The following is a 461,373-nucleotide window of genomic DNA, read 5'->3' on the forward strand; positions in this document are numbered from 1 at the left end:
CTCATTTTACCGTCAACCTCATCTATAGAAATAGTGAAATCGCCTTTAATAGTAGTTTTATATCCTAACGGGACAATATCTGTATCTACAAATGGCAGAGCGCGGCCTTGAATTACATACTTGGTGTTATTATTTACACTATAAAAGTCAAGATAAGGATTAGCATTAAAAGTGACACCATCGTATTTGCTTTCGTAATTATTGGTTGCTCCTTCAATATAAGATACTAATAATTGTTTGAAAGCACCTCCGGCATTAGTCATATTTAGCCAAATACGATTTTTCTCAATAGCACCAGCAGCACCTGGTTTAAAAAATTGAGTATTATCGGATGCGCCTAATCGCATTGAATTGTTGTATTTTACTTTCCCCTGAAGAATTACACGAACATAAAAGCCTTGTCCTGCAGCTATTTTACCCGATGGTTTTTTTCCCTTATCCTTACTCGGGTCATCATTGTGAAGTGGATCAGACTTTGCTGATGCAGATACTGAGCCACTTAAATTAAAAACAGCATAATCATCTGGTGAATACTGAGTATATGTTGTTAAATCTTGAGGAGTATTGTGTGTCCAAAAATAAAGTGTGCCATCTAGCATCTTATTCTCATTTATCAAAGCCTCTGCACTTAATGCACTTGGATAGGGGTTCCCTATTAAATAACTTCTTTTCGCTATTAGTTCTTCACTTTCAAGGTCACCGTTGTTTGGCACTCCCATAAAAACTGCAGGATAATCTTGTCTGATATCATTATTATAATTATCAGGACCACGAATGATGTATCCGTGTCCAACTTTCATAAGAGTTGGTTTAGTTGCCGTTACCCATTGGACACCATCATTACCATAAAACTTTGAAGAAAAAGGCGAAACATCACCCACTTTCTGGGGATTTACAGGGGTTGACCAATATACATAATCTTTCTGAAAAATTGGTGTGGTTGTACGTTCATAAAAAATATTCCCAGAATTAACCGTAGAATTATTATTGCCTTGTAATAAACTTGAATTGTTTTTGAATGTTAGCGAAGTTCCAGGTGCAGAATCAATAATCAAATCCTTTTCTACACTTAAAGTATGCAGCGAGTTTATGGTCACTTTTTTTCCTGCATTAACTTTGCAAGTACAGCCAGTAAGATCACTATTTGAAGAAAAATCATCATCAAAAACAATATTTTGATTTACTGTTGTCGTTCCATTTGACCAACCGCTCAATACAGTATATGTGTTTGTAACCAAAGGAGTAATTACTACATTTTGTAAAGGTTGTGAAGAACAGCTTCCGGGAAATTGTATTGTAAAATTATAGGTTCCGGGAGCAAGTCCTGCAATAGTAAATCTGGTTAAATCAGAGCCTGAGCCACCTGTATAAATATTATTAGAAGTTCCACTTTGAACAATTTGATAATCGCTTCTGTTTGGTAATCCTTTTAAAACTACACTGCCCGTCGGGATGAGACATGTTGGAGGAATAAGCGTCTCAGATTGTGGAATGGCCGGTAAATACTTAACATTAATAGGATATGTTGCTGTTACCGAATATGGAACTGAACAAACGACCAAAGATGTCACTGTCATTGTCAATGTCACTATTTTTCCCTCATCAGCTGTTGCAGCAGTATAAGTAGGTGTTTCTGTTGTTGCATTAACCAGAGATCCAGAACCATTGTGTGTCCACAAAATGGTTCCGTTTGTAGCGGTAGCTCCGTTTACAGTTACGGATTCATTAGAACAAATCGTTTGAGAGCCAGATGAGGTCGCTGTTGGTGCGGCTTCAATATTAATTGTATAAGATGCCGTTGCTATTTGCGGAGCGCAAGCATTATCACTTGTAACTGTCATAGTCAGAACTATAGTTCTTGCGGCACCTCCCAAAGTTGGTGTATACGTAGGATTGGATGTTGTCTCATTCGTCAATGTTCCGGAACCGCCATTAATTGTCCATAAAATAGTCCCATTTGCGGCTACTGCTCCAGTTACTATGGCTGAGCCATTAGAACATACTGTTTTACTACCTCCTGCTGTAGCTGTTGGCAAACTAGAAATTGTTACTGTTGCTGGCAAAGAAGATGGACTTTCACACCCTGCCGAGTTGACGACTTTTACCGTATAATTTCCTGCGGAGCTAACCACAATACTTTGCGTTACTTCACCTGTCGACCATACATTGTTTGAAATTGCATTTGAGGTTAAAATCACATTACCTGTTTGACAAATATTCAGAGCGCCAGAAGCTGATATAGTTGGTGTTGCAGGTAACGTAAGAGTAGTTATAGAAGTTGGTGAAGGAACTCCGTAGACACTATCTCCACATCCATTTCTTGCTAATACCCTATAAAAATAAACTGTCCCTACTGTTAAACCCGTAAAAGTGTATGAAGTAGCAGTAATTCCAGAAAATGTTTGGGTAGCTGCAGTAACTGGAAATGTATTATTTGTCGAAATCTGTACCTGATACGTTAAAGCATTTGTTGCAGCACCCCATGACATTGTAAACTGATTACACAAAACTGCAGAAGAGCTCACTGCTGTTGGTGCGACGGGCGCACTATTTAAAGTTTTTGCCGTTTGAAGATTTGAATAAATTGTGCTATTACCACAACCATTTTTACCTTTTAATCTATAATAATATATTGTAGATGTTGATAAACCAGTAACAGTATAAGTTGTTACATTTCCAACATTAAAGGAATTATAAACTCCAACAAAACTGCCAAAATTTATATCTGTTGAGACATCTAATAAATAACTTGCTGCATTTGCTTGCGCATCCCAATTAGCAGTAAATACGGAACAAATGATATTTGTGGGTGAGTTAGCTACGATTGCTCCCGGAATTGCAGATGTTGTCATTGTATTTTGTACCACAGCTGTTCCTACTGGACTGCTATTACAACCATTTTGAGCACGAATTCTATAGTAATAAGTAGTACTTGCTGATAATCCAGTTACTGTATAGTTTGTTACATTACCAACATTGAGAGAATTATAAATAAAAGTACCAAAATTTGAATCTGTTGAAACATCCAATAAATAAGTCGCGGCATTTGTTTCAGCTGTCCAATTGGCAGTAAAAACTGAACAATTTACACTTGTAACTGGCAATAAAACAACATTACCTGGAGCAATCGCAGGTTTATAAGTAATTACATTCGAATTTGCACTGATACAAGTTCCCTTATATGCTCTTACTCTATAAAAATAATTTGAAGTATTAACTAATCCAGCAATATTTTTTGTTAGAACATTTCCAACATTAAAAGCAGTATAACCCGCTACAAAATTCGTAAACGCGGCATCTGTCGCTACATCTAATTCATAATATGTTGCTCCGGAAACAGCCTGCCAATTGGCTGTGATCTGATTACAGGTAGCTCCCGTTCCTGCCAAAGCAAATGGTGCTGTACCTGAAGAAATTGTGGTAACTGTAATCGTATTAAATGAACTAATATTTGAAGTAGTACAATTATCAGCTGCATTTGCACTTGTTCCTGAAGTTAAAGACTTAACTTCCAAAATTTTATTCCCTAAAGTTGTAAAACCGGGAGCGATAAATGAGCCACTTCCAGTAGCATTTACAATCATACTAGCTGGTGTTTGCGCTACAGTATTCACTTCATATCCCACGCTATAAACTCCTGGAGCTAAACCACTAAGCACTATACTAGATGATGTTCCGGCACAGAGGTCTACAACAGATGCTGAAATACCCGTTAAACTATACACAGGACAATCATAAGTCAAAATTACTTTTCCTGCTCCTCCTACTCCTCCAGGAGTTGGAGTAGCCAAAAGATTCTTTGCTCCTCCTCCTCCTCCTCCAGGTATAAAACCGGGATTACCAGCAGTAGCTCCTAAGAAAGAACCTCTCTCAGCGCCACCTGCAGCAGCCAGGGCACCACTGCCATCAACACTATTACCGCCAGCACCTCCAACAGCTCCCAAGCCTATCACTCCAGTAGTTCCTGAAGCACCTGATACTCCATTCTTGACTATCTGCCCTATTGATGCAGAAGCTAAACCTCCCGCACCTCCTGAAACTGTACCCCCGCTATTATTTCCTGTCCCTCCGTTTCCTCCAACGGCTGTAACCAACCCAACAACTGTTGAGGTTTTCCCAGCTAAACCACTTCCGGGATTTAAAGAGGTAGACATTGGACCTCCAGAACCTGCACCTCCAGCTGTTATAGATAATGATATTCCGGAAGAAATTGTATATACTCCCCCTGCAAATGCACCGCCGCCGCCGCCGCCGCCGCCTCTTTGCAAATCTAATCCCCCTACAATTGCGCTACCGCCACCGCCACCGCCACCCCAGGCGTTAATAGTAATTGGGGTTACTCCGGCAGGAACAGTAAATGTGGTTGTAAAATTAGTAGTTCCAGTAGCTGTAAAAGAAACAGTTTTAGTTTGTGCATAAGAAAATAAGGGTAATGCAATTAACTGAAGAGTAAGTAAAATTTTTTTCATTGTGGTATTTTTTAGTAGGTAAAACATAAATTCTTAATCAGATTGGGGTCTGAAAAAGACTCGAATTTAGCAATACCACAAAAAATATAACAAGGAAACTACTCTGTTAATTACAAGCAAACGGATGATGTAAAAAGTACTTTTTGTTTCATTTAAATGGGGCGATTAAATTCGGCAATCAGTAATAGGGATAAGAAAAACAAAAAAAAACAGCTTATTAATTTGGAACTAAATCTAAAAGAATAAGAATTATCTTAAATGCTTTTAAAGCGTATATTGTAACAAGGTACTATTTTATTTACAATTTCATGGTATTTTTCAGCTAAAAATGTAAGAATTTAACACTTACTTTAAACTTAACAAAGATAAAAGCTTAAAGAATCTCCATTAAAACCAAGGCATTTCGCACATTTAATTCAAAAATTTAGCCGTCTATTCACTTTCATATTTCAATTATAAAAGGGATAAAATCATGGTTATCTATTAGTCTACAACACCCATTAAAAAAGCCATTCCTTTTATGGAATGGCTTTTAATTAGAGTAGATTTTCAATTTTATTTAGATAATAATTTTCTCAATTGTTTTATTTCCGTTTTCTAGTTTAACGACTATTAATAAAACCTGATGACTTGAATCTAAAAGCGATATTTGACATTCTGAATTATCTAAATTGTTTTTATTATAAAGTAATTTTCCTGAAATATCAAAAACAGATAATTCATTAATCAAACCTTCAGTAGAAATTACACTAATGATTTTATCTTTTGTTGAAACAAAAATCTTTTTCTTACTATTTTCAAAGACTCTAGTTTTTAAAACTTCATTTGTAAATTTTAATATAAATCGATCCAAGAAAGTTCCCTGTTGGGTATTGAATAGGTACCGCCCATCTTTTAAATTATGAACAATTTTTAATTCTTTGTCTTCTATAAAAACATTTAAATCATCAAATAATACATCGGTATGATCAATACTAATGTCAAAACGTCCTGCAATAGAAGTCTTATAACCTAAATTTATTGAATCTGTGTCAACAAAAGGCAAGGCTCTTCCCTGAATCACCAACTTCTTATTCTCGGCTGTACTGAAAAAATCAACATACTGATTTCCATTAATAGACAATGCATCATAATCTTCATCATACAAGTTTGTAGCCCCTTGAATGTAGCCCAACAAAAGTTGCTTAAAAACACCTTCTGAATTTTTTAAATTCAACCAGATTCGATGTCTATCTATTCTATTCTTATCTTCAACATTTTTTTCATTTTTAGTTGGCTTAAAAAATGACGCATTTCTTTCTATAATTCGCATACTATTATTAAATTCAGCCGACCCAAAACCTTTGCTTGTAATGAAAAAAGCCTGACCCGAGGCGATTGTTCCATCTGGAATAGTTTCATTAACACCTGTAGATAAAGCCCCTCTTGAACCAACACCGCCAAGTAAATTATAAACCGCATAATCATCAGACGAGTATTTTAAATTCGTAACGGGTGTATTATGAGTCCAGAAATACATTGTTCCTTTGATTTTTGATTTATTTTTAGTCAAAAAAACATCGGCATCAAGTGCTGATGGATAAGGATTCCCTGCTAAGCTATTAACATTAGCCGGTCCTAGTTTAATTTCAACTTTGCCATTATTTGGAATACCTTTAAAAACTCCCTCGAACTTGGCTGGAATATTTGCAGAAAAATTTTGTGGCCCTTGAATGATGTATCCTTTACCTGAAATCATATTATTATTTGGATTTTCCTGGGCCCAATTTTTCACTTCATAATCAAACGAAAAATATTTATTTGCAACAGTATTGGGTGAAAAATCAATTAACCTTTGATAATTGACTGGAGAGCCCCAATAAGTATAATCTTTTTTCAATATCGGAGATGAGTTTCTTTTTATGACAGCAAATCCCGTATTTATCATTTCATCATCAGATTGATATAGACTTGCCGAATCTTCCAAAATTAAACTTCCTAATCCTGTATACGAAAATTCAATTCCTAAACTATTGCCATTCAAAACTTTTACCGTTTTTCCTTCATCAATACTACAGCTACATATATTTGATGTTGTTAGAGTTGGATAATTATCTTTAAAAATCACTTCTTTTCCACCTGACGGAAAACCATTTGACCAAGCAAGACCGTTCCAAACAGTTGAATCTAAACAAAGTTTTAAGCGCGCAATTCTATGTTTCGAAATTCCGGATATTGAATTAAAATCACCTCCAATGATTAATCTATAATCTGGTGTAAAACTCATTGTATAAATTTTATTATTGAAATTTGATTTAAAAGTAAGGTCATAATTCCCTGTTTTCTCCAAACGAATTAATCGCAATGAAGTATGGGTTTTATAAGTCCCTGAAAAGGTTCCACCAACTAAAATCTTATCATCAGGCTGGACTAAAAGATTACGAACATCACCTTTGTTAAAACCAATACCCGACTCAAAAGTAGTATCTAATGTTCCATCAGAATTTAGTCGTACAATTCGTTTTTGTGAAGTTTCATTAAAAGTTAAAAACGAACCTCCTAAAATTATTTTTTGATCCGATTGTAATCCAATTGCGTAGATGTACTTATCAAAACCAGACCCAATCTTAAAACTGGGATCAATACTTCCGTTTGAATTTAACCGCACCAAACGTGAATATGAGATTCCATCAAAACTATTAAATCTTCCTGCTACCAAGATTTTACCATCAGACTGAATTTGTAGTGTTTCTATAATTGCATCTGCACCAAGACCAACATTAAAACTCATGTCTCGTAAACCACTTGGTAATAGCCGCACTATTCTTGGTGCCGGTGAACTATTAAAACTGGTAAAACCTCCTGCTACAATAAATTTTCCATCGGACTGAATGACTACTGCATATACTTGACTATTAAATCCTGAACCAATATTAAAAGTATTATCAATTGCTCCGTCAGGAAAAATTCGAACGATTCGATTAGAAGTACTTTCATTATATTTTGTAAAGTTTCCTCCAAAAATTATTTTACCATCTGATTGTACTACGCCAGATTTTATAAGATTGTTTGCCCCAGACTGCCCCGAATTAAAAGTTGGATCATATAAACCATCTTCTAAAATTCTTGTTATTCTTGAATTGGTGGCTCCATTGAATTTGGTGAAACTCCCAAATACCATTGTTTTTTTGTTTGGCAAGGGTAACACCTTTAGAACAGAATTGTCAAAACCTATTCCGGACGAAAGATAACCTACATCATGTTCTCCTTCCGCATTAATTTTGGCTAATTTCCCCTGATTTAAACCGTCAAAGACGGAAAATGAACCTCCGATATACCAAGATCCTTCCAAATCATTTACTAAAGCTAAAACTGAAGCAGATCCCGGTCCTGAACCAGTATCAAAATCCCTGTTTAAGCTTCCGTCAGCATTTAATAGACAAACTCGATTTACTTCTTGTCCATTATAAAAACCCGTAAAAGATCCTCCGACCATTATATTTCCTGAGGGATCTGTTTTGATTATTTGAACGGCATCTCCACTAAATCCCGATGTGGGTGTAAAATTGTTATCAACGGTTCCATCTTGATTAATTCTTACGATTCTTCCTGCGGCATTTCCATTATAATCTGTGAATTTCCCTCCTAATATAATTTTTCCGTTGGACTGAATGCAAATTGCATTTACATCATCATTAAAACCTGTACCTGTATTAAAAGTTTTGTCTACTGTACCATCACTAAATAGGCGTGTAATTCTATTAATTGACAAACCATTAAATGAAGTAAAATTGCCCGTAATTATAATTTTCCCATTCGAAAGTACCCTAGCATTTGTAATGTTTGATGCAGAACCAGAACCTGTCATAAAACTGGTATCTAAAGTGCCGTTTGGAAAGACACGAGCAATTCTATTTACAGTAACATTATTATACTTTGTAAAACTTCCTACTAGTATAATTTTTCCATCGGCTTGCGGAGAAATATCGTAAATGATGCCCGTTGTCGCAGCAATTGAAGAATCAAATGTACTATCATATGAGCCATCAGCATTTAACCTTACAAGTCTTCCTGAGCTTACTCCGTTAAAAGTTGTAAAACTACCTCCAACAATTATTTTACCGTCGGGCTGAATGTAACTTGAATAAATTTTTCCGTTAAAACCTGTTCCGGTATTAAAAGTTTCATCAATAGTTCCATCTGGTTTTAATCGAGTTAAATAAGGAGAAGGGATTCCGTGCAAACTCAAAAAATCGCCTCCAACAATTAGATTCTTATCAGTTTGTAAAAATAAAGTTCGCACTGTATTGTCAAAACCATCTCCATTTTGTCCATCGTCAAGTGTGTTAAACGTAACATCTACTTTTCCTTGCTGGGCATTAAGTTTCGTATTATAAAAGCAACTTGTTAAAGTTAGTAAAAGAAATATTTTTTTAATCAAAGTGAAAAATATAAGATTAATACAATTTGTAAGAATTAAACTAATTTACAAAGTCGCATTAAAAACTACAATACCCACTTTTAGTGATATTTAAAACTCTTTAAATAAAGAATCCATTCCGAAAAACGGAATGGATTCTTTATTCTAGATCTATTATTTTTTAATTAAATATAACTTTCTTGGTTGTTGTGAAATCATTTTCTAAGGTCACTTTTATCAACAATACCTGATCACCTGACTGTAAATTTGGTATTTGTAATTCTGTGTTTCCAACTTTCTTTTTGCTGTAAAGCAATTTTCCCGATATATCAAAAACAGCTACTTCTTTGATGTTTTCTTTGGATGACAAAACATTGATTACTTTGTTTTTCACTGAAACTAAAATGCCATTTTCAAGATTTTCAAAATCTCCCGTTCCTAATGATTTTCCAGTATAACGCAAAACTAAACGATCCAGAAAAGTTCCTATCTCAGTTTTAAAAGTATAATTACTCGCTCTTAAATCATGTATTTCTCCTGTTGTTTTATCTTCTAAATAAATAGCTTGATTACTCATTTTACCGTCAACCTCATCTATAGAAATAGTGAAATCGCCTTTAATAGTAGTTTTATATCCTAACGGGACAATATCTGTATCTACAAATGGCAGAGCGCGGCCTTGAATTACATACTTGGTGTTATTATTTACACTATAAAAGTCAAGATAAGGATTAGCATTAAAAGTGACACCATCGTATTTGCTTTCGTAATTATTGGTTGCTCCTTCAATATAAGATACTAATAATTGTTTGAAAGCACCTCCGGCATTAGTCATATTTAGCCAAATACGATTTTTCTCAATAGCACCAGCAGCACCTGGTTTAAAAAATTGAGTATTATCGGATGCGCCTAATCGCATTGAATTGTTGTATTTTACTTTCCCCTGAAGAATTACACGAACATAAAAGCCTTGTCCTGCAGCTATTTTACCCGATGGTTTTTTTCCCTTATCCTTACTCGGGTCATCATTGTGAAGTGGATCAGACTTTGCTGATGCAGATACTGAGCCACTTAAATTAAAAACAGCATAATCATCTGGTGAATACTGAGTATATGTTGTTAAATCTTGAGGAGTATTGTGTGTCCAAAAATAAAGTGTACCATCTAACATCTTATTCTCATTTATCAAAGCCTCTGCACTTAATGCACTTGGATAGGGGTTCCCTATTAAATAACTTCTTTTCGCTATTAGCTCTTCACTTTCAAGGTTACCGTTGTTTGGCACTCCCATAAAAACTGCAGGATAATCTTGTCTGATATCATTATTATAATTATCAGGACCACGAATGATGTATCCGTGCCCAACTTTCATAAGGGTTGGTTTAGTTGCCGTTACCCATTGGACACCATCATTACCATAAAACTTTGAAGAAAAAGGCGAAACATCACCCACTTTCTGTGGATTTACAGGAGTAGACCAGTATACATAATCTTTCTGAAAAATTGGTGTGGTTGTACGTTCATAAAAAATGTTCCCAGAATTAATTCCAGAATTATTATTTTTCTGTATTAAACTTGAGTTATTTTTAAATCTCAAATTACCACTAGTGATTACTGCATTAGTAATTGTTAAAGTTATGTTACTCGGAATCACTACTTCACCACTACCACTATCTATGGTTAAAGAACAAGCAAATATATCCTTATAGACTAGAGGGTCCAAATCACCAATAAAAGGTTGATTTGGCGAAACTGACAATATTGTAACTTTTTTATCTTTAGTTGGATTTCCATTAGACCATATCGTTCCATTCCAAATCGTTTCTGATTCGTCTTTTATTTCAATCGAAGCTGTTTCCCCCGAAGTACAGTTACCCTCCGTAACTGTAAAAGTATAACTTCCTTTTGCTAAACCTGAAATTGTTCTAATATTCCCATTTCCGTTTATAGTGGCTGCTGCAAATCCGCTTTGTTTGATTGTCCATGATCCTGCAGGCAAACTACTTAAGGCTATACTTCCTGTAGCTGTTGTACAAGATATTGGGGTTACTGTATCAACTGTTGGAGTTGTTACTGGCGGATTGATTGTTAAAGATTGTGATGTACTATTTGAACAAGTTCCATTTGTTACGGCATAAACAACCGTTACAAGACCTTGAGCTTCACCTGTTACAACTCCACCGGTTGTTATACTTGCGCTTCCTGTGCCATTTGAGATAGACCAGGTACCACCAAGTGTTCCGTTCGTAAAAGTAGTTTTTTCACCAATACATATTTCAGCGGCTCCTCCAGTAAATGTGCCAGATATTGGCAAGTCCGATGTAGTTACTGAAATAATATTTGACCCAACAGCATAAGTCCCACAAGGTAAAACTGCATGAATTTGATATTGGTAGTTAGTATTTGGTGCTAAACCTGTTACAGAAAATGAATTTACATCTCCGCCAACATCCTTACCGTTATAAGCTGATAAAATAGTAACAAAATTATCTTTAGAAATACTAATTAAATAAGTATCCGCTCCATCAACTTTATTCCAATTTGCAGTAAACCCAGCACAATTTTCTGCAGTTGCTGCATTTGCTGTAGGTTTACCTGTAATAATCTTTATAAATGACGAAGTAGCTGTATTACATGCCCCACTTTTTACTACTGTCCTGTAATAAGTTGTACTAGCTATATTACTAATTAACAAACTTGTGGTAGTATTAGAAATTGGTGTAGGTGTCGTAAATAAATTATCTGTCGAAGATTCCCATCTTAAAACAGTTCCGGTTTGACCGGATAGCGTTAATGTAACATTATTTGTCGCTGTACAAAGACTATTAGCTGTTGCCGTAGATGTAATTGAGCCCCCAACTGAATTTGGATTTACAGTGAGAATTGCAACACTAGAAGTTACTGCCGGAGTACAAATACCACTCACAATAGAACGATATTGATAGTTATTCATGGCTATAGTAGCGCCTGTAATATTAAGTGTTGATGTAATTACACCCGAATAAGGTGCATTATTTGCTAGATCACTGAAATTTGTACCGCCGTTAGTACTAACCTGCCATTTGTATGTTAAAGTAGTTCCTGTTGCTGTAACTCCAAAACTGGTGTTACTTCCTACGCAAATACCCGAATTAGTTGGTTGACTAGTAATTGATGGTAAAGAATTTACGGTTAAGGTTACAGCACTAGAGGTTACGGACGGAGTACAAGTACCACTTACAATACAACGATATTGATAAGTACTCATTGCTACCGTAGTGGCTGTAATATTAAGTGTTGCTGTAGTCACATTTGAATAAGGCGCACTATTTGCTACATCATTAAAATTTGTACCGCCGTTAGTACTAACCTGCCATTTGTATGTTAAAGTAGTTCCTGTTGCCGTAACTCCAAAACTAGCATTACTTCCTGCGCAAACAATTGTATTTGATGGCTGACCTGTAATTGACGGTAAAGAATTTACTGTCAAAGTTGCAGCACTAGAGGTTACTGCCGGTAAGCAAGTGCCTGTTACAACGCAACGATATTGATTATTATTCAATGCTGTTGCAGCTCCTGTAATATTAAGCGTTTCTGTAGTTACACCTGAATAAGGCGCACTATTTGTTAGATCACTGAAATTTGTTCCGCCATTTGTACTAACCTGCCATTTGTATGTCAAAGTAGTTCCTGTTGCCGTAACTCCAAAACTAGCATTACTTCCTGCGCAAACAATTGTATTTGATGGTTGACCTGTTAAGGCTGTAGATAAATTATCTGCGTTTACAGTCCAAGAACCTAAATTTGTACAGCCTTTTAAAGATGTAATTAAATTATAGGTTCTGTCGGTTAAACCTGTAATGTTTTTTGAGTTTGACGTAAATCCAGCAGGATTCGAAGTCCAAGTATATGTATAGGGATCAGTCCATGTAGGATTATTTTTAAGTATCCCGATTGGAGCTACACTACCAACACTTGAAATAGTTGTACCAGCACTTTCATTAAAACTATATCCCGCCAGTAAACCACTTAAAGATGCATCATACTCAACAAATCCTGATGACAACGTTAAAATTTCTCCTGCGGTAAGAGCCCTATTCCAAAAACCTAATTTAAACACTTCTCCTGTTAATCCCACACCGCCACTATCCATTACACCATATCCCATTTTAGTGGTATCATTACTAATTCCATAATTCGATGTCGGTACGTTTGCACTTTTTGGTGTTCCTCCATCAATATAAATTTTAAGTGTAGATCCATCACCAGTAACGGCTATATGATGCCAAACATATCCACCAGTAATTTCCGCCATAGGTACAAGTACACTACCGGCTGGTGTCCAACATTTAAGTCCACCATCTTCAAAAGCAATTTCAATAACATCATTTTGTCCAAAAAGCGACATTCTTGGTACAACCTTAGTAGCATCAAACTTAATCCACCCCTCAACTGTAAAGGCAGTTCTATTAGAAAGCAAAGTAGTATTAAGATCAACATATTGAGTATTGGCACTAACAAAAGAAAGAGATGACGGAGCAACCGTGTTTGTCACAGTAATCGATCCTGTTGCAGTCCCTGGACAAGAAGCATTAGCAACTGTAGCTGTTGGAAGTGGTGGTGAACTAGTACGATAAATATTTATTGCACCATTCATCGTAGCTGTACAAAAAGTACCAACCCTCGTAGCGACCACTGTATAATTTCCAGTAGAATTATAAACTCCAAAACTTATTGGACTACCATTCCCATTTGCAACTGTTGCAACTACAACATTCCCCTTCTTTAGTTGGTAACTAACTCCATTCTCAGAACTTGACAGACCCATTGTACTTCCAGCTTCTATACTGCAATACGTTTTATTGGTGACACCTGTCATCGCATATACGGCTGGTAGTAAACAACTAGCACCAACATTTACTTTACCTACCATTGCGGTAAAATAAGTGTCATTTATATTTGTAGCATTAGATGTGGTACTTCCCCAAGTACCAGCGGGTGTACTCATTCCTCCAAGCGTAAGTGTTGCCGCAGTATGTGTTACCATTGCATTACTTAAATCTGCAACAACTCCTGAATTTATATTAAGATTACCTGCTATAGTAACTATTGACGTAGGAAATGTTTTTATTGCACTACCACTTAACACAAGATTACCATACTTTACAGCACCTACCGTTTGATTCGCTGAAGCATAATACTCTACTATACTTGTTGCTCCTAGTGTGTATGTACCAAAATTTACTGGATAATTATTTGTCCCGCCTATTCTAAGAGTTGCACCATTCGCAATATTTAATGTCCCACCTGATGCAGTCCTATTTAAAGTAAAAGTTGAAAGATCAAGTGTTCCTGCCGTAATTGTTAAATTACTTCCTATAGTTTGATTCGAACTTGTTAAACTAAGAATTCCCGAAGTTTTATTAACTGTAAGATTATTAAATGCTGTTATTACAGTTGAACTTCCCTTTATAGCCTGAGCGCCGATACCATTAAAAATCACCGTACCCCCTCCATTTGATAAAGACCCCGATGCAAGTAAATCATTTACAAAATCTCCGCCAATCGAAAAGGGGTTTGATGTCAGTAAGACATTTGCTCCAACATTATAAAGAGTAAAATTACCAGATAGATTTATAGTTGGGTTATTAGTACTAAGATCTAAATGAGAAGCTGTAGCAAAACCTCCCTTTATTGTTAATGTTCCGGATCCTGCCCTTTTAGTCCCAGGAAATTGACATTCAAGATCATTATATGTTGGAACTGTAGAAATAGTTTGGACACCACCTTTCTTTCCATTGTAATTGTATTTTACCTGACCTTTTAAATCAATATTACCCGTAAGATACCCACTTGGAAAACTAGTAGGATCAACCGATAAACTAGTATCGCCACCTCCTAACTGAAGTCCTCCACCTACTTGAAGTGTTAATGTCCCGGCAGCATTCCCTGCTATTTGTTTATCATTATCAATTAACCAAGTTCCGGTACCTATCAAAAGATTTCGCACAGTTATAGGACCAGCTAATGTTTTATCACCGGATCCAGAAGTTGTTAAATTAAAATACGTAGCATATGACCCAATGCTTTGATTATCTCCAATAAAATTAACGGTACCAGTACCCGCAGCAAATGTACCTCCAGAAGAAAAATCACCAGAGATATTAAGGATTGCTGCCCCACTTAACGTTAATCTTGCTTGAGCAGCAGTTCCTGTAAAAGTAACATTTCCCGAAACATTTATGATACCAGTTGAAGCAGAAACCATACAAAATCTATTGGTAGTTGTCCCCCCCGGAATTGAAATACTTCCCGCATTCAAAGTTCCTGTTCCAACTGCAACCGTACTATTACTTGTCCCGGTACTTGATGCATTCATAATTAAACCACCAGTGATATCTAATAAAAAACCAGGATTAAAAGTGATTCCGTTGTTTGCTCCTGCTGAATTTATTGTCACACTAAGAAGTTTAGGCGTGTTAACATTTAATGTCACAATTACACCCGAATTAATTATTACGGTATCTCCAGCACCAGGTACACTTAAGCCTCCCCAAGTTGCAGTACTACTCCATAGACCAGAAACTGAAGCAGTTCTGACAGCAGCATTTGCAAACGAAACCACAAAAAACATCCCCAAGCACATCAATTTCACATTCAGAGCAAATGATTTTTTGGAAGTAGAAAATAAATTAAAAAGTAAAGTTTTTATCATACTAAACAACAGCTATTAAGTTTGTTATACCGGCAATTTTTTTTGCTATACAAATATAATTACATCTTCGAGCTGCGGTTAAAGTTGGTTTTAGAATAGGTATATAATCGTTTAAATGTTAAAAAAATCCGATGAAATACACCTTTTAAATAAATACATGTCATTATTTCTTACAAAACAAAACGTTAAAAAATAAGAAAATTCATATTTTTAACCTAAAAAATTCTTAATTTTTAACTTTAAACTCATAAAAAAGCGAGTTTAGGTGGGTTTTTCTTAAAAAGGCGAAAAACAAAATTGAAGATTTACTTCGGAAAAACGAGACTTTTTCGAAAATTCCATCAATATTTATGAGCTCTCAAATAACCTTAAGACCGGCTATTTTTAAAAAAAAAAAAACAAAAGCATGCAAAAAAAGACCTCTCAATAAATTTCAATTTTAGTAAAAAAATTAAAAATAATCTAGAATTCAATTCCAAATAATTATTTTTGGAATTATAGCAAAAAAGAAAAAAACACCATGAATACAACTTGTACACCAAAAGAAGCTTTACAAAAACTAGAACACTTTTGTGCGTATCAGGAACGTTGTCATGCAGAGGTTACTTCGAAACTTTACAGCTTAAAAATGACCAACGACGAAATCGACAATATCATAGTTCAATTAATTGAAGGCAATTTTTTAAACGAAACCCGTTTTGCCTGCAGTTTTGCAAGAGGCAAACACAGAATTAAACATTGGGGTAAAATCAGAATCGTAAACGAACTAAAAGCCAAGCAAATATCATCTACAAATATCACTCTGGCTTTAAAAGAAATAGAACCCGAAGAATACGAAAATACATTCGAGCAATTAGCCGAAAGATCCTGGAATAGCTTGCAGGAAAAAAACATCTTAAAAAAGAGAAAAAAATTCTGCGACTACATGTTACGCCGAGGATACGAAAGTAACTTGGTTTACGAAAAAGTTACTTCTTTAGAAAAAGCAGAAAACCAATAAATCAGAATTAGTTTATTATGGTTTTTCAATCAAAATACTAACTGCATTTCCACCAAAACCAACTGCATTAATTAAAACTTTTTTAATCGATTTAACTTGATTCTGCTGCATTCCAAAAGGCACTCCAATAAAAGTATCGCGTTGAATCATTAAAAGAGCCAATTCTAAACTCAAAATTCCAGATGCTCCAAAAGTGTGTCCTATCTTCCACTTATTAGTGGTTAATAAAGGTAAATCAGTTCCAAAAACTTTTTCAATAGCACGTAATTCCGTTAAATCTCCTTTTATAGTTCCGGGAGCATGCATTACAATCGCATCAACAGTTTTCAGATCTAAATCTTTCAATGCCATTTTCATCGATTTTTGAAAACAAGTTGCTTCGGCAGAAATTGAAATATTATGCTCTAAAATCTCAGTTGCATAACCAACTCCTGTTACATAAGCAATAGCATTCTCTTTTTCACCAGATTCTAAACAACAAACCGCCGCACCTTCACCTAAAATCATTGTGTTTTGCGTCTTGTCAAAATCAAAAGCGAGATTTGGCCAAGGCTCTTCATCTTGATTAATTCGGGAATATATTTTTAGAGCACGCATCTGAGCAATTGTAAAATCAGTCAAAGGAGCTTCACTTCCACCAACTAAAAATTTATCTGCCATTCCAGATTTTAGCCATGCAACCCCATTTAACAATGCATGAAGTGCTGTTGAACAAGTAATAGAATGCGAAATTTCAGGACCTACACTTTGTAAATCATGCGCAATCCAAGACGATATATTGCCTAAAGTAGTTGTTGGAGAAGCCAAAGTTTGAGCCTTTCCTGTATCTATATATTCTTTATAATGCTTTTCGAACAAATCTGTAGCGCCTCTGGATGAACCAATGTTAATTCCAAAAACATCATCAGAATTCCATCCAGCTTGCTCAACGGCTTTTCGCGAAGCTCCCAACGCAAATAAAACCGAATCATCTAAAAACTTATATTTTATATCTGATTCTCTAACTTCAGCAATAATCTGTTTTGAGTCTTCACTTAAAGCTGCAATCGAAGTTTCTTGCTGATCTAAAAATCGTCTCGTAAAACAATGTTGATTCTCAAGATATTTTCCCCAAACTTCTTCTGCATTATTTCCCAACGGAGAAATGGAAGAAAAAGCCGTTATTGATATTTTATTATTCAATGTTGTAATTTTTTAATCGCAAAGTTTGCGATTGTTAGATTTAATTGAACCGTATATAACACACACAGTATTAAATGACTATACCATTTCTATGGCTTCTTCAATAATTGAATACACTTTCTGAAGTTGATCATCGGTCATGATGTAAGGAGGTAAAATGTAAACTATATTACCTACCGGACGTAAAACAACTCCTTTTTCAATAAAGAAATTATACAACTTAGTTCGCATTGAACCGTAATAACTCTCTTCTGAATCTGATTTGATTTCAACCGCAAAAATAACCCCCAATGTTCTGGCAGTAATTACTTTTGAGTGATTTTCTATTTTTTTCTGAAAGATCAAATGACTTTTATTTATCCTCTGAATATTCTCTTGCATTTCAGATGTCTGCAATAAATCGATACTTGCCAAAGCTGCAGCACATCCTGTTGGATTTGCCGTAAAAGTATGTCCATGAAACAACGCTTTATTAATATCATCATCATAAAAAGCATCAAAAACTTCTTGCGTAAAAGTCGTAATCGCCATAGGGATAGTTCCTCCAGTCAAAGCCTTAGACAAACAAATCATATCGGGCTGTTCTGAAACGTAATCCATCGCAAAGGTTTTTCCTGTTTTTCCAAAACCCGTCATTACTTCGTCAGCAATTGTTAAAACATTATTTGCTACACAAATCTGTATTAATTCACCAAGCGCTTCAGGTTCATACATCACCATTCCCGCGGCTCCTTGTACTAAAGGTTCAAAAATAAAACCAGCACAATTATGACTTTTAATAACATTTTTCAAGGCATCGAAACTCTCTTGTTCTTTTCCTTTTACAGGAACCGGAATTCGAACTACGTCTATAAACATACCTTGAAAAGCCTGTGTATAAAATGAAATTCCGCTTGCTGCCATCGCCGCAAAAGTATCTCCGTGAAATGCATTTTCGAAAGCAATTATAGTAGTTCGTTTTTCATTTTTATTGAAGAAATACTGCAAAGCAACTTTTATAGCCACTTCTACCGCCGTCGAACCATTATCAGAAAAGAAAATCTTTTGCTGATTATTAGGTAAAATTTCAATAAGCTTTTCTGCCACTTTTATGGCCGGTTCATGTGTAAAACCGCCAAACAAAACATGTTCTAAAGTTGTTAATTGCTTGTAAATCGCATCGGCAATAAATTTATTACTATGCCCAAAAGGGTTTACCCACCATGAGGCAATAGCATCAATATATTCTTTTCCGTTTTCATCCCAAAGTAATGCGCCTTCGCCTCTTGAAATTGCAATTGGAGTTTGTGCCGTTTTATGCTGTGTATAAGGATGCCAAAGGTATTGGCTGTCTTTTTCTGTTAATGTCATGTTGTTTAGAATATAGATGTTAGAGTATAGAAAAAAGACTAAACTCTACAATTTTGACAAAGATAAGAAAGTCTATTTTCTTTATTCTATCTTCTTTCCGCTATAAATTACGTAAATTCTCTCTAAACAAATCAGCATATTCTTTAATTACACTTTGATCGAAATACGGTTCTTCTTCAATTCTTCCAATACATCTAATTCCGGTTTTGTTCAGGATCAAACTTTCTGTCGATTTGTTTTCGCTTCCGCTAAAGATAATTCCGGCAACTTGAAAACCACGATGCTGAATCGCCTCAATAGTTAACAATGTATGATTTATACTTCCTAAATAATGTCTTGAAACCACAATTACTTTATAATCGGGTTGAATCAAATCTACAATTGTATCTTTCTCGTTTAACGGAACAAAAATTCCACCAGCGCCCTCGATAACCAAATGGTTTTCCGTTTTGGGCTCAATGATATTTTTAATATCAATTGTAATTCCGTCAATTTCTGCTGCCAAATGCGGACTTGCGGGCGTGTTTAACTCATAAGCATTTGGGTAGAATTGAGATTTTGAATTTGAGATTTGAGATTTTACTTTATGTGTATCACTAAAATCCAGATCTCCAGCTTGAATAGGTTTCCAATAATCGGCTTCTAAAGCCTCCACAACAATTGCTGAAGTTACCGTTTTACCAACATCAGTTGAAATTCCTGTTATAAATAATTTCATAGGCATTTGTTTCACAGAGATTCACAAAATAGTTCGTACAACTTTGTGGTGTTCTTTCAGAATCTCTGAGCAATAATTTGTTTCTGCAAAAATACCAATAAAAACAAAACCCATCATTACGATGGGTTTATTGTTTTTGATTATTCTTCTTTTAGTTCGTCTATCACTTTTCTGATTTCTTTAGCATATTTTCCATAAAAATGATGTACCCACCACTCTAATGCCAATCCTATAAACAAAATAGAGAATGTAACTACACAAAAGACACTAATTAATTGTGGGTTCGTAAAATCAGTAAATTGAAAATTAGAATCTTTTGAAAACTTAGTGTATAGAAATCCAATTAAAAATAAAATCATAAAAGGAGTTAACGCAAACCCAAAAGTTTTATACAATTCCATATTCAATCTCACATCGAAATACGTTTCATACAAGCTGTCTTTTGTTTTTAATGTAATCGCGCTTAATCGTCTGTAAAACAAATATAACTTTACCAAATAATAAACACAAACAGCAACAAATATGCTAAAAAGCAAGTAAAAAGGTACGATCATTTTCGTCTCAAAATGATAGATAAATGGTAAGAATCCGATAAAAATTATCGAGATGATTTGATAAATAAATTCATTTTTTAGATTTTTTCTTATTTTATCTAAAGGCGTGTTTGCCGATTGTATTTTTTCCAGATTATCCGGAAGAACCACATTTTCGGTCTTCTCGTTATTCCATGCGTTTTGTATATCGTTAAAATCCATATCCTTGATTTTTAATTATTTCTTTTAATTTTTCTTTTGCTCTGTTTAATTTTACTCTGGCATTCACTTCAGAAATACCTAAATTTTCGCCAATTTCTTTATGAGAAAAACCTTCTAACTGATAGAAAATAATAGCTTTATCGATTTTTTCTAATTTCTGAACCGCTTTGTAAAAATGATCAATTTGACTTTCCTTGATATGAGAATCACCCTCATCATCTTTGATATTTTCCGAAGCAATTTCATATTTATCAACCTTTCGTTTTTCTTTCTTTAAGAAAACAATGGCAGTATTAACGGCAACTCGATACATCCAAGTCGAAAATTGACTTTCATTTCTAAAAGAATCATACGATTTCCAAAGCTGACAAATAATCTCCTGAAACAAATCTTGTTGATCATCAGAGTTATCCATGTACATCTTAGAAACTTTATATAAAATTCCTTTGTGCTTTTCTATCCGATTTAAAAATTCTTGCTCTTTTTCTTTCAAAACAATACTATTTCATTACTGGTTTTACTTTATACCCTGCTTTTCTTAACAAATTAATTACTCCTTCTTCACCAACTAAATGCCCTGCACCTACCGCAAAAAATACACTTTCTTTTTTTATCATTGCAGGAATTTGCTGAACCCAATTTACATTTCTGTCATCAAGAATAATCTTTCTGGTTTTCTCACTTGTAAATCGCTTATCATTAGTTATTAAATACAAATCATTAAGATTTTCAGATTTATAGGCCGTAACCAATTTCGTCATTTCTTCAGGAGTTGACTCTTCTAACATTGTAATAATTTTATCATTAGAATATGCATTTTCAAGAATTGCAAACTGCGACTTAATGGTTTCAAGTCCGCTAACTTCAATATTTCTTTTTTTAGCCTGTTCTATAAATTCCATTTCGTAAAATTTCATATCTGGGCATCCAAAAGATTTCATTATTACTAAACTCATCACAGTCATTAAATTAAAACTGTCTACTTGCTGCACTGTCATTCCCGATGTCCTTTTCAAAATAGCATCTAATTTAGACAATTCCTCAGCACTTAATGTTTTGCTTAAAGGTTCTTTTCCCATTGCCAATTGCTGCATTTCGGACGTTTCTTTTGGATCAGAAAAGTTGACTTCTAAAACTAATTTATCAGAGGCTTCAAAGGCTTTTTTTGTTTTTTCCGAAAGAAAATAATCTCCCGAACAAATCATATGAATTGTTCCATACAAATAAGAAGGTTTTGCTAATCCGTTTCCTGACACTTCCCATAAAAGTGAATTTTCAAGTTTTGGAGATTTTGTTTGCGCTTGAGTCGTTCCGCTAAAAACAATTGTGATTGCAGCTATTACTGATGTAAATAAATTTTTCATAATATTGATTGATTAATTGATTGATGATAATTTGATTGACAAACTTAAAATGATTGATTGATGATTGAATTTAAACTATGATTTACTATACTTTTTTCTCTGCCAAGAGGCCAATGATGCAAAAAAAAGACAGATCGTAAGTAAAAGTAAATCTTTATTTGGCTTGTCTAAAATGAACTGATTGACTAAAGCATATCCAAGTCCTGCAGAAGTTAAAGAGACAAATACGAAATTGAATATTTTTTCGCTAACTGAAGTTGAGATTGTTTTCATAATTGTGATAATTTTTTAAATTGATTGATTTTATTAATTAATTTGATGATTAAAACTCCGATTATTCTTTACCCAATTCTCTCTTTTTCAAAGAAGCAAAAGTCGATACGAAAAGACAAAGAATTACCACTAGAAAATCCGGTTGTGGTTTTCCATAAAAAATATGACTTACTAGAGAGTAACTTACCTGAATGGCAGTCAAAAAAATTACAAGGTTACAAATACCTTTTTTTGCTAAAGTTGAAATGGTTTTCATAATTGTTTTGGTTTTATTTGATTACGGGTCGTAAGTAATCGAATAATCAAAACGTTACAAAAAAAATTAAACTTTTTTCGAAATCCCATAGAAACTAGGGATTAAGGACATCATTTTTTTTTTAAGAGTACTATATTATCAATCAAACTCAACTTTGCAAATATTGCATTTGTATCGGTGTTTTGAATAAAAAGGCATCAAAACAAAAAGTAACGAAAAGACAAAAGCTAAAAGTGTTTTTGTGTCTTTTATTGAAGTTACCATTTCTATTTCTTCTGCACCACAACTCAGACATTTTATCAATTCATTATTTTCATTAAATGAAAACTGACTAATATCAGACAAAATTTTATTTGCCTTTTCAAAATCCTGGCTTTTTACAAAAAGTTTAACTCCTCCTACAGCATTGCTCCAAATAGGATTTGAATCTACTGTATTCATGTCTCTCAAATACACTTCGACACCTTCTGATTCTAATTTACCGCAAAAAATCTGAGCTTCAGCAGAGTACTGATAACTTCTGACTAACTTAAAATTTTCATCCATAATTAAAATACAAAGTTGCTTAATAACGCTAAAATCTGATTTATTTCTTCTTCCGAATTATAACTATGAATACAAAAACGAAGACGTTCCTGTCCTTCGGGCACTGTTGGTGAAAGTATTGGTTTAACATCAAAACCTTTGTCTTGTAGTTGTTGCGCCAATCGTTTTACATTTTCATTACCAGGAACAATTGCTGATTGTATTGCTGATTTACTTCGAACAAACATTGGCTTTAAGCCCAACAAGTTTTTCTGCTGATTGAAAAATATGATGTTTTGACGTAATTTTTCGATAGTCAGTTTTTCAATTTCTAAATGCTGATAAGCTAACAAGATTGTCGAAACAGAATGTGGAGATAATCCTGTAGTATAAATAAAACTTCTGGCAAAGTTTACGAGATATTCTTTAAGTTCCTGACTTCCTAAAACAACGGCGCCATGGCATCCTAAACCTTTTCCGAAAGTCATTATTCGGGCAAAAATTCTGTGATGTAATTCCAGATATTGCGCTAAGCCTTCGCCTTTTTCTCCAAAAACACCCAGAGTATGCGCTTCATCAACAACTAAATAACAATTGTATTTTTCAGAAAGAAAGACCAATTCTTCTAAGTTAGGACAATCACCATCCATAGAAAAAACGGTCTCAGTAACGATATAAATATTTGTATCAGGAAATTTTAAAATAAGACGTTCTAGATCTTCAAAATCGTTATGATTGAATTTATACGATTTTGCATTCGACATTATAATTCCATCCCGAATTGATGCATGACTTAATTCATCATACAAAATAACATCATTTCGCTGTGGTACAGCGCTAAAAAAGCCAACATTGGCATCGTAGCCCGAATTAAATATTAAAGCCGATTCAGCCTCATGAAACTCAGCAATAAAAACTTCAGTATTTTGATAAAGAGAATGATTCCCCGAAATTAACCTTGAACCTGTCGCGCCATTCTGAATAATATCATTTTCTATTAAATAATGGTGCGCTTGCTTAAAAATAGTTTCTGATTTCGAAAAGCCTATATAATCATTAGAAGAAAAATCGACAAGATTATTAAAACTCGGTAATCGTCTTAACGAATTATTTTGCTTTCGGTTTTCAAGCTTTTCAATCAAGTTTTCTGGTAATTTCATAAAAGCAAAGTTATGAAATTGAAGTCAATTTTAAATAAACAGCAGCTTTGATATCTCCCGCTGTCTATAATTTGAATTTTAAACAATTGTTAATTATTTTTTTTCCTAATTTTAAAACGACAAACTAACTACCAATAATTTACACATTTTATTAAAAAGAAAAAATGAAGATAATTTGTAAAAACTGTGAAACATCTAATTACTCCAACTTTAATTATTGTTCAAATTGTAGCCAGAAAGTCCATTTACATCGAATAAATCCACATGAAATTTTTCACGAAGCTGTTCATTATTTTACACATGCAGACAAAGGAATTTTTCAGCTTATTAGGGATTTGACACTAAAAAGTGGCGTTGTAGCCAAAGAATATATAAATGGAAAAAGAAAAAAATACTTTCCTCCACTAAATTTCTTCCTATTGGTAGCTGCTATTTTTGTTTTCATTTCCAATATTCCAAAAGAAACACCTCCTATCGATATCCCAAAAGAAAACAAGGAACTTAGTGCTATTTCTGATCCTATTCAAAAAGAAAAAATCATACATCTTTATGAACGAAAAGAAAAAATGATTCATTTCATGAAAAAATATTCTAATTTAATGGCAATGATGGCTTTACCTCTTACTGCATTCTTTTTCTGGTTGTTTTATAAAAAAGAAAACTACAACTATACAGAGCATCTGGTTGCAGGCATGTACATGCTGGGCTTTTGTATATTAATCAATACCCTTTTAATTTTACCGATTTCTTTATTATTTCACCTGTCGTCTAATTATCAGGCTTTGCTTTTTCTACTTTTTCAGCTATTTTACTTTACGCTTTTTTATTACAGGTTTTTAAATAAAAGCACTAAACTTCAATTTGCAAAAGCCTTTGGCATTAGCACATTCGGAATTATCTCTTGGGCAATTATCTCGGGACTTACTGTAAATGCTTATGTTTCTAGTGGCTTTTGGGGAATAATACAATAATACAAAATCACCAATCGAAAATAATCGAAAACAAAAAAAAGCCAAACAATACTGTTTGGCTTTTTTATTTATTCTGAAATTGTTTTTAGTCAACTAAAACAATTACTTTATTGTCTTTCATCTCGATAGTACCTGATGCAATTTCTAATGTATAAGTTTGCTCATTTACTTTCGTGAATTTACCCGCTACTTCTTTAGAAAACTTGAAACTTGGCGCTGCAATTTTTACAGTTCCTTTTTCCAAAATAGAAACAATAGGAGCGTGATTATTCAATATTTGAAAGCTTCCATCAACTCCAGGCAATGTAACTGATGTTACTTCTCCTGAAAATAATTTTGCTTCTGGTGATACTATTTCTAAAATCATCTTTTTTTAGTTTACAGTCTCAGTTAACAGTCTCAGTACTGAATACTGCGACAGAATACTGAAAACTAGATTATGCTTCAGCCAACATTTTTTCTCCAGCCTCGATAGCATCCTGAATAGAACCTTTCAAGTTGAAAGCAGATTCTGGAAGGTGATCTAATTCACCGTCAATAATCATGTTGAATCCTTTGATAGTATCTTTAATATCAACCAAAACTCCAGGAATACCTGTAAATTGCTCCGCTACGTGGAAAGGTTGAGATAAGAAACGTTGAACACGACGTGCTCTAGATACAGATAATTTATCTTCTTCAGATAATTCTTCCATACCAAGAATTGCGATAATATCTTGCAATTGTTTGTATTTTTGAAGAATCTCTTTTACTCTTTGTGCACAATCGTAGTGCTCATTTCCTAAAATTTGAGGAGTCAAAATTCTTGAAGTAGAATCTAACGGGTCAACCGCTGGATAAATACCTAACTCAGCAATTTTACGAGACAATACTGTTGTAGCATCTAAGTGAGCAAACGTTGTTGCTGGTGCCGGGTCAGTTAAGTCATCCGCAGGAACGTAAACCGCTTGTACAGATGTAATAGATCCTTTATTTGTAGATGTAATACGCTCTTGCATAGCTCCCATCTCTGTTGCCAAAGTTGGTTGGTATCCTACTGCAGAAGGCATACGTCCTAAAAGTGCTGATACCTCAGAACCTGCTTGTGTAAAACGGAAGATATTATCAACGAAAAACAATACGTCTTTACCTTGATCAGTTCCAGCTCCATCACGGAAATATTCAGCGATAGATAATCCTGAAAGTGCTACACGAGCACGAGCTCCAGGAGGCTCATTCATTTGTCCGAAAACGAAAGTAGCTTTAGACTCTCTCATTCCTGGCATATCTACTTTAGATAAATCCCATCCTCCATTTTCCATAGAGTGCATGAAATCATCACCGTATTTAATAATTCCTGACTCTAACATCTCACGAAGTAAGTCATTTCCTTCACGTGTTCTTTCACCTACTCCTGCGAATACTGAAAGTCCACCGTGACCTTTTGCAATATTGTTAATCAACTCCTGGATCAATACCGTTTTACCAACACCTGCACCACCAAACAATCCAATTTTACCTCCTTTTGCATAAGGCTCGATCAAATCGATTACTTTAATACCTGTGAATAAAACTTCTGACGAAGTTGATAAATCTTCAAATTTAGGAGCTTGTCTGTGAATAGACAAACCGTTTTCTCCTGTTTTTGGCAAGTTTCCTAAACCATCAATTGCATCTCCAATTACATTGAATAATCTTCCATATACATCTGGACCGATTGGCATTTGGATTGGATTACCAGTTCCAACTACCTCATATCCTCTTGACAAACCGTCTGTAGAGTCCATAGAGATTGTACGAACAGTGTTTTCACCAATGTGAGATTGTACTTCTAGAACTAACAATGTTCCGTCTTTTTTAGTGATTTCTAGTGAATCATAAATTTTTGGAAGTTCAACATCCTTACCGTTGAAAACTACGTCAACTACTGGTCCAATGATTTGAGCAACTTTTCCTATTACTTTTGACATTACTTATGTATTTATTAAATAGCTATTTAGGTTTATCGAAAATACCTCTTTTTTCAGAGCGCAAAGATAATTTTTTAAAATATAAAATCAATTTTTTTTTAATAAAAAATACTATGATTTTGTTTGATTCCTAAAAGTCAAGCCTAAAACAACCAAAAAAGCATTTTTTAACAAAATAAAAAAAAGTCACAACATTTTAGAAATGTGCGACTTTCTTACTAAAAAAATTGGCTTACTGTAATGTTGCAGGGTATAGAATTTGGTAATTCCCTACATTCACTCCTTTAAGATTTGATCCATATTTTGCATTAATCGCTTCAATAAACTTGTTTGCAATAAATGCATATCCTCTTGGAGAAGGATGAACCCCATCTAAAGAAAAAGTTCCTCCTGTTACAAATGTTGACGACATTGTAAAACTATTCGCCTCGATTCCGGATTGGTCAATTTTTGCCATAATAGCGTTTGCATCAACAAAAGCTAAACCTTTAGAATCAGCAAGCGACTTAATCGTAGCATTGTATGCATCTGTTGCCACTCGTAATTCTGTGATCTCTGTTGGAATCAATACATGTTTGTCCTGAAGAGGGTATGTAATTCCGAAACTATTCAAAGGTGCCGGCGGCGCAGATCCCAGTCCAGAATCAGCTGCAGTTGGCGCAGCGCTGATAGCAGACTGCGTTGTCAAAAGAACTAAATCAGTTGCTGTTGCCTGACGCGCCTGCCCAAATACAGCACCATAAAAAGCGGCTGTCTGTGGACCTAATGATGCAAAAGCCACTGTTAATTGTGCTGACAAGTTTGGCAGAGATTCATCTTTTATCAATAAAGGATTTGCAGCGGTTGTTGACAATAAATTAATTCGGCTACCAGCACCAAAAGCAGTTAAAGCTTGTTTTAACGGACCATACAATTGTGCATTAAGTGCATTTATTGTTGCCGTACCAACTGCAACATTACCTTTACCTATTGCAGAAGCCGTTAAAGGATTATAAGGAACTGTCTTAAAAAACGGAATTGAAGTTACATAAGGAATATTAGCCACAACTCCTTTTGCGCCACCCGAAGTCAGTGTCGTAACAAGAGCAGCATAAGTTCCATCAAAACCAACTCCCGCAGCTCCACTTGCAGGCGTAATTGGATTTGTACCATCACCTCCAGAAGTTGCATATCCCAAAACATCGTTATTTCCTATCCATAAAGAAAAGAATGTAGGCGCTTGACTCATAGCATAAGCCAAAACCGAAGTTGTTCCATTTGGAGCAAAACGTACATAATAAGGATTTGCGGTTCCATTTGCCAAACCTGCAGCAGCACCATATGTTGGAGACAATAAATGAAAACTTTTTGCCCCGGGAACACCCGTATTGTTATAAGGTCCAGCCGCAACAATTGCAGGATTAAAAACCTCTGTCGTTGATGCTCCTGTCACAGGAACCGGTGCCGATCCGTTAAAAAATAATCTCGGACCAAAAGCCGGGTTTACTTGTCCCGAAAAAAGCAATCCACCAATATTATCATTTGTATAAGGAATTTTAAACTCCCCACCCCCAACAAGTTTAAACTGTTGTGCAATAATATTTGTATAAGCTCCTTCCTGACCTCTTTTAAAAAGCGCTCCATCACTAAAACCGGATGTCAAAGAATTCCCTAATGCAACATATTTTGAAAAATTAGCTGTTCCTGCAGTCAAAGGCAATCCATCAGAAGAATCGATTACGGTTGCCGGAGAATCATCATTATTACAGGCTATAAAGGTCAACGAAACCAATAAAAGCCATTTGAAATTTTTTATCATAATTTATATATTTTAAAATTATCACTTTCTAAAAAAGCATATAACATATTTGTTTTACCTGAAAACCGCTATTACGGATTGATTGTCCATGAAGCAAAATACTGCTGACCAATTAATCCAGCTCCAATTACCTGAGTATATTCTTTTCCTCCAATATTTGCAGCTCCTAACTTGAACACAGATTTTAATTTTGGCACTGCATAATTAATTTGCGCATCTATTACTGTTGCAGACTCAATCATACCATCAGCAAAATTTGATTCCCACATATATTCACTATTCCATCTTGCACTTACATTAAAGCCTAAATTCTTCAACACTTTCTCATTTCCAATAGACGCTTTAATTCTGTGTTTTGGAGTATTGAAACCAGCTTCAAAACTTGGATCTTTTGCCTGATCAAAATCAAATTGAGCATAATTATAATTTAACCCCAATTCAAAATCAGCAATAATTTTTCTGGAAAGCCCAACACCAAACCCAAGAGAATGAATCTCTACATCTGAATTAGTATACAACTGATATGCTCTATATTCACCGTTTTGGATCCCTCTCACTGATTGAAACCCTGGATCTGTTGGTCCCGCTGCAAGATTAGGATTATCCTGAGCCGTACCATAGTAAGTAGAAATAACATTAAGGTTTCCTATGAAATTATTATAAATATTGTAGTAACCGTTAATATCAACTGAGAAACCATTAATAACAGAACGGTAGCCTAACTCAAAAGCTTTCACTTCTTCTGGTTTAACATAATTAGCTGTTGCTTTTTTCAACAATGCTGCAGCCGCAATTGGATTGCTTCCCGCCATTGCAGCAAAAGCAGTTACCGAGCTTGCCACATATGAGTTATTATAAGCATCAACACCCGTCATATTTTTTGTTGTACTTCCACCACTATACGATTGCCCTTCAGTACTTAGATTAAAAGTTTCGCTAAATCTTGTCAAGTTATCAGGAGCAGAACCAATCAAGACAGCGTTTCCGATATTGAAACCAATATATTGATCTTGCGTAGAAGGATTTCTGAAACCTGTTTGAAATGATCCTCTGAAATTATGATTTTTCTTCTCCCCACCTGAATAAACAAGAGATAATCTAGGCGAAAAATTACCATCAAAGTTTTTAGATTTATCATAACGGATAGACCCCGTAAACTTTAATCTATCATCCATGAATTTTTTCATCAATTGTGTATACGCTCCATATTCATTATAATTAATAGGGCCATCTGCATCTGTATAAATTCTACCGTGAGAATTCAACTCATACAATCTAAAAGATCCACCAACTTGAATTTCAGCAAATTTGATCATGTCTTTAAAATTATAATTTGCATCAGAATGATAAATTCTGGAATTATCCACAAGCTTAGAACCTGTCAATACACTTTCATCATTTATTACCTGATTAAAAGCATTTTTAAATTCTGCTGTTCCAGGCAAGAAACGACCTGTATCCGCAGTAGTTCTTGCAGCTGCATGAGCTTGTTCAGGAGAAGCACCACCTAAAGTAGATTGGATGTACGCTCCTGCATATTGACCAAACCAAGTTTTATCATCTTTCCATTTCCTATCTACATTGATTCCTGTAAATACCATATCGTAAGAGTGCCCGCCATCTTCTGATGTTGTATATCCTCTAACAAAAAAATTCTTTCCTTTAAATTCAATTTTATGTTGCTGCATCGCAAAGTCATTCAAATAATATCTATTTGCACCTTGATAAACTGCATTACCAAAACCAAATTTACTTTGCCAGATAATCTCTAATCTTTCATCACCAAAAGGTCTAACATGGAATGAAAAATCAATTTTAGTATTTGCCGCTTTATTATCTGTAAGATCTATTTCGTTATAACCCGTTCTACTTACATTAGTATTTGGCAATAAATTTACTGCTCCGGCAGGAATCAATCCCATACCAGCCAATGTCTGACCAACACCTTTTATATTTGTTGAAACTTCATCACCGTAAACATTTATTCCATCATAATTTGGATTACTTCTATCAATTCCGGCAGTTGTTTTATCAGCATAATTTGTTGCATACCAGTCAGTCGCCTGCATATACGTGAAATTTGCTTTGGCCGCAAAGTATTTATTGAAAGCATGAGCAAATCTCATCCCAAAATCATAATAGTTATTAGTTCCGGCAGCCTCCTGAGAAGTTTGCCCCATTTTAAAATACACCGAAACTCCTTGATAATTAAACGGACTTTTACTATTCATAAATAAAATTCCATTAAAAGCATTCGCACCGTACAGAGCAGATGACGCTCCAGGTAACAACTCCACACTTTGAACATCAATTTCAGAAACACCAATCATGTTTCCTAAAACAAAGTTTAACAATGGAGATGAATTATCCATTCCATCCACCAATTGCATAAAACGAGTATTTGCCACCGTAGCAAAACCTCTCGTGTTAATAGATTTAAAAGACATACTACTGGTATTCATCTGAACCTCTTTCAAATTCTCCAGACCATCATAAAAAGATGGTGAAGCTGTCTTTTTGATATCCTGAATTCCCATTCTTTCAATAGTAACGGGTGATTCCAAAACACGCTCAGGAGTTCTTGAAGCAGAAACCACAATCTCGTCAAGCTTATTCTCTTCATCTTTAAGAACAACATTTACCTGCTGATTTGCCGTTGTAATGTTTACGGTTTTAGACGTAAACCCAACAACAGACACTTTAATCGTAAAAGGCAGCTTAGCCGAAGTTGTTAACTTAAACGAACCATCGAAGTCAGTAGAAACAGCACTTCGATCTCCTACAACACTGATGTTAGCACCAGGAATAGATTGTTTGTTACCGTCAGTAACAGAACCAGTAATTGTATTCTGCGCAAAGGAAATTCCGCAGAAAAACAACATAATTAGCAAGTACACTCTCATTTGGGTTAGTTTTTGGTTAGATTATCTAGCCAAAATACAAATATTTTTAATATTAATAAAAAAATGTTAAAAAAAATAAACATTCCGCATAAAATATGCTACAATTTTAACTATTCGTTAATTGCTTTTATTAAATAAAAACCAAATAATAAAGTTATTCAATCCTAAATACTATGCATACATATTATTTTTGAGCAAAAAAATGAGGATTTAATAAAAATACATGGGACAGAAAAAAAATTTGACAATAAAAAAAAGCGAGACATAAATCTCGCTTTTTTAACATTTTAAATATTTTATTACAACTACTCTACCGTAACTGATTTTGCTAAGTTTCGTGGTTGATCTACATTACAACCTCTCATTACTGCAATATAATAAGAAAGCAATTGCAATGGTATTGTGGTGATTAGCGGAGATAATGCATCTGAAGTTTCTGGAATTTCAATTACATAATCAGCCAATTCACGAACCTGTGTATCACCTTTTGTAACTACGGCAATAATTTTACCACTTCTAGATTTAATCTCTTGAATGTTACTTACAATTTTATCATAATGTCCTTGTTTAGGCGCAATTACAATAACAGGCATATGCTCATCAATTAAAGCAATCGGACCGTGCTTCATTTCAGCAGCAGGATAACCTTCAGCATGAATATAAGAGATCTCTTTAAGTTTCAATGCACCCTCAAGAGCTACCGGAAAATTATAGCCACGACCTAAGTACAAACAGTTTGGCGCATCTTTAAAAGCTGCAGCAATCTCTTTTGCTCTGTCGTTAGTTTCTAATGCTTCAGCTACTTTTTCAGGAATTATTTCTAATTCTTGCAAATAAGTATGGAAATCAGTATTTGACAACGTTCCTTTTGCTTTTCCTAATCTCAAGGCGATCATAGTCAAAACAGTGATTTGAGTTGTAAATGCTTTAGTCGAAGCTACCCCAATTTCAGGCCCTGCGTGTGTGTATGCACCTGCATGACTTTCTCTCGAAATTGAAGAACCAACAACATTACAAACCCCAAAAACGAATGCTCCGTTTTCTTTAGCCAATTTAATAGCAGCCATTGTATCAGCTGTTTCTCCAGATTGAGAAATTGCGATAACGACATCGTCTTTATTTATAATTGGATTTCTGTATCTAAATTCAGAAGCGTATTCTACTTCAACAGGAATACGAGTAAATTCTTCAAAAATATATTCTGCAACTAATCCTGCATGCCATGAAGTACCACAAGCTACAATCAGAATTCTTTTTGCATTCAAGAATTTTTCAAGATTATCTTCAACTCCAGCCATCTGAACAATTCCTTCATTTGCATGAAGCCTTCCTCTGTATGTATCTTTGATAACACTTGGCTGTTCGTAGATTTCTTTAAGCATAAAGTGGTCGTAACCTCCCTTTTCAATTTGCTCCAAATTCATTTGAAGCTCCTGAATATAAGGATCTACTAAAGAGTCATCTTTAATTTTTCTAACTTTAAGCGGCTTGTGCAATCTAATGTTTGCCATTTCACCATCTTCAAGATAAATTGCATTAGAAGTGTATTCAATAAAAGGTGAAGCATCAGAAGCGATAAAATACTCTCCTTCTCCAACCCCAATAGCCAATGGACTTCCTAATCTTGCTGCTACAATTTCATTTGGATTTTTTTTATCAAAAACCGCAATTGCATAAGCACCTACTACTTGATTTAAAGCAATTTGAACTGCTTTTCCAAGTTTTATATTTTCTTTCTTTTGAACTTCTTCAATCAGATTAACTAAAACTTCAGTATCTGTATCCGATTTAAAAGTGTAACCTCTTTTAATTAATTCTTCTTTAAGCGGTGCATAATTCTCAATGATTCCATTGTGAATAATAACCAAATCTCCCGAATTAGAAAGATGAGGGTGTGAATTTACATCATTTGGAACCCCATGAGTAGCCCAACGTGTATGCCCAATTCCAATAGTACCGTTTACGTTAAAATTATCTTTCGCCTTAGCTTCAAGATCCGAAACCTTCCCTTTTGTTTTACAAAGTTTTACACCTGATTCGGCGTCATACAACATAACACCAGCACTATCATATCCTCTGTATTCGAGCCGCTTTAATCCTTTTATAACAATAGGATAAGCCTCTCGATGACCGATATATCCAACAATTCCACACATATATTATTTATTAATTTGGTTTCGTGTAGTAAACTTGCAGTTGCAGTCTTTTAGCATAATTCGCATCACCTGAAGGAATATTACCACCAAACAATACTGTTCCTAATGGACTCATTACTGAAGCTCTTGGTGCCTCTGAAAAATATTCATTTGGCTTACTAGGATCAATTAAAATTCTATTTTTTAATTTACTTGAAGTTACTGTACTAATATCACCAGTAACTACCAACCCTAATTTTACGTTTTTTACAGTTGCATTTTTGATAATATTACGAATATGATTCGTTAATATAATTTTATATGATGTACCTCTTTTAGTAGTAGCATCTATATTAATAATACCGCTATAAACAATTTTTGACATTTTAACACCATTAACCACCCCAGAACTTCCATCTGAAAGGTAATCTACTAGTGGTAAACTATTATCTAAATCATATAGATAAACTCGTTGTGGCTCATGAGTTCCAGCCATTTTATCTGAATCGATAGAAAAAACCAAGTTTGCTTCATTAGCAAGCCAATTCTTTGTTTTAACATTATTCCTGATTTCGTCTAATTGATCCGGAACTCCGTTAGGTTTATTCTCTAAAACACCATTTGCATCATATCCAATCAAATCAGTCTTACCAAACAATTCAATTACAGCAACAGAACCTTGACCTCCTTTTAAATAAAGTCTTTCATCTCCTGCAGTTTTATTTGGACTTGTTATTGCAGTGTTGTAAGCAGAATTTTTATTGTCATTATACAAACTGGCAGCAGCTCCTGACAAATTAATAATCAATGACTTATCCTCCATTGTCGCATCAGGATCAGTCGTTATAGCAGTCTTTGCTTTGTATTTAATCGTGATTTTAGCATTAGCACCTCCTTGTTTGAAAAAATCTAACAAGGCTAAATTAGTTGGATTGCTACCTGATTTTTCAACTTTAAAATACAGACCTCTAAAATATTCCTGAAAAAGACTTGGGGCTGAAAGTTTTACAGCTGGCGCTTTTAGAATTTTATTTAAGAAAAAATTCTTATTCAAATTCAACGTCATTTGCGGAGCAATTCTCGTTTTCGTTTCCTTACCCGCATCATCTTTAGTAACTACTACAGTTTCTTTAGGATTAAAAAAGAATGCCTCGTTTTCTGTCACATCATCAGAATCATTAAGCGGTTTACCAGTCGTTGGATCTACAAATTTATTAGCAAAAAAATCAGGATCCTGATCTGTATAATATAACTGAGCAAATTGAGAACCACCATCAAAATACGAAGAACGCATTTGAACTCCAGACTCATAAACACTTAATTTAAGCTTACCATTAGGATCTCCATAAATAGAATCTAATACATAAGTATTATCACCTTCTGCACTTGTACTTTTTATATGATTAAAGTAAGGCACTGTCAGTACTACACTTTCTATTTCAGGTGATTCACCAATAGTTGGCGCATTCGCTTCCAAAGCAACCTGACAAACAAAATTCGCACTACTAGTTCCAAAAACCGGATTATCAAAAATACCTAAACCATAAAGTCCCAAGCCATTTGACTGAACTGGGGTAACTTCTTGATTAAAAGCTAAAACATCATATTTTTCTAATTCTAAGCCAAAATGATCATCACCGATCAAACCATCACCAATCGCATTAAAATCTTTATCGCAAGAATATAAAAGAACAACTGTTGCAACTACTAGAATTTTCTTAATAAAAGAAGTATTGTACATGTTTAATAATAAAGTTAAAATTTAAAGACCCATTGTTTTATAGAAATTTGTATACGCTTCAGCGAATGCATCTTTCGTGGCGAAAGGTAAAAAAGGTTTTCCTGAAGATTCTATAAATTTTGTTAAACTTGGAGATACATTTTCTGAAGCAATAATTACAGCATCAGAATGTAAAATACTAGCCTTTAAGATATTCTCATAATTAGGCGTCTCTAAATCGCTAATTGATTCATGAGGAACACCATCAAATTTAACTTTATTAATCATTTCTAAATCCAGATTTTCATCAAAAGACTGTCCATAAACAGAAGTAACAATCTTAGTTTCAGAAAATAAAGCTTCATTTTTATAATAATGCTTCATATAAATTGGCAACATAGCCGCCAACCAACCATGGACGTGGATGATATCCGGAACCCAGTTTAGTTTTTTCACCGTTTCTACAACTCCTTTTGCAAAAAAGATAGCTCTTTCGTCGTTATCAGGATACAAAACTCCCTCCTCGTCAGCAAAAGTTGCTTTACGTTTAAAATATTCATCATTATCGATAAAATATACCTGAATTCTTTCTTTCGGAATTGAAGCTACTTTAATAATCAATGGCATATCTAAGTCATTCACTACCAAATTCATTCCTGAAAGTCTAATTACTTCGTGTAACTGGTGTCTTCTCTCGTTAATATTTCCATATCTTGGCATGAAAATTCTTATCTGACCTCCTTGATCGTTAATCATTTTTGGAACGTCATAAGACATTAAAGAAACCTCATTTTCAGCCAAATAAGGCACGACTTCAGATGATACATATAATATCCTCTTATCTTTCATAATAGTATTTTACTTAATTTTTGGTAATAAAAACGTTGCAAAATTACAAAAATTTATGCAGTTTATAACTAATATATTATGTTTGCACTAAATTTTAATAATACTGCCATGCATATTTTCTACGGTAAAGTAGCTTTGATAGCCTATTTAAAAACTATCAAAACTGCGAATTCGACTATCGGATTTGTACCAACAATGGGCGCTTTACACCAAGGGCATTTGGCTTTAATGCAAAGATCACTTAAAGAAAACGACGATACAGTTGTAAGTATTTTCGTCAATCCAACCCAGTTCAACAACCCTGAAGACCTTGATAAATACCCGCGAACTCTTGAAGAAGATGTGAAAAAAATGCGAGGTTTAAGTGACAAAATAATTTTATACGCCCCTTCTGTAGATGATATTTATGAAGGACACACTATATCGCAGTCATTTGACTTTGATGGTTTAGAAAATCAGATGGAAGGGAAATTCAGACCCGGCCATTTTAACGGCGTTGGAACAATTGTAAAACGTTTGTTTGAAATTGTTACCCCAACAAATGCTTATTTTGGAGAAAAAGACTTTCAACAGCTACAGATCGTTAAAAAAATGGTCGAAAAGACTAATTTACCTGTAAATGTTGTGGGCTGTCCTATTTTTAGAGAAGAAAACCAACTTGCAATGAGTTCCCGTAATGAACGTTTAACTTCTGAAGAAAGAAAAGAAGCGGCAATAATTTACAAAGTTTTAACCGAAGCAAAAGAAATTTTCAAAAACAGTAGCCCGGAAGAAACCATTCAATTTGTAGAAAATTCTTTCAAAGACAACGAAAGATTTGAACTCGAATATTTTGTTATTGCCGACGAATCTACATTATTACCTATAGATCAAAAAAATACAGACAAAAACTATCGTGCGTTTATAGCGGTATTTGTTAATTCTATAAGGTTGATTGACACCATTTCATTAAATTAATTTACCTTTGCAACATGCAAATTCAAGTTATAAAATCAAAAATTCATCGTGTAAAAGTAACTGGAGCTGATCTAAATTATATTGGCAGTATTACTATCGACGAAACTTTACTGGAAGCCTCAAATATTATTGAAGGTGAAAAAGTATCTATTGTAAATATCAATAATGGCGAACGTTTTGAAACTTACGCTATCAAAGGAGAGAAAAATTCAGGAGACATTACTCTGAATGGACCTGCCGCCAGAAAAGTTCAAAAAGACGACATCATCATTATCATTTCATATGCAACCCTGGAATTTGAAGAAGCTAAAACCTTCAAACCTTGGATCATTTTCCCAAATGAAAACGATAATTCGTTAACCTAAGTTTTTCTTTTACATCATAACTTTCTTTTAGTTTGTCAAAATTTTTTTTGCACAAACAGGATTTCTTTTGCTTTAAAACAAAATAAATTCAACCGCAATATTTCATCGCTTTTTTAAAATCCCACATCAATAAAAAAGCAAATAAAGTATTATATTGCTACACTATTTCAATACTTTTTAATTCACTGAAATGCCCCAACTCATGAAAAAAGTTTACCTACTATTTATCTTAATTTCAATTTCTGCCTTTTCGCAGAAAACATTCGACAACATCAAATCTGAAAAACTTGGTACAGAACGAAGAATAACTATTGGACTTCCTCAATCGTACGAAGCCAATCCTGAAAAAAAATATCCTGTTTTATACTTATTAGATGGGGATTATTTATTTGATCCTTTCTCCGGAGCTTTAAGCTATGGAGCTTATTGGGGAGATTTACCTGAAGTGATTATAATTGGAGTCCACCAAAATAAAAATGACGAACGCGAAGACGATTCAACTGTTGATCAAAGCACTGGTCTTCCGTTCGAAAAAGGAGCTGATTTTTTTGAATTTATAGGTTCTGAATTAGTTCCCTATATCGAAAAAAAATACCGCACATCTCCTTTCCGAATTATTGCCGGTCATGATGTAACAGCAAGTTTTATTAATTTCTATTTGTATAAAGAAAAGCCTCTTTTTAATGCTTATATTTCTTTTAGCCCTGAACTTGCCAATAAAATGGAAGTTAGAATACCTGAAAAGTTTGCCAAAACAACTGAACCGTTGTTCTACTACTTATCAGCGGCAGATGGCGATAATAAAAAGATTAAAGAACCGATAGAAAAATTAGACAGCAATATTAAAATTGCTAATAATCCGTTAGTAAATTATAAATACGATTTATTTAAAGGCACAACACATTATACGCAGGTCTTACATGCAATTCCAAGTGCATTATATCAAATATTCGAAGTTTACAAACCTATAAATTCTGCTGAATACAATAACAAAATTGCTATTCTTGAAACAGGTTATGCAGATTATCTGGAAAACAAATACAATGTAATGTCTAAAGTTTTAGGAGTTCAAATTCCGGTTAGAATGAGTGATTTTAAAGTTATTGAAACTCTTATTCTTAAAAAGAATGCCTATGACGAATTAGGAAAAATGGCCGAAATTGGAAATGTAAATTATCCAAAAGCTATGTTAGGAGAATATGAATTAGGATTGATGTACGAAAAAATGGGAGATCCTAAGAGAGCTTCTAAAAAATATCAAAATGCTTCACAAATGGAGCCAATTGGCGATTTAAACAAAGATTTGATGTACGAGAAAATCGACCAAATGAATACACTTGCAAAAACCAGTAAATAATGTCAAAAGTTAAAACTTCTTTTTTTTGTCAAAACTGCGGAACCCAATATGCTAAATGGCAAGGGCAATGCAACGCCTGCAAAGAATGGAATACAATTGCTGAAGAAATCATTCAGAAGCAGGAAAAAGTAGCTTGGAAAAGCGAACCGACTTCAAACGGTAAAGCGCCACGTCCGTTAAAAATTAACGAAATTGATTCGGCTCTTGAAATTCGAATGAATACTACTGACGGCGAATTGAATCGCGTTTTAGGCGGTGGAATTGTTCCTGGATCTTTGACACTTTTGGGAGGTGAACCCGGAATTGGAAAGAGCACACTTTTACTTCAGATATCATTAAAACTACCTTATAAAACTTTATATGTTTCTGGTGAAGAAAGCCAAAAACAAATAAAAATGCGTGCCGAAAGAATAACGCCAAATAGCGATAATTGCTATATTTTGACGGAAACTAAGACGCAAAACATCTTCAAACAAATTGAAGCCATTCAGCCTGAAATTGTCATTATCGACTCGATTCAGACTTTGCATACGGATTATATTGAATCAACAGCCGGAAGTATTTCTCAGATTAGAGAAACAACTGCTGAATTAATCAAATTTGCTAAAGAAACCAATATTCCGGTTATTTTAATTGGACATATTACGAAAGACGGAAATATCGCCGGACCAAAAATCCTGGAACATATGGTAGATACCGTTTTGCAATTTGAAGGTGACAGAAATCACGTTTACAGAATTTTACGTTCATTAAAAAACCGTTTTGGCTCAACTGCCGAACTTGGAATTTACGAAATGCTGGGAAGCGGATTGCGAGAAGTCAGCAATCCGTCAGAAATTTTAATCTCTCATAAAGACGAAGAGATGTCGGGAACTGCAATTGCCACAACCATGGAAGGAATGCGACCACTTATGATCGAAATTCAATCTCTGGTAAGTACCGCAGTTTACGGAACACCGCAGCGCAGCACGACTGGTTACAACGCCAAAAGGCTAAACATGATTTTGGCTGTTTTAGAAAAAAGAGCAGGTTTTCGTTTAGGCGCAAAAGATGTCTTTTTGAATGTAACCGGCGGAATTTCTGTTGACGATCCTGCAATTGATCTGGCCGTTGTTGCTGCCATTTTATCATCGAACGAAGATATACCGGTAACAAAAGGTTTTTGCTTTGCGGGCGAAGTTGGACTTTCGGGCGAAATTCGTCCGGTAAACCGAGTGGATCAGCGTATTCAGGAAGCCGAAAAGCTAGGATTCACAACTATTTTTGTATCTAAGTACAATAAAATTGCTTTAAAAAATACCGGAATCAAAATTGAGCTTGTCGCAAAAATTGAGGATGTCGCAGGTATTCTTTTTGGATAATTTTGTTATAAATTTACTTTATGAAATTTCCAAAACAAAAAATATACAAAGCACTACTGATACTTGCACTAGTATTGGTAGTGCTTTTTTTAGGTTTTTACTTTTTTCGAGACTCGCTTTTAAAACAAGCCATTTCGAAAATCACCAACAAAATGAATACAGAATACAACAGTACATTTTCTGTAAAGTCTGCTTCTTTTGATGGTTTGTCCGGAATTAAATTGACTGATGTTATCCTGGTTCCTAAAAATGCCGACACTCTCTGTCACATTCATAAAATAGAAACCAGCATTAGTTTAAGTAATTTACTAATTGGCGATGTTCAGATTGGAACTTTAAAAATCGACAACGGCTACATTCAATTGGTAAAAAAAGGAAATGTGCGTAATTTTGACGCTTTCTTAAAAAAAGACAAAGCCGACTCGGATAAAAACGAAAAACGCAAATACGCCACTTTTGCTTATAGAATTATCTCAAAATTATTGAATTTAGTTCCGACAGACATGAAGTTGGAAAACCTGAATTTCAGAATTGATGATAACGGCAAAAAAGCTTCGATTGCAATCAACAAACTTATTTTAGACAACAAACAACTCGAAACCAATCTTCATGTACAAAGCAAAGATTTTGATCAACGCTGGAACATAAAAGGTTTTGCAGATCCGAGAAATAAAAAGGCCGATATTCGTTTTTTTAATTTAGACACCGGAGCTATCAGAGTTCCTTATTTAGATGAACGTTATAATTTGAAAGCCAGCTTTGATTCGATCCGACTAAATGTTGAAAATATCGAAAAAGACGGAAGCGAACTTCATATTGACGGCTTTACATCTATCAGTAATTTAAAAATCATTCATCCAAAAATCGCCAGTAAAGACGTTGTCATTAAAAATGCCCGTTTTGATTATCGCTTTTTATTGGGAGATGATTTTATTTCGATCGATAGCACTTCTACAATGCAACTGAACAAGATAAAAGTAAAACCATATATATCTTACAATACAGAAAAAGACACTACTTACACTTTGAAAGTGAACATTCCTAAGATGAAAGCGCAAGATTTTATCGTTTCATTACCCGATGGTTTATTCACGCATTTTCAAGGTATGGAGGCAACTGGAAATTTCGATTATAAACTGGATTTCAAATTCAACAAAAACAATCCTAATGATTTAGTTTTTGACAGCAAACTCAACAAAGAAGATTTAAGAATTACTAAATATGGTGAAGCCGATTTAAATAAGCTAAACGGAGAATTTGTTTATCGTGCCATAATTCAAAATGTTCTGCAACGACCAATTTTGGTTGGAAATGCAAATCCGAACTATACGCCTTTAGATCAGATTTCGCCTTATTTAAGAAAATCTGTTTTAACGACTGAAGATCCTTCGTTTTTCTCGCATCGCGGATTTATCAATGAAGCTTTCAAACAATCGATTTTAAAGAATATTAGAACTAAAAAATTCTCTCGCGGCGCAAGTACAATAAGCATGCAATTGATTAAAAACGTGTTCCTGACGCGTGAGAAAACACTTTCGCGAAAGCTGGAAGAAATTTTATTGGTTTATATTCTGGAAAATAACCGAATTGCCAGCAAAGAAAGAATGCTGGAAGTTTATTTCAACATTATCGAATGGGGGCCAAATGTATACGGAATTGGAGAAGCGAGTCATTTTTACTTTCAAAAAAGACCTGCAGATTTAACCCTGAATGAATGTTTATTCCTGGCTACTATTATTCCGAAGCCTCGAAAATTTATGTATCAGTTTAATGACCAAGGAAATCTAAAGGACTTTGCTGTGAAAAATCAAAAATTCTTAAGCAACTTAATGTTGCGCCGTGGTGTTTTGGTTTCTGAAGATACGATTGGAGGCCTCAGACCCGTTTATATTTCCGGAAATGCACGTTCATTCATACGTATTAAAGCGCTCGATTCGACTGCAATTCCAGTTGATTCTTTGGCAAGGGATGATGAATTTGATTTGTAGTAATTGATTTAACCTAAAGATATTAGTTTTTGTCATTTCGACCGAAGGGAGAAATCGCACAAGAAATTCCGCAAAGAAATATCACCAATCTTTGCAGAGTTAATCATTCGATTTCTCCCTTCGGTCGAAATAACAAAATTGAGTTTAAAACCCGCGGCACATAATTACTTAAGGCGCCGGATCAGGAATAATTGACTGAACGTGATTAATTTCAGCTATTACTTCTTTCGAAAGAACAACATCAATTGTATCGATATTTTCTTTTAATTGTTCCATTGTGGTTGCCCCAATAATCGCACTTGTCAAAAAAGGTTGCTGTAATACAAATCCCATTGCCAATTGCGTCAAAGTCAATCCGTGTTTATGAGCGATTTCCTGATACAATTTTGTAGCTTGGGTACATTGTTCGCTAGCGTAACGTGTATATTGTGGAAAAAGTTTAATTCTTGAATTTGGATGCTCTTCTCCAGTTAAAAACTTTCCGGTTAAAATACCAAAAGCTAAAGGAGAATACGCCAATAAACCAACATTTTCATGCATGGAAACTTCGGCAGAACCCACTTCGAAAAGGCGATTCAATAAATTATAAGGATTTTGAACTGTTTTAATTCTTGGCAGATTCTGATGTTTACTTTCTTCCAAAAGACGCATCATTCCCCAAGGATTTTCATTAGAAACACCAATGTGTTTAATTTTTCCTTCTTTAATTAATCCGTCAAACGTTTCTAAGATTTCTCTAAAATCATCTTCCCAAGCATCATCATAACCTCCAAAAGCACGTTGCCCAAAATAATTGGTTTTTCGCTCTGGCCAATGCATTTGATACAAATCGATATAATCAGTTTGAAGACGTTTTAGACTGTTTTCTAATGCAAGCTTAATACTTGCAGGCGAGAAATCCAGTTTCTCACGCATATAGCCAAAATTCGCATTTGGCCCGGCAATTTTAGAAGCCAAAACAACTTTTTCACGGTTTCCTGATTTCTTAAACCAGGTTCCAATAATTTTTTCTGTACTTCCGTAAGTTGCCTCACTTGCCGGAATCGAATACATTTCGGCTGTATCAAAAAAGTTTACACCTTTTTCAAGTGCGTAATCCATTTGTTGATGCCCTTCAGCTTCTGTATTTTGTTGTCCGAAAGTCATCGTTCCAAGACATATTTTACTAACTTTTATATCTGTATTAGGTAAAGTTGTGTATTTCATTCTTTTTGAGGTTCTAAGTTACTAAGATTCTAAGGCACTAAGTTTTTCCTTTTGAATATTAAGTTTCAAAGATACAAAGGGATTTAGCAAATGAAAATGTGACAAAAGTTAAAAAAATAATAACATTTTCTTGAGAATCTGTATTTCTAAGACACTCTGTTTCTAAGGTTCATTTCCTGTAAATAAAAAGGCTCAAAGTTTTACTTTGAGCCTTTTTATTTACAAAATCTTAGAGCCTTAGCAACTCAGTACCTCAGAACCTTAATTTATACTATTAAGCATTTCAGCAATTTCATCTAATCGTGGTGTTAAGATGATTTCGATTCTACGGTTTTTAGCTTTTCCTTCCGGAGTTGCATTACTTGCAAGTGGAGAAAATTCGCTGCGACCTGCTGCTGTTAATTTTTGTTTGTTGATTTTAGTGTTTTCACTCAAAATATTTACAATTGCTGTGGCTCTTTTAGTAGATAAATCCCAGTTGTTTGCAATTGGTCCTGAACCTGCATACGGATCATCATCTGTGTGACCTTCAATAAGAACTGAAAGATCAGGGTTATCACCTAAAACTTTCCCCAGTTCCACAACTGCTTTTCTACCTTCGGTACCAACAGCCCAGCTTCCTGAATTAAAAAGTAATTTATTTTCCATCGAAACATATACTTTTCCATTTTTCTGTTCAACTGTCAAACCTTTACCTTCAAAACCGTTTAAAGCTTTAGATAAAGTTTCTTTTAGCTTTTTCATTGCCGCCTCTTTTGCTGCAATCATTGCCTCAAGTTCGTTTAAGCGACTTGCTGTTTTGTCAAGACTTGCTTGTTCTTCGGCCAATTTTTTAGATTTTGCTTCCAATTGTGCCAGCAATTCACGGTTTTTATTCATGTTTTTCTCCAATGCATCGTTGCTGTTTTTTTCAAGTGCATTGTATGAATCCTGTAAAACCTTAAACTTACTTTGAGCTGCAGCTAAATCGGCTTTTTGTTTTGCCAATTCGTCTTTTGTGCTATTTAAATCTTTAGTTAAAGCATCACGATCTAATTCTAATTGATTTTTTGCCTTTTGTAAATTGGCATTTTCATCAGCAATGGAACGATTTTCTTTTTTTAGATCTGAATATTTTGTTTCAAGATCGTTGTAAATTTTCTTGGACACACATGAAGTCATAGACAAAGCTAAAACCAGTAATCCGATGGAAGTTTTTTTAATCATTTTAATTTTTAGATTTAATTTAGAGCATATCAATAATCAAACAATGTCAAAATAAAATAACAATGTTAATTTTAAAACTTAAACACCAATTCTTTCAACAAGAACAATACCAAATTTTATTCAATCTCGACTAAAACTGGACAATGGTCTGAATGCACAGCATCTGGAAGAATAACCGCACGTTTTAATCGGTGTTGCAATGAATCACTCACTAAATTGTAATCGATTCGCCAGCCTTTATTATTCCCTCGCGCTCCTGCACGGTAACTCCACCACGAATAATGATGCGGATCTTTATTAAAATGACGGAAACTATCAACAAAACCAGATTTCATAAATCCATCAAGCCAAGCGCGTTCAGCAGGTAAAAATCCGGAGACTGTTTTGTTACGAACAGGATCGTGAATATCGATTGCTTCGTGACAAATATTGTAATCGCCGCAAATAATCAAATTCGGAATGGTTAGTTTTAACTCGTTAATATAGTTTTGAAAATCGTCCATGAACATAAATTTATGATCCAATCGTTCAATATTTGTTCCGGACGGAAGATATAAACTCATTACAGAGCAGTCATCAAAATCGGCACGAAGGTTACGACCTTCAAAATCCATATGCTGAATTCCGGTTCCATAAACCACATTATTGGGTTTTATTTTTGATAAAATAGCCACACCGCTATATCCTTTTTTTGTTGCCGGATAATAATATTGGTAAGGATAGCCCGCAGCCGTTATGTCATCAACAGGAATTTGTTCTTCAGTCGCTTTTATTTCCTGAAGGCAAATTACATCTGGATTTGCATGTTGCAGCCATTCGATAAAACCTTTAGTTATTGCGGCACGTATTCCGTTTACATTATAAGAAATAATTTTCATCAGTGATTTTTTAGGATTTCAAATGTAATAAAAAAGTGGAAAGTTTGTGTTTGAAACGGCGAAAAGTAGAGTTTTTTGTTATCTTTGTTCGCTGCTCTAATAAATTAAAAATAGTACATGGGTTTAGTTACCGCGAAAGAAGTTGCAAAAGCAATAAATGTTGATAAGTACGGAGTATTTGGTACTTTTTCAGGCTGGATTCTTATGAAGGTTCTTAAGATCTCTACCCTTAATAAAATTTACGATCATAATAAACATTTAGAGGATGTTGCGTTTTTAAACGGGATTTTAGATGAGATGGAAATCAAATTTGAAATTCCTGAAGAAGATTTAAAACGTTTACCTAAAGACGGCGCCTATATTACCATTTCAAATCATCCGCTTGGAGGAATTGATGGTATTTTACTTTTGAAATTAATGCTTGAAAGAGAACCAAATTTCAAAATCATCGCCAATTTTTTATTACACCGAATTGTTCCGCTTAAAAAATACATCATGCCTGTTAATCCTTTTGAGAACCATAAGGATGCTAAATCGAGCGTGGTTGGAATCAAGGAAACTTTGCGTCATTTAAGTGATGGAAAACCGCTTGGAATTTTCCCTGCCGGAGAAGTTTCGACTTATAAAGATGGTAAATTAGTTGTGGACAAACCGTGGGAAGAAGGTGCTTTAAAGCTAATCAGAAAAGCAAAAGTTCCTGTTGTACCGATTTATTTTCATGCAAAAAACAGCCGATTATTTTATTGGCTTTCTAAAATCGATGACACGCTGCGTACTGCAAAATTACCATCAGAATTACTTACTCAGAAAGATCGTGTAATTAAAGTTCGTATTGGAAAACCAATTTCTGTAAACGAACAAAACGAAATTGAATCGTTTGAAGAATATTCAGAATTTTTAAGAAAGAAAACGTATATGCTTGCCAATCCTTTTGAAAAGGACAGCAAATTATTAGATACAGCAAGTTTAAAAATTCCGAAAGCTCCAAAAAAAATCGTAACGCCTGCAAGTGAATCAAAAATGATTGACGAAGTAAACGCGTTAAGAAATAGTGACTGCCGCTTATTACAAAGTAAAAACTATGAAGTATTTTTTGCAAGAGCAAAAACAATCCCAAATATTTTACACGAAATTGGTCGTTTACGCGAAATTACTTTCCGTGAAGTAGGCGAAGGAACAAATGAATCTATCGACTTAGATAAATTCGATCAATATTATCACCATATGTTTCTATGGGATGAAGAAACTAAGAAAATTGCAGGTGCATACCGTATGGGACTGGGTTCAGAAATTTACCCTAAATACGGAATCGAAGGTTTCTATTTGAATGATCTTTTCAGATTCGAACCAGAATTGCATGATATGATGCATAAATCAATCGAAATGGGCCGTGCTTTTATCATTAAAGAGTACCAGCAAAAACCAATGCCTTTATTCTTATTATGGAAAGGTATTATTCACACAACTTTACGTTATCCTGAGCATAAATATTTATTAGGCGGTGTAAGTATCAGTAACCAATTTTCTGATTTTTCGAAATCATTGATGATTGAGTTTATGAAATCGAATTATTACGATCCTTATATTGCACAATATATTCACCCGAAAAAAGCATATAAAGTAAAACTGAAAGACGCTGATAAAGATTTTATCTTCGATGAAGCTGAATCTGACTTAAATAAATTTGACAAAATTATTGACGAGTTAGAACCAGGAAATTTACGCTTACCGGTTTTAATCAAAAAATACATCAAACAAAATGCACGTGTTGTGGCTTTTAACGTCGATCCTTTATTTAATAATGCAGTAGATGGTTTAATGTACATTAGAATCGCAGATATTCCGGAGAGCACAATGAAACCCGTTATTGAGGAGTTTCAAATAGAATTAGAACGTAAATTATCTGAGAAAGAAGATTAAGCCTATCTTTTTTACTATAGAAATTAAAAAATCCCATTTGCTTTAAAAGTAAATGGGATTTTTTATGCGATAATCTGTTTTTCTTTAAAACCAGCCTTTATAACCAACCTGATAAGTTTGATAAAACTCTTCATCGGTTTTAGTTAAATACAAAACTCCTTCTATTATCCCTATTACACCACCAATTCCAAACACAAATCCCAAAATAAGCTGAATAACACCTTCTTTAGTGTATCCAAGATAAAACTTATGAATTCCTAATGCACCTAATAGAATTGCCAGAATTCCGGCTACTACTTTTTTATTCTCTGGCGCGGTTCCTTGTGGGTTATTCCACGCTTCATGTTTTGTGTTTTCCATATTGTTAATTTTAAATTTATATATCTAATCTGAAATAAATTATTGCTTTAATACGAAAAGGAATCTCCTGCTAAAAGGAAAAATAGCGGTTTTATTAATTTTTAAAACCAAATTGATTGATGTAATATATCATCAAAAGAATTGTTTTTGACAAAGAGAACCAATCTAATTATATGATAAAAAGCTAAAAAATAAGCCATATTATACGCCAGTTTTCTATTGTATAAAAGACCATTAAAATATTCTTTTTTAGTAATAATTTCTGTTGTCAGGATAATGATGGTAAGCCAACAAAACAAAATAACAAAGGGGCCTAAAATATGATAACTAACAGACTTATATATATCACCCTGATAAAAATATACCAATGACTTGGTTATACCACAACCCGGACAAGGAAAACCAGTTACCATTTTAAAAGGACAAAACGATTGATCTGTTTCTAAATGGTCATTGTGATTGTTAAGCATTAAAAAAAACGGAATTATCAGTGTAATTGCTGCACCGATAATCCCGTAAATTTTACGCTTTGTTTTACTATTATTTGTATAATCTGTTGATATCACCTTGTACGATCATTGCTGCTGCAAAAGGAAAAAAGAATCCTAAAACAATTAATAAAGTTGACTGATCTTTTTGAAGTTCACCTGTTCTTTCATAAACTTTAGGCAATGCTTCTTTACCTGCCAAATAATAAAAATAAATATTTACCGGCATACAACATCCTGCAAAAATTGCAATAGGTTGCGAGATAACTTCTTTTTTTGCCACGGCATTAAAAACTTCCGCCACTTTAATATTCCAATAAATTAAATATAATCCGCAAGTTAAAAACCCAAAAAGCAATACCATAATCGGATCCACTTTAAATACCGGAATTGGTTCATTAAATTTATTAGATGTCTCTTGAAAATTGTTTTCCATTTTTTATTACTTAAAATTAATTGGTTAATTCCTACTCTTTGGGATTTTCGGTCACTCCTTATTTAGAAACAATATTATTAAAAATTAATATTAAAAACTAATTATAGTATTAAAATTCTACAGAAAAAACTCGTTATTTAATTCTAAAACCACAAAATCATCCAGACTCGGTTTTAAACAATTTACTTTTTATAAACCCTCTTAATTTTATCTACAATAACCTGTGCTAAGCGTTCATGACTTTCAAAAGTCCAACCGGCAATATGAGGAGTTAGTAAAACATTTTTAGCTTGCAACAAATACTGAAAAGCTTCGGGAGTATTTTTATCCTGAAACAATGTTTCGAAAGATAATTTTTCATACTCCAAAACATCTAAACCAGCACCCAAAACCTTTTTTGACTTCATCGCTTCAACTAAATCTGCTGTAACGATATTTTTACCACGCGAAGTATTTATGATCCAAAATGGCTTTGCAAATGCGTTAATAAAACCAGCATTAACCATTTTATCCGTTTCCGGAGTCCACGGAAGGTGTAAACTCAAAACATCGGCTTTCTGCTGTAATTCTTTTAACGAAACTTGTTTGGCATTTTCATCTCCAATATTGTCTAATATATCATGAAATAAAACTTCTACATCAAAACCACGAAGTTTTTTCGCAAAAGCTTTTCCCATATTACCATAACCAATAATTCCTACCGTTTTTCCGTCTAATTCATGACCACGATTACTTTCTCTATTCCAATGTCCGGCTCTTATTTCGGCGTCGGCCTGATTTAAATTATTGAATAATGATAAAATCACACCCAACGAATGTTCTGCAACAGCGTTGCGATTACCTTCGGGAGCAGCGATTAAATGAATTCCTTTTGTTTCAGCATAATCACAATCGATACTCTCTAAACCAGCGCCAACTCTGGCAATAAACTGTAAATTGGTTCCTTTGTCTAAAAAGGTTTTATCGATTTTAAAACGGCTTCGAATTACAATTCCGTTATAATCCTGAATTTTAGCTTCTACTTCTTCTTTAGAAGATTTAAAATCGGCGTGGTTTTCAAAACCTGCATCTTCTAATTGTTGCCAAAGAATCGGGTTATTACTGTCTATATGTAAAATTTTGACATTCATATGTAAAGTTTTATTTTGCTAATGAAAAGACAAAAATACAGCTTATTCTTCATTTTTGAATTGAGATTATTCATAGTTTCTAATGAAACAAAACACTGGGAATTTTTTATTGGTTATATTTTTTTTAACTTTGAAAATATAACATTTATCGAATTCCGATGAATTTCTCTCTTTCTAAATCATCTCATCCTTCTTATATATGAAATTAACAAAAACTTTTAAAGCCTTTTTTGACAACGAAAAATCAGGAGGATTACTTTTACTCTTTGTTACAATTATCTCAATGTACCTTGCAAATTCCTCATTCCAAACCGAATATATCGCGTTTTGGGAAAAGGATTTTAACGGGCATTCTATCACGCACTGGATTAATGATGGATTAATGGCCATCTTCTTTTTATTAATTGGGTTAGAATTAGAACGCGAAATTTATCATGGTGAATTATCAAGTATAAAAAATGCTTCTCTACCAATTATGGCAGCTTTTGGCGGAATGCTGGTTCCTGCCGCTATTTTCCTGGCTTTAAACTTTGGAACCGCAACACAAAACGGAGCAGGAATTCCTATGGCGACTGATATTGCGTTTGCAATTGGAATTTTATCTCTTTTAGGAAATAAGGTTCCAGCATCGTTAAAGGTTTTCTTAACAGCATTAGCCGTTATCGATGATCTAGGAGCTATTATCGTTATTGCTATATTTTACACCACCTCAATTGCGTTTGTAAATCTTGCCATTGCTTTAGGTATTTGGGCATTCTTATTTGTTTTAAATCGAATGAAGATTCACAATTTGATTCCGTATTTAATTGGAGGCGTTGCGATGTGGTACTTCATGCTTAACTCTGGCGTGCATGCTACGATAACTGGCGTTATTTTAGCATTTGTAATTCCGTTTGGAGATGGCGGTAAAAACACAAGTTCGTATAAATTGCAGCACTTTTTACATAAACCCGTTGCTTTCTTTATTTTACCTCTGTTTGCTATTGCCAATACTTGTATTGCTATCGAATCAGACTGGCATGAAGGTCTTTCTCATAGTAATACTTTAGGAATTATATTAGGTTTGGTTATAGGTAAACCTTTAGGAATCATACTTTTTTCTGCGATTGGAGTTAGTGCGGGATTTTGTTCTTTACCAAAAAGCTTAAAATGGGCTCATATATTAGGCGCAGGAATGTTGGGTGGAATTGGTTTTACGATGTCTATTTTCATTACTATTTTGGCTTTTCATGATCCGGAAACCATTGTTTTCTCTAAAATTGCGATTTTAATTGCATCAATTCTTTCTGGTCTTTTTGGTTTTATTTATTTGAAGTATATTTTGACGAAAAAAAAATAGCTTAACGTTTATTTTTCTTTAAAACAACAAACCCGACAGGTTTTAAAAACCTGTCGGGTTTAGCAACCACTAAAAAATCCCAAACTCCAACTTAATAAAAGTGGAATTTGGGATTTTAAATATTTGTATTTTCTAAAAAACTATCCTTTAATCTGTTTCAAAGAAGTCTTGATTCCTTTTATTAAAGACGAGCTGAAACCATTGTGTTCCATTTCATTTAAACCAACAATTGTACAGCCTTGAGGCGTCGTTACACGATCGATTAATTGTTCCGGATGCACTTTTTCCTCTAGCAACATTTTTGCAGCTCCTTTTACGGTTTGCGCAGCGATTGCTAAAGCCGTTTGAGAATCAAAACCAATTTCGATTCCTGCTTGCATTGAAGCACGAATATACCTTAAAGCATATGCAGTTCCGCACGCACCAAGAACAGTTGCAGCGTCCATTAATTTTTCGTCGATAATTGGAGCCGTTCCTAAATCCTGAAATAGGTCAACAATTGGCAATGCTTTTTCTCTGTCTTTTTCAGGGAAAGAAATACAAGTTGCTGATTCGCCAAATTGTGCCGCAATATTTGGCATAATTCTAACTACCGGATATTCGTTATTAGTTTTTGATTGCAAGATATCCAAAGACAATCCGCTTACTGCCGAAGCAATTGTTTTTCCTTTAATTACTGGTAAAATTTCTGCCAGAACAACATCAACCTGATATGGTTTTATAGTTAAAACCACTACATCTGCTTCTTGAATGTTATGTTTATTATCAGATGAAACTGTGATTCCGTACTCTGATAAATATTGAATACTGGCTGTATTTCTTCTTGTAACGGTGACTTGGTTGTTTTTTGAGAATTTTGCAATTCCCAAAGCAATAGAAACCCCTAGATTCCCTCCTCCTATTATATGTACTTTCATTCTTAGTCGGTTTTTTGATTTATTTTTGGCTGGTTAATAGCCCTTTTTTCGGCATGTAAATTACGCAGATTTTACAAATTTTAAATCACTGTAATCTATCAATTTGTGGCAAAAATCTAGAACCTATAATCATTTTGGCTATTCAAAAATCATTATTTGCTGCAATAATAAACAAACCTGCTACAATATTTACCAGATCTATTTTATACTTACAACAGTTTCCCTTTTAATAACAAAGAAGCGATTGTAAAATAGATTACTAATCCTGTTACATCAACTAAAGTTGCAACAAATGGCGCCGATGAAGTCGCGGGATCCAGTTTAAGTCTTTTCAATAAAAATGGTATCATTGATCCTGAAAGTGTTCCCCACAAAACAATAAACACTAACGAAAGAGAAACTGTTGCTCCAATCGCCAGCCAATGTTCTCCATATTCGTAAAGTCCGGTTTGTTGCCAAACCATAATTCTGATAAAACCAACAATTCCTAAAATTGCCCCAAGCAAAAATCCTGATGCAATTTCTTTTTTCATTACATACCACCAATCTTTCAGCGTTAACTCTTTCAATGCCATAGCACGAATTATTAGCGTTGCTGCTTGCGAGCCTGAATTTCCACCACTCGAAATAATAAGCGGAACAAATAAAGCTAAAACTACAGCTTTCTCTATTTCACCTTCGAAAAATCCCATTGCCGAAGCGGTGAACATTTCTCCAATAAATAAAACAACAAGCCAAGTTGCTCTTTTTTTAACCATTTCGCCAAGACGCGTTTGAACGTATGGTAATTCTAACGCTTCAAGTCCCCCGAATTTCTGAATATCTTCGGTATCTCTTTTTTCTATTTCGTCTTTTATGACATCAATAATATCATCAATTGTAATGCGGCCTACTAAACGACCAAGTTCATCAACAACCGGAATAGCTTCCAAATCGTATTTGTCCATCATTCGGGCTACCTCAACGTCTGGAGTTTCAACATTTACCGAATATAATTTTCTGATATAAATGTCTGAAATTTGTGTTTTGGTCGATGTTGTCAATAAATCTTTAAGTGACAATCTGCCTTTAAGCCTATTCTCATCATCAACAACATAAATAGAATGTACTCTTGAAACGTTTTCGGCCTGAATGCGCATTTCTTTCACACAAGTTAATACGTTCCAGTTTTCGTTAACTTTCACCAACTCTTTGTGCATGATACCTCCGGCAGTATCTTCGTCGTAACGCAATAAATCAACGATTCCTTTTGCGTGTTCAACGTCCTGCAATTCTGAGATTACTTCAGCTTTTCTGTCTTTTGAAAGTTCACCAATAATATCTGCCGCATCATTGGTTTCAAGCTCATCCAGCTCTTCGGCGATTTCTTTAGGCGAAAGTCGGCTTAAGATTTTTTCACGTAAATCATCTTCTAATTCCAGAAGAATTTCAGCTGTTTTCTCGCTATCTAAAACTTTAAATATATAAGTAGCTTCATCAATGTCAATTTCATCAAGAATTTCAGCGAAATCGGCGTGATGCATGTCATTCAACAAAATTTCTAGCTCTGTATTGTTTTTAGCTTGAATGAGTTGAGCTATTTTTTTAATTAGCTCTTTGCTGATTTTAAACTCCATCGGCTTCTATTTTTTGAGTCAAAACAATAAATTCGTCTACGCTTAACTGCTCAGGACGTTTATCAAAGATAGTGTCTAATCGCAGGTCATCTGATAAATTTAATGTTTTCAAACTGTTACGTAATGTTTTTCGTCTTTGCTGAAAAGCCGTTTTTACAACCGTAAAAAACAATTTTTCAGAGCAAGGAAGGCTATAATCTTCCTTTCGGGTCATTTTCATCACACCCGACTTGACCTTGGGCGGAGGAATAAAAACATTTTCGTCAACAGTAAATAAATACTCCGTATCATAGAAAGCTTGTGCTAATACGGACAAGATTCCGTAAGCTTTTGATCCTTTTTTCTCGCAAATACGCTCAGCAACTTCTTTTTGAAACATTCCCGAAAACTCCGGAATCTGATGTTTAAATTCTAAAGTTCTAAAAACGATTTGCGTTGAAATATTATATGGAAAATTCCCAATAATAGCGAATTGTTTATTCTCATAAACCTCATTTATATTGTATTTCAGGAAATCCTGAGAGATAATTTTATCTTTTAATTTTGGATAATTTTCACCCAAATACACTACCGATTCGCCATCGATCTCGATTACGTGTGTATTAATTGGTTTGTCAAGCAAATATTTAGTTAACACACCCATTCCTGGTCCTATTTCTAAAACCTCATCGTATCCTTGTAAGCTCAAAGTATCTGCAATTGCTTTTGCGATGCTTTCATCTTTCAGGAAGTGTTGTCCTAAATGTTTTTTGGCTTTTACTTTTTCCATTTTCTTTTTTAGATTGTTAGACTTCTAGACTTCTTAGATTATTAGATTTTTAGTTAGTCTAAAAACCTAAGAAGTCTAATGATCTATAAATCTCTTTTAATGTTCCGAAATCAACTCTAACTCTGTTCTAAAAGAAAGTAGTTTATCTGCAAATAATCCTAAAGCTTCCTGATGAAATTTTGGTTCATCTTCAATATAATATCTTTCTAAAGTTTCTTTGCTGTCCGTAACATATTGAACAGAATAAGTAATACCTCCCATTTCCTCTTCAATCATAACTCTTACGATTCTTGCCGAAGAAAACTTTTGTGTCGCCAAAATTTCCGGTATATGTTTTTCCTGCATCCACTTTAGCCATTGGTCTTTAACGCTTTCGTGTATATTGGTTGTAACGTTGTAAATAATCATTTTTCTCTAGATTTTAGACTTCTTAGACACTAGACTACTTAGATTTCAGAAAAGTCTAAAAATCTAAGTAGTCTAATAATCTAACGATCTATTTTTATAAATTCTTGTCTCCTCTTAACTCTCGGTATTTTTTTCTGGCATCAACAAAGTAAATACTGTCTTGATGATTAAAAATTACCTTCTCATATAATGGCTTCGCCTTTTCGATATCGTGCAATTCGTCGTTGTAAATTTCTGCCGAAAAAAACAGCGCTTCATCGATATAAATCCCAGTGTTATGATTGTCTATGATTTGTTGATATTGGCTTAAAGCCGAATTAAAATCTTTTAAACTTTCATAAATTTTCCCTAAACGCAACAATGTTACAGCTTCGATTTCCTGCCCTTTATAGGTTTTCAAAATACTAAGAAACTGATTGATTGCTTCTTGTTTTTTATTCTGATAAATTAAAAAATCACCTTTTGCAAACTGCTTCAACGCTGTTTGCGTCGAATCGGCAACTGTATTGTCATTTATCAATAAAAAATATTCTAAAGCATCGTTGGCAATTAACTGTGTACTTGCCGCTTTCAGCTCTTTAAACTGTTTTAAAGCCCACTCAAAATCACCTTTATAATAACTTGTTTTCGCTGCTTTTAAACTGGCTTCATGCGCCATTACATCATTCTTTAAATTCAACTGAATCTGTGAATAATAAATTAATGCCTGATTGTACTTTTCTTCTAAAAGCAAGATGTCTGCTAACTCCATTTTTGCATCTGCTTCCTGATAATCATTCAGGTTTAACTCGAGCGCTTTTTTAATAATTGCCTTAGCTTCTTCAGTCTTTTTGAGATTAAAAGCCAGGAAATGTGCCTGAATTATTTGCAAAGATAAGGTAAAAGGAGTTATTTCATAGGTAGTAAGCAATTGTTGTAACTCTGCAGTGATATTTGGATAGTCTTTTTCCTGTGCTTTATCGATTTTAATTTGCATTAAATACGAATTGGTCTGAACCAATAAGTCCAAATCTTTAGTGTTTTGAAGTATAAAATTAAGGATTTCCTCTGCAGTATCTGTATCATCTTCATTCATGGCAAACTGACTCAGATTGACAATACTCATCAACGATTCCGGTTCGCGTTTGTAAATTGCTTTTTCCTGAATAAAGGCTTTTCCAAATTCTTTTTGCTGTACATAAAACCAACTCAAATAATGATTCCAGAAAACGTCCTGATCTTTTTGAGTTCTTAAAATCAAAGCTTTACGCATGGCATCTTTAAAAGCAGTATTATCCGTTTCACCATTCATGAAACGAGCCAATTGTGATTGAATTAAATTAGCGTTCTGCGGATTTTGATACGATTCTGTTAATAAAAGATCAATCATTTGATCTGTCTTTCCTAACTGTCCGTACAACATTCCTATTTGAAAATTAAAATTGTAATTGGGCTGAATCTGCATCGCTGTTTGATACGCTTTTAATGCATATTCTAACAACACTTTTTTCTCGAAAGAATTACCGATTCCATAAACATCATTGGGATTCGTTTTAATTTTTTCGATTGCTTGCTCGTAGTAACTTTTAGCTTTAGCATCATTTTTTTGCAATTGAAAATTATATCCCAATTCAACTAAAAAAACACCTTGCTTGTATTTGTTGTAACGATCCTGTATCGCTTTTTCTGCAATATCAAATTTTTGTAATTGCTGATAACAATCGACCGTTCTTAAGAAGTATTGTGTATTAGATGGAGAACCATTTAGTAGTTCTTCGTAACTGATTTTGGCTTTTTCAAAATCACCTTTATCATAGTAATATTGAGCGAGCTGATCATTTTGAGCAAATGAAAGAGTGGACCATAATAAAACGATATAAATAAAGATGTTTTTCATATTTCAGCCTTTTTTCAGTATTCAGTTTACAGTCACGGTTTTCAGTATTCAGTCGCAGTTTGCAGTCTCAGTATTCAACGCAATTCACTGTAAACTTCGACTGAGACTGAGAACTAAATCACCTCCTGTTTTTTCGATTTCCAGATTATCAAAATTACGCCAATTAATATAAACGGAATACTTAGTATTTGCCCCATATTAATAATCATATCATTCTCGAAACTTTCTTGATTTTCTTTAAAAAATTCAATTATAAATCTGGCTACAAACATCAAAGTCAGGAACCATCCAAAAATAAATCCGTCAGCTTTTCTACATCTTTCTGTTTTGTACAGATAAAGCACAATTCCGAATATCAGTAAATAAGCAAATGCTTCGTACAATTGTGTTGGATGTCTGGGAATCATATCGTCTCTTTGAAAAACAATTCCCCAATTCCCATTTGTTGGTTTTCCGTAGATTTCAGAATTCATAAAATTCCCAAATCTGATAAAAGCGCCTGTAACGGGAACTCCAATTGCCATTTTATCCAGAATCCATAAGAACTTTACTTTGTATTTTCGGCAATATAAAATCATTGCTATCAAAACCCCAATTGATCCACCGTGACTTGCTAATCCTTGATAACCAACAAATTTATAAACTCCAGCTACCTTCTGAATTGGTAAAAGAATTTCAATTGGATGCTTAAAAAAATAAGCAGGTTCATAAAAAAAACAATGTCCTAATCTTGCGCCTAAAATTGTACCCACTATCACATAAACCAATAAACTATCAAGATTATCCAGTGAAAGATGCTCTTTTTTGTAAATACCTCTTACAATATAATAGCCCAGTAAAAGTCCGCAAGCAAAAAGAGCTCCATAATATTTTAAAGGAAAACTATCCGTTATCATGAAAATAACCGGATCTACATTCCAATTTAAAATTCCATTCATCTCTTGTTTTATTTTTATTAAAGTTCTTATTTAAAATTAAGAAACCTAACAGGTTTTAAAAACCTGTTAGGTTGACTCTAAGAACGATAAAAGTTAATCTAATTTATAATATCAAAACCACAGTAAGGACGTAAAACTTCTGGAATTACGATTCCTTCCGGCGTTTGGTAATTTTCTAATATTCCTGCCAAAACTCTTGGTAAAGCCAATGAACTTCCGTTAAGCGTGTGCGCTAATTGGTTTTTTCCGTCTTTGTCTTTGAAACGCAATTTCAAACGATTTGCCTGAAAAGTTTCGAAGTTAGAAACTGAACTAATTTCTAACCAACGATCCTGCGCTGTAGAAAATACTTCAAAATCATACGTCAAAGCCGCTGTAAAACCCATATCGCCTCCGCATAAACGTAAAACTCTATATGGCAATTTCAATTCTTTCAAAATTTCTTTTACATGTTCTACCATTCCGTCAAGTGCTTCATAAGACTTATCAGGATGTTCAACACGTACAATTTCAACTTTATCAAATTGGTGCAAACGGTTTAATCCACGAACATGTGCTCCGTAAGAACCTGCTTCACGACGGAAACATGGCGTATAAGCGGTATGTAAAACTGGTAATTCGCTTTCGTTTAAAATTACATCACGAAACAAATTCGTAACAGGAACCTCAGCCGTTGGAATCAAATATAAATCATCGATTGTTGAGTGATACATTTGCCCTTCTTTGTCTGGCAATTGTCCTGTTCCATAACCAGAAGCTTCGTTTACCAAATGCGGTACCTGAACTTCGTTATATCCTGCAGCAGTATTTTTGTCTAAAAAGTAATTGATTAAAGCACGTTGCAAACGAGCTCCTTTTCCTTTGTAAACCGGAAATCCTGCACCTGTAATTTTTACACCCAATTCGAAATCGATTATATCATATTTCTTCACCAATTCCCAGTGTGGCTGCGCACCTTCATGCAAAACCGGAATATCACCTTCCTGAAAAACATTCAAATTGTCATCTGGAGTTTTTCCTTCAGGAACAATATCAGCAGGAAGATTTGGTAATGTGTATAATTTATTGGTCAATTCGGCAGCCAAAGCTTCTGCTTTTTCGCCTAACTCTTTACTTTTTTCTTTTAATGAAACCGTTTTTTCTTTTAAGATTGCAGCTTTTGACTTCTCTCCCGCTTTCATTAATTCTCCAATATCTTTGGATAATTTATTAGATTCAGATAAAGTGTTGTCTAATTCTACTTGTGTAGCACGACGGTTTTCGTCTAATTGCACGACCTCTTCAACAACGCTTTTAGCATCGATATTTCGTTTTGCTAAAGCCTTGATTACTTTCTCTTGATTCTCTCTAATAAATGCGATTTGTAACATAGCTTGATTTTTATAACTATTGTATTTTTTTATAACGGAAGCAAATTTAAGGAAATGTTTGCTAAGATTAAGACAAAGTTGACTCTAAAGTTGTTTCGGGGTTAATACACGAAGATTCAAGAAGATTACGCAGAGATACACAAAGAACTTTTAAACGAAATTAAACCCCGGCGGGGCGAAATCCTTGGCGCATCAATATACCGCTCCGATGGAGCTTAAACACAAAATCAATACAATTTTCTATAAATATGATGGTCCTCCGGAGCTTTATTTTCTTTTATTCTTTAATCATCTTAAAAGTTTCTAATGAATTGGCTGTCGAAACTTTTAGTACGTAGAAACCCGAAGATAAACTGGAAATGTCAATTTTTCCATCTGTGCTTTTTCCTTTTAAAACCGAAACCGATTCGAAATTAAAAACCTCGTAATCAAAATTGGCTGAATCAAGATTTTCAATTGCAATCACAGCCGTTGCCGGATTAGGAAAAACAAACGGCTTTTTATTTTCCACAACTTCAGGCTGAACGCTATTGCAGGCACTTTCAAGTAACGAGGCTAAATCGACTTCATCATAAACTAACGCATACTTGAGTTCATCTGCTTTACGGAACAATTCGCAGGCTTCTTTGTATTTATGCTGATCCAGATAAATGATTCCGAGATTTTTCATCGCATACGAATTGTTTTTATCCATTTCTAAGGCTTCTTTCAAATCGGCGATTCCTTTATCAGATTCTCCTAATTTATGATATATTAATCCGCGTGTCGTTCTCAAATCTCTGCCTCCGTAACCGGCAGTTCGCTCTATAATTGCCTTTTCCGATTTAAAAGCTTCGGTAATATTCTCCATCGCTTTTTCGTATTCGCCCAAATCACTGTACAATCGTGCAAGTCCCCATCTGGCGTGCGCATGATTGGGTTTTTCGGCTACGATTTTCTCTAAATAATAGCGCGCCAAATCATTTGATTTTCGACGTTGTAATAAAGCCGCAAAATTGTATAAAATGCGCAAGTCATCTGGTGCATTTTTTATAGCCTTGTAATAATAATGAAAGGCAAAATTGTCCATTTCGTACGATCCATAAATACTTGCCAATCGATCGTAAAGCTTGCTTTTAAATAAATTCTGTTTTTTCTGTAAAGAATCAGTCAGGACAATATTCTTGTTTTTAGGATCTCGATCTATAGTATATTCTACTTTTTTTAAATCATCGAGTGCCAATGAGTTATTGCCAAGGCTAATGCGCAAAACTCCACGATTGTACAAATCAAGAATCCTTGTGGGATTATAATTCGTTTTGACATTGATTTCGGTAAGTAATTTGAGTGCTTTTTTGACTGTTTCTTCTCTGTCTTTATTAAAAGGCAATTTATGATCAGTTCTGCTGACTAATTTTCCATGCGAGAAATTCCAGGTAACCAATTTTTCGCCTTGCTTATTGTATTGAAAACAATTGGAATCTTTTAATCCTTTTTCATCAAAATAAAAAACTTCATTTAGCTTTCCATTAGAATAATACGTTTTAGTACTGTCCGGTTTTTTGTCTGCTCCGTACCAAATCTCAACAGAAACGATGTGATCGTCATAAAAATATCGGGTAACATTATCCGTTTTCTCCATTTTTTTTACTTGCGCTGAGAGGAAAACCGGTAAAAACAAAAAGGCAAGTAGTATTTTTTTACGCATTATTTTTATTCATTCAAATTGCTTAGAAATCTCATTTTATCTGCAGCATCAAACGTATAGTTTTTCCCGTTATATTTCAGTACTTCTGTTTCTTTTTTAACTTTTGTTTTACCTTCAGTATCATCTTCTCCATTACGATTCCACTCCTCATACAAAAAGCTTTTTGAAACTATTAAATCATAAAAACCATTTGTTTTGTTTTTTGAAACCTGAAGTCCTGCTTCTAATGTTTCTATTTTATCTGTATTATCATCTTTCATTTCACTATTTCCTCTTCCGATAGTATAATTATTCAATACTTTTTTAATGCCCGAATCTGTAAAAGTGATAATAGTAAATTTTCGTCGCCAATATTGCACTCCTCCGCCTGAACCCAAATCTGTATAAAATGCTATTCCGGTAGTTTGATCATTTAGTTGGATTAAATTCTTTAAAATATAAGATTTTGAAGCTTGTATTACTTCGTCTTTAAGATGACTCAGCTCTGGATCTGATTCTTCGGCAAGAATTTTTCCGTTTATTTCACGAGCAAAAACATACTTTCTTTCAATCGAAATGTCTTTTTCTTTATTATTAACTGCTTGTGCATAAGTAATTACAAAAAAGACAATTTGATCATTATAGCTCATTGAACTTGTCTTATCAACCCTTATATCCGAATAGTTGATTTTTAACTGCGGCGCTATTTTTTGCAGTAATTGCAAGTCTAATTCTTTCGATTCTTTAATACTGTCTGTACTGGTAAAAATTACACCGTCGATCGCATTTTTCATACCAGTTGAATCAGATTTTTTTTCTGCAATTATAGTGTCACTCAGATTTTTTTCGTCAATAACCTGGTTTTCATTTTTCTTACAGGAGATTAAAAGCAATAGTAACCCACTTATCAAAAAGTACTTTTTCATTGGTTTGATTTGTATTTTGAAATTCAATTATTTCCAATTCTCTAATCCGAGTCAAATATATAATTATCTTACAAAATTTGCCAAAAAACAAAATAAAAAAAGTCTCAATTCTTAATTTATTTATTTTCTACCAACAACTCTTTCAATTCATTAGTTTTTAAATATGCAGCAAAACGTCCGGACAATAGTAAAACCTCTCTTTCTTGAGGGGTAATTCTCAGTTTTGTTTCAACGTGCGATGCATATTCATATAAAAGCAGAATTTCTCTGGCCGATAAACTTTTGAATTTCTCTTTACTAAGAGTTGCAATTATAATCTCGCCGTCTTTGTCTTTTTTAAATGACTCTTCTCCAAACTTAGCGATTAGATCTTCTTTAAAATTACTGTAAAGTCGTACCCAATTGCCAGAATCATCATTTGTGTTTTTTAACTCAATTACTAAATCTTCATAATCCTGGTCTTTCTCCATTTTTAACAAATGATCTCTAATCGTGGTAAAGCCAATAATCTGATAGTTAGAAACTGGTATTTTATAGCGCTCAAAAGTATTTTCGACATCTTTATCAAAAGTCATGTATCGCGTCTGAACTGTATATAAAGAGGCCGTTTCGAATAATGAAATCAACCTGATTTTACCATCATTTATATAAGGTTCTTTTTTTCCTTGTCCCAAGCAATCAATAAACAAAGCTTTCTTGTTTTTATCACTCACCTTTGTATCGTTATGAAGCAGTTCTACCAAGGTTTTATATCCCATATTATCTGATGCGCCACCATCGACAATGCACAATATTTTTTCCTGATTTTTAACTCCAAATTTCACTTTAGGAAGCACGCCCGGAAAAGCAGAACTCGCGGTTATGGCATAAGTAACCGGAAAATTGAATCCATCATTAACTTGATTTTCATTCAATGCGATCGAAGCTTTGTTGGGCGCCAAAGACGAATTGAGATTTAAACCTTTAATAATATGTGGCATAAACGGAATGCGTTCACCATTATTAAAAGCTGTTCCGTTAGCCACAAACATGGGCAAAGACGGAATTGATTTACTCGCTTTTGGAACAAAAAAATCCGACATCAACATTTGCGAGCCAAACTTATTTGTGTTTTCAGGATTTGTGGCATCGTATTGTAAAATATCCGAATCAATGCGCTGCGTCATCGAAATTTTATCACCCTTTTCGTTTCTGCTGTTATTCAATAAAGACAAAATATTGGCCGATTTATCTACATAATCTTTATACGCATCGGCTTTAGAAAAGTAAAATTCGTTAAACGAACAGTTATCCTGATGCAGTTTGTTTTTGAGAATCGTTAAATAATATCCCGCCGAAAAGCAACCTCCGGAAACAGTAGAGAAATAATCGATTTCATTTAAAAAATTACGCTGATAATTATTTTCCTGTATTTCTTCTAACCCCAAAAGCACGCCCATACTAAAAAACTGTGCTCTCGAACCTCCACCCGAAATTCCGATTCCTAAAGCAATATTTGGATTTTGATATTTAGTATCGCGTTCCTGAACCGATTTATAATCATTTAACGATACGGCAGGAATGGAGTTATAATTAATTTCGGAAAAAAGACTGATTTTGTTTTGAGAAAATCCTATTTGAAGAAAAAGGAAAAGCAATATCTGGCAGTATTTATATCTCATTTTTAATCTTTTAAATAGCTAAAAGCGAAGTTACAAGAATCCGCAGACAACTAGAAGAGTAATAATGAAATCTTTAACATTATTCCACAAAAAACTGAGTAGATATAAACAGTTCATCGAATTGAATCCTGTCAATATTCATTGGGAACGGATTAAAATCCGTCCCTACAATATAAACCGAGCCTAAGGCTCTTTTCTACTCACGTTCCGGAAGAACAATTCATTTGTAACGATGGATTTTAATCCATCCAACAATTTGCGAAGAGAAAAAAAACTTTGCCCCTTTGTCCCTATGCCTCTCTGAACCTAAAAAACTAAGCTCGCTTAATCTCATGCCCCACATATTCTTCCAAAGCAGCAAACATATCATCTACTGAAAGTGCCTCGAAATCGGGGTGGTTTTTTAGAAAATTAGCATTTAGCGTAATTAAATTTTCATCTAATTCGTAGAAAGTATCGTTACTCAAAGAATCTCTAACCGGATTTACACCTTCCAGTTTTCCGCTTACAAATTTATTCAGCTTTACGCTGCTCATCAGCTTTACTTTTTTGCTTTGTTGTTGAAATAATTCCAAGTGTTTTTCGGCACCAATTAATGCCAAACCTTCTTCAATAAGTTCGTTTAGTTCTTTATTCCAACCCGATTTGTATACAAACTGAGCAAAATTTCCTTCAGCATACTGCGACCAGTAATAATCAAGATAATAACTCATTAAAGCATCTTCGTGAATAAATTCGTCATCAACACCTTCCTCGCGCATTAAGTTGATTACCGAAATATTTGAATGAATGACATCATGAAGGTTTTCACTATTCATTGCCGTTTCAGAAACTATTATTCTACCGAATTCCTCCATTTTGTTTTTGTTTTGGGATTGATTTGCAAATTTCAGTTAAATTAAAACAGAAAAGAAATACAATCTGATTTATATAGTATCAGATTCATCATTTTTCTTTTTTTCATTCATTTTCGTAACCAAAGCTTTCAGGCGCAATGCTTGTGCTTTTTTTTCGGCTTGAAGTTTAGCCTTTTTTCTATTGAGCAACTTGGTATGCAAAGCCTTGTTTTTGGTGTTTTTTTCGGGTCCTTTTGCCATGATTACTTCTCTTTAATTTCGTTTACAAAGATAAAAAACTAATAGTTAGAAAGAATTACAAAATTTCACGATCAATATACAAGACTATTTTTTGGGCGTTTCCCGGCGGGTTGGGCTATTCGCTGCTATCCCTAACGCGAACTCGTATATATAAGAAGATTTCATTTTATGAGATTATTTTGAAGTATAAAAAAGAGTATTTTAGCTAAATATAACTCTTAACTCATGATTAAAAAGCATTCATTTTTAGCCATAATAGCAATAATCTTATTAAGCTGTCAAAAAAAAGATTTACAAACACCTACTAAAATAGATGAAATTAATTTTACCTATTTAAATAGTCGTAGAATTCCATTCAATGAAGTAAAAATCAACATTACAAGGATGCCCAATAGTGATAGTGCACTAATTTTTATAGAAAGCAGACCTATGAATAATAATCCTAAATGGGACTATAGCAAAATAGAGAAATTTGCAACTATTGATCTTAAAACTTTTAAAAAAATTGCAGATGTAGCAATCTCTCTGGATAAAATTGACATTAACAAAGCCTATCTAGATGGTGACGACGGAAGTACCTGGGAAATACAATTTGGTTCAAAAGGAAAAAATAAAAGTTATCGTTTTTGGGCACCTAAATCAGATACACAGCAAAGAGGTCTATCCGAATTTGTGAGTCTTTGCGAACAAATCGTAAAAGTTTCAAAATTAAAAAAAGAAGAAATTCTAGAAGATTAAGCCGATAGTACAAATTCGCACTATCCTCCTCAATAAATTTAAAAACCAACCCCATGAAAACCCTAATTATCACAATTGTTTCACTTCTCTCTTTCTCAATGTATTCACAAAACCGTTACGAATTAAAAGATGAAGGAACAGAAAAACTTTATCTTTCAGATACAATTACAAAACTGGCTGTCAATAAAATCGTTACAGACCAACCGATTGTTGTTGTGGACGGAATTCCATTTCGTTTTCAGGATTTAGAAAAAGAAAAACTTCCGTTATCAAAAAACGAAATAATCTCAATTATTCCAATCGACAAACAAAAAGGAATTAACATTTTTGGCACTTATGGCGAAGCCGGAGTTTTGATTGTGACAACCAATAAAAAGAAAAAATAACGCAATGAAAGAAACAATATACAAAAGCTTGATTACTTCTTTATTACTAACCAATATATGGAGTATCATAATGTTCTTCATTTACTTTTTTGAATCTCCCGGTTGGTTACATGGTTTAGAAACCTTAATTATTTTTATAAAAACTTGCTGGACATCAATAGCTTTAGGACTAATTGTAATAGTGATTTCCTTTATAAAAAGCGTAAAAATGAAGTTTAAAATCTTTTCGCTCGTTCTAATTGCCTGGATAAATGTCTTTTTTTCGATCTTGCTTATCACAATTATGTCTTTAAAAATAACGGGATTAGACGCTTTTTACGAACTGGGTTTAGTATTTATAATATCGATAATTTCCTCATTGTTGATTAAGAAACTTTCAAAACAAGCAAACAATCAAATTAATGAATAAGTTTCTAAAAAATTGGACATTGTTTTTTGTTTTTGGGATTCTATCTATTTTAGGAGGAATAATTTATGCCGTTATTTTAATAAATGGATATTCGGCACCAGACAAATTAATGGGAATTTATGTTTTATTTTGTTTGATTCCAGTTTTAGTCGTTATCTTAATTGATCGTTTTTTGGTCAAGAAGTTTGGAAATCAAAAAGTCAACAAAGTACAATTTTACTTTCTTGGATTTATTATATTTTTATTAGTTTTAAGAACCATCGTAGATTTGTAGAAATGCTTAAATAATCCAAAATGACCCCAACCTTCTTCCCAACCCAAGAAAAATTTAGAGAATGGTTAGAAAAGCATCACCAAAACGAAACTGAACTTTTGGTAGGTTTCTATAAAGTGAACAGCAAAAAACCATCAATGTCCTGGTCAGAATCTGTAGATCAGGCGCTTTGTTTTGGCTGGATCGATGGCATTCGAAAATCGATTGATGAAGAAAGTTATACGATCAGATTTACACCCAGAAAAAAATCGAGTATTTGGAGTGCGATCAACATCAAAAAAATTGAAGTACTCACAAAAGCCGGATTAATGAAAGAAATGGGAATAAAAGCTTTCGAATTCAGATCTGAAGAAAGATCTAAAATTTACTCGCATGAAAATGAAGCGTATGTTCTCGATCCTGAACTCGAAAAGCAATTTAAGGCTAATAAAATAGCTTGGGAATATTTCAACAATCAGGCACCATCTTACAAAAAAGTAATAATTCACGTAATTATGAGCGCCAAACAAGAAAAAACCAGAATTGCGAGATTGGAAAAAGCAATAAAGTTTAGCGCTGAAGGAAAACGAATGTTGTAAAGGTTGTTGCTTTGATCTTTTATAAACTGTAACTTTATTCCGTTAAACGCTAAAAGAAAAAGGAATGAGAGAAAGAACAGCATTAGAATATTACGTTTTAGATGTATTCTCAAACGAAAGTTACAAAGGAAATCCGCTTTCTGTGGTTTTTACCGACGGCAATTTAGATCTCGAAACGTATCAAAATATCTCTAAAGAATTTGGCTATTCTGAAACTTCCTTTGTTTATTATTCTAAAGCACAAAAAGCACTTAACGTTCGTTCGTTTACGCCAATAGGTTTTGAAATCGATGGTGCCGGACACAATTTATTGGGCGCAGTTTGTGGAGCTTTGCTTAAAAAACTACCCATTTTTGACGAACAAGACGAGAACAATCGTTTTGTAATCATGAAAAATGCTCCAATCCCTTTAACAGTAAGTTTTGATCCTGATACGCAATATCCTATTGTGCAAATGCATCAAAAACAAGCGATTATTAAACATCAGATTCCGACTTATAAAATAGCAATAGCGCTGGGTTTAAAAATCGAAGATTTAGAAGTTAATATGCTTGTTCCAACTGTGGTTCAAACCGAAGTTTCACATACAATGGTTCCTATTAGAAACACACAATTACTAAACGATTGTGTTCCTGACAGTAAACTTTTGATCGAAATTTCAAAAGAACATCAATTCGAAGGATTTTATTGTTTTTCTATTTCAGATGAAAATCAGGATCATGTAGTCGAAACTCGTTTTTTCAATCCAATAATCGGAATCGAAGAAGATCCTGCAACGGGAACAGCGGCCGGACCTTTAATTGGTTTTCTAACAAAAAACAGATACACACAATTGAATAAAGAATATAAAATTCTGCAAGGCGTCAAACTCAATCAACCTTCACTAATTGAAGTTATGAGTCGGCAAAATGATATTTTAGTTGGTGGTTCATCGGCGATAACAATGCGCGGGGAACTTTATATATAAAACTAATAAACCTTCATAAAAAAAATAGCGCCCTTAATCTTTCTAATTTTAATATCTTGTAATGATTTAAATTACAAATATTTAAACTCAAATAAGACAGATATAGAAAACCTTTTAAAAAACATTAACCCTAATAAAAATTATGACTATTGGGAGATTAATTATTGCTCTGGCATTACACCAAAAACTATTTTATACAAGGGAAATAAAAAATTAAAAGAGAAATATAATTATAAAACTGACTGTAGTGGTTTTTTAGGTGGGTGTCATCCATTATATTGCGCTTATAATATCATTTATTTACAAAACGGTAAGTGGAATTATGTCATAAATGAAACAGATTTAGCCACTTTTATAAATAAAATCGACAATCCTCAAGAAGCATTTATAATTGCACGAATAAATGATTACGCGATAGATTCAAATAATCAAAAAGGTAATGGATATATTAAAACGAAAAATGGTTATAACTTAAAGGTAATGAAATACAAAAGTTGCCCAGAGTCGAAAGAATCATTCATAGTTTCTATAGATTCAACAGGAAAATTTAAAAAAACAGAAAGTCAAGGTTTCTATTTAAAAACTAAAGACTGTATAGTATATTAAAGAAAAATTTGACTAAAAAACGAAAAAGCTGCATTAAATAATGCAGCTTTTTTTTATACTCAAAACCAGAAAACAGATTTTCTTAGTTAGTTTTCATTGGCGGTAAATCAAACGCAACAGAATCGTGTTCGAAATTATTTCTATGTCCTCCATCGCAAAAAGGTTTGTTGGCAGATAATCCACAACGGCAAAGTCCTAATGCAGATCTTCCTTGAAGTCCGTAAACTGTTCCTTCAGAATCCATAATTTCAAAATCGCCTTCTATTTTTATTGATCCGTTTTTATTGATGATTAATTTTGTCTTGCTCATAACTTGTTTTTGTTTTTTTTCTAGAACAAAGATTGCGAAATATTTTTTTAAGATTTTGTTTTGAATGCTAGTTTAAACTGGTTCTATTTTATGGGATTTTACCGCGGAGATTCGCGGAGAAAAACGCAAAGATTCGCAAAGGTTTTGTTTCACGCAGATTATGCAGATTATGCAGATTTTAATTTAAAAATCATTTTAATCCTTTAATCTGTGGCATTTACTTAAAAAACTTTGCGCCTCTGCGCCTTTGCGGGATTAAAAAACTCAGCGAAAACCTTAGCGAATCTCCGTGAAATAACAAATTCTCAATTCTATTGCTTATTTTTGCACTCAATAAAATTGAGTTATGATACAGAATCCTAAGAGATATACTATTACGGCGGCATTGCCTTACACCAACGGACCTATACATATTGGGCATTTGGCGGGGGTTTACGTGCCTGCAGATATTTATTCGAGATATTTACGTTTGCAAGGAAAAGACGTTGCGTTTATTTGCGGAAGTGATGAACATGGCGTTGCAATTTCGATGAAAGCCAAAAAAGAAGGAATTACGCCACAAGAAGTTATTGATAAATATGACGGAATTATTAGAAAATCATTCAATGATTTCGGAATTTCGTTTGATAATTATTCCCGTACTTCGGCTAAGATTCATCACGATACAGCTCAGGAATTCTTTAGAACATTGTATGATAAAGGCGATTTTATTGAAGAAACAACAGAGCAATTGTATGATGCAAAAGCAGATCAGTTTCTCGCAGACCGTTTTGTAGTAGGAACTTGCCCTAAATGCGGCAATGACGGAGCTTACGGAGATCAGTGCGAAAATTGCGGATCGACTCTAAATGCGACGGATTTAATAAACCCAAAATCGACAATTACCGGAGAAACTCCGATATTGAAATCGACTAAACACTGGTTTTTACCTCTTGACCGTTATACTGAATTCTTGACTGAATGGATTCTTGTTGGACATAAAAACGACTGGAAACCGAATGTTTACGGACAAGTTAAATCTTGGGTTGACGGCGGACTTGAGCCTCGTGCTGTGACGCGTGACCTTGATTGGGGAATTGATGTTCCGGTTGAAGGTGCTGAAGGAAAAAAATTATATGTTTGGTTTGATGCACCGATCGGATATATTTCATCTACTAAAGAATGGGCTGCCCGCGAAGGAAAAGATTGGGAACCATACTGGAAAGATGAAGACACGAAACTGGTTCACTTTATTGGGAAAGACAATATTGTTTTTCATTGTATTATTTTTCCGGCGATGCTAAAAGCCGAAGGAAGCTATATTTTGCCGGACAATGTTCCTGCAAATGAGTTTTTGAATTTGGAAGGAAATAAACTTTCGACTTCTAAAAACTGGGCGGTTTGGCTGCACGAATATTTAGAAGAATTTCCGGAGAAACAAGACGTTTTGCGTTATGCATTAACTTCAAATGCTCCTGAAACTAAAGATAACGATTTTACATGGAAAGATTTCCAGGCAAGAAACAACAACGAATTGGTTGCTATTTTCGGGAATTTTATTAACCGTGTTGTGGTTTTGACCAACAAATATTACGACGGATTTATTCCGACGCCAAATGAATTATCTGAGGTTGACGAAAATACTTTAGCAGAATTAAAAGCGTATCCAGCTGTGATTTCAAGTTCGGTTGAGCGTTACAGATTCCGTGAAGCACTTGGAGAATTAATGAATGTGGCTCGTTTAGGAAATAAATATCTTGCTGACGAAGAACCTTGGAAAGTAATGAAAGACAATCCGGAAAGAGTAAAAACTCAAATGTATGTTGCGTTGCAAATCGCGGCTGCGTTGAGTATTCTTGCTGAACCGTTCTTGCCTTTTACTGCGGCTAAATTGTCAAGAATCCTGAAAAACGAAGGCAAATTGAAATGGAATGATGTTACTGAAAATTCAGAATTGATTCCGGAAGGCCACCAAATTGGTGAAGCTGAATTGCTTTTTGCAAAAATCGAAGACGAAGAAATACAAAAACAAATAGATAAATTGGAAGCTACAAAAACTGCTAATCTTGCCGAAAGCAAACAGCCGGAACCTCAAAAAGATTTAATTCAGTTTGAAGATTTCGCGAAAATGGACATTCGTGTGGGAACTATTTTGGAAGCAGAAAAAATGCCTAAAGCCAACAAACTTTTGGTTCTTAAAGTTGATACAGGAATTGACGTTCGCACGATCGTTTCGGGAATTGCCGAAAGCTTTACACCAGAAGAAATCATTGGAAAACGTGTATCAGTTTTAGCAAACTTAGCACCAAGAGCTTTACGCGGAGTTGAAAGTCAAGGAATGATTTTAATGACAACTAATGCCGAAGGTAAATTGGTTTTTATCAATCCAGATGCTGATGCGCCAAATGGTGAAACAGTAAACTAAATTTATTTAGATAAATAACAATAAAAAGAAAGTTATCTGTTTAGAATCTGACAGATAACTTTCTTTATTTAAACTCCATTGTGCAAAAAATTACAATCATTTTATACAATCTGAGAATAAATCTTTAATTTTGAGTATATAAAGAAACATTATGGACTTGACTGCACAAATAAAAAAGAATTTAATATCGAGAATCAAAGATTCTAAGGATTTAAATTTTCTAAATGCACTTCAAACTATTTTTGATTCATCTGAACAAGAACTTTATGAATTGTCTAATGACCAAAAAATGACAATCGAAAGTAGTCGTATGGAAATCAAAAACGGAAATTTTCATAAAAATGAAGAAGTAATTTCAGAAATGAGAGAATGGCTAAAAAAGAAATAGTTTGGTCTTCTTTGGCTAAACTTCAACTACAAAATGTTCTTGAGTATTATTTCACTAAAAATGAAAGTCCAACTTACAGCTTAAAACTGCTAAACGAGGTCGAAGATTTGTTAGATACATTGTCAAATTCAGAAATGATTGGAAGACTTGCGTCAAATAAAATCACTCGCGTTATTTCTATGAAAGTTTATCTGATATTCTATGAAATAAACGGAAATCAAATTGAAATAGTCTCATTTTGGGATAACCGTCAGGATATTAAAAACAGAAAAGTAAAATAAATAGCATTTTTTATGAAATGCGAAACATAAAAACATGAGAAATTTCTCATGTTTTTACTTCTATATAGGTTTATAATTGTAAGTTTGTATTGACAAAAAACCTTACATACAATATTGGAACTTTAATAAAAGTTAAAATAAACGAACTCTCGTCATGATGACCCTATGGAAACTCGGGAAAATCTATCTGTAAGGATATTTTGTCACATCTAAAGCGAGAGTTTCGTGTGTTTAATATTTTCGTATATGACAAAAGAAAATCAAAAACCATCACATCACGATGTAATGCCATCCGTGGCAAACTTCCTTTCTAATCTTTGGTTAGATGGAGAATTCAGAGAACAACCCAATTATCTGACCGAAATTTTCGAGGCATTTCTGGAAACCGAAATGGGCAACGATCTCGATCTTCGAACAAAAATGATTGGCTGTATCAAAACCAGTAAAATGCTGGCAAAAGCGCTTGAACCTTTTTCGGATAAACAAATCGAAAAAGCTTGCAGTAAAGTCATTTTAGTTTAAACAAACTTTGAAACGCGTGAAATTGATAATCAATTCACGCGTTTTACTTTTACAAACCGTACAAAAATCCTCAACTTGATTCGTATTCAAGAAAAAATTGAGACCTTCGCAAAAATCTACTTTCGATTAAATATTTTAGATTAGAAAATGCATAAATAATGAAAATTACCAAACCGAGATTAGCCTTAATTGGCGGAATACTTTGTATTTCTATCTTTCCGATATTAGTAAAATTGAAATTAGCACCGGGATTAATTTCGGCTTTTTATAGAATGTTTTTTGCTGTAATTGTACTTCTGCCCTATGTAATTGTTACAAAAAGCTTTAAACTTCCAAAAACAAAATTCGTTCTTTTGGCAGCACTTTGCGGTGTTTTATTTTCATCAGATGTTGCTGTTTGGAATATCGCCATTCAGGATTCAAGTGCGACTCAGGCTTCATTGTTAACGAATTTATCGCCGCTTTGGGTCGGAATTGGTTCTTTTTTGTTCTTGAAAGCAAGACCTGCCACTAACTTCTGGATCGGAACCGTTGTTGCTTTATTTGGAATGATTACTTTAGTTGGTTTCAGTTTTTTTATGGAATTGAATTTTAATCAGGCCTTTTTGTTCGCCGTTCTGTCCGGAATTCTATATTCGATTTATCTTTTGGTGAGTAAAAATGTACTTTCAGAAGTTGATGTTTTATCATTTATGACCATCAGTTTACTAACTTCGAGTATCTATTTAGGAATTCTCTGTTATGCGCTAAACGAACCTTTTACCGGATTCACAGACACTGGTTGGTTTATACTCGTACTTCAGGCAGTTATTTGCCAGCTTTGCGCTTGGCTTTCGATTAGTTACGCCACGCAACACATGCGCGCGACAAGAGTTTCGCTGAGTTTATTGAGTCAGGCGGTAATTACATCTATATTGGCTTGGTTGTTTTTAGAAGAACAAATAACTTTACAGATGATTTTTGGTGGTATTATTCTACTTTTCGGAATCAGAATTACTTTTTACGATAAAACAATTTCTTTAAAAAAGCTGTTTTCTAAGAATTAATGATTGAGAATTGGCATATGGATGACACAGATTTAAACGGATTGACGCGGGTTTATTTTTTATTTGCTATCGAAAAAGTTTCACGCAGATTTTACAGATTTAAGCAGATTCAACAGATTTGTTTAAAAAATCTTTGAAATCACTTTAAGTTACGGCTGAAATAATTCGTGCAATTCGTGGCGAAAATTTCTCTCGCAGATTTGGCAGATTAAGCAGATTTATTTAAAATCTTTGAAATCATTTTAATCTGTGGCAAAAAACCTGAAACAAAGAAAACCTTAAACAAAAAACAACATCTTTATTATGTTACATAAAAGCAAAATACCAAATTTAAAAGTAATCGCATTTGATGCTGATGATACTTTGTTTGTAAACGAACCATACTTTCAGGAAACTGAACATAAATTTTGTGCTCTGATGGAAGATTACCTTTCGCATCAAGGCATTTCGCAGGAATTATTTAAAATCGAAATTGCAAATCTGCCTTTATACGGATACGGAATTAAAGGTTATATTTTGTCGATGATTGAAGCGGCAATGAACATTTCGAACAATACAATCCCGATTGAGGTTATCGAAAAAATCATTCAATACGGAAAAGAATTACTCGAAAAACCAATTGAACTTCTAGACGGAGTTGAAGCTACTTTGCAAGCGCTGCACGGAAAATACAAACTTGTCGTTGCCACAAAAGGCGATCTAAAAGATCAGCATAGTAAATTACACCGTTCAGGTTTGGGTCATTATTTTCATCATATTGAAGTAATGTCAGACAAACAAGAAATCGATTATCAGAAATTATTGGGTCGTTTAGACATTAAAGCTCATGAGTTTTTAATGATTGGTAACTCATTAAAATCTGATGTTTTACCGGTTTTAGGAATTGGTGGTTATGCCGTGCATATTCCGTTTCACACAACCTGGGAACACGAAAAAATCAATCACAAAATAGAACATGAACATTTTAGTTCATTCGATACAATTACCGAAGTACTTCAGAACTTATCATAATGAAAACACTTTTAGATTTAGAAAACTGGAATAGAAAAGAGCATTTTTTGTTTTTTAAGCAAATGGAAGAACCTTTTTTTGGCGCCACAGTTGAGATCGATTGCACCAAAGCCTATCAAACTGCAAAAAGCCTTAAAGCATCGTTCTTTATTTATTACTTGCACAAAACATTAGTTGCCATAAATACAATTGAGAATTTTAAATATCGTATTTCCGAAGACCAGATTTACATTAACGATCGTGTTGATGCCTCGGCTACAATTGGCCGTGAGGACGGAACTTTTGGATTTTCGTTAATTGAATACAATCCTGATTTTAGAATCTTTGAACAAACGGCTTTAGCTGAAATCGAACGCATTCAAAACACAACAGGACTTTTTACACGTTCTTTTGATGATGACAATGTAATTCACTTTTCGGCAATTCCGTGGTTGAATTTCACATCGCTTTCGCACGCAAGAAGTTATACTTTCCCGGATAGTTGTCCAAAAATCTCTTTCGGAAAGATGATTATTTCAGAAACCGGAAAAAGAACCATTGCAATGTCTGTGCATGTTCATCACGGTTTAATGGACGGATTGCATGTTGGTCAATTTGTAGATTGCTTTCAGAATTTAATAAATTTGTAAATTTTATCTTATAAAATTTACCTTATTCTGTTGTATTTTTACCTTTTAAGGGATAACAAATGTTTCGATTAGTTGTTGGTTTGGGGAAAATTTAAAACTCAAATTACAATGAAAAAAATTGTTATGACTTTGGCGTTTGCTTTGTCTTTAACTTATGCAAATGCGCAAACAGAAGAAAGTGCAACAAACTACAATAAATGGTCTATAGAATTAGGCGGTGGTTTTACTAAAGTGCAGCGACCATTATCTACAGATTATTCTACAGATACTCCAAGCCCTTGGGTTGGCGAAATTGGAGTTCGTTATATGTTAAACAACAAATTTGGTTTGAAACTTGATTACGGATACAACAGTTTCACTAACGGAGATAAATCCATCAATTTTGATTCAAAATATCAAAGATTAGACTTACAAGGAGTTGCAAACCTAGGCCGCATTATGAATTTTGAAACCTGGACAAATACTTTTGGTTTATTAGGACATGCCGGTTTTGGTGTTGGTACATTAACAAGTGATAATTTTAGAGGTAAAGACTGGGCAGGTAACTTTATTGCTGGTCTGACCGGGCAAATAAGATTATCAAACAGAATTGCTTTAACCGGAGATTTCTCTACTATTTTAAACGCATCTCAGGATCATACTTTTGATGGTGCTTATATGCCAGAAAACAGAGGATTCTCTGGATTAGTTTTTAATGGTACGATTGGTTTGAATGTTTATTTAGGTAAAAATACCAAACATGCTGACTGGACTGTGATTTCTCAAAATGCTGATGTTGCTGCATTAGAAAACAAAATTGCAGGCTTACAAAATGCATTAAATAATATTCCTGTAACTAAAGAAGTAATTGTAGAAAAAGCAATAATTAATCCTGCAGTAACTGATCGTGATATCGTTAAAGATATGATCAATGACAGATACTATAGCGTCTATTTTGACTTCAACAAATCTACTCCAATCGAAAACTCTACAGCAGCAATCGATGTTATTTTAACTTATTTAAGAAAAACACCTTCAGCTTCACTTGATATTCTTGGTTATGCTGATCAGGTTGGAAGCTCAGAGTACAATGAGAAATTATCAAATTTAAGAGCTAATAACGTTAAAACAATTCTTGAAAAAGCCGGAATTTCATCGTCAAGACTAAATGTAATTCCTAACGGAGCAGATACTTCTATCCAAAAAGATTCAGAAGAAGCTAGAAGATTAGCAAGAAGAGTAACTTTTAGAGTGAAATAAATTCTTTAATAGAGTAAAAAACTAAAAGCCTTAAAATAATTTTAAGGCTTTTTTTATTCTGTTTTCTATTAAAATCAATGCTTTTAGTTCTCTGAGTTAGTATTCTACTTAAGTACGGTTTATTTCATTAAATTTGGAATAATATTTGTGCCTTATAACTCATGAAAAGACTGCTATTATTTTTTCTTTTAACTTCAAAATCAATACTGTTAAGTCAAACGGTATTAAATACTCATCCATTAAATCTGAACAATCCTTTAGAAAACGGACAGATTTTGAATGTCGAAGATGTAAAAACTCATGAAGTTTATGTTTTTGCTGCTGACGATAAAAAAGTCAACATTCTAAAATACAATAAATCGTTGTTTCTAACCAATCAATTTACTGATTCGATACAAAGTAAGGAAAAACGAATTTTATCAGGATACAGTATAAGCGAAGACGGCAATCCAATATTATACTGGAGTTCATTAAATTTCAGAAATATAAAAATTGTAAAATATTATCTGGAAACTAAAACATCTAAAGTTTTAAATTTTGACCTTCCGGAAATCAACGAGTATATTATAACAACGTTCCATCAGAATAATAATTTTTACATTCTTGCAAAAGAAAAAAAAGAAGGACATCTTCTTCTTTATCAATTAAATAATGGAAAATGCGAAATAAAAATGTTCGATTTTTCTCCTTTCTTATATCAAAATGAAAGCGGGCAAAAACTCGCTTTTAGCGCCTTGCTTCGATATTTGCCCATTCAAAAAATGGAATCTAATGATTTTAATCCTTTAGATAAAACCACCAGTATCAACAAGATGTATGTGCTGGAGAACCGGATTATTTTGACTTTTGATTACAATTTAAAAAAAACACAGGTTTTTGATCTAAATTTAGAAACCTCAGATATCGTTGAGAAAAATTTTGATCAGCCAGTTTCTAAAAAAGTATCCAGAACCTCAAATTCATTTTTCAGCGAAAACAAGCTATTCCAGGTCAAAGCAAACAAAGAAGAATTTTTATTTGATATAAAAGATTTTGATTCCGGAAAGGCAATTAAAAGTATTTCGATATCAAAAAATGACACGATCCGATTTAAAAACTCACCTTTCTTTCTTCAGGTTAACAATGAAAAACCTCAGGAGTTAAAAACTACCAGTAAATTTCTGAAACAATTATCGAGTTTGAGTGTGGGAGTTTCTGTTTTCAAAAATAAAAACAATAGTTTGATAACATTTGGCGGATTTATGGAACAAATATTTACTGATTTTGGTCTTGTCCCGCATGATTATACTGCTTTACTTGATTTTGACAACGCGTTAAACCAACAATATTCTCAAAGCAAAATGGTTTCATTTGATTCGACACTAAATTCTAATTACGAATTCGTAAGCAATCAACAGCAAGAACCCTTGGCGATTGATAACATTTACTACTTTCTAAGTATAAATAAAAATGTCTCGTTGCAAAACATTCTTAAATTAAAGGATTACTATATATTAAGTTATTATGACACCGCTTCACGACAATTTACTATGCGCAAATTTACAGATGGTTATATACGCGAAGACAACGGAAATCCTATTATGAATAAATCTCAATTTTCAAAACCAGCGAAATTTGAAAAGCTTAAATTTATTGAGAATTAATCCAAATGTGATATGTTTTAGGGGTTTGTAAAAAATGTTCTGAAATATTTTTTCTAACTTTACAAAAAAGACACCATTATGTTATCAAAAAATATTGAAGCAGCTTTAAACAAGCAAATACGTATAGAGGCAGAATCTTCGCAAACTTACCTTTCTATGGCTTGTTGGGCTGAAGTACACGGACTAGAAGGAATTGCACAATTCATGTACACACAGTCAGACGAAGAGCGTGCACACATGCTTAAATTAGTAAAGTATGTAAACGAACGCGGAGGTCACGCTCAGATTACCGATCTAAAATCGCCTAAAACATCTTATTCTACTTTTAAAGAAATGTTTGAAGCGCTTTATAACCATGAAATTTTTGTTTCAGAGTCTATTAATGAATTGGTACACATTACCTTTTTAGAAAAAGATTATGCAACACATAATTTCTTACAATGGTACGTATCAGAACAAATTGAAGAAGAAGCTACCGCAAAATCTATTTTAGATAAAATCAACTTAATTGGAGACGATAAAGGCGGGCTTTACTTGTTTGATCGTGATATTCAGCAATTAACAGTTACAAGTTCAATCGCTATCAATCCAAAATAAAAAAAGTTAAAGTTTATTTAGAATACATAAAAATAACATTTTTCAATTATATTTGCCTCTGTTTTATAATACTGAGGAAAATTGAGCAAGAAAGAAAAAGACAAGGACAAGAAAAAGGATAAAAAGAAAAAGAAGAACAAAGATATCCTTGATAAAATTAAAAAGCTTGAAAACTGCAAGTCTTCTTGCTGTGAGAAATATAAAAAAAGCGAGAAGAAACGTTGCTCGCGTTGTCCTATGTTTGATTTATTCAAAAAAACTGCTTAACTAATATATACAAAACCCACCAAGAAATTTGGTGGGTTTTTTGTTTAAATTGCAGTCCTCTTTTGGTTTTTAAAGAGACTCAAAAATTAATTATGGAAAACAACATCATCATACCCAAATCGAGTCTTGATTTTTTACATCAGCTCAAAGAAAACAACAACAAACCCTGGTTTGAAACCAATAAACCAAAGTACTTAATCGAACTCAATCATATTGAAACTTTTGCAGGAGCCTTACTTCATGAACTATCCAAAACAGATGTTCTGAAGACAACTTCAGGAAAAAAAAGTGTTTATCGAATTTATCGTGACATTCGTTTTTCTAAGGACAAAACTCCTTTTAAGACTTTTTGGGGAGGCAGCTATACACGTGCAACGAAAGAAAGACGTGGCGGTTATTATTTTCATCTGGAACAAGGAAACAGTTTTTTTGGCGGTGGCTTTTGGGGTCCAAATGCAGCAGATTTAAAGCGTATAAGAAACGAATTTGCACATGATGCTGAGCCAATGCAAAAGATATTACAATCGAAATCTTTTGTTACGAACTTCGGAACTTTACAAGGCGAGCAATTAAAAACAGCACCAAAAGGTTTTGATGTAAATCATGAAGCCATCGATTTACTTCGTTACAAACAGTTTTTGGTCATCAAACGATTTACTGATGACGAAGTATTAAGTCCGCTTTTTTTAGAACAAGCGTTAGAGACATTCAAAAATATGAGACCCTTTTTTGACTATATGAGCGAAGTGCTCACAACTGATATTAATGGAGCATCAATTTTATAATTGTATTTACTAAAAATTAAACCCTACAGGTTTTAAAAACCTGCAGGGTTTGGTAGTTTACTTCAATAATAAAATCTCATTGATTACAACCTCCGTAATAAATCTTTTCTCACCATTTTTGTCGTCGTAAGTTCTGTGAGTCAATTTTCCGTCAATGGCAACTTCTTTACCTTTTACGACATACTTTTCGATAATTTCGGCAGTTTTTCCCCAGGCCGTAAGTCGATGCCATTCGGTTTGTTCTATTTTTTCGCCTTTATCATTCTTATATGAATCGTTTGTTGCGATCGTTAAATGTGCAAGCTTTTTACCGTTTTCTAAAGTTTTAATTTCCGGGTCTTGTCCTACGTTACCAATTAATTGTACTCTGTTTTTCATTGCATTCATGGCGTATATTATTTAAATGTTCATATAAAAGAATTCATTATTCGAATTCAACAAGGCAAAGATCTTATGAACTCCAATAAATATTCGGTTATCAACTATTTACTATCGGTTGTAATTATTTGTAAACGTTTGTAAATGGAATTTAAATTTGTATATTTGAGATAAATCTTACGATATGCAGACAAAAATCAATAAAGTTGAGTTGCGAAATTTGGAATTTGACGATTACAAACAGTTGAAAGATTCAATGGTTGAATCGTATCCGGAAATGGCAAATTCATACTGGAAACCTGAAGATATCAAGAGATTACTTTCTATTTTTCCCGAAGGTCAACTTGTCATTCTCGCTGACGGAAAAGTTGTTGGATCTGCGCTGTCATTAATTGTTGATGAAAAACTAGTTGATAAAAGACATAATTACAAACAGATCGTTGGCGATTATACTTTTTCTACCCATAATAAAGATGCCGAAATTTTATACGGAATTGATGTTTTTATTCATCCCAATTATCGTGGTTTACGTTTAGGCCGTCGTCTATATGATGCCCGAAAAGAACTTTGTGAACAATTGAACTTAAAAGCAATTGTTTTTGCAGGCAGAATTCCGAATTATGCCCAATATTCAAAAAAATTAACTCCCAAGAATTATATTGAAAAAGTAAAACACAAGGAATTGCACGATCCTGTACTTTCTTTTCAGCTTAGCAATGATTTTCACGTACTCCGAATTATTAAAAATTACTTAGAAGGCGATGAAGAATCTAAAGAATTTGCGGTTCTCTTAGAATGGAATAATGTTTACTACGACGAAAGTCCAAAACTTATTAACCTCGAGAAAAGTGTGATTCGTCTGGGTCTTGTACAATGGCAAATGCGTCCGTTAAACAATCTGGAAGAGTTTTTTGAACAAGCAGAATTTTTTATTGATGTTGTTTCTGGTTACGGATGCGATTTTGCACTATTTCCAGAACTTTTCATTGCTCCGCTTATGGCAGATTACAATCATTTATCTGAAGCTGAAGCCATACGCGAACTTGCCCGATACTCTGATCCTATTAGAAAGCGTTTTCAGGAATTTGCCATTTCATACAACATCAATATTATTACCGGAAGTATGCCTTATTTAGATAATGGCAATTTGTATAATGTTGGATTCTTATGCAAAAGAGACGGAATGTCAGAGATGTATACGAAAATTCACGTTACACCAAACGAAGTACAGCATTGGGGAATGAAAGGCGGATCTCAATTTAAAACCTTTGATACCGATTGTGGCAAAATTGGGATTTTGATTTGTTATGATGTGGAGTTTCCAGAGCTTTCAAGAATTTTGGCAAACGAAGGAATGAATATTTTATTTGTACCGTTTTTAACTGATACGCAAAATGCTTATACACGAGTAAAACATTGTTCGCAAGCGCGTGCAATCGAAAACGAATGTTATGTTGCTATTGCAGGTTGTGTGGGTAATTTACCAAAAGTAAACAATATGGATATTCAATATGCTCAGGCTTCAGTATTTACGCCGTCTGATTTTGCTTTTCCGAGTAATGGTATAAAGGCCGAAGCAACTCCAAATACCGAAATGACCTTGATTGTCGATGTCGATTTGAATTTATTAAAACAACTTCACGAACACGGAAGTGTTAGAATCTTAAAAGACAGACGACATGATCTATATGAAATTAAAAAAACCGAACAATAAAACCGTTAGATAATCAATAATGGCAGTAATTAGAAAAAGCCCTTTGTTTGAAATCTACGTTGAAAATGATTGTGTTGTAATTAATAATACTGATTATAGAAAAGATAATGGAAGATTTGAAATTGAAAGTATTTCGAATCTCGAATTAATACGTCATTTGTCTTTTTTGAATAAAATTATTGAGGTTACTTTCGGCTTAAATGTTCCTTCAAAGTCTGATGAACTAAGAATTAATACCGAGAATGGATTTAAAGATCTTGTTTTAACCGATTGCGACATTAAAAAAGTTGAAGTTCTAATTTACGAAATCAATCAGCTAATACTAAAAAACAAAAAAACTGATTTACTATAAATTAATCCTGTTTTATGAAAACATGCCTCGAATGCTCAGAGAAAATTGTAGGCCGTGAAGACAAAAAGTTTTGCTCAGACAGTTGTCGAAATGCCTACAATAACAAAATAAATAAAGATAGCACTAATTTCATGCGCAATGTAAACAACAAATTAAGAAAAAATTACCGAATTTTGACCGAACTAAATTCCGACGGAAAATCAAAAGCAACACGGGATAAAATGATCAACAAAGGTTTTGATTTCGATTTCTTTACCAATGTTTTACAAACCAAAACAGGAAATACTTACTATTTCTTGTACGATCAGGGGTATAGATCCTTAGACAACGATTATTTTATGCTTGTTAAAAAAGAAATTTAGTATTTAATTGCCATGAAAAAAAACCAGACCTCAATTCTAGCCATTGTATGCATTTTAGCCATTCTTGCTATTATTTATGCTACTATGATGCCACAAATAATTTCGAAAAATGAAGAAGCTCTAGCCGAATTCTCGACTGAAAGAGCTCTAAATCAAGTCGAAATTATTGCTCAAAAACCGCATTATGTTGGCTCAACCAATCATGAGTTAGTTGCAAATTATCTAAAGCTTGAACTTAATAGAATTGGATTAGAAGCGTCTGTTCAGGAAGGCTTTACTCTTAACGACAAAGGTCTTTTGGTAAAATCTAAAAATATTTTAGCTCGTATAAAAGGTACCAATAATACAAAAGCACTTTTACTGCTTTCACATTATGACAGCGCACCGCACTCATTTTCTAAAGGCGCTAGCGACGATGCGTCTGGAGTTGCTACAATCCTCGAAGGAATTCGTGCTTTTTTATATGCCAAACAGCCACATAAAAATGATATTATCATTCTTTTTTCTGATGCCGAAGAATTAGGTCTAAATGGCGCCGCACTATTTGTCAATCAACATCCTTGGGCCAAAGACGTTGGTTTAGTTCTAAATTTTGAAGCCAGAGGTTCATCAGGTCCAAGCTATATGCTGATGGAAACAAACAAAGGAAATGAAGCTCTTGTAAAAGAATTTTCGAATGCAAAAGCAACTTATCCTGTTTCAAATTCATTAATGTACAGTATCTACAAAATGCTTCCAAACGACACTGATCTTACTGTTTTTAGAGAGCAGGGAAACATTCAGGGATTCAATTTTGCCTTTATAGACGGTCATTATAATTATCACACTCAACAAGACGACGTTCAGCATTTAAATAAAACTACACTTGCGCATCAAGGAACTTATTTGATGCCTTTGTTGAAATATTTATCCAATACTGATTTGAATGCTACAAATTCAACAGAAGACGACGTTTATTTCACTGTTCCCTTTTCATTTATTAGTTATCCGTTTTCGTGGGTAATACCAATGACAATAATCGCTTTAGGACTATTGGTGCTTTTTATTTTTATTGGAAAAGCCAAACGTGTTATCACATTTAGAGAAATCTTTAAAGGATTTGTTCCATTGTTAGGATCTATAATAATTGCAGGATTAGTAACCTTTTTAGGATGGAAAATTCTTTTACAGATTTACCCACAATATTCAGATTTATTAAACGGATTTACGTACAATGGTCATGCTTACATTGGTGCTTTTGTAACATTAAGTATCGCAATTTGCTTTGCATTCTATCATCATTTTTCTGAAGCAAAAACAACAATGAACCATTTTGTTGCGCCATTGTTACTTTGGATTATTATTAATGCATTCCTTGCAAATAGCTTAACTGGCGCAGGTTTCTTAATTATTCCTGTTTATTTTGGAGTAATCTTATTTGGTGTTTTTGTTCTCACACAACATTATAGTTTAGGCCTAAACCTATTATTTAGCATTCCGGCCTTAGTAATTATTGCTCCATTTATTGTAATGTTTCCAGTTGGTCTTGGTTTGAAAATTCTTTACGGAAGCGCCATTCTTACTGTATTACTTTTTGGGTTAGTTTTACCCATCTTTGGTCCATTTATTAAAAAAGGAGCCTGGACTATGTTCTTTTTTGCCGTTTCGATTGGCTTTTTTGTATATGCCGGTTATCACTCTGGCTATGAACATGGAGAAGCAAAATCAAACAGCTTACTATATGTTTACAATGCCAATACAAATTCAGCAGTTTGGACTACTTATGATGTAAACTTAGACGATTGGACTAAATCGTATTTAGGAGAAAAAAATCAAAAAGCGGTGGGTTTAAATGCACTGCCAATATCAAGCAAATACAATTCTGGCTTTACCTACAGTGCAATTGCGCCGGTTGTAAATGTTCCAAAACCAACAATAGCTTTTCTAAAAGACAGTGTTGTGGGTAATAATAGATATCTAAAAATAAAAATTACACCAAACCGAAAGGTAAACCGTTATGATATATATGCTAATCCAAAAATGAATTTCTTCAATTTCAAAGCCAATGGAGTTTCAACTTCCGGACAAAAAGGAAATCGTTTAGACCGAGAAGGCATGAAAATCTTATGCTATTATGTAGTGGGCAACGAACCTCTGGTAATGGAATTTTACATCAACAAATCTTCAGTTTTTGATATGGATTTACTGGAAAGCTCATTCGATTTAATGACAAATCCATTACTAAAAGTAAAACCTAGAAGCGATTGGATGATGCCAACTCCTTTTGTTTTAAATGATGCTGTAGTAATTCAGCAAAAAATAAAAAGATATACAGCGCCAGTAACTACTCTTGCACCTACAACAATGGTAAAAGATAGCACTGCCATTGCAAAAGACAGTTTAAAACCGGTTATTAAAACTCCTTAAAATACAAAAATGACACAAATTAGTATTTTAGGCTGTGGTTGGCTGGGCTTTCCTTTAGCAAAAAAATTAATTGCAAAAGGAAATTCGATAAACGGCTCAACAACTTCTGAAAGTAAAATTACTATTTTAGAAAATGCCAAAATAAATCCTTTTTTGGTTACGCTCGAAAGCGAAAGTGTTTCTGAAAGCATTAATAACTTTTTAGGTGAAAGTGAAATTCTCATTATTGATATTCCACCCAAACTACGAGGAAAAAATGATGATCCGACACGAAAACTTTTTGTTGAAAAAATAGCAACTCTAATTCCGTTTATAGAAAAGTCAACCATAAAAAAAGTACTTTTTGTAAGTTCAACTGCGGTTTATGGAAATGAAAATGATCTAATTACAGAAGCAACCATTCCAAATCCTGAAACTGAAAGCGGAAAACAATTGCTTTTAGCGGAAGATCTTTTACAAAAAAACAAAAATTTCGAAACTACAATTCTTCGTTTTGGAGGATTAATTGGCGAAGATCGTCATCCGGTAAAGTTTTTAGCCGGAAAAGAAAATTTAGAAAACCCTGATGCGCCAGTCAATTTGATTCATCAAAATGACTGTATCAAAATAATCGAAGAAATCATCGATCAATCAAAATGGAACGAAGTTTTTAATGCCGTTGCGCCTTTTCATCCAACTCGCGAAGACTATTATACAAAAAAGGCAATTGAAATGAATTTTTCGTTACCCAAATTCAGCTCCGAAAAATCAAATATCAAGAAGATAATTTCAAGTGAAAAAATCCAAAATATTTTGAACTACCAATTTAAGATAGAAAATTACTAAGCTTTAATGCCAGGTTGAACGATCCCGAAGCTTCGGGAGAAACCCGATCCAACAGGAACACCTTCGACTTCACTCAGGGTGACAATAGGTTAAGTGAAAAAACTTAAATTTACCCACATAACTTATATGGTTTAAAACAAAATCTTCGCGAACTTTGCTTATCAGGATTACGCTCTTTGCGGTTAAACCATAAACTATGGAAACAGTCTACATTAATTCACCTTTAGGAATCACCAAAATTATTGGAGACGAGAATGGCATTGCTATAATTTCTGTTTCTGATGTAGGCACAAATGAAGTTTCAAATAAAATTCCTGAAGTTTTAAAAGATGCTGTTTTGCAGTTGCAAGAATACTTCGAAGGAAAAAGAACCGACTTTGACTTAAAACTAAATCCAAAAGGAACCGAATTTCAACAAAAAGTATGGAAATCACTATTAGAAATTCCATACGGAAAAACGGTAAGCTACATGGATCAAACCAAAAAACTAGGCGACGTAAAAGCGATTCGTGCAGTTGCATCGGCAAATGGTAAAAACCCGTTATGGATTGTTGTTCCATGTCATCGCGTTATTGGTACAAATGGTTCCTTAACCGGATACGCTGGCGGATTGTCTCGCAAAAAATGGTTAATCGAACATGAAAACCCAAGTACACAACAAAGTTTATTCTGATTATTTTTTTAATCGTAAGAATTTTATCCATATTTGTATAAGACTCAAGAAAACTTAATTTAAAAGTCTAATAATCTAGAATCTAAGAAATCTGAAAAATGATTGAAAAAATAAACCTTAATAACATTCTTTTCCTCGATATAGAAACCGTTCCGGAAGAAGAAAATTTCAATTCTCTTGATGCAGAGATGCAATCACTTTGGGATCATAAAACGCAATATCAGCGAAAAGATGATTTTACTCCCGAAGAATTTTACGATCGCGCCGGTATTTGGGCCGAGTTTGGGAAGATTGTATGTATTTCGGTCGGTTATTTTACGATTAAAGGCGATATCCGAAATTTTAGGGTAACATCGTTCTTTGGCGATGAAAAGAAAATTCTAAAAGATTTCAATAATTTACTGAACAATCATTTCAATCAGCCACAACATCTTTTGTGTGGACATAATGCAAAAGAATTTGATATTCCGTTTATGGCGAGAAGAATGATTATTAATCAAATTGCAATTCCGGACAAATTGAATTTATTTGGGAAAAAACCTTGGGAAATAGCACATTTAGATACTTTAGAATTGTGGAAATTTGGCGATTACAAGCACTTTACATCTCTAAAATTATTGACTAAAATTCTCGGTATTCCTTCTCCAAAAGGTGATATTGACGGGAGTCAGGTGGGACATGTTTTTTATGTAGAAAAAGACATTGACCGAATTGTAACGTATTGCGAAAAAGATACAATCGCAGTTGCCCAGGTTTTCTTGCGTTTACGCCGAGAAGATTTATTGATTGATGAAGAGATCATTCATGTATAGTTTTTTTGAAGGTGCAAAGGTGCAAAGGTTCAAAGTTGCACAGGTACAGAGGTACAGAGTTTAATGAACTTAAATCACTTATGTGATTTGATAGAAAGTTTTTTTGAGGTGCAAAGGCTTAATGAACTTATATGGTTTAAATATTTTAACGAATGACACATCAGGAAATATCACATCATAGACTTGTTTCTCAAAAACTATATAAAACAAGCCAAACATCTCCACAAGAAATTGTTAAGCATCTTGGCGCCATGCAGGCACAGGATTATGCAATGGCAAAATGGGCAATTGGATCGAGATGTGATGCTTCTGAAAAGAAAATCGAAGAAACTATAAATTCGGCACAAATCATCAGAACACATATCCTGCGTCCAACCTGGCATTTTGTTTCTGCTGATGACATTTATTGGATGTTGGATGTTTCAGCGCCTCAAGTCAAAAGATTTACGGCTTCTGCTGCAAAAAAATACGGTTTTGACGCTAAAAAACTGGATCAGACAAATACTAAAATCGAAAAACTTTTGGCAGGAAACAATCATTTGACACGTGATGAAATCATGCAGGAACTCAACATCAAAAAAACTTCCAGTGATGATTTTTTAAGTGCCGCGATTATGATGAATGCTGAACTTGACGGCTTGGTCTGCAACGGAAGAATGAAAGGCAAGCAAATAACTTATGCCTTACTTGAGGAAAGAGTTTTGAAACCAAAAACCAAATTAACTAAAGAAGAAGGTCTTGCAAAACTGGCTCAAAAATATTTCGAAAGCCACGGCCCAGCTACGCTTCTCGACTTTTCTTGGTGGTCAGGTTTTTCGCCGACAGTTTGCAAACAATTATTAATGCAATTGAATTGCAATTAAATTCTATTACAATTGATAATCAAATATTTTGGTTTGGAAATAATTTATCAATTGAAAATAACTTCCGCGAAAGCGTCCATTTTCTTCCTGCGTTTGATGAGATTTTAATTTCGTATAAAACCCGCGAAGCGTCTATTTTACTAGAACATCAGTCTAAAGCTTTTACTAATAATGGTATCTTCAAGCCAATTATTCTCAAAAACAGTAAAGTCATCGGAACCTGGAAAAGAACAATCAAAAAAGATCATGTCAAAATAGAAACACAATTTTTTCATGAAACCGAAAACCACAAAAAAGCAATTCTGTTTGAGGGTATTAAAGCTTTTGAAAATTATCTGGAAGCCAAAATTGTTATTGAATAAATTGAATTTTTACTAAAACAGTGTCATTTCTAATAAATTCTTCTCGTTTCGCATCTAAAATCTTTATGCATTTTATGGTTAAATAATTACATTTACAAAAAAAACAGCGTTATGGTATTAAGTAGATTTTGGTTAACTATTTTTATTTCGTCGATTATCTTTATAATGATCAGTTTGTTTACTGCCAATACTTACACCATTGATTATGTTTTGAATGGAAAAAAAGACGACCCGATTCTTATTTCAGAAAAATATGCTGAGCAGCTTCCCGCTTTCATCAAAGACAGTATAAAAAAAGCACCAGATCAGACGATGATTATCAATCGTGATACGCTTAACCCTGATACGACTTACGTTTATAAAAACAAAACAGTAAAAATTTATAGCGGTGTTCAAAAATCTGATGGTTTATTACCAACCTGTAAAACGACTTTGCTCGATTTAATTTTGCCGCTTATTGCCTATTTAGCCTTTTTCTGCGGATTAATGGAACTTTTAATTATCTCTGGAGTATCAGGGAAATTAGCCAAAGTCTTAAGTCCGGTTTTTGTAAAAGTGTTTCCGAGCATCCCAAAAAATCACCCTTCGATTTCTTATATGACCTTGAACTTTGCTGCAAATTTCTTAGGATTAGATTCAGCTGCAACTCCGTTTGGACTTAAAGCAATGGAAAGTTTACAGGAAATAAATCCCGAAAAAGACAAAGCCAGTGACGCACAAATTATGTTTATGTGTCTGCATGCTTCTGGTTTGACCTTAATTGCAACATCTATTATTGGCTATCGTGCTGCCGCAAACGCAAGTAACCCGGCCGATGTTATGCTGCCATGTATTATCACTTCGTTTATTGGTACTATTGCGGCTTTTTTAATTGTTGGAATCAAACAGAAAATCAATTTCAAAAGTGCTTCGTTGGTTATTGCACTAATGGTGTTAATCGCTGCTATAGTTGGTTTATTGATGTATGTAAACCATTTAGACTTAATCGGGAAAAACTATTTCACTTCTAATCTTTCAGGACTGATCTTAATTGGAATTATTGTTTCTACGTTAATTTTTTCATTTATACACGAAAAGAAATTTACAGACGCAGACACCACCGTTTTTGATGCTTTTGTAGTTGGAGCAAATAATGGAGTTAAAACAGGAGTTACCATTTTTCCCTATGTTTTAGGAATGCTAGTTGCTATTTCATTATTTAGAAATAGTGGCTTATTTGAAATTATCAGTGACGGAATTGCTTTTGTCTTTTCGAATATGGGTGTAAATAAGCAAATCACTGACGCACTTCCGGTTGCAATGCTTAGACCTTTTAGTTCGGCTGGATCAAGAGGATTTTTGATTGATTCGATGAATACTTTTGGCGCAGATTCTTTGACAGGAAGATTGAGCAGTATTTTTCAATGTAGTGCCGAAAGTACTTTTTATGTTATTGCAGTTTACTTTGGTTCTGTTAATATAAAAAATACCCGCTACGCTTTAGGAACAATGCTATTGGTTGATGTAATTTGTGTAATTACAGCAATTTTTGTGGCGACTTGGTTCTTTTAATAAAATCGCATCAACTATTTTTAATCAAAAATGATAACGCTTTTTTATGGCAAATGAAATTTTCTCTGTTAATGGGCACAAAATGTCCTCTTTATATTTTGATGCTGAATCTTTTAAATTTTCAAGCTCTAATTTGAATTCGGCCGAAGATTTTGAAAATTCTTGGGATAAATCATTCACATTTGCCACAAAAAGCGAAATACGATATGGTTTGATCGAGGCAATAAAAAAAGAAGAGAATGACGACAATGTTACTATTTCGTACAAAGCTTCTTTTGGAACTACAACTCACTGTAAATTTTCGTTTTCTAATACAAATGATTACGAACGATTTTTTAATACTTTAGAAAATGACCTTGGTTTAAAAAAAGAGCATGAAACATTAAGACCTTTCAAAGCAATATCCAATCACCTTTTGAAGTTAGCTATAACCATAGCTATAACTGCCTTTTCTTACCATGAAGCCTTAGCAATTGCCAACGGAACTGCAACAAAATCTACAACTAGCAGAGCTAAGCTATTTGATCGTATTGTTACGAACCTTGGTGACAAAGGAATTTTGCTTATTGGCGGTGCGATAGCTTGTTTTTTGTTATTTCAAATGTGGAAAAGATTTACGAATCCACCCAATCAAATACTATTTACAATAAAAGAAATGTAAAACGATTCTCTTAATTGGTTCTTTTATTCATTGATATGTAAAACTGGACTGAAGTCCAGCTCTAAAATATGTTTCGAGCCTATGGCTCTTTTTATAGTTTCGGAGGAACGGATTATTTTGAAGAGCTGGACTTCAGTCCAGTTTAAACATAAAATATTTTCATAAATTTGTAAGATATTTTGCATTTTTATAACGAAATAAAATCGTTTAAGAACAATACATCTTACATGTCAAACACCTATCATCAAGTTTATATTCAGACAATTTTTGCCGTAAAATACCGGGAAGCACTTATTATTGACGAATGCAAATCTAAAATATTAAGTGTAATTGGAAATTTAATAAATGAAACTGGTTGTAAAACCATTATTGTAAATGGAACTGAAGATCACGTACATTGCTTTCTTGGATTAAAACCAACCGTTTCTATTTCAGATTTAATGAAAATTGTAAAAGGAAAATCATCAAAATACATTAATGATCACCAATTGACAAAATGTAAATTTGAGTGGCAGGAAGGTTATGGTGTTTTTTCATATAGTCAATCTCACATCGATGCTGTATATAAATACATTGCAAATCAAGAGAAACACCACAAAAAACAAAATTTCAAAGATGAATATTTATCTTTTCTAGACAAATTCAACATCAAATTTGATGAAAGACATATTTTTCAAAATTTAATATAATCAAAACTTTTATTTAAACTGGACTGAAGTCCAGCCCTACAATATGACTCGAGCCTATGACTCTTTCTGAATTCCAAAACAATTGATTGTTTTTAAAACCGAAGTCCAGCTTTATAATATGATATCTGCTTCCGACATTTTTTAGAGTTCCAAAGGAACGAATTGTTTTGTAGAGCTGGACTTCAGTCCAGTTTAAATAAAAGATGAGCAAAGGATTAACCAAAAACACCCCTAATTCAAATTCTTTCTTAGATAAATAATTTCTAACTTTGTAAAAAACAAAGCAATGATTGATTTTATATACCAAGACCCTTATCCTATTTTAAAGGATGATACACAGTACCGCAAAATTACTTCTGATTTTGTAAAAATTGAACAATTTGGAGAACGTGAAGTTTTAACTGTTGATCCAAAAGGTTTAGAATTATTGGCTGAAGAGGCTTTAACAGATGTTTCGTTCATGCTAAGAACGACACATTTACAAAAATTAAGAAAAATTCTTGATGATCCCGAAGCGACTGATAATGATCGTTTTGTGGCTTACAACTTGCTTCAAAATGCTTCTGTTGCTGCTGAAGGACAATTACCAAGTTGCCAGGATACCGGAACAGCAATTGTAATGGCTAAAAAAGGTGAAAGCATCTTTACTGGTGTTGATGATGCTGAATGGTTGAGCAGAGGAATTTTCAATACGTACCAAAAACGTAACTTACGTTATTCACAAATCGTACCTATTTCTATGTTTGAAGAGAAAAACTCAGGTTCAAATCTTCCGGCACAAATTGATATTTATGCTAAAAAAGGAACTTCTTATGAGTTCTTATTCATGGCAAAAGGTGGAGGATCTGCTAATAAAACGTACTTATATCAACAAACAAAATCCTTATTGAATGATAAATCCATGGATGCTTTTATCCGTGCGAAAATCAAAGATTTAGGAACTTCTGCTTGTCCTCCGTATCACTTGGCTTTAGTAATTGGTGGAACTTCTGCCGAAGCGAATCTAAGTGCTGTTAAAAAAGCTTCGGCTGGATATTACGACCATTTGCCAACTACCGGAAATATGGCCGGTCAGGCTTTTCGTGATTTAGAATGGGAACAAAAGGTGCAACAAATTTGTCAGGAAAGCGCTATTGGTGCTCAATTTGGCGGAAAATATTTTACCCATGATGTTCGTGTAATTCGTTTACCTCGTCACGCCGCTTCTTGTCCGGTTGGATTAGGTGTTTCGTGTTCTGCTGATAGAAATATTAAAGGAAAAATTACGAAAGACGGAATCTTCGTTGAACAATTAGAAGTGAATCCAAAGCAATTTTTACCAGAAACAGCTCCACATTTAGAAGCGCCTGTTGAGGTTGATTTGAATATGCCAATGGCTGATATTTTAGCTAAACTGACTCAATATCCTATAAAAACTCGTTTAAAACTAAACGGAACTGTAATTGTAGCCCGTGATATTGCGCATGCCAAAATCATGGAAATGCTAGAAGCCGGAAAACCAATGCCGGAATACTTCAAAAATCATCCGGTTTATTATGCTGGACCAGCTAAAACTCCGGAAGGAATGGCTTCAGGAAGTTTTGGACCAACAACTGCTGGACGTATGGATGTTTATGTTGATGAATTCCAGAAACATGGCGGAAGTATGATTATGCTGGCTAAAGGAAACCGTACTAAACAGGTTACTGATGCATGTAATAAATATGGTGGCTTCTACTTAGGATCTATTGGAGGTCCTGCAGCAATTTTAGCTCAAGATAACATCTTAAAAGTTGAAGTTGTTGATTTCGAAGAATTAGGAATGGAAGCTGTTCGAAAAATTACCGTTAAAGATTTTCCTGCTTTTATCATTACTGATGACAAAGGAAATGACTTTTTTGAAAATTTATAAATTTTAGTTGCTAAGATATTAAGTCACTAAGTTTCTAAGATTTTTTTATATTAAAACCGCCTTTTTTGGCGGTTTTTTCGTTTCTTATTAAAACTATATTCACTTGGCAACTTGCAACTAAGCGCTTAAAACTTCCTTTTCAAAAGCTATAAAATGGGTTAGTTTGCCTTTTAAGTTAAAAACGGGTGTACTATTGATTTTGCATTTGTAAGTTCGACCATCTTTTCTGTAGTTTTCGATTGTTTTTTCAAAAGGAATTTTCAGTTTTATTGCTTCCTTTATTTCTTCAAGAGTCGTTTTAGAAGTCTCAGGCCCTTGAAACATTTTTGGTGTTTTACCAAGAACTTCTTCTTCTTTATAACCCGTCATTCTTTTGATTCCGTTTGAAGCAAAAACTATTTTTAAATTTAAATCAGTTACCAGAATAACCTCTTCTTTTATTCGTTCTTCAATTTTCAAGCTTTCTTCATTCCACGTAAATTGCGCTGCAATTTTTTTAACTTTTTGTAAATCAGTAAAAGCAGCTTTCAATTCTCTTAAGTGTTCGCAGTGAAAATCCCATGCTAAAATAGGAACCGAACTGCGAGAAGACGACTCCTCAGATTTATTAGTTTTCATAATGATGAATTCAACGTTAGTAAAATCTTCTCACTCAAAGGTAGAAAGAAAATTCATCACAAAAACACAAATGTTGTGATTTAATCATAACTTAATGACACTAAAAGGTAAACTTTAATTGTACAACGACCGCTTTCTTTTCTTCAGTATTCAAATTATTCAAAGAAATTCCGAGTAATCGAACCGAATCTTTCATCCGTTCCTGATACAATAATTCTTCTACTGTTTCTAAAATCAGACTCTTATCTGAAATAAAATAAGGCAAGGTTTTACTTCGTGTCTGCTGCGTAAAGTCACTGTATTTAATTTTAAGTGTGACTGTTTTTCCTGATATTTTATGCTTTTTTAATCGTTTCTCTAATGAAGTTGCAATTTTATCTAATTGCTCTAGCATAAAAATTTCAGATGATAGGTTAACATCAAAAGTATGTTCTGCCGCAACTGACTTGGTTATCCTATTTGATTTTACTTCACTATTATGAATTCCGCGAACTACATTATAGTAAAAAGTTCCCGATTTTCCGAAATGCTTCTCAAGAAACTCCTCTGATTTATTTCTAAGATCTAATCCCGTGAAAATTCCTAATTGATACATTTTTTCGGTCGTCACTTTTCCAACGCCATAAAACTTTCTGATTGGTAACTCTTCTAAAAAAGCCAAAATCTCATCAGGATTTACCGTTTTTTGTCCGTTTGGTTTATTAACATCCGAAGCAATTTTTGCTACAAATTTATTGACAGAGATTCCTGCCGAAGCGGTAAGTCCAACTTCATTTAAAATTCTTAATCTAATTTCCTGCGCTAATAATCCTGCACTTGGATTTCCTTTTTTATTCTGTGTAACATCAAGATAAGCTTCGTCAAGCGAAAGTGGCTCAACCAAATCTGTATATTCATAAAAGATTTTATGGATTTTGGCTGAAATCTCTTTATACCGATCAAATCGAGGGCGTACAAAAATTATCTCAGGACAATACTTTTTAGCCAAGACACCACTTATAGCACTTCGAACACCAAATTTTCGCGCTTCATAACTTGCTGCCGAAACTACTCCTCTATTCTCTGATCCTCCAACAGCCACAGGTTTTCCTCGCAAAGCCGGATTATCCATCTGCTCTACCGAGGCATAAAAAGCATCCATATCAATATGAATAATTTTTCGATATGTAGGCGTTTCAGACATGCTACAAATTTAAACAGGAAAGCAGGAATATATAATGAAAATAATCATAAAAATATTCTCTTTTAAAGATTATCAACTTAATGATCTCAAACAAATCATTTTCTTTATTTTTGTAATTCTACACGAAACAATATAAAATGCGAACATTTGTTATAGGCGACATACACGGCGGACTACTCGCTCTTGAACAAGTGATGAAAAAAGCCCAAGTTACTACCCAGGATACTCTTATTTTTTTAGGTGATTATGTTGATGGTTGGAGTCAGTCTCCACAAGTACTTGATTATTTAATGGATTTGAAAACCAAACAAAACTGCATTTGCATTCGAGGAAACCATGATGAATTGCTGTTGTCCTGGTTTCAAAGCAAAAAAGACGAAGTTGACGAAACTTTATGGTTTAAACACGGTGGAGAAGCAACTGTTTTAGCCTATAAAAAACTAACCGAAGAAAAGAAACAAATTCATATTGCTTTTTTAGAATCATTAGAAGATTATTATCTTGATGATCAAAACAGATTATTTGTTCACGCTGGTTTTACCAATCTGAATGGAGTAACTTATGAATATTTTCCTAAATTATTTTACTGGGACAGAACACTTTGGGAAACGGCACTTTCACTAGATCCAACTTTAAAACCGGATGATGTACTTTATCCAAAACGTTTCAATCTATATAAAGAAATTTTTATTGGCCACACGCCTGTAACCCGAATTGGAAAAACGGTTCCTGTTCAAAAAGCCTGTGTCTGGAATGTCGATACTGGCGCAGCCTTTAGAGGTCCTTTAACAATTATGGATATCGATACAAAAGAATTTTGGCAAAGTGATCCATTAAATGAATTGTATTTTGAAGAAAAAGGTAGGAATTAGTTCATAAAAAGCTATTTTTGCACTTCAAAAAAAATTAATATTTAAGTTTATGAAAAAGATTATTACACTTTTGTTCTTGGTATCCTTTGGATTTACTCAAGCACAACAAGCTTTTAAAGGAAAAGGAGACGTAAAAGTAAATGTTGGGGCTAACTTACAAAATGGTGGCTCAGGAATTCAAGGTTCCGTAGATTTTGGGTTGGGAGAAAATTTCTCTGTTGGTTTTGTTTCCAACTATTTATTAGGTGTGGATACTTATATCCCATACCACCAAGTTGCAGGTCAAACGTACCGTAAACCAGATTTTGGTGAGCGTTTTGATGCTAAAGCAAGAGTTAATGCTAATTTGAGCAGTGTAATTGGTGTTGAACAATTAGACGTATATCCAGGTTTAAACTTAGGATTACATAATTTTGGTGGTCATGTTGGTGGTCGTTATTTCTTTACTGACGGATTTGGTGTTTTCACAGAAGTTGGTTTTCCAATAGCTAAATACGGAAGCAATAATGGTATGTATGACAACTTAAACAATCAGGTAACTTTTAGTTTAGGAGCTTCTTTCAATTTGGATTAAGTTTTTTAAACCGAAAACACTCTAAAGTTTATAAAAAAAGCGTTCATCATTAGATGAACGCTTTTTTGTTTTTATGGTTGAGTAGAAAATTCAGCCTTCATGCGGAACAAGCCCAAGGCGCTCTAATTGAAATACGATCTGACTTCGATCATCCACAAAAACTTTTATTAAAACTTTATATGATTTTATTTACTAAGCAAAATACTCCACTCTGCTCCACTATAGATTTTATATTTTTCTGAGAAACTACCCTGATTAATAGCCAAAGAAAAATTCAAAAGACTATTAAAATAAGCAACAGGCGTTCCTACTGTAACTTCTCCAAAAGTATTAACGAACTTCAGCTTTCCTTCATACACTTTTTTAGTTCCTTTAAAAATTTGAATTTTAACCAAATCTCCCGTTTTCAAACCTAAATTAACAAATGTTTTTTTATCAATATTAGTCCAAACATTACCGTACTGAACATCCAGGATCGGAATTCCGCCTTTGATCATTCCTTTTTCAAAAACCGGTTTTTGGTAGTCAATCTTTACAACTTCACTGGGCAGCTTTGAACCAACTTCGTCAAAAGTAATCGCTTTAGAGGCTAAACGTGCTCCGGTAAATGCGTAAACATCGCGCCCATGAAACGTATAAGATTCATTCGAATCCTGACGACGGTTTTTTACTTCATCAATTTCACGAATTTCCTGAATACCTAATTGTTCTGCAATCAAAGTCAATGTACCATTATCAGGCGTTACAAAATAATGCCCCGATTTAGTTAACAAAACAACCGAATGCCGTGCCGTTCCAACTCCAGGATCACAAACAGATACAAATACAGTTCCCGCAGGATAATATTGCGCAGTTTGTGATAAACGATATGCTGCTTCCCAAATGTTATATGCCGGAATTTCGTGAGTCAAATCAAATATTTTCAAATCTGTTGAGACTCCCATCGCAACTCCTTTCATGGCGGACACTGCACCATCTTTCAATCCAAAATCAGATTGAAAAACCAATACATTATTTTGCGAAAAGCCATTGAATGTAATAATACACAGAAAAGCTAATAATCGTAATTTCATTATTTCTCTTTTTCAAATTAAACTAACCGCGAAATGCATAAAGTTCGGAAGATTTTACTTCTGACAGAAAGCTAATTTACAAAGTTTTACAAAAAACGAAAACCGTTCGATTGGAACGGTTTTTATATAAGCTTTATAAATGTTTAGCAGACTTTACGGTTACAAAATCTAAATTGCCATTTCAGGAATTTCACCTTCAATAATCAAATCGGCCTCAGTCGAAGCTATAATATGCTCAACAGAAATACCTGGCGCGCGTTCTAAGAGCTTAAAACCCCTTTTGGTCACTTCTAGAACCGCAAGCTCAGTTACAACCTTTTTAACGCATCCTACACCCGTTAATGGCAAAGTACACTTTTTTAAAATTTTAGATTCGCCGGCTTTATTGACGTGCATCATGGCAACAATAATATTTTCGGCGGAAGCCACCAAATCCATCGCACCTCCCATTCCTTTCACCATTTTCCCCGGAATTTTCCAATTGGCGATATCTCCATTTTCAGAAACTTCCATTGCGCCTAAAATCGTTAAATCTACTTTTTGACTACGAATCATTCCGAAGCTAAAAGCCGAATCAAAGAAACTCGCTCCCGGAAGTGTTGTAATCGTTTGTTTTCCAGCATTAATAATATCTGCATCTTCTTCTCCGGCAAAAGGGAAAGGCCCCATACCGAGCACTCCATTTTCGCTTTGAAACTCCACGGCAATATCTTCTCTAACATAATTCGCAACCAAAGTCGGAATCCCGATCCCAAGGTTCACAAAATATCTGTCTTTTACTTCTTTAGCAATTCGCTTTGCAATATCTTCTTTTGTTAACATATTTTCTAATGTGTCAATTTGGAAATTAGATAATTAGATAATGCTTCACTTTGCGCAATCTAATTAATTATCTAATTATCACATTTTCTAATTATCTAATTTCTAGTTCTCACGGTTCGTTGTTCGATTCTTTTTTCAAATTTCTCTCCTTGAAAAATACGCTGCACCATAATTCCGGGAATATGAATTTGATTGGGATCTAATGTTCCAACCGGAACCAATTCTTCGACCTCTGCAATCGTAATTTTTGCTGCACCAGCCATACAAGCATTGAAGTTTCTGGCAGTTCCTTTAAAAATAAGATTTCCGGCTTCATCCCCTTTCCACGCTTTTACAATTGCAAAATCAGCTTTAAAAGCCAGTTCCATGATATGCATTTTACCATTGAACTCACGAACCTCTTTTCCGTCAGCAACTTCTGTTCCGTAACCTGCAGGCGTAAAAAAGGCAGGAATTCCAGCTTGAGCTGCGCGACAACGTTCTGCTAAAGTTCCTTGAGGTGTTAACTCTACCTCTAATTCTCCCGAAAGCATCTGACGTTCGAACTCCGCATTTTCGCCCACATAAGACGAAATCATTTTTTTAATTTGTTTCTTTTGCAAAAGCAATCCCAAACCAAAATCATCAACTCCAGCATTGTTAGAAATACAAGTCAAATCAGAAATTGGAGAATTTACTAAAGCTGCAATAGTATTTTCAGGAATACCGCACAATCCAAAACCGCCAAACATGATCGTCATGTTACTTTCGATTCCATCAATTGCTTCCTGAACATTATTTACTTTTTTTGTTATCATAACAAACTGTCTTTATTACTGTATATTTTTGATAAAAATAAGATTTTTAGATTAAATTATAACGATTTCGTAAAAAATAAAACCAGTATAATCCAAAAAAAATCCTTTTGCTTACTTCCAAATTTCAGAAGATCACAAAAGGATTTTTTTATTATAAAGCCGAACTTAAACTACAATTCGAATTCGTCTGTATTTTGTTCTGTTTGAGTAGTATCTTTTACAACAGCAGGCCTGCTATAACAATCTACTTTTATAGAAAGGTTTGCAGGTCTTTCAAATTCAGATTTTGAAACCTGAAGTCCTGGATCTGCATAACAAAGTTTCATGAAATAACCCCAAATTGGCAATGCAGCTGTTGCACCTTGTCCGTAAGTTAAACTTTTGAAACGAGCTGAACGGTCTTCACAACCAACCCAAACTCCTGTTACTAAATTAGGAACCATACCCATGAACCAACCATCTGACTGGTTTTGTGTTGTTCCTGTTTTTCCCGCAATTGGATTTCTAAACATATACGGATATCCTGTCCAACGGTTGTCACCGCTTCCTCCACCTTCAGTACGCAAACGCGCACCAGAACCGGTTTCAGTAACTCCTTCTAATAATTTGATCACTGCAAAAGCAATATCTTTATTTAATACGTCGTGAGATTCTGGAATTGGCTCATAAATAACCTCTCCGCTTTTGTTCTCAATACGGGTTAAAAACTGTGGTTTTACATAAACCCCCTGATTAGCAAATGTACTATAAGCAGCAACCATGTCTTCAACTGTAATATCTACAGCTCCAAGAGCGATAGAAGGTTGCGCCGGAATCTCTGTTTTTACGCCTAATTTATGCGTTAATTCTACCACTGCTTCCGGTCCTACACGATCAATTAATTTAGCCGAAATAGTATTAATCGAATTTGCCAAACCTTGCTTCAAAGTAACCATTCCACGGTATCTGTTATCAGAGTTTCTTGGTTCCCAATCTGCAGTAACATTGTGACGTCCTTTATGAATCATAAACGGACCATCAAGAATTGAATCACAAGGAGACATATTCAGCTGCTCAATCGCCGTTGCGTAAACAAACGGCTTAAAAGTCGAACCTACTTGTCTTGCACCTTGCCCAACGTGATCGTATTGAAAATATTTATAATTTATTCCACCAACCCACGCCTTGATATTTCCGGTTTGAGGCTCCATTGCCATTAAACCAGATTGCAAAAAGTGTTTAAAATAACGAATAGAATCCATCGGTGTCATTACAGTATCACGCTCTCCTTTCCAGGTAAAAATGCGCATTTTTGTTTTTACTTTAAATGAAGCAATGATATCGTCTTCGCTTTTATCCATATCTTTCATGATTGCCCAACGCGTTGAATTTTTCATCGCCTGCATCATGAGTCGATCAGTTTCTGCTTGAGAAATATTTACAAAAGGTGCATTTTTATTGGTTTTCTGTTCAATAAAAAACTGTTGCTGCAAGTTTTTCATATGTTCAGAAACCGCTTCTTCTGCATGCAGCTGCATTCTTGAATCGATTGTGGTATAAATTTTCAGACCATCTTTGTAAATATCATAATCAGAACCGTCTGGTTTTTTATTCTCTGCTACCCATTTTTTCATGTAATCACGAAGGTATTCTCTAAAATAAGTTGCCGTTCCTTCGCGGTGGCTTTCTAATTTGAATTTTAAAGTAATAGGTAAAGCCTGTAATCTCAATTTTTCTGATTCGGTAATCATTTTTGCTTTTTCCATTTGAGAAAGCACAACATTACGACGATTTTTTACCCCTTCAGGATTACGAACCGGATTGTATAAACCAGAGTTTTTGAACATTCCGACTAAAATAGCCGATTCATCCATTGTTAAATCTTTAGGATCTTTTGAGAAATACGTTTGCGCCGCAGAACTTACTCCAACAGAGTAATTTCCAAAATCGTAAACATTACAGTACATCGCCAAAATTTCGTTTTTGGTATACTGTCTCTCCAAACGAATAGCAATAATCCATTCTTTTATTTTCTGTACAATCCTGAAAGGAAGAAATTTAGATCCCTCTCCATGAAACAATTGTTTTGCTAATTGTTGTGTTAACGTACTAGCTCCACCGTTTGTTCCTAAACTAAAAACAGCTCTTAAAGTTCCACGTCCGTCAATACCTGAATGTTCATAAAAACGTGCATCTTCGGTAGCAACCAAAGCTTCAACTAAACTTTTTGGTAAATCAGAATATTTAAGTTGCGATCTATTTGTCTTGAAATATTTACCAATAACGACTCCATCAGAAGAAATAATTTCTGTAGCAAGGTTTGAATCCGGATTCTCCAGGTCTTCAAAAGAAGGCATTGAGCCAAATAAACCCCATGAGGCAAATAAAAAGAAGGCTAATATCCCAAGAAGACTATAAGCAAAAATTCTCCAGAATTTCTTTTTATAGTAATTGATATCTTTTGTGGTATTTGATTGATTGTTTTTTTTAGCAGCCATAACTATTTTTCTAATCTTTTTGTTCTATTCTAAAACCTACGTCTGTAATACCTTCTAAAGCCTGAACACCAGGAATTTTACCCGATTCTCTAACAGCTTGTTTAATGTGAACTTTGTATTTTCCTTTAAATTTCACATTTTCTTTGTAATACAGTTTACTTTCTTTAATATCTGTAAAACCATTTCCTAACAAAGTTCCGTCAGGTTTTGCCATTTCATATTCTAAAGTATCAACTTTAGTGAAACCACTTGGCGTTTCAATAGCCACAATTAAAAACAAATTTTTGAACGGATAATTATTATTGTCCCTCAAATTTATAAATAAATTGTATTTTTTGGTTGAATCTAAAACTGGCAGATCAAAGGTTATAATACTGTCTTTGTTCCAAGCACTTCCAACAGATTTATACTCATCAAACACTCTTTTTTTATCGCAAGAAAAAAGAAGTATCGCTACCAAAAGAAGAATCCCGCTATTTTTTATTCTCATTTTTAGTAATAATTATAGGTTTTCTAGGTTCAGCCGGTTTATTATCTTTCGGATTATTTGGTTTATTCGATTGATTCGGCTTATTATTATTCGGCTTATTTCCCTTGTTAGGATTTCCTCCTGCAGGTTTATTAGGCTTTTGATTTGTTTGAGGTTGAGCTTGAGGTTTTTCCGGAGTAGCCACAATCGCTGCTTCTCCATTTGGTTTGCGTTTGCGATTTGGTTTTTTCTTTCTTTTTGGCTGATCAAAACGAGTCAAACTCTCTTGTCCCATTGCATTATTAAAATCTTTTTCAGGTTCTGAAGTTTCTTCAATCGCAAAATCTTCTAATGAAGAAACTTTGTTTTTCAATTTGTTCTCAGCAATAATTTCTTTTACCTGATCAATTTTCAAAACATGCCAGTTTGCAAAATTATTCGTGTAAGCAAACCACATTAATCCTTTAAAAATATCTTGTTTTTGACAAATTGCATCTCCTTTTTCGGTTACTAATTTTGTATCGTAATCCGGGAAATCTTTCAACGCATCCATATAAGTATCAAGCTCATAATTCAAGCAACACTTTAATTTACCGCATTGTCCTGCTAATTTTTGCGGATTTAGCGAAAGCTGTTGGTAACGCGCGGCAGAGGTATTAACACTTCTAAAATCTGTTAACCAGGTCGAACAGCAAAGTTCTCTTCCGCAAGAACCAATTCCGCCTAAACGAGCTGCTTCCTGACGGAAACCAACTTGTTTCATCTCGACTCTTGTGCTAAATTCTTTCGCAAAATCTTTAATCAAAAGTCTAAAATCGACTCTGTCATTTGCTGTGTAGTAAAATGTAGCTTTTGATCCGTCTCCTTGAAATTCAATATCTGATATTTTCATTTCAAGTTTGTGCTGAATCGCTAATTCACGTGCACGAACTTTCATCGGCTCTTCACGATCACGCGCTACAGACCAAATATCAATATCTTTCTGAGATGCTTTTCTGTAAATTTTCGGAATTTCATTACTTTCATGGTTTACACCTTTTTTCTTCATTTGAATTTTAACCAATTCTCCTGTCAAAGTAACAATTCCAATATCATGTCCTGGCGAAGCAACAGTTGCTACAATATCACCAATACTTAAAGTTAATTTTTCTGAATTTCTAAAAAATTCCTTACGTCCGTTTTTAAAACGAACCTCAACACAATCAAAAATTGCTTCTCCATTTGCCGGACTCATGTTAGAAAGCCAGTCAAAAACCGTCAATTTATTGCAGCTATCGGTGCCGCAAGTCCCATTATTTTTACAACCCTTTGGTGCACCACCATCTGAGGTTGAACAACTTGTACATGCCATAATTATATATGTAGTGTTGCATAAAAGCAACTTAAGTTCATAAACGTTTGATCGGTAAAGATAGTATTTTTTTTAGTTTGCTTTTTACCGATTAAAACTAAAGGATTGTTAAATACAAAATGACGTCTAAAGAATGGTTAAACACTAACTTTAACCTTAAAATCAAGCTTAATTATAAGCCGAAAATCAAAGACCAATTTATACTACTTACAATTTTAAACGATTGATATCTTGACTTTAGCAACTTATTCTTCTTGTTTTAATTTACAAAAAACATGAAATTTTAGATCTTAATCTCTTACCTGCATATCAAATAAGTAAGTATATTTGGGCTAAAAAAAAATCTTCTAGCTCTTTTTAAAGAATAAAAAACAGGAAACAGCAAAATTAATCACCAAACACTCTAAAAAATCTCAATACCAATTTTAACCACTTTAAATATGAAAATAAAACTACTTTTTTTATTCTTTTTCGCAAGCCTAACTTCGTTTTCTCAATCTCAATACACCTTAATTCCCGATCGTGCGTTTGAAAACAGACTAATTGCCTTAAAGATTGATACTGCTCCAGCTGATGGACAAGTACTTACTTCTCAAATTTCTGGAGTAACGACTCTCGATATTGCTGGTAAAGACATTAAAGATTTAACAGGGATTGAAAATTTCACGGCATTAACCTATTTAAGTTGTTATAACAATAAATTAACCAGCTTAAATCTTTCTAAGAATACTCTTTTACAAGATTTACTCTGTGGAAATAATCAATTAACAAGTTTAAATCTACCTAAGAATACTGTTTTTCAATCTATAAGTTGCTATAATAATAAACTAACAGATTTAGATGTTTCGCAGTATACATCTTTAACATCTTTATATTGTAATAAAAATCAATTAACAATTTTAGAGCTTTCTAAGAACACCAATTTAAGAAATTTAGATTGTTCCGGTAATCTATTAACGACTTTAGATCTTTCGAAAAATACTGCTTTAGCAGGTTTCGCTTGTTCTGAAAATCATTATTTAGTGAGCGTAAACTTGAAAAATGGCCGAAACGGTAGTTTGGTATCTCCAGATTTCACATTAAACCCTAGCTTAATGTGTATTCAGGTAGATGATGCAGCAGCTGCTTATACAAAATGGAACTCAAAAAAAGATATATCAGCAAGCTTTGATACTACATCAAGCTGCGACTATACTGTAATTCCTGATGCTACTTTTGAAGACTATTTAATAAAATTAAAGATCGACATAGACGGAAGAAATGGAAAAGTACTTACCTCGACAATTGACAAAATAACTGATTTTGACATGGGATTGCAAAAAACGACAGATCTAACGGGTATTGAAGGTTTTGCAGCATTAAAAAATTTAAATTGCTCTAATAATCAATTAACAAGTTTAGATCTTTCTAAAAATACTGCGCTAATATCATTAAATTGCTCGACTAACCATATAATGACTTTAAATGTTTCTAAAAACTATGCCTTACAGTCTTTAAGATGCAGCTATAATGGGCTTTACAATCTAGATGTTACTAACAATCCCGCTTTAACTAATTTAGTTTTTACCAGTAATAATTTAACTAGTATAAATCTCGAAAACAATACTGCTTTAACAGAACTAGGTTGTAGTCAAAATAATTTAACGAATTTAGATATTTCTAAAAACACCAGTTTAAAAATTTTAAGCTGTATGTATAATCAATTAAAAAGTTTAGAGGTTTCTAAAAACACAGCTTTGACCGATTTAGTTTGTTCTAACAATGAAATAACAAGTTTAGATCTTTCTAACAATATTGATCTAAAAAATTTAAGCTGTTCTGATAATAGATTAACGCGCTTAGATCTTGACAAAAATATTGGTTTAAAAAAACTAAGCTGTTCTTCTAATAAAATAACAAGTTTAAATCTAGATAAAAATACCGCTTTGACTGGAATAAGTTGTGGTGAAAATCTATTAACAAGTTTAGAAGTCTCTAAAAATACTTTACTGGTAGATTTATCTTGCTACAGTAATCAATTAACTAGCTTAGAAGTTTCAAAAAGTACTGGTTTAAGCGATTTTCGTGCTAGCAATAATAAAATAACGAGTATAGAACTTTCTAAAAATACGGCTCTAAAAGTTTTTGATATTGGTGGTAATAAAATAAAGACTTTAGATCTTTCTAAAAACCCCGCTTTAACATATGTAAAATGTTATGACAATCAATTAACGAGCCTTAATATAAAAAATGGCAAGAACACGATCATTGCAGAGATCGATTTTACAAAAAACCCAAATCTAACCTGCATTCAGGTAGATAATCCAGCGTCTTTAAATTCAAGTTATGAATGGGTTCATAATAAAGATGCAATTGCAACTTACAAAACTGACTGTAGTGCCTTAGGAATTGACGAGAACGTTTTGAATAAAATAGTTCTGCATCCAAATCCTGTAAAAGGAGATTTACACATAGATGCCGGTGTTGTAGAAAAAGCAAGCGTTTATAACACACAAGGGCAATTGATAAAAAGCGTAAAATTCAACAATACATCAGAATCTAATACGATCAACCTGTCAGGTGTAGAAAAAGGAATTTATTATATCTATTTGCATAACGAAGATGCAACTCTTGTCAAAAAAATAATAATCGAATAGTTTTAATCAAAAAAAAGCCTATTCTGTTCAACACAAAATAGGCTTTTTAAATTATTCTTCTAATTAATTTATCCTAAAATCTTATAGATTTTATCCGACAATCTAATTCTGAAAGGCACTTCAAAAGTAACTTTATCTCCAATTTTTGCAGTTGTAGTTTCTACTCCATCTACAATCATTTTATCTAATAGTAATTCTTGTTCTCCGGTTGTTGGACCAGAAATTAAAATTTTGTCACCAACATTCAATTCTTGATTTTCTACAGTAAATTGGCCAACTTTTGCTTTTACATAATAATGCTCTGCTTTTCCAAGTAATGCTTTTTTTACTTTTATTTTCTGGCGAATATCTGCTGGTTTCTCAGCTGTTCCTAAAGCAGTATTTGGTAATTCACCCGAATGTTTGAATTTCAAACTATCCGATTTTCCTTTTCTGAATACTTTATTCCCAACTTGTTTTCCTGTTCTCAAACGAACCTGATCAACCAAAGGCATGTGTACAATATCAAGACATTCAGTAGAACAACAATTTTCCATTGCTGCTTTACATTCATCACATTGAATAAATAACAAATGACAACCATCATTTTCGCAATTGGTATGATTGTCGCAAGGTTTTCCACATTGGTGGCATTGGGAAATAATATCATCTGTAATTCTTTCGCCGAGACGATTATCAAATACAAAGTTTTTTCCAATGAATTTGCTTTCTATGCCTTCAGCTTCAATTTGTTTCGCGTAATTAATGATTCCGCCTTCTAACTGAAAAACATTTTTAAAACCCTGATGTTTAAAATAAGCACTTGCTTTTTCGCAACGAATTCCTCCGGTACAATACATCACCAGATTTTTATCTTCTTTATGGTTTTGAAGCTGTTCGTTGATTATAGGCAAACTCTCTCTAAATGTTTCAACATCTGGAGTAATGGCATTTTTAAAATGACCAACTTCACTTTCGTAGTGATTTCTAAAATCAACCACAATAGTATTGGGATCTTCTAAAATTTCGTTGAATTCTTTGGCTTTCAAGTGAACGCCTATGTCAGTAACATCAAAAGTTTCGTCGTTCAAACCGTCAGCAACGATTTTGTGACGCACTTTAATGGTCAATTTTAAAAAGGAATGATCGTCATGTTCTACGGCTTCATTCAAACGAATGCCTTTCATAAAATCATAAACTTCGAGAGTTGCTCTAAAAGCCTCTAAGTTTTCTTCAGGAATACTCATTTGAGCATTTATTCCTTCATTGGCAACATAAATTCGGCCTAAAGCATCGAGTGCGTTCCAGGCTACAAATAAATCATCGCGAAATTTTTTGGGATCTTGAATTTTGGCATACGCATAGAAAGACAACGTAAGACGTTGTTTACCGGCATCATCGATCATGATGGCTCTTTCTTCTGCGCTTAAAGTGTTATACAGTTGCATGCTATAAACTAATTTAAGTTGAGAAATAATATGTTTTGAATTCTATTTTCTGAGTGAATTCGGGCGCAAAGGTAAGCTTTTATTTGCAATTTCAAAATACACAAAAAGTCATTTAACTAGTACTTTAAGTTTATTCTAAAATGATTCTACTTATCTTTTTTATCTTTTGACTCAAAAACAAAAAATATAAACAGCAAAAAATCAGGTGTTTACAAATATTTCGTACATTTATGTTAACAATTTTAACATTTATACTTATGAATGCTTTAAAACTACCAAAATTCACCCTTCCCCTTTTCTTTATTTTAACATTCTTTATTTCCTGTAAAAAAGAAGAACAGAAAGCACCTCCGCCCATGCAAGCTCCTTTTGTAACAGTAAAAACTGAAGATGTTCCTATTTATAAAGATTTTGCCGGACAGACTTTTGGAGAATTAGACATTGAATTAATTGCTAGAGTTGATGGTATTTTGACCGGAATATTTTTTAAAGAAGGTCAAAAAGTCAAAAAAGGACAATTGTTATATACTATAGATCCATTAGAATACGAAACCAAAGTAGAACAAGTTCGCGGACAAGTAGCGGCAGCTCAGAGTACTTTGGCTAATGCCGATGAAGAATTAAAAAGAATCCGTCCGCTTGCCGAAATGAATGCAGTTAGTAAACGTGAATTGGATGCGGCTGTTGCCAAAGATAAAGCTGCAAGATCTAATTATGCAAGCGTCCAAGCGAGTTTAAAAAACCAACAAATAGAACGAAGTTACTGTAATATTAAATCTCCAATCGATGGTGTTATCGGACTTTCGAATGCAAGATTAGGAGATTACATTACCAAACTCGGAAACTCTTCCAGATTAAATGTGGTTTCTAAACTAGACAAAGTAAGAGTACAATTTACGGTTAGTGAATCTGATTATCTGAAATATCAAAAACGTACTAAAGAAGGCGAAAGAATTACAGATCTTCAATTAATTTTATCTGACGGAAGTATTCATCCTGAAAAAGGAACTCTAAATTTTTCTGACACCAAAATTGATCCTACAACCGGAACCGTAACGATTGAAGCGCAATTTCCGAATCCGGACGGAACTTTACGATCTGGACAGTTTGGAAAAGTTCGCGTTTTAATTCGCACCGAAAAAGATGCAATTGTTATTCCGCAAAAAGCCGTAACAGAGCTTCAGGGTATGTTTCAGGTTTCTGTAATTGACAATCAAAATGTAATTCAAACCCGCGTCGTAGAAGTGGGCCCTAAAACCGGAATTGACTGGATTATTACTAAAGGCTTAAAACCGGATGAAAAAGTAGCTATTATTGGAAATCAATTTATACAGCCTGGCTCAAAAGTAGTTCCAGTTCCTTATGTTCCGGATACAAAACAGATTGCATCATCTCAAAACAACTAAATTATGGATAATTTTTTTGTAAAACGACCGATTGTTGCCATCGTACTTTCCATTTTTATTGTTCTTATTGGAGGGCTTTCGATCCTGTCAACGCCTATTGCGCAATATCCCGAAATTGCTCCGCCGCTGGTACAAGTTTCAACAAGTTATAGAGGAGCGAATGCTTTAAATGTTGAACAGGCTGTAGCAACACCTATAGAACAAAAAGTAAATGGAGTTGAGAATATGCTCTATATGCAATCGACCAATACGGGAGATGGAAGTATGACGCTCAACATTACATTTGATATGGGAACTGATTTGGATATCGCTACAATGCTAACCCAAAACAGAGTCAACGAAGCGACCAATAAATTACCCAACGACGTTAAAACAACCGGGGTTACAACCAAAAAATCACTAGCAATGCCTTTGCTGATTTTATCCTTGTATTCTCCCAACAAAACTTTTGACAACAACTTTTTAACCAATTATGCCAGCATTAATATTGTTGATGCCTTGGCACGTATAAAAGGAGTTGGTGAGGTTACTCTTTATGGAGGTAGTAATTATGCGATGCGAATTTGGGTCAAACCTGATATAATGTCTAAATATAATTTGACAGTTCCGGATATTATACGATCTATACAGGAACAAAATGCAATTTCTCCAGGAGGAAAATTTGGCGCGCCTCCTGCAAAAGACAATAATGAATTTACTTATAATGTAACCCTTAAAGATCGCTTGGTTGATCCTGCAGATTTTGAAAACATTATTTTAAAATCAAACATCAACAATCAGCAAGTCCGGTTAAAAGATGTTGCCACGGTTTCATTAGGAACAGAAAGTTACGCATCTGTTGCAAAACTTAACGGAAGTCCTGCGGGAACCATCGGAATCAAACAAATGCCCGGATCAAACGCACTCGAAGTGGCTGATAATGTCAAAAAAACGATCGAAGGATTAAGCAAAAGGTTTCCTGAGGATTTAAAATATCGTGTTTCTCTAGATACTACATTAGCTATTTCAGAGGGAATAAACGAAATCATCCACACATTATTCGAGGCCATTATTTTGGTAATTATCGTTGTTTTTATCTTTCTTCAAAACTGGCGTGCTACTTTAATTCCGTTACTAACAGTTCCAGTTTCATTGGTCGGAGTTTTCATGCTTTTCCCACTTTTAGGATTTTCGGTCAATGTACTTTCACTTTTAGGATTAGTGCTCGCAATTGGTATTGTTGTCGATGATGCCATTGTCGTCGTCGAGGCCGTTATGCATCACATCGAGCAGGGAATGTCGCCAAGAGATGCGACAAATCAAGCCATGCGCGAAGTTTCAGGTCCTGTAATTGCGATTGCGATTGTATTAACCGCTGTTTTTATTCCAGTAGCTTTAACACCCGGAATTACTGGACGATTGTACCAACAATTTGCCATAACAATTGCTATTTCTGTAATTTTTTCTGCCTTGAGCGCATTAACATTAAGTCCGGCTTTATGCTCGCTTTTATTAAAACCCAATCAGGAATCGAAAGGATGGCTAGGTAAATTCTTCCACGCTTTTAATAAAAAATTCGGCGCTTTTACAGATCGATATACCGGTTTTTCAGGGTATTTAATCAAAAAAATGACTCGAAGTTTTATTTTTATCGGAATCCTAATCGCAGCTATTATCCTTTTGGGAGGAAAGATTCCAGGCGGATTCGTTCCTGAAGAAGATCAAGGGTATATGTTTGTAAATATCGAACTTCCCGGCGCTTCATCTTTAGAAAGAACCAATAAAGTCATTGAAAAAGTAGAACATATTTTATCTAAAAATACAGGAATCGATTCGTATACATCTGTTGCGGGATTCAGTTTAATTAAAAACTCTGTTGCGACAAACAATGGTTTCTTCTTTGTTTCTTTGAAAGAATGGAAACACCGTGAACAAGATGTTTTTCAGATTTTAAAAGAAGTAAACGGAAAAGTAGTTTTCGGAATTCCTGAAGCCACCGTTTTTGCTTTTGGTCCTCCGCCAATTTCCGGAATTGGAAATGCCGCGGGATTCACTATTATGCTTCAGGATAAAGAAGGTCAAACGCCTCAATATCTCTTTGAAAATTCGCAGCGTTTTATGGCCGAAGCCAGGAAGCGTCCTGAAATCGGAAGCATCCGAACAACTTTTAATCCAAATGTCCCACAAATTAGTTTAGATATTGACAGAGAAAAAGTAAGTGAACTTAATCTTTCTTTATCTGATGTCAATCTGGCTATTGGAGCAAGTTTAGGAGGGCAATACATTAATGAGTTCAATAAATTTGGGCGGCAATACATTGTTTTACTTCAGGCTGCACCCAATTTTACTGTAAATCCAGACGACATTAATAAGATCTTTGTTCGAAGTAAAGACAACAAAATGATTCCGATTTCAAGTATTGCCACAATCCGAAAAGAAAGTGGTCCGGAATTTACAACTCGTTTTAATTTGTTTCGAGCTGCAGAAGTTGGAGGAACTCCCGCTCCGGGATACACCTCAGCCGATGCCATGAAAGCATTACAGGAAACTGCCGAAAAGGTTCTACCAGCAGGAATGAGCTACGAATGGTCGAATATGAGTTATCAGGAAAAACAAGCTGAAGGTAAAGGAAATACTGTGTTTATAATGGCTTTACTTTTTGTTTTTCTAATTCTTGCTGCACAATACGAAAGCTGGAAATTGCCTTTTAGTGTACTTCTGGGAACTCCTTTTGCAGTTTTTGGAGCATTTCTAGGATTGTATCTCTGTCGATTATTCAGCCCTGATTATGTGAACAATGTTTTTGCTCAGATTGGTTTGGTAATGCTTATTGGTTTAGCCGCCAAAAATGCCATTTTGATTGTCGAATTTGCCAAAGAAGAGTACGAAAAAGGAATGCCTGTAAAAGAAGCTGCTTTGTACGCTGCCAAACTTCGTTTTCGACCAATTTTAATGACAGCCTTTGCCTTCATTCTTGGAGTTGTTCCTCTCTTAACAGCTAGCGGAGCCGGAGCTCAAGCCAGAAAAGTTATGGGATTAACCGTTTTTAGCGGTATGCTTGTCGCCACCATTTTAGGAGTTTGTTTAATTCCGGTGTTGTTCGTATTTATTGAAAGTTTTGGTAAAAAACCTTCAGAAGAAATTGATGAAACTAAAAAGGAGGAATGATGAAAAATCTAAAATTAGTCTTAGCGTTACTTTTGTTGGCAGTCGTTCCGTACGGATGTATGGTTGGTCCAAAATATGTTCAGCCGGAACAGCCTAAATCAGAGAGTTTTTTATACGGAAATCATAGTACAGACACAACTTCATCAGTAAGAATGATAAAATGGTCAACGTTATTTAATGATCCTGTTTTAACTGGTTTGATCGAAAAAGGGCTTCAGAACAACTTCGATCTCAAAATCGCTATTTCGCGTTTAGAACAGGCACGAGCCAATTTGGGAGTTGCAAAAGCCGATCTTTATCCCGCTTTTCAATATTCAGGACAAATCAATAGCGGTGAAACATTTTTTCAACCCAATTCTTTATTGGCAAATATGTCGTGGGAAATTGATTTCTGGGGAAAATACCGTCATCAAAACAAAGCTTTTCAAAACGATCTTTTAGCTTCTGATGAAGCGAGAAAAGTGGTACTTTCTGATATTGTCAGCAATATTGCGATTTCGTATTTTGAATTGCGCGATTTTGACAATCAGCTGGAAATAACCATCAATACTTTAGAAACCAGACAAAAAGCCTACGACATCATTAACGAACGTTTTAAGAGCGGTTATGTCGCAGAATTAGACAAAGTACAGATTGAACAACAAGTCGCTATTGCCGAAGCAAATATTCCTGCTATTAAAAGACAAATTACAGCGCTCGAAAATTCGATTTCGATTTTAATCGGACAAGTTCCAGGGCCTATTCAAAGGGGGAAAACGAATAGCGAATTACTTATCACATCAACTTTCCCTACATCTGTTCCTTCTGCATTACTTGAAAACAGACCTGATGTAAAAGGAGCCGAACTTTTGTATCGATCTGCAAACGAAAGAATTGGCGTAGCGCAAGCCATGAGATACCCATCATTTAACATTGCGGCTCTGGCAGGATTTACAAGTGTTACAGTTGCAGATATGTTTGATGGTGCATCTTACAGACAAAATGTTGGTGCCGGAATTGCCGGACCTCTTTTCAATTTCGGAAAAAACAAACGTCGCGTCGAAGTAAACCGCCAAATTGCCGAAGAACGAAAATTAAATTTCCAGAAAGCCTATTTAACCGCTATTTCTGAAGTCGAAAATTCATTACAAAATGTAGCTATGTACAAAGAAGAATGGTCGGCACGAAATCGACAGGTAATAGCTGCACAGAAAAATTACGATTTATCAAACGCCAGATATTATAATGGTTATGTATCTTATCTAGAAGTTTTAGACGCTCAAAGATCTCTTTTTGAAGCTCAATTAAGCCTTTCTCAATTAACTCAAAAACAATTAAGCTCAATGATTCAGCTTTATAAAGCTTTGGGAGGAGGATGGAATTAGTTTTTTTTGAGGTACTAAGTTGGTAAGATACTGAGGTTCTAAGATTAAAATATACGTATAAAACAACAAAAGCACTATTTTCATAGTGCTTTTGTTTTAAATCTTTGTACCTCTGAACCTTTGTCACTTTGAGCCTAAATCTTAGAATCTAAGTAGCTCAGCAACTTAGCACCTAAAAGAATTAACAGAATTCGTCAAAAGCATCTTTCAAGTTCTCAGCGATTAATTCAGCTGGACGACCTTCGATGTGGTGACGCTCTAACATGTGAACCAATTCTCCGTTTTTGAACAAAGCCATAGATGGCGATGATGGAGGAAAAGGAAACATATGTTGTCTTGCAGCATCAACAGCTTCTTTGTCAACACCAGCGAAAACTGTAATTAAGTGATCTGGTTTTTTAGCTCCTTCTAAACTCATTTTAGCTCCCGGACGCGCATTTCTTGCAGCACAACCACAAACAGAGTTTACAACAACTAGAGTGGTACCTTCAGCTTTGATAGCATTTTCTACAGCTTCAGCACTATGTAAATCTTGAAAACCTGCAGCTGTAAGTTCAGCCTGCATTGGTTTTACCATTTCTTCTGGATACATATTGTTTATTTTTAAATTTTACTTTTGATCTGCAAAGTTACAAAGTTTAGTTGCAAGAACTTACTTTGAAGTATAAAGTTTTGTTATAGTTGAATATTAAATTTCAAATCAAACGAAAAAATAGTAAAGTCTTAGGAATCTTTTCTAATTTAATAATTTTCAATATAAAAGAAGAAAAAAAGATTACTCGCAAATGGCTAAGATCTCAATTGCTTTATTTTTTTTATCAGGAAATTGATAATTATACTGTTTCAAATGGCTATTTCTGCCTCTTGCTTTATGTTTAGTTGTTAAAACCGTTGACTTGTTTTGTTCCGAAATTTCGATCGTGGAAATATAACTGGTCAAATATTTTTTTAGGATTTGTATATTTTCAACTTCAATAGAATAGATTGACTTTTTTCCTTCATTTTTTATTCTCACCAGATTCCCTTTTTTTAATTCCAGTAAATGTTTTGATATTGTGGACTGTGCCAACGGAATTAACTCGACAAGTTCACCACAAGTTCTATTGTCCCTTTTCCATAAAAGTGTCATAATCTCAATTCGTGTAGGGTGCCCGAGTGCTTTGCAAATTTTCCCTATTGCTTCTGTTTCCTTATCAAAACCTAAACGTTTTGTAACTCCCATAAATTTGCCAATTAATACATTATCGCAAATGATCGATAATAATAGGCAAATCTAAGTGTGTCGTATCTTTCTTAACTCCTTAAAAGGTTATTAAAACAAAAGAATAAGACAATTTAATCATGAACATAGGTTGTTAGAAGTTTTTCCCTCTCCAAATTTCTTATTTACTAAATTTTATCTGGTACGGATAGGTCTCATAAATAGTATTGTCTTCATTAATAGAAAACCCTTTTTTTGCATCTTCTTTCGCTGTACCAATTAAAGCGACAACTTCTTCTCTGGGTTTTCCTTGTTTGAGCCAACAAATCGCTTTATAAAATTTTGCATCCGAAAATTCCGGATATATTTTTAAAGCTTTATCAAAAATCGCGATCGCTTCATCCCATTTTTTAAGTTCATATTTTGCAATTCCCTGATAAAAATAAGCAGTCGGATGTTCTAATTGCTGTCTGTTTTTATAAATATCATTTACATAATCATCCAGAAGTTTTTCTGCTTTGGTATATTCATTCAATTGCAGATAGCAAAGTCCAATATAAAAACTATAGGTATGATCCATTCTATATCCGTTTCCATAACGTTTAATACATTCTTCTAAATCTGTAATAGCATCTTTATAGTTTTTTGAGAAAATACATTTTATAAAACCTCTGTAAGGCAGCCATTCCTGCTTATTGTATAAAACAGCTTTGTCCAGAAATGACATTCCTACTTCGTATTTTTTACATTTAAAATACGGCATTGCTTTTTGCTGCCATAGTGAGGCAACAGTACTGTCTTTTTTTAAACCTTCATCAAGACAATTTTGCCATTCGGTCATTTCAAAAACATAATTGTGTTTTTCGGCACAATTTGTCACAAACTCGTCAATGATGGCATCGTGGGCTTTATTTGTTGAAACTTGTCCAAAAGATAAAATGGTAAAAAAGAAACTAATTCCTAAAGTAATATTTTTCAAAGCTTATTGTTTTTGATTGTATTTATTTGAAAGAAAAATCACTCTAAATAACGCTTTTATAAATGGGAATTTAGGACACTTTAAAATAACTTTAACATCTTCAATAAAACTAGTTTCTTCATCCAAAAACTTAAAAATTAAAGCGGGATTCCCATTCTTGAATAAAGAAGAAAATATTGAACTTCCCAATTCATTGTGACGATACAGAACATCTAAAAGCAGTAAATCATAAAACCAAAACCTATTTTTTTTATAAAAAGAGGACATTTTTAATACAGCCGAAGAATCTGCACCCTGAAGGAAATCAACTAATTCAGAAGATTTTTTATCCGAATTTTTAAAAGTATAACCTGTACTCCCTTTTGTCCAACCGCCGGCAGTTCCAATATTTAAAACTCTTTTGGTGTTTTTTTTCCAAAACGGATAACACGTCATTGGAATACTGCCCTGCTCCTTTTCCAGAATTTCAAATTTCTCTGTTCCCAGTTGCTTTAAATAAATCTGAATTTCCTTTTCATATTCTTCTTTCGGAAGAAGGTTTTTAGAAAACAGCGTATATTCTACCAAAGCCTCTGTTTTAGAATTCGGTAAAACATACATAAACCTTGTATTACCTTTTTGTTCCACTGAAAAATCCATAAAAGTAGCTTGTTCCAGATTGAAAACTTCAGCTTCTGTTTTTACAAACCAACCCACAAAATGCTGTTGTAGAACGGGATATTTAATTTGACTTTCGGCGAAAGCTTTTGTATAAATACTATTAAATAAATAATCACAAGTGTATCTGTTTTCCTCGGTTCCGACAAAAACATGGGTTTCGAGTTCGTTAATATCGGTTACTTTTTCATTTAAAAAAGTAACATTTGAATGTTTTGAAAGTGTTTTAAAAACAAAGTCATAAAAGTCTATTCCCCGAATTTGATTATATTGATAAGGCTTTAGGTATAAATCACGCTTAGAATCTTCATTGGCAAACAAAGCCAAATCCCATTTTTTAGAAACAACCGAATTCCAAATGCTTTCATTTTTATCCCAAAAACACCATGTTCTATCATTGGTTTTCTTAGCGTTCTGATCTAATAAAAGAATTGATTTCTCTGTAAACTTCCCTGATAAAATCATTTTATAAACTGTCATCAAAGCAGCTAAACCCGATCCGGTAAAAATGTAGTTGAAGTGTTTTATTTGTGAAGAAGTCATTTTCAAAAATAAGGAATTTTATTCTTCTAATTTTTCTAAAAGAAGGTTAAAATCCTTTGGGCCGAGATAATTGTTATACTGAAGGATTATCTCATTTTTCTCATTCAAAACACATAAAACCGGATATACAATTTGATTCTTAATTGTTCCCAATTGCAATGCCAGTTCATGAACACCAACATTACTTCCTGTTGGTTGGTACTTAAACACTTGATTATTAAAAATTACATTTCGTTTTTCCTCTGCATTGAAATCAACAAAGTAAAAATCTGAATTGAGTTTATTTATGATTTCCTGATTTTTAAAAGTCGTCGTTTTCATCCTTTGGCAAAACTGACACCAATCGGTATGAATGAAAATGATAATTTTTCGTTTTTGAATTTGCTGTAAACTATCTACTTGCTCAAAAGTTCTGCTTTTAAGCTGGCAGAATCCTGTTGAAGTAATTGCGAAGAATATTATAAATAGAATTAGCTTTTTCATGTTGATTTTAGTTCTGTCATTATTTTAAACACATAGAAACATAAATTTTTATTAAACTGTACTGAAGTCCAGCCTTACAATATGAATCGAGCCCATGGCTCTTTAAGTTCCAACGGAACGAACTATTTTGTAGGGCTGGACTTCAGTCCAGTTTAATTGTGAATTGGCAATATTTCAGTTTATAAATATGTGTGCCATTTATTCCCTGAAGAATCCTTTTTAATCTGTGCAATTCATGGCATAAAAATTTATCTCAAAGTATATCTCAATCCAAAAAAACCGCGAATCGTTTGGTTTTGTCCGTAAACATAAGTCGTATCAAAAGTCAAACCGTACGGGTTATCTGGCGTAACCAGAACTTTTCCTGCTGAATCATATTGCACATTTTTATCGAAAGGATCGTTTGTTCTCGAAATCAAAAACGGATTATTTTGCTTCGGAGTAAAATTCAATAAGTTCTTCACTCCGCCGTAAAGCTCAAAATTCTTCCATCCAAAATAAGTAAACTGAATATTTTGAATACTGTACCAAGGCGATTTTGGACTTCTAGGATCTAAATCACTCAACAAAGGTAATTTCATAGGGCTATACACATTTCCGGTATAATCCAACAATAAATTTAGCGATTCTATTTTATAAGAAACACTCCAGGTTGCCGTAAAATTCTCGGTTAAAAAAGGTCTTTCCGAAATTCCGTTTTCAACATTTTTATTGTCTAAAACCGTTGCACCCAAAATCAGTTTTAATCCCGTTGGAAAATTAACATCAATATTGGTACTAATTCCTTGGCTTATTGCATATCCATTAATATTATCGTAGATGATTTTATTTGGATCTGTTTCATAATCAGATATGATTTTATTACTGAAACGTGTGTAGAAAGCCGTAGTTTCAACTCCAATAAAAGTGCCATTTGCAAAGTTTATTTTCTGAATATAATTCAGATTTGCATTGACAGATTGTTCCGGTTTCAAATCATTTTTTAGAACAACATCTCGAGAACCTGTAAGTGCTGCGTGATCTTCAGTAAATAAATTCACAACACGAAATCCGGTTCCGGCGTTTAATCTAAAAATGGTATTTTCATTCTTTTTCCATCGATATGCGACACGCGGCGTATAAATAGAACCGTGAATCGAATTGTAATCGTAACGCATTCCTAGCAAAACTTGACTTTTTGGAGAAAGTGTGATTTCGTCCTGCACAAAAATTCCCGGTAACCAAGTACTTTCGGCTTCTTTTGTTGCTGTTGTATTGTCATCGTAATACGAATAACGATTCGCGATTCCGGCAAGAAAATCATTTCGACCAATTTTTTTATCCCAGGTCAGTTGCAGAAAACCAATTTTTTGATTGGCGATATATGATGTTGTTCCGTAGCGGCTGTCCTGATAATGTACATTTCCGGAGAATGAGAGCATTAGTTTTTCTTCAAAAGGCAATTGATAACTTCCTATTAATTCTGCTCTTTTGGTATAAATACTTTCCCCGTAAATTTCGTCACCGCCTCGGTATTTTTTCTCCCAACGAGTATCTCCGCCCCAGCGATCTTCATACATTCCGCGCGCTGCGATAGTAAACAATCGATTATTATCTCTTAGAAAACTCCATTTATTGAAGATCGAAATCCTTTCAGACAAAGTTACATCAGTAAAATTGTCTTTGTCTTTGTCGACAACTTCATTGTAATTAAAGTAATTAATTCCTAAAAGTGTAGTTGATTTCTTTGTTGGATTAAATTTCATTCCCAAATCGACATTGGTTTCTAAATAAGAAGTCGAAAAAACATCTGCCGAAAACAAAGGTGCATTTGTTGGATTTTTGGTAATAATATTGATTAAACCACCAACTGCTTCACTTCCGTACAAAGAAGAAGCCGGGCCTTTAACAATTTCAATACGTTCGACCAGCGAATTTGGAATTCCGGATAAACCGTAAACTGTCGAAAGACTGCTCACAATTGGCATTCCATCAATTAAAACCAATGTATATGGACCTTCTAATCCATTAATATGAATATCGCCAGTATTACAAACACCACAATTTAATTGAGGCCGAACGCCATTGATATTCTGCAATGCTTCGTAAATACTTGGAGTTGGATTCTTTTTGAAGAAAACGGGTGAATAAACCTCAACAGGAACGGCGCTTTCTAAACGTTTCACTGCTTTTAAAGTTCCTGAAACCACTACTTCATTAAGTTGATTTTCATTATCTGTCAGTTCAAAATTGTAAGTCTGAATAGCATCTTTAGAAACTTCGATTTTCCTTTTTAAAGTCTGAAAACCCATCTGAGAAATCTGAATGGTATAATTTCCAACAACAACATTTTCTAAATTATAATATCCTAAACTATCTGTAACAGTTTTATGTTTTGTACCTGTTAAATGAACGTTTACATGCTGTAACTTCTGTCCTTCGCCTTTTATGAATCCGGACACAGAAGTAGTTTCCTGTGCAAACGAAAACTGTAAACTAAACATAATCAATATCAAAAATAGTTTTTTCATTATTATAAAATTAAATTTAGACAAAACTAAAAATTAAATTTGATAAATACATATTTAATAGCTAAAAAATTTAAAACTAACTTTATTTCAATACTTTGCGGATAACTTAAACAAATCTAAACATAGATTTTATACCTTTTTTTGAGGGAGATTTAAAGAAAGTATGCTTTCTCGCACATAGCCGTACTATGCGAATTAATGTAAAATGAAACACCTTTTTTGGATATCTGTGATAACTATCTTTCTATGTGTTTAAAAAATAAGATTAGAAGCTCAATTTAAAATCCTCATCAATAAGTTCTTTATTGATCGACGCGCCTGCAAAGGATCCTGAAGAAACTGCCATTGCAACAGATCTCGCCTGAATAACACTATCACCGCTAGCGAAAACACCCGAAATACTTGTTTTTTGAAACATATCTACTTTTATTAAACCTTGTTCCGTTAACACACAACCTAAAATCTCCGGTAACAAACAATGTTGTTTAAAAGGAGGTTTGTGATAAATGGCTTTTACCGTTATCTTTAATTCATTTTTGAAGATAATTTGCTGAATATTTCCCTTTTCATGTTCGAAAGATTCAATTTCATCTTCAAAAATTACAATATGATGATTTTTAAGAATTTGAGTTTGTTCCAGACTTAAAGTTGATTTTCCGTTTGTCAATAATCTCAGGTCTTTTGTCCAATTCGAAATCAGTTTAGCGTATTCAAAACCCGCATCACCGTTGGCAATAATTGCCGTTTTCTCGGTTTTCACTTCATAACCGTGACAGTAGGGACAATGCAAAATCGAAATTCCCCAGCATTCAGCTAAGCCTTTAATCTCAGGAAGAAGATCTTTAACACCAGTTGCGAACAAAACTTTTTTGGATGTGAAAACTTTGCCAGATTCGGTTTTAATTTCAAATCCATTTTCAGTTTTGATTGCATTTATGGCAAGACCATTATAAAATTGAACCGTATCATAAAAATCTACTTGTAATTTGGCTTTCGCCGAAATAACAGCTGGCACTTCACCGTCATGTGTGATAAAATTATGCGAATGCGGCGTTTGTCTGTTGCAAGGCAAACCGCTGTCAATAACCAAAACCTGACGTAGAGAACGTCCTAAACTCATTGCCGCCGAAAGTCCACTATAACTTCCGCCAATGATAATCACTTCAAAATGTTTTTGTTGTATCATAATTCTTTAATGATTTTTATGTGCTTTATAATTCAGTATATGTCCGATAATCATTCCAATTCCACCAATAAAAATCAAATCGAGATGAATGTCCAAAATGATTTCGCTTAAAACACTAATCCAGATTAATGTCATTGAAACAATCAAAATTGTCACTGTCAAAAGATTGGATCTCTTAATAATTTTAAAAATAGCGAAGAGTCCAACCACAGCAAACAGCAGATCGATAAAAGGATTGTGGCTCAATCCTAAAGGAAGAATGGTTAAAAGCGGAAAAACTAAACAATGAACCAAACAAACTGTGGCACTTGAAATTCCTAAAATATCGTAAAAAGATGAGGTTGTTTTTTTCATTTCTTGTATATTTGCTTAATGCAATTTTGTTGCAAATATATACATTTATATTAAATGCAACATTGTTGCGTTTAATGTTTTTAATTCAAAAAAAATGAAAACAGCTCGCAACACCACCGCAAAGACAGCAGTTCTGGAGATTTTTGACAAATCTAAGACTGCTTTGTCACACGCAGAAATTCATAAACTAACCGAAGATTTATGCGATCGCGTAACGATTTATAGAATATTAGACCGCTTAGTTAATGATGATATTGTTCATAGAATTGTCAATCTTGACGGAACAGTAAAATATGCAAAATGCCATCACAATGCGCAAAGAGTACACATTCATAATCACGCACATTTTAGCTGTGAAAAATGTTTAGAAGTAACTTGTCTGGAAAATGTGAAGCCAAGCTATATCATTCCTCACAATTATAAAGTAAATGACATAAACTTTACATTATCAGGATTGTGCCCAAATTGTTTAAATTCTAACATATAATATTTAGACTCGTCTAAAAATATTGTTGAGCGAATATAATTTTTACATATATTTGTTAAAACAACATTTTTAAAATGACCAAATCTTTAGAAGAAGTTCATCAATCAGTTGCAACAGAGCATAAAAAAACCGGTTTCAGAAAAATACTAGCCTTCTTAGGCCCAGCATATTTAGTAAGTGTTGGCTATATGGATCCCGGAAACTGGGCAACGGATATTGCTGGAGGAAGTCAATTTGGATATTCTTTGCTTTGGGTTTTACTAATGAGTAATCTGATGGCTTTATTGCTTCAGAGTTTAAGCGCAAGACTCGGAATTGTAACGCAGCGCGATTTGGCACAAGCTTCTCGAGAAACGTATTCTAAATTCATCAACTACATCTTATATTTCCTGGCAGAGATTGCTATTGCCGCTTGTGATTTAGCCGAAGTTTTAGGAATGGCTATCGGAATTAATCTTCTCTTTGATATTCCGCTTATCGAAGGCGTTTTAATTACCGTTTTAGATACTTTTTTACTTCTCTTTCTAATCAATAAAGGCATTCGTAAAATGGAAGCTTTTATTATTGTTTTAGTGGCCATAATTGGATTCTCTTTCATTTTCGAAATGATCTTTGCTGAACCCGAATTAGACAAAGTGATTTACGGTTTGATTCCGTCAATCCCAAATTCAGCTGCTTTGTATATTGCAATCGGAATTATTGGAGCTACCGTAATGCCTCATAATTTGTACTTGCATTCTTCACTAGTACAAACTCGAAAATTTGACAGAAGTCCCGCTGGTATCAAGCAAGCTTTAAAATACAATTTGATCGACTCAACTATTGCATTAAACTTAGCCTTTTTTGTAAATGCAGCCATTTTAATTTTGGCCGCAGCCACATTTTATAAAAACGGAATGTTTGAAGTTGCTGAAATTCAAGATGCACATCAATTTCTTGAACCTTTACTAGGAACAAAATGGGCGCCTATATTATTTGCTGTCGCTTTGATTGCTGCAGGGCAGAGTTCGACAGTAACAGGAACTTTGGCAGGGCAAATTGTTATGGAGGGTTATCTGAATCTAAGAATTCAGCCGTGGGTTCGACGCATTATTACTCGATTAATAGCCATTGTTCCTGCCGTAATTGTAATTTTAATTTATGGAGAAAGCGTAACTGGAAAACTTCTAATTTTAAGTCAGGTAATTTTAAGTCTGCAATTGGGTTTTGCCATTATTCCGCTGATTCACTTTGTGAGCGATAAATCAAAAATGAAAGGTTTTCATATTTCAAAAACTACTCAAATTGTCGCCTGGATTATAGCCTCGATTATTGTTTCGCTGAATGCAAAATTGGTTTACGACGAAATTACTTCATGGCTAGAAAAATCAGAGCACCCAACCATTCTTTGGCTTACTGTTGTTCCCCTTGCCTTTGGATTTCTTGCGTTGTTGATTTATATTATCGCAAAACCTTTTATTGCAAGAGCAAAATCGAATATTGAAAACCATTCGCCTCATCATCTGAAATTGCAATATGCTCCTAAGGAAACTTACAGCAAGAAAAACATAGCAATTTCTGTCGATTTTTCTAAAGCCGATGAGGCTGCATTAAACAACGCCTTCGAACTTGGCGGAATCGACGCGCAATACACCTTAATTCACATTGTAGAAACCGTTGGTGCATTAATGTATGGAGAAAACATCGACGATCACGAAACTACAATTGACGAAAAACTATTACTGGAATATAAAGAGATGCTTTCGCAGAAGGGTTTCAAAATTGAAACAGAACTTGGCTTTGGAAAACCAAACACTGTTATTCCAACAATTATTAACCTTGGTAATTTTGACATTTTAGTAATGGGAACCCACGGACACACTGGTTTAAAAGATATTTTGTTTGGCACTACCGTAGACAAATTGAGACATAAAATTTCTATACCTTTGTTGATTGTTAAAAGATAGGCTCAAAGTAACAGAGTGGCAAAGGCACAAAGGTTTAAAAACTTTGAACCTTTGTGCCTTTGCAGCTTTGAACCTCAAAAAATAAAAAAATGACTTTTTCAGAAGAAAACTATCTAAAATCGATATATCACCTTACGGCTTCTTTGGAAACTGAAGTGAGCACGAATGCTATTGCCGAAATGATGGAAACAAAAGCTTCGTCAGTTACAGATATGCTTAAAAAGCTCGCGGATAAAGACTTAGTAAATTATAAAAAATACCAAGGTGTTTCATTGACGGAAAACGGAAAACTCGCCGCCAAAATGATTGTTCGTAAACATCGTTTATGGGAAGTGTTTCTGGTTGAGAAATTAAATTTCAGCTGGGATGAGGTTCACGATATTGCAGAACAACTGGAACACATTAAATCAGAACAATTAATCAACCGTTTGGATGATTTTCTTGGAAACCCAACCGAAGATCCGCACGGCGACCCGATTCCGGACGCGAATGGTAGAATTGTCAAGATTGAAAAACATTTGCTTTCTGAATTATCAGAAAATCAAATTGGTGTTTGTGTAGGCGTAAAAGATACTTCTTCGGAGTTTTTAAAATACCTGGACAAACAAGAAATTGCGTTGGGTTCGCAAATTGAGTTTCTTTCTAAAGAATCTTTCGATTTATCGGTTAAAATCAAGGTTGACGGAAGAGAATTGTCTATTTCTAATAAAATTGCTTCTAATTTGTTTGTGAAGTTGGTTTAGATTTGGATTTTTTCCAATAAAATTTTCAAAAACGCGCAACAAATGAAACACTTTACTATTGTACCGAATTTGTTTTTTGAATGAATTAAAACCTGTGGTAAGAAAAACGAATCTGTTTCTAATAATTTTTATTGGTTTGAGAAACCCATTCTCCAGCCACATCTTCATTTTGTCTTAACAGCAAATTCAGTTGGCCAACATGATGTTGTACGTGCCGCATGTTATAAATGATTATCTCGATTCTGTTGTAATCTTTATTTTTTGAAATGAATCTTAATTTCGAAGTTTCTTCGTTTAAGCCATCAATTAGAAAGAAGCTTTTTCTGCGTGCATACTCAAGATATTCGAGCAATTCATTCTTTGTATAAACTCTTTCCGGTAAAATTCCCTTTGGATCAAATTCTGACATAGAAAATTGCTCTGGAGGAGAAAATGCGTTAATTTCTGTGGACGAGTAATAATCAAGCCAAAAAATAGTGTGATAAACGGAATACCAAAAATCTTTTTTGTCCCAAAAACTTCCAGGACAAACGACAATTGAACTTTCGAGCATGTCAATGATAGCCCCAAATTGCCTCCATAACACTCCCTTAAGTTCATTCATTGTTTCAAATTTGGTGAATAGGCTCTTTAAACAATACCTTTCTCGATCATTTCAAGCATTACAGGCGAAGCATTTTTAAATGTTGGTTCTTGCTCGATAATACTTCCGGCGTTCTTTTTATTTACTTTAAAAGTGACATCGTTATCTGTTGTGAATAAAAGTGCCGTTAAAAACGGATTCTTGATGTACGTTCCTAATACCAATAAGGCTTCATCGAGAGAATGAAGGCTTTCGATTTCTTCGGTTTTATAACGCGTTGTTAATGCGATTGAATAGGTATTATCTTCATTTATCGCCAAACGGAAATAGATGTTTTTGATCTCGGTATCGCCAATTGTTTTTGCCAGAGTTAGTTTGGCAAAAGTTCCGGCTTGGATGCTTTCTTTCACGCGTTCGCAAAAAAGAGCAAATATTGGTTCGTAGGACATTATATTGTGTTTAAAAATTAACCGCAAAGTTCGCAAAGATTTACGCAAAGGACACAAGGAAAAATTCAAACAAAGCTTTGCGAATCTTTGCGTAAATCTTTGCGAACTTTGCGGTCATAAAATTTATTTTCCTGTAAATTCAGCTTTTCTTTTTTCTAAAAATGCTGTTGTTCCTTCTTTAAAATCTTTAGTTCCAAAGCATTTCCCAAAAGATTTTATCTCGGTATCAAAACCATTTTTACCATCTGTATAATTGGCATTGATTGCTTTTATCGCTTTACTAATGGCAAACGGAGCATTTTTGATGATTTTTTGAGCGATTCCTTCTGTAAAAGCCAAAAGTTCAGCCTGAGGCACTACATGATTCACTAAACCGTATTGTTTAGCTTCTTCTGCAGAAATCATTCCTGCAGTCATAATCATTTCCATAGCGCGGCCTTTACCAACTAATTGCGGCAAACGCTGTGTTCCGCCATAACCTGGAATTAATCCTAAAGAAACTTCCGGTAATCCCATTTTAGCATTGTCTGAAGCTACTCTAAAATGACAAGCCATAGCCAATTCTAATCCACCGCCAAGTGCAAAACCATTTACGGCAGCAATTACAGGTTTCTTTAAGTTTTCGATAAAATCAAATAACGCTTCTTGTCCTTCAGCAGCTAATTGCGCTCCTTCGACAATATTGTAATTTGCAAATTCAGAAATGTCTGCTCCGGCAACAAATGCTTTCTCGCCAGTTCCGGTAATAATTATCACACGAACATCATCATTTTTACCCAATAATTTTACTGCTTTACTCAAATCGCTAATAGTAGCTTTGTTTAAAGCATTTAATTTTGTCGGTCGATTAATGGTTACGGTTGCAATTTTTTCTTCAATTGAGATTAAAAGATTTTCGTAGTTCATGACGCTGATTTTATGAGTTTGTGATTGGTAAAGAAACTCTAAATGTGGTTCCTTTTCCATAAGTTGATTCAAAGGTAATTGTTCCTTTGTAATTTTCTATAATGTTTTTTATAATTCCGAGACCAAGTCCCATTCCACTAGTTTTAGTGGTAAATTTTGGCTCGAAAATTCTGCCGATATCTAATTTCTGAATTCCAATTCCGTTGTCTTTTACAGCAATTTCAACATTATTATTTCTACGTTTTACAGTTACGACAATCGATTTATGAAACTGACTTTCCGGAATTGCCTGTGTTGCATTTTTAACTAAATTGGTAATTACACGAATCAATTGTGTACGATCCATTTTTGAGATAATTTCTTCTTCTTCACTCTCAAAAACAATATAATCTTCATTAAAAATATCCAAAGCCAATTCGACAACCTCAACCACATTTAAGGTTTCGTTTTGCTGTGCCGGCATCGAAGCAAAATTCGAAAATGCCGAGGCAACTGCCGTCATTGTATCAATTTGCTGAATTAAAGTTTCAGAATAATCGTTTAGTTTTTGTTTTACATCTGGTGCCGTAGGATCAAATTTGCGCTGAAAACTCTGCACAGTCAAACGCATCGGCGTAAGCGGATTTTTAATTTCGTGCGCCACTTGTTTCGCCATTTCGCGCCAAGCCTCTTCTCTCTCACTTTGGGCTAATTTAATAGCGCTTGTTTCGAGTTTGTCGACCATTCCGTTGTATGCTTTGATCAGGAAGTTTACTTCTTTGCTGTTTGCTTCTAAAACAATTTTCTCGTTTTTCTGATCCAGATTGGTTTCTTCTAATTTATCTGAAATGGTTTTAAGCGACTTTGTAATATACGTTGAAAGAAAATAAGCCAAAGCAAAAGCCACGACCAACATAAACGAATATACCTGACTTAACCGAATCAAAAAGGTATTCAATTCGTTGTCATAATAACCATCGTCTTCTAAATATGGGAGATTTAAAATTCCGAGTGGCTTGAATTTTTCGTCTTTTATCAAACTATAAGAAGATCGATTTTTGACACCGTCAATCGTTTTAATGTCTACAAAACGTTTTTCGATAGACGATCGTACTAATTTTAAGATATATTCCGGAATTGGCGGAGGTGCTTTATCTACTGCAAAAGATTCTTTTGAGGATTTAAGCAGTTTTCCGTCCAGACTGTAAATATTGATTTCAATTTTGTGAATCTGCGCTAATTCGTGGATTTTATCTTTAAAGATTAAATCTAAATTCGCCGTTTTCAATGGATAAGTTGTTGTTGAAAGAACATAATTGATATGTTCTTTTACAGCATTTTCCTTTCGTTCTAAACGTTCCTGATGATATTCTTTAGCCTCCGTCTTAAACTGAATAATCGAAATCGAAGCCAATAAAAAAGATGCCACAACAATCAATACAATCATCGACAGGAAAATCCTGGTACGCAATGAAAGCATCGACATTTTGAAGTTGTTAAGCATATGTTTTTGTTTTGTTTCTTTTGTTTCAGGTTTCAAGTTGTCAATCGTGACGAAACCTGAAACCTGAAACAAGTAAAACTTATTTTTTCTCGCGAATACGTTTATAAAAACGGAACCCCAGCATTATTAAAACCGAAAATAAAACAATTCCGATTACGCCAAAAATCCAGTTTACGGCACTTTTTAAAACTACTAAAAATACTACTGCAAAAAGTATAATTGTTGCGCCTTCATTCCATAAACGCATAAAATTGTTGGAATATTTCACCTCATCATTTTGCAATTGCTTGAATATTTGATGGCATTTTAAATGATACAAATACAACAAGAAAACGAAACACAATTTTACATGCATCCAAGGCATTTTGAGCCAGGCATTTCCTAAATCAGTAAAAAGCAACATCCAAAAAGCAAAAATACTAGCCAAAATTGCTGATGGCCAAGTAATAATATACCACAAACGATACGCCATTATTTTGTATTGCGCTTGTAAAATTTCCTTTTCAAGAGATGGTTTTTCGTTCGCTTCAATTTGATAAACAAACAAACGCACAATATAAAACAATCCTGCAAACCAAGTTATTACAAAAATAAGATGCAGCGATTTTAAATAGTTATAATATTCCATTATTTTTTGTTTCAAGTTTCAAGTTTAAGGTTTTTTTAAAGTTGATTCTAACTTAAAACCTTAAACTTGAAACAAATATTATTTTGGTCACAATGTGCGTCCACTATAAAGTCTTTCTTCTTTACTCTTTGTTCTATTTTCTATTTTCTATTTTCTATTTAGCCCAATCGTTAATCCAGTTCCCAACCGTTTGACACCATTCATCATCATCATTCAAACAAGGAATTGCTAAGAATTCTTCGCCTCCATTTGCTTCAAAATCTTCTTTTGCGCGCATTGCAATTTCTTCAAGAGTTTCTAAACAATCCGAAACGAAAGCGGGTGTTACAACTGCCAGTTTTTTAATTCCTTTTGCTGGCATATTATCAATTTCAACATCGGTATAAGGTTCTAACCATTTATCTCCCGCCAAACGCGATTGAAAAGTCAAGCTGTATTTATCTGCCGGAAGTCCTAATAATTTAACGACTTGTCTAGTTGTCTCATAACATTGATGACGGTAACAAAAATCGTGCGCCGGTGATGGTGTATTACAACAAGAACCATCAATTTTGCAATGTGATTTAGTTACATCGGTTTTACGAATATGACGTTCCGGGATTCCGTGATATGAAAATAATAAATGATCGTAATCAAAACCAACTAAGTGTTTCTGAATAGAATCGGCTAGATTCTTAATGTAATCTGGTTTATTGTAAAACGCAGGAACATCAGTAAAAGTCATGTGAGGGAATTTCTTCTTACGAATTTCTTCTGCTTTTACTAAAATAGTCAAAGTTGAAGCCATTGCATATTGCGGATATAGCGGAAAAAGCATTACATCTGTAACTCCTTTATCACTTAATTCCTGAAGTCCTTTTTCGATAGTCATACTTCCGTAACGCATTGCTAACGAAACTGGAACATTAACTAATGGCTGTACTTTTTTCTGCATTCTTTCAGAAAGCACTACCAGCGGAGAACCTTCTTCCCACCAAATCTTTGCGTAAGCGTGTGCTGATTCTTCGGGTCTTTTTCTTAAAATGATTCCACGAACTAAAAAGGCTCTTAATAAATACGGAACGTCAATCACGTATTTATCCATTAAAAATTCGTCTAAATAAGGTTTTACATCTTTTGGTTCTGGACTTTCCGGAGATCCTAAGTTTACTAATAATACGCCTTTCATTATATTTTTTCTTGCTTTAGGCTTTAAGCTTTGGGCTTTAAGCATTTGTTTGTTTTTAAAAATTTCGTCAAAAGTAGAACTTGCTGCTTTTTAGAAATATGATAAATGTTATCTTTTATTTATGTTTCGATATATAAAATTGATGCTTAAAACATCATTAGTTTTTATCCTTTTTATATGTGTTGAATAGTTTTTCCAACGATTTATAGTCATCTTCTTTTCCAAAATTTTCTGTTTTAATTTCCTTTTTAGAACTAACCAGATAAAACTGTCCACAGGAAAGACATATTTTAGCTATACCTGAAATTTCATTATTTTTCTTAAAAACCAAAATATCTCTATATTCTGGAGCACAAGCTTTATTTAATTCAAACACTTTTAAAGAAAATTTTTCCAGAAAAACATCATTTTTTAAATACTCAATATCTTTTTGAGATAATTGAAACTTCGAAAAACCATTGAAATTAATTGTTTTATAAAAAACATCATTATCTAACTTATCTGGAAATTCAGAATATAGAATGTTATTTAAAATAGAATCTTTAATACCCGTTCTATTATTTTCAATTATTTCTTTTTCCTTATTTTTATTCAATGAATAATACTCAACACTATCAAAATCAAAAAATGCTTTTTCTTCATTTGATTTGCAAGAGATAAGTAAGAAAACCAATAAAATTATTGAATACCTTTTTATCATTCTAAACATTTGTATTAATCGACATCAAATACTTTTTGGGAGTTGTCGCAAACTTTTTCTTGAAAGCTGCTATAAAGTGACTTCCCGTACTGTAACCAATTTTCAATCCTACTTCATTTACATTGTAAGAACCGCTGTCTAAAAGTTTTCGTGCGAAATCCATTTTGTAATCAAATAGAAAACCGTAAACGGTATCGCCATAAATTTGTTTGAAACCCATTTTAAGTTTCTTCAAATTCAAACCAATCTCATCTGCCAATTCCTGTAAACCTGGTGGTTCAGCCATATTCGCAATGATAATTTCTTTGGCTTTTCTAATTTTTAGAACGTTATCTTCATCTATTAAAAACGGACATTGTTCTGCATTTGGATCTTCGGTTCTATTAAAATACAAACTCAGTAATTCGTATCCTTTTCCTTTATAGTAAAGGTTTTTTATCGATGGATGAAGGTTGTAATGAAACAACTGACTCAACACAATAGCCATTGAAGGACTGATATTTCCTTCGTTATAATATTTTTTGTCCTTATTATCAGGACTTAAAAAAGTAATATAATCTGCTTCTGCAGAAAACAACGCGTGAAATTTTTTAATCGATACAATTACAGATATTACCCAGGAATTTGGAGATAATTCTAAATTCAGCGGTAATTCTTTCTGCGGATTATACAAAAGCAGCGATTTTTCTTCTTTCAATTCTAAAGCATAATTGCCTTGATTGAATAAAAATTTGGCGTTGCCTTTTATCCCGAAGTGAAACTGTATCAGACCACTACCTACTTCTCTCTGTGCAGAAAAAGGTTCCGGACTGTCATTTTGAAAACGGATAAGCGTAAAGTCGTCTTCAATTTTTATAATTTCTTGAGAACTCATAGCGATATTTTTTTAGTACAAAAATCAGGACAATCGTAATGCCTTATTTAGAATCACTCTAAACAGACCGTTTCTAACGAGCTGATTTTGCTACAAAAGTACTTCTTTTTGCATAAAAACAGATGTTTAGAAACAAAAAAACATGTAGCGATACAAAAAGTACTTTGAGCGTTACTTTTATAACCACTATAGTAATAATTTTGTTGACACTTTTATGAAAGTGAATTTATGGAAAACATTAACGTACCGAAACACCTATATTTTTATTCAGTTGGTCTGAGTTATAAAAAAGCTGATGCTGAGGTAAGAGGTCAATTTAGTTTGGATGCAGTTGCCAAAACGCGTTTACTGGAACAAGCTAAAAGCGAGGGAATAGAAAGTTTAATAGTCACTTCGACTTGCAACAGAACCGAAATTTACGGTTTTGCTGAACATCCTTTTCAATTAATCAAATTAATATGCGATAATAGCAGCGGTTCTGTCGATGCTTTTCAAAAAGTAGGTTTCGTATATAAAAATCAAGAAGCAATTAATCATATGTTTCGCGTAGGAACTGGTTTAGACAGTCAGATCTTGGGCGATTTTGAGATTATTTCACAAATAAAAACCAGTTTTACTCATTCTAAATCTTTCGGTTTAGCCAATACTTTTTTAGAAAGATTGGTAAATGCAGTAATTCAGGCCAGCAAAAAAATAAAGAACGAAACAGAAATTAGTTCTGGCGCAACTTCAGTTTCTTTTGCATCGGTACAATACATTATAAAAAATGTAGAAGATATCGGAAATAAAAACATCTTACTTTTCGGAACAGGAAAAATTGGTAGAAATACTTGCGAAAATCTTGTAAAACATACTAAAAACGAACATATTACTTTAATCAACCGAACTAAGGATAAAGCGGAGAAATTGGCTGGAAAACTAAATTTGATTGTTAAAGATTATTCTGAACTGCATTTGGAACTTCAAAAAGCTGATGTTGTTGTTGTCGCTACAGGCGCACAAAACCCTACAGTTGACAAAGCTATTTTGAATCTAAAAAAACCTTTATTGATTTTAGATTTATCTATTCCAAAAAATGTTCATGAAAATGTTGAGGAATTAGAAGGTGTAACTTTAATTCATATGGATTATTTGTCACAATTGACAGATGAAACATTAGAAAACAGAAAACTACACATTCCGGCAGCAGAAGCTATCATTGAAGAAATTAAAGAAGAATTTGTTACCTGGACAAAAGGAAGAAAATTTGCCCCGACGATTAATGCTTTAAAAGAAAAACTGAATGCTATTAAAACTTCAGAATTGAACTTTCAGAGTAAAAAAATCACTGATTTTAACGAAGAGCAAGCTGAAATCATCAGTAACAGAATCATTCAAAAAATCACTACACATTTTGCCAATCATTTAAAAGACGACGATACCATGGTCGATGAAAGCATCGAATGGATCGAAAAAGTCTTCAAAATAAAAGCATCTTAAATTTTAATTTTACCATTAAGATATTAAGAGAATTAAGCTTTGTGGTAATCGTCAATTATAAGAATATTAGAAAATTAAGTTTCAATGCTTTACCAAAGCTGACTTAATTAACTTAATATCTAAATGGTAAAAAAACAAATACTTGGTTTTAAATAAATAATGGCAGAAAAAACAATCAGAATTGGAACTCGCGATAGCGAATTAGCACTTTGGCAAGCACACACTGTCGAGAAAAAACTAAATGATTTAGGTTATAAAACCTCAATTGTTGCAGTAAAATCTCAAGGTGATATTATTCTGGACAAACCTCTTTACGAACTCGGAATCACCGGAATCTTTACTAAAACTCTGGACATTGCCATGATTAATGGTGATATTGATATTGCGGTTCACTCTATGAAAGATGTTCCGACAGCTTTACCTAAAGGTATTGTTCAGGCTGCAGTTCTGGAAAGAGCCAATGTTCTTGATATTTTAGTTCACAAAGGAAATCCTGATTTTGCAAATCCTAGTACAATTGCTACCGGAAGTTTACGTCGTCAGGCGCAATGGTTCAATAAATACCCAAATCATACGGTAGTTGATTTACGCGGAAATGTAAACACTCGTATGCAAAAATTACAAGACAATAACTGGGATGGAGCCGTTTTTGCCGCTGCAGGTTTGGAGCGCATTAACCTGAAACCAGGAAATTTCATAGATCTTGACTGGATGATTCCCGCGCCGGCACAAGGAGCAATGATGGTTGTGGCAATGGAAAATGACAACTATACTCTTGATGCACTTTCGCAATTAAATCATATCGAAACTGAGATTTGTACGTATATCGAACGTCAGTTTCTAAGAACGCTGGAAGGCGGTTGCACGGCACCAATTGGAGCCTTGGTACGTTACAATGAAGACGAAGACACTTTGCATTTTGAAGGTGTTTTACTTTCTGTTGACGGAAAACAAAAACTCGAAATCAACAAAACGGTTGATATTTCAGAATGGAAAAAGCTAGGTTTTTTCGCCGCTCAGGAAATTTTAAATAATGGCGGTGCAGAATTGATGCAATCTATTAAAGAATCTTTAAAAAAATAATGACAAAATCAATTCAAATATTATCTACAAAAAAGCTTACGAGCGAACAAAAACAAGCGTTAGTGAATGCTAATCTTGAAATTCTTGATGTTGATTTTATCCAAACTCAAAATAAATCTTTCGAATTAAAAGACCTTAATGACAATTTGATTTTCACGAGTCAAAATGCTGTTCACAGTGTTTTATCTGATCCAAAAGCGGAAGAATTAAAAAGTAAAAATGTCTTTTGCGTTGGCTTAAAAACAAAAATACTTTTATCTGAAAACGGCTTCAATGTTATAGCTTACACTGGCTATGCTTCAGATTTAGCCGAAATCATCACTTTAATTTATCGCAGCGAAAGCTATACTTTTTTCAGCGGAAATCTTCGTAGAGAAACTTTGCCAAAAGCTTTGAAAGATGCTGAGATCAAGTTTAATGAAATTCAGGTTTACGATACGTCATTAACCCCTCAGAAAATAAAAACTGCTGCTGATGCTATTCTTTTTTTCAGTCCGTCAGGAGTTGAAAGTTATTTGAAAGACAATACTATTAAGAAAGAAACTTGCTTTTGCATTGGAGATACCACTGCTGAAGCTTTACATAAAATTACAAAAAACATCATCATTGCAGATCAGCCAACGGTTGAAGATGTGATCGAAGATGTAATTACTGAATATAGCAGTAAGCTTTAGGCTATAAGCCTTAAGCAAAAAACCAAAGCTTAAAGCCTAAAGCTTAAAGCCTAGAGCAATAAAAAAACAAACACCGCTTAAAGCCTAAAGCTTAAAGCCTAAAGCAATAAAGAAAATGTTAAAAAACGACCTATTTTTAAAAGCATTAAAAGGAGAAACTGTTCAACGTCCGCCAGTATGGATGATGCGTCAAGCCGGAAGATATTTACCGGAATTTATCGCTTTGCGTGATAAATATGATTTCTTTACACGTTGTCAGACTCCAGAATTAGCTGCTGAAATCACGGTTCAACCAATTCGCAGAATTGCTCCGGATGCAGCAATTTTATTCTCAGATATTCTTGTTGTTCCACAAGCAATGGGAATTGAAGTTTTAATGAAAGAGAATTTTGGTCCGTTTTTACCAAATCCAATTCGTTCGTTGGCAGATGTTCATAGAGTTTACGTTCCGGATATTCAGGAAAGTTTAGGCTATGTAATGGACGCTATTAAATTGACCAAAGAAATGTTGAACGACGAAGTGCCTTTAATTGGTTTCGCAGGTTCGCCTTGGACAATTTTCTGTTATGCTGTTGAAGGAAAAGGTTCTAAAAGTTTTGATACTGCAAAAGGTTTCTGTTTCTCAAACCCTGCAGCAGCACACACTTTATTACAAAAAATTACAGATACGACCATTTTATACTTAAAAGAAAAAGTAAAAGCGGGAGTTGATGCCGTTCAGATTTTTGATTCTTGGGGCGGAATGCTTTCTCCGGTTGATTATCAGGAATTTTCATGGAAATACATCAACCAAATCGTTGAGGCTTTGGCTGATCACGCACCGGTTATCGTTTTCGGAAAAGGATGTTGGTTTGCTCTTGGCGAAATGGGTAAAAGTAGAGCATCTGCACTTGGTGTAGACTGGACATGTTCAGCTAGAAATGCGCGTTATTTGTCTGGTGGAAACATTACTTTACAAGGAAATTTTGATCCGTCAAGATTGCTTTCTCCAATCCCGACTATCAAGAAAATGGTTCATGAAATGATCGACGAATTCGGAAAAGATAAATATATCGTAAATTTAGGTCACGGAATTTTACCAAATATCCCTGTAGATCACGCAAAAGCGTTTATTGACGCTGTGAAGGAATACGGGAATTAGTATACAGTAATCAGTCGCAGTTTTCAGTCGCAGTTTTCAGTCGCACTTCAAAACTGAAAACTGAGACTGAGACTGAAAACTCAAAAAACTATGCTCAACAAAGGCTTAAGAGACGAAGAAAGTATCAGAATAGAAAACACTCTAAGAACTTTGCACGCACTACTATTTGTACCTAAATTTTGGAATGCCGAAGATACAAGCCTTATCGATGAGCAATTAAAAGCTTTTGGTTTAAGTTTACAACGAACAATTGAAATCCCCGAAGAAGAATTAATCGTCTTACTTCAGAGATGTCATTTAGATTGGAACCAACAAGAACAATTTGCGGATATTTTAATTGGTTTATCTCAAGAAAAACAATTCGATTTCTTAGGAAAAGCTCTTGCAATTTACCAATATATTCAACTGGAAAGTAAGGTGTTTTCTTTTGGAATAAACACTAAAATCACATCCCTAAAAAACAAATAGATATGAGTTTTACAGATTGGAAAACAGAAACGATTAACGACATTCTTCCTGAGGAATTTTACAACCTCATCGCAAAGAATAAAACTCATATTGAAAAGACTTTTCCGCTTACATTATCTCATTGTTTAGACTTAGAAAAAACAAAAAATTTCATTGCTTTTAACCAAGATAAAGAAAATCATAAAGAAGGATACTTTTTTTATCCGAGAGACATTAAAACAAATACCTTAATTGGTTATTTATGCGTAAAGAGCATCGATAATAATAAAGCAAAATGTGAATTAGGTTATTTTATTGATGAAGATTATCAAGGAAAAGGAATTACATCAAAAGTGGTTTCTGAAACTTTAGATTTTTGTTTCAATACTTTAAAAATGAACAAGGTTTTTATTTGTACTTCAAAAATCAACAAAGCAAGTCAGCAAATTGCTTTAAAACATCATTTTAAACAAGAAGGAATATTACGTGAGGAATTTAAAAGCAGCGACGGAACATTAGAAGATATCGTTTATTTTGGATTGCTTAAATCAGAATACAATACACATGAAAGATAAATTTTACGCATACATACAAAAGTTACAAGACCAGATTTGTGCTGGATTAGAAACTGTTGACGGAACGGCCAAATTTCGTGAAGATCTTTGGAAACGTCCGGAAGGTGGTGGCGGAAGAACACGTGTAATTGAAAACGGTGCTGTTTTCGAAAAAGGCGGTGTAAACATTTCAGCCGTTCACGGAAAATTACCTGAAGCAATGCAAAAGATGTTTGGTGTTGGCGAAGCTGATTTTTTTGCTTGTGGATTAAGTTTGGTTTTACATCCAAAAAATCCAATGACTCCAACGGTTCATGCCAATTGGCGTTATTTTGAAATGTATGACGAATCTGGAAAAGTAATCGAACAATGGTTTGGCGGTGGACAAGATTTAACGCCTTATTACTTGTTTGAAGAAGATGCAAAACACTTTCATCAAACTTGTAAAACTGCTTGTGACAAACATAATCCGGAGTTTTATCCAAAATATAAAAAACAGTGCGACACTTATTTTTGGAATGCACACCGTAACGAAGCACGCGGAATTGGCGGTTTGTTCTTTGATTATTGCAAAGCAAATGAAACAATGTCAATGGATGATTGGTTCAGTTTTGTAACTGAAGTTGGAGATAGTTTCTTAGAAGCGTATGTGCCAATTGCGGAAAGAAGAAAAAATTTAGAATATACTCCTGAAAATAGAAATTGGCAGGAAATCCGCCGTGGCCGTTATGTAGAATTTAATCTGGTTCATGACAAAGGCACTTTATTCGGCTTAAAAACCAACGGAAGAATCGAGAGTATTTTGATGAGTTTACCTCCGCATGTACAATGGGTTTATGACCATCATGCAGAAGCAGGAAGCGAAGAAGAGAAATTGGTGAATGTGTTAGAAAATCCGATTGACTGGGTTTAATGCAATTAAAACGTATAGAGACAATAAATGTGTATCGATTTTGTAAATTTATTTAATTAAAAAATCATTGAAATATTTGGCTCCGATGGAGCTTCTAAAATTGACAGGTCCCAGTGGGATGTATTATTTATATCAATTTATTTCAATGAACCTCAGAGGGGTAACATCTAATTAATTTACAATTTTTATGGCAAACACCTATTCTCAATTGTATATTCATATTGTATTCGCCGTTAAAGGCAGACAAAACTTAATTGCAACAAATTGGAAAGATGAAGTTTATAAATTCATCACCGGAATTGTTACAAATAAAGGACAAAAGTTAATTGTCATTAATGGAATGCCCGATCATGTTCATATCTTAATTGGTATAAAACCAGATAAATCAATATCTGATTTAGTTCGGGATATAAAGGCAAATTCGTCAAAGTTTATAAATGACAAGAAATGGATAAATGGAAAATTCGAATGGCAAACAGGGTTTGGAGCTTTTTCATATAGTCACTCTCAATTAACAAATGTTATAAATTACATTCGTAATCAAGAGCAACACCATAAAACGAAAACGTTCAAAGAAGAATATGTTGAATTTTTAAAATTGTTTAATGTAAATTTTAAAAATGAGTATTTGTTTGACGAGATTTGATATTGCGCTCCTATGGAGCTCTAATGAGGGTTCGAATTAATGACTATAAATATTATGCTCCTCCGGAGCTTTTAAAACAGGTAAATCCCAGAGGGATGTTATGTTTATAGAATTTAATTCGTCTATTTTATTGAACCCCATAGGGGTGACATATTTATAACCTAATCTTGTTTATAAAAATAAAAAATGAATCTAAAACTGATTTACATAGTGTTTTTAGGAGGCGTTTTTGGGTGTTTTGCCCAAAATGATTCGCTCCAAAATTCCTATTTTAAATCATATAATGATAAAGTTACCGCCAGCACCTATTATTTAGACACTTCAAATAATTTCCAGATAGGTTTTACAGTAGAAGGACAGAAAAAATACATCGACCTTAATCCAAACCGAAAAGAACAGCTTGGCTTAAGTTTAAGCTATAAATTTATAGATATTAGTTTTGGTTTTGCACCCAAATTTTTTGATGTTAACAAAGACAATTCAGATTCTAAACTTTTTAATTTCAATACTAGATTTTATTATAAAAAGTGGATGCAATCTTTCACTTTTATCAATCAAAAAGGATTTTACGCCGGAGATTCTGGTGTCACTATAGATTTTCCGCGAATGCGAACTACTAAAATAGGCGGAACAACCTCGTATATTTTCAATGATAAATTCTCTTATAAAACATTGGTGAATCAAAACGAATGGCAAACTAAGAGTTCAGGAAGTTTTATTCCCATTTTTTCTTTTTATTACACTAATTTAAATCTAAATAACACTGCTGATTCTTCAAACGGAGATATTTATGTTTTTTCATTAGCCCCATCGTATTTTTATAATTTTGTGATAAGCGATCGCGTTTTAATTGGAACCGGAATTGCTTTTGGCGCCGGAATCAATGATGTCGATGGAGATGTTTCAGCTTTATATCAATTAGATCTTAATTTAAAGCTTGCCTATAATACAGATCGTTTTTTTGCTTATGCAAGCTTAAACACACTTAATTTTATTCAGAACGACGCTGCAGAGGCCCGACTTAATGATAATATATCAACTTTAAAATTTAGTATAGGATATCGATTCAATCCTCCGAACAAGGTGAAAGAAGTTTACGAAAAGGTGAATGAGAAAACAGGACTTTAAAAAAATTGTAACTAGCAAATAATAGGCACAAGCCAAATGTTCATAACAACCGAGTATTTATAGTAAATAAAAAAATATTATTATGAAAAATAGAGAACGATACATCGTACAATTAAATCGTATGCATTCTGGAAAAGGTTTTATTGCTGCATTAGATCAAAGTGGCGGAAGTACGCCAAAAGCATTGTCGCAATATGGTGTTCAAGAAAGCAGTTTTAGCAATGATGAAGAAATGTACACTCTTGTTCATGAAATGAGAACTCGAATTATTAAGAGTCCCGCATTTGATAATAAATATATTTTGGGCGCTATTTTGTTTGAAAACACCATGGATCGCAAAATTGATGAACAATGGACTGCTGATTATTTGTGGGAGAAAAAAAATATAGTTCCGTTTCTAAAAGTAGATAAAGGACTTGCCGATCTGTCAAATGGCGTGCAATTAATGAAACCAATTTCTAATTTAGATGAATTACTAACAAGAGCTGTAGAACGAAATGTTTTTGGTACTAAAATGCGTTCTGTTATTAAAGAAGCTAATGTTGATGGAATTCGAGAAGTAGTGAAGCAGCAATTTGAAGTAGGTTTACAAATTTTCGAAAAAGGACTTATACCAATTATTGAACCTGAAGTTGATATTTATAGCGCTGATAAAGAAAAGTCTGAAGAAATTCTAAAACAAGAGCTCCTAAAACAGCTTAATTTGCTGGATAAAAATGTGAAAGTGATGTTAAAACTTTCCATTCCAACTGTGAATGATTTTTACAGCGAACTAATGTCTGATCCGCATGTTGTACGTGTTGTGGCATTATCTGGCGGTTATGCTCAGGGAGAAGCCAATCAAAAACTTTCGCAAAATCATGGATTGATAGCAAGTTTCTCACGTGCGCTGTCTGAAGGACTTTTTGTTAATCAATCAGATGCTGAATTTAATACAAAACTAGAGAAGACAATCAAAGAGATTTACGAAGCTTCTACTACATAAAAAAACTAGCCAAACCAAAATTTAGATTCTTCCAAAAAAACAACAAACAATTTATAATTTCAGGATAAAACCTGAAACGTGAAACTTAAAACAAAAAAAATGTTCCCATTACAAAGAAACCGCCGTTTAAGAACCAATGAATCTATTCGTTCATTAGTTCGCGAAACTAGTTTAAGCCCGCAAGATTTTATGCTTCCGATGTTTGTGGCTGAAGGAAAAGATGTAAAAGTCGCTATTCCGTCAATGCCGGGTATTTATCGTCATTCACTTGATAATACAATCAAAGAAGTAAAAGAAGCTTGGGATTTAGGTATCAAAGCAGTGAATATTTACGTAAAAGTAAGTGATAATTTAAAAGATAATAAAGGTGTTGAAGCATGGAATAAAGACGGTTTGATGCAACAGACTATCCGCACAATAAAAGATGCAGTTCCTGAAATGATTGTAATGCCGGATGTTGCTCTTGATCCGTATTCTATTTACGGTCATGACGGAATTATCGAAAATGGCCTTTTAGTAAATGATGCAACTGTAGATGCTTTAACCAGAATGAGTTTAAGTCACGCTGAAGCGGGAGCCGATTTTGTAGCGCCAAGCGACATGATGGACGGACGAGTTTTGGCAATCAGAAAAGCATTAGAAGAAAACGGGCATCATAATGTTGGAATTATGAGTTACAGTGCAAAATATGCTTCGGCATTTTACGGACCTTTCCGTGATGCTTTAGATTCTGCTCCCGTAGATTCTCAAAATATTCCAAAGGATAAAAAAACCTATCAAATGGATTATGCAAATCGTATTGAAGGAATTCGTGAAGCTTTATTAGATGTTGAGGAAGGTGCAGATATTGTAATGGTAAAACCAGGAATGGCTTATTTAGACATTGTGCGCGAAGTAAAAAATGCCGTTCACGTTCCTGTTGCTGTGTATCAAGTTTCCGGTGAGTACGCTATGGTAAAGGCCGCAGCTGAAAGAGGATGGTTAGATCACGATAAAATCATGATAGAGCAACTTTATTGCATTAAGCGTGCTGGCGCGAGTATTATCTCGACTTATTTTGCAAAAGAAGCTGCAGTAATTTTAAATAAATAATATGAAAAAAGTATTATTCATAGCTGCCGTTTTAGTATTAACATCATGTAAAAAAGAGAGTCAGGAACCTTTTGGAAAAACAACTGAAGGTACAACAGAAACTTATTCAGAAGGAGAAACAGCAAAAGCTGCAACTCCGGAAGCTTTGGGAAAAGAGATTTTTGAAGGAAAAGGAAATTGTCTTTCTTGTCATCAGGTTGATCAAAAAGTAATTGGACCGAGTATTCAGGAAATCGGAAAAACATATAAAGACAAAAAAGGAGATATTATTACTTTCTTAAAAGGAAATGCAGATCCAATTGTTGATCCAAGCCAGTTTGCGGTAATGAAAACCAATATTCCGATAACTCAGGCGATGTCTGACGAAGAATTAAAGGCTTTGGAGGCTTACATTTACAGCAATTCAAAATAACGGCTTAAATTATCTAAAATGCAATTTACTGCTGACACACTGTTGTCATTGCAGCATTGTAAATTTGTTCGAAACAAAATAATTTAAGCAAAATGGATATTCAAAAATTCAACATCATCGGAGTTTCAGTAAGAACTACCAATGAAAATGGGCAATCAGGACAAGACATTCCTGCTCTTTGGAATCGGTTTATATCAGAAGGAATTGCTGAAAAGATTCCGAACAAAATAAATAATTCAATTTATTCTGTTTACACCGATTATGAAAAAGATCATACTAAGCCTTATACAACGATTTTAGGTTGTCCGGTTGAAAGTTTAGATTTTATTCCGACAGAAATGGCAGGCGTAACTATTGAAGCGGCTTCATACGACAAGTTTGTTGCTAAAGGAAATCTAAATGATGGCATCGTTATCAATGAATGGATAAAAATTTGGAATTCAGATCTGGACAGAAGTTTCACCTCCGATTTTGAAATTTATGGCGAGAAAGCTCAGGATCCTGAAAATGCAGAAGTTGATATTTTCATTGCAGTAAAGAGATAAAAACAAAAACGGCGCTAAATTAGCGCCGTTTTTTATGGTTTGATATTACCAGATTTTAACTCTCTTTTCTGGTTCTATATACATTTTATCTCCTTTTTTAATTCCAAAAGCTTCGTAAAAAGCATCTACGTTCTGAATTGGAACTACTGCTCTGTACATTCCAGGTGAATGCGGATCAGTTTTTACTTGACTCTTAATTGCTTCGTCTCTCGATTTTGTTCTCCAAACTGTAGCCCAAGAAATAAAGAAACGTTGCTCTGGTGTAAATCCGTCAATTAAACCTGGATTTCCATTTGCTTTTAGATACAATTTCAATCCATCATAGGCAGCGTTAATTCCACCTAAATCTCCGATGTTTTCACCTAAAGTAAATTTACCATCAACGTGAATTCCCGGTAAAGGCTCCAAAGCACTATATTGATCAGCAAGTTTAGCTCCAAGTGCTGTAAATTGTTTTAAATCTTCAGCAGTCCACCAATCAACAAGATTTCCATCTGCGTTGTAGCGTGCACCTGAATCATCAAATCCATGAGAAATTTCGTGTCCGATTACCGCTCCAATTCCACCATAATTTACAGCTTCGTCAGCCTGATAATTATAAAAAGGCGGTTGTAGGATTGCTGCAGGGAAAACAATCTCATTATAAGACGGATTATAATATGCATTTACAGTTTGCGGTGACATTCCCCATTCTGTTTTATCAACCGGTTTACCCAATTTAGCTAAATCTTCTTGAAAATCCCATTTTGCATAATTCTTTAAATTTTCAAAATAAGTTCCTCCTTCAGCAACGTCTTTAATTTGCAAAGCTGAATAATCTTTCCATTTATCAGGATATCCAATTTTGATTGTGATTTTCTTCAATTTCTCAATTGCTTTCACTTTTGTTGGAGCAGACATCCAAGGCAAAGCATTGATTCTGTTTTCATAAGCCAGAATCACATTCTGAATCATGTTTTTAGCTTTATCTTTTGCTTCAGCAGGAAATAATTTCTCAACATATAATTTCCCTAAAGCTTCACCTGTAGCATTGTTAATTACTTGCAAAGCCATTTCTTCACGAGGACGTTGCTTTAAAGCACCCGTTAATGTTTTACCGTAGAAGTCAAAATTAGCAGCTTCGATTTCAGTTGTCAATGAAGATGTTGATCCATTCAACACACACCATTTCAAATATTCTTTCCACGCTCCTACTTTCTTTTCAGTAAAAGTTTTCTCTAAAGCAGCCATATAACGTGGTTGCGTTACGTTTACTGTATCAATTTTTGACATTCCAATTCCAGCGAAATATTTATCCCATTGAATTGAAGGCGTTGTTTTTTTCAAATCAGCAATAGCCGTTGGATTGTATTGTTTTCTACGATCTCTACGTTCAACACGATCTAATCTTGGAGCAGACATTTCGATCTCTAAAGCCACAATCTGAGCAGCGCTTTCTTTTGCTTTTGCAGGAGATTCTCCAATAAACTGCATCATTCTTGCTACGTGAACTTGGTATTTCTCACGCTTTTCTTTGGAATCTTTGTCATCTGCATTATAATAATCTTTGTCAGACAATCCTAAACGTCCCGGCCCTAAATTAACAGCATAAGCATTACTGTTTTTAGCATCGGCACCAATGTAAACGCCAAAGAAACCAATACCTCCCTGAGACTCCATTTCTGTCAGGAAATTTTGCAAATCAGCAACATTTTTAATTGCATCAATTTTTTTCAAAGAAGGTTGAAGTGGTGCAATCCCTTTTTTATTTCTTCCAACAGTATCTAAAATAGTATTGAATAAAGCTACTGCTTTACCTTGATCTGTATTCGATTTATATTTTGGATTCTTTGATGCTTCTTTTAAGATCGCAAGTGAATTATTATCTGTCTTCTGACGTAATTCATTAAAACTTCCCCATGAATTTCTATCACTTGGAATTTCTGTTTTATTTAACCAAGTCCCGTTTACATACTGGAAAAAATCCTGAGCCGGACTAACTTTTGTATCCATGAAAGAAAGATTGATACCTGGTTCTTTGCTTTTTGTGTCTTGAGCTTGAGCTGCAGTGATTGTGAACATTGCAGAAACAACACAAAACACAGGTTTTCTTAGCTGTTTAATCATTTTTGTTTATGGTTTTAGTATATATACAAACATATTGCTATTATTTTTAATTTTATGTTAAATTTTCTCAATAATTAACCAAGGTTTAAAATCTATATATAACTGGTGTTTTTACAAAAAACTAGGAAAGCAATATTGGCTTATAAATCAAAAACGGCGCTAAAATTAGCGCCGTTTTATATTATTTGATATTACCAGATTTTAACTCTTTTTTCTGGTTCTATATACATTTTGTCCCCTTTTTTAATTCCAAAGGCTTCATAAAAAGCATCTACGTTTTGAACTGGAACAACTGCTCTGTACATTCCAGGAGAATGCGGATCAGTTTTTACCTGATTTTTAATTGCTTCGTCTCTCGATTTTGTTCTCCAAACTGTAGCCCAAGAAATAAAGAAACGTTGCTCAGGTGTAAATCCGTCAATTAAACCAGGATTTCCATTCTTTTTCAAATACAATTGTAAACCGTCGTAAGCAGCATTAATTCCGCCTAAATCACCAATGTTTTCACCTAAAGTAAAATTTCCGTCTACATGAATTCCAGGCAAAGGCTCTAAAGCACTATATTGATCTGCTAAAGCTTTACCAAGTGCAGTAAATTGTTTTAAATCTTCTGGAGTCCACCAGTCTACTAAATTTCCTTCAGCATTATAACGTGCACCTGAATCATCAAATCCATGAGAAATTTCATGTCCAATTACTGCTCCAATTCCACCGTAATTTACAGCTTCATCAGCTTGGTAATTGTAAAAAGGCGGTTGTAAGATCGCTGCCGGAAAAACAATCTCGTTATAAGACGGATTGTAATATGCGTTTACTGTTTGTGGCGACATTCCCCACTCTGTTTTATCAACAGGCTTACCTAATTTTTCAATTCCTTTTTTGAAATTCCATTTGGCAATATTTCGGGAATTTTCTACATAACTTCCTCCATCAGCAACACTTTTAATTTCAAGCGCTGAATAATCTTTCCATTTATCAGGATAACCAACTTTAATTGTGATTTTATTTAATTTTTCAATCGCTTTTACTTTAGTAGCCGCAGACATCCAGCTTAAATTATTAATACGGTTTTGGTACGCCAAAATAACATTATGAATCATATCGACTGCTTTGGTTTTTGCTTCAGCAGGAAATACTTTTTCAACATATAATTTACCAAGCGCTTCACCAACGGTATTATTTACAACTTGCAATGCTTTTTCTTCACGTGGCAATTGTTTTACGGCACCTCTTAATGTTTTACTGTAAAAATCAAAACTTGCTGCCTCGATATCTGTTGACAATTGAGTAGAAACTGTATTTAACATGTCCCATTTCAAGTATTCTTTCCACTGTCCTACTTTATTTTCAGTAAAAACAGTTTGCAAAGCTTTCATGTATTTAGGTTCCATAACCACAACCGTGTCTAACTTTGCCAACCCAAGAGTTGTAAAATAAGCATCCCACTTGATCGCAGGTGTTAATTTTTGAAGTTCAGCAACTGTCATTGGATTGTATTGTAAACGACTGTCTCTGCTTTCAACTCTATTTAATCTTGGTTTTGACAATTCTGTTTCTAAAGCTAAAATTCCAGCTGCACTTTGCTTTGCTTTCTCTGGAGATTCACCAATAAACTGCATCATCTTTGCTACATGAAGCTCATATTTTGCACGTTTTTCTTTAGAATCTTTATCTTCAGATGTGTAATAATCCTTATCAGGTAATCCTAATCTGCTTACGCCAAGGCTCACTGAGTTTTTAGAACTGTTTTTTTCATCAGCTCCAATATAAATTCCAAAAAAGACAACATTACCTTCTTGTCCAATTTCAGCTAAATACTTTTGAAGATCAGAAACGTTTTTAATCGCATCAATCTTTTTTAAGTAAGGTTGCAAAGGTTTTATTCCTGCTTTATTTCTCCCTACTGTATCTAAAATAGTAGAGAATAAATTAACCGCTTTACCTTGATCGGTGTCTGATTTGTATTTTGGATTTTTAGATGCTTCTTTTAGGATAGACATTGCATCTTTGTCTGTTTTTTTGATTAACTCATTAAAACTTCCCCAAGTTGTACGATCACTAGGAATTTCGGTTTTACTTAACCAAGTTCCGTTTACGTATTGAAAAAAGTCCTGACCTGGACTTACTTTTGTATTCATGTACGAAACATTAATACCTGGTTCTTTTGGTGTTGCGTTTTGGGCTTTAACTGCAGTTAATGAAAACATTACAGAAAAGACACAAAACAAGGGTTTAGTAAGCTTTTTATTCATTTTCGAGTGTGTTTTTGTGTATCTACAAACGTATTGTTAATATTTGGAAGTCTATGTTAAAATTATAGGAATAATTTAACGGCTTTATATTGATGCAAATAATTCACTACATGGCTCAAGATACACGCATCAATTAATCGCTGGGTTTGCACAATTTATTCTTTCTTTTTGCCACGAATTACACAAATTTTCTCGAATTGCATTTTCCTCGATTCACGATAACAATAAAACAACTGTTCTAATTCAAGAAAATTTGTGAAATTCGTGCCGGTAAAAATCAAATACACTTTGTTAAAAAGCATTATAATTGTGACTTTTAAAACGCTCTTTTCGTATTTTTGCGCCAAATTGTTTTTATGAAATCGCTTTTATACAAATACCGAAAATTCTTTATTGTTTTAATTATATTTTCGGCTGTCACTATATCTTTATTTTATTCGGCTTTAAAGCCACAAAAAACGTTACCAATCTACAATCCGGCCGATGTAAATCCTGAATTAGTAGATAGCACGGTTCAATACAAAAGTAAGTATCACACCATTGCCGATTTTTCGTTTGTCAATCAAAACGGCGATACAATTACTCAAAAAAATTACGAAGGAAAAATTTATGTTGCTGATTTCTTCTTCACTACTTGTGGATCTATTTGTCCAAAAATGACAACAAACCTGGAAGAAGTTCAAAAAGCAGTTTTAAACAATCCAAAAGTGATGTTGCTTTCTCACACTGTTTTTCCTGAAGTTGACAGTATTCCTGTTCTTAAAGAATATGCCGTAAAACATCATGTTGTGGATAGTAAATGGAATTTAGTAACAGGCGATAAAAAGGAAATTTACACTATGGCCAGAAAATCGTATCTGGCGGTAAAGCTTGGACGTCCGGATCAATTGTATGACATGGTTCATACTGAAAATTTTGTTTTAGTAGATCAAAAACGTCGTGTTCGTGGTTTTTATGACGGAACGAATAAAGAAGAAATCAAACGCCTTTTAGAAGACATCGATTTCTTGTCTCAGGAGTAAAAATAAATATTTAGCAATTGATAAAATAAAAAAAGACGCTAAGAATTTAAAGTAAAATTCTTAGCGTCTTTTTTTATTATGTTCTTTATCTAAAAAAAAAATTAAAACTTAATCAGCGATAAATACCGTCCCCCACCTTTTCGAGGACAGTCCATTTACCCTTAATTTTTGTTAAAATTAATATAGACGTTGTATCAATATCTTTATAATCAGTTGTTGTTGATTTTATAGTAAATACGGCATACTTGTTATGTTTGTAATATATTGTATCTGAGAATGAAAAAACTTTGTAGTTTTCTTGAAAGTCGAATTTTTCATATTTACCTGGATTTGGAAATTTTTCCTGTTTTATAAAAATAATATTTGGGAACTTAAAGTCTTTTAAAGTCCAATAATCTCCTTTTATCCAATGGTCTTTTATATATTTATTTTCATACTTACTTCTCATTTTTTCCCAGTTCTTCTCGTCATACAAAGGCTTATCAACACCTTCATTTCTTTCATATTTATTTGTATAACGCGAAAAGTAAATATTTCCTTTAAAGATATCAATCGTTACATTATTATTGATTTTTTCTTGAATGATCATAATTTTGTCTGAATCTTTCAAATTCAAACTTGAAATATAATCATTAATAGGTGCTTGTTGATCCTTATTTATTGAACAATTAAATAGGAATTGGGAAACAATAAAAATGTAGAATACTTTTTTCATTTTTAGTAGGCGAGATTTTTCACTAAATGTAATGCAATTCTTTAAAAAATAAGATAACGGTAAAATTAATAAATCGAATTTTTAGAAACATTTAGCATTTAGAAAACTGTTAAATGCCTTGAAATAAAGAATAATTGTCTATTTTTGCAATCTAAATTCAATCTAAATAAGCTTTGCAAAATACAATTCATACCCTAAAAAAAGGCGAAAAAGCCATTATCAAAGATTTTGATATCGATTTGATTCCTTTAAAGTTATTAGAGATGGGCTGTTTGCCAGGCAACTTAGTCGAATTACTTCAAATTGCTCCTTTTGGAGACCCATTATATTTAGACATTAATGGTTCACACGTAGCCATTCGTGTTGAAACTGCTCGTGAAATTGAAGTTGAACTTATCAAAACAAATTTGTAATGAGCATTCAAAATATCAATGTTGCCCTTATCGGAAATCCAAATACCGGAAAAACCTCAGTTTTCAATCAGCTTACCGGCTTAAATCAACAAGTTGGAAATTATCCCGGAATTACGGTTGAGAAAAAAATCGGATTCTGTAAATTACCTCACAACATCAAGGCTAACATTTTGGATTTACCCGGAACTTATAGTCTGAATGCAAGTTCTATGGACGAAAGTGTGGTAATTGAGCTTTTGTTAAACAAAAATGACAAATTATATCCTGATGTTGCGGTTGTTGTTACAGATGTCGAAAATCTGAAACGAAACTTACTGATTTACACTCAAATAAAAGACCTTGAAATCCCGACAATTTTAGTGATCAACATGTCGGATCGTATGGAAAGTAAAGGAATCACTCTTGATATTCCTTATCTTGAAGAAAAACTAAAAACTAAAATTGCTTTAGTAAGTTCTCGAAAAGGCCTGGGAATTGAGCAATTAAAAGAGCTTATTGTTTCTTATAAAACGATTCCGCACGAACCTTGTTTGAATGCTTCGGTGATTGATGAAGAGTATTTTAAGAAATTACAACATGCTTTTCCGAATCAATTACTGTATAAATTATGGTTGGTGATTACGCAAGATGTGAATTTTTCGAATTTAGATCGAAATGAAATCAGAAGTACTTTTACTAAATCGCATTCAGAATTAAAGCGTTTGCAACAAAAAGAAACCATCAAAAGATATCAATTTATAAATGATGTTTTAAGAGAAGGTTTAAAAGTTGATGAATCAGTAGCTACAGATTTCAGAGCCAAGCTAGATCGCGTTTTAACTCATAAAGTTTGGGGATATGTAATTTTTCTATTCATTTTGTTTTTGATTTTCCAATCGATTTTCAGCTGGTCAACTGTTCCGATGGATTTTATTGACAGCACTTTTGCTTCGTTAAGCAGCTGGGTTGCACAGGAATTACCAAGCGGAATTCTAACGGATTTACTTTCGCAGGGAATTGTGCCCGGAATTGGCGGTGTAATTATATTTATTCCGCAAATTGCATTTTTATTTTTGTTTATATCTATTTTGGAAGAAAGCGGTTATATGAGCCGCGTGGTCTTTTTGATGGATAAAATCATGCGCAAGTTTGGTCTTTCGGGAAAAAGTGTTGTGCCATTAATTTCAGGAACTGCTTGTGCAATTCCGGCGATTATGGCGACACGAAATATCGAAAACTGGAAAGAACGTTTGATTACGATACTGGTAACTCCTTTTACAACTTGTTCTGCAAGATTGCCTGTTTATACGATTATCATTTCATTAGTAATACCAAACGAGCGAATTTTTGGCGTACTAAATATGCAGGGATTAGCTTTGATGTTATTGTATTTACTAGGTTTTGTAACGGCAATTCTTTCTGCTTATATCTTAAACAAAATATTGAAATTCAACTCTAAAACTTATTTTGTGGTTGAAATGCCAAGTTATAAAATGCCATTGCTTAAGAATGTTGGAATCAACGTGGTTGAAAAAACAAAAGCCTTTGTGGTTGGAGCAGGTAAAATCATTTTAGCGATATCTGTTATTTTGTGGTTTTTAGCTTCTTTTGGACCTGGAGAGAATTTTAATGAAGCTGAAGCAATTGTAAAAGAACGATTTGTCGACAAACCGCTTACTGAAATCGAATTTGAAAACGAAGTGGCTTCTCAAAAATTAGAGAACTCGTATATAGGAATCATGGGTCACGTAATTGAACCTGCGATTGCACCTTTGGGTTACGACTGGAAAATTGGGATTGCAATTATAAGTTCGTTTGCTGCACGTGAAGTTTTTGTGGGAACTCTTGCAACTATTTACAGCGTTGGCAGCAGCGACAATGAAGCTACTATTAAAAGTAAAATGCAGGAAGAAATAAACCCGCAAACAGGTCAGAAGATCTTCAATTTTGCTTCTGGAATTTCTTTATTGCTGTTTTATGCCTTTGCAATGCAATGCGCCAGTACATTGGCCATTACAAAAAAAGAAACCAATTCATGGAAATGGCCTGCTATGCAGCTCGTTTTAATGAGTGGTCTTGCCTATTTTGTTGCGCTGTTTGCGTATCAACTTCTAAAATAAATTATCATGATACAGGAAATTATTGCTTTTGGAATATTACTTATCGCTGTTGGTTTTTTGATTAAAAAGTTCTTTTGGAAATCTAAAAAGAAAAAAGATTGCGGTGACGGAAATTGTGGATGTTCTTAGAAAAGAAGGTTCAAAGTTGCAGAGGCTCATAGGGACAAAGGTTTAAAAGGCTTCGACTCCGCTCAGCTTGACATCCTAATTTACACCAACTAAAATAATTATAAACACATAAAAAAATGGCCTCAAAATTTGAAGCCATTTTTTTTACTGAAAACTGAGACTGAAAACTTACTTAGCTCCTTCCCACTCTGCGTAAAACTGAGCTAAAAAAACTTCCATAAATCGATGTCTTTCGGCAGCGATTTGTTTTCCGGTTTCGGTATTCATTTTATCTTTTAAGAGTAAAAGTTTTTCGTAAAAATGATTTATCGTTGGTGCATTATTCTTTTTGTATTCTTCTTTGCTCATATTCGTTATTGGCGCAATTTCGGGGTCATGTAAGGTTCTATTTTTGAAACCTCCATAATTGAACGCTCTTGCTACTCCAATCGCTCCTATTGCGTCCAAACGATCCGCATCCTGAACGATATCCAATTCTATAGACGAGAAGCTCTTTTTGAAGTTTCCGCCTTTATATGAGATGTTTTCGATGATATTTACCACATGTTGGATTATGTCTTCTGAAACGTTTTCTGTTTCTAAAAACAAACGTGCTGTTTTTGGTCCAATCGTTTCGTCTCCGTTATGAAATTTACTATCAGCAATATCATGAAGAAGAGCACCTAATTGTACAACTGTTAGATCGCAATCAGTTCCTCTTGCAATTAAAAGCGCGTTTTTATAAACACGTTCAATATGAAACCAATCGTGTCCGCCTTCGGCATCGTTAAGTTTTTCTTTTACAAAAGCAATTGTTTTGTTTATTAAATCAGAATTATTCATAGTGGTATTTTAAAAAAAATGTTGATTGTCAAAGCTTTAAATCCTCAACAATCAACAAATATATTTACGATTTTAATTAAAAACATGAAATAGAGCTTATAAAACAATATAAACTCTAAAATCAGGAATCTAAAATTTAAAGTCTAGCCGGTTCAACCCATTTGAAGATGTGCGATTCTTGCGGAATAACCATTCTTTCAGAAATTCTTGCCATACGAGCTGGCAATTTCATTAAATAATCACGTGCTTTTTCAGCTTCATCTGTTAAATTAGAAATCTTATCAATTTCCCATTTGTCGATTAATTTTTGCATGATATCAACATAATCGTTTGCAGTATAAACTCCAATACGTTGTGCTGAATCTGAAAATTGTTCAAAAGCTGTACTTATTTTTTGACCTGATTCTCTCAAGAAATGAGCTGGCATAACGATTTTTTGTTTCATCATGTATTGAAACGCCAACATCATTTCGCTAGGATCTACTGCAAAAATACGTGTAACAAACTCGCTATATGCATGGTGATGACGCATTTCGTCACCTGCAATCATTTTACACATTTTAGACAACTTATTATCACCAAATTTCTTAGCCATCTGAGCTACTCTATTGTGTGATACATATGTTGCTAATTCCTGGAAACTAGTATATACAAAGTTTTTGTATGGGTCAGATCCAGTTCCAATATCAAAACCGTCGTTGATTAAATGCTGTGTGGTCATTTCGATTTCACGCATGTTTACACGACCAGACAAATACAAGTATTTATTTAAAAGATCTCCATGACGGTTTTCTTCTCCAGTCCACTGCCTGATCCATTTTGACCAGCCGTTACCACCATTTTCGATCTGATTTATACCTTCAACATCCATTAACCAAGATTCGTAAGTTGGTAAAGCTTCTTCGGTAATTGTATCACCAACAAGCGTTACCCAGAAATCATATGGTAATTCCTTAGCAATTTCACGTAGTTCTCTAACCTCCTCAAAGAAATTATCTCCTTCAGAATTAGGCAGAAAATCTGACGGCTGCCAAATTTTTTCTACTGGGATTAAATACTGTTCAACGAAGCTATCCACGTTTTTTTCCAAAAACTGCATTACTTCTAATCTAATGTTTTTTATAGACATTACTTATTTAAGATTGGGATTTAAGTTTTAGTTCTTCACTAAAAACAAAAATCTATTTATACTCGTTTACTCCTTCTACAACTGCTTTCTCTGTCATCGCCATTAAATCTGCAAAATTATAGTCTTTTACTGCCATAGCTTTATGAACGGTAAAGGTAAGGCGATTTCCTAAACCAACCGGGAAAAAACCAAATCTTACCATTTTCCATGAATTATTGATACTCACTGGTACAACATATGCTGATGGTGCATATTTGCATAAAATTTTTAAACCATTTTGAGCAAATTCTTTTGGTTTTCCTGTTTTACTTCTTGTTCCTTCAGGAAAAATAACAGCAGATCTTGTATTTTTTTCAATATATTCAGACAAACCTTTAATTGTTGGAATAGCCTGTTTTGGGTCTTTACGGTCAATTAACACTGAACCTCCGTGGCGCAAATTGTACGACACACTCGGGATTCCGCTACCTAACTCTTTCTTACTTACAAATTTACAATGAAAACGTCTAAAGTACCAAATCATTGCAATGATATCGTACATACTTTGGTGATTAGAAACAAAAATAATTGGAACTCCTGTTGGAATTGTCTCTCTGTTTTCGATTTTATATGTCGTTCCTACCAAGTTTGTACATTTTAGAAGGAAAAAATTCAAATAATCAACGCTTTTTTTATGAGCCTGATAGCCAAAAACATTTAGGCAAATCCACTGTATTGGATGAAATACTAGCAAACACAAACTAAAAACTAGATAGTATATTACTGATATTGGATAGGAAATTATTTTTTGCATGCTTAAAAAATTAATGCCCAAAAGTAATAAATAAATTTTTAGCGCTATAAAAATTATATAACTACAAACAAATATGATAGTTACCGAAATAATTTTATTATAAATCGTACAAATCTGCATCAATTATAATGGATTCGTAAATTGAATTTTACAAATATAAGTCTGATATAAAAGTTATCGCTTATAGAAAATCATATTTAATTTATAGAAAACACATGAATCCCGATAAATTATCTAATATGATTGGAAATCGAAATTTTAAAAGATTGAAAATTGCCCCGATTGATCGGGATACAAAAAGTAATTGCTTAAATATTAGTTTGCATTTGCAATACAATTGTACCTTTGTCCTAAAATTTGCAATTTTTTTCTGAATTAAATGAACTTTACTTATCCCAAAAATGAACGCTTAAAGAGCAAAACGACAATAGGTTTACTGTTTTCTGAAGGGAAATCAGTTTCTAAATATCCGTTGCGTTTGGTTTATCGTCAAGCGGAAGAAAATTCAGAGGAAAAAATCAAAATTGGCGTTTCAGTTTCAAAAAAAAACTTCAAAAGGGCTGTTGATCGTAATTATTTCAAACGTGTTTTGCGAGAAACGTATCGATTGAACAAACATTTGCTTTTAGACAACATAAATGAGCCTTACTCTATTATGTTTTTTTATCAGACTAAAGACAAATTATCTTACGAAGAAATCAATATCAAAACGATTCAGCTGTTTGAGAAATTCCTTGCGCAAGTAAACAAAGACAATGATTCTGAAAATAAAACAGAAGCATAAATCTCCAAAAACAAGTTTATCTGTCAAATTATACGAAAAATTATAAAAAAATTGTAGTTTTAGATCTAATTTGAAAAAATCATGAGATATATTTTCTTTTTGTTCTTTGCTCTTTTGAGCTTTTCAGGTTGTAGCAAACACGAGGAACCAATGGCAGAGATGGCAGTTAGTGCTGTTAAGCTTCCTCCAAAAAATGAATCGATTGCAAATTCAGATGCGAAAGATAAAATGGCTGATCCTGCTTCTCCTGAAATTCCACAAAAAATTATAAAAGAAGCTTCTATTCGATTTGAAACCGATAATTTGGAAGATACTTTCAATCGAATTCAAACTGCAATTGCAGCAAATAAGGCTACTATCCAAAATGATTCTGAAGGTAAAGATTACGACAACATCTATAGAAATTTAACTGTTCGTGTTCCTAGTCAAAATTTTGATGCTTTTATAAATGCGATTTCAAAAGGTGTTTCTTATTTTGAAAGAAAAGATATTTCTTCTCAAAATGTTACCGAAGAATATATTGACTTAACTTCAAGATTAAAAACGAAACGAAAACTTGAAGAACGTTATCTACAAATTCTTCAAAAAGCAACCAAAATAAATGAGATTCTGGAAATTGAAAAACAGATTTCGGCAATTCGTGAAGAAATTGAAGCTAAAGAAGGACAATTGAAATACCTTGAAAATCGTGTTTCGGAAAGTACTGTTACCATTGAATTTTACAAAACCATAGCTCAAAAAGAAGGTGTGAAAACATCTTATGGCTCAAAAATTTGGAGTGCAATTGAATCCGGATTTTATAGTCTTTCAGGGTTTTTACTCTGGATTCTTAGTGTTTGGCCATTTATTATACTATTTTGCGTACTCGCCTATTTTATTAGAAAAAGATTTAAAAGAAAAAAAATATAATCATGTATCCTTATTTCAAAAAGAAATTTATCATACCAACTGTTGCGGCAGGATTTTTATTTATTGGAACCAGTTTCAAAGACGACTTTTTTGAAATCGCCAAGCAAATAGAAATATTCACGACATTGTTTAAAGCCGTTAATACAAATTATGTCGACGAAACGAATCCTGTTGATTTGATGGACAAAGCTATTAAAAGCATGTTGGGAAGTTTAGATCCTTATACGGTTTACTTTAACGAGCGCGATGTTGTCAATTTCAAAATCAATAATACTGGAGAATATACCGGAATTGGTGCTTTGATCTCAAGAAAAAAAGATCGACTAATTGTTCGTGAGCCTTATAAAAATTATCCTGCAGATAAAGCGGGATTAAAAGCGGGAGACGAAATTATTCAGATTGGTGATGTTATGATTGCTGATTTTAAAGATGATGCTTCACAATTATTAAAAGGTACAAAAAATACTAAGATTACTATCAAATATATCCGTCAGGGTAAAACTTTTACAACCGATTTGGTTTTAGATGAAGTCGACATTAAATCGGTTCCATTTTACGGAAAAATTGATGACAAAACGGGTTATATTGTCTTAGCACATTTTAGCAGAAAAGCATCAACTGAGGTAAAAGATGCTCTGGAAAAATTAAAAGCTGACGGAGCAAAACAGATTGTCCTTGATTTAAGAGGAAATCCGGGTGGTTTACTTAACGAAGCAATTGATATTTGCAATTTGTTTGTTCCCAAAAATGAAGTTATTGTTACTACAAAATCCAGAATCGAGAAACACAATAATATTTACAAAACGACGAAAGAACCTGTAGATACTGAAATTCCTTTGGCTATTTTAGTAAACGGACGAAGTGCATCTGCATCTGAAATTGTATCGGGAGCTTTGCAGGATTTAGATCGTGCTGTGATTTTAGGAAGCCGCAGTTTTGGAAAAGGTTTGGTACAACGTTCTGTAGATCTAACTTACGGAACGCAGTTAAAAGTTACTATTTCGCGCTATTACACACCTTCCGGCCGTTGCATTCAGGCATTAGATTACGCGCACAAAGATAAAAATGGTGTTGCTCAAAAAACGGACGCTAAAAACTTTAATGCTTTTAAAACCAGAAAAGGAAGAACTGTTTATGATGGCGGAGGTGTTTTACCGGATATCGAATTGGATGAAACCAAAATAAGCCCGATCACGAGTGCATTAATGAAAAACGACGGAATCTTTGATTACGCGACAACTTATTACTACAAAAATCCAAATTTAGGAGATAAAATTCCAACTATTACTGACGCTGATTACAGCAGTTTTAAACAATACTTAAAAACGAACAAAATTAGTTTTGATACTGAAACTGAAATTGCTTTAAGAAACACTTTGGCAGCAGCTAAAACTGAAAAAATCGATGAAACGATCGCACCTGAATATCAACAATTACTGGCTGCATTAGAAAAAAGCGAAAGTACATTATTAGATAAAAATCAGAAAGAGATAAAAGGTCTTATTCAGGAAGAACTGATTAAAAGATACCAATATCAAGAAGGTTTGTATCAATATTACATTAAAAATAATTCAGAAATTAAAAAAGCAGTAAATGTTTTAAATAATCAAACTGAGTATAAAACGATTTTAAAAATGTAAAAAGAATGAAACTTTGTAGAGCCCTATTTCTGTTTATTATTTACAATTTATCGGCGCAGCAAAAACCTATTGAAACTATTTATTTCGAATTTGATAAATTCGATCTTACTCCAAATCAAAGCGAAGTTGTAACCCATTTTATCAAAACAATTGACAGCTCTAAAGTAGAGTCAATACAAATTTATGGCTATTGCGATGATCGCGGAACTGACGAATATAATTTTCGTTTATCAAATAATCGTGCCAATACCATTCAGAATCTATTGGTTTCAGCCGGATTCAATCAAAGTAAAATCGTTATACTTGAAGGAAAGGGTCGCATTGTTGTGAGACCTGATACAATTGAAAATCTTCATGAAACCCGTTTACGGAATCGGCGGGTCGATTTGATTGTTGTCAAGAAAAACAGCTACGGAAAAGGAATTTACAACTCATTTACAGACAAAGTGAAAGTTGGCGACAAGATTTTTCTGGAAAACATTTTGTTTGATATTGGAAGTGCAAAACTCACTACAAATTCTAAAAGAGAATTGGATAAAATTGCTACTGCTTTACAAAATCAAAAAAATATTGAATTTGAAATAAGAGGACATGTTTGCTGTACTCCGGAAATATACAGCGACGGTATTGATAAAGACACTAAGGAAAGAAGGCTTTCCTGGAATCGTGCCAAAACTGTTTTTTATTATTTGAGTTCTAAAAAAATATCCAAAAATCGTATGACTTATCAGGGCTGCGGTAATAAATATCCATTAGGAAAAGGCGATAATCTTGATCGTCGGGTGGAGTTCTTGATTACTAAGATTTGAATACAAAAAATTAAACCCAACAGGGTTTAAAAAACTGTCGGGTTTAAAAATCAAAATTTTACTTTCTTATCATTTCGATATGAGGAATATCATCTTCCAGATACATTTCGCTGGATTGAACAAATCCGTGACTCTCGTAGAATTTTTTCAAATACAACTGAGCACCTATTGTGATTTCATCTTTATTGAAGTTTGATTTTATTGCTGCAATCGCTTCACGCATTAAATCGTGTCCCCATTTTCTATCTCGATAATTTGCATCTACTACTACGCGCCCTATTGAAGCGTTATCAAAACTAATACCGGCATCAAATAAGCGAACATAAGCTACAATTTTATTGTCGTATTCCCCAATTAGGTGTAATGCTTTCTTGTCTTTACCATCAAGATCCAAATAAACGCAGTTTTGCTCTAATACAAAGATCTCACTTCTTAATTTAAGCAAATCATATAACTCATGAACTGTTAATGCCTCAAAAGGCTTTATTTTCCATTTTAACTCCATTCTATAATATTCTAATCTTAAAATTTATCTTCTATCTACTTTAACTGATTTTATAATCGCTTCTAAATCCAGCATTAAATCACGTTCCTGATTGGATGGCGAATAACAGAATCCTTCAATTACTAAAATTCTATTGTAGGTTTTGTCTACAATTGCGTAATTAATAAAGGGTCCGGCCATAAAATCATTTTTTAATTCCCAGGTTCCTTTAGTTTCATACGCTTTTTTCTCGTCTAAAGTTGTAGTCGAAAAATAGGGTGCATATGCTTCACCAGTTATCATTCGTGTATTGGGTTCACTGCCTTTAATATAACTTCCTACAGAATCGCGCATTCGAATAATATTTCCCACAACATCTGAACTTTTTTCAAAACTACGAATCGGAATTTGATAAATAAGCAAACTCGTATTCCCGCTTATGATATTTTTTTTGAGCCAAATAAAATTCTTTTTGTGCAACATGTACTCATAACCTGTTGGAATTTGTAAATCGATATGGAATTTGTTTTTTATAACAGCCGGATTTAACAATGATTTGCTGTTATCTTCCTGTATTTTCTGAATTTCAGCATCACGGATCGTTTTAATGATTTGTGCTGAATTGAGTTCGATACTACAAATAATGTCGTCTACAGATTTTCCGTAAATTCTAAATGTATTGTGTGGCAATGATTTACTATGGGTGATTTCGAACTTATCTACTGCTGCTTTTTTAACCACTATAATACTTCGGCTGTCGGTAACAAAACCTTCGAGTAAACGTGCAGGATATTGGTTTATAGTAAATAAAGGTTCTTCTTGCGTGAGTCCCAAAACGGGCGATGCAAATTTATTTCGGATGCTGTCTCCTACTTCACCGTACCACAACTGATCGTCTATAATTATAGAAATCGAGTTTGTTTTACCTGATACTGGTTGCGGTTGTTTATCGTTCTTTAAACAAGAAATCAATAAAAACGGAAGTAGTAGAAATAAAAAATGGGTTTTATTCATTTTCTTAAGTTATGAAATAAAACCCAAATTTAGGTAAGATTTTTTATTATCCGTTTATTTTGAGTTTCATTCCGGGTTTAATATCTCCGTCTTTAATATTATTCCATTTTTTAATATCCGAAATGGTTACACCAGGATATTTTTTAGAAATACTATACAACGAATCTCCTTTTTTTACGAAATAATCTTCTCCAAGATTTTTAGGTGAAGCAGCTTTTTTCTTGAATGAATCAATCGAAGAATTTGAAGCTATAGCAGTTGTTACTGCACTTTCATCAATGATTTCAGGAACTGCCTTAGAAACTACTATTGTTTTTCCTAAACCAATATTATTTGAAGTCAGACTATTTAGTTCTTTTAACTCCGCAATAGTCGTACCGAATTTCTTTGCAATGCTTCCTAAATTATCTCCAGCTGCTACAACATACTCTTGAGACTGTGCATTGTTTTTGTCTTTATCATCTGCAGAGGCAATAGCTTCTTCAGATTTTTTCTCAACTGCAAGTGTTGATTTAATGTCTTTAGTATTTTTAGCTAACGGATCAAAATCAGATTTAATTTTTAACGTTCTTCCAAGTGCAACCGCGTTTGATTTAAGATTATTCCATTTCTTTAAATCACTAATATTTACATTGTATCTATCTGCAATAGCACCTAAATTGTCTCCTTTTTGAACTTTATAAAGCTGAAGATCTTTAGACAATTCTAATTTTTCTTTTACAAGTGGTTTTACTTTTGGTGCAACTTTCATTGCCAATTGTGCCGGCAATGATTTTGTTCTTGATTGATAGGCAACGTAATTGTAAATTTTGTCTTCGTTTGAAACAAATGTGGCAATTTTATCTTTCGGCAAACGCAAGAAATGCTGTTCTCCCTGATAATATGGTACAACGTTTAATTTGTATGAAGGATTTAAAAGTTGAATTTGAGACTGTGGCATATCTAACAAATCTGCTAATTGTTTGAATGTCATTTCATTCTTAATGTTAACAGTATCTGTTTCGAAGTTTTTAACAACCGCTCTTTCAGGGTTTATTCCGTGTTCTTTGTGATATTCAAAAAGGTACATTGTAGCTAAAAAAGCGGGAACATAACCTTGAGTTTCTTTTGGAAGATAACTGCGAATGTCCCAATATTTACTTTTTCCGCCAGAACGACGAATTGCTTTTGTTACGTTTCCTGGTCCTGAATTGTATGAAGCTAAAACAAGTTCCCAATCACCAAAAATATTATACATTTTGGTCATGTACTCTGATGCTGCAGCTGTAGCTTTAAGTGGATCGCTACGCTCGTCAATATACGAATCTATTTTAAGTGCATACTGTTTACCTGTTCCGTACATGAATTGCCAAAGACCTGTGGCGCCCATTTTAGAAACTGCTTTAGGATTTAAAGCAGATTCTACAACGGCTAAATATTTAATTTCTAAAGGAACGTTTTGTTTGGCAAAAGCGTCCTCAAAAATTGGGAAATAATATTCTGATAAAGCCATTAATCGAGAAAACGATTTTTTACGATTCTTAAGAAATGACTTTATTATATTTTCTAATCCTTGATTGTATTCTATATCAAAAGGCGATTTCTCGTTCATTGCCTGCAAACGCTGCTTTAACAGCTCTGTTGGCAACTCTTCATCAACAGTAACATCTGTATTGATGGTTTGAATGTCTTTTGTCAGGTCATCATAAATATCTAAACTTGTTAATTCTTTCATCCAAAGACTATCAACGCGTGTTGCAGTTTCATCTTTTTTGAAGGTATTTTTAACAGAATCTAAATAGGATATCTTTACTTCTGGCTTAATTTCTACATTTGTTTTTGCAACATCTTGCGCGAACATAGACATAGAAAAAAACACCGAAACCACTATTGATATTTTTTTTACAATCATATAACATTTATTTTAACAGTCTATAATTCAAACAATTATACGACATCGTTTTTTGCAAACTTAAATAGTTTATGGATAAAAACTATGTAAAAAAATGTTAATTGTGAAATTTTAGTCTAAAATCGCAGCGATTCCAGGTAAAACTTTTCCTTCTAACATTTCTAACATTGCCCCGCCACCAGTAGAAACATAGCTCATTTTGTCTTCAAAACCGAACTGTTTTACTGCTGCAACAGAATCTCCTCCTCCAACTAGTGAAAATGCTCCATTTTCTGTAGCTTCAGCAATATAATCACCTAAAGCGATAGTTCCTTTTGAGAATGTTTCCATCTCAAAAACTCCTAATGGACCATTCCATAAAATAGTTTTTGACTCTAAAATTACTTTTTTGAAATTTTCTAAAGATTTAGGACCTGCATCAAGACCTTGCCATCCGTCAGGAATTTCTCTAACGTCTACCACTTTTGTATTTGCTGTATTTGAGAAATCGTCAGCAGCAATTACATCAACCGGAATATGAATTTGTACTCCTTTTTCTTTAGCTAATCTCAAAATTTCAAGAGCTAATTCTTGTTTATCATCTTCGCAAATAGAATCTCCAATTTTACCACCTTGTGCTTTAATGAATGTAAAAGTCATTCCACCACCAATGATCATGTGATCTACTTTGTCCAGAATATTTTCGATAACTGTGATTTTTGAAGATACTTTAGAACCTCCAAGTACAGCTGTTACCGGTTTTTCGCTATTTTTAAGTACTTTATTTAAACTTTCTATTTCTTTTGCCAATAATGTTCCGAAACATTTTTCAGTTGGAAAAAATTGTGCAATGATAGTTGTTGAAGCGTGTGCTCTGTGAGCTGTACCGAAAGCATCATTTACATAAATATCTCCAAGTGAAGCCAATTCTTTTGCAAAAGCAACATCTCCAGCTTCTTCTTCACTATGAAAACGTAAATTTTCAAGTAATAGTACTTCTCCCGGTTGTAAATTTTTTGCAGCGGTTTGAGCTACTTCTCCAACACAATTTTCAGCAAACTTAACCTCAACTCCTAAAATTTCAGAAGCTGTTTTTAAAATATGCTTTAATGAATATTTTTCTTCAACACCTTTTGGTCTTCCTAAATGCGACATTAAAATTACACTTCCTCCTTGTGCTAAAATAGCATCAATTGTTGGTTTCGCAGCTTCGATACGTGTAGCATCTGTTACATTGAAATTTTCATCTAAAGGCACATTAAAGTCAACACGAATAATTGCTTTTTTATTTTTAAAATCGAAATCGTTTAAAGTTTTCATTTGATAATTTTTTAGTTTTTTTGAAAGAAAAACAAATATAGAACTTTTACAGTAGTAATAAATTTGAAAAATGTAAAAATAACCTAGCTATAACTACGAAAACGATGTAAATTATGAAAAAAAACAAATTAACTGTTAAAAACGCTAAAAAAGCTTACTTAATCATGAACAGGTCCTTGAGTACAAGGACAGTTACTAATTGCTTGTAAGAAATCGAAACCAATTGTTATGGAATGCGTTCCAGTATTATAATTTCCAAGATCATTGAACATTACCTGGTAAGAGTATCCAAAATAGAATTTAGATTTCATGAAACCAACCATTGGTCCAACTGACAACGGTTTTGGGAATTGATCGTTTAAGAAACGATATGAAACTCCTATCCAATAATAATCTTCGTAACGATTGTAACGTCTGTATTTGAAGTTAAAGTCGGTTGTTGAACGTTTATCACTTGCAAAATATTGGTAATAAAGAGATGGTTCATATTCGATACGGCTGTTTTCACCGTCTCTAAATGTATATCCTGAGTATACCTGATAATTAGAAAGTAAATTTGGCTCAACTCCTCTATATTTATCTGTGTTTTTCTTTAATACGTTATTGGCATTAAAACTTACATAGAAGCCTTTATTACGATACAAAGCACTAATATCAAAGTTATTATTGGCATTATAACGATTGTCTGTTACAGAAGGATCTATAACGGGATGCTCTATTGTTGTATCGAATTCGTTGGTGTCAATTTTAAACGTATTAAAATTATAAGAAATACCAAATGACAGGTATTGCTTTGAATAATAATCTAAAATGATGTGATGCGCAAACGAAACCTTAGCTCCTGTTTGGCGCGTGTAACCATTTTTATCGTTGTAAAGTGATATACCAACTCCTGAACGATCCAAAACCCTGAAATCAGCGTAAAGTGATTGATTCTCGGGCGCGTCTTTAATACCAACCCACTGCGTAAGTCCGTTGGCCCTAATTCTAAGGTTATCGCCAATACCGGCAAAGGCAGGTGAAATTACAAATGGATTGTCCGCCAAATATTGCGTAAATACTGGTAGGTTTAACTCTTGGCTGTAACTTGTTGTTACAGCCATGAGTACTAAAGATAAAATAAACTTTTTCATTGTGATAATTTTTTTAGATAACATCATGAGGGGCTTTTATTTTGTTATCTGTATAAAGTGAAATGTCCTACAAACTCTCTATCATCCTTCGCATCATTCAGTTTAAGAACATACCAATAATCTCCTGAAGGTAAGTCGGCACCGTTGTATCTACCATCCCATTTTTGACCGTAGTGATACTTGGCGATTACACGACCGTATCTGTCGAAGATAGAGAACTCAAGGTTGTTGTAAATATTAGTACAACCAGGACCCCATGTTGTGTTGGTAACACCGGCCGGAGTAAAGTAATTATCAAGACAAACATCAACATAAATTGCTGGTACTACGATTTCAAAAGTACATCCGTTTTTATCTCTAACTATTACTTTGTAATCTCCAGATTTGTAGATTTTGTATTTGTTAGAAGATGTAAATGGCTCTCCGTTGAAACTATACTCGTAAGCAGGTGCTCCACCAGATGCTGTTACTGAAATTATATTCAATTCTGCTTGTCCCGGAGTCTCTATAAGTGATAACGGATCGTATGATTTGATATCGAAACTAGCCGTTTGCACAATACAACCATTTGTATGTCTTGCTACAATAAAGTGTCTACCTGGAGCAACATTTGTAAAGATGTTTCCTTGCCAAGGACCTACATCACTATCAAGTGAATAATCTACCTGTGAAAGATCAGTATTACTTTGATCAACTGTAACTGTAATCATATTTGTTTGTGCATTATTCACACAATCATAATTGATATCAATCGTTGGGTTCAGAATTACTGCATTGTCCATTATCACTTCAACTTTACTTAAACAAGTAGCATCTTTAATATATACCGTATGTGTACCTCCTTTTAGTCCTGTGAAATCATAATTTGTACCTGTTACCGGGCTATAAACTCCGCTCTCGTTATCAAGACTTATGCTGTATGGTGGTTTTCCTCCAAAAATTTCTACGCTAAACGCACCATCTTTGTCTCCATCGCAGATTTCTTGTAAAATTGGCCCTACTACTTTGGCTCCTAAAAGAGTTGGTTCTTTTACCTCAAGTCTTAAAACTTCGAAACATGAATTTTCATCTTGAACTACTATATCATAAAACCCTGGCGCTAAATGATCAAATACAAATTTGTCATCAAACATTCCTAAGTTTGGCGAAATCGCATATTTAATTACTCCTGTACCACCTGTTGCTGTAATCGCAATTTTTCCGTCGTTTGCTGCGAAACAAGTTGCATCGGTTACTTTAGAAACAACTAATAATGCTTCAGCTGGTTCATTAATAACTATTGGAGCAGAATCGAATTGACAATCTCCACTATCCACACGCACTATATAAGTTCCTTGAGGAAGTAAGTCAAAATAACCTGTTGGTTGAGCTAGCCTTACTACACCTCCTGAATTATCTAATAAAGTATAGCTATAATTACCTAAACCTCCAATTGCTACTGCATCTATTGAAGCTGTTGCGCTTCCTTTACAATAAATCTTAGCATCCGATAAATCTAAATCCAGACTTAATGGTGTAATTGGATTTACTGTAATATTATTAGAAATTGCTCCAATGCATCCTTTAGAATCTCTAACATAATATTGGTGATCTCCTATCGCTACAGCAAATGTTGTAGATGATGCAAATCTACCTAAAACAGTTGTGAAGGCTTGATCTGAACTATATTCGTAAGGACCTGTTCCTCCTATGGCACTTAATGTTAACGTTGCCGATGTTTTACATGTAATTCTGCTTTCCAGAACTAATGACGGCTCAACTCTTGCTGGCTCGCTAATTACCACTTCAGCACTTGGTTGCGAAGTACAATTAAGTCCATCAACTACTGTTACCGAATATGTTCCTGCAGCTAAACCAGAGAAAACTGGATTAGTTTGCGCCTCTGATGAAATAACCGGATTAAGAGACAGATAATTTAAAATGTATGAATAGTTACTTCCCTGACCTCCTGTTGGAAGATCAACTGTAATTTCTCCACTATTATCTCCGTTACACATTAAAGCATTTACTGTTGCACGTGCTGTAACTAATATTGGATCTGGATTTTTTAATGTTACTGTTGCTGTTTGAATACAACCGTTTACATCTTTTACATTTAGCGTATAGAATCCAGGTGTTAATCCTTCAAAAAATAATTGAGAAGAATAAGCAACATTTACCGGACCTACTAATTCATATTGTAAATCTCCAGGCCATCCACCTTCAGCAATTGCTAAAATTGTTCCATCATTACCTGGATCACATGAAATTGGTGTATGATTTTCTTTCAATGTTAATGCCGTAGCTGGCTGTTCGATCAAGAAAGTTGTTTCTACATCACAAGTTGGTTTACCCGTTAATTTTGCTTTAACAGTATAAGTTCCTGCTAATAAATTAGGAATATTTATTGTTGCACCTCCTGAATTTCCAGTAATATTAACTGGACCACTAATAGTGTAATCAAATGCTCCTGCATCATCAGATAGAGTAGTTTCCTTGTCTACTATAGTTAAATCAACACTTCCTGTTGCGCTTCCAAAACAAACAACATTTTTTACATTATTTGCTACTAAGTCAAATGTATTTGGATCGTTAACATAATGAATCATCGTAAGTACACATCCTGTGGTATTAGTTACTGTAACTAAATAATTTCCTATCGTTAATCCAGTGAAAGCTCCATCATTGTTTGTAACATCATAAATGCTTCCTGCGCTGGTTCCTTTTACTTTGTAACTCAAGACTGGCATAGGTGTTGTTGTTCCCGTTGCGGTAACATTAACCTGTATATCCTGGTCATTAATACAAGTAATTGCTTTAGTTACTGTAATGGCAGATGGAGTTGCAAAATCTATAGCCACGAATGGTTTAATTGTTGCAGTTGTTGTTCCTAAACAACCATTTGTATCATAAACATTAATCACATAGTTACCTCCTAATAGATCTGGTTCAATGTAAACAGGATTATCTCCTCTTTGAACCGGAATAGGATTTCCATTTTTCAAAAATTCATAAACTTTATAATCGTTAGAACCACCAGATGGAAGACCAACTGTAATCGTTGCATCGTTCGTTTTATTTATTGTTGTACATCCAAATTCTAATACATCAGGATTAGGAACAGTGATTGCCAACGGTTCTTCAACGTCAATAGTTTTATCAATTGGACAACCTTTTCCAGAAGTAACCGTAACTGTATACGTTCCTTTAGGAAGATTTGTAAATACGTTACCCACTAAAACCATTCCAAGTGGAGATGGGTTAATTGCGTAAGTATAAACTGGATTATTGTTCACTGTTGCTGTTTGATCAGCCATTTTTACAGTAATGCTTCCTGTGCTTCCTCCGTTGCAAAGTACTTTTGCAGCTGTTAAGCTAAAGTCAATCGCTGTATTTGGAGTTTCAAAAACAACTTCTACATCTTTTGTACAATTTGTTCCTGTATCTCTAACACTAAATGTATAAGTTCCTGGAGTCAAACCACTGAAAACTGGTGTTGGTTGAGAACTTACCCAATTGTCTTTACTGTATTCGTAACTTGGTGTTACTGTACCACCTGAAGGAATCAATGTTACTTCACCTTGACTTCCATTACAAGTAGGATTTGCAGTAATATCATATAGTAATTTTAATGGCTCTAAGATATTAACTACTTTAGTGACCACACATTTATTCTCATCACGAACATATACGGTATGATTTCCTGTAGTTTTTACTACCAAAACTTTATTTGTACCCCAGCTGTTTCCGTCTAGGCTATATTCCAGATTTACAGTAAATCCAGTTGCTACAACAGGAATATCGTAAGTACCTGCTGTACTTGGACATTGCGTAGGTATTGCCGAAGTAATACTTGGCATTGGATCTTGTGAAATATTAACTGTCACATGATCAAAACAACCTTGAGCATCTCTTACGTAAACATCGTAAGAATCAAATGCTGGAGCTATCTTATTTGTAGCAATCGCTATAGTTGTAAATGGTTTATAATCTCCACTTCCCGGAATTGTTGGTGGCGTTGTTGTAGGTACATATGTGTACATATATCCAGATGTACCACCTACAATTGTTGTATCGTCAATAGTAAGAACTGCTTTTAAATCATGACAGTTTTGATTCTTAACGCTTACTTTAAATCCACTTAAATCTAGAGGAGCTGGCTCAGTAATAATTACTGAATTTGAAGTTGCAGGACAACTAGGAAAACCCGTTTCTACAATTCTTACAGTATAATTATTTCCTTCAGCTAATCCGAAAGGAATTACAAATGGATTAGAAGTAGCAGTATCATGAGAACCTGAAGCTCCGGCTACTGCCGTTGCTCCTTTATAAACTGCATAATCATATGTTCCAGAATAATTTAAAATATTAATTTCAATTGTACCTGATGAATTACCACTACAATCTACGTTTGCAGAAGTACTTGCAACAACTTTTACTTTGTCGAAAACTGGAATTTCGTATGAAGTAGATTTTAAACTACATTTTGTATTATTATCCAAAACTTCAAACTCATAATAGCTACCTACTGATAAAGCATCATAAGTAAATGTATTTCCTGTAACTGGAAGTGGTCCCGCAATTAATGTACCGTCTTTATATACATTATAAGTAAACGGATTTGGTAGATTACTTCCTCCATTAATGGTCACATTTATTTCTTGTTTATTATTAAGACAATCCATGTCAGGACCAAAAACACCAACAACAGAATTTAATTTAGGCAATGGATCTAGTGCCGTAGTCAATGTTGTTGTTTGTATACAACCTTTCGAATCTTTTACATAAAACGTTGGATTTTGAATACTTCCATTATCTGTCAACTCAAATGTGTATTTATTGTCTGCAGGTACACTATTACTTGCAAAATAACGAATACCGTCTATACTGAAAGTATAAGTACCTGTACCTCCTCCACCTGTAACAACTGCTGTTGTTTTAGTTGGATTAACAACACAACTAAATGGTACTGCACTAGCTATAGCAGTTACTGCAACCGGATCTGTTATTTCAACATCTACATTTGCCTCGCAATTTAAGTTTGAGGTAACACTTACATTATATTTTCCAGGAGCCAATCCGCTAAATACATTCATACTTTGCATTTTAGCTGTACCAGCTGGTAATGGTGTAAGCGTATAATTATAGCTATCGCTATTATTTACTGGTCGTAAATTTACAGTAATAGTTCCGTTGTTATTTGTTCCTTGTGGAGCATTACAATCTACAGGTGTAATATCAATATCTGATATTAACAAATCTACCGGAGTTGGCGGATTCATAACAACTGCGTTTGTAATTACATATGAACAATTTTTTGCATCATAAACTACAATTTCATAGTTTCCTGAATCTGCAGCCGGAACAGTATAATAAGCAGTGTCTAGTCCTGCTGGGAATGCTGTTTGAGCAGATACTACGCCAGCAGGATTTTTAACGGTATAAGTATAAGAACCATAACCACCTACAGCAGTAATTTTAATTGTTCCATCAACCGCACCACAAAAAATATCTTTATCGTTTGTTGCCGAAGCAAAAAGCTGAGATTTGATATCTGCTTTTACAGATGCTAAAGATTGACATCCGTAAGCATCTTTTACAAAAACATCGTAACTGCCAGGAGATAAATTACTAAAAGTATAAGTATCATCTGAAGGCAAACTATTACTTGGTAAGAATGTGTCACCATTATCAATACTAAAAAGATAAGGCCCTACTCCTGATGAAGCTTTTACAACCAAAGTTGCCTTATTTGTACTATCATAACAATAGTCAGATGTTGCAGTAATAGTAGCTATTGGAGGTGTTGGATCTACCAAAGTAAATGAGTCTGTATCGACACAACCATTAGCATCTTTAACAGATACCCCGTAAAGACCTTTTAATTTAAGGTTTCCAAAAATACCATCAGTATTAGTTACTGTTGGACCTGAAGGAGGAGTAAGCGTATATATATTATTACCCCAACCCCCTTTAGTTGTAATAGTTACCGCTCCATCAGTACTACAACCTAATGGTGTAACATCTAACGGATCTAAACTTAAAGCTACAGCAGGCGCATCAATATCAAAACCAACAGGTTTAGAACACTTGGTTACATTATCAAAAACGTTAACGGTATGATGTCCAGACGCTAATCCTGTCAAATTGATTTTACCATCTGCAGGACCTGCTAAAGCAGGAAGAACTCCATCAAGTGAATATGTATAAGTCCCTGCAAACCCAGTTACTAATAAACTAGCCTTACCATCAGCAATACCAAAACAGCCAATATCTGTTGTTGATTGTTCTACAATATTAATTTTAACAACGTCATCAATTTTGTACGAAAGCTGTTTTGTACAACCGTTTAAATCGGTAATCTGGAAAATATAATCTCCCGGTAACAGACCTGCGAATGCAGGATTACCAAAATTATCTTTAGCCGCACTTGCAGGTGAAACAATTTGATAAGACAAATCTGTAAGAGCAATTGCACCAGCTTTATTAACTGGACCCGAAATCGTAATTGTAGTTGACGAAAATGCAGGATCACAAGTAATTGCATTTGAAGGCGTCATTACAAAATTTGTTGGCGGATCTAATAGTACAACTGTTAGTGAATTACTATTTGTACATAAGTTAGCATCTCTAACACTATAATTGATAACTTGATTTCCACGGCTATTATCTACATAATATGTTGTTTCGCCACTAAAATCACTTCCATCAAAACTATATTCATAAGTACTTGTACCTCCAAGCGCTGATAAAACAATTTTTGTAGGTTGCATACTATTATTAGTACCACAAGTTGGTTGCGCAAAATTGGCAGAAACTACTAATGGATCAACTGGTTCTGCAACTATTATTCCTGTTTTTTCAGTTTCACAAAGCAAAATGTTTCTAACTGTAACTGTATAAGTTCCAGCCACAAGATTATCAAATCTATTTTCTGGTTGGTATGGATAAGAAGCTGTAGGTGAACTAGTTTTATCCAATTTATATTCTACAGGAAAATCTGCAGAAGCTACATTAACAATAATACTTCCTGTATTATCCGTTTTACATTTTACATCGATAACATCTGTATCAAAAACAGTTGGCACGATAGCTTTTACTGTAACCGTTTTTTCAATTTTACATTCACCATCAGTAATTTCAAATATATAATCACCTGCTGTTGCTGTAGGAGTTGTATAATCGAAAGAAGTTGCTCCAGCTGGAGTCAATGGTATTGATGCACTGTAACTTCCACCTATTCCTAATTTTACTCTATAAGAATAATTTGTACCTAGACCTAAAGAAACATCACCATGAATAACAGCAGGTGTAGAAGGTGTTGGAAACGGACAACCAAGAGCCGTCTGTACCATTAAATCTGCTTTGATTCTGCTATTAACAATATACTCTGCTTTCGCCACACATTGGTTATTATCCATTACAAAGAAAGTATAAGTACCCGCAGCTGAAATTGTAAATGTTGGTTGCGCTTGATAATTACCCGGAACAGCCGTAGCAAGAGGCCCATTTCCTATAGCATAAGAAATTGAAGATCCTGTAAATACACCACCCGTAACGGTAACGGTCGTTGGTAAAGCATCAATACAAACTGATGCTGGTGCTGTAGCTGAAGGTGCAGCATCCTTAACTACTTTGACAGTTGTTGCTGCTGGTTTAATACAATCATTAGCATCTTTTGCATATATATAATATGTTCCCGCTGCTCTGTCATATGAAGTTACAGTATTCCAACCCGGATCGTTTACCGTTGGAGCTGTACTAGAAGTAGTTACCTGATACATATACGGACCTGTTCCGTCCTTAGCCTGTACCGTAATAACACCTAACTTATTACAATTCTCATTTTTAAATGGAGTAGCTGATACTGATAACTCTATAGAAGATTCGAATATATCAAAATTTACAGAACCAGATTTACACCCTTCATATGTTGCTCCTGCACCACCATGTTCTATAAATTTAATATAATAAGTTCCAGGAACTAAAACTCCAACAGGAGGAACAATATTTACTGTTCCTGGTGCTGCAATCGGCAGAGATACATTTAGCATTGTCGGACTAGCCGGATAAATCTGAATATCTGTAAACGCTTTGTAAATTGCGTAATCTACATTAGTAGTACTTGGATCCAAATTAGAAAGAGAAAATTTAACACTTCCATCCTTCGCTCCTTTACAACTAACATTCTTAGGAGTAACTGTTGCTACTAATGGTGAAGACGGTGATAAAGCACCACCACTTTTTACATAATAACATTTTGTTGTTTTATCATGTACTACAAAAGTATATGTTACACCTGGTGTTAAATTTGTAAACTTTTTAATATCTGGAAAGTTAACTGGATCATCAGCTAGAACATAATTGTTTGTATATGGCGAACCACTATACTCTAAAATTCCAAATTCATAATTATGACTTCCTACAGGTGAAATAACTTTTATAATTGCAGTACCACCCGTTGTACAATCAGAAGCCAAAGTAAGATCGATATCTAAATCTGAAATAGGAGAAGCTACTGTGATTTGTTTACTAACACTACAACCATTTGCATCAACAGCTGTTAATGTGTACAGACCATAATTAATAACAGGGAAAGTCCAGTCTCCACGACCGTTTTTAGTTATATCTGTTACATCTGTAATATCTGCTGTGTGTGGATTTCCCGAAATTACATCACCAAAATTATTAGTAATATAATACGTGAAACCTTTCGTAATTGCCGAAGTTGGATCTTTAGGATCAACATGTTGTATAGTCCCTCCTGTTATAGTTTTAATTGTAACTGATCCTAAAGTAGTTCCTGATGAAGCATCACAAGTAATAGGCACACTTGTTAAAACAAAATCAATTAAAATTGGTTGGTCAATAACAATATCTTTGGTTACAACACAACCTTTACCGTCCGTAACTGTTATAGTATAATTACCTGCCGATAGTCCGTAAGTTTGTGTACCATAATCTTTAGCAGTATTAAATGGTGCTGGTCCTCCTGTTCTTTGAACATTAATTGTATATGGCGCAATACCTTTAGTATAATCAATAACAACATCTATAGCTGCTGTTTCGTCACCATTACATTTTATAGATTGTACCACATCTGCAGATATGATTTCAGGTAGTACAGGCTCCTTAATGGTAACCATTGTTTCAAGTGAACATCCTGCAGAGGTAACTTTAAAATAATAGTCACCAGGTCCAAAAGCCTGAAATATACTACCAGGCTGCAAAGTAGGTGTACTATAAGTTCCTGCGGCGCCAAGTTTATACTCCCAAGTATAAGTAGTATTTCCACCACTTGCAGACAACTTAATTTCAGCAGGGTTTGTAGCCCCAGAGCCTATTGGACAGCTAAGTTCTTTCTTAATTTCTGCTGAAGCAGTTAATTTATCATTAACGACTAAAGTTGTGGTTTTCTCACATCCGTTGTCATCTTTAATCCCTAAAATATAAGTACCCGGACCATTAATTTTTTTAATTGGATCAATATTATAAGAACCATCAAGACCATATAATGGTATTCCGCCATAAACTGTACCTGAAATAATAACAGGTATTTGAGTTCCCGTGTAACAAATTGTCCCTGCGGAAACGATCGTTGGCTCATCATCTTTTACTAAAGGCACCACCATACTTTGACGACAATTTCCGTTTTTATCAGTTACATAAGCAATAAAATTAATACCATCAATACTTGTGTCCTTAGTAAAAATACCACTAGTATTATAATCTGTAGGGAAAACCGGAGTATCAGTAGATTTAACTACTGCAAAATACAATGGAGAATTTCCACCAGAAGCAGTAACTTTAATAGTTGTGTTAACTTTTGAACAATATACTTTTGATGCAGTAGCATCTAAGTCTTTAATCACCAAAGGATTAGCTAACGTTACATCCGCTGTGCTTTTACATTTTGTCCCATCATTGGTAACCGTAAAAGTATAGGTTTCACCACCATTTAATCCTGTATATGTAACTACGTCTGCCACTGCAGGAGGTACTGTAGCGATTGTTCCTGAAACACTTCCATCCAAAGTATACGTATAACCTCCTGTTGTGTTTCCTGTAATTGTAAATTTAATTGAACCGTCACTAACGTTATTACAAGTTACATTCGATACAATTCCGCCATTAGCATAAATTGGACTAGCTGGCAATATTTCAAAATCATTAGTTATCGTACAATTGTTTGCATCAGTAACTTTAAAGAAATAATGACCTACTGCTAAATCAGCGAACGTGTGAGTATTTAAAGCATCATCTACAGTTACTTTACTAGCCGTCGGGCTAGTAATTTCATATTTAAATGGACTTGTACCACCTGTTACATCTAATTTTAAATCGGCATCTAACTCTGCAGTTTTACAAGTTATTGAATTAGACGGTGTAATAACAAGAGCTGTTGGCGAATTTAAAGGTGCAACAGTAGCTGTTCTTGTAATCGTACAGTCGTTTGCATCTTTAATTGTAACTGTGACATCACCAACTACTGTTGTTGAAAATGTATTTGAATCAACAAAACCATTTCCATCTCCGTAGTCGTATCTGTATTTTTTTAGTCCTGCAAATGGTGTACCGTTAGCAATCGTTACTGTAATAATCGCTGCTTGAGCAGTTACTCCTGGTCCGCATTTTAAAGGTGTTGTTACATCGGCACTTCCTGATAAAGCAACTGGCTCACCAATAGAAACTGTTTGCGCATCTGAAAGACATTTTTTAGCATCTCTAACTACGATTTCATAATCACCTTTCAATAATCCGGCAAAAATATTTGACGGCTGGAAAGTTCCTCCATTATCTTTACTGTATTCGTAAGTTCCAGTTGCTGGTGTACCTGTAACTGTAATAGTTCCAGTACCTCCATTACATTTAGCATCCGCAGTTTTAAAAGTAAAGCTAGGTTTTACTTTTACATTGATTACTCTAGAAACAATAGTTGTACAACCTTTTTTATCTGTAATTTCAAAATAATGAGTTCCAGATGCTCCAGTATCAAAAATAAATATATTTGATCCTGCAGCGACATCAGTATATGATTCTGTAGTAAAAATCCCTGTTGTATTATGTCTGTATTTATAATCCGGATATCCATCTAAAATTGTTACCTCAATTGACGCATCCGAAGAAGCTGGAGCTACATCACAATCTAGATCTGCAAGCAATTTAGTTGAAGCTGAAATTGGAATAGCAATAATTTCTTCATCTAAATCTATAAAACATCCCGTAGATGTATCTGTAACTCTAATTGTATATTTTCCAGGTGTTAATCCTGAGAAAGTTCCATCAGCTTTTGCTGTACCTTTGTTGATGCTATACGTGTAATTTGTTTGTGCATTAGGAGTCACTTTTAAAGTTGCTCCACTTCCACCAGCACAGTAAACAGAAGTTGCGTCGATACTTGCTGTTGGTTTTACTTCAGGGTCAATTGTAAAATCTGCACCCACAACATTACAACCAGTTCCATCTGTTACTGAAACACTATAAGTACCTGCAACCAAATTTTTAAACAGATTGTCATTCGTTTGATTAATTGCTGTTCCAGCAACTGGGGCTTTTTGAGTAACAGTGTATGTATAAGTTCCTGATCCTCCTACAGCATTAATTTTTGCTGTTCCTAAAACCTTACACGTAACATGTGTAAGATCTGAAGGATTTAATTTTAATGCAGATGCCGGACCCGCCACTGTTACCTTTTCTGTAACTATACATTTTGTAACTGAATTTGTAACGGCAATAGTATGTAAACCTGCACCTAATCCAGAAACAGTAATATCAAAAGGATCAGTTGTCGAAATACCCGATCCTGTTGTTGGTGGTGTTGTATCTACTGAATATGAGTAGTTTGTACCTACAACCATTCCGCTAACCGTAAATGTAGCAGAACCATCAGAAGCGCCAAAACATTTTATACTAGTTGGAGTACCTGCTACTGTAAAGTCTTTAGGCAAATCAATTAAATGCGTTTTTTCGTAAGTACATTTATTTGCATCTCTTACTTCAAATTTATAAGTAATACCAGCTTTAATATTATCGAATACATTACTTGGTTGAAACGGTGTCGCTGTTGGCGAAACAATTCTGTATTCTAAACCCGTAGTTGGTACAGGCACATTTGCAGCGTTCACTACGTCTGTGATTGTAACACTTCCTGTGTTTGTTGGGCAAGTAGCCGCCGTTGTTGTAGTAATTGTCATTCCTTTTGGAGGATTCAAATCTACAATAGTCAATTTTGGCGTTGTTGTAAATGTACATAAATTACTATCCGTAATAGTTACTGTGTAATCTCCTGCTACAGAAATATTATTAAAAATCTTTGTGGTCTGAGTTATTAATGCAACTCCATTTCTATTCAGAGTGTACTTGTAAATACCATTCCCACCCGTAACCACTGCACCTACAGTTATTGTTGCAGGGTCAACACAAGTATAAGGAGTTGTTATTGTTGCAGTACCACTAATTGGATCTGGCGCCACTAAAGTGATCTTTATACTTTTTGTACATTTATTTTCGTCTTTTACATAGTAAGTATATTCTACTCCTGCACTAAGACCTGTGTAATATGATGTATCGTCATAAAAAATTCCATCTCTACTGTAAGTAAATTTACCAGTTCCTCCACCTGGTTTCAACAATATTGTTCCATCAGAAGAACCACTACATTTTGGATTTACATCTGTTGACGATAATGTAATAGGAACTAATGCATTAATTTTAGCATCACTAGTTGTTGTACAATTATTTGCATCTTTAATTGTAAAAGTATAATCACCAGACACTGCTGTTGTATACGTAAAAGTATTTCCGGTTATACTAGGTGGGACCAAAACTCCTGACTTATCACCAGTAGTAATTGTCACTGCAAAAGGTGCTTTACCTCCTTCGATTGTTCCTGTAATTACTGCAAGATTTGCTGGTGCAGGATCACAATCAAGTGGACTTGTAACTGGAGTCGCTGCAAGTAATTGAGCAGTTATAACTTGAGTAATTGGATCTGAACTACATCCAAAACTATCTGTAACTATAAATTCGTAAGATCCTTCGTTTAATGCTTTATAGGTAAAATTAGGTCCTGTAAATGTTGCGCTTGCTCCGCTTGGTGTACCTCCATTATATTTTACTGTATACGTATAATCTGGTACTCCATCTGTAACTTTTATTGTGATATTCGTTCCTGTATTTTTATCAAAACATACACTAGATGGAACAATATCTAATTTTGGTTTTACTGGAGCAACGATATCTACAGATGCCAAAACTTCTGTCTGACAATCGTTTAAATCTTTGGCAACAACTTTATAATTTCCAGTTATTTTAATATCAAGAAATGTATCTGAATCTTGAAAAGCTTTTACAACTGTTACACCGTCCGTTTCTCTTAATTCATACAAATAACCTGGAGTTCCATCAGTTGCCTTTGCCTTAATATTTGCTCCACCGAAACATTTTAATACTTGATCTACCCAAGCATCTACTTTTAATTTTTTTGGAGATTTAATTTCCTGCGCTACCGGAAAAACACAACTACCTGCTTTATCATCATAACGAATACTAATGTTATAAATTTTACTGGCTAAGTTTTTCAATGTTATACTACCACTTGTAGCAGCTGGAACCGGAATTACAGTTTGCCAACCAGCAGGATCACCAGTCACTAAATATTGGAATCCTTTTGTCTCATCAAAGTTTTTAGCTGATAATGTAATTTCTCCATTTTGCTCACCACTACATTTTACATCTTTATATCCGGTTATACCCGCCGAGAAAGCTTTACTTCCATCAACGAATATTGGAAAATTAGCCACAGTATTACAAGCTTTTGGCATTTGAGTAACCACTAAATCATCAACCGCAAAATCAATACCATTGACCTGAGATAGCTCTAATCGCAATACAAAATCCAAACTAGTATTATTACCTGGATCAATAATTCTTGTATATGGAACCCAACCTTCTGTTTTTGGTATTTTACCTGTAGATTGAGACGATAACGCTACTCCGGAACCATTTTGTAATTCAACAGTAAGCGAAGCGTCTGGCTGAGTATTGGTCTTTATAAGTAAATTGGTAGCAACAAATGTAACTTTGATCGGTACATTTGGAATAATATCGTTAATGGTTTTTCTATATAGAACTGCATTATTAGGAATTGCATTTCCTGCATCGACTGCCAAAAACCTTCCACTTGTGTTCTTCCCTTTACTCGTATTATCTTTTGGACTCCACCATCCACTATATGGATTATTTTTTAAAAAATTAGTAACAGTATATTCTCCATTTCCAAATCTCAAATCATTATTACATTTTGTAGCTTCTACTTGTCTTTCCCAACAAAAGTTAGGATTAATACCTGGAGAACTAACATCTGGTCCTGAACCAAAAGTTTCATTCAACAAAACACTTTCCGTAGGAACATTTAACACATTATAACTTACTGATATAGTATGATCTCCTTGCGTTACATTTTTAAAAATATTTGTTGGTGAATTAGTATTAAGAACTCCATCTATAAAATAATCATAGGTAAATTGTGTAGTTGGACTTCCACTATTTAAAACTGTTACAGTTGTTGTTGCAGAGCCGTCACAATTAAAAACCGGATCAGCAACAGATATAGTTGGAGGTGTAGGTTGATTTAGTAAAGTAATTGCGTTTAATGGAATTTCACACTTTTGATCTTTGATATAAAATATATGTGTTCCCGGGTCAACATACATTTCCTTATCGGTTACCCATGTTTTTCTATCATCATAACTATATAAATAAGGACCATTGGGTCCAGTTAGCGGAACTCCCCCTTCGGCATTTGTAATTCTAACTTTTCCCTGCTTTACATTTCCTACCGGACCACAACCTGATAATTCTGCAACTCCTACAGATGCAGTCAATGCCGTTGTTAAACCTATAGCAATAGGAAAATCCGGATCAGTACAATTTTTACCACTATTAACACCTGATTTTTTATACCTAACACTAATGATATAATTTTCCGGATCAAGACCAGGGTACTGTTTTGTTGCAACATTACCAGTTACACTTACGGCGCTATAAGATCCGCCATTTATACTGCTTTCAATAGTATATCCATTAACATCAGTTACGTTTATCGTTATTATTCCTTTTGGATTTGTACAGTCTCCATCTGTTTTTGTAATCGTATAAATTGGTTTATCTATATCTGCAACAGTTGTTTTTTTATCGATTGAACAACCATTTGCATCTATGATACGAATAGTATATATTCCTGGTCTTACTGTTGTAATTACGTTATTTCCATTTTGAACAAATCCAGCATCATCAATATCTACTAAATATCTATAAGGAGTTGTTCCTCCTCCAGCTGTAACAGTTATACTACCAGAACTACAAACACCTAATGCTGTAGTCTTAAGAGTCATGGTTAAATCTGCTGGGGGATTCGGTATAATTACAGCCGGTTTATTATCAATAACACAATTTGTTTCTTGAATTACTGTTTCAACTCTATAAGTTCCAGGATCTAAATCTTTAAATGTATATTCTAATTCTTTACCTGCTTCTACATCATAAAATGCTAAACGGGTTGTGCTACTTGCTGGTTTATATACATTAAACGTATAGGCTTTGCTATTATCATTTTTAATTACTTTAATACTTCCTTTTCCGTTGTAACATCTTGGTGAAATAACTTCTGTAGAAACTGCTAACGTTATACTCTTAACATCTTGATTTAAAACCTTAAATTCACATGAACCAACTACTCCTTTTATTCTAATAAAAGCTGTGTAATTACCAGGTGTACTAGTTGTAAAAGTATTGTTTACATCCCATGCTCCAGGAGCTCCAGTTGTAGTAAAACTATATTCATATCCACTTCCAAATCCACCAACTTTAATTTGACCGGGAATTTGGCAAGTTCCGCTGGCATTCTTAATAATATCACTTTTGGTAATAGCGGTAGGTATTAAAGTATTTTGATAAACATTAAAATAAAAAGTAGAAGGGTTTCCGGCATTGTCGATGATCTTAATTCTAAATTGACCTGCTGAATTTGCTATATAAGCGCTTTTATCACCAACTTTTACCCAACACGCATCAGAAGCATTGTCGTTGGCACAATCACTATTTGAAACTGTCACACAACTACCTCCAGATATAAATCTTTCCCAAATAATAGATCGTGCATCCGTTATTTTAGTATCGATAGTTCGAGAATCGTTTCCTCCACATAAAAATAATTTTGGCAATAGTTTTCCGTCATTTGGACACTTAACAACTTGTCCAGCATAAGGTAATTCCGCATATGGAATAACTGGATTCGTAAGTGCAGCAGCAGTGCTACTCGGTTTATTTGTCTCGTTATTAGTATAAGTACCAAACTGTTCATTTGATGCAAAACTGCCCATTAAAAACTTTTCGGTTCTTAATGCTTGGTCAGTCCTGTCAACATTTGAAACCAAATTTTGAGAGTAGGAAATAATGCTTTGTAAGAAAATCAAAGACATTAATCCAAATTTTAGAATAGTAGGTTTTTTCATAACAATCACTTTTTAGCTTCGTTTTATACTTTAAGGGGCTTTAAAGCATAAAACATTCGGCTTTTTAAATATTTATCTTATAGGCATTTTTTTCAAAATGCCGTTTTATTTTATTATATATCTCTTAATTCTCCACTTTTACAATGGCCATTTTTCCATTATATGGCTTGCTTCCTTTTGCTTCTAATGCTTTAGTTGCTTCTGGTAAACCATCAAATTTCTCGTAATAGATGTAATACTTACTTGTTGTTACATTGTAAAAGAAATTAACATCTGTACGTCCGGCAGCTATTGCTTTAGCTAAAAACTGATCACGTTTTTCAGCACTGCTGTGAACCGCAATAATTAAATAATAACCACTATCCGAATTTTTAATATTCTTGATAATTTGCATATTCGATTGGTCTTCGCCAAAATCAAAATCACTTGCGGTTAATGGTGTACTGCTTAATTTTGTTGTTTCTTTAATACGTTTAAGAGCTGCAACGTCCTGCGCATATCTTCCTTGATCATTTTCATAAGCCGCACGTTTAATTCTACGTTTCTTCTCGATTTCAGTTTCTGCTTTAATACGCTCTAAATTCGAAAGTAAAACAGCACTATCCTGTTCCATTTTTAATTGTGCTGCTTTCAACTGGTTGATCTTTTCAAGATACGCTTTGTTTAAAGCATCGTTTTTATTCGGGAATTTTTTAAGTCTTTCGTTATATAAATTAGTCAGCTTCGTTATTTCATCTTTTTGAGCTTTATTAGCTTCAGCAAGTTGTGATTTTAAAGCTTCTAACTGACTGTTTTCTGCCGCAACACTTTTGAAAGGTTTTGGTTCTTTATAAATTCCTTTTTCACTTAAGTCGTTTTCTTCTCTTAAGTCATTCAAATCTCTTTGTTTATTTGCCACCGTTGTATTAAACTGTGATAATAAATCTTTTTGAATTTTACCTCCGTTTTCAATAGAGAACGTTAAATTATCAATCTCTTTTGCAGTATCGTCTTTTGGAGCTGAAGCAGCTTTGGCAGCTGCATCTGCAGCTAGTTTTGCATCGGCTAGCAATTTAGCTTCACGTGCTTCTTCTGCAAGTCTTAACTGTCTGATTTCTTCTTCAGCTTTTAATTTTTCTGTTGCTTCTGCATCGGCTTTCGCTCTTTGATCCGCTAATAATTTAGCTTGTGCTTTTTCCATATCTGCTTTGGCTTTCGCATCTGCAGCAAGTTTTGCCTGTAATGCGTCTGCGTCTGCTTTGGCTTTAGTATCAGCAGCTAATTTTGCTTGTAATGCTTCGGCATCTGCTTTCGCTTTTGCATCAGCAGCTAATTTTGCCTGAAGTGCTTGGGCATCTGCTTTAGCTTTTGCATCAGCAGCTAGTTTCGCTTTAAGTGCATCAGCATCCGCTTTAGCTTTGGCATCTGCAGCTAATTTTGCTTGTAATGCTTCGGCATCTGCTTTCGCTTTTGCATCAGCGGCAAGTTTCGCTTTAAGTGCATCAGCGTCTGCTTTAGCTTTTGCATCGGCAGCTAATTTCGCTTTAAGTACTTCTGCATCTGCTTTCGCTTTAGCATCAGCAGCCAATTTTGCCTGAAGAGCTTCTGCATCGGCTTTCGCTTTAGCATCGGCAGCTAATTTCGCAGTACGTGCTTCTTCTGCTTCTCGTAATTGTTTTGCTTCAGCATCGGCCTTCGCTTTTGCAGTAGCTTCTGCATCAGCTTTTACTCTTGCATCAGCTATTAGTTTTGCTTGTAACGCTTCCATATCAGCTTTGGCTTTAGCATCAGCAGCTAATTTTGCCTGTAATGCTTCAGCATCTGCTTTAGCTTTAGCATCGGCAGCTAATTTTGCCTGAAGTGCTTCGGCATCTGCTTTCGCTTTTGCATCAGCAGCCAATTTTGCCTGAAGTGCTTGGGCATCTGCTTTTGCTCTAGCATCTGCAACTAATTTTGCTTGTAATGCTTCGGCATCTGCTTTGGCTTTTGCATCGGCAACTAATTTTGCTTGCAATGCTTCGGCATCTGCTTTGGCTTTAGCATCGGCAGCTAATTTTGCCTGAAGTGCTTCGGCATCCGCTTTGGCTTTTGCATCTGCAGCTAATTTTACTTTTAGAGCTTCAGCATCTGCTTTCGCTTTAGCTTCGGCAGCTATTCTTGCTTGTCTTGCTTCTGCATCAGCTTTTGCTTTGGCATCAGCAGCCAATTTTTCTTTTAATGCAGCATCTTCCGCAGCTTTTGCTTTGGCATCAGCAGCTAACTTCGCTTTGTTAGCAGCGTCAATATTTACTTTTGTTTTTGCAGCAGCAGCAGCAGCAGCTTTTGCTTCAGCAGCTAACCTTGCCTGAAGCGCATCTGAATCTGCTTTTGCTTTGGCATCTGCAGCTAAAATTGATTGCAAATCTGCAGCTTCAGCTTTTGCTTTAGCATCGGCTTTTCGTTTTGCTTCTGCAGCATCGGCTTTAGTTTTTGCGTCAGCAGCTAACTTAACTTTCAAGGCTTCTGCATCAGCTTTTGCTTTTGCATCTGCAGCTAGTTTCACTTTTAATGCTTCGGCATCGGCTTTCGCTTTGTCAGCAGCTAATTGTGCTTCTGTTTTTTGTGGTGCTGCTTTACTTACAGCAACTTTAGCTTTATTAGCTTCAGCATCAGCTTTCGCCTTTGCATCTGCAGCTAGTTTAATTTTCAAAGCTTCGGCATCTGCTTTTGCTTTATCTGCAGCTAATTGTGCTTGTGTTTTTTGTGGTGCTGGTTTACTCGCAGCAACTGGTTTTGCTTTTGCATTCGCTTGTGCATCAGCTTTAGCTTTTGCATCTGCGGCCAATTTAATTTTCAAGGCTTCAGCATCGGCTTTAGCTTTACTATCCGCTTCTAATTTTGCTTTTGCAGCAGCTTCAGCATCAGCTTTTACTTTTTCTGCTGCAGCAAGTCTAATTTTAATTGCTTCAGCATCGGCTTTTGCTTTAGCTTCAGCAGCAAGTCTTGCTGTTTCGGCACCACTTACTCTCGTTACCGGAGCGCTTTTAGGTTTCGCCATTACAGCTTTTGGTTTAGCTGGATCTATTAAAGAACCTTCTTCGTCATCACCGTAATAATAGTTTTTGTTTTTGAATTTATATGCAATAGCAAATTCATGAGAACCTCCCATATTTGTGAAGTTACCCATACCTCTTTCGTAGTTATACTCAATCGCAATACTTGGAGAGATATTTATACCTAAACCTGCTGAAACTCCATACAATGAATTGTATCCGGCCTGTGCCCAAACTCCTTGCGGAATTGTGATCATTGCAAGTCCGGAAATGATGGTTTTGTCTTGTTTGATTTCTGTTTTTACAATTCCGGAGAATTTACTTCTGTCAAAAAAACCATAACTGTCAATATATCCTGTGTACATCGCGTGCAATTCTATTGCTCTTTCAGGATCTTTTTTTACAATTCCGGATCCGAAATTATAAAGTATCAAGTTGTTTACAGATAATCCGAAATCAAGAAATGCAGTTCCGTAGTTTACACCGGGATTAATTGTCAAAAGAGTATTGGAAGGATAATCCCCGTTTAAAATATTGGGATCATCTGTTATGATTTTTCCTTTATTTAATCCGCTTTGGTAAACACCAACGTTCATACCAAAAGTTAAGTTACTGTCTTGCTCTAAAACGATGTTATGAGCAAAGTTTCCTATTCCTCCAAAAACTGTCATTAGACCGTAATTTTGTTGAAAAAGACCAAAAGCAAATGCTTCGTTCTCTCTAAAACGTCCGGAATAATTAGCTAAATAAGTGTTTGGAGCGTTCTCAAATTGTACCCATTGCCTTTTATTATAAAAACTTGCATATGCATTTGTTTCGCGAACAAAACTGAATGCCGGGTTAATTAAATATCTATTGAACTTTAAAGAATTTCTGATAGGTAATGAAAACGAAACAACTCCATCCTCTTGTGTAGTTTGAGAATAGAGTGTATTTGAAAAACCGTAAAATAAAGTTATGAATAGTAAAATTTTCTTCATATTATTTTATCACAGTTATTGATCCTTTTTTTTCACCTGTGTCGGATTTAATGACATAGTAATATACCGGATTTACATTGTTAAAATCTTTGATTACCCACTTCGAAGAATCATAATTAACGCCTTGGAAAATCATTTCTCCCTGTGAGCTAATTATTATAACATTCGTATTTGAGTTTTGATATTCATCGGGCAAGTCCCAATAGGGATGACTGCTCAAACTTATTATGTTTGGAATAACAGTTGCCGGCGCTTTAGGTCCTGTAGCTTTAAAAGTTAATTCTTTAGTAGAAACGCAACCTGTAGCTTGAGAAAGTTTTACTTTATAAACTCCTTTAACTGCTACTAAATAAGTATTGTTTACTGCACCTGCAATAAGCGCATTATTCAAATACCATTCATATGTTGGGTTAGTAGCACTAGTAGTTACAGTAACATTTAAAGTTTCTCCTTCTGCAAGTTCAAACTCTTCTGCTGCGTCAATGCTGGCATTAAAACTGTTACTTGTCAAAGTAATAGTTCCCGTAGCATTACAGCCACCAAAATCAACTTCGGCTTTGTAAACTCCAGATTCGTTTGTTGTTATACTTCTTGTAGTTGCGGTCGTAATTAAAGTGTTGTCTTTATACCATTTGTATGTTTTACCCTGAGTTGCTGTTAAAACAGTACCTGTTCCATTCGAACAAAAAGGATTGCCTAAACTAGAACTAATAACAACTGCAGATCCTGAAGATGTACTGGTAACATTAACATGATTCGAACTAAAATTCACATCAGTACATGCACCATAATCGATCGTTGCATAATAATCACCAACTGCATTTACAGTTAACGCTTTAGCACTTTGTCCTGCAATAACTACATTATCTTTATACCATATGTATTTGATATTTGCGGGAACACTAGGAGTACTATCTACTGAAAGAGTTATACTTCCTGCAGAGCAAATTATAGCATTAGTGTCTTTGTTATTGATAGAAAATGGAGCTTCATAATCTTTATAATAAGCAGGGAAAGAAGTAGCTCCTACATTATTTTTAAATCTTACACTTGTAAAACCTGTTGAACTTTTGATTCGTAAACCATAAGTATCAGAACCAATCAGATTAACCGGTACAGCAAATTTTAAAGTTTGTTGCGTTACAGAAACATCTACCGGAGGCGCGAGTAAAGTAGTCGCAATTGGAGTATTTGCATTGTCTAAAAGTTCGACAGCAAACGTAGTTCCCGCAGGAAAACCAACATAACTAAATGTCGCATAAAATTCATTAAAAGTGCCACCAGCACAAAGTTTCTCTAATCCATTTAATGGCTGAGGAACTATAGTCTGAGTTTGGGCATGCACATTCGATTTAGTAAAAAACAAAATACTAAATAACAGAAAAAGTGTGGTAAAATTTGGGGTAGTTTTTTGAATCATATAGTGCGTGTTCTTGCTAAATCTATACGGTCAAAAAACAAAATATCAATAAATGTTTCCGAAAAATCATATTTATAATTCTCTATAATGTCTTTTGCAAGAGCAGAATAAGTAGCTGTTATAAATGTGTTTTCTTCACATTTTGAATCTTGATCTTTCGTCTCAGATATAATAGTAAGACTATCCTTGGGGTTGGACAGTCCTACTATAAAATGATTAGAATTATCTAATATGCTGATAACATCAGCTGTGCCATTCTTTTGGTTGTTAGACGCAGTCATTTTGCTTGATTCAATAGAAACTGTAGGTTTTTCTACTGAACTCTGTGCATATAGACTTAACGTAATAGGTGAAACCAAAAATATTATATATATAAAATATTTTTTTCTAGATAGAGCCATTATGTCTTGATCTTTATTTGGTCCGCTTTAAGACGAATACATAAATTGTGTCTGGGGACTTTATTAATAAAATTTACGCTTTGAAATAAAAATCGAAATCTATTTACCTGTTGCTGCTAGACGCTGTAATTTTTCCTAATTGTAATCTGAAATCTGGTTTCTTAGGGTTAGAAATGTCAATGAATGTTTCTTTATTATCACTTTGCGAATAAACATTGAAAAACACACTATTACCATACCAGCTCTCTAAATCTTCATTATTAGCATTGTACTCTGTAAAGATATTTCCTTTACATAGGTTAAAGTACATTTCTTCAAATTTGATTTTCTTAAGACTAGCATCATTAATTTCTGTTTTACTATCTAATAAAACAGCTGGATTAAATCCTGAGATTACACTTCGTTTCATTTCTAGTGAAGCATTTTCAGCAACAAAAATTGCCTCTTTTACTAAACCTGACTGAATATCAGCATTGATGTTCTCACTGTCGTTAAGCATTGTAATATTAGTTGCAACAACTAAAGTTTGTTTTTTAGTAAAATCAGTTTCGTTTTTCTTTTCGTATGATTTTACTTCCATGCAACGAGATCCGTCTTTATTACTAGATAAATAAGAAGATCTTACCGCCAATGAGTTGTATAGACGACATTGAACACCTTGAGTAAATTTATAATCGTCGTTGATAGATTTATAAGAAACTAATTTAGTAGCGTTTAAATCACCTCCGAAGAAAGCGAATGAATCACCACCAGAATAGCTTACCATAATGTTTTCAAGTATCGTTTTAGAACCAACACCTGCAACAGTTAAACCATTGAAAGTATCAACACCTTTAACTTTTTTTCCTGCAAATTCAATTCTAACAAATCTTAAAATTCCTGAGTTTCCGGCTGTATTATCACCTCCATAAGTAGTTAATGTAGGATCAAGATCTAAGTTATAAGAACCAACATTCCCAAATTTATTGATTGGAGCATCACCAAGAAGTACAACACCACCCCAGTCTCCAGCTTTTTTCTGGCTGCGGTTTGAAGTAAATACAATTGGATCAGTCTCTAAACCATCTGCAATAAGTTGTGCACCTTTTGTAACTACCAATGTTCCTTTTGTTTCAAAATCACCAATAATCAAAGTTCCTGGTTCGATTGTTAAAACAGCATTATTTGTAACATAAACGTTTCCTTGCAAAACATAAACATTCCTCTTCAGCAATTTAGTATTAACAGAAATGTTTCCTGCTAAAATTTGGTTTGCTTCTCCATAGTCCACTTTGTTAGGCTTAAATTCGGTCCAGTTATTCAACCAATTGTTGTAGCCCATAATTCCTTTCTCTTGTTGCGCACTCATACTAGTGACTGTCAAAAGAACGCAGATCATTTGAGTAATTTTTTTCATGATAAGGGGGTATTAGGGTTAATAATAAATTTGGGTATGCGTATAGGGTATGCGTAAATGATAAAAACTCATCCCGACTTTTCTGATACTCTATCAGATACATCGAGAACGAGTTGTTCTTTTTTATCTCTTTTTAAAAATGACGTAAAAAACAAAGTCATCTACGTAATCATCTTAAAAAAGGTTTTAAAAAATATATTTTTATTACATTTCGTTCAAATCGTTGAACTCATGTAAAGATTTCAATGTACTTTCATAGAATAAAATTGCCGCGATTAAGTTTCCTTTATCAGAATAAGGCATCATTTTTCTTTGAAATTCTACTGTTGTATCTAAGAATGTTGTTGTGCCAACAGCTTGAGCATCTAATACTTTTTTGTGTTCGTTATCGTCCGGAATACCTAAGTCTGCCATCGTAACTCCCGGTTTAGTAACCAAAGCAATGTAAGGAAGGGTCTTTACTAAAACTTTAATACGCTCAATGTATAGTTCCAAAAGTTCCCCTTTTTGCATACCACTTAATTCTTTCTGATCATGGTATTTACGAATAAGAGCTGTTGTACTAATTATACTTCTTGGAGCATTTTTAGCTTGTGCAGAAATAGCACCAGTTGTCAATAAAAAAAGTGCACTAAATAAAATAATTTTCCCTTTCATAGATTCTTATTTATAATTGGTTGTTGATGAAAACAAAAATATAGAAATTAACTTAAATTGCAACTTTATTGATTTTTTTTTTCGAAAAAAAAGCTTAAAAAAAGCTTAAAAATCAGCGTTATGTCGAGAAAATGTGCGTTTTAACGAACTTTTTGTTAAAATCAGGAAAACATATACAGTAAGATATTAACTATTAAAAAAATCGCTTTAGCAAAATTAATAACCAAAAAAACCTTACGTTTATCATTTTTAAGAAAAAACTATTAACAAAAAAGTCTTAATATCTCATCAAATTCATCTCTTTATTAACAAAACTTAGTTAATAAACAGCAGAAAATTTACCTCAAAACACAAATAATATCAGAAATGAACAGCGATGGAGAAACTTTTGATCGAAAATTTTTGACTACATCATTTTCTTCTATCTTTGCTTCATGCAATTTTCTCAAATTTTAGGTCAAGATTACATCAAAAGTCACTTGATAAAAAGTGCAGCTTCCGGACGAATTCCGCACGCACAATTATTCATTGGGCCAGAAGGAAGTGGCACCTTATCAACTGCAATTGCTTATGCGCAATATATTTTGTGCAGTAATACAGGAAACGAAAATTCAAACGGAAATGATTCCTGCAATTTGAAATTTCAAAACTTATCACATCCTGATCTTCATTTTATCTATCCCACGGTTACAACCGAAGATGTAAAAACCAAACCTAAAAGCTTAGACTTTATTCAGGATTGGCGCACTTTTATTCACGAAATGCCTTATGGAGGCCTATTTGACTGGTATAAAATTCTTGGAGTTCAAAACAAACAAGGAGAAATTCGTGTCGAAGATGCAACAGAAGTTTTAAAATCGCTTGCCCTGAAATCTTATGAAGGCGGTTACAAAATCATGATCATCTGGATGGCCGATAAAATGAATATCGCAGCATCAAACAAACTATTAAAACTTCTGGAAGAACCCTCAGATAAAACCATTTTTATCCTGATTTCTGAAAATGAAGAAGACATTATACAAACCATACGTTCTCGTTGTCAAGTAATTCACTTTAATGGATTACCCGAAAAAGTAATCGCAGAAGCCTTAACTTCTAAAGAAAATATCGACGAAAAATTAGCATTCAAAATTGCGCATCAAGCACAAGGAAACTTCAATAAAGCAATGCATCTTTTAAAAGAAGATGATTCCGAATATCCTTTTGAACAATGGTTTGTCAATTGGGTTCGTGCCGCTTTTAGAGCAAAAGGAAATGCCGCCGCAATTCAGGATCTGATTTCCTGGAGCGAAGAAATCGCAGCTCTTGGCCGCGAAAGCCAAAAAAAATTCATTCAATTTTGTATCGAAATGTTCCGTCAGGCGCTTTTACTTAATTATCAGGCGCCAACTCTAGTTTATATCGAACCTAAAGTTGATAAATTCAAACTCGAAAATTTTGCCCCTTTCGTTAACGGAAACAATATTCATGAAATTTTCAAAGAACTTTCAGATGCCATGTATCACATTGAAAGAAACGGAAATGCAAAAATAATTTTAACTGACCTATCTATAAAATTGACTCGTTTAATTCATAAAAAATAGTTTACAAATGAATAATGTTGCCTCTATTTTACTATTAGCATTTTTAGCCTTAACTTTTTTACAATCAGGATACGAAAAAATATTCTACTGGAAAGATAATGTCGAATGGCTTAAAGGTCATTTTGCTAAAACAAGGCTTAAAAATCAAGTACCACTTGCGCTTTTCCACCTTTTGGTTTTAGAATTAATTTCTGGAATTTTATGCGTAGTTGGTGCCATACAATTACTAACAAACAGCGGTCGTGAGTTTGGTCTTTATGGCGCAATATTTTCATGTATATCTTTGTTAATGATGCTTTTTGGACAAAGATTAGCGAAAGATTACGACGGTGCAAGAACCATTGTTATTTATTTCATTCCGGCTGTTATGGCTGTTTACTGGTTGAATTAAAATAGATCACAGATTTCGCAGATTAAAAGGATTAGAAAAAATCATCAGAATCCTTTTAATCTGTGGCAAAAAAAGTTCGCAGAGCGGACATGAAAAATAAATTTTTACATTAAAAAAATGAATGCAAAACATCCTTCAGAATCTTTAACGATATTAACTGATTTAGTTTTACCGAGCGAAACAAATCCTTTAAACAACCTATTTGGTGGCGAATTATTAGCCAGAATGGATCGCGCAGCAAGTATTGCAGCACGCAGACATTCACGCCGAATTGTGGTAACTGCTTCTGTAAATCACGTAGCTTTTAATAGAGCCATTCCTCTTGGAGCCGTAGTGACAATTGAAGCCAAGGTTTCAAGATCATTTAAAAGTTCTATGGAAGTTTTCATTGATGTTTGGGTAGAAGACCGCGAATCAGGAAGCAGAACCAAAGCCAACGAAGCAATTTATACTTTTGTTGCAGTGGATGATAGCGGAAGACCTGTTGAAGTTCCGGCAATTATACCAGAAACGGAATTAGAAATTCAGCGTTTTGATGCCGCACTTCGTCGTAAACAATTGAGTCTGTTACTTGCAGGAAAAATAAAACCTTCTGATGCCACAGAATTAAAGGCTTTATTTTTATAGTCGAAATTTGTGACAATTTGGAACAATTTGAGAGAATCAAACTTCACAAAAAAGAACTAATTTTACAAAATTACAAGCCTGGTACAAATCTAAGTCAGTAAGTTACTAATTTCTGATTTGTTTTTGAGAATGAATTATAAAAATTTACATGAAAGAAAAAGAAAAAAAAGAGATGAGTTCAGAGAAAGATGCCAAATTAAAAGCGCTACAACTTACGCTTGACAAACTAGATAAGACTTACGGTAAAGGTACTGTAATGAAAATGGGCGACAAAGCCATTGTAGAAGTTGAAACTATTTCTTCAGGTTCTCTTGGTGTTGATTTGGCCCTTGGAGTAAATGGATATCCTAGAGGAAGAATTATTGAAATATACGGTCCGGAATCTTCTGGAAAGACCACATTAACATTACACGCGATTGCCGAAGCTCAAAAAGCTGGTGGAATTGCTGCTTTTATAGATGCTGAGCACGCTTTTGATAGAAATTATGCTGAAAAATTAGGTGTAGACATCGAAAACCTGATCATTTCTCAACCAGACAACGGAGAACAAGCTTTAGAAATTGCTGAGAACTTAATTCGTTCAGGCGCAATTGATATTGTAGTAATTGACTCTGTTGCTGCATTGACTCCAAAAAGTGAAATTGAAGGTGAAATGGGAGATTCAAAAATGGGTCTTCACGCACGTTTAATGTCACAAGCTTTAAGAAAATTAACCGGAACTATTAGTAAAACAAATTGTACTGTTTTCTTCATCAACCAGTTGAGAGAGAAAATTGGTGTAATGTTTGGAAATCCTGAAACTACAACCGGTGGTAACGCATTAAAATTCTACGCTTCTGTTCGTATCGATATTCGTCGTTCATCTCAAATTAAAGACGGTGAAAACGTAATTGGAAACAGAACCAAAGTTAAAATCGTAAAAAACAAAGTAGCTCCACCTTTTAAAACTGCCGAATTCGACATTATGTACGGAGAAGGTGTTTCTAAAACCGGAGAAATTCTTGATTTAGCTGTTGAATTTGAAATCGTTAAAAAAGCAGGATCATGGTTTAGCTACGGTGATACAAAATTAGGACAAGGTCGTGATGCTGTAAAATCTTTAATTAAAGATAATCCGGAATTGGCTGATGAATTAGAAGCTAAAATTAAAGCACATATTAAAGAATTAGCAAATGCCTAAACCTTTAAAAAGGCTTAATAATTAATACTTTATATAAACCCGAACGATTTAAAAATTGTTCGGGTTTTTTATTTTCAAAAAAAAAGTAAAAATGACGCAACCTTTTTCAAACAATCGCATCTTATAAATAGACATAATTTTGATTGGTATTTGCCATAAGTATCATTCATACTTTTTTCTAGAATAAATTTGGTTGGTTTGTTCAATAAAAATCCGTTAGTTATTAGGTACTAGCGGGTTTTTATTATTTTTTCTACTTTTTTTTGATTCTCCACGCAACCTTTTTCATTTTTTGCTCTCTATAGTAGTATGACTTTAACTTGAGTTTTAACCAAACTCTTTATTATCAACCGTTAATATTTTAGCCATGAAAGAGAAAATAGAAGTGTTGTACAATAAAAACCGCCGAAAAACCAAACTGAAATTTAGAAAAGTATTACGTTTTATCTCAGAAAAAATAATTCATCGATAAACTTTTTGAATATAAAATGGGGGTTTTTAATTCAAAAGAAAACCCGACAATTGCTGAAAATTTGTCGGGTTTTAAAGTTATAATTATTTTAATTTTTCCTTCTTTTTAAATTCAAGTAATCCCTTGTAAATTATTTGTCTTACCTGATCTCTAAGCTCTTTTCTATGATCACTTTTTAATCCGTTTGTTTCTACAAATGGCAGAACCTTTACGCGCATTTTTCCAGGACTTCCACTGAAAAAAGTATACGAAAAACGTTCCTTGTTGTCAGCAAACACAATTGGAACTATCGGAATTTGATGGTCAATTGCCAGACGAAAAGCTCCGTCCTTAAATTCATCCAATAAAACACTTTCATCATCCGGAACTCCTCCTTCAGGAAAAATACAAATGCTTAGACCCTGATTCAAGCGGTTTTGTGCTCTTTTAAAAACTTCATTTTTACTTCTTGAAGAATTTCTATCCACTAAAATACAGGTTCTTTTGTAGAAAAACCCGAACAACGGAATCTTCGAAAGCTCTTTTTTTCCAACAAAAACAAAAGGATTTTTAACCACCGCCAACATCAGCATAATATCTGTCATTGAAGTATGATTGGCCACAATCATGTAGCTTTTATTTTTAACTAGTTTTTGCTGGCGTTCGATTCTATAATAGAAACCCATGCCAAAAAGGATGAATTTAGCCCAAATGCGGGCCATTTTAAAGAAATAGGGATAACCGCTTTCAGATATAATAGAAATAAGCAAAAACGGCAGCATAATCAATATTGGGATGGCCATCAAAATGTAAAACCAAATGCGCCATAAGACCCAAAAAACAATTTTAATTCCTTTCATAGTTTCAAATGTAATAAAACAGAAGTGAATTTTTATAAAAGAATCAATTGTGTTTAAAATAACTACTGTTCTTTTAACACAGAGAACACAAAGTTCTTCGCAAAGTAAAAAAGTAAACTGTAAAATTGATAATTGCAAGCAATAAGATCACAAAGCTTTGTCTCTAAATTTCTAAGTCTTTTTTTTCCTGGTAAAAAATCAAATTCAATAAAAAAAATATTATTTTTATAAGAAATTTTATATTAAAATTAACTTGCTATTTATGACAGAAAATGAAATATCAACAATTGTAATTGGACTAGCAATCGAAGTTCATAAAGCACTTGGACCAGGTTTATTAGAAAATACCTACAAAGAATGTTTGTTTTATAAAATAGCACAAAAAGGATTTAAAGTAGAAAAAGAAAAATCAATACCGATAATTTTCGAAGACGTAACATTGGATTGTGGTTACCGTGTTGATTTACTGGTCGAGAATAAATTTATAATCGAATTAAAAAGTGTTGAATCGTTAACAACAATTCACTTAGCTCAAACACTAACCTACTTACGACTTGGAAAATATAAATTAGGATTGCTAATAAACTTCAACGAAATTCTGTTAAAAAACGGAATAAGAAGAGTTATCAACGATATGTAATTTTATACAATCCCTCTGTGATCTAAGCAAAATTTTGCTGTTCACATTCCCAAAAATACCTCGCGATCTCTGCGAAAAACTTTGTGTCCTCTGTGGTAAAATCATTTGTTCTTAAAAAACTTTAAATCATTGCAAAAATTAAACATAAGCTAAAAAACTCCACGAACTTTGCGGTTATAAAAAAACTTCACGAACTTCGCGCTTAAAGAATTACAAAAACTAGAATGGCAAAAATACTTACTGGTGTTCAGAGTACTGGAACGCCACACTTGGGAAATTTATTAGGAGCAATTATTCCTGCAATCGAATTATCGAACAATCCGGCAAACGAATCTTATTTGTTTATCGCTGATTTACATTCGATTACTCAAATTAAAGACGGGAAAACATTAAGAGAAAACACATACAGTACTGCAGCAGCCTGGCTTGCTTGTGGTTTAAATCCTGAAAAAGTTACTTTTTACAGACAATCTGATGTGGTTCAAACTACTGAATTGACTTGGTATTTAAGTTGCTTTTTTCCATTTCAACGTTTAACTCTGGCGCATTCTTTCAAAGATAAAGCAGATCGTTTAGATGATGTTAATGCCGGACTTTTTACCTATCCGATGTTAATGGCTGCAGATATTTTATTGTACGATGCTGAATTTGTTCCGGTTGGAAAAGACCAATTGCAACATTTAGAAATCACACGTGATGTGGCTTCACGTTTTAATCACCAAATGGGAGAAACTTTTGTAATTCCTGAAGCTATAACTCAGGAAGAAGGCAGATTAATTCCTGGAACTAATGGCGGAAAAATGAGTAAATCTGCTAATAATATTATCAATATTTTCCTTGACGACAAAACGCTTCGCAAGCAAGTAATGAGCATCGAAACTGATAGTACACCACTTGAAGCTCCTAAAAATCCGGATACCTGCAACGCTTTTGCAATATACTCGCTATTAGGAACTGACGCTCAAATTGCCGAAATGAGAGCCAACTACTTAGGTGGAAATTACGGTTATGGTCACGCCAAACAAGCTTTGTTTGAATTGATTACCGAAAAATTTAAAACGGAAAGAGAAAAATACACTTACTACATAAATAACCTCGAAGAAGTTGACGCGCTTTTGAAAAAAGGTGCAGGAAAAGCTTCTGTTATTGCTGATGGTGTTTTAGCAAAAGTTCGAGAAGTTCTTGGATTTAGTAAATAATATTCTAAACCCGACTCGTTTTTAAAACTGGTCGGGTTTTTTAATAGGAATAACTAAGTAATTTCTACAATTAAAATAATTCCCTCAAATTGATATTTTACCAAACTAAAACATGAAAAAATTATTTACAAATTACATGTTTCTTGTCCTGATATCACTTTTTGTACTAAGCTTTTTACTAGCCTATTTATTTGGAGATGAGCAGTCTTTCGCTGTAAACAAAACTGTAGGTTGGGCTTATAACATTTCGAATGAAGCATTATTAAATGCATTTTTAGCAATCTCCCAAATTATTTTCATTTTTGGTTATTTAATAATATTCCTTCTGAAACGAAAGACACATTATTACATTTCTCTTGCCCATTTTGAGCTTGTTTTAGTCGCATTTTATTCAATATCATTCAAAAATTTTACTGTCTCAGTCGTTTTAGGTACAATTTCTATAATCCTGTTTCTTATAAATATCTTCAGATCTCAGAAATAAAAAACAAGTTATTACTTTTCTCAAATCGCCTCAAATAATTTCCCCGGCAAAGGCCTAACTACTCCTTTAAGTTCCATATTTAAAAGGGTTCCAGATATTTTGTAAATCGGAAAATCACATTGAAGCGCAATAACGTCCAGCAACTCTTTTCCGTTTTTAAGGAGAAAATCATAAATTTTCTGTTCGTCAGATTCTAATTCTACAAACAATTGTTTTTGCACTGTTTTAGCCTTGTTTTCGATGTCCCAGTTTAAAATATAAACCAAATCGGCAGCAGAGGTCAAAACATTTGCTTTTTGCGTTTTAATCAAGTTATTACAGCCTTGGCTGTATTTATCCGTAACACGCCCGGGAACGGCAAAAACATCGCGATTGTAATCGTTGGCCATATTTGCAGTAATAAGCGACCCTCCTCTATCTGCAGATTCAATTACAATTGTGGCTTCGGTCATGCCGGCAACGATCCTGTTTCTGCGTACAAATTTTTCTTTATCCGGATTAGAAGAACTCCAAAACTCTGTTATAAATCCGCCGTTTTCTTCCATTTTGGCAATGTACTTTTTATGCGTTTTCGGATAAATTTGGTTTAAACCGTGCGCCAAAACGCCAATGGTTTGTAAATTATAATCCATTGCCAATTGATGCGCAACAATATCAACACCATAAGCAAATCCGCTAACGATTATAGGATCAAGTGGCGCTAAATCTTCAATTAACTTTTTACAAAACTCCATTCCGTACGAAGTAATCTGACGTGTGCCAACAATACTGATTATTTTCTTGTTTTTTAAATTTATATTTCCTGTCGAAAAAATCAATACAGGAGAATCGATACAATGTTTGAGTCGATCCGGATAATTTTCATCCTGAAAAAAAGAAACTTTTATGTTGTTTGATTTAATGTATTCTAACTCCTGACTCGCTTTTTCGAAAACAGATTTATCTTTTAAATTCTTCAATAAAACTGATCCAACACCATCAATAGCAGCAATTTGATTGAATTTTGTTTTAAAAACGGCTTCGGCATTATTACAATGTGTCAGCAATTTTTTTGCCATAATATCACCCACACCCTCAACTTTTAATAAGGCTAATAAATAAAATAAATCTTGATCTGACATGGATGGTAAATAGTTTAATGGCGGCGAAAAATATCTTTATAAAAACAAATCTTAAAAAAAATTACGAATGGCAAATATATAAATTAGAAGTAAATTCTTTCAAAAAATAACATTTTAAAGATTTCATAAAACTTTTTCAAAAAAGCTAAATATATTTAACTAATTGAAAACTAATTGTCTATAAAATTATTCGAATTGTTAATAAAAATTGTGAATAAAATTTTGATAACTATATTCGTTGCATAACTTTGTTACTATGAAAATCGAAAACTATATAGCACAGTTATTGTATCGTTATCAGTGTGTAACGGTTCCAGGGTTTGGAGCATTCTTGACAGAAATTCAATCAGCGCAGCTGAATGAAAATACAAATTCGTTTTTTCCACCTAAAAAAATGATCTCTTTTAATAGTCATCTGAAAAACAATGATGGTCTATTGGCAAATCATATTGCTCAAGCAGAAAAAACTTCTTATGGGTTTGCTGTTAGCGCTATTGCTTTTGAAGTTTTAAGTTGGAGAAAAACCTTAGAAGAAAATGGAGTAATAACTCTAAAAAATATTGGTGAGCTACGTTTTAATGCTGATCAGAATATTATTTTTACTCCAAACGATCAAACAAATTTCCTAACAAGCTCTTTCGGATTAAGTCCGTTTGTTTCTCCGCTTGTTAAAAAAGAAATATTCGAGAAAAAAATCGAAGAAATTACAGAAAAAGAAACGATTTCATTATACGAAAATGAGGAAGGAAGATCTTCTAATCCATTTTTAAAATATGCTGCGATTCTAGTTCTAGGCCTTGGTATTACTGGTAGTATTGGTTATCCTTTGTACCAAAATAACATCGCTACAAAAACTTTAATTGTTGAAAGTGCTGTTCAGAAAAAAGTTCAAAACAAAATACAAGAAGCAACATTTTTTATCCAAAGCCCATTACCAGCGGTAACACTTTCTGTTGATTCAGCAAAAACTGAAGTTGCCGAAGAAAAAGCAATGTCGTATCACATAATGGCTGGCGCTTTTAGAAGTGAAAAAAACGCTAGAAAAGCATACAACCAATTAGTAAAAGATGGTTATACTCCTAGAATGTTAGGCGAAAACAAACACGGTTTATTTCCTGTCTTATACGGAAGCTACGCAACAATGGCCGAGGCTGAAAAAGCACAAAAAGAAATACAAAAAGGCGAAAATCCACAAGCTTGGATTCTAGTTCAAACTCTATAAAAATTTAAAAAAATCCTATTTTCGAATAGGATTTTTTTTTGGCTTATTTTGTCATAAATATGACCAAAAATGGATGTTCACACAGCAGCTCCAAACCTATTTTTGCTCTAAATATTTTTAGAACAAATTATTATGAATACCAAGTTAAAGCTATTTACAGCATTTTTATTGCTGGCAGGTTCTCAGCAATTTTTTGCACAAGAAATTATAACAGACCAGAAAGCGCAAGCAGTTTTGTTAGGAGCTGAAAAAGAAGCAAAAAGATCTTCTGACGAATGTCACAAAAAAATTGATGATAAAATAAATCAATTAAAAAAAGAACAGAACAGACTAGAAAAAGACAAAAAGGATCTTGTTAACTCTGAAAAAAAGGTCGAATCAACTAAAAAGCAAATTGAAAAATTAGAAGCTGCTAATCAAAAGTTTGAGACAAAAATTAATACAACGGCATCTTCTGATGTTGATGCTCAAAAACTTAAGATTAAATCTAAAGAAAACGAAGTCGACATTCAGAAATTAAAATTAAAACTGTTGGGCCAACAAAAAGAGCTGGAAAAATTAAAATCAACGATTTAAACTTTAAAATCCTATTCTTACGAGTAGGATTTTTTGTTTATCGTGAAACAATTTTAGCATTTTGCGTAAGGATTACTTTCTTGCCTTGATAAATAGTCAATTTCGCTGGAGGCGAATTTTTTTCGCCCAAAACAATGATCGCACATTCATAAGTATAATTGTCTTTTTTAAATTCATACTGATGATTTCCACCGGTTCCTTCAACAACTAATTTACCACCATTAATCACTAAATCAGGTTTTTCACTCATCTCTTTAGTAACAGACCAGGAAGCATATCGGTAATTATTATTTCCTAAATTATCGATGCGGATTTTGAATTTAGAAGTTTCCAGAATACAAATTGGAGTCTGAAAAAATGCTATGCTTGGATCCAGACCTTTTATTTGTGCAGCGATAAGTGATTTTTTAAGATCTGATTCAAATTTTGATTGATAATTTACCGCAATCAAACGTCCGTCAATATCCAGCCAAATATTTCCCTGATTAAGCATAATACCTCTCCAACCCATGTCAGACCAGTTTTTTACGGGATCAGACTTTGTTATTTCGTTTTTTAGCGTTGAATCAAATATCTCATTGTAACGTTTTACAAACTCAGCTTTATTTTTAATATCCGGTATTGGATATTCTCTTTTTAACGGATACGAAACCAAATCTCCAATTCCATCTTTGTTATCGTTCTTAACGTTGTTTATAAAGGTTTTAACAAATTTTTGATATTCTGCTTTAACATCCTGGGCATGAATCAAACCGTTACAAAAAATCAATAATACTAAAAATAATTTTCTATTTTTCATCTTAAAATACTTTTAATCGATTATTAATCTGAACCTTACATCTTAACATAAAAGTACTTAATTTATTTTAGTCATGAACATTTTTAGTTTCTTTCGAATAAGCTATAAACAAAAAATCCTATTCATACGAATAGGATTTTTTGTTTAACGTGGAACAATTTCTATTTTACATAATGTTAGAGTCGTTAATTCAAATTATAAAGCAACAAATAGTTCAAAATCAATTTATACTGGCTTTAAACATTTTCAGTTCATCCCAGGTAAATTCATCACCATGTTTTTCTTTTAAACCATTCAACGATTCTTCCTGATAAAACTCAAAAGCCTCGCGAAGTGCCAGAATTTTGTCATATGGCAAGACATCTGAAATTTCCACTTTCTTCGCCTGAATTAATTTAACCAAATGCATTTCAACAGTTTGTACCGTAAGCTTTCTAATTCTGGCAATATCCTGAATCGAATTTTTTTCGAGCCACAAATCATGAGTTTCTTCAACCGTTGTTTTCTTTGCTGCCTTCGGTTCGTTTTTATCTAATTTTCTGGCTGTATAACGCACCACAGGCTCCTCAGATTTAAAAATATCTGTATTGGTCATATTAAAATCCTCACGAATCTTAGCAACCTTGTCTAGTTTATAGTTTTTGATCGCTGTAGACGACAATTTCTCTTTACAGATGGTTTCACCTGCAACGACTATTTCTATTAGCAATTTGGCCTTCATTAAACGCAGAACGGCTTTGGTTTGCAAATCATCTAAAAAAGCGAGCTCTTCATAAAACTCTTTTACTTTTTTAAATTTCTGAATCTCGGCCATTTTATTCAAAAGATCTGTAACCAATTTGTCCATTGGTTTAAAGAAATAATCATACGCCGCTACTACCCTTTCCTGCACGAAAAACAAATCGACAGTTTCTTTATTGAAAATTTTATTAAGCTGATGAACGAATTTTTGAGAAGGATCTATTAATGAATCAATAATTTCTAAACGCTTATGTGCCCAAACGGAATGCTTTGATTTTTCAGATCCGGCGGCATTTTCGTTATAACTAAACCTGTGATTACGCCATTCCTGCGCCAAATCGGCCCAATTAAAACTGTTAATCAAATAGTTATGTATAAAATTTTTAGTTTCAAAATGCAAAGAATGTTTTAACACATCTTCGGTCGCTTTGTTTAATGCGTAATCCATCACATCCTGATCGTTCGAAATACCATTCATCTGCAACGGAGAAAGCAAAATAAGCCCATTTAAAGACGTTAAACGCGATAATGCAACATATGCTTGTCCGGGAAGAAAAACTTGCGATACATCGAGCGCAGCTTTCTCAAAAGTTAACCCTTGGCTTTTATGAACCGTAATTGCCCAGGCTAATTTTAGCGGATAATGTGCAAATGTGCCCAAAACTTCTTCTTCAACCTCTTTTGTAAGGTCGTTTACTTTGTAACGGATATTTTTCCATTCATATTTTTCAACTTCAATGGTTTTGTTTTCTTCCGGAAAATGCACAAAAATTTCTTCGGGCGAAAGTGATTTTATAACGCCCATTTTTCCGTTGAAATAACGCTTCTCAAAAGACAGATCGTTTTTAACAAACATTACCTGCGCACCCACTTTTAATTTCAGATTTTCTTCAACGGGGAAAATTTTCTCAGGAAAATCTCCAACCACAAAAGGCTGATATGAAAACTCATTGCCTGCTAAATCGCTAATTGCTTCAGCATTAATAGAATCAGCTTTTGCATTATGCGTTGTAAGCGTTATATAACCCGGATTATTTTTTAAATCGAAATCGGGTTTAACATATTCGTTTAAAACCACAATATCTTGCGGCGTAATTTGATTGTTTCGAAGATTATTCAAAACGGAGATAAAAGCATCATCAGTCTGACGGTAAATCTTTGATAATTCAATATATAAAGGTGGATTCTGCTGAATTACATGCGAATGAAAAAAGAATTTCCCTTTGTAATAATTGCGCAAAGTTCGCCATTCTTCATCCCGAATTACGGGTGGCAATTGCAATAAATCACCAATAAAAAGAACCTGAACTCCACCAAACGCGCGTGTATTTTTGCGAACTGTCTGCATCATAAAATCGATAGCATCCAGTAAATCAGCACGAAGCATACTGACTTCATCAATAATCAACAATTCCATATTACGGATTACATTACGCTTGACATTATTCATTTTAAAATGTCGGCGTAATGTTTCCTTGTTCTCAAACTTAACGGTTTCAGTAAACTGCGAAGCTTCATCATACGTTGGAATAAATGCTGAAAACGGCAATTGAAACATCGAATGAATCGTAACTCCGCCTGCATTCAAAGCAGCAATACCAGTTGGTGCAACTACGACAGTGCTTTTATGAGTTGTCGCAATAATTTCACGCAAAAGTGTCGTTTTTCCAGTTCCCGCTTTACCAGTGAGGAAAATAGATTTTTGCGTTTGATTGATGAATTGTAAAGTATAAGCAGCTGCTTCTGAAACGTTTTGCATTGAAATTGTATTGAAAAACTAAAAATATCGCATTTTTTATAAAAGAAAAAACCTAAATCTAATGTAGATTTAGGTTTTTAAAATGTAGTTAGTTTGGTATTATTTTTTAACTGCTTCTCCCTCTTTTACTGCAGCTTTTTCTTCAGTTTTAGGTTCAGCTTTATATTTATCATTCAAAGCTTTAATGATGTCTTTTGTAATATCATATTTCTCTTCAGCATATAATATAGATGCAGCATCTCCAGTTCCATAAATATAAGAATAACCGTTTTTCTTACCGTAATCTTTGATGAATTTTTTAACTCCACTTACTAGAGAATCCATTTCAACACCACTTTCTTGTTGCAATTGTTGAGACAAAGCTTGTTGAGCATAACCCAATTGTTGTTCTCTTTTTTGTAACTCAGCTCCTCTTTGTTGTGCCCACGCCTGACCGTTTGCTTGTGCCTGACTTTGAAAATTAGCAGCGTCTTGTTTAAAACGTGTAATTTCAGCTTGTAGTTGTCTTCCCTTTTCTTCGGCTTGAGCTTTGTATTTAGCCTCAAGGTCCTTTGCTTCAGTGTACTCTTTCATTAAAACTGAAGTATCTACGTAAGCTGTTTTTACTTCCTTAACTTCTGCAGTTTTATTACATGAAACGGCGAAAATTGAAAGTGCGATAATTACTAATGCTTTTTTCATTTTTTGAATTTCTATTTTTTTAATGTATTGAAGACAAAAATATAAAAAAATAAATAGCATCAACATAAAGTTTAAAAAATGCTAGAATTTTATCATATTGTTTTTATTTATCGAAAGAAAAATGTCAATAATTTAACCCTATCAAAAGTGACTTTCATAGCTTTTATTAGAAACAATTTCTCAAAAAAGACATAATTTCCCCTCACTTACAGAGAGAAAACGGCTTAAATGCGCTTAAATTGCGTTTTACTTGTTTTTTAAGACGTAAATGTGCGATGAATACTCTTTTGTACTGCCCGCTTTTAAATTTGATCTTAAACCAACAAAAAAAGCACTGATGTAATTCATTTTTCCGGTTTTGTATTTTTCAGATAATAAACTCACATAAAAAGAATCAAATTTCATAGGCAGTACTTTTTCTAATTTCATATCTACTTTTTCAAAAAGCGATTGGATCGATTTTTTTGAGAAATGCCAAAAGTGAATTGGCACATCAAAAGCTGCCCAAAACTCTTTGTAATATTTTGCGTCGTAAGATTTAAAATTTGGAACCGCAACAATTAATGTTCCAGTTGGTTTTAATAAACGCTTCAATTCCTGGATTTGCAATTCTAAATTGGGAACGTGTTCTAAAACATGCCACATTGTAATCACATCAAAAGAACTGTTTCCAAGATCACCAATTTCATTTACAAATGAAATTCCTTTTTGGATTGCAATATTTTTTGCTCTCTCGCTTGGTTCTACTCCAACAGTTTCCCAACCATCATTTTTTGCCGTTAGCAAAAAATCTCCGGTACCGGCGCCAATATCTAAAATTCTTCCTTTATGTGGCTGTTCAGAATTAATTAAATTTAATTTATTTTTTAAAGCTATATTTTTTACAAAATGATACGCTTTTTCAAATAACGAACGTTTGTTGTCTGTGTGCGAAATATAATCTTCACTTTCGTAGTATTTTCCAAGATTTTCTAAATCTGGTTGTGGAGATGTAATCAACATATCTAAAGTTTCATCATGATATAAATCGAAAATTTCTTTAGATACAGAATGGTCTTTTACAGTAAGAAAATGTTTTTTGTTTAAAACGTCCATTTTTAATTTTATAGGTATTTGGTTTAATTTAAAGGCAAACCCTAAAATCAGAAATTCTGCTTTTAGGGTTTATTTTATTTATTTATTTTTTCATTCAGCGTTTCCAATTAATTTTGACGGCCGAAAGTTTTTCATTTTCAATTCTGATCTCTTTACAAATCGTAAATTCGTTTTTAACATAAAATAGCATTGGAGATCTGTACAATGTTGCATTTTGTTTTACTTCATTATCCTGATCGATAACCCAACCATTTAAGCTATTATTATTCTTTTTTATTTCATTCATCAAAAGCGAGCCATTTCCTCTTCCCTGAATTTGATGATCTAAAATTATTGCAAACCAATTTTCATTCTCTCTCAAAAAAGTAAATGTCCAACCTTTAATTTCATTTGAATCATCCAGCAACAAATAATGTTTTGTGTTGGCAAGTCCATTTAAATACAAATCAAAATCTTCAATAGTATTCAAATGTAATCGCTCTGGATATTCATTATTCCAAATTTGCATTAAGGAATCTTTTTGTTCCAACGTCAAAACATCTTTTTCAATAATCTGCATATTGGCGAAATTTTAGACTCTTATTTCTTTTATCATTCCGAGGAACGAGGACACGAGCGATAGCGAACTGGCGAAGCAATCTCCGTTGCAATATAGACAAAGATTGTTTCTTCTGATTGCGGAGCTGCTTACGCAGATTCCTCGTTCCTCGGAATTACAAACTATGGCTTAATTAAACAGCTATTATGTATTTCAAATTAGTTTCACGTGGAACAAATTCTATTTTAAAATATTAAAAAACAGTTTCACGTGGAACAATTCAGTCTCAGTAATTACTATTTAGTTTTCCGTGAATAATGAATAGTAATTACTGAGACTGAACACTTCCTTACCTTCCCATATAAATCAACAAAACCGAAATATCACTTGGTGACACTCCGCTTATTCTTGAAGCCTGAGAAATTGTTACAGGACGAATCTTGCTCAATTTTTGTTTTGCTTCAATCGACATTGATTTAATTTTATTGTAATCAAAATTTTCAGGAATTTTCACTTCCTCTAAACGAGTTAGTTTATCAGCGTTATTTCTTTCCTTTTCTATATATCCAGAATATTTGACCTGAATTTCGGCTTGTTCCAAAATTTCCTGATCAACATCATTAGCTTCAATATACTCCTTTACTTTTTCAAATTTCATCATATCCTCTAAATCAATTTGAGGACGTGAGAAAACTTTAAACATTTTATCTCCTTGCGTAATTGGAGCAGTTTCTTTTGCTTCTAAAATCGGGTTCGTTTCTGCAACCGAAACACTAGTCTCTCTAAAAAAAGCAACCATCTTTTCAGACTCGTTCAATTTCTTTTCCATTCTACGTAAACGTGCTTCAGAAGCCAAACCAATTTCATGTGACATAGGCGTTAATCTAAAATCGGCATTATCCTGACGCAATAAAGTTCTATACTCCGCTCTTGATGTAAACATACGATAAGGTTCTTCTGTTCCTTTCGTAATCAAATCATCGATCAAAACTCCAATATATGCTTCATCACGTTTTAAAATTAATGGCGCTTTTTCGTGCACTTTCAAATGCGCATTTATTCCAGCCATCAAACCTTGCGAAGCAGCTTCTTCATATCCAGTCGTTCCATTTATTTGTCCGGCAAAATACAAACCTTCAACTAACTTTGTTTCCAAAGTATGTTTCAATTGTGTTGGCGGGAAATAGTCATATTCGATCGCGTAACCTGGACGGAAAAATTTCACATTCTCAAAACCAACAACTGAACGCAAAGCTTTAAATTGAATATCTTCCGGAAGCGAAGTTGAAAATCCGTTCACATAAACTTCACAAGTATTCCAACCTTCCGGCTCCACAAATAATTGGTGACGCTCTTTATCAGCAAAACGATTAATCTTATCTTCTATCGAAGGACAATATCTTGGTCCAAGACTTTTGATTCTTCCGTTAAACATTGGAGAACGATCAAAACCTTCTCTCAAAATATCATGAACATCCAATGACGTGTACGTCATATGACAAGATCTTTGATGCGTCAACGGAGTTGTCAAATCAGAATAAGAAAACTTATCCGGCTTTGCATCTCCTTTTTCTTCGTTCATTTTAGAATAATCCAAAGAACGTCCATCAACTCGTGGTGGAGTTCCTGTTTTCATTCTTCCAGATTCAAATCCTACTTTCACTAAATCTTCAGTAATTCCGGTTGCAGCACTTTCACCTGCTCTTCCTCCTCCGAATTGTTTTTCTCCAATATGAATCAAACCATTCAAAAAAGTTCCGTTTGTCAAAACAACAGACTTAGATCGAATCTCCACTCCTAACGAAGTTTTGATTCCTTTTATCTTTCCGTTCTCGATAATCAAACCTTTCACCATTTCTTGGTAGAAATCCAAATTTGGAGTTCCCTCCAACATCATTCTCCATTCTTCAGCAAAACGCATTCGATCACTTTGAACTCTCGGCGACCACATTGCAGGTCCTTTTGATTTATTCAACATCTTAAACTGAATTGCAGTTCTATCTGAAACAATTCCTGAATAACCACCAAGCGCATCAATCTCACGTACAATTTGTCCTTTTGCAATTCCTCCCATTGCCGGGTTGCAAGACATCTGTGCAATGTTCTGCAAGCTCATGGTAACCAACAAGGTTTTTGATCCCAAATTTGCGGCCGCTGCCGCGGCTTCAGATCCAGCATGACCTGCACCAACTACAATAACATCGTATTCTTCTAAAAACATTTTGTTTTATTATTCTCTGCAAACCGTTTAAGGCGGTTCTCAGAATTACTTTTTTAATTCTTTTGTTCCACGTGGAACGCTATATTTTTGTTTCAAGCTAAAAGTTTCAAGCTAAAAGTTCCACGTGGAACAACTATTGCTTTAATCTAAAATTTGAAGCCAAAGTCAGAATATTTCACGTGAAACATTTCGCTAACTTATTTTTATTCGAAATCAAACATCACTTGTTCCACGTGAAACACTTTAAGAAATATTGTTTCAAATTACATATGTTTCACGTGGAACGATTTGAAATAAACACAAATTCAACATCAAACACAAAACCTAAAACAATGAAAGTTCTAACGAGATACCTACTGTTCCACGTGAAACATGGAGATTTTCTCATCTTCTTTTGAACGCATCAAATCAGCATCTGCATCTGATTTGTCTTTATATCCACAGTAATGTAATATCCCGTGAGCAAGAACACGCTTCAATTCTTCTTCAAAAGAAACATCAAAATCTTTCGCATTATCTTCTACTCTCTCAACAGAAACAAATATATCTCCGTTTAATTCATTACCAACTGTATAATCAAAACTGATAATATCTGTTAGTGTATCGTGATCTAGATATTCTACATTTATCTTATGAAGATATTCATCGTCACAAAAAATGTAATTTATCTCTCCTTCGTTCTTGCCTTCAGAAACAATTACAGCGCTTAACCAATCTGCAAACGCTTGCTCATTATCTAAAGTAAATTCGGTTTCGTAATTAAAATTGATCATTTTGTATTAAAATATTCTTGAACCTTTTGATTAAAATTCGAGCGCAAAGGTAGTGATTGTCTGTTTAAAATCTCTACACTGTTTAAATAATCCAGCAATGAGTTTGGCAACGCATTAGTTCTGTTAGAAAACTCAGCTTTATTAGTTTCAGATTGACGCTTAGTATCTTGTCCTTGCTGTTGAACTGCATTGTTTAATTTCAACAATTCCTGCTGAATATTCAGTATACGTTGCAAGTTCTCATTTTTAAAACCTTTATTCAAAAGTTGTTTTTCAGACGCTTTCATCTGTTCTATAACAGATCTTCCTTGAGAATCTAAACCTTGTTTTGCTAACTCTTTCTGTAATGCTTCACGAAGTTTTACTTGTTCTTTGTAAATTTCCATAATGGCTTCAGCATCTCCTTCACCATCATTTCCATCTTTACCATCATTTCCTTTTCCTCCGTTTTTGTTTCCTTCACCATTTTTACCTTGATTATCTTTTCCTTGACCAGATTTTCCCTGTTTACCTTCTCCAGATTTCTCACCCCGCTTATCACCAGGTTTATCCCCAGACTTCATTCCCTCCTTCATTTTGTCAGCTAATCCTTTTTGCTTTTGAATAATATCTGGCAATTGCATTCCTTGTCCATCACCTGGTTTTGGTTTTCCTGCTCCTGGTTTAGACATCGACATCTGCATATTATTCAATAAATCACTTAAAAAATCAGCTAACTTATTCGCAGAAGAAACTGCATATTGCTGGTGCGAAACTCCTTTAGGAACCTGAACATCGCTTAAAGTTTCAATAGCTTTATCAATATTGTACTGCACATTTCCAATTTCCTTTGTTACCTCTTCAGCAACTTTTGGATTACGAAGAGACAATGCAAACAAACTATCATCAACATGTTTAAACTGTTGTTTTAAATTTTGCTGTACTTTTATATTCTTTGTAAATGCCGAAGAACCTAATTTCATTGTTTTAAATTGTTTCATCACATCTTCCTGAGATAATGAATAAGCTAAAAGATTATCTAAAACCTGACGAAGCATTGCAACATCTTCCTCTAATTGCTCCTGCTCTCCACCTTCCATACTTGAATCCATTTGCTCAGCCATACTTTTCATTTTCTTAGCTGCACTTTTTTGCTTTGGCTTAGCCGAAGATGAATTCTTTTTACTCAATTCTTCAGAGGCTTTTTGCAAATCATTCTTCAAATCCTTTTCTTTTGAAGCATCATTTGGAATGTCTAAAGGAGATTTTAATGATTTATTTTCCTCTTTCAAATCCTTCAAATCTTCCTGAATTTTATCAAAAGCTTTATTAATATCGTCTTGTTTGTCCTGTGTATTTTCTTTTTCTTTATTCGAAAGTTGCTCTTGTTGGTCTGCTAACTTCTTCAATTTATCTGCAACTTGTTCTGCTTTTTTAGAAACATAAAAGCGTTTGGTTAGTTCAACCAATTGCTCCAAATTACGAGATTGGTTCTTGCTGATCTGTTTGAATTTTTCCATCTTATCAAACAAATCTTCACTATTCAATTTGTCATTTAAGTTCTTCAATTCATCCATCAACTTCTGATTCTTTTCCAAATCCTTTTCGGCATTATCCAGACGTTTTTGCAAATCATCAGCAGTTTTATCTTTCTTTTCAGATTGAAATTTATCCAGATTCTTATTCATTTTCTCAGCAAACTGTTTCATCATTTCGTCTTGTTGTTTCTGACGTTTGATAAAATCGTTTACTTTTTGCTGATCTTTAAACTCTAAATTATCTTTCTCTTTTCCTGCTTTCTGGATTTTATCCATTTCAGAAAATTGTTTGCTTTGATTCTTTAAAGATTTTTCTAAACTATTAATATTCGCATTTTGTTGTTGCAATTCTAAATCATGAATCTCATCTGTAGTCGAAACACGATCAGAAAACACAGAAGATTTTGTACTCTTAAATCCATGAGGCGCATCATTATCAAAAACTTCAAAATAATATTCATACGATACCCCTTCTTCAACAGCAAGATTACTTGGAAAATTAAAAACGAACTGATCAAATACTCCAGCCTTAACTGGTATTGTTCCACGTTTGGCAGTATTAGGTTTATTATGTTCATAGTACACAACTTGCAATTTGGATAAACCATAATCGTCACCCAATCTACCCAAAACATAATTCTTATCAAGCTTCAAACTATCCGGTGCAGGTGCAACATTTATGGTTGGATGCTGATCTTTGATAACAGAAAGCTGATAATCTAGTTTTTCGTAGTTTTTAACCTTATTATTAGAGGTAAGAATTTGATAATCTGTATTTTGACTGATATTTTTAGCCAATTTAAACTCATTTTCAGCCTTATTGAATTTATAAGTTGAATTATCGTCTTTCCAAACAATTTCCTGAGTCGATTGCGTATTCATTTTCCAGGTTACCAAAGTTCCTTCTGGTACAATTGCATTTCCAGTTCCTTGAATTGTTTCCGATTTCTTTTTTAGATAAGATGGAAAATTCAAAACCATTTCGAAGTTCGCAATTGAAGGAACTGTGATTACTTTCAGTTCAAATTCTTCAGATGAAACCGAATTTCCTTCAAAAGAAAATTGAACATTTGATACTGGTTTTTCAATCTTGAATTCAAACTTTCCAGGTTGAGACGATTCCATAAAATAACTTTCATTACCAATATGAATCATTACATTTTCAGGAACCACTTTCCCAACTGATTCCATCTTGATAATAAAATCTTTGTTTTGTTCCGTTTGCAAATTCTGATTTAAAACAACAAATTTAAAAGGTGCCGGTGGTAAAAATGTAGCATTAAAATGTACAACTCTATTTAAACTTTGAGAAATAATATTACTATTTCCAGAAATATAAAACACCGCAAAAAGTAAAATTGGAATAATTGCTAAAGGCAAATACTTCTTATTGTTTTTAAAATTAATAGCATTCCCAAATGGAACTGGTTGTAATGAATTTGCTTTTTGCTTTATTGAAGCTAACATCAACTCTGAACTTTCTATCGAATTCTCAGACGCTGAAAGTTGCAAAAAGTTCGTAAGCTTATCACTTACTTCTGTAAAATGATTTCCAATTATAGTTGAAGCTTGATTATAATCAATTCCTTTTTGAAGTTTGAACAACTTAAAAATCGGAAACAAAATAAATCGAAACAAAAGAAAAACTTCGACTCCTATAAAAATCCAAAACAATAACGTTCTTCCGAATGGTTTTAACCAAAGGAAATACTCAATAAAAAGCGTGAACAAGAAATACAATAATCCGAAACCAATAAAAAGAAGTCCTCCTTTTATCAATTCGTTCGTATAATATTTCTTTATAAATGCTTCTAATTTTAGATATATAGCAGACGTTGTTTTCAAAATGAATCTCTTTTATTTATAACCTATAAAAGTACTAATTTTAATTAGATAATGATTAATTAGAAAATTAGTCAATTAAGCTACAAACAGGGCATTATCTAATTAGAAAATTGAGCTACAGGAAAACATTATCCACTTAAACTTCTCGTATAATTAAATAATGTTAATTAAAAAATTAAGCCAAAAACAAGACAATTATCTAATTGAACACATTTTCTAATTCTCTAATTAGAATTGTATCTTTGCATCAAAATTTAAACAAATGTCAAAGCAAGTTCGTGTGCGTTTTGCACCAAGTCCAACAGGACCTTTACATATTGGCGGAGTTCGTACTGCCCTATTTAATTATTTATTTGCCAAAAAAAACAATGGTGTTTTTTATTTAAGAATTGAAGATACAGATCAGACTCGTTTTGTTCCTGGAGCCGAAGCTTATATTATGGAAGCACTTGAATGGTTAGGAATTTCTCCTGATGAAACTGTTGGTAAGAATGAAAAATTTGGTCCGTACAGACAAAGTGATCGTAAAGATTTATACCAAACTTATGCTGATCAGTTGATCAATTCTGGTTGGGCATATTATGCTTTTGATACTCCGGAAGCTCTTGATGCTTTGAGAAAAGAACAAGAAGCGGAAGGAAAAACATTTATTTACAATCATACCATTCGTGAAAAGTTAGATACTTCTCTGGTAATTTCTGTTGAAGAAGTTGCTAAAAGAATTGCAAATGGAGAACATTATGTAATCCGTTTTAAAACTCCGGTTGATGAAACTTTACACTTAAAAGATATTATTCGTGGTGATGTAAAATTCGAAACGAATCTTTTAGATGATAAAGTATTATTTAAAAGTGACGGAATGCCAACCTACCATTTAGCCAATATTGTGGATGATCATTTGATGGAAACTTCACACGTAATTCGCGGTGAAGAATGGTTGCCATCGATGCCACTTCACGTTTTATTATACAGGGCTTTTGGTTGGGAAGCCCCGGAATTTGCACATTTACCTTTGATTTTAAAACCTGTTGGTAACGGAAAATTATCTAAAAGAGATGGAGATAAATTAGGATTTCCTGTGTTTCCATTAGAATGGAAAACCGAAGAAGGAATTTCATCTGGATATAGAGAGAAAGGATTTTTCCCTGAAGCAGTTGTAAACTTCCTTGCTCTTCTAGGTTGGAATGATGGAACTGATAAAGAATTATTTTCATTAGAAGAATTAGTTGAATCTTTTGACTTGAACAGAGTTCATAAATCTGGAGCTAAATTTGATCCTGAGAAAAACAAATGGTTCAATCACCAATATTTAATCAAACAAAATAATGAAGATTTAGCGAAAAGCTTCTCTCCTATTTTGGTAGAAAAAGGCTTCTCTCCTTCACTTGAACTGACAACAAGAATTGTTTCATTGATTAAAGAAAGAGCTCATTTTGTTTCTGAATTTTGGGATTTGACTGATTTCTTTTTCCAGGCTCCAACATCATATGATGAAAAAGCAAGTAAAAACTGGAAAGAAGAAACTCCAACTTTAATGCAGGAATTGATTTCGGTTCTGGAAAATATCGAAGATTTTACTTCTGTAAATATTGAAACCATCGTAAAAGACTGGTTGACTAAAAACGAAATTGGAATGGGTAAAGTTATGCAACCTTTCCGTTTGAGCTTGGTTGGAGCTCTTAAAGGCCCTCACCTATTTGACATCGTTGAAATCATTGGAAAAGAAGAAACTATTTCAAGAATTCAGAAAGCAATAGCAACTCTTTAATCAAAAAATTATAAATAATTTAAGCGCTAAGACCCATTGATAAAATGTTCTTAGCGTTTTTTTTATGTTTTAAAAATTTGAAATTGGCAGAATTTTCGTAATTTACCAGATCATAAAAACTAAATCAATATCATTATGGGTACAGCATTTATTATTATTATAGTCATTGCACTATTTATTTTAATGTCATCTTTTTTTACTGTCAAACAACAATCTTCTGTAATTATAGAAAGATTTGGGAAATTTCACAGCGTGAGAAATTCAGGATTACAATTAAAAATTCCAGTGGTTGACAGATTAGCCGGACGCGTGAATCTTAAAATTCAACAGTTAGATGTTATCATCGAAACCAAAACTAAAGACAACGTTTTTATTAAAATGAAAGTTTCGGTTCAGTTTAAAGTTATTCAGGAAAAAGTGTATGATGCCTTTTATAAACTAGAATATCCACACGATCAAATTACAGCTTATGTTTTTGATGTTGTTCGTGCCGAAGTTCCTAAACTAAAATTGGATGATGTTTTTGAAAGAAAAGATGATATCGCAATTGCAGTAAAAAGAGAATTAAACGAAGCAATGACAACTTACGGATATGACATTATCAATACTTTGGTTACTGATATTGATCCGGACATTCAGGTAAAAAATGCAATGAACAGAATCAATGCTGCTGATAGAGAAAAAACGGCTGCTGAATTTGAAGCTGAAAGTTCAAGAATTAGAATTGTTGCAAAAGCAAAAGCTGAAGCTGAAAGTAAACGCTTACAAGGTCAAGGTATTGCAGATCAACGTCGTGAAATTGCAAGAGGTTTAGTAGAAAGTGTTGAAGTTTTGAATAATGTTGGAATCAATTCTCAAGAAGCTTCGGCTCTAATTGTAGTAACTCAGCATTATGATACTTTACAAGCTATTGGTGCTGATGCAAATTCTAACTTAATTTTGTTACCAAATTCACCTCAAGCCGGAAGTGATATGTTGAATAATATGGTTGCATCATTTACTGCATCAAATCAAGTTGGTGAAATGATGAAGAAAAACAATAAAAAAATTGTGAAACCAAAACCTATTGAACCACAATCTGGTTATGAAGATGATACTCAACCAGAAACACACCAATAATTATAAAATAAAAAAGAGGCTTAATTGCCTCTTTTTTTATTGATAAACCAACCGATTATATACGGTAAAATAGATTGCAAAATCTGTGGATAGGATTTTGAAATGTATTCTTTATAAGAAGAAAAAAATCCGCTTACTATATTTTGCGGTGTTATAGATTCTTTAGTTTTCTGAAAACTTAAAACTAATTTCTGATAATTAATGTCTTTCTCCAATTTCAAGATTTCCAAATCTCTTTCGATTTCAGCGTATGATGAGTATTTTTTAGTTTCCATAATTAATCGTTAAAAAAGATTTCTGAAAATTTCTCTAAAATCGGACCTTCAACAAATTTATCTTTAATAAAGAAAAGTAAAATCGTAACTACAAGATAGATTCCTCCTACTGTTAAAAATCCTAAAGTATAACTTCCGAATAAACTACTGAAAGCAAAACCTGCAGCAACTGATCCGAAAAGTAAAACCATACTCAAACCAAGTAAGATTAAAGTAAACTTAAAAATCAAAGTTGTTGATTTCATCGCAACCTTAAAACCCCAAAGTTTATAGTAAGCCATGTGACTATCCAAATAAACCTTTGCCTGATCTTGAATATTTTCAGTATTTTCTTTTAATTCTTCAAAAGCCATAATTGTAATTTTAATTAAAAAAAGAAGCACAAAACACGCGGATTCAATTTTTGCATTTTGATTATTTTAAAAGTAATTAAAATAATCCGGGCAATCATCAAAATCAAAGCGAGCTTTGTGCTTTCTCTATTTTTATTTTTGAAGTTTCGCGTTTTGTGCTTTTAAATCAGCCAGTTTAGCTTCTAAAAAACTAATCACTTCTTCCGTTTTATAACTCATATTTGAGAGTAACTCATTGTAAGTTCCATCTAGATTTCCTTTTGCATGGGCAAACTTTTCACGTAGAACTTCTGAACTTGCTGAAAGCGAATCCTTCAAATTATGTGTTGCATCATCTAAACCTTCCTTAAGTTTAGCACGAGTTTTAGATCCTTTGTCAGGAGCAAATAAAATTCCGATCGCTGCACCAGCGGCTGCAGCGCCCAAAATAGCTGCTACAGTATTTAAGTTCTTAGACATAATATTTTATTTTAAATGATTAATAAAGATACTCTTTTTTTAAATTATAAAATACTGGCGTAATGTTATTTAATAAAAATTAACACTAAATTTAATACGCATATGCTACAGCTTCATACTTTCCATCTGCTTTTTCAACAATGCTAACAAACGGATATCCATTTGAAGCAGATTGCGTTTTTATTCTCAAAGCAGTGTGGTTTTGGTTTGCAATTGGCGGTTCTCCTTTTGTATTTGTCGAGACACCAGAAAAATTAGCCACTTGTTTCAGACCTATTGTCTTGTCCTGAGATAAAACTGTTACGAATTTATAATCTGATTTTGAATCAACTATAACTTTATCAGATATTTTTTGAGTTTGATTTGTTTGTTTATTGGTTAATTTCGAAACTGCATACTTGCTAATTTTATGTTCTTCAGAACTTCCGTTTAAAGAATAATAAATCATGTCTTTCTCTGCTTTAATAAAATTAACATCAAGTTGTTCACCATTATGTTTGGTAATTTGATGTGTTTGAGAAAATGCGATATTAGCAAATAAAATTCCTAGCGTTAAAATGAAATTTTTCATAAGTAAATAAATTTTAAATTTTTAAATTGTTCATAGCCAAAAAATGAAATTCAAAATTTGAAACTATCAGCAAAAAATAATTCTATGATATTTAACATTATGAAATCATCTTGAAAAAATACTTTCACGCTTTTAGTATTATCAAAATCAAATCACAATAAAAATTAGAACATAAAACGATTATCAAGAATCTATAATTAGAATTAAAACTAAAATCAAAAATGATACATTTTTATACTTTAGAAAACTCAGACGAGATTCTTAACCTAAATTTCAAATTATTGAAAAAATTACTTTTCATATTTGACCTTTTGATAAATATAGCAACTTTATAAACAATTGTATGTTAACAACCCGTTAAACTACTAAAAACGACGTTAAAAATTAAAATAAAGCCTGAAAAACAACAATAATTCAAAAAACGATTAATGTCATGGAAGAAATAAAAAAATAGCTTAAAATTGATTTATGAAGGTTGTTTTTAATCTAAAATATCTATTAAAATATAATAATTAATAGTTTTTATATATTATAACGAAAAACAATAAATTATTATAAAACTATATTTAAACCTTATTTAATTAAAATGCTCAAAAATTGTAAAAATTGAAAATTACAACTCGAAACTTAAAAATTAAAATCAAATCAAGCTGATTTCAACTTTATAAACAATTGCATGTTAACAAGGCAAAAAACAAGATAATTTAAGGTCTAAAATTAAAATAAAAGCTTCTAATAAACGATTTTTTAAAAGATGATTAATGAGGTGGAAGAAATGAAAAAATAGCTTAAATTTAAGTTATAGCGGTCACTTTTAATATAAAAAATCTATAAATTTTAAATTATTAATAGAAAATATAAATAATAAAAAAAGCGCTTATAAAAAGCGCTTTTCAATAGATTATAATGATATTATTTTTTTACCATTTCGGCAAGAATTTCAATTTCTCTCTCCGATGCATTTTTTGGAGGATTTGAATATAATTTCAAAATATCCTCTTCAAACTGATTTCTTAAATTTTCGTTTTCTAAATCTCTTAAATTTAAAAGTGCTTTCGATCGAACATAAGTCGACTCACTTCTAAGAGACATAGTATATAATTTTTTAATATCGTCTGCATCAAAATCTGCAGATTTCAAATGTGAATATTTCAAAATAAACTGAGCAAATAACAACGAACCTTTGTTATTGTTAATATTCTTCTTTAATGAATTTTGTAATAAAGAAAAACTAGAAACATTTTTGATGCTCTCCCCTATTGCGCTTTCAATTGCAATACGTTCTGGTTTAGTTTCTACTTTAAAATATTTATTAATATCTTTTAAAGAATTATTGATACTGTTTTCTTCTTTTTTTCCTTTTTCTTCCCAAGCATCTTTCAATCCAACAGTTTTGTTAAAGACTAATTTTGAAGGAGTTGAATCTTTATCAACAGTAAAATAACCCAAACGTTGAAACTGAAATTTATCTTCATTTTGAGCTGTTGATAAACTTGGTTCGACAAAACCTTTTATAATTTCTAATGAATTTGGATTCACAAAATCTAAGAAATTTTTCTCCTTATAACTGTCCGGAGCTTCATCTGTAAACAAACGATCGTACATACGAACTTCTGCTTCAACAGCGTGAGAGATAGAAACCCAATGCAATGTTCCAGACACTTTTCTTTGGCTTGCTTCTGTCCCACTTCCGCTCAAAGAATCGGTATCATACGTTACATGAATCTCTGTAATATTTCCTTCAGCATCTTTTACAACACTTTCACCTTTAATGATATAAGCATTTTTAAGACGAACTTCTTTTCCCAAAGTCAAACGGAAAAACTTCGCCGGAGCTTCTTCTAAAAAGTCTTCTCTTTCAATATATAATTCACGAGAAAAAGGTACTTTTCTGAATCCTGCATTTTCATCTTCCTGATTATTTTCAGCTTCAAGCCACTCTTCTTTTCCTTCTGGATAATTAGTAATTATCACTTTTACCGGATCTAAAACTGCCATTACACGAGGTGCAATTTTGTTTAAATCTTCACGAATACAAAACTCTAAAACTGATATATTAATCAAATTATCACGTTTTGCAATTCCGGTTGTATTAGCGAAATTACGCAATGAAGCAGCAGTAAAACCTCTTCTTCTTAAGCCCGAAATAGTTGACATTCTAGGATCATCCCAACCATTAACATGCTTTTCTTTAACTAGTTGCTGTAACTTTCTTTTACTAACAACAGTATGAGATAAGTTACGTCTTGCAAATTCTCTTTGTTTTGGACGTAGTTTATTTTCGTCTAAAATTTGGTCTAAAAACCAATCGTATAATTCTCTGTGAGGCAAAAATTCAAGTGTACAAAATGAATGTGAAATTTCTTCTAAATAATCACTTTGTCCGTGTGCCCAATCGTACATTGGATAAATCTTCCAGGCATCTCCGGTTCTATGATGTTCTCTATGTAAAATTCTATACATAATAGGATCACGCATCAACATATTAGTCGATTTCATGTCTATTTTTGCACGAAGAATATGAGTTCCAGCCTCAAATTCACCGCTTTTCATTCTTTCGAATAAATCTAAATTTTCTTCTACAGAACGGTTTCTGTACGGACTATCGGTTCCAGTTGTAGACGGAGTTCCTTTTTGAATGGCCATATCTTCAGAAGACTGACTATCAACATATGCTTTATTATTTTTAATTAATAAAACTGCCCAATCGTATAATTGCTGAAAATAATCAGAAGCATAACGTTCCTCGGCCCAAGTATATCCAAGCCATTCAACATCTTTTTTAATTGCGTCAACAAATTCCTGTTCTTCTTTTTCAGGGTTTGTATCATCAAAACGTAAATTGACAGGAGATTGATAATCAATCCCTAAACCAAAATTTAACGCAATAGCACTTGCATGCCCAATGTGTAAATAACCATTTGGTTCTGGTGGAAAACGAAAATGAAGTTTACTTTGTGAAAGACCTGATTTTAAATCTTCTTCTATGATTTGTTCAATAAAATTGAGTGATTTCTCTTCTGATGCCATTATTTTATAGTAATTTTAGCAAAGATAAAAAAAAGGTTTCAGGTTTCAGGTTTAAAGTTATTTAAGTGGCGCTAAACCTGAAACTTTAAACTTGAAATAACAAGAAAATGGGAGTTATAAAACTAAAAAACATTCGAACTTTTTCATACCACGGATGTTTAATTGAAGAAGGAAAAATTGGATCTGACTATACTGTAGATCTAAAAATTAAAGCTAATTTACAGCAATCTGCACAAACAGATCAATTAGCTGACACAGTAGATTATGTACATTTGAACAAAATTGTTGAAGAAGAAATGGCAGTTCGTTCGCATTTATTAGAACATGTGGCCAAAAGAATCAATATTCGTGTTCTTGCCGAAATAGAAAGTGTAGAAAAAACGACTGTTTGGGTTTCTAAAATAAATCCTCCTATTGGTGGTGATGTTGAAACAGTTACTATAAAAATGACGGAAATTAGAAAGTAATTTTTTATAAAAAAAAGTAAAATTTTTAAAATACTTCATTTTAAAGTTTTGAAATTTAAAGATTTTAGTTACTTTTGCCATCCGTTCAAGCAATGGCGTCGTGGCCGAGCGGCTAGGCTGGGCTCTGCAAAAGCTCCTACTCCGGTTCGAATCCGGACGATGCCTCTAAAACCTCTAAAGAAATTTAGAGGTTTTTTTATGATTAATTTTTAGAAAAAATTAGATAAAGAGTTACGTTCGAACACGTTTAAAACGTAAAAACCTCCAAATTGCTTTGGAGGTTTTTTTATGATAAATTCTTAAAAAAGTTTAATTAAAAATATATGTTCAAAAGCGGGCAATTTCAAAAAATCTTATGAAAATTACTTTTTTTCCTCCGTAGATAAATATGATATAGAATTAAAAGAAATAGTTATAACTTCATTTTCTTTCCATTTAACCCAGCCATCATAGTTTACGTTTTTATCGAAAAAAAATTCTCTTCCTGGTAATTTTACAAATTTAATCCAATCACCCTTGTATTCACTGACTATAAAAGGCAAATAATCTGTATTGTTAACTTGTTTATAAATTACTTTACCATTCGGTTTATCATAGATTATTAGCTTATCAGAAACGATACTAATAGCATTAAGCAGAATTGTTTCCCAAGTTTCAAAAACAAACCACTTTGAATTATAATTTGAATTAGAATAACCAACAAAATCTTTTTGTTTTAAGTAATAAACGCTTTTCTTGTCTCTTTTTATAAAAGCTTCTTCACCAGATACTTCATTTAAAATTACTTTGAAATACTGTTTTGAACTATCAACAACCCTAAATACTAATTGAGGAAAATGTTTATATACATGCTTTTTAGAATCTTCATATGAATCTCCTTCAAAAATTATATAAGGCTTTAATTTTAAATTAGTTACAAATTGAAGTACTCCAGATTCATCTTTTTTAAATTTTAAAATGTCTATCGGAATATTGTCATTCTGATTTTTATATAAGGGAAGAGGATTTTCGGTATTTGAATGTAAAAATCCAATTCCTAATTTTTTTATATCCTTTTCTTGTCCAGTAGATTTAATAAAAAAGAGTAAAAAAAGAATTTTAAAAAGTAAAGTTCTACACATATAATAACTTTTTTAAACAATCAATCCTACTTCTTCTCCATTTTTTCGAAAGCATTTTTAACCATTTCTTTTTCTTTAGGAAACCAGCCTTGAATGATTAAAACAAAACCAAAAACCATTAAAACAATACTAATTCCTTTTTTGATTTTTAGAATATTAGTTGGTGTCATTTTAGATTTTAATTGCTTAGCTAATAGTATTTTAATACAATCTACTACTAAATAAGTTATAATAACTGCTGTAAAAAAAGTAAACATTCTTGAGTTTTGCATCTCTAATTTTGGTCCGATAGAAATGATAACTGCCAACCAAAAACCTAGAACACCAATGTTGATAACGTTCAATAAAAAACCTTTTACAAACAAACTTGCATAGTTTCTTTTAATAATATCGCGATCAATTTCTTCGTCATTAATTTTTTCTTCTTTTTTTAATTTCACAAAAGAAATTATACCGTACGCCAGCATTATAATTCCACCAAAAATAAAAAGTGCGGGTTTATCTTTTAAACTCTGAATGAGTCTGTAACTTCCTAAATAAGCAATTGCTATAAAAAAAACATCACCTAATACTACACCAAGATCAAAGACTAATGCAGCTCTGAATCCTTTTGTAATACTGGTTTCTAATAGTACAAAAAATACCGGACCTACCATAAAACTTAAAAAAAGTCCCCATGGCAGTCCAGCCAAAATATCATTTATCATTCAAATACGATTTCTTATTTTACTTCTTCAATTTTTCCTCCAAAAACCGTTTTTTGATTAATTTGTTTCGGTTTTCCGTAAATGTAAATAGAGCCTCCTGCGCTCACTTTTGCATCTACAAGGGTAGAAGCATTCACATCTGCTTTTCCACCCGCAGAAACGCTTACAGTAGTTTGAGAAGTGTTTAATTTACTTGCCAGAAGATATCCTCCCGCTCCTAAACTTGCAACTTGATTTTCTGCTTTACCTGCTAGCGTTATTGAACCACCTGAAACAGAACTTACTTTTAGTTTATCAACATTCAAATTTACATCAATTGTTGCGCCTTCTTGCGCACTAACTTTAAAACTAGTTGCTTTTATAGCTTCTTTGCTGGTAACATTTGCACCTTCGTTTACATCTATAAGTTCTAAATGTTTGTAATACAAAGTAATATCCAAATCATTTCCTGATAATAGCTTTGGAAAAGGCATTCTTAATTTTAAAATTCCATTTTTATTAACAGCCTCAACTTCTGCTTCTCTTGCTCCTTTTATAACAACTTTATTTTCAGACGATTGAACTAATTTAACACTCAATTTGTCGTAAACTTTTACGGTATCAAAATCACCTAACTCTTTAGTAATCTGACCAAAAGACATTTGAACAAATAAAATTGCAGCTCCAATAATTAACTTTTTCATACTTTTATTTTTTAAATTTTACTTCTATTCTGCTCTTCTTAAAAAATGAAAATCTAATTGTTTTTTAACTAAATCGGCATTTTTTACTTTAACGTAAATTTCATCTCCTAATTGCAAAATACTGTTTGAAGTTGCTCCAACCAAAGCATATTGCTTTTCATCGAAAGTATAATAATCATCTTTTATTTCTCTGATTCTTACCATTCCTTCGCATTTGTTAGATACAATTTCAACATAAATTCCCCATTCTGTAACTCCCGAAATAACTCCCAAAAATTCTTCGTCCTGGTGATCCTGCATGTATTTAACCTGCATGTATTTAATACTATCACGCTCAGCATTTGTTGCTAGACCTTCCATATTTGAACAATGCAAACATTTTGTTTCGTATGTTTCTTCATCTACAGATTTACCTCCGTCAAGGTAATATTGCAGCAAACGGTGTACCATAACGTCTGGATAACGACGAATAGGCGATGTAAAATGGCTATAATAGTCAAAAGCTAATCCGTAATGGCCAATATTCTCTGTCGAATACTTTGCCTTGCTCATACTTCTAATCGCTAGCGTATCGATAAGATTCTGCTCTTTTTTACCATTCACTTCTTCCATTAAAGCATTCAATGATTTCGAAATATCACCTTTGTTTCTAAAATCAATTTTATAACCAAACTTAGCAATTACACTTGCCATAGCAATCAATTTGTCTTCGTTTGGCTCATCGTGAATTCTGTAAACAAATGTTTTCTTTTGTTTACCAATGTATTCAGCCACTTTTCTGTTGGCTAAAAGCATGAATTCTTCAATAAGATGATTGGCATCTTTTGAAACTTTAAAGTAAACTCCTTCTGGTTCTCCTTCAGCATCTAAATTGAATTTTACTTCGACTTTATCAAAAGAAATAGCGCCATTTGCCATTCTTTTCTTTCTTAAAATCTTAGCCAATTCATCTAATTTTAAAGTTGCCTGAGTAATTTCATCTGAAACAACATAAGATTCTCCAGTGATTGAAATATCAACCGGAATCGTATTGTCTTTTGTTTCAATGATATATTGCGCTTCTTCGTATGCAAATCGCTGATCTGAATAAATCACCGTTCTACCAAACCATTGGTTAATAACTTGTGCATTCTCTGAAACTTCGAATATTGCTGAGAATGTATATTTCTCTTCATTTGGTCGTAACGAACAGGCAAAATTAGATAAAACTTCAGGAAGCATTGGTACTACTCTATCGACTAAATAAACCGAAGTTGCACGTTGATATGCTTCATCATCAAGGATTGTTCCTTCTTCAAGATAATACGAAACATCGGCAATGTGAATTCCAATTTCGTAGTTTCCGTTCTCTAACTTTTTGAAAGACAAGGCATCATCAAAATCTTTTGCATCTTTTGGATCTATCGTGAATGTAAGTGTATCACGCATATCACGACGTTTTGCAATTTCAGATTCTTGTATTGAAGTATCAATTTTTTGAGCATATGCCTCTACTTCTACCGGAAAATCAGATGGTAAACCATATTCAGCTAAAATAGCATGAATCTCTGTATTGTGTTCTCCTGGTTTTCCTAAAACTCTGATTACAGATCCAAACGGACTATCAGCTCTTTTTGGCCAATCTTCGATGGTAACTAAAACAACATCACCATTTTCTGCTTCTCCAATTTTATCTTTTGGGATAAAAATATCAGTATACATTTTAGGGTTTGCTGTAGATACAAAAGCAAAATTTGCCTGAATATCAATAACTCCAACAAACTCAGTTTTATTTCTTTCTACAACTTCAATTACTTCACCTTCAGGTCTTTTACCTTTTCTTCTGTTATAAACGTAAACTTTTACTTTGTCTTTGTCTAAGGCACGATTTAGATTATTGGTTGGGATAAAAACATCTTCGGTAAAATCAGGACAAATAAAATAAGCCGTTTTTCGACTCGTCATATCGATTGTTCCTTCGTAGTAATCCTGACTAATTGCTTTTACTAAATATTTGCCAGGTTCAGATTCTATAATTTTCTTTGAAGCAGCCAGAATTTTTAAATCTTTTATAATCTCATTTCTGCTTTTTGTATCGTCAAGTTCAAGTTTTGCTCCTATTTGTTTGTAATTGAATGCTTTATTAGGGCTTTGCGATAAAATTTTTAATATTTTACTTGAGAAATCTTTCTCGTTTTTTATCGGCTTTCTAATTTTCTTACTCATATATCTTTTCTTAAAAAGTTAAAATTACAAATAAGATATCAGATTATAGATTTTAACAAATAAATTATTAAAAATATAACTTTCAGAAATAGATATATATTGATTTTCAAAGGTCATTTGTAATTAGCATGTTTAAAATAGTGTTAGCGAAAAATCTTTAGTAATACTCATTTCGTATCTTTATAAAAAAGACCCTTCATGGAAAGCTTTAAAACCATTGCAATATTCAATTATCAGCACGAAACTGTTGTTCTGAAACATTTATTAGAACAAGAAGAGATTCCTTATTTTTTTGAAAACGAAATGACACTTTCTGTTGTTCCAATGTACACTTCTGCGCTGGGTGGAATCAAACTCAAAGTTCATCCCAACGATTTCGAAGAAGTTCAGCAAATTCTGGACAATCTAAACAGTCCATTGAAAATCGTTTAAACCATTCTATTTTTTCAATTTCAAAAAATTAAATTTTCTTTTATTCTTTCAAAGTTGTCAACATATATTAAATACAACAAAAAGAAAAATTTAAATTAAATTAATTTTTGTTTGTTATTATAGCTTGTTAATATGTCATATAAATTTATTTTTAAAAGTATTGAAATGAAGTTTTGGTTACTTATCTTGAGTTATCAACATAGTTATATTTAGTTAAAGGATTAATTTTTAAGCTTTTTTAGATTTTAATTAACAATGGTTAACAACCAAAAATGAATTGATTTTGTAGATAACTTCATAACTCGGATTTTGTTGAAAATGGCATTTTTGATATTGATAACTTTTCTAAAAATTCATCAAACTTTATTAGGTTATTTCATTCCAGTTTTGGATTAGTTTTTTTTTTGACACAACCAAAAAAAACTTCTAATTTTCTATCTCAACTTATTAACAAATAATGTTAACTTAAAGTTAATTGAATATCAACGAATTAGGTTTTGCTATTAACAATATAAAATTTTAACAAAAACTATGATTATTATTTATTGATCCTCAGTTAATTATAGCGCTATAAAAATTGTTAATAACGTTAACTTTTTGATATAAAGTAAGTTAGAATTAGGTCTGTTTTCTGTATTAAAATGACTAAAACGAGAGTACTTTTTACTTTCAAAAGTAAACGAATTGCAATCTATATATATTGAATATTGGAGTATGTTATTAGAGTTTTTTCAGCAGGCAATGTTCATTAAATATAACTCTTTGTAAAAGTGAATTTTATGATTTTAAAATTAGGAAGTTTCGAAAGATAAAGTAGTATTGAACATTCCTAACTAAGTTTTTGATAATTCGTGTGTAGCTAAGAAATTCTTTAATTAAATTTGCACTACACAACTTAATAGTATTACAATGAAAATTTCAATAGGAAACGACCACGCAGGACCAGATTATAAAAAAGCAATCGTAGCGATGCTTAAAGCAAAAGGATATGAAGTAACCAATTACGGTACAGATTCTGAAGATTCTGTTGATTATCCAGATTATGGACATCCGGTGGCGAATGATGTGTCTGAAGGTAAGGCTGATTTTGGAATTGTAATCTGCGGAAGCGGAAACGGAATTGCAATGACTGTTAATAAACACCCGAAAGTAAGAGCAGGTTTATGTTGGACTAAAGAAATCGCTTATTTAACACGTTTACATAACGATGCAAATATTGTGAGTATTCCGGCGCGTTTTACTTCTATTCCTCAAGCTGTTGAAATTGTTGAAACATTTTTAACAACTGCTTTTGAAGGTGGAAGACACCAAAATAGAGTGAATAAAATTGCTTGTCAATAAGAGTTAAAAAATTGCGGGTGCTTCGCACCAATATAATATAAATAAGCCAGGCGAATTTTTAAAATTCATCTGGCTTATTGTTTAAAAATAATACTTTTATTTATTTGATATATAGGTATTTATAGAGTTGTTAACAATGTAATTGTTTTAAACTTTATGAGTCATTTTGAGATAAACCAATATTATCTGAATTAAAAAAATAAGAGTGAACTTGATAATAAATGAAGTTTTACTCGTTTTATGTCTAAAGAGTAACATTGCTAATAACAAACCTATTGTACCGCCAATAGCTTCCATGAAAAATAAGGTGTTTTCAGGAATTCTTCGTTTATTTTTTTTTGCTTGATATTTATCATATCCGGCAAGAACAAAAACGATGATATTTACAAATAAAAAATACAGTAATAAAACTTCCATTGGCTTAAAATTAAAAACAAAGATATTATTTTAGCGGAGTGATTGATTAATCTGTCTATGTTTTTAAAAGACAAATTATCTCATTTTGTAATCAAGAAATTATTTCATTAAAAAATATGACTAATATTCAATTTATTGCTAAAACTGTTCAAACAGCAGCAATTAACATTCAAAACACAGTAAAATTATTAGAGGAAGATTGTACGATTCCGTTTATCTCTCGTTACCGAAAAGATACAACAGGAAATCTGGATGAAGTTCAGATTGAGCAAATTGCAAAGCTTCAAAAAGATTATGAAGCAATTGTAAAACGTAAAGAAGCGGTTCTAAAATCAATTGAAGAACAAAAAGCGCTTACGCCTGAATTGAAACAAAAAATTGAACAAAGTTTTGATTTGCAAGAAATTGAAGATTTTTACCTTCCGTACAAAAAGAAGAAAAAAACAAAGGCTGATGTTGCGCGCGAATTTGGTTTAGAACCGTTGGCAAAAATAATCATGTCGGAAAATGACGTGGATATTGATTTTATTTCGACACAATATCTGAATGAAAATGTGATCAACGAAGAGGCAGCCATGCAGGGAGCACGAGATATAGTGGCGGAATGGATTAACGAGAATATTTATGTTCGTAAACAATTACGTAGATTATATCAGCGAAAAGCAACTATTGGAACCAAAGTAGTAAAAAAGAAAAGCGAGGAAGAAGGAGCACAAAAATTCAGTCAGTATTTTGATTGGGAAGAACCGTTGACAAAAGCGCCTTCACATAGATTATTAGCAATGCTTCGTGCTGAAAACGAAGGTTTTGTGAAAATGAAAGTTGATGTTGATATCGATGAAGCATATGATATTATTGATGAAATAATCATTAAAAAACAAAATAGTACAACGGCACATTTGCAATTAGCGATAGAAGACAGTTATAAACGGTTGTTGAATCCGGCGATTGGAAATGAATCTTTGCAAGAAGCCAAAGCCAAAGCTGATGCGAATTCTATTCAGGTTTTTGCGAACAATCTAGGTCAACTTTTATTAGCGCCGCCTTTGGGTGAAAAACGAATCTTGGCAATTGATCCCGGATTTAGAAGCGGTTGTAAAGTAGTTTGTCTGGATGAAAAAGGTGATTTGTTATACAACGAAACCATTTATCCACACGCGCCTCAAAATGAGGAAACAATGGCGATCAAAAAAATCCGTTCGATGGTAAACGCGTATCAAATTGATGCGATTTCTATCGGGAATGGAACTGCTTCCAGAGAAACCGAATTTTTCATCAAAAAAATAGCGTTCGATAAGCCATTGCAGGTTTTTATAGTTTCTGAGGCTGGAGCTTCGGTTTATTCTGCTTCAAAAATTGCGAGAGAAGAGTTTCCTAATTATGATGTGACAGTTCGTGGTTCGGTTTCTATTGGAAGACGACTTTCAGATCCTTTGGCCGAATTGGTTAAAATTGATCCTAAAGCAATTGGAGTAGGACAATACCAACATGATGTTGACCAAACGAAACTTAAAGAAGAATTAGATAATACAGTAATTCGTTGTGTGAACTCGGTTGGTATCAATATTAACACGGCGAGTAAACATTTGCTAAGTTATGTGAGTGGAATAGGAGAGAAGCTGGCCGAAAACATTGTTCAATATCGTTCAGAAAACGGTCCTTTTGAGGATAGAAAACAGTTAAAAAAAGTGCCTCGCTTAGGCGAGAAAGCATATCAGCAAGGTGCGGCTTTTATTAGAATTTCGAATGCTAAAAATCCGTTGGATAATTCAGCGGTGCATCCCGAAGCTTATTCGGTTGTTGAAAAGATGGCGAAAGATTTGAAACTTTCGGTAAACGACTTAATTGCCAATAAAGAGAAAACAGCGCTTATTAAGGCCGAAAACTATATTACACCTGAAATAGGTTTACTTACCCTAAAAGACATCATAAAAGAGCTTGAAAAGCCTGGATTAGACCCAAGAAAGTCGGCGAAGGTTTTTGAATTTGATGCAAATGTAAAATCAATCAAAGATTTGAAAACCGGAATGATTTTACCGGGAATTGTAAATAACATTACCAACTTTGGCTGTTTTGTTGACATCGGAATCAAAGAAAGCGGATTGGTTCATATTTCGCAGTTAAAAGCTGGTTTTGTGAGCGATGTAAATGAAGTGGTTAAACTTCATCAGCATGTTGATGTAAAAGTTACTGAGGTTGATGAAGACAGGAAGAGAATTCAGTTGACAATGGTACTTTAAATTATAAACAAAGAAAACCCCAAACTACATTTGTAATTTGGGGTTTTATACCAGTATATAAAATACTTATTTAGTTTCTTCCTCTTCTTTTTTGGCAGCAGCAGGTTGATCGTCTTTAGCAGCGTTTTTGAATTCTTTGATTCCGCTTCCTAAACCTTTCATTAATTCTGGAATTTTTTTACCTCCAAAAAGTAAAATAACAATACCTACTATTACAAGGATTTCTGTAAGACCTAATCTTCCCATGATTGTATATTTAATGCCGAAGCAAATTGTTTTTAGTTTACACCGCAAAGGTATATAGAAATATACGAACAAAAAGTGTTTTTGGATTAAAATATTGGATTCAGGCAACGTTAAATATTTTATAAAATCCTGAATTAAGTGTATTCGTTCATTTTTATCAGACGTTAACAAGACTATTAATTATTATATTTGCTCATATAAATAACCGCAAATGGCTGAAAAAAAGTTCAATTTCAGAAAAAAATTATTCATCAAAAACCGATTGGTAATTTTGAATGAAGATACTTTTGAAGAAATCTTTTCGTTCAAACTTAACTTAATGAACGTATTTGTAACGTTTATGTTAGGCGGGATATTTTTAATTCTGATTACCACATTTATCATTGCTTTTACTCCTCTACGAGAATTTATTCCTGGATATTCTTCTTCTGAATTAAAACGAAATGCGACAGAATTGGCCATAAAATCAGATTCGCTAGAAACAGCTTTAAAGAAAAATGAACTTTATATAAAAGGCATTCAAAAAGTACTGAGAGGCGAATTAGAATATGCAAAATTCAATAAAGATTCTATTTTAGCAGAAACGGATGAGTCTTCTGAAATAAATATGAAAGCCTCAGAAGAAGAAATAAAATTAAGAGAAGAAGTGACAAAAATGGAGAAGGAGTCGGGTGAAAAAGCCCGAAATAAAAACAAAAGTGACAAGAAATAATACCATAAAAAATGTCTATTAAATCAGTAGCAGCAAAATTATTTGCCAGTACAATATATTATCAAACAATGGCTTGGGCCAAAAAACCTATAGAAACTCAACAAGAAATTTTTAAGAGTTTGATCAATAGTGCAAAAGAAACCCAGTTTGGTATTGATCATCATTTTGATAAAATTAAGACAGTTCACGATTTCAAGAAACGTGTTCCAATTCGGGATTATGAAGATTTAAAACCTTATATCGACAAAGTTCGAATGGGCGAAAAAAATATTCTATGGAAAGGAAAACCACTTTATTTTGCAAAAACATCCGGAACTACCTCTGGCGCGAAGTATATTCCGCTGACCAAAGAGTCGATGCCTTATCATATAGAAGCTTCGCGAAATGCAATTCTTCACTATATATATGAAACCGGAAATGCCGATTTTGTTGATGGAAAAATGATTTTCTTGCAAGGAAGTCCGATTTTAGTTGAAAAGTACGGAATCAAATTTGGGAGATTATCCGGAATTGGGGCGCACTTTGTTCCAAAATACCTTCAAAAAAACCGAATGCCATCTTGGGAAACCAATTGTATCGAAGATTGGGAAACTAAAATTGATGCCATTGTCGAAGAAACAATTGAGCAGGATATGACCATTATTTCCGGAATTCCATCTTGGGTTCAAATGTATTTTGAGCGTTTACAGGAAAAAAGCGGTGGTAAAAAAATAGGAGATCTGTTCAAGAACTTTAATTTGTTTATTTACGGAGGCGTTAATTACGAACCGTATCGCGCCAAGTTCGAAAACATGATTGGCAGAAAAGTAGACAGCATTGAGTTGTTTCCTGCTTCTGAAGGATTTTTTGCTTATCAGGATTCGCAAAAAGTAAAAGGAATGTTGCTTTTATTGAATTCAGGAATTTTTTATGAGTTCATTAAAGCCGATGAATTTTTTGAATCAAATGCTAAAAGTTTGACAATTGGTGAAGTAGAAATTGGTGTAAATTATGCCTTGATTATCTCTACAAATGCAGGACTTTGGCGCTATAATATTGGTGATACTGTGCAGTTTACATCATTGTTTCCGCACAGAGTAATCGTTTCGGGCCGAATCAAGCATTATATTTCAGCTTTTGGAGAACACGTTATTGCAAACGAAGTCGAAAATGCAATGAAAGAAGCGACTGAAGGAACTAAAATTGTTATCAACGAATTTACTGTTGCGCCTCAAATAAACCCTTCAAGCGGATTGCCTTATCACGAATGGCTGGTTGAATTTGAAAATGAACCCGAAAATTTAGAAGCTTTTGGCGAAGCTATCGATGATTCTATGCGAAAGCAAAATATTTACTACGACGATTTAATTACCGGAAATGTGTTGAGAAAAGTGGTGGTAACCAAAGTTTCGAAAAACGGATTCCAGGATTATATGAAATCGCAAGGAAAATTAGGCGGACAGAATAAAATTCCGAGATTATCGAATAATAGAGATATTGCTGATAATTTGAAATAAAGTAAATTGGAAAATCATATACCTTACGAAAAGATTAGAAATCGAGAATGTGATTTTATAGTCGAATATCGTTTTTTTTCTGTAGAAGAAGGAGGCCGAAAAACTGGAAATCCTATTCAGGGCTATCGTTCAGATTTTATGTATTCAGATGATGAAAATATAAAAAAGTTGTGGATGATATGGCCAGAGTTTTTAGATAACGAAAATAATATCATTTTAGATAAATCCATACGTGTTTCAACTTCAGGAAAAGCAAAAATGTGGGTAATAAATGAAATAAATCAGGAGTTTCATAGAGAAAGAATTAAAGTAGGATTAAAAGGTTTTTTTATGGAAGGACCTCATAAAGTTGCGGAATGTAAGGTAATTCAAATTGTTAATCTTAGTTTAAAATAAATGTTATTAAATAATGACATGAATAGATTTGAATTGAATTGACATTTTAAATTCCTAATTTCGCTTAATAATATAGATATTACATCTTCTCAAAAAGAAGATTTTAAAATAAAATAGCATGAAAGAAACTAAAAATATATCAAGATCAAGAGCGCAGGAATCATCTGCAGCGATAGAAAAAATGTACATTACAATGCGTCACTTATTCAACCGTGGTTTTTATAAACCAATGGGAGTTTCTGGCGATAGTTTACGTGAATCATTATTGGCATTACGTCCGGAAATTTACGGAAATATAGGCGAAGAAAAAGTAGAACTAAACGGACTTTTGTACGTTATAGAGCGTTTACCGATAGGAATTGAGCAATGTCGTTTCATCAATTTAACTTCGGACGAAGGATATTCTAAATCGCATTTCCAGGCAATTGTTCCTCCAAAAAGAAGAAGAAATTGTTATAGAATCGACGAAGAACAAATGAATGTCGAAATCACTCGCGGGCGATCTGATATTTATGATATCCTGACGCATTTGACTTTTATTTTCATAGAATCTCATAAAATAAAAAACAGAGTTTTATTAGATGATGGCGGTGAAGTTTCGAGAGATTGGATGAAGTTGGAACAAGCTGTAATGCAGCCTAAAAAATTGCCTTTGGTAGAAAAAGAGAAAGCAATTTCGCATGTAGCCAATATTTTAGGACGTACGTTTGAGGAGGTTCTGGATATTTATGACGCTTTTGGATCTGAAAATGCTCCAGACCGTTTCTTGCACGTTATTTATTGGTTAGGAAAATTAGCGATCGAAGAAGTAATCGATAATAACAAAAGAACGATAACTTTTAGTCCAGTTTTAAGAGAACGTTTAGGACACCATATTCACGGTGAAATTTGGGCAACCAACATCAAGGAAGTTTTAAAAGCGAATAACCTTTTAAAGCGACCAATTCACGTTATAAGTGCAAACATGCACAGTGTAATGAATTCGATTTTTGCAACGCCGTTGTTGAAAACGAAATTTAAGGACAAATCTGATTTTTTCATTTATGAAGAATTAAGCAAGTCTGGTGCAAAAGATACTAGAAGCTTGGTAGAAGAACTGGCATTGAAAAACGGAATGATTTCGTTACCGGATACATCAGGAACAAATATTGACGTTCAGATTTTTGATACTGCAAAAATTGACTGGGCAAAAACTGCTTTTCCAAAGGCTGCTCTTGACGAAGCTAAACCGGTAATTATTGTAATGGATTATGCTTTTGGTGAGCAAGCTTATGAAACAATCGACGAACTTTTGAAACCTTTTAAGAAAGAAACTTTATTAGAAGTAAGATCTGTTTCGATTATGGGTAAAGCCGGAATTCTGGAAGGCGGAAAAGGAGATATTATGATTCCGACAGCACATATCAACGAAGGAACTGCTGATAACTATTACTTCGAAAATGAATTAACAGGCAAAATGTTTGAAGGAAATGACATTGCCGTTTTTGAAGGAGCGATGGTAACAGTTTTAGGAACATCATTACAAAATAGAGATTTATTGAAGTTTTTCCATGAATCAACCTGGGGAGTAATTGGTCTTGAGATGGAAGGTTCATATTACCAAAAAGCGATTCAGTCGGCATCAAAAATTAGAAAAAGTGTACCGCACGATATCAAAGTTCGTTATGCTTATTATGCTTCAGATAATCCTTTAGAAACAGGAAGCACACTTGCTTCAGGCGGATTGGGAACAACGGGTGTAAAACCAACATATTTGATTACTATTAAAATTTTAGAGCAAATTTTCAACGTAAAATAATTCCATAAATGAGTACAAAAGTACCCCAGAACAATGATGATCAAGAAATTGATTTAACTTTCATTTCAAGAAAAATCAATGATTTTTTTCAAGGAATTAGTACTTCTATTTTTAAAGTAATCCAGTTTTTTGTTCGAAACTGGATCATTGTTGCAATTTTAGTTTTGGCCGGATTTGGTCTCGGATTTTTTTTAGACAGTTCTCAAAAGAGTTATAATAATCAGATAATTGTGACTCCAAATTTTGGAAGCGTAGATTATTTATATGATAAAATAGAGTTATTACAATCGAAAATTGCCGAGGGAGATACGCTATTTTTAAGAAAAGAAGTAGGATTAGTAAATCCGTCAATTATTAGCAAAATTGAAATTAAACCAATAACTGATGTTTACAGGTTTATTGAAGATAAAGACAAAAATCTGGAGCTAATAAAATTAATGTCTGAAAACGGTGATGTTAATAAGATTATCGAAGAAAAGATTACTAGTAAAAATTATACTTATCACAAAATTTCATTTATTTCAAATGGATTAGTAGGAGATAAAAATACAATTCAGCCACTGTTAAACTATTTGAACAATTCACAATATTATAAAAAAATTCAAATAATTGCGATCGAAAATATTCAAGAAAATATTGCGCAAAATGATACTATATTAGCTCAAATTAATGGGCTGTTAGATGGTTTTTCTAAATCAGCAAATAGTCCTAAAAATAATAATATGGTTTATTATAACGAAAATTTACAAATCAATGAAGTTTTAAAAACAAAACAAAATTTAATTGTAGAACAAGGTTATAACCGATTGTCAATTGTTAATACTGATAAAATTATAAAAGAAAATAGTTTGGTATTAAATGTTATAAATACGAAAACGATCAATGGAAAACTGAAATTGATTCTTCCGGCTGTGTTTTTGTTTTTGTTTATTTTTTCAGGTTTTGTTTTTAAATTTTATAACAAACAATTAAAAAAAGACAAATTAACTGATCAAATAAAACAATAATTTTACACCGGAATTTAAACTTTAATTTCAATTATTATCTAAACATTTTTTAAAATAATGAAAACAAAATTACTATTGGGGGCTTTTATTTTATTTTTTACTTTGAATTCATGCAAAAATGAGATTGCAAAAGAAGAAGATCCGTCAGTGAAAGATAATTTTTCAGTTGTTATAGAAGGTGTTTTTGAAAAGAATGATAAATTACAGGTTTTTTATTTAATTGACGGACAAGAATGGAGCGAAGATAACTCAGTTTCTCAAGCTATTTATGCTTCTAAAGACATGCAAAAAATAGAATTAGATTTTCCTAAAAACATTAAACTTAAAAATGTTAGAGTTGATTTAGGATTTAATCCAACACAATCTTACGTAACTATTAAAAACATAAGTTTAAAGTATAAAGATGAAATAATTGACGGAGACTTAGAAAATTATATTCTTTATTTTACACCCAATGAATTTGTAACCTGGGATCCTAATTACTTTGGTTATAAAGTAAGTACTATAAATGATCAGTACGATCCTTTTATGTTAGGAAATGAATTATTTATGGATAAATTGGCAATGATGGGACAAAAGAAAGAATAGATCTTAAATTTTTGATTTAATTGTATTTAGATACCAATTTACTCCTTAAATGAAAAAGAATACAATTATAGATTATCTAACTTATGGATCAGGACAATTAATAAATTTAATTGCACCATTATTAGTGGCTCCTAAAGTTATTACTGTATGTGGTATTGTAAATTGGGGGAAGTTAGGTGTTGCACTATCTGTTTTTACACTTTTAGGCCTATTTATTGATTTTGGATCAAACATTCTGGGAGTAAAGCAAATTAGTGTTCATAAAGATCATTTTCAAAAAGTTCAGGAATATTTGAATTGCACATTCGCAATTAAGCTCATATTTTTTTTGATAATACTTTTTGTGATCACTTTTATTAGTATAGTTTTTAATATTAAAGATCAAAAACTTTACTTGCTGGCGTTAACAATGTTATCGGCCCAATTTTTTAATGTAACCTGGATTTATCAGGGATTTGCAAAATTTGGAATTATAAGCAGACTTATATTTTTTTCAAAAGTAATTTACGTGGTGCTTGTTTATCTATTAGTACAAGAGAAAAACGATTATATATATGTTTTGTTGATCTTAGGCGCGTCTAATACACTGGTTTACTTTTATTTTTTTATAAAGATTCATAAGTTGTACAATCTATCTATTTTAAGCGTAAAAACTTCTGCAATCAAAAATCAATTCTTAAACGAATATCCTATACTTATTTCAAATTTTTCGGTAACGACATATACACAAAGTCCAATTTTGATTGTTCAATATTTACTAGGTGATTATTATGCAGGAATTTATAAAATAGGAGATATGATTTTGAGTATTTTCAGGAGTTATTTATCCGTTTTTTTTAATGTAAGTTTTCCTAAATTTTGCGAGAGCTACAGTAAAAATAAAAAAGAAGGACTTTTGTTTTTAAAAAAAATAAATTGTGTTAATATTTGTCTGTTAATTTTTGGTGTGTTAATTCTAATAATTGGTAGTAATTATGTTTTGACAAATTACATTAACAATGAAAAAATTTATAAACTTTTGGGCTTTTATTCCGGTTTTATAATAGTGCCAATTATTACTGCTTTGAATATTCCTTTTTATCAATATTTAATTTACAAAAATGAGCAAAAGGTATTATCTAAAATTTTATCTTTCGGTTCTGTAACGATGTTAATATTAGGCTATTTTTTGACTTTATTTTTTCAATTAAAAGGAAGCCTGACAGCTGTTTTTATAATTGAAGGTTTAATTACAACTTTGATTATAGTATTTTGTGTTAAGAAGTATAGAATTAGTTTTAAAAACATTTCAATTCAGTAAATAAAAATTATGCAAGAGTCTTATTTAGAGAAAGAAAAAGAATATTTTTCGAATGTTAGGAGAGATATTATTTCTTTTATAGGTATGGAAAATGATTTGAGTGTTTTAGAAATTGGTGCAGGATCTGGTGCAACTTTATTGGAATTAAAAAATAAAGGAGTTGCAAAAAAAATTATGGGATTTGATATTGTAGATGTTAATAAGTATAAAGAGAAGTTTGATTCTTTTGTTATTGGAAACATTGAGCACGACACTATTCCGTTCGAATTAAACTTTTTTGATGGTATAATACTGGCAGATGTTTTAGAACACTTAGTTGAGCCGCAAAAAACAATTCAAAAACTAATTCCCTATGTAAAAAAAGGCGGTCATTTTTATATTAGTTTACCTAATGTAAGAAATCATGAAGTTTTTTATAAAATTTTTATCAAAGGAAGCTTTGAATACACAGATGAAGGAATTTTTGATAAAACCCATATTCGTTTTTTTTGTAAAAAAGATATGTTGAAGCTAGTTCATTTATTTACAGAGTTAAAAGTGCAAAAGATAGAGTCAAATTTAAAGCATATCTCTTCAATCAAGTCGACTTTAAACAAAGTAACTTTTGGTGTTTTCGAACAATTTTTAAGTACACAATACTTTATTAAAGTAACCAGAAATTAAAAGGAATAATTTATTAATGAATAAGAAAGTTTATATTGTTCTTTTAAACTATAATGAATCTCATGATTCTATAGAATGTTTAGAGAGTGTTTTAAAGTTAGAGTACAGTAATTATCAAATAATAGTTATTGACAACAGTGAAACATTACAACATTTTAATGATTTGCAATCTTGGGCAAAAGGCGATGCAATTAGTATTGAAACACAATTTAAAAATCTTGTTTATCCATTAGAAAAAAAGCCATTATCTTTTTTAAGTAGTAGCGAAAAAGACTTTTTATTAGGAAGTAAAGAAGAAAAAATAGTTTTTGTAAAGGCAGATCAGAATAAAGGTTTTGCTGCAGGAAATAATTTGGCTCTAAGATATATTTTAAGTCTAGGTGAATCTGATTCTTATATTTGGCTCTTAAATAATGACACAGTTGTAGAGAAAAATGTCCTTGCAAATATTATTTCTGAAATTGACAAAGAAGGCAATTTAAACACTGATATTATTTACGGGACAGCTTTATTAGAATATGATAATCCAACAAAAGTACAATCTCTAGGGGGCCTTTACCATTCAAGAATAGGTTTAACAACACATTTAGGAGAAGGAGTTTTAATTGATGAGGCTATTTTAAACTTTGATAAAATAGTTGCAAATGTGAGTTATCCTATTGGAGCTTCAATAATTGTAAAACATGCTGATCTGGAATCAATAGGACTATTATCAGAAGATTATTTTTTATTTTACGAAGAAATAGATTGGGTTTCGAGAGCAAAGCAAAAGGGCGGAAATGTAAAAATTTTACCGGTTTTTGGAATTTATCACAAGCAGGGAAATAGTACAAAGTCAAAAATTAACAAACAAAAATCGGAATTTATAGATCTGGTTTCAATGAATAGTCGAATTACTTTTGCTAAAAAGTATAATCGAAACAACCTTGGTTTTATTTATTTATCAATTTTAACCTTAACTATTGGTAAGCGAATTTGGCAGGGAAATTTTAAAATAATTCCAAAAATTTTAAAATTGGTTTTTAGTACAAGTAAAAAATTACAGCAATCAAATGAAAATTGATATTAAAAAGGTTTTTTTAGTGTTTTTGCCTTTTACTCAGGCATTAACAATAAATATTTTTTTTCCACTCAAGATATCAGAAATTGCACTTGTAATTTTGATCTTATTCTATGTCAATAAAAAGGTAATTTCAAAAGATAGCGTCTGGTTTTTTAACAACAATCTTATTATTTTATTATTGGCGATTATGGTCACGTTATCATTTATCGTAAATATATATTGGAATTATCCATATCCCCCAAAAGTAATTCCTTTTCGAATAAATAGGATTGGGGATAGTTTTATTAGACTTTGTTATTTTTATTTGTGCTTAGCAGCTTATTTTATATCATTTCGATTATTTACAAAAGATATAAAAATTTTAGAAAAATGGGTTTTAGGCGCTATGGTAGTAGCCATTTATGGATGGTATCTATTTTTGTCATCAAAATTAAACATACCTTATTTTAAACTTCCGGGAATGGGAGAACCACAAATGTTAGAAGGCTTTATTAGATGTAGTACTTTTAAAGAAGGGAATTACTTTGGGCTATTTTTAGTATTGTCAGCATCTGTTTCTTTTTATTTAAAAAAAATGACCCATGGTTGGTTTTTACTTTTTAGTGTAATTGTATCCATGTCTACGATTTCAATAATCTCAGTATTTATTTTTGTTTTATATTTTTATAGAAAGAAACTTCTTAATCTGAGTATTCTGCTTAAAGTCATTCCGGTTGCAATTATTGCGATAGTGCTGTTTATTCAAACTGATCTGTATCAAAAATATGTATATGAAAAACTATTTGATTCAACAAAAACGCTTACGCAAAACAATTTTTCAAAAGTAGATAGAGTTATTACCGGTAAAGTAGCTTTTTACTCCGGAATTGAAAATCCTTTTTTTGGTGTGGGTCCTGCAAATTACGGGCTTCATTATGATTATTACAATAAGTATAAAAAAATTGTTGTAAATAGAAATGAATATTTTGACCGTTTCGCGCAACGAAAAAATGAAAGAGCAATTCCTAATAATGTATATTTAGAAGTTTTATCTGAATACGGTGTAATTACTTTAGCATTATTTATCCTGTTTTTGTTTTTAGTTTTGACAAAAGCGTATTATTTAAAAGAAGATGCCATTGTTGGAGGTATATTTAGTATTATAATATCTTTTAATGCATTTCCGTCCTTCATAATGCTTTTTATATGGGTTTTTCTTGCGTTGCCATTTGCCATTCATAGAAATAAACTAAATCAAGAAAAAGAACCTGCAAAAATTTAAATTTGCCAATTCAAAAACAGATTATTATGATTCAAGACATCTTTAAGAAATTTAAAATAGAAGTAGTTTGCTTATTTTTTATAGCATTCGCATTTGTATTTAAAATTTCTTTGGCCACGCCTTTTATCTTGCTATTATTGCTTTTGAATGTTTCAAAAATAAAAAAACAGAATAATAATTTGACGGTTAAATTATTGAGTTTATTATTTGGGTTAATGTATGTATTATACCTTTTCTCTTTCTTTTTAAATTATGATTCTTCCTCAAAACTAATTATTAGGTCGCTTGGTTTTATCTTTATTCCAGCATTATTTTTAGTAAAGAAATTTAGTTTTAAGGAAATAAAATATTTTGTTTTTTCTTTTTTGTTTCTGCAGCTTTTACACATATTATATGTTGATTTCATCGTATTGCAATATCAGATATTTTCGACCGCTAAAAGCTTCGAGAACTTTAATGCTTTAGTAGAAAATAAGTTCATAATAGAAAGGCCCTATTTTTCTTTAAATTGTTTACTTTCTATTTTTTGCATAAAATTTTTAATAGACCATACAGCTATTAAAAAAGGAATTCTCTACTCATTTATTGCCTTAATAATATTCACTTTATTTATTATAGCCGCACGACTTGCTATGGGAGTTTCTGTTTTACTTTGTTTCTTTGTTTTTTTAAGAGAAAGAAAACTAATATACTTTTTAGGATTTTTAAGTATTCTGTTTGTCATTGTTTTAACCAATAAATATACCATACAGAGGCTTGCTATAGAAAAAGGTGAACCAAGAATTGTAATCTGGAAATGTGCCAAAGCAATAGTAGATGAAAAAGAGTTTAATTACTTTACAGGAACTTTTAGTAGTGAAAAAGTAGATAAAAAATTAATAGATTGTTATAATTCAAAAGAAGTCTTAAGTGGCCCATACTGGTGGATTGGAAAAAACAATTATGAATACAACACACACAATCAATACCTTTGGTTTTTTGTAAGTTACGGTTTAATTGGACTTACTTTGTTTTTAGGGATTTTTGGTGTTCAGTTTTGGAACTTTATAAAAAACAAAAAAGGGTATTCCTTCTTTTTCATTTTGATCTTTTCGTTTCAAAGTTTATTTGAAAATCTTTTAAGTAGACAGTTAGGAATTTATTTGTTTTTATGGTTTTGTTACTTCTTTATTATCCGAAATGAAAACAGCATTCAAAATGAATAATAAAATAGTAGTCAACGGACGTTTTTTAACGCAAAAAAGTACTGGAGTTCAAAGAGTAGCAACAGAAATAAGCAAACATTTACAAGAACATTACAAAGAAGGAATTGTTTTTGTCTGTCCTAATAAGCCCATTTTAAATCCCGTTGGAGAATCATTAAATTGTATAAAAACGGGTTATTTTTCAGGTTATTTTTGGGAGCAAATAGAATTACCTTTTTTTTTATTTAAAAATAAAGTTTCCCGATTAATTAATTTTTGTAACACAGCTCCAATTCTGTTTAAAAAGAATGTAATTGTCATACATGATATGGCTGTAAAGGAAAATAAAAACTGGTTTGACTGGAAATTTGCATTTGTTTATAATATATTGTTTTACTTTAATTTAAAGAGTGCTCTGAAAATAATTACAGTTAGTAATTTTTCTAAAAATGAAATTTTAAAATTTTACCCCAACATTCAGCAATCAAAAATAGAAGTAATTTATCTCGCAAGTTTTTTTAGTTTTGCCGAAGAAAGAAATCAAAAAGCCGATTATTTTATTGCAGTAAATTCTTTGAACTCAAGAAAAAACATCAATGTAATTTTAGAAGCATTTAAATTATTAGACTCAAATCAGTACAGATTAAAGATTATTGGAGATTCTTTTAATAAGGTTTTTAAGAACGACATTATAGAACATGGATTGAATGTTGAGTTTTTAAATGATGTTTCAGATGCGGAGCTAAAAAAAGAAGTTTCAGAAGCAAAGGCACTTATAAATGCTTCGTTTTATGAAGGTTTTGGACTTTCGGCACTTGAAGCTATGAGCGTTTCTACACCATGTATTTTGTCGAATATTCCAGTATATAGAGAATTATATAAAGAAACAGCTTTGTTTTTTGATCCTAAAAATCCTTTAGAATTAGCTCAGAAAATAAAAGATTTAAAGGGTTTAGAAAACTATAACGATCTTTGTAAAAGATCATTTGAAGCATCTCAAAAATTTAGCTGGAAGATGGCATCTGCACAATATATTGCTATAATTGAAAATCTAAAAAATAAATAAATACAACAACTTGAAAAAAGCATTAATAAGCGATTGGTATTATGTAAATGGAGGAGCTGAAAAAGTAATTCATTCTATAAATTCGATCTGGAAAGATTTCGATCATTACACTTTGATTGATTTTTTGAATGACGAGGACAGGGCTTATATTTTAAATGGAAAAAATGCAAAAACAAGTTTCATTCAAAAATTACCCACTGCAAAGCGAAATCACAGGAAATTTTTGCAATTATTTCCAATCGCAATTGAACAATTCGATTTAAAGGATTACGATTTGATTATTAGTTCTTCATCTGCTGTAGCAAAAGGAGCAAAGACTCGAAAAAATCAGTTGCATATTTGTTATTGTCATTCGCCTATGCGATACGTTTGGGATTTGCAAGATCAATATTTAAAAGATTCCGGACTTGATAAAGGTTTAAAAGGTCATTATGCAAAATATGTTTTGAACAAAATAAAAAAATGGGATGTTTTAAATTCAGAAAGCGTTGATTTTTTTATTGCCAATTCTAATTATATAGCAGAAAGAATAAAAAAGATTTACAATCGTGAATCGACAGTAATTTATCCTCCAGTTGATGTTGATTTTTTTAGTTTAGAAGAAGAAAAAGAAGATTATTATTTTTCAGCTTCAAGATTAGTTTCTTATAAAAAAACGCAGCTAATTGTTAAAGCTTTTAATGAATTACCACATTTAAAGTTGATTGTAGCCGGAGATGGACCTGAGCTTGAAAAACTTCAAAAAATAGCTAAAAGCAATATTGAATTTGTGGGATACATAGATACAGGAAGGCTAAAAAAGTATATTCAAAAAGCCAAAGGATTTGTTTTTGCTGCTGAAGAAGATTTTGGAATTATTCCTGTTGAAGCACAAGCTTGTGGAACACCAGTTATTGCTTTTGGAAAAGGGGGAACATTAGAAACAATTGTCGAAAACAAAACGGGAGTTTTTTTCCAGGAACAGTCAGCACAAAAAATAAAAGAAGCCGTGGTCAATTTCGAGAAATTAAAATTTGATCATAAAATAATTCGTGAGCACGCCATGAAATTTTCTAAACAACGTTTTGAAAATGAAATGAAAAGCTTTGTTGAAGAGAAATTTAAAGCTTTTAAAAGGAGGTAATTTGAAAAGATCAACTCAAATATATTTCTAGAATTTTCAAATCAGTTACATTTGCGATGAATAAATAACCAATATGAAAAGAATACTTATTACCGGAGCTGCAGGATTTTTAGGATCACATTTGTGCGATCGTTTTATCAAAGAAGGCTATTATGTTATTGGGATGGATAATTTGATTACAGGAGATCTTAAAAACATCGAACACTTATTCAAGTTAGAACATTTCGAATTTTACCATCATGATATCACTAAGTTTGTGCACATTCCAGGTGATTTAGATTATATTTTACATTTTGCTTCACCTGCGAGTCCGATAGATTATTTAAAAATTCCAATTCAGACCTTAAAAGTTGGATCTTTAGGAACGCATAATTTATTAGGATTAGCACGAGTAAAAAAAGCAAGAATCTTGATTGCTTCAACATCCGAAGTTTACGGAGATCCGTTGGTTCATCCTCAAACAGAAGAGTATTACGGAAACGTAAATACAATTGGTCCACGTGGCGTTTATGACGAAGCAAAACGTTTTCAGGAATCTATTACTATGGCTTATCATACTTTTCATGGTGTAGAAACCAGAATCGTACGAATTTTTAATACTTACGGCCCAAGAATGCGATTAAATGACGGACGTGTAATTCCTGCTTTTATTGGACAAGCTTTGCGCGGAGAAGATTTAACTATTTTTGGAGATGGAATGCAAACGCGTTCTTTTTGTTACGTAGACGATCAGGTTGAGGGTATTTTTAGATTATTGCATTCAGATTATGTATATCCGGTAAATATTGGAAACCCGGACGAAATCACCATTAAAGATTTTGCAGAAGAGATCATTAAATTAACAGGAACAAACCAAAAGGTAGTCTATCATCCATTACCAATAAATGATCCTTTACAACGCCAGCCAGACACTACAAAAGCGAAAGAATTATTGGGTTGGGAAGCAAAAGTTGATCGTGCTGAGGGAATGAAAATTACATATGATTATTTCAGATCACTTTCTAAAGAAGAACTTTCTAAAGAAGAACATAAAGACTTCTCAAGTTATATCAAATAATCAAGAGCGTTATGAGTGAATTAGTTTCGATTATAACGCCAACCTATAATGCCGAAAAATTTATTAGAAAAACGATAGAATCAGTTCAGAATCAGCGTTATCAAAACTGGGAAATGATTTTGGTTGATGATGCGTCAGTCGATGAAACTGTAAAAATTATTTCTGATTTTACAAAAGCAGATAACCGAATAAAACTGGTTCAATTACCAAATAATTCGGGAAATGGTTTTGCCAGAAACGTTGCATTAGAAAAAGCAACAGGGAAATATATTGCCTATTTAGATGCTGATGATCTATGGTTTCCAACCAAATTAGAAAAACAAATTCAGTTTTTAAAAGAGAATAATTTACCGTTTACTTTCAGTTTTTATGATTGTATAGATGAAGAAGGGAATAACTTAAATCGACGAGTTGAAGCACCTTTGAATTTAACTTATAATCAATTGTTTTTCTGTAATCATGTTGGCAATTTAACAGCCATTTACGATGCTGAATATTTCGGGAAAATTGTAATTGAAGTCACTCAAAAAAGGCAAGATTGGCGATTGTGGCTTACCATTGTAAAACAACTCAAAGAAACAAAGCCAGTTCCTGAACCTTTAGCTGCTTATAGAATTAGAAAAGATTCTATTTCGTCTTCAAAATTCAAATTAATCAAACACAATTTTGGCGTTTACCGAGATTTTCACGGTTATAATTTCGTGAGTTCTGTTTTGTTGATGATACGGTTTTTATTTACTCAATTGGTTATTAAGCCTAAATATATAAAGAAAGTTTAGTATTCTTCAAGTTCACAATTTGTGACCTTGAAGAATTAATATTTTTTATATCCAATTTTCACTCTATCAACTTCGTTCTCTTTTTTCTCAGCTAGTTCATCTAAATAAGAAAAAACCAATTCAATATTTTTATCATGATTCTCCAATTTCTTTTGAATATCAACTTTTATTTCTGTTGTGTCTAAAAGCATTTGTCTCACTTTCGTGAAAATACGCATGATTTGAATATTGGTTTGAATTGCTTTGTCACTTTTTAGAACGCTTGATAACATTAAAACGCCGTGCTCAGTAAAAGCAAAGGGTAATTTTCTAATTCCCCCCAACTTGATGTCGCAATTTGCGACATCAAGTTTTCTAATTCATTTTCGGTAAGTTGAAACATGAAGTCTGAGGGGAAGCGTAAGATATTTCTTTTTACTTGTTCATTTAATCTTCTAGTTTCTACTCCGTAAAGATGAGCCAGATCAAAATCGAGAAGTATTTTTTGACCACGAATAAAGTATATTTTATTAGAAATTGTTTCTTCGGAAAGTAAAGAATGATCGTCCATGAGTTTTTAATTAAAAAAAACAAATGTAAGATTTTATTTATATTTATTAATATGATTTAAACTGTTTTAATTTCCCGCGATTGGTTCTTTCTAAAACCGTTTTTCGGGTAAAACTGAAATTTAAGTTGGGTTCAAGATAAAGGGTGATTGCCTCTTCAATTTTCTTAATTTGATATGAAACTAACTCTTTATCAGAAATATATTCAATTTCGAAAGTATCTAATTTGGTTTGTTTGATGATAAATTCTTTGACATTTCCATCATCTTCAATAATGCTTTTGGTTACATAATAAAAGGTTAATCCAGGCGATTTTTTTCCGCTTGGTAAAAGGGCAACATCATTGGTTCTTCCAATTAGTTTCTTTAAGATTGGTTTTTTCAAAGTACTTTTTTCGTCCAAAATTCCGATGTCTCCAATTTCGTATCTGATAAAAGGATGGGCTTTATTGAACAAAGATGTAATCACGATTCGGCCTTCTTTCCCGTACGGGAGAATTTGATTGTTTTCATCTAAAATTTCGACAAATAATGTTTCGGCATTAACTTGCCATTCTTTGTTTGGATTTTCAAAAGCAATTAAATCTAATTCTGCAGCACCATATTCATTGATAATCGGAATCCTGAATTGCTTTTCTAAAAGTTTTTTATCAGATTCAAAAAGCATTTCCGAAGTAACAAAACAAGCTTTTAAAGTTGGACAAACGTCATTTAAAATGATATTTTTCTGTTCTAAATATTTAGCAAATAAAACAATAGAACTCGTATAGCCATTGATATAATTGAATTTTTTAGTTCTGAATTTTCGTAGAAATTTCGCCAAAACAGCATCAGATAAATCGAAAATCGGAAATCTAAAGCGATGTGTCAAAAAATCTTTGAAACGTTCTTTTTGGTAACCAACAAAATCCATAGGAATTCCGTAAAAACGAGCTTGATACGAATGATTAAAATCGATTTCGAACCAGTCAAAACGCATTATATATGAAGCCCATGTTAAGGCATGAGCATATTTATCTTTGGCAAAAACAAACGGAGTTCCGCTAGATCCTGACGTTTTGTTGATATATACATTTTTCTTTGTATAACCCTTTGAAAGTCTTTCTTCAAGTGGTTTCTGAAGATTTTGTTTATTAAGAACTGGTAAATCCTCCCATTTAAGATCAATTTTGTCTCCAACAAGTTTCTTATAAAAAGCATTATTTTTTAAATGAAAATCAACAATTTCTCTTTTTTTATTTTGAAGAAAAACAGCATATTCTTCATCAGATAAATTCAAGATTTCATCCAATTCGGCTTTGGCTTTCTTTATTGGAAAACCATTTAATTGGAGCGAAATATCAAAAATAGAAATCATTTGAGGATAAATTTTCATCAAAAATAATATTATCCAATTACTAACACGGAAGAATGAACAACTTTTTAAGATTTAATTATTTTTTACGTACAAAAGCAATTATTTTTGCACCACAACTAAATACAACTACACATGACAATTTTACTATTGGGATCAGGCGGAAGAGAACATGCTTTTGCGTGGAAAATGATTCAGAGTCCGCTTTGCGAAAAACTTTTTGTTGCACCAGGAAATGCGGGAACAGCTGCAATTGCTACAAACGTTGCAATGTCTCCAACAGATTTTGATGCAATTAAAGCATTTGTACTTACGGAAAATGTAAAAATGGTGGTCGTAGGACCAGAAGATCCTTTAGTAAAAGGAATTTACGATTATTTTAAAAATGACGAAAGTTTACAACATATTCCGGTTATTGGACCATCAAAATTAGGTGCCCAGTTAGAAGGAAGTAAAGAGTTTGCAAAAGAATTCTTAATGAAACATAACATTCCAACAGCAGCTTACGACAGTTTTACTGCCGAAACGGTTGAAAAAGGATGTGCATTCTTAGAAACTTTACAACCTCCATACGTTTTAAAAGCGGATGGTTTAGCTGCAGGAAAAGGAGTTTTGATTATTCAGGATCTTGAAGAAGCTAAAACCGAATTAAGAAACATGTTGGTTCATGAAAAATTTGGAGCAGCAAGTTCAAAAGTGGTTATCGAAGAATTTTTGGACGGAATAGAATTAAGCTGTTTTGTCTTGACTGACGGAAAAAGCTATAAAATCCTTCCAACAGCAAAAGATTACAAACGTATTGGAGAAGGCGATACAGGATTAAATACAGGCGGAATGGGAGCAGTTTCTCCAGTTCCTTATGTTGATGCTGTTTTGATGGAAAAAATCGAAACACGTATCGTTAAACCAACAATCGAAGGTTTCCAGAAAGACGGAATCGAATATAAAGGATTTGTATTTATTGGTTTGATTAATGTAAAAAACGAACCAATTGTTATTGAATACAATGTGAGAATGGGAGATCCTGAAACTGAGGTTGTAGTACCAAGATTAAAATCTGATTTGGTTGCATTGTTTCAATCAGTTGCAGATCAAAAATTAGACGAATTTACATTAGAAGTTGATCCAAGAAGTGCCACAACAATTATGGTTGTTTCTGGTGGATATCCGGAGGAATTCGAAAAAGGAAAAGTGATTACAGGATTAGAAAATATTACAGATTCTATTGTTTTTCATGCAGGAACAAAATTAGATAACGAAAATGTCGTTAGTAATGGAGGACGTGTTCTGACTGTAACATCATATGGAGACGATTTCCAACAGGCCATAAAAAAATCTTACCAAAATATAGATAAACTAAATTTTGATAAGATGTATTTTAGAAAAGATATTGGCTTCGACTTACTTTAAAAAAGAGTGAGCTGTAGTATCTTGGTTTTCTGTTCCAGCGTCATCAAATATGCGTAATTGTTTAATCCAATAAACGATTGCGCATGCGCAGATGATCATAAAAATCCAGTTAATAGTATTAGCACCAAACCAAGTAATAAGTTCTAGGTGACGTAAAAAGTCAAGTGGAGCGAATAAAATGTTAACGAATAAGTATTGTATTCCTTCAAAAAAAGCTGTCATAATTTATAAAATTATATGTTATTTATTGTTGTGTAACGCATTGAAATCAAAATTCAAATAAAAGAATCTTTTTTCAACTTGTTGGTTTTACTTTTTAAACAAGTATTATATTTACAATCACAAAAGTATAAAATATCCTTATGATAACAAGTGTTTTTAAAAAATCTACGCCATTAAATTATTCATTGGTCGTAATTTTAATACTGGTTTTCGCTTTTATTTTTCAAATTCAGGATCCATCTTGGGTGAGTTCTTATTTTTTGGCGTTTCAAAAAGTAAGTTTGTTGTGCTTTATTTTTGCCTCATTTTTTCTTATTAACTTCATTGTAAAGAAGAACGGACTCAGTAAAGACAATGGATACGCGATATTTTTCTATTTATTATTCATATTGTTTTTCCCTACAATATTTAATGATTCAAATGTAGTTTATGCCAACTTCTTTATTTTGTTGGCACTTCGACGATTGATTTCATTACAATCATTAAAAGCCTCAAAAGAAAAAATATTTGATGCCTCTTTTTGGATTTTAATAGCTTCTTTATTTCAATTTTGGTGTATTCTTTTCTTAATTTTAGTTTTTATATCAATTGTTTTTCACGTTTCCAGAGATTATAGAAACTGGATTTTACCTTTTATAGCACTTATGGCGGTATCAATAATTTTTTTATTGATCTCTTTAATTTTCCATATAGATGTAATTAACTTTTTCCAGGAACGTGCGGTAATTGATTTTAACATTAATTATTTCAAGAATAATTATGAAAATGGAGCACTTTCGATCTATGTTGCAGTAGCTTTATTTTTTGTAGTTTCAATGTTAACAACCTTATCAAACCGACCGCAAATTGTACATTCTTCATACAAAAAAGTAGTAGCTTGCTTTTTTATTGCATTAGTTGTTTATATCGTTTCGCCAAACAAAAGCAATGATTTGTTGTTTTTTAGCATTGCTCCTTTGACGATTATGGCGGCAAGTCATGTCGAATATATGCAACAAAAACTCAATAACGAAATTGTATTTTATGTATTGATTTTGTGTAGTTTATTTACCTTTTTCTCTCAATTATAATTTACTTCCGTAGGCAAGATCACCTGCATCTCCAAGACCTGGAATGATGTAGTTTTTTGCATTTAAATTTTCGTCTAAAGAGGCCACCCATAAATGACAATTTTCAGGAAGATTTTTTTCAAGATAAGCAATTCCTTCTGGTGCGGCAATCACAACTACAATGTGAATTTCTTTAGGAGTGGCATTTTGAACCAGTTTTTCATGAACTGCAACTATAGACTGACCGGTTGCCAACATAGGATCAAGAAGTAAAACCGTTTTATTATTTATGTTTGAAACGGCTTGATATTCAACTAAAATTTCAAATTCAACATCATTATTTGGATGATGCCTGCAAGCCGAAACAAAGCTGTTTTCGGCATGATCAAAATAATTCAAAAAGCCATTATGAAGAGGTAAACCAGCTCTTAAAATCGAGCACAATACCAAATCACTTTCTATTTCGGTAGTTTTTTTTATGCCAAGCGGAGTTTGTATTTCAACATTTTTATATGTTAGGTCTTTGCTTAATTCATAGGCCATAATTTCGCCAATTCGTTCTATATTTCTTCTAAAACGCATACTGTCGTTCTGAACATTTACGTTTCTAATTTGACCTAAAAAGTGATTTAACACGCTATTTTTTTCAGAGATATAATGAATTTTCATAATAAAATTTTAGTATAATCAATTGGTTATGATTTGAAAACGAAAAATTAATTGTTTTTTTCGCACTATAAAAGTATAAAAAGTATCTTTGTGTCTCTAACAAATAAAGACATGTTTTCAAAATTAGCATATTCTGTTTTCGAACAAAGCATTAAAGATTATCATCAATTTGATAATGTTGATCAACCAATAAACAATCCATATCCAAAGGATAAATTCGAACATTTATTATATTTGAAAAACTGGATTGACACTGTTCAATGGCATTTTGAGGATATTATTCGTGATCCGCAAATTGATCCGGTTGCTGCTCTTACTTTAAAAAGAAGAATCGATGCATCAAATCAGGAACGTACTGATATGGTAGAATATATCGACAGTTACTTTTTACAAAAATACAGCGATGTAAAAGTAAAAGATGGCGCAAAAATCAATTCTGAAAGTCCAGCTTGGGCTTTTGACAGATTGTCTATTTTGGCTCTAAAAATTTATCATATGCATGAAGAAGCTACTCGTGCAGAGGCTTCACAAGAACATAGAGATAAATGTCAGGAAAAATTAAATATTCTTTTAGAACAAAGAAGTGATTTATCAACAGCAATTGATGATTTATTGACTGATATCGAAAATGGAGATAAATTCATGAAAGTGTACAAACAAATGAAAATGTACAATGATGACGAATTGAATCCTGTTTTATACCAAAACAAAAAATAATTTGGCAGAATTGTCCAATAAAATTAAGCATATAGCCGTCATGAGACTATCCGCAATGGGAGATGTCGCCATGACGGTTCCTGTTTTACGTGCTTTTGTAAAACAGTATCCAACAGTTAAAATCACAGTAATTTCGCGTCCTTTTTTTAAGCCTTTCTTTGAAGGAATCCCGAATCTTGATTTTTTTGCTTTTGATGAAAAAGAACGACACAAAGGTTTTTTGGGACTTTTGAGATTGTTTCAAGATATAAAAAAGCTCAAAATAGATGCTTTTGCTGACCTTCATAACGTTTTAAGATCTAAGATTGTGAGTTTACTTTTCGCTTTAAGCGGAAAAAGAAGAGCAACTGTTGATAAAGGTCGTGAAGGTAAAAAGGAATTAACCCGCGAAGAAAATAAAATATTCAAACAATTGCCAACCATGTTCGAAAGACATGCAAAAGTGTTTGAAAAGCTTGGTTTTCCCCTAGATTTATCGAATCCAACTTTTCCTGAAAAGGCAAATTTAAACTCAGATATTTTAGAAATTATCGGAAACGGAAATCAAAAATTAATCGGAATTGCGCCTTTTGCTCAATATGATTCTAAGGTTTATCCGACAGATTTAATGACTGAAGTTATTGCAAAACTGGCGGAGAATAAAGCGTATAAGATTCTACTTTTTGGTGGAGGAAAAAAAGAAATAGAAATTTTGGACTCACTTGCGAAACCATTTGAAAACGTAATCAACATGGCTGGAAAAATCAAATTTCAGCAGGAATTACAATTGATAAGTAATCTCGATGTTATGCTTTCTATGGATTCTGGAAACGCACATATTGCGGCAATGCTTGGTGTAAAAGTTATTACACTTTGGGGAGCCACACATCCGTATGCAGGGTTTTTACCATTTAATCAGACAATGGAAAACGCTTTGACATCTGATAGAAATCAATATCCAAAATTACCAACATCGGTTTATGGGAATAAAATAGTTGAAGGTTATGAGGATGTAATGAGAACCATACTTCCAGAAGAAATTGTAAATAGAATTCAGAGTCTTTTGTAAATTTAAGGTACTAAATTCCTATAAAAAAATCCAAATCCCAATTGTAAAATTGGAATTTGGATTTTTTATTTTGAGATTAATCTTTGACTCATTCTCATAAATCAAAGAAAAGATACCCCATTGCTTTCTTTTTGTTTCTATCAACTACAACTTTAACAAAATGATTTTCTTTTTCAGTAGCAAGTAAAATGTGTTCAAAATCTTCGGTTGAATTTCTATAAACTTTATGTATCAATTCAGATTCTTTAATTTTTTTTGATAAAATTTTAGCAGCTTTTAATTCGCTCACATAGGGCCAAATATTAAAAAAACTATCTTTAGAAGATATTTCTTTCATTCCTTCAGTCATTGATAAATTATATTTTTCTGCTGAAAGCAATTTAGGGGCTTTTCTGTTTCTTCTTTTTTTAATTATAAAGCTAATACAAAAGAGAGATGTTATTACAAAAAGCACTATAAAAGATAGACGGAGATAATGATGCATTGCCATAATATTTAATATTTAAACGTGTTGACAAATTTGATTTAGCTCTACAATCTCATTGAACAGGAGATTGCGATTACTGTAATTTCACCTCTAATATAATAAAAATTCGGCAAAATTTTAGCAAAATTTTGGCTTTATTATAATACAAACTAAAGTCCGATTTTCTCGCCTTTATATTGGTTATAAATATAACTTATAAAAAATTCGAAATGTTGGCTTGATAATTTGGCGCTTCATAACCAAATCTATCGTGTTCCATTTGCCTTTTTCGATAATATTGCAGCCTTTTATAACTTCTTTGAGCATCCGGCATGGCGAGTTCTTTATTGCTTGTTTTTTGAAATTTTAATTCAACAATTTTATTTTGAAGTTCTTCATAATATTCCACAAGTTTCTCAAATTCAGGCGTATCTAAAAGATATTCTTAACGTTTAAAAAATTTATCGTACGGATCTCATATTCAATTAAATTTTTAGAAAGTTCAAATTCCAAATTCAAATTTTCCTAAGGTGTAAATTGAAGCTTTAAACTTTGACAAAGATTATCAATAATTATAAAACAAAAAAAATTCCAAATCCCAATTTTAAAGTTGGAATTTGGAATTTTATATTTTTGAGATTAACGTCTAAACATCATCATAATCTACATAAATAGATTCTGAAGTTGGATGAGCCTGACATGTTAAAATTAAACCTGAAGCAATCTCTCTATCCGTCAAAATTGAGTTTTTAGTCATTTCTGCAGTACCGCTTGTAACACGCGCTAAACAACTGCTGCAAATTCCGCCCTGGCAAGAATATGGAGCGTCAATTCCTTGTTTTAAGGCTGCATCAAGTATGGTTTGTTTTTGAGACATTTCGAATGAAACTTCGTCATCATCAACCAAAACAGTAATTTTTGTATGCCCTTCTAATGAAGTATTTATTTTATTTTCTTGAGTTGAAGAAGTAAAAAGTTCAAATTTAATAGCAGATTCTTTTACGTTTTTCTCTTTAAGAACATTAGAAACAGTATTAATCATTTCTTCTGGTCCACACAAGAAAAACTTGTCAAACTGCATTTCTTTGTGTTTGTTATTCAAAACAAAATTGACCGCCGATTTCTCGATTCTTCCAAACAAAGCATTTTCGGCTTTAGCCTGACTAAAAACATAGTGTACAAAGAAGCGACCTACATATTGCAATTGTAAATCGTGCAATTCCTGATAAAAAATAGTTTCTTCAGGAGTTTTGTTTCCGTAAACCAATACAAATGAGCTTTTTGGCTCACTTTTTAAAACAGATTTTATGATAGATAATACTGGAGTAATACCACTTCCGGCAACAAAAGCTGCATAGTTTTTTTGTCTTTCAGGATCAGGTTCAAAAGTGAATTTTCCTTCAGGATGACCAACTTCGAGAACATCTCCAGCTTTAAGTTTTGTATTAGCAAATTGAGAGAATAAGCCATTTTTTACTGCTTTTACAGCAATACGTAATTCACCGCTTTCTGGTGCTGAACATATTGAATAAGCACGACGAATCTCTTGATTATCAAGTGTTAATTTTAAATTTATGTATTGTCCAGCTATAAATTTATAGTCAGGTTTTAGTTCTTCAGGAACATTAAAAAGTATAGAAACAGCGTCAGTAGTTTCACGTTTTACCTCTTTAATTATTAGTTTTAAGAATGAAGGCATGATTGTATATTTTATGCAAAAGTAGCAAACGACAGCTAAATGAGAAGCACTTAATTATTTTTTTTAACTTTTTTTGTAACGTTTTCTTACATTTGATCTCTTACTACAAAACTCAAAACCAGAATAACCATGATTAAAAAGTTTATTTACCTCGAATGGAAAGCCTTTACTAGATCTGCATCGTTTGGCACGAGTATGGTCATGAAAGTTTTAATAGGGTTTTTTATGGTATATTTTTCCATAATTTTTATTGGAGCAGGAGTAGGAGCATTTTATATTTTAAAAAAAATGAATCTGGAGCCGTTGGTAACCATCAATCAATTTCTGATTTATTATTTTTTATTTGATTTAGTTATTCGATTGCTAATGCAGGCAATTCCGGTGCTAAATATTAAGCCACTTTTAGTTTTACCATTTAAAAAACCAACTATTGTGCATTTTTCGTTAGGAAAAACAGCTTTGTCTTTTTTTAATTGGGCTCACGCACTTTTCTTCGTTCCATTTTCGATAGTATTAATAATGGAAGGTTATGACGTTTTGGGGATTATTTTTTGGTTCTTGGCCATTTTCGCTTTAATTTACATCAACAATTTTTTAAATATTATTTTGAGTAATATCGATAAATTATTTGTTGTTTTTGTCGGAATTGCATTGGCTTTGGGAGCCGCTCAGTATTATAAATTATTTGATATTACAGTTTTTACAATGCCCTTTTTTCAAGGACTTTACGACATAAAAGGATTGTTTTTAATTCCTGTTTTAGTATTAATCGGTTTGTATTCATTTACATTCAAGTACTTTAAGAATAATCTGTTTTTAGACGCAGGGCTTTCTAAGAAAGAAGATATTGCTACAACTGAAAACCTTTCATGGTTGAATCAATTTGGAACTTTGGGGACGTTTCTTAAAAATGATATCAAATTGATTAAAAGAAATAAAAGATCGAAGACAACAATTATAATGAGTTTTTTCTTTTTGTTTTACGGACTCATCTTTTTTGGAAATTCACATCAACCTGCAGTGATGCATATTTTTGCCGGGATATTTGTTTCAGGAGGATTTTTATTTGTCTTCGGACAATTTGTACCAAGCTGGGATAGTTCGTATTATCAACTAATGATGACACAAAATATCCCGTATCGCGGTTATATTACAGCAAAATGGTGGTTAATTGTTATCGCGACTTTTGTTTCGACAATTCTTGCCTCGTTCTACCTTTTTTACGGATGGGAAATTTATTTAACTATTGTTGCGGGAGCAATTTATAACATTGGAGTGAACTCTCACTTAGTACTTTTAGGTGGTGCATTTACAAAAACACCAATCGATTTAAGTTCAGCTGGCGGAGCTTTCGGAGATAAAAAAGCTTTTAATGTGAGTGCAATGCTGTTAACCTTACCCAAAATTTTATTACCACTTGCATTGTATGGATTTGGGCTTTATTTAGGAGATAAAACACTCGGATTATTACTAGTTGCCGGTGCTGGAGTTCTTGGATTTATTTTTAAAGACAAGGTTTTTTCATTAATCGAAAAAAGATATAAAATCGAAAAGTATAGTACTATAAGTGCTTATAAACAAAAGAATTAATTAGAGAATGTACCAATTTGATAATGAGATATTTTTTATCAGATCGAATTGAATATTAAAAAACATACAGAAGATTTTTAAGTCTAAAATCAATCCCGAGACTTCGGGACTAACATCAAAAATTACAATGATACAAGTAAATCAACTTTCAAAAAAATATAACGGAACAACAGTTTTAAATATAAATAATCTTGAAATTCCAAAAGGACAAAGTTTTGGATTGGTAGGGAATAACGGAGCAGGAAAAACTACTTTTTTTAGTTTGCTGTTAGATCTAATTCAGCCTTCAACAGGAAATATAAAAAACAATGATATTCAGGTAAATGTTAGTGAAAATTGGAAATCTTTTACAGGTTCATTTTTAGACGAAAGTTTTCTGATTGGCTATTTAACTCCTGAAGAATATTTTTATTTTATTGGAGATTTACGTCATCAAAATAAAGCAGATATTGATGCATTATTGTTACAGCATGAAGAGTTTTTTAATGGAGAAATCTTAAACAACAAAAAATACTTACGTGATTTGTCTAAAGGAAACCAGAAAAAAGTGGGGATTATTGCCACACTTATAGGAAATCCGGAAGTTGTAATTCTGGATGAACCTTTTGCAAATTTAGATCCAACAACAGTTAGCCGATTAAAAAAAATCATAAAAGATTTAGCAGAAAATCCAAACGTTACTGTACTTGTTTCAAGCCACGATTTGCAGCATACAGTAGAGGTGTGTGATCGAATTGTTGCACTTAATAAAGGTGAAGTTGTAAAGGATATTCAAACTTCAAGAGAAACCTTACAAGAGCTGGAATCGTTTTTTGCAGTATAAATTTCCATATTTCAAAAAGAAGCGTATTTTTACAAGTCATTATACTAAAAATCCTTTTTAGAAGTTAATTGATTTAAAATCTTTTCAATTGAAAAAGAATACTCTTAAATACAGTTTTTGTCTTGTTTTTTTGTTTTTTTTGATAGCTTGCTCTACCAAGAAAAACACCTTTTTGGCTCGAAATTCTCATGCTTTAAGTACAAAATATAACATTTTGTACAATGGCGGAATTGGCCTTGATAAAGGACTAAAGTCTATTCAGGCAAGTAATCAGGATAACTTCTGGAAGATTTTGCCTATAGAAAAAATGCAAATCGATGAGAATTTCTCAGGAGAAGAAAAAGCGAAGAATCCAGATTTTGAAAAGGCAGAAACCAAAGCGACAAAAGCCATTCAAAAACATTCAATGAATATTGGAGGAAGAGAGCGAAATTCTCAAATTGACGAAGCCTATTTGATGCTTGGTAAAGCAAGATATTACGATCAGCGTTTTATTCCGGCATTGGAAGCATTCAATTATATTCTGTACAAATACCCAAACAGCAGTAATATTTATACGGCAAAAATCTGGCGCGAAAAAACCAATATGCGCTTAGGAAACGACGCCATTGTTTTAAAAAATATTAATCTCTTATTAAAAAATACAGATTTAAATAAGCAGACTTTTTCTGATGCAAATGCTTTACTGGCAGAAGCTTTTTTGAACCTTGAAGTAAGAGATAGCGCTGTTGCTAAACTTAGAATAGCTGAAAAATTCACTAAAATAAACGAAGATCGAGCGCGTTATCGTTTTATCCTAGGCCAGATGTATCAGGAAGCTGAAAAAAAGGACAGTGCAAATTATTTTTATGACGGAGTGATTGCCATGAACCGAAAAGCCGATCGAAAATATATGATGCATGCTTATGCCAAAAAAGCAGAGATGTTTGATTATGAAAATGGCAATCAGGATTTGTTCATAGAAACCTATAATAAATTAGTTGCAGATCGCGAAAACCGACCATATTACGATATATTGTTTTATGAAATGGGAGTCTTTTTTGATAAGTATAAAGAAAAAGAAGACGCTTTATTTTTCTACAATAAATCATTAGCCAGAAAATCAAAAGATCCTTATTTAGTTGCGTCAACTTATCGAAACATCGGAAATATGTATTTTAGAAATACAGATTATACGATGGCAGCGAAGTATTATGACAGTACGTTAGTAAAATTAAATCCTAAAACCAGAGAGTTTGCTGTTATTCAAAAAAACAGAAAAAACTTAGACGATGTAATTAAATATGAAGGAATTGCAAAACGCAACGATAGTATAATTAATGTTCATGGTTTACCAGATGCTGACAGAAAAATTTATTTCGAAAATTATATAGGAGAACTTAAAAAGAAAGACGAGGCCAAACGTATTCTCGAAGAAAAAGAAAAAGAGAAATTAGCGAATATAGATCGTAATACAAATGCTAATAGCGGACCAACAGCAGTAAATCCACAATCGCTTGGAAAAGCAGATCCGGGTATGGGACCTCTTATACCTCCGTCAGGAAATGAGCCTGCAAGTACTTTTTACTTTTATAATCCAACAACAGTTGCTTACGGAAAACTACAGTTCAGAAAAATGTGGGGTAATAGAACTTTGACGGGTAATTGGAGATTGGCGGCAGTAAAATCAGCCAACACTGCAGCAATGAATGATACTATAAATAATATGGATGCCGCAAACGCATTAAAAGATACTGTGGTTGTTGAAAAATATACTACTGCTTTTTATGAAAAACAGCTGCCAACAACACAGTCAGCAATGGATAGTATAGGTAAAGAGCGTAATTTTGCTTATTACCAATTAGGACTTATTTATAAAGAAAAGTTTAAAGAATACAAATTAGCAAGTGACAAACTGGAGCAGTTATTAAAAAACAATCCAGAAGAAAAAATGATTCTGCCATCGATGTATAATTTGTATAAAATATATCAAATTACAAATCCGGCGAAAGCCGAATCTGTGAAGTTTGATATAACTACAAAATATCCAAATTCGAGATATGCTCAAATTTTAAATAATACAAATTCTGATGATTTAGCATCACCTGAAAAAGAGTATCAAAAGTGGTATAAATTGTATCAGGAAGGGCAGTTTGATCTTGTGTTAGATAATATTGATAATTTAATCAATCAATATTCAGGTGATGAAATTGTTTCTAAATATGAGTTATTGAAAGCGAATACTTTAGGGAAAGTAAATGGTTTAGCAGCTTATAAAAAAGGACTTGAAGCAGTTGCAGATAATTATCCAAATAGTGATGAAGGTAAAAATGCCCGAGAAATTTTAGAGAAGCAAGTGCCAAGTTTAGAAAAGCTTGATTTTACAGCCGTTGACAGTAAAAGCTGGAAAATTATTTATGCAATTCCAAAAGACGATACCAAAACTGCAAAACAAATAGAAGAAGCTATTAAGAAATTTTTATCGGTTGAGAATTTCGAAAGACTTACAACTTCTTTAGACAAGTATAACAAAACAGAAAGTTTTGTAGTTATTCATGGAGTAAAAACAGAGGCTTATGCCAAAGATGTTTCAGGAGTTCTGAGAGATGATAAGAAATATAAAATCTCACATCCGGCAATTATTATCTCAAGTGATAATTACTCAGTGGTTCAAATCAAAAAAAATCTGGAAGCCTATTTGGCGCCCAAAACCCCATAATCATGTTTGATAAAGTTAAAAAAAACGGAACAGAACTTTTAGGAAAAACGAATAGAATTGTTGAAGGAACATCTATAATAGGTGATATTGTGTCTAAAGCCGATTTTAGACTTGATGGAGAATTAATAGGAAATTTTACTTCGCAAGGAAAATTAGTTATAGGAGCATCCGGCATTGTAAAAGGCGAAATTGTTTGCAATAATGCTGATATAGAAGGAGAGTTTCAGGGGAAAATAAAAGTTTTAGAAATCCTTAATATAAAAGCATCAGCACAGATTCATGGAGAAGTTGCAGTTGGAAAGCTGTCAATAGAACCAGGTGCTGAGTTTACCGCAACCTGCACTATGTTAACTAATAACACAAAAGAAGTAACTCTAAAAGATGGAAAAGGAACCCAATAATAAGTCTAATAATAAATGGCTGGCATTAATGAATATTCCGATTCAAATGGGGGTAATTATTTTTTTGTTTTCCTATTTAGGCACCTGGTTAGATAAAAAATATTCAAACGGTGGTTCGTTATGGACAATAATTCTATCTTTGTTTTCGGTTTTTTTGGCACTTTATAATGTAATAAGACAAGTTAAAAATTTAAACAAATAATGAATAAAACTATCGATTTTCTAAAATATTTTATCCCTTTTTCAATTGTATTATTTGTTGTGCAATATTTTGCAATGCAAGCGTTATCAGAAAAATTAGTGTTTTTTTATTCAGCTTGGAGTATTTATATTTTTAATATTACGGCTACTTTTTTAGTGTATTTATTTTTAATTTATGTGAATAAAACTTTCACAAACTATACAGGGTTTGCCTTTCTGGGCGCCAGCCTTTTTAGAATGATGTTGGCCATCATTTTTTTAATTCCGCTAATAAAAGGGAAGGTAAAAGACCCGATAATTGACTTAAGTACATTTTTTATCCCTTATTTTTTATTTTTACTTTTCGAAACCTATTTCACAATTCGATTAATAAATAGAGGTTAATTGCTTAATTAGCAGTAAGTTTAGTCTATTAAAAGCTAAATATTAAAAATTACAGCCATAAATTTTCAATTTTCAATTTTAAATGTACCTTTGCAAAAAATTTTTGGAACCTAAAATTTACATACAGATTTAATAATGATAATTTCAAATAAACCAGTCCAGTACTTATTAGTTACCTTATTAGCATTTACTTCGTCGATAAATTTCGCATCAACTCCTGTTGATAGTGTTTCTGTTAATCACGAAACTGTTGAGTCAGTAGAGGTAAGTCATGCAGAAGCAAGTAATCACGGAGAAACCGTTGGTCACAAAATCGAAGAAGAATTCAATGCCAGTGAATTGATTAATTCACACATTGGAGATTCTCATGATTTTCATATCGCTGATTGGGATGGTCATCCTATTTCTTTTAGTCTGCCAGTTATTTTGTGGACAAATAATGGATTGGAAATTTTTTCATCTTCAAAATTTCACCACGATAATTCAGGTGAACATGTAGTTGATATTAATGGTCAGAAATTAGTTCGTTATAAAGAAATAATTTTTTATGCTGATAAATTTGAAACAATGACAGCTGATCAGAAAAATACTGGTGCTTTTGCTTTCGATGCAAGACCTTTAGATTTTTCTATCACTAAGAATGTTTTTTCAATGTTAATGTCAGCAATTATTTTGTTTTTCTTATTTTTTGCTGTAGCAAGATCATACAAGAAAAATCCAAAAGCACCAACAGGATTAGCTGGGTTTTTAGAACCATTGGTTACTTATGTTAGAGATGAAATTGCAGTTCCAAATATTGGTGAAAAAAAGGCTGGAAAATATATGCCATACCTTTTGACTATCTTTTTCTTTATTTGGATTAACAACCTTATTGGATTAATTCCTTTCTTCCCATTCAGTTCTAACTTAACAGGAAATATTTACTTTACATTCGTAATGGCATTTATTACTTTCATCGTTACAACTTTAAGCGGAAACAAATCTTACTGGGGACACATTTTCAACACACCAGGAGTTCCTGTGTGGTTGGCTCCAATTATGATTCCTGTAGAAATTATCGGAATGTTGACTAAACCATTTGCATTAATGATTCGTTTATTCGCAAACATTACTGCTGGTCACATTATCATTTTGAGTTTAGTTTCTTTGATTTTCATTTTCAAAAGTATCGCTGTTGGCCCAGTTGCCGGAGCATTCGTATTGTTCATGAGCGTATTAGAATTGTTGGTTGCTGCTTTGCAAGCGTATGTATTTACATTGCTTTCAGCATTATTTATTGGTCAGGCTGTTGAAGAGCACGATCATCATTAATTAGAGTTTTATTAATTATTAACTATATAAATTTATTATTATGGTATTAGCTGGAATCGGAGCTGGATTAGCTGTAATTGGTGCAGGTCTTGGTATTGGAAAAATTGGTGGTTCTGCAATGGACGCTATCGCTCGTCAACCAGAAGCTGCTGGAAAAATCCAGACTGCTATGATTATTGCTGCTGCACTTATTGAAGGTGTTGCACTTTTCGCAGTAGTTGTTGCGTTAATTACAAACGCATAATTAAAAAAATAAACTTCCTGTAGCGGTTGGCTATAGGAAGTTTTTTCAAAAAACGACAAACAATTTTTAAATATATAATGTTATGCAATTAACTTCACCAGAAAGTTTAATTTTTTGGACAACAATTATCTTTATTGTTTTCTTTATTCTTTTAGCAAAATTTGCTTGGAAACCTATTTTAGGTGCTGTAAAAAGTCGTGAGGAATCTATTAACAGTGCTTTGGCATCTGCAGAAGCAGCGCGTTTAGAAATGCAAAATTTAACTGCGGATAATGAGCGTATTTTAAAAGAAGCTCGTGCAGAACGTGATGGTATGTTAAAAGAAGCTCGCGAAATGAAAGAGCAAATGATAGCTGAATCTAAAAATGAAGCACAAGAGCAAGGTCAAAAATTAATAGCTCAAGCTAAATTGGCGATCGAAAACGAAAAAAATGCTGCTATGGCTGAATTGAAATCACAAGTTTCAACTTTATCATTAAGCATCGCTGAAAAATTATTGAAAGAGGAATTATCTAACAAAGAATCTCAAACTAAATTAGTAGAGAAAATGTTAGGTGACGTAAAGTTAAACTAATATTATGGCAAGTACAAGAGCAGCAATTCGTTATGCAAAAGCAATTCTAGACTTAGCAAACTCTAAAGGTGTTGCCGAAGTTGTCAATAACGATATGAAGTCGATTGCTACAGCAATTGAAACAAATACAGAATTGAGTTCATTTATCCAAAGCCCAACTCTAAAGGTTGAAGTGAAAGAAAGTGCACTTTTGGAAGTTTTTGCAAATGTAAATGGTGTAACTAAAGGGTTGTTCCATTTATTGTTTGAAAACAAAAGATTTGAAATTCTAGAAGCAATTGCATCAGAATACAATAAATTATTTGATGAAAGCAACGGTATTGAAGTAGCAAAAGTTACAACTGCAATTCCAATGGATGAAGCTTTAGAAGCTAAAGTTTTAGCTAAAATTACAACTTTATCAGATAAAAAAATAACAATAGAGAATATTGTAGATGCTTCAATTATTGGAGGATTTATTTTAAGAATTGGTGACCAGCAATATAATGCTTCAGTTGCTAACAGATTACAAGTGTTAAAAAGAGAGTTAGCCCAAAACTAGATTTTACCTATGAAGAATTTTATAATTTTATTTGTTTTCTGTACGTCATTATTTTCATTTGGTCAAAAGATCAAAGAAGATGATAACAAAATTTTATTAGATGGGACTGCAATTGCAAAGGTGGAGAAAGATAAAACCGGTACGCAATTTACATATACCTCTATAGATGGTTCAACTGGTATTATTGCCAATTTGAAAACGCATAAAATTGATGCTCAAAATTCTAAAAGCTGGTTAGTTGTTACGAATTTAGATGGATCTAAAAAAACTGAGGTAAACTTTGAGTTATTGTCTTTTACATTAAATTATAAAAAAGCAGTTGCTGAGCTTCTTGCTAAAAAATACAATATTTTCACTGCAAATGGTATTGAAAATCTTGATGCTTTTTTTGCTGAAGAACGTCCTAGTATTTCTGCAGAAATAGAAAAAGTAAAAGAAGCTGGTAAAGTAGATGAGAAGCAATTAGCGACTTTGAATTACCAAATTCATACAACTGAAAAATTAGTTTTTTCTGGTGAAGTTCCAGAAGATGCTTTTACATCAAAATATAATGATGCTGAACGTAAAGAGTTCATGTCTAAAGTTGTAGCTAAATATGTTGTTTCTTGGAAACAAGATTCTTCTCCTTTTCCTGTTTTAAATGTTGACATCTTAACTTTAAACGGAAGATCATTGGTTAAAGCTGTTGATAGAGGAGGTAAAATGGTTGTTGCATTAACTGAGTCAAGTAAAACATTTACTTATACTCCATCTTTTGTATACACAAATAGAAGTACTGCTGCAGAAACTGAAAGATTAGTTAAAGAAGTAGTTGATAACTCATACTTAAACGGTCAAAAATATATGACTTTAAGTGAGGCTGAAGTACTCTTAGATGCTAGAAAAGCTGACAAATTAGCTAAAACTGAAGAGGCTAAATTAAATTCAGTAAACATCTATGATAAAAAAGGATATGCAATTGATCAAAAAGGAGTAAAATTAGAAGGAGTACTTTCTATTGATTTTGAACAAATTGCTCCAAAATCTAGTAGTAGTGGTATGATTGATTTAGATGCTGCTGGAGATGGTAAAAGTGTGAAAGTTGTTGCTAAAAATGAAAAAGGTAATTTAAGACAATACTTTTACAAAGCAAAAGAAAATGTATCGTTTGGTGTTATTAACGATGACAATACAGAAACAAAATTTAAAGCACTTTTGGTAAAACTTGAAACAGTTGCTCCAAAAGATAATACAGCACTTGATTTAGGTGCATTAGCAGGAGTATCATTAGCTTCAGCTTCTTGGAAATATTTTAAAGAAGTAGACGTTACAGATAAGATGAGTATCTATCAAGATTTACCATCAAACTCTTATGTAATTAAAGTTCCAAATCAGGAAAAAGGATTTCAAATTTTTGTAAAAAAAGGTAAAGAAGATAAGTTTTTAAGTAAGTTAAAAGAATATGTAGGAGATTCAGTTGGAAGTAGTGATTTAGAAAAAATCGACTACAGCAATTTGGAGGGCTTAAAAAATCTTAGTGATTTATATTCTAATTTTAAATAAAATAAAAGTAGGTAAAAATAATAATTATGGCGGACATCAAACCTGCTGAAATTTCAGCAATATTAAGAAAGCAAGTAGAAGGTTTTGAATCTGGTGCTACACTAGAGGAAGTAGGAACTGTGCTTCAAGTTGGAGACGGTATTGCTCGTATTTACGGGCTATCTAATGTACAATATGGTGAGTTAGTTGAATTTGATAACGGACTTGAAGCTATTGTATTGAACCTTGAAGAAGACAATGTTGGTGTGGTACTTTTAGGACCATCAACAGGAATCAAAGAAGGTTCAACAGCAAAAAGAACGCAACGTATTGCTTCTCTTAAAGTTGGTGAGCAAATGGTTGGACGTGTAGTAAACACTCTTGGTTTTCCAATTGATGGAAAAGGACCAATTGGTGGAGACTTATACGAAATGCCTTTAGAAAGAAAAGCTCCTGGAGTTATCTTCCGTCAGCCAGTTACTGAACCATTACAAACAGGTATTAAGGCAGTTGATGCTATGATCCCAGTTGGTCGTGGACAACGTGAGCTTGTTATTGGTGACCGTCAAACAGGTAAATCAACTGTTTGTATCGATACAATCTTAAATCAAAAAGAATTTTATGATGCAGGTAAACCTGTATTCTGTATATATGTTGCAATTGGGCAAAAAGCTTCAACTGTAGCAGGAATTGCTAAAATGTTAGAAGAAAAAGGTGCAATGGCTTATACAGTTATTGTTGCAGCTAATGCTTCTGATCCAGCTCCAATGCAAGTTTACGCTCCTTTCGCAGGTGCTGCAATTGGTGAGTATTTTAGAGATTCTGGTCGTCCAGCTCTTATCGTTTATGATGATTTATCTAAACAAGCTGTTGCTTACCGTGAGGTTTCTCTTTTATTAAGAAGACCACCGGGACGTGAAGCATATCCTGGAGACGTTTTCTACTTGCACTCTCGTTTATTAGAGCGTGCTTGTAAAGTAATTGCAGATAATGGAATTGCTAAAAACATGAATGATTTACCAGATTCTATTAAGTCTATCGTAAAAGGTGGCGGTTCATTAACTGCTTTACCAATTATCGAAACTCAGGCTGGTGACGTTTCTGCATATATCCCAACAAACGTAATTTCGATTACAGATGGTCAGATTTTCCTTGATGGAGATTTGTTCAACTCTGGAGTTCGTCCTGCAATTAACGTAGGTATCTCAGTATCTCGTGTTGGAGGTAATGCTCAAATTAAATCAATGAAAAAAGTTTCTGGAACTTTAAAATTAGATCAAGCTCAATTCCGTGAATTAGAAGCTTTCGCTAAATTTGGTTCTGACTTGGATTCTGTTACTTTAAACGTAATTGAAAAAGGTAAAAGAAACGTTGAGATCTTGAAACAAGGTTTAAATGATCCTTATACTGTAGAAAATCAAGTTGCTATTATTTACGCTGGTTCTAAAAACTTATTAAGAAACGTACCTGTAAATAAAGTAAAAGAGTTCGAAGCTGATTTCTTAGCTTACTTAAACAGTAAACATAAAGATACGCTTAACGCTTTGAAAGCTGGTAAATTAGATGACAACATTACTGATGTTATTGAAAAAGCAGCAAAAGAAATTTCAGCAAAATATAACTAATAAGACAATTAGATTATTAGATAATTGAGGATTTGTTTAGACTCTTTCAATTATCTAATGGACTAATTATCAAATTTTCTAATTAGAAAAAATGGCAAATTTAAAGGAAATCCGTAATAGAATTACTTCCGTTTCATCGACGATGCAAATTACATCGGCAATGAAAATGGTTTCTGCTGCAAAGCTTAAGAAAGCACAAGATGCAATCACTGCAATGCGCCCTTATGCCGAGAAATTAACGGAGTTGTTGCAAAACTTATCTGCTACACTTGATGGTGAAGTTGGTGGAGATTACACAACACAACGTGAAGTAAAAAAAGTATTACTTGTTGCTATAACTTCAAATAGAGGTTTATGTGGAGCATTTAATACAAATATTATTAAGGAGGTTAAAAACCGTTCTGCATTTTACGCTGGAAAACAAGTTGATGTTTTTCCTATTGGTAAAAAAGGAAATGACGTACTAAGTAAATTTTTTAAAGTTCACGGTCATCATAATGCAATTTTCGATCATTTGACTTTTGATAATGTAGCTGGAATTGCTGATAACTTAACTCAGAAATTTTTATCTGGAGAATACGACAGAATCGAACTAATCTATAATCAGTTTAAAAATGCTGCGACACAAATCGTTCAAACAGAACAATTTTTACCGTTAGCTCCAATTAAATCTGATGTACCAGTTTCTGCTGGAGATTATATTTTCGAGCCTTCAAAAGAAGAAATTGTGTTAACTTTGATTCCTAAATCATTAAAAACACAACTTTATAAAGGTATTCGCGATTCATTTGCTTCTGAACATGGAGCACGTATGACAGCAATGCACAAAGCAACTGACAACGCAACTGAATTAAGAAACCAATTGAAATTAACTTACAATAAAGCTCGTCAAGCAGCTATTACTAACGAAATCTTAGAGATCGTTGGTGGAGCAGAAGCTTTAAACGGATAATTTATAGGAATAAAATAAAAAGAGCCGATAATCATTGATTATCGGCTCTTTTTTTATACTGTGTATGTTTTTAAATTGAACTTATAAAATGGTGATCCTCAATTTAGCCAAAAACCGAGAATCATAACCATTTTATAAAATTATTCTACAGATTTTATCACCTCTGTATGCTTTGTCTTTTGTGGGAACAAACTAGCTTTATTAGTCCCAATGCTTTGCTTTTTTTAGGGTTGTATGTTAGCTTATCTCATTCCCTGTAAGGCAAATTTAACAAGTAAGAGTGCTGAATCAATTATAGAATTTTTAGTCTTTATTATAGATTTCACATGTACAGTTGTTGTAGAATTATATTGTTGACAATGAAAAAAATTGAGTATTTTTGAAGTCTATTTTTATAAGAATGAAACTGCAAATACTAGAGTTGACTACAATCGAAGAAATGTTGGCACAAATTGAGACCATGAGATTTCTTTATCCAAAACTTTCTATTGAAAAATATAAATCATTCCTCTTAGAGATGGTGCCGCATAATTATTTTCAAATTGCAGTTTTTGAGAATGAAGTTTGTCTCGGAATAACCGGTTGTTGGTCTTCTACTAAATTGTGGACTGGAAAGTACCTGGAAATAGATAATTTTGTTGTAAATCCGGATCATCGTTCTAAAGGAATTGGCAAATTACTCACAGATTACGTTGAACAAAAAGCTACAGAATTAGATTGTAGTAGTGTTGTTCTTGATGCTTTTACTGGAAATTTTGGAGCACATCGTTTTTATTACAATCAGGGTTACGAACCAAAAGGTTTTCATTTTGTCAAAATACTAGATGAAAATAAATTAACTCAATAAAATTAAGAACAAGTTTTTTTATTGAACCTACAAAAACAATAATAAACCAAAGAATTGGTTATTTTTGTTTTATAAACTTTTTACACATATATTTTGGGATTATATAAAAATCTATTCAAACAAACTGCTATTTATGGACTAGCGACGGTTTTGCCTCGCATGCTAAGTTTTTTATTGGTACGTTTATACACAGGTATCTTACCAACCGCAGAATATGGTGAAGTTTCGATCGTTTTGTCATGGATGGTTTTCTTTAATGTAGTGCTTTCTTATGGAATGGAAACTGCATTTTTTAGATTCTACAGTGCTGAAGAGGATAAGAAAAATGTCATTGCAACTTCGACTATTTCGATATTTTGGTCGTCTATTATTTTCTTATTTGCCGCTTTAATTTTTAGAAATACTCTTGCAAGTCTTGCCGAAGTTGATGTACAATATATAACCTATTCAGTTTGGATATTAGTTTTAGATGCTTTGGTTTTAGTGCCTTTTTCTAAACTTAGAGCCAACCAACGTCCAATGATGTATGCAGCCATAAAAATAGGAAATGTAGTAATCAATATGTTACTGAATTTCTTCTTTTTAGTGTACTTACCAAAATTGGCGGCCGCAAATCCTAATTCAGTTTGGGATAATTTATATGTTGAAAATTTCCAAATTGCATATATCTTCATTGCAAATCTATTGGCGAGTTTAGCCACTTTTATAGTATTATCACCAAATTATCTTTCGTTAGGAAGAAAATTCGATCCTGTACTTTGGAAGAAGATGATGAAATATGGTTTGCCAATTTTGGTTGCCGGACTTGCATTTGCAGTTAACGAGCATTTTGATAAAATTCTTTTAGGATATTTATTACCCGAAAATCTTGCAAAATCTGAGGTTGGAGCCTATTCTGCTTGTTATAAATTAGGATTGTTTATGGTTCTGTTTGCTACAGCTTTTAGGTTAGGTATTGAACCTTTCTTTTTTAGCCATGCAAAAAATGCAAATGCACCCCAAACTTATGCCGTGATCACAAAATACTTTGTTATTTTCGGGTCACTGATTCTATTGGGAGTTATTGTTTTTGCCGATGTTTTAAAATATCTTTTACTGGATAATAAATCGTATTGGGAAGCTATGAAAGTAGTTCCGTTAATTATTCTGGCAAATTTCTTTTTAGGAATTTATAATAACTTATCGGTTTGGTATAAACTGACAGATAAAACAAAAATTGGAGCCTATATATCAATAGTAGGCGCAATTGTAACATTGGTATTAAACTATTATTTAATTCCGAAGTACAGTTATTATGGGTCAGCAATTGCTACTATTTCAGCTTACGGAAGTATGATGTTGATATCGTATGTTTTAGGGAATAAATATTATCCGATACCTTATGACATGAATAAAATTGGAGCTTATTTAGGAATTTCAATTGTGTTTTCGGGTATTTCTTTTTACGGATTTAGAGAAAATTACTTCGTTGGAATTCCGTTACTTTTAGCTTTCGTTTATTTTGTTTACCATAATGAAAAAGACACAATCAAAGGAATTATGAATAAAAAGTAGTAGTGCTTTTTAATCTTTTAAATAATAAAATGAAAATACAAATTATCAATAAATCGCAACACGCTTTACCAAACTACGAAACAATTGCTTCGGCGGGAATGGATTTACGTGCCAATTTAACAGAAGCGATTACGTTAAAACCTTTAGAAAGGACTATTGTAAAAACAGGTCTTTTTATTGAGTTGCCAATAGGTTATGAAGCGCAAGTGCGACCAAGAAGCGGTTTAGCAGCAAAAAAAGGTGTCACCGTATTAAATTCACCTGGAACTGTTGATGCCGATTATAGAGGCGAGATAGGTGTAATTTTAGTAAATTTATCAAATGAAGTTTTTGTAGTCGAAAATGGAGAAAGAATAGCTCAATTGATTATTGCTAAACATGAAAGAGCGGAATGGATTGAAGTTGAAGAGCTTTCAGAAACATCAAGAGGAGAAGGTGGATTTGGAAGTACTGGAGTGAAATAGTATTCAGTTACACTTCTAAGTAATCAGTTTCGGTGCTTTGCGATATTAAAAATGAAATAATAAAACTTTGTAATTTTTGCAAAAAAATCTTTGCGAACTTTGCAGTTGAAATTAAGAATAAAACTAAGAGGATTTTTTTAGATCTTCCAACAAAATAAAGAGATAAAAATGAAAATAATCGTTCCAATGGCGGGTCGCGGATCAAGACTTAGACCACATACTTTAACAGTTCCTAAACCATTAATTCCTGTTGCAGGAAAATCAATTGTACATCGTTTAGTCGAAGATATCGCTAAAATCTTAAAAGAACCGATCGAAGAAGTTGCTTTTATTTTAGGAGATGAAGCGTTTTTTGGAGAAGACCTTGTAACAAGTTTAGAAGAATTGGCTGGAAGTTTAGGAGCAAAAGCGGCTATTTATCGTCAAGATTTACCATTAGGAACGGGTCATGCTATTATGTGTGCAAAAGAATCTTTGTCTGGACCTGCAGTAATTGCATACGCAGATACGTTAATTAGAGCTGATTTTGAATTAGATCCTGCGGCAGATGCTGTAATTTGGGTAAAACAAGTAGAGCAACCGGAGGCATTTGGTGTTGTGAAATTAAACTCTAATAATGAAATTATAGAGTTGGTTGAGAAACCAAAGGAGTTCGTGAGCGATTTAGCCGTTATCGGAATATATTATTTTAAAGAAGTTGGTGATCTGAAAAAAGAACTTCAAGGAGTTTTGGATAACAATATTCAAAATGGTGGCGAATACCAAATTAATGACGGAATCAAAGCAATGATGGCTAACGGTAAAGTTTTTAAAACCGGAAGTGTTGATGAATGGATGGATTGCGGAAATAAAGATGTTACTGTCGAAACAAATTCCAGAATGTTAGGGTTTTTGCATAATGATGGAGAACATTTAGTAGATTATGATGTGAAATTAGAAAATGCAACAATTATTCCTCCATGTTACATTGGTGAAAACGTAGTATTGAAAAATGCAACTGTTGGTCCAAATGTTTCGATAGGGAAAGGATGTCACGTTATTGATAGTTCAATCAAAAACAGTTTAGTACAAACCTATTCTCAAATTAAAAATGCAAATTTAGACAATGCAATGATAGGAAATCATGTTGTTTATGATGGTAAATTTACCAGTATTAGCATTGGTGATTATTCTGTTTTAGAATAAATTAGTTAGAATAAATAGATTCGTTTTTGTTTAAAGATTAGATTTTAGATATGATACAAAAAGGAGTTATAGTAATTTTATTTTTCGTTTTGCTTGGCAATACAACTTCGCTTATGGCTCAAACAGAACCAGAAGATATTGCTATGGCAACCGATGTATATCAAGACTCTTTTTATGAATCTTTAAAACAAAAAGGAATCGAAAATTATGATAAGGCAATTGTGTCATTAGAGAAATGTATTAAACTAAAACCTGATGACGCTGTCGCTTATTTTGAATTGGGTAAAAATTATTTTTATTTAAAAGAATACAGAAATGCTCAGGATTCTTTTGAAAAAGCCACGAAATTAGATCCAAAAAACAAATGGTATTGGCTAGGAATTTACGATGTAAGTTATGAAACCAAAAATTATCCTTTGGCAATAGAAACAATTCAAAAGATTATTCCATTTGATGAAGAATATAAAGACGATTTGATTTCGTTGTATATGATTACCAATCAATTTGAAAAAGCGCTTGTTATGATTATCGAGATGGATGAGAAGTTTGGAAAATCGGACGATCGTAATAGATATAAAATGCAAATTTTGTCGCAAGGAAAGTATCAAAATGCAGAGATTGATAATTTAATTAATCAGATTAAACAGAATCCAAAAGTAGAATCGAATTATGTAGATCTGATTTTTTTGTATTCAAAAGCCGAACAAACAGACAAAGCTTTAGATGTTGCAAAACAATTAGCAAAAGAAGTTCCAACTTCGGAGTGGGGACAAGTGAGTTTGTTTAAAACTTATTTAGATGCGAATCAGGCTGATAAAGCGATCAAATCTATGAATGTAATTTTGGCAAGTTCAAAAATTGATTCAAAAATTAAACACCGTACTTTAAATGAATTTTTAATTTACGTTAATAAGAATCCGCAGTATGCTCCGGATTTAGAGAAGGCGATTTCTTATTTTGATAATGATCCAAATGTCGATGTTGCAAAAGAAATTGGAAAATTTTATCATAGTAAAGGTCAGTTTGCGAATGCTATTAAATATTATGAGAAAGATTTAAAAGCAAATTCAGATACAGATCGTGAAACCAATTTGCTTTTACTTGAAGCGTACACTCAGACAAAGCAATTTGAACCGATGACAAAGCGAGCCATGAGTATGATTGAAGTTTATCCGAGTCAGCCGCAATTTTATTATTACGCCGGTTTAGGAAATAATCAGTTAAAACAATTTAAAAACGCAAAAACCGTTTTAGAAATGGGACTCGATTATGTTGTGGATGATAAAGCTCTTGAAGCAAATTTTAATATTCAGTTAGGAGAGGCTTATAATGGTTTGGGAGATGCTAAGAAAAAAGAGGAATACTTTTTGAAAGCAAATGAATTATTAAAGAAAAATAAGTAAAAGATTAAGTGCAGATGAAAAAATATATAGCAGTAGTATTGTTGTCGATTTTTATGATTTCTTGTAAATCAAAAGCGGTTGCAGTACAAAACAATAACGAAAATAAAGAAATTACTCCAAAAGAGGAGAAAAAGATAATAGAGAAACATTATAACAATAAGTTAGATTTTTCTACTTTATATATAAAAGCAAGTGCAAGATATGCTGACGAGAAACAAAGTCAAAATGTTACAGCAGAGATTAAAATCGAAAAAGACAAGCAAATCCTGGTTAGTGTACGTTTTTTAGGAATCACGATGGCTAAAGCTTTGATAACACCTACAACTGTAAGTTATTACGAAAAAATAAAAAGCACTTATTATGAGGGTGATTTTACTAGTTTAAGCCAATGGTTAGGAACTGAATTAGATTATAGTAAGGTTCAGAATTTATTGGTTGGAGAAGCATTAGATGATTTAAGAAACGGAAAATATACACAAACTATTGTTGAAAATCTACTTCGTTTAGATGATGAAAAATCGGTTAGTTTAAAAAAGTCATTTTATTTAGATTCAGATAAGTATTTGCTACAAAAAGAAGAGATTTCTCAACCTGCTGAAAATAGAATGTTACAAATTTTATATTCTGACAGTAAGGTTTTTAATCAAGGAACATTACCAACAAGTGTTGAAATTAACGCAATTCATCCAAAAGGGAAAACCAATATTAATTTGAATTATAACAATATTTCATTTAATGAAGAACTTTCTTTCCCTTATAGTGTACCAAGTGGTTATAAAAAAGTTATAATTAAGTAAATTTGCAAAAAGAAAACATAAACATGCCAAAATTTCTCCTAAGCCTAATTTTTATATGTGCCACGACATTTATGTGGGCGCAAGATTCGCAACAAGAAAAACTGGAAGAACGTAAAGCTCAAATTCAGCAGGAAATTAGAGATAATGAAAAAATGCTGCAGAGTGTAAAGAAAAAAGAAAAATCAGCAGTAAATGTTTTTTTAATTCAGGCGAATAAAATTAAACTGAAAGAGAAACTGATTAATACTACGGCAAAGCAAGAAAAGCTTTTGAGCAATGATATGTATATTAACCAGGTTAAGGTTAATAAACTCAAAAAAGAGTTAGACATATTAAAAAAGGATTATGCAAAAATGATTCTGAAATCGTACAAAAGCAGATCTGAGCAAAGTAGAGCTATGTTTATTCTATCTTCAGAGAGTTTTTTGCAAGCTTATAAAAGAGCGCAATATTTAAAACAATATACCAATTTTAGAAAAAATCAAGGTTTAGAAATTCAGTCTAAAACCGCACAATTAGTTGACTACAACGCGAGATTGGATGGTCAAAGAACGGTGAAGAAAAAAATCATTGCCGAAAATGAAAAAGAAAAGAAAAGCTTAGAAGTTGAAAAACAAGAGCAGCAAAAATTAGTTAACTCGATTAAAAAAGATAAGAATAAAATTATTGCCGATACTAAAGCTAAGCAACAGGAATCGAAAAGAATTGATGCAAAAATTAAACAATTGATTCGCGAGCAAATTAGATTGGCCAATTTAAGAGCAGAAGAAGAAAGAAGAAAAAAAATCGAGGAAGACAAGAAAAAAGGTATTGCTACCAAAGAGCCGGATGAGCCAGCAAGAGTTGTTTCATCAGACAGAATTGCGTTAACTCCGGAAGGTAAAGTATTAGCCGCTGATTTTAAAGCAAATCGAGGGAAATTGCCTTGGCCGGTAGAAAAAGGATTTATTTCGTTAGGATACGGAGATCAGCCACATCCACTTTATGCATCTTTAACAGTTCATAATTCGGGAGTTGAGATTACGACAGAATCAGGCGCAACAGCACGTGCAGTATTTGAAGGTGAGGTATCTAAAGTTATTATTTTATCGCCCGTAAACAGAGCCGTTTTTATTCAGCATGGAGATTACTTTACAGTATATCAAAACCTAAGTCAGGTATTTGTTGAGCAAGGAGATAAAGTAAAAATTAAACAAAGTATTGGTAAAGTAAGAACAAGTGGAGATACAGGAAAAACAATTATTAAGTTTTTAATTCTTCAAAATACCACAAACAACAATCCGGAAGGATGGTTACAAAACAGATAGATTCAGTTTAAACATAAAAAAAATCCTTTTCAACATTATGTCGAAAAGGATTTTTTGTTTTTAGTTACTCACGTTATCGGGATTTTGAACCAACGCAGGATTAGAATCTAAATCATATCGAGGAATTTTAAATAAGAAATTCTTTGAAGGAACGAATTGCAAAGGATTGTTCACATACATATTAATCTTATTGTCATTTCCGTATTTTACATGATTCGCAACATTCTTGCCAATACGGTTTGTTCTTATTTCATCAAAAAACAATACCCCTTCACCAACAAATTCCCAACCACGTTCTCTATATATAGCATCTGCAAAATCTTCTTTACTTAAGCCTGGAGTCAAATCGGGCAAATTGGATCTGTTTCTTATTCTGTTTATATATGAATAAGCTGCTGCCGGACCGTTGATTTCATTTTCTGCTTCAGCGTAGTCCAATAATACATCGGCATATCGAATAGCATAAGAATTCGCCTGTGGTTTTTTTAATGAAGCTGAACTTTCTGTTCTGTCATAAAATTTAAGATTTCCTGGTGATGCAGTTTTCCATCCTTTTGATCCGGGGAAAAAACCTTTGTCTGCAGGCACAAATTCAATAGTTTGAATAATATGACTCGGATTACCTTTTTCAGTAACATTAACTTTAGTCAAAAAGCTGCCTTCTTTTCGAGTATCAGTATTATCATAAGAAAGATAATGTTGTATAGAAGGACCAAAGCGATGGTACATATAACAGCCAAGAGTAGTTTCGGTTATGTTTACACCAAACATGACATGGTTATTATTGTATTCATTTTCAACAGCTCCATATTGAAGTTCAAAAACAGATTCCATTCCGTTCTTATTATTAGTATTCCACCAGAACCATAAATCTTTGAAATTTGGCTGTAAATTATATTGACTGGACTGAATTACTTTGGAACAATAATCTTTAGATTTCTGAAAATAAGTTTTATCGCCGGTCATACCACCTCTGGTTAAGTACAAATCACCTAATAAAGCTTGAGCAGCTCCTTTTGATGCTCTCCAAATATTACCATTTCCATAAGCTGATTTTAGCGGAAGATTTTCTTCTGCATATAAAAGATCAGCAATTATATAAGCATAAGTTTCGTCGGTCGTTTTTCTTGGAATGGCCAGGTTTTTAAGTCCTTCTGTAAAAGTTTCGGGAATTGGAACGCCACCATACATACGCACTAAATTGTAATATGTAGCAGCTCTCAGGAAACGGGCTTCTGCGAAATACCTTTTTTTAAGAGTTTCGTCCATTTCAACATTTGCTCCTCTTCCTATAACTAGATTTGCTCTGTTAATAATATTGTAGGCGTCGTCCCAATTTGTGATTACCATTTTATCGGCATTATTCATATCTGACCATACATTCCAAAGCTGTGCATCGTCTTTTGCATAGGCCGGAGAACCAAATTCAGTTAGAACCTCGAGGTACATAATGTATTTATAATTGCCATTAAAACCATTTTGATAACCATCATAAACGCCCACTAAAGCAGTGTTTAGTTCGTCTGCATTTTTATAATAGTTGGTTGGTGATAAAAAAGTAAAAGGTTCCTCGGTTAGATCAGTACATTGAGCAAATAACATTAATGCACAACCTGAAAAGATATATTTTAGAATTTTCATTTTATAGATTTTTAAAGTTAAAACTTCGCGCTAAAGCCAACAAGCATTGTTTTTACATAAGGTGAATTTACGCTGCCGCTCTCAGGATTATATCCTCGGTGATTTGCAAAATTGATGTAGTTCTGAGCATTTATATACACATTCAACTGTTTTACCCAATCAACATTTTTAATTACATTAGATAAATTGTAAGCTAATTTGATGTTTTTAATTACAAAATAATTCCAGTCACCGTTCGTACGATTGGAGAGATATACTTCCTGAGCACCTGCACGAGGGAAATTTCCTGTTGGATTTGTTGTGCTCCACATTCTATCATAAGCATATTGAGTTGGCAGGTAATTTCTATTTTGAATTTGATTTTCTCCAAAAATCATATAATTATTATCTTCATCAGATGCTAAGCCAGTAGCTCCTTGTCCGTAGATATCTAATGTCATATTTTTATAACTTAGATTTGTTGAAATACCGTAAAAGAAATCAGGAGAAGTTGAACCTATGTTAGCATAATCATCATTATTAATAATTTTATCTCCATTTTTATCAACGTACATTTCTTCTCCAAGTTTTGCTGTAGGACGAATTTTTTGATAAGCAGTTAATTGTTCCTGTGTTTTGATAATACCTGCAGATTCTCGAGCCCAAACACTATTTACCGGTTGCCCAACAATAAGATATTTGGCAATTCCGGCAGAAGAGCTTCCTACGTTAATACGTTGTACATCGCCATACAAACTAACAATTTCGTTTTTGTTTTTAGAGAAATTGGTGCTTACATCCCATTTAAAATCAGAATCGATTACTTGTACTTTCGCCGTAACTTCAAAACCAATATTTTTAACCTCTCCAATGTTTTGTAACATACTGTTATAACCGGAAGTTGTTGGAATAGGTACATTGTATAATAAGTCAGATGTTTGTCTTTGATAAAAATCAAGATTTAAGTCAAATCTTTTCCATAAAGTTAAATCTACTCCAACATTATATTGAATATTTCGTTCCCATTTCAAATCCGGATTTCCAATTGTTTCTACAAATCCGAAAATTGGATTGTTTTCATAAACATAATTGGCTTTTACAAGCTTCGATAAAGATTGATAATTACCAATTTCCTGATTACCGGTCACACCATAACTAGCTCTTAGTTTTAATGCACTTATTACAGAATTGTTTTTTAGAAAGTTTTCTTTGTCAATTCTCCAACCCAATCCCACAGAAGGGAAAAATCCCCATTTATTATTATCGCCAAAACGAGATGATCCGTCATAACGACCAGTTAAAGTAACGAGATATTTTTCGGCATATGCATAAGATGTTCTGGCAGTCCATGAAATTAGTTTGCTTGAATATTTAGTCGAAGAATTTGTGATACTTCCTCTGTCAGCATAAGTAATGTCATTTGCTCCGGTTGCATCGTTTTGAAAACCAGATCCTCTAACGCCTAAATCTTCATACACATATTCCTGCCATGAATAAACACCTGTTGCGGTAAAACTATGTTTGTCATTCCAGGTATTAGAATAGCTTAAAATATTATCTGTTAACTGAGAGGTTTGTCTTCTGTAATATTGAGACCCTGTACCAGTGCTGCCAGATCCTATTCCGGCGGTTGATTTTGAGGTATAATATTCATATTGTTTTTCATTAGACACATCTACACCAAAATTGGTTTTGAAAGTTAGATTTTTCGCCACTTTAAAATGAGCGTATACATCTCCCAAAATACGATCTGAAGAAATTTCGTTTGTCATTTCTGCTGCCTCCGAAACCGGATTCCATGTTCCTTCAAAGTAAGAACTAATACTTGGGTCTTCTGTAGCATAATGCCAGCTTCCATCAGTGTTTTTTACTGGAATTGTTGGCCATCCATATCTAAAAATATCTCCGGTTGGATTGTTTCGAATATCTCTTTGCGAGCGTCCTACTTGTAAATGCGTTCCAACAGTAAGCCAAGGCTTATATTCGTGGTTTAAATTGGTTCGGAGTGTCATTTTTTTAAAGCCTGAAGCTTCTACAATTCCGTCTTGCGAAAAAAGATTTCCTGAAAGCAAGTAGGTAGTGTTTTCTTTTCCACCGCTAAATGATAAAGAGTAGTTTTGCATTAAAGCCATATTTTTAATGACTTCATCTTGCCAGTTAACATTTATGTTTGGAGCAGGATTAGCTGCAGAGTAAACCGGTTTTCCTGTTGAATAAGTGTAAGCGTCATTGATAAACTTAATAAAATTATCTCGGCTTAACGTTTTAGGTAATCGGGTTGGTGTAGAAATACCTTGCGTACCAACAATTTCCATGTTGTTTTGCCCTTTTTTTCCTTTTTTGGTTGTAATCAGGATAACGCCATTTGCACCTCTTGAACCATATATTGCTGCAGATGAGGCATCTTTAAGAATTTCCATTGATTCGATGTCGTTTGCACTAATGTCATTTAAGTTACTATTGACCAACGGAAAGCCATCTACAACAATTAACGGATCATTTCCGGCACTGACAGAACCATTTCCGCGTATTCTTATTTTAGGAGAAGAACCAGGAGAAGAATCATTGTTAAGAACAGCAACTCCAGCTGCTCTACCCTGAACAGCTTCAAGCGGATTCGAACTTGTTACAGTAGTTAATACATCTCCTTTTATTTGAGTTACAGAACCGGTTAGATCACTTTTTTTCATAGTTCCATAACCCACGACAACAACTTCTTTAAGTTCTGCAACGTCATCGGTTAGAATGATATTAATAGTAGAAGATTGTTCAACGGTTTTTTCGGTGGTTTTAGAACCTGTTGAACTAAAAATCAAAACGCTTCCTGTATTTGCGCTTATCGAATATTTTCCATCAAAATCGGAGACAGTACTAACTTGTGATCCTTTAATTACAATGTTTGCCCCAGGAATAGGAACCCCGTTTGAATCGGTTATTGATCCTGATACCATTTTGTTTTGTGCAAGACCTGTAAAATGCATCAAAATGGAAAAGATCAAAATAATCAAATGATTAATTTTGTTTTTCATAAGTATAAATTTGGTTAGTTATAGCAGACTAACTTATTTATATCTCACTCCCTTTCTATCCTGTTCTATCCTGCTAATTTTGAAGCTGATAGCGTTATTTGTGCAAATGCAACTCTAGTATTTTTTATTAAATAGTTGATATGCTGATTTTTAAGTTAATTATTGTTTCGGCAATTTTATTTAAAAAATAAACGATTTATTTTAAATTAATGTTATTTTATTATCAATAATAAATTTATTTAATAATCATTATTGCGTTTATATTTTGTTGATAATTGTTATATTTTATTAATATATTGATGATTTACTGTTTTATTTGTTTTTAAATAAAATAATAATGAAGGATAATACAAAAAAAAGAGCTATTTCAGCTCCTTTTTTAAAGAATGATTTTTGATTACTCATAAAGTTCTAAAAAATACTTCACAACATCGGTTGTGGTGACAATTCCTGTAAGTTCGCCATTATCTACAACAGGTAAAGCATGAAATTCTTCTTTCACAAAAATTTCAGCCAAATCCCTTATAATACAATCCGACGAAACTGTTTTAGGTTTTGAAGTCATTACCTGAGGTATGGTCAACATGTCCAGAATGGCTTCATCAGCTCCTTCTTGCCCTTCAAACAAAGCACCAAAAGTCAATCGGTTTATGTCTGTACGACTTATAATGCCAATTACTTCTTTTCCTCTCAGAATAGGAATGTGTCTAATAGTGTGTTTCTTTAGTTTTTCAACTACTTTTCTTAAATCGTCATTTTCGCTTGCAGTTATGACGCTTTTAGTCATTATATGACTGATTGGTTCTCTTTTTTTCATAATTGATTTTGTATTATTATAGTTCAATCAAATATGTAAAATAATTCCGATAAAAAACCTGATTTATATCATCTTTGAGAATCAGTTGTTTACAATTAAAGATCTCGTTTTTTTGGATAATTATTAAAAAAAGAACACTAAAATAGGTAATAGTAGCTAAGAATGTAAAAATCATTCTATTGTTGATTGTGAAATTGCAACGATTGAAATTAAAAATAGTATTTTTGCATAATGGAAACAAATAGACAGAAAAAAATAGGCGGTGTCATCCAAAAAGATTTGGTTGATATTTTGCAAGGTGAAGTGAGAAAAAACGGAATTACGAACTTAGTAATTTCAGTATCCAAAGTTAGTGTTACTTCAGATTTATCTGTGGCAACAGTTTATTTGAGCATTTTTCCTCAAGACAAAGCCAAAGAAACTTTGGAAGGAATAAAATCAAACTCAACTTTAATCAAACACGATTTATCACAACGTGTACGTTTGCAATTGCGTAGAGTACCTAATTTGGTGTTTTTTATCGATGACTCGTTAGATTACATTGAAAAAATTGATAATGCATTATCAAATAGAGAAAACCCAATTGAAAATCGTGATCTTTTAGAGAAAAGAAGAAAATCATAAATTGAATTTCCCCCTTTACATAGCCAAACGTTATATTTTTAGCAGAAGTAAAAACAATGCTATCAATATCATCAATCGGATTGCCAGCATGGGAATTATTGTTGGCGCAATGGCTTTGTTCGTGGTTTTATCTGTTTTTGGAGGATTAAAAGTTTTTAGTCTTTCGTTTACAAATGAGATTGATCCCGATTTAAAAATTACCAGTACTTACGGAAAATCATTTTTGATCACACCTAATCAGGAAAGTGAAATTAAAAAAATTGATGGTATTGTTTCATATAGCAAAATCATCGAAGAACGTGTTTTATTCTTATTCAAAGACAAACAGCAAGTAACCTATTTAAAAGGAGTTGATCGCAATTACACGATAGTAAATGCGATTAAGAAAAAACTTTTTAATGAAGAGGGTGAATGGCTGAAACCAGATACTTATCAGGTAATTGTAGGATATGGAATTGCAAGAGATTTTTCGATGGGAATATTGGATTTTGAAAATCCGTTGCAAGTATTTGCGCCGAAACCGGGAACAGGTGCAATCGAAAATCCGGATCAGGCATTCAATAAAGTAGATGTTTTACCCGTCGGAATTTATTCAATAAGTGAAGACATAGATTCAAAATATGTTTTTGCCGATTTGGGTTTAGCGCAAGAATTATTGATGTATAAACCAAATCAGATTTCAGGAGTAGAGTTCAAGCTAAAACCAAATGCAGATGAGAACGCTATAGACGCAAAACTTAAGACAATTTTCAAAAATAAAATTACGGTAAAAAACAGAGCACAACTGAATGAGTCTTTGTATAAAATGCTGAATACAGAAAATATTGTCGTCTATCTAATTTTTACTTTAGTGATCATAGTGGCACTTTTTAATTTAGTTGGAGCACTAATTATGATGATTTTAGAGAAGAAAGGAAACCTTAAAACCCTTTTTAATCTTGGAACAGAAATAAAGAGTTTGAGAAAAATATTCTTGCTTCAGGGAACATTATTAAGTTTATTTGGTGGAATAATTGGTCTTATTTTGGGCATTATTTTAGTCGTATTGCAACAACGCTACGAACTCATTATGATTACGCCAACCTTGGCATATCCTGTAGTTTTTACCCTTAACAACGTACTTATAGTATTGGGAACCATTGTATCACTTGGCTTTATAGCATCTTTAATTGCGAGTAGTCGAGTAAGTAAAAAGCTGTTAGATTAATATTTCTGAAAGAAAATATTGCCTATATTTATCCTCTTAAAAATCTACAGCATATGATTGTTTCTGCCTAATCCTATTTTATTTTTTGAATAATTAGGATACTTACGTTTATTTTCTTGAGTTCAGATCATTGAATCTGAGCTATTTTTATCATTTATCCTAATACATCATGACAGAAACAACAATAAAGAAAAGTTTATTTTCTAAAATTTTTACCACCTTAAAACAAGCCATAAAAGGCGATGAATCTTTTGATTACACAATTGGAAGTATCAAAAAAGCCGTTATACTATTAGCCATTCCGATGGTTTTAGAAATGATGATGGAATCTGTTTTTGCTTTAGTCGACTTATATTTTGTTGGACATTTAGAGCATAGCAGTTTTGCCATTCAAACTGTTGGTTTAACAGAGTCAGTCCTCACAATTATATATTCTATAGACATAGGATTAAGTATGGCAGCAACGGCAGTTGTAGCAAGACGAATTGGAGAAAAAGATCCGGTCGCAGCTGCGAAAGCTGGAATGCAGGCAATTGTTATAGCATTTATAGTAAGCATTTTTATGAGTATTTATGGAATTATCTATGCTAAAGATATTCTTTTATTCATGGGAGCTTCTGTAGATGCCGCCGAACATGGTTTTAGGTATACCCAGATAATGATTGGTTCAAGTTTATGTATCACTCTTTTATTCCTGATTAACGGAATTTTTCGTGGTGCGGGAAATGCTGCAATTGCGATGAAAAGTCTTTGGATAGCCAATATATGTAATATTATTCTTTGTCCAATACTAATTAATGGTTTCGGACCAGTTCCTGCTTTTGGATTAACAGGTGCAGCGATTGCTACAACTTTAGGACGAAGCATTGGAGTTTTGTATCAAATTTATCATTTGTTCTACGGAAATGGAGTTTTAAAAATTAAAATTTCTTATTTGATTCCAAATTTAAAACAGATAAAAGCTTTATTTAAAATTGCTGCTCCGGGAGTTTTACAATTTGTAATAGCCTCATGCAGTTGGATTTTTCTGGCACAATTGGTTGCAACAACAGGTGGTGATCATGGTTCTGCGGGTTATCAGACAGCGCTTAGAATTATGATGTTTTTTATTCTTCCGGCTTGGGGATTAAGTAATGCGGCCGCAACATTGGTAGGGCAAAATTTAGGAGCAAAACAAATTGATCGTGCCGAAAAAGCAGTTTATGCAACGGCAAAGTACAATGTGATTTTCATGGCCACAATTATGGTGGCTGTATTATGTTTTGGAAAATACATTATTTCATTTTTTACTAATGATGAATTGGTCAAAACGATTGCTGTTGAAGCTTTACAAATAATGAGCATCGGATTTGTTTTCTACGGAATTGGAATGGTTTTAATCAATACATTCAATGGAGCAGGAGATACCTGGACACCAACGGGAATTAATTTCTTTGGGTTTTGGTTGTTTCAAATTCCGCTAGCATATGTTTTAGCAAAACATTTTAATATGGGGCCAACAGGAGTTTTTATCGCAATTCCAGTTGCTGAAACAGCAATTACATTGGCGGGGATCTTTTTTTATAAAAGAGGAAAATGGAAACGTATTGAGGTTTAGTATTTTGTACAATATTTCTTAATTTTATTCGTTTGAAATTTATAACCAAAAATAAATTGATATGAAAACCAAAATTAGAATTTTAGGAATTTTAAGTGCAGTTGTTCTTTTAGGAGTGTGTTTTGCATTTAGACCACTAGAAGAAAAGAAGATTATTGTGATTGATGCCGGTCATGGCGGAAAAGATCTTGGTGCCGACATGTATGGATTTCAAGAGAAATTGATTACGGAAACAATCGCAAAAAAAATTAAAGCATTAAATAAGGATAGTAACCTTGAAATTGTTTTACTTCGAGATGGTGATCATGAGATGGAATTGAGCGAAAGAGTTTCTATCATCAATAACCTAAAACCGGATTTGGTTGTTTCTTTGCATATTAGTGCAAATATGAATATGAGTGCAAACGGAGCGCGGGCCTTTATTCCATCAAACGAAACGTTTCATGAAAAATCAAAAGAAAGTGCAGTCATTGTAATTGATAAAATGACCGAAGCTGGAAATCTTAAAAAAAGAAGAATTACCGAAGCACCCTTTTATATGCTTAAAAACGCAAGTTGTCCTATAATGACATTAATGATTGGATTTTTATCGAATGAAAAAGATCGCGATTATATTACCAGTGAAGATGGACAAAACGAAATTGCATTAAATATTTTAGAAGCTGTAAAATAAAAAATACTTATATAAAAAAAGACCTTCATTATTGATGGTCTTTTTTGTTTTATAGATCTAAGTTTTAAACTTTAACAAAGATTAAGTATTTTTAAACAAACTCATATCCCGCATAAACCTGTTCAATTTCTTTCATAATTGCGAATAAATTTTCAGGCTCATCAGTTGTAACCAGTTTTTGTTTGTATTCTTTAAAAGAATGAATCCCTTTAAAATAATTGGTATAATGACGACGCATTTCTACAATTCCCAAACGTTCACCTTTCCATTCCATCGACCACATTAAGTGATTTCTGGCAGCCTCTACACGATCGGCAACCGTTGGAGCGGCTAAGTGTTCACCCGTCTTAAAATAGTGCTTGATTTCATTAAAAATCCATGGATAACCAATAGCAGCACGACCAATCATGATACCGTCAATACCGTATTCATTTTTATATTTTAATGCTTTTTCTGGATTGTCAATATCGCCATTTCCAAAAATTGGCATTGTAATTCTCGGGTTATTTTTTACACGTGCAATATGCGACCAGTCTGAGTGACCTTTATACATTTGTGCACGGGTTCTGGCGTGAATTGTTAGAGCCTGAACACCAATGTCCTGAAGTCTTTCTGCAACTTCATCAATATTAATTGAGCTTTCATCCCAGCCTAAACGTGTTTTTACTGTAACAGGTAAATCAGTACTTCTGATAACTGCTTTTGTCAAACGCACCATCAAATCTACATCTTTCAAAACTCCCGCTCCGGCACCTTTACAAACTACTTTTTTAACCGGACATCCAAAATTGATATCTACTAAATCTGGTTTTACAGTAGAAACAATTTTAGACGAAAGTGCCATTGCTTCTTCATCTCCACCAAAAATCTGAATTCCAACCGGACGTTCATAATCAAAAATATCCAGCTTCATTCTACTTTTAATAGCATCACGAATCAATCCTTCCGATGAAATAAATTCAGAATACATCATGTCAGCGCCATGCGTTTTGCATAATCTGCGAAACGGCGGATCGCTCACATCTTCCATAGGCGCGAGTAATAAAGGAAATTCGGGTAATTCTATGTTGCCAATCTTGACCATCTTCAATATTTTGTGCAAAATTACAACATTTAGTTCAATTTGTACCAAATTGAGGTTCAAAGGTTCAGAGTGGCAAAGTTGCAAAGGTTTTTATGTAAACTTTAAGTCTTTTATGTTCAGGAATTTGTCATTTCGACCGAAGGGAGAAATCACACAAGAAAAACCCACACAGAAAGTTATCAATCTTTGTCGAATTACGAGTGTGATTTCTCCCTTCGGTCGAAATGACATTAAGAGTTGTTATTAAGTTTAAGTAGAAACCTTTGTCCCTCTGAACCTTTGCAACTTTGTACCTTTTTACGAAACTCTATAATCAAAAAATCGAATTGGTTTTCGACTCATCGGATTAAAAACTAGAGGATTTAAAGTTTCTTTTGAAGCGAATTCAATCTTTGGAGTAACTCTTAATTTGGCTCTAAAGTGATCTTTGATTTCCTGTAAAAATTCAGAAGACTGATTTTTTACGGCAATCTTTATTAAAATTTCATCTGTACCTAAATCGTTGGTAGAAATCTCAATAATATGATTTTCAATATTGTCAAAACCGCTCAAAACATCATTCATCGCAGGCGGATAAAGTGTTGTTCCTTTGTATTTTATCATTTGTTTTTTACGTCCAACAACGGGGCCAACACGCAAAGTATGTCGCCCGCAAGCGCAAGGTTCGTCATGAAGCTGGACAATATCGCCAGTTTTAAAACGTAATAAAGGCATCGCTTCAATACCTAAAGTGGTAAAAGTCAATTCGCCCGTTTCTCCATTTTTTACCGGAATATTATTCTCATCAAGCACTTCAACAATAATTAATTCCGGATGATGATGACCTCCAATTCCGTGTTCACATTCGGTAAAAGCAGTGCTCATTTCAGTAGAAGCATAAGTCGAAAACAACTTAATATTCCATTTTTCCGTAATTTTTTGAGACAAAATGTTCATTGAAAAATCCTGATTTCTCAACGATTCTCCAATGCAAATTGCACCTTTTATGCTCGAATTATTATAATCAATTCCGTGCGCTTCGGCATATTCAATTAACTTCAATAAAAACGAAGGAACAGTAATTAAATAAGACGGATTGTATTTTAAAATAGAATCCCATTGCAATTCCGGAATTCCGGCGCCAACACGAATTACGCCCACTTTTAGTTTTCGAAGTCCAAGAAAATAAGCCAATCCAGCCATAAATTTCCTATCAATAGTAGTCATTAATTGCACCACATCACCTTCGGCAATTCCGGCGCAGGCAAACGAAATAGCTTCATTATAAGCCAATCGATCCAAATCAGAATCGGTTAAACCAAAAGTTACCGGATCACCAAGAGTTCCTGAAGTCGAAGCATAATCGATAATCTTATTTTGCGGTACACACAAAAAATCATCATTGTACTCTTGCAAATTTTCTTTAGTTGTAACAGGTAAAAATTGTAAATCTTCCAGCGTTTTTACTTTTGAAATATCAATGTTTTGTCCTGCAAAAAGTCTTTTATAGAATGGTGAATGTTGACTGATATATTGTAAAAGTTCGGCTAGTTTTTGTTCTTGAAAAATTTTAATTTGTTCTAAAGAATCCTTTTCTATTGTTGGAATCATTGTAATTTTCTTTTGATTTTTTTTAAATATTTTTCAATTTGTATTTTCTCAGGAGCCGTTGTAATTTCTTTGGTCAACGCTTTTTCAAAATTATCCTGAGATTTTCGAAAGTCCTTTTTTCGATAAAAATACAATCCGGTTTTATAATACACAACCCAATAATCTGGGTTTAAGGATTGATAGTTTTGAATAAAATCAGAAGTGATTTCTGTTTTATTTTTCAAATATAAATCTATTTTGTGGTCTTCAATTCTAAAATTTTGATAGTTTTTATATTTTGTAGTTTCCAGAAAAGGATCTTTAGCAATATTTAGATTTTCTTGTTCGAGTGAAACTACATTATTGGTTTTCCTTTCTTTAAAAATCGAATCCAGATTATAACAAACAAATTCACCTAATTGATAGGGATTTGCAGACACCCAAACCAATTTTTCTTTCGGTTTAAAGATGATTCCATGATGCGCCATTAATTGATTCAATGCTTTTTCGTTACCATAACCCAGCGGCATATTCTGTAAACCCTCTTTATTTCGAAGAATCTCAGATGCAATTTTGGGATTGATTTTAGGGTTTTCAGCAAAAAGTTCCTGCATTCTGTCAAAGCGATATTTAGAATGACTGTTCGCAATTTGGAATTGATTTTGTTCTTCATTTTTAAAAGCATCGCTCTGAAAATGGTTGGAACAAATTAATTGATCACTGTTTGGAACTTCATAAACAGCCATTTTTTTAGGCGTAACTTCAATTAAAACCGCTTTGTTATCTATGGCACTTCCTACCATTATAGATTCTGAAACAAAAACGGATCTTTTTTTAGCAATCGCAATGGCTTGGTCAATAGTTGTGGCGTGTTGTAAAATTTCACGCGTTAGAATCGAAATTGGAGTTTTGGCAATCATCGGAATTTTAGATTTTCCCGCATTAATTGTTACCGTTAATCCTTGCTCATTCATTCCCGAAACCGCTCCAATCATTCCTGGCCAGGTTACCATCATAAATTGGTTTCCTTCTTTCGGATTTACAAAGGCGACGATTTTATTTTCCGCGAAAGCGTCATTTACATAAAAGTCAAAATTGCGTCCGAGGATTAGATTGCCATCTTCAGATTTTTCTCCCCAAGCAGCAAAAGAGGAGCAACCAACCAAAGCCAAATCTTGCAAAGCGTGTCCAATATCGTGTGCGGCATGCAAATATAAACTTCGCTGAAATTGAGGTGCGATGTTATCGAAATCAGTTGAAGTGTATTGCGAAATGCCATAAATCTCAGTTTGATATTCTTCAGGAACGTTTAGATACAATTTTCTGTTGTACCATTTTAAAAAGTGTCGGAGCATTTTTTGCTCAAACTTAGACGGAATTATATCTTGTATTTTAGAAAAAAAGATGTGCTCTTGATTTTTTAAAAGAGAGTCAGACAAAGCGCCAGCGTTGAGCCCAATTTCTAATGGATCACCTTCGAGATACATTTCCCAAATGCCTTGTTTGTTTTTTAAAAGTGAATTTTTTCCAGAAACAAAAACAGTATCAGATTGTTTTGTTACAACTGGTTTTGCAGTATTGTAATTTGAAACTTCAGGCTGATGATGCATAGATTTTGATGTTCCGCACGAAGCTAACACCAATAAAAAACCAACGAAAAAAAATAAATTAATTCGGATTTTCATATCTCTACTTTTTATTCAGATGCTTTATTTATTTTGGTTACTAAATATTCTTTTCCAACAATTTCTGAGCAAGTTACAACGGCTCCAATCGTTACGCCTAAAACGCCATGCATATTGATACTTTGACCCGTAAGATACAAATTGTCTAATTTGGTTTTTGATGGAATCAACGTTTTCATCGGATTATTCGAATCTTTAACATAACCGTACATATTGCCATTGTCTCCTCCAATATAATCGCGATAGGAGAGCGGTGTTGAAGTGTGTACAGATTGAATACAATCTTTGATTCCCGGAAATTTAATTTCAATTTCATTTAAGAACTTTGAAGCTTTTCGCGATTTAAAGTCTTCGTAGCTTTCGCCACGATCGTTTTCTTCAGCAGTTGTATTAAACGTGTCCATCCAAGGCGCCACATCATCATATTTCATGTAGGTGATAAAAGTCATCCCTTCTGCCCATTCTTCCTGTTTTTTTGAGGTATTCATAGAAGCCATAAAAGCTTTTGGCCAAGTATTCTCGTCGTAATCATGAGCCGTCCAGACTTCGCTGCTTTTCTTAAAATGATAATGATTGTGATTGATGTATTTGAAGGTTTCAGGTTTAAAAACGATATACAAACTAAAGGCAGAAATAACACCTTCAAGACTTTGAACCCGACTATAAAATGATTTTCTGAAGTTCTCTTCGCCAGCCATTTTCAGTGTCGTTTTCGGTTCTATATTCGAAATGAAATAAGAACCGGAAACCTGAGTTCCGTCTTTCATATCGACAGAAGTGACTTTTTTATCTGAAACATTAAATCGAATAACTTCTTTGTATTTATAGAATTCGCCGCCGTATTTTTTAAGCTGTTTTAAAAGTTGCTTTGTGATTTGACTTCCGCCATTAATACATCTCCATGAACTTTGAATGTAAGAGTTTACAGAAAGGGCATGAACGTAAAATGGCGATTTATCTGCAATGCCAGCATATAAGAAATTAGATCCTGCCAAAACTGCTTTTAGTTTTTCATTTTGCGTACATTCTTCGATCGTTTGCTTGGCATTGAGACCTAAAATTTCGTTATCATATTTACCTTCCCATTCTAAATTATAGAGCGGAAATGATTCACAAATTGTTTTTATTTTTTTGCAATACTCCTCAATATTGGATTTTTCATCCGGGAAAAATTTCACCAGTTGATTGGCAAAATTATCATAACCTTGCGCATGAGGATATTCGTTTTGATCGTCTTCAAAAGAGATAATATCAAAACCGTTTTCATCTAATTTCTTTAGATTGAGATGATCCATAATTCCCAAATATTTAAAATATTTGTTCAGATTCTGACCTTCGTCTAAACCTCCGATGTAATGAATTCCGGTGTCAAAAATGGTTTTATCGCGTACAAAAGTTTGCAAATTGCCACCATATTGATTGTTTTTTTCGAGCACACAAACGCTGTAGCCTTCTTTTGCCAAAATAATTGCCGAGACCAGTCCGCCTAGTCCGCTGCCAACAATTACTAGATCGTATTGCTCTTTCATGCTAATTTTTCTTTAATACGATTATAGAATTTTCTTCTAAAACACATTCAAAACCAAAGTTAATCAAAGCGTCTTTTGAAATAGAATTGTTGAGAACAATAATTAAAGAAGTACTAGAAATTACTTTTTCAAGAGCATCTTTATAATGTGTATCAGAAACTAAAACAACATCATATAGATTTGGGAAAGCCAATTCTAATTGATCCAGATAAGAAATCTTTCTTTTGGTAACTAAATAATTGGTTTTTGAAACGGCTAATTTTTCTTCATCAAAATTGAATGAAATTATTTTGCGTTGAGGTTCCTGCAAGGTTAACAACACATCCAATTGACCATAATCATTTGACAAATGCAATATTTTGGCTTTCGCCGAAAGATGCTTATTGAGACGATAGTAGGTTTCCAGATTATTTTTTAAATTGGTTTTGACACTATTGATGACCTCGATTTCTTTATAATCAAAACTATGTATAACCATTTTTTTGAAGTAGTCCGGGCCTTCTAATTTTTCACGAATTTTATGAAATTCTTCTTTAAAAAACGCACTGATTTGTTTTGTTCTTTCGGCATAATTTTTACCAAAAGAAAGATTATTAGGAGTAATTCTTTCTAAAATAGTAAGCGTAAGATGGCTATGATGAATTACAAAATCGCCTTTCGGAATTGCTTCTGAAGCACCGTGAATCACAACAGGAATAATATCCAGGTTAAATTCTTCGGCAAGATAAAAAGCACCTTTGTGGAAACGTTTAATCTGATTGCTTTCAGATCGCGTTCCTTCCGGGAAAATCATAAGCGAATAACCTTCGTTTACTTTTTGGCGTAAATGTTCGACACCGCCTTCAATTCCTTCTGAAACCGGATAAAAACCTGCTTTTCTTACCGTTCCGCCAAAAATAGGAGAGTTGTAAACCCAATCGCTCACTAAAAATATAATTTTTGGACTCAACATTCCCATTGCCAAAATATCGATAAAAGAAGAGTGATTGGCAATTATGATGGCCGGTTTTTCGAAAGTTTCATTAAATTCATTCACTACTTTTTTGTGAATAAACGGATTCGAATACAACACCGATTTCATGAATTTCGAAATGATATAACGAAATCCTTTCATTTTTGTTTTTTCGTTTATCGGAAGAATCGGCATAATGGTGATGCAGAAAAGCGACATCAAAATACCGCCAAGTCCGTAATAAGTAAACGATATAACACCGTGAATAAAAGTGCGCAACACAAAAGGCGGATTCCCTTTTTTTGAACGGTTGGATATGAATAATTTGAAAAGAATTGGATAGAAAATGAATGTTATAATTAGTGCGGCAAAAACTCCAATTAAAGAAACAGACGAAATAGATCTCAACGCCGGATGTTCTGCAAAAATCATCGCGCCAATTCCTAATATTGTAGTAATTACTGCCAGAATTATTGAAGTTCTGTAAATGGCAATTTCATTTTTTCCGGAAGTGTATTCTTTTTGAAGTGCGCTCGTCATGAAAATACTAAAATCGACACCATGACCAAAAATCAGTGTACATACAATCATACTGAAAATATTCATCTGAATGCCAAAAACGCCCATAATTCCTGCAGTCACAATTCCAGTTAAAGCAATTGGAATGCAGCTGACAATAACTAATTCTAATCTGCGGAAAAAGAAAAACAGAATTAAAATTACAGCAACAAAAGAATAATTTACCAGCGAATTAAAATCAGTTTTTAAAGTACTAAAAAAAGTTTCATTCATTTGCTGACGATCTATCGCAATCAGATTCTTTTTGGCTGAAGCCGATTTTACAAAAGCGTCACGTTGCTGCGGAGTGACTTTGACCAAAGTAGAGATCGTGAAAAAACCATTTTTTTCGGTTACAAACTCCTTCAATTGTAAAGCCTGAATTTTTAAATAATCTTGTGCCGAAATAGGTTTGAAACTAGTATTCAAGTGATCAAAAAAAGCAGCATAAGTTGTTGGTTTGAATCCGAGTTTTGAGCCTTCAGCAATTAATTGAGATTGTAAAAGTTGCTTTTTATTGGTATCCCAAAACGAATTCCATTTGTCGATTTTCTGTTGCTGTTCCTTCTGCGAAAGCATAATTCCGCCAACAGAACTAAAATTCAATATTTTATCTTTTTGTTTTTCTTTTGATAAATCGGAGAAAAGTTGACTGTTGTTTTGCAAAACTTCTTCCATGCTATTTCCGTATGAAGCAACATAAATGGTTTTTGAAGTTAAACTTGTGCTTTCTTCCAGATCTTTTTCGGCAGCTCTAATTTCTTTCGGAACAAAATTCAATTGCGATAAATCATTATTGAAACCGACATTATTATAGGTGAAACAACAAATAATCGTAATTAAAACGCAAAATCCAATGAGGTACTTATTATTGTGAAAAGAGAAATGAGCCAGTTTATCGATCCAGTTTTTCTTATGTTCAAAATTATTTTCTTTCGGTTTGTACAAATGAGGTACAATTAAAAGCGAAAAAAGAGCCGAAGCCATTACAATAACAGCAGCAAAAATTCCTAAGTCGTTCAGCGCATCAGATTTCACAAAAAGCAAACATAAAAAAGCAACTGCAGTTGTTGAACTACTCATGATTACAGGCATTGTAATGTCTTTGTACAACGTTTTTACATCACTGTTGTGTTTATAATGCGTAAGTATATGGATCGAATAGTCGATTGTGATTCCTAATAAGATCGAACCAATTCCGAGAGAAATGGCTGAGATTTGTTCCTTAACAAAGTATAAAAATGCCACTGCAAACAAAGCTCCAAAAACTGTTGGAAGAAAAATGATGAGTGGAATCATTACTTTTCGATAGAACAAAATCAAAATCAACATGAGCGTAATCATCGCAATTGTTGTGGTTAAAATAATATCACTTTTAATTTGATTGGCATTGGCAACCGCAATCAAAGCGGAACCAAAATAACTGATAGAAGTTTTGCCTTTGAATTTCTGATTTAAATTGTCCTGAATCGATTTTAGTTTTTCGGCAAAAATCGTGTTCTTTTCAGTTTCACTCGAAGGAAGATTTGACGTAATGAACAACAACAATTTCTTTTTATCCTTAGTCATTACAAAACCATTGTCCAACGTAAAATCGTCACCAATATTTAATTGCTGTAATTTTTTTAAAGCTATAAACGAAATTCCAAGAGGATCTTGAAGGATAAAATCTTTAGTGATAAATCCTGATGGAGAAATAATCGATTTGTAATTTCCCTGAACGGTTGCTGCAATACTATCTTTTTGAAGTTTATTCGAAATTGCATCGTAATCTTTGTTTTCTAAAAAAAGAGGTAAATTATTGTAAACAAAATCGATTGTTTCCTGAATGTTTTCTTCGTCAATTTTTCCCTGAATTCCGGTTACGTAAGGTTTACAGGATTTTGCAACGCTATCAGAAAAAGCGGTTGCCATTTCTTTTAAATCTTCTTCTGTGCCGTTTTTATCCAATTTGAAAATAACGGTAATTTTATCAGCAAAATTAAGCTGTTTCAAAACCTTTGCAGTTGCATCGGCTTTGTCATTTGTTGGAATTAGCTTGGTAATATCCTCTTCAAACTTAATTTGAGAAGCAAAAAAGCCAAACACAAAAAGCATCAGAATTGCCAATGCAACCGACAGCGATTTTCTTCGGTTTACAAACAAATGAATGGCGTGAAAATAGTGATGCATATTTTTATTTTTTTTAGCCACAGATTAAAAGGATTAAATTGATTTTAAATTCAGGGTGAAAAAAATCAGTATAAATCCTTTTAATCTGTGGTAAAATATTTAATTATTGTAATTTTTTCTTAGAACTAAAAGCGGTTAAAAGTAAATAACTTATAAGACCAACAGACAGTGCTAAAACGGATGCTAAAATAAGACTTCCGACGATATATTGTGTTGCATTTTTCTGAATATCATCGAGCGTAATCGAACTATCTAAAATTAAAGGAACGTCATTGGATACAAAATAACTTCCCATTTTTAAAGAACCGTAGATAACAAAGGGTATAAAAGGCGGAAAACTCACATTTGAGGCCAGGTAAGCAATGACTTTGTTGAGTCTAAACAAAGCGGCAAAAGTAAAAAGCAGCACGGTTTGAAATCCCCAAAAAGGAGAAATTCCGATAAAAATTCCCAATGCAATTGCTGCCGATTTTTTGAAATTTGAATCGCTGCTTTCTAAAATATCTTCTAGAAAGAATTTTTTAAGACCTTTCTTTTTTGCTTTTCTAAAGAAATCTCTTGGTTTGATATACAACAAAGCATTAAGAACCAAAACGGTATTTAAAATACTAATTCGGGTAAAATCCTGGAAGGGTCTAAAATGCGAAACGCGTTCTGCAGGATCGTACAAAATCTGAATCGGAATGTTTTTCACCACAATTCCTTTCCACGCAGATCGTACAATAACTTCAATTTCAAACTCAAATTTATTAGTATAAAATTGTTTCGGAATCAATCGCAAAGGATATGATCTAAAACCTGATTGCGTGTCATCTAATTTAATTCCGGTTTCAAACTTAAACCAGAAATTCGAAAATTTATTTCCAAAGCTACTTTTTTTAGGCACATTTTCCTGTGTCATATTACGGCTTCCAATCAACAACGAATTAGGCTCGTTTTGAATTTCAGCAATAAATTTCGGAATATCAGAAGCAAAATGTTGTCCGTCAGAATCGATTGTAATAGCGTACTCAAAATTCATTTCGATTGCTTTTCGAAACCCATTTCGAAGCGCTCTTCCTTTTCCTAAATTTTTAGGATGATGAATTTGTGTGAATTGCGAATATTGTTTTAGAATTTCGCTGGTTTCATCAGTCGATCCATCATTAACAATAATGATATTTGAGGTGAAATCTACAATAGAATCCAGCACTCTTTTCAACGTTTTCTGATTATTGTACGTTGGAACAATGACACAAAAATGAATTGAATCAAGTAAATCTTGCTGTGATAAAATAGGTTTCATGGGGAGTTTTTCTTTAGCTTACTTCGCGAATTGTCTCTCTTTTTCAGAGAAACTTTTCGATTGTAAAATAAAGTCTTTTAGATATTCTTTTAAAGTTGCACTTTGCTCAGCATAATGCTCTGTAATGTATTTTTTGTCTTCTTTGATGTTTTTCTTATAACCCGTAATTCCCGGAACATTTTCCTGAATACTTAAACGGATCATTCTAATTTCAATATTGTTGGGTTCACTTTTTATAGTTGATTCAAGCAATTTAGCACCTTCTTTAAAACGATCCATTTTATCTTTCAGTTTCTTCTCAAACTTAGAATCCAACAAAATAGAAGCAGCCTTATAAGCCACTAAAATTTTATCGTCGTTATTAGAAACACCGGCAAGTTTTCCTGAAAAATCTTTGGCATTTGCTTCAGATTTTGAAACATCAGAATACATTTTTCTTATGCTTGTCAAATCTGGTGTTCCAGCAAAACTAACCCATAAAAGCAGTGACAATAATAATTTCATAATTATATTTTTTTGTACACATTGCTCAATTTCAGGGCAACAGTGTCGTTAAAATAAGTCGTGTTTTTTACTTTAACCAAATCGTCTTCGGTTGTTGTAATGTCAAGTTCTAAACGCAATTCCGGAGTTACCTCAGGATTAATAAGCGCCATAAATTTTACATTTGCCAATGTCTGAATGATCAAAGTACTTTTGGTAATAGCTTCTGTAAGTTCTTTAATAATCTGAATCATGCAAACTCCCGGCATAATTGGGTTTCCTGGAAAATGACCTTTGAAAACTTCATGTTTTTCATTGACCAAAATCGTAATATTATATTTAGAATCTCCTGTTTTTTCTTCTGAAAGAACTTTATAAAAATCTTTTAAAACCATAATTTTTTATTTGCCAAAAGGATATGAAATTCCCAATTGAAAACTAACATTTGTATTATAATCGGCCAACCAATAATCATCATTATTTTGGCTGCTTGCGTAAGTATCACTATCTAAAACATCTACTAATCCTTTTTTAAATCGGGCTTCAAACGTTAATCCGGATGGTAATCTATAAGCTAAACCCATTACAAAGGCCAAATCGACATCAGATTTTTCATAAAGTAAATTATCTTGTAATCTAAAGTCTAAAGTTGGACCCACCTGAACCTGAAAACCACCATTAAAAGTAAATTTATTAATCATAGCAATAGAAAGATAGTCAATTTCTAAATTTCGGGATTCGATAACATCCTGACCATTATTGTAACTAACAAAGGTTTTAACATTATCAGCACCTTGCTGACTATAAGTAATTTCAGGTTGTAAAGTGTAAATCTTAGTTAATTTGATTTCGCCAAAACCACCTACATAAAAATCAGTTTTATAATCAGAACGTGTATTTGAGAAAGTAGAAAATGAAGCTCCGGCTCTTAAACCTGGTTTGAACGTTACTTGAGCATTCATTATACTTGCAAATAAAACAAAGACAATTACGGCTATTTTTTTCATTTTTGGGTTGTTTTAAGTTTAGGTTTAGTTTAAGTTTTACTCTGATTTAAAATGATTAAGCTCAATTTTTAACTTAATGTTTTGATGAATAATCTGAATATTCTCGGCAAAAATATTGTTTTCTGAATTAAATTTCAGCGTAAATTTTTCTTTTGTTTGAGATGAATGAATGACTTTTTCTAATTTGCCCTCTTTTTTAGAGATAAAAAGATAGTTGTCACGATTTCCATCATTCGATTTGTAAATGTTATACAATTCATTTTCAAACTGTTCCTGAATTAAATATTCCTTTTTGAGAAGTAATCTAAAATCTTCTTTTAAAGTATTGATCAGGATTTTTCGATCTAACTCTGATACAATCGAATTGACTTTGAAACTCTTTTCAGAAATTTCAAAATCTAACAATTTGTTGCCAAATTCAGTGGTGAAAACAATACGGTGTAAAGTGTCGTTTATTTTTTTGGCAATGAAAATTCCAGACAGTTCATTTCCATAAACCGTAATATTGGTTTTATAGACATAATCTGTTTTTGAATCTGAAAAATAGGGAACTTCATAAGACGTTTTGTCTAATTTTTTTGGAGTGTAGTTTTTTGTAACCGAGCCACAAGAAACCAGAACAATCGCCAAAAAGCAATTAATTAGTAAAAACTGAATCGTCGATTTTTGCATTGATCACTTTGTTTTTAAGTACAATTCTAGTATAATCTTCAGATGATTCTAATAGTTTTACCTGAACCACAGTTGCTTCTTCTTTATCAAAAGTAAGTTCAATTTGTTTGATGTATTTTTTCAGCGTAGCATCTTTCGGAATAAATTTTGCCAGATTTTGTCCTTTCAATTTAAAATACGAAATCGCAAATTCTTTATCATCAAACATATTTCCGCTTACACTTCCAACAATTAATTTATTGATTCGGCCAAATATTTTACTGTTGCCAATATCAACCGCACTTTTCTTTCCTTCGTCGTTAATCAGGATTTTTCCGTTTTTAAAAACAATAGTATAATTGTATGGTTTTTTATATTGCCATTGTAGTAAACTTGGTTCTTTAAAAATCATTTTACCAGAAGTTTCAATGTCTTTCGATAAAAAATCCAAATGTTTGTACTGAACAAAGTCAGTGCTTAACGTTTTGATTTTTTTAGATACAAGATTCACATCTTGTTTAAAAGACGAAATTTCGGCATCAGACATTTTCTGCTCTTGGGCAAATAAAGAAATCGTGCAGATGTTTAATAAAAAAAGGAATAGGTATATTTTAGTTTTCATAAGCTTTTAGATTCAAAAGTTCTTCAGTCGAAATCACTTTGTAATTGTTTTGCTGTAAAAATTGCAAAAACTGTTCCAGTACCAAAACAGAGTGTGACGCCGTGTCGTGCAAAAGTACAATTCCGCCGGGAGAAACACGTTTTATAATTCGATTGAAAATTAAACCTTGATTTTTTGTGCCGCCGTCAAGCGAACGAATATTCCAGCCAATCACTTTGTGTCCGGTCAGTTGCAAAGCTCTTCTGATCGAAGGCGTTGTAACGCCATAAGGCGGGCGAAAGAAATTTATTTTTTTTGAAGTGAATTTTTCAAGAAGTGAATCAGTTGTCTGAATTTCGTCAGTTATTTTTTTTGCATTATAAAAATCAAAAAATTTGGAATGACTGTACGAATGATTGCCAAGCAAATGTCCTTCGGCAATAATTTGTTTTACAATTTCAGGATGGATCTCGATATTTTTCCCAATGCAGAAAAATGTCGCTTTGGCATTGTATTTTTTTAAAAGTTCTAAAACCTCTAAAGTAAATTCACTTGGACCGTCATCAAAAGTTAAAGCAATTTTTTTCTCGGTTTCGGATGGATTATTACAATATGCTTTTACGTGATAATTAGATGAAATTCTGGCAGAACCTACAGCGTTAATTCCTAGCCAAATAAGAACAATTGCGATAAACCATAGCCAGCTAATTGCTGTATAAAGGTTCAAAAGAACGAGTAAAAGCAATAAGAATAGAAAGAATAACGAAATGTTTTTATGCGTTATCATTTTGTGATCAAAGTAAAACTATGATTTTTTCCATTCAATTGATTGTACAATAAAATGGTATTATAAGCTGGTTTTTTAACTGAATTCACTTTTACAATTTGAGGAATCTCCTGAGTTTTTATCACTTTAGAAGCCATCCATAAGGCAAAAGCAGAAGCAGTATCGTACTCGCCGCTCAAATGTTTGTAATACATTTGAGGGGTTTTTGCAAAAGCATTTTCGGCAATATTTTTATAATAAATATCAGATGCTACATTTCCGTTAAAACCTAAAACCACAGCGTCAAGATCTGAGATCTGTAAATTATTGGCTTTTAAAAAAGAGATTATTTCAGCTTCAACTTCGTTTTCTTTTAACGTATTTATGATTTCAACATCTAAAACCTGAGCATAAGTATTTTCTTTTCTTTCATTTTCTAAAACAAAAAAAGCAGCTCCTTCACCATAAATTGCACCGGTCGAAGTTGAGTTTAAAATGTTGGATGGTAAATTACTTTCGTCTTTAACACGTCCCGCCAATTTAAAAAGAGAGATCGTATAATCTCCGGTTTCATCTATTCCGCCCACTAAAATTGAATTCGCTTCATTTTCTTCGATTTGCATTTTGGCATCTAAAAGCGCAGACTCAAACGAAACTGCTCCGTTTACATACGTAAAATTATAACCCTTGCATTGCAATGTTAAAGCAATTTGAGCGCCAACAGTATTATGCGTTGATTGAATAAATGCAGTTGGAGTCAAAAACTCTTCATTATTATCAAGAATATTTTTCAGAAATTTTTCAGAATCTTCAATACATCCCAAACCAGTTCCGGTAATAATGGCATCGATATTTTCAAGCTTTGCATCTTTTAAGGCTAAAGCCGAAGCTACAATTCCGTTTTTTACACCTTTTGCCATTCTTCTGCTGGCGGCCGGAGAAATGTAATCTTTGTAAACAGGCGATACTATTGAAAGTACAGTTTCATTTTTGTGCTCAGTCGCTTCTTCTAAAAAAACAGTATCAAATGTTTTTTGAGTCGAAATACAACCTACTCCATTTATATATGTTTTTTTCATTTTAGCTTTTTGAGAATATAAGAGTAGAACAATTTCCTCCAAAACCAAAAGAGTTGGATAAAACGTGTTCAATGTTTTTATTTTTTAAGGACGTTTGTGGCTGTAAATCAAATTCTTCCATCGGGTTTTTGAAATTCAAATTCGGATAAACCACATTGTTCTGAATCGCCAAAACGCTGTAAACAGCTTCAATTGCTGCCGCTGCTGCTAAAGTATGTCCTGTAAAAGGTTTGGTAGAACTAAAATCAGGCACTTTTTCGTCTTGATAAATTCTCAACAAAGCTCTTCCTTCAGATAAATCGTTGTTTGGAGTTGCCGTTCCGTGCACGTTGATGTAATCAATTTGCGAAGGTTTTAAACCCGAAACTTCAAAAGCTTTTTTCATGGCTAAATAAGCACCATCTCCATTTTCTGATGAAGCGGTTTGATGAAAAGCGTCATTTGCATTTCCGTAACCCGAAACTCTTGCCAGCACTTTTTTATTTTGTTTGGCAACAATTTCATCCGATTCTAAAACTAAGTAAGCCGCGGCTTCACCAAGGTTTAATCCTTTACGATCATTGTCAAATGGTTTGTTGAAATCGTCTGATAAAATCATCAAAGTTTTGAATCCGTTGATGGTGAATTTTGCCAAACCATCAGCTCCTCCAACAATTACGCGGTCTAATTTTCCGGCTTTAATCAATCTGGCACCCAACATAATCGCGTTTGCAGCAGAGGAACAAGCTGTACTAATAGTGGTAACGATTCCTTTTAAACCCAATTCATCCGCTATTTTTTCAGCAACATCGCCTCCGTCATGACAAGCAATATACTTAACCAGTTCAGGATGTTCGAAATAGTCGTAATAATGCTTTTCAGTCATGTCCATTCCACCCACACTCGTAGCTGAAATAAGTCCGGTTCTAAATTCGTTTATCGATGTAATTCCTGCATTTTCGACAGCTTGTTTGGCCGCAATAGTGCCAATCATAGCCGTTCTCGAAAAGTTATTATCTTCAGTAATTCTCAATTCATTAACCAATTCTTCATTGGTTTTTTTAATTTCTCCTACCTTAATAATATCGGCATGAACAGTCGGAATATTTGAGATACGAGAAATACCAATTTTATTTTCGATCAACGACATATAATTTTCCTCGACTGAATTTCCAATCGAAGAGATAATTCCCATTCCGGTTATTGCAACACCTTTCATTTTTAGACTTCTTAGATTTTTAGACTTGCTTAGATTTCTTTATTAGACTTGCTTAGATTTTGCAGCTTTTAGATTTTAGAAAATTCTTGTCTAAGAAGTCTAAAAATCTAAGCAAGTCTAAGAAGTCTTATTTCGTTCTGTTAGCGCTAATATAAGCAGCCATAGTTTCGATCGATTGAAAAATGGTTTTTCCTTCTTTTGGATCAACCAATTTAATTCCGTAATCTTTATCTAAAATCACGATTAATTCAAGCGCATCAATTGAGTCTAAACCTAAACCATCTCCAAACAAAGGATCGTTATCTGCAATATCTTCGATTGCGATATCTTCAAGGTTTAAAGTAGTAATGATTTTATTTTTTAATTCTTCTTTTAATGCTTCCATGATTATTTATTATATAATGTATTGATATTTTCGTTTGTATATTTCGTGTTTTCCTCTTTGCTAATGACACAAAGAAACGCTTTGTAATTGTCATTAAAAAATTCTACCCAACCACAAAGAACCATATCTGCCTTATTCGTATTCAAAAGAATATCTGAGTAATTTGACATAAATTCAGTGTTAAAGGCATCAAATATAAAGAAAGAATTTTCACTTTTTAGCTGATGACGAATACTTATTTCGCCCAAACAAATATTTGGCAAAGTATAAACAAAAACCGCCGGACTCGGATAATAGTTTTCTTTGTCTGAAATAGATTCCTGATACTTAACATCGGTATCTAAACTTGATGATTTATTGGCCAAAACCAAAGCGATATTATTTTCTTGTTCAGTCGAAGTTATCGGACTCAAAAGCAATTCAGATCCTAAAAAAGCGAGTTTGCTCAAAGCATCCATTTTGAAAAACTTTGGATATTGAATGTCAAAATTGCGGTATGCTTGTTTGGAGAAATCTGCAAAATCAGTTGGTTCAATTTTGAATATGGAAGTTCCGTTCAAAACAATTTCGTTGTTTTGGATTGTGATGTAGGATTGTATGTGAGTTTTTTGAGTCATTTGTTTTTTTTAATCTGGACAAATCTGAAATTACTTTATTCGTTTTATAATTCCCGTTATAAGTGTTCGATCTAATAAATTACTTTTATAAACATAACTATCGCTGTCAAGAATTTCTATTATTTCTACATAAATCTTTTGACCAATCAAATAATCTAACTTTCTATTACTAACTTCTAAATAGGTCAAAGTGTAATTAGTTTCATCTATCCAGTCAATTTTGTATTTTGAAACATCATCTTGGCTTTTTTCTAGTTGAAACTCGTCATCCCTTTCAATTATTACATCAGCATAACTACCATCATTATATTTAAATGTGCCACTTCTGAATTCGAGACATTTTGAAATTTTTGAAGTGTCTAGTTTTTTATCTTTAAATTTTGGATTGATAAATTTAAATATATAATCATAACAGTTGTTTTTTAATTTACTGTCTGGATAATATTCTATGCCTTTTCGATACTCCACAACTTTTTGTATATTTTCCTGATTTTTATAAGTTGTTTTTTCAGGAATTACAGTTACAGAGCTTGTCTTGCCAAAATTATCAACGCAAAAATTAACTGTTAAAATCTCAATATTATTTGCATCATCAACAAAGAATTCATCTTGAACTTGCGCATTAGTAGTTAAACAAAAGAAAAAGAAAAGTGAGGTAATTAGTTTCATTTAGATTGTAGTTTTATTTCACTTTCTCAAAAACAACAGCCGTATTACAACCTCCAAATCCAGAAGCCGTTTTTAAAAAATACTCAATAGTTGCTTCTTTATTTTTCTCAATAACATTAACAGTTTCACTAACTCCAATTTCATCAAAACCTTTCGATTCGAAAAGTATATTTTGATTTACTGATTCAATTGCAATTATGGTTTCCAATAATCCCGAAGCGCCTAATGTATGACCGTAAAATCCTTTTAAACTATTGATTGGAGCATTTTGTAAATCTAAACGATTTAAAGCAATGGCTTCCATTTCGTCGTTGAACGGAGTTGCAGTTCCGTGTGCTGAAATATAATCGATTTTGTCTGAATTGATTTGAGCTTCTTTCAACGCATTCTGAATACTTCTAAACAAACCTTCGCCTGTTCTTGAAGGTCCTGAAATATGATTGGCATCGTTTATAGAACTGTCTCCAATAATTTTTATTTTAGCAGTTGCCAGATTCACCGAAACTAAAACCGCTGCGGTTGCTTCTCCTAAACTTACGCCGGTTCTGTTTTTAGAATACGGTTTACAAGGCAGATCACTCATCGCCTGAAAAGCATTAAAACCTGATAAAACAAATTCTGAAACTTCATCGCCAGCTACAACAAAAATATTATCGTACAACTCAGATTGAATCATTCTTTTGGCAACAGAAACCGCAAGAATTCCAGAAACACAAGCGTTTGAAACTACAATTGGCTGTGTTTTAAACATGAAGAAATTGGAAATGTTTTTTGCTAAAACATCTAAATGTGCATTATTAAAACTTTCTTCTGATTCATTTTTTAATGCCGTAACATTTCCTTTTGTAGTCGAAAGTATAAAAGCGGTTTTCGAATTTAATTCTACTCCCGAATTTTTAATAATTGGCTCTAAAGCCAAAATCATCATTTTCTCTAAACGAGAATATTTGGTTTCAGTGCTGATTTTTGCAAAAGCACTGTTTATTTTTTCATCATTAATAATAGAAGCATAAAATGGCATTGGCATTAAAGAAATGTCATTGTGTAGCTGAATACCCGAATCACCACGAACAATCGCTTCGATGTTCGATTCAACATCAAAACCTAAAGGCGTGATACAATTTGTTTGCGTGATATATACTTCTTTCTTCATTTTATGATTCTTAATTCCTCCTTAAAGATTTTTAAAATCTTGCAGGTATATTTCTTTTAACACATGGATACATAGTTTAGTTTGCTTGAAAAAGGCATTTCATTTGTCTCAATAAACATAGCTATGTGTAAAATCTAGATTTTATTTAATTCTTTTATTTACTTTTAAATTCTATGATTCTAGGTGTTTAATTTTTTTGCACGCAGATTTCGCAGATTAATGCGGATTTTCTATTTTTTAATTCGTGAAAATTGGTGTTCTATTTTAAAAGCCCAACTTTCTTTTTCCATTCCTCATAAAAAGGAGGATTTGTCAACATTAAATTTCCTTCTTTGTCTAGAAATACCTGAATAGTTTCGCCAGTGCAGGCAATATCGCCATTTGCATCCAGTATTCTAAAAATGTAAATCATTTTGGCTGCAGGCGTATCAACAACTGTCGTTTCTATGGTTACAACATCGCCATAACGCAAAGACAATTTATGTTCGCATTTTGATTTTACAATTGGAGTAGTATAACCCGTTGCTGCAATATCTAAATAGGTAAGTCCGTGTTCACGCCCGAAGGCTTCACGTCCATCTTCAAAATAGGTAATATAATTGCCGTGCCAAACAATTCCAAGCGGATCAGTTTCGTTAAAACGAATTCTGATTTCGTGTGAAACGGTTAGGGAAGTGGCTTCGTTATACTGTTCTTTTCTTTTTGTCATAAAATAAGGCAATGGATGTTGTGATTATAAAGAACAAAAATAACAAACTTATTTTTGGAATGATTTCAAGGAAAGAAACGTTGCGCAATAGTACATCGTAAAATGCTTCTAAACCCCAATTCATGGGTGAAGATTTAGCAATATATTGCATGATTTTGGGCATTGCAAAAACAGGAACCCAAACACCGCCAACAGCGGCCAGAATGAGGACACTTGTTGCGCCAAAAGGTGCAGATTGTTCTTGTGTAGTGGCAACGGTTCCTAATAAAATTCCGAAACCAATGGCTGCAAAACCTGAAAATAAAGCGACAATACTCATTAAAAATAAATGGCCTTCGATATTTAAGGATGGCAAACCAATATGCGGAAACAAGAAAACGGCGACAGCCACCATCATATAAAACTGAATCATACAAATGATCGAATACGTAATGGTTTTTCCGATTATGACAATTAAATTAGAAACCGGATTGGTTAACAATCGAACGAATGTTCCTTGCGATTTTTCTTTTACAATATTAATAGACAAAGGAATCACGATAAAAAATATCGCAAAAAGTGTCCAGGCAGGAACATTATGCTGTACTGAATTTGGGCGAACTTCTTTGTTGTTTATTCTCGGAATTATTTCTTTGAATGTGATGAAACTCTTTTGTTCGAATTCGGCATTTCCTTCTCCAAGTTGATTTTGAAAAGTGGTGTAAATTGATTTTGTTTCGATTTGAGAGATCATTTTATCAATTGAACTCATCACCGCATTTTTGAAACTCATTTGAACCGCTGGATCAAAATATAATTTCACCTCTTTTTCTTTGACTACTTTTGGTTTTTCAGTTTCCGCAGTGCTATCCGTTTCTGTTAAACCCATTTTGCTCACAATGTTCTCGACATTCTGATCAATTTTGGTTTGAAGATCAATGCTTAAATTCTCTGGAATTATAATCGCCAATTGAAACTTTCCTTTGTAAACGGCTTCTTTGGCAACTTCTTCAGTAATTGTTTTATTGTCGATTTGAGTGACAACACTAAATAAATTGCTTTTTTCTAAGTTCTCAAAAACAGTTTTAGAAACAGAACCTTTATCATTATCAACCAGTAAAATCTGAATTTTATTATCGCTAATGGTTTTAAAAGTGCTGTCCTGAATTAAGGTAACTGTAATCACCAAAACCAAAGGCATGATAAATAAAATAATCAAGCCGCCTAAATCTCGTTTAAGCAAAAGGAATTCTTTTACGACCGACATCCAAATTTTATATACCATCTCGCAAGTCTTTACCAGTTAATGAAATAAAAACGTCTTCGAGATTTCTTGCATTTTTAGTAGCATCAATAAGGGTTGCCGGAGTTCCTTTGGCATAAATTTGGCCTTGGTCTAAAATGGCAATATTGGTACAGAAATCTTCGGCTTCAGCCAAATGATGTGAGGTATATATAATTGTGGTTCCGTTTTGATTTAAAACTTTCAAATAATCTATAATCGCATTTTTAGAATGAACATCAACGCCAACGGTTGGTTCATCCAAAAACAGCACTTTAGGATTGTGAAGAATTCCCGCGATCAGATTGACTCTTCGTTTCATCCCGCCAGAAAAAGTTTCAATGCGTTTGTCTGCGAATTTTAATAGTCCCAAAAGATCTAAAGTTTCGATTACCTTATCTTTTAAGTATGCACCTTTCAATCCGTACATACTTCCAAAATAATGCAAATTTTCTCTGGCAGTAAGCGTTGGATACAAAGCATATTCCTGAGGAACAACTCCTATAATTTTTTTTATTTTGGATGAATGGTGCGTGTAGTTCAGATTATCAATTGTGAAATGTCCTGAAGTTGGTTTTATCAATCCGCAGAGCATGGAAATTAAAGTGGTTTTTCCGGCGCCGTTCGGACCTAATAATCCAAAAATCTGGCCTTCATTAATTTCCAGCGAAACATCGTTCAAAGAATACAGGTCTGCATCTTTGTACTTTTTCGAAAGGGATTCTATTTTTATAATGGGTTGCAAAATATATGTTTAGCTAATAGCTTTTTTTAGTTTTTTGAAAAAGATTTCTTCTCTATTGGCAATGCTCAAAAGTTCATCGGCAATAGCATTGTAAGCATCTTCTTTGGCGCTTCTGTTTTTGTAAATTCTGGAAGCTTCTACCGCAAAATCTCTCCAGGAATCACCAATTTGAGTCATTTCTTTCGAAAGTATTTTTAATTCTTCATTAGCTAAAATAACCGAAGCTTCTTGTAAAAAAGCAGCATATATAAATCTGAAACCTCCGCCGCCAGTTCCAATTTCTTCCTGCATACGAACCATTTGTGCCAGATAATGATTGGCTTTTTTGGTACCGTGTTTTACAGGCCATTTTCGAATTTGTTTCGAAACGAATTTTATTCCGCGTACACCAATAATTGGCATTGGTGCCAGCATATCGCGACAGGTATTTTTGATTCCTTTAATAATGGCACTTTTCAAATCAACATCTTTTGGAATTTGAATAGGATAATACATTTGTCCTCTTGGAGCAAAAGCGCCTTTGGCAAAACGCACTTTGTCTAATTCGTCGTGTGTCAAAGTGGTAACGGTTTCCATAACAGGATCGCTCACTAAATAATCGGTTTCAGTTTTTCCGTAAACAACTAAATTGTGTGCATTGAAGTGAAAGCGATACTCATCCGGAAAGTAACTCAAATGATAGACGCCAACTTGTAATCCGGTTGGAATGTTATTTTTTAAATTTTCATCCAAAGCTTTGTTTGCATTTGCTACAGATGAAAATTTTTGTCTTTTTATTTTTAAATTTAAACGATTTGCCAGTTTATTAAAAATTTGTCCAGGTAAAGTTCTATAGCTAATTGCTGGTGCGTGATTTACTTTTATAAAAGGTAAGTACACAAAGAAAAGCCCTGAACCAATACCAAAAACCATTGGTTCACTGATGTTCAGTCCGTTGTTTTTTAACAGATTCGATGCTACTCCATTTTCGCAATGAGCAGATTGATGATGTGTAAAATTAATTTGCATTACTCTGTTTTAATATTTTTTAATTCGGCTATTGAAATTTCAAAAGCGTCGGCATATTTTTGTAAAATTCTATTGTTTAACTTATTGAAAACATTGGGTTTAAAATGTCTTTTTACGCGCCACTTCCACATTCCAACATAACTGGCAAGAATGGTAAGATCCATTTTATTGAGTTCCATATAATAGCAAATCGGACTTACTTCGCCACTTTGTACTTGTTGTTTTGCGTCCGAAATTCGTTCGTTTATCTCGTCAATCGAATTAGAAAGTGCAATAGTTTTTGGTTCCCAACCTGTACTTAAAGTTGTGGTGTAATTCCCGTTTTCATCGGTTGCATACAAAAGTTCTTTGACATTATTTTTAGTTAAATTGCTTTTATCCTGAGGTACTTTTTCTTTCTCCATCACCTAATTTTTTTTGATTGGGATTATTGCGGAACTGAAATTGTTTTTTGAATGAACAAATTAATTTCGCATTCTAAAAGTGTTTTGTCGTTGAGTAAACTTTCGCAGCTCATCGTACATAAGGTATAATCGTCACCTGTGAATTTCGAAACCAAATTTGCTTTGGTAATAATGGTATCGTCAACTTTTGGCAACGAATGTATTTTAAGGTTTTTTATAGCGCTGATAAAACCAAGTACATTTACGTTTTCATTTTCTGTTCCGTCTTCGTCAAAAAAATATTTTTTACCAACGATAGACGAGCAAGTTTGAGCGGTGTTTTCTATTAAACCTGCTTCTGTAAAAATGTTATTAGAAACAAAAATATTGTCTTCTTTGATTAAGAATATAGTTTCAACAAAGTTGGAATCGATATCCAAAATTAAGTCCACCATAAGCATTGGCGCTCGGTGAGGCAGATAGTTTTGTATGTCAACTCCAGCTTTCATGCTTATAATTATTTAGCCAAAACGGTTTTCATTTGCCCTTTAGCAATTTCTTCATTATTTAAAGTTGTAACAATATCAACCAAAGTAATTCCTGCAAATTCCTGTAAAATAGTTACCTTCGATTGAATCGTATCATTAAGTTTTGGCAACTTCTTTATTTCAATTTCTTTAATAGAGCCAATGTATCCGGTTGGAGCAATTTCATTTTTTAGAAAAAACTGATATCCTGTATGTAAAGCCACAGATTGCGCCATATGCTCTATTAAACCTGCTTCCAGAAAAGTATTGTTATCAAAAAAAATATTATCATTTTGAATACTTAAACCAGAAGTTAGAGACGTTTCAGTAAACGAATACATTTTGTCTACCATAACAAAAGGGAACTTTTGCGGCAGTAGATTCTCTACAGCTTCTTTTTCTAAAAGTACGGTCGTTTCCATTAGCAAACGGTTAAATAAGCGTATGCAAAAGAGAATCGGCCACTTTCAGGAACTGATAAAAGAATTCGGTCTCCTTTTTTTAAATTTCCTGAATTCATCAATTCTTCTACAGCTAAATATATTGAGGCAGAACCTACATTTCCAACTCTTGACAGATTCATAAACCATTTTTCATCCGCCATTCCGATTCCTTTTTCGGTTAATCCTTTTTTCAATCCTTCAACAAAAAAGTTAGAAGAAACGTGAGGAATGAAATAATCGATTTGATCTGCCGAAATATTGTTTTTGGCCATTGCATCATGCATACTTTGGGCGCCTTTAGAAAGAATAAATTCGTCTAGTAATTTCACATCTTGCTTGATGGCAAAAACAGATTCTTTCAATAATTCTTCTGGTGCATAATCGCTCCATGATTTGATTTCACCATTTTCTAATTTATCACCGCCAGCATACATACAGGTTTCTAATTCGTAAGCATACGAAAAAGCTTCCATCCATTCGATTTTTAGAGAAATGGCTCCGCTTGGCTTATTTTCTAATAAAAAAGCACCCGCGCCATCAGATAACATCCAACGTAGAAAATCTTTTTTGAAAGCAATAATGGGCTGCTCTTCAAGATTTTTTAAGTTGGTTACTTCGTGATTGTATTTTTGAGCTAAGAGCCATGACGAAACTTTTTCAGATCCTGTGCAAATAGCATTTTTTGAGTTTCCTGCTTTTATGGAAAGAAAACCATATTTCAACGAATTCATTCCGGCACAACAAACGCCAGTAGATGAATTTAATTCTACCGATTTGTTTTTTAGTAATCCATGAACCATTGCAGCATGCGATGGTAAGAAAACATCAGGAGTTGAGGTTCCGCATGAAAGTACTTCCAGATCTTGAGGCGTAAAGGATTCGTCAAATAATTGTACAATAGCATTTCTGGTTAATTCAGCATTATTATGAGTGCTTTTTCCTGATTTGTCTACGGCGTAATAACGGCTTGTAATTTTATTATTGCGCAAAATGATACGTCTTGCTTTAGAAGCAGTATCATTGATAAGGCCTAAATAATTCTCCATCTCATCATTAGAAACGGCTTCATTTGGCAAATACTTTGCGGCTCTGGTAATATATACTTCAAACATAATCTAATTTCGTCTTCTAAACTCCTTGATAATATTGAGTTTCTTTTTTTATGGTTTTTAACTTAAAAGGGTAGGTAATAAGGTGCAATATATACACTATTGGTGAGATTAACCATATCGCCAGGAATAAATAAACATTAAATACTTTTAGCAGCTGTTTTCGGTTTTTTTGATTTTTATAAATGAGATTCGACCATTTATTAAATATTTTATTCGCAGTTCTATCTACAGTTACTAAATAGGGACTAATTTTAACTGCATTGATTGCTATTAACTGCGGTTGTAAGTTTTGAAGATTATTTTGATTGAATGCAGAAAGTATTACATCTCCAAACTTGGTAGATTCTTGAATGTCTTTATCTGAAACTCCAGGTAACGGAAAAATTCCAAGGTATTTTTTTTTAACTCCGGAAAACATCCACTCGACAATAGTAACCACACTAATTAGATTTCCAACGCGATCGACCAATGCTACGTTCCCTACTAATTTAGCATTTGCTTCTTGCAGCAAAACTTTGATTTTTTCCTGCGCCATAATCCACATATTACGAGAACCGCTAATAGTAATAACGGGAGTTCCATTTAAAATCTTTTTGGCTTCTTCACTTTTTAAAAATGAATTAATAGGAATGGAAGGCGATAAATACCAAACTTGATAATGGAATAATACCAAATCGAATTTTGTATTTAAAATTTCTTCCGGAACTGGTTTTAAGGCAGTTGGAATTTGAAGAAAAGATTCCGGGAAAGCATCAAAAAAAGAAGCTTTGTCCCATGGGAAAGGAAATGGTTTCTCTAATTTTATTTCGTGAAAAGTTACATTAATCTCCTCTGAATTTAGAAATGGTTTTGCAATATTTCGTGCAATGGTTTCTAGTTGCCCGGATTGAGAATAATAAATAACGAGAACATTTTTCATTTTGGTTGATGACTTTGGTTGCAAGCAAAAATAAGTAAATTTATTTAAACGAATTTTCTTGTTAGAGGAATTTGTAAAAGCTGAGATTGTTTAATATTTTTTGCCACTAATTCGTGCAAATTCGTGCAATTCACAGCAAGCTTTTTTAGCTTTTCAAATCATTCCAAAAATCGAAATAATTAAACCATTGTAAGGGATATTTATGCAGAATGTTTTCGACACTTTGCACATATTCTTTTAGCAAAGCTTTTTCGTCACGATGTTTTACTGTGGCTTCGCGCGCGTACAAATGATAATGAAGGTTTGGTTCTTTCATTACGTAAACAAAAACAACAGGAACTCTTAATCTTGAAGCAATTAAAAATGGACCTGCCGGGAAATTAGCTTCTTTGTCAAGAATTACTTCCGAAAGTGATTTGGTACCTTCAAAATATCGATCTCCGGTAAAACAAACTAATTCGTTGTTTGCCAATGCCGCATTGATCTCAAAAATATGAGACAGATCGTCTTTAATAATAATGAACTTTACTGTAGGTTTTTGTGTAACGCTTTCCAGATAATTTTTGATAGCGGAATGTTCTAAATCCGTAGTGACCAAATTAATTTGAAAATCAATGTCAATATCACCAAGAAAATGCTCGGCAATTTCAAAATTACCAACATGGGCACTAATTAAGACACCGCCTTTTTTCTCGGCTAAAAGTTTTTTTAGCACTTCGATTCCATCAAATTCATAGGTGAATTTATTTCGCATTCCTGCCGAAATGGAAATTTTATCAATAATAGTTTGTCCAAAAGTATAGTAACTTTTGAAAACCATTTTTTTAGATTTAAAGTAGGAATATTGAAGTCGCTCTTTAAAATAATAAGAAATAGCCCGATTGCTTTTCTTTAAAAATAAAAAGTAATAAGAAGCAACAAAATAAAGTAAGCCGTAAGCAGCCTTAACACCCGCTTTTTGTATTAAAAAAACGAATATTTTATAGCCTAAAACTGTTCCTTTTGATTTGCCATCCCATTGACTCATTAAACAGCTTTAGCTTTTAGTTTGGTTTCAATAAGGTCATAAAAACTTTGAAAATCAGCGATTCCAACAAAATCAGCTTCAACCAGTTTTACACCAAAGTTAGATTCAATCGAAACTACTAAATCTACATAATCTAAACTATCTAACCCAAGTGTGTCTTTCAAATTAGCATTCGGCTCAATGTCGTCATTGTCTACTTCAAATTCATCAACCAAAAAACCATTAATTCTTGCTATAATCTCTTCTTTATTCATCGTTCAATTTAAACTTTTTAACCACCAACGCAGAGTTGGTTCCTCCGAATCCGAAGGAATTGGACAAAAATATGTCAAATTTTTTGTTTAAAGTAGTTTTGACCAAATTTAATTTAGAAGCATCTTCATCTGGATTGTCTAAATTGATGTTTGGCGCAATGAAATCGTTCTGCATCATTAAGATAGAATAGATGACTTCGCTTGCTCCGGCCATCCAGCATTCATGGCCTGTCATTGATTTTGTGGAGCTTACATATGGATTTTTTTCGCCAAAAACTTCAAAAATGGCTTTAGCTTCATTTCCGTCTCCAACCGGAGTTGAGGTTGCATGAGCATTTATATAATCAATGTCGGTAGCTTTTAATTGTGCGTCGTCAAGTGCTCGTTGCATGGCTATAGACGGGCCTTCAACGTTAGGAGTTGAGATGTGTCCTCCGTTTGATGAGAATCCGTAACCTACAACTTCGGCAATAATATTTGCGCCTCTTGCAATAGCAGATTCGTAACTTTCAAGAATTAAAGTTGCACCACCACCACTCGGAATTAATCCGTCGCGATCAGTATCAAATGGACGAGAAGCTTTTTCAGGTTCATTCTCTCTATTCGAAAAAACACCCAAACCATCAAAACTGCTCATTGCATATTTATTGATTTCTTGTGCTCCTCCAGTAATAATAATATCCTGAAAACCGCTTTTTATTAAAAAATATGCCAGACCAATAGAATGTGATCCACTGGCGCAGGCAGCACTTATAGTAAGGTTGATTCCACGTAGTTTAAATATCGTTGAAAGATTCATTGTTACCGTAGAATTCATGGATTTGAAAATTGCTCCTGAACCTATTAAAGCAGTATCTTTTTTTTCGCGGACAATATCCGTAGCGTCAATAATAGCTTTTGAAACACTATCATTTCCGTACATAATTCCAACTTCACGATGGTCAAAAAAAGCATCATCAATGTTGGCATCTTTCAAAGCTTGAATAGTTGCCATATAAGCATATTCAGTCTCTTCGCCAATGCTCATACGTTGTCTGCGGGTCAATAAATTTTTCAAATCAGCTTTCGGAACCATTCCTGTTAAGGCAGATTGAAAACCAAATTCTTTTCTTTCAGCATCAAACTGAATTCCGGATTTTCCGTTGTATAGAGATTCTTTTACTTCATCTAAAGAAGTTCCGATACAAGAATAAATTCCCATTCCAGTAATTACAACTCTCTTATTCATCGTCTTTTATTTAGTCCTTGAGTATATTGTTTTTAACACATAGAAACATAGCTTTTGTAAACTTAAAAAGGCGTTCACATAGTCATTTATGTTTTTATGTGTTAAATGTAAAATTTTAAGAATATATTCCTCCGTTTATGTTGATTATTTCTCCTGTAATATAACTTGCTTTTTTCGAAATTAAAAAGCTTACCAAATCAGCTACTTCTTCGGCTTCTCCAAAACGATTTACGGGAATTAGTTTTAGTAATTCTTTTTCGTCCAATTGGCTTGTCATATCGGTTCTGATAAAACCTGGTGCTACACCATTTACAGTAATGTTTCTTTTTGCAACTTCTTGAGCCAAAGCTTTTGTAGCAGCAACAATTGCACCTTTTGCAGCCGAATAATTGGTTTGTCCCGCCGTTCCTTTTACGCCAGAGACAGAAACCATATTCACAATTCGGCCATATTTGTTGCGAAGCATTTTTTGAATAAAAAATTGCGTCACATTAAAAAATCCGTTTAAACTTGTATTGACAACACCATTCCAATCTTCGGGAGTCATCCACATAAAAAGGCCATCTTTTGTAATTCCGGCATTGTTTACAATAGCTTCTACAATAGCTTCAGGATTAGCGTCCTGCCATTGTGTTAATGTTTTTTGTACTTCTTCAAAATTAGAAACATCAAATCCTAAGATTTCTCCCGTTGCTCCTAATTTTTGTATTTCCTGCAGTGTTTCCTCGGCAGCAGTTTTATTGGAGTGATAATTAATCAAAATATGATAATTGGCTTCAACAGCTAATTTTTTACAAATAGCACTTCCGATTCCTCTTGAACCACCTGTTACTAATACACATTTCATTTATGTAAGTTTTATTTTTGTAGATCATAAATGATACCGCTTTTAATTATTGGTCTTTTTGACGCAATTTTTAGTGGCGATTTCACTTAAGTAGATTTTATTTTTTATTGGAGATAAAAGTTATTTCTTCTTTTTAGCAGCTGGTTTTGCAGTAGTTTTTGTTGCTGATTTTGTTGTTTTTACTTCCTGTTTTGGTTTCTCGGCAGCAATTTCAACAGGTTGAATTTTTTCTGGAGTTTTTGAAAATAATTCAGCATTTTCGAACCATTGATTACTTAATACAGTTCCGTCTGGTTTAAGAAAACCCCATTTTCCTTCGTTTTTGACTCTTGCAACACCATCAATAAAACCTTTGTCTTGTTGTACAAACATGGCAATAATTCCGTTTGCAGTGATACCATATTGTGTCGGGATTATTAATTTTCCTGATTCATTAATGAATCCCCAGTTTTTTTCTTTTATAGGAGCCAATCCGTTTGTACTAAAAACTTCTGCATCACTATAAGTTGGCGGAATTATAAATTCTGCTTTTGGATTAATGTATCCCCATTTTGATCCTACGCAAACCGGAGCTAAGTTTTTTGAAAATGCTTTTGCTTTATCATATATAGGTAGAATTGTCCAATTTCCTTTTAAGTCAATAAATCCAATTTTTCCATTCTTTTTAGCATAAGTCAAATCCTGAGTTTCAAAATCCCAGATTTTTTCGGCACCATCAACAGGAATAAAAGTTCCGGCACTCACGATTCCAAAAGTCTTATCTTTTCTTGCCCAGGTTGTATTTTTAAAATAATTACCAATTTCATCATAAACAGGTTCTACTAATTCTTTACCAGCAGTATTAATGATTCCCCATTTTTTATTTAGCTCAACTCTTGCAAAACCATTTTCAAAAGGCTTGATCTGATCGTATTTTGGTTCCAGAACAACGGTCATTTTATTGTTGATTAATCCAACTTTATTGTTCTGTCTAAAAAAAGCAACACCATCGTTAAAATCAAAAAGTTTATCTGATGCGGGAGCTTTTTGAATTTCGCCTTTAGTATCAATATAAACCCAGTCCTTATCTTTTTTTACAATAGCAATTCCACTATTAAAATCTTTTGCATCACTAAAAGTTGCTGGAATTACCCACGTCCCTTTTGTATCAATAAATCCCCATTTTCCATTGTCTTCTACTGCAGCCAAGCCTTCAGAAAAGCTCTTTGCTGATTTGTATTGTGGCTCGATTTTAAAGTTTCCGTCTTTAGAAAGATATCCAATTTTAGCGTTTTTTTTAACCAAAGCCAATTCTTGACTATTAACAAATTGAATGCAGCAAACGAATAAAAAAATAAGTGTTTTTTTCATGATTTTTAGGTTCAATATTAATAATGTGAAAAACGAAAGTATTAAAAGTACTAATTGTTTATCAAATGATCTTTTACTTTTTGAACAAATGGATACATTACCTGATCTTCTGTGAACACAGGAATTATATTTCGAACGTCATCGTACCATTTTCTGGTTACCGACGAAATTTTATCTTTTTGTCCTAAATAATCAATTGCCTGAACAATTGTAATCATTTCAATAGCCAAAACTTCAAATGAATTTTCGATAACTTTTGACGTGATAACAGCTGCATTTGTACCCATACTTACAATGTCTTGATTGTCATTATTGTTTGGGATACTATGAACGTACATTGGGTTGGATAACATTTGACTTTCGGCAGTTGTTGAGGTTGCGGTAAATTGTACTCCCTGCATTCCGAAATTAAATCCTAATGTTCCCAAGTTTACAAATGGAGGAAGAATTTCATTTATTTTTGAATTCAATAAATAGTTCAATTGACGTTCTGCCAACATCGTTAATTTAGTAATAACAATTTTTAGTTTATCCATTTCAAGCGAAATATAATCGCCGTGGAAGTTTCCTCCGTGGTATACGTGTTTGTTTTTTACATCGATAATCGGGTTGTCGTTTGCCGAGTTAAATTCGTCTTCTAAAATCGAAGCAACATTGTTTATCGTTTCTAAAACCGGACCTAAAATTTGAGGTACACAACGTAACGAATAATATTCCTGAACTTTTTCTTTAAAGATTTCCTCAGTGTTTTCGCCAGAATATAAATGGTCTTCTCTTTTACGAATTAAGGTACTGTCAGAAAGATTTTGTCTCATTCTTGCAGCAACTTCCTGTTGCCCTTTATGACGTTTAGTTTGGTTTAATTCTTCAGAGAAATGATCATCGTATGCCTGAACTAATTCATTTATAGCGCAAGATGATTTTAACGACCAGTCTAATAATTTTTTAGCGTGATAAACATTTACAACTCCAATTCCGGTCATTACAGAAGTTCCGTTAATTAAAGCTAAACCTTCTCTAATTTCTACCTGAATTGGTTTTAAACCTTCAATTTCAAAAACTTCAGAAGTTGGTCTTCGGTCTCCTTTATAAAAAACTTCACCTTCGCCAATTAAGACTAAAGCTAAGTGAGATAATTGTACTAAATCTCCACTTGCACCAACACCGCCATGTTCAAAAATAAGAGGAGTGATGTCTCTATTGATCAATTCTGCCATTAAGTGAATTACTGAAGGATGAACTCCTGAATTCCCTAATGACAAAGTGTTTAAACGCGCTAAAATTGCTGCTTTTGCACAAACCGGACTTAAAGGTTTTCCTGTTCCGGAAGAGTGGCTTCTGATTAAATTATATTGTAACTGAATTTGATCAGACTCCTTAATTCTATATTGAGCCATTGGTCCAAAACCAGTATTTACACCATATATTACTTTGTTTCCTGAGAATTCTTTCAAGAAATTAAAACTTTCATTTACTCGGTTTAAAACGATATCGCTAATTGCGACTTTGTTATTTCCGAAAATAATTGATTCAAATTCGGTTAAGCTTAAAAATTCATTAATTGTGTTCATTAAACTGGTTTTGATTGTGCTAATTTAATTTTATTTATCAAAATAAATGTAGTTATTTTGATGATGGCAAATGTAAGTTAAATAAATCATAACATTTCTAATATGACAAAGGAGTTTGTAGATGTTCTAATCATAGGTGCAGGACCTTCTGGGTGTGTCTCGGCATCATATCTGCATAAAAACAACGTTAAGATAAAGGTCGTTGAAAAAACAAAATTCCCAAGACTTGTGGTAGGCGAAAGCCTTATTCCGCGTGTAATGGATCATTTTGCTGAAGCTGAACTTTTTGAGAGTCTTGACGCGATGAATTTTGAAAAAAAATTAGGTGCGAGATTTATTAGAGGAGAAGAAATTTGTGTTTTTGATTTCAGTAAAAAATTTGGTGAAGGATGGGATTGGACGTGGCAAGTACCGAGAGCTGATTTTGATAATACAATGGCGCAGGAAGTCATTAGAAAAGGGATTGATTTAGAATTTGAATCGGAAGTAGTGGAAGTTTCTTTTGAAGGAAAAAATTCGAAAACGATTGTAAAAGACAAAGACGGAAATTTAAAAGAAATTCATGCTAAATTCATTATTGATTCCAGCGGATATGGTAGAGTTTTACCACGACTTTTAGATCTTGATACGCCTTCGCAATTAGATCCGCATTCGTCGATATTTACACATGTAAAAGATATTAATCGAGAAGAAGGCGAGGAAGGAACTCAGATTTCATTTGATATTTTGGAAACTGAAGTTTGGCTGTGGGTGATTCCTTTTTCGAACGGAAATACAAGTTTAGGCGTTGTTGGACCAACAGATTTTATCAATTCATTATCTGAAAATAAAGACAATGCTGAGGCTTTGCGAAATGCGATTCAGAAATCTGATTTTTATATTAAAAGATTTAAAGGAACGGAGTTTTTGTTTGATCCTGTAAAACTCGAAAATTATTCAAGAGCGGTAAAAAGAATGTACGGTGACGGTTTTGCCTTAACAGGAAATAGCTCTGAATTTTTAGATCCTGTTTTTTCATCAGGAGTTGCTTTTGCAACCGAATCCGGAATGTTGGCGGCCAAATTATACTTGAAAGAATCGCAAGGAATTGCAGTAGACTGGGAAGTTGAATTTACTGAATATATGAAACGCGGAATTGCCGTTTTTACCACTTATGTGAAAGAATGGTACACAGGAAATTTACAAACCTTGTTTTTTCATCAGCCTGAAAATCCAGATGTAAAAGAAAAAATATGCTCGGTTCTGGCAGGTTATGTTTGGAATGAGGAAAATCCGTTTGTAAAAAAACACGATCACGTAATTGCAAATATGGCGTATTTGCTAAATATGCAAAAAGAACAAGGCTCTGAATAATCAGGGCTTTTTTTTAACTGTTTATCTTGTTGAGTGTGATTGCTTTATCCGTCGCTTTGTTCGGGTTGAAAGAATAATTTAACATATAGCTATGTTGGTTAATGCAAGTGAAACGTCTTTTTAAGTTTAAAAAATCTATGTCTCTATGTGTTAAAATAATTTCACCAAATGGTTTAATAAAAAAAAGGCTGTCAAAATTGACAGCCTTTTTATCTTCAAAAAATAATATAGTAAAAAATTATACTACCAAAACTTAACATATAAAGCCACGATAATCAATAAAGTAATTACGATTAAAACTGTAGTTTGTGGTTTTACTTTAAACATTTCAGCGTCTATTTCAAATGCTTTAGGATTTACTTTTGGACCAGCAAAACTGATTCCGATCATTGCTAACATTGTAAAGAAGAACGATAATCCCATACAAATATGGAAAGGAATTTCGAAAGCACCTTTTCCGTTAGGATAAGCCGTATATAATAAAGTCTCGTTTCCGAATAACATTGGTGCATATTCATTGAATAATACAGACAATACAAAACCTAAAATTACACCCACAATGGCAGCAGTTCCAGTAGTTCTTTTCCAGAACATACCAAGGAAGAACATTGCAAAAACTCCCGGGCTAATGAATCCGGTGTATTTTTGGATGTAAGTGAATCCACCAACACCGCCAATTCCCAGAATATCATTCCATGTAAATAACACGGCTAAAAGCATTGCTGCAAAAACGGCAATTCTACCAATGTTTACCTGTTGTTTTTCGCCCGCCTCTTTTTGGATGTATTTTTTATGAATATCTAAAGTATAGATTGTCGAAATACTATTTACTTTTCCGGCTAATGAAGCCACAATTGCAGCAGTTAAAGCCGCAACAGAAAGTCCTTTTAAACCCGTTGGCAAGAAAGTCAATACAGCAGAATAAGCTCCGTCTTTTCCTCCAACCAATTGAGGTAAATGTCCGTTTTCATATAAGACAAAAGCAGCAATACCAGGTAACATTACAATTAAAGGCATTAATAATTTTAGCATACCTGCAAATAAAATACCTGTACGAGCAGTTTGTAAATCTGCACCAAGCGCTCTTTGAGTAATGTATTGGTTACAACCCCAATAGTTTAAGTTGATGATCCAGATACCGGCAAGGTAAGACATCAAACCAGGGAAAGTTAAGTATTTGTCGATCTCAAGTTGCGATGATGTTGCAGTTGGTTTTGGAATAATCATTTTGAAATGTTCCGGAGCTTCTCTCATTAAGACTTTGAAACCTGCAATAGCATTTTCGCCCACACCAAAATAGTGTCCAACAGTTGTCAATGCAATATAAGAAGTTACTAAACCTCCAATAATTAAAACAGCAACCTGAATAACATCTGTATAAGCCACAACTTTCATACCTCCAAGAGAGATAAACAAAGCAAACACAGCCAATCCAACCATAATTACGTGAAGATATTCTCCTCCGGCAAGTCCGTTAATAGCAACTGCTCCTAAATATAAAATCGAAGTTAAGTTTACAAAAACATACAAAAACAACCAAAAAACAGCCATAATCAAAGCAGTCGATTCGTTGTAACGCGTTTTTAAGAATTGTGGCATCGTGTAAATCTTGTTTTTAAGATATACAGGAATAAACCATACTGCAACGATAATAAGCGCAACAGCCGCAAGCCATTCGTAAGCCGCAACAGCGATTCCTAAAAAGAAACCCTCACCACTCATTCCGATAAATTGCTCAGCAGAGATGTTTGATGCAATTAGCGAAGCTCCAATAGCCCACCAAGTTAAGTTTCCTTCAGCCAGGAAATAAGCTTTAGCATCATGTTCGTCTTTTTTACGTTTGCTATAAACAGAATAACCGTAGGCCGAGACTACGATGAAATAAATTATAAAAACCGCATAATCTGCGAAAGCGAGGTTTTGGTTCATTGTTTTTGGTATTTTAAATTAGTATAGGTGATTGTTTGTTTTTATCTGGTTCTTAAAAAACATCGTTTTGTGGAAATTTTTCGAAACGATATTTTTATTATGAATATTGGTTTAAAGTGTGATATGTGTTTTTATTATGTTATTTTTTTATGAAAATAAGAATGAAAGCCAAAAGTAAAATAAATAATTATAAATACACCAAGAACAAATGTGTTTTTTACATTTGTAAAACGGTTTATTGTGTTAAAATTTTATTTTATTTCGATTTAGTATTCAATTTATAATGAATATCTGATTGCTGTCTTAAAATTTCTGCACTTTTTTCGGCAGTAATATCTCTTTGAGCTTCGCCTAACATTTCGTAACCCACCATGAATTTTTTCACCGTTGCTGATCGCAATAATGGTGGATAAAAATGCATATGAAAATGCCACTCCGGATGCTCTAAACTATCTGTTGGTGCCTGATGAATTCCTGATGAATATGGGAAAGAAGTACTAAATAAATTATCGTACTTTATTGTCAATTGTTTTAAAATTTTGGCAAAAGCATTTGTTTCTTCAGCCGTAAAATCAGTTATTTTGCTAAGCGCTCTTTTGCTTACAACCATGGTTTCGTATGGCCAGATTGCCCAAAATGGAACTAAAGCCACAAAATGATCGTTTTCGATTACAACACGTTCTCCTGTTTTTAATTCGGCTTGAATGTAATCTTCAAGAAGTGTTCTTTTGTTTTTATCATAATATGATTTAAGGCTATTATGAGTTTTCTCAACTTGTGTTGGAAGTGATGACTGCGCCCAGATTTGTCCGTGCGGATGCGGGTTACTACATCCCATTACACTTCCTTTATTTTCAAAAATCTGAACGTGATTGATATATTTAATGTTTCCTAAGTCGGTATATTCTTTTTGCCAGGTTTTAATGATGTTTTCAATACCATCAATTTCCATTTCCGGTAATGTAAGATCGTGTCTTGGTGAAAAACAAACCACTCTTGAAATTCCCTGTTCTGGTTTTGCCTTAAAAAAGGTATGTTTGATATCTTCCTCAAAAATAATTTCGTCCTGCTTCATTGCAGCAAAATCATTTTCGAATACAAAACTGTTATCATAAGCAGGATTGCTTACACCGTTTGCACGAACATTCCCGGGACACAAATAACAAGTTGAGTCGTATTCTGGTAAAGTTTCAGTTGCCAGTGTTTCATTTTGTCCTTGCCACGGGCGTTTTGCACGATGAGGTGATACCAATACCCATTCATTAATTAAAGGGTTAAAACGTCTGTGAGGATCTTCGTTAATGTCAAAATTTTTCATTTTATTCTGTGTGGTATTAAAGTAATGTTGTTCCGTTTGAGATTTTTACGTCATAGAATTTTAATTCAATCCCAAATGTATCTAAATAAAGATTTGAAAACTTACGTTTGACCTCATTTTCTTGCCCTTTTTTAATCAAATTGATCGTGCAACCGCCAAAACCTCCGCCCATTAAGCGTGAACCAATTATAGAATCATCAGCTTTTGCAGTATCTACAAGCATATCCAATTCAGCACAACTTACCTCATATTCTTGTGATAAACCATAATGTGTTTCAAATAACAACTGTCCTAAAAGCTCAATATTTCCTTTGTCCAAAGCTTCACAAGCTTTTATTACGCGGTTAATTTCTTTTACAACATAATGTACTCTTTTAAATACAGTTTCGTTCATCTTGTCCTTAATGCTCAAAAGTTGTTCTTCAGTACAATCTCTAAAACTTTTTACTTCAGGAAAATTAGCTGCAATAATCGCTAAACCTTGTTCACATTCAATTCTTCGGGTATTATATTCAGAGGTAAAAAGAGAGTGTTTTACATTGCTGTCAAACAAAATCAAGGAATAATCTTTAAAATCAGCATTGTGATATTCAAAATCCAGCGTATTGCAATCTAGTTTTATTACTTTATTTTCAAGACCATGAACGCTCGAAAACTGGTCCATAATACCACAATTAATGCCTACCCAATGTTCTGCTTTTTGACCTAATAAAGCAAGATCAACTTTTTTAATTTCTAAATTGAAAAGTGCTGCGATCCCAAAAATCATCCCGCATTCTAAAGCTGCAGAAGAAGACAATCCTGAACCAACCGGAATATTACTGCTAAAAACACAATTGAAACCTTCAAACGAAAATCCGTTATCTTGTAATTGTTTTATTACGCCACGAATGTAATTGGTCCAGACAACATCACTCAGTTTGATTTCCTGAGTCAAGTCAATTTCGAACTCTTCGTTTAAATCGATGGCAATTATTTTAGATTTTTTAGTGTTGTTTTTTTCAAAAGCAAAACAAATTATTTTGTCGATTGCTGCTGGTAAAACATAACCATCATTGTAGTCTATATGTTCTCCAATAATATTAATTCTTCCTGGGGAAAGGACTGTTTTTTGAGGTTTTGATCCGAAAGATTTCTCAAAAAAAGCAGTTGTATTTTGTATTAAAATGTCATTCATTATTTTGTAATTGTTTTAGCTGAAATATTAGTTTATATTTTCAAACTTATAAATTGTTTTCTGTTGGTATGTTTCTCCTTTTCTTAAAACCGAATTCGGAAAATGTTCGTGATTGGGCGCATCCGGATAATTTTGAGTTTCAAAACAAATGCCGCTTGACGAATGATAAACAGCATTTTCTTTACCTTTTAAAATATCAAAACAATTTCCGCCTACATATATATGTACACTTGGCTGATCTGTGTAAACACTCATTTGTAAATTATTTTTTGAGCTGAACAATTTCGCCACAACATTATTTACAGGTTCAATCACAAATGAATGATCGATTGAAGCAGGGCATGATTTTGAATTTCTAAAATCAAAATCATTATTAGAAAGTGGCGTGAATTTTCCTGTTGGAATATTTCCGGAGTTAGTTTCTAATATTTTCTCAGAATCAATAAACATTTCCTGATTTAAAACAGAACCATCGTGACCATCAAGATTAAAATAACTATGATGCGTAAGGTTAATAATGGTATCTTCGGTAGATGTGGCTTTGTATTCTAACTTTAATTCGTTTTCTTCCGTTAAAGTATAGATTAAATCAACACGTAATGCACCAGGATAATTTTCGTCTAAATCCGGACTCAACAAACTAAATGTTATAGACGGATTATCACCAGAAGTTAAATTGGAGATGTTCCATACTTTTTTTCCAAAACCGCTATTCCCGCCATGCAAAGCATTCTCATTATTATTCGTTTTGAGTTGGAATTTTTTATTGTTTAATGTAAAAATACCTTTGTCGATTCGGCCTGCATATCGCCCAACAGTTGTACCCAAATATGGAGCGCTTGGCAAATTGTATGAAGCCAAATAAGATTCCAGATTATCGAAACCTAAAACTACATCAACAAGATTACCGCCCGAGGTTGGAACTTGTATTGAAGTAACAGTTGCTCCATAATTTATAATCTGCACATTCATACCATTTTTGTTCGATAATTTAAAAGAAAGAACTTCTTCATTATCTAATGTTAAACCAAAAGATTTGGACGAAGGTGCTTCTTGAAAATGCGATATGTTCTTTGTTTCCATGTAAATTTTAGAAAAAAATGAAATCCAAAAATAGAAACATTCTCTATTTTTGCATACCAGTACCTACCAGTTTTTTGTATATTGCAAGAAAATCTATCTTTTATGAATGTTATTTCGATTCAAAACAATCTTGGTTTGCCAAAATATAAGCAGATTATTCTTTCAATAGAGAAAGCAATTGAAGAAGGTAAATTGGTAAAAGGTGACCGGCTTCCGTCGGTGAATAAAGTTTGTTTGGCTTTTTCATTGTCTCGAGATACCGTTTTATTAGGTTATGATGAACTCAAAAAAAGAGGGATTATTTATGCCATTCCCGGTAAAGGTTATTATGTTAAAAGCGTAGAAACCACTATAAAACAGAAGGTTTTTTTATTATTTGATGAATTAAATAGTTTTAAAGAAGATATTTATAATTCGTTTTTGCAACACATTGGAAAAAATGTTCAGGTTGATATTTTCTTCCATCATTTTAATATACAGGTTTTTCAGAAACTGATCAACGACAGTAATGGCAATTATACGAAATACATTATCATGCCGACTAATTTAAACGATGTTGCCAATTTTATAAAAAACCTACCAGTAGGTGAAGTTATCATACTGGATCAAACCAATCCGGAATTAAAATTGTATCCTGCAATTTATCAAAATCATCAAAAAGATATTTTCGAAGGTTTAATGAAAGGCAAAGTTAAATTGATTAAATACATAAAACTGATTTTAATTTTTCCTGGATTCAGAGAGCCACTCGGAATGAAAATTGGTTTTGAAGCTTTTTGTTCAGAGAATGATTTTGAGTATGAAATCATCACTGAATTTGCAGACAGAGAAATTGTTTTTGGAGATTTATTTATAATTCCGAATGATCGTGATTTAGTTCACGTAATAGAAAAAGCAAGAATTCAAAATTTGAAACTTGGTACCGATTTTGGGATTATATCTTATAATGAAACCCCTTTGAAAAAAATTGTAGCAAATGGAATTACAACTATTTCAACTCATTTTGAAATGATGGGAAAAATTCTGGCCGACATGGTTCTTAAAGGCAGCAAAGAACAAATAGAGAATAAATCGTCTTTGATTATTAGGAATTCTTTATAAAACTATTAAAATCGAATCTCTATTGCTGAGTATTTATTTCACAACTAAAAACATTTTTGTTTGATAATGCACTAAAAAAATAAGGGAACAAATTTTTACTTACATTTGTAAATGTAAATTTTACACTTATTTTTTAATTAGTTTTTGATTCTCTAATTTTTAGTTTTTTAACAGTAGTTTTATTGAAGTAAAAAACCCTGAAAGGTTGTAGTTTTCAGGGTTTTGGTTTTTTAAAGAAAATTCAATCTGCATTTAAGTTTTTTATAGGTTCAGTACAAAATCGTTCAGTAATTTTTCTTCGTATTTTTCTTTGTTGAAAGTATACAGATAAGATCCTTTTCGTGACGACTGCATATCTTTTTCTTCTAATTTATTTAGAATCTCTAATGAATTGATTTTACTTATAAAGTTTCGTTTATCTAACTCTTTACTCAAAATAGCTTCATACAATTCCAGTAATTGACGCATTGTGAATTTTTCAGGAAGCAATTCAAATCCAATAGGTTTGATCGAAGTTCTGTATCGTAATCTTTTAATGGCATTTTTAACCATTTCATTATGGTCAAAAATTAAATTTGGAGCATCAGTAATGCTAAACCATTGCGCATGATAATTTTTAATCAGTTCAGCATTATGATTTTCAATATTAATTAAAGCATAATACGAAACAGAGATGGTTCTTTCGACAGGGTCACGATCAATTTCACTATAAGCATATAACTGCTCCATATAAATATCGTTTAAACCTGTGTAAGTATTTAAAATTCTGATAGCCGCATCGTCTAGTACTTCATCTCGTTTTAAAAAGCCACCAATTAAAGACCATTTTCCTTTTTCAGGCTCAAAGTCTCTCTTGATTAATAAGATTTTCAACCCCTCATGGTCGAACCCAAAAATGATACAATCTACTGCTAATAGTACTTTATCTGCAGAGCTATAACTGTTTAGCATATTCAATTTTTTATTGGTAAATATATAAACTTCTCGATTTGTTTTACAACTATATTAATGTATATTTTACACTTATGATGATATACTTAATAATAATAATCTTAAGTTAATGATTTTTATGAAAATACAGACAAAAGTAATGGTTTTTTTCTTGCTAAAATGAAGCTTAGAATTTCATTTTTTATTAAAATCCTATAATTATTGATTGATTTGGTTGAAATTTTGGACTTATGGTAATGTTTTACAGAAAGAGCATCTGTTTTTAGCTGAATTTTCACACTTCATTTGCGAAATGCATTTTTATTTGACGTTTTAAATAGTATTAATTTGTTTTTTCGGGTTTATTTTAGTTAAATTTACAAATGTGTAAAAAACACTTATAAAAAAGTAATTTACACGAGTAAAGACTTTAAAAAAATGTATTGTATTACAACACAGATATATTATGAAAAAAACACTTTTAATAGCATTTCTTATTACCGTTTGCAATCATGTTAGTTTTGCTCAAAGTCAGACTACAGTAATTTCTGTAAAAGCTGCAACTGATGCGCCCACTATAAATAGAAACATTTATGGACATTTTGCCGAACATTTGGGCAGATCTATTTATGGAGGTTTTTTTGTTGGAGATACCTCGAAAATTCCGAACACAAATGGAGTACGAAATGATATTATTAAAGCATTAAAAGAATTGAAAATTCCCAATTTAAGATGGCCGGGTGGTTGTTTTGCAGATACCTATCACTGGAAAGATGGTATTGGACCAAAAGAAAACAGACCAACAATTGTAAATCAATGGTGGGGAGGAGTAACAGAGGATAATAGTTTTGGTACACACGATTTTTTAAACATGTGCGAATTACTTGGTGCAGAACCTTACCTATCAGGAAATGTTGGCAGTGGCACAGTTCAGGAGCTTTCGGATTGGGTACAATATGCCAATTTTAAAGGTAAAAGCCCGATGAGTGATTTGCGTACCAAAAATGGCAGAACAGAACCTTGGAAAGTAAATTTTTGGGGGATAGGAAATGAAGCCTGGGGTTGCGGTGGAAATATGACAGCAGATTATTATGCCAATGAGTATCGAAAATATGCCACATTTATGCCAAATGATATAGTGAGAATTGCATCAGGTGCAAATAGTGACAATTATAATTGGACAGAAACTTTAATGAAAAATATTCCTGCCAATATGTTGGGTGGTGTGGCACTTCATCATTATTCTGTAATTGATTGGAATAAAAAAGGCGATGGAGTTGATTTTACCGAAGAGCAATATTTTGCGACAATGAAAGAAGCTTTGAAAATGGAAGAATTGGTTACCAAACATTCAGCCATTATGGATAAGTACGATCCAAATAAAAAAATTGACCTTGTAGTAGATGAATGGGGCGGTTGGTATGATGTTGAAAAAGGAAGTAATCCAGGATTTTTGTTCCAGCAAAATACGATGCGCGACGCAGTTTTGGCAGGATCGACATTAAACATATTTAACAATCATGCCGATAGAGTTCGTATGGCAAATTTGGCGCAATGTGTAAATGTTTTGCAAGCTGTGATCTTGACAGACAAAGCAAAAATGATTACCACGCCAACCTATCATGTAATGAAAATGTATAACGTGCATCAGGACGCTACATTATTGGCCTTAAATTTTAATTCACCAAAATATACTTATAAAGGAGAAACACTTCCGGCAGTTTCGGCATCAGCTTCAAAAGATAAAAAAGGAGTAGTTCATATTTCAATAGTAAACATTGATTCAAAGAATAAAAACAAAATAGAAATTGATGTAAATGATTTGGGAGTTAAAAACTTTACAGGAACAATTTTAACGGCAGCAAAATTGCAGGATTTCAACTCTTTTGATGCTCCAAATAAAATTATACCAACAATTTTTAAAGGTTTCGAGAATAAAAAAGGAAAATTAGAAATTACGATTCCGCCTTTTTCAGTATTAGTTTTAGAAGGAAAATAGAATTACAAATGTATTGACTCTCTTATTTATTTCGAATAAGAGAGTTTATTGATTAGAGTACTAATAAATTAAAATAAAGCCAATTTTAGTTTGACTTTGAGGCTATTTTTAATTTTAAGGTGAAGTATTCGCAATCGAACAAGTGTAAAACTAACGTTTATTATTGGTTTTAAGGTTAAATATTTGATTTTGATGCATTATTTGCAAAAATAACGTGCGCCTTTTTTGTTAAGTGTTTTTTATACACTTATGAATTATTTATAATTATATTTGTCATTATTAAAAATGAATTTCGAATGAAAAATTACGTTATAGGGTTAGACTACGGAACAGATTCTGTCAGAGCGGTGCTAATAGACACTAAAAATGGGCAAGAGCTGGCGTCAAATGTTTCTCATTATAAAAGATGGAAAAACAAGCAGTATTGTGATGCATCCATAAATCAATTTCGTCAACATCCTTTAGACCATATTGAAGGTCTTGAAATTACTATTCAAACCGTTATAAAAGAAAGTAAAGTAGATCCTTCGCAAGTTCGAGGAATCTGTATTGATACAACCGGATCTTCTCCAGTTCCTGTAACGAAAGAAGGAATTCCGTTGGCATTGACAAAAGGTTTTGAAGAAAACCCAAATGCGATGATGGTTTTATGGAAAGATCATACTTCAATAAATGAAGCAAACGAAATTAACGAACTGGCAGTAAGCTGGGGCGGAGAAAATGTAACCAAATATGTAGGCGGAATTTATTCATCAGAATGGTTTTGGGCAAAAATTCTGCACATTGCCAGAGAAGATGAAGCGGTTCGAAATGCAGCACACACCTGGATGGAGCATTGCGATTTAATGACGTATTTATTAATAGAAGATAAAGATTTAAAAACATTTAAAAGAAGCCGTTGTGCAGCAGGACATAAAGCAATGTGGCACACAGACTGGAACGGTTTACCACCAGCAGAATTTTTAGGAAAGTTACATCCATATTTAGCAACACTTCGTGGAAATTTATATGATGAAACTTATACATCAGATTTAGTTGCCGGAAACTTAAGCAAAGAATGGGCAGATCGTTTAGGACTTTCTACAGAAACAGTTGTTGCTGTTGGAACTTTCGATGCACATTCTGGAGCTGTTGGAGCAAAAATTGGAGAAAATACTTTAGTTCGCGTTATGGGAACTTCAACTTGCGATATTTTAGTTGGTTCATATGACGAAGTTGGAACAAAAACGGTTCGCGGAATCTGCGGACAAGTTGACGGATCAGTAATTCCGGGCTTTATCGGTTTGGAAGCAGGACAATCTGCTTTTGGCGATTTATTGGCTTGGTACAAAGAATTATTGCTTTGGCCAACAGATCATTTACTGACAGTTTCAACTGTTTTAAATGACGAACAAAAAGAACAATTAAGAGAAGAATTCAGCGATAAATTAATTGTAGAATTGACAAAAGAAGCAGAGAAAATTGCGGTTTCAGACAGTCTTCCAATTGCTTTAGACTGGATTAACGGAAGAAGAACTCCAGACGCAAACCAAGAATTAAAAAGCGCGATTTCGAATTTATCATTAGGAACAAAAGCGCCTCATATATTCAAAGCCTTAGTAAATGCCATTTGTTTTGGAGCGAAGAAAATCGTAGATCGTTTTGAAGAAGAAGGTGTAAAAATTGACAGCGTTATCGGGATTGGTGGCGTTGCCCGTAAATCTCCTTTTATCATGCAGACTTTGGCAAATGTTTTAAACAAGCCTATTAAAATTGCAGCTTCAGACCAGACTCCTGCTTTGGGTGCAGCAATTTATGCAGCCGTTGCAGCCGGAATTTATCCAAATGTAATCGAAGCTAGTCAAAAAATAGGAAGCGATTTCGACGGAGAATATTTCCCTCAATTAGATAAAGTAGCAGCATATAACAAACTACTAATTGCTTACGATCAATTAAGTGCTTACGAAGATCCAACAATTAAAATTTCGCAACATGAGTTCTCAATATAAAGATTTAAAGCAAGAATGTTACGAAGCCAATATGCAATTAAACGCATTGAATTTGGTCGTATACACTTTTGGAAACGTAAGCGCAGTTGACAGAGAAAATGGTGTTTTTGCTATTAAACCAAGTGGTGTCCCGTACGAAGATTTAAAACCGGAAGATATTGTAATTGTAGATTTTGATAACAACATTATCGAAGGAACAATGCGTCCGTCATCAGACACCAAAACGCATGCTTATTTATACAAAAATTGGCCAAATATTGGAGGCGTTGCACATACACACGCAACATATTCTGTGGCTTGGGCGCAATCGCAGCAAGATATTCCAATTTTCGGAACTACTCATGCCGATCATTTAACAGCTGATATTCCCTGTGCACCGCCAATGGCAGATGCATTGATCGAAGGAAATTATGAACACAATACCGGAATTCAGATTTTGGATTGTTTCAAAGAAAAAAATCTTTCGTACGAAGAAGTAGAAATGGTTTTAATTGGAAATCACGGTCCGTTTGCCTGGGGGAAAAATGCAGCAAAAGCAGTGTACAACAGTAAAGTTCTTGAAGTAGTTGCCGAAATGGCGTACCTGACTTTACAAATAAACCCAAACGCACCAAGATTAAAGGATTCATTAATTAAGAAACATTACAATCGTAAACACGGAAAAGACTCGTATTACGGACAGTAAAATTTTGTTTCAGGTTTTCTTTGTTTCAAGTTGTTGGAACGTGAAACTTGGAACTTGAAACAAACAAAACAAAAACAATAAAATAACATTTCAACCTTTCAGATTGCAACAACTTGAAACCTGAAACTTGAAACAAAATAAACAAAAGACATGATTGACATTTCTCAAAAAGAAGTTTGGTTTGTAGTAGGAAGCCAGGAATTATACGGTGAAGAAACATTAAGAAAAGTAGCAGAACATTCGCAAATAATCGCAAAAGGATTAGGTGCTTCATCTAGTATTCCGGTAAAAGTGGTTTATAAAGATGTGGTGAAGTCTCCTTCACAAATTTTAGATGTTTGTTTAGCAGCAAATAATGCTAAAAACTGTATTGGAATTATTGCCTGGATGCATACTTTCTCTCCGGCAAAAATGTGGATTGGCGGATTGAGTATTTTAAAGAAACCATTATGTCATTTGCATACACAATACAACGCCGAAATTCCGTGGGGAACTATCGACATGGATTTCATGAACCTGAATCAATCGGCTCACGGAGATCGTGAATTTGGTTTCATTATGTCAAGAATGCGTAAAAAACGTAAAGTTGTGGTTGGACACTGGGAAGATCCTCGCGTTTTAAACAAACTTGGTGTTTGGACAAGAGTAGCTTTAGGTTGGGATGAACTTCAAAATTTAAAAGTGGCTCGTATTGGAGACAATATGCGTGAAGTTGCCGTTACAGAAGGTGATAAAGTAGAAGCTCAGATTCGTTTCGGAATGTCGGTTAACGGATATGATTCTTCAGATGTTACCAAACATATCGAGAAAGTTACCGAGAAACAATTGAATGAGTTATTGGCAGTTTACGAATCTTCTTATTCTTTGACAGATTCTTTAAAAGAAGGCGGAGCACAAAGAAGCTCTTTGGTTGAAGCAGCAAAAATAGAATTAGGTTTGAGAGCTTTCCTTGAAGAAGGAGGTTTTGGAGCTTTTACAGATACATTTGAAAATCTTGGAGTCTGGAAACAACTTCCTGGAATTGCAACACAAAGATTAATGGCCGATGGTTACGGTTTTGGAGGCGAAGGCGACTGGAAAACCGCGGCAATGGTTCGTGCATTAAAAGTAATGAATATTGGTCTTGAAGGGGGAACATCTTTTATGGAAGATTACACCTATCATTTTACACCTCAAAAATCATACGTTTTAGGATCGCATATGTTAGAAATTTGTCCATCGATTGCAGAGGCAAAACCTTCATGCGAAGTGCATCCGTTAGGAATTGGAGGAAAAGAAGATCCTGCACGTTTGGTATTTAATTCGCCTGCCGGAGACGCAATCAATGTTTCTTTGGTAGATATGGGGAATCGTTTCCGTTTGATTGTAAATGAAGTCGAAGCTATTAAACCATTGGCAGATTTACCAAAATTACCGGTTGCAAGAGTTTTATGGGATTGTAAGCCAAATCTGGATATCGCAGCAACAGCATGGATTCTTGCCGGAGGTGCGCATCATACGGTTTACAGTCAGGCTATCACAACAGAATATATGGAAGATTTCGCTGATATCGCCGGAATCGAATTATTGGTTATTGATGAAAAAACCACCGTGAGAGACTTTAAAGATAAAATCAATGCTAACGAAGCTTATTTTCATTTGTTTCAACACGGACTTTAGTTTTTAAGGTACTGATGAGGTTCTAAGTTACAAAGGTTCAAAGGTTTTATTTTTTGCCTTAAAATTTGTTACTTTTAAGCTTTTCACATTTTACTTTTCACAATAATCTTAAAAAATAATATTTATGAATATATTAAAACGTTGTGTTTTTGGAATCAGCTTGTTAAGTTTGATCGCAATTTCAGTTCAATGCAAAAACGATAAAAAAATGGATGACGCTACAGTTTCTTCAGATCAAAAAGCTAAGGTTACAATTGAAAAATCTTCTTACGGAACAACTTCTAAAGGAGAAAAAGTTGATAGTTACAAACTGAAAAACCAAAATGGGATGGAAGTTGATATTATTACTTTTGGAGGAAGAATTACAGATTTGAAAGTGCCAAATAAAGAGGGAGTTTCTGAAAATGTAGTAATCGGATTTAATTCTTTGGCACAATACGAGAAAGAGAATCCATTCTTTGGAGCTTTGATCGGAAGATATGGAAATCGAATAGCTAAAGGAAAATTCACATTAGACGGAAAAGAATATCAATTAGCTATAAATAATGCGCAAAATGCTTTGCACGGAGGACCGCAGGGATATTTTAACGTTGTTTGGAAAGCTGATGAGGTAAAATCAGGTGATACGGCTTCTTTAAAATTATCGTATTTAAGTAAAGATATGGAAGAAGGTTATCCTGGAAATTTACAGGTTTTTGTTACTTATACTTTGACAAATGATAATCAGTTAGAAGTTTTGTATGAAGCTACAACAGATAAGAAAACAGTAGTGAATTTAACGCAACATTCGTATTTTAATTTATCTGGAGATTTTACAAAAACAATCTTAGATCACGAATTGACTTTAAATGCAGATAAAATTGTCCCGGTTGATGCAACTTTAATTCCGACAGGAAAATTAGATGATGTTGCCAATACACCATTCGATTTTAGAACTCCAAAATTAATTGGAAAAGACATCGAAGTGAAGAACGAACAATTAGAAAGAGGTAAAGGGTATGATCATTGTTGGGTATTGAATAATCCGGAAAAAGGAAAAACGATCATTGCAAAAGTATATCATGCACCAAGCGGAAGAATTTTGGAAGTAACAACAGACGAACCTGGAATTCAGTTTTACTCAGGAAATTTCCTTGACGGAACTTTACCAACGCCTAAAGGTGGAACATTTGGTCACAGAACCGCGCTTTGTCTGGAAACAGAACATTATCCGGATTCTCCAAATCAGAAAAATTTCCCAACAACGGTTTTAAACCCGGGAGAAAATTATAAAACTAAAACTACTTTTAAATTCTCAGTGAAGAAATAGTTTTAGGATTTGTTTATTAGTTCAATTCTCTAGGAAACCTCGAAAGGAATACTTTCGAGGTTTTTTTATGAGGTTAAGTTTGTTATAAATTGCACTCGTTTTTGTCATTTCGACGAAGGAGAAATCGCACTAGTTACTCGACAAAGATTGGGGGCTTTTTGCGCGGAGTTTCGTATGTGATTTCTCCTTCGTCGAAATGACAAGACTGTGTTTAAATTATGCTGCTTCACGCCTTTGTGTGATTAATTTGGTTACAATATAAAAATCTTAACTTAGCAATAAAAAACAAAATGATCCATCTATTCAAAGCACAAGTAAATTGGACTTCAAATCAAAATCCAGTAGACTCAATAAAGAGATTTTACAGCAAAAGTCACAAGATTAATATTGAAGGAAAACCAGTTTTAAATGTTTCGGCGGCTAAAGCTTTCAAAGGTGATCCGGAATTATATAATCCCGAAGATTTGCTGTTAAGCAGTTTAGTTTCGTGCCATATGATGTCGTACTTATATGTTTGCTCTCAAAACGGAATAGAAGTTCTTGAATATTCAGACAATGCCGAAGCAACCCTTGAAGTTTCTGCAGATGGAAGTGGACGTTTTGTTGAGGTTCGTTTAAAGCCTGCGGTGAAAATTTCAAATCCAGACCAAATAGAATTGGCTTTGGATTTACATTTTAAAGCTAATCAATTGTGTTTTATAGCGAACTCGTGTAATTTTCCTGTTTTGCACGAGGCGAGTTGTGAGGTCTGAATTCTATAAACTATGAATTAAAACTTTCGCTTTTGATATGGTGTTCCCTCGCCATCTTCACAATAACTTTTGAGACTTAACAGAAACATTGCCCAGTTGTAGTTGCACCATTGATAAAACTCAGTGAGTTCGCGCCAGTCAAAATGTTTGAGGACAACAGCGGTTACTCCATTTTTTTCTGATAGATCAAATGAAATGCTTGTTCCAATCCACTCCTGATCAGATTCGATACATTCCCATAGTATTCTTTTATTTAGGGATAATTCCGCCACTTTCATTTTTGTGAGATCATCGTCTCCAAAACCAAACTCATTAATAAAACCCGGTTCTGGTTTTACAATCAATTCTTCAGTCCAAACTGCACCAAGACCTATTTGCGTTGTTAATGCTTTGTAAACATCTGAAATGGGTGATTTGATGTAGTTGATATGTTCTATTTTTTCCATTTTACAACTGATTATAATGTATAAACACAAAGTTAAAAAGTTTTAGATTGCTTTAACAAAGGTATTTAAGGCTGAAAAAAAGTAATTTATTTTTTGCTGAGAACGGATTAAAACCAAAAAAACCTCTTCAGTTATGAAGAGGTTTTTGTACCCGGAGCCGGAGTCGAACCGGCACGGTTTCCCACAGGTGTTTGAGACCAGCGCGTCTACCAATTCCGCCATCCGGGCTTAGCAGACGAAAAAATAACTAATAAATCAATTATTTAACGCAATAGAATAAGTTAATTATGATGTCATAACTGTGCTTATTCCTTTAACACGGTGCAAATGTAAAAAATAAATTTAAAAATTCTAATAAAAATACTTAATTTTTTCCTTTCAGTGTCCAATAAATTTTCTAAATTTGCACCTCGTTAAAACGAAGCACACACAACTAACTACACCCGAGGCATTTATACAGGTTTTGTTTTACCTAAAAAGGTGAAGCCGAATTGTACAGAGCGCAGCGGAGCAAAAACAACAAATTATAATGTCGCACCTAGAACCAGAAGCTAAAATTTTTGCTTGTTCACAAAGTGTTTATCTTGCAGAAAAAATTGCAGAACAATACGGAATTCCGTTAGGAAAAGTAACTATGTCAACGTACAGTGATGGAGAATTTCAGCCATCGTACGAAGAATCAATTAGAGGATTACGCGTTTTTATCGTGTGCTCAACTTTTCCAACTGCTGATAATTTGATGGAATTGTTACTAATGATCGATGCGGCAAAACGTGCATCAGCAAGACACATTACAGCTGTTATGCCTTATTTTGGTTGGGCAAGACAAGATAGAAAAGATAAACCAAGAGTTCCGATTGGAGCAAAATTAGTAGCTAATTTATTAGATGCTGCCGGAGCAACAAGAGTAATGACAATGGATTTGCATGCAGATCAAATTCAAGGGTTTTTCGAAAAACCAGTAGATCATTTATTTGCATCTACAATCTTTTTACCATACGTAGAAAGTTTAAAATTAGAGAATTTAACAATTGCATCTCCGGATATGGGAGGTTCAAAAAGAGCATATGCTTACTCTAAGTTTTTAGAATCAGATGTAGTAATCTGTTATAAACAAAGAAAAGCAGCCAACGTTATCGATACTATGGAGCTAATTGGCGAAGTAAAAGGACGTAACGTAATATTAGTAGACGACATGATCGATACTGGTGGTACATTAGCGAAAGCAGCAGATTTAATGATCGAAAAAGGAGCATTAAGCGTAAGAGCAATTTGTACACACGCCATTTTATCAGGTGATGCATACGAAAAAATTGAAAACTCAAAATTAAGCGAGTTAATAGTTACCGATTCAATTCCGTTAAAGAAAGAATCAAAGAAAATAAAAGTAGTGAGTTGTGCACCGCTTTTTGCTGAAGTAATGCACATGGTGCACCACAACAATTCCATTAGTGGAAAATTTATAATGTAAAAAGCAGTAAGCTTTAAGCCTTAGGCTGTAAGCTTTCTTACTTAGTGCAGAAAAAGCCTAAAGCGTAATGCCTAAAGCTTAAAGCAAATTAGAATATTTATTAATAACTATATTTTTTTACAATGAAATCGATTACAATTAAAGGATCAGAAAGAGAAAGCGTGGGCAAAGTGTCAACTAAAGCCTTACGTAATGCTGGAGCGGTTCCTTGCGTGTTATACGGAGGAAATCAGGCAGTACATTTCTCAGCGGACGCTGCGGCATTCAAAAACTTGGTTTACACTCCAAACGCACACACAGTTGTGATTGAGCTTGGAAAAGGAAAATCATTTAATGCAATTTTACAAGATATTCAGGTTCACCCGGTATCTGATAAAATTTTACATATTGACTTCTTTCAATTATTTGATGACAAAGAAATCACTATGGAAGTTCCTGTGAAAATTGTTGGTACATCAAAAGGTGTTCTTGCAGGAGGTGTTTTACGTTTAAACACACGTAAATTAAAAGTTAAAGCTTTACCTAAAAATCTTCCTGATTTTGTTGAAGCTGACATCACTCCACTTGAAATGGGTAACAAATTATACGTTACTAAAGTTGGTGCTCCAGAATACAAAATTATTCACCCGGACAACACAGTTGTTGCTCAGGTAAGAATCTCTCGTGCTGCTATGAAAGCTGCTCAAGAAGCTGCAAAAGCTGCAAAAGCTCCTGCAAAAGGAAAGAAAAAATAATTTTTTTCAAATCAATACAAAAAGCATCAATCGAAAGATTGGTGCTTTTTTTTGTTTTAAAAGGTTTTGAGAAAAGGTTCAAAGAGGTAAAGTTTCAAAGGGACAAAGTAAGAAATCAGTGTTAATCGGTTTTAATTTACGTGATCTGTGTGCTATTCTTGGTGTGAATTGCGTAAACCTTTGCGGACATTGCGGTTAAGAATAAATTATCTAATTGACACATTTTCTAATTACCAACATTAATCCTATTTTTGCTCCATGATAAAATGGATAACAAAACTGTTTTCATCAACACAAAAAGAAGAGAACACAGATAATATGAAACCGGAGGTTCACGAACACCAAAAAAACAATATAAAAAACGTGAGTAAAAAATATTTGATTGTCGGACTAGGTAATATTGGTGCCGAATACGTAAATACAAGACATAACATTGGTTTTAAAGTACTTGATTTCTTGGCGAAAAAAGAAGGTCTTTCATTCGAAACCGTAAAACTGGGTTCTTTGGCCGAATATAAATTTAAAGGAAGAACCTTTTTTCTGCTTAAGCCTAATACCTACATGAATTTAAGTGGGAAGGCTGTTAAATATTGGATGGACAAGGAAAACATTCCATTAGAGAATATCCTGGTCATTACAGATGATTTAAACTTGTCTTTTGGAACAATCAGAATCAAGCCGAAAGGGAGTGATGGTGGTCATAACGGATTAAAAAATATTAATCTGGTTTTAAACACGCAAAACTACACTCGTTTTAGGTTTGGTATCAGCGACCAGTTCAAAAAAGGGCAACAGGTCGATTATGTTTTAGGTGATTGGGATGAAGAAGAAAAAGCGAAATTACCGGAACGTTTAGAAGTTGCATCTGAAATTATCAAATCATTTGGAACTGCGGGATTAGAAAATACAATGACAACTTTTAACGGAAAATAAAGATTTACAGTTGTTTATGGATTTAAAAATCGAATTATCGATTAATTAAATCGAATTATAACGAAATAGTATTTTCTATTCCAAAGTTAAATGTCTAAATTTGAAATAAATTATTATAAATCATAAAATCATAATATCATGGCTTTTGAATTACCACAATTACCTTATGCATATGATGCATTAGAACCACATATTGATGCTCGTACAATGGAAATCCATTATACAAAACACCATAATGCTTATACTACAAATCTAAATGCTGCTATTGCAGGTACAGATTTGGAAGGAAAAACAATCGAAAATATCTTAATCAACCTAGATAAATCAAACGCAGCAGTTCGTAACAATGGTGGAGGTTTCTATAACCACAATTTATTCTGGACTGTAATGACTCCAAACGGTGGCGGATTACCAACTGGTGATTTGTTAGCTGCAATTGAGGCTTCTTTTGGGACTTTTGAAGAGTTTAAAGCAAAATTTGCTAAAGCTGGTGCAACACAATTTGGTTCAGGATGGGCTTGGTTATGCGTAAGTAAAGGTGGAAAACTTGACGTTTGCGGAACTCCAAATCAAGACAATCCATTAATGCCAGAAGTTGGTTGTGGTGGAACTCCAATCTTAGGAATGGATGTTTGGGAACATGCTTACTATTTAAACTACCAAAACAGAAGACCAGATTATATTGAAGCTTTCTTTAGTGTAATCAACTGGACAGAAGTTGCTAGAAGATTTGCTTTAGATAAATAGTCGAAAATAGAGTAAAGAATAAAGAGAAAAGACGAATGGCCTAATGGTTATTCGTCTTTTTTTTATTTCTATATTTTTATTTCTTTATCCAGAGTCTTTTTTCTATGTTCTTTATTCTTTTATCTTAAAAAGAAAATAAAAAAGGCGGAATCTCTTCCACCTTTTTTGCCCCAAATCTACCATAAACTTAACCTACTAATGTTATGGTTCAGTAAATGTATGGAAGCAATTCTTATGAAAAAAACTTTTTAGATGAATGGTAAATATATCCGATAAAGTAACTGTAATTTGTTGCTTTTGAAATGTTTGAGTTTATTCCAATAAAAAAGGTGGAATTTCTTCCACCCTTTTTGCCCCAAATCTACCATAAACTTAACCTACTAATGTTATGGTAGTTCAAAAGTATTGTAGCTTTTCATTTTTACCAAACATATGGGATGAACGGCAAAAAAAACCGATGAAATGCACAAATTAACCTTTTGTTAGTATTTTATTAATACGCTCTAGCGTCTTTCCCTTCATAAAAATTCATGAATGCTCTGTTTACGACACGATTTCCTCCTGGTGTAGGATAATCACCTGTAAAGTACCAATCTCCAAGATTTTTAGGACAAGCAACATGCAAATCTTCTACTTTTTGGAAAATGATTTTTACTTCGGCATTGATTTCCGGAGAACTCAACATTTCTGCAATTTTATCTGAAACTTCTTCAGGTGTAAATTGATCGTAAATTGCTGTTACATAATTCACAACATCACTATCAATATAGTTTTCCTGTGCTTTACATTTTGCGTAAACTTCGTCTACGATATGATATAGATTTCTTTCTTTCAATAAAGCTAAGGCTGCTCTAAAGGCGACAAGACCTTCAAGTTTTGCCATATCAATACCGTAACAATCAGGGTAACGAATTTGTGGAGCAGAAGAAACGATTACGATACGTTTAGGTTTTAAACGATCCATCATTTTTATGATACTCATTTTAAGTGTGGTACCACGAACGATACTGTCATCAATAATCACCAAGTTGTCAGTTGGTTTGATTACTCCGTAAGTTACATCGTAAACGTGTGCAACAAGATCATCACGGCTACTGTCCTCTGTGATAAAGGTTCTAAGTTTAGCATCTTTAATAGCGACTTTCTCTGTGCGGATTTTTACAGCCAATAATTCCTGTAATGTTTCAGCAGTAAGGGTATTTCTATTAGCTAGAATATAATTGTTTTTTCTTTGATTTAAGAAATCCTGAGCAGCTTCGACTAAACCATAAAATGAAGTTTCGGCTGTATTTGGTATATAAGAGAAAACAGTATTGTCTGTATCGCTGTCAATTGATTCAAGAACAGCAGGTAAAATTAATTTTCCTAAGTTTTTACGTTCTTGATAGATTTCAGCATCACTTCCTCTTGAAAAGTAAATTCTTTCAAACGAACATGCTTTTTTAACAGTTGGTTCCAGGATTTGTTCCATAGTAACTTTTCCGCTTTTTTTGATGATCAAAGCATTTCCCGGATCGATTTCCTGAACACTTTCAAAAGGTACATTGAATACAGTTTGAATAACAGGTCTTTCAGAAGCTACAACAACTACTTCGTCATCTTGATAATAATAAGCTGGACGAATTCCGGCAGGATCTCTAAAGACAAATGCATCTCCATGACCTAATAATCCGGCCATTGCATAACCACCGTCTAAATTTTTAGCAGAACGGGCTAATATTTTTCCAATATCCAATCGATCAGCAATTACCGGCGAAGCTTCTCTTTTAGAGTAACCTTCTTGTTTACAGTCTTGGTAAAGCTGCATTACTTCTTTGTCAAGAAAGTGACCAATTTTTTCCATTACTGTAACAGTATCGGCCATTTCTTTTGGGTGTTGTCCAAGTTCAACTAGATTTTCGAAAAGTTCTTTAACATTAGTCATGTTAAAGTTTCCAGCCAAAATTAAATTACGGTGCATCCAGTTACTTTGACGTAAAAATGGGTGAACGCTTTCGATGCTGTTTTTTCCAAAAGTTCCGTAACGAACGTGTCCTAAAAATAATTCTCCTATGTATGGAATGTTTGCTTTTTGTTGTGCAACATCATTAGCGTATTCAGGATGTGTAGTCATTTCCTCATTGATACGCTCATTGATTTGTTTAAAAACGTCTTGTATAGGTTGTGCGTGATTTGAACGAACTCTACTGATGTAACGTTCTCCCGGTTCAACATCTAATTTAATGCTTGCGAAACCTGCGCCATCCTGACCACGGTTGTGCTGCTTCTCCATCATTAGATACATTTTTTGTATCCCGTAAAAAGCAGTTCCGTATTTTTCTTTGTAATATTCAAGCGGTTTAAGAAGTCTAACTAAGGCTATACCACATTCGTGTTTTAAAGCGTCGCTCATTGTGTTTTGTATTTTGTGTTGTTGTGTAAGTTGTGTGTATTAACGTAATAAAAAAGCCCCGTTGTTATCCGAGGCTTTAGGGCATTATATTTCTATGTCAAACTGAGTTAACGACTTAAACTGTTGTAATCGAATTGCTACCTCGGCTTTGCTTAATGTTTCCATTCTTTCAGTTCCAAATTTTTCTACACAAAATGAAGCTAAATTCGAACCGTAAATAATTGCATTTTTCATGTTACCAAACGAAATGTTTTCGCTTTGTGCAATGAATCCGGAAAAACCACCTGCAAAAGTATCTCCTGCTCCTGTTGGATCGAAAACATCTTCTAATGGTAAAGCCGGTGCAAAGAAAACTTCTCTGTTGTGGAATAAAAGCGCTCCGTGTTCTCCTTTTTTGATCACCACATATTTTGGTCCCAATTCCTGGATTTTGTTTGCTGCTTTTACTAATGAATATTCTCCTGAAAGTTGTCTTGCTTCTTCATCATTGATTGTGATCACATCTACACGTTTAATAACGTCTAATAATTCAGGAAGAGCGCAATCCATCCAAAAATTCATAGTGTCTAAAACTACTAATTTTGGTTTTTTCTCCATTTGATCCAAAACACTGCTTTGTACTAACGGATGTAAGTTTCCTAACATCACAACATCAGCATCTTTGTAGTTTTGAGGAACTTTTGGTTGAAAATCAGCCAAAACGTTTAGTTCAGTTACCAGAGTGTCTCTAGAATTTAAATCGTTGTGGTACAAACCGCTCCAGAAAAAAGTTTTTCCGCCTTTAACAATTTCGATACCAGAGATATCAATATTTTTTGACGTTAAAAGATCTAAATGTTCTTGAGGGAAATCGTCTCCAACTACAGAAACAATAGCCGATTGTAAGTTAAAAAATGATGCCGATAAACCAATGTACGTTGCAGCACCACCTAATATTTTATCTGTTTTTCCGAAAGGAGTTTCGATAGCGTCGAAAGCAACCGTTCCAACAATCAATAATTTATTCATTTTATGAATTTCGAATTAGGGTGCAAAGATACTTCATAAGTTGCAATATTGCAATGGTTTAGGTTCTCAAAATTTTCATAAAAAAACAAGATCGATTTCGGGGTTAAAACTGTTGTAAATGAGTGAATTATATTTGGTGGTTTGGAGTGCTTAAAATATGTTTTTTGGATTTGAAAAGCAATATTTATTTTTAAAAAATGCTTTGAAGATTTTGGTTAGATTTGTTTAAATATGGAATCGCTATTATGAAGAAAATTCTAACCTTATTGATATTGTTTTGTTTTTTGATTTCCTGTGAAAGAAAAGAACCTAATTTTTCTAAAGAAATGATAGAGAAATTGGCATATATGCATGAAGATGCAGAATTAGGTTTAGTGCCATCTAAATATTTAAGTTTTGATTTATATGTTTTGAGAAGCAATAAAGAGATTTGTAGAACAAATAATCATGATTTATTTCTTTTCTTTAAAAAACATTATTCCAAAAAGTACAAATCATTTGACATTTTTTTAAATGCCGTTTTAAATAATCATTTGGTTTTGATTAAAAAACCGAATTATTGGTATAGTTTAAAATTAGATTTAGAAATAGAAAAAGAATACTCTAGTCTAGGATTTGATAAATTTCTTAAAAAATTCTCTAAAATATCATTTAAAAAAGGTGAACTTGAACTTAATAAATCAATTATAAAATCTGACCAATATTCTACAATTAGTTATTTATTGTATTTAAATCGATATGATATTAGTTTTGATGATCCTCATGTTAGATATTCTATAATTAAAAGAGAAGATTATTTCGAGTAAAACTTACAAATACAAATTAAATTTCCCAAACTTGTTTTAGTAGTTGTTAGCGAGTGAACTCTATTTTTTTTTGCTAATGATTCTTTGATTTGTCGATATTTTTTATCCAATTAATCGCCTCTTTCATAGGCTCTTCAGAGGCTGAAAATGCTGTGTTGTGTCCCAAGTTTGGGAACAATTTATATTCATAGTGTTTCCCTTTAGACTTTAATATATCAAGATATTCGATTGATAGATTTACAGGAACTTGAATGTCTTTGCCTCCAAAAATCCAGATTCCCGGAATTGATAATTTAGAAAGAACATCATTGGGATTTGTGTCAATAAACTCATATTTATCTGGGTCATTGAATACATGTTTTCTTGCCTCTTCTTCTGAGTGTGTATCCCAAAAATTTTTATCTCCATTTGTATAGAATTGGAATCTCAATTGTTCTTTAACTGTTATAAGCGCTCCGCTAAAGATTGTCATAAATTTGACTTTCTTATTTTTTTCTGCAGCTAATGGAATTATCCATCCAGCTTGACTACCACCTATTAAACCTATTGAGATTTTTTTATTTGATAAATATTTAGATAAAGTATTTACGGCAGCACTTGCATCTAAAGACAAAAGATTCAGGTTTGAGAAATCAACATTGTTAGTTCCTACTTCAGGTCCTGCATATACACCAGCTGATTCTCCGACTCCACGTTTATCATACGTTAAAACTGCAATTCCATTGTTGGCTAGGGTTGTGGCAAAGTCTATCATTCTTTTTTCTTGTCCAGATCCATGAACAATCACAACGGCTGCCTGTACATTGTTAGGTGTAAAAACAGTTCCTGCGAGTGAAACTCCTTCACTAACAAATTTTATTTCCTTAGTAGTAAAGTTTGACGGAATTGTCGATGCATAACTATTGACAAAAAAAAGCAAAATTAAGAGTGAATATGTGGATGTTTTTTTTGCTCTTAGTATGCTTTTAAAAATTATCAGTTTATTTTTCATTTTTTTTAAATTTAAGGAACCTTTACTAAATCACGATAAATTAATTCACAATTATCGAGGTGTATTCTTTTGGGTTGGTTTTAACATCTTTACAACTCATATTTCTTATCAAAATAATTCTTCAAAACTCCAATTTGGACCAAAATCATGAAAGGAACTATTAAAATCGCATACAATATATTTTTAGAAAGATGAATTCCTGAAAAAGCAGTAGAGATTTTGTCGGCATACGATTTTCCAATTTCTAATTGATTATCTGTTCCTGAAAAAAGTAATACATATACAACCAAGGCAGCTAAAGCAACGCCAATAAATATCCATGTTGATTTGGAAATCAATGGTTTGTAAGCTTTAATTTTGCTCTTTTCAGCCACTAAAACCTGAGACATTATTTTTGAAGTAAAGTCAAGAGATGGTGAATCCAAATTGTTTTCGGACATCATTCTATCAATAAGGTTTTCTATATTTTTATCGCTCTCTTTCATAACACGCTACTATTTCTGGTTCTAATTGCTTTTTCAAAATTACAGCTAATTTTTGTCGGCTTCTAAATAATTTTATTTTGACATTGTTGGCCGTAATACTCATGATTTTTCCGATTTCTTCTAAATTTTGATCTTCGAAGTAAAATAAAGTGAGTAGGAAATTCTCTTCACTCGGTAATAAATTCAAACAATTCTGAATTGCCTGCTTTCGTTCCTTATCTTCTAAAGCGCTTAAAGCATTGTCCATCGTTTTTATTAAATGAGCCGAAAATTCATCTATTGAAATGTTCAGGTCTTCTTTTTTGTTTTTCTTCAAACGATCTAAACACGTATTATAAGCAATTTTATAAATCCAGGTCGAAAATTTTGAATCACCTTTAAATTTACTCAAAGAATTAAAGATTTTGATAAAAGTATCTTGTGCAACCTCTTCCGATTCTTCTCTGTTTTTGATCATTTTGAGTGCCAAAGTAAAGATCATATCCTTATAACGATCCACCAACACGGCAAACGCAGTGGTTTCGCCTTGCAGAATTTTATCGATATAATGTTGATCACTTATTGTACTCATATTCTATATGACGACAGTTTGTTTTTTGGGTTACAAGAATTTGAAAAAAAAGCAAATTTCAATCTTTATATACAATAATAAATTAGACTTGAATTTTGATATAAACATGTATTCAAAATGCCTTGCACATTTTTGTCGTTCCTAGGAATGACAATAATTGTGATTGTTTTGTGTAAAATATTTTTTTAAGCTTTATTGAAGTTTTAAATTAAAGTTTCTTATGTCCTTGGTTTCAAACTTTGATAAAGTTTTTGACATTAAAATTAATTGATTGTCAGTTAATTTTGAATTTTAAAATTTAAAATTGAAATTTTTCATCAAAAGTTGTAACCTCAATTTAAAACAAGTCGTCATATGGAGTATCAATCAATTAAAAATAAAATATTATGGATTCAAAAATTTTAATCCCAATTAGCTTTTTCTTAATGATCTTCGGAATCATTTATTTAATTTATTCAACCAGAAATAGAGAGCGTATGGCACTTATAGAAAAAGGTGTTGATGCCAGTATCTTTATGCAGGGAAAAGGAAAAGGTGTTCCTGCGTGGAAAATATTTGTAGTTAATCTGGCTTTTTTATTAATAGGAAGCGGTGTCGGTATTTTTGTGGCTTTACTTATTACGACTTACACTTCGTTGAATGATGGAGCTGTGTATCCTTCGATCATATTTATTATGGCGGGAATTGGGCTTCTTACAGGTTACAAAACTGCAAAAGATTTAGATAAGGAATAAAAATCGCTTAAGTTAGTCTCTTTAATAACGATAAAAACGCGTCGGAAACAATTGCTTCTGACGCGTTTTTTTATGATTTTGATCCGATGGTTTCGTAATAAACATCTATCGAAAGGTTTTTCTGCATAGCTGCCATAACCGCCAATTCATCACAACGTTCGTTTTGAGGATGATTGTTGTGTCCTTTGATCCATTTAAAGTCGACTTGATGTTTCCTGTAAATGATCAAAAAGCGTTTCCATAGATCAGGATTTTTTTTACCCGTGTAGTTTTTTTTCTCCCAGCCAAAAACCCATTTTTTTACAACAGAATCAATTACGTATTTAGAATCAGAAACAACTAAAACCTTCATGTTTGGTTTTTTTAGTTTTTCTAAGCCAACAATCACAGCTAAAAGTTCCATTCGATTATTGGTGGTAAGACGGAAACCTTCATAGAATTCTTTTTTATGCGGCGTTCCTACTAATTCCATCACTACGCCGTAGCCACCGTTTCCAGGATTTCCTTTTGCAGCGCCATCTGTATATATATGTACTTCGTGTTGGGTCATTATTATTTATCTGTTAGCGATATTGTTTTTATAAGATCTTCAAAAAGTAAACTATTGTCTTCTTTTCCAATTTCTTCAATAAAATTTAAAGAAATATAATATCCATTTTTTGGAATGTAATAACTTCTGCTCGATATAGTGAATATGTGGTCGTCTTTTTTTAAATGAAACTGAACTGAAAATTTTACAACTTTTTTTCTTGAAAGTTCAATGAATGTTGGATTATCAATGAATTTAAAATCATCTAATGTTTTCTTTAATTCTTCATTAGAATTTTGGATCTGTTTTAAAAAATCCTGAAGGTTTGTTACTTTGGATTCTCTAGTTCTAATTTTAATAGTCGGAATTATTCCAGCATATGTTTTTGGATCATATTTAACAAAAGTTGCAAGATTTACAGAAGAATTATTAGTTTTAAAGAGATGATCCATTTGTTTATCCGTAAATTCAAAATTGTTTAAGTTTTTTAATATCTCATCATTTTGTATAGTAGTCCAGTTTTTTGGAATATCAATTGAGAATCCAATTCTTTTTATGTCTAATTTTTCCTGGCAATGAGAATTGAAAAATATTAAAATAAATATTAAATTTAAAAGTACTTTTTTCATAAATCTATTCTTCTAAAAGTCTAGAAATAATTTCAGGAAAGTACTTTTGTTCCAGTTCATGAATCTTTTCTGCCACTGTTTCCGGAGTATCTTCATTTGTCAATGCTACGTTTTTTTGAAAAATGATAGCACCTTCGTCATAATTTTCGTTTACAAAATGAATAGTTATACCGGTTTCTTTTTCCTTGTTTTCGACTACTGCTCTGTGTATGTGCATACCATACATTCCTTTACCTCCGTAATTAGGTAAAAGTGCAGGATGAATGTTGATTATTTGATTCGGATATTTCTCGATTATATTCTCTGGAAATTTCAATAAAAAACCAGCCAGAACTATCAGATCCGGATCGATTTCTTGTATTTTTTGTAAGACGTTTCGCTCTAAAAGTTCGTTTTTGGAGAAGATTTCGGTCGAAATTTGATGATTTTTTGCTCTTTCGATAACTTTTGCCGAAGCATTATTTGTAAAAACAGAAACGACTCTTGCAATTTTACTTTTTGCAAAATGTTTTATGATGTTTTCAGCATTAGTTCCTGATCCTGAGGCAAAAACAATAATTTTTTTCATAATCGAATTTAGTTTGAGAATGCAAAAAACGGAATAATAATCGAAAATAAATAGTATTAAAAAGTCTTTCTTGAAATTAATTTTATAAATTAGTGTTACATTTATAAACTAAATCGTGGTTTTAAAATAAAGTTTTTTATTTTTGCCAACAAATTAAATTCTAAAATTAAAGATTATGTCAGACATTGCATCAAGAGTAAAAGCGATTATCGTAGACAAATTAGGTGTTGACGAAAACGAAGTTGTAACAGAAGCAAGCTTCACTAATGATTTAGGAGCTGACTCATTAGACACTGTTGAGCTTATTATGGAATTCGAAAAAGAATTTGATATTCAAATTCCAGACGATCAAGCAGAAAACATTGCTACTGTTGGTCAAGCTATTTCTTATATCGAAGAAGCTAAAAAATAATAATACCGCACCCGATTTTTATATTTTATAAGTCGGGTGTTATTATTTTTTTTAAATTAAAATTTCGATTGGTTTTCAATCAAAAAGATATATTTATATTGTAATGCCCATGGCTCTTAAGTAACAATAGTGTTAAGAAAGCGTGGGTTTTATTTGTTTAAAGTACAAAATACATATTTATGGCATTAAGGCGAGTTGTTGTAACAGGATTAGGTGCACTTACTCCTATCGGGAATAATATCCAGGATTATTGGAATGCACTTGTGAATGGGGTTAGCGGAGCGGCTCCTATAACATATTATGATACAGAGAAGCACAAAACGAAATTTGCCTGCGAAGTAAAAAACTTCAATATTGAAGATTACATGGATCGCAAGGAATCTCGAAGATTAGATAAATTCGCTCAATATGCTGTTGCTGCAAGTGATGAAGCTATTAAAGATGCGGGACTTACTAATGATAATATCGACAAAACAAGAGTTGGTGTTATTTGGGGAGCTGGTATTGGAGGTTTAGAAACTTTTCAGGAAGAAGTAATTTATTATGCTAAAGGTGACGGAACTCCAAAATTCAATCCGTTTTTTATTCCTAAAATGATTGCCGATATTGCACCAGCACACATTTCGATGCGTAATGGTTACATGGGGCCAAATTATACTACTGTTTCTGCATGTGCATCTTCTGCAAATGCTTTGATTGATGCTTTCAACTACATTCGTTTAGGAATGTGTGATGTAATTATCTCAGGTGGTTCAGAAGCTGCAATTACGATTGCCGGTATGGGAGGTTTTAATTCTATGCACGCTTTATCTACAAGAAATGAAAGTCCTGAAACGGCTTCAAGACCTTTTGATGCAACCAGAGATGGTTTTGTTTTAGGAGAAGGAGCAGGAGCATTAGTTCTTGAAGATTACGAACATGCAAAAGCAAGAGGAGCAAAAATCTATTGCGAAATAGGTGGAGGCGGAATGTCATCTGATGCTTACCATTTAACTGCACCACATCCGGAAGGAATTGGAGTTATTGCAGTAATGAAAAATACATTAAGAGATGCAGGAATGAACCCTGAAGATGTTGATCATATCAATACTCACGGAACTTCTACTCCATTAGGAGATGTTGCCGAATTAAAAGCAATTAGTGCTGTTTTTGGTGATCATGCAAAAAACATCAACATCAATTCTACAAAGTCAATGACTGGACACTTACTTGGTGCAGCAGGAGCTATTGAGGCAATTGCTTCAATTCTTGCAATGCAAAACAGTATTGTTCCTCCAACGATTAATCATACAGTAGTTGATGAGAACATTGATCCGTCATTGAATCTTACTTTAAACAAACCTCAAAAAAGAGAGGTGAATGTTGCTATGAGTAACACTTTTGGTTTTGGTGGACACAATGCTTGTGTATTGTTTAAAAAATTAGTTGACTAATTTCTGTATATGAATATTATCAAAAAAATATTTTCTAAATCCCGTTCTCTAGAAGACGGGATTTTTTTTGACACTATTCAGAAAATACTTGGTTTTAAGCCTGCTACAATCGATTTTTATAAGAAAGCGTTTACGCATAGATCTTCAAATAAATTAGACGAAGCGGGACATCCAATAAATTACGAGCGATTAGAATTTTTGGGAGATGCTATGTTAAGTGCTGTAATTGCAGCACACTTATTTAATAAAGCACCAAATGGTGATGAAGGTTATTTGACCAAAATGCGCTCAAAAATTGTAAGCCGTGAACATTTGAATGAATTAGGTAAAGATTTAAATTTAGTTCGTTTTGTAGAAAGCAAAGTGCCTATCCAGCATTTTGGAGAAAATATTCATGGTAATATTTTTGAATCACTAATTGGAGCTATTTATTTAGACAAAGGATATTCTTTCTGTGAAAAGTTTATTCAAAAAAGAGTTATTGCACCTTATGTTGACATAGCGAGACTTGAAGGTAAGGTAATTAGCTATAAAAGTTTGGTTATCGAATGGTGTCAGAAAGAAAAAAGAATCTTTCATTATGATATATTTGAAGATAACGGTATTGACGGTCAACGCTTATTTGGTGTTAAATTAAGTATAGACGATAAAGTCATCGCAAGAGCGCGAGCAACTTCAAAAAAGAAGGCAGAAGAGAAAGCATCACAAAGAGCTTATTTTGCATTTCAGGAAAAAATAGACAAGAAATAGCTACAAAAATGCTGTAACTATCTTAAGGCTATAACGTTTTCGTTTATAAATTAACAAAAACAAGCGCATCAGAACTATAGATGCTCCGTAAGAAATAGTATATTTACACCTTGATTTTTCATGACATGGCTATTCATAGATTGGATTTAGACGAATTTGACGAAATTGATTATTATTTAATGGCAATTCATACTTCATTAGAAGATTATAGATTGGCCTATTTTATCAATAAAAACCTTCCGATAAACTTAAGTAAGAGCAAAAACGAGATCCATGCTCAAACTAAAGAAGGCGAGGCAAATTTTTCGAGATTCTATTATTATGATTCCGAAAAGACAATTTCATGGAATTTGATTCAGAATAAAAATGAAATCATTTCAGCGAGTAAAAATGATTTTCAAGATTTGTTTTCCGATGAGACAAGTGAGGTCTCAACAACAATTCATTTACTTCCTGAATTCAAAAAAGTAGATTTTTTCCTGAAAATAGAGAACAGCGAGGAGACTCTGGATTTTTCAGAAATTCAACAAAAATTAAATACCATAGAGAGTATTGCGGCTATTTATGCTGTAGATACTGATAAAATAAAATCAAAAAACAATCTAATTTTTTAAAAAAAATGTTAACAAACAAGAAAACCAAAATTGTTGCTACACTTGGGCCTGCATGTAGTACGAGAGAGATTATCAAGGATATGATCGACGCAGGGGTTAATGTGTTTAGAATCAATTTTTCGCATGCTGATTACGAGGGAGTAAAGGATAAAATTAATATTATTAGAGGTCTAAACGAAGAGTTTGGTTACACAACTGCAATCTTAGGAGATTTACAGGGACCAAAACTTAGAGTTGGTGTAATGGAAGAAGGAACAGTAGTAAATGATGGTGATTTAATCACTTTTACAACTGCTGAAGATATTATAGGTACTGCTCAAAAAGTATTCATGAAGTATCAAAATTTCCCAAATGATGTTAACGCAGGTGAGCGTATTTTGCTTGATGATGGTAAATTGATTTTCGAAATTATTTCTACAGATAAAAAAACTGAGGTTGTTGCTAAAGTAATTCAAGGTGGAGAATTAAAATCTAAAAAAGGGGTTAATCTTCCAAATACTAAAATTTCTTTACCGGCTTTAACTGAAAAAGATATCGCTGATGCGATTTTTGCAATTGAGCAAAAAGTAGACTGGATTGCACTTTCGTTTGTAAAAACACCTCGAGATTTGCAAGATTTACAAGAATTGATCGCTAAACATTCAGAATATAAAATTCCAATTGTTGCTAAAATTGAAATGCCGGAAGCTCTTGAGAACATGGATAAAATTGTAGCATATTGCGACGCTTTAATGGTTGCTCGTGGAGATTTAGGAGTTGAACTTCCTGCACACGAAGTGCCATTGGTACAAAAAGATTTGATCAGAAGAGCTAAAACGGCTAGAATTCCTGTAATCGTTGCTACACAAATGATGGAAACAATGATCACTAGTTTAACTCCAACAAGAGCTGAAGTAAATGACGTTGCAAACTCTGTAATGGATGGAGCTGATGCAGTAATGTTATCCGGAGAAACTGCTACAGGAAATTACCCAGTACAGGTTATTCAAAAAATGACTCAAATTTGTGAGGCTGTTGAGGATTCTGAATTAATTCATGTTCCACAAAATACACCACAAATCAAAACAAAACGTTTTGTTACTAAAACAGTTTGTCATCAGGCAGCTTTATTGGCAAATGAAATCAAAGCAAAAGCAATTTGTACTTTAACAAATAGTGGTTATACAGCTTTCCAAATTTCAGCATGGAGACCATCTGCACATATTTTGGTATTTACTTCAAACAGAAGAATTTTAACACAATTGAATTTATTATGGGGAGTAAAATCATACTTCTATGATAAAGACGAAAGTACAGATGATACTGTAACTGATGTTAATGAAATTGCAGTTCAAAAAGGATACGCGGTAAAAGGTGATTACTTAATCAATCTTGCGGCTATGCCAATTAAAGATAAAGGAATGGTTAATACCATGAGAGTTTCTGAAATAGAATAAATTTTCCTTTTAGATTATATAAAAGAGCCATCAAATATTTGATGGCTCTTTTTTTTTGAGTTAAGTTTAAATACTTCAAAAGCCTCTAGAGGTGAATTAAATGTTTGAAATATACTTTATATTCATGCATAATGGGATAGGAATAAATTCCAGAATTTATTTTTTAAATAAGGATATTCTTAAATATCTGTGTTATAAGATTGTTTTTTTGTCTAAAAAGGCTTCAGTATAAGAGAAAAAATACTTAGAAATTTAATCGTTTGCAAAGTTAGATTCGTAGAGTTTAATAAAAAAGCATTTCTTTTTTAAAGCTTTTTCTTGTCTTTTTTTATTTGTTCACTGCAAAATTGAAAACCTAACTTCCTAATTAAATGTTTTTTGGGTGTTTCATTTTACAAAATGAAACATCGTGGAGCAAATTAAAATGTTTTTGATGTTTCATTTTATAAAATGAAACAATGTCAAGCCATATAAATACGGTTCTTAGCTTTTTTATTAGTTAATTTTGAGAAACTTAAAAAAATGTTAAGAAAATTCCTGTTTCAAATACATTGTTTCAGATTTTCAAAAACCGTTACAAGTAAAAATAAAGTTTTTCTTATAAATACTAATTAATACTATTTTTCTTATATTTGAAATCAATAAAAATTTATTAACAAATTTTATTACCATGAAACAAAGTAGAGTTAAAAGCGGATTTAGAAATTCGATAATGCTATTTGCATTAGTTTGTTTTTCAACAGCGCAGGCGCAAAATGCGAAAAAACCCAATGTTCTTATTATTTGGGGTGATGATATTGGTATAAGTAATATTAGTGCTTATAGTGATGGTCTGATGGGATATACAACTCCTAATATTGATAGAATTGCAAACGAAGGTGAAAGGTTTTTGCAATATTACGGAGAACAAAGCTGTACAGCAGGTCGTGCTGCTTTCTTAACTGGTCAGCATGGAATACGTACAGGGTTAACGAAAGTTGGCTTTCCTGGTGCACCAATGGGTATGAGTCAATTAGACCCTTCTATTGGAGGTATTATGAAAGGTTTAGGTTATGCTACTGGACAGTTTGGTAAAAATCACGTAGGAGATCGTAATGAAAGCCTGCCTACTGTGAATGGGTTTGATGAGTTTTTTGGTAATTTGTATCACTTAAATGCTGAAGAAGAACCAGAGTTACCAGATTACCCGAAAGATCCGGCATACTTAGCTAAATTTGGACCAAGAGGTGTTTTAAAATGTACGGCTACAAATGTTGATGATCCAAGTATTCCAGACGCTCGTTTTGGAAAAGTTGGTAAACAAAAAATTGAAGATACTGGTGCTCTTACTAAAAAAAGAATGGAAACGATTGATGACGAAACATCTGCAGCAGCAATCGATTTTATTAAAAGACAAACTGCGGCAGGAAAACCATTCTTTTGTTGGTTCAATGCTACTCGCATGCATTTACGCACGCACGTAAGAGAATCTCATCGTGGTAAGTATACTCATGGTGATAGTGAATACATTGACGGTATGATCGAGCATGATTTAACTGTTGGGGATCTATTAAAAGCATTAGACGATTTAGGAATTGCTGATAATACTATCGTAGTTTATTCTACAGATAATGGACCACATATGAACAGCTGGCCTGATGGCGCAATGACACCATTCCGTTCAGAGAAAAATACGAACTGGGAAGGAGCTTTCCGTGTTCCTTGTTTAGTACGTTGGCCAGGTGTTATTAAACCAGGACAAATTAGTAATGAGTTATTTGCACATAATGACTGGATGCCAACTTTAGCTTCTATTGCTGGAGAACCAGATTTGGCTAAAAAATTATTAACAGGTTATAAAGCGAATGGTAATACTTATAAAGTGCATTTAGACGGATTTGATCAATCTGCATTACTTCGTGGAACTGGTAAAAGTGTAAGAGATAAATTCTTTTATTCTGATGATGACGGTCTTTTGGTTGGTTTACGTGAAGGAGATTATAAATATGTATTTGCAGAGCAACGTTTACAAGGTACATTAGGAGTTTGGGCAGAACCTTTTACAAAATTAAGATTAAATAAAATATTTAATCTTTATCAAGATCCTTTTGAAAGAGCCGATATTACCTCAAATACTTTCTGGGATTGGCAATTTAATCATGTTGGTTCAGCTTATGGTATGATTCAAGATGTGGTTGAATTTGCAGAAACTTTCAAACAGTATCCACCACGTTCTATTCCTCCAAGTTTTTCTCCATACACGATTTTGGAAGAAACACTTAGTCAAATTAAATTACAAAAGGCTATAAAAGCTGATAGTCAACCAACAAAGAAAAAGTAAAAACAACAATAAATAGAGCTTGAATCTCCCATACTTCAAGCTCTATTAATTTAAAAAATCAATATCATGTATAGAAAAGTATATATATTGCCCCTATTCTTGTTTTTATTAATTTCCTGCAAAAAGTCTGATAATGTCGCTAATACTAATTCTAAAGATAATACTGAGGCAGTTGCAACAAGCGGAGATCCTCTGCCAAGTTGGAATGATGGAGCTGTAAAGAAAGACATTATCGATTATGTTACTAAAGTAACTAAAGAAGGAAGTCCAGATTTTATTCCGGTTGAGAATAGAATTGCCACTTTTGATAATGACGGAACACTTTGGGCTGAAAAACCATATGTTCAGGAATTATTTGCTTTTTATCGAGTAAAGAAAATGGTTGAAGCGAATCCTGCTTTAGCTCAAAAACAACCTTTTAAAGCTGTAGTCGAAAAAGACAAAACATTTTTCGAAAAAGGTGGTGATAAAGCACTTATCGAATTAGTTGCAGCAACTCATACAGGTATGACCGAAGATGAGTTTGAAGCAGATGCGAAGGAGTTTTTTACAGGTGCAAAGTATCCCGGTAAAAATGTTTCATTAAAACAGATCAGATACCAACCACAATTAGAGCTTTTAAATTATTTGCGTGCAAATGGTTTCAAAACTTTTATTGTAACTGGTGGAACTGTTGAATTAGTGCGCGCAATATCCGAGGAGTTTTATGGAATTCCAAAAGACCAAGTGGTGGGAACTTCTTTCAAATACAAATTTGACGATGCTAAAAACGCAGTGCAAAGAGAACCTGCTTTAGATCATTTTAATGATAAAGAAGGAAAACCGGTTGGCATTCAACTACACATTGGTCAACGTCCTGTTTTTGCCTGCGGAAATGAAGGTGGAGCCGGAGATCTTGCTATGCTCAGATATTCGCAAGGAAATAAATATCCTTCTTTTCAATTAATTGTAAATCATAATGATTCGATCAGAGAATATAGTTATCAGGAAAAAGACAATCTGTCATTGAATACTGCTGCAAAATACAAATATCATGTAATTAGTATTAAAGACGATTGGAAAAAGGTTTTCCCGGATAAATAAAAAATTGGTTTTGGTTGGTTTTTAGAGCGATACAGCTTTTTTATAAAAGCTGTACGCTTTTTTGGAATGATTTAATTTTTTTTAAAAGTATATCGCTATGAAATCTACAATATCATATAATGCACGCAAAATATTTTTTGGTGTAACATTCTTTCTTTTAAATTTTGCTGTGTTTGCGCAAGAAGAAGCTCCAAAATCTGGATCAAGTGCCCAAGAACTTGCAGATAAATTAGCCAATCCGGTTGCAAGTTTGATTAGTGTTCCTTTGCAAAATAATCTGGTTTATGGAGTAGGTCCTTTTAACGGATCAAAATATACTATTAATGTTCAGCCAGTTATTCCGTTTAAATTAAGTGAGAATCTAAATTTAATTACACGTTATATTCTTCCGGTTGTCGATCAAAGAGATATAACGGGCGAAAACACACATCAGTTTGGTTTAAGTGATGCTACAGTAACCGCTTTTTTAGCACCAAAAACAAAAGGACTTATTTTAGGATTTGGACCTGCTTTTTTGGTTCCAACAGCTACAGACAAGTTTTTAGGTACAGAGAAATTTGGTGTCGGACCAAGTGCGTTGGTAATGCATCAGGGCAAGGGATTATCGATTGGTTTTATCGCCAATCAGATATGGTCTGTAGCAGGAAATAAAGATCGAGCTGATTTTAATCAGTTTTACACACAAATATTCCTTACACATAGCTACAAAAGTGGAGCAAGTTTAGGTATAACTTCAGAGATTACTCAAAACTGGCAAGGCAATACAACTCTGGTTACTTTAAGTCCTAATATAGGTGCTGTCACCAAATTAGGAGATCAGGTAGTGCAGTTTGCTATTATGCCCTTAATACCAATTGTTGGACCATCTGAATCAAAACCAGATTGGGGATTAAGAGCAGTTTTAGCTTTTGTATTTCCAGGATCATAAATCACACTAATTTTAAAATCAACTCCATGAAAAAATCAATTTTAATTTTAGTTGCAATATTTCTATTTATTGGTTGCAAAAGAGAGACATCAACTTCTACCGATACAACTTCAGTTTCAGAAAATAATAGCACTCCTACCGATCAGGATATTATAGATGCTTATACTTATTTGTATGCACGATACCTCGTAATTCAACAGGAGAATCATGATATTAATGTTGAAAAAGTAGGCTATAATAAAATAAAATACAATCCGCTTGGATCTGCACAATTTGTAAATCCAAATTTAGATGTTGCTTATCTCGAGGCTTGGATTGCCGTTGATGCAGCTCATGCCGTTATTTTGAATGTTCCTAAAATTGAAGGACGTTATTATACTGCGCAACTTCTTGACGGATGGGGAGAAGTAATTACCAATATTAACGAACGTAATTATCCTAAAACACCTTACGGAAAATTCGCCTTGGTTTTAAAAGGAACTAATCCGACGATTCCTGCAGATGCTGTAAAAATCGAATTACCATCTGAGAAAGTAAAAATGCTTGCCCGAGTAGAATTAAAAGGAACTCCTGCAGTTGCAAAAAAGCTTCAAGAGCAATTTACTTTTAATGTTCCTGACGGAATTAAAATTGCACCTCCAATTGCAATTCCAGAATTTACTCCAAAAGCACCAATTGGTGGAGAAATTTTTGATAAAGTCGAAGAAGTACTTAAATCATATCCTGATGCAATGCCCAAAGCAAAAGAATATCAGGCAAAAGCCATTGCAGTTAGTGAGTATGCTAAAACAGGTGATAAAGCAAAAGCATATATTGATGAAGTTGTTAAAACAAAAGCAATTCCAGCATTTTTGGCTGGAGCAAAAGGTTTTGGAACTCAAAAAGGAGGATGGTCAGTATCATACGTTGCCGGAAAATTTGGTGATGATATTATGGCAAGAGACATTATAAATTATGGAGGTTTGTGGGCAAATACAATTCAGGAAGCTATTTATTTTGTTGGATTGACAGACAGTAATAAAGAAGTTTTAAATGGTGATAAAGTGTATGAAATCAAATTTCCAAAAGATCAATTACCAGATTTAGCAGTCAATGCATTTTGGTCAGTTACACTATATAGTGTTCCGGATTACAGAGTAGTTGATAACAAATTAAAAAGATACAATTTGAATAATATTTCAGATCTAAAGAAAAATTCTGATGGTTCTTTGAGTATTTGGTTAGCATCTTCATTGCCTAAAGATGCACCTCAAAGTAATTGGCTGCCAACTCCTGCAGGTAAAGGTTTTGCTTTGACCATGCGTATGTACGTTTCTAAAAAAGAGGTTCTCGACGGAAAATGGTTTCCTGCTCCAATTGAACAAAAAAAATAATTATCCCATTATTATAAAAACATAAATTATGAAAAATAAAGGTCTTGTTATTCTAGCGATTTCGTCTTTGATTTTAAATATTGGATGTAAAAAAAATGCAACAGAAAATGTCGTTTCAACATCAGTTTCTTCATCTGCAACTGAAATAAAAATGGATGGTGAATTGCCTTCAAAAGAATCTATTCCTGTATTATTTGACGAAATGGATTTTCAACAAGCAACGCAATGTTATTTGTGGGGATTACCCATTGTTGCTTTTGCCGAATGGCAGCACATTCAATATGATACATTTAAGGCATCAAGTAATGACCTTATTTTTTATAACACATACAATGATCGTTTGGGAATTTTGACGGGTAACGGCACAACACCTTATATTATTTCGTTTATCGATCTTGCCGCAAACGGACCAACAGTTATCGAAATGCCAGCAGGACGCACTGCTGGTGGACTGGGAGATTTTTGGCAACGTGAACAGGCTACAATTGGTGAAATGGGACCTGACAAAGGAAAGGGCGGAAAATATATATTGGTACCGCCAACAATGAAAGACTTTAAACCCGCAGGTTATTTTATAGTTCCTTGCAATACCGTCAATATGTTTTTTGGATTTAGAGCGTTAGATCCTGATCCAAAAACGACAGAAACTCTGGTAAAACAGGTAAAAATTTATCCTTATGATAAACGTGCAAACCCTACGCCAACAAGAGTAATTAGCCCACCAGCTGGTAAAAAGTGGTATGGAATTCAGCCGACAGGAATTGCTTATTGGGAACGTCTTCATGCTATTTTGCAAAATGAACCAGTCGAAGAACGTGATCGTTTTTTTATGGCTTGGCTTAGAAATCTTGGTATAGAAAAAGGAAAACCTTTTGCTCCAGATGAACGCCAAAAGAAAATTTTAATTGCTGCTGCCGAAAAAGGACAACAAATGGCAATGGCAAATTCATTCAGCAAACGTTTCAAAGATGTAAAACACTGGCCGGATAAGAAATGGGATTATGTAATGATCATTAAAGACCCATCACAACATGCAGATAATTATGATGAATTTTTTGAGAGAACTTCTTATTTCTACGAAGCCGTTACGTACTCAAAAGCCATGATTACAAAAACACCAAATGTAGGTCAGGCCTATCTAGGTTCTTATTTTGATAGTAATGGAAATTGGTTAGACGGAGGGAAAAATTATACGCTGAATGTTCCTGCAAATCCTCCAGCGGTTAATTTTTGGTCGATTACGATTTATGATTCAGCAACTCGATGTCTAATAGATAATCCAAAGAAAAATGCTGATTTATCTTCCCGTAAGGATTTAATAAAAAATGCCGATGGTTCAGTCGATTTGTACTTTGGACCAAAAGCTCCACAAGGAAAAGAGAAAAACTGGGTGCAGACTTTACCGGGAAAACACTGGTTTACTTACATGCGTTTTTATGGTCCAACAGCGGCTTATTTTGATAAAAGCTGGAAAATGGATGATATTAAGGAAGTGAAATAAAAGCGGTTTAGATATAATTTTAAAAAAGCAATATGAAAAAAATAATATTAATAACGTTAGTTTTTATTTCTATTTTCTCTTGCAAAAAGAAGGAAAGTATAAATAACGAAGCAGCAGCAGAAGTTGCTATTACAAAATCAGTTGATTCTGCAAAAGCAATCGCAAAAGAAGCCTGGACGTATGCTTTTCCGATGGCGATGAATTACCGAACCATGCATTTGTATGCTTTAGATAAAACGTACCCGGATTATGCAGGCGGTTTTAATAAATTCAAACATTACGATAAGATCTTTACACCGGCGGATACTGCGGTCGTAACGCCCAATAACGACACTCCTTATTCCTGGGCAATTTTAAATTTGACGGATGAACCTGCTGTTTTAGAAGTACCGGAGGTAAAGAACAGATATTATTCCTTTCAGTTTGTGGATTTATACACTTTCAACTTTGCTTATGTAGGAAGTCGTACGACCGGAGATAAAGCGGGGAAATATCTTGTTGCTGGTCCTGATTGGAAAGGTGAAAAACCTGCCGGTATCGATAAAGTAATTCTATCTGAAACGAATCTGGTTACTTTGTTAGGAAGAACAGAATTGAAGATGGCTCCAGGTGATATTGAAAATGTAAAGAAATTACAGACGCAATATAAACTGACTCCGTTACATGAATTTACAAAAACATCGGCTCCTGAACATAAAGAATTTACCTTGCCTTATCCTGATTTTAAACAAACAGATTTGGAGTCAGCAGCATTCATAGGGTTAGTAAACAACTTGTTGCAATACACCTCTTTGAATCCTGCAGAAACAGAATTAAGAGCAAAATTTGCTAAAATAGGGATCGTTCCCGGAAAAGTATTTGATCCTAAAAATTATACTCCTGAAGTATTAAAAGCAATTACCGAAAGTGTACAAGAAGCGGGAAAAGAATTGAAAGAAGGAACAGATAAGTTAGCAAATGCCACAGATTTATTTGGAACCAGAGAAATGATAAATGGCGATTATACTAAAAGAGCTTTAGGCGCCGCCGCAGGTTTGTTCGGAAACACCAAAGAAGAAGCCGTTTATATTGGAACCAGATCTGATAAAGCAAATAATTTCATGTCTGGAAAAAATAAATATGTTATTCGTTTTCCAAAAGGACAAACGCCTCCGGACAAATATTTTTGGAGTATCACTTTGTATGAATTGCCAAGTCGTTATTTGGTAAATAATCCAATTAACAGATATTCGATTGGAGACCGAACTACAGGTTTGAAATATGAACCGAATGGAGATTTGATTATTTACATTCAGAATGAAGCTCCAAAAGGGAAGGAATCAAATTGGTTACCGGCTCCAAAAGATGCCTTTTACTATTTGATTCGAATTTATGGGCCAGACGAATCCATATTAAATGGTTCGTGGAAAGCACCGCAACCCGAACTTGTAAAATAAATAAGATTCATTTAAATAAAACTAATCTGATTGACCCATGAAGAGAAACAATATTTGTGAAATGCTATTTATTGCAATTGTATTGACTCTTTCTTTTAGCGCAAAAATAAATGCTCAAAAAATGGTTCAAAATACGGCGGCATGGATTGGTTACGAAATGTATCTGCCTTTTAAAGAAGATGGTAGGTGGGGATTACTGCTCGAAGGATATTCTAAAGGAAGCGATTTGGTATCAGAACTACAAGGAGCTTTTTACAGAGCAGGAGCCAATTATTATCTTAAAAACGGAAATCGACTAGGTGCGGGTATTGCCTATCAGTGGGATTTGCCTTATGACGAACTTTCATTGCCGTATAATAATCCCGATTATAGAATATACGAGCAATTTGTTTGGCGTATAGCCAAGAAAGAAGGTAATGAAGTATGGTCGCAACGCTTTAGAATGGAGCAACGCTGGCTAGGTCGAAAAGACGATCCAAACAGCGAAAGTGATCATTTTGATTATTATAAATTCGAAAATACGTTTCGCTACCAGCTTCGGTACCAATATTGGTTCAAACCGCGATGGGCTGCAGTGATTTATGATGAACTTCATATTAGAACCAATGCTGCCAGTAGTGACGAGAATTATTTAGATCAAAACAGGTTGTATTTAGGAGCTGCTTACAGTCTTGATAAACGAAGAGAAATTAGAATGGAATTGGGCTACATGAATCAGGTTTTTTTTAAATCACCAGATACAGAAAACGGTTTAAGCCGTATGAATCATACAATACGAGTTACTCTTACAACAGATTTGCCATTTAAAAGAAAATAAAATCTAGAAGTTATGACTGACGAATTCAAACCAATCAATGAGAATAAATTTGATCCGGCAGCATCAAAAGCAGCACGTTTTGATAAAGGTGTGGCTATTAGAAAAGTTACGCCTCGTTCGCATCATCAGGAATGGACTCCAGCCGAAAATCGTGAAGACCCGGTAGAAATTCTAATTAAAACCAGTATTGGCAGAATAGAGAGTTTGTTACCTATTAGGTATTCTCGTATGATGGAATCGCCATTTGCATTTTTTAGAGGAGCGGCCGCAATTATGGCTGCTGATTTAGCGCAAACCCCCAATACAGGAATTGATCTTCAGCTTTGTGGTGATTGTCATTTAATGAATTTTGGCGGATTCGCAACGCCAGAACGCAAATTGGTTTTTGATATCAATGATTTTGATGAAACTTTTCCGGGACCTTGGGAATGGGACGTAAAAAGACTTGCTGCAAGTTTTGTTATTGCAGGGAGATGGAAAAAATTTTCGAATAAGATTTGTAAAGAGTTTGCATGGAATGTTGCGGATAGTTACAAAAGACATATGTTGGATTACAGCAAATTATCAGCGCTTCAAATTTGGTACGCTGATATTGATTTGGCAGAATTGATTGAAAAAGGAGATGACGAAGAGATTAAAGAATTTCAGCACAAACGAATCAAAAAAGCAGCAGAATATACGGCTCATGAAAAAGAGTTTGCAAAAATGACGCATCAGGAAGGCCCTCGTGCCCGAATAAAAGATGATCCGCCTTTGATTTATCATCCATCTGGCGAAGAGGAAAAACAAATTTTGTTAGAAGCCGGAATAATACACAAACGTTATCTAGACACTTTATCTGATGAAAAAAAAGTATTGTTAAGCAGGTATGCTTTGCATGATTTAGCCATAAAAGTGGTAGGAGTAGGAAGTGTAGGAACGCTTTGCGGTATTAGTCTATTAATGTCGGCTACAGGAGAACCTATTTTTTTACAATTTAAAGAAGCTCGAAAAAGTGTGTTAGAAGCCAATGTAAAAGCAAAAAGCAAATACAGTCATCAGGGCGAACGAATTGTTAGAGGACAAAAGTTAATGCAATCTGCTTCAGATATGTTTTTAGGATGGACAAATGACGACAATGGAAAGTTTTTTTATATCCGTCAGCTTCGCGATGCCAAAGTAAAACCTGTACTTGAAATCATGAAAGCAAAAAACATGGCCGATTATGCAAAAGCCTGCGGATGGGCACTAGCAAGAGCACATGCTCGTACAGGAGATCCTTCGGTATTGTCTGGTTATATCGGGAAAAGCGATGAGTTTGCCAACGCGGTTTCAAGATTTTCTATTTCGTACGCCAATCAAAATGATCAAGATTATAATAAAATGATAGAAGCTATAAAAGAAGGAAGATTACCAATTTCATCAGAAGTATAACCTTTTTAAGCAAGTAATTAATTTAATCAAAATAGAATTTATGACCAAAAAGTTTTTGTTTTTGATGGGTTTCGTAATTATTACAATTACAGCAAAAAGCCAAACACAGCGTATTGATTCTACGGCTGTTTATCTCTTAAATCGAACCAGTGAAACATTGCAGGATATAAAGTCTTGTAGTTTTACAGCAGTTACAACTTATGATGTTCCAAATGAAAGTTTAGGACTTGTAAAACATGCGATAACAGACAAAGTCGCGATTAAATTTCCTGATAGAATGAAAGTTACTTCTACAGGCGATAAAGGAAATCGGGGTTTATGGTATAGCGGTAAAAAGTTAAATTATTATTCACTTGATAATAATACATACGGCTTTGTGACAGCTCCCGCCTCTGTTATCGAAACCATTGATGAGGTTAGTAAGAAATTCGGAATTGAATTTCCTGCTGCAGACTTTTTCTACCCTACTTTTTTACAAGATCTTACTTCAGAACAAGGAAATTTAATTTTTTTAGGAAGAACGATAGTCGATGGACGTGAATGTTTTCATATTGCAGGAAGTGATAAAACAAAAAGTTTTCAGTTTTGGATAGCAAATGACGATTTGTTTCTACCTGTAAAAATGGTAATTATTTATACTTCTGATAAAGATAAACCTCAGTATGAAGCACTTTATAAAGATTGGACAATCAATACTGATTATCCAGATTCTATGTTTGAATTTGCGACACCACCAAAAGCTACAAAAGTGAAATTAGTACCTAGGGAAAACAATAAATAATCATATAAACTCCATAATTATGAAATTATATCAACCCAAAAATAAAATCTCAATCATAATTATTGCATTCTTTGCATTCTTAGTTATGATTCCGGAAGAGGCAACTGCGCAACGATTTGGTCATTTTACGCCTCATGCGGTTATGCCTAGACCCATGCCAATGCCTAGACCCACACCTAGACCGATTCCTCCTACACCGCGGCCAATTCCTCCTGCACCTCGTCCAATACCGCCAAGACCATTGCCGCCACCGCCGCATCCTTACCCGTACCCTAGACCGTTACCACCGCCGTTTCATCCTTATCCGGTACCTTATCCTTATATATATCATCCGTTTGTGCCTTATTATTGGGGGCCAACATGGTATCCTGTAGGATTTTTTATGGCAACTTTAACGACCGCAGCAATTGTAATTTCTGTCGAAAATAATCAATACAATTATGATGATGGAGTTTATTATACAAAAGAATCTAATGGTTATAAAGTAGTGCCGGCACCACTGGGAGCAACAATCTCAGAATTGCCTAAAGGTTATGCAACGATTAATGTTTCCGGAACAGATTATTACTATTATGGAGGAGCATATTATACTAAGGACTCCAGTAAATATAAAGTAGTAAACGCACCTGTTGGAGCCATTGTCTCGCATCTTCCTGAAGGAGCTGAAGAGAAAACTATTGACGGTCAAAAATACATGATTTATAATAATGTGTATTATCAGCCAATTTCAAAAGACGGACAAGACAGTTATGTTGTTGTACAGGGAAAATAAACAATGAAACACCCAGAACGATTTATTTTAATTAGAATAAAATATTTTTAGAGAATAAGTAAGAATTTTGAGCATTTTATTGTGTTCATTAAAGAAAATAATTTATCTTTGAGTGTAGTGTAATTAATTGTAAAATAGATTATTGCACTTGTTTAAACGGTTTTTTCCTACTATTTATCTCTTGTTCAGGGTTTTAATAATTTCAAATTAAACTATTATTAATCATAATTAAATATTATAAAAATGAACATTAAAAGAAAGAATCTTCGTATAATCCCAATGTTATTTTTGGGTTTAATTTACAGCTGCTCTCCAACTGTAAAAGTTACAACTGATTATGACCATGCTGCAAATTTTAGTGAATACAAAACTTTTGCATTTTATGATTTAAAAGCGCAGGAAGGTCAAATAAATCAATTAAATGTTGATCGTATTACAAAAGCGATCCGTGCAGAACTTATCAATAAAGGTTTTACAGAAACGACAAATAATCCGGATTTAAAGGTAAATGCAGTAACAATCTTAAAAAATAAAACATCAGTATCAGCAAACACTGATTTTTATGGTTATGGAGGAATGTACCGTCCGTACGGATATTGGGGTGGAGGTGCCATGATGGGAGGAGCGAATACAACAGTTAATACATACGATTATGTAGACGGTTCGCTTATAATTGATATTGTCTCCTCAAAAACTCAAAAACTGATTTGGCAAGGAATTGGAAATGCTCAAATTGACAGCAAACCAGATAATCCTGAAGAGTTTGTTTCGAATTCAATCAAAAAAATTCTGGAAGGTTTTCCTCCGGGATTAGCAAAAAAATAGCTTATAACTCTTATATAAAATACTATACTTATCAATCCCCCGATAAGTATAGTATTGAATAAGTTAAAGATGATTTCTTTTAAAATTTATTTTGAAAGAAATAGTACTATTCAAACAAATCAAGTTTATAAAGATGATAGATATATTACTTTCGCTTTTCTTTTTTGTGGCAACAATGGTTGGTTTTGCAACATCGTTTATGGTTCTTTTTTCAAAGAAAAATTATTCAAAAAGTTTTTTTTTAGGGCTATTCCTGTTTAGTCTTGCCGTTGTAAGTGTCTATAATTTTTATTTGTCTGCCAATAGTATTAAGAATTTTCCGGATTTATTTATGATCACAAAATCCTTTATTTTTTTAGTTGCTCCCTGCGCATTTTTATATGTTCGAAACATTTTATTCGCAGATAGAGTATTTAGAAAATATGATTGGTTGCATTTTTTACCTTTTCTGGTTTATTTTAGTTTAACCATTTTTGTCTGGATTGGGAGCCAAGCCAATCTTCATATTGTTAATTATGTTTCTACCAAAGTACATAGCCCTTTCTCGATGTTAAGTTTAACAATTTGGTTATTCTATGCTTTTTGTCAAACTATGATGATTTTAAATTATGATTTGAAAAAATTCAAAGAAAATCATTTTAATCGAAAAAAGGTTTTGAGCTGGATAAGAGTATATAATTTGATGATATTGTTTTTATTCTCGGCACTTTTCGTTCATTATTTTTTAATTAGTAGTATTGACCACATTGATTTTTCATGTTATATATTGATATCGTCAGTTTTGGTTTTTACCGTAGGCTGGTTGTATTTTAAACCGCAAGTGTTTTACGACACAAACGAGAATTCAGATTTTATCGAAAAAGTGTCGGTAATCATAGAAACAAAAGAAAACAAAACAGTTTTACCTCTTGTTAAAGAATTAACTACAGAAAAAAAAGAAGAGTACCTCGCAAAACTAGAAAGCGCTTTTGCTGCAAAAGAACTTTTTTTAAAGAAAGATTTAGTAATTCGTGATATCGCTGATGAAACCGGAATATCAGTACATCATCTTTCTAATTTAATCAATTCAGAATTTAATCTTCATTTTCAGGATTATATAAATCTACAAAGGATAAAATATTTTAAAGAAAAAATAAACGATCCTGAATGGAAAGATTTATCCTTAGAAGGTATGGCTTGGGGATCAGGTTTTAAGTCAAGAACTACTTGTTTTAGAGCTTTTATCAAGCATACCGGAAAATCACCTTCAGAGTATTTTAAAGTAATTAGAATTAGTCCTGAGAAGGCAACTCCTTATTATCTAAAACAAACTTCAAACTAAAAAAGGTTTGTAAACATAGTTGTGAAGTCTCAATAAAATTTAAAACATTAGCTATGAAAACGAAAATTAATAAACAAAGGCAAATCATAAAATCAGTTTTCACCTTAATGATTTTACTGACTTGTTTCTTTGGACATGCTCAACTAAAAGGGGGGCACATACTTGGAGCAATGGGATTGCAATCTGGGACTCAAACTCCTGAAAACACATTAAGCGTTTATATACCAGGTTATTTTTACAGTGCATCTTCTTTAAGAAATGCCAATGGAGATAAATCGATTGCAAATCCTGATTTAACCATGAGTATTACAGGTGCAGGTGCATCTTATGTGAGTGATTTTAAAATTTTAGGAGCCAATTACGGTGCGACTGTTTTACTTGCTTTTGCGGCAAATACAATTCAGGGAAACAGTACAGACGTGCATAATTCATTGGCTTTTACAGACTCATATATTCAACCTTTGCAATTAGGGTGGCATAATAAAAGAGCTGATTTTGTTTTTAGCTACCAAATGTACTTACCAACCGGGAAGTTTACAGCAGGAGCTTCAGATAACAGTGGTTTAGGAATGTTTATGAATGAGTTTTCAGCTGGAACCACCTTATTTTTTAATGACAAAAAAACATTTCATTTTTCTGCTTTAGCATCTTATGAGATAAACGGAAAAAAGAAAGATACCGATATAAAAACCGGAGATATTTTAAGCGTTGAAGGTGGTTTAGGAAAAACGTTTTATGTAATGGATGGCACAAATCCGATGCCGAAATCAATTATTAATGCAGGTTTGATTTACTATTTACAATATAAAATGACAAGTGATAAAATTCCGGTTCCGGTAATTGGAGTTGTCGAAGGACACAAAGATCGCGTGGGCGGAATTGGAGCTGAGGTAAATTATTTTCATATTGGATGCAGCACTTCTGCAGGAATTCGTTGGATAGCTGAGGTTGAAGCAATAAATAGATTTCAGGGAAATACGTTTTTTCTAACACTGGCGCATGTCTTTAGTTTCAAGAAAAAATAATTAAGAAACAATAATGTGGCTGTTTTCAGTCAGAGTAAGTGTTCTTTAATGAATACGGTAAATTCTAAAGTTGTTTAAATGGCAAATAAATAATCAGATTCTAATATGACAAGCACAAAACTCTTCCGGAAAATAGCGTTATTAAATCTTTTTTTTCTTTTATCATTTAGCGCAATTGCTCAAAAACAGCATATAAGTTTAAGAGATTCAATAGATGGTGCCATAGATTTGAGCGATTATATTATTTACGCACATGGTTTTATTGTAATCCCAACTGTAATAACTGAGCCGGCTTTAGGGGGAATTGGTGGTGCTATTGTGCCCGTTTTTCTTAAAAAACACGCGCCGGTAATTGATGAAAATGGAAAAAAGAGATTTATAGATCCTGATATTACAGGAGCTATGGCGATGTATACAGGTAACAAAAGTTGGGGTGTAGGAGCATTTCGTGCCGGAAGTTTTATAAAATCGAAAATAATGTATCGTGTAGGAGCTGGTTATGGAAATGTAAACATGTCTTTTTATGATAATTTGCCCAACGGCACGACCAAAGAAATTGATCTTAATTTTGAATCATTTGTGTTTTACACAAGAGTTATGAAACAGTTTCGAAATGCAAAATGGAGTGCAGGACCCCAATATCTTTTATTAGACTCAAAAATTAATTTCCCCGATTTAAGTAATCTTCCATCTTTTGCCAAGCTCACAGATGTAAAAAGTACCGTGAGTCAGTTAGGAGGAGCGATTCAGTTTGACGGACGCGACAATATATTTACCCCAGATAAAGGAATGCGATTGCAGGCAGACTTTTTTTGGTCAGATAAAGCACTTGGAAGTGATTATCAGGCCTGGCGATTAAATTTATCTGCAATTGGGTATTATCCTTTAACTAAAAAATTAATTGGCGGACTTAGGCTCGAAGGAGAACAAGCATTTGGCAGTCCGCCTTTTTACCTTCGACCAGGAATTAATTTAAGAGGAGTTCCCGCAGCCAGATACCAAGGAAAAACCAGTATCGTTACCGAAGGTGAACTGCGTTGGGATTTATATAAAAGATGGAGTCTTATGGGTTATGGCGGAGTAGCAAGTGCGTTTAATGATTGGGATAAAGCTTTTGCAAAACCGGTAGTCTACAGTTACGGTAGCGGATTTAGATATTTATTGGCTCGAAAATTTAAACTCAGAATGGGAGTCGACGTAGCAAAAGGACCTGAAGATTGGGCATACTACATAGTTTTTGGCAGTAACTGGCTACGATAATACAATAAATAGTACTAAATACATAAAAAAATTGGTTAGTTAGATGTTCAACATAAAGCCTCGATAGCTGTGTCTATTGGGGCTTTACGTGATTACAGGCGGTATAATGTTAAATATTTAAGAAAATATTAACTGTTTCACTTCGCACAAATTATTTATTATTTAATTGTTTTGTAACAAAAAGTAAATTACAACAACTAATTTATCAAAACATTAAATCTACATTATGAATACATTTTCATTCAAATCAGTTCTGGCAGCTTCGGTTTTTTTTGTTGGAGCAACTGGCTGTTTTGCACAAGACATTTTAGTGAATTCACTAAAGCTTAATGCAAGCGAAAAAAGTAAAGAAAACTTTAAATTCACAGAAGTAATTAATCTTGGAACAACTTCAGTAAAATTACAAGGTTCATCAGGAACTTGTTGGAGCTATTCAACAAACTCTTTCTTAGAGTCAGAAATGATTCGTTTAGGAAAACAACCAGTTGAATTATCTCAAATTTTCTCAGCAAGAAATGTATATGTTGAAAAAGGTGTTAATTATGTACGTATGCACGGAGCAGTTACTCTAGGTGATGGTGGTGCTTTGCATGATGTAATTAATATGTACAAAAAATACGGAACTGTACCGAGAGAAGTTTACACAGGATTAAACTACGGAACAGACAAAAATAAATTTGGTGAAATGTCAGCTCTTATCGAAGGAGTTTTGGCGGCAGTTGTAAAAAATCCGAACGGAGAATTAACACCAAACTGGCAAAAAGCGTATGCTGCAGTTATTGATTCTTATTTAGGAAAAGTGCCTGAAAATTTTACATACAAAGGAAAAAACTATACGCCACAATCTTTTGCTAAAGATGTAGTAGGAATTAATCCAGATGAATATATCGAAATGTCATCTTTTACAACATCTCCATACTACCAAAAAACAACTATGATGGTGCCGGACAACTGGTCATTTGATCAGGTTTACAATGTAAAAGTAAATGACATGACAGATGTTATCGACAATGCATTGAAAAAAGGATATACTGTAGCTTGGGCAACAGATGTGAGCGAGAAAAGCTTTAGCTGGAAAAATGGTGTAGCATACGTTCCAACAAAGAAATTTGAAGATATGACTGCCGAAGAAAAAGCAGACATGTTTAACGGACCAAAAGCTGAACCGGAAATTACTCCAGAGATGCGTCAAACAGCATTTGATAACTACACAACAACAGACGATCACGGAATGCACATTATTGGTCTTGCAAAAGATCAATCTGGAAAAGAATATTACATCGTAAAAAATTCTTGGGGAGAAACAAACGACTACAAAGGTTTCTTGTTTGTAACCAAAAATTTCGTGAAGTATAAAACTACTGCCTTAATGGTAAACAAAGGAGGAATTCCTTCTGATATCGCTAAAAAACTTGGAGTATAATTTTATTCCAGATTTTAAAATAAATAGAAAAGCGCTGCAAGTAATTGCGGCGCTTTTTTAATTCCATCGAATTTGATGGAATTAAAATATGGTTGATTCTAAATATTTTTCACTATTCTTAAAGAATGGGTTGAATCTAGTATAGCTATTTAAATTATTTTAAAACAGGCAAATATAATAGAATGTTCACTTGTAAAGAAATATTGATTTAACCAGTTATGATTTTTATTTGCCCTGCAAAATCTTTAAGGACATAATCAGAGACAACTTTACAAGCTCCTTTAATCATTTGATCTGTATATGCCTTTTGAAGTCTTAATACGCCATGAGATCCATCATGCATTAACGAATATAAAAATTCATTATCTGTAAAATTACCAATTCCCTCACAAAAGGCATTTAACTCAATGTGAGGAGCAATAAATCTATTTATTGTTTCTAATATGTGTCTTAATGAGTTTGGAGTTGTGTGTGATGGATTTTTAGTTCCTTGTGAAATTTCATAAACATCTCTAAGATGTTCTTCATAAGGCATTATTAATTCATTCCCAAGAGTTTCAAGTTTGTTGTTTGCAAGAATAAATTTCTGATCTATAATTTTATTTCTAATTATAATAGACATAAATTCTAAATTATGTGTAAGAATGATTAATCTTAGTCTTTGAATGTTGAACCGTTTGTTTAATGTTCTTATAATTTGTGATGTTGCATAAACAAAGTGAAAATCTTGACTAGATATTGGATCATCAATGATAAAAAATAATTTATTATAATCTTCTTCTTTATTGATGTACCTGTGTGTTTCAGCAATAAAATAGCAAAATGCAACAATGCTCTTTTCACCATTGCTTAAAACATCACTTGCATTAGACTCTAATAAATGATTTTTGAATTTTAGAGAAAAGGTTTTATCATCAAAAGAGTATTTCGAGCCAAAAAATTTTGTTAGCAATTCAGTGAATGTTTCTACAACCTTTTGTTTTTTTGAAACTTTCTCATTCTGTTCTTTTTTTATAATATCATCACTTAAGGCTTTAATTTTTGAGTTGTAATTGTTTATTTCTGTTATTGTTTCTAATTCTGCTTTTTTTAATTCAATAAATCTCGCTTTGCATAATCGTTTATTCAGATCAAGTTTTTCAGAACTGATATTGTTTTTTTTATCATTGAAACTTTTTATTATTAATGAGTTTTCTTGAATTTTTTCATTTTGATCTTGAATCCATAGAAGAATGTTTTTTATTGCGATTTTAATATTTTCATCTAAAAGTGAGATTGAAATATCTTCTTTCTTTTTTTCGAGTGCGGTATTAATTGTCTTATAGTCAGAATTTAATTCTGTTAAGTCTTTGATTTCTTTGAGGTTGATGTTAGCTAATGACGGAATATATTTTTGATTTTTTAAATATTCAATTTCAAGATTTTTAAATATTTTTAGAGTTTCAATGTTTTCTTTTTTCTCTAGATCTAATTGTGATATTAAATCATTAGCTTTTTTTATTTGAGTTGCTTCTGTTTCGGAAAGGTATTCCAAATATTGATCAATTAATTTTAAAGCATTTTCCTCAAGATTTTGCTCACAAAAAGGACATTCATTAGTATTATTTTCTTTAAATAAATTGATGCCTGTTTCAATAAACGCTTGCTTGCTTTTTATTTTGGTTTTGAAACCATCAGCGATACTACTTTTAGTAAATTTCTCATCCAAGAAAGCAATTATTTGTTCAGGAGTAGTAGTTTTCTTTAAATAACTAACATTCCCTAAATCTTGTAAATTGTCAGGAAGTGCTTTTAGCTGATTATGTTTAGTAATCAAATCACCAAATTTTTCAGATTCAACAACATTTAATGCCGAATTGAATAAATTATTATAATTGATATTTTGATATTCTCCAGTATTTTTTCTGATGGATAAACTATCTAAATCTTCTATCGCTTTTGCAATTTTTGATTTTAATTCTCTTTCTTTTAATCCAAGTTCAGTTTTAGTTTTTTCAAGTTCTTCCTTCTCTTTAGATAAATCGATTTTTTCTTTGCCAAGTATATAACCATCTATTTCTCCATTTGGCTTATATTTTAGCCCTTCTAGATTTTCTTTGATATAATCATCATTAAATACGCGAAAGAGATATCCAGTTGTATTTTTTGAAATGTTTGGAATTTTATCCCTATTTATTGAAAATTCTAGTTCTCTAAGAATGCCAGGTTCTGCTGTATTTGATATTTTAAATTTAAATGAACCATCATTCTTTCCAATTGTTAGTAATTTATTTGAATCATTAATATCTAAAATTTCTTTACTACACAGTCTAAAAGCTCTGCTTAGAAAAGTTTTACCAATCCCATTATTTGCATAAATTCCCATTTCTAATGAGCTGATTAGGATTTTAGTGCTCAAAGCTTCATGTGGTCCTAAATTTGCAGTAGACAACTCAAACGTGATGTTTTTGGCCATAATGTTGTAGTTTAAAATTGAAAAACAATTATTTTAAATCATTTTATTTTAAGTTTTCTTGTTTAAAAAGGATGTTAGTAAATAAAGTATTTTAAATTTGATCACCCGTAAGTATAAATACCTATTTTAATTCTTTGATGTAAAGGTAAAATGCTGTTATTTAGTTATTTTACGGTTTTCCATAAACACCTAAATAAAAAAGAAAACGGAATGAATTTAAAAAAAAGATAATTTGTTAGAAGTATAAAATAAAAAAGACAATCATTTTCATGATAGTCTTTTTTAATAGTTTGTTCTTTTTAGTTAGAATTTTATTCTTAGTAATATATTTTCAAAAAAGAATTACTTCCCTTTCAATAACTTCTCTAAATATTCTACTTTATCTTTTTCAGATTGAACCAAACGCTCATAAAGTTCTACAACTTTATCAAGAGGATTAAATGAACACTGATTATTTACGGTTGGTCCACTATGAACAACAGATCCATCGTAGTTATTTTGAATATTGTTTAGAACCGCTTCTTCGGAAAAATTCTTTATTCCTTCAACAGATACGCCCAAAACTTCAGCAATTGCTTTCAGTTTTTCATCATCTATCGTTTCACTGTTTTCAATAGCCGAAATAGCTTGTTGGTTAGTTCCTAAAGCTTGCGCCAATGCTTCTTGTTTCATATCTCGAAGTTCACGAATACGGCTAATTTTTCGCCCTATGTGATTTGGTTTTGTAAGTGTGCTCATAATTCAAAGATAATAATTAAGTGTCATAACAAGTAATATGTAAAAAACATATTTAACGATGTACGGTACGAGTAAAAATGATTCAGCACAGCAAAATCTATTACTTAATTGCGGCGTCTAAACAAAAGTACAATTTTTCTCACGTATAATAATTAGAAACAATGCAAAAAGGAAATCACAATCTCTTAAATCATAATGATATCATAGCATCTTTTGCTAAATTGCTTTCGGCTCTTTGTGAGGAAGGCGAATTTAGATATGAACCAGATTATTTAACTGAAATTTTCGAGAGCATTCTTGAAGCTGAAATAGGCAATGACCTTAATCTGCGAACAAAAATGATAAATTGCATTAAAACGAGTAAAATGCTGGCAAAAGCACTTGAATCATTCTCAGATCAACAAATCGAAAACGCCTGTATTGAAATTATTAATGCATAAAAATTAAAAAAAGTAAATATGCAGAAAAAATGGTTTCAATTGCCGAACTTTGACCAGGAAATAAGCACTTAAACGGCTTTTAAGGTTGTTTAAGGGCATAATAAAATTAAAAAGATAACAAGAAGTATCTTTATGTTGTCTTTTTGTATTAGACAAAAACTTTATCAACTTATCATGAAAACTTATGCAGTACTTTTTATCGCAATTACGGCTGCTTTTTCTTTTAAATGTTTTGGGCAAAGTACCAATCACACTTCAAACATTGCAGCATTAGGAAACACAACTTCTCAGTCCAATAACTTGTCTAAAGATGATCTTGTTATAGTGGCTTACGATGTTGAGGAGACAATTAATATGGCTTTTGGAAAAAGAATTACCAAATACGAAGTTTCCAAATTGAGTATGGTCAATACATATGATCTTGGACCGCACAATACCAGAGTCGTAACACCAGTTTATGGAAAAGCAAAAGTAAAAACTGTAGAAGTAGGCATGCAGTCAAAAGCTTTTGTAGATACAATTAGAACTAATATTAAACCCATAAAAGTAGATGTAATTGCGCCGGCAGAAGCGCGAAAATATTTGACTATAGATGTAATCGATACATATGAAAAAGTTTTAGACAAAGGCTACACATCTTTAGACATGCTTATAAAAGTTGCAGACAGAGCTTACTTTGATGATGATTTTGCTATTGCAGTAAAATACTATTCACAACTTTTTAGTCTAACGAATAATTTGGATTCAATGTATTATTATCGCTATGCACAATCGCTAAAAGGAATAAATCAAATCGAGAAAGCCGATGAAATGATGAAGCTGTTCGAAATTAAAAATTCTGCTTATAAAGTAGTGAGAGAATAATTCAATCATTACTGACTAAAAAAAAGACTATCACGAAAATGATAGTCTTTTTTTTTTGCTTCGCAAAGTTTTAGAGGATCTTGTTTACGTTGGTGCGAGAGATAACCCAATCCGTTTCTGACGAAGTCATATACTGAGGAATGGTTTGTTGCTTTTATTTTCCAATCAACACTTCATATTCTTTTGGTATTGTTACTCCATTAAAGTGGTTTGTCAAGCCGTAGAATATTACAATTGTTATGATAAGTCCTAAAATCAAGATTGCAATTGATTGTCTTTTTGGCGACAGTCCAAAAACAATTTTCTCCATTTTTTTGTTATGAATTGAAGCAATATGGCCAAAAAAGGATAGAATTGCGAGTCCGTAGTAAGGGATGAAAAACAAGTTAAATGGAAATGAGTTTAATCCAGCTACTCCAAAATAGAAGTTTGTGTCAAGTTTTAAAAAAAGGCGTCCACTTAGAACAGCGCTTAAATGAACGATAAAGAAAATTGATAAATAGAGGCCTGTCCATAGCTGTAATTTGTCAAATTTAGAAATTGCTAATTTTTTATTTGTTTTAAAAAGTTTCAGTCCTGAGATAATTTGAAGAACCACAGCTAATAACAAAATGGTTTCAGCCAAAATATTACGATAAAAAATTCGTAAAGTATTCATTGTTTCAATGTGATCCTGAGCGCCAAAAACACTAATAAAGTGATTGAACAAATGTAGGCCAATAAAAATCGTGATTGTTAACCCGGAAATATAGTGAAGATTCTTGATTGTCATTTATCTTAAGAGTTTATTTTAACGATTTGTTAAATGTAATAAACTTTTACGGATCAATTGAAAACTGGTAGAGTGAGTAAAAAAAATACCGTAAAGGGCGCTACGTTTTTTTACTCTTAGTCTTTAGAAGCATTCTTAGATAAAAATTTTTGCGTTCTCTGCGATATAAAATAGTTAAGGAATATATTTTATGTTTCTCTAGAATATTTAACGTTGATCTTCTTTTGCGTTTGATAGGATAAACAATCTTGAAGTATTGATTTCAGTATGTTCTTAAACAAAAAAAAAGACTATCATGAAAATGATAGTCTTTTTTTAAGCTCCCTCTCTTGGGCTCGAACCAAGGACCCTCTGATTAACAGTCAGATGCTCTAACCAACTGAGCTAAGAAGGAATCACCTTAAAGGTAAATATGTTTGCTAAAAAGTTGCTCCCCCTCTTGGGCTCGAACCAAGGACCCTCTGATTAACAGTCAGATGCTCTAACCAACTGAGCTAAGGAGGAAGTTGTTGTTCTTTTTAGCGAGTGCAAATATAGAGCATTTTTTAGTTTCTCAAAAATATTTTTGCACTTTTTATTAAATATTTTTTCTACTTAACAATTGCCTTATAAATGTCGTTTCCGTTAGCAAATAGTAGCAGTGCGATAAGTAAAACGAAACCAACCACTTGTGCGTTCTCTAAGAATTTATCACTCGGTTTTTTACCGCTAATTATTTCGTATAATAAAAACATCACATGACCACCATCAAGTGCCGGAATTGGCAATAAATTCATAACTCCAAGCATAATTGACAATAAAGCAGTGATTGTCCAGAAAGCTTCCCAGCTCCAAGTACTCGGAAAAATGTTGAAAATTGCCGCAAAACCACCAACTTGTTTGTATGCTTTTGTTTCTGGATTAAAAATCATTTTAAGTTGTTTTCCGTAACTTACTAATTGATCTTTACCTTTTGTTAGTCCAACCGGAATTGATTCAAGCAAGCTGTAGTTTTTAGTACTAATTTTATAGTAACCTAGTTTTTCTAAAGATTCCATGTTTAAATTACCAACAGCAACGCCTAATTTTCCTTCGGCAGAAACTTTAACAGTAACTGGAACTTTTTTCAAATCACGTAAAACAACAGCAGGAAGTGTTTTTCCTTTATTGTTTAATAAAATCGCTGTAACCTGATCATAATATCTTGCATCTTGACCATTAATACTAACAAATAAATCTTTTGGTTTTATAGCTGTATTCTCTGAGTCTTCAAGAATATTAGCCACAGCAAAAGGAATTCTCATATCGACAAGATGTCCTTTTTTAGTTTTTGACAACTGATCAACAAAATCAGTAGGTATTTTTATCGTTTGTTGTTGTCCGTTTCTTTCGATCAAAATTTCTTTTGCCATGATAATTTTCATGGTCAAATCATTGTCGAAGTTTGCTACACTTTGTCCATCAATAGCAATAAGCTTATCACCAGTTTTGAAACCAGTTTTAATCATAACAGGATTTTCGACTAAAACGCCGTCTTTCAAATCAGCATTTGCCACGTAAGTATCACCATAAGCAAACGCCATTCCGATATAAATAATAAACGCCAGAATAAAGTTTACCGTAACACCACCCAACATGATGATCAAACGTTGCCAAGCCGGTTTAGAACGAAATTCCCAAGGTTGTGGTGGCAAAGCCATTTGTTCCTTGTCCATACTTTCGTCGATCATTCCAGAGATTTTTACATAACCTCCAAGTGGTAACCATCCGATACCGTATTCAGTTTCTCCAATTTTCTTTTTTAATAGAGAATATTTAACATCAAAAAATAAGTAAAATTTTTCGACTCTTGTTTTAAATAATTTTGCGGGAATAAAATGCCCTAATTCGTGAAGAATAATAAGTAAAGATAAACTCAATAGAAATTGAGAGAGTTTGATAACTATATCCATTTTGTATTTTTAGTTCGTAATTTAACGCACAAAAGTAACGTTTTCTGATTTAATTTAAGACCGCAATATACTACTTAAGGTTTTAAATGTTTGTTAATAATTTCTCTTACTTCCAGCTTCTTTTCTATTAAAGCAAGCAAAGCTTATTTTGCGTCTATATATATTAGTAACTCATTTGGCCTGAATGTTACAATTGCTCTACTTTAATGCTTTAATTAGATGATTTTAAATTTGATACAACTTCATTAAAATAAATAACATAGAAAAAATCCTACTATTTATTTTTTTGGTTGAGGTATTATTGTTATATTGGTCGTTTCTAAATGATTAATTAAATAAAAAAGAGAGAGATGAAAATTCAAACATTTAAATTAAAAAAAGAACATAAGATAATGCTTGTAATATGTGTAACAATAATTTACATGTTTTGTTTCTATTTTTTAGGAAAGATATGTGGTGAAGCAGCGCATCATTTGAATAATTAAGGTTAAACATTAATACAATCAATTTACATATGGAAACTAAAAAAGAGGATTACTACATTATAATTTTTGCTGCTGCAATTTTAATTTTTTTCTTTATTCAGGTATTTGAGAAAGGAATTGTTTTTGGTGAAGCTTTGGCAAAGTAAAAAAAATAATGAATCACACATGATTATTTTTGTATGTGGTTCTCCATAAAACAAAAATGAAAACAGATAAAAATATTTTAGAACCCCTTTTTATAGGAAAAAAACACAAGCAAGTTTTAAGTATATTTTATACTTGCCTACTGTTTATTTTTATGTTTTATTATGCTGGAAAGGTAATTGGAGAGGCTTTATATTTTGCTACTCACTAAAAAGTATAATTTTTTTACCACTTATTACAGGAAACAGACGAAAATCACAATTTCTGGAATAAACAGATTTCGCTTTAAATGTTTGTTAATTAATAAACATTTAGATTTCCAGTTTTGATAAGAAGCTTTAACTTTACTTTTTTAAACATTATTCTATTCAATAGATAGTGTAAAAACAACTAAAAGTTATAATTATGGCTTCAATATTATTCTCTCCCTTTACGATAAAAAAAATCACTTTAAAAAACAGAATCGTTATTTCGCCTATGTGTCAATATTCTGCAGTTGACGGATTTGCGAACGATTGGCATTTGGTGCATCTTGGAAGCCGTGCCAGCGGAGGCGTTGGCCTGATCATTCAGGAAGCCACAGCGGTTTCTCCGGAAGCGCGAATCTCTCCGGCTGATTTAGGGATTTGGAAAGACGAGCATATAGAAAAATTAAAAACGATCAATCAGTTTCTTGTTTCTCAAAATGCTGTTCCCGGAATTCAATTGGCGCATGCCGGACGAAAAGCAAGTGTTTCGGCTCCTTGGGAAGGCAATAAAAAGTTAGATTTTACGCAAGGCGGATGGCAAACAGTTGCCGCAAGTGCGATTCCATATCATGATAACGAACCCTTTCTTCCGGAAGCTTTAGACAAAAACGGAATCCAAAAAGTAATTTCAGATTTCAAATCAGCCACAAAAAGAGCAGTTGAAGCAGGTTATAAGGTTATGGAAATTCATGGCGCGCACGGTTATTTATTGCACCAGTTTTTATCACCATTAACCAATGTTAGAACAGACGAATATGGTGGAAGTTTTGAAAACAGAATTCGTTTTACATTAGAAATTGTAGCAGCAGTTCAATCAGAATGGCCTGCAGATTTACCCTTATTTGTTCGCATTTCAGCAACAGATTGGGCAGAAGGCGGATGGAATCCTGAAGAATCAGTAAAACTTTCAATAATTTTAAAAGAAAAAGGAATAGATTTAATTGATGTTTCATCAGGCGGATTAGTTTCGCATCAAAAAATAGAATTGAAACCGAGCTATCAGGTTTCTTTTGCAGAAAAAATTAAAAAAGAAGCTTCGATTTTAACCGGAGCAGTTGGTTTAATTACCGGAGCCAAACAAGCCGAAGAAATTTTGAATAGCGGTCAGGCCGATTTAATTTTGTTTGCCAGAGAATCATTGAGGAATCCAAATTTACCTTTAGATTTTGCCCGAGAATTAAACGAAGCTATTCAGTGGCCAAAACAATATGAAAGAGCTAAGATTTAAATATTTTTATGCGCAATATAATTAGTGTAAATTAATGTAATTTGTGGCGAAAAAAATCTTTTTAATCACATTAATCTGTGGCAAAATAAAAACAAAAAAAATGCAAAAAATAAAAACAGCACTATTATCATACGGAATGTCGGGGAAAGTTTTTCACGCTCCATTTTTAGATATTCACCCCGGATTTGAATTATTAGGTTCTTGGGAAAGAAGCAAAAAGCTAATTCAGGAAGATTATCCAACTGTAAAAAGTTATCCATCTATAGACGAGTTATTATCAGACGATGTTGATTTGGTAATTGTAAATACACCAGTGGGAACGCATTATGAATATGCTAAAAAAGTGCTTTTAGCAGGGAAACATGCCGTTGTCGAAAAAGCATTTACAACAACTGTGGCCGAAGCTGAAGAATTGGCAGCCATTGCAAAAGAAAAAGGCTTAAAATTAGCCGTTTTTCAAAATAGAAGATGGGACAGCGATTTTAAAACTGTTCAAAAAATAATTAAAGAGGGAACTTTAGGAAATTTAGTCGAAGCCGAATTCCATTTTGACAGATACAATCCTTTATTGAGTCCAAAAGCGCATAAAGAAACTGCAAATGATGGAGCCGGAATTTTGAAAGATTTAGGTCCGCATTTAATAGATCAGGCAGTATGTTTGTTTGGTTCGCCAAAATCTGTTTTTGGAGATATTCGTTATACAAGAGAAAATTCACTGGTCGATGACTGGATGGATTTGTTGTTGATTTATGAAGATTTCAGAGTCCGATTAAAAGCGAGTTTTTTCGTAAGAGAAGCCAATCCGGCATATACAATTCACGGTAAAAAAGGATCATTCTTAAAACCTCGTGGAGATGTTCAGGAAGATGAATTAAAACTCGGAAAAAAACCAAACTTAGAATCTTGGGGAACAGAATCAGAAGATTTAAAAGGGCTTTTGCATACAGAAATTGATGGAAAATTAATTCACGAAAAAATTCCAACACTTCAAGGTAACTATTTTTCATTTTTTGATGGTGTTTATGACTCAATTGCAAATGATAAAAAAGAACCTGTTACCGCTCAGGACGGAGTAAAAGTAATGCAGATTATTGAAGCAGCAATTACGAGTAATGCACAACGAAAAGTTATTGATTTATAAAAATCACAGATTTATCGGATAATATTGTAGAAACGCACAGCAGTGCGTTTTTTTTATGCCCAAAGACAGAAAACCTTTGTCGCTTTGGGCCTCAGAATCTTAGTACCTTTATAAGAATTTATAAACATACAACGTTATAAATTGAGGAACTAGTTGGGTTTGGTAGTCTATAAAGTAGGTTTTTTGTACTTTTATGCTATTAAATCCAAAATGCATCAACATTGATAAATTTCAATCCACTAGCGCTATTCCAGACAAAAGGAAAAATCAAGAAAGTTTATAGAGAAGCAAAAGCTTCTTATTTAAACCGAATTCGTTTCGCTGTGGGAATGTTTTATTTCGGAATGGGATTAAGTTTTGCAACTTGGGCAAGCCGAATTCCGGATATCAAAACCGCATTGCATTTAACCGAAGGTGATTTGGGTTCTATACTTTTTGCCTTGCCAATGGGGCAATTAGTGATTATGCCATTTTCGGGAAAAATGGTTACTAAATTTGGCAGTCACCGAATTTTAATTTTCTCCTTAATAATGTATGTTTTATGTTTGGCAAATCTAGGTTTGGCAACATCAGCTTTGCAATTGTCATTGGGTTTATTTCTGTTTGGATTATTTGGGAATCTAGCCAATATTGCAGTCAATACGCAAGGAGTTTATACTGAAGTACTTTTTAAAAAAACAATCATGTCCTCTTTTCACGGAATGTGGAGTTTTGCCGGATTTAGTGGTGCATTGGTAGGATTAGGAATGTTAGCTTTGAACTTATCGCCATTTCATCATTTCTTAATTGTTGGCGGAGTTGTGTTATTAATGGTTGCTTTTAATTTTAAATTTCTGGTAAAAGCCAAAGAAAAAATAAAAAATAAAACAAGCGAAAAGAAAAAATTGTTCGCTAAACCAGACAGTGCTTTAATCTGGCTTGGAGTCATTGGTTTTTGTAGTATGGCGAGTGAAGGAGTAATGTTTGACTGGAGCGGAGTTTATTTTAAAGATATTGTAAAAGCGCCGGGACCGTTAGTAATTCTTGGTTATACATCGTTTATGATTATGATGGCCAGTGGACGCTTTTTAGGAGATGGCTTAATTAATAAATTTGGTCGCGAGCGTGTGATGCAAATTAGTGGAGTTATGATTTCGGCAGGACTTTTTACCGCCGTATTTCTTCCTTATATTATTCCATGTACTATTGCTTTCATGGCAGTTGGTTTGGGTGTCGCTACTATTGTACCAACCGTTTATAGTATGGCGGGAAAAAACCCTACTGTTCCTCCAGGCGAAGCCTTAACGATTGTTTCGAGTGTTAGTTTTCTTGGTTTTTTAATGGGGCCACCAGTAATAGGACATATTGCCGAAAGTTTCGGACTTCAGTTTTCTTTTGCCTTTATCGGAATCTTTGGTGTTCTAATTGCTTTTATGGTTTCTAAAATTAGAACTACAGCTTAATTAAGTCGCATTCATAGCTTTAAATCTCTAATAAAAACAGAGAAGCATAGAGCTAAAAAAGCAATATTCTCCAATATAAAATAGAGGATGTACTCAATATGTATTAAAAAACATTTTAATACAATAATAAATTAACAAGAAAAGTATTTCGAATTATTTTTTATTTATATTTGAATTTCAGGTCAAGAAATAACCAATGATTTGATTCTTAAATTTTTCTCCAAAAATCAGTTTTATCTTTTGAACGGAATAATTAAAACTATTTCGCAAAATTTAATTGGTGTTTTTCATGAGAAAAAAATACTTTTTGGTTATTACTTTATTGACTTTTTGCCTTGTATTTTCGCAAGAGCAAACTACTTTTCTGGGAATTGTAATTGATGCAAAAACACAAAATCCTCTTGCGAATATTGTAGTAAGTATTCAAAATTCTTCTGTAACACAACTAACAAATACAGACGGTAAATTTAAATTGCAATCTTCAATAAAAGGAGAGCAATTGCTGTTGCTTCATAGTCAGGGTTATAAAGATTTGCTGCTCAAAATTCAATCAAGTTTCGGTCAGGAAATAAACCTTGGAATACTACAATTAGAAGATAATTTTTCAGATGAAACTCCCGCAGCATTAATTACATTATTAGAAAGTGATTTGTCAGACGATAATAGTTCTTCTGAAATGACTGCAGGTCTTCTTCAATCTTCAAAAGACGCTTTTATGCAGGCTTCAGCTTTCAATTGGGGTCAAGCCCGATTTAGAGTTCGTGGTTTGGATAGCGAAAACGGAACCATGATGCTCAACGGAATGGTGATGAACAAAATTTATGACGGTAGACCACAATGGAATAATTGGGGAGGCTTAAATAATGTGCTTCGAAATCAGGAATTTTCCATTGGAGCTGCAACTTCGAATTATACTTTTGGAGGAATTTTAGGAACACAGCAAATTTTTACGCGAGCTTCAATGTATAGAAAAGGAGGACAGTTAACCTTTTCAGGAAGCAATACTACATTCAATTGGCGTGCAATTGCGACCTATGCATCAGGAATGAATGCTTCAGGTTGGGCATATGCAGTTTCTGCTGGAAAACGCTGGTCAGAAGAAGGTTTTTTTGAAGGAACAAATTTCAACGCCGAATCTTTTTTTATCAGTGTCGAAAAGAAATTAAACGCCAGACAATCTTTGAATTTTACAGGATTTTATACGCCAAATTCTCGAGGCAAAAATTCAGCTAATACAAATGAAGTGACTCAATTGACCAACGAAAAATACAGCTCGTATTGGGGCTGGCAAAACGGAGTGAAACGAAATGCAAGAGTAAAAAATGTCGAAGAACCATTATTAATGCTCAATCATTATTTTAAAATTGATGAGAAGACAAATTTAAATTCGAGCGTAATGTATCAGTTTGGAAAAGTTGGAAATAGCAACCTTGATTATCAAAGAGGAGACAGTCCGGATCCTGTTTATTATAAAAAAATGCCTAGTTACTTTAGTTCTTTGTATGCAAAAGATCATGGAGAATTCTCAGGAGAATTTACTCCGGATTATGAAAGTGCCGAAAAAAGCAAAGCAGCATTTTTAGAAAATTCTCAAATAGATTGGGAAGCTATGTATCGTGCAAATCAAAAAATAATAACAAATGCTAATGGTGCGGTTTTGGGTTATGAACCCATGCAAAGTCACTATGTTTTATACGAAGATCGAACAGATGATAAAACTTTTGCCGCAAGCACAAATCTGAATTCACAGCTTACATCAAATATCTTTTTTGACGGTGGAGTACAATTTCGAAATCTTAAATCTCATAATTTTCAATACCTCACAGATCTACTTGGAGGAGAATATTTTGAAGATATTGATCCATTTTATAAAGGAAACCAATCACAATCAGATTTGCAAAATCTCAATCGAAAAGTAAAAGAAGGAGATATTTACGGCTATAATTATAATTTTTTGGCCAATACAATTGATGCGTTTACACAGTTTCGATTTTCATATAATAAAACAGAATTTTATTTAGCACAATCTTATTCTTTGTCAAATTATCAACGAGAAGGATTGTATCAAAACGGAATTTATCCTTTAAATTCCCTCGGCAAAAGCCAGAAAATAAATTTTGAAAATTTTGGTTTCAAAGGTGGCTTTACCTACAAAATTTCAGGCAAACAATTGCTGTTTTTTAATGGATCACATCTCACAAGAGCACCTTCACTCCGAAATACTTTTTCGAATTCACGCCTAAATAATTCAGTTGTTGACGGGATTGAAAGTGAAAACGTAAGCAGTGCCGAAGCCAATTATGTGTATCATTCTCCGAAACTAAAAATGCGATTGACGGCTTATTATGCTTTGATTAAAAACAGTATAAAAACGTCTTTTTTTTATGCCGAAGGAATTTTTGATAATGTAGCAGGTTATGACGCGACTGATGCTTTTGTGAGTCAAACGCTTACTCATTTGAATAAAAAAAATATCGGAAGCGAATTGAGTTTTGAGTATCAAATGTCATCGACATTAAAAACTAATTTTTCTGCAGCTTACGGTAATTATACTTATGATAGTAATCCGGATGTTTTAATTACGAATGATGCCAATGCGTTAAAAACAGATAAGCAAACAACGTTTGATTTTGGTAAAGCTTACATTAAAAATTATAAACAAGCGGGAATGCCTCAGCAAGCTTATTCTTTAGGGCTAGAATATCGGGATCCTAAGTTTTGGTGGCTTGCCGCAAATATCAATTATTTAACAAATAGTTATATAGATATTTCTCCGGTTGCAAGAACGTCACAATTCTATAGTAATCCTGCAAACGGATTTCCTTTTCCGGAAGCGACAAAAGAACGCGGTGATGAATTGTTAAAACAAGAAAAGTTCGATCCAATTTCATTGCTAAACATTTCGGGAGGAAAGTCTTGGCGTGTTTATGGGAAATATGTAGGGCTTTTTGCAAGTATAAATAACGTTTTGGATTCGACGTATAAAACTGGTGGTTTCGAGCAGGCCAGAAATGCCAATTTTAGAGCTTTAAATCAGGATATTTCCAGCGGAACTCCTTCTTTTGAACCCAAGTATTATTATGGCTACGGCCGAACTTATTTTGTAAATCTTACAATTGGCTTATAATTTTAAAGATATAATATTATGAAGAATAGATTTTTAAATTCATTTTTGGGATTGTCATTATTGTTTATTTGCAGCTGCAATAACGAAATTGAAACTCCTAAACTAGAATGTACACAACCAAATTTAACGGTAAATAAAACAGTCGAAAAAATTCATGAACTGTCTGGTACTGTCGCGAAACAATATGTTTATGACGATATTATAGAAGCTTATGTGGTTTCGAGTGATGAAGGAGGTAATTTTTTCAAAAGTATTTCATTTCAGACTTTGGCAACAGCAAAATTCCCTGCAATTGGTTTTAGTGTTCCTGTTGATGCTTCAAATACTTACATCGATTATCGAATAGGTAATAAAGTATATGTAAAACTTAAAAATCAGTTTACAGATTTATATTATGGCGGATTGCGAATCGGGAGTTTGTATGTGAGTAATGCCGGCGATCCTACAATAGGTAGAATTTCGCAAAATGAATATAAAAATGTTCTAAACGCATCATGTGTCGTGATTGACGAAAGCCAATTGGTTGAGTCCTTTTCTGTAGAAGAAGCTTTAGACGACAGTAAATTAAATACATTAATAGAGTTAAATGATGTTGAGTTTGCAGAAGCGGCAATTGGGCGTCATTATTTTGAAGAAACAAATAATGTTGGAGGATCTACGAATTGGAATTTAAGGGATAAAACCGGAAATCAGATTATTTTCAGAACAAGTAGTTACGCTAGTTTTGCAGATCATCTTGTTCCTGAAGGAAGCGGAAAAGTTCGAGGAATTTTGACCAAATTTGGATCTGATTACCAAATGATGGTTCGTTCAGAAAAAGATGTTGTAATGAACGGGAAAAGAAATGTTCCGTTTTTTGCAGAAGATTTTCAATCTGTAAAAAATAATGTAAATTTTACGTTGCCAGGTTGGAGCAACATTGTAGAAAAAGCTACAAAATTGTGGAAGAGTATGGTTTATGGCGGCAATGGTTATGCCGAGTTTAATACCACAAGCACAACAGCCGCCGAAAATATAGCATGGCTGGTTTCTCCTAAAATTAATTTGGCAGGTTATAAGAATGCTGTATTGTCTTTTAGAAGCGCACAACATGATTTAAAAGTTGATTCGCCGCTAAATTCTTTAGAAGTTTATGTCTCAACTAATTTTGACGGATCAAATATCAGCAAAGCAAAATGGACAAAATTAACTGCGAAATTCCCATCATTGTCTACACCAGCGCGTCAGTTTATAAGTTCTGGCGGAATAGATTTATCGACCTATTCAGGTAATATTCATATTGCATTTAAGTATATAGGATCCGGAAAAGATAAAACACTCAACGGTGCTTTTATGGTAGACGATGTTAAGATTTTTGGCGAAAAGTAGGTTGCATTTTTGAAAAGTGTATTTAATGTGTTGATTTTTAGCGGGAAATTTAATAGTGTACTGTTTTTGAGATTTAAACTGTTAAAATTTGATAGAATTTTGTATTTTGGTCATCCCAAATCAATACAAATACCACATGAAAACCTACTTTATCGCCATCATGATGATGGTTTTTCCATGCTTATTGCACAGTCAGGATCAGGATGTAGCTCCGGTTCGATTAAAACAAATTAATATTGTTAAAACAAATTACCAGAATTCTAAAGACGGTGAAATTGTAAACAAAACCGTAATTTTTAAAGACGGTAAAATACAAACAATAACTACTTCTGATGTTGTACAGCATTTCTTTTACAACAAAAACGGATTGTTAGATATGACTGTTAAAGACAAAGTTGGCAGCGATTGGAAAGAGGTGATTAACTACACTTATGACGCCGATAAAAACATTACTAAATTCGTTAAAAAATACCAGGAAGGGCCTGATTATATTACGAAAGTAGTCACTTTTGGTTATGAAGGTGCACGAGTAAAAGTAACAACGAAAAAAAGTACAAACCATCAAAATTTAGTCGATGATATCGAATATATTGTCGAAAACGGTATCATTGTGAGACGTACTTCACGTGATCGAAACAAGGCAATTATTGGCAAAATTGAATATGTTTATGTGAATGATAATGTTATAAAGCACAAAGGTTTGGTGGGAGATAAAATTTCGAGAACATATACTTTTGATGATAAAAAATCTGTAGATGCATTAATCGTTCAAAATTTGTTTGGTGACAATTATAAAGTAATTGTGCCAATGATTTCATATCACGAAGACGAATTTAGTTTTGAGGCGATCTCATATAATAATGAAATGAATTTTAGTCCATCGTCGACTGTATTAGTTGGCGTGAGCAGAAAATACAAATACAATAAACAGAACTTCCCAATTTCGTGTTCGCAGGTTGAGGAAAACGGAATTGTAAAAACAGAAAAAACTTTTATTTACGAGTAATTGTTTGACTATTCAATTTAGTTAAAACCATTTAAAATTAAATTTTATTGAGATGAACGTCTTAATTATTTTTGATTTTTAAATGGTTTATTTTTTTTAGTAAGTGATAATTTCCCAAATAGAACTTAAAAAAGAAATTCTATAAGTGTTAGTACCTTACAAATCATTAAATTTGCACCTTATTCAAAGCTATGTTAGAAAAAGAAGTTATAAATTTTGAGAGAACAGCCATTGTTGGTATTGTGACTCAAAACCAAAGTGAGGAAAAACTTAACGAATATCTGGATGAATTAGAGTTTTTAACTTTTACCGCTGGAGGTGAAGTTATTAAACGTTTTTCGCAAAAAATGGAACGCCCTAATCCCAAGACTTTTGTTGGAACTGGGAAAATTGAAGAAATCAATCTTTTTGTAAAAGAGCACGATATATCGACTTTGATATTTGATGATGAATTGTCGCCATCACAACAAAAAAATATCTCTAAAATTATAGATTGTAAAATCTTAGACAGAACCAATTTAATTCTGGATATTTTTGCACAAAGAGCCGAGACTTCTTATGCAAGAACTCAGGTTGAATTGGCACAATGTATCTATTTGTTACCAAGACTTTCTGGTTTATGGACGCACCTTGAGCGTCAAAAAGGAGGTATTGGTATGCGTGGACCCGGAGAAACTGAAATCGAGACAGACAGACGTATTGTACGTGACAGAATCTCGTTGTTGAAAGATAAGATCAAAACGATCGACAAACAAATGAGTATTCAAAGAAGTAATCGTGGTGCGATGGTACGCGTGGCGCTGGTAGGTTACACCAATGTTGGGAAATCGACGTTGATGAATGCTGTTGGTAAAAGTGATGTTTTTGTTGAGAATAAATTATTCGCAACTTTAGACACAACTGTTCGAAAAGTAGTGATTAAAAACTTACCCTTTTTGCTTTCAGATACGGTAGGTTTTATTAGAAAATTGCCGACACAATTGGTTGATTCTTTTAAAAGTACTTTAGATGAGGTTCGTGAGGCAGATTTATTATTACATGTTGTAGATATTTCGCACGCTGATTTTGAAGATCATATAGAATCTGTGAATAAAACATTGTTAGAAATCAAGAGTAATGATAAACCAACAATTATGGTTTTTAATAAAATTGATGCTTACAAACATTTGACAATTGATGAGGATGATTTGATTACTGAAAAGACAAGAAGACATTATACTCTTGAGGAATGGAAACAAACCTGGATGAGTAATGTTGGAGAAGATAAAGCCTTATTTATTTCGGCAACACAGAAAGAAAATTTTGAGGAATTTAGAGAAGTAGTTTACGAAGCAGTTCGTCAGATTCATATCACGAGATTTCCTTATAATAAGTTTTTGTATCCGGATTATAAAGATGCAATTGAAAAAGAAGAGGAGCAGGAATAAATAAAATTTTTTCCTCAAAGAGCGCAAAGATTTTTATATTAAAGTATCATAAAATGCAAAGTTCGCAAAGCTAGATCAACATCCAGCTTTGCGAACTTTGCGTTTTTATAAAACCTTTGCGCTCTTTGTGGTAAATTTTTTAGATCGGTTTAAGTTAAAATCCGAAATTCACTCCTAAACCAAAAACTTCTCTGGTTTGGAAACCTTGAAAAGCATTGTCGTCATAAATCGCCTGAAAGGATAAATTGGCAGATAGAAATTTATTTACTTTCATGATGATATTTAAAGAGTAATTGATGTCTACGTTTTGTGGATCTTCTAAATAATTAGAATATAAATTCAAAGTGTTTTCGGCCGTGACATTAGTCATAATTGCCAATTTGTAATAAACAGAAGCATAGAAACCCAATTCGTAACGCATGCTTTTATTGGCATCTACTCCAAAATAAGAGCCGTCAACGTACGGTAATCCAGTTGTCTGATCGATTCCAGAAGTGTAAGCACTGTCTACAAAAGTGAATTTGGAAGTTAAAGGAGCAAAATTTATTTTAAGATTCTCATCTTTTGTCCAATAAATACCAGGACCAGTAGTAAGATAACCCGGAGACATAAACTTAGTGTTTTCTGTTCTGATTTCTTTTCCGTTTGCGTCTTTTCCGTATAAATAACCCGTTGAAAACTGAGTTCTGAAATTCAGAAAATAAGAGTAATACCATTGGCCAAAAGCTCTCTTCCCAACGATTGAGTTAAATTCAAGACGGTCATCGGTTTTTTTTTCGTAGTCGGCATTTTTAGTCTGTAAAAGTCCGTAAGATGCTAAAACTTTATTGTCCCAGGTAAGATCATCTTTTTTATAATTGAAGTCGTAGTTGATTCCTAAAGTTCCTGAAAAACTATCTTCACCTCCCGCAATCCAGTTGTTAAAACTTGATTGATTAAGTAAAAGAGAAACGGTTCCTTTTGCTTTCCAGCCTTCTCCCTCTATAGTATCATTTATTTTCTTTACCGCTTTTTCAGTGTTTTGAATTAATTCTTTTTCTGAATTTTGAGCTTGAACAAAAGTTAGATTCGTTAAAATGAAGAGTAACAACGTTAGCTTTTTCATGGTGTATAGTTTAAATGTGTAAGAACAAATATACTAAAAACTGTTAAAAGGCACGGTGTTTATTGATCGTAAAAGAAGGTTATTTCTTAGATTCTTTGTATAATGGTACTGCAGAACAAGCTTCTCCGTACATAATACTTCTTGCAAAAGGTTGCAAATAAGTAGAGGCCAAAATATAAGCTCTAGTAGGAACTGGTTTTCTGGAACAGCCTTTTATAATAATCGGTTTGTTTTTGTACGCTGAATAATCAAGCTTACTTAAAATTTCTTCGTAAAGACTTGCGTCTAAATCTTCGATCGTTCCATCAACTACTTTTTTAGCAAAAGGAGCCAAATGAACACTCACTAAAATTAATGCCCAAGCAGGTACAATAGCATCTGTACTACAATTTATCGCCACAAGTTGATCTTGATATTGTGACCAATCGTGATTTTTTAAGTGTTCTCTAAAGTCTTTTTCTTTCAGTAAAAAGCCTTCTAAAAGCCATTGCGAAATGTCAATTTGCACACGTATTCCTTTAGGATAATAATCCTCAAGATCAAATACTTCTAATGTACTATTGGCAACTTTATTGATTATTTCTTCCATTTCTTTTTTAGTTTTCAGTCGCAGTTTTCAGTTGCAGTGTTCAACTGCGACTGAAAACTGAAAACTTTATACTTTTTTAAAGCATTCCTAATTCTAATTTTGCTTCTTCGCTCATTAAATCTTTAGTCCAAGGCGGATCAAAAGTAATTTCAACATCAACATCTTTAATGTGTTCAATTGTTTTTACTTTTTCTTCAACTTCTCTTGGCAAGCTTTCTGCAACAGGACAGTTTGGAGAAGTCAATGTCATTAAGATTTTTACCTCATAATCAGTGTTCACCATTACGTCGTAAATTAATCCTAACTCGTAAATATCTACAGGAATCTCCGGATCGTAAATGCCTTTTAAAACTTTTACAATTGATTCTCCTAATTCGTTTGTGTCTATTTCTTGTTCCATTTTTTGTTTTTGTATTTTTTGTTTTTTCGCCACGAATTTCACGAATCAACACGAATTTTTATTTACATAGAATACTTAATTCGGGAAATTTGTGAAATTCGTGGCTAAAAACTTTAATTTTTGTTTTTAGCGTCAAAAGCCAAAGCATACATTTTGATGTTTTTAATCATCGAAACTAATCCGTTGGCGCGTGTTGCTGATAAATGTTCTTTTAATCCAATTTCGTCAATAAATTGCGTATCGGCATTGATAATGTCTTCAGCTTTTTGATTAGAGAAAGCACGAATTAAAATCGCGATAATTCCTTTGGTTAAAATAGCATCACTATCGGCAGTAAATACAATTTTATCGTCTTTTTGTTCGCCTTGCAACCAAACTTTTGACTGACAGCCTTTAATTAAATTCTCGTCTGTTTTGTATTCTTCTTTGATTAACGGAAGACTTTTTCCTAATTCGATGATGTACTCATAACGTTGCATCCAATCATCAAACATCGAAAATTCGTCTATTATTTCGTTTTGTATTTCTTTTATTGTCATAATTATTCTTTCGTAAAATCCAGCAGCAAATTTACCAATTTTTCTATTTCTTTTGGAGGATAGCCATTGTCGAAACCTTGAGTTTCATATATTTTCTGATTCTGAATTATCTTTAAATTTGCAATTGCCGCGCCATCGTAAAAACGTTTTTCAGTGGGTCCTTTTAAAGTTGAGTAGGTTTCTAAATTTACTTTTGAAAACTCCGCTACAATTTGTTTCCATTTTGCATCATTTATTTTGCTCTCAACAGCTTCATTATTTCGACCATTAGTAACTGAAACCATTTGATTTTGAACTACTATCTTTTTGTAAAGGCCTCGTGAAACGGCAGAATATTCAATTTGTGTTGATTTCATGTCTGTTTTCTTTTGGCTTGAACAGCTTACTCCAATGAAAATCGTTAGAAGCAATAAAGATAATATTCTCATAAAAAATTTTTTAGCTTAACATGGTTTTGGCCTTTTTAACTGCTTCGACCATTACATCAATTTCTTCTTTCGTGTTGTAAAAAGAAAATGAAGCACGAATGGTTCCCGGAATACAGAAAAAGTTCATAATAGGTTGTGCACAATGATGTCCTGTTCGAACGGCAATACCTAATTTATCGATAATTGAACCAATGTCGTAAGGGTGAATTCCGTCAATATTAAACGAAATTACAGAAGCCTTATTCTTTCCGGTTCCGTAAATTTTTAAGCCTTCGATTTCCAGTAAACGTTTTGTCGCGTATTCCAATAAATGCTCTTCGTGTTTGTGAATGTTATGAAAACCAATATTGTTTAAATAATCAACAGCGGTTCCTAAAACAATTCCACCAGCAATATTTGGAGTTCCGGCTTCAAATTTATGAGGAAGATCGGCATAAGTAGTTTTCTCGAAAGTAACCTCTTTGATCATCTCACCACCACCTTGATAAGGAGGTAATTTGTTTAGCCAAGCCTCTTTTCCGTATAAAATTCCAGTTCCGGTTGGGCCACACATTTTATGTCCTGAAAAAGCATAAAAATCACAATCTAAATCCTGAACGTCTGGTTTTAAATGCGGAACTGCCTGCGCACCATCAATTAAAACGGCAGCACCAACAGCGTGAGCTTTTTCAATAATATATTTGATAGGATTGATAATTCCTAATGCGTTCGAAATATGATTTACGGTAACAACTTTAGTTTTTTCTGATAACAAAGAATCAAAAGCTTCCATGATCAGTTCGCCATCTTCGTTCATCGGAATAACTCTAAGAGTTGCTCCCGTTTTTTCGCATAACATTTGCCAAGGCACAATATTACTATGATGCTCTAATGATGAAACGACAACTTCATCACCAGGTTTTAAAATTGATGCAAAACCATTGGTTACTAAATTGATTCCGTGTGTTGTTCCCGATGTAAAAAGAACTTCGTGAGAAAATTTAGCATTAATATGATGTTGGATTTTTACTCTTGAGATCTCGTATGCATCAGTTGCCAATTGGCTTAGTGTGTGAACACCACGATGAATATTGGCATTTATTTCCTGATAGTATTTTGCCTCAGCATCGATCACAATTTGTGGTTTTTGTGAGGTTGCACCGTTGTCAAAATACACCAAAGGTTTTCCGTTAACTTTTTCCGAAAGTATCGGAAAATCAGCTCTTATTTTTTGAATGTCTAGCATGTCTTATTTAGAAAAATTCTATTTACAAAAGTACTAAAACTAAATTGGTTTCTACAGCTATTCTATAATTTCCTTTTATAGTACCATTGTCGCAAGGTGTAAATACTGATTCCGTAAAAATCAATTTAATTTTCTGAATTATCCGAATCAGATTTGTGATTTAAGTTCTAATATCGTGAAGATAAATTATTTATATTGCAGTAAAAATAGCTGTAAACATTATGAAAAAATTTCTCAGAGTACTTGCGCTTGTTTTGATTCTTGCTTTTTTGTATTTCGGATTTACAACTTATCCGAAACTTGATTTGATTTCCGGCTTCTCTGCCAAAAGTATCGCCTCAGGTCATTTTATCGATAATCGTCCGAAAGAATTAATCGAAAAAACGGATAATGATATTGATATGATCGATTTGGCAACCAATACAATTAATGATGCAGGAAAATTTGCGACATCGAATGTTTATGGTTTAAAAGAGCGAAAAGCAATTTATCGTGAAGGTTTGGGAGCCGTTTTGATTAATGATGATTTTGATGTTTCAAAACCTTATTTACTTCCAAAACGAACTAAATTAATCAATAAGCTTCCTTTTCCTTACGGGAATAACGAACCGAAAGATTCTGCTTTCGCGAATGTTGATTATTCGAAATTGAAAAAAGCTGTTGATGATTCTTTTGATAAAAACGCAGGGAAAGCAAAACGCACGCGTGCCGTTGTTGTTCTATATAAAGAAAAATTGATAGCTGAAAAATATGATGCAGGTTTTAATAAAGACAGCAAGATTTTGGGTTGGTCGATGACAAAAAGTATTACAAGTTCGGCTTTTGGGGTTTTGGCCAAACAAGGAAAAATTGATATTTATAAACCGGTTCCAATTGCAGAATGGCAAAAGGATGATCGTAAAATAATTACCTTAAATGATTTGCTTCACATGAATTCCGGTTTAGAATGGGAAGAGAATTACAGCACGATTTGCGATGCCACGAAAATGCTTTTTCAGGCTGAAGATATGGGAAAAGTACAAATGGATAAACCTGCTCAGTTTAAACCAAACACACATTGGAATTATTCTTCAGGAACAACCAATTTATTATCCCGAATTTTGAGAAGTCAATTTAAAACCCAACAAGAATATCTTGATTTCTGGTACAGCGCCGTAATCGACAAAATAGGAATGAACTCAATGATTGTCGAACAAGATATGTCCGGAACTTTCGTAGGTTCATCTTATGGATGGGCAACACCGCGCGACTGGTCAAAATTTGGGTTATTGTATCTACATAAAGGAAATTGGAACGGAGAACAAATTCTGGACGAAAGCTGGGTAAAATATACAGCAACACCTACAAATACTTCTGATGGAAAATATGGAGCTCAATTTTGGTTAAACGCAGGCGGAAAATTTCCGGATGTTCCTCGTGATATGTTTTATTGCAGCGGTTATCAAGGTCAAATGGTGGCAATTATTCCGTCTTTAGATATGGTAATTGTGAGAATGGGAGTGAAGGAAGGTGATAACGGATTTGATTTTAATGGTTTTTTGAAAGGGATAATTTCTTCAGTGAAAAAATAAATTTAACCGCAAAGACGCCAAGTAAAAAGCGCAAAGTTCGCAAAGTTTAAAAATAAACCTTGCGAACTTTGCGTAAATCTTTGCGAACCTTGCGGTTAAAACTTTATAAGTCAAATCCTAAATTCACACCTAATTTCATGGCAATGATTTTAGTAATTCTTTGTTTTAATTCCGGTATTTTGATGCTTTCGATAACAGCATTCGAAAATGCGTACATCAATAAAGCTTTAGCTTCTTTTTGAGGAATTCCACGTGATTGCATGTAAAACATTGCTGTTTCATCAAGTTGTCCAACTGTACAACCGTGAGAACATTTTACATCATCTGCAAAAATCTCTAATTGTGGTTTTGCGTTGATAGTTGCTTTATCACTCAATAAAATATTATTACTTTTTTGGAAAGCATTTGTTTTTTGAGCTTCTTTTTCTACCAAAACTTTTCCGTTGAAAACTCCTGTTGAGCGATCAGAGAAAATTCCTTTATAATCTTGGAAACTTTCGCAATTTGGCGTTGCGTGGTTGACTAAAGTATAATGATCAACGTGTTGTTTTTCGCCAATAATTGTGATTCCGTTTAAGGTACTTGTCAATCTTTCTCCAAAATGATAAAAATTCAAATTGTTACGAGTTAGATTTCCTCCAAATGAGAATGTATGTACATAAACATGACTTTCTTGTTGTTGCGAAACGTAAGTATTATCAATTAAATTCGCTTCAAGATTATCGTTTTGAATTTTATAATGATCTACAATAGCGCGTTTTTGAGCAAAAATCTCTGTAACCGAATTGGTTAAAACTGGATTTTCGTTCAAACTTTGGTGACGCTCGATAATTTGAACATGTGAATTTTCGCCCACAATGATCAAATTTCTAGGCTGAACCAATAATGCAGCTTCGTTTCCAGTTGAAAAATACATGATTTCAATTGGTTTGTCAGCTACTTTCTTTTGCGGAATATTGATGAAAGCTCCTTCACTTGCAAAAGCAGTATTCAACGAAGTCAAACTTTCGTCTTTACTGGCGATTTGATTGAAGTATTTATCAATAATCATTTTATATTTTGGTTTGGTCAATGCCGATGACATCAAACAAACATCGATTCCATCGTGTGTTGTTGAAGACAAATGCGAACTAAAAACGCCATCTACAAACACTAATTTGTAAGTGTCAATCTCGTGTAAAAAGTATTTTTTTACCTGATTAAATTCGATTGCATTTTCTTCTTTTGGAAAAACGGTAAAGTCATTTTTTAAGATGGCGTTTAACGATGTATATTTCCAAGCTTCTTCTTTTTTGGTTGGGAAACCTTTATTTTCGAAGTTTTTTAAAGCATTTGTGCGAATGTCATGTAGATCTGAATGTACATCGACACGCTCTTCAAAAGCCATAAAAGACGATACTAATTTTTCTTTTAAATCCATTTCTTTAGTTATAAGTTATGAGTTATAAGTTATAAGTTTTGCAAACTGTAAACTGTAACTGTAAACTAGTTTTCTGCCTTGATCCAATCGTAGCCCTTTTCCTCTAGCTCATATGCTAGCTCTTTTCCTCCGGATTTTACAATTTTTCCGTTGTAAAGAACGTGAACGAAATCAGGAACGATATAGTCTAATAAACGTTGGTAGTGTGTGATAACGATAATTGCGTTTTTTTCACTTTTCAATTTGTTTACTCCGTTAGCAACAATTCTTAAAGCATCGATATCAAGACCAGAATCGGTTTCGTCAAGGATCGCTAATTTTGGCTCTAACATTGCCATCTGAAAAATCTCATTTCTTTTTTTCTCTCCTCCGGAAAAACCTTCGTTTAATGAACGAGATAAAAATTTACGATCAATTTCTAATAATTCAGATTTCTCACGAATTACTTTCAACATTTCGTTCGCAGGCATTTCGGCTTGACCGTTTGCTTTACGAGTTTCGTTGATGGCAGTTTTCATGAAGTTTGTTACACTTACTCCAGGAATTTCTACAGGATATTGAAAAGAAAGGAAAACTCCTTTGTGTGCTCTTTCTTCCGGAGCTAAATCAGCAAGATCTTCTCCGTCAAGAAAAACTTCTCCTTCAGTAACTTCGTAATTTTCGTTTCCGGCAATTACAGCCGAAAGTGTACTTTTTCCAGAACCGTTAGGTCCCATGATAGCGTGTACTTCGCCAGCTTTAACTTCTATATTAATTCCCTTAAGGATTTCTTTATCACCAATTGAGGCGTGAAGGTTTTTTATTGATAACATTGTTTTTTTTATTTTATATAAATGTCAATTCTATTTTTGTTGTTTGGTTTAGGATGTTGGCATTAAAATGCGCGTGTCCTAAATATTCCATGCCTAAATAATCGGCTGTTTTTTTGAACGGAATGTAAAAACTATCTTCAATTTCATTGTCATGTGAATTTGATATCACGCCAATTTTCTTTCCTCTAAGTTTTCTTCCGGTTTCTTTTTCAATTCGAATTAAATCCGAAATACGATCAAAGAAAACCTTCATTATTCCACTCATATTATACCAATATATTGGCGTTGCAAAAATTAAAGTGTCGTACTTTTCGATGATACCTTTTATTAAAGGAAAAAAATCATCATCTCTGTTTTTGCTTTCGTAATCATAATAAGAAATATTATAATCACTTAAATCAATTACGTCTATTCCGGTTTCTTTAGCAATTTCATCCACAATTCTGGTTGTATTTCCGTTTTTTCTGGATGAACCTAAAATGATTACTTTTCTACCTTCCATTTTGCAATTAACCTACAGATCCTTCTAAAGAAATCTCTAATAATTTTTGAGCTTCAACAGCAAATTCCATTGGTAGTTTGTTTAGGACATCTTTACTGAAACCGTTTACAATTAAGGCAATCGCTTTTTCAGTCGGGATACCTCTTTGGTTGCAATAAAAAACCTGATCTTCTCCAATTTTACTTGTCGTTGCTTCGTGCTCTATTTTAGCCGATGGATTTTTACTTTCGATATAAGGGAAAGTATGTGCTCCACAATTGTTTCCCATCAATAGAGAATCACATTGTGAAAAGTTTCTTGCGTTATCAGCTCTTGGGCTAATTTGCACTAATCCACGGTAACTATTTTGTGATTTACCAGCCGAGATACCTTTAGAAATAATAGTCGATTTAGTGTTTTTACCTAAATGGATCATTTTAGTTCCGGTGTCTGCTTGTTGGTAATTATTGGTAACTGCAATTGAATAAAATTCTCCTACCGAATTATCTCCTTTAAGTACACAAGAAGGATATTTCCATGTTACAGCAGAACCAGTTTCTACTTGCGTCCAAGAAATTTTAGCATTTGTTTCGCATAAACCTCTTTTAGTTACGAAATTATAAACTCCGCCTTTTCCTTCTTTGTTTCCAGGAAACCAGTTTTGAACAGTTGAGTATTTAATTTCTGCATCATCCATTGCGATTAACTCAACCACAGCAGCGTGTAATTGATTTTCGTCACGACTTGGAGCAGTACAGCCTTCTAAATAAGAAACGTAACTTCCTTCGTCAGCAATAACAAGAGTTCTTTCAAATTGTCCTGTTCCTGCCTGATTGATTCTAAAATAAGTTGAAAGTTCCATTGGGCAACGAACACCTTTTGGAATATAACAGAAACTTCCGTCAGAGAAAACTGCTGAGTTTAATGCTGCGTAAAAGTTGTCTTTTTGAGGTACAACAGTTCCTAAATATTTTTTTACTAATTCCGGATGCTCTTTGATTGCTTCTGAAATTGGGCAGAAAATAATTCCTTTTTCAGCCAATGTTTTTTTGAAAGTAGTTGCTACAGAAACAGAATCGACAACAATATCCATAGCGACATTGTTCATCATTTTTTGTTCATCTACAGAGATACCTAACTTTTTGTACATCTCTAAAAGTTCAGGATCTACATCGTCTAAAGTTTTGTTAGGATCAACTTGTTTTGGAGCTGAATAATAAGATATTGCCTGGAAATCCGGTTTTTGATAATGAACATTTGCCCATTCCGGTTCGATCATTTCTTTCCACGCACGAAAAGCCTCAATACGCCAATCGGTCATCCATTGAGGTTCTTCTTTTTTAAGAGAAATAGCTCTTACGATATCTTCGTTTAAACCAATAGGAAACGTTTCTGATTCAATATCAGTGTAAAATCCGTATTCGTATTCTTTTGTCTCGAGTTCGATTTTTAAATCGTCTTCTGTGTATTTGCTCATTGTTTTTTTATTGAAAGATTCAAAAATTGAAGAATTTAAATGAAATCACTTCTGTAATCTTTAAATCTTTAAATTTTGCAATCATTTAATTATTTTAAAGAGAGAATGATTCTCCACAACCACAAGTTCTGCTTGCATTTGGGTTATTAAAAACAAACCCCTTACCGTTTAATCCTCCAGAAAACTCAAGAATTGTTCCGGCTAAATAAAGGAATGATTTTTTTTCAACTGCAATTGTTATGTCATTGTCTATAAATATTTTATCGTCGTCGCCTTTCGTTTTGTCAAATTTTAAATCATAAGACAAACCAGAGCATCCGCCACTTTTCACGCCTACTCTTACGTAGTCGCTAGCAGCATCAAAACCATCATCTTTCATTAAGTCGATGATTTTCTTTTTGGCTGTATCAGAAACTTTTATCATTGTTTATGGTATTTGTTTTTTAGCTTTCATTTTGAATTTACTATTTAAAAAGTAATCATTGGATTACTTTTTAAAGTACTGTAGTTCAATGTTGAAATGAAATTATCTGCAAAGATACGACTTAAAAACCTTTTTCCATAACGGTTCACATTATTATAACAAATGTTAAAATAGATAGAACTTATTTTGATTGCTGAATTTACAAATTAGAGATAGTCGAATTTGTTAAACGCTCTTTTTTAGTAAAGCAGATTAAAAATTAAGAAAAATATTTTTTATCCCTTATAAAATAACAACAATGCTTTAAATATGTTAAAAAACCGTATTTGTACCTGTTTTAACTCGTGAAATAATGGTATTTTTGCGATAAATTGTAAGTAATTATGAAAAAACAATACAAAAGTAAGTGGGTGAAAGCACTTTTAGCCGTGTTTTTTGTTTTTGGAATAGGTGCTACAGTCTTTATTTTTAGTAGAGAGACAAATGAAAAGGATGAAAAAAATAAAGATGTAACAAAAGTTAAAACGATTGTCGAACCAAATCGGGAATCTCTTGCTCAAAAAAATATTTTAGATTCGTTAACAACTCTAAAACTGGCTTATGATGCGGCAATATTAGAAAAAACAGCATTGGCGCAACAGCTTGAAATCGAAAGGAAAAACATTGAAAATTTGATGGAAATCATTTCGGCTTCAAAAAATCCTTCAGTTGAACAGATTCAAGTTTATCGCAGACAGTTCTCAGATATGAAAGCTTCTTTAGCCTCTAAAGGTATTGAGGTTAGTAAATTAAAATCTCAGAATAAAAATTTACTGAATGAAATTGAAAATCAAAATGTTGTCATGTATAAGCAAAAAGCCGAAAATGACACTTTAATTTCAAAGCAAAAAAAATTAGAATCAACGCTTAAAGATGCTTCAAAATTAACGCTGAATAATTTTAAAGTAGTAGCGCTCCGAGAAAAAAAATCAGGAAAAGAGCTTGAAACTGACAAAGCCAAGAATGCAGAAAAATTTAAGATTAGTTTTTCTGTAAATGGGAATCCTGTAGCAAAAACGGGAAAGAAAGTGTATTATATTCAGGTTTTAGATCAAAAAAATACTGTTTTGGGCGAAAACAAATTGATCGAATTTGGTAATGACAAGGCTTTGGTTTACAGTTTTATTGTAGGCTTTGATTTTCAGGGAAAAGCGACTAATGTTTATGGGATATTAAATTCTGATGAAAATCCATTTCAAAAAGGAACCTATTTTGTCAATTTCTTCGATAAACAAGAAATAATGGGAAGCTCTACTATTACATTAGAATAATGAAGTTTTGAGTTTTTAAAGGAAAATTTTAGCATAAGGAAATCCAATTTCCTAGCTTTGTTTTCTTATTAGAAATACATTCTTATGAAACTTTACCCAATAGAATCCGGAAATTTTAAGCTAGATGGTGGCGCTATGTTTGGTGTTGTACCCAAAACAATTTGGAACAAAACCAATCCTGCCGATGCCAATAATTTAATTGATATTGCAGCGCGTTGTTTGCTTATTGAAGATCAAAATCGTCTGATTTTGATTGATACCGGAATGGGAGACAAACAATCTGATAAATTTTTTGGATATTATTCGCTTTGGGGATCACATTCAATCGACAAATCGTTGGCGAAATATGGTTTTCATCGAGATGATATTACCGATGTTTTTATGACGCACTTGCATTTTGATCATTGTGGTGGAAGTGTACAATGGAATTCAGATAAAACGGGATACGAACCTGCTTTTAAAAATGCCAAATATTGGAGCAACGAAAATCATTGGGAGTGGGCAACAAAACCTAATGCTCGCGAAAAAGCTTCTTTCCTTTCAGAGAATATTTTGCCGATGCAAGAAAGCGGACAGTTACATTTTATTGAAAGACCAGAAGCTGATTTTGGAATTTCTAAAGAAATGAATTTCGGAATTTATTATGTTGATGGTCACACCGAAAAACAAATGATTCCGCATATTCAATACAAAGATAAAACGATCGTTTTTTGTGCCGATTTGTTAGCGACCGCAGGACACATTCCGTTGCCATATGTTATGGGTTATGATACCCGACCTTTATTAACGATGCCTGAGAAGTCGAAGTTTCTAAACGCTGCTGCAGATCAGAATTATTATTTGTTTTTAGAACATGATGCGCACAATCAGATTATAACGGTTGAACATACAGAAAAAGGTGTTCGGTTAAAAGAGGTGTTTACCTGCGAAGAAATCCTTTAAAAAGGAACTTCTAAAAATAAAAAAATCCCATTTTCAGTATGTCGAAAATGGGATTTTTTGGTTAACTAATTGTAATTATTCTACTATCACTTTCTTAGCCGAAGCAGCATCTTCGTTAATTAAGTATACATAGTAAATTCCTTTTGGCAAGCCAGATAAATTGATCGTATTATTGGTATCACCTGAATTGAATACGAATGATTTTACCAATTGTCCCAGCGAATTATAAACGGTTGCTTTTTCTAATGAAATATTGTTAATGTTTACTTCACCTTTTGTTGGGTTTGGGTACATTACTACTTTATCGAAAACTGAATCTTCGATACCTAGTGAAGAACATGTTGCCGAATATGAAGCTGTAGCATCTTTAGAAAATACGCTACTTGTAGTCGCAAATGAAACATTGTCTACCTGAATACAACTTAAAGCGGGATTTTTAAACATAAATGCAGTTGTGAAATTGGTATTATTACCATTTTTAAGGTTTAATGTTTTTAAAGCATTTTCCGAAACATTTACATATACTAACTTATTGTTTTTAGAGATGTCTAAAGTAGTTAGTTTGTTTTTATTAACCTGCAAAGTTGTAAGAGCAGTATTTGCTGACACGTTTAATGTTGTCAAATCATTTCCGTGAGTATATAATTCAATTAATTTAGAATTTTTTGTTACGTTTAATGATGTTAAAAGGTTGAATTGACAGTTTAAAAATTCAAGAGATGCGAAGTCCTGAATTCCTGTTAAGTCTTTAATGTCGCTCAACTGTACATTTAAATCTTTTACACTTGAAATTGTAGATGTTAATACTTTTCCGTTTTTACCATCTTTATCAATTTGCAGCGCAATTAATTTGTCTTCAAAAAGAGCATCCGGGATCAAAGTGTAGTTGCTGCAATTTTCTGTAAAGAAAGCAGTTTTGTCCAGTTTTCCATTCCAGTTATCATTAGAATAAGTGGTGTTGTCAACTTCAATACAAGTTAAAGCAGCGTTTTTAGTAAAATTAACACTGAACCAATCCATGTTTGTATTAAAACCATTTTTTACATTTAAAGTAGTCAGGCTATTATTTGAAACATTTAATGCAGTCAGCGATTTATTTTTACTAACATCAATTACAGTTATTAAATTTGAAGAACAGTTTAATTCTGTTAGCAAAAGATTGCTTGCAGGTGTTAAAGATGTTAATTGATTTGTACTACAGTTTAATATTTTTAAAGAAGTAAAATCCTGAATTCCGGTAAGATCTTTAATAGAGCTTGAAGAGACATCTAACGAAGTAACAGAAGCAATACTTAAAGTAGCTACTTTTCCGTTTTTACCATCTTTATCAATTTGTAATGCAATTAATTTATCTTCAAAATTAGAATCTGGAATTAAAGTATAAGTCGTACAATCCAAATTGTATTTTGCATTTGTATCTTTATAAGTAGTCCAGTTCGTGTCAGAATAAGCAACATTGTCAACTTGTATACAAGTTAAGCCAGAGTTGCCTTTAAAATTAAGACTTGAGCCAAATAAATTGTTAGCGCCATTTTTTAAATTTAGACTTTTTAATAAATTATTAGAACAATTTAAACTAACTAATAAAGTATTGTTTGATATATCTAAATTGGTTATTTTACTGTTTTGGCAAGATATAGTAGTTAATTTTTTATTGCTTGAAACATCTAAACTTTCTAAACCAGTAAGAAATGCAGTTAACGTAATTAAATTAGTGTTTTTACTTAGATCAAGACTCTTTAAAGAGGTATTAGATATTACATTTAAAGAAGTAAGTGTTGTGTTACTTTGAAGATCTAAATTTGTTAATGTATTACTTCCAATATTTAAACTTTCCAGAGCCAAACTTTTAGAAACATTAATTGAGCTCAATTTATTGCTGCTGCAATCTACCGTAACTAGATTTATGTTGTTTGTCAGGTCTAATGTAGATAAATTTTCTCCACTACAATTTAGTGTTTTTAAGGCTGTATTTTTGGTAAGATTCAGTTTTCCTAATTTGGTACCAGGAGTAGTTAGTAATTCTAAAGCTGCGAAATCCTCAATTCCTGTTAAATCAGTAATTTTTTGATAATTTGAGTAACGATAGTCGATTTTTTTCTCAACGGCAATTCTAGCTGTTAAAACTTTCCCATCCTCAATATTATCTATTCCATTACTTATTAGTGCTTTTTCAAATTCTATATCTGGAATTAAAGTGTATTTTGGTGCCGAGCAAACTTTGGTATAAGTTGCCCAAAGGTCTTTCTGTGAAGCCCAATTTGCATTTGAGTAAGCCACGTCGTCAACTAAAATACAAGTTAATATTGTATTGTTTGTTAGGTTTAAGTTCGCAACTGTCATTAAACTGTTTTGTTGATTTTGTAAATTTAATTCAGTTAAATTTTTATTATTCTTAAGTTCTAAGCTTTTTAGAGCTGTGTTTTTAGACAAATCCAGAGAAGTTAGCAGCGAAGAATTAATGGTTAAACTTTTTAGGGCTTTATTATTACTTAGATTTAAAGTTTTAAAGCTTGAACCAGATAGCGGTGTAAGCAATGTTTCTAAAGAAGTGAAAGCTTCAATACCTGTCAAATCAGAAATTTTTGTGTATTGCTGTAAATCTAAAACTTTAATTTCAGCAGCTAAAGCAGTCGATATTTTTCCATCTAAAACTAAATCTATATTTCGTGCGATCAAAGCCTTTTCAAATTCGGCATCAGGAATTAAAGTGTATGCAGTTGCGCAAACGGTACCATATTTTGTCCAGTTTTCTTTGTCTTTCCAGTTGGTGTTTGAGTAGTTAGCGTCATCAACTAATACACAGTCCAGGTGTGTGTTACTTTTTAAATTTATTGTTGTGAAAGCAGTGTTGTTTCCATTTTTTAAATTAATATCTGTCAAGTTGTTATTATTTGATAGATACAAATATGTTAATGCTTTATTTTGCGATAAGTCCAGAGTTGAAATTTTTGATTGGTACAAGGTTATGTTTTTTAATGCAATATTACTTGTAAGATTTAATTCTGTGACTAAACTGTTAAAGCCTGAAATGTTTTTTAATGCAATGTTCTTAGAGAAATCAATAGAGGTAAGTGGGTTGGAGCCAAAACTTACAACTTCCAAGTTTGTATTACTTGAAAGATCTAAATTTGTTAAGTTATTTGATTCTGCTATGACATTAGTAAGTGCTTTATTGTTTGAAAGGTTTATTTGGGCAATACTATTTGAGCTAAAGTCAAGTTCTGTTAACAAAGTATGTGATGAAACATCTAAGGTTGTAAGTTTATTGTTGCCGCAAGATAAATAAGTTAAATTTTTATTGTTGCTAATATCAAGGCTTGATAAATTTTCGCCTCGACAGCTTAAATATTTTAAGGCAGTATTTTTAGAAACGTTTAGTTTTCCCATTTTAGTGCCAGGCGTTTCTAATTTTTCTAATGCTGAGAAATCTTCGATACCAGTTAAATCGGTAATTTCTTGGTAGTCGCCGCTGTAGTTTAATTTTAGTTCCTTGATTTCTGCTATTCTTGATGTTAGAACTTTTCCATCAGAAGGGCCATCGATACCTAATCTAATTAGAATTTTTTCAAATTTAGTATCTGGAATTATAGTGTACTTTGGAGTTTCGCAAACGAGAGAAAATTTTAGTGAACTATCTTTATTGGTTGACCAATTAGCTTCAGAATATGCAACATTGTCAACTAAAACACAAGATAAACTTGGAGACCTGTTTAAATATAATCTCGACGGGACTATTAATTCATTTTTTCCGTTTTTTAAATTTACTTCTTGTAGATAATTAGCATTAGTACAAGAAAAAGATTGTAAAGCAGTATTTTTTGAAAGATCAATTTTTGTCAGCGTAGCATCAGAAATTGATAGAGTTGTTAATTTGGTGTTTGCACTAAGATCAATAGTGCTTAGAAGTAATGCGTTGTTAATGCTTAAATTGGTTAAAGCTAAATTCTTAGAAAGATCCAGGGTTGTATATTTATTACCGCCGCAACTTAAAACTTCTAGTAATGGATTTGCACTAAAATTCAGAGTTGCTATCTTGTGATGCGAGCAATCAAGGACTTTTAGCTTAGGGTTATGAGAAACATCTAAGCTAGTTATAGCTCCGGATCCTTCTTGTCCAGAGGAGGATCCTCCTGTTGAGAAATTTAATTCTGTTAAATTGATATTTGCAGTTACATTAATACTTGTAAGAGGACAACGAACAAAGGTTGCTTTTTCTAAAGCTAAGTTACTGGAAAGATTTACAGAAGTCAATGTTTGGTTATCATTGCAATTTAATTCTTTTAAAGAAGTAAAAGATTGAATTCCAGTTAAGTTACTTATAGAGCTACTTGAAAGGTCTAATGTTAATACTCCTGAAATTTTAGAAGTAAGTACTTGTCCATCTGTAGGTCCTGAATCAATATTCAAAGCAATTAATTTCTTTTCAAAATTAAGATCCGGGATCGCGGTGTATTGTTGCGCGTAAATAGAAAAATTTGCTAATAATAGCAACAAGAGTAGTTTTGTTTTCATAGATTAGGTTTACGTATTAGGTCGCGCAATTGTACAAAACACAATTCATTTTTCCTTACGGGAAACCGTAAGGATGAATTTATTTTTTAGAATCTAATAAATGAAGTATTGATTTAGTAAATGATTTTTGAAAGTAAATAGTCTAAAAACCTTACGTTTATAAGGCTTTTTTAAGCTTTGTAATATTTTAAAATGTTAGAATAAAAATCATAACACAGTGTTAATCGTTAGTTTTATGTAACAAAAAATCATAATTTAGGCGCATAATTTAACTTTACAATTATTTACAGATACATGAGTCATATAAAACCCCTTAAATTATCTGCTTTTGCATTACTTGTTTTAGCAGGTTGCAGCGCAAGTTTACAAGCACAAAATTCAGTGCTTAGACAACCAATTGTTGCTCCTTTAGCCATTGTTAAAAAAGCGCCTGTTAGTGAAAATGAATTAAAAAGATGGAGTCATTTGGATTTAGTAAAAGACTCTATTCCAGGTATGAGTGTTGATAGGGCTTACGCTGAATTATTACAAGGAAAAACAGGTAAAAAAGTAATTGTAGGTATTGTAGATTCTGGTGTCGACATTGAGCATCCGGATTTGCAAGGAATGATCTGGACAAATCTGAAAGAAATTCCTGGTAACGGAATTGACGATGATAAAAATGGTTTTGTAGATGATATTCACGGATGGAATTTTCTTGGAAATGCTGTTCATGAAAACCTTGAATTGACTCGAATTGTTAAAAAAGGAGATGACGGTTCTGCAGAATATAAAGAAGCATTGGCACAGTATACAAAAAAGTACGATGAAGCTTTAAAAGATAAAGAACAAGTTGATTTTTTACTTGAAGTTCATAAGACAATAAAAAATGAGCTTAACAAGGCAAATTATAAAGTTGAAGATTTAGCTGCTATAACTTCAACAGATAAAAAAGTTGTGCAGAGTAAAGATATTATGATGCAAATCTTTACTAATGCAGGTTCAACTTTTGACCCTGAAGTTGATTTTGAAGAGTATAGAGAACAAGTTTACGATCAGTTAAACTACAACTTAAACAAAGAATACGACGGGCGAAAAATTGTAGGTGATAATCCGGAAGATATCAAAGACAATCACTACGGGAATAATATAGTTTTTGGACCAGATAAAGAAAAAGCACTTCACGGAACTCACGTTGCCGGAATCATTGGTCAAATTCGTGGTAATGATTTAGGCGGAGATGGTGTTACAAATAATGTCGAAATATTAACAGTAAGAGCTGTTCCTGACGGAGATGAATATGATAAAGATATTGCTTTGGCAATTCGATATGCTGTTGATAATGGAGCAAAAGTAATCAACGGAAGTTTTGGAAAAAGTTTTTCTCCACATAAAAAATGGGTTTACGATGCAATAAAATATGCAGCAAAAAAAGATGTTTTAATTGTTCATGCAGCAGGTAATGATGGTTATAATATTGACGAAACAAAAAACATTAATTACCCAAATGATTCTGAAGATAACATCAAAGAATTTGCTAATAATCTAATTACAATTGGAGCATTAAATAAGGAATATGGAGAAACTGTTGTTGCAGGATTTTCTAATTTCGGAAAAATAAACGTTGACGTTTTTGCTCCTGGTGAAGAAATTTACGCAACAGTTCCAAATAATAAATACAAATATTTGCAAGGAACTTCAATGGCATCTCCAAATGCGGCAGGAGTTGCAGCATTGATTCGTTCATATTATCCAAAATTAAAAGCAGCACAGGTAAAACAAATTTTAATGGATTCTGGAGTTGCACTTCCATCAAAAGTAATTTTAGGAGAAAATCCAAATCCGGACCAAAAGCCTGTAGCAGTTTCTTCTGCAGAGTCGTCAAGAACGGCAAAAATGGTAAATGCTTATAATGCTTTATTGATGGCAGAAAAAATGTCTAAAAAATAAAATAACACAAAATACTAACCAAATGGAAGAGTGGCAACTCTTCCATTTTTATTGAAAAATCAATGCGAAAAATTATACTACTTTCCTTTTTGAGTTTGGGTTTAAACTCAGCATTTGCACAAAGTGCTCCGTATTGGCAGCAACATGTAGATTACAAAATGGAAGTTTCCATGGATGTAAAAAATTATCTGTACAAAGGAAAACAAGAATTGGTCTACACCAATAATTCTCCTGACACATTACGAAAAGTATTCTATCATTTGTTTCCAAATGCTTTTCAGCCGGGAAGCGAAATGGATGCTCGTTTGCATAACATAAAAGATCCGGATGGAAGAATGGTTACCAAAGTAAAAGGTGCTGATGGAAAAGATGTAAAGCAAAGTAGGATTGAAACATTAAAGCCAAATGAAATAGGATTTTTAAAAATCACTAACTTAAAACAAGATGGTGTAACGGCTCAAACCAGAGTTTCGGGAACGATTTTAGAAGTAACTTTAGCTAAGCCAATTTTACCAAACTCAAAAACAACTTTCACCTTAGATTTTGATGGACAAGTTCCAGTTCAAATTCGTCGTTCAGGACGTAATAATTCTGAAGGAGTTGAGTTGTCAATGTCACAATGGTATCCAAAATTAGCCGAATTTGATTTTGAAGGTTGGCACGCAGATCCGTACATCGCGAGAGAATTTCACGGTGTTTGGGGTAATTTTGATGTAAAAATTACAATTGACAAAGACTACACAATTGGAGGTTCGGGCTACTTGCAAGATAAAAATGAAATTGGTCACGGTTATGAAGATGCAGGTGTAACGGTAGTTTATCCTAAAAAGACAAAAACGTTAACATGGCATTTTATTGCTCCAAATGTTCATGATTTTACGTGGGCAGCAGATAAAGAATATACACATGATATTGTAAAAGGACCAAATGATGTTGATTTACATTTCTTCTACAAAAACAATCCGAAAACAACTGCAAATTGGAAGCAATTAGAGCCTTTAATGGTAAAAGTAATGGATTACTACAATCATAGAGTTGGAAATTATCCGTACAAGCAATATTCATTTATTCAAGGTGGAGATGGAGGAATGGAGTATGCAATGTGTACTTTGATGCTAGGAAATGGAACACTGGAAGGAATTTTAGGAACTGCGACTCATGAATTAGGACATTCTTGGTTTCAACATATTTTAGCTTCAAATGAGTCAAAACACCCATGGATGGATGAAGGTTTTACGACTTACATCGAAGACAGTGCTTTGAATGAATTAAAAGGAGATAAAAAAGAAGTAAATCCGTTTAAAGGAAATTATGCAGCTTATTACAGTTTAGTTAATTCTGGTAAAGAGCAGCCACAAGGTACGCATGGTGATCGTTACGACGAAAACAGACCTTACAGTACTTCATCTTATGTAAAAGGAAGTATCTTTTTGTCGCAATTAGAATATGTAATTGGAAAAGACAATGTTGATGCTACTTTAAAAAGATATTTTAACGATTTCAAATTCAAACATCCAACTCCAAATGATATCAAAAGATCGGCAGAGAGAGTTTCAGGAGCTGAGTTAGATTGGTATTTAATAGATTGGACACAAACATTAAACACTATCGATTACGGAGTTAAGGACGTTGCAGATAATGCAGGAAAAACAACTGTAACTCTAGAAAGAATTGGAAGAATGCCAATGCCAATAGATTTAAAAGTAGATTATACAGACGGAACTTCTGAAACGTTTTATATTCCTTTAAGAATGATGAATTTCATAAAGCCAAATCCAACTCCAAATGTAAAAAGAACCGTTTTGGATGATTGGGCATGGGCACAGTCAAACTACAGTTTTACAATTGATAAAAACAAAACAGCCATTAAAAAAATCACTATTGATCCAAGCGGATTAATGGCCGATGTAAAAGCTGCAAATAATGTTTATGAAGTGAAGTAATCTTCATTTATAAAAACAAAAAATCCCGTTTATTAATTTAAACGGGATTTTTTATTTTCAGATTATAAAGTTTTAACTCAAATGCTCAATCATATCTTTTGTCATCGATTCCAGATCAAAAGTATGTTTCCAACCCCAATCTTTTCTCGCTTCTGTATCATCGATACTTGCTGGCCAGCTGTCCGCAATTTTCTGACGGAAATCAGGCTCGTAAGTAATTGTAAATTCAGGAATATGTTTTTTAATTTCAGTAGCAATTTCAGTTGGCGTAAAACTCATTGCGGCCAAATTGTATGAAGAATGTATTTTAATTTCCTCAACCGGTGCTTTCATAATATTAATGGTTGCATCAATAGCATCATCCATATACATCATAGGCATTTTTGTTTCAGATGATAAAAAGCATTCGTATTTTTTATCGGCAATAGCTTTGTAAAAAATATCAACTGCATAATCAGTTGTTCCACCGCCTGGAGGTGTAGACCAGCTAATTAAACCAGGATAACGTATGCTTCGAACATCAACTCCGTAAATATTATGGTAGTATTCGCACCATCTTTCTCCTGCTTGTTTACTAATTCCGTAAACAGTCGAAGGCTCCATTACAGTATATTGAGGTGTATTTTCTTTTGGCGTTGTTGGTCCAAAAACGGCAATGCTTGATGGCCAGAAAATCTTTTTTATTTTTTTTGCTTTCGCTAAATTTAAAACGTGAAATAATGAATTCATATTCAAATCCCAGGCAAAGGCAGGGTTTTTCTCGGCTGTAGCCGATAAAAGGGCCGCCATTAAATAAATATCGGTAATTTGATGTATTTCAACAAGATGCTCAATTTGATTAAAATCTAAAGCATTGACGACTTCGAACGGACCTGAATTTACAACGTCAGTATTTAATTTTCGAATATCAGAAGCAATTACATTTTCTGTTCCGTAAAGCTTACGCAGTTTTTGAGTCAGTTCTGTCCCAATTTGACCGCAAGCGCCAATGATCAATATTTTTGGAGTCATTTGTGTTGTTTTTTAGATACGCAAATATAACGTTTTCGCAAATATTTTTACTTTTTACGAGAACAAATTATAAATTTAACAATTAAAAAGTTTGTTTGTTGGATTATTCTCTTTTACAACGGTGTGCCTTTGTGCCTTGATATTTTTTTAAACAAAGCCCTTTTTTAATGCTACGATAGTCAAATAAAATCATTTTAATTCTATTAATCTCGGGCAAAAAAACAGTCATGATTTATAGAATCTTTAGCAAAAAACAGAATTCGTAATTGTAAATTTACTTTGTAACTTTGTAGCTTAATGTTTTACCAAATGAAATATAAAATATCTCTTTTTCTACTTTTTGTTTTTGTACTAAATTCATGTCAAAATGAAGATGAAAAACGCCGTGCTGAAAATGAAAAAGAAGCTAAAAAAAAGGAAGTTATTTTCAATAATATCAATAAATCCTGGGTGTTTATTGACGAACCCATCAATGAGGCTTCAGAACAAAAAGTAAGTTCCTGGACAGAATGGCGCGAATTCCTGGAAGAACTTGGAGATAAACCAAGAAAAACCATTGGTGCCTTCCAAAAAAAGTCAACTGCTATTTCAAAAAAAGCAATGGCTTTAAACAATAACATTCCTGCAGAATTTAATGTACCATCAATTAAAAGCCGAATCTCAATTTTGATTACTAAAATCATGATGATGGATCTGTTTATTCATTTGAATCAGATTCCGGACAAAAAAGTAACTTTTTTAATTGGAGAAATCAACAAAGAATTGGTTTCATTAGAAAGGCAAATGGACAATATTATTGTAAAAAGTAAAATTCCAAAAGAAGAAGGAGAGGAAGATTTCTTGAAGATGTTAGATACAACACGCGCGATACCAAATGCAAGTGTAAATACAAGTCCACTTCAGTTGAAAAATACAGATCAAAAATAGTCGAAAATTGAGTAAAAACGCCTTATATACAATGTATGATAATCTGCCAAAAAATCAGCAGATTGCCACACAATTACTAGAACAGAATCAAATAAAAATGCATCTTAACGGATTGTTAGGATCAGCAGTTTCATTTGTAATTCGTGCTGTTTTTAAAAAATCTGAGCTTCCTTTTTTGGTAGTTTTAGACAATAAAGAAGAAGCAGCTTATTATTTGAATGATCTTGAACAAATGATCGGTGAACAAGATGTTTTGTTTTATCCTGCATCATTTCGTCGTCCCTATCAAGTTGATGAAACGGATAATGCGAATGTTTTACTTCGTGCTGAGGTTTTAAACAGAATAAATTCTCGTAAAAAACCAGCCATAATTGTTACGTATCCTGAAGCTCTTTTTGAGAAAGTGGTTACGCGTCAGCAGTTAGATAAAAACACATTAAAAGTTGCATTAAACGATAAAATTTCAATAGATTTTATCAACGAAGTTTTGTTTGAATATGAGTTCAAAAGAGTCGATTTTATTACAGAACCGGGAGAATTTTCTGTTCGTGGAGGAATTGTCGATGTGTTTTCGTTCTCAAACGATCATCCTTACAGAATTGAATTTTTTGGAAACGAAGTAGACAGTATCAGAAGTTTTGATGTTGAAACGCAATTATCTGTCGAAACACATAAAAAAATCACGATTATACCAAATGTCGAAAACAAGATATTTCAGGAAAACCGTGAAAGTTTCTTAGATTATATTGCAGAGAAAACAGTTCTTTTTATCCAAAATACCGACGGACTTTTTAGTCAGTTAGACAAACAATTTGCAAGGGCAGAAGAAGCTTTTGAAAAATTATCCAAAGAAATAAAACATGCCGAACCTGAACAGTTATTCTTAAATCAGGCTTCGTTTATTAAAAGAGCATTAGATTTTTCGATTGTAGAGTTGGCTTCAAAACCAATCTTTAAAACAACTAAGAATTTCGATTTTCATATTCAGCCTCAACCCTCTTTCAATAAACAATTTGATTTATTGTTGAATAATCTGAGTGATAATCATTTTAACGGATATAAAAATTATCTGTTCTGTTCGAATGATGCTCAGGCAAAACGTTTTCACGATATTTTTGAAACTTTAGATGAAGCCAATTCAGAGAATATTCGTAAGCAATATCACACCGTTGTTTTGCCTTTGTACCAAGGTTTTATTGACGAAGAAAATCAGATTACGGCATATACAGATCATCAGATTTTTGAGCGTTATCACAAATTCAATATTAAAAACGGATATTCTAAAAAACAGAATATTACGCTTAAGGAATTGACCTCGCTTTCTGTTGGCGATTATGTTACACACATCGATCACGGAATTGGCAAGTTTGGCGGATTGCAGAAAATTCAGGTCGAAGGCAAAACGCAGGAAGCTATAAAATTGGTTTATGCTGATAATGATATCGTTTATGTAAGCATACATTCGCTTCACAAAATTTCAAAATACAATGGAAAAGACGGAACGCCGCCTAAGATTTATAAATTAGGATCGAACGCCTGGAAGATTTTAAAACAAAAAACCAAAGCGCGTGTCAAACATATTGCTTTCAACTTAATTCAGTTGTATGCAAAACGCCGTTTAGAAAAAGGTTTTCAGTTTGCTCCGGACAGTTATTTACAGAACGAATTAGAAAGTTCGTTTATTTATGAAGATACCCCGGATCAAACCAAATCAACGCAAGAAGTAAAAGCCGACATGGAAAGCGATCGCCCAATGGATCGTTTGGTTTGTGGTGATGTTGGTTTTGGAAAAACAGAGGTTGCAATTCGCGCGGCTTTTAAAGCTGTTGATAATAGTAAACAAGTTGCCGTTTTGGTTCCGACCACGATTTTGGCATACCAACATTATAGAACTTTTTCTGAGCGTTTGAAGGATATGCCGGTTTCAATAGGTTATTTAAACCGATTTAGAACCGCAAAACAAAAAGCACAGACATTAAAAGATTTAGCCGAAGGAAAACTTGATATTGTTATTGGGACACATCAATTGGTCAATAAAAATGTAGTTTTTAAAGATTTAGGATTATTGATTGTCGATGAGGAACAAAAGTTTGGAGTAAACGTAAAAGATAAACTAAAAACTATTGCGGCAAATGTTGATACGCTGACATTAACGGCGACGCCAATCCCAAGAACGCTTCAGTTTTCGTTAATGGCAGCTCGAGATTTATCGGTAATTACAACGCCTCCGCCAAATCGTTATCCGATCGAAACGAATGTGGTTGGTTTTAATGAAGAAGTAATTCGTGATGCAATTTCGTATGAAATTCAGCGAAACGGACAGGTTTTCTTTATCAATAATAGAATTGAGAATATAAAAGAAGTGGCAGGAATGATTCAGCGTTTGGTTCCAAATGCCAGAGTCGGAATTGGTCACGGACAAATGGAAGGTGCCAAACTCGAGGAATTGATGTTAGGTTTCATGAACGGAGATTTTGATGTTCTTGTAGCAACAACAATTATCGAAAGTGGTTTGGATGTACCAAATGCCAACACGATTTTTATCAACAATGCGAATAATTTCGGATTATCAGATTTGCACCAAATGCGTGGTCGAGTAGGGCGAAGCAATAAAAAAGCATTTTGTTATTTCATCTGTCCGCCATATTCATCTATGACCGAAGATGCCAGAAAACGTATTCAGGCTTTGGAACAATTTAGTGAACTTGGAAGCGGTTTCAACATTGCGATGAAAGATCTTGAAATTCGTGGTGCGGGAGATTTATTGGGTGGTGAACAAAGCGGTTTCATCAATGAAATTGGTTTTGATACCTACCAAAAAATCATGAACGAAGCCATCGAAGAATTAAAAGAAAACGAATTCAAAGATTTGTATCCTGAAGAGAACGATATTGAAACGAAAGAATACGTAAAAGATCTTCAAATCGACACTGATTTTGAGTTGTTATTTTCGGATGAATATATCAATAATGTTACAGAACGTTTGAGTTTATACAACGAATTGGGATCTGTGAAAAATGAAGAAGAATTGATTGTTTTCCAAAACAAATTAATTGACCGTTTTGGTCCAATGCCTCCACGTGCCAATGCATTAATGAATAGTATTCGTATTAAATGGATCGCAACAGCTGTTGGAATTGAGAAATTAGTAATGAAAAAAGGTAAAATGATTGGCTATTTCGTTTCTGATCAACAATCAGATTATTACCAATCGAAGCGTTTTCATAAAGTGATAAAATTTGTTCAGACGCACAGTAATCTTTGCACAATGAAAGAAAAGCAAACTCCAAATGGTTTACGTCTTTTACTGACTTTTGAGAATGTAAAATCTACGAAAAGAGCTTTGGAATTGATGGAGATGTTGGGGGAGTAACATTTCAAAAGAATATAAAAAAGGCGTACAGAATTTTCTATACGCCTTTTTTTATTTTAAAGAATTAATGCAATAATTAGTTTTTCAAGTCCTTAATTACTTTAAAAGCAACATCAACCTGATCTTCTCCAACTAAAATCGTGAATTCATTTGAAGTAGAAATTACCTCATTAATAATAATTCCTTCCCAAGCCAAACGCTGAAAAATGAAATAATAAATTCCTGGAACTACAATATTTTCTTTTGGTAATTTTACAGTGATAGAAGCTAAATTGTCTAATTTTTGAATTAGTTTTTCGCGAACAAAGTGTTTCTCAACTAAATGATTTACACTGCTGCTTACCACAATATTAGTTTCGTTTACACCACGAGACGAAGTATAAAAAATATCAGATAAGGCATTAATATCAGAAATTAAATCAGCTTGTTTGTTTAAAACTGTTTCTGAAGCAGCAAAAGTGTAATCTGTCAATTCTGAGCGAACTGTGATCTCGCCAATGTTTTTAATTACTTTATTAATTTTATGATTTAACTTAAAATCCAATTCTTCTGTGAGTCGTTTAAGTGACATTACTACAGCACCTTGTTTCACTTCTTTGCCAAATTCACTCTCTAATTCGGTCATAATATTCCGAGAAAGCGACGTCAGGTTGATGATTCCAAGCGATAGCGCATTTAATAAAAAAGGTTTTGTTTTGATGTAATTTTCGACGATTGAAGAAACGGTTTTCATAGTTTTTTTTCTTTTTTTTTTGTAACGTAATTGGTTTGCGTAGTTAATTTGATGTTATAAATCTTTGCAAATATAAATTAAAAAACAATTTGTTACAATTATAACAATAAAAAAATATGTTAAAAGTGATAAAAAGCATCCGTAAGATGTTCAATTGCAAATGTTTCACCGTTTTTATGAATAGCCATAATGTCAAATCGAATATTTAAGTCATTACCAAAATCCTTTTCCCTATCGTTTATGTAGGCATTTACTGCTTTTATCAAAAGCTGAATTTTTTTTGGCTTAACAAAATCCTGTGGAGAACCAAAATCTAAACTCGAGCGCGTTTTAACTTCAATTACGGCCAAAATGGATTCTTTTTGAGCAATAATATCTATTTCAGCCTTCTGAAAAGTCCAGTTTTGGTCTAAAATTTCATATCCATTTTCCTTAAGAAATTGTACTGCTAGTTCTTCTCCTTTTTTTCCGAGTTCGTTGTGTTCAGCCATTTTTTTAATTGTGAGTTATGAATTTTTCATGCTTTATCGAGCAATTTGCACGCAAAGACGCGAAGTCGCAAAGTTTGATTCCTTTCCTTGCGACTTCGCGTCTTTGCGAGATTATAATATGTGGTATTTAAAATTCCGTATTTTAAGGAACTCTGAGATAATTTTATTTTTGAAAAGTAACAGTACTTCCTGATGCATTTACATCAATAGAAATGGTATTTCCCATAATTAAAGCACGATTGTCCTGAATATGTCCTGCAGGAAAATTGAATATTACGGGGATATTATATTTTTTGGTTACATCATCTACAATTTCGACAGCATTTTTACCCCACGGAACTTCATTGTCTTTCATTTTGGTCATACCGCCAACTATGATTCCTTTTAAGTTTTCAATGCAGCCATTGCGTCTTAAATTGATCATCATGCGATCAATATGATATAAATATTCATCCAAATCTTCGATAAACAAAATTTTATCCTTGCAATCTATTGCAGATGGAGAACCTAACAAGCTGTATAAAATGGATAAATTCCCTCCAACCAATTCACCAGTAGCTTTTCCAAGACGATTCATTTTATCAGGAGCAATAGAATAAGATAATGGTTCTCCAAACAAACTCGATTTCATTGAACTAACGGCTGCAGGAGTAGCACGTGCAACAGTAACTGGCATAATACCGTGTATAGATTTATATCCCATTGTGTTTAAATGATTGTGCAAAACTGTAACATCACTAAAACCAATAATCCATTTTGGATGCTGCTTGAATTTAGTAAAATCAAGTAAATCAATCATTCTTACAGTTCCATAACCGCCGCGAACACACCAAATTGCTTTAATATTCGGATTGTCTAATTGGTGCTGAAAATCTGCGGCGCGTTGTTCATCAGTCCCGGCAAGTTGGTTATAGTCAAGTCCAATTGTAGTTCCAACAACAGCTTCTAATCCCCAACTGTGCAATAAATCTATTGTAGGTTTTAAGTTGTCATCGATATTTTTTCTGGCTGTTGCCAAAATGGCTACAGTATCTCCTTTTTGTAAATAAGGTGGTGTTATCATGTTTTGTTGAGATTGACAGGTGAATGATTGTAAGGCAAAAATAAGAAATACGAATTTACCAAAAGCAATGCGTTTCTTGAAGTGCTGAAAGTGTTTCGTGATCATAGTTTCTTTTTGCTTAAAATTATAAATTATTTTTTAGATGAGGTTTCGATTCAATTATTAACCGCCATATTTATTTTGTAAATTTTCCAGAATTAAAATTAATCCTTTATCGGCTTCTTCTGATTGTACATTAGCAAAAACAATAAAAGCTTTATTTATGGATTTACAAATATACACTTTGGTTAAAAAAGTTCCCGGATTTCCATTATGAAATGAATAAAGTAATTGATTTGATTCCTTAATTTCAGAATTCCATCCAAAAGAAAATTCAGGTAAACCAAAATGCATATAATTAAATTCCTCTTTGGTGAACAATTTTGATTTTCCTTCTAAACCTTGAAGCTGCATTTGCATAAATTTACAATAACCAGGCAAACTAATATTTATATTTCCTGCCGAAGAAAGCCAATTAAGTTTGTAATTTGAGGAAGGCTTTTCAGGTTTTAAATCTTCATCATGTCCCCAAGGCTGATACTGATCTTTGAAATTAGGCTGTCCAAATTCAAAATCGATGTTTAAACTCTTTCCTAATTCTTTTACCAAAGTTTCATAGCTTTTGCCGGATGCTTTTTCGAGCATAAGTCCCGCTGCAACATAACTCGGGTTGGACCAATATATAGGTTGTGTTTCTGTAACAGGATTTTGTTTTAGGAACCAGGAAATAAATTCGTAACGCTGTTGCTGATTATTACCTTTAATCTCCTTTTGAGTTGGAGTTTCATTTCCATAAGACCAAGTATCTATGTTGGCGCGAAAAGTTATAAAATCCTGTAATGTAAAATTGTAAGTTACAGGATTACTCTGTGCCTTTAATTCTGGATATAAATCGAAAAATTTGGTGCCCCATTTTATTTTTCCTTCTTTAACTAAAACCGCTGCAATATAACTTGTAATTGTTTTAGTTATTGATCCTAAGCGGAATTTATCATCAATTGTTGCTTTATATTTTGAGTCGATACGTTGATAACCCAATGCTTGAATTTCTAAAATAGAGTCTGCAGAAACTACAGCATAAGCCAGTTCGGGAATCTGATGTTTGATTCTGATGCTATCAGAAAATGAAATGTTTTTTTGCCCGTGAGAAATATTGAATAAAAAAGATAATACAAGAGCAAAACGTAGTTTTTTCATTTTTGATAAGTAATAAATTAAGAGAGCAAGTTACAAGAGATTTTAGGATAAACAAATAAACGGTATAAAATAAACATTAGATTTTTCTTACAATTTGATTATTTTGTATACATTGGATTCTTCAAAATATTAATTTATGAAATTGGTTCTTTTTCAATTCTATTTCGCAATTCTTTTTTCATTTTCGATTCAAGCGCAATCAAAAAAGTATATTATTCATACGGTTGCATTTTATAATTTCGAAAATCTTTTTGATACTACAAATGACATGAATACAAATGACGATGAATGGACACCAACCGGAGCCCAGCATTGGACAGAAGAGAAATACAGACAGAAATTAAAAAATCTTGCCCGGGTTATTTCTGAAATAGGAACACCCGAAAACTCAAACGCACCCACAATTATTGGAGGTTCTGAAGTTGAGAATCGTGGTGTTCTGGAAGATTTAATTAAAGAGCCACAATTAGTAAATCATGATTACGGAATTATACATTTTGATTCGCCGGATAAACGCGGAATTGATGTTGCTTTACTTTATCAGAAAAAATATTTTAGACCCACTTCTTTTTCTAATATTCCTTTGTTGATTTACAAAAATAAAGCTGTTACAAAACAAGATAATAAAGAAAATAATAAAGAAGAAATCGACGATGATAATGAAGGTAAAAGGGAACTGACAATAGACAGAAATCGAGTTTTTACAAGAGACCAGCTTTTAATCACAGGTTTTTTAGAAGATGAGGAAATCAGTATTATTGTGAATCACTGGCCGTCGCGATCAGGAGGCGAGAAGGCCAGTAGTCAATTCCGTGAAGCTGCAGGTCAATTAAATAGGAGAATTATTGATTCATTGCAGCAAATTAATCCAAATGCAAAAGTGTTTACAATGGGAGATTTTAATGACGGACCTTATAATAAAAGTATAAAAGTAGCATTAGGAGCAAAGGCAAAAAAAGCCGAAGTTCCAGAGTTTGGTATTTATAATCCTTTTGAAGAAATGATGAATAAAGGAATGGGAACAATTGCATTTCGTGATTCGTGGGATATTTTTGATCAAATTATAATAACAGAGTCTCTTATAAAACCCGATTATTCAAATTTTAAGTTTTGGAAAGCAGGAATTTTCAACAGACCGTATTTGGTGCAAACTTCAGGACAATATAAAGGATATCCGCTACGACATAGTCAAACCGAAGTAGGTTTTAGTGATCACTTTCCGGTTTATGTTTATCTGCTTAGAGAAATGAAATAGTTTTAAGTATTCAGTCACAGTTTTAAGTCTCATTTTTAAGTCTCAGTATTCAGTCTCAACTTCCTGAAAACTGCTACTGCGACTGAATACTAAGTTTTACGACTGAAAACTTTTCATTAACTTAGCTACTTACAAACTCAGTACTTTAAAAATGGCAATAGCAAAACCTTTCAACCTTACTAAATGGATCGACGAGAACCGTCACTTACTTAAACCACCAGTTGGAAACAAAAATCTTTATGTTGATTCTGGCGATTATATTGTAATGATTGTTGCGGGACCAAATGCTCGTAAAGATTATCATTATAATGAAACCGAAGAGTTATTTTATCAGCTTGAAGGCAGTATAAAAGTGATAATTCAAGAAGATGGCGAACGAAAAGAAATGGAGTTAAACGCCGGAGATATGTATCTTCATCCTGCAAAAATTCCACATTCTCCAGTTCGTTCTGCAGGTTCAATAGGATTGGTAATCGAACGCAAACGTGCAGGAAAAGGTTACAAGGACGGATTGCTTTGGCATTGCGATAATTGCAATCATAAATTGTACGAAGTATTTTTTGAACTTCATAATATCGAAAAAGACTTCCTGCCACATTTCGAACATTTTTACAATTCAGAGGAATTGAGAACTTGTGATAATTGCGGAACCGTAATGGAATCTGATCCTAGATTTGTGATGAAGAAATAGTTTAATTAGGAGCTATTTCCCGCTATACGTTTCAATCTTTTGTGCCGAACCCCGGCACAAAAGGATTTTCACTTCTATCAGGGCTAGGCAATCATTTTCATAAGAACAAAAACTATTTTTTTAATGCGAGATTTATGGATACATAAGAAAACCATTTTTGATGGTGAAAAATATGAAATAGATGGAATAAATATTTGGGATTTTAATTGGGAAAGGACAGATGAAAAAATAAAAATAAAAGATCCATTATATAGCCAAGATTTTATCTTTGAGGTATTCAAGATTCAGAAAGACAATTCTGATATTTTATTTGCTGCAGGAGAATTTTCTAATTGCGTTTGGGGAATTTATCAAAAAGAAAATATAGAGATCGAACAAGAAAATAGAGGTATTAAGAAATAGAAAATTTCAGATGTATGGAATAAACTTATTTCTAGTATTAAAACCTGTCGGGTTTCGCATTTGAAATCGTATAAATGCAGTTTAAAAAGCTACAACTCAAATCTCTTTCCCTGTTCAGGATAAATAATCTTCAAACTTAAATCATTTTGATTTTGTAATTGTTCTTTAAGTTTTAGAATGTTTTTTGTTGGTGGTTTTAAATGGGTAACAATAATATTGAAATCCTTTAAGGATCCTTTTCCTGCTAATTCTTCTAACGTATGAAGCTCTTTCATTAAATAATTCGGAGTTAAATGACCGAATAAAAATTGATCTGGCTGTTCATTTGGAAATGAAACTTCAATAAAGATTCCTTTTAATTGTTTGCTTTTAATAAGAGGAGCAACTGCAGTCCATAATTCATTTAATTTATTGCTTTTTTCTACCGTATCAGGGCCAGTATCTCCTAAATATAAAACATAAGAATCTCCATTTTTAATTAAAAACGCTGTGCTTTCAAACGGATTCACATGACTTAAAGGAAACGCTTTTACTGTCATTGTAGTATTGGTAATTGGAGTTTCTTGCGCGATATTTAAAGTTTGAAAATGATATTTATTTAATGGCTTTCCAGGCCCTTTATCACCAAAATTCGCCCAGGTTTGGTCATTGAAATAATGATTTTCCATCATTTCCATACATTTTTCAGTTGCATAAACTGTTTTTGAGGAATCAGCTGGCGAATTTATAATCAATCCCGAAACGTGATCTAAGTGCGCGTGCGAAATAAAATATCCTTTAATGTATTTTCGTAAAACTTCACTTGTCGAAACCTTAAAGACTTTATTCTCTATTGCTTTTTCTATTCCTGCATTTATTGTTCCGGCATCCATACAAATAAAATCATTTGTATTTGTTGGAGCTACCATATATGCCGAAAGATTTTTTTCGTCAATTCCGCCTTTTATCCCTAAAGGAACAACCTGAAAAGAAGCTTTTTGTACTTTTTGCGAAAAAGCATTAAAAGAAAGTAAAACGAAGCAAACTAAAAGACGATTGAAAAACGACATATTATATGATTTTGTAAATGCAAAGTTCCTGAATTGGCGTGAATAAATTGGTGTGTTTTTGAGAAATTCATATTAAATAACCCTAAATTTACTTTGTTTTTAATAACAAAAGACGATCTAAATTCAACTCGAAATAATATCTTTACATAAAAACACAACAATTTTAACTAAAAAAGTTACAATGACAACAATAGCATCGCAATTTGGAATGAATGAGGCTCTGGAAAAATTGGGCATCAAAACGATAAATGAAGGAACATCAACAGGTTTACAGAATTTTTCTTCTGGAGAAATTTTAGAAAGTTACTCACCAGTTGACGGAAAATTAATTGCTTCGGTTAAAATGTCAACGCCTCAGGATTATGAGAAAGTTATGCAAGCGGCAACAGAGGCTTTCAAAACATTTCGTTTAATTCCTGCGCCGCAACGTGGAGAAATCGTTCGTCAGTTTGGGCAAAAGTTGCGCGAAAATAAAGAAGCTCTTGGTAAACTGGTTTCTTATGAAATGGGGAAATCTTTGCAAGAAGGTTACGGTGAAGTTCAGGAAATGATCGATATCTGTGATTTTGCGGTTGGTTTATCTCGTCAATTGCATGGATTGACAATGCATTCTGAAAGACCTGGGCACCGTATGTATGAGCAATATCATTCATTGGGAGTTGTTGGAATCATTTCTGCATTTAACTTTCCGGTCGCTGTTTGGTCTTGGAACACAGCTTTAGCCTGGATCTCTGGAGACGTTTGCGTTTGGAAACCATCTGAAAAAACACCCCTATGCGGAATTGCATGTCAAAATATTATTGCACAAGTTATTAAAGAAAATAATTTACCCGAAGGTATTTCATGTCTAATTAATGGCGATTATAAAATAGGCGAATTAATGACAGCTGATACTCGAATTCCCTTAGTTTCAGCTACAGGTTCAACTCGAATGGGAAAAATTGTAGCTCAAACTGTTGCAGGACGTTTAGGGAAATCATTGTTAGAGTTAGGTGGAAATAATGCTATTATTGTGACTCCGGATGCTGATATTAAAATGACGGTTATTGGTGCTGTTTTTGGCGCTGTCGGAACTGCTGGACAGCGCTGTACATCAACTCGTCGTTTAATTATTCACGAAAGTATTTACGATAAAGTAAAAGATGCTTTGGTTGCGGCATACAAGCAATTGAGAATTGGAAATCCGCTTGACGAAAATAATCACGTTGGACCATTAATCGATACACATGCTGTAGAAATGTATGCAGTTGCTTTGAATAAAGTTGTTGCTGAAGGTGGAAAAATTTTGGTTGAAGGCGGAGTGCTTTCTGGAGATGGTTATGAGAGTGGCTGTTATGTTAAACCTGCAATTGCTGAAGCTCAAAATTCATTCGCCATTGTGCAGCATGAAACATTTGCTCCGGTTTTGTATCTAGTTAAATATTCGGGCGAAGTAGATAATGCAATCGAAATTCAAAATGGAGTAGGTCAAGGATTGTCATCAGCTATTATGACAAATAATTTACGCGAAGCCGAAAGATTTTTATCTGTAGTTGGTTCTGATTGCGGAATCGCAAATGTAAACATTGGAACTTCGGGTGCAGAAATTGGTGGTGCTTTTGGTGGAGAAAAAGAAACAGGTGGCGGAAGAGAATCTGGTTCTGATGCTTGGAAAATTTATATGCGCCGACAAACCAATACAATCAATTATACAACAAGTTTGCCTTTGGCACAAGGAATTAAGTTTGATTTATAGTTTTAAGGATTTAGGATAAAAAATAAAGGGCTTCCATTTTTAGAAGCCCTTTATTTTTGTTTTGGATTGTTATTTTTTTATTATTTTTTTTGTTACTGAACCTTGGTCAGTTGTTATTTTAACTAGATAATTACCAGTTGTTAGATTGGTTAAATCAATAGACTCAGTATCTTTTATTGCTGTTTTTACTAAAGAACCTAGCATATTATAGACTTCTATTTTTTGAATATTCTCAGCAGAGACAAACAATTGATTTGAAACTGGATTTGGGTAGATTGCTAAACTTCTTGCTGCAAATTTTGTATCTAAACCTAGATTACCACTGTAAACAGTTTTCATATAGAATAAATTTGCAGTATCTTTTTTTGCAATAGTATGATTGCCTGCGCCCAGAGTAACGGTAATAATTCCCGCAGTGGCAGTATAGTTTGTGCCGTCAATTTTTGCCGTACCGGCTGCTTCTGCAAATACAAGAGTTAGTGTGCTTGATTGAGTTGTTGTGTATGTCACAGTAGTAGCGGTTTCCATTTTTAGACATTGTGTTAATGTTAGATCATTATAAGTGACAGTCCCTTTGTTTGTGGCAAGATTTCCTGTAATGGTGTAAAAAGTATTGTCTTTTCCTGAGGCAGTAAAGTTGTGTATTTGATCACCAGGAGGAGTTGTTACAGCACCTTCAAGCGTTACGGTTCCTGTTGCAGTTGCAGGTGTTCCTGTGGCGCCACTTGTAGCAATCGAATAGGATACATTTGCGGTTGGGGTTCCTGAAATTGTAATTGTTTTGCTTGGTATATTTTTTGTAAAAATTATTCCGTTTGCTGGTAATCCTGTTACTGTTGCATCTGTTGCATCGCCACCCCATGTAAAAATCATAGGCTCTATTGCTGTATTAGTACTCACTGTCTGATTGTTGTCAGTGTCTGTAGAAAGTGTTTGACTGCTTACAACAACAGCAGTTTCGCCTTGCACAGCTACTAATGTAGAGGTGTAGTTAGTAAGTGCATTTTTTAGTGCTGTAATGACAAGTGCAGATGCATCGTCTACAGCGTTGTTAAATGTCCATTTTAAATCACCACCAGAAATACGACCGGCATATTGAATTACTTTAGCTTTAGCAGCTGCAGGTTGTTCAACGACTAAATTTTTCACATATAAAGATGCATTAGTATCGAAATTGTTGTAAGTGCTGGCTCCTGAAAATGATTTTACTGTTGCTGGGACCTGATCTCCACGATTTGTTACAACATATGCATCAAAATCTGTAGTTGAGTTAATTTTTCCCGATACATTGTATAATGGATTTGTATCGCCGTAAGCCACAAAACGCATGTTGTTTGTCGCGATATCAGCATCAAAAGTGTTGTTGAAGGCTTTAATAGATCCGCCGGCTTCACCTGAAAAAGTACCTAAAGTACCAGGATTGTTTTTCTGATTGGCCTCATCCCAAACATCTGTGCCTTGCAAAGAGATCATCATGGGATGTTTACTATTACGATAATAATTACTTTCTACAAATAATGATGATCCTAGAGTGGCTCCTGATCCATATTTTGAATTTCCATCAAAATAGTTGTTGTAAATATGAGCTGAATAAAAACGTACACGTGGATGACGAGAATCTGAGTGGTCAAACCAGTTATGGTGATAAGTTATGTATAAGCCTGTTGTAGTGTCCTCGCTCAATCCTAACAGACTTGATTTTCCGCTATCCCAAAAATGGTTATAGGAGAATGTTATATAAGTAGAACCTTTATTATCCATAGCTCCATCTCCTTTTATTTGATCTGCATCTGAACCTGCATTTCCGTAGAATAAATCGCAATTGTGAACCCAAACGTGATCATTTTTATCTTGTAAGCCTACATTGTCTCCCGCTGTACTATTGCAGTTCATAAATCCAAGATTGTTCACTTCAATATTAGATGCCGATTTAAGACGTATTCCCATACCATTTACAACGGCATCGTTACCAACACCTTCTATTGTTAGATAACTATTTGCATTATTGGCATTTTCAATTGTGATGTCGCCGCCCTCCATTACTGTCATGTCGGTAATATTCCCAATCAAGCGAATGATAAAAGGACGGGTGTCTTTTCCCTTTTTTATACCGTATAGAATGTTTTGTAAGCCAACACATGGATTTGCACTGGCTCCGGTGATATTCATCGAAATAGTGTTTTTCGTGTTTTGTGTGATATAGAGTATTACAGCTCCAGATTTTGGAGTTCCATCTGCATTATATGCCCCGGGTAAACGGCCTCCATCAAAAGCAAAACCAGTACGATCTTGAGCTAATACAGCTAGGTTTGAAGTTGTAGTTGCTGCGCCTTCTACTGATGCGGTAACGGGTTTGACAGTAATAGTATAGTTTCCGGCAGCAAGACCAGGAATATCAGCACGAAAATAGGAGCCATAGCTGCGTATAAGTTCATTGTCAATTTTTTTATTGGTTTGGCCTCCTCCAGTGTAGTAAACATTGTAGCTATTGGCTCCTACAAGAGGTGTCCATTTTACAAAAGCAGATTCAAGCCATCCTGAGGATTCGGTTATGGTCACTTGTTGGGCCGATAGGTGCACGGAGGCCAACAGTAAAATCAGATAAAGTAGTTTTGTTTTCATAAGTGGTGTTTTAAGGTTGTTTAGTTTGTGGTTTTTTGTGATCTCAATTTTAGTAGTGGTTATTTTAAAATTGTAATCGATTACACAAAAATATGCTTATTTTTTGAATTATTATTATTTTTGATATAAAAAATGTATCATGTAAAAAAAATAATAAATAATTAAGGAATATGTAATAAATTGCATAAAATGTAATTTATTACATATTCCTAGAATTAAGACTTAGCAGATTTTTTGATGGTTTTTATTTGTTTTTTTGTAAAATAAAACGACAATATATTTTAGTTTTATTACAGATGGAATTCGCTTTGTATTAAGAAAAGCATTGTTAATTACTAGTATAAAGTATACTGAAACTAATTTTTTTAGCTAAAAAAGTTATAGGAGATGCTCTTTTCGATATTAAATAATCGATTGGGAAGAAATTTTTGTAGAGTAATCAGGTTAATAGGAAAGCCCTTAAAATAGAGAATTAGTTTTTTATAAAAGAGTTTTACTTTGTTCCCGCTTAAAAAAATGTCAAAAAAAAAGCCTTTTTGAATTTCAAAAAGGCTTTCTGTATCTGTGTGCAAAAAATTATTTATTGTTTGCTAATTTTGATAATAATCTTATAAATTCAATGTACAGCCAAACTAATGTGATCATTAATCCCATTGCACCATACCATTCCATAAATTTTGGCATTCTTTCCTGAACACCTTTTTCAATTTGGTCGAAATCTAAAAATAAATTTAATGCAGCAATAATGATTACAAAAACGCTAATTCCTATACTCATCATTCCATTTCCATAATGTACCGGAGTAAAATTAAAAATTAATGATGCTAACCAAGAAAACAAATAGTAAGTAGCGACTGCTAAAGTAGCTGCAATAACTATAGATTTGAATTGCTCGGTAACTTTTACAATTTTAAATTTATATAAACCTAAACAAACTAAAAAAGTAACCAAAGTTGCACCAACCGCATTGATAACGATTCCGGGATACATAGCTTCAAAAATCGCAGAAATTCCTCCAATAAATAATCCTTCAAATAATGCATAACCTGGTGCTAAGTAAGGAGAGTATTGTGGTTTGAAAGCTGAAATTATAACTAAGATAAGCCCAACAATTGCACCACCCATTGCAGGTAAGATTGCATTCATTCCGTTAAATGCCATCCACCATGTTACCATTGCAGATCCACATAAAATTAAAAACAAAATTGCTGTTTTATTAATTGTACCCGACAATGTCATTTCTTGATTGTAATCAATAATTTGTGCGTGATGTACTTCTTCTGCTTTTGAAACAGCATTTGATGAAAAACGCTTGTTGCTTAAAAACGGATTTTTCGAATTAAAGTTCATAATGTAATAGGTTTTAAAACTCATCAAATATAATCGATATTTTGTTATATGTCTGTATTGCTAGGGAATTTTTAACAATTAAGACTAAATAGATTTAATGGTTTATTCTTACAAATAAAAAAGCCGTCAATTACTATTGACGGCTCAAAATTATATAGGATTTAAACTTTTAATTTAAAAGATCTAATACTAAAGAAGGGAACAAACCTAAAATAATATTTAATGAAATTGAAACAATAGCTACTGCATAAATAAGGAATGGTTTACCTGTACGCTCTTGATTTGGCTCTTTAGAATACATTGCTAAAATTAGTTTGAAATAATATCCAACACTTATGATAGAGTTAATTACAGCAACAATTACTAAAGCAATATATCCGGCCTGAATTGTTTGGTTGAATAAGAATAGCTTAGCAAAAAATCCTGAAAAAATTGGAATACCGGCCATAGATAATAATGAACCTGTAAGGATAGCAGCCAATAATGGATTTGTTTTTCCTAAACCGTGAAAGTTAGTAACATCTTCGTTATCCTGATTTTTACATACATATAAAATGACACTAAAAGCTGCGATTCCAGCCAATGCATATGCCGCTGTGTAATATAATAAAACGCCGGCTGAAGTTGCTACAGTTAGAAGAGTCATCAACATAAAACCTGCATGTGAGATTCCTGAGAATGCCAGCATACGTTTAACATTTACCTGACGCAATGCCATTATGTTTCCAACAGTCATAGAAGCTATTGAAATAATTACTACGATATTTTCAAAAGTTCCTAATAGATCTTGATTGTCTAGAGACGGAACTAAATTCAATGCATAAACTAATTTATAAAGCGTTGCAATTGCTACTACTTTAGCTAAAGTACTCATTAATGCAGTTGTAAGTGCAGGTGAACCTTCGTAAACATCCGGAGCCCAGAAATGAAAAGGAACTGCCGCGACTTTAAACAACATACCGATGATCATCAAAATCATTCCAATTGGAAACCAAACTGGTAATTCGGCAGATAAAGAAACTTCGTGAATTTCAGCTACGTCAAAAGTTCCCATTGCTCCGTAAATCAAACAAATTCCGAACAAGATAATTCCAGATGCGAAAGATCCCATCAAGAAGTATTTCATACCAGCCTCATTACTTTTTAAATTCAAACGATCACTTGCTGCAAGAACATATAATGCAATTGATAAAATTTCAATTCCTAAGAAAAACATTGCTAAGTTTCCAAAAGAAACCATTGCAACTCCCCCAGCTAATAAAAAAACTTTTATAGCGACAAAATCTGAAATTTTTGTTGGATGATTTTCGTAAAAATTATGACTTAATGCTACTAAGAAAATAGTTAGAATAATAAATAATGATGAAAACGTAGTAGAGAATTTACTCACCGTGATCATATTATTATAGTAACTTGCTGTTGATCCAAATTCGTAATAGTTAAGTGCCAAAACACCCAATAAACCAATGATGGTAATTGGAACAATGGCCTTTCTTAAATTAAGAATTTCAAACAATAGGCAAAAAACACCCAATCCTGTTATAGCTATTAATGTATTCATTTTTGTTTTTTTGATTTAGGAAATCTAAAACTAATGACGCCCTAATTTATTTTTATTTAAAATATTAATTTTTATTGATAACGTTTAGAATTGTTTCTAAACTTGGTGTAATCAAATCTGTAATTGGTTTTGGATAAAATCCGAAGAAAATTAAAACTGCAATAATTACTGCAAATGAAATTCCTTCATTAATAGTGACATCCGCAAAAGTTTTAGAATTTGTTTCTCCTAACATTACATTTTGAAACATTTTAAGCATATAATAAGCTCCTAAAATAATAGTTGTTCCACCTAAAACAGCAAACCAGATATTGATTTGAGAAAGGCTATATAAAACTGTAAACTCTCCTACGAAATTAAAAGTACCAGGTAAAGCTACAGAAGCCAATAGCAAAATCAAAAACATAGAAGTGAATTTTGGCGATTGTGTACGAATACCACCTAATTGAGAAATTTCTCTAGTTTCAAATCTTCTAAAAATAACTTCAGCAGCAAAGAACAATCCTACTACAACAAAACCGTGAGCGATCATTTGTAAAACAGCTCCACGTAAACCATCAATAGTTAACGTGTAAGTTCCTGCGGCAATTAATCCTACGTGTGCAAGAGATGAATAAGCCAATAATTTCTTTAAATCTTTTTGTCTTAAAGCTACGATTGATCCGTAAATTACACCAGCAATTCCTAAAGCAATAAAAATTGGCATGTATTCTTTTGCAGCCAGCGGTGCAATTGGCAATTGCCAACGAATAACACTATATAATCCCATCTTTAACATAATACCTGATAAAAGCATTGTTCCAACAGTTGGTGCTTTTTGGTACACATTTGCTTGCCATGTATGGAAAGGAATAATTGGAATTTTAATTGCATAAGCCAAGAAGAAAGCTAAGAAAATCCAAAGCTGCTCAGTTGCAGATAGGTTTAATTTGTATAAATCTTCGATTAAGAAACTGCCATTTGCTTTTTGAGATAAATAGATCAAAGCAACTAACATGAACAATGAACCTGCAAGAGTGTATATAAAGAATTTAACTACCGCTTTTCTGCGTTCTTCAGCATCACCATTACCCCAAATAAGTGCAATGAAGTAAATAGGAATAAGAGCCAATTCCCAAAAAATATAATATAATAGACCATCTGCTGCAAGGAAGGTTCCTGTCATAGCAAAAGCCATAAATAAAATTAAAGCATAAAATCCTTTAGCATTTTTATATTCATTTCCAAAAGAAGAGAATATAATAATTGGCGTCAAAGCTACAGTTAACAATAACATTGCCATACCTAAACCATCAGCATTCAGAGCAAATGAAATTTTAGGTTGTGTAATCCAAGCGTTGATTAAACTGATGTTTTCACCTGCATAAAAATGATTTAATAAAACAATTGAACAACCTAAAGCCGCCAAACTAAAGAACAAAGCTACTTTAGATGCTAGTTTGTCACCAACAAAATAAGTGGCAAATGCACCAATTAGAAGAATAATTAATATAAGAGAAACGTTCATAGTTGTAAAATTATTTAGCTAAAAATATATAGGAAACAATGGCACAAAGCCCCAAAACAAAAACAAAAAGATATAATCCGATACTTCCGTTTTGTAGTTTTTTACCTTGAAAAGCTATTTCATTGGTTACTTTTCCTAATCCAAAAACAAGAGCAGATAAACCTGTCTCAATATAGTCTCTGAAAAATCTTGATAATCCGTTAATAGAGCGAACAAATACAGCGTCGTAAGCTTCGTCTACATAATATTTGTTGTATAAAACTTTTGTCAAACCAGTAATGTTTTCATCTGATTCAGGAACATTATCTTGTTTGAAGTATTTAATGTAAGCAATTAAAATACCAATGATTCCGCCTAAGACTGCAACTCCCATTAAAGTATATTCGGTCGTACCTAAATGATGTTCTTCTCCAGCTACTTTTGTAAAAAGTGGCGCTAAATATTCATTTAACCAACTATTTCCAGGTAAACTAATTAATCCTCCAAAAGTTGCCAAGATTGCCAGAACAATTAAAGGAAAAGTAATTAATCCATCACTTTCATGTAAATGGTGCTTTTGCTCTTCAGTTCCTCTAAAATCTTTAAAGAAAGTTAAGAACATTAGTCTAAACATATAGAAAGCTGTCATGATTGAAGCAATAGATCCAATAACATAAAGCGGAATATTGTGGTGGAAAGCTGTCATCAAAATTTCATCTTTTGAGAAGAAACCTGAGAATAACGGAACTCCGGAAATGGCTAATGATGAAATTAACATGGTCCAGAAAGTGATTGGCATTGCTTTACGCAAACCACCCATTTTACGCATATCTTGTTCTCCGTGCAATCCGTGAATAACAGATCCTGAGCCTAAGAATAAACAAGCCTTGAAGAAAGCATGAGTGATTACGTGAAAAACAGCTACTTCATAAGCACCAAATCCTAATGCTAAAAACATTAAACCTAATTGCGAAACGGTAGAGTAGGCCAATACTTTTTTAATATCCGTTTGAACTAAACCAATTGTAGCAGCAACTAATGAAGTTATAGCTCCAATAACAGCAATAACATTTTGAACGTCCGGTGCTAAATCAAATACAAAGTTTAATCTTGTTACCATAAAGATACCAGCCGTAACCATTGTTGCAGCGTGAATCAATGCCGAAACTGGAGTTGGTCCAGCCATCGCATCAGGTAACCAAGTATATAATGGAATTTGTGCAGATTTACCACAAGCTCCAATAAATAAACATAATGCTGCTAATGAAAGCAACGGAATATTTAAGTTAGTAGCTCCGGCAATTGCAGTTTTTAAAGTTGCATAATCTAAAGTAGAGAACATTGAGCCAATAATGAACATTCCGATTAATAAACCTAAATCTCCAATTCTGTTCATAATGAAAGCCTTTTTCGCAGCATCATTATAATCCTGGTTTTTATGCCAAAATCCAATTAATAAGTACGAACAAAGTCCAACACCTTCCCAACCAATAAATAAAACTAATAAGTTACTTCCAATTACAAGAGTAATCATAAAGAAAACGAACAGATTCAAATAGGCAAAAAACTTATGCATATTCTCATCATCGTGCATATAACTAATAGAATATAAGTGAATCAATGATCCAATACCAGTTACGAAAAGCAACCAAAGTAAAGACAATTGATCTAATAAAAATCCAAGATTGATATGTAAATTACTAATTTGAATCCAGTCAAATAAAGTAATCTGAATGGCTTGTTTTGTTTGGCTAATTTGATTGAAAAAGAAAAGCGTAACAGCAAAAGAAACTACAACAGTAGCAGTCCCAATGAATCCTGAAACTGTTTTTCCTAAGCTTTTTCCAAAGAAAACATTGATTAAAAATCCTAAAAAAGGAGCTAATACTAAAACTAAAGCTAAATTGGTATCCATTTCCATTTATCCTTTTAAATTTTTTAAATTATCGATACTAATCGAACCTAAATTTCTAAAGATCGAAACTAAAATAGCCAATCCAACTGCAACTTCAGCCGCAGCAACTGCCATCGAGAAGAATACAAAAACTTGTCCTTGTGCATCTTGATGATAAGTTGAAAAAGCAACAAATAAAAGGTTAACAGCATTCAACATGATTTCGATAGACATGAAAACGATAATAGCATTTCGTCTGTACAATACACCAAAAATACCAATACAGAAAAGTACAACACTTAAAAAGATGTAATTTTCAATACCTATTTGATTTAATATATTACCCATTATTTATTTAATTTTTCTTTTTTAGACAATAGAACAGCACCAATCATAGCAACTAAAAGTAAGATTGAAGCAAATTCAAACGGAACCATATATTCGTTCAGTAGTATTTTACCCAAAACCTGAATAGATTGGAAATCTTCTCCAGTCGAATCGTATTCACCAACAATTGGTTTAGAATTGATGAAAATGGCAATCAATACAATACAAATCAAACAGAAAGATACAATAGCTCCCAGACGTGTAATTCTAGGTCGGTGTACTTCTCGCTGTTCATTCAAATTCATTAACATGATCGTAAACAGGAACAAAATCATAATCGCTCCCGAGTAGACTATAATATGTACAATAGCCAAAAACTGAGAGTTTAATAATAAATAGTGACCCGCAATAGAGAAAAAACAAATCACCAAATAAATGGCACTGTGAATTGGGTTTCTACTAAAAATAGTCAGGAAAGCAGTGATTACCGTAATAAACGCTAAGAAACAAAATATAATTTGTACAGTTGTTGCGTGTGCAAAATCAGGAATATGTATCATTTAGTTAGCATTATTAAGTTGAGCATTTTTCATAGCAATGTCTAAAGGCATCACTAATCTGTCTTTTCCAAAAATGAAATCTTCTCTTTCGTAGCTAGAAGGAACCAAAACTTTTGAAGTTGTCAGGTAAATTGCATCTTTCGGGCAAGCTTCTTCGCATAAACCACAGAAAATGCAACGCAACATATTGATTTCATATATTGAAGCGTATTTTTCTTCTCTGTACAAATGTTTTTCATCTGCTTTACGTTCGGCAGCTTTCATTGTAATTGCTTCAGCAGGACATGATAAAGCACATAATCCACAAGCAGTACAGTTTTCACGACCTTGCTCATCACGCTTTAATTGATGTTGACCACGGTAAACCGGACTCATTTCACGTACTTGTTCAGGATAGTGAATTGTCACTTTTTTTCTGAATAAGTGTTTAAGCGTAATACCTAATCCTTTCACAATCGCCACAAGATACAATCGCTCCCAAAAAGTCATCTCTTTGTTCGAGACCATCTTTTTTCTACCCGATAATGATATAGTTTCTATTGACATTTTTTAATGTATGATTTACGATTCACAATTTGATGGTAAAATCAAATCCAAAATCTATTTTATTTTTTATTTGTAGCTAATCCTGCTCTCCGCTGTATCTTTTATTTTTTTAAAGAAAAAAAATAAAAGGATGCCGCTTCTATCAGGGCTAGGGCATTACGGTTCTTAAAATCCTAAAGCTGCTGCGATATCGTGTCTTAAAATAACAGCACCCGTAATCATGATATTAATAATCGAAAGCGGAATCAAAATTCTCCATCCTAAGTTCATTAATTGGTCATATCTAAATCTTGGAATTGTCCAACGTACCCACATATAGAAAAATATGAAGAAACATATTTTGGCAAACAAAACTGCAATTCCTAATAGATTAGCTGTATTTACGCCTACATTTTCTACCATCCAACTCATTCCAGGATAATTGTATCCTCCAAAGAACAATACTGAAATAATCGTTGCAGAAATAAACATACTTGCATATTCAGCAAATAAATAGAATCCCATTTTCATTGATGAATATTCTGTATGGTAACCTCCAATTAATTCGTTTTCACATTCTGCTAAATCAAAAGGAGTTCTGTTGGTTTCTGCAAATGAACAAATTAAGAAAATCAAGAATGATAATGGCTGATAGAGTACATTCCAGTGCCATTCAGATTGTTGTAATGAAATTTCTTTTAAGCTTAAAGTTCCGGTCATCATCAATAAAGCAATCATTGATAATCCCATTGCAACCTCATAAGAAACCATTTGCGAAGCTGCACGAACAGCTCCCATCAATGAGAATTTATTGTTAGAAGCCCATCCACCAATCATGATGCCGTAAACTCCCACAGAAAGAACTCCAAAAATGTATAATATACCAATATTGATGTCAGTTGCTTGTAAAAGAACGTCACGACCAAAAATATGTAATCTGTCTCCCCAAGGAATAACGGCGCTTGTCATTAAAGCCGTACTCATTGCAATTGCAGGTCCTACAACAAATAAAAATTTATTAGGTGTATTTGGGAAAAATTCCTCTTTCGAGAATAATTTCATACCATCAGCAAGAGGTTGTAATAATCCTCCCCATCCTGCACGGTTTGGTCCTACACGATCTTGTAGATAAGCTGCAACTTTACGCTCAGCCCAAGTAGAATACATTGCCATAATCATTGTTATGGCAAAAACCACAACAATTACAACACTTTTTTCTATAATAAATGTTCCATCTACCATGGCTAAGAATTTTGGTTATTAGGGTTTAATGGAATTTCTGCCATACTAATTTTTTTACGATCAATATCTCTACCTAAAAGAATATTCTTTTCTGTGTCGATTTCAACTTTCTCTAATTTTTGAGTGTAGTTATTTTGGTTGATTACAGAATCTTTTTCAAATTCTCTCGGACCTTCAATTACCCAGTCACTAACGTTTTTATGATCAAAACGACAGCTGTTGCAAATGAATTCTTCAACTTCATGGTACTCGTCTTTACGACCAGTTACACGTTGAATTTCTCCTCCAAACATCCATACAGTTGTTTTTCCACAACATCCTGGAGTTGTACATTCTCTGTGAGCGTTGAAAGGTTTGTTGAACCAAACTCTGGATTTAAAACGGAAAGTTTTATCAGTTAAAGCTCCAACAGGACAAACGTCGATCATGTTTCCAGAAAACTCGTTGTCGATTGCTTTAGAAATTCCAGTTGAAATATTAGCGTGATCTCCACGGTCTAATACTCCGTGAACTCTGTTGTCTGTCAATTGATCTGCAACTTGTACACATCTTTGACATAAGATACAACGGTTCATATGTAGTTGAATATTTGGACCAATATCTTCCGGTTCAAATGTTCTTTTTTCTTCAATAAAACGTGATTTTGGATTTCCGTGCTCAAAACTTAAGTTTTGCAAATCACATTCTCCAGCCTGATCACAAATAGGGCAATCTAACGGGTGATTGATTAATAAAAATTCAGTTACAGATTTACGAGCTTCCGTAACTCTGTCTGAAGATTTACTATTTACTTCCATTCCGTCCATACATCCTGTTACACAAGATGCCATTAATTTTGGCATTGGTCTTGGGTCAGCTTCACTACCTTTTGCAACTTCAACTAAACAACAACGGCATTTTCCTCCGCTGCCTTTTAATTTTGAGTAATAGCACATGGCTGGCGGCACCAAATCTCCACCAATCATACGTGCAGCCTGCAGGATCGTTGTTCCTGGCTCTACGTCTATACTTTGACCGTCTATGGTTACTTTCATCTCTTAATTTTGTTTTTTTAGTTTCAGGTTTCACGTTTCATGTTTTCACTTGAAACTAAAAAAACTTGAAACTTTAAACTATTTTTAAACTGTTTGTCTGCCTACTAAATGCTTTACTTGCGAAAAAGGTTCAGCAACAAAGTGATCTCTATTCTTTATTTTTTCAGGGAAACGAACATGATATTCAAATTCATCTCTAAAGTGACGAATAGCTGCTGCTACTGGCCAAGAAGCTGCGTCACCAAGTGGACAAATTGTGTTTCCTTCAATTTTACTTTGAATGCTCCACAATAATTCGATATCCTCTTCACGGCCTTGGCCGTTTTCGATTCTCCATAATATTTTTTCTAACCATCCAGTTCCTTCACGGCATGGAGTACATTGTCCGCAAGATTCGTGGTGATAAAAACGAGCAAAATTCCAAGTGTTTCTTACTACGCAAGCAGTATCATTGTAAACTATAAATCCTCCAGAACCTAACATAGATCCGGTAGCAAAACCACCATCACTTAAAGATTCGTAAGTCATTAATCTGTCTTCACCATTTGCAGTTTTGAAAATTAATTCAGCTGGTAAAATTGGCACTGAAGATCCTCCGGGAACAAACGCTTTTAAAGGTCTGCTAGAAGACATTCCTCCTAAATACTCATCAGAATTCATGAATTCGTCAACACTTAAACCTAATTCAATTTCGTAAACGCCAGGATTTTTAACGTGTCCAGATGCTGAGATTAATTTAGTTCCTGTAGAACGACCAATTCCTATTTTTGCATAATCATCACCAGAGTTGTTGATGATCCATGGCACAGTTGCAATAGTTTCTACGTTATTTACCACAGTTGGGTTTGCCCAAAGTCCTGAAACCGCTGGGAAAGGTGGTTTGATACGAGGATTTCCTCTTTTACCTTCCAAAGACTCAATAAGTGCAGTTTCTTCTCCACAAATATAAGCTCCGGCTCCACAGTGAACGTGTAATTCTAAGTCGTAACCTGTACCTAATATATTTTTTCCTAACCAACCGGCAGCTTTAGCTTCGGCGATAGCTCTTTCTAATATTTTGAAAACCCACATATATTCTCCACGAATGTAGATATAAGATAAGTTAGCGCCTAAGGCAAAACTAGAAGTAATCATTCCTTCAATCAATAAGTGAGGAATAAATTCCATCAAATAACGATCTTTGAAAGTTCCTGGTTCAGACTCATCGGCATTGCAAACTAAATGTCTTGGTTTTCCTGATTTTTTATCAATAAAGCTCCATTTCATTCCGGCAGGAAATCCTGCACCACCACGACCACGAAGTCCTGATTTTTTTACTTCTTCAACAACTTCATCAGGTGTAAGTGTTTTCAAAGCTTTTTCTACAGATGCATAACCACCATTTTGGCGATATACTTCGTAGGTTTTTATTCCTGGAACATTGATTTTATCTAATAATATTTTCTGTGACATCTTATTTATCGTGTAATATTATTTTATTATCTCTACAATCAGCGATTAACTGATCGATTTTATCTTCTGTCAATTTTTCTTTGTAGAAATCGCCTAACTGCATCATTGGAGCGTATCCGCAAGCACCTAAACATTCTACTCCGGCAATGGTAAACATTCCGTCTGGAGTTGTTTCTCCCATTTTGATGCCTAATTTTTCAGAAGTGTAATCCATTAAATTTTCGGCACCATTTAAACAACAACAAGAAGTTTGGCAAAATTCGAACATATATTTTCCAATTGGTTTTTGGTTGTACATGGTATAAAAAGTAACCACTTCGTAAACCTCAATTGGTTTAATGTGCAAAATTTCAGCAACTTTATCCTGCAGCTCGATACTTAACCAGTTGTCATGCGCATCTTGCACTTCATGCAAAACAGGCAACAAAGCTGATTTTCTTTTGTCTTCAGGATAATGACTAATCAATTCATTGATGCGAGTCATCAATGCCTCAGTCATGTTTATTTCTTGTTTGTAATGTTTTCTTTCCATTCTTATTTTGGATTTTAGTCCCGATAGCTATCGGGATAGATTTTCGATTTTTCAATCTACAATCTGAAATCTACATTCTGCAATCTTTTTATGCGTCTAATTCTCCTGCAATAACATTTAAACTTGATAGAATAACAATTGCATCTGATAATAAAGCGCCTTTGATCATTTCTGGATATGCTTGGTAATAGATAAAGCAAGGTCTTCTGAAATGTAATCTATATGGAGTTCTACTTCCGTCTGTAACTAAATAGAATCCGATTTCTCCATTTCCTCCTTCAACCGGGTGATAAATTTCTGCAACTGGTACAGGAACTTCTCCCATTACGATCTTAAAGTGATAAATTAAAGATTCCATTGAAGTATAAACATCTTCTTTTGGAGGAAGGTAGTAATCAGGAACTTCTGCATGGTATTCGTTTCCGGCTGGCATTTTATCCAATGCTTGACGAATAATACTTAAACTTTCCCAAACTTCAGCATTACGAACACAGAAACGATCGTAAGTATCACCTGATTTTCCAACAGGAACAACAAAATCAAAATCTTCGTATGATGAATAAGGCTGTGCAACACGAACGTCGTAATCAACTCCGGCAGCACGTAAGTTTGGACCTGTGAATCCGTAAGCCATTGCTTGCTCTGCCGAGATTGCACCTACGTCTACAGTTCTGTCAAGGAAAATTCTGTTTCTTTCGAATAAGTTTACAAATTCTTGCCAAGCGACAGGAAAATCTTGTAAAAATACGTCTAGTTTGCGGAAAGCTTCTGGTGACCAATCTCTTTCGAAACCACCGATTCTTCCCATATTTGTTGTTAAACGAGCACCACAAATTTCTTCGTAGATCTCGTAAACTTTTTCTCTAAATTGAAAAACATATAAGAAACCGGTATAAGCACCAGTATCTACACCAAGAATCGAGTTACAAATTAAGTGATCTGTAATACGCGCCAATTCCATTACGATAACTCTTAAATATTGAGCTCTTTTTGGAACTTCAATATTTAATAATTTTTCTAAAGTCATCCACCATCCCATATTGTTAATAGGGGAAGAACAATAGTTCATACGGTCTGTAAGTGGAGTAATTTGATAAAAAGGACGATTTTCGGCGATTTTTTCGAAAGCTCTGTGAATGTAACCAATAGTTGGTTCAGCCTCAAGAATTCTTTCACCATCCATCAACAAGATATTTTGAAAAATACCGTGAGTGGCTGGATGCGTAGGACCTAAATTAAGTACTGAAAGTTCGCTTCCGTCTTCGTTTAGTCTATCTTTTACTATTTTAGCATATCGATGCTCTGGTGATAATAATAGTTCTGACATTTTATAATGTTGAATTATTTATTTTTAGCAATTTGTTGTTGTTCTTCCAAAGAATCTGTCGTCTTTATCAGTTCTTCCGCTGTCTTCCATTGGGAATTCTTTTCGCATTGGGAACGATATCATTTCGTCCATATTCAAAATACGTTTCAATTGTGGATGTCCGATAAAGTTAATCCCGAAGAAATCGTATGTTTCTCTTTCCATCCAATTTGAACTTAAGAAAATGTTTGAAATGGTTTTTATCTCTGGTTTTTCACCATTTATGAAAACTTTGATTCTAATACGTTTGTTTTCGTACCAGTTGTGTAAGTGGTAAACAATTGCAAACTGACGATCTGTTTCGTTGTCCGGATAATGAACGCCGCATAAGTCAGTTAAAAAGTGAAAACGTAAATCAGAATCGTTTTTCAAAAAAAGAATCAAAGCTGTGATTTTATCAGCAGTCGTTTCTAGTGAAAAAATATCTCTTTCTTGTTGAAAGTTAAAAACACTTGTGTCAAATGTTTCTGTAAGTTTATCTTGAATCAGGGTGTTTTCTAAAGCCATCTTATGAAATATTATATGAAGCTAGTAATTCTTGGTATTCTGGTGAGCTTCTGCGTCTAACAGATTCGCTTTTTACCAATTCTTGAAGTTTCATTACTCCATCAACAATTTGTTCTGGTCTTGGCGGGCATCCCGGAACGTAAACGTCAACCGGAATTACTTTGTCAATTCCTTGTAAAACTGAGTAAGTATCGAAGATTCCTCCTGATGAAGCACAAGCTCCAACTGCAATTACCCAGCGAGGTTCAGACATTTGTTCGTAAACTTGTCTTAAAATAGGCGCCATTTTTTTAGAAATAGTTCCCATTACTAATAACATATCTGCCTGACGAGGAGAAAAACTCACACGCTCAGAACCAAATCGTGCTAAATCGTAATGTGATGCCATTGTAGCCATGAATTCGATACCACAGCATGAAGTTGCAAAAGGCAATGGCCATAATGAATTGGCTCTTGCTAAACCTACAACATCATTAAGTTTTGTAGCGAAGAAACCTTCTCCTACAACCCCTTCGGGTGGCGCAACCATATTTACATTTGAATCGCTCATTTTTATTTTAGATTTTAGATTTCTGATTTTAGATTTTTGCAAATCGTCAAAATCGAAATCAATATTTTAAAAATCAATATTATATTTTGAGAAACTTATTTTCAAATCTAAAATTCTAAATCAGGTCAATCTAAAATCTATGATTTGAAATCTAAAATTTCTTATTCCCAGTCTAATGCTTTTTTCTTGATGATGTAGAAAAAGCCAACTAAAAGAAGTGACATAAACACGATCATCTTAAGCATTCCTTCAATTCCTAATTCTTTAAAGTTTACTGCCCATGGGTAAAGAAAAATAACCTCTACGTCAAACAATACAAATAAAATGGCAACTAGGAAATATTTTACTGAGAAAGGAATACGTGCGTTACCTACAGATTCGATACCACACTCAAAGTTTTTATCTTTTACTTCAGAGCTTCTTTTTGGTCCTAATTTTCCGGATATAATGATTGTTCCTACTACAAAACCAATAGCTAAAATGGCTTGCATTAAAATTGGAATGTAACTGTATTGATCAGATTGCATAAACTTAGCTTTTTTACTTAAAGAATAAGCCACAAAGATAACTTTCAACTCTGTAAATCACAAGCTAAAAAATGATTTAAGTGTATTGCAAAAGGGTGATTGTTTGTAATTTTTATTGATTATAAATAACAGGAGGCTTTTTTAAGATTTTTTTAAGATTTGAGCAAAAAAAAACGTTTCGAAATAAATCGAAACGTTTTAAAACCATTCAGAGGCAAAAAAAATAAATTGCTATATTTTTCTTAGATTACTGCTACTTTAGCAGCAACTTTCCCTTTTCTTCCTTCTTCTTCTTCATAGCTTACACGGTCACCTTCGCGTAATTCTTCCGCGTTAATTCCTGAAGCGTGAACGAAGATATCTTTTCCTGTTTCTTCGTCTGTAATGAATCCATAACCTTTAGATTCATTGAAAAATTTTACTGTACCTGTACGCATTGTAATTGTAATAATAATTTATAATGAAGCAAATGTAAGATATAAATTCATACAAAAGACAATAAGGTGTTAATTTTTTGTAAAAATTATTGATTCACAGTGTTTTCGCTATTTATATTGCATCAAATGTGGAATGCTACTACCTAAAATAACGAATCATTAATGATACTTCAAAACCGCAGATAACTGATCGTTTGTAGTAAATTGACTACTTGTAAGTTAATGTTGTTTTTTTGTTAATTTATGATAAGAAATAAAAAAAACTGCAATTTAGAAAATTGCAGCTTTTGTGTTTTTACTTTAAACGAAAAAGAAAATTAAATCGCGTCAAGTTTTATATGTAGTTCTTTTAATTGAGCATCATCAATTGCAGCAGGTGCATCGATCATTACATCACGTCCCGAATTGTTTTTTGGGAAAGCGATAAAATCTCTAATTGTTTCCTGACCACCCAAGATCGCCACTAAACGGTCTAAACCAAAAGCTAATCCTCCGTGTGGTGGTGCTCCAAATTGAAAAGCATCCATTAAGAAACCAAATTGAGCTTTTGCCTCCTCTTCGGTAAAACCTAAATATTTGAACATCAATTGTTGCGTTGCTTTATCGTGAATACGAATTGAACCTCCTCCAATTTCATTTCCGTTTAAAACCATGTCATAAGCATTAGCACGAACTTTTCCTGGTTCAGTTTCTAGCAAAGCCATGTCTTCTGGTTTTGGAGATGTAAACGGATGGTGCATTGCGTGATAACGACCGCTTTCTTCGTCTAATTCTAATAATGGGAAATCAATAACCCATAACGGCGCAAATACTTCCGGATTTCTCAATCCTAAACGCGTTGCTAATTCCATACGAAGTGCAGAAAGTTGAGCGCGTGTTTTGTTAGCTGGTCCTGAAAGTACAAAAATCATATCGCCAGGTTTTGCTCCTGTGATTTTTGCCCATTGTCCTAAATCGTCCTGATCGTAGAATTTGTCTACAGATGATTTAAAAGTTCCGTCGTCGTTACATTTTGCATAAACCATTCCTGATGCTCCAACTTGCGGACGTTTTACCCAGTCAATTAATCCGTCAATTTCTTTACGGGTATAATTTCCTGCTCCGGGAACAGCAATTCCCACAACTAATTCAGCAGCATTAAATACTGGGAAATCTTTGTGTTGTGCAAATTCGTTTAACTCGCCAAATTCCATTCCAAAACGAATGTCCGGTTTGTCATTTCCGTATGTTTTCATGGCATAGTCGTAAGTAATTCTTGGGAATTTATCTACTTCGATACCTTTAATTTCTTTTAATAAATGTCTTGTCAATCCTTCAAAAACATTCAAAATGTCTTCTTGTTCCACAAAAGCCATTTCGCAATCGATTTGTGTAAACTCAGGCTGACGGTCGGCACGCAAATCTTCATCACGGAAACATTTTACGATTTGAAAATATTTATCCATTCCACCTACCATCAAAAGTTGTTTGAAGGTTTGTGGAGATTGTGGTAAAGCATAAAATTGTCCTTCGTTCATACGGCTTGGTACAACGAAATCTCTTGCGCCTTCCGGAGTCGATTTGATTAAGTAAGGAGTTTCAACTTCGCAGAAATCTAAATCAGATAGATACTTACGAACTTCCATCGCTACTTTATGACGGAACAATAAACTATTTTTTACAGGATTTCTTCGAATATCTAAATAACGATATTTCATTCTGATATCTTCTCCGCCATCAGTCTCATCTTCAATTGTAAATGGAGGTGTTAAAGCAGCGTTTAAAATTGTCAATTCGGTAACTAAAATTTCGATTTCACCAGTCGGAATGTTTTTGTTTTTTGCTTCACGCTCAATTACAGTTCCTTTTACCTGAATAACAAATTCTCTTCCAAGAGTTTTAGCCAGTTCAAATACGGTTTTTTCAGAACGACTTTCGTCGAAAATAAGTTGTGTAATTCCGTAACGGTCGCGCAAATCAACCCAATTCATAAATCCTTTATCGCGTGATTTTTGAACCCAACCCGCTAGTGTAACTTCCGTATTAATATTTGAGGCGTTTAATTCACCACAATTATGACTTCTATACATGATCAAAATTTTAGACTGCAAAAGTAAACACAAAATTCAAATTATACCATTTAAAATTCAAATTAACTATAAAAGAAAAATAACATTTTATTGCATCAAATTCTGAGTTTAAATGAAGTACAGGCTGGAAAGTGATAATAAATTGTGTAACAAATTGAGAATTTTTTGTTAATTCTTAAATTTCTCAGCAGTAATTTCTTTAGATTTGGATCACTAAAAACTAATTTTAATTTATATGAACAAACTTTTTGTTACTGGTCTGTTGATTTTTAGCGCTTTGAATGTTATCGGTCAAACCAAAAATCAAATTAAATTTACGGCTAAAATTGCCAATAGAAATAGTGACACTCTTGTCATTAAAGGAAAAGATAACTTTACACAAGTTATCCCAATTAACAAAAAGGAAACTTTTGTTGCTTCTTTTGATGCACCAAAAGGATTTTATGTATTTTCTGACGGAACTGAATCTTCGAGGTTTTATCTGAAGCCAAATTCTGAGGTGAATTTAACGATGAATGCTAAAGAATTTGACGAATCTATTGTTTTCAGCGGTAAAGGTGTGGACGAGAGTAATTTTTTGGCACAACAAGCTTTAAGAAATGAAAAATTTGAAGAAGCTTTTGCTAAAGAACCTGCTGAATTTGCAACAGTATTAGAAGCTAAGAAAAAGGCAGATATTGAAAGTTTAGAGAAAGGAAATTTTGATCCGGAATTTATAACTGCAATGAAAAGTAATTTTGAGCGTTTTAATCAATTCTCAGTTGAAAATTATGAAAGAGTTGCAAAAGCAAATAAACTTAACGGAAAACCTTCTCCTGGTTTTGAATATGAGAATCATAAAGGTGGAAAAACAAAGTTATCTGATCTAAAAGGTAAGTATGTTTATATCGATCTTTGGGCTACATGGTGTGCGCCTTGTAGAGCTGAAATTCCTCATCTTCAAAAAATTGAAGAAAAATATCACGGAAAAAATATTGAGTTTGTGAGTGTTTCAATTGATAAATTGAAAGACAACGAAAAATGGAAGAAATTTGTCGTGGATAAAAAATTAGGAGGTATTCAATTATTTGCTGATAAAGATTGGGAATCTGAGTTTGTAACAAGTTACGGAGTTACAGGAATTCCAAGATTTATCCTGATTGATCCAAATGGAAATGTTTTAAAGGCTGATGCTGCAAGACCTTCTCAACCAGAGCTTCAAGCGCAGTTAGATTCATTATTGAAGTAATTTATTTATCAAATTTACAACGTTATCGTAAATTTGTGTTTTTTATAAAATCCCAGTAAAACCAATGCTTAAGCATTGGTTTTTTTATTTTTAGCATATTTCCAATGTTAAGCTTTTGTCCAATGTTACCAAATTGTTAAGTAAAAGTTTTTTTAATGTAAACAATTAATTATATTTGATAAAGATTTGATAACATTAATAACTAAAGATATGAAAAAGTGTGTGATTTTAGTTGCAATATTGTTCTCTGGAATTCTAGTTGCACAAGAGATAAATCCTGAATTAGAAGCTGTTGGAGACAAAGTAAAAGCTACTTACTATTATGAAAATGGAAATGTTCAACAAGAAGGCTTTTTTAAAGATGGTAAATTAGATGGTGTTTGGGTATCTTATGATGTAAAGGGGAAAAAAGTTGCTGTGGGAGAATACACAAACGGATTGAAAACTGGGAAATGGGTGTTTTTTAACGAAAAAAATCTTTGTGAGGTTGCTTATGAAAACAGCAAAATTAGCTCAGTTAAGAATTTACAAAAAAATGCTATAGCAAATAGAAATTAATAAAATTTCAAACAATTTAGAAAACCGCTTTGTGAAGCGGTTTTTTTATGCGCTTTATTTTTTAGATTTTTTTCGTCTTCCGTACCAAATAACGAAACCGGTTACTGGTAAAGCTGCTGCAATCAGACTTACGATAAAAGCGATAATTTTACCGGGTAAGTTTAAAATTTGGCCTGTGTGAATTCCGTAATTCATTTCGACTACTTGTAAGCCTAAACTCTTTTTGTGGTAAGGATCGCGTTGGATAAGTTTTCCGTCGCCTGGATGAAAGTAATAATTATTTTGATGGTCATATCTTAAGGTGTGCGGATATGCTCCTGTATTAATTAGATCGCTCTTTTGTTGAGGAAAGGTCACAAAAATCATTTCGGCTTTTGGCTGAAGTTTTTGGGTTGAGATAAAAGCGTGATCAACAGCAAAAAGTGTATTTGTTTTGAATTTCGTTGTGTCAATAATTGGAGCTTTGGTTTCAGTTTCTTTATCACCGCCAAAATTAAAAGTTTTGTAAATACCATCACCAACCCATTCGTAAGTAAAAGTTAATCCTGTAATGGCTATAACAACTGCAATTATCGAAATGTAAAAACCTGATGTATTGTGCCAGTCATAATTTACACGTCGCCATTTTGCTGACCATTTTACAGAAAAACTTCTTTTAATATCAGTTTTTCGTTTTGGCCACCACTGAATAATTCCGGAAATCAATAATAAGATAAAGATAATTGTGGCGCCGCCAATAATATGTTTGCCAATGTAATCCGGCAAGAGTAAATACAAATGGATTTTTTCGACGATGATAAAAAAATCAGTTTCAGGATTTTCTGTCTTTAGATATTTTCCTGTGTAAGGATTGAAATAGAGATATAAATTGTCGGTGTCAGAGTAGGTGTAGACTATTGCAGATCTATTTTTTCCGTAATAAGAAACCATACTCGATTTGTTATTCGGAGCAATTTTTTTAGCATTTTCCTGTAAAACGGAAGGTAAAATGAAAGGTTTATTTTGAGGTTCAACTAAACGCCATTCTTTTCTGGTGATGTCTTTTATTTCATCGTGAAAGCAAAAAATGCAGCCTGTAATGCTTATAATAAAAACAATAAGCCCGGAAATTAATCCGAGCCATTTATGTAGAAAACGCACTTGTTTTTTGAACCCCATTTTTTTGAATAAAGACGTAAAAGTATACGCTAAATCCGTAAGGGACAAGTAATTTTAGTTATATTTAAGATGCGACAACTTTTTTGGGTTTTAAAGTATATGCAACATAAAGTGTTATTGAAGCTAAAACGATCCAGAAAACATCTATAAAGAAAACCTGAATTTTATTCTCTAAAAAAGATGTCCAAAACCAATTTCCCGAAACTATTCCGTTTGTAATTGGAATTAAGAACCCTAAAATACTTCCTGAGATTAAACAGAACTTGTTGGTAAATGCATCATTTTTTTTCAGAATAAAAAATACGGTAAGAATTAACCATCCAACAAAATAAACCAGATACAGATTATCTTGAGTTAATGGGTAGAATATTTTGGTTACAATAAAAGAAAGCGCTGTAATAGGATACATACTCAGGCAAATTGCCAAATAGATACGAACAACAGCGGCATTAAAACGTCTTTTCTTTTCAGGTAAATTATTTTTTTGCCTCGCTACTAACCAAATCATCACGCCAGAAATAATAACAAAACAGGTGATAATACCTAAAACGAAACTGACGATTTTTAAAGCATATCCACCATAATCTCCAAAGTGAATTCGGTACAAAACATTTTTTACTACATCTAAATAGTTGTTTTGCGTAATTGGATTTTTCTTGGCAATTTCTTTCCCATCAGAAATACGGTAAATTACTTTTCCAATTCCGGTGAATTTTTTATGATTTTGCATTTCGCCTTCAACGATAACATGCATATTCGCATCGCCATAATTTTGAATAAAAACGCGCGTAATATCAAAGTCAGACCAATTGCTTTTTGCCTTCGCAACCAACTGATCGATGTTAAAAGGTGTTGCTAGTTTTTTATTATCAAATTTATAATCGGGATCATTGTATTCTAGTTCTTTGTATAATTTGTCCTGATCACCTTGGTATAAGGCCATTACCGCCGGTGCTACAATTAAGAGCTTAATCATGAAAAATGCTCCTGTTACAGCATAGACAAACTGAAATGGTAAGCCAATCATTCCTAGGGCTGTATGCGCATCTGTCCAAAGTATTTTTAATTTCTCTTTTGGGCGAAAAATATAGAAATTCGATACTATTTTTTTCCAATGTAACAGAAGTCCGGTTACAATTGCAAATAAAAAGAACAAAGCTGTAAAACCTGAAAGATAATAACCAACAGGATACGGAATTTGTGCTAAAAAGTGTAAACGATACAAAAATTCGCCTAATGAGTAAGATTCTACGTAAGTAAAAGTTTTAAAGTTTTGAGTGTCCAGATAGAAAAAAGAGCCTTCTTTTTGTTTTGCCGGAGCCAAAGTATCTTTTGTACCTTCCAGATAAATGGCAACTCTTCGTTCGTTACTCGGTTTTGAAATGGTGATATTTCGTCCGTGTAAAACATATTCTTTGTCAAGTTTGCCTAAAGCTTTATTGTAGTCTAATTGAATTTCTTTTGAAATAGGTGAAGATTCACTTCTTTCCCAATTGATAATTTCATCTCTGAAAAAAGAAAAAGATCCTGCAAAAAAAATCACAAATAGAACCACGCTGATAACAATTCCGCTAACAGTATGGGTATGAAAATAGATATTATAATTACGGTTATTCATAGGTTATTTTGCTATCGGATTATAGGTTTGACCTAAATAAATAAAAAGAGAAAAGAATAAGGTGAGGAGTATGTAGATTCCCCAAATTTTCCATCCGCTTTTTGCCAGAAAGGCAACTACCATTAATGCTACCCAAAGAATAAATCCTGTAAAAGCCATCGTCATTAGTATGTTTGCACGATTGAACCATGCTGCTAATGCCAAATGAAAACTAATTGAAACAAAATAGCCGCCAAGTATAGCCGCTGTAATCTTGGCAAATCGTTGCCACTTTGATTGGGTTAAATATTTTGGATTTGCTGGCATATTTTGGTTAGAAATAAGTTAGTTGTAGTAAAATTCTAGTAAAGCAACAATTACAAAAAGGCCAATAATCGCAAATCGGTTTATTTTTTTTAATGGAGCCAAAATGATAATCAAACTGCCAATAGTCATTAGTTGAATAAAAAACATTAAAGTTCCACAACATAAAGATTGTGTGAAAAGCCATAAAGAGTATGCTAATAAAAGAAGTGCTAAACCAGTTATTTTGGTTGGTTTAGGATTATTCTTCATCCATTTTTCAAAACCTAAATCATAAGATAAAGTAGCTCTTTTCGAAGTGTAATAAAGAGTGTAAAAAGCTAAAAAAACGATAAGACTAGCGATTGTTATCATGATTTTATAGATTTAAAAAGCACCTTTCTGGTTACACAGAAAGGTGCTTTGTTTTTTTATTAAAACTTATAAGTGAAACTTGCTGCAAAAGTTCTAGGATCTTTAGGATGAATTGTGGACCAACCATCATAAATTTCTTCGTTTGTAAGGTTGTTTACTTTTAGATTAATAGAGAATTTTTCAGTATTATAAAATAAAGATGTATTTAGTGCTGCGTATTCATGAATTGTAAATGTTCCGGCAGTGTTTCTATTCATGATTTTGTTATCACCTACATAATTACCACCAAAGCCTAAACCAAATCCTCTCAATAAACCATTGGTGAATTTATAGCTCGCCCATAGGTTTGCTAAGTTGCGAGGTCCTGAGCTTTCAGGTCTAAATCCTACGAAATCATGATCTCCGGCAGTTAATTTCGCATCGTTATAGCTGTATCCCAAAATGATGTTTAAACCGTTAACAGGATTTGAAACAATTTCAGCTTCGAAACCTTTATTATGTTGTGCTCCATTTTGATATGAAGTTTGGTTGGCAGGAATGTTAGCAGGATCTGAACTTGGAGTTTCTACAACATATACCTGATCAGCTACTTGTATGTCGTAGTAACTGAAAGTAGCATAAAGTTTGTCTTTAAAAATATTCAATTTTGTACCTGCTTCAAATTGATTAGCATGTTCTGGATTGAATGTTCTTGGAGTTGAAATTCCTTCAAAACGATCAGCTCCAGGAGCTACGTTTGCAAAACCATTCATATAATTTGCGAATAAAGAAACTTTGTCAATTATTGGTTGGTATACTAAACCAAATTTTGGTGAGAAAGCAGTCTGATTGTAGTTGTCTGCATCTGTAGAAACGTCGCCGCTATTAATAAAACGGTCAGCACGTAAACTTACCATTGCTGATAAAGCTGGCGTGATGTTGATTACATTTGAAAAATAAGCACTGTAAACTTCTTGCTTAGTTTTATTGTTATTTCTTGGACTCTCACCAACAATTGCATCAGATGCTGCTTTTGTTAATTTTCCTGTATCACCATTTGAAGGGCCGTAAATAGCATTGAAAGCAGCTAAATCGTTACCAATGTATACAGCACCATTTCCAAAATATCCAGAATTATGATCTACTGCTGTTCTATTAAAATAGTCAAAACCAACAACAAGCCTGTTTCTTAAATTTCCAATTTTAAAGTCACCGATAAAATTTTGTTGAATATCTATTGATGTATTTTTATTGTCCTGATAATTGAAAAATCTATTCAGTACAATTCCTTCAGTAATTTTTGGTACGTAAGCAGTTCCTTCATATAAATAAGCATAATTTCCGGTTGATTTTGCTGAACTAGAAGCAAAAGCTGTTTGCGATTTCCATTGATCAGAAATTTTGTAAAACATTTGCCCTTGAAGATTGTATGAAGGCGTTTTTAAGGTAAGTTCATTACTAGTGTATGAACGTTCGTTATCGTATTTTAAATCAGAAATATTATGAACTCTTAGAGGATTACTTCTATCTAAAAACAACATAGTTGGGTTTGTTGTTTCATTGCTCATAAATTCAGTGTTTATCAAAAATGATAATCTATCATTTACTTCATAAGATAAAGAAGGTGCGATAAAAAATGATTCTCTAAAACCTGCATCCTGAAAACTTTCTTGTTTGTTATATGCTGAGTTTACTCTGAAGTTTAAAGTTTTTTTGTCGTTTAGCGGCGTATTCAAATCTACAGTTACACGATTTAAACCATAACTACCGCCAGTGTAATTTACTTCTCCACCAAATGTTTTATAAGGTTTTTTAGTAGTTGTATTAATTAATCCTCCGTATGAGATTAAACTACTTCCAAATAAAGTTCCTGATGGTCCTTTGATGATTTCAATTCTGTCAACATTTGCAGGATCTAAGCTTCCGTTAGTTAAACCAGGTAAACCGTTAACCATAGTAGGTTGAACAGCGAAACCCCTAAGGGCGTAATAACCAGCACCATCTCCGCCACGACCAGTTGAAGCCCAAAGCTGTGTAATACCCGGTGCATTTTTTAATGCGTCGTCGAAAGTGGTTACAATTTGCTCTTTTAGAACTTCTCCTGTAATAGTTGAGTATACTTGTGGGTTTTCCAGATTCTTAAGTGGTAGTCTCGATACTTGTTGATTCTCTTTACGGGCAAAACGATTTTTTCTGCTATTTACCACAACTTCTGTAAGTTCTTCAGAATTTGAAATAAGTTTCAGGTTCTCAGTAAGTTCGTCGCCTTCTTTAAGTGTAATCTTTCTTTCAGTAGAAGTGTATCCAACAGCAGAAACCTTTAATGTATATGTTCCCGGCTTGATGTTTTTTATTTTATAATTACCATCCTGATCAGTAACTGTTCCAAATCTTGTTCCTTTTAAAGCCAAAGAAATACCCTCTGGAGATTCATTATCACTTAAAGATATTTTACCTTTTAATGTTGCTTTTTCTTGTGCTGAGATTGATGTGCTCGCTAGAAGAAAAAAACAAAAACTTAAAAAAGAAATTGCAATTTTATATTTCATCTTATTTAGAATTGATTTTAATAGTGCAAATTTAGTTGTTGAATACCAACTATACAAGTTGTTTTTATTTATTCTAAATAAATTATTTTTTTGAAGGTAAAATTTTTATTTGTTTAAAAAATTAACATCTTAAGCGAGATTTAAGACAGTTTTAAGCGAAAAAAAACCTGTTCAAGTAAATGAACAGGTTTAAAATTGAATTAAAATGATTCTAATTGCCCTACTAAAAGATGTTTAGAGCCATTATCAGTATAAAATAATTAAAGTTTTACCGATTTAGAATTGTCATTAATATCTACAATTGAGAAAATAGTGCTTCCCATTACACCATATGTGCCACTTTTATCAAGTACGATTTGGTCATAAATACAAGGGATAGTTTCTTTTTTGGTAAGTAGATTATAAATACCAACTTTTCCATTTAGTTTCACTAACAAATTGTTATTTGTTTCGCCCAAAATATCAGTGTATTTTGTTTCTAAAACTTCTTGTCCAAGCATATCCAAAAGACCATTTTTATTATTGTTTTGGTATGTTAAATAACTAAATCTCGCTTCAGATTCGTAGTATCCACTTGTGTTTATATATGGTACCGGAGAAATACGACTGAAAGAATTCTCAGTGATTTGCTGACCACTTTTGTCTAATAAAATATATTTCTTATTCTTTTGAGCGATGTAGATGTAGTTTTTAGAATAGTTTCCTTTGTTTAAAACTTTATTGATAGAGGAATATTCGCAAGGAGTAATCACTTTACCAAAAGAATCTAACATTCCAAACAGGTTGTTTTTTTTGACAATAAAAGTCTCATTGTCAATATCAATATTGTCATATTCACAAGTTACAATTTCATACGGCGATCCGCTATTTATTTGAATCAAACCACATTTGTTGTTTTTGATTGTTTTTAAATTATTTGAATAATTGTAATTAATCTGATCGTATTCAAACGGAAGTGAGATTTTACCGGTAATCAAAACACATCCATACTTTCCTTCTTTATTAACAGCCAGGAACGATCCGTCATTATAGGCAGATGAACTAATGCTTTTGTATTCAAGAGGTAGTATTATGTTTTCATTTTCATCGATAATTCCCATTTTATCATCTTTTTTGACAATAAAATTTTTGCTGTTATAAACCGTATTTAGTTCAGTATACCAGTTTTTGAATTTTGGTTTATTGTCAATTGTAACAATGTTATAACCTTTCTCATTGTTTACTTTATAATAATTACTGTTGTCTAAAGTTTCGATGTATTTATAATCACAAGGAATTACAAATTTTCCACTTATAAGATTATAAATTCCTTTTAAAGAGGTTTTTTTGTCTTGTAAGATGAAATAATTATCTGCTCCGTTTATAGTACTAATATCTCCCCATTCAAAAGGAATCAAGACTTTGTTTTCTCTGCTTAATAAACCATAGTCATTACTTTTTGTTCGCGCTAAGAATATATCATTTCCAATATGTCTTAATGAATAATACGTCATTGGGATTTCCCAAGTTTCTTTGTCAATATTATAAAGGCCATAATTATTTCCTATTCCTATCGGGAAAGAATTATTATCACTCACATTTGTGTAGTTGTTACGCTCGAATAACATTGGTAAAAGAACTTGGCCTTTCTTTTTTATTCCATATTTATATCCGCTGTTAGAGCTATATTTATCGTAAAACCAAACCGTTTGGTCATTGATTTTCTCAGTAGGGTAGCGGCTATAATTTCCATCTCCTTGAATAGATTGAGGAGGAGCTTCCATTATCATTGGCGGTTCTTCAGTAACATATACATTTGGTTCTCCCTGAACGATTATGTCTTCAGAAGGCTGAGATTTTTCTTTTTTTGGTTTGCTTTTAGTTTGTGTCTTTTTCTTTTGAGCAAAAGAAGCTTGAAAAGATAAAAAGAGTACTAAAAGGAGTAGGGTTTTGATTTGGTTTTTCATGGTAGGTTTTTTTAAAATAAAACCTGCTCTTATTCAGAGCAGGTTTTTGTATTTGTGAGAATTCTTTTGATTACAATTCTAAAGCACGTTTAGCATCACCATTCATTAATAATTCTAATGGATTTTCTAAAGCTTCTTTTACAGCAACTAAAAATCCAACTGACTCACGTCCGTCGATAATTCTGTGGTCGTAAGAAAGAGCTACGTACATCATTGGGTGAATTTCAACTTTACCGTTTACAGCAATTGGACGCTCAATAATGTTGTGCATTCCTAAAATTCCTGATTGTGGAGGATTGATAATTGGAGTACTTAACATACTTCCAAAAACACCACCATTAGTAATAGTGAAAGTTCCACCAGTCATATCGTCAACAGTAATTTGGCCATCACGAGCTCTAAGTGCTAATCTTTTGATTTCAGCTTCAATTCCGCGGAAACTTAAGTTTTCAGCATTACGAACTACAGGAACCATTAAACCTTTTGGTCCTGAAACCGCGATAGAGATATCAGCAAAATCGTAAGCTACTTTATAATCACCATCCATCATCGAGTTTACGTCTGGATATAATTCTAAAGCTCTTGTAACTGCTTTTGTAAAGAAAGACATGTATCCTAAACCAAGACCACCATGTTTTGCTTTGAAAGCATCTTTGTATTCGTTACGAATTAAGTTGATTGGAGTCATGTTAACCTCATTGAAAGTAGTTAACATTGCTGTTTCATTTTTAGCGGCTACTAATCTCTCTGCTACTTTACGACGTAACATTGATAATTTTGTACGCTCAGATCCACGGTTTCCTCCAGTTGGAGTTCCCATTGAAGGCACTGCATTTACAGCGTCATCTTTAGTGATTCTTCCGCCTTTACCAGTTCCTGAAACAGTTGCTGGTGCTATGTTTTTTTCGTCTAATATTTTTCTTGCTGCCGGAGATGGAGTTCCTGCTGCATAACTTGTTGCTGCTGGCGCTGCTGTTGGAGCAGGTGCTGCTTTTGGTGCCTCAGCTTTTGGAGCTTCTGCCTTTACTTCTGCTTTTGGAGCTTCAGCTGCTGCCGGAGCATCTCCTGCTGGTTTTACTCCATCAGTATCAATTAAACAAACTACAGCTCCTACTGCAACTGCATCACCTTCTTCTGCTTTTAGCGTAATAATTCCGCTCATTTCTGCCGGTAATTCAAGAGTTGCTTTGTCTGAATCAACTTCAGCAATAGCTTGATCTTTTTCTACATAATCTCCGTCTTTTACTAACCAAGTTGCAATTTCAACTTCTTTTATTGATTCCCCTGGTGATGGGACTTTCATTTCTAAAATCATCTTTGTTTTTGTTTAAGGTTTATATTGCTTAAGGCTTGAAGCGTTTGGTTGAGTTTCAGGCCTTAAACGTTAAACTAATTTTTTTATCTGAATAAATTTTTATCGAAAACCATTCTAATCGCATCTGCATGACGACGTTTTGCACGTGTGTAACTTCCTGATGCTGGTGCAGCGTAAGCTTTTAATGATGCTAATCTCCATTTTACAAGATCAAAGTTCATTAACATAAAGCTGTAAGCTCCCATGTTTTTAGGCTCTTCTTGTGCCCAAACATAATCGTCAGCATTTGGATATTGCGCGATAATTGCTTTTAATTGCTCTACAGGGAAAGGGAACAATTGCTCGATACGAACAACTGCAACATCATTTCTTCCGTTATTTTCTCTTTCAGCAACAATATCATAGTAGAATTTACCGGTAACAAAAACTAACGTTTTTACTCCTTTTTTATCTACTGCATTATCATCAATAGTTTCCTGGAAACTTCCGGTAGCTAATTCTTCAACTGTAGAAACACATCTTGGATCACGTAATAAACTTTTTGGAGAGAAAACTACCAAAGGTTTACGGAAATTTGTTTTCATTTGTCTTCTCAACAAGTGGAAGAAGTTGGCTGGTGTTGTACAATCTGCAACATACATATTTTGTCTTGCGCAAAGTTGTAAATAACGCTCCATTCTTGCAGATGAGTGTTCAGCTCCCTGACCTTCGTATCCGTGTGGTAATAATAAAACAATACCGTTTTGGTTGTTCCATTTATCTTCACCACATGAAATGTACTGGTCAATCATGATTTGGGCTCCATTAGAGAAATCTCCAAATTGTGCTTCCCAGATTGTTAAGGCTTTTGGATTAGCCAATGCATATCCATAATCAAAACCAAGAACACCATATTCAGATAAAAGTGAATTGAATACGCCGAATTTTCCTTTTTTGTTTTCGATACCATCAAGTAGAATTACTTCTTCTTCAGAATCTTCAACTTTAACTACAGCGTGACGATGAGAGAATGTACCACGCTCTACGTCCTGACCTGAAATACGAATATCAAATCCTTCCGTCAAAAGTGAGCCGTAAGCCAATGCTTCTGCAGTTCCCCAATCAATAGTGTTATTGTCGTATCCTGTTTTTCTATCAGTAACAATTTTAGTTATTTTACTGATGAATTTCTTATCTGATGGTAAAGTTGAGATTGTACTTATGATAGAATCCAATCCTTTTTTATCGAAAGTAGTATCAACTTTTTGAAGCATTTGCGTATCTGTTACCTGAACAAATCCGTCCCATTCATTTTTCATGAATGGTGTTATAATAGTCAAATCTTTTTTACGGGAAGCTTCTAAATTCTCCTCCATTCTAGATTTGTATTCTTTTTCTAAAGCATTTACATAAGTCGCAGTAATTACGCCGTCAGACAATAATTTCTCCGCATAGATATCTCTTGGATTTTTATGTTTTGCGATGATTTTATATAAAACCGGTTGTGTAAAACGAGGCTCATCACCTTCATTATGACCGTATTTTCTATAACCTAAAAGATCGATAAATACGTCACGACCAAATTTCATTCTGTAATCTAATGCAAAAGATACTGCATGTACAACAGCTTCAGCATCATCAGCATTTACGTGTAATACCGGTGAAAGTGTTACTTTGGCAACATCAGTACAGTAAGTAGACGAACGAGCATCTAAATAGTTAGTCGTAAAACCAACTTGGTTATTGATTACAATATGAATTGTTCCTCCAGTTTTGTAACCGTCAAGCAATGCCATTTGAATGATTTCATACAAAATACCTTGTCCTGCAATTGCAGCATCACCGTGAACGGCAATTGGCAATACTTTCGAAAAGTCATTTGGATAATATTTATCTTGCTTTGCTCTTGTGATTCCTTCAATTACAGCTCCAACCGTTTCTAAGTGAGAAGGGTTTGGTGCTAAATTGATATTGATATTTTTTCCTGTTCTAGTTTTTTTGTCAGCAGTAAGACCTAAGTGGTATTTTACATCACCATCAAAATATTCCTGATCGTAATCTTTACCGTCAAATTCACCAAAGATATCTTGAGTCGATTTTCCAAAAATGTTAGCCAAAACGTTCAAACGACCACGGTGAGCCATTCCCATTACGAATTGTTCAACACCTTTTTCAGCAGCTTGTTCTATCAAAGCATCTAAAGCGGGAATTATTGATTCTCCACCTTCTAATGAAAAACGCTTTTGTCCTACATATTTAGTATGCAAAAAGTTCTCGAAAGAAACCGCTTGATTTAATTTGTCTAAAATGATTTTCTTTTCTTCAGAAGAAAAATTAGGCTGATTGTCATTAATCCCTATTTTATCCTGAACCCATTTTACAACGCCAGGATTCCTGATATACATATATTCAATACCAATATGTTGGCAGTAAATAGATTGAAGGCGTTTTATGATGTCTTGTAATGTGCTTGGTGCTACTCCAATAGCTTGTGCAGCATCAAAAACTGTTGAAAGATCAGCAGTTGTTAATCCGAAATTTTCAATATCTAAAGTCGGAGACGATGTTCTACGATCACGAACAGGATTTGTTTTTGTAAACAAGTGCCCGCGTGTACGGTAACCATCGATTAACTTTAATACATTGAATTCTTTTTGTAATTTATCAGAAACTAAACTACAATCTGTGTTCTCGCTCGTCACATATTCAACAATTCGTTGAACTGGATTTTCGTCATTATATGTCGTTTGTCCAAAGTCAAAACCTTGAAAAAAACTTCTCCAGCTTGGCTCAACGCTATCTGGGTTTACTAAATATTGATCATATAATTGTGCGAAAAACTCTGTATGCGCTGCATTTAAAAATGAAAACCTATCCATAATATTAGTGAATATACTTTTTGTTAAATAGAAAGGCAAAAGTACAACAATCGCATTTATTTAAATCTTTTTTTTACGTACTTTTACGTAAAAATTTGTTAAAAATAGACTCAACTATGAATAAAATTCAAATTTCAATCGTTTTCAAAACTTTTTTTGTGATTTTGGCAGTGTTATTTTCCAATTTTGGAAATGCGCAGCAAAAGTATGTTATTGACAATAGTAATCATTTTTGGGAGAAAGTTCAATTTGGTGGAGGACTTGGTTTAGGAATTGGATCAGGATACACAGATATTTCTGTAATGCCAAGTGCTATTTACAATGTAAATGAGATTATAGCTGTTGGTGTTGGCTTGCAATTTGGTTATTTATCTTCTAAAAGTTATTATAGTTCTTTCGTTTATGGCGGTAGTTTGGTAGGACTTGTAAACCCAATTTCGGAAATTCAATTGTCTGCAGAATTAGAACAGGTTCGTGTCAATACAGATTATAATTCGACTCCTTACAGACCCAGTTATTCTGATAATTATTGGAATACTGCCTTGTATCTAGGTGCTGGTTATAGAACTGGAAGTGTGACCATTGGTGCGCGTTACGATGTTTTGTATAATGCACAAACCAGCCTTTATGGATCTGGATTTATGCCTTTTGTGAGGGTTTATTTTTAATTTAAGTTGCTAAGACTCTGAGTTGCTAAGTTTCTAAGATTTTTAAATCCAGTTAATGAAGAAATATATTTTTATACTTATTGTTGTTATTATTTCGAGTTGTAAAAATTCTAAGAAAGAGGAAGTTGCGGATAAAAAAGTTGTAAAGAAAGAATCAAGACCTTTTTTCGATTCAGATAAAATTGATCATTATTATTTGAATCCCACGGAAAGAAAATTTGAGCATTCATCTGACGATGATGCCGAGGAAATTGAAAAGAAAAAGGAATTTTCCAGTTTTTTTTATGGATATTACCCGGAGACTATTCCAAAGCAAGATTTTGAAAAACTTTTATTAAAATACAAGTACAAGAAATCAAACTTATCAATCAAACAAGAAAAACGGATTGAAAGTGTGTTTAGTGAAAAGGACTCATTGCAAACCACTTTCGCAGCTTGCATTGCAGAATATCGAGATATTTTTATTTTTAAGAAGAAAGAAAAAACAATAGGAATAGCAAAGATTTGTTTTAAATGTGGTCGTTTCCAGATTATCGGAAGTAAACTAGATACTAATGGATTTGGACTTTGGTCTGAATTAGATAGATTGAAAAATATTATCCGACCAAACGAAAAACCTTAGGAACTTAGTATCTCAGCAACTCAGAACCTTATTTGTAATAATTTCGAAACCACACTTTCTGCCATTCTCTTTTTAAAATCAAAAACGAAACCTGCTCAGCGAGAATCACTAAGTCAGAACCATCCAATTTTTTGATTTCATCTTCAGATACATCAATAATATAAAGCAGATTCAAATATTCAGCAAACTTGTACTGAATCATTCTGTAGATTTTTTCGTGAAGCTGGATTTTTAATTCTTCAGGAGAAACACTTAGTGGAAAATCGATGCCTTCGTTTGCTAAATTAAAATCTTTATTAATTTGTTCAATTAGGCTCAGATATAAGTTTTCTTTTTCGGCATCAGCCAATAAAAAATCGGTATTTTCAGGAATCGGAAACATTGATGCTTTTTAAAGATTGGCGCAAAGTTAAAACTAAAAAATCATTTTACTGTTGATTCCCTTTCAATGATTCTTGTAGGAAGTTCAATAATTTGATGTGTCACCGGTCGATGTTCTTTTATGTCTGCAATTTCATCAATTAAAATAGAAACAGCTTTGTGTCCCATTTCAAATCCGGGTTGATCAATTGTGGTTAATTTTGGCGAAATTACCGTACTCATAAACCAATTACTAAATCCAAATACAGCCACTTGTTCCGGTGTTTTGATTCCGGCTTCGTTAAAATATTTAATGATTCCGATGGCGACTAAATCTGTAATGGCAAAAATGGCATCGATATCAGGATTTTCAGTCATTATTTTTTGAGCATTTTCGTAACCATCTTCAAAATCGGTATTGTTATCACAAACGTAAACTAATTTCGAATCGTATTCGATTCCATGTGCTTCCAGAGCTCTTTTATAACCTAAGAAACGATCGATAGAATTTTGCGGAACATACGAACCTCTAAAATGTGCGATTCTTTTATAGCCTTTATTAATAAGGTACGAAACGGCATCAAAAGCCGCTTTTGCATCATTAATAACGACTTTAGAACAATCCACTCTTTTGGCAATTTTATCGAATAAAACTACAGGCGTATTTTTTCGGATCGCTTCATTAATGTGAGAGAAATCATCTGTTTCATTTGATAGCGATATTAAAACTCCATCAACACGCTTTTGAATCAATAAAGCAAGTTGCTTTTTCTCCAATTCATACTTTTCATTTGATTGTAATATAATGACGAGATAACCTCTTTTTTCAGCCTCTTCCAGAATACCATTCAGGACACTCGAAAAGAAGTGATGTACAGTAGCCGGAATAATAACACCAATAGTTTTGGTTTCATTGGTTCTCAAATTTACCGCAACAGAATTGGGTATGTAGTTCATCGTTTCTGCCATTTCAATAACTCTGGCTCGCGTCGATTTACTAATATCTGTATATCCCTTTAGTGCTTTTGAAACCGTAGTAACCGAAATTCCCAATGCCGAGGCTATATCTATTAATTTTGTGTCATTCATGAAATAAATGTACTAAAAATAAAACGGATTGATAAAAAATTAACTTCCGAAAACGTTTTAGGTCATTTCGAAAACGTTTTCGATTTTTAATTCCTATATTCCTTATAATTAGTTGCTAAGTTTGACAGTGATAACCATAATTACTAACTAACCAAACAAAAAAATGAAAAAGCTACACCAGTATTTAGGTACATTATTTTTAATGTTTTGCCTATTTTTTTTACCTAATAATATGTTCGCCCAAAATAGCAATACCGTTTCCGGAAAAGTACTCGACGATAGCGGCGTAACAGTTCCCGGTGCAAACGTATCGATTAAGGAAACAGGAAAAAGTACCGTAACAGATGAAAACGGAGGTTATTCATTCTCTAATGTCGAAGCAGGAACTTATACTATTATTGCAACAAATGTGGGGTATAAAACTTTCGAAAAAAAAATTGCGATAAAAGAAGGAGAATCACTAGAGGTAAATTTACTTCTTGAAGGAGAATCACAAAGTTTAAAAGAAGTTGTGGTGACAGGATCTTCAGCGCCGAGATCAAAATTAGAATCGAGCGTTGCGATCACCACAATGGGCGCAAAAGCAATCGAAGACAGAGCGCCGTCAAGTACAGCAGCATTGCTTCAAACAATTCCCGGATTTGTAGTTGAAGCATCAGGAGGAGAAATTGGAAACAACCTTTTCGCAAGAGGAATTCCATCTGCCGGAGCGTATGAATATGTACAGATTCAGGAAGACGGATTACCAGTTTTTGAAGATGGTGCATTGCAATTTGCAAACGCAGATACTTTTTACAGACTGGATGAAACGGTAAGTAAAATGGAAGCCGTTCGTGGAGGTTCAGCTTCAATTTTTGCAAACAATGCTCCGGGAGGAATCATCAATTTTATCTCAAAAACAGGTCAAAATGAGTTTAAAGGAAGAGCAAAATTTACAACTTCAGATTACGGAATGTTCAGAACAGATCTTAATTTATCTGGCGCTTTAATTCAGGATAAACTATTTTTTAATGTTGGAGGTTTTTACAGAGCCGATAATGGTGTAAGAAATACTGGTTTTACTGCGAACAAAGGAGGTCAGATAAAAGGAAATATCACATATAAATTTGATGATGACGATTATTTAAGAGTGAACTTTAAACATCTTGATGACAGAAATACATTCTATTTACCAATTCCTTTAAAAAGTAATAACGGAAAAGTGGAAGGAATGCCAGGTTTTAATCCAAATTACGGAACATTAACCTCAGTAAATTTCAGTCATTTAAATGTGCCTCAATATGGTGGAGGAACTTTTAGTGCAGATTTAGAAGATGGTTCTCACCCGATTATCAATTCAATTGGTGCTGAATTCAAGAAAAAAATATCTGATAAAGTAACATTCAAGAATTCTTTCAAAAACACGAATATTGACTTGAATTACAATGCGATTTTTCCAAATGGAGGTCCTTGGACACAAGACGGATATGCAACAAGTGTTCAAAACACAACGGCGAGTAATCTAACATATTCTTATGTAGATAACGGACAAAAATTAGATCCAAATGCTTTGATAATGAGAGCTGATCTTTGGCATATTGATAAAAAGATGAACAATTTTGCGAATAATTTCTCTTTTGCTTTTGATTTAGATCCTGTAAAATTGACTGCTGGTTACTATTATTCTAACTGGAAATCGAATCAATACTGGAACTGGAATTCTTATTTAGTTGGCGTTTCAGATAATCCTAGATTACTAAATGTAAAAGACAATACAACCGGAGTTGATCATACATGGAATGGTGTTGAAAGAATCACTTGGTTGGAAAGAGATGCACAAACGAAAGGACTTTTGAATGATATTTATGCTGATGCCGAAATTAAAGCGACTGATAAGTTGACCTTTAACGCAGGTTTAAGATACAACAAAGACAAATATTCAGGTTACCGAGATAACGCGAGATTTTTTGCTGAAAATTTGGGAATCTTAGACAACAATACAGCCGATGATGCGGTGACAACGGTAAAAGGAAATCCGTACACGTATTGGAGATATGAT

Annotated in this window: 398 protein-coding genes and 4 tRNA genes (2 of these 402 cut by a window edge); 187 read left to right on the top strand and 215 right to left on the bottom strand. The window is 33.2% G+C overall.

Features of this window, described 5'->3' with window-relative positions:
• The 3 genes from ACHRVZ_RS07220 to ACHRVZ_RS07230 form a co-directional block, all read right to left on the bottom strand.
• Positions 1-4,469 carry the 5' portion of a fibronectin type III domain-containing protein gene (locus ACHRVZ_RS07220; protein ID WP_395421585.1) on the bottom strand. 391 nt of this gene lie to the left of the window's left edge, so only the first 4,469 of its 4,860 coding nucleotides appear in the window; it begins with the start codon at positions 4,467-4,469; its stop codon lies off the left edge, out of view.
• A 559-nt stretch (positions 4,470-5,028) separates the two neighbouring features.
• Positions 5,029-8,889, bottom strand: a complete 3,861-nt coding sequence (locus ACHRVZ_RS07225; protein WP_395421586.1) for a T9SS sorting signal type C domain-containing protein — start codon at positions 8,887-8,889, stop codon at positions 5,029-5,031.
• A gap of 160 nt (positions 8,890-9,049) precedes the next feature.
• Entirely contained in the window at positions 9,050-15,562 is a 6,513-nt protein-coding gene (locus ACHRVZ_RS07230; RefSeq protein WP_395421588.1) for a T9SS sorting signal type C domain-containing protein, read from the bottom strand.
• Between the two features lie 520 nt (positions 15,563-16,082).
• Here ACHRVZ_RS07230 and ACHRVZ_RS07235 point away from each other — a divergent pair.
• Positions 16,083-16,562, top strand: coding sequence for a regulatory protein RecX (locus ACHRVZ_RS07235; RefSeq protein WP_395421589.1), 480 nt, complete (start codon positions 16,083-16,085; stop codon positions 16,560-16,562).
• A 15-nt stretch (positions 16,563-16,577) separates the two neighbouring features.
• Here the strand turns inward: ACHRVZ_RS07235 and ACHRVZ_RS07240 are convergent, their stop codons facing one another.
• The 10 genes from ACHRVZ_RS07240 to ACHRVZ_RS07285 all read right to left on the bottom strand — a co-directional run bounded on the left by ACHRVZ_RS07240 (position 16,578) and on the right by ACHRVZ_RS07285 (position 24,145).
• Positions 16,578-17,744, bottom strand: coding sequence for a beta-ketoacyl synthase N-terminal-like domain-containing protein (locus ACHRVZ_RS07240; RefSeq protein ID WP_395421590.1), 1,167 nt, complete (start codon positions 17,742-17,744; stop codon positions 16,578-16,580).
• Between the two features lie 78 nt (positions 17,745-17,822).
• Positions 17,823-19,094, bottom strand: coding sequence for an adenosylmethionine--8-amino-7-oxononanoate transaminase (gene bioA, locus ACHRVZ_RS07245; RefSeq protein ID WP_395421591.1), 1,272 nt, complete (start codon positions 19,092-19,094; stop codon positions 17,823-17,825).
• A gap of 100 nt (positions 19,095-19,194) precedes the next feature.
• Positions 19,195-19,812 carry a dethiobiotin synthase gene (bioD, locus tag ACHRVZ_RS07250; protein ID WP_395421592.1) on the bottom strand — a complete coding sequence of 206 codons (618 nt, stop codon included), beginning with the start codon at positions 19,810-19,812 and terminating at the stop codon, positions 19,195-19,197.
• A gap of 140 nt (positions 19,813-19,952) precedes the next feature.
• Positions 19,953-20,567, bottom strand: a complete 615-nt coding sequence (locus tag ACHRVZ_RS07255) for a hypothetical protein (protein WP_395421594.1) — start codon at positions 20,565-20,567, stop codon at positions 19,953-19,955.
• Entirely contained in the window at positions 20,557-21,060 is a 504-nt protein-coding gene (locus ACHRVZ_RS07260) for an RNA polymerase sigma factor (protein WP_395421595.1), read from the bottom strand. The genes ACHRVZ_RS07255 and ACHRVZ_RS07260 overlap by 11 nt, the downstream gene beginning before the upstream one ends.
• A 7-nt stretch (positions 21,061-21,067) precedes the next feature.
• Positions 21,068-21,931 (bottom strand): TraB/GumN family protein, encoded by an 864-nt coding sequence (locus tag ACHRVZ_RS07265; RefSeq protein ID WP_395421596.1) that lies wholly within the window; start codon positions 21,929-21,931, stop codon positions 21,068-21,070.
• Between the two features lie 75 nt (positions 21,932-22,006).
• Positions 22,007-22,204 carry a hypothetical protein gene (locus tag ACHRVZ_RS07270; protein WP_395421598.1) on the bottom strand — a complete coding sequence of 66 codons (198 nt, stop codon included), beginning with the start codon at positions 22,202-22,204 and terminating at the stop codon, positions 22,007-22,009.
• A 61-nt stretch (positions 22,205-22,265) separates the two neighbouring features.
• The gene (locus ACHRVZ_RS07275) at positions 22,266-22,460 is read right to left on the bottom strand and encodes a hypothetical protein (protein WP_395421599.1); all 195 of its coding nucleotides are present in this window, start codon (positions 22,458-22,460) and stop codon (positions 22,266-22,268) included.
• Between the two features lie 138 nt (positions 22,461-22,598).
• Positions 22,599-23,006, bottom strand: a complete 408-nt coding sequence (locus ACHRVZ_RS07280) for a DUF2007 domain-containing protein (protein ID WP_395421600.1) — start codon at positions 23,004-23,006, stop codon at positions 22,599-22,601.
• A 2-nt stretch (positions 23,007-23,008) separates the two neighbouring features.
• On the bottom strand, positions 23,009-24,145 hold the full coding sequence (locus ACHRVZ_RS07285) for an aminotransferase class I/II-fold pyridoxal phosphate-dependent enzyme (protein WP_395421601.1): 1,137 nt from the start codon (positions 24,143-24,145) through the stop codon (positions 23,009-23,011).
• A 164-nt stretch (positions 24,146-24,309) separates the two neighbouring features.
• On the opposite strand from ACHRVZ_RS07285, the gene ACHRVZ_RS07290 reads away from it, so the two are divergent.
• Complete coding sequence (locus ACHRVZ_RS07290; RefSeq protein ID WP_395421602.1) at positions 24,310-25,116, top strand: DUF3667 domain-containing protein; 807 nt, start codon at positions 24,310-24,312, stop codon at positions 25,114-25,116.
• Between the two features lie 85 nt (positions 25,117-25,201).
• Here the strand turns inward: ACHRVZ_RS07290 and ACHRVZ_RS07295 are convergent, their stop codons facing one another.
• The 7 genes from ACHRVZ_RS07295 to ACHRVZ_RS07325 form a co-directional block, all read right to left on the bottom strand.
• Positions 25,202-25,483 (bottom strand): F0F1 ATP synthase subunit epsilon, encoded by a 282-nt coding sequence (locus ACHRVZ_RS07295; protein ID WP_395421604.1) that lies wholly within the window; start codon positions 25,481-25,483, stop codon positions 25,202-25,204.
• A 70-nt stretch (positions 25,484-25,553) separates the two neighbouring features.
• Positions 25,554-27,065 (bottom strand): F0F1 ATP synthase subunit beta, encoded by a 1,512-nt coding sequence (gene atpD, locus ACHRVZ_RS07300; protein ID WP_007808159.1) that lies wholly within the window; start codon positions 27,063-27,065, stop codon positions 25,554-25,556.
• Between the two features lie 232 nt (positions 27,066-27,297).
• Positions 27,298-28,863 (bottom strand): G-D-S-L family lipolytic protein, encoded by a 1,566-nt coding sequence (locus ACHRVZ_RS07305; RefSeq protein ID WP_395421605.1) that lies wholly within the window; start codon positions 28,861-28,863, stop codon positions 27,298-27,300.
• A 71-nt stretch (positions 28,864-28,934) separates the two neighbouring features.
• A complete protein-coding gene (locus tag ACHRVZ_RS07310) occupies positions 28,935-31,766 on the bottom strand; it encodes a TonB-dependent receptor domain-containing protein (protein WP_395421606.1) in 2,832 nt (943 codons plus the stop codon).
• Between the two features lie 305 nt (positions 31,767-32,071).
• Positions 32,072-33,922: a glutamine--fructose-6-phosphate transaminase (isomerizing) gene (glmS, locus tag ACHRVZ_RS07315; RefSeq protein ID WP_395421607.1), complete on the bottom strand. Its 1,851-nt coding sequence runs from the start codon at positions 33,920-33,922 to the stop codon at positions 32,072-32,074.
• A gap of 10 nt (positions 33,923-33,932) precedes the next feature.
• Positions 33,933-35,642 carry a DUF4270 domain-containing protein gene (locus ACHRVZ_RS07320; protein WP_395421609.1) on the bottom strand — a complete coding sequence of 570 codons (1,710 nt, stop codon included), beginning with the start codon at positions 35,640-35,642 and terminating at the stop codon, positions 33,933-33,935.
• A gap of 21 nt (positions 35,643-35,663) precedes the next feature.
• The gene (locus tag ACHRVZ_RS07325) at positions 35,664-36,470 is read right to left on the bottom strand and encodes a glycogen/starch synthase (RefSeq protein WP_395421610.1); all 807 of its coding nucleotides are present in this window, start codon (positions 36,468-36,470) and stop codon (positions 35,664-35,666) included.
• Positions 36,471-36,548: 78 nt separating this feature from the next.
• Here ACHRVZ_RS07325 and panC point away from each other — a divergent pair, with 78 nt between their 5' ends.
• The 5 genes from panC to ACHRVZ_RS07350 all read left to right on the top strand — a co-directional run bounded on the left by panC (position 36,549) and on the right by ACHRVZ_RS07350 (position 42,498).
• Positions 36,549-37,427: a pantoate--beta-alanine ligase gene (panC, locus tag ACHRVZ_RS07330; RefSeq protein WP_395421612.1), complete on the top strand. Its 879-nt coding sequence runs from the start codon at positions 36,549-36,551 to the stop codon at positions 37,425-37,427.
• Between the two features lie 14 nt (positions 37,428-37,441).
• Complete coding sequence (panD, locus tag ACHRVZ_RS07335; RefSeq protein ID WP_041520307.1) at positions 37,442-37,792, top strand: aspartate 1-decarboxylase; 351 nt, start codon at positions 37,442-37,444, stop codon at positions 37,790-37,792.
• Positions 37,793-37,994: 202 nt separating this feature from the next.
• A complete protein-coding gene (locus tag ACHRVZ_RS07340; protein WP_395421613.1) occupies positions 37,995-39,149 on the top strand; it encodes an alpha/beta hydrolase in 1,155 nt (384 codons plus the stop codon).
• Entirely contained in the window at positions 39,149-40,510 is a 1,362-nt protein-coding gene (gene radA, locus ACHRVZ_RS07345; RefSeq protein WP_395421615.1) for a DNA repair protein RadA, read from the top strand. The genes ACHRVZ_RS07340 and radA overlap by 1 nt, the downstream gene beginning before the upstream one ends.
• A gap of 20 nt (positions 40,511-40,530) precedes the next feature.
• Positions 40,531-42,498 (top strand): transglycosylase domain-containing protein, encoded by a 1,968-nt coding sequence (locus ACHRVZ_RS07350; protein ID WP_395421616.1) that lies wholly within the window; start codon positions 40,531-40,533, stop codon positions 42,496-42,498.
• A 168-nt stretch (positions 42,499-42,666) separates the two neighbouring features.
• On the opposite strand, the gene ACHRVZ_RS07355 is transcribed toward ACHRVZ_RS07350, so the two are convergent.
• The 3 genes from ACHRVZ_RS07355 to ACHRVZ_RS07365 all read right to left on the bottom strand — a co-directional run bounded on the left by ACHRVZ_RS07355 (position 42,667) and on the right by ACHRVZ_RS07365 (position 45,788).
• A complete protein-coding gene (locus ACHRVZ_RS07355; RefSeq protein WP_395421617.1) occupies positions 42,667-43,704 on the bottom strand; it encodes an aldo/keto reductase in 1,038 nt (345 codons plus the stop codon).
• A 261-nt stretch (positions 43,705-43,965) separates the two neighbouring features.
• Positions 43,966-44,910 carry an OmpA family protein gene (locus ACHRVZ_RS07360; protein ID WP_395421618.1) on the bottom strand — a complete coding sequence of 315 codons (945 nt, stop codon included), beginning with the start codon at positions 44,908-44,910 and terminating at the stop codon, positions 43,966-43,968.
• A gap of 116 nt (positions 44,911-45,026) precedes the next feature.
• On the bottom strand, positions 45,027-45,788 hold the full coding sequence (locus tag ACHRVZ_RS07365; RefSeq protein WP_395421619.1) for an exodeoxyribonuclease III: 762 nt from the start codon (positions 45,786-45,788) through the stop codon (positions 45,027-45,029).
• Between the two features lie 117 nt (positions 45,789-45,905).
• Between ACHRVZ_RS07365 and ACHRVZ_RS07370 the strand changes: the two genes are divergently transcribed.
• Positions 45,906-47,708 carry a GNAT family N-acyltransferase gene (locus tag ACHRVZ_RS07370; RefSeq protein ID WP_395421620.1) on the top strand — a complete coding sequence of 601 codons (1,803 nt, stop codon included), beginning with the start codon at positions 45,906-45,908 and terminating at the stop codon, positions 47,706-47,708.
• Between the two features lie 84 nt (positions 47,709-47,792).
• Here the strand turns inward: ACHRVZ_RS07370 and ACHRVZ_RS07375 are convergent, their stop codons facing one another.
• The 4 genes from ACHRVZ_RS07375 to ACHRVZ_RS07390 form a co-directional block, all read right to left on the bottom strand.
• Positions 47,793-48,068, bottom strand: coding sequence for a TM2 domain-containing protein (locus tag ACHRVZ_RS07375; RefSeq protein ID WP_395421621.1), 276 nt, complete (start codon positions 48,066-48,068; stop codon positions 47,793-47,795).
• 101 nt (positions 48,069-48,169) lie between these two features.
• A complete protein-coding gene (locus ACHRVZ_RS07380; protein WP_395421622.1) occupies positions 48,170-48,634 on the bottom strand; it encodes a DUF2752 domain-containing protein in 465 nt (154 codons plus the stop codon).
• A complete protein-coding gene (locus ACHRVZ_RS07385; RefSeq protein WP_395421623.1) occupies positions 48,609-48,992 on the bottom strand; it encodes a DUF4234 domain-containing protein in 384 nt (127 codons plus the stop codon). Before ACHRVZ_RS07385 ends, ACHRVZ_RS07380 begins: the two co-directional genes overlap by 26 nt.
• A 182-nt stretch (positions 48,993-49,174) precedes the next feature.
• On the bottom strand, positions 49,175-50,122 hold the full coding sequence (locus ACHRVZ_RS07390; RefSeq protein ID WP_395421624.1) for a 2-hydroxyacid dehydrogenase: 948 nt from the start codon (positions 50,120-50,122) through the stop codon (positions 49,175-49,177).
• A gap of 199 nt (positions 50,123-50,321) precedes the next feature.
• Between ACHRVZ_RS07390 and nhaA the strand changes: the two genes are divergently transcribed.
• Positions 50,322-51,461, top strand: coding sequence for a Na+/H+ antiporter NhaA (gene nhaA, locus ACHRVZ_RS07395; RefSeq protein WP_395421625.1), 1,140 nt, complete (start codon positions 50,322-50,324; stop codon positions 51,459-51,461).
• Between the two features lie 140 nt (positions 51,462-51,601).
• Here nhaA and proC read toward each other — a convergent pair whose 3' ends face one another.
• The 12 genes from proC to ACHRVZ_RS07455 form a co-directional block, all read right to left on the bottom strand.
• Positions 51,602-52,378: a pyrroline-5-carboxylate reductase gene (gene proC, locus ACHRVZ_RS07400; RefSeq protein ID WP_395421626.1), complete on the bottom strand. Its 777-nt coding sequence runs from the start codon at positions 52,376-52,378 to the stop codon at positions 51,602-51,604.
• A 209-nt stretch (positions 52,379-52,587) separates the two neighbouring features.
• A complete protein-coding gene (gene mgtE, locus ACHRVZ_RS07405) occupies positions 52,588-53,994 on the bottom strand; it encodes a magnesium transporter (protein WP_395421627.1) in 1,407 nt (468 codons plus the stop codon).
• Positions 53,984-54,763: a 16S rRNA (adenine(1518)-N(6)/adenine(1519)-N(6))-dimethyltransferase RsmA gene (gene rsmA, locus ACHRVZ_RS07410; RefSeq protein WP_395421629.1), complete on the bottom strand. Its 780-nt coding sequence runs from the start codon at positions 54,761-54,763 to the stop codon at positions 53,984-53,986. Before rsmA ends, mgtE begins: the two co-directional genes overlap by 11 nt.
• A 96-nt stretch (positions 54,764-54,859) precedes the next feature.
• Positions 54,860-55,171 (bottom strand): DUF4286 family protein, encoded by a 312-nt coding sequence (locus tag ACHRVZ_RS07415; protein WP_041520323.1) that lies wholly within the window; start codon positions 55,169-55,171, stop codon positions 54,860-54,862.
• A gap of 94 nt (positions 55,172-55,265) precedes the next feature.
• A complete protein-coding gene (locus tag ACHRVZ_RS07420; protein ID WP_395421631.1) occupies positions 55,266-57,047 on the bottom strand; it encodes a tetratricopeptide repeat protein in 1,782 nt (593 codons plus the stop codon).
• Between the two features lie 113 nt (positions 57,048-57,160).
• Positions 57,161-57,985 carry a prolipoprotein diacylglyceryl transferase gene (gene lgt, locus ACHRVZ_RS07425; protein ID WP_395421632.1) on the bottom strand — a complete coding sequence of 275 codons (825 nt, stop codon included), beginning with the start codon at positions 57,983-57,985 and terminating at the stop codon, positions 57,161-57,163.
• 98 nt (positions 57,986-58,083) lie between these two features.
• Positions 58,084-59,355, bottom strand: coding sequence for a serine--tRNA ligase (gene serS / locus ACHRVZ_RS07430; RefSeq protein WP_395421633.1), 1,272 nt, complete (start codon positions 59,353-59,355; stop codon positions 58,084-58,086).
• Positions 59,356-59,632: 277 nt separating this feature from the next.
• A complete protein-coding gene (locus tag ACHRVZ_RS07435; protein WP_395421634.1) occupies positions 59,633-60,976 on the bottom strand; it encodes a tetratricopeptide repeat protein in 1,344 nt (447 codons plus the stop codon).
• Between the two features lie 71 nt (positions 60,977-61,047).
• On the bottom strand, positions 61,048-61,947 hold the full coding sequence (locus tag ACHRVZ_RS07440) for a hypothetical protein (protein WP_395421636.1): 900 nt from the start codon (positions 61,945-61,947) through the stop codon (positions 61,048-61,050).
• A 116-nt stretch (positions 61,948-62,063) separates the two neighbouring features.
• Positions 62,064-63,608, bottom strand: a complete 1,545-nt coding sequence (locus tag ACHRVZ_RS07445; protein ID WP_395421637.1) for a patatin-like phospholipase family protein — start codon at positions 63,606-63,608, stop codon at positions 62,064-62,066.
• A gap of 314 nt (positions 63,609-63,922) precedes the next feature.
• The gene (locus ACHRVZ_RS07450) at positions 63,923-64,465 is read right to left on the bottom strand and encodes a hypothetical protein (RefSeq protein WP_395421638.1); all 543 of its coding nucleotides are present in this window, start codon (positions 64,463-64,465) and stop codon (positions 63,923-63,925) included.
• 69 nt (positions 64,466-64,534) lie between these two features.
• Positions 64,535-64,705: a hypothetical protein gene (locus tag ACHRVZ_RS07455; protein ID WP_395421640.1), complete on the bottom strand. Its 171-nt coding sequence runs from the start codon at positions 64,703-64,705 to the stop codon at positions 64,535-64,537.
• A 225-nt stretch (positions 64,706-64,930) separates the two neighbouring features.
• Here ACHRVZ_RS07455 and ACHRVZ_RS07460 point away from each other — a divergent pair, with 225 nt between their 5' ends.
• The 6 genes from ACHRVZ_RS07460 to ACHRVZ_RS07485 all read left to right on the top strand — a co-directional run bounded on the left by ACHRVZ_RS07460 (position 64,931) and on the right by ACHRVZ_RS07485 (position 68,057).
• Complete coding sequence (locus tag ACHRVZ_RS07460; protein WP_395421641.1) at positions 64,931-65,443, top strand: hypothetical protein; 513 nt, start codon at positions 64,931-64,933, stop codon at positions 65,441-65,443.
• Positions 65,444-65,496: 53 nt separating this feature from the next.
• Positions 65,497-65,829 carry a hypothetical protein gene (locus tag ACHRVZ_RS07465; protein ID WP_395421643.1) on the top strand — a complete coding sequence of 111 codons (333 nt, stop codon included), beginning with the start codon at positions 65,497-65,499 and terminating at the stop codon, positions 65,827-65,829.
• Positions 65,830-65,833: 4 nt separating this feature from the next.
• On the top strand, positions 65,834-66,238 hold the full coding sequence (locus ACHRVZ_RS07470; protein ID WP_395421644.1) for a hypothetical protein: 405 nt from the start codon (positions 65,834-65,836) through the stop codon (positions 66,236-66,238).
• Positions 66,231-66,512 carry a hypothetical protein gene (locus ACHRVZ_RS07475; protein WP_395421645.1) on the top strand — a complete coding sequence of 94 codons (282 nt, stop codon included), beginning with the start codon at positions 66,231-66,233 and terminating at the stop codon, positions 66,510-66,512. The genes ACHRVZ_RS07470 and ACHRVZ_RS07475 overlap by 8 nt, the downstream gene beginning before the upstream one ends.
• A 20-nt stretch (positions 66,513-66,532) precedes the next feature.
• Positions 66,533-67,090, top strand: coding sequence for a YdeI family protein (locus tag ACHRVZ_RS07480; RefSeq protein WP_395421646.1), 558 nt, complete (start codon positions 66,533-66,535; stop codon positions 67,088-67,090).
• A 64-nt stretch (positions 67,091-67,154) separates the two neighbouring features.
• A complete protein-coding gene (locus tag ACHRVZ_RS07485) occupies positions 67,155-68,057 on the top strand; it encodes a PhzF family phenazine biosynthesis protein (RefSeq protein WP_395421648.1) in 903 nt (300 codons plus the stop codon).
• Between the two features lie 688 nt (positions 68,058-68,745).
• On the opposite strand, the gene ACHRVZ_RS07490 is transcribed toward ACHRVZ_RS07485, so the two are convergent.
• Positions 68,746-68,973: a CDGSH iron-sulfur domain-containing protein gene (locus tag ACHRVZ_RS07490; RefSeq protein ID WP_026984188.1), complete on the bottom strand. Its 228-nt coding sequence runs from the start codon at positions 68,971-68,973 to the stop codon at positions 68,746-68,748.
• A 346-nt stretch (positions 68,974-69,319) separates the two neighbouring features.
• Between ACHRVZ_RS07490 and metG the strand changes: the two genes are divergently transcribed.
• The 12 genes from metG to ACHRVZ_RS07550 all read left to right on the top strand — a co-directional run bounded on the left by metG (position 69,320) and on the right by ACHRVZ_RS07550 (position 79,785).
• A complete protein-coding gene (gene metG / locus ACHRVZ_RS07495) occupies positions 69,320-71,377 on the top strand; it encodes a methionine--tRNA ligase (protein WP_395421650.1) in 2,058 nt (685 codons plus the stop codon).
• Positions 71,378-71,528: 151 nt separating this feature from the next.
• The gene (locus ACHRVZ_RS07500; protein WP_395421651.1) at positions 71,529-71,765 is read left to right on the top strand and encodes a hypothetical protein; all 237 of its coding nucleotides are present in this window, start codon (positions 71,529-71,531) and stop codon (positions 71,763-71,765) included.
• The gene (locus ACHRVZ_RS07505) at positions 71,747-72,046 is read left to right on the top strand and encodes a type II toxin-antitoxin system RelE/ParE family toxin (protein ID WP_395421652.1); all 300 of its coding nucleotides are present in this window, start codon (positions 71,747-71,749) and stop codon (positions 72,044-72,046) included. Before ACHRVZ_RS07500 ends, ACHRVZ_RS07505 begins: the two co-directional genes overlap by 19 nt.
• Before the next feature lie 246 nt (positions 72,047-72,292).
• The gene (locus ACHRVZ_RS07510; RefSeq protein ID WP_395421654.1) at positions 72,293-72,568 is read left to right on the top strand and encodes a hypothetical protein; all 276 of its coding nucleotides are present in this window, start codon (positions 72,293-72,295) and stop codon (positions 72,566-72,568) included.
• A gap of 158 nt (positions 72,569-72,726) precedes the next feature.
• Entirely contained in the window at positions 72,727-73,614 is an 888-nt protein-coding gene (locus ACHRVZ_RS07515; RefSeq protein ID WP_395421655.1) for a DMT family transporter, read from the top strand.
• Positions 73,615-73,917: 303 nt separating this feature from the next.
• Positions 73,918-74,625: an HAD family hydrolase gene (locus ACHRVZ_RS07520; RefSeq protein WP_395421657.1), complete on the top strand. Its 708-nt coding sequence runs from the start codon at positions 73,918-73,920 to the stop codon at positions 74,623-74,625.
• Positions 74,625-75,254 carry a CatA-like O-acetyltransferase gene (locus tag ACHRVZ_RS07525; protein WP_395421658.1) on the top strand — a complete coding sequence of 210 codons (630 nt, stop codon included), beginning with the start codon at positions 74,625-74,627 and terminating at the stop codon, positions 75,252-75,254. The genes ACHRVZ_RS07520 and ACHRVZ_RS07525 overlap by 1 nt, the downstream gene beginning before the upstream one ends.
• Positions 75,255-75,362: 108 nt before the next feature.
• Positions 75,363-76,493, top strand: a complete 1,131-nt coding sequence (locus tag ACHRVZ_RS07530; protein ID WP_395421659.1) for an OmpA family protein — start codon at positions 75,363-75,365, stop codon at positions 76,491-76,493.
• A 161-nt stretch (positions 76,494-76,654) separates the two neighbouring features.
• Positions 76,655-78,136 (top strand): hypothetical protein, encoded by a 1,482-nt coding sequence (locus ACHRVZ_RS07535; RefSeq protein ID WP_395421661.1) that lies wholly within the window; start codon positions 76,655-76,657, stop codon positions 78,134-78,136.
• 78 nt (positions 78,137-78,214) lie between these two features.
• Positions 78,215-78,733: a ferritin gene (locus tag ACHRVZ_RS07540; RefSeq protein WP_395421662.1), complete on the top strand. Its 519-nt coding sequence runs from the start codon at positions 78,215-78,217 to the stop codon at positions 78,731-78,733.
• Positions 78,734-78,814: 81 nt separating this feature from the next.
• Positions 78,815-79,000, top strand: a complete 186-nt coding sequence (locus ACHRVZ_RS07545; protein ID WP_395421663.1) for a hypothetical protein — start codon at positions 78,815-78,817, stop codon at positions 78,998-79,000.
• A gap of 92 nt (positions 79,001-79,092) precedes the next feature.
• The gene (locus ACHRVZ_RS07550) at positions 79,093-79,785 is read left to right on the top strand and encodes a DUF2461 domain-containing protein (RefSeq protein WP_395421664.1); all 693 of its coding nucleotides are present in this window, start codon (positions 79,093-79,095) and stop codon (positions 79,783-79,785) included.
• A 57-nt stretch (positions 79,786-79,842) separates the two neighbouring features.
• On the opposite strand, the gene ACHRVZ_RS07555 is transcribed toward ACHRVZ_RS07550, so the two are convergent.
• Positions 79,843-80,172 (bottom strand): single-stranded DNA-binding protein, encoded by a 330-nt coding sequence (locus ACHRVZ_RS07555; protein ID WP_395421665.1) that lies wholly within the window; start codon positions 80,170-80,172, stop codon positions 79,843-79,845.
• Between the two features lie 175 nt (positions 80,173-80,347).
• On the opposite strand from ACHRVZ_RS07555, the gene ACHRVZ_RS07560 reads away from it, so the two are divergent.
• The 13 genes from ACHRVZ_RS07560 to ACHRVZ_RS07620 all read left to right on the top strand — a co-directional run bounded on the left by ACHRVZ_RS07560 (position 80,348) and on the right by ACHRVZ_RS07620 (position 93,324).
• Positions 80,348-81,877, top strand: coding sequence for a GNAT family N-acetyltransferase (locus tag ACHRVZ_RS07560; protein ID WP_395421667.1), 1,530 nt, complete (start codon positions 80,348-80,350; stop codon positions 81,875-81,877).
• A 19-nt stretch (positions 81,878-81,896) separates the two neighbouring features.
• The gene (locus ACHRVZ_RS07565; RefSeq protein WP_395421668.1) at positions 81,897-82,229 is read left to right on the top strand and encodes a hypothetical protein; all 333 of its coding nucleotides are present in this window, start codon (positions 81,897-81,899) and stop codon (positions 82,227-82,229) included.
• Between the two features lie 14 nt (positions 82,230-82,243).
• The gene (locus tag ACHRVZ_RS07570; RefSeq protein WP_041520351.1) at positions 82,244-82,591 is read left to right on the top strand and encodes a hypothetical protein; all 348 of its coding nucleotides are present in this window, start codon (positions 82,244-82,246) and stop codon (positions 82,589-82,591) included.
• Between the two features lie 12 nt (positions 82,592-82,603).
• Positions 82,604-84,997 carry a M28 family peptidase gene (locus tag ACHRVZ_RS07575; RefSeq protein WP_395421669.1) on the top strand — a complete coding sequence of 798 codons (2,394 nt, stop codon included), beginning with the start codon at positions 82,604-82,606 and terminating at the stop codon, positions 84,995-84,997.
• Positions 84,998-85,006: 9 nt separating this feature from the next.
• On the top strand, positions 85,007-85,822 hold the full coding sequence (locus ACHRVZ_RS07580; RefSeq protein WP_395421671.1) for an SDR family NAD(P)-dependent oxidoreductase: 816 nt from the start codon (positions 85,007-85,009) through the stop codon (positions 85,820-85,822).
• A gap of 196 nt (positions 85,823-86,018) precedes the next feature.
• Positions 86,019-86,495, top strand: a complete 477-nt coding sequence (locus tag ACHRVZ_RS07585; protein WP_395421672.1) for a methylated-DNA--[protein]-cysteine S-methyltransferase — start codon at positions 86,019-86,021, stop codon at positions 86,493-86,495.
• 98 nt (positions 86,496-86,593) lie between these two features.
• Positions 86,594-87,307 carry a 3'-5' exonuclease gene (locus ACHRVZ_RS07590; protein WP_395421673.1) on the top strand — a complete coding sequence of 238 codons (714 nt, stop codon included), beginning with the start codon at positions 86,594-86,596 and terminating at the stop codon, positions 87,305-87,307.
• A gap of 152 nt (positions 87,308-87,459) precedes the next feature.
• Complete coding sequence (locus ACHRVZ_RS07595) at positions 87,460-88,170, top strand: winged helix DNA-binding domain-containing protein (RefSeq protein WP_395421674.1); 711 nt, start codon at positions 87,460-87,462, stop codon at positions 88,168-88,170.
• Complete coding sequence (locus ACHRVZ_RS07600) at positions 88,134-88,532, top strand: DNA glycosylase AlkZ-like family protein (RefSeq protein WP_395421675.1); 399 nt, start codon at positions 88,134-88,136, stop codon at positions 88,530-88,532. Before ACHRVZ_RS07595 ends, ACHRVZ_RS07600 begins: the two co-directional genes overlap by 37 nt.
• Before the next feature lie 111 nt (positions 88,533-88,643).
• Entirely contained in the window at positions 88,644-90,083 is a 1,440-nt protein-coding gene (locus tag ACHRVZ_RS07605; RefSeq protein WP_395421676.1) for a nucleoside recognition domain-containing protein, read from the top strand.
• A 46-nt stretch (positions 90,084-90,129) separates the two neighbouring features.
• Positions 90,130-90,744, top strand: a complete 615-nt coding sequence (locus ACHRVZ_RS07610; RefSeq protein ID WP_395421677.1) for a hypothetical protein — start codon at positions 90,130-90,132, stop codon at positions 90,742-90,744.
• A gap of 227 nt (positions 90,745-90,971) precedes the next feature.
• Complete coding sequence (gene tnpA / locus ACHRVZ_RS07615) at positions 90,972-91,433, top strand: IS200/IS605 family transposase (protein ID WP_395421678.1); 462 nt, start codon at positions 90,972-90,974, stop codon at positions 91,431-91,433.
• A 286-nt stretch (positions 91,434-91,719) separates the two neighbouring features.
• Positions 91,720-93,324, top strand: coding sequence for a fumarate hydratase (locus ACHRVZ_RS07620; protein WP_395421679.1), 1,605 nt, complete (start codon positions 91,720-91,722; stop codon positions 93,322-93,324).
• A gap of 117 nt (positions 93,325-93,441) precedes the next feature.
• Here the strand turns inward: ACHRVZ_RS07620 and ACHRVZ_RS07625 are convergent, their stop codons facing one another.
• Positions 93,442-93,942: a PAS domain-containing protein gene (locus tag ACHRVZ_RS07625; protein ID WP_395421681.1), complete on the bottom strand. Its 501-nt coding sequence runs from the start codon at positions 93,940-93,942 to the stop codon at positions 93,442-93,444.
• A gap of 100 nt (positions 93,943-94,042) precedes the next feature.
• Positions 94,043-95,125 (bottom strand): DNA polymerase IV, encoded by a 1,083-nt coding sequence (dinB, locus tag ACHRVZ_RS07630; protein ID WP_395421682.1) that lies wholly within the window; start codon positions 95,123-95,125, stop codon positions 94,043-94,045.
• 137 nt (positions 95,126-95,262) lie between these two features.
• Here dinB and ACHRVZ_RS07635 point away from each other — a divergent pair, with 137 nt between their 5' ends.
• On the top strand, positions 95,263-95,997 hold the full coding sequence (locus tag ACHRVZ_RS07635) for a metallophosphoesterase family protein (RefSeq protein ID WP_395421683.1): 735 nt from the start codon (positions 95,263-95,265) through the stop codon (positions 95,995-95,997).
• 49 nt (positions 95,998-96,046) lie between these two features.
• Positions 96,047-96,571 carry a DUF6646 family protein gene (locus ACHRVZ_RS07640; RefSeq protein WP_395421684.1) on the top strand — a complete coding sequence of 175 codons (525 nt, stop codon included), beginning with the start codon at positions 96,047-96,049 and terminating at the stop codon, positions 96,569-96,571.
• Positions 96,572-96,756: 185 nt separating this feature from the next.
• On the opposite strand, the gene ACHRVZ_RS07645 is transcribed toward ACHRVZ_RS07640, so the two are convergent.
• From ACHRVZ_RS07645 to ACHRVZ_RS07670, 6 genes are all read right to left on the bottom strand, one after another.
• Entirely contained in the window at positions 96,757-97,644 is an 888-nt protein-coding gene (locus tag ACHRVZ_RS07645) for an S-adenosyl-l-methionine hydroxide adenosyltransferase family protein (protein ID WP_395421685.1), read from the bottom strand.
• 168 nt (positions 97,645-97,812) lie between these two features.
• Positions 97,813-98,466: a 3-oxoacid CoA-transferase subunit B gene (locus ACHRVZ_RS07650; protein ID WP_395421686.1), complete on the bottom strand. Its 654-nt coding sequence runs from the start codon at positions 98,464-98,466 to the stop codon at positions 97,813-97,815.
• 95 nt (positions 98,467-98,561) lie between these two features.
• A complete protein-coding gene (locus ACHRVZ_RS07655) occupies positions 98,562-99,263 on the bottom strand; it encodes a CoA transferase subunit A (protein ID WP_395421688.1) in 702 nt (233 codons plus the stop codon).
• A 170-nt stretch (positions 99,264-99,433) separates the two neighbouring features.
• Entirely contained in the window at positions 99,434-101,740 is a 2,307-nt protein-coding gene (locus ACHRVZ_RS07660; protein WP_395421689.1) for a penicillin-binding protein 1A, read from the bottom strand.
• Between the two features lie 10 nt (positions 101,741-101,750).
• On the bottom strand, positions 101,751-102,230 hold the full coding sequence (locus tag ACHRVZ_RS07665; RefSeq protein WP_395421690.1) for a gliding motility lipoprotein GldH: 480 nt from the start codon (positions 102,228-102,230) through the stop codon (positions 101,751-101,753).
• Positions 102,214-103,560, bottom strand: a complete 1,347-nt coding sequence (locus ACHRVZ_RS07670; protein ID WP_395421691.1) for a stage 0 sporulation family protein — start codon at positions 103,558-103,560, stop codon at positions 102,214-102,216. Before ACHRVZ_RS07670 ends, ACHRVZ_RS07665 begins: the two co-directional genes overlap by 17 nt.
• 440 nt (positions 103,561-104,000) lie before the next feature.
• On the opposite strand from ACHRVZ_RS07670, the gene ACHRVZ_RS07675 reads away from it, so the two are divergent.
• Positions 104,001-106,196, top strand: coding sequence for a T9SS type A sorting domain-containing protein (locus ACHRVZ_RS07675; protein ID WP_395421692.1), 2,196 nt, complete (start codon positions 104,001-104,003; stop codon positions 106,194-106,196).
• Positions 106,197-106,264: 68 nt separating this feature from the next.
• On the opposite strand, the gene ACHRVZ_RS07680 is transcribed toward ACHRVZ_RS07675, so the two are convergent.
• The gene (locus ACHRVZ_RS07680) at positions 106,265-107,623 is read right to left on the bottom strand and encodes a rhodanese-related sulfurtransferase (RefSeq protein ID WP_395421693.1); all 1,359 of its coding nucleotides are present in this window, start codon (positions 107,621-107,623) and stop codon (positions 106,265-106,267) included.
• Between the two features lie 257 nt (positions 107,624-107,880).
• On the opposite strand from ACHRVZ_RS07680, the gene ACHRVZ_RS07685 reads away from it, so the two are divergent.
• The 3 genes from ACHRVZ_RS07685 to ACHRVZ_RS07695 are packed head-to-tail and all read left to right on the top strand — an operon-like array spanning position 107,881 to position 113,540.
• Positions 107,881-109,029 (top strand): efflux RND transporter periplasmic adaptor subunit, encoded by a 1,149-nt coding sequence (locus ACHRVZ_RS07685; RefSeq protein ID WP_395421694.1) that lies wholly within the window; start codon positions 107,881-107,883, stop codon positions 109,027-109,029.
• A 3-nt stretch (positions 109,030-109,032) separates the two neighbouring features.
• A complete protein-coding gene (locus ACHRVZ_RS07690; protein WP_395421695.1) occupies positions 109,033-112,176 on the top strand; it encodes an efflux RND transporter permease subunit in 3,144 nt (1,047 codons plus the stop codon).
• Positions 112,173-113,540 carry a TolC family protein gene (locus tag ACHRVZ_RS07695; protein ID WP_395421697.1) on the top strand — a complete coding sequence of 456 codons (1,368 nt, stop codon included), beginning with the start codon at positions 112,173-112,175 and terminating at the stop codon, positions 113,538-113,540. Before ACHRVZ_RS07690 ends, ACHRVZ_RS07695 begins: the two co-directional genes overlap by 4 nt.
• A 181-nt stretch (positions 113,541-113,721) precedes the next feature.
• Here the strand turns inward: ACHRVZ_RS07695 and ACHRVZ_RS07700 are convergent, their stop codons facing one another.
• The 8 genes from ACHRVZ_RS07700 to ACHRVZ_RS07735 all read right to left on the bottom strand — a co-directional run bounded on the left by ACHRVZ_RS07700 (position 113,722) and on the right by ACHRVZ_RS07735 (position 121,453).
• Positions 113,722-114,132 (bottom strand): BrxA/BrxB family bacilliredoxin, encoded by a 411-nt coding sequence (locus ACHRVZ_RS07700; RefSeq protein ID WP_395421699.1) that lies wholly within the window; start codon positions 114,130-114,132, stop codon positions 113,722-113,724.
• Positions 114,133-114,315: 183 nt separating this feature from the next.
• Entirely contained in the window at positions 114,316-114,762 is a 447-nt protein-coding gene (locus ACHRVZ_RS07705) for an ArsR/SmtB family transcription factor (RefSeq protein ID WP_395421701.1), read from the bottom strand.
• Positions 114,763-114,922: 160 nt separating this feature from the next.
• On the bottom strand, positions 114,923-115,720 hold the full coding sequence (locus ACHRVZ_RS07710) for a tetratricopeptide repeat protein (RefSeq protein ID WP_395421702.1): 798 nt from the start codon (positions 115,718-115,720) through the stop codon (positions 114,923-114,925).
• A 3-nt stretch (positions 115,721-115,723) separates the two neighbouring features.
• Positions 115,724-116,920, bottom strand: coding sequence for a lycopene cyclase family protein (locus tag ACHRVZ_RS07715; RefSeq protein WP_395421703.1), 1,197 nt, complete (start codon positions 116,918-116,920; stop codon positions 115,724-115,726).
• A gap of 18 nt (positions 116,921-116,938) precedes the next feature.
• On the bottom strand, positions 116,939-117,403 hold the full coding sequence (locus tag ACHRVZ_RS07720; RefSeq protein WP_395421704.1) for a thioredoxin family protein: 465 nt from the start codon (positions 117,401-117,403) through the stop codon (positions 116,939-116,941).
• 248 nt (positions 117,404-117,651) lie between these two features.
• The gene (locus ACHRVZ_RS07725; protein ID WP_395421705.1) at positions 117,652-119,913 is read right to left on the bottom strand and encodes a TonB-dependent receptor domain-containing protein; all 2,262 of its coding nucleotides are present in this window, start codon (positions 119,911-119,913) and stop codon (positions 117,652-117,654) included.
• A gap of 265 nt (positions 119,914-120,178) precedes the next feature.
• Positions 120,179-121,099 (bottom strand): NAD(P)/FAD-dependent oxidoreductase, encoded by a 921-nt coding sequence (locus ACHRVZ_RS07730; RefSeq protein WP_395421706.1) that lies wholly within the window; start codon positions 121,097-121,099, stop codon positions 120,179-120,181.
• A gap of 6 nt (positions 121,100-121,105) precedes the next feature.
• Positions 121,106-121,453 carry a MerC family mercury resistance protein gene (locus ACHRVZ_RS07735; RefSeq protein ID WP_395421707.1) on the bottom strand — a complete coding sequence of 116 codons (348 nt, stop codon included), beginning with the start codon at positions 121,451-121,453 and terminating at the stop codon, positions 121,106-121,108.
• A gap of 94 nt (positions 121,454-121,547) precedes the next feature.
• Between ACHRVZ_RS07735 and ACHRVZ_RS07740 the strand changes: the two genes are divergently transcribed.
• From ACHRVZ_RS07740 to ACHRVZ_RS07750, 3 genes are all read left to right on the top strand, one after another.
• Complete coding sequence (locus ACHRVZ_RS07740; RefSeq protein WP_395421708.1) at positions 121,548-121,940, top strand: Fur family transcriptional regulator; 393 nt, start codon at positions 121,548-121,550, stop codon at positions 121,938-121,940.
• 74 nt (positions 121,941-122,014) lie between these two features.
• Entirely contained in the window at positions 122,015-123,886 is a 1,872-nt protein-coding gene (locus tag ACHRVZ_RS07745; protein ID WP_395421709.1) for an Nramp family divalent metal transporter, read from the top strand.
• 89 nt (positions 123,887-123,975) lie between these two features.
• Positions 123,976-124,629, top strand: a complete 654-nt coding sequence (locus tag ACHRVZ_RS07750) for a metal-dependent transcriptional regulator (protein WP_395421710.1) — start codon at positions 123,976-123,978, stop codon at positions 124,627-124,629.
• 118 nt (positions 124,630-124,747) lie between these two features.
• Here the strand turns inward: ACHRVZ_RS07750 and ACHRVZ_RS07755 are convergent, their stop codons facing one another.
• From ACHRVZ_RS07755 to ACHRVZ_RS07790, 8 genes are all read right to left on the bottom strand, one after another.
• Entirely contained in the window at positions 124,748-125,233 is a 486-nt protein-coding gene (locus tag ACHRVZ_RS07755) for a DinB family protein (RefSeq protein WP_395421711.1), read from the bottom strand.
• 26 nt (positions 125,234-125,259) lie between these two features.
• Entirely contained in the window at positions 125,260-125,661 is a 402-nt protein-coding gene (locus ACHRVZ_RS07760) for a hypothetical protein (RefSeq protein WP_395421712.1), read from the bottom strand.
• 123 nt (positions 125,662-125,784) lie between these two features.
• On the bottom strand, positions 125,785-126,567 hold the full coding sequence (locus tag ACHRVZ_RS07765) for an enoyl-CoA hydratase/isomerase family protein (RefSeq protein WP_395421713.1): 783 nt from the start codon (positions 126,565-126,567) through the stop codon (positions 125,785-125,787).
• A gap of 10 nt (positions 126,568-126,577) precedes the next feature.
• Positions 126,578-127,993: a sensor histidine kinase gene (locus tag ACHRVZ_RS07770; RefSeq protein ID WP_395422500.1), complete on the bottom strand. Its 1,416-nt coding sequence runs from the start codon at positions 127,991-127,993 to the stop codon at positions 126,578-126,580.
• A gap of 136 nt (positions 127,994-128,129) precedes the next feature.
• Entirely contained in the window at positions 128,130-128,678 is a 549-nt protein-coding gene (locus ACHRVZ_RS07775) for a CopD family protein (RefSeq protein ID WP_395421714.1), read from the bottom strand.
• Between the two features lie 154 nt (positions 128,679-128,832).
• The gene (hemH, locus tag ACHRVZ_RS07780; RefSeq protein ID WP_395422501.1) at positions 128,833-129,846 is read right to left on the bottom strand and encodes a ferrochelatase; all 1,014 of its coding nucleotides are present in this window, start codon (positions 129,844-129,846) and stop codon (positions 128,833-128,835) included.
• Positions 129,847-130,003: 157 nt separating this feature from the next.
• A complete protein-coding gene (locus ACHRVZ_RS07785; RefSeq protein ID WP_395421715.1) occupies positions 130,004-130,546 on the bottom strand; it encodes a hypothetical protein in 543 nt (180 codons plus the stop codon).
• Between the two features lies 1 nt (position 130,547).
• Positions 130,548-131,420 (bottom strand): AraC family transcriptional regulator, encoded by an 873-nt coding sequence (locus tag ACHRVZ_RS07790; protein ID WP_041520392.1) that lies wholly within the window; start codon positions 131,418-131,420, stop codon positions 130,548-130,550.
• A 228-nt stretch (positions 131,421-131,648) separates the two neighbouring features.
• On the opposite strand from ACHRVZ_RS07790, the gene hemA reads away from it, so the two are divergent.
• The 13 genes from hemA to ACHRVZ_RS07855 all read left to right on the top strand — a co-directional run bounded on the left by hemA (position 131,649) and on the right by ACHRVZ_RS07855 (position 142,519).
• Positions 131,649-132,899, top strand: a complete 1,251-nt coding sequence (gene hemA / locus ACHRVZ_RS07795) for a glutamyl-tRNA reductase (protein ID WP_395421716.1) — start codon at positions 131,649-131,651, stop codon at positions 132,897-132,899.
• A 159-nt stretch (positions 132,900-133,058) separates the two neighbouring features.
• On the top strand, positions 133,059-133,982 hold the full coding sequence (hemC, locus tag ACHRVZ_RS07800) for a hydroxymethylbilane synthase (protein WP_395421717.1): 924 nt from the start codon (positions 133,059-133,061) through the stop codon (positions 133,980-133,982).
• Positions 133,982-134,656, top strand: coding sequence for a uroporphyrinogen-III synthase (locus ACHRVZ_RS07805; RefSeq protein WP_395421719.1), 675 nt, complete (start codon positions 133,982-133,984; stop codon positions 134,654-134,656). Before hemC ends, ACHRVZ_RS07805 begins: the two co-directional genes overlap by 1 nt.
• A gap of 115 nt (positions 134,657-134,771) precedes the next feature.
• A complete protein-coding gene (hemE, locus tag ACHRVZ_RS07810; protein ID WP_035687261.1) occupies positions 134,772-135,797 on the top strand; it encodes a uroporphyrinogen decarboxylase in 1,026 nt (341 codons plus the stop codon).
• A gap of 90 nt (positions 135,798-135,887) precedes the next feature.
• Positions 135,888-136,265 carry a hypothetical protein gene (locus ACHRVZ_RS07815; protein ID WP_395421720.1) on the top strand — a complete coding sequence of 126 codons (378 nt, stop codon included), beginning with the start codon at positions 135,888-135,890 and terminating at the stop codon, positions 136,263-136,265.
• Positions 136,266-136,267: 2 nt separating this feature from the next.
• Positions 136,268-136,819: a GNAT family N-acetyltransferase gene (locus ACHRVZ_RS07820; RefSeq protein WP_395421721.1), complete on the top strand. Its 552-nt coding sequence runs from the start codon at positions 136,268-136,270 to the stop codon at positions 136,817-136,819.
• A complete protein-coding gene (gene hemF, locus ACHRVZ_RS07825; protein ID WP_395421722.1) occupies positions 136,809-137,711 on the top strand; it encodes an oxygen-dependent coproporphyrinogen oxidase in 903 nt (300 codons plus the stop codon). The genes ACHRVZ_RS07820 and hemF overlap by 11 nt, the downstream gene beginning before the upstream one ends.
• A gap of 187 nt (positions 137,712-137,898) precedes the next feature.
• Positions 137,899-138,357, top strand: coding sequence for an IS200/IS605 family transposase (tnpA, locus tag ACHRVZ_RS07830; RefSeq protein ID WP_395421723.1), 459 nt, complete (start codon positions 137,899-137,901; stop codon positions 138,355-138,357).
• Positions 138,358-138,543: 186 nt separating this feature from the next.
• Positions 138,544-139,485: a DUF4421 family protein gene (locus ACHRVZ_RS07835; protein WP_395421724.1), complete on the top strand. Its 942-nt coding sequence runs from the start codon at positions 138,544-138,546 to the stop codon at positions 139,483-139,485.
• Positions 139,486-139,567: 82 nt separating this feature from the next.
• The gene (locus ACHRVZ_RS07840) at positions 139,568-140,470 is read left to right on the top strand and encodes a fructose bisphosphate aldolase (RefSeq protein WP_395421725.1); all 903 of its coding nucleotides are present in this window, start codon (positions 139,568-139,570) and stop codon (positions 140,468-140,470) included.
• Positions 140,471-140,569: 99 nt separating this feature from the next.
• Complete coding sequence (gene hemB / locus ACHRVZ_RS07845; RefSeq protein ID WP_395421726.1) at positions 140,570-141,562, top strand: porphobilinogen synthase; 993 nt, start codon at positions 140,570-140,572, stop codon at positions 141,560-141,562.
• Between the two features lies 1 nt (position 141,563).
• Positions 141,564-141,974, top strand: coding sequence for a c-type cytochrome (locus tag ACHRVZ_RS07850; RefSeq protein WP_395421727.1), 411 nt, complete (start codon positions 141,564-141,566; stop codon positions 141,972-141,974).
• 92 nt (positions 141,975-142,066) lie between these two features.
• A complete protein-coding gene (locus ACHRVZ_RS07855; RefSeq protein ID WP_395421728.1) occupies positions 142,067-142,519 on the top strand; it encodes a GyrI-like domain-containing protein in 453 nt (150 codons plus the stop codon).
• A 45-nt stretch (positions 142,520-142,564) separates the two neighbouring features.
• Here ACHRVZ_RS07855 and ACHRVZ_RS07860 read toward each other — a convergent pair whose 3' ends face one another.
• Both ACHRVZ_RS07860 and ACHRVZ_RS07865 read right to left on the bottom strand, forming a co-directional pair.
• Complete coding sequence (locus ACHRVZ_RS07860; RefSeq protein WP_395421729.1) at positions 142,565-144,625, bottom strand: M13 family metallopeptidase; 2,061 nt, start codon at positions 144,623-144,625, stop codon at positions 142,565-142,567.
• Positions 144,626-144,816: 191 nt separating this feature from the next.
• A complete protein-coding gene (locus ACHRVZ_RS07865; protein WP_395421730.1) occupies positions 144,817-146,877 on the bottom strand; it encodes a M13 family metallopeptidase in 2,061 nt (686 codons plus the stop codon).
• 356 nt (positions 146,878-147,233) lie between these two features.
• On the opposite strand from ACHRVZ_RS07865, the gene ACHRVZ_RS07870 reads away from it, so the two are divergent.
• On the top strand, positions 147,234-147,899 hold the full coding sequence (locus ACHRVZ_RS07870; RefSeq protein ID WP_395421731.1) for an SCO family protein: 666 nt from the start codon (positions 147,234-147,236) through the stop codon (positions 147,897-147,899).
• Between the two features lie 112 nt (positions 147,900-148,011).
• On the opposite strand, the gene ACHRVZ_RS07875 is transcribed toward ACHRVZ_RS07870, so the two are convergent.
• Positions 148,012-148,614: a hypothetical protein gene (locus tag ACHRVZ_RS07875; RefSeq protein WP_395421732.1), complete on the bottom strand. Its 603-nt coding sequence runs from the start codon at positions 148,612-148,614 to the stop codon at positions 148,012-148,014.
• A gap of 173 nt (positions 148,615-148,787) precedes the next feature.
• Here ACHRVZ_RS07875 and ACHRVZ_RS07880 point away from each other — a divergent pair, with 173 nt between their 5' ends.
• Genes ACHRVZ_RS07880 through ACHRVZ_RS07890 form a run of 3 tightly spaced genes read left to right on the top strand, consistent with a single transcriptional unit; the run spans position 148,788 to position 151,255 of the window.
• A complete protein-coding gene (locus tag ACHRVZ_RS07880) occupies positions 148,788-149,027 on the top strand; it encodes a FeoA family protein (protein ID WP_017495803.1) in 240 nt (79 codons plus the stop codon).
• Positions 149,027-151,126, top strand: coding sequence for a ferrous iron transport protein B (feoB, locus tag ACHRVZ_RS07885; RefSeq protein ID WP_395421733.1), 2,100 nt, complete (start codon positions 149,027-149,029; stop codon positions 151,124-151,126). The genes ACHRVZ_RS07880 and feoB overlap by 1 nt, the downstream gene beginning before the upstream one ends.
• 6 nt (positions 151,127-151,132) lie before the next feature.
• Positions 151,133-151,255: a FeoB-associated Cys-rich membrane protein gene (locus ACHRVZ_RS07890; RefSeq protein ID WP_395421734.1), complete on the top strand. Its 123-nt coding sequence runs from the start codon at positions 151,133-151,135 to the stop codon at positions 151,253-151,255.
• A 168-nt stretch (positions 151,256-151,423) separates the two neighbouring features.
• Here the strand turns inward: ACHRVZ_RS07890 and ACHRVZ_RS07895 are convergent, their stop codons facing one another.
• From ACHRVZ_RS07895 to ACHRVZ_RS07905, 3 genes are all read right to left on the bottom strand, one after another.
• Positions 151,424-152,077, bottom strand: coding sequence for an HD domain-containing protein (locus ACHRVZ_RS07895; RefSeq protein ID WP_395421735.1), 654 nt, complete (start codon positions 152,075-152,077; stop codon positions 151,424-151,426).
• Positions 152,078-152,213: 136 nt separating this feature from the next.
• Positions 152,214-153,206 carry an acyl-ACP desaturase gene (locus ACHRVZ_RS07900; RefSeq protein ID WP_395421736.1) on the bottom strand — a complete coding sequence of 331 codons (993 nt, stop codon included), beginning with the start codon at positions 153,204-153,206 and terminating at the stop codon, positions 152,214-152,216.
• 52 nt (positions 153,207-153,258) lie between these two features.
• Positions 153,259-153,999, bottom strand: a complete 741-nt coding sequence (locus ACHRVZ_RS07905; protein ID WP_395421737.1) for a lysophospholipid acyltransferase family protein — start codon at positions 153,997-153,999, stop codon at positions 153,259-153,261.
• A gap of 379 nt (positions 154,000-154,378) precedes the next feature.
• Here ACHRVZ_RS07905 and rnpA point away from each other — a divergent pair, with 379 nt between their 5' ends.
• The 4 genes from rnpA (at position 154,379) to ACHRVZ_RS07925 (ending at position 158,141) form a co-directional block, all read left to right on the top strand.
• Positions 154,379-154,783: a ribonuclease P protein component gene (gene rnpA / locus ACHRVZ_RS07910; RefSeq protein WP_395421739.1), complete on the top strand. Its 405-nt coding sequence runs from the start codon at positions 154,379-154,381 to the stop codon at positions 154,781-154,783.
• An 81-nt stretch (positions 154,784-154,864) separates the two neighbouring features.
• Positions 154,865-155,692 (top strand): DUF4349 domain-containing protein, encoded by an 828-nt coding sequence (locus tag ACHRVZ_RS07915; RefSeq protein WP_395421740.1) that lies wholly within the window; start codon positions 154,865-154,867, stop codon positions 155,690-155,692.
• Positions 155,693-155,694: 2 nt separating this feature from the next.
• Positions 155,695-157,332, top strand: a complete 1,638-nt coding sequence (locus ACHRVZ_RS07920; RefSeq protein WP_395421741.1) for a S41 family peptidase — start codon at positions 155,695-155,697, stop codon at positions 157,330-157,332.
• A 5-nt stretch (positions 157,333-157,337) separates the two neighbouring features.
• Entirely contained in the window at positions 157,338-158,141 is an 804-nt protein-coding gene (locus ACHRVZ_RS07925) for an OmpA family protein (RefSeq protein ID WP_395421742.1), read from the top strand.
• Positions 158,142-158,199: 58 nt separating this feature from the next.
• On the opposite strand, the gene ACHRVZ_RS07930 is transcribed toward ACHRVZ_RS07925, so the two are convergent.
• From ACHRVZ_RS07930 to ACHRVZ_RS07980, 11 genes are all read right to left on the bottom strand, one after another.
• On the bottom strand, positions 158,200-158,646 hold the full coding sequence (locus tag ACHRVZ_RS07930; RefSeq protein WP_395421743.1) for a GNAT family N-acetyltransferase: 447 nt from the start codon (positions 158,644-158,646) through the stop codon (positions 158,200-158,202).
• A 24-nt stretch (positions 158,647-158,670) separates the two neighbouring features.
• Positions 158,671-159,639 (bottom strand): DUF4837 family protein, encoded by a 969-nt coding sequence (locus ACHRVZ_RS07935; RefSeq protein ID WP_395421744.1) that lies wholly within the window; start codon positions 159,637-159,639, stop codon positions 158,671-158,673.
• A gap of 46 nt (positions 159,640-159,685) precedes the next feature.
• On the bottom strand, positions 159,686-161,530 hold the full coding sequence (locus ACHRVZ_RS07940; protein ID WP_395421745.1) for a LysM peptidoglycan-binding domain-containing protein: 1,845 nt from the start codon (positions 161,528-161,530) through the stop codon (positions 159,686-159,688).
• Positions 161,531-161,641: 111 nt separating this feature from the next.
• Entirely contained in the window at positions 161,642-162,829 is a 1,188-nt protein-coding gene (locus ACHRVZ_RS07945) for a phosphoglycerate kinase (RefSeq protein WP_395421748.1), read from the bottom strand.
• Positions 162,830-162,987: 158 nt separating this feature from the next.
• Positions 162,988-163,962 carry a type IX secretion system membrane protein PorP/SprF gene (locus ACHRVZ_RS07950; protein WP_395421749.1) on the bottom strand — a complete coding sequence of 325 codons (975 nt, stop codon included), beginning with the start codon at positions 163,960-163,962 and terminating at the stop codon, positions 162,988-162,990.
• 44 nt (positions 163,963-164,006) lie between these two features.
• Positions 164,007-180,455 carry a T9SS type B sorting domain-containing protein gene (locus ACHRVZ_RS07955; RefSeq protein WP_395421750.1) on the bottom strand — a complete coding sequence of 5,483 codons (16,449 nt, stop codon included), beginning with the start codon at positions 180,453-180,455 and terminating at the stop codon, positions 164,007-164,009.
• Positions 180,456-180,579: 124 nt separating this feature from the next.
• The gene (locus ACHRVZ_RS07960) at positions 180,580-184,446 is read right to left on the bottom strand and encodes a PorP/SprF family type IX secretion system membrane protein (protein WP_395421751.1); all 3,867 of its coding nucleotides are present in this window, start codon (positions 184,444-184,446) and stop codon (positions 180,580-180,582) included.
• A 1-nt stretch (position 184,447) separates the two neighbouring features.
• On the bottom strand, positions 184,448-185,866 hold the full coding sequence (gene sprC / locus ACHRVZ_RS07965; RefSeq protein WP_395421753.1) for a gliding motility protein SprC: 1,419 nt from the start codon (positions 185,864-185,866) through the stop codon (positions 184,448-184,450).
• Positions 185,863-186,267 (bottom strand): hypothetical protein, encoded by a 405-nt coding sequence (locus ACHRVZ_RS07970; RefSeq protein ID WP_395421754.1) that lies wholly within the window; start codon positions 186,265-186,267, stop codon positions 185,863-185,865. Before ACHRVZ_RS07970 ends, sprC begins: the two co-directional genes overlap by 4 nt.
• Before the next feature lie 103 nt (positions 186,268-186,370).
• The gene (locus tag ACHRVZ_RS07975) at positions 186,371-187,663 is read right to left on the bottom strand and encodes a hypothetical protein (protein ID WP_395421755.1); all 1,293 of its coding nucleotides are present in this window, start codon (positions 187,661-187,663) and stop codon (positions 186,371-186,373) included.
• Positions 187,664-187,867: 204 nt separating this feature from the next.
• Positions 187,868-188,320 (bottom strand): hypothetical protein, encoded by a 453-nt coding sequence (locus tag ACHRVZ_RS07980; RefSeq protein ID WP_395421756.1) that lies wholly within the window; start codon positions 188,318-188,320, stop codon positions 187,868-187,870.
• Between the two features lie 434 nt (positions 188,321-188,754).
• Here ACHRVZ_RS07980 and ACHRVZ_RS07985 point away from each other — a divergent pair, with 434 nt between their 5' ends.
• The 4 genes from ACHRVZ_RS07985 (at position 188,755) to recA (ending at position 192,101) form a co-directional block, all read left to right on the top strand.
• Entirely contained in the window at positions 188,755-189,903 is a 1,149-nt protein-coding gene (locus ACHRVZ_RS07985; protein ID WP_395421757.1) for an ATP-binding protein, read from the top strand.
• A gap of 7 nt (positions 189,904-189,910) precedes the next feature.
• A complete protein-coding gene (locus tag ACHRVZ_RS07990) occupies positions 189,911-190,294 on the top strand; it encodes a DoxX family protein (protein WP_395421759.1) in 384 nt (127 codons plus the stop codon).
• A gap of 117 nt (positions 190,295-190,411) precedes the next feature.
• Positions 190,412-190,921: an acyl-CoA thioesterase gene (locus tag ACHRVZ_RS07995; protein WP_395421760.1), complete on the top strand. Its 510-nt coding sequence runs from the start codon at positions 190,412-190,414 to the stop codon at positions 190,919-190,921.
• A gap of 172 nt (positions 190,922-191,093) precedes the next feature.
• The gene (gene recA / locus ACHRVZ_RS08000; RefSeq protein ID WP_395422503.1) at positions 191,094-192,101 is read left to right on the top strand and encodes a recombinase RecA; all 1,008 of its coding nucleotides are present in this window, start codon (positions 191,094-191,096) and stop codon (positions 192,099-192,101) included.
• Positions 192,102-192,656: 555 nt separating this feature from the next.
• Here the strand turns inward: recA and ACHRVZ_RS08005 are convergent.
• Positions 192,657-193,412, bottom strand: coding sequence for a lysophospholipid acyltransferase family protein (locus ACHRVZ_RS08005; RefSeq protein WP_395421761.1), 756 nt, complete (start codon positions 193,410-193,412; stop codon positions 192,657-192,659).
• Positions 193,413-193,674: 262 nt separating this feature from the next.
• On the opposite strand from ACHRVZ_RS08005, the gene ACHRVZ_RS08010 reads away from it, so the two are divergent.
• On the top strand, positions 193,675-194,052 hold the full coding sequence (locus ACHRVZ_RS08010; protein WP_395421762.1) for a GxxExxY protein: 378 nt from the start codon (positions 193,675-193,677) through the stop codon (positions 194,050-194,052).
• A 224-nt stretch (positions 194,053-194,276) separates the two neighbouring features.
• Positions 194,277-195,251, top strand: coding sequence for a tryptophan--tRNA ligase (trpS, locus tag ACHRVZ_RS08015; RefSeq protein WP_395421763.1), 975 nt, complete (start codon positions 194,277-194,279; stop codon positions 195,249-195,251).
• Positions 195,252-195,755: 504 nt separating this feature from the next.
• Here trpS and dprA read toward each other — a convergent pair.
• Positions 195,756-196,856 carry a DNA-processing protein DprA gene (gene dprA / locus ACHRVZ_RS08020; RefSeq protein WP_395421764.1) on the bottom strand — a complete coding sequence of 367 codons (1,101 nt, stop codon included), beginning with the start codon at positions 196,854-196,856 and terminating at the stop codon, positions 195,756-195,758.
• 256 nt (positions 196,857-197,112) lie between these two features.
• On the opposite strand from dprA, the gene ACHRVZ_RS08025 reads away from it, so the two are divergent.
• Both ACHRVZ_RS08025 and ACHRVZ_RS08030 read left to right on the top strand, forming a co-directional pair.
• Positions 197,113-198,078: an SPOR domain-containing protein gene (locus tag ACHRVZ_RS08025; protein WP_395421766.1), complete on the top strand. Its 966-nt coding sequence runs from the start codon at positions 197,113-197,115 to the stop codon at positions 198,076-198,078.
• A gap of 132 nt (positions 198,079-198,210) precedes the next feature.
• Entirely contained in the window at positions 198,211-198,654 is a 444-nt protein-coding gene (locus ACHRVZ_RS08030; protein ID WP_395421767.1) for a hypothetical protein, read from the top strand.
• Between the two features lie 37 nt (positions 198,655-198,691).
• On the opposite strand, the gene ACHRVZ_RS08035 is transcribed toward ACHRVZ_RS08030, so the two are convergent.
• From ACHRVZ_RS08035 to ACHRVZ_RS08070, 8 genes are all read right to left on the bottom strand, one after another.
• Positions 198,692-199,453 carry a hypothetical protein gene (locus ACHRVZ_RS08035; protein ID WP_395421768.1) on the bottom strand — a complete coding sequence of 254 codons (762 nt, stop codon included), beginning with the start codon at positions 199,451-199,453 and terminating at the stop codon, positions 198,692-198,694.
• A 220-nt stretch (positions 199,454-199,673) separates the two neighbouring features.
• Positions 199,674-201,953: a helix-turn-helix domain-containing protein gene (locus ACHRVZ_RS08040; protein WP_395421769.1), complete on the bottom strand. Its 2,280-nt coding sequence runs from the start codon at positions 201,951-201,953 to the stop codon at positions 199,674-199,676.
• 99 nt (positions 201,954-202,052) lie between these two features.
• Complete coding sequence (locus ACHRVZ_RS08045; RefSeq protein WP_395421771.1) at positions 202,053-202,634, bottom strand: OmpH family outer membrane protein; 582 nt, start codon at positions 202,632-202,634, stop codon at positions 202,053-202,055.
• A gap of 246 nt (positions 202,635-202,880) precedes the next feature.
• Positions 202,881-203,729, bottom strand: coding sequence for a class I SAM-dependent methyltransferase (locus tag ACHRVZ_RS08050; protein WP_395421772.1), 849 nt, complete (start codon positions 203,727-203,729; stop codon positions 202,881-202,883).
• 94 nt (positions 203,730-203,823) lie between these two features.
• The gene (locus ACHRVZ_RS08055) at positions 203,824-204,288 is read right to left on the bottom strand and encodes a hypothetical protein (RefSeq protein ID WP_395421773.1); all 465 of its coding nucleotides are present in this window, start codon (positions 204,286-204,288) and stop codon (positions 203,824-203,826) included.
• A 328-nt stretch (positions 204,289-204,616) separates the two neighbouring features.
• Positions 204,617-206,488, bottom strand: coding sequence for a tRNA uridine-5-carboxymethylaminomethyl(34) synthesis enzyme MnmG (gene mnmG / locus ACHRVZ_RS08060; RefSeq protein WP_395421774.1), 1,872 nt, complete (start codon positions 206,486-206,488; stop codon positions 204,617-204,619).
• A 353-nt stretch (positions 206,489-206,841) separates the two neighbouring features.
• Positions 206,842-207,261, bottom strand: coding sequence for an rRNA maturation RNase YbeY (gene ybeY / locus ACHRVZ_RS08065; RefSeq protein WP_395421775.1), 420 nt, complete (start codon positions 207,259-207,261; stop codon positions 206,842-206,844).
• The gene (locus ACHRVZ_RS08070) at positions 207,258-210,623 is read right to left on the bottom strand and encodes a hypothetical protein (protein WP_395421776.1); all 3,366 of its coding nucleotides are present in this window, start codon (positions 210,621-210,623) and stop codon (positions 207,258-207,260) included. The genes ybeY and ACHRVZ_RS08070 overlap by 4 nt, the downstream gene beginning before the upstream one ends.
• A gap of 262 nt (positions 210,624-210,885) precedes the next feature.
• Here ACHRVZ_RS08070 and gltX point away from each other — a divergent pair, with 262 nt between their 5' ends.
• Together gltX and ACHRVZ_RS08080 are read left to right on the top strand one after the other, a co-directional pair.
• The gene (gltX, locus tag ACHRVZ_RS08075) at positions 210,886-212,391 is read left to right on the top strand and encodes a glutamate--tRNA ligase (RefSeq protein ID WP_395421778.1); all 1,506 of its coding nucleotides are present in this window, start codon (positions 210,886-210,888) and stop codon (positions 212,389-212,391) included.
• 135 nt (positions 212,392-212,526) lie between these two features.
• A complete protein-coding gene (locus tag ACHRVZ_RS08080) occupies positions 212,527-213,510 on the top strand; it encodes an SPFH domain-containing protein (RefSeq protein WP_395421779.1) in 984 nt (327 codons plus the stop codon).
• Positions 213,511-213,530: 20 nt separating this feature from the next.
• On the opposite strand, the gene ACHRVZ_RS08085 is transcribed toward ACHRVZ_RS08080, so the two are convergent.
• The 5 genes from ACHRVZ_RS08085 to ACHRVZ_RS08105 form a co-directional block, all read right to left on the bottom strand.
• Positions 213,531-213,785: a DUF6327 family protein gene (locus tag ACHRVZ_RS08085; protein ID WP_395421780.1), complete on the bottom strand. Its 255-nt coding sequence runs from the start codon at positions 213,783-213,785 to the stop codon at positions 213,531-213,533.
• 2 nt (positions 213,786-213,787) lie between these two features.
• Positions 213,788-214,138, bottom strand: a complete 351-nt coding sequence (locus ACHRVZ_RS08090; RefSeq protein WP_395421781.1) for a competence protein — start codon at positions 214,136-214,138, stop codon at positions 213,788-213,790.
• Positions 214,139-214,270: 132 nt separating this feature from the next.
• Positions 214,271-214,597 (bottom strand): YtxH domain-containing protein, encoded by a 327-nt coding sequence (locus ACHRVZ_RS08095; protein ID WP_395421782.1) that lies wholly within the window; start codon positions 214,595-214,597, stop codon positions 214,271-214,273.
• A 91-nt stretch (positions 214,598-214,688) separates the two neighbouring features.
• On the bottom strand, positions 214,689-215,168 hold the full coding sequence (locus ACHRVZ_RS08100) for a hypothetical protein (protein WP_395421784.1): 480 nt from the start codon (positions 215,166-215,168) through the stop codon (positions 214,689-214,691).
• A gap of 912 nt (positions 215,169-216,080) precedes the next feature.
• Positions 216,081-218,198: a glutamine--tRNA ligase/YqeY domain fusion protein gene (locus ACHRVZ_RS08105; protein ID WP_395421785.1), complete on the bottom strand. Its 2,118-nt coding sequence runs from the start codon at positions 218,196-218,198 to the stop codon at positions 216,081-216,083.
• 107 nt (positions 218,199-218,305) lie between these two features.
• Between ACHRVZ_RS08105 and folB the strand changes: the two genes are divergently transcribed.
• Both folB and ACHRVZ_RS08115 read left to right on the top strand, forming a co-directional pair.
• Positions 218,306-218,665, top strand: coding sequence for a dihydroneopterin aldolase (folB, locus tag ACHRVZ_RS08110; RefSeq protein WP_395421786.1), 360 nt, complete (start codon positions 218,306-218,308; stop codon positions 218,663-218,665).
• A 94-nt stretch (positions 218,666-218,759) separates the two neighbouring features.
• Positions 218,760-218,830, top strand: a tRNA-Cys gene (locus ACHRVZ_RS08115).
• 197 nt (positions 218,831-219,027) lie between these two features.
• Here the strand turns inward: ACHRVZ_RS08115 and ACHRVZ_RS08120 are convergent.
• From ACHRVZ_RS08120 to rnr, 4 genes are read right to left on the bottom strand one after another with little or no spacing between them, the layout of a single operon-like run.
• A complete protein-coding gene (locus ACHRVZ_RS08120) occupies positions 219,028-219,786 on the bottom strand; it encodes a hypothetical protein (RefSeq protein WP_395421788.1) in 759 nt (252 codons plus the stop codon).
• A 26-nt stretch (positions 219,787-219,812) separates the two neighbouring features.
• A complete protein-coding gene (locus ACHRVZ_RS08125; RefSeq protein WP_395421790.1) occupies positions 219,813-220,493 on the bottom strand; it encodes a LysE family translocator in 681 nt (226 codons plus the stop codon).
• A 14-nt stretch (positions 220,494-220,507) separates the two neighbouring features.
• Positions 220,508-221,176 (bottom strand): head GIN domain-containing protein, encoded by a 669-nt coding sequence (locus tag ACHRVZ_RS08130; RefSeq protein WP_395421791.1) that lies wholly within the window; start codon positions 221,174-221,176, stop codon positions 220,508-220,510.
• 24 nt (positions 221,177-221,200) lie between these two features.
• A complete protein-coding gene (gene rnr, locus ACHRVZ_RS08135; RefSeq protein ID WP_395421792.1) occupies positions 221,201-223,381 on the bottom strand; it encodes a ribonuclease R in 2,181 nt (726 codons plus the stop codon).
• Positions 223,382-223,579: 198 nt separating this feature from the next.
• Between rnr and ACHRVZ_RS08140 the strand changes: the two genes are divergently transcribed.
• A complete protein-coding gene (locus tag ACHRVZ_RS08140) occupies positions 223,580-223,813 on the top strand; it encodes a putative signal transducing protein (protein ID WP_041520453.1) in 234 nt (77 codons plus the stop codon).
• Between the two features lie 909 nt (positions 223,814-224,722).
• Positions 224,723-225,154, top strand: coding sequence for a ribose 5-phosphate isomerase B (gene rpiB / locus ACHRVZ_RS08145; protein ID WP_041520454.1), 432 nt, complete (start codon positions 224,723-224,725; stop codon positions 225,152-225,154).
• 147 nt (positions 225,155-225,301) lie between these two features.
• Here rpiB and ACHRVZ_RS08150 read toward each other — a convergent pair whose 3' ends face one another.
• Positions 225,302-225,571 (bottom strand): DUF1294 domain-containing protein, encoded by a 270-nt coding sequence (locus ACHRVZ_RS08150; protein ID WP_395421793.1) that lies wholly within the window; start codon positions 225,569-225,571, stop codon positions 225,302-225,304.
• Between the two features lie 116 nt (positions 225,572-225,687).
• Between ACHRVZ_RS08150 and ACHRVZ_RS08155 the strand changes: the two genes are divergently transcribed.
• Positions 225,688-227,811: a Tex family protein gene (locus ACHRVZ_RS08155; RefSeq protein ID WP_395421794.1), complete on the top strand. Its 2,124-nt coding sequence runs from the start codon at positions 225,688-225,690 to the stop codon at positions 227,809-227,811.
• Positions 227,812-227,877: 66 nt separating this feature from the next.
• On the opposite strand, the gene ACHRVZ_RS08160 is transcribed toward ACHRVZ_RS08155, so the two are convergent.
• Positions 227,878-228,057, bottom strand: coding sequence for a twin-arginine translocase TatA/TatE family subunit (locus ACHRVZ_RS08160; RefSeq protein ID WP_140504057.1), 180 nt, complete (start codon positions 228,055-228,057; stop codon positions 227,878-227,880).
• A gap of 211 nt (positions 228,058-228,268) precedes the next feature.
• On the opposite strand from ACHRVZ_RS08160, the gene ACHRVZ_RS08165 reads away from it, so the two are divergent.
• The 15 genes from ACHRVZ_RS08165 to ACHRVZ_RS08235 all read left to right on the top strand — a co-directional run bounded on the left by ACHRVZ_RS08165 (position 228,269) and on the right by ACHRVZ_RS08235 (position 243,550).
• Positions 228,269-228,769, top strand: a complete 501-nt coding sequence (locus ACHRVZ_RS08165; RefSeq protein WP_395421795.1) for a peptidase — start codon at positions 228,269-228,271, stop codon at positions 228,767-228,769.
• Between the two features lie 11 nt (positions 228,770-228,780).
• The gene (locus ACHRVZ_RS08170) at positions 228,781-230,265 is read left to right on the top strand and encodes a GH3 auxin-responsive promoter family protein (RefSeq protein ID WP_395421796.1); all 1,485 of its coding nucleotides are present in this window, start codon (positions 228,781-228,783) and stop codon (positions 230,263-230,265) included.
• Positions 230,266-230,271: 6 nt separating this feature from the next.
• Positions 230,272-230,661 carry a hypothetical protein gene (locus ACHRVZ_RS08175; protein ID WP_395421797.1) on the top strand — a complete coding sequence of 130 codons (390 nt, stop codon included), beginning with the start codon at positions 230,272-230,274 and terminating at the stop codon, positions 230,659-230,661.
• 118 nt (positions 230,662-230,779) lie between these two features.
• The gene (locus tag ACHRVZ_RS08180; RefSeq protein WP_395421798.1) at positions 230,780-232,459 is read left to right on the top strand and encodes a DUF6909 family protein; all 1,680 of its coding nucleotides are present in this window, start codon (positions 230,780-230,782) and stop codon (positions 232,457-232,459) included.
• A gap of 8 nt (positions 232,460-232,467) precedes the next feature.
• A complete protein-coding gene (locus tag ACHRVZ_RS08185; protein WP_395421799.1) occupies positions 232,468-233,466 on the top strand; it encodes a hypothetical protein in 999 nt (332 codons plus the stop codon).
• Positions 233,467-233,523: 57 nt separating this feature from the next.
• Entirely contained in the window at positions 233,524-234,054 is a 531-nt protein-coding gene (locus tag ACHRVZ_RS08190) for a hypothetical protein (RefSeq protein ID WP_395421800.1), read from the top strand.
• 49 nt (positions 234,055-234,103) lie between these two features.
• Positions 234,104-235,354, top strand: coding sequence for an oligosaccharide flippase family protein (locus ACHRVZ_RS08195; protein WP_395421801.1), 1,251 nt, complete (start codon positions 234,104-234,106; stop codon positions 235,352-235,354).
• Positions 235,355-235,363: 9 nt separating this feature from the next.
• Complete coding sequence (locus ACHRVZ_RS08200) at positions 235,364-236,017, top strand: class I SAM-dependent methyltransferase (RefSeq protein ID WP_395421802.1); 654 nt, start codon at positions 235,364-235,366, stop codon at positions 236,015-236,017.
• Between the two features lie 16 nt (positions 236,018-236,033).
• Positions 236,034-237,080, top strand: a complete 1,047-nt coding sequence (locus ACHRVZ_RS08205; protein WP_395421803.1) for a hypothetical protein — start codon at positions 236,034-236,036, stop codon at positions 237,078-237,080.
• The gene (locus ACHRVZ_RS08210; protein ID WP_395421805.1) at positions 237,070-238,341 is read left to right on the top strand and encodes an O-antigen ligase family protein; all 1,272 of its coding nucleotides are present in this window, start codon (positions 237,070-237,072) and stop codon (positions 238,339-238,341) included. Before ACHRVZ_RS08205 ends, ACHRVZ_RS08210 begins: the two co-directional genes overlap by 11 nt.
• Before the next feature lie 632 nt (positions 238,342-238,973).
• On the top strand, positions 238,974-239,546 hold the full coding sequence (locus ACHRVZ_RS08215; protein ID WP_395421806.1) for a hypothetical protein: 573 nt from the start codon (positions 238,974-238,976) through the stop codon (positions 239,544-239,546).
• Entirely contained in the window at positions 239,539-240,591 is a 1,053-nt protein-coding gene (locus tag ACHRVZ_RS08220; RefSeq protein ID WP_395421808.1) for a glycosyltransferase family 4 protein, read from the top strand. The genes ACHRVZ_RS08215 and ACHRVZ_RS08220 overlap by 8 nt, the downstream gene beginning before the upstream one ends.
• A 10-nt stretch (positions 240,592-240,601) precedes the next feature.
• Complete coding sequence (locus ACHRVZ_RS08225; RefSeq protein WP_395421809.1) at positions 240,602-241,714, top strand: glycosyltransferase; 1,113 nt, start codon at positions 240,602-240,604, stop codon at positions 241,712-241,714.
• A 73-nt stretch (positions 241,715-241,787) separates the two neighbouring features.
• On the top strand, positions 241,788-242,771 hold the full coding sequence (locus tag ACHRVZ_RS08230) for a UDP-glucuronic acid decarboxylase family protein (RefSeq protein WP_395421810.1): 984 nt from the start codon (positions 241,788-241,790) through the stop codon (positions 242,769-242,771).
• Positions 242,772-242,782: 11 nt separating this feature from the next.
• Entirely contained in the window at positions 242,783-243,550 is a 768-nt protein-coding gene (locus ACHRVZ_RS08235; RefSeq protein ID WP_395421811.1) for a glycosyltransferase family 2 protein, read from the top strand.
• Positions 243,551-243,585: 35 nt separating this feature from the next.
• On the opposite strand, the gene ACHRVZ_RS08240 is transcribed toward ACHRVZ_RS08235, so the two are convergent.
• From ACHRVZ_RS08240 to ACHRVZ_RS08250, 3 genes are read right to left on the bottom strand one after another with little or no spacing between them, the layout of a single operon-like run.
• On the bottom strand, positions 243,586-243,822 hold the full coding sequence (locus ACHRVZ_RS08240; RefSeq protein WP_395421812.1) for a hypothetical protein: 237 nt from the start codon (positions 243,820-243,822) through the stop codon (positions 243,586-243,588).
• On the bottom strand, positions 243,822-244,100 hold the full coding sequence (locus tag ACHRVZ_RS08245; RefSeq protein WP_395421813.1) for an ORF6N domain-containing protein: 279 nt from the start codon (positions 244,098-244,100) through the stop codon (positions 243,822-243,824). The genes ACHRVZ_RS08240 and ACHRVZ_RS08245 overlap by 1 nt, the downstream gene beginning before the upstream one ends.
• 46 nt (positions 244,101-244,146) lie before the next feature.
• Positions 244,147-245,454: a phenylacetate--CoA ligase family protein gene (locus ACHRVZ_RS08250; RefSeq protein ID WP_395422505.1), complete on the bottom strand. Its 1,308-nt coding sequence runs from the start codon at positions 245,452-245,454 to the stop codon at positions 244,147-244,149.
• 132 nt (positions 245,455-245,586) lie between these two features.
• Between ACHRVZ_RS08250 and purD the strand changes: the two genes are divergently transcribed.
• Complete coding sequence (purD, locus tag ACHRVZ_RS08255) at positions 245,587-246,861, top strand: phosphoribosylamine--glycine ligase (protein WP_395421815.1); 1,275 nt, start codon at positions 245,587-245,589, stop codon at positions 246,859-246,861.
• On the opposite strand, the gene ACHRVZ_RS08260 is transcribed toward purD, so the two are convergent.
• Positions 246,853-247,083: a hypothetical protein gene (locus tag ACHRVZ_RS08260; protein WP_041519835.1), complete on the bottom strand. Its 231-nt coding sequence runs from the start codon at positions 247,081-247,083 to the stop codon at positions 246,853-246,855. The genes purD and ACHRVZ_RS08260 overlap by 9 nt on opposite strands.
• A 140-nt stretch (positions 247,084-247,223) precedes the next feature.
• On the opposite strand from ACHRVZ_RS08260, the gene ACHRVZ_RS08265 reads away from it, so the two are divergent.
• The gene (locus ACHRVZ_RS08265; RefSeq protein WP_395421817.1) at positions 247,224-248,153 is read left to right on the top strand and encodes a DUF6427 family protein; all 930 of its coding nucleotides are present in this window, start codon (positions 247,224-247,226) and stop codon (positions 248,151-248,153) included.
• Here the strand turns inward: ACHRVZ_RS08265 and upp are convergent.
• On the bottom strand, positions 248,148-248,801 hold the full coding sequence (gene upp / locus ACHRVZ_RS08270) for a uracil phosphoribosyltransferase (RefSeq protein ID WP_395421818.1): 654 nt from the start codon (positions 248,799-248,801) through the stop codon (positions 248,148-248,150). The genes ACHRVZ_RS08265 and upp overlap by 6 nt on opposite strands.
• 111 nt (positions 248,802-248,912) lie before the next feature.
• On the opposite strand from upp, the gene ACHRVZ_RS08275 reads away from it, so the two are divergent.
• Positions 248,913-249,518, top strand: a complete 606-nt coding sequence (locus tag ACHRVZ_RS08275) for a DUF4254 domain-containing protein (RefSeq protein WP_121327958.1) — start codon at positions 248,913-248,915, stop codon at positions 249,516-249,518.
• A 40-nt stretch (positions 249,519-249,558) separates the two neighbouring features.
• The gene (locus tag ACHRVZ_RS08280) at positions 249,559-250,566 is read left to right on the top strand and encodes a glycosyltransferase family 9 protein (protein ID WP_395421820.1); all 1,008 of its coding nucleotides are present in this window, start codon (positions 249,559-249,561) and stop codon (positions 250,564-250,566) included.
• A gap of 94 nt (positions 250,567-250,660) precedes the next feature.
• Here ACHRVZ_RS08280 and ACHRVZ_RS08285 read toward each other — a convergent pair whose 3' ends face one another.
• The 3 genes from ACHRVZ_RS08285 to ACHRVZ_RS08295 all read right to left on the bottom strand — a co-directional run bounded on the left by ACHRVZ_RS08285 (position 250,661) and on the right by ACHRVZ_RS08295 (position 252,731).
• A complete protein-coding gene (locus ACHRVZ_RS08285) occupies positions 250,661-251,056 on the bottom strand; it encodes a hypothetical protein (protein WP_395421821.1) in 396 nt (131 codons plus the stop codon).
• A gap of 190 nt (positions 251,057-251,246) precedes the next feature.
• The gene (locus tag ACHRVZ_RS08290; RefSeq protein ID WP_395421822.1) at positions 251,247-251,441 is read right to left on the bottom strand and encodes a hypothetical protein; all 195 of its coding nucleotides are present in this window, start codon (positions 251,439-251,441) and stop codon (positions 251,247-251,249) included.
• 237 nt (positions 251,442-251,678) lie between these two features.
• Positions 251,679-252,731: a 2Fe-2S iron-sulfur cluster-binding protein gene (locus ACHRVZ_RS08295; RefSeq protein WP_395421824.1), complete on the bottom strand. Its 1,053-nt coding sequence runs from the start codon at positions 252,729-252,731 to the stop codon at positions 251,679-251,681.
• 129 nt (positions 252,732-252,860) lie between these two features.
• Here ACHRVZ_RS08295 and ACHRVZ_RS08300 point away from each other — a divergent pair, with 129 nt between their 5' ends.
• The 19 genes from ACHRVZ_RS08300 to ACHRVZ_RS08390 all read left to right on the top strand — a co-directional run bounded on the left by ACHRVZ_RS08300 (position 252,861) and on the right by ACHRVZ_RS08390 (position 273,153).
• Entirely contained in the window at positions 252,861-254,321 is a 1,461-nt protein-coding gene (locus ACHRVZ_RS08300; RefSeq protein ID WP_395421826.1) for a DUF5687 family protein, read from the top strand.
• Positions 254,322-254,448: 127 nt separating this feature from the next.
• Positions 254,449-255,144: an ABC transporter ATP-binding protein gene (locus tag ACHRVZ_RS08305; RefSeq protein WP_395421828.1), complete on the top strand. Its 696-nt coding sequence runs from the start codon at positions 254,449-254,451 to the stop codon at positions 255,142-255,144.
• Positions 255,145-255,232: 88 nt separating this feature from the next.
• Positions 255,233-257,842, top strand: coding sequence for a gliding motility protein (locus ACHRVZ_RS08310; RefSeq protein ID WP_395421830.1), 2,610 nt, complete (start codon positions 255,233-255,235; stop codon positions 257,840-257,842).
• A gap of 2 nt (positions 257,843-257,844) precedes the next feature.
• A complete protein-coding gene (locus ACHRVZ_RS08315) occupies positions 257,845-258,243 on the top strand; it encodes a polymer-forming cytoskeletal protein (protein ID WP_395421831.1) in 399 nt (132 codons plus the stop codon).
• Positions 258,224-258,445, top strand: a complete 222-nt coding sequence (locus ACHRVZ_RS08320) for an AtpZ/AtpI family protein (RefSeq protein ID WP_395421832.1) — start codon at positions 258,224-258,226, stop codon at positions 258,443-258,445. Before ACHRVZ_RS08315 ends, ACHRVZ_RS08320 begins: the two co-directional genes overlap by 20 nt.
• A gap of 518 nt (positions 258,446-258,963) precedes the next feature.
• A complete protein-coding gene (gene atpB / locus ACHRVZ_RS08325) occupies positions 258,964-260,139 on the top strand; it encodes a F0F1 ATP synthase subunit A (protein ID WP_395421833.1) in 1,176 nt (391 codons plus the stop codon).
• Between the two features lie 40 nt (positions 260,140-260,179).
• Positions 260,180-260,383 carry an ATP synthase F0 subunit C gene (atpE, locus tag ACHRVZ_RS08330; protein WP_039113322.1) on the top strand — a complete coding sequence of 68 codons (204 nt, stop codon included), beginning with the start codon at positions 260,180-260,182 and terminating at the stop codon, positions 260,381-260,383.
• A gap of 82 nt (positions 260,384-260,465) precedes the next feature.
• Positions 260,466-260,957: a F0F1 ATP synthase subunit B gene (locus tag ACHRVZ_RS08335; protein ID WP_395421834.1), complete on the top strand. Its 492-nt coding sequence runs from the start codon at positions 260,466-260,468 to the stop codon at positions 260,955-260,957.
• A gap of 4 nt (positions 260,958-260,961) precedes the next feature.
• A complete protein-coding gene (gene atpH / locus ACHRVZ_RS08340; RefSeq protein WP_395421835.1) occupies positions 260,962-261,498 on the top strand; it encodes an ATP synthase F1 subunit delta in 537 nt (178 codons plus the stop codon).
• A gap of 9 nt (positions 261,499-261,507) precedes the next feature.
• A complete protein-coding gene (locus tag ACHRVZ_RS08345; RefSeq protein ID WP_395421836.1) occupies positions 261,508-263,040 on the top strand; it encodes a hypothetical protein in 1,533 nt (510 codons plus the stop codon).
• A gap of 26 nt (positions 263,041-263,066) precedes the next feature.
• A complete protein-coding gene (gene atpA, locus ACHRVZ_RS08350) occupies positions 263,067-264,644 on the top strand; it encodes a F0F1 ATP synthase subunit alpha (protein ID WP_041519819.1) in 1,578 nt (525 codons plus the stop codon).
• Between the two features lie 91 nt (positions 264,645-264,735).
• Positions 264,736-265,596: an ATP synthase F1 subunit gamma gene (gene atpG / locus ACHRVZ_RS08355; RefSeq protein ID WP_395421838.1), complete on the top strand. Its 861-nt coding sequence runs from the start codon at positions 264,736-264,738 to the stop codon at positions 265,594-265,596.
• A 400-nt stretch (positions 265,597-265,996) separates the two neighbouring features.
• Positions 265,997-266,443: a GNAT family N-acetyltransferase gene (locus ACHRVZ_RS08360; RefSeq protein WP_395421839.1), complete on the top strand. Its 447-nt coding sequence runs from the start codon at positions 265,997-265,999 to the stop codon at positions 266,441-266,443.
• A gap of 93 nt (positions 266,444-266,536) precedes the next feature.
• Positions 266,537-267,997 (top strand): lipopolysaccharide biosynthesis protein, encoded by a 1,461-nt coding sequence (locus tag ACHRVZ_RS08365; protein ID WP_395421840.1) that lies wholly within the window; start codon positions 266,537-266,539, stop codon positions 267,995-267,997.
• Between the two features lie 29 nt (positions 267,998-268,026).
• Positions 268,027-268,461, top strand: a complete 435-nt coding sequence (gene dut, locus ACHRVZ_RS08370) for a dUTP diphosphatase (RefSeq protein WP_395421841.1) — start codon at positions 268,027-268,029, stop codon at positions 268,459-268,461.
• A 168-nt stretch (positions 268,462-268,629) separates the two neighbouring features.
• Positions 268,630-269,646, top strand: coding sequence for a sugar phosphate nucleotidyltransferase (locus ACHRVZ_RS08375; RefSeq protein WP_395421842.1), 1,017 nt, complete (start codon positions 268,630-268,632; stop codon positions 269,644-269,646).
• A gap of 50 nt (positions 269,647-269,696) precedes the next feature.
• On the top strand, positions 269,697-271,049 hold the full coding sequence (locus ACHRVZ_RS08380) for a tetratricopeptide repeat protein (protein ID WP_395421844.1): 1,353 nt from the start codon (positions 269,697-269,699) through the stop codon (positions 271,047-271,049).
• A gap of 14 nt (positions 271,050-271,063) precedes the next feature.
• Positions 271,064-271,846 carry a DUF4292 domain-containing protein gene (locus ACHRVZ_RS08385; RefSeq protein WP_395421846.1) on the top strand — a complete coding sequence of 261 codons (783 nt, stop codon included), beginning with the start codon at positions 271,064-271,066 and terminating at the stop codon, positions 271,844-271,846.
• A gap of 23 nt (positions 271,847-271,869) precedes the next feature.
• The gene (locus tag ACHRVZ_RS08390; protein WP_395421848.1) at positions 271,870-273,153 is read left to right on the top strand and encodes a murein hydrolase activator EnvC family protein; all 1,284 of its coding nucleotides are present in this window, start codon (positions 271,870-271,872) and stop codon (positions 273,151-273,153) included.
• A gap of 60 nt (positions 273,154-273,213) precedes the next feature.
• Here the strand turns inward: ACHRVZ_RS08390 and ACHRVZ_RS08395 are convergent, their stop codons facing one another.
• The 3 genes from ACHRVZ_RS08395 to ACHRVZ_RS08405 form a co-directional block, all read right to left on the bottom strand.
• On the bottom strand, positions 273,214-274,794 hold the full coding sequence (locus ACHRVZ_RS08395; protein ID WP_395421849.1) for a RagB/SusD family nutrient uptake outer membrane protein: 1,581 nt from the start codon (positions 274,792-274,794) through the stop codon (positions 273,214-273,216).
• A 17-nt stretch (positions 274,795-274,811) separates the two neighbouring features.
• Positions 274,812-277,802, bottom strand: coding sequence for a SusC/RagA family TonB-linked outer membrane protein (locus tag ACHRVZ_RS08400; RefSeq protein ID WP_395421851.1), 2,991 nt, complete (start codon positions 277,800-277,802; stop codon positions 274,812-274,814).
• Between the two features lie 397 nt (positions 277,803-278,199).
• Entirely contained in the window at positions 278,200-278,619 is a 420-nt protein-coding gene (locus ACHRVZ_RS08405; RefSeq protein ID WP_395421852.1) for a CBS domain-containing protein, read from the bottom strand.
• Positions 278,620-278,850: 231 nt separating this feature from the next.
• On the opposite strand from ACHRVZ_RS08405, the gene rbfA reads away from it, so the two are divergent.
• From rbfA to ACHRVZ_RS08425, 4 genes are all read left to right on the top strand, one after another.
• Positions 278,851-279,243 (top strand): 30S ribosome-binding factor RbfA, encoded by a 393-nt coding sequence (gene rbfA, locus ACHRVZ_RS08410; protein ID WP_041519807.1) that lies wholly within the window; start codon positions 278,851-278,853, stop codon positions 279,241-279,243.
• A gap of 1 nt (position 279,244) precedes the next feature.
• A complete protein-coding gene (locus ACHRVZ_RS08415) occupies positions 279,245-280,450 on the top strand; it encodes an ABC transporter permease (RefSeq protein ID WP_395421853.1) in 1,206 nt (401 codons plus the stop codon).
• A 169-nt stretch (positions 280,451-280,619) separates the two neighbouring features.
• Positions 280,620-282,047 (top strand): MATE family efflux transporter, encoded by a 1,428-nt coding sequence (locus ACHRVZ_RS08420; protein WP_395421854.1) that lies wholly within the window; start codon positions 280,620-280,622, stop codon positions 282,045-282,047.
• A 61-nt stretch (positions 282,048-282,108) separates the two neighbouring features.
• Positions 282,109-282,720, top strand: a complete 612-nt coding sequence (locus ACHRVZ_RS08425; protein ID WP_395421855.1) for an N-acetylmuramoyl-L-alanine amidase — start codon at positions 282,109-282,111, stop codon at positions 282,718-282,720.
• 91 nt (positions 282,721-282,811) lie between these two features.
• On the opposite strand, the gene dusB is transcribed toward ACHRVZ_RS08425, so the two are convergent.
• The 33 genes from dusB to hutH form a co-directional block, all read right to left on the bottom strand.
• Positions 282,812-283,804 carry a tRNA dihydrouridine synthase DusB gene (gene dusB, locus ACHRVZ_RS08430; protein WP_395421858.1) on the bottom strand — a complete coding sequence of 331 codons (993 nt, stop codon included), beginning with the start codon at positions 283,802-283,804 and terminating at the stop codon, positions 282,812-282,814.
• A 297-nt stretch (positions 283,805-284,101) separates the two neighbouring features.
• Entirely contained in the window at positions 284,102-285,394 is a 1,293-nt protein-coding gene (locus tag ACHRVZ_RS08435; protein WP_395421859.1) for a phenylacetate--CoA ligase family protein, read from the bottom strand.
• Positions 285,391-287,058, bottom strand: coding sequence for a C45 family autoproteolytic acyltransferase/hydolase (locus ACHRVZ_RS08440; protein ID WP_395421861.1), 1,668 nt, complete (start codon positions 287,056-287,058; stop codon positions 285,391-285,393). The genes ACHRVZ_RS08435 and ACHRVZ_RS08440 overlap by 4 nt, the downstream gene beginning before the upstream one ends.
• An 11-nt stretch (positions 287,059-287,069) precedes the next feature.
• Complete coding sequence (locus ACHRVZ_RS08445; protein ID WP_395421863.1) at positions 287,070-288,587, bottom strand: phytoene desaturase family protein; 1,518 nt, start codon at positions 288,585-288,587, stop codon at positions 287,070-287,072.
• Position 288,588: 1 nt separating this feature from the next.
• Positions 288,589-292,269 (bottom strand): 1-acyl-sn-glycerol-3-phosphate acyltransferase, encoded by a 3,681-nt coding sequence (locus tag ACHRVZ_RS08450; protein ID WP_395421864.1) that lies wholly within the window; start codon positions 292,267-292,269, stop codon positions 288,589-288,591.
• A 103-nt stretch (positions 292,270-292,372) separates the two neighbouring features.
• A complete protein-coding gene (locus tag ACHRVZ_RS08455; RefSeq protein WP_395421866.1) occupies positions 292,373-293,554 on the bottom strand; it encodes a DUF2062 domain-containing protein in 1,182 nt (393 codons plus the stop codon).
• 18 nt (positions 293,555-293,572) lie between these two features.
• A complete protein-coding gene (locus ACHRVZ_RS08460; RefSeq protein ID WP_395421868.1) occupies positions 293,573-294,058 on the bottom strand; it encodes a hypothetical protein in 486 nt (161 codons plus the stop codon).
• Positions 294,059-294,060: 2 nt separating this feature from the next.
• Positions 294,061-294,432 (bottom strand): 3-hydroxyacyl-ACP dehydratase, encoded by a 372-nt coding sequence (locus tag ACHRVZ_RS08465; RefSeq protein WP_395421870.1) that lies wholly within the window; start codon positions 294,430-294,432, stop codon positions 294,061-294,063.
• Positions 294,433-294,438: 6 nt separating this feature from the next.
• Positions 294,439-295,044: an outer membrane beta-barrel protein gene (locus ACHRVZ_RS08470; protein WP_395421871.1), complete on the bottom strand. Its 606-nt coding sequence runs from the start codon at positions 295,042-295,044 to the stop codon at positions 294,439-294,441.
• 36 nt (positions 295,045-295,080) lie between these two features.
• Positions 295,081-295,716, bottom strand: a complete 636-nt coding sequence (locus tag ACHRVZ_RS08475; protein ID WP_395421872.1) for a hypothetical protein — start codon at positions 295,714-295,716, stop codon at positions 295,081-295,083.
• Complete coding sequence (locus ACHRVZ_RS08480; protein WP_395421874.1) at positions 295,682-296,317, bottom strand: outer membrane lipoprotein carrier protein LolA; 636 nt, start codon at positions 296,315-296,317, stop codon at positions 295,682-295,684. The genes ACHRVZ_RS08475 and ACHRVZ_RS08480 overlap by 35 nt, the downstream gene beginning before the upstream one ends.
• Positions 296,307-297,083, bottom strand: a complete 777-nt coding sequence (locus ACHRVZ_RS08485) for a polysaccharide deacetylase family protein (RefSeq protein WP_395421875.1) — start codon at positions 297,081-297,083, stop codon at positions 296,307-296,309. The genes ACHRVZ_RS08480 and ACHRVZ_RS08485 overlap by 11 nt, the downstream gene beginning before the upstream one ends.
• On the bottom strand, positions 297,080-298,141 hold the full coding sequence (locus ACHRVZ_RS08490; protein ID WP_395421877.1) for a beta-ketoacyl synthase N-terminal-like domain-containing protein: 1,062 nt from the start codon (positions 298,139-298,141) through the stop codon (positions 297,080-297,082). Before ACHRVZ_RS08490 ends, ACHRVZ_RS08485 begins: the two co-directional genes overlap by 4 nt.
• A 1-nt stretch (position 298,142) precedes the next feature.
• Positions 298,143-299,339, bottom strand: coding sequence for a beta-ketoacyl-[acyl-carrier-protein] synthase family protein (locus ACHRVZ_RS08495; RefSeq protein WP_395421880.1), 1,197 nt, complete (start codon positions 299,337-299,339; stop codon positions 298,143-298,145).
• A 127-nt stretch (positions 299,340-299,466) separates the two neighbouring features.
• Entirely contained in the window at positions 299,467-299,724 is a 258-nt protein-coding gene (locus ACHRVZ_RS08500; protein ID WP_017496902.1) for a phosphopantetheine-binding protein, read from the bottom strand.
• 2 nt (positions 299,725-299,726) lie between these two features.
• A complete protein-coding gene (locus ACHRVZ_RS08505) occupies positions 299,727-300,341 on the bottom strand; it encodes a 3-oxoacyl-ACP synthase (protein ID WP_395421881.1) in 615 nt (204 codons plus the stop codon).
• Between the two features lie 30 nt (positions 300,342-300,371).
• The gene (locus tag ACHRVZ_RS08510) at positions 300,372-301,010 is read right to left on the bottom strand and encodes a hypothetical protein (RefSeq protein ID WP_395421882.1); all 639 of its coding nucleotides are present in this window, start codon (positions 301,008-301,010) and stop codon (positions 300,372-300,374) included.
• Between the two features lie 13 nt (positions 301,011-301,023).
• A complete protein-coding gene (locus ACHRVZ_RS08515) occupies positions 301,024-302,163 on the bottom strand; it encodes a beta-ketoacyl-[acyl-carrier-protein] synthase family protein (RefSeq protein WP_395421884.1) in 1,140 nt (379 codons plus the stop codon).
• Between the two features lie 259 nt (positions 302,164-302,422).
• Positions 302,423-302,872, bottom strand: coding sequence for an acyl-CoA thioesterase (locus tag ACHRVZ_RS08520; RefSeq protein WP_395421887.1), 450 nt, complete (start codon positions 302,870-302,872; stop codon positions 302,423-302,425).
• On the bottom strand, positions 302,847-304,136 hold the full coding sequence (locus tag ACHRVZ_RS08525) for an ABC transporter permease (RefSeq protein WP_395421890.1): 1,290 nt from the start codon (positions 304,134-304,136) through the stop codon (positions 302,847-302,849). The genes ACHRVZ_RS08520 and ACHRVZ_RS08525 overlap by 26 nt, the downstream gene beginning before the upstream one ends.
• Complete coding sequence (locus ACHRVZ_RS08530) at positions 304,126-304,878, bottom strand: ABC transporter ATP-binding protein (protein ID WP_395421891.1); 753 nt, start codon at positions 304,876-304,878, stop codon at positions 304,126-304,128. Before ACHRVZ_RS08530 ends, ACHRVZ_RS08525 begins: the two co-directional genes overlap by 11 nt.
• A gap of 9 nt (positions 304,879-304,887) precedes the next feature.
• Complete coding sequence (locus ACHRVZ_RS08535) at positions 304,888-305,886, bottom strand: BtrH N-terminal domain-containing protein (protein WP_395421892.1); 999 nt, start codon at positions 305,884-305,886, stop codon at positions 304,888-304,890.
• Entirely contained in the window at positions 305,886-306,290 is a 405-nt protein-coding gene (locus ACHRVZ_RS08540; protein ID WP_395421894.1) for a hypothetical protein, read from the bottom strand. The genes ACHRVZ_RS08535 and ACHRVZ_RS08540 overlap by 1 nt, the downstream gene beginning before the upstream one ends.
• A 23-nt stretch (positions 306,291-306,313) precedes the next feature.
• On the bottom strand, positions 306,314-306,778 hold the full coding sequence (locus ACHRVZ_RS08545; protein ID WP_395421895.1) for an ABC transporter permease: 465 nt from the start codon (positions 306,776-306,778) through the stop codon (positions 306,314-306,316).
• Between the two features lie 8 nt (positions 306,779-306,786).
• On the bottom strand, positions 306,787-307,218 hold the full coding sequence (locus ACHRVZ_RS08550) for a hypothetical protein (protein ID WP_395421896.1): 432 nt from the start codon (positions 307,216-307,218) through the stop codon (positions 306,787-306,789).
• A complete protein-coding gene (locus ACHRVZ_RS08555; protein ID WP_395421897.1) occupies positions 307,218-308,351 on the bottom strand; it encodes a beta-ketoacyl-ACP synthase III in 1,134 nt (377 codons plus the stop codon). Before ACHRVZ_RS08555 ends, ACHRVZ_RS08550 begins: the two co-directional genes overlap by 1 nt.
• Positions 308,352-308,367: 16 nt before the next feature.
• Positions 308,368-309,270: a dialkylrecorsinol condensing enzyme DarA gene (locus ACHRVZ_RS08560; RefSeq protein ID WP_395421898.1), complete on the bottom strand. Its 903-nt coding sequence runs from the start codon at positions 309,268-309,270 to the stop codon at positions 308,368-308,370.
• Between the two features lie 145 nt (positions 309,271-309,415).
• Entirely contained in the window at positions 309,416-310,297 is an 882-nt protein-coding gene (locus ACHRVZ_RS08565; RefSeq protein WP_395421899.1) for a lipid A biosynthesis acyltransferase, read from the bottom strand.
• The gene (locus tag ACHRVZ_RS08570) at positions 310,297-310,551 is read right to left on the bottom strand and encodes an acyl carrier protein (RefSeq protein WP_395421900.1); all 255 of its coding nucleotides are present in this window, start codon (positions 310,549-310,551) and stop codon (positions 310,297-310,299) included. Before ACHRVZ_RS08570 ends, ACHRVZ_RS08565 begins: the two co-directional genes overlap by 1 nt.
• Positions 310,544-311,779 (bottom strand): beta-ketoacyl-[acyl-carrier-protein] synthase family protein, encoded by a 1,236-nt coding sequence (locus ACHRVZ_RS08575; RefSeq protein WP_395421901.1) that lies wholly within the window; start codon positions 311,777-311,779, stop codon positions 310,544-310,546. The genes ACHRVZ_RS08570 and ACHRVZ_RS08575 overlap by 8 nt, the downstream gene beginning before the upstream one ends.
• 115 nt (positions 311,780-311,894) lie before the next feature.
• The gene (gene fabG, locus ACHRVZ_RS08580) at positions 311,895-312,626 is read right to left on the bottom strand and encodes a 3-oxoacyl-ACP reductase FabG (protein WP_395421902.1); all 732 of its coding nucleotides are present in this window, start codon (positions 312,624-312,626) and stop codon (positions 311,895-311,897) included.
• A gap of 120 nt (positions 312,627-312,746) precedes the next feature.
• Positions 312,747-313,976, bottom strand: a complete 1,230-nt coding sequence (locus ACHRVZ_RS08585) for a WG repeat-containing protein (RefSeq protein WP_395421903.1) — start codon at positions 313,974-313,976, stop codon at positions 312,747-312,749.
• 50 nt (positions 313,977-314,026) lie between these two features.
• A complete protein-coding gene (hutH, locus tag ACHRVZ_RS08590) occupies positions 314,027-315,547 on the bottom strand; it encodes a histidine ammonia-lyase (protein ID WP_395421904.1) in 1,521 nt (506 codons plus the stop codon).
• Between the two features lie 102 nt (positions 315,548-315,649).
• On the opposite strand from hutH, the gene ACHRVZ_RS08595 reads away from it, so the two are divergent.
• Positions 315,650-316,900 (top strand): NAD(P)/FAD-dependent oxidoreductase, encoded by a 1,251-nt coding sequence (locus ACHRVZ_RS08595; RefSeq protein ID WP_395421905.1) that lies wholly within the window; start codon positions 315,650-315,652, stop codon positions 316,898-316,900.
• 243 nt (positions 316,901-317,143) lie between these two features.
• Here ACHRVZ_RS08595 and ACHRVZ_RS08600 read toward each other — a convergent pair whose 3' ends face one another.
• The 4 genes from ACHRVZ_RS08600 to ACHRVZ_RS08615 all read right to left on the bottom strand — a co-directional run bounded on the left by ACHRVZ_RS08600 (position 317,144) and on the right by ACHRVZ_RS08615 (position 322,407).
• Complete coding sequence (locus tag ACHRVZ_RS08600; protein ID WP_395421906.1) at positions 317,144-318,829, bottom strand: sodium/sugar symporter; 1,686 nt, start codon at positions 318,827-318,829, stop codon at positions 317,144-317,146.
• Positions 318,830-319,085: 256 nt separating this feature from the next.
• Positions 319,086-320,147, bottom strand: coding sequence for a UDP-glucose--hexose-1-phosphate uridylyltransferase (locus ACHRVZ_RS08605; RefSeq protein WP_395421908.1), 1,062 nt, complete (start codon positions 320,145-320,147; stop codon positions 319,086-319,088).
• A 16-nt stretch (positions 320,148-320,163) separates the two neighbouring features.
• The gene (gene galK / locus ACHRVZ_RS08610; protein WP_395421909.1) at positions 320,164-321,324 is read right to left on the bottom strand and encodes a galactokinase; all 1,161 of its coding nucleotides are present in this window, start codon (positions 321,322-321,324) and stop codon (positions 320,164-320,166) included.
• Positions 321,325-321,351: 27 nt separating this feature from the next.
• Positions 321,352-322,407, bottom strand: a complete 1,056-nt coding sequence (locus ACHRVZ_RS08615) for an aldose epimerase family protein (RefSeq protein ID WP_395421911.1) — start codon at positions 322,405-322,407, stop codon at positions 321,352-321,354.
• A gap of 102 nt (positions 322,408-322,509) precedes the next feature.
• On the opposite strand from ACHRVZ_RS08615, the gene ACHRVZ_RS08620 reads away from it, so the two are divergent.
• A complete protein-coding gene (locus tag ACHRVZ_RS08620; RefSeq protein ID WP_395421912.1) occupies positions 322,510-323,508 on the top strand; it encodes a GntR family transcriptional regulator in 999 nt (332 codons plus the stop codon).
• A gap of 261 nt (positions 323,509-323,769) precedes the next feature.
• On the opposite strand, the gene ACHRVZ_RS08625 is transcribed toward ACHRVZ_RS08620, so the two are convergent.
• Positions 323,770-324,459: an NUDIX domain-containing protein gene (locus tag ACHRVZ_RS08625; protein ID WP_041519939.1), complete on the bottom strand. Its 690-nt coding sequence runs from the start codon at positions 324,457-324,459 to the stop codon at positions 323,770-323,772.
• Positions 324,460-324,904: 445 nt separating this feature from the next.
• On the opposite strand from ACHRVZ_RS08625, the gene ACHRVZ_RS08630 reads away from it, so the two are divergent.
• The 6 genes from ACHRVZ_RS08630 (at position 324,905) to ACHRVZ_RS08655 (ending at position 332,830) form a co-directional block, all read left to right on the top strand.
• Positions 324,905-326,437 (top strand): alpha-N-arabinofuranosidase, encoded by a 1,533-nt coding sequence (locus ACHRVZ_RS08630; RefSeq protein WP_395421914.1) that lies wholly within the window; start codon positions 324,905-324,907, stop codon positions 326,435-326,437.
• A gap of 296 nt (positions 326,438-326,733) precedes the next feature.
• Positions 326,734-328,425 carry a ribulokinase gene (locus ACHRVZ_RS08635; protein ID WP_395421916.1) on the top strand — a complete coding sequence of 564 codons (1,692 nt, stop codon included), beginning with the start codon at positions 326,734-326,736 and terminating at the stop codon, positions 328,423-328,425.
• Positions 328,409-329,110: an L-ribulose-5-phosphate 4-epimerase gene (locus ACHRVZ_RS08640; RefSeq protein WP_395421917.1), complete on the top strand. Its 702-nt coding sequence runs from the start codon at positions 328,409-328,411 to the stop codon at positions 329,108-329,110. Before ACHRVZ_RS08635 ends, ACHRVZ_RS08640 begins: the two co-directional genes overlap by 17 nt.
• Before the next feature lie 150 nt (positions 329,111-329,260).
• Positions 329,261-330,769, top strand: coding sequence for an L-arabinose isomerase (gene araA, locus ACHRVZ_RS08645; protein WP_395421918.1), 1,509 nt, complete (start codon positions 329,261-329,263; stop codon positions 330,767-330,769).
• Positions 330,770-330,893: 124 nt separating this feature from the next.
• Complete coding sequence (locus ACHRVZ_RS08650) at positions 330,894-332,078, top strand: aldose epimerase family protein (RefSeq protein WP_395421919.1); 1,185 nt, start codon at positions 330,894-330,896, stop codon at positions 332,076-332,078.
• Positions 332,079-332,368: 290 nt separating this feature from the next.
• A complete protein-coding gene (locus ACHRVZ_RS08655) occupies positions 332,369-332,830 on the top strand; it encodes an OsmC family protein (RefSeq protein ID WP_395421921.1) in 462 nt (153 codons plus the stop codon).
• Positions 332,831-332,847: 17 nt separating this feature from the next.
• On the opposite strand, the gene ACHRVZ_RS08660 is transcribed toward ACHRVZ_RS08655, so the two are convergent.
• Positions 332,848-333,276 carry an SRPBCC domain-containing protein gene (locus tag ACHRVZ_RS08660; protein ID WP_395421922.1) on the bottom strand — a complete coding sequence of 143 codons (429 nt, stop codon included), beginning with the start codon at positions 333,274-333,276 and terminating at the stop codon, positions 332,848-332,850.
• A 148-nt stretch (positions 333,277-333,424) separates the two neighbouring features.
• Positions 333,425-333,504, bottom strand: a tRNA-Leu gene (locus tag ACHRVZ_RS08665).
• 301 nt (positions 333,505-333,805) lie between these two features.
• Between ACHRVZ_RS08665 and ACHRVZ_RS08670 the strand changes: the two genes are divergently transcribed.
• The 4 genes from ACHRVZ_RS08670 to ACHRVZ_RS08685 all read left to right on the top strand — a co-directional run bounded on the left by ACHRVZ_RS08670 (position 333,806) and on the right by ACHRVZ_RS08685 (position 337,161).
• A complete protein-coding gene (locus ACHRVZ_RS08670; protein ID WP_395421923.1) occupies positions 333,806-334,747 on the top strand; it encodes a ribose-phosphate pyrophosphokinase in 942 nt (313 codons plus the stop codon).
• Between the two features lie 122 nt (positions 334,748-334,869).
• Positions 334,870-335,481, top strand: a complete 612-nt coding sequence (locus ACHRVZ_RS08675) for a 50S ribosomal protein L25/general stress protein Ctc (RefSeq protein ID WP_395421924.1) — start codon at positions 334,870-334,872, stop codon at positions 335,479-335,481.
• 258 nt (positions 335,482-335,739) lie between these two features.
• Positions 335,740-336,414, top strand: coding sequence for an aminoacyl-tRNA hydrolase (gene pth / locus ACHRVZ_RS08680; RefSeq protein ID WP_395421925.1), 675 nt, complete (start codon positions 335,740-335,742; stop codon positions 336,412-336,414).
• Positions 336,415-336,552: 138 nt separating this feature from the next.
• The gene (locus ACHRVZ_RS08685; RefSeq protein WP_395421926.1) at positions 336,553-337,161 is read left to right on the top strand and encodes a superoxide dismutase; all 609 of its coding nucleotides are present in this window, start codon (positions 336,553-336,555) and stop codon (positions 337,159-337,161) included.
• A 493-nt stretch (positions 337,162-337,654) separates the two neighbouring features.
• On the opposite strand, the gene ACHRVZ_RS08690 is transcribed toward ACHRVZ_RS08685, so the two are convergent.
• Together ACHRVZ_RS08690 and ACHRVZ_RS08695 are read right to left on the bottom strand one after the other, a co-directional pair.
• Complete coding sequence (locus tag ACHRVZ_RS08690; RefSeq protein WP_395421928.1) at positions 337,655-339,553, bottom strand: amidophosphoribosyltransferase; 1,899 nt, start codon at positions 339,551-339,553, stop codon at positions 337,655-337,657.
• An 84-nt stretch (positions 339,554-339,637) separates the two neighbouring features.
• Complete coding sequence (locus ACHRVZ_RS08695) at positions 339,638-340,561, bottom strand: PfkB family carbohydrate kinase (protein WP_294788874.1); 924 nt, start codon at positions 340,559-340,561, stop codon at positions 339,638-339,640.
• Positions 340,562-340,887: 326 nt separating this feature from the next.
• On the opposite strand from ACHRVZ_RS08695, the gene ACHRVZ_RS08700 reads away from it, so the two are divergent.
• A complete protein-coding gene (locus tag ACHRVZ_RS08700; RefSeq protein ID WP_395421929.1) occupies positions 340,888-341,367 on the top strand; it encodes a hypothetical protein in 480 nt (159 codons plus the stop codon).
• 73 nt (positions 341,368-341,440) lie between these two features.
• Here ACHRVZ_RS08700 and ACHRVZ_RS08705 read toward each other — a convergent pair whose 3' ends face one another.
• The 3 genes from ACHRVZ_RS08705 to ACHRVZ_RS08715 form a co-directional block, all read right to left on the bottom strand.
• Positions 341,441-342,358 carry an alpha/beta hydrolase family protein gene (locus ACHRVZ_RS08705; protein ID WP_395421931.1) on the bottom strand — a complete coding sequence of 306 codons (918 nt, stop codon included), beginning with the start codon at positions 342,356-342,358 and terminating at the stop codon, positions 341,441-341,443.
• 89 nt (positions 342,359-342,447) lie between these two features.
• Positions 342,448-342,843: a hypothetical protein gene (locus ACHRVZ_RS08710; RefSeq protein WP_395421932.1), complete on the bottom strand. Its 396-nt coding sequence runs from the start codon at positions 342,841-342,843 to the stop codon at positions 342,448-342,450.
• Positions 342,827-343,414, bottom strand: coding sequence for an RNA polymerase sigma factor (locus tag ACHRVZ_RS08715; RefSeq protein WP_395421933.1), 588 nt, complete (start codon positions 343,412-343,414; stop codon positions 342,827-342,829). Before ACHRVZ_RS08715 ends, ACHRVZ_RS08710 begins: the two co-directional genes overlap by 17 nt.
• A gap of 386 nt (positions 343,415-343,800) precedes the next feature.
• Here ACHRVZ_RS08715 and ACHRVZ_RS08720 point away from each other — a divergent pair, with 386 nt between their 5' ends.
• Positions 343,801-344,148 carry a DUF6249 domain-containing protein gene (locus ACHRVZ_RS08720; protein WP_395421934.1) on the top strand — a complete coding sequence of 116 codons (348 nt, stop codon included), beginning with the start codon at positions 343,801-343,803 and terminating at the stop codon, positions 344,146-344,148.
• 70 nt (positions 344,149-344,218) lie between these two features.
• On the opposite strand, the gene rnhA is transcribed toward ACHRVZ_RS08720, so the two are convergent.
• From rnhA to purN, 3 genes are read right to left on the bottom strand one after another with little or no spacing between them, the layout of a single operon-like run.
• A complete protein-coding gene (gene rnhA / locus ACHRVZ_RS08725) occupies positions 344,219-344,698 on the bottom strand; it encodes a ribonuclease HI (RefSeq protein WP_395421935.1) in 480 nt (159 codons plus the stop codon).
• A 2-nt stretch (positions 344,699-344,700) separates the two neighbouring features.
• Entirely contained in the window at positions 344,701-345,306 is a 606-nt protein-coding gene (locus tag ACHRVZ_RS08730) for a hypothetical protein (RefSeq protein WP_395421937.1), read from the bottom strand.
• 4 nt (positions 345,307-345,310) lie between these two features.
• Positions 345,311-345,874: a phosphoribosylglycinamide formyltransferase gene (gene purN / locus ACHRVZ_RS08735; protein ID WP_395421938.1), complete on the bottom strand. Its 564-nt coding sequence runs from the start codon at positions 345,872-345,874 to the stop codon at positions 345,311-345,313.
• A gap of 175 nt (positions 345,875-346,049) precedes the next feature.
• Here purN and ACHRVZ_RS08740 point away from each other — a divergent pair, with 175 nt between their 5' ends.
• From ACHRVZ_RS08740 to ACHRVZ_RS08835, 20 genes are all read left to right on the top strand, one after another.
• The gene (locus ACHRVZ_RS08740; protein ID WP_007137004.1) at positions 346,050-346,286 is read left to right on the top strand and encodes an acyl carrier protein; all 237 of its coding nucleotides are present in this window, start codon (positions 346,050-346,052) and stop codon (positions 346,284-346,286) included.
• Positions 346,287-346,465: 179 nt separating this feature from the next.
• Entirely contained in the window at positions 346,466-347,719 is a 1,254-nt protein-coding gene (fabF, locus tag ACHRVZ_RS08745; protein WP_041519958.1) for a beta-ketoacyl-ACP synthase II, read from the top strand.
• A 9-nt stretch (positions 347,720-347,728) separates the two neighbouring features.
• A complete protein-coding gene (gene rnc / locus ACHRVZ_RS08750) occupies positions 347,729-348,469 on the top strand; it encodes a ribonuclease III (protein ID WP_395421940.1) in 741 nt (246 codons plus the stop codon).
• A 125-nt stretch (positions 348,470-348,594) separates the two neighbouring features.
• A complete protein-coding gene (locus tag ACHRVZ_RS08755) occupies positions 348,595-349,083 on the top strand; it encodes an IPExxxVDY family protein (protein WP_395421942.1) in 489 nt (162 codons plus the stop codon).
• Between the two features lie 5 nt (positions 349,084-349,088).
• Complete coding sequence (pyk, locus tag ACHRVZ_RS08760; protein ID WP_395421943.1) at positions 349,089-350,519, top strand: pyruvate kinase; 1,431 nt, start codon at positions 349,089-349,091, stop codon at positions 350,517-350,519.
• A gap of 670 nt (positions 350,520-351,189) precedes the next feature.
• Entirely contained in the window at positions 351,190-352,839 is a 1,650-nt protein-coding gene (locus ACHRVZ_RS08765; protein WP_395421944.1) for an arylsulfatase, read from the top strand.
• 66 nt (positions 352,840-352,905) lie between these two features.
• Positions 352,906-353,922: an HAD family hydrolase gene (locus ACHRVZ_RS08770; RefSeq protein ID WP_395421946.1), complete on the top strand. Its 1,017-nt coding sequence runs from the start codon at positions 352,906-352,908 to the stop codon at positions 353,920-353,922.
• Between the two features lie 97 nt (positions 353,923-354,019).
• Complete coding sequence (locus ACHRVZ_RS08775) at positions 354,020-354,850, top strand: hypothetical protein (protein ID WP_395421947.1); 831 nt, start codon at positions 354,020-354,022, stop codon at positions 354,848-354,850.
• Between the two features lie 26 nt (positions 354,851-354,876).
• Positions 354,877-356,223: a DUF1214 domain-containing protein gene (locus ACHRVZ_RS08780; protein ID WP_395421948.1), complete on the top strand. Its 1,347-nt coding sequence runs from the start codon at positions 354,877-354,879 to the stop codon at positions 356,221-356,223.
• A 28-nt stretch (positions 356,224-356,251) separates the two neighbouring features.
• Complete coding sequence (locus ACHRVZ_RS08785) at positions 356,252-357,724, top strand: DUF1254 domain-containing protein (RefSeq protein WP_395421950.1); 1,473 nt, start codon at positions 356,252-356,254, stop codon at positions 357,722-357,724.
• Between the two features lie 32 nt (positions 357,725-357,756).
• Entirely contained in the window at positions 357,757-359,160 is a 1,404-nt protein-coding gene (locus ACHRVZ_RS08790) for a DUF1254 domain-containing protein (protein WP_395421952.1), read from the top strand.
• 37 nt (positions 359,161-359,197) lie between these two features.
• On the top strand, positions 359,198-359,977 hold the full coding sequence (locus ACHRVZ_RS08795; RefSeq protein ID WP_395421953.1) for a DUF2490 domain-containing protein: 780 nt from the start codon (positions 359,198-359,200) through the stop codon (positions 359,975-359,977).
• 12 nt (positions 359,978-359,989) lie between these two features.
• Complete coding sequence (locus ACHRVZ_RS08800; RefSeq protein ID WP_395421954.1) at positions 359,990-361,390, top strand: DUF2252 domain-containing protein; 1,401 nt, start codon at positions 359,990-359,992, stop codon at positions 361,388-361,390.
• Positions 361,391-361,430: 40 nt separating this feature from the next.
• Complete coding sequence (locus ACHRVZ_RS08805) at positions 361,431-362,171, top strand: DUF2092 domain-containing protein (RefSeq protein ID WP_395421955.1); 741 nt, start codon at positions 361,431-361,433, stop codon at positions 362,169-362,171.
• 19 nt (positions 362,172-362,190) lie between these two features.
• Complete coding sequence (locus tag ACHRVZ_RS08810; protein WP_395421956.1) at positions 362,191-362,943, top strand: DUF6515 family protein; 753 nt, start codon at positions 362,191-362,193, stop codon at positions 362,941-362,943.
• Positions 362,944-363,186: 243 nt separating this feature from the next.
• The gene (locus ACHRVZ_RS08815) at positions 363,187-363,768 is read left to right on the top strand and encodes a DUF4136 domain-containing protein (RefSeq protein WP_395421957.1); all 582 of its coding nucleotides are present in this window, start codon (positions 363,187-363,189) and stop codon (positions 363,766-363,768) included.
• Between the two features lie 133 nt (positions 363,769-363,901).
• On the top strand, positions 363,902-365,089 hold the full coding sequence (locus ACHRVZ_RS08820) for a helix-turn-helix domain-containing protein (RefSeq protein ID WP_395421958.1): 1,188 nt from the start codon (positions 363,902-363,904) through the stop codon (positions 365,087-365,089).
• Between the two features lie 53 nt (positions 365,090-365,142).
• Positions 365,143-366,114 (top strand): transporter, encoded by a 972-nt coding sequence (locus ACHRVZ_RS08825; RefSeq protein ID WP_395421959.1) that lies wholly within the window; start codon positions 365,143-365,145, stop codon positions 366,112-366,114.
• Positions 366,115-366,219: 105 nt separating this feature from the next.
• Positions 366,220-367,374 (top strand): BamA/TamA family outer membrane protein, encoded by a 1,155-nt coding sequence (locus ACHRVZ_RS08830; protein WP_395421960.1) that lies wholly within the window; start codon positions 366,220-366,222, stop codon positions 367,372-367,374.
• A gap of 226 nt (positions 367,375-367,600) precedes the next feature.
• Positions 367,601-368,797 carry an aminopeptidase C gene (locus ACHRVZ_RS08835; RefSeq protein ID WP_395421962.1) on the top strand — a complete coding sequence of 399 codons (1,197 nt, stop codon included), beginning with the start codon at positions 367,601-367,603 and terminating at the stop codon, positions 368,795-368,797.
• A 208-nt stretch (positions 368,798-369,005) separates the two neighbouring features.
• Here ACHRVZ_RS08835 and ACHRVZ_RS08840 read toward each other — a convergent pair whose 3' ends face one another.
• Together ACHRVZ_RS08840 and ACHRVZ_RS08845 are read right to left on the bottom strand one after the other, a co-directional pair.
• Positions 369,006-371,252 carry an AAA family ATPase gene (locus ACHRVZ_RS08840; protein ID WP_395421963.1) on the bottom strand — a complete coding sequence of 749 codons (2,247 nt, stop codon included), beginning with the start codon at positions 371,250-371,252 and terminating at the stop codon, positions 369,006-369,008.
• 342 nt (positions 371,253-371,594) lie between these two features.
• Positions 371,595-371,990, bottom strand: a complete 396-nt coding sequence (locus ACHRVZ_RS08845; RefSeq protein ID WP_395421965.1) for a helix-turn-helix domain-containing protein — start codon at positions 371,988-371,990, stop codon at positions 371,595-371,597.
• A gap of 161 nt (positions 371,991-372,151) precedes the next feature.
• Between ACHRVZ_RS08845 and ACHRVZ_RS08850 the strand changes: the two genes are divergently transcribed.
• Both ACHRVZ_RS08850 and ACHRVZ_RS08855 read left to right on the top strand, forming a co-directional pair.
• Positions 372,152-372,430, top strand: a complete 279-nt coding sequence (locus tag ACHRVZ_RS08850) for a hypothetical protein (RefSeq protein ID WP_395421966.1) — start codon at positions 372,152-372,154, stop codon at positions 372,428-372,430.
• A 174-nt stretch (positions 372,431-372,604) separates the two neighbouring features.
• Positions 372,605-373,294, top strand: coding sequence for a hypothetical protein (locus ACHRVZ_RS08855; RefSeq protein ID WP_395421967.1), 690 nt, complete (start codon positions 372,605-372,607; stop codon positions 373,292-373,294).
• A gap of 154 nt (positions 373,295-373,448) precedes the next feature.
• Here ACHRVZ_RS08855 and ACHRVZ_RS08860 read toward each other — a convergent pair whose 3' ends face one another.
• The 4 genes from ACHRVZ_RS08860 to rseP form a co-directional block, all read right to left on the bottom strand.
• Positions 373,449-374,066: a hypothetical protein gene (locus tag ACHRVZ_RS08860; RefSeq protein WP_395421968.1), complete on the bottom strand. Its 618-nt coding sequence runs from the start codon at positions 374,064-374,066 to the stop codon at positions 373,449-373,451.
• 320 nt (positions 374,067-374,386) lie between these two features.
• Positions 374,387-374,460, bottom strand: a tRNA-Asn gene (locus tag ACHRVZ_RS08865).
• Between the two features lie 36 nt (positions 374,461-374,496).
• Positions 374,497-374,570: transfer RNA gene (locus ACHRVZ_RS08870), tRNA-Asn, on the bottom strand.
• Positions 374,571-374,656: 86 nt separating this feature from the next.
• Positions 374,657-375,997: an RIP metalloprotease RseP gene (gene rseP, locus ACHRVZ_RS08875; RefSeq protein ID WP_395421969.1), complete on the bottom strand. Its 1,341-nt coding sequence runs from the start codon at positions 375,995-375,997 to the stop codon at positions 374,657-374,659.
• Between the two features lie 687 nt (positions 375,998-376,684).
• Between rseP and ACHRVZ_RS08880 the strand changes: the two genes are divergently transcribed.
• The 8 genes from ACHRVZ_RS08880 to hflX all read left to right on the top strand — a co-directional run bounded on the left by ACHRVZ_RS08880 (position 376,685) and on the right by hflX (position 387,613).
• Positions 376,685-376,837, top strand: coding sequence for a hypothetical protein (locus tag ACHRVZ_RS08880; RefSeq protein ID WP_395421970.1), 153 nt, complete (start codon positions 376,685-376,687; stop codon positions 376,835-376,837).
• Between the two features lie 194 nt (positions 376,838-377,031).
• Entirely contained in the window at positions 377,032-378,102 is a 1,071-nt protein-coding gene (locus ACHRVZ_RS08885; protein ID WP_395421972.1) for an NADH:flavin oxidoreductase/NADH oxidase, read from the top strand.
• A gap of 100 nt (positions 378,103-378,202) precedes the next feature.
• Positions 378,203-379,243, top strand: coding sequence for a Gfo/Idh/MocA family oxidoreductase (locus ACHRVZ_RS08890; RefSeq protein ID WP_395421973.1), 1,041 nt, complete (start codon positions 378,203-378,205; stop codon positions 379,241-379,243).
• Between the two features lie 221 nt (positions 379,244-379,464).
• Entirely contained in the window at positions 379,465-380,685 is a 1,221-nt protein-coding gene (locus tag ACHRVZ_RS08895) for an MFS transporter (RefSeq protein WP_395421974.1), read from the top strand.
• A gap of 289 nt (positions 380,686-380,974) precedes the next feature.
• Positions 380,975-383,812, top strand: coding sequence for a carboxypeptidase-like regulatory domain-containing protein (locus tag ACHRVZ_RS08900; RefSeq protein WP_395421976.1), 2,838 nt, complete (start codon positions 380,975-380,977; stop codon positions 383,810-383,812).
• Positions 383,813-383,830: 18 nt separating this feature from the next.
• Positions 383,831-385,180, top strand: a complete 1,350-nt coding sequence (locus ACHRVZ_RS08905) for a DUF5689 domain-containing protein (protein ID WP_395421978.1) — start codon at positions 383,831-383,833, stop codon at positions 385,178-385,180.
• Between the two features lie 136 nt (positions 385,181-385,316).
• Positions 385,317-386,186 carry a hypothetical protein gene (locus ACHRVZ_RS08910; protein ID WP_395421980.1) on the top strand — a complete coding sequence of 290 codons (870 nt, stop codon included), beginning with the start codon at positions 385,317-385,319 and terminating at the stop codon, positions 386,184-386,186.
• A 191-nt stretch (positions 386,187-386,377) separates the two neighbouring features.
• Positions 386,378-387,613, top strand: coding sequence for a GTPase HflX (gene hflX, locus ACHRVZ_RS08915; protein WP_395421981.1), 1,236 nt, complete (start codon positions 386,378-386,380; stop codon positions 387,611-387,613).
• 154 nt (positions 387,614-387,767) lie between these two features.
• Here hflX and ACHRVZ_RS08920 read toward each other — a convergent pair whose 3' ends face one another.
• The 6 genes from ACHRVZ_RS08920 to ACHRVZ_RS08945 form a co-directional block, all read right to left on the bottom strand.
• Complete coding sequence (locus ACHRVZ_RS08920; RefSeq protein WP_395421982.1) at positions 387,768-388,718, bottom strand: DUF3078 domain-containing protein; 951 nt, start codon at positions 388,716-388,718, stop codon at positions 387,768-387,770.
• A gap of 79 nt (positions 388,719-388,797) precedes the next feature.
• Entirely contained in the window at positions 388,798-389,307 is a 510-nt protein-coding gene (locus ACHRVZ_RS08925; protein ID WP_395421983.1) for a DUF2480 family protein, read from the bottom strand.
• A gap of 76 nt (positions 389,308-389,383) precedes the next feature.
• The gene (locus tag ACHRVZ_RS08930; RefSeq protein ID WP_041519984.1) at positions 389,384-389,707 is read right to left on the bottom strand and encodes an SUF system Fe-S cluster assembly protein; all 324 of its coding nucleotides are present in this window, start codon (positions 389,705-389,707) and stop codon (positions 389,384-389,386) included.
• Between the two features lie 113 nt (positions 389,708-389,820).
• Positions 389,821-390,246 carry a SufE family protein gene (locus ACHRVZ_RS08935; protein ID WP_041519985.1) on the bottom strand — a complete coding sequence of 142 codons (426 nt, stop codon included), beginning with the start codon at positions 390,244-390,246 and terminating at the stop codon, positions 389,821-389,823.
• A 2-nt stretch (positions 390,247-390,248) separates the two neighbouring features.
• The gene (locus ACHRVZ_RS08940; RefSeq protein WP_395421984.1) at positions 390,249-390,674 is read right to left on the bottom strand and encodes a hypothetical protein; all 426 of its coding nucleotides are present in this window, start codon (positions 390,672-390,674) and stop codon (positions 390,249-390,251) included.
• A gap of 10 nt (positions 390,675-390,684) precedes the next feature.
• Positions 390,685-391,899: an aminotransferase class V-fold PLP-dependent enzyme gene (locus tag ACHRVZ_RS08945; RefSeq protein ID WP_395421985.1), complete on the bottom strand. Its 1,215-nt coding sequence runs from the start codon at positions 391,897-391,899 to the stop codon at positions 390,685-390,687.
• A 221-nt stretch (positions 391,900-392,120) separates the two neighbouring features.
• Here ACHRVZ_RS08945 and ACHRVZ_RS08950 point away from each other — a divergent pair, with 221 nt between their 5' ends.
• Positions 392,121-393,470 carry a serine hydrolase domain-containing protein gene (locus tag ACHRVZ_RS08950; protein WP_395421986.1) on the top strand — a complete coding sequence of 450 codons (1,350 nt, stop codon included), beginning with the start codon at positions 392,121-392,123 and terminating at the stop codon, positions 393,468-393,470.
• Between the two features lie 103 nt (positions 393,471-393,573).
• Here the strand turns inward: ACHRVZ_RS08950 and sufD are convergent, their stop codons facing one another.
• The 5 genes from sufD to ACHRVZ_RS08975 all read right to left on the bottom strand — a co-directional run bounded on the left by sufD (position 393,574) and on the right by ACHRVZ_RS08975 (position 398,084).
• Positions 393,574-394,890, bottom strand: coding sequence for a Fe-S cluster assembly protein SufD (gene sufD, locus ACHRVZ_RS08955; RefSeq protein ID WP_395421987.1), 1,317 nt, complete (start codon positions 394,888-394,890; stop codon positions 393,574-393,576).
• A 65-nt stretch (positions 394,891-394,955) separates the two neighbouring features.
• Positions 394,956-395,702 (bottom strand): Fe-S cluster assembly ATPase SufC, encoded by a 747-nt coding sequence (gene sufC / locus ACHRVZ_RS08960; RefSeq protein WP_395421988.1) that lies wholly within the window; start codon positions 395,700-395,702, stop codon positions 394,956-394,958.
• Between the two features lie 13 nt (positions 395,703-395,715).
• Complete coding sequence (locus ACHRVZ_RS08965; RefSeq protein WP_395421989.1) at positions 395,716-396,204, bottom strand: flavodoxin family protein; 489 nt, start codon at positions 396,202-396,204, stop codon at positions 395,716-395,718.
• Positions 396,205-396,211: 7 nt separating this feature from the next.
• Positions 396,212-397,660 carry a Fe-S cluster assembly protein SufB gene (sufB, locus tag ACHRVZ_RS08970; protein WP_395421990.1) on the bottom strand — a complete coding sequence of 483 codons (1,449 nt, stop codon included), beginning with the start codon at positions 397,658-397,660 and terminating at the stop codon, positions 396,212-396,214.
• 94 nt (positions 397,661-397,754) lie between these two features.
• Complete coding sequence (locus tag ACHRVZ_RS08975) at positions 397,755-398,084, bottom strand: iron-sulfur cluster assembly accessory protein (RefSeq protein WP_041519996.1); 330 nt, start codon at positions 398,082-398,084, stop codon at positions 397,755-397,757.
• Between the two features lie 383 nt (positions 398,085-398,467).
• Between ACHRVZ_RS08975 and ACHRVZ_RS08980 the strand changes: the two genes are divergently transcribed.
• Both ACHRVZ_RS08980 and ACHRVZ_RS08985 read left to right on the top strand, forming a co-directional pair.
• A complete protein-coding gene (locus tag ACHRVZ_RS08980) occupies positions 398,468-399,394 on the top strand; it encodes a hypothetical protein (RefSeq protein WP_395421991.1) in 927 nt (308 codons plus the stop codon).
• An 84-nt stretch (positions 399,395-399,478) separates the two neighbouring features.
• Positions 399,479-400,336: an MBL fold metallo-hydrolase gene (locus ACHRVZ_RS08985; protein ID WP_395421992.1), complete on the top strand. Its 858-nt coding sequence runs from the start codon at positions 399,479-399,481 to the stop codon at positions 400,334-400,336.
• Between the two features lie 75 nt (positions 400,337-400,411).
• Here ACHRVZ_RS08985 and ACHRVZ_RS08990 read toward each other — a convergent pair whose 3' ends face one another.
• Complete coding sequence (locus ACHRVZ_RS08990; protein ID WP_395421993.1) at positions 400,412-404,851, bottom strand: T9SS type A sorting domain-containing protein; 4,440 nt, start codon at positions 404,849-404,851, stop codon at positions 400,412-400,414.
• Positions 404,852-405,145: 294 nt separating this feature from the next.
• Between ACHRVZ_RS08990 and ACHRVZ_RS08995 the strand changes: the two genes are divergently transcribed.
• Both ACHRVZ_RS08995 and ACHRVZ_RS09000 read left to right on the top strand, forming a co-directional pair.
• A complete protein-coding gene (locus ACHRVZ_RS08995) occupies positions 405,146-406,780 on the top strand; it encodes a S8 family peptidase (RefSeq protein WP_395421994.1) in 1,635 nt (544 codons plus the stop codon).
• Between the two features lie 62 nt (positions 406,781-406,842).
• On the top strand, positions 406,843-408,723 hold the full coding sequence (locus ACHRVZ_RS09000; protein WP_395421995.1) for a M1 family metallopeptidase: 1,881 nt from the start codon (positions 406,843-406,845) through the stop codon (positions 408,721-408,723).
• 72 nt (positions 408,724-408,795) lie between these two features.
• Here ACHRVZ_RS09000 and ACHRVZ_RS09005 read toward each other — a convergent pair whose 3' ends face one another.
• Entirely contained in the window at positions 408,796-409,734 is a 939-nt protein-coding gene (locus ACHRVZ_RS09005; protein ID WP_395421997.1) for an L-threonine 3-dehydrogenase, read from the bottom strand.
• A gap of 309 nt (positions 409,735-410,043) precedes the next feature.
• Between ACHRVZ_RS09005 and ACHRVZ_RS09010 the strand changes: the two genes are divergently transcribed.
• Both ACHRVZ_RS09010 and mfd read left to right on the top strand, forming a co-directional pair.
• Positions 410,044-410,661, top strand: a complete 618-nt coding sequence (locus tag ACHRVZ_RS09010; protein ID WP_395421998.1) for a hypothetical protein — start codon at positions 410,044-410,046, stop codon at positions 410,659-410,661.
• Positions 410,662-410,668: 7 nt separating this feature from the next.
• Positions 410,669-414,034, top strand: a complete 3,366-nt coding sequence (gene mfd, locus ACHRVZ_RS09015; protein WP_395421999.1) for a transcription-repair coupling factor — start codon at positions 410,669-410,671, stop codon at positions 414,032-414,034.
• A gap of 76 nt (positions 414,035-414,110) precedes the next feature.
• Here the strand turns inward: mfd and ACHRVZ_RS09020 are convergent, their stop codons facing one another.
• From ACHRVZ_RS09020 to ACHRVZ_RS09035, 4 genes are all read right to left on the bottom strand, one after another.
• Entirely contained in the window at positions 414,111-414,767 is a 657-nt protein-coding gene (locus ACHRVZ_RS09020; protein WP_089477609.1) for an aspartate kinase, read from the bottom strand.
• Positions 414,768-414,886: 119 nt separating this feature from the next.
• Complete coding sequence (locus ACHRVZ_RS09025) at positions 414,887-415,258, bottom strand: YraN family protein (protein ID WP_395422000.1); 372 nt, start codon at positions 415,256-415,258, stop codon at positions 414,887-414,889.
• A 163-nt stretch (positions 415,259-415,421) separates the two neighbouring features.
• Positions 415,422-416,321 (bottom strand): LD-carboxypeptidase, encoded by a 900-nt coding sequence (locus ACHRVZ_RS09030; protein ID WP_395422506.1) that lies wholly within the window; start codon positions 416,319-416,321, stop codon positions 415,422-415,424.
• Positions 416,322-416,483: 162 nt separating this feature from the next.
• Positions 416,484-417,557, bottom strand: a complete 1,074-nt coding sequence (locus tag ACHRVZ_RS09035) for a serine hydrolase domain-containing protein (protein WP_395422001.1) — start codon at positions 417,555-417,557, stop codon at positions 416,484-416,486.
• Positions 417,558-417,693: 136 nt separating this feature from the next.
• Here ACHRVZ_RS09035 and ACHRVZ_RS09040 point away from each other — a divergent pair, with 136 nt between their 5' ends.
• From ACHRVZ_RS09040 to ACHRVZ_RS09050, 3 genes are all read left to right on the top strand, one after another.
• On the top strand, positions 417,694-418,812 hold the full coding sequence (locus tag ACHRVZ_RS09040; protein WP_395422002.1) for an endonuclease/exonuclease/phosphatase family protein: 1,119 nt from the start codon (positions 417,694-417,696) through the stop codon (positions 418,810-418,812).
• A 151-nt stretch (positions 418,813-418,963) separates the two neighbouring features.
• Positions 418,964-419,503, top strand: a complete 540-nt coding sequence (locus tag ACHRVZ_RS09045; protein WP_395422003.1) for a 3-hydroxyanthranilate 3,4-dioxygenase — start codon at positions 418,964-418,966, stop codon at positions 419,501-419,503.
• Between the two features lie 123 nt (positions 419,504-419,626).
• Complete coding sequence (locus ACHRVZ_RS09050) at positions 419,627-419,905, top strand: hypothetical protein (protein ID WP_395422004.1); 279 nt, start codon at positions 419,627-419,629, stop codon at positions 419,903-419,905.
• A gap of 89 nt (positions 419,906-419,994) precedes the next feature.
• Here ACHRVZ_RS09050 and ACHRVZ_RS09055 read toward each other — a convergent pair whose 3' ends face one another.
• Positions 419,995-420,954, bottom strand: coding sequence for an MBL fold metallo-hydrolase (locus ACHRVZ_RS09055; protein WP_395422005.1), 960 nt, complete (start codon positions 420,952-420,954; stop codon positions 419,995-419,997).
• Between the two features lie 181 nt (positions 420,955-421,135).
• On the opposite strand from ACHRVZ_RS09055, the gene ACHRVZ_RS09060 reads away from it, so the two are divergent.
• Complete coding sequence (locus ACHRVZ_RS09060; protein WP_395422006.1) at positions 421,136-422,689, top strand: aldehyde dehydrogenase family protein; 1,554 nt, start codon at positions 421,136-421,138, stop codon at positions 422,687-422,689.
• Between the two features lie 69 nt (positions 422,690-422,758).
• On the opposite strand, the gene ACHRVZ_RS09065 is transcribed toward ACHRVZ_RS09060, so the two are convergent.
• The 18 genes from ACHRVZ_RS09065 to aspS all read right to left on the bottom strand — a co-directional run bounded on the left by ACHRVZ_RS09065 (position 422,759) and on the right by aspS (position 442,730).
• Entirely contained in the window at positions 422,759-425,311 is a 2,553-nt protein-coding gene (locus ACHRVZ_RS09065) for a T9SS type A sorting domain-containing protein (protein WP_395422007.1), read from the bottom strand.
• A 576-nt stretch (positions 425,312-425,887) separates the two neighbouring features.
• The gene (locus tag ACHRVZ_RS09070; protein WP_395422008.1) at positions 425,888-426,661 is read right to left on the bottom strand and encodes a Bax inhibitor-1/YccA family protein; all 774 of its coding nucleotides are present in this window, start codon (positions 426,659-426,661) and stop codon (positions 425,888-425,890) included.
• A 169-nt stretch (positions 426,662-426,830) separates the two neighbouring features.
• On the bottom strand, positions 426,831-428,222 hold the full coding sequence (locus ACHRVZ_RS09075) for an NADH-quinone oxidoreductase subunit N (protein ID WP_395422009.1): 1,392 nt from the start codon (positions 428,220-428,222) through the stop codon (positions 426,831-426,833).
• Between the two features lie 64 nt (positions 428,223-428,286).
• A complete protein-coding gene (locus tag ACHRVZ_RS09080; protein ID WP_395422010.1) occupies positions 428,287-429,729 on the bottom strand; it encodes a NuoM family protein in 1,443 nt (480 codons plus the stop codon).
• A gap of 10 nt (positions 429,730-429,739) precedes the next feature.
• Entirely contained in the window at positions 429,740-431,623 is a 1,884-nt protein-coding gene (nuoL, locus tag ACHRVZ_RS09085) for an NADH-quinone oxidoreductase subunit L (RefSeq protein WP_395422011.1), read from the bottom strand.
• Between the two features lie 6 nt (positions 431,624-431,629).
• The gene (nuoK, locus tag ACHRVZ_RS09090; protein WP_017494599.1) at positions 431,630-431,950 is read right to left on the bottom strand and encodes an NADH-quinone oxidoreductase subunit NuoK; all 321 of its coding nucleotides are present in this window, start codon (positions 431,948-431,950) and stop codon (positions 431,630-431,632) included.
• Positions 431,950-432,489, bottom strand: a complete 540-nt coding sequence (locus tag ACHRVZ_RS09095) for an NADH-quinone oxidoreductase subunit J (protein WP_395422013.1) — start codon at positions 432,487-432,489, stop codon at positions 431,950-431,952. The genes nuoK and ACHRVZ_RS09095 overlap by 1 nt, the downstream gene beginning before the upstream one ends.
• Positions 432,490-433,035 (bottom strand): NuoI/complex I 23 kDa subunit family protein, encoded by a 546-nt coding sequence (locus ACHRVZ_RS09100; RefSeq protein ID WP_395422014.1) that lies wholly within the window; start codon positions 433,033-433,035, stop codon positions 432,490-432,492. It lies immediately after the preceding gene.
• Positions 433,036-433,200: 165 nt separating this feature from the next.
• Entirely contained in the window at positions 433,201-434,256 is a 1,056-nt protein-coding gene (nuoH, locus tag ACHRVZ_RS09105) for an NADH-quinone oxidoreductase subunit NuoH (RefSeq protein WP_395422016.1), read from the bottom strand.
• A 2-nt stretch (positions 434,257-434,258) separates the two neighbouring features.
• A complete protein-coding gene (locus ACHRVZ_RS09110) occupies positions 434,259-435,290 on the bottom strand; it encodes a 2Fe-2S iron-sulfur cluster-binding protein (protein ID WP_395422017.1) in 1,032 nt (343 codons plus the stop codon).
• 84 nt (positions 435,291-435,374) lie between these two features.
• Entirely contained in the window at positions 435,375-436,742 is a 1,368-nt protein-coding gene (gene nuoF / locus ACHRVZ_RS09115) for an NADH-quinone oxidoreductase subunit NuoF (RefSeq protein WP_395422019.1), read from the bottom strand.
• Position 436,743: 1 nt separating this feature from the next.
• The gene (locus tag ACHRVZ_RS09120; protein WP_041516761.1) at positions 436,744-437,274 is read right to left on the bottom strand and encodes an NAD(P)H-dependent oxidoreductase subunit E; all 531 of its coding nucleotides are present in this window, start codon (positions 437,272-437,274) and stop codon (positions 436,744-436,746) included.
• A gap of 88 nt (positions 437,275-437,362) precedes the next feature.
• Positions 437,363-438,601 (bottom strand): NADH-quinone oxidoreductase subunit D, encoded by a 1,239-nt coding sequence (locus ACHRVZ_RS09125; RefSeq protein WP_395422021.1) that lies wholly within the window; start codon positions 438,599-438,601, stop codon positions 437,363-437,365.
• 24 nt (positions 438,602-438,625) lie between these two features.
• A complete protein-coding gene (locus tag ACHRVZ_RS09130) occupies positions 438,626-439,147 on the bottom strand; it encodes an NADH-quinone oxidoreductase subunit C (RefSeq protein ID WP_041516759.1) in 522 nt (173 codons plus the stop codon).
• Position 439,148: 1 nt separating this feature from the next.
• Positions 439,149-439,697: an NADH-quinone oxidoreductase subunit B gene (locus ACHRVZ_RS09135; protein WP_041516812.1), complete on the bottom strand. Its 549-nt coding sequence runs from the start codon at positions 439,695-439,697 to the stop codon at positions 439,149-439,151.
• A gap of 161 nt (positions 439,698-439,858) precedes the next feature.
• Positions 439,859-440,224, bottom strand: coding sequence for an NADH-quinone oxidoreductase subunit A (locus tag ACHRVZ_RS09140; RefSeq protein ID WP_041516758.1), 366 nt, complete (start codon positions 440,222-440,224; stop codon positions 439,859-439,861).
• A 242-nt stretch (positions 440,225-440,466) separates the two neighbouring features.
• Positions 440,467-440,661 (bottom strand): cold-shock protein, encoded by a 195-nt coding sequence (locus ACHRVZ_RS09145; RefSeq protein WP_007137066.1) that lies wholly within the window; start codon positions 440,659-440,661, stop codon positions 440,467-440,469.
• 317 nt (positions 440,662-440,978) lie between these two features.
• On the bottom strand, positions 440,979-442,730 hold the full coding sequence (gene aspS / locus ACHRVZ_RS09150) for an aspartate--tRNA ligase (protein ID WP_395422022.1): 1,752 nt from the start codon (positions 442,728-442,730) through the stop codon (positions 440,979-440,981).
• Between the two features lie 235 nt (positions 442,731-442,965).
• Between aspS and ACHRVZ_RS09155 the strand changes: the two genes are divergently transcribed.
• Both ACHRVZ_RS09155 and ACHRVZ_RS09160 read left to right on the top strand, forming a co-directional pair.
• Positions 442,966-443,958, top strand: a complete 993-nt coding sequence (locus tag ACHRVZ_RS09155; RefSeq protein ID WP_395422023.1) for a TlpA family protein disulfide reductase — start codon at positions 442,966-442,968, stop codon at positions 443,956-443,958.
• Positions 443,959-444,168: 210 nt separating this feature from the next.
• On the top strand, positions 444,169-444,516 hold the full coding sequence (locus tag ACHRVZ_RS09160) for a toxin-antitoxin system YwqK family antitoxin (RefSeq protein WP_395422024.1): 348 nt from the start codon (positions 444,169-444,171) through the stop codon (positions 444,514-444,516).
• Positions 444,517-444,570: 54 nt separating this feature from the next.
• On the opposite strand, the gene ACHRVZ_RS09165 is transcribed toward ACHRVZ_RS09160, so the two are convergent.
• The 8 genes from ACHRVZ_RS09165 to ACHRVZ_RS09200 all read right to left on the bottom strand — a co-directional run bounded on the left by ACHRVZ_RS09165 (position 444,571) and on the right by ACHRVZ_RS09200 (position 456,596).
• Positions 444,571-445,674 carry a PepSY-associated TM helix domain-containing protein gene (locus ACHRVZ_RS09165; protein ID WP_395422025.1) on the bottom strand — a complete coding sequence of 368 codons (1,104 nt, stop codon included), beginning with the start codon at positions 445,672-445,674 and terminating at the stop codon, positions 444,571-444,573.
• Positions 445,675-445,738: 64 nt separating this feature from the next.
• Positions 445,739-447,292: a PepSY-associated TM helix domain-containing protein gene (locus ACHRVZ_RS09170; protein WP_395422026.1), complete on the bottom strand. Its 1,554-nt coding sequence runs from the start codon at positions 447,290-447,292 to the stop codon at positions 445,739-445,741.
• A 3-nt stretch (positions 447,293-447,295) separates the two neighbouring features.
• Positions 447,296-447,598 carry a hypothetical protein gene (locus ACHRVZ_RS09175; protein WP_395422028.1) on the bottom strand — a complete coding sequence of 101 codons (303 nt, stop codon included), beginning with the start codon at positions 447,596-447,598 and terminating at the stop codon, positions 447,296-447,298.
• Between the two features lie 18 nt (positions 447,599-447,616).
• Positions 447,617-447,949 carry a hypothetical protein gene (locus ACHRVZ_RS09180; RefSeq protein ID WP_395422029.1) on the bottom strand — a complete coding sequence of 111 codons (333 nt, stop codon included), beginning with the start codon at positions 447,947-447,949 and terminating at the stop codon, positions 447,617-447,619.
• Between the two features lie 59 nt (positions 447,950-448,008).
• Positions 448,009-450,477, bottom strand: a complete 2,469-nt coding sequence (locus ACHRVZ_RS09185) for a TonB-dependent siderophore receptor (RefSeq protein ID WP_395422031.1) — start codon at positions 450,475-450,477, stop codon at positions 448,009-448,011.
• A 260-nt stretch (positions 450,478-450,737) separates the two neighbouring features.
• Positions 450,738-452,423 carry a WG repeat-containing protein gene (locus ACHRVZ_RS09190; protein ID WP_395422032.1) on the bottom strand — a complete coding sequence of 562 codons (1,686 nt, stop codon included), beginning with the start codon at positions 452,421-452,423 and terminating at the stop codon, positions 450,738-450,740.
• Positions 452,424-452,493: 70 nt separating this feature from the next.
• A complete protein-coding gene (gene odhB / locus ACHRVZ_RS09195) occupies positions 452,494-453,738 on the bottom strand; it encodes a 2-oxoglutarate dehydrogenase complex dihydrolipoyllysine-residue succinyltransferase (RefSeq protein WP_395422033.1) in 1,245 nt (414 codons plus the stop codon).
• A gap of 83 nt (positions 453,739-453,821) precedes the next feature.
• Complete coding sequence (locus ACHRVZ_RS09200; RefSeq protein WP_395422034.1) at positions 453,822-456,596, bottom strand: 2-oxoglutarate dehydrogenase E1 component; 2,775 nt, start codon at positions 456,594-456,596, stop codon at positions 453,822-453,824.
• A 116-nt stretch (positions 456,597-456,712) separates the two neighbouring features.
• On the opposite strand from ACHRVZ_RS09200, the gene ACHRVZ_RS09205 reads away from it, so the two are divergent.
• Together ACHRVZ_RS09205 and ACHRVZ_RS09210 are read left to right on the top strand one after the other, a co-directional pair.
• Positions 456,713-457,264 carry a hypothetical protein gene (locus ACHRVZ_RS09205; protein ID WP_395422035.1) on the top strand — a complete coding sequence of 184 codons (552 nt, stop codon included), beginning with the start codon at positions 456,713-456,715 and terminating at the stop codon, positions 457,262-457,264.
• Between the two features lie 55 nt (positions 457,265-457,319).
• Entirely contained in the window at positions 457,320-457,886 is a 567-nt protein-coding gene (locus tag ACHRVZ_RS09210; RefSeq protein ID WP_395422036.1) for a hypothetical protein, read from the top strand.
• Between the two features lie 28 nt (positions 457,887-457,914).
• Here ACHRVZ_RS09210 and ACHRVZ_RS09215 read toward each other — a convergent pair whose 3' ends face one another.
• Positions 457,915-458,268 (bottom strand): hypothetical protein, encoded by a 354-nt coding sequence (locus ACHRVZ_RS09215; protein WP_395422037.1) that lies wholly within the window; start codon positions 458,266-458,268, stop codon positions 457,915-457,917.
• 41 nt (positions 458,269-458,309) lie between these two features.
• Positions 458,310-459,335, bottom strand: a complete 1,026-nt coding sequence (locus ACHRVZ_RS09220) for a LacI family DNA-binding transcriptional regulator (RefSeq protein WP_395422039.1) — start codon at positions 459,333-459,335, stop codon at positions 458,310-458,312.
• 163 nt (positions 459,336-459,498) lie between these two features.
• Here ACHRVZ_RS09220 and ACHRVZ_RS09225 point away from each other — a divergent pair, with 163 nt between their 5' ends.
• Positions 459,499-461,373: the 5' portion of a TonB-dependent receptor gene (locus tag ACHRVZ_RS09225; protein ID WP_395422040.1), read on the top strand. Its footprint extends 765 nt past the window's final position; the window shows 1,875 of its 2,640 coding nt (coding positions 1-1,875); the start codon lies at positions 459,499-459,501; the stop codon falls past the right edge of the window.

Source organism: Flavobacterium sp. FlaQc-57, from assembly GCF_044007395.1.
GTDB lineage: Bacteria > Bacteroidota > Bacteroidia > Flavobacteriales > Flavobacteriaceae > Flavobacterium.

What these genes read in the sequence shown, in the direction of transcription:
- ACHRVZ_RS07230 (WP_395421588.1), bottom strand. Translation starts at nt 15,562, where the DNA reads ATGATAAAAACTTTACTTTTTAATTTATTTTCTACTTCCAAAAAATCA.
- ACHRVZ_RS07235 (WP_395421589.1), top strand. Translation starts at nt 16,083, where the DNA reads ATGAATACAACTTGTACACCAAAAGAAGCTTTACAAAAACTAGAACAC.
- bioA (WP_395421591.1), bottom strand. Translation starts at nt 19,094, where the DNA reads ATGACATTAACAGAAAAAGACAGCCAATACCTTTGGCATCCTTATACA.
- bioD (WP_395421592.1), bottom strand. Translation starts at nt 19,812, where the DNA reads ATGAAATTATTTATAACAGGAATTTCAACTGATGTTGGTAAAACGGTA.
- ACHRVZ_RS07255 (WP_395421594.1), bottom strand. Translation starts at nt 20,567, where the DNA reads ATGGATTTTAACGATATACAAAACGCATGGAATAACGAGAAGACCGAA.
- ACHRVZ_RS07265 (WP_395421596.1), bottom strand. Translation starts at nt 21,931, where the DNA reads ATGAAAAATTTATTTACATCAGTAATAGCTGCAATCACAATTGTTTTT.
- ACHRVZ_RS07270 (WP_395421598.1), bottom strand. Translation starts at nt 22,204, where the DNA reads ATGAAAACAATCTCAACTTCAGTTAGCGAAAAAATATTCAATTTCGTA.
- ACHRVZ_RS07275 (WP_395421599.1), bottom strand. Translation starts at nt 22,460, where the DNA reads ATGAAAACCATTTCAACTTTAGCAAAAAAAGGTATTTGTAACCTTGTA.
- ACHRVZ_RS07280 (WP_395421600.1), bottom strand. Translation starts at nt 23,006, where the DNA reads ATGGATGAAAATTTTAAGTTAGTCAGAAGTTATCAGTACTCTGCTGAA.
- ACHRVZ_RS07285 (WP_395421601.1), bottom strand. Translation starts at nt 24,145, where the DNA reads ATGAAATTACCAGAAAACTTGATTGAAAAGCTTGAAAACCGAAAGCAA.
- ACHRVZ_RS07290 (WP_395421602.1), top strand. Translation starts at nt 24,310, where the DNA reads ATGAAGATAATTTGTAAAAACTGTGAAACATCTAATTACTCCAACTTT.
- ACHRVZ_RS07295 (WP_395421604.1), bottom strand. Translation starts at nt 25,483, where the DNA reads ATGATTTTAGAAATAGTATCACCAGAAGCAAAATTATTTTCAGGAGAA.
- atpD (WP_007808159.1), bottom strand. Translation starts at nt 27,065, where the DNA reads ATGTCAAAAGTAATAGGAAAAGTTGCTCAAATCATTGGACCAGTAGTT.
- ACHRVZ_RS07305 (WP_395421605.1), bottom strand. Translation starts at nt 28,863, where the DNA reads ATGATAAAAAATTTCAAATGGCTTTTATTGGTTTCGTTGACCTTTATA.
- ACHRVZ_RS07310 (WP_395421606.1), bottom strand. Translation starts at nt 31,766, where the DNA reads ATGAGAGTGTACTTGCTAATTATGTTGTTTTTCTGCGGAATTTCCTTT.
- glmS (WP_395421607.1), bottom strand. Translation starts at nt 33,922, where the DNA reads ATGTGTGGAATTGTTGGATATATCGGTCATCGAGAGGCTTATCCTATT.
- ACHRVZ_RS07320 (WP_395421609.1), bottom strand. Translation starts at nt 35,642, where the DNA reads ATGTACAATACTTCTTTTATTAAGAAAATTCTAGTAGTTGCAACAGTT.
- ACHRVZ_RS07325 (WP_395421610.1), bottom strand. Translation starts at nt 36,470, where the DNA reads ATGAAAGATAAGAGGATATTATATGTATCATCTGAAGTCGTGCCTTAT.
- panC (WP_395421612.1), top strand. Translation starts at nt 36,549, where the DNA reads ATGTTTGCACTAAATTTTAATAATACTGCCATGCATATTTTCTACGGT.
- panD (WP_041520307.1), top strand. Translation starts at nt 37,442, where the DNA reads ATGCAAATTCAAGTTATAAAATCAAAAATTCATCGTGTAAAAGTAACT.
- ACHRVZ_RS07340 (WP_395421613.1), top strand. Translation starts at nt 37,995, where the DNA reads ATGAAAAAAGTTTACCTACTATTTATCTTAATTTCAATTTCTGCCTTT.
- radA (WP_395421615.1), top strand. Translation starts at nt 39,149, where the DNA reads ATGTCAAAAGTTAAAACTTCTTTTTTTTGTCAAAACTGCGGAACCCAA.
- ACHRVZ_RS07350 (WP_395421616.1), top strand. Translation starts at nt 40,531, where the DNA reads ATGAAATTTCCAAAACAAAAAATATACAAAGCACTACTGATACTTGCA.
- ACHRVZ_RS07355 (WP_395421617.1), bottom strand. Translation starts at nt 43,704, where the DNA reads ATGAAATACACAACTTTACCTAATACAGATATAAAAGTTAGTAAAATA.
- ACHRVZ_RS07360 (WP_395421618.1), bottom strand. Translation starts at nt 44,910, where the DNA reads ATGATTAAAAAAACTTCCATCGGATTACTGGTTTTAGCTTTGTCTATG.
- ACHRVZ_RS07365 (WP_395421619.1), bottom strand. Translation starts at nt 45,788, where the DNA reads ATGAAAATTATTTCTTATAATGTAAACGGAATACGTGCCGCAATAACT.
- ACHRVZ_RS07370 (WP_395421620.1), top strand. Translation starts at nt 45,906, where the DNA reads ATGGGTTTAGTTACCGCGAAAGAAGTTGCAAAAGCAATAAATGTTGAT.
- ACHRVZ_RS07375 (WP_395421621.1), bottom strand. Translation starts at nt 48,068, where the DNA reads ATGGAAAACACAAAACATGAAGCGTGGAATAACCCACAAGGAACCGCG.
- ACHRVZ_RS07385 (WP_395421623.1), bottom strand. Translation starts at nt 48,992, where the DNA reads ATGGAAAACAATTTTCAAGAGACATCTAATAAATTTAATGAACCAATT.
- ACHRVZ_RS07390 (WP_395421624.1), bottom strand. Translation starts at nt 50,122, where the DNA reads ATGAATGTCAAAATTTTACATATAGACAGTAATAACCCGATTCTTTGG.
- nhaA (WP_395421625.1), top strand. Translation starts at nt 50,322, where the DNA reads ATGAAATTAACAAAAACTTTTAAAGCCTTTTTTGACAACGAAAAATCA.
- proC (WP_395421626.1), bottom strand. Translation starts at nt 52,378, where the DNA reads ATGAAAGTACATATAATAGGAGGAGGGAATCTAGGGGTTTCTATTGCT.
- mgtE (WP_395421627.1), bottom strand. Translation starts at nt 53,994, where the DNA reads ATGGAGTTTAAAATCAGCAAAGAGCTAATTAAAAAAATAGCTCAACTC.
- rsmA (WP_395421629.1), bottom strand. Translation starts at nt 54,763, where the DNA reads ATGGAAAAAGTAAAAGCCAAAAAACATTTAGGACAACACTTCCTGAAA.
- ACHRVZ_RS07415 (WP_041520323.1), bottom strand. Translation starts at nt 55,171, where the DNA reads ATGATTATTTACAACGTTACAACCAATATACACGAAAGCGTTAAAGAC.
- ACHRVZ_RS07420 (WP_395421631.1), bottom strand. Translation starts at nt 57,047, where the DNA reads ATGAAAAACATCTTTATTTATATCGTTTTATTATGGTCCACTCTTTCA.
- lgt (WP_395421632.1), bottom strand. Translation starts at nt 57,985, where the DNA reads ATGAATGGAATTTTAAATTGGAATGTAGATCCGGTTATTTTCATGATA.
- serS (WP_395421633.1), bottom strand. Translation starts at nt 59,355, where the DNA reads ATGTTACAAATCGCATTTATTAGAGAGAATCAAGAGAAAGTAATCAAG.
- ACHRVZ_RS07435 (WP_395421634.1), bottom strand. Translation starts at nt 60,976, where the DNA reads ATGGAGAAAACGGATAATGTTACCCGATATTTTTATGACGATCACATC.
- ACHRVZ_RS07440 (WP_395421636.1), bottom strand. Translation starts at nt 61,947, where the DNA reads ATGAAAAAGTACTTTTTGATAAGTGGGTTACTATTGCTTTTAATCTCC.
- ACHRVZ_RS07445 (WP_395421637.1), bottom strand. Translation starts at nt 63,608, where the DNA reads ATGAGATATAAATACTGCCAGATATTGCTTTTCCTTTTTCTTCAAATA.
- ACHRVZ_RS07450 (WP_395421638.1), bottom strand. Translation starts at nt 64,465, where the DNA reads ATGGAGGAATTCGGTAGAATAATAGTTTCTGAAACGGCAATGAATAGT.
- ACHRVZ_RS07455 (WP_395421640.1), bottom strand. Translation starts at nt 64,705, where the DNA reads ATGGCAAAAGGACCCGAAAAAAACACCAAAAACAAGGCTTTGCATACC.
- ACHRVZ_RS07460 (WP_395421641.1), top strand. Translation starts at nt 64,931, where the DNA reads ATGATTAAAAAGCATTCATTTTTAGCCATAATAGCAATAATCTTATTA.
- ACHRVZ_RS07465 (WP_395421643.1), top strand. Translation starts at nt 65,497, where the DNA reads ATGAAAACCCTAATTATCACAATTGTTTCACTTCTCTCTTTCTCAATG.
- ACHRVZ_RS07470 (WP_395421644.1), top strand. Translation starts at nt 65,834, where the DNA reads ATGAAAGAAACAATATACAAAAGCTTGATTACTTCTTTATTACTAACC.
- ACHRVZ_RS07475 (WP_395421645.1), top strand. Translation starts at nt 66,231, where the DNA reads ATGAATAAGTTTCTAAAAAATTGGACATTGTTTTTTGTTTTTGGGATT.
- ACHRVZ_RS07480 (WP_395421646.1), top strand. Translation starts at nt 66,533, where the DNA reads ATGACCCCAACCTTCTTCCCAACCCAAGAAAAATTTAGAGAATGGTTA.
- ACHRVZ_RS07485 (WP_395421648.1), top strand. Translation starts at nt 67,155, where the DNA reads ATGAGAGAAAGAACAGCATTAGAATATTACGTTTTAGATGTATTCTCA.
- ACHRVZ_RS07490 (WP_026984188.1), bottom strand. Translation starts at nt 68,973, where the DNA reads ATGAGCAAGACAAAATTAATCATCAATAAAAACGGATCAATAAAAATA.
- metG (WP_395421650.1), top strand. Translation starts at nt 69,320, where the DNA reads ATGATACAGAATCCTAAGAGATATACTATTACGGCGGCATTGCCTTAC.
- ACHRVZ_RS07500 (WP_395421651.1), top strand. Translation starts at nt 71,529, where the DNA reads ATGGACTTGACTGCACAAATAAAAAAGAATTTAATATCGAGAATCAAA.
- ACHRVZ_RS07505 (WP_395421652.1), top strand. Translation starts at nt 71,747, where the DNA reads ATGGCTAAAAAAGAAATAGTTTGGTCTTCTTTGGCTAAACTTCAACTA.
- ACHRVZ_RS07510 (WP_395421654.1), top strand. Translation starts at nt 72,293, where the DNA reads ATGACAAAAGAAAATCAAAAACCATCACATCACGATGTAATGCCATCC.
- ACHRVZ_RS07515 (WP_395421655.1), top strand. Translation starts at nt 72,727, where the DNA reads ATGAAAATTACCAAACCGAGATTAGCCTTAATTGGCGGAATACTTTGT.
- ACHRVZ_RS07520 (WP_395421657.1), top strand. Translation starts at nt 73,918, where the DNA reads ATGTTACATAAAAGCAAAATACCAAATTTAAAAGTAATCGCATTTGAT.
- ACHRVZ_RS07525 (WP_395421658.1), top strand. Translation starts at nt 74,625, where the DNA reads ATGAAAACACTTTTAGATTTAGAAAACTGGAATAGAAAAGAGCATTTT.
- ACHRVZ_RS07530 (WP_395421659.1), top strand. Translation starts at nt 75,363, where the DNA reads ATGAAAAAAATTGTTATGACTTTGGCGTTTGCTTTGTCTTTAACTTAT.
- ACHRVZ_RS07535 (WP_395421661.1), top strand. Translation starts at nt 76,655, where the DNA reads ATGAAAAGACTGCTATTATTTTTTCTTTTAACTTCAAAATCAATACTG.
- ACHRVZ_RS07540 (WP_395421662.1), top strand. Translation starts at nt 78,215, where the DNA reads ATGTTATCAAAAAATATTGAAGCAGCTTTAAACAAGCAAATACGTATA.
- ACHRVZ_RS07550 (WP_395421664.1), top strand. Translation starts at nt 79,093, where the DNA reads ATGGAAAACAACATCATCATACCCAAATCGAGTCTTGATTTTTTACAT.
- ACHRVZ_RS07555 (WP_395421665.1), bottom strand. Translation starts at nt 80,172, where the DNA reads ATGAATGCAATGAAAAACAGAGTACAATTAATTGGTAACGTAGGACAA.
- ACHRVZ_RS07560 (WP_395421667.1), top strand. Translation starts at nt 80,348, where the DNA reads ATGCAGACAAAAATCAATAAAGTTGAGTTGCGAAATTTGGAATTTGAC.
- ACHRVZ_RS07565 (WP_395421668.1), top strand. Translation starts at nt 81,897, where the DNA reads ATGGCAGTAATTAGAAAAAGCCCTTTGTTTGAAATCTACGTTGAAAAT.
- ACHRVZ_RS07570 (WP_041520351.1), top strand. Translation starts at nt 82,244, where the DNA reads ATGAAAACATGCCTCGAATGCTCAGAGAAAATTGTAGGCCGTGAAGAC.
- ACHRVZ_RS07575 (WP_395421669.1), top strand. Translation starts at nt 82,604, where the DNA reads ATGAAAAAAAACCAGACCTCAATTCTAGCCATTGTATGCATTTTAGCC.
- ACHRVZ_RS07580 (WP_395421671.1), top strand. Translation starts at nt 85,007, where the DNA reads ATGACACAAATTAGTATTTTAGGCTGTGGTTGGCTGGGCTTTCCTTTA.
- ACHRVZ_RS07585 (WP_395421672.1), top strand. Translation starts at nt 86,019, where the DNA reads ATGGAAACAGTCTACATTAATTCACCTTTAGGAATCACCAAAATTATT.
- ACHRVZ_RS07590 (WP_395421673.1), top strand. Translation starts at nt 86,594, where the DNA reads ATGATTGAAAAAATAAACCTTAATAACATTCTTTTCCTCGATATAGAA.
- ACHRVZ_RS07595 (WP_395421674.1), top strand. Translation starts at nt 87,460, where the DNA reads ATGACACATCAGGAAATATCACATCATAGACTTGTTTCTCAAAAACTA.
- ACHRVZ_RS07605 (WP_395421676.1), top strand. Translation starts at nt 88,644, where the DNA reads ATGGTATTAAGTAGATTTTGGTTAACTATTTTTATTTCGTCGATTATC.
- ACHRVZ_RS07610 (WP_395421677.1), top strand. Translation starts at nt 90,130, where the DNA reads ATGGCAAATGAAATTTTCTCTGTTAATGGGCACAAAATGTCCTCTTTA.
- tnpA (WP_395421678.1), top strand. Translation starts at nt 90,972, where the DNA reads ATGTCAAACACCTATCATCAAGTTTATATTCAGACAATTTTTGCCGTA.
- ACHRVZ_RS07620 (WP_395421679.1), top strand. Translation starts at nt 91,720, where the DNA reads ATGATTGATTTTATATACCAAGACCCTTATCCTATTTTAAAGGATGAT.
- ACHRVZ_RS07625 (WP_395421681.1), bottom strand. Translation starts at nt 93,942, where the DNA reads ATGAAAACTAATAAATCTGAGGAGTCGTCTTCTCGCAGTTCGGTTCCT.
- dinB (WP_395421682.1), bottom strand. Translation starts at nt 95,125, where the DNA reads ATGTCTGAAACGCCTACATATCGAAAAATTATTCATATTGATATGGAT.
- ACHRVZ_RS07635 (WP_395421683.1), top strand. Translation starts at nt 95,263, where the DNA reads ATGCGAACATTTGTTATAGGCGACATACACGGCGGACTACTCGCTCTT.
- ACHRVZ_RS07640 (WP_395421684.1), top strand. Translation starts at nt 96,047, where the DNA reads ATGAAAAAGATTATTACACTTTTGTTCTTGGTATCCTTTGGATTTACT.
- ACHRVZ_RS07645 (WP_395421685.1), bottom strand. Translation starts at nt 97,644, where the DNA reads ATGAAATTACGATTATTAGCTTTTCTGTGTATTATTACATTCAATGGC.
- ACHRVZ_RS07650 (WP_395421686.1), bottom strand. Translation starts at nt 98,466, where the DNA reads ATGTTAACAAAAGAAGATATTGCAAAGCGAATTGCTAAAGAAGTAAAA.
- ACHRVZ_RS07655 (WP_395421688.1), bottom strand. Translation starts at nt 99,263, where the DNA reads ATGATAACAAAAAAAGTAAATAATGTTCAGGAAGCAATTGATGGAATC.
- ACHRVZ_RS07660 (WP_395421689.1), bottom strand. Translation starts at nt 101,740, where the DNA reads ATGGCTGCTAAAAAAAACAATCAATCAAATACCACAAAAGATATCAAT.
- ACHRVZ_RS07665 (WP_395421690.1), bottom strand. Translation starts at nt 102,230, where the DNA reads ATGAGAATAAAAAATAGCGGGATTCTTCTTTTGGTAGCGATACTTCTT.
- ACHRVZ_RS07670 (WP_395421691.1), bottom strand. Translation starts at nt 103,560, where the DNA reads ATGGCATGTACAAGTTGTTCAACCTCAGATGGTGGTGCACCAAAGGGT.
- ACHRVZ_RS07675 (WP_395421692.1), top strand. Translation starts at nt 104,001, where the DNA reads ATGAAAATAAAACTACTTTTTTTATTCTTTTTCGCAAGCCTAACTTCG.
- ACHRVZ_RS07680 (WP_395421693.1), bottom strand. Translation starts at nt 107,623, where the DNA reads ATGCAACTGTATAACACTTTAAGCGCAGAAGAAAGAGCCATCATGATC.
- ACHRVZ_RS07685 (WP_395421694.1), top strand. Translation starts at nt 107,881, where the DNA reads ATGAATGCTTTAAAACTACCAAAATTCACCCTTCCCCTTTTCTTTATT.
- ACHRVZ_RS07690 (WP_395421695.1), top strand. Translation starts at nt 109,033, where the DNA reads ATGGATAATTTTTTTGTAAAACGACCGATTGTTGCCATCGTACTTTCC.
- ACHRVZ_RS07695 (WP_395421697.1), top strand. Translation starts at nt 112,173, where the DNA reads ATGATGAAAAATCTAAAATTAGTCTTAGCGTTACTTTTGTTGGCAGTC.
- ACHRVZ_RS07700 (WP_395421699.1), bottom strand. Translation starts at nt 114,132, where the DNA reads ATGTATCCAGAAGAAATGGTAAAACCAATGCAGGCTGAACTTACAGCT.
- ACHRVZ_RS07705 (WP_395421701.1), bottom strand. Translation starts at nt 114,762, where the DNA reads ATGGGAGTTACAAAACGTTTAGGTTTTGATAAGGAAACAGAAGCAATA.
- ACHRVZ_RS07715 (WP_395421703.1), bottom strand. Translation starts at nt 116,920, where the DNA reads ATGACTTCTTCACAAATAAAACACTTCAACTACATTTTTACCGGATCG.
- ACHRVZ_RS07720 (WP_395421704.1), bottom strand. Translation starts at nt 117,403, where the DNA reads ATGAAAAAGCTAATTCTATTTATAATATTCTTCGCAATTACTTCAACA.
- ACHRVZ_RS07725 (WP_395421705.1), bottom strand. Translation starts at nt 119,913, where the DNA reads ATGAAAAAACTATTTTTGATATTGATTATGTTTAGTTTACAGTTTTCG.
- ACHRVZ_RS07730 (WP_395421706.1), bottom strand. Translation starts at nt 121,099, where the DNA reads ATGATACAACAAAAACATTTTGAAGTGATTATCATTGGCGGAAGTTAT.
- ACHRVZ_RS07735 (WP_395421707.1), bottom strand. Translation starts at nt 121,453, where the DNA reads ATGAAAAAAACAACCTCATCTTTTTACGATATTTTAGGAATTTCAAGT.
- ACHRVZ_RS07740 (WP_395421708.1), top strand. Translation starts at nt 121,548, where the DNA reads ATGAAAACAGCTCGCAACACCACCGCAAAGACAGCAGTTCTGGAGATT.
- ACHRVZ_RS07745 (WP_395421709.1), top strand. Translation starts at nt 122,015, where the DNA reads ATGACCAAATCTTTAGAAGAAGTTCATCAATCAGTTGCAACAGAGCAT.
- ACHRVZ_RS07750 (WP_395421710.1), top strand. Translation starts at nt 123,976, where the DNA reads ATGACTTTTTCAGAAGAAAACTATCTAAAATCGATATATCACCTTACG.
- ACHRVZ_RS07755 (WP_395421711.1), bottom strand. Translation starts at nt 125,233, where the DNA reads ATGAATGAACTTAAGGGAGTGTTATGGAGGCAATTTGGGGCTATCATT.
- ACHRVZ_RS07760 (WP_395421712.1), bottom strand. Translation starts at nt 125,661, where the DNA reads ATGTCCTACGAACCAATATTTGCTCTTTTTTGCGAACGCGTGAAAGAA.
- ACHRVZ_RS07765 (WP_395421713.1), bottom strand. Translation starts at nt 126,567, where the DNA reads ATGAACTACGAAAATCTTTTAATCTCAATTGAAGAAAAAATTGCAACC.
- ACHRVZ_RS07770 (WP_395422500.1), bottom strand. Translation starts at nt 127,993, where the DNA reads ATGATTGTATTGATTGTTGTGGCATCTTTTTTATTGGCTTCGATTTCG.
- ACHRVZ_RS07775 (WP_395421714.1), bottom strand. Translation starts at nt 128,678, where the DNA reads ATGGAATATTATAACTATTTAAAATCGCTGCATCTTATTTTTGTAATA.
- hemH (WP_395422501.1), bottom strand. Translation starts at nt 129,846, where the DNA reads ATGAAAGGCGTATTATTAGTAAACTTAGGATCTCCGGAAAGTCCAGAA.
- ACHRVZ_RS07785 (WP_395421715.1), bottom strand. Translation starts at nt 130,546, where the DNA reads ATGATAAAAAGGTATTCAATAATTTTATTGGTTTTCTTACTTATCTCT.
- ACHRVZ_RS07790 (WP_041520392.1), bottom strand. Translation starts at nt 131,420, where the DNA reads ATGAGTTCTCAAGAAATTATAAAAATTGAAGACGACTTTACGCTTATC.
- hemA (WP_395421716.1), top strand. Translation starts at nt 131,649, where the DNA reads ATGGAAAACATTAACGTACCGAAACACCTATATTTTTATTCAGTTGGT.
- hemC (WP_395421717.1), top strand. Translation starts at nt 133,059, where the DNA reads ATGGCAGAAAAAACAATCAGAATTGGAACTCGCGATAGCGAATTAGCA.
- ACHRVZ_RS07805 (WP_395421719.1), top strand. Translation starts at nt 133,982, where the DNA reads ATGACAAAATCAATTCAAATATTATCTACAAAAAAGCTTACGAGCGAA.
- hemE (WP_035687261.1), top strand. Translation starts at nt 134,772, where the DNA reads ATGTTAAAAAACGACCTATTTTTAAAAGCATTAAAAGGAGAAACTGTT.
- ACHRVZ_RS07815 (WP_395421720.1), top strand. Translation starts at nt 135,888, where the DNA reads ATGCTCAACAAAGGCTTAAGAGACGAAGAAAGTATCAGAATAGAAAAC.
- ACHRVZ_RS07820 (WP_395421721.1), top strand. Translation starts at nt 136,268, where the DNA reads ATGAGTTTTACAGATTGGAAAACAGAAACGATTAACGACATTCTTCCT.
- hemF (WP_395421722.1), top strand. Translation starts at nt 136,809, where the DNA reads ATGAAAGATAAATTTTACGCATACATACAAAAGTTACAAGACCAGATT.
- tnpA (WP_395421723.1), top strand. Translation starts at nt 137,899, where the DNA reads ATGGCAAACACCTATTCTCAATTGTATATTCATATTGTATTCGCCGTT.
- ACHRVZ_RS07835 (WP_395421724.1), top strand. Translation starts at nt 138,544, where the DNA reads ATGAATCTAAAACTGATTTACATAGTGTTTTTAGGAGGCGTTTTTGGG.
- ACHRVZ_RS07840 (WP_395421725.1), top strand. Translation starts at nt 139,568, where the DNA reads ATGAAAAATAGAGAACGATACATCGTACAATTAAATCGTATGCATTCT.
- hemB (WP_395421726.1), top strand. Translation starts at nt 140,570, where the DNA reads ATGTTCCCATTACAAAGAAACCGCCGTTTAAGAACCAATGAATCTATT.
- ACHRVZ_RS07850 (WP_395421727.1), top strand. Translation starts at nt 141,564, where the DNA reads ATGAAAAAAGTATTATTCATAGCTGCCGTTTTAGTATTAACATCATGT.
- ACHRVZ_RS07855 (WP_395421728.1), top strand. Translation starts at nt 142,067, where the DNA reads ATGGATATTCAAAAATTCAACATCATCGGAGTTTCAGTAAGAACTACC.
- ACHRVZ_RS07860 (WP_395421729.1), bottom strand. Translation starts at nt 144,625, where the DNA reads ATGATTAAACAGCTAAGAAAACCTGTGTTTTGTGTTGTTTCTGCAATG.
- ACHRVZ_RS07865 (WP_395421730.1), bottom strand. Translation starts at nt 146,877, where the DNA reads ATGAATAAAAAGCTTACTAAACCCTTGTTTTGTGTCTTTTCTGTAATG.
- ACHRVZ_RS07870 (WP_395421731.1), top strand. Translation starts at nt 147,234, where the DNA reads ATGAAATCGCTTTTATACAAATACCGAAAATTCTTTATTGTTTTAATT.
- ACHRVZ_RS07875 (WP_395421732.1), bottom strand. Translation starts at nt 148,614, where the DNA reads ATGAAAAAAGTATTCTACATTTTTATTGTTTCCCAATTCCTATTTAAT.
- feoB (WP_395421733.1), top strand. Translation starts at nt 149,027, where the DNA reads ATGAGCATTCAAAATATCAATGTTGCCCTTATCGGAAATCCAAATACC.
- ACHRVZ_RS07890 (WP_395421734.1), top strand. Translation starts at nt 151,133, where the DNA reads ATGATACAGGAAATTATTGCTTTTGGAATATTACTTATCGCTGTTGGT.
- ACHRVZ_RS07895 (WP_395421735.1), bottom strand. Translation starts at nt 152,077, where the DNA reads ATGAATAATTCTGATTTAATAAACAAAACAATTGCTTTTGTAAAAGAA.
- ACHRVZ_RS07900 (WP_395421736.1), bottom strand. Translation starts at nt 153,206, where the DNA reads ATGTCTATAAAAAACATTAGATTAGAAGTAATGCAGTTTTTGGAAAAA.
- ACHRVZ_RS07905 (WP_395421737.1), bottom strand. Translation starts at nt 153,999, where the DNA reads ATGCAAAAAATAATTTCCTATCCAATATCAGTAATATACTATCTAGTT.
- rnpA (WP_395421739.1), top strand. Translation starts at nt 154,379, where the DNA reads ATGAACTTTACTTATCCCAAAAATGAACGCTTAAAGAGCAAAACGACA.
- ACHRVZ_RS07915 (WP_395421740.1), top strand. Translation starts at nt 154,865, where the DNA reads ATGAGATATATTTTCTTTTTGTTCTTTGCTCTTTTGAGCTTTTCAGGT.
- ACHRVZ_RS07920 (WP_395421741.1), top strand. Translation starts at nt 155,695, where the DNA reads ATGTATCCTTATTTCAAAAAGAAATTTATCATACCAACTGTTGCGGCA.
- ACHRVZ_RS07925 (WP_395421742.1), top strand. Translation starts at nt 157,338, where the DNA reads ATGAAACTTTGTAGAGCCCTATTTCTGTTTATTATTTACAATTTATCG.
- ACHRVZ_RS07930 (WP_395421743.1), bottom strand. Translation starts at nt 158,646, where the DNA reads ATGGAGTTAAAATGGAAAATAAAGCCTTTTGAGGCATTAACAGTTCAT.
- ACHRVZ_RS07935 (WP_395421744.1), bottom strand. Translation starts at nt 159,639, where the DNA reads ATGAATAAAACCCATTTTTTATTTCTACTACTTCCGTTTTTATTGATT.
- ACHRVZ_RS07940 (WP_395421745.1), bottom strand. Translation starts at nt 161,530, where the DNA reads ATGATTGTAAAAAAAATATCAATAGTGGTTTCGGTGTTTTTTTCTATG.
- ACHRVZ_RS07945 (WP_395421748.1), bottom strand. Translation starts at nt 162,829, where the DNA reads ATGAAAACTTTAAACGATTTCGATTTTAAAAATAAAAAAGCAATTATT.
- ACHRVZ_RS07950 (WP_395421749.1), bottom strand. Translation starts at nt 163,962, where the DNA reads ATGAAAAAGTTTATTTTATCTTTAGTACTCATGGCTGTAACAACAAGT.
- ACHRVZ_RS07955 (WP_395421750.1), bottom strand. Translation starts at nt 180,455, where the DNA reads ATGAAAAAACCTACTATTCTAAAATTTGGATTAATGTCTTTGATTTTC.
- ACHRVZ_RS07960 (WP_395421751.1), bottom strand. Translation starts at nt 184,446, where the DNA reads ATGAAGAAAATTTTACTATTCATAACTTTATTTTACGGTTTTTCAAAT.
- sprC (WP_395421753.1), bottom strand. Translation starts at nt 185,866, where the DNA reads ATGATTCAAAAAACTACCCCAAATTTTACCACACTTTTTCTGTTATTT.
- ACHRVZ_RS07970 (WP_395421754.1), bottom strand. Translation starts at nt 186,267, where the DNA reads ATGGCTCTATCTAGAAAAAAATATTTTATATATATAATATTTTTGGTT.
- ACHRVZ_RS07975 (WP_395421755.1), bottom strand. Translation starts at nt 187,663, where the DNA reads ATGAAAAAAATTACTCAAATGATCTGCGTTCTTTTGACAGTCACTAGT.
- ACHRVZ_RS07980 (WP_395421756.1), bottom strand. Translation starts at nt 188,320, where the DNA reads ATGAAAGGGAAAATTATTTTATTTAGTGCACTTTTTTTATTGACAACT.
- ACHRVZ_RS07985 (WP_395421757.1), top strand. Translation starts at nt 188,755, where the DNA reads ATGCAATTTTCTCAAATTTTAGGTCAAGATTACATCAAAAGTCACTTG.
- ACHRVZ_RS07990 (WP_395421759.1), top strand. Translation starts at nt 189,911, where the DNA reads ATGAATAATGTTGCCTCTATTTTACTATTAGCATTTTTAGCCTTAACT.
- ACHRVZ_RS07995 (WP_395421760.1), top strand. Translation starts at nt 190,412, where the DNA reads ATGAATGCAAAACATCCTTCAGAATCTTTAACGATATTAACTGATTTA.
- recA (WP_395422503.1), top strand. Translation starts at nt 191,094, where the DNA reads ATGAGTTCAGAGAAAGATGCCAAATTAAAAGCGCTACAACTTACGCTT.
- ACHRVZ_RS08005 (WP_395421761.1), bottom strand. Translation starts at nt 193,412, where the DNA reads ATGAAAGGAATTAAAATTGTTTTTTGGGTCTTATGGCGCATTTGGTTT.
- ACHRVZ_RS08010 (WP_395421762.1), top strand. Translation starts at nt 193,675, where the DNA reads ATGACAGAAAATGAAATATCAACAATTGTAATTGGACTAGCAATCGAA.
- trpS (WP_395421763.1), top strand. Translation starts at nt 194,277, where the DNA reads ATGGCAAAAATACTTACTGGTGTTCAGAGTACTGGAACGCCACACTTG.
- dprA (WP_395421764.1), bottom strand. Translation starts at nt 196,856, where the DNA reads ATGTCAGATCAAGATTTATTTTATTTATTAGCCTTATTAAAAGTTGAG.
- ACHRVZ_RS08025 (WP_395421766.1), top strand. Translation starts at nt 197,113, where the DNA reads ATGAAAATCGAAAACTATATAGCACAGTTATTGTATCGTTATCAGTGT.
- ACHRVZ_RS08030 (WP_395421767.1), top strand. Translation starts at nt 198,211, where the DNA reads ATGAATACCAAGTTAAAGCTATTTACAGCATTTTTATTGCTGGCAGGT.
- ACHRVZ_RS08035 (WP_395421768.1), bottom strand. Translation starts at nt 199,453, where the DNA reads ATGAAAAATAGAAAATTATTTTTAGTATTATTGATTTTTTGTAACGGT.
- ACHRVZ_RS08040 (WP_395421769.1), bottom strand. Translation starts at nt 201,953, where the DNA reads ATGCAAAACGTTTCAGAAGCAGCTGCTTATACTTTACAATTCATCAAT.
- ACHRVZ_RS08045 (WP_395421771.1), bottom strand. Translation starts at nt 202,634, where the DNA reads ATGAAAAAAGCATTAGTAATTATCGCACTTTCAATTTTCGCCGTTTCA.
- ACHRVZ_RS08050 (WP_395421772.1), bottom strand. Translation starts at nt 203,729, where the DNA reads ATGGACGTTTTAAACAAAAAACATTTTCTTACTGTAAAAGACCATTCT.
- ACHRVZ_RS08055 (WP_395421773.1), bottom strand. Translation starts at nt 204,288, where the DNA reads ATGCAGATTATTGAAAAAGATGTTTTGACGTTGGAACAAAAAGATTCC.
- mnmG (WP_395421774.1), bottom strand. Translation starts at nt 206,488, where the DNA reads ATGTTTTTAGAAGAATACGATGTTATTGTAGTTGGTGCAGGTCATGCT.
- ybeY (WP_395421775.1), bottom strand. Translation starts at nt 207,261, where the DNA reads ATGATCAATTTTAATTACGAAACCGAATTTACTTTAGATAATGAGCAA.
- gltX (WP_395421778.1), top strand. Translation starts at nt 210,886, where the DNA reads ATGTCAAAGCAAGTTCGTGTGCGTTTTGCACCAAGTCCAACAGGACCT.
- ACHRVZ_RS08080 (WP_395421779.1), top strand. Translation starts at nt 212,527, where the DNA reads ATGGGTACAGCATTTATTATTATTATAGTCATTGCACTATTTATTTTA.
- ACHRVZ_RS08085 (WP_395421780.1), bottom strand. Translation starts at nt 213,785, where the DNA reads ATGGAAACTAAAAAATACTCATCATACGCTGAAATCGAAAGAGATTTG.
- ACHRVZ_RS08090 (WP_395421781.1), bottom strand. Translation starts at nt 214,138, where the DNA reads ATGGCTTTTGAAGAATTAAAAGAAAATACTGAAAATATTCAAGATCAG.
- ACHRVZ_RS08095 (WP_395421782.1), bottom strand. Translation starts at nt 214,597, where the DNA reads ATGTCTAAGAACTTAAATACTGTAGCAGCTATTTTGGGCGCTGCAGCC.
- ACHRVZ_RS08100 (WP_395421784.1), bottom strand. Translation starts at nt 215,168, where the DNA reads ATGAAAAATTTCATTTTAACGCTAGGAATTTTATTTGCTAATATCGCA.
- ACHRVZ_RS08105 (WP_395421785.1), bottom strand. Translation starts at nt 218,198, where the DNA reads ATGGCATCAGAAGAGAAATCACTCAATTTTATTGAACAAATCATAGAA.
- folB (WP_395421786.1), top strand. Translation starts at nt 218,306, where the DNA reads ATGGGAGTTATAAAACTAAAAAACATTCGAACTTTTTCATACCACGGA.
- ACHRVZ_RS08120 (WP_395421788.1), bottom strand. Translation starts at nt 219,786, where the DNA reads ATGTGTAGAACTTTACTTTTTAAAATTCTTTTTTTACTCTTTTTTATT.
- ACHRVZ_RS08125 (WP_395421790.1), bottom strand. Translation starts at nt 220,493, where the DNA reads ATGATAAATGATATTTTGGCTGGACTGCCATGGGGACTTTTTTTAAGT.
- ACHRVZ_RS08130 (WP_395421791.1), bottom strand. Translation starts at nt 221,176, where the DNA reads ATGAAAAAGTTAATTATTGGAGCTGCAATTTTATTTGTTCAAATGTCT.
- rnr (WP_395421792.1), bottom strand. Translation starts at nt 223,381, where the DNA reads ATGAGTAAGAAAATTAGAAAGCCGATAAAAAACGAGAAAGATTTCTCA.
- ACHRVZ_RS08140 (WP_041520453.1), top strand. Translation starts at nt 223,580, where the DNA reads ATGGAAAGCTTTAAAACCATTGCAATATTCAATTATCAGCACGAAACT.
- rpiB (WP_041520454.1), top strand. Translation starts at nt 224,723, where the DNA reads ATGAAAATTTCAATAGGAAACGACCACGCAGGACCAGATTATAAAAAA.
- ACHRVZ_RS08150 (WP_395421793.1), bottom strand. Translation starts at nt 225,571, where the DNA reads ATGGAAGTTTTATTACTGTATTTTTTATTTGTAAATATCATCGTTTTT.
- ACHRVZ_RS08155 (WP_395421794.1), top strand. Translation starts at nt 225,688, where the DNA reads ATGACTAATATTCAATTTATTGCTAAAACTGTTCAAACAGCAGCAATT.
- ACHRVZ_RS08160 (WP_140504057.1), bottom strand. Translation starts at nt 228,057, where the DNA reads ATGGGAAGATTAGGTCTTACAGAAATCCTTGTAATAGTAGGTATTGTT.
- ACHRVZ_RS08165 (WP_395421795.1), top strand. Translation starts at nt 228,269, where the DNA reads ATGGCTGAAAAAAAGTTCAATTTCAGAAAAAAATTATTCATCAAAAAC.
- ACHRVZ_RS08170 (WP_395421796.1), top strand. Translation starts at nt 228,781, where the DNA reads ATGTCTATTAAATCAGTAGCAGCAAAATTATTTGCCAGTACAATATAT.
- ACHRVZ_RS08180 (WP_395421798.1), top strand. Translation starts at nt 230,780, where the DNA reads ATGAAAGAAACTAAAAATATATCAAGATCAAGAGCGCAGGAATCATCT.
- ACHRVZ_RS08185 (WP_395421799.1), top strand. Translation starts at nt 232,468, where the DNA reads ATGAGTACAAAAGTACCCCAGAACAATGATGATCAAGAAATTGATTTA.
- ACHRVZ_RS08190 (WP_395421800.1), top strand. Translation starts at nt 233,524, where the DNA reads ATGAAAACAAAATTACTATTGGGGGCTTTTATTTTATTTTTTACTTTG.
- ACHRVZ_RS08195 (WP_395421801.1), top strand. Translation starts at nt 234,104, where the DNA reads ATGAAAAAGAATACAATTATAGATTATCTAACTTATGGATCAGGACAA.
- ACHRVZ_RS08200 (WP_395421802.1), top strand. Translation starts at nt 235,364, where the DNA reads ATGCAAGAGTCTTATTTAGAGAAAGAAAAAGAATATTTTTCGAATGTT.
- ACHRVZ_RS08205 (WP_395421803.1), top strand. Translation starts at nt 236,034, where the DNA reads ATGAATAAGAAAGTTTATATTGTTCTTTTAAACTATAATGAATCTCAT.
- ACHRVZ_RS08210 (WP_395421805.1), top strand. Translation starts at nt 237,070, where the DNA reads ATGAAAATTGATATTAAAAAGGTTTTTTTAGTGTTTTTGCCTTTTACT.
- ACHRVZ_RS08215 (WP_395421806.1), top strand. Translation starts at nt 238,974, where the DNA reads ATGGGAGTTTCTGTTTTACTTTGTTTCTTTGTTTTTTTAAGAGAAAGA.
- ACHRVZ_RS08220 (WP_395421808.1), top strand. Translation starts at nt 239,539, where the DNA reads ATGAATAATAAAATAGTAGTCAACGGACGTTTTTTAACGCAAAAAAGT.
- ACHRVZ_RS08230 (WP_395421810.1), top strand. Translation starts at nt 241,788, where the DNA reads ATGAAAAGAATACTTATTACCGGAGCTGCAGGATTTTTAGGATCACAT.
- ACHRVZ_RS08235 (WP_395421811.1), top strand. Translation starts at nt 242,783, where the DNA reads ATGAGTGAATTAGTTTCGATTATAACGCCAACCTATAATGCCGAAAAA.
- ACHRVZ_RS08240 (WP_395421812.1), bottom strand. Translation starts at nt 243,822, where the DNA reads ATGTTATCAAGCGTTCTAAAAAGTGACAAAGCAATTCAAACCAATATT.
- ACHRVZ_RS08245 (WP_395421813.1), bottom strand. Translation starts at nt 244,100, where the DNA reads ATGGACGATCATTCTTTACTTTCCGAAGAAACAATTTCTAATAAAATA.
- ACHRVZ_RS08250 (WP_395422505.1), bottom strand. Translation starts at nt 245,454, where the DNA reads ATGATTTCTATTTTTGATATTTCGCTCCAATTAAATGGTTTTCCAATA.
- purD (WP_395421815.1), top strand. Translation starts at nt 245,587, where the DNA reads ATGACAATTTTACTATTGGGATCAGGCGGAAGAGAACATGCTTTTGCG.
- ACHRVZ_RS08260 (WP_041519835.1), bottom strand. Translation starts at nt 247,083, where the DNA reads ATGACAGCTTTTTTTGAAGGAATACAATACTTATTCGTTAACATTTTA.
- ACHRVZ_RS08265 (WP_395421817.1), top strand. Translation starts at nt 247,224, where the DNA reads ATGATAACAAGTGTTTTTAAAAAATCTACGCCATTAAATTATTCATTG.
- upp (WP_395421818.1), bottom strand. Translation starts at nt 248,801, where the DNA reads ATGAAAATTCATTATATCTCTGAAAAAAATAGCGTGTTAAATCACTTT.
- ACHRVZ_RS08275 (WP_121327958.1), top strand. Translation starts at nt 248,913, where the DNA reads ATGTTTTCAAAATTAGCATATTCTGTTTTCGAACAAAGCATTAAAGAT.
- ACHRVZ_RS08280 (WP_395421820.1), top strand. Translation starts at nt 249,559, where the DNA reads ATGAGACTATCCGCAATGGGAGATGTCGCCATGACGGTTCCTGTTTTA.
- ACHRVZ_RS08285 (WP_395421821.1), bottom strand. Translation starts at nt 251,056, where the DNA reads ATGGCAATGCATCATTATCTCCGTCTATCTTTTATAGTGCTTTTTGTA.
- ACHRVZ_RS08295 (WP_395421824.1), bottom strand. Translation starts at nt 252,731, where the DNA reads ATGCCTTCATTCTTAAAACTAATAATTAAAGAGGTAAAACGTGAAACT.
- ACHRVZ_RS08300 (WP_395421826.1), top strand. Translation starts at nt 252,861, where the DNA reads ATGATTAAAAAGTTTATTTACCTCGAATGGAAAGCCTTTACTAGATCT.
- ACHRVZ_RS08305 (WP_395421828.1), top strand. Translation starts at nt 254,449, where the DNA reads ATGATACAAGTAAATCAACTTTCAAAAAAATATAACGGAACAACAGTT.
- ACHRVZ_RS08315 (WP_395421831.1), top strand. Translation starts at nt 257,845, where the DNA reads ATGTTTGATAAAGTTAAAAAAAACGGAACAGAACTTTTAGGAAAAACG.
- ACHRVZ_RS08320 (WP_395421832.1), top strand. Translation starts at nt 258,224, where the DNA reads ATGGAAAAGGAACCCAATAATAAGTCTAATAATAAATGGCTGGCATTA.
- atpB (WP_395421833.1), top strand. Translation starts at nt 258,964, where the DNA reads ATGATAATTTCAAATAAACCAGTCCAGTACTTATTAGTTACCTTATTA.
- atpE (WP_039113322.1), top strand. Translation starts at nt 260,180, where the DNA reads ATGGTATTAGCTGGAATCGGAGCTGGATTAGCTGTAATTGGTGCAGGT.
- ACHRVZ_RS08335 (WP_395421834.1), top strand. Translation starts at nt 260,466, where the DNA reads ATGCAATTAACTTCACCAGAAAGTTTAATTTTTTGGACAACAATTATC.
- atpH (WP_395421835.1), top strand. Translation starts at nt 260,962, where the DNA reads ATGGCAAGTACAAGAGCAGCAATTCGTTATGCAAAAGCAATTCTAGAC.
- ACHRVZ_RS08345 (WP_395421836.1), top strand. Translation starts at nt 261,508, where the DNA reads ATGAAGAATTTTATAATTTTATTTGTTTTCTGTACGTCATTATTTTCA.
- atpA (WP_041519819.1), top strand. Translation starts at nt 263,067, where the DNA reads ATGGCGGACATCAAACCTGCTGAAATTTCAGCAATATTAAGAAAGCAA.
- atpG (WP_395421838.1), top strand. Translation starts at nt 264,736, where the DNA reads ATGGCAAATTTAAAGGAAATCCGTAATAGAATTACTTCCGTTTCATCG.
- ACHRVZ_RS08360 (WP_395421839.1), top strand. Translation starts at nt 265,997, where the DNA reads ATGAAACTGCAAATACTAGAGTTGACTACAATCGAAGAAATGTTGGCA.
- dut (WP_395421841.1), top strand. Translation starts at nt 268,027, where the DNA reads ATGAAAATACAAATTATCAATAAATCGCAACACGCTTTACCAAACTAC.
- ACHRVZ_RS08375 (WP_395421842.1), top strand. Translation starts at nt 268,630, where the DNA reads ATGAAAATAATCGTTCCAATGGCGGGTCGCGGATCAAGACTTAGACCA.
- ACHRVZ_RS08380 (WP_395421844.1), top strand. Translation starts at nt 269,697, where the DNA reads ATGATACAAAAAGGAGTTATAGTAATTTTATTTTTCGTTTTGCTTGGC.
- ACHRVZ_RS08385 (WP_395421846.1), top strand. Translation starts at nt 271,064, where the DNA reads ATGAAAAAATATATAGCAGTAGTATTGTTGTCGATTTTTATGATTTCT.
- ACHRVZ_RS08390 (WP_395421848.1), top strand. Translation starts at nt 271,870, where the DNA reads ATGCCAAAATTTCTCCTAAGCCTAATTTTTATATGTGCCACGACATTT.
- ACHRVZ_RS08395 (WP_395421849.1), bottom strand. Translation starts at nt 274,794, where the DNA reads ATGAAAATTCTAAAATATATCTTTTCAGGTTGTGCATTAATGTTATTT.
- ACHRVZ_RS08400 (WP_395421851.1), bottom strand. Translation starts at nt 277,802, where the DNA reads ATGAAAAACAAAATTAATCATTTGATTATTTTGATCTTTTCCATTTTG.
- ACHRVZ_RS08405 (WP_395421852.1), bottom strand. Translation starts at nt 278,619, where the DNA reads ATGAAAAAAAGAGAACCAATCAGTCATATAATGACTAAAAGCGTCATA.
- rbfA (WP_041519807.1), top strand. Translation starts at nt 278,851, where the DNA reads ATGGAAACAAATAGACAGAAAAAAATAGGCGGTGTCATCCAAAAAGAT.
- ACHRVZ_RS08420 (WP_395421854.1), top strand. Translation starts at nt 280,620, where the DNA reads ATGACAGAAACAACAATAAAGAAAAGTTTATTTTCTAAAATTTTTACC.
- ACHRVZ_RS08425 (WP_395421855.1), top strand. Translation starts at nt 282,109, where the DNA reads ATGAAAACCAAAATTAGAATTTTAGGAATTTTAAGTGCAGTTGTTCTT.
- dusB (WP_395421858.1), bottom strand. Translation starts at nt 283,804, where the DNA reads ATGGTCAAGATTGGCAACATAGAATTACCCGAATTTCCTTTATTACTC.
- ACHRVZ_RS08435 (WP_395421859.1), bottom strand. Translation starts at nt 285,394, where the DNA reads ATGATTCCAACAATAGAAAAGGATTCTTTAGAACAAATTAAAATTTTT.
- ACHRVZ_RS08440 (WP_395421861.1), bottom strand. Translation starts at nt 287,058, where the DNA reads ATGAAAATCCGAATTAATTTATTTTTTTTCGTTGGTTTTTTATTGGTG.
- ACHRVZ_RS08445 (WP_395421863.1), bottom strand. Translation starts at nt 288,587, where the DNA reads ATGAAAGAGCAATACGATCTAGTAATTGTTGGCAGCGGACTAGGCGGA.
- ACHRVZ_RS08450 (WP_395421864.1), bottom strand. Translation starts at nt 292,269, where the DNA reads ATGCATCACTATTTTCACGCCATTCATTTGTTTGTAAACCGAAGAAAA.
- ACHRVZ_RS08455 (WP_395421866.1), bottom strand. Translation starts at nt 293,554, where the DNA reads ATGAAACCTATTTTATCACAGCAAGATTTACTTGATTCAATTCATTTT.
- ACHRVZ_RS08460 (WP_395421868.1), bottom strand. Translation starts at nt 294,058, where the DNA reads ATGAAATTATTATTGTCACTGCTTTTATGGGTTAGTTTTGCTGGAACA.
- ACHRVZ_RS08465 (WP_395421870.1), bottom strand. Translation starts at nt 294,432, where the DNA reads ATGGTTTTAAAAGATTTTTATAAAGTTCTTTCAGAAGAAAAAACAGGA.
- ACHRVZ_RS08470 (WP_395421871.1), bottom strand. Translation starts at nt 295,044, where the DNA reads ATGAAAAAAATAGCCGTAATTGTCTTTGTTTTATTTGCAAGTATAATG.
- ACHRVZ_RS08475 (WP_395421872.1), bottom strand. Translation starts at nt 295,716, where the DNA reads ATGCAAAAATCGACGATTCAGTTTTTACTAATTAATTGCTTTTTGGCG.
- ACHRVZ_RS08480 (WP_395421874.1), bottom strand. Translation starts at nt 296,317, where the DNA reads ATGAAAACTAAAATATACCTATTCCTTTTTTTATTAAACATCTGCACG.
- ACHRVZ_RS08485 (WP_395421875.1), bottom strand. Translation starts at nt 297,083, where the DNA reads ATGATAACGCATAAAAACATTTCGTTATTCTTTCTATTCTTATTGCTT.
- ACHRVZ_RS08490 (WP_395421877.1), bottom strand. Translation starts at nt 298,141, where the DNA reads ATGAAAAAAACATATATAAATGGAGTAGGTTGTATTTCGACTCAAAAA.
- ACHRVZ_RS08495 (WP_395421880.1), bottom strand. Translation starts at nt 299,339, where the DNA reads ATGAAAGGTGTTGCAATAACCGGAATGGGAATTATCTCTTCGATTGGA.
- ACHRVZ_RS08500 (WP_017496902.1), bottom strand. Translation starts at nt 299,724, where the DNA reads ATGGAAGCATTAAAAGAAGAATTAAAAAATAAAATCATTACTACTTTA.
- ACHRVZ_RS08505 (WP_395421881.1), bottom strand. Translation starts at nt 300,341, where the DNA reads ATGACTCAAAAAACTCACATACAATCCTACATCACAATCCAAAACAAC.
- ACHRVZ_RS08510 (WP_395421882.1), bottom strand. Translation starts at nt 301,010, where the DNA reads ATGAAACTAATTACCTCACTTTTCTTTTTCTTTTGTTTAACTACTAAT.
- ACHRVZ_RS08515 (WP_395421884.1), bottom strand. Translation starts at nt 302,163, where the DNA reads ATGAAGAAAGAAGTATATATCACGCAAACAAATTGTATCACGCCTTTA.
- ACHRVZ_RS08520 (WP_395421887.1), bottom strand. Translation starts at nt 302,872, where the DNA reads ATGACAAAAAGAAAAGAACAGTATAACGAAGCCACTTCCCTAACCGTT.
- ACHRVZ_RS08525 (WP_395421890.1), bottom strand. Translation starts at nt 304,136, where the DNA reads ATGGTATATAAAATTTGGATGTCGGTCGTAAAAGAATTCCTTTTGCTT.
- ACHRVZ_RS08535 (WP_395421892.1), bottom strand. Translation starts at nt 305,886, where the DNA reads ATGCAAATTAATTTTACACATCATCAATCTGCTCATTGCGAAAATGGA.
- ACHRVZ_RS08540 (WP_395421894.1), bottom strand. Translation starts at nt 306,290, where the DNA reads ATGGAGAAAGAAAAAGTACCTCAGGATAAAAGCAATTTAACTAAAAAT.
- ACHRVZ_RS08545 (WP_395421895.1), bottom strand. Translation starts at nt 306,778, where the DNA reads ATGAAAGCTGGAGTTGACATACAAAACTATCTGCCTCACCGAGCGCCA.
- ACHRVZ_RS08550 (WP_395421896.1), bottom strand. Translation starts at nt 307,218, where the DNA reads ATGGAAACGACCGTACTTTTAGAAAAAGAAGCTGTAGAGAATCTACTG.
- ACHRVZ_RS08555 (WP_395421897.1), bottom strand. Translation starts at nt 308,351, where the DNA reads ATGTTTGAAGTATATATTACCAGAGCCGCAAAGTATTTGCCAAATGAA.
- ACHRVZ_RS08560 (WP_395421898.1), bottom strand. Translation starts at nt 309,270, where the DNA reads ATGAAAAATGTTCTCGTTATTTATTATTCTCAATCCGGGCAACTAGAA.
- ACHRVZ_RS08565 (WP_395421899.1), bottom strand. Translation starts at nt 310,297, where the DNA reads ATGAGTCAATGGGATGGCAAATCAAAAGGAACAGTTTTAGGCTATAAA.
- ACHRVZ_RS08570 (WP_395421900.1), bottom strand. Translation starts at nt 310,551, where the DNA reads ATGAATAAAGAAGAGATTATAGCAAGAATTAATGGTTTTTTGGTTGAT.
- ACHRVZ_RS08575 (WP_395421901.1), bottom strand. Translation starts at nt 311,779, where the DNA reads ATGAATAAGAGAGTTGTAATTACTGGAATGGGAATTTATTCTTGTATC.
- fabG (WP_395421902.1), bottom strand. Translation starts at nt 312,626, where the DNA reads ATGAAATGTGTATTAGTAACAGGTGGTTCAAGAGGAATCGGAAGTGCT.
- ACHRVZ_RS08585 (WP_395421903.1), bottom strand. Translation starts at nt 313,976, where the DNA reads ATGAAAAAAACACTTATTTTTTTATTCGTTTGCTGCATTCAATTTGTT.
- hutH (WP_395421904.1), bottom strand. Translation starts at nt 315,547, where the DNA reads ATGAACACAATTAATGAATTTTTAAGCTTAACCGAATTTGAATCAATT.
- ACHRVZ_RS08595 (WP_395421905.1), top strand. Translation starts at nt 315,650, where the DNA reads ATGACAAAGGAGTTTGTAGATGTTCTAATCATAGGTGCAGGACCTTCT.
- ACHRVZ_RS08600 (WP_395421906.1), bottom strand. Translation starts at nt 318,829, where the DNA reads ATGAACCAAAACCTCGCTTTCGCAGATTATGCGGTTTTTATAATTTAT.
- ACHRVZ_RS08605 (WP_395421908.1), bottom strand. Translation starts at nt 320,147, where the DNA reads ATGAAAAATTTTGACATTAACGAAGATCCTCACAGACGTTTTAACCCT.
- galK (WP_395421909.1), bottom strand. Translation starts at nt 321,324, where the DNA reads ATGAATGACATTTTAATACAAAATACAACTGCTTTTTTTGAGAAATCT.
- ACHRVZ_RS08615 (WP_395421911.1), bottom strand. Translation starts at nt 322,407, where the DNA reads ATGGAAACAAAGAACATATCGCATTTTCAAGAAGCACCTTCGTCCAAA.
- ACHRVZ_RS08620 (WP_395421912.1), top strand. Translation starts at nt 322,510, where the DNA reads ATGAATGTTATTTCGATTCAAAACAATCTTGGTTTGCCAAAATATAAG.
- ACHRVZ_RS08625 (WP_041519939.1), bottom strand. Translation starts at nt 324,459, where the DNA reads ATGCTAAACAGTTATAGCTCTGCAGATAAAGTACTATTAGCAGTAGAT.
- ACHRVZ_RS08630 (WP_395421914.1), top strand. Translation starts at nt 324,905, where the DNA reads ATGAAAAAAACACTTTTAATAGCATTTCTTATTACCGTTTGCAATCAT.
- ACHRVZ_RS08635 (WP_395421916.1), top strand. Translation starts at nt 326,734, where the DNA reads ATGAAAAATTACGTTATAGGGTTAGACTACGGAACAGATTCTGTCAGA.
- ACHRVZ_RS08640 (WP_395421917.1), top strand. Translation starts at nt 328,409, where the DNA reads ATGAGTTCTCAATATAAAGATTTAAAGCAAGAATGTTACGAAGCCAAT.
- araA (WP_395421918.1), top strand. Translation starts at nt 329,261, where the DNA reads ATGATTGACATTTCTCAAAAAGAAGTTTGGTTTGTAGTAGGAAGCCAG.
- ACHRVZ_RS08650 (WP_395421919.1), top strand. Translation starts at nt 330,894, where the DNA reads ATGAATATATTAAAACGTTGTGTTTTTGGAATCAGCTTGTTAAGTTTG.
- ACHRVZ_RS08655 (WP_395421921.1), top strand. Translation starts at nt 332,369, where the DNA reads ATGATCCATCTATTCAAAGCACAAGTAAATTGGACTTCAAATCAAAAT.
- ACHRVZ_RS08660 (WP_395421922.1), bottom strand. Translation starts at nt 333,276, where the DNA reads ATGGAAAAAATAGAACATATCAACTACATCAAATCACCCATTTCAGAT.
- ACHRVZ_RS08670 (WP_395421923.1), top strand. Translation starts at nt 333,806, where the DNA reads ATGTCGCACCTAGAACCAGAAGCTAAAATTTTTGCTTGTTCACAAAGT.
- ACHRVZ_RS08675 (WP_395421924.1), top strand. Translation starts at nt 334,870, where the DNA reads ATGAAATCGATTACAATTAAAGGATCAGAAAGAGAAAGCGTGGGCAAA.
- pth (WP_395421925.1), top strand. Translation starts at nt 335,740, where the DNA reads ATGATAAAATGGATAACAAAACTGTTTTCATCAACACAAAAAGAAGAG.
- ACHRVZ_RS08685 (WP_395421926.1), top strand. Translation starts at nt 336,553, where the DNA reads ATGGCTTTTGAATTACCACAATTACCTTATGCATATGATGCATTAGAA.
- ACHRVZ_RS08690 (WP_395421928.1), bottom strand. Translation starts at nt 339,553, where the DNA reads ATGAGCGACGCTTTAAAACACGAATGTGGTATAGCCTTAGTTAGACTT.
- ACHRVZ_RS08695 (WP_294788874.1), bottom strand. Translation starts at nt 340,561, where the DNA reads ATGAATAAATTATTGATTGTTGGAACGGTTGCTTTCGACGCTATCGAA.
- ACHRVZ_RS08700 (WP_395421929.1), top strand. Translation starts at nt 340,888, where the DNA reads ATGATAGAGAAATTGGCATATATGCATGAAGATGCAGAATTAGGTTTA.
- ACHRVZ_RS08705 (WP_395421931.1), bottom strand. Translation starts at nt 342,358, where the DNA reads ATGAAAAATAAACTGATAATTTTTAAAAGCATACTAAGAGCAAAAAAA.
- ACHRVZ_RS08710 (WP_395421932.1), bottom strand. Translation starts at nt 342,843, where the DNA reads ATGAAAGAGAGCGATAAAAATATAGAAAACCTTATTGATAGAATGATG.
- ACHRVZ_RS08715 (WP_395421933.1), bottom strand. Translation starts at nt 343,414, where the DNA reads ATGAGTACAATAAGTGATCAACATTATATCGATAAAATTCTGCAAGGC.
- ACHRVZ_RS08720 (WP_395421934.1), top strand. Translation starts at nt 343,801, where the DNA reads ATGGATTCAAAAATTTTAATCCCAATTAGCTTTTTCTTAATGATCTTC.
- rnhA (WP_395421935.1), bottom strand. Translation starts at nt 344,698, where the DNA reads ATGACCCAACACGAAGTACATATATATACAGATGGCGCTGCAAAAGGA.
- ACHRVZ_RS08730 (WP_395421937.1), bottom strand. Translation starts at nt 345,306, where the DNA reads ATGAAAAAAGTACTTTTAAATTTAATATTTATTTTAATATTTTTCAAT.
- purN (WP_395421938.1), bottom strand. Translation starts at nt 345,874, where the DNA reads ATGAAAAAAATTATTGTTTTTGCCTCAGGATCAGGAACTAATGCTGAA.
- ACHRVZ_RS08740 (WP_007137004.1), top strand. Translation starts at nt 346,050, where the DNA reads ATGTCAGACATTGCATCAAGAGTAAAAGCGATTATCGTAGACAAATTA.
- fabF (WP_041519958.1), top strand. Translation starts at nt 346,466, where the DNA reads ATGGCATTAAGGCGAGTTGTTGTAACAGGATTAGGTGCACTTACTCCT.
- rnc (WP_395421940.1), top strand. Translation starts at nt 347,729, where the DNA reads ATGAATATTATCAAAAAAATATTTTCTAAATCCCGTTCTCTAGAAGAC.
- ACHRVZ_RS08755 (WP_395421942.1), top strand. Translation starts at nt 348,595, where the DNA reads ATGGCTATTCATAGATTGGATTTAGACGAATTTGACGAAATTGATTAT.
- pyk (WP_395421943.1), top strand. Translation starts at nt 349,089, where the DNA reads ATGTTAACAAACAAGAAAACCAAAATTGTTGCTACACTTGGGCCTGCA.
- ACHRVZ_RS08765 (WP_395421944.1), top strand. Translation starts at nt 351,190, where the DNA reads ATGAAACAAAGTAGAGTTAAAAGCGGATTTAGAAATTCGATAATGCTA.
- ACHRVZ_RS08770 (WP_395421946.1), top strand. Translation starts at nt 352,906, where the DNA reads ATGTATAGAAAAGTATATATATTGCCCCTATTCTTGTTTTTATTAATT.
- ACHRVZ_RS08775 (WP_395421947.1), top strand. Translation starts at nt 354,020, where the DNA reads ATGAAATCTACAATATCATATAATGCACGCAAAATATTTTTTGGTGTA.
- ACHRVZ_RS08780 (WP_395421948.1), top strand. Translation starts at nt 354,877, where the DNA reads ATGAAAAAATCAATTTTAATTTTAGTTGCAATATTTCTATTTATTGGT.
- ACHRVZ_RS08785 (WP_395421950.1), top strand. Translation starts at nt 356,252, where the DNA reads ATGAAAAATAAAGGTCTTGTTATTCTAGCGATTTCGTCTTTGATTTTA.
- ACHRVZ_RS08790 (WP_395421952.1), top strand. Translation starts at nt 357,757, where the DNA reads ATGAAAAAAATAATATTAATAACGTTAGTTTTTATTTCTATTTTCTCT.
- ACHRVZ_RS08795 (WP_395421953.1), top strand. Translation starts at nt 359,198, where the DNA reads ATGAAGAGAAACAATATTTGTGAAATGCTATTTATTGCAATTGTATTG.
- ACHRVZ_RS08800 (WP_395421954.1), top strand. Translation starts at nt 359,990, where the DNA reads ATGACTGACGAATTCAAACCAATCAATGAGAATAAATTTGATCCGGCA.
- ACHRVZ_RS08805 (WP_395421955.1), top strand. Translation starts at nt 361,431, where the DNA reads ATGACCAAAAAGTTTTTGTTTTTGATGGGTTTCGTAATTATTACAATT.
- ACHRVZ_RS08810 (WP_395421956.1), top strand. Translation starts at nt 362,191, where the DNA reads ATGAAATTATATCAACCCAAAAATAAAATCTCAATCATAATTATTGCA.
- ACHRVZ_RS08815 (WP_395421957.1), top strand. Translation starts at nt 363,187, where the DNA reads ATGAACATTAAAAGAAAGAATCTTCGTATAATCCCAATGTTATTTTTG.
- ACHRVZ_RS08820 (WP_395421958.1), top strand. Translation starts at nt 363,902, where the DNA reads ATGATAGATATATTACTTTCGCTTTTCTTTTTTGTGGCAACAATGGTT.
- ACHRVZ_RS08825 (WP_395421959.1), top strand. Translation starts at nt 365,143, where the DNA reads ATGAAAACGAAAATTAATAAACAAAGGCAAATCATAAAATCAGTTTTC.
- ACHRVZ_RS08830 (WP_395421960.1), top strand. Translation starts at nt 366,220, where the DNA reads ATGACAAGCACAAAACTCTTCCGGAAAATAGCGTTATTAAATCTTTTT.
- ACHRVZ_RS08835 (WP_395421962.1), top strand. Translation starts at nt 367,601, where the DNA reads ATGAATACATTTTCATTCAAATCAGTTCTGGCAGCTTCGGTTTTTTTT.
- ACHRVZ_RS08840 (WP_395421963.1), bottom strand. Translation starts at nt 371,252, where the DNA reads ATGGCCAAAAACATCACGTTTGAGTTGTCTACTGCAAATTTAGGACCA.
- ACHRVZ_RS08845 (WP_395421965.1), bottom strand. Translation starts at nt 371,990, where the DNA reads ATGAGCACACTTACAAAACCAAATCACATAGGGCGAAAAATTAGCCGT.
- ACHRVZ_RS08850 (WP_395421966.1), top strand. Translation starts at nt 372,152, where the DNA reads ATGCAAAAAGGAAATCACAATCTCTTAAATCATAATGATATCATAGCA.
- ACHRVZ_RS08855 (WP_395421967.1), top strand. Translation starts at nt 372,605, where the DNA reads ATGAAAACTTATGCAGTACTTTTTATCGCAATTACGGCTGCTTTTTCT.
- ACHRVZ_RS08860 (WP_395421968.1), bottom strand. Translation starts at nt 374,066, where the DNA reads ATGACAATCAAGAATCTTCACTATATTTCCGGGTTAACAATCACGATT.
- rseP (WP_395421969.1), bottom strand. Translation starts at nt 375,997, where the DNA reads ATGGATATAGTTATCAAACTCTCTCAATTTCTATTGAGTTTATCTTTA.
- ACHRVZ_RS08880 (WP_395421970.1), top strand. Translation starts at nt 376,685, where the DNA reads ATGAAAACAGATAAAAATATTTTAGAACCCCTTTTTATAGGAAAAAAA.
- ACHRVZ_RS08885 (WP_395421972.1), top strand. Translation starts at nt 377,032, where the DNA reads ATGGCTTCAATATTATTCTCTCCCTTTACGATAAAAAAAATCACTTTA.
- ACHRVZ_RS08890 (WP_395421973.1), top strand. Translation starts at nt 378,203, where the DNA reads ATGCAAAAAATAAAAACAGCACTATTATCATACGGAATGTCGGGGAAA.
- ACHRVZ_RS08900 (WP_395421976.1), top strand. Translation starts at nt 380,975, where the DNA reads ATGAGAAAAAAATACTTTTTGGTTATTACTTTATTGACTTTTTGCCTT.
- ACHRVZ_RS08905 (WP_395421978.1), top strand. Translation starts at nt 383,831, where the DNA reads ATGAAGAATAGATTTTTAAATTCATTTTTGGGATTGTCATTATTGTTT.
- ACHRVZ_RS08910 (WP_395421980.1), top strand. Translation starts at nt 385,317, where the DNA reads ATGAAAACCTACTTTATCGCCATCATGATGATGGTTTTTCCATGCTTA.
- hflX (WP_395421981.1), top strand. Translation starts at nt 386,378, where the DNA reads ATGTTAGAAAAAGAAGTTATAAATTTTGAGAGAACAGCCATTGTTGGT.
- ACHRVZ_RS08920 (WP_395421982.1), bottom strand. Translation starts at nt 388,718, where the DNA reads ATGAAAAAGCTAACGTTGTTACTCTTCATTTTAACGAATCTAACTTTT.
- ACHRVZ_RS08925 (WP_395421983.1), bottom strand. Translation starts at nt 389,307, where the DNA reads ATGGAAGAAATAATCAATAAAGTTGCCAATAGTACATTAGAAGTATTT.
- ACHRVZ_RS08930 (WP_041519984.1), bottom strand. Translation starts at nt 389,707, where the DNA reads ATGGAACAAGAAATAGACACAAACGAATTAGGAGAATCAATTGTAAAA.
- ACHRVZ_RS08935 (WP_041519985.1), bottom strand. Translation starts at nt 390,246, where the DNA reads ATGACAATAAAAGAAATACAAAACGAAATAATAGACGAATTTTCGATG.
- ACHRVZ_RS08940 (WP_395421984.1), bottom strand. Translation starts at nt 390,674, where the DNA reads ATGAGAATATTATCTTTATTGCTTCTAACGATTTTCATTGGAGTAAGC.
- ACHRVZ_RS08945 (WP_395421985.1), bottom strand. Translation starts at nt 391,899, where the DNA reads ATGCTAGACATTCAAAAAATAAGAGCTGATTTTCCGATACTTTCGGAA.
- ACHRVZ_RS08950 (WP_395421986.1), top strand. Translation starts at nt 392,121, where the DNA reads ATGAAAAAATTTCTCAGAGTACTTGCGCTTGTTTTGATTCTTGCTTTT.
- sufD (WP_395421987.1), bottom strand. Translation starts at nt 394,890, where the DNA reads ATGGATTTAAAAGAAAAATTAGTATCGTCTTTTATGGCTTTTGAAGAG.
- sufC (WP_395421988.1), bottom strand. Translation starts at nt 395,702, where the DNA reads ATGTTATCAATAAAAAACCTTCACGCCTCAATTGGTGATAAAGAAATC.
- ACHRVZ_RS08965 (WP_395421989.1), bottom strand. Translation starts at nt 396,204, where the DNA reads ATGGAAGGTAGAAAAGTAATCATTTTAGGTTCATCCAGAAAAAACGGA.
- sufB (WP_395421990.1), bottom strand. Translation starts at nt 397,660, where the DNA reads ATGAGCAAATACACAGAAGACGATTTAAAAATCGAACTCGAGACAAAA.
- ACHRVZ_RS08975 (WP_041519996.1), bottom strand. Translation starts at nt 398,084, where the DNA reads ATGATAAAAGTTTCTGATACAGCCAAAAAGAAAATCATCGACTTAATG.
- ACHRVZ_RS08980 (WP_395421991.1), top strand. Translation starts at nt 398,468, where the DNA reads ATGAAAAAACAATACAAAAGTAAGTGGGTGAAAGCACTTTTAGCCGTG.
- ACHRVZ_RS08985 (WP_395421992.1), top strand. Translation starts at nt 399,479, where the DNA reads ATGAAACTTTACCCAATAGAATCCGGAAATTTTAAGCTAGATGGTGGC.
- ACHRVZ_RS08990 (WP_395421993.1), bottom strand. Translation starts at nt 404,851, where the DNA reads ATGAAAACAAAACTACTCTTGTTGCTATTATTAGCAAATTTTTCTATT.
- ACHRVZ_RS08995 (WP_395421994.1), top strand. Translation starts at nt 405,146, where the DNA reads ATGAGTCATATAAAACCCCTTAAATTATCTGCTTTTGCATTACTTGTT.
- ACHRVZ_RS09000 (WP_395421995.1), top strand. Translation starts at nt 406,843, where the DNA reads ATGCGAAAAATTATACTACTTTCCTTTTTGAGTTTGGGTTTAAACTCA.
- ACHRVZ_RS09005 (WP_395421997.1), bottom strand. Translation starts at nt 409,734, where the DNA reads ATGACTCCAAAAATATTGATCATTGGCGCTTGCGGTCAAATTGGGACA.
- ACHRVZ_RS09010 (WP_395421998.1), top strand. Translation starts at nt 410,044, where the DNA reads ATGAAATATAAAATATCTCTTTTTCTACTTTTTGTTTTTGTACTAAAT.
- ACHRVZ_RS09020 (WP_089477609.1), bottom strand. Translation starts at nt 414,767, where the DNA reads ATGAAAACCGTTTCTTCAATCGTCGAAAATTACATCAAAACAAAACCT.
- ACHRVZ_RS09025 (WP_395422000.1), bottom strand. Translation starts at nt 415,258, where the DNA reads ATGGCTGAACACAACGAACTCGGAAAAAAAGGAGAAGAACTAGCAGTA.
- ACHRVZ_RS09030 (WP_395422506.1), bottom strand. Translation starts at nt 416,321, where the DNA reads ATGATAACACCACCTTATTTACAAAAAGGAGATACTGTAGCCATTTTG.
- ACHRVZ_RS09035 (WP_395422001.1), bottom strand. Translation starts at nt 417,557, where the DNA reads ATGAAAAAACTACGTTTTGCTCTTGTATTATCTTTTTTATTCAATATT.
- ACHRVZ_RS09040 (WP_395422002.1), top strand. Translation starts at nt 417,694, where the DNA reads ATGAAATTGGTTCTTTTTCAATTCTATTTCGCAATTCTTTTTTCATTT.
- ACHRVZ_RS09045 (WP_395422003.1), top strand. Translation starts at nt 418,964, where the DNA reads ATGGCAATAGCAAAACCTTTCAACCTTACTAAATGGATCGACGAGAAC.
- ACHRVZ_RS09050 (WP_395422004.1), top strand. Translation starts at nt 419,627, where the DNA reads ATGCGAGATTTATGGATACATAAGAAAACCATTTTTGATGGTGAAAAA.
- ACHRVZ_RS09055 (WP_395422005.1), bottom strand. Translation starts at nt 420,954, where the DNA reads ATGTCGTTTTTCAATCGTCTTTTAGTTTGCTTCGTTTTACTTTCTTTT.
- ACHRVZ_RS09060 (WP_395422006.1), top strand. Translation starts at nt 421,136, where the DNA reads ATGACAACAATAGCATCGCAATTTGGAATGAATGAGGCTCTGGAAAAA.
- ACHRVZ_RS09065 (WP_395422007.1), bottom strand. Translation starts at nt 425,311, where the DNA reads ATGAAAACAAAACTACTTTATCTGATTTTACTGTTGGCCTCCGTGCAC.
- ACHRVZ_RS09070 (WP_395422008.1), bottom strand. Translation starts at nt 426,661, where the DNA reads ATGAACTTTAATTCGAAAAATCCGTTTTTAAGCAACAAGCGTTTTTCA.
- ACHRVZ_RS09075 (WP_395422009.1), bottom strand. Translation starts at nt 428,222, where the DNA reads ATGAATACATTAATAGCTATAACAGGATTGGGTGTTTTTTGCCTATTG.
- ACHRVZ_RS09080 (WP_395422010.1), bottom strand. Translation starts at nt 429,729, where the DNA reads ATGAACGTTTCTCTTATATTAATTATTCTTCTAATTGGTGCATTTGCC.
- nuoL (WP_395422011.1), bottom strand. Translation starts at nt 431,623, where the DNA reads ATGGATACCAATTTAGCTTTAGTTTTAGTATTAGCTCCTTTTTTAGGA.
- nuoK (WP_017494599.1), bottom strand. Translation starts at nt 431,950, where the DNA reads ATGGGTAATATATTAAATCAAATAGGTATTGAAAATTACATCTTTTTA.
- ACHRVZ_RS09095 (WP_395422013.1), bottom strand. Translation starts at nt 432,489, where the DNA reads ATGATACATATTCCTGATTTTGCACACGCAACAACTGTACAAATTATA.
- ACHRVZ_RS09100 (WP_395422014.1), bottom strand. Translation starts at nt 433,035, where the DNA reads ATGTCAATAGAAACTATATCATTATCGGGTAGAAAAAAGATGGTCTCG.
- nuoH (WP_395422016.1), bottom strand. Translation starts at nt 434,256, where the DNA reads ATGGTAGATGGAACATTTATTATAGAAAAAAGTGTTGTAATTGTTGTG.
- ACHRVZ_RS09110 (WP_395422017.1), bottom strand. Translation starts at nt 435,290, where the DNA reads ATGAAAGTAACCATAGACGGTCAAAGTATAGACGTAGAGCCAGGAACA.
- nuoF (WP_395422019.1), bottom strand. Translation starts at nt 436,742, where the DNA reads ATGTCACAGAAAATATTATTAGATAAAATCAATGTTCCAGGAATAAAA.
- ACHRVZ_RS09120 (WP_041516761.1), bottom strand. Translation starts at nt 437,274, where the DNA reads ATGGAAAGAAAACATTACAAACAAGAAATAAACATGACTGAGGCATTG.
- ACHRVZ_RS09125 (WP_395422021.1), bottom strand. Translation starts at nt 438,601, where the DNA reads ATGTCAGAACTATTATTATCACCAGAGCATCGATATGCTAAAATAGTA.
- ACHRVZ_RS09130 (WP_041516759.1), bottom strand. Translation starts at nt 439,147, where the DNA reads ATGGCTTTAGAAAACACCCTGATTCAAGATAAACTTACAGAAACATTT.
- ACHRVZ_RS09135 (WP_041516812.1), bottom strand. Translation starts at nt 439,697, where the DNA reads ATGAGCGATTCAAATGTAAATATGGTTGCGCCACCCGAAGGGGTTGTA.
- ACHRVZ_RS09140 (WP_041516758.1), bottom strand. Translation starts at nt 440,224, where the DNA reads ATGCAATCTGATCAATACAGTTACATTCCAATTTTAATGCAAGCCATT.
- ACHRVZ_RS09145 (WP_007137066.1), bottom strand. Translation starts at nt 440,661, where the DNA reads ATGCGTACAGGTACAGTAAAATTTTTCAATGAATCTAAAGGTTATGGA.
- aspS (WP_395422022.1), bottom strand. Translation starts at nt 442,730, where the DNA reads ATGTATAGAAGTCATAATTGTGGTGAATTAAACGCCTCAAATATTAAT.
- ACHRVZ_RS09155 (WP_395422023.1), top strand. Translation starts at nt 442,966, where the DNA reads ATGAACAAACTTTTTGTTACTGGTCTGTTGATTTTTAGCGCTTTGAAT.
- ACHRVZ_RS09160 (WP_395422024.1), top strand. Translation starts at nt 444,169, where the DNA reads ATGAAAAAGTGTGTGATTTTAGTTGCAATATTGTTCTCTGGAATTCTA.
- ACHRVZ_RS09165 (WP_395422025.1), bottom strand. Translation starts at nt 445,674, where the DNA reads ATGGGGTTCAAAAAACAAGTGCGTTTTCTACATAAATGGCTCGGATTA.
- ACHRVZ_RS09170 (WP_395422026.1), bottom strand. Translation starts at nt 447,292, where the DNA reads ATGAATAACCGTAATTATAATATCTATTTTCATACCCATACTGTTAGC.
- ACHRVZ_RS09175 (WP_395422028.1), bottom strand. Translation starts at nt 447,598, where the DNA reads ATGCCAGCAAATCCAAAATATTTAACCCAATCAAAGTGGCAACGATTT.
- ACHRVZ_RS09180 (WP_395422029.1), bottom strand. Translation starts at nt 447,949, where the DNA reads ATGATAACAATCGCTAGTCTTATCGTTTTTTTAGCTTTTTACACTCTT.
- ACHRVZ_RS09185 (WP_395422031.1), bottom strand. Translation starts at nt 450,477, where the DNA reads ATGAAATATAAAATTGCAATTTCTTTTTTAAGTTTTTGTTTTTTTCTT.
- ACHRVZ_RS09190 (WP_395422032.1), bottom strand. Translation starts at nt 452,423, where the DNA reads ATGAAAAACCAAATCAAAACCCTACTCCTTTTAGTACTCTTTTTATCT.
- odhB (WP_395422033.1), bottom strand. Translation starts at nt 453,738, where the DNA reads ATGATTTTAGAAATGAAAGTCCCATCACCAGGGGAATCAATAAAAGAA.
- ACHRVZ_RS09200 (WP_395422034.1), bottom strand. Translation starts at nt 456,596, where the DNA reads ATGGATAGGTTTTCATTTTTAAATGCAGCGCATACAGAGTTTTTCGCA.
- ACHRVZ_RS09205 (WP_395422035.1), top strand. Translation starts at nt 456,713, where the DNA reads ATGAATAAAATTCAAATTTCAATCGTTTTCAAAACTTTTTTTGTGATT.
- ACHRVZ_RS09210 (WP_395422036.1), top strand. Translation starts at nt 457,320, where the DNA reads ATGAAGAAATATATTTTTATACTTATTGTTGTTATTATTTCGAGTTGT.
- ACHRVZ_RS09215 (WP_395422037.1), bottom strand. Translation starts at nt 458,268, where the DNA reads ATGTTTCCGATTCCTGAAAATACCGATTTTTTATTGGCTGATGCCGAA.
- ACHRVZ_RS09220 (WP_395422039.1), bottom strand. Translation starts at nt 459,335, where the DNA reads ATGAATGACACAAAATTAATAGATATAGCCTCGGCATTGGGAATTTCG.